The sequence below is a fragment of the Bradyrhizobium sp. USDA 3315 genome (assembly GCF_054056795.1).
Genome location: NZ_JBSRYP010000001.1, coordinates 6,512,829 through 6,964,207, shown reverse-complemented (window position 1 = coordinate 6,964,207; position 451,379 = coordinate 6,512,829). Strand labels below are relative to the sequence as shown.

Below are 451,379 nucleotides of genomic sequence, written 5' to 3'. Positions count from 1 at the left end.
TCCTACATCCACGCCGAGGGCTACGCCGCCGGCGAGCTCAAGCACGGGCCGATCGCGCTGATCGACGAGCACATGCCGGTCGTGGTGATCGCGCCCTACGACAAGGTGTTCGAGAAGACCGTCTCCAACATGCAGGAGGTCGCCGCCCGCGGTGGCAAGATCATCCTGATGACCGACGCCAAGGGCGCGGCGGAAGCGACCATCCAGTCGCTGGTGACGATCGTGATGCCGGACATGGGGGCTACCTTCGCGCCGATGGTCTACGCCGTTCCGGTGCAGCTGCTCGCCTATCATACCGCTGTCGTGATGGGCACCGATGTCGACCAGCCGCGGAATCTGGCCAAATCGGTCACGGTCGAATAGTCGCAAGCCGCAGCTTCACGCGGCCCTTCAAAAATGCGACAGAATGGCTTAGCTGGGTGGTGGACTACGGCCGCTTCGACGACCCTGGAACCGCAATGACCTCCAACCAAGTGCCTCCCGCCTCGACCGGTGAATTGCCCCCGGATGCCCCGCGCGGGCTGATGGCGCGGTTTCGCAACTATTTCCTGACCGGCCTCGTGGTGGCCGGACCGGTTGCGATCACCCTGTATCTGACCTGGTGGTTCGTGAACTGGGTCGACAATCTGGTCCGGCCGTTCGTGCCCACGGCCTACCGGCCGGAAACCTATCTGCCGTTCGGGCTGCCGGGTTCCGGCCTGATCGTCGCGGTCATCGCGCTGACGCTGCTCGGCTTCCTCACCGCCAATCTGATCGGGCGAACCCTGGTCGATCTCGGCGAACGGCTGCTTGGCCGCATCCCTGCGGTGCGCGCGATCTATCGTGGCCTCAAGCAGGTGTTCGAAACGCTGTTCTCCGGCAACGGCTCGAGCTTTCGCCGCGTCGGCCTCGTCGAGTTTCCCTCGCCCGGCATGTGGTCGATCGTGCTGATCTCGCAGGCGCCGAGCGCCGAACTTGCCGCTAGCCTGCCCGGAGCGGAAGAGCACATCTCGGTGTTCCTGCCGTGCGCGCCGAACCCGACCACCGGCTTCTTCTTCTACGTGCCGAAGAGCAAGATCATCGAGATCGAGATGAGCACCGAGGATGCCGCGACGCTGATCATGTCCGCCGGCGTGGTGCAGCCCGGCGCCAACGATCAGAAGCGCGCCGCGGCGCTCGCCGGCATGGCCAATGCTGCGCGCATTGCGAGCCAGGCTTCGCTGCAGCCGGCAACTCAGCCCGCGCCGGCGAAGGTGGAGTAGCGGCCGGCGCGCCTATGCGGCGTGTCTAGCTGTACCATCGCGCTATCGCACCGTCATCCTGAGGAGCGCGCTCTTGCGCGCGTCTCGAAGGATGAATCGGCCCCGCTGGTGGCCGTCGATCCTTCAAGACGCGCGGAGCCTGTCATCGGGCCGCGCTTTGCGCGGACCCGTTGGCGCTCCTCCAGCGACAAAGGCGAAGCCTTTGCGCGGGGATGACGGGACGGACGGCGGCGTGCGTCGCGCTGAATCACCCCGCGCCGATCAGCGGCACGGCTTCGTCGCGTTCGTAGAGGTAGAGCAGGACGCGCAGCGCTTCGCCGCGTTCGCCCTTCAGCTTCGGGTTGTCCTTCATGATCCGCAGCGCCTCGTCGCGGGCCTGGGTGATGAGCTGGCCGTGCACCTCGGAGCGCGCGATGCGGTAGCCGGGCAGGCCGCTCTGGCGGATGCCGAGCACGTCGCCTTCGCCGCGCAGCTTCAGATCCTCCTCGGCGATCCGGAATCCATCCGTGGTCTCGCGGATCACCTTCAGCCGCGCCTTCGATATCTCGCCGAGCGGCTCCTTGTAGAGCAGCAGACAGGTCGAGGCTTCGGAGCCGCGGCCGATGCGCCCGCGCAGTTGATGCAGCTGCGCAAGCCCGAAACGTTCGGCGTTCTCGATCACCATGATGGTCGCCGCCGGCACGTCGACGCCGACCTCGACCACCGTGGTCGCGACCAGGAGGCCGATCTCGTGCGCGGCGAATTGCGCCATCACGCGGTCCTTCTCGGTGCCCTTCATCTGGCCGTGCACGAGACCGACGCGATCGCCGAACCGCTTCTGCAGGCTCTCGAAACGTTCGGTCGCGTTGGTGAGATGCTCGGTGCCCTCGGCCTCGGATTCATCGACCAGCGGGCAGATCCAGTAGACCAGCTTGCCGGCGCCGAGCGCGCGGCCGACGCCGTCCATCACGTCCTCGATCCGGCTCATCGGCACCGCGCGGGTGTCGATCGGCTGGCGGCCGGCGGGCTTTTCGCGCAGCTCCGAGACGTCCATGTCGCCGAAATATGTCAGCACCAGCGTGCGCGGGATCGGGGTGGCGCTCAGCACCAGCACGTCGACGGCTTCGCCCTTGGACGTCAGCGCGAGGCGCTCGCGGACGCCGAAGCGATGTTGCTCGTCGACCACGGCAAGCGCCAGCGCCTTGTAGATCACGTCGTCCTGGATCAGCGCGTGGGTGCCGACCAAGAGATCGATCTCGCCGGCCTCGAGCTGTGCCAAAAGTTCGCGGCGCTCCTTGCCTTTCTCGCGGCCGGTGAGGATCGCAACCCGTAGGCCGGCGCTCTCGGCGAGCGGCGCGATGGTCTTGATGTGCTGGCGCGCCAGGATTTCGGTCGGCGCCATCAGCGCGGCCTGCTTGCCGGCTTCCGCAACCGCGGCGGCAGCCAGCAGCGCCACCACGGTCTTGCCGGAACCGACATCGCCCTGCACGAGGCGCAGCATCCGCACCGGCTGCTGCAGGTCCGCGATGATTGCCGCGACCGCCTCTTGCTGCGACCTGGTCAGCGCATAGGGCAGGGCATCGATGATCTTCCGGCGCAGATGACCATCGCCGGCGTTGCGCACACCGGCGGGGCGGCGCAGCGTGGCGCGGATCAGGGCGAGCGCGAGCTGGCCTGCCAGCAGTTCGTCGAAAGCGAGGCGCGACCAGAACGGGCCGTCGGGCAGGATGTCGGTCAGCTCGACCGGCACATGCACGCGGGTCAGCGCCTCCCTGATCGGCGGGAAGTTGCAGCGGCGCAGCACCTCGGGGCTGATCCATTCCGGCAGATCCGGCAGCCTGGTCAGCGCCTGCGCGATGGCGCGGCGGAGCGAGCCGATCGCAAGCCCCTCGGTCAGCGGATAGACCGGATCGATGCCGGACAGTTTTGCAAAGCCCGCTTCATCGACGACGCGATCGGGATGCACGATCTGCGGGATGCCGTCATACATCGCCAGCGTGCCGGAGACGTAGCGCTTCTCGCCGACCGGCAGCAGCTTCTCGACATAGCCGGGCTGGGCGCGGAAGAAGGTCAGCACGACGTCGCCGGTGTCGTCGCTGGCATAGACGAGGTAGGGCGCGCGCGAATTGCGCGGCGGCGGACGATGGCGGTCGACGGTGACCTCAAGCGTCACCATGATTCCGACCGCGGCGTCGCGGATCTTCGGCCGGGCGCGGCGGTCGATCACGCTCGCCGGCAGATGCAGCAGCAGGTCGACCAGCCGCGGCGTCTCGCTGCGGTCGAGCAGATAGCGCAGCAGCTTGTCCTGCTTCGGGCCGACCCCTTGCAGGGTCGTGACCTGGGCAAACAGCGGATTGAGCAGGGCTGGGCGCATCGACGAATCCAAGACCGTTTCACACCGTCATGCCCGGCCTTGTGCCGGGCATCCACGTCTTTTTTTGGAGCTGATGTCGGCCGGGTCCCGTCTACAAGGCTTCGACGGGCGCGCAAGCCCGGCGACGGCATGCGCCCAGGGAAACCCAAAACGCGGCGAATGAGGGCTGACATCGGCCATCGCCATGGCTATATCAGGCCCGCCCGGCACGTCCGGGCTTTTGGCGTTGGATGGATTTTGGGACATGACGGGATCGACACGATCGAGCAGCGGGCTCGATGACCGCCGCAAGCGGCTTTTGTTTCGCTGCTGGCACCGCGGCACCCGGGAGATGGACCTGATCCTCGGCCGCTTCGCCGACGCGACCATTGGCGAACTGTCCGACCACGAGCTCGGCGAGCTCGAGCATCTGATCGAGGTCCCGGATCCCGACCTCTATGCGGCGCTGACCGGCGACAAGGTGCTGCCGTCCGAATATGCCACCGCGCTGTTTGCCCGCATCAAGGCGTTCCGGGTCGCGGATCCCAGCGCATGAAACAGCCGATGAAATCACCGGCCGCGATGCTCGCGCCCGGCCGGGTGCTCACCATCGCCAACGTCGCCGAGGGCGCCGAGGGGCTCGTCATCTCGGATCTGGCGCGCGCCATCGCGGCGCAGCCGAAGCGTCCGGCGGTGAGCCTTGCCGTGGTGTGCCGCGACGGCGCGCGGATGCAGCAGCTCGCCCGCGCGCTGGAGTTCTTCGCGCCCGATATCGCCGTGATGCAGGTTCCGGCCTGGGACTGCCAGCCCTATGACCGCGTCTCGCCGCATGCCGGCATTTTGGCGCAACGCCTGACCGCTTTGGCCAAGTTGTCGCGGCTGGTCGGCAGCGACAAGCCGCTGATCGTGCTCACCACGGTAAATGCGGCCGTGCAGCGGGTGCCGGCGCGCGATCAGGTCGCAGCGCAAGCGCTGTCGGTTGCGCCAGGCAATGTGGTGCCGATGGATTCGGTCGTGGCCTGGCTCGAGCACAATGGCTACACCCGTTCGTCCACGGTGCGCGAGCCCGGCGAATATGCCGTGCGCGGCGGCATCCTCGATCTGTTTCCGGCCGGCCTCGACCAGCCGGTGCGCTTCGACTTCTTCGGCGACAGCCTGGAATCGATCCGCACCTTCGATGCCGAGACCCAGCGCACGCTGCTCGACATGCGCGGGCTCGATCTCGTGCCGGTGTCGGAATTCCAGCTCACCACCGAAACCATCCGGCGTTTCCGCATGGGCTATGTCGCCGCGTTCGGCGCGCCGGGGCGCGACGATCAGCTCTATGAAGCCGTCTCCGAGGGACGGCGTCACCCCGGCATGGAACACTGGCTGCCGCTGTTCCAGGAGCGGATGGACACGCTGTTCGATTATCTCGACGGCGCGACGGTCGCGATCGAGCCGCAGGGCGAGGACGCGGCGCGCGAACGCTTCTCGCAGATCGTTGACTACTATGACGCGCGGCGCGAGGCGCTGGAGCATCCCGGCAGCGGCGCGATCTACAAGCCGCTGCCGCCGGACCAGCTCTATCTGACCGAGGCCGAATGGACCAAGCTGCTCGGCGATGCGCCGCTGGCGCGGCTGACGCCGTTCGCGGTGCCCGAAGGCTCGCCCGACGTGTTCGACGCCGGCGCGCGGCAGGGCCGCAATTTTGCCCCCGAACGCGCCGACAGCAATGTCAACGTGTTCGAGGCCGTGGTCGGCCATGTCGGCGCGCTGCAGTCACAGCGCAAGAAGGTGGTGATCGCGTTGTGGAGCGAGGGCTCGCGCGACCGCATGGGCGCGATGCTGCGCGACCACAAGCTCTTGAACACGACCAGCGTCAACACCTGGCGGATCGTGCAGGCGACGCCGCGCAACGAGACCATGCTGGCCGTGCTCGGGATGGAATCCGGCTTCGAGACCGACGAGTTCGCCGTCATCAGCGAGCAGGACATTCTCGGCGACCGCCTGGTGCGGCCGCGCAAGGCGAGCCGCAAGCTCGACAATTTCATCTCGGAGGTGACGAGCCTTGCAACCGGCGATCTCGTGGTCCATGTCGAGCACGGCATCGGCCGCTTCGTCGGGCTGCAGACACTGGAAGTCTCCGGCGCGCCGCATGACTGTCTCGAGCTGCATTATGCCGCCGAAACAAAGCTGTTCCTGCCGGTCGAGAACATCGAGCTGCTGTCGCGCTATGGCTCCGACAGCGCCAATGTCGAGCTCGACCGTCTCGGCGGCGGCGGCTGGCAGGCACGCAAGGCCAAGCTGAAGAACCGGATCCGCGAGATCGCGGGCGAATTGATCAAGATCGCGGCCGAGCGGCAGCTGCACGAGGCGCCGAAATTCCCGCTGCAGCCGCATGTCTATGACGAGTTCTGTGCGCGCTTCCCCTATGAGGAGACCGAGGATCAGCTCGGGGCCATCACCTCGACCTTGAAGGACCTCGAGATCGGCCGTCCGATGGACCGGCTGATCTGCGGCGACGTCGGCTTCGGCAAGACCGAGGTGGCGCTGCGCGCGGCGTTCGCCGTGGCGCTGGAGGGCAGGCAGGTCGCGGTGGTGGTGCCGACCACGCTGCTGGCGCGTCAGCACTCGCGGACTTTCACCGAGCGCTTCCGCGGCTTCCCGGTCAATGTCGCGCAGGCCTCGCGGCTGGTGTCGACCAAGGAGCTCAACCAGGTCAAGAAGGGGCTCACCGACGGCAACGTCGACGTCGTCGTCGGCACCCATGCGCTGCTCGGCAAGACCATCAAGTTCAAGGACCTCGGCCTGTTGATCGTCGACGAGGAGCAGCATTTCGGCGTCAGCCACAAGGAGCGGCTGAAGCAGCTGCGCGCCCAGGTCCATGTGCTGACGCTGTCGGCAACCCCGATCCCGCGCACCCTTCAGCTTGCATTGACGGGCGTCCGCGAGCTCTCGATCATCGCCTCGCCGCCGGTCGATCGCCTCGCGGTGCGCACCTTCGTCGCGCCGCATGATCCCCTGATGATCCGCGAGGCACTGCTGCGCGAACGCTACCGTGGCGGCCAGGCGTTCTACGTCGTGCCGCGGATCGAGGACCTCGCCGGCGTCAAGGATTTCCTCGACAAGAACGTGCCGGAGATGAAGGTCGCGGTCGCCCACGGCCAGATGCCGCCGACCGTGATCGAGGACATCATGTCCGCGTTCTACGACGGCAAGTACGACATCCTGCTCTCGACCACGATCGTCGAGTCCGGTCTCGACATCCCGAACGCCAACACGCTGATCGTGCACCGCGCCGACATGTTCGGCCTCGCCCAGCTCTACCAGCTGCGCGGCCGCGTCGGCCGCTCCAAGCTGCGCGCCTATGCGCTGTTCACGCTGCCGGCACAGCAGAAGATCACGGCGCAGGCGGAGCGACGGCTCAAGGTGCTGCAATCGCTGGAGACGCTGGGGGCCGGCTTCCAGCTCGCCTCGCACGACCTCGACATCCGCGGCGCCGGCAATCTGCTCGGCGAAGAGCAATCCGGCCACATCAAGGAAGTCGGCTTCGAGCTGTACCAGTCGATGCTGGAGGAGGCGATCGTCAACCTCAAGGCCGGCGTCGCCGAGCCGGCCGCCGACCGCTGGTCGCCGCAGATCACGATCGGCATGCCGGTCCTGATCCCCGAGGACTATGTCAACGACCTCAGCGTGCGGCTGTCGCTGTATCGCCGGCTCGCCGATCTCGACACCGACGAGGACATCGACGCCTTCGCCGCCGAGATGCGCGACCGCTTCGGCGTGCTGCCGGACGAGGTGCGCTATCTGTTCAAGGTCGCGGCGATCAAGGCCTATTGCCGAAGGGCCAATGTCGGCAAGGTCGATGCCGGCCCGAAGGGCGCCGTGATCGCATTCCGCGACAACAGCTTTGCGCATCCGGAGCGGCTGGTGAGCTTCATCCGCCAGCACGGCCAGGCCGCCAAGGTGCGGCCCGACATGAAGGTGGTGTTCTTCCAGGAATGGGATACGCCGGAAGAGCGGCTCGCCGGCACCACCGAGATCCTGCGCCAGCTCGCCAACCTCGCGGAGAGCAAGAAGGCGGCTTAACACGCGGTCCGACGCAGGCCTCGGCTCAGGATCGGATCAAATAGGGCGCAACGTGGTCGTCGAGCAGTTTCAGGAATTGCTCGGCGAGAACGCTGAGTTCGCCGATCGTCGGCTTCAGGACTCCGACCTCGTAGTGGATCGCCGGCGCGAAGGGGCGGACGACGAGCTTGCTCGCTCCGCTGGTTCGCCTGAGCGTTTCGGACGCGCTGAGCGCGTCGACGAGGCAGACACCCGCGCCATCGATGACGAGGTTGAGCGCGACGGCAAAGAATTCACACTCGATCGCCGGATGAAACGGCGTACCGCTGGCTTCGAAGGCGCGAGATACCGCGGCATAGGTCGATCGGCTCTGCGAGGTGATGATCAGATCATGTCGCTCGAGAAGATCGGGAGTGACGACTTTCCGGTCAGCCAGTGCATGCGTTGCAGGCATCACGCAGTCCAGGGACATTCGGTAGCGCCGCAATACGACATTGGTGCGGTCGAACGGCGGCTCGGCGACTCCGAAGTCGAATGCACGTGCCGAGACCAGGCTCCGGACATTCTCGGAGCTTCGGGTCAGGAGCCTGATCGTTGTTGACGGGCGCTCGCGCTGGAAGCGGCTGACGACGCCCGGAAGCCAGACTATCCCAGGTCCCGGACTCGCGATCGTCAGAACGCCGCGCTTGCCTGCGGAGATTCCGGCAGCGGCGTCCTCCAGTTCGGCAAACCCGGCGAGCGCCCGGATCGCTTCATTGTGCAACAGATGCGCCTCCGGCGTAGGCACGATATGGCGGCTCTCCCGGCGAAACAGCGCAAACCCGACATCTGCCTCCAGCCGTTTCAAGGCCGCACTCACAGCCGGCTGCGATACCCCGAGTGCACGCGCGGCCTCGGTTGCCGATCGATGCTGCATAACAGCATGAAAAATCTCAACAAGACGCCGATCCATAACCAATATCTATATATCGTTTCGATGTCGCTCGTGGTATGAGCATGAAGGGAAACGCTAATAACACAAGGAATTTTCGCACATCACGCCGGCGAAATTCCAGATAATGTTACCGCAATCTGAGCGTGACGAGCATTGGCATTATATTTGCTTATGTTTCGAGATGAAGTCGTCTGGAGGGTCTGCGGGGATGAACACAAGCCACGCATCGTGCGCCGCGTCGGTCCTGGCCGCCGAAGCGGTGGTCAAACGCTTCGGCGCCCACACCGTTCTGAACGGCGTGGATCTTGCGCTGGGCACCGGGCAGTCGACCTGCATCATCGGTCCAAGCGGCTCCGGCAAGACGACCCTTCTGCGATGCATGGCGCTGCTGGAGGCTCCTTCCGACGGGCGCGTCGTGATGGAGGGGGCGACGGTCTCGCAGGCCCGGCCATCGTCCGATGTGCGGCTCGCTGCCCGCAAGGTGCGGCCGGAAATCGGAATGGTGTTCCAGCAGTTCAATCTGTGGCCGCACATGACGGTGCTGGGAAATATCATCGAGGCCCCGATGCGGGTGCGCGGGGTCAGCCGGGATGAGGCGGTCGTCACGGCCGAACGGCTGCTTCAGAAGGTCGGCATGGAGGCGAAGCGCGATGCCTATCCGGCCAGGCTGTCCGGAGGCCAGCAACAACGCGTCGCGATCGCCCGGGCGCTTGCCATGCAGCCGAAGATACTCCTGTTCGACGAGCCGACGTCGGCGCTCGACCCCGAACTTCGCCGCGAGGTGCTGCAGGTCATGCGCACGCTCGCGCTCGAAGGCATGACGATGCTCGTGGTGACGCACGAGATGGGCTTCGCCCGGCGCGTGGCGAGCCATGTCGTGTTCATGGACGAGGGGATGATCGTTGAGCACGGCACTCCGGCCGCCTTTTTCGAACGGCCGACAACCGAGCGCGCCAAGCGCTTTCTCAATCAGTTTGACGAGTGATCAATGCACGACAGGAGATTGAAGCTCATGCCGAATCTGCGCCGACTTGCCTTCGTTTGCGCGCTCTTTCTCTCGATGACGCCGGCGGCTGCCCAGCAGACGCAGTCGCTCCTCTACGAGATCACCAAGAGCGGGGTACTCAGGGTCTGCATCTGGCCGATGTACTATTCAATTTCGTTCCGCAATCCAGATAGCGGACAGCTCGAGGGGATCGACATCGATCTCTCCAAGGAGCTCGCCAAGGACATGGGCGTGAAGCTGGACTATGTGGAGACCAGCTTTGGCAGTTTCATCGCCGACCTGCAGGCCAACAAATGCGATCTCGGCATGTTCGGCGTCGGGGCGACGATGAAGCGCGCGCAGGCCGTCGCGTTCTCGGACCCGTATCTGACGAGCGGCGTCTATGCCGTCGTGCGCAAGGGCGGCCCTATCACATCCTGGGCGGATATCGACAAGCCGGGCGTCAACGCCGGCGTCTCGCTCGGCAGCTATGTCGAGAACTTCATGCGGTCCTACTTCAAGAACGCCAAGACCGTCGCGGTCGCACCTCCGGCCACGACCCAGGCTGAGCTGATGGCGCAACGCGTCGACGTCGTCATGACCGATTATCCGGCCTCGATCAAAATGAATGCCCAGTTCGACTGGACCACGACGGTGGCGCCGCCGGAAAACCTGTCCGTGACGCCTTACGCGTACGTCATGAACCAGGGCGACCAGATCTGGTTGAATTACGTGAACCTGTTCGTTCGCACCATCAAGCTCGATGGCCGGCTCAAGGCCGCCGCCGAGAAGAACAAGCTCGGACCGATCGTCGCGCCCTGAGACATCAGATGCAAAGCTACAGCTTTCGCTGGGACGTCATCCCGAACAATCTGGGTTTTCTTGCCTCCGGCATGGAAATGACCCTTTTCATTTCAATTGTCACGCTCGTGGTGGCGACCCTGTTGGGGCTCGTCATCGCGATCATGCAGATGTCCCGCTTCCGCTTCGCGCGCATCATCGCGCTTTCGGTCGGCGAAATCGTCCGCAATACGCCGATCCTCGTGCAGCTGCTATGGGTCTATTACGTGCTGCCGATCGTCTTCAATGTGAGGATCGATGCGCTGGCCGCATCGATCCTCGGTCTCTCGCTCTATTCGGCGGTGTTCATCTCCGAGGTCTTCAGGGCGGGCATCCAGACCGTTCCGGTCGGGCACCGCGAGGCGGCGCAGGTGCTCGGCCTGACGCCCGCGCAGAGCTTTGTGCGGATCGTTGGCCCGCAGGCGATTCGCAGCGTGCTGCCGCCGCTGGCCGCCAATTTCGTCCAGCTCATCAAATATTCCTCGCTTGCGTCCGTGGTGTCGGTCGGCGAGGTCACGCGGCGCGGCATGGAGTTGTCGTCGTCAACGTTCAGGCCGCTGGAAATATTCACCTTCATCGCGGGGGTGTATTTCGCGATCTGCTGGCCGCTCACCCACTCAATCCGCATATGGGAAGCGCGCCTTGCACGACGTTGATCGAGTTCGCCGCGCGGTTTCGAGCGATCGGACCAGCCAGGTCGTCGAGCTGGCGATGCGGCTGATCGGAGTGGCGTCGCCAAATCCGGACGGCGACACGCGCGCCGTCGCGGCGCTGGCGGCCGATCTCCTCAGGGCGCATGTGCCGGGCGTTGCGGTTGAGCTGCATCCGGGGACAGCCGAGATCGTCAACGTCGTCGCGCGGATCAAAGGCCATGCCCCCGGCCGCCGCATCGTGTTCAACGGCCATCTCGACACCTATCCGTTGGGCGAGCGGATGAGCTGGTCGGTCAATCCCGACGGAGAGGTCGTCGGCGGCCGCCTTTACGGCCGCGGCGCGGCTGACATGAAGGGCGGCATTGCGGCATCGATGGCCGCGATGGCCGCACTGGCCGAGCAGCGCGAGGCATGGGCGGGAGAGGTGGTGCTGACGCTCGCCGGCGACGAAGAAAGCATGGGCCCGTACGGCACCAAATACCTGCTCGACCAGGTCTCCCATGCCAGCGGCGACGCCGTGATCATTGGCGACGCCGGTTCGCCGATGGTGTTGCGCTTCGGCGAGAAGGGATTCCTCTGGATCGAGATCGAGGCGGAGGGCAGCGCGGCGCACGGCGCGCATGTCCATCTCGGCATCAATGCGATCGATCGCTTGCGCGAAGCGCTGGACAGAGTGAGTGAGCTGCGCAGCCTGGCAGTTGCGATGCCGGTCAATGTCACCGATGCCATCCGCCGCGCAAGGCCCGTCTCCGAACCGTTGTGCGGCGCCGGCGAAGCCGACGTCCTGTCGAACGTCACGGTCAACATCGGAACGGTGAGTAGCGGTTCGTCACCGAACCTGGTGCCGAGCCATGCGCGAGCGGCCATCGACCTGCGTCTGCCGGTCGGCGTGACGTCGGAAGCTGTTCTCGCGCTGTTGCGAGAGGTGCTCGATCTGCCCGGCATCACATGGCGCGTGTTGCGCTGCTTCGAACCCAATCACACCGACCCCGGTAACGAGATCGTCACGCGCTGCGCAACTGCGGCGACGGACATCATCGGCAGGGCGCCGGCGATCAACATGCGCGTCGGCGGCTCCGATGCGCGCTGGTTTCGCATGGCCGGAATCCCGACGGTCGTCTATGGACCGACACCTCACAACATGGGCGCGCCGGACGAGTACGCTGACATCGCCGAACTGGCGACGGTGTCGCGCGTGCACGCGCTGACCGCCTTCGACATGCTGACAAGAGAGAACAGAGAATGAGCGACGTGGTGGGTTTCGTGGGTCCGGAAACATTCATGGGATTGCCGGCGGGGTTACCGCGGCCGGGCAGCCGCGCTGCCGTGCTCGGCGTGCCGTTCGATTGCGGCACGCATCCGTTCCGCGTCGGCGCCCGGCAAGGTCCCCTGGAGGTCCGGCGGGAGTCGCGGCTCATTCGCCGCTATCATCCGTCGCTCGCCGACGTCGATGTGCTGTCATTGCTGGGGGCGGTCGATGCCGGCGATGTTGCCTTGGTGCCGGGACGCATTGAAGACGCCTTTGTCAAGATCGAGGCTGCCGCTGGCCAGATTCTCGAGCTTGGCGCGGTGCCGGTCGGGATCGGCGGCGACGGTTCGGTTTCGCTTCCGCTGATGCGCGCCGCCGCCCGGTATCACAAGGATCTCGTCGCATTGCATATCGACAGCCATACCGATGCATATCCGTATACGCCGGACGATCGGTACAATGCGGCCACGCAGTTCACCAACGCGGCGCAGGAGGGCGTGGTGAACGCCGGCCGATCCTGGCACATCGGCGTGCGCGGATTCACCTATTGCCCGGGTGTGCTCGAACATACGCGGTCGCTCGGATTTCGCGTCGTCACGATCGAGGAGCTGATGCGGCGTGGTTTCGCGCAGACCGTCGCGGAATTCAGCCAGGTCGTCGGCGCGCGGCCGGTCTATCTGTGCTGGGACATGGATGTGTTCGATCCATCGGTTGCTCCCGGCGTCTGCACGCCCGCCTGGGGAGGCCTGTCGGCCCGCGAGGGGATCGAATTGCTGCGCAGCCTTTCAGGCTTGAATATCGTCGCGATGGATTTCAACACGGTCAGCCCGCCACAGGACGTTCAGGGGATGGCCGCCCAGCTCTGCGCCCATATGATCATGGAGGCTCTCGTGCTGCTTGCCGCGGGCATGGGGCTGTTGCCGGACTGAAATCGCGGCGGCTTGATAGGTCACCCTGACTGTGCCCTAAAAATCCGCGGGCCTTACGACGCAGCGCGCTCCGGCGTTCCGAACAGGCGGCCGAGCAGCGACAGTGCGGAATCGCCCGGCATCAGCGTTGCGACGCTGACGGCGGGCTCGGAGCGGGCATCGCGGCGGCCGTTCTGGGTGTGGCGCATCACACTCGCCAGACGCCGCGTGATCGCTTGTGCGTTGCGCAGGTCGGTGCCGGCGAATGCCACGACCAGCGAGCGGTCGTCATGCACCGCGCCGAAATCGGCCCGGCGCATCAGCCGGCTGATGATCCGTGCGCCGTCGAACTGCGCGCGCGGCTGCGTGTTGTCGAAGGTGAAGCGTGCCACCGAGAGCGCGCCGCCGCGCTCGGCGGTCTGGTAGACCGCGGTCGCGAAGTCGCGCTCGAACGCGGCCTTGGTGAGCAGGCCGGTGCGGGCATCGATCAGGCCCTTGGCGTCGATCGCCTTCAGCATGCGGCCGAGCCGCGCCTCGAAGGCGTGCTGGCGGATCATCGGCAGCGCCATGTCGGCGATGCGGGTCGGCCCGGCCGTGACGATCTCGAGATTGGGCAGCTCGTATCGCGGCGTCAGCTCGCCCGAGGCGACGATCACCGGCAACGGGCGGAAGCGGACATCCTCGGTCAGCACGGTCAGGAACGCATCCATCACCCGCGGCGTGAAGCCTTCCGCCAGCACGATGCCGTCGATGTCGCGGCTCGAGAGATGCTTGGCGGCGGCCTCGATGCTCAGTGCGCCGACCACGCCGGCGCGTTCGCCGAGCGCGACCGACAGCGTCGGGTAGGCGCCGCCGCGGCCGATCAACAGCGCGGTGGCCTCTCCGATCGGATCGATGTCAGACAGGGCGATCGGTGCCGGCGGCACCAGGCGGCGCATCACGGTAGAATGCAGCGCGCGAACGCGTAAGGACGCGTTGAGCCGGGCGACCAGCCGATCCGGCAGACCCTTGCTCTGGAAGAATGCGATCACGGTGTCGGGCAGGGTGGTCGCGGGATCGACCGCGATCAGCGGCAGATACGGCGCACGGGCGGCGGCGCGCTTGGCGAGGCCCGACAGGGTGACGAAGTCGACCCCCTCGGCGGCCGCGATGATCGCGGCCGGCTTGACCTGCTCGATGGCCCGTCCGACCTCGTTCCAGTCGGTGACCACGACCGGGAAGAGTTTCGTCTCATCGAGGGCTGCGGCAAACGACGGCTTTGTCGACGCCGATACGATGAGGACCGGACCTTGTTGGGACATTCGAACGCTCGAAACCAATGCTTAAGATCAGCAACGGCTGCGATGCTAGTTCGCATGGCTTAATGCGGCGTCAACACAATGATAAGACTAACACAATGATAAGATTTTAACTCAACCCGGCGCCACCACGGTCGCGAAATGCCTCGACCATCAAGGGGTTAAGCCCAAGTTCTGTGAGGGCGTCGCGGGCGCGCGCATTGTCCTGTGCCCGTCCGGCGAGCCGGTGGCCGCTGAGACGGTCCGGCAATGCGGTGAGCAGCGCGCCCTGGCCGAGGCGCCGCGACCACTCCTGCAGCTCCTGGGCGAGGAAGCGGTAGCCGCCGACCGTCATCACCCCCGACGGCGGCGCGGTGATGTTGACGGCCCCGGTCGCGCGATCGACCCGCGCGGCATATTCGGTGTCGACGAAATCGCGCGGCGGCGGCGCGATCAGGCTGTCGCCGGGCGGAGGCGGCGGCGCATAGGCGGCGACCGGCACCATCGGGCCGCGCAGGCCGAGCGTGCCCTTCGGCGTCAGCAGGATCTCGCCGGCGACCGATGCGCCGGGCGCTTCGCGCGGCGCACTGTGCGGCCCCGGCTTGATCACGGCCGGCGATCCGTCCTCGGCGGTGCGGCGGGCGCCGAACAGCCCGGCCTCGCCGAACAGATAGACGTCGGTCATGGTCACCCGCCGCGAGCTCCAGTGCGCGCTGGAGGCAACTTGCTCGGGCGTACGCCAGAGGCCGATCACGGTGCGCAGGCTGGGCAGGCGCTCCGACAGGCCGCGCTCGTCGAGCCGCAGCGCGAGCTGCGCCGGCGCGATCAGCGTATTGCAGGTGTGATCGTTGAACTGGGTCTCGAACGCGTCCTCGTCGAAGGGGTGGTGCAACACCAGCGTTCCGCCCGACAGGAGCCAGGTCACCAGCGACGCGCAGATGCCGGCGAACGACATCGGCGCGAACGCCGACATGATGGTGGCGCCTGGCGGCAGATCGCTCTCCAGCGACATCGCGAGCCCGCCGGCGATCAGGCCAAAATGCGCCCGCGGCACCGGACGAAGACCTTCGCTGGTGACGTCGAAGGAGATCAGCGCCGGCTTGCGGCCGTCCTGGATCATCGGGCGCGAGGCCCGGGAGTCCTCCAGGATCGCCTGGTCGAGCGACGCCATGCCTTCGGGCAGATCGGTGCCGAACCCGCAGACATGGCGGATCGAGAAGGCTTCTGCCGCGGCGTTCATCGCGATGTCGGCGTAGGAGACGCCATCGATCTTGCCGCAGCTGACGATCGCTCGCGCCGCGGTGCGGTTGAGCACAGACGTCAGCTCGGCCTGCCGCCACAGCAGCGGCAGCGGCACCACCACGAGGCCGACCCGATGCGCGGCAAGGACGGTCAGGGCGAATTCGACCGTGCCGGGCAGCTGCACGGCGATCACCGTGTTGGCCGGCAATCCGCTCTGCACGAAGTGGGCGGCGATCGCCGAGATCGCGCGGTCGGCCTGGGCATAGGTCAGGCGCTTGCGGGTCTGTCCGGTGATGCGCTGCTTGTTGAGCGGGTCGACCAGCGCCAGCGCCTCGGGTTGCCGCGACAAAGTGCGCTTGAACAGGGTATCGAGCGTTGGCGAGGTGATCGACTGGTTCACGGGTTCAACGTCGGTTGCATCGCTTCGCTCGGACCAGGTCATGCCGCGTCGGGTCGTATCACTCGGCAAATCATCTGGATTGCGTGCCGGGCTTCTGCCACCAGGTCTCCGGCAGGTAGCCCGTCAACGCCGTGGTCGAAGGCCGTTCTATCCGATTCCAGCGCGCGATCCATTGCTCTCCCAAGTTAAATAGGGGGATAGCGTAGAAGCCCGACATCAGGGCCCGGTCCAGCGCCCGCACCGCCGAGACGAAAGCCGGCCGCTCGCGTGCCGCGAGCAGCGCCGCAATCATGGCGTCGATGGCGGGATCCTTGGCGCCCATGTAATTCCTTGTGCCCGGCACATCGGCGGCCTGGCTGCTCCAGTAGAACCACTGCTCGTTGCCCGGCGACAGCGACTGGTCCCAGCGGATGGGGATCATGTCGAAGTCATAGCCGACCCGGCGCTGCTCGAACTGCACCGCGTCGACCACCCGCACCGCGGCTTCGATGCCGGCCCGCTTCAGGTCACGCTGATAGGCGAGGGCGATCCGCTCATGCTCGCGCGTCGTCACCAGGATCTCGATGCGCAGCGGCGTCCCTGTCGAGCGCTGCTTCAAGACTGTGCCGTCGAGCGCGTAGCCCGCCTCGGCGAGCAGCGCGAGCGCACTGCGCAGGAGGCCGCGGTCGCGCCCCGACCCGTCGGTGACCGGCAGTCGATAGCGGCCGTCGAGGATATCGGGCTGGATGTGCGACAGGTATGGCTTGAGCAGCTCGCGCTCGCGATCGTCGGCGGGGCGGCCATAGGCGGACAGATCCGATCCGGCGAAGAAACCGCCGGCCCGCGAAAACAGTCCGAAATAATAGTTGCGGTTGACCCATTCGAAATCGAACAGCATCGCCAGTGCCTGACGCACCCGCAGGTCGGCGAATTTCGGCCGCCGGCTGTTGAAAACCAGGAATTCGGACGGCCGCGGCGTGCCGATCTTGATGGTGTCGCGGATCACCTCGCCGTTGCGCGCCGCCGGGAAGTCATAGCCGTCGTGCCAGCGCAACGGCTCGGTCTCGGTCCGGAAATCATACAGGCCGCGCTTGAAGGCCTCGAACATGCCGTTGGCCTCGCGGTAGTAATCGAGCCTGATCTCGTCGAAGTTCCAGAGGCCGCGGTTGATGGGCAGATCGCGGCCCCAATAATTGGGATCGCGCGTGAAGGTGACGCTGGCGCCGGGCTTGACCGCCGTCACACCGTAGGGTCCGGACCCGATCGGCGGGGCCAACGTGGTTTCCTCGAATTTTTCGGGGTCGATGGCGTGCCGCGGCAGGATCGGCATCAGGCCGAGGATCAGCGGCAATTCGCGATCCGCCACGCCGCCGAAATCGAACCGGACCGTGAGCGGGTCGAGCGCCTCGGCCTTTGCGACTTTCGAATAATACTGACGGTGCATCGGACGGCCGTGGTCGCGCAGCAGCGCCAGCGAGAACAGCACGTCGTCGGCGAGTACCGGCCGTCCATCCGAGAAGCGGGCGCGGGGATCGATGTGGAACGTCACGTAGCTTCTGGCGTCGTCGGTCTCGACGCTGCGCGCGAGCAGGCCGTACAGCGTGAACGGCTCGTTGTTGCCCCGCGCCATCAGGCTTTCGTAGACATAACCGCGCTCATAGCCGTAGCCCCTGACCTGCTGCACGGGGACGCCCCTGATGATCAGGGGATTGAGGCTGTCGAAGGTGCCGATCACGCCCTGGATCAGGCGGCCGCCCTTGGGAGCGTCGGGATTGGCATAGGGCAGGTGGGTAAAGTCGGACGGCAGCGCGGGGGCACCATGCATCGCGATCGCGTGGCTCTCGGCGGCCGCCGCAGGGACCAGCCCGCTCGTCAGGAATGCCAAGCCCAGGAATCCCAACACCAACCAAATGGCGGCCCATGCGGCGCGCCAAGTGTGCCCGGGAACACGTGCGTGAGGCGCCGGATTTGATTCGCGAAACGTCACGTCCAGAGGTTTATCACAGGCCGCTGAAACTCGCCGCGAGATGGGCGCAAATCCGCTTGTCGGCATTGATCTTTCCGCGCGCCGCTGTATTGAAGGCGTGCAATTCGAAGGCGGGAACGCCTGTCACGTATCCGCCTCAATTGACTAGGAGACAGCCGCCCAAACGGCTATGTGTCGGCGCCTGCAGCGGTTTCGGGCTTCCGTTCAGAAAGGGTTTTCCGCAATGAATTTCCGTATCTTGGCCGCCCCGGTCCGGCCGCATGGGCGAATTGTTGCCCTGATGGCGGCGACGGCATTCTCTGCAGCGCTCCTGGTTCCTGCCGCTCGGGCCCAGCAGCCGGCAGCGCCGGCGCCTGCGGCACCGAAGGCTGCGCCCAAGGCGGCACCCAAGGCAGCTCCGAAGGCTCCGGCAGCCCAGGCGCCCGCCCAAGCACCGGCCGCCGGCCAGCCGCCCGCTGCGGCCGCCCAGCCGCCGGCGCAGGATCAGCAGATCCAGCTGATCTACGCCCCCTGGACCAAGTTCTGCCTGAAGGGCCAGGAAGCCAACGCCAAGCAGGTCTGCTTCACCGGCAAGGACGGCCGCATCGAGTCCGGCCAGCCGGTGATCGCCGCCGTGATCATCGAGCCGGAAGGCGAGCCGAAGAAGATCCTGCGCGTCACGCTGCCGCTCGGCATGCAGCTCGTGCACGGCACCCGCATCATCGTCGACGGCAACCCGCCGCAGCAGGCGCCCTATGTGATCTGCTTCCAGAACGGCTGCATGTCCGACTATGAAGCAACGCCCGAGCTGATCGCCAACATGAAGAAGGGCCAGAACCTCGTGGTCCAGGCGATCAATTCCAACGGCGCGCCGCTGACGCTGCCGCTGCCGCTCAACACCGAATTCGCCAAGGCCTATGACGGCCCGCCGACCGATCCGAAGGTGTTCGAGGAAAACTCGAAGAAGCTGCAGGAAGAGTTGCAGAAGCGCGCCGAAGAGCAGCGCAAGAAGCTGGAAGGCGCGGGCGGTGGCTCTGCGCAGGCTCCGGCGCCGGCCAACCCGGCGGCCAAGTAAGCACTTCAATCACGCGTTCAAGAAAACGCGAGATCATCGCGATCAAAAGGCGCCCGGAAGGGCGCCTTTTTTGTCATGCGAAACAGACTGGCTGCTGGCAGCCTGCTGCGCTGGTGATCGCGCAGATCGTGTGCGATGGTCGCCGCAGGGTGCTGCGATTGCGTCGCGCGATGAGCGCGCATCGTTGGTGCCTTGTCCGGACCAGTCCGGCGTCGAAGCACAATCATAAATCCGAGACGGGAGGCCAGACGAAAGCGCGAACAGCGCCTTCGGTGCGCAAATCTGCGCGTGGTTCTTCCGCGAATCCTGGCCGCCGTTCGCAGTCATGGAAGTCGCGCAATGTCCCAGCAAGTCAGCACGCAGCGGCGGGAACCGCGCTCCCGGCCTCGGGAGCAGCCGACCGGCGGTGCTTCGGTCGATGCTGGCGTTCGCGTCAGCCAGGACAACGTCCCCGGAACGTTTCATCCCGGCATCGTCCATCTCGCGCTGGCGATGGGCGGCTTTGCGATCGGCATCGCCGAATTCGCGACCATGAGCCTGTTGCCGTTCTTCGCCCACGACATGCACATCAGCGAGCCCCAGGCCGGCCATGCGATCAGCGCCTACGCGCTCGGCGTCGTCGTCGGTGCGCCGGTCATCGCGGTGTTGTCGGCGCGCATGACGCGGCGGACGCTGCTGATCGCGCTGATGGGTTTCTTCGCGCTGATGAACGGCCTTTCGGGGCTCGCACCCGATTATCACACCATGCTGGCGCTGCGCTTCCTGGCGGGGCTGCCGCACGGCGCCTATTTCGGCATCGCCATGCTGGTCGCGGCCTCGCTGGTCCCTACAGACAAGCGCACGGCGGCTGTCGGCCGAGTGCTGCTGGGGCTCACCATCGCGACCACGATCGGCGTTCCGCTCGCCAACGGGGTCGGGCAGGCGATCGGCTGGCGCTGGGCCTTCGCGATCGTCGCCGGCCTCGCGCTCTTGACCGCGGTCCTGGTCCTGATCTTCGCCCCGCGTGATGCCGCCAACAGCAAGGCGAGCCCGCTGCGTGAACTGTCGGCACTCGGGCGCAAGCATGTCTGGCTGACGCTGGCGATCGGCGCCATCGGTTTCGGCGGGCTGTTCTCGGTCTACACCTATCTGGCCTCGACCATGCTGGCGGTGACCCACACCTCGGCCGCGCTGGTGCCGGTCACGCTGTGCGTGTTCGGCGCCGGCCTTACCGCCGGCAACATCATCGTGCCGCGCTTCGCCGACCGCGCGCTGATGGCAACCGCGGGCAGGCTCCTGCTGTGGTCGGCGGCGACGCTCGCGCTCTATCCGCTGGCGGCCGGAAATTTCTGGACGCTGACCGCCGACGTGTTCCTGATCGGGCTGGGCGGGGCGCTCGCCACCGTGTTGCAGACCCGGCTGATGGACGTCGCGGGCGAGGCGCAGAGCCTCGCCGCCGCGCTCAACCACTCCGCCTTCAACGTCGCCAATGCGCTGGGTCCGTGGCTCGGCGGAATGGCGGTTGCAGCCGGCTATGGCTGGACGTCGACCGGCCTCGTCGGCGCGGGGCTGGCGCTGGCGGGCTTTGCCGTCTGGGCAATCGCGGTTGTCTTGGCCAAGCGCGAGGGGGTGTGAGCGTGGCAGCGCGAACGCCGTGGCATTCGCCGGAGCGCCGCCGGACCTCAGTTCAGCGACGGATTGCGCGGACGGTAGCCGCCCGATTTGTCCTTGATGAAGATCTCCGCCACCTGCGAATGCCGGATCGGCTCGCCGGACTCGTCGGGCAAGAGGTTCTGCTCCGAGACATAGGCGACGTACTCGGTCTCCGAGTTTTCTGCGAGCAAATGGTAGAACGGCTGGTCCTTGTGGGGCCGCATGTCCTCGGGGATCGACAGCCACCATTCCTCGGTGTTGTTGAACTCCGGGTCGATATCAAAGATCACGCCCCGGAAGGAGAACACCCGGTGACGGACGATCTGCCCGATCTGAAACTTGGCGGTGCGCGCTTTGATCATGGCTCGTCGATAGACCAACATTGTGGCCGATGCTAGGGGCTAAGGTCCGAATTAACCCGCGCTTTACCGATTCCAGCCCTGCAAAAACGACCCGAAATCCGGCCGAGAAACTACTTTCAGAATGATCGATATCCTCAATCTGGCGTTGCCGTATTTCGGCTTGATCTTCATCGGTTACGCGTGCGGCAAGGCCAAGGGTTTGCCCGAGAGCGGGCTCGCCTGGATGAATTTCTTCCTGCTTTACGTTTCGTTGCCGGCGCTGCTGTTCGGGATCATGTCCAAGACGCCGTTTGCGGAGCTGAACAACCCGCCATTCCTGATCGCCACCACGCTCGGAACCGTGCTCGCATTCTTCCTGGCGATGGTCGCGGGCAAGGTGATCGGCGGGCTCACGCTGCGCGAGGCGACGCTGGCCGGCCTGTCGGGCGCCTATGGCAATATCGGCTATATGGGGCCTGGCCTCGCGCTCGCCGTGCTCGGTGCCAAGGCGGCGGCGCCGACCGCGCTGATCTTCTGCTGCGACAGCATCTTCCTGTTCTCGATCGTGCCGCTGCTGATCGAGCTCACCGACCGCGACCATCCCTCGCTGCTGCACGCACTCGGCGTGGTGCTGCGGCAGATCGTGCAGAACCCGCTGATCATGTCGGCGGTGTTCGGGGCGCTGGTCGCCGCGTTTCACATCCCGATCCCGGTCGCGCTCGATCGCACCATCCAGTTCCTGGAAAACGCCGCCGCGCCGACGGCGCTGTTCGTGCTCGGCATCACGGTGGCCCTGCGGCCGTTCGAGCGGGTGCCGTGGGAGGTCCCGGGCGTGGTCGCGATCAAGCTCTTGATCCATCCGCTGCTGGCGTTCGGCCTGATGCTGCTGTTCGGCCCGTTCGCGCAGCCTTGGGCCGCGACAGCGGTGCTGATGGCTTCGCTGCCGCCGGCGCTCAACGTGTTCGTGATCGCGCGGCAGAACGACACCTGGATCGAGCCGGCGTCGGTCGCGGTGCTGATCGGCACCTTCGCCTCGGTTGTCACGCTGACCAGCGTGATGTGGTTCATCCAGAGCGGACGGCTGGTGTTTCCCTGATCGGCGCGCTTCTTATTTGACGCGATTTCTTAACGCGAACCGGTACCCACTTCGCTCGAAAACGCTTTGCTCACCGCCGCCACGATGGCGCGAGGCCTTCGCGCATCGCGAGGCGCCGCAACGGGCCGAATGCGCCGAGCAGATGCAGGCCGGCAGCACGCGCCGTCTGCATGCCGAGGAAATCGCTCAGCAGCGACCGGTTGGCGATGTCGATCGCCCAGGTCCGGCTGGCGACATCGGGGCGCCGCGCCGCCTGGTAGCGCGACAGCACATTGGGCGCGCCGGGATCTTCACCACGACCGATCGCCTGCCCCGTGATCTCGGCGATATCAGCGGCATCGCGCAGTCCCATATTGAGGCCCTGCGCGCCGATCGGCGGCAGCACATGGGCGGATTCCCCGACCAGCGCGATCCGGTCCTTGGCGAATTGCCGCGGCCGTTCGATCGCCAGCGGAAACACGTGACGGCCGCCCTGGACCTCGACGCGGCCGAGGATCGAATGCGATTGTCGCTCGGCGGCGACGGACAATTCGTCGTCCCCGAGTGCCATCAGCCGTTCGGCCTCCTTGGGCGCCGAGACCCAGACCACGCTGCTTCTGACGCCGCTGAGCGGCACGAACACGCAGGGGCCGTGCTCGGTGTGGAACTCGGTCGAGATGTTGTGGTGCGGCCGGGTGTGGGTGACGTTGAAGGTGAGGGCGGACTGCCCGAGCTCGCGGCTTGTCACCTCGATGCCGGCGGCCTCGCGGGACAATGAATGGCGCCCGTCGGCACCGACCACGAGCCGGGCGTGAAGCGACTGGCCCTGCCGCGTCACCACAGTGACCGCGGCATCGTCCGGCCGCACCGAGGCGGCTTCATCGTCGAACCGCGTCAGCGCGGACATTTCGCCGGCGCGGTCCTCGAGCGCCGCGACCAGCGAGCGGTTGTCGATGTTGAAGCCGAATTGCTCGCGGCCGATCTCGTCGGACGAGAAGCGCACCTCGGGCGCACGGATCAGGCGGCCGGTGTCGTCGACGAGGCGCATGGTCTTGAGCGACGCCGCTCGGTCGCTGCAGCGCCGCCAGACGTCGAGCCGATCCAGGATATCGGTCGAGGCACCGAGCAGCGCGGTGGTCCTGTTGTCGGCATAGGGCGCGCGGCGCGCCAGCAGCGCAGTCCGCGCACCTGCGTCGGCAAGGGCAATCGCAGCCGTTAATCCGGCCGGACCGCCGCCTATTACGATAACGTCATAATCCAGCGAGCTGTCGGTCATATCAGGACATTTGACATGCTTGGCCCGATTTTCAAGCCATCGGTAACCACCAAGAGTTTCCAACGCTTTGCGCGGCGGAACGCCGCAAGACCGCATATGCAAACCGGTCCGATTCCTGATAGCACTCGGCCGATGGAGCATTCGAGCCAGCCCGATGCGTTGCCAGAACGGATGCGGACCGCCGCATTCACCGTTCATATTTTCACGGCGCTCGGCGCCGGGGTCGCGCTGCTGGCGATGCTGGAGGCGGTGCGCGAGCACTGGGCCAACATGTTCGCCTGGCTCGGGGTTGCGCTCATCATCGACGGGATCGACGGCCCGCTGGCGCGCCGGCTCGACGTGGTGCGGCTGCAGCCGAACTGGTCGGGCGAGGTGCTCGACCTGGTGGTTGATTTCGTCACCTATGTGTTCGTGCCGGCCTATGCGATCACCGCGAGCGGCATGCTGCTGCCGCTGGCGGCGCCGATCCTCGGCATCGGCATCGTGGTCTCCAGCGCGCTGTATTTCGCCGACCGCCGCATGAAGGCCGATGACAACCATTTCCGCGGTTTCCCGGCGCTGTGGAATGCGGCGGCGTTCTACCTGTTCCTGCTGCACCTGCCGCCGGTGCTGTCGACGATCGTGGTCGCGGCCCTGATCGCGCTGACCTTCGCGCCGTTCCACGTGCTGCATCCGCTGCGTGTGGTGCGGCTGCGCTGGCTGACGCTGTGGCTGCTCGGCGCATGGGCACTGCTCGGCATGTACACGCTTGCCAACGATTTCGTGGTCGGAGCCCCGATCACCTTCGGTCTCTGCGCCATCGCCGTCTACATCATCGGCAGCGATACCGTGATCCGCCGGATGAAAGCCTTCAGAGCATGATGCAACTGATCACCAGCCCGGAAGCCTGGGCGGCGCTGCTGACCCTGACTGCGCTCGAGATCGTGCTCGGCATCGACAACGTGATTTTCCTGTCGGTGATCGTGTCGCGGATCCCGCCGGCGCAGGCCAAGCGCGCGCGGCAGATCGGCCTGCTGCTGGCGCTGGTGTTCCGCATTGTGCTGCTCTCGATCCTGGTCTGGCTGATCGGGCTGACCCAACCGGTGATCACCGTCAGCGACGTCGCGCTGTCGTGGCGCGACATCATCCTGATCGGCGGCGGCCTGTTCCTGATCGCGAAAGCGACCCATGAGATCCACGGCGAGGTCGAGGCGCGCGAGGCGGACGCCGATGACAGGCCGAGCGCCAGCGCGTTCTTCTGGGTGATCGTGCAGATCATCATCATCGACCTGGTGTTCTCGCTGGATTCGATCATCACCGCGATCGGCATGGCGCAGGACATCGAGATCATGATCGCGGCGGTGGTGATCGCCTGCGCCATCATGTACATCTCGTCGGGACCGGTGGCGCGGTTTGTCGCGGAGCATCCGACCACCAAGATGCTGGCGCTGGCCTTCCTGGTGCTGATCGGCGTGGCGCTGGTGGCCGACGGCTTCAAATTCCACATCCCGCGCGGCTACATCTATTTCGCGATCGCCTTCTCGGCCGCGGTCGAGGCGTTCAACGTCATGGCCAAGCGCAACCGCAGGAAGCCGGCGCGCTGATGGGCATGATCTCCGCGCAAACGCTGCGCGTTTGTCGCGAGGGAAAGCCGCTTCGCACTTTTCCGGATCGTGCCGTAGCCGGTTCCGGCCCGCTTGGTTGACAAGCCGGCCGCGATGGCATTCGCTCGCTTGACGCTGATATTGAGGGGAGCGACGACATGACCAAGGCTGTGCGCGTGCACCAGGTGGGAGGCCCGGAAGTCCTAACCTACGAGGACGTCGAGGTGGGCGCGCCGGGGACGGGCGAGGTCCGGATCCGCCAGCATGCGGTCGGTCTGAACTTCATCGACGTCTATTTCCGCACCGGCCTCTACAAGGCGCCCGGCCTGCCGTTCATTGCCGGCAATGAGGCTGCAGGCGAGGTGTTGGCCGTGGGTCCGGGCGTGACCAATTTCCACCCCGGCGATCGCGTCGCCTACTACTACAATCTCGGCGGCTACGCGTCCGAGCGCGTCATCCCGGCCGACAAGCTCGTCAAGCTGCCCGACCATATCACCTACGAGCAGGGCGCCGTGCTGATGCTGAAGGGCCTCACGGTCTGGTATCTCCTGCACAAGACCTTCAAGGTCGAGCACGGCCATCGCGTGCTGATCCACGCCGCGGCGGGCGGCATCGGGCTGCTCGCCTGCCAATGGGCGCGGGCGCTCGGCGCGCATGTCATCGGTACCGTCGGCTCGAAGGCGAAGGCCGATCTCGCACTCGCCAATGGCTGCGATCACGTCATCCTCTACAACGAGGAGAACTTCGTCGAACGCGTCAAGCAGATCAGCCGGGGCGAGCTCTGCGACGTCGTCTATGACGGCGTCGGCAAGACCACGTTCCCGGGATCGCTGTCCTGCCTCAGGCCACGCGGTCTGTTCGTCTCCTTCGGCAACGCGTCGGGCCCGGTACCGCCGTTCCCGCTCGCCGAGCTCAACAACCACGGCTCGCTGTTCGCGACGCGGCCCAAGCTCAACGACTATGTCGGCACCCGCAAGGAATTGCTCGAAGGCGCCGACACGCTGTTCGCCGCCGTGATCAACGGCAAGCTGCATGTGCCGATCAACCACGCCTATGCGCTGAAGGATGCGGCCAAGGCGCATATCGACCTGGAGAGCCGGACGACGACGGGCGCAGCGATCCTGCGGCCGTAATTCTCGCCGTCATTGCGAGCGAAGCGAAGCAATCCACCTCTCCACCCGGGAAGATGGATTGCTTCGTCGCTTCGCTCCTCGCAATGACGAGCGGGGAGGATCCTACGCCACCCGCCGCGCCGCGCCGACCTTGGTCAGCACCGTATCCAGGCAGTCGATGACAACGGAAATCTCCTCCCGCGTCACGTTCAGCGCCGGCATGAAGCGCAGCGTGTCCGGCTGCGGCGAGTTGATCAGCACGCCGGCCGCGAACGCCTCGGCAACCACGGCGGCACCGATCGGCATCTTCAGGTCGAGCGCCAGCAGGAGGCCGCGGCCCCTGATCTCGCCGAGACCGTGCCGCGACGACAGCCGCTGCAATTCGCGCTCGAGCAAAAGGCCGGCATCGACGACCGATTTCAGGAAATCGGGCTTTCCGATCTGATCGAGCACGACAAGCCCCGCGGCGCACATCAGCGGATTGCCGTTGAAGGTGCCGCCCTGATCGCCGTGATCGAAGCACGCGGCATGCTCGGTCGCGAGCAGGGCCGCGAGCGGCACGCCGCCGCCGATGCCCTTGCCGAGCGTCATGATGTCGGGCTCGACCCCGGCGTGCTGATAGCCGAACAGCTTTCCGGTCCGGCCGATGCCGGTCTGGATCTCGTCGACAATGAGCAGCAGGCCGCGCTGCTGGGTCAGCACCCGCAACTCCTGCAAAAACTCATCCGTCGCGGGCCAGACGCCGGCCTCGCCCTGGATCGGCTCCAGCATGACCGCGACCGTCGACGACGAGATCAGCCTTCGCACCGACTCGATATCGTTCAGCCTGGCTTTGCGGAAGCCCGGGACCTTCGGCTCGAACAGGGGCTCGAACGCCTTCTTGCCCGAGGCCGACATGGTCGCGAGCGTGCGGCCGTGGAAGCCGCCTTCGAAGCTGATGATCTCGTGGGCGCCATTCTTGTACTTGGCGCCGAATTTCCGCGCGAGCTTGATCGCACCTTCATTGGCCTCCGCGCCCGAATTGGCAAAGAACACCTGGTCGAAGCAGCTGTTGTCAACCAGCAACTTTGCCAGTTTCAGGCTCTGCTCGTTGTAGAACGCCGGGCTTGGCGTCAGCAGCCGTCTCGCCTGCGCGGCCAGCGCGTCGGCTACGATGACCGGCGAGTGGCCGAGGGGATTCACGGCCCAGCCCTGCACGAAGTCGAGATAGCGGTTGCGCTTGCTGTCCCACAAATACGAGCCCGCGCCGCGCACGAACACGACCTCGGGGCGAGCGGTGATGTCCATCAGCGCATCGAACGGATGGGTAGCGTTGGTCATGTCGTTCTCCTCTGGGTCGGTGTTGGGAAAGGGCAGGCCGAAAAGCGAGAAGGCCGCGCTTTGGGGGCGCGGCCTTCTCGAAAACCTTGGCTGATTTATAGGATCAGCGATGGCGTCGGACACGGCGCAGCCCAGCATCGTCGCGGGTGCGACGACGGCAGATGGCGCGGCGGTGGGTCCGGTTCAGCTTCATGGCGGAGGGCCATACAGCCGAACGCCGGAACATGTCAAGCGTCAGAATCCGGCGACGCTGCCGTGGAGGTCGTATTGGTCGGAGCGCTCGATCTTGGCGGTGACGATCTCGCCGACCTTCAGCGGGCGGCGACTGGTGAGGTAGACGGCGCCGTCGATGTCAGGCGCGTCGGCCTTTGACCGGCCCTTCGCCACCGTGGGGCCGACCTCGTCGATGATGACCTGCTGGCGGGTGCCGACCTTGCGCTTCAGGCGCCTCGCGGAGATCTTCTGCTGCCGCGCCATCAGCGCATTCCAGCGCTCCTGCTTGATCTCGTCGGGCACGGCGTTGCCAATCGCGTTCGACGCGGCGCCGGCAACTGGCTCATATTTGAAGCAGCCGAGGCGGTCGATCCCGGCTTCATCGAGCCAGTCGAGCAGATAGGCGAAATCGGAATCGGTCTCGCCGGGGAAGCCGACGATGAAGGTCGAGCGCAGCGTCAGCTCCGGGCACTGCTCGCGCCACTTTTGGATCCGCGCCAGCGTCTTCTCCTGCGCAGCCGGGCGCTTCATCGCGCGCAGCACGTCCGGGCTCGCATGCTGGAACGGGATGTCGAGATAAGGCAGCACCTTGCCCTCGGTCATCAGGCCGATGACCTCGTCGACATGCGGGTAGGGGTAGACATATTGCAGCCGCACCCAGGCGCCGAGTTCACCGAGCTCCTTGGCGAGATCGAAGAATTTTGCGCGGACGCTGCGATCCTGCCAGGGACTCTCGGCGTATTTCAGGTCGATGCCATAGGCCGAGGTGTCCTGCGAGATGACGAGCAATTCCTTGACGCCGGCCTTCATCAGCTTCTCGGCCTCGCGCAGCACGTCGTTGGCCGGCCGCGACACCAGATCGCCGCGCAGCTTCGGGATGATGCAGAAGCTGCAGCGGTTGTTGCAGCCTTCGGAAATCTTCAGATACGCGTAGTGCCGCGGCGTCAGCTTGACGCCCTGCGGCGGCACCAGGTCGATATGCGGGTTGTGCGCCGGCGGCAGCGCGCGGTGCACGGCGTCCAGCACGCTCTCATATTGCTGCGGCCCCGTGATCGAGAGCACGCCGGGATAGGCGCTCTCGATCTGCTCCGGCTCGGCGCCCATGCAGCCGGTGACGATGACCTTGCCGTTCTCGGCCATGGCCTCGCCGATCGCGGCGAGCGATTCCTGCTTGGCGCTGTCGAGGAAGCCGCAGGTGTTGACGATGACGATGTCGGCGCCGTCATGCTTGCGCGCCAGCTCATAGCCTTCCGCGCGCAGCCGGGTGATGATGCGCTCGGAATCGACCAGCGCCTTGGGGCACCCCAAGGACACAAAGCTCACTTTCGGCGCGGCGGCCTCTTGCATATCTCTGATCTGCCTGATGAATGGGCAGGAGCTAGTCCCAATTGCCGAGAATTACAACCCTTTCCCGGGGCTTCCGGCATGATATGGATGCATCTGCCGGGCCTTAAGAGTTGTCGATGAGCGCTGAATCGTCTCCCAAGATCGTCATAGTCGACGAGAGCCCGATCCGAGCGGCCATCCTGGAGGAGGGACTGCGGGAGGCCGGGTATACGGACGTCGTGCATATCAGCGAGATGCAGAGCCTGCTCTCGCGAATCTATGCGCTCGACCCCGAGATCATCGTCATCGACCTCGAGAACCCCAGTCGCGACGTGCTGGAACAAATGTTCCAGGTCAGCCGTGCCGTCCGCCGGCCGATCGCGATGTTCGTCGACCAGAGCGACGCCGCCTCGATCCAGGCCTCGGTCGAGGCGGGCGTCTCCGCCTACATCGTCGACGGTCTCAAGAAGGAGCGGATGAAGCCGATCCTCGATCTCTGCGTCTCCCGCTTCAATGCCTTCGCCAAGCTGCAGGACGAGCTCGACCGCACCAAGCACGCGCTGGAGGAGCGCAAGGTGATCGACCGCGCCAAGGGCATCCTGATGAAGGTGAAGGGGCTGACCGAGGAGGAGGCCTACGTGCTGATGCGCTCGACCGCGATGCGCGAGAAAAAGAAAATCGGAGAGATCGCGCAATCGATCCTGACGGCGTCGGAGCTGTTGAAATGACCACACCATTGCGCATCGGGTTCATTCCGCTGGTCGACGCTGCCGCGCTGATCGTTGCCGTCGACAAGGAATTCGCGGCGGCCGAAGGCCTCGACGTCACGCTGGTGCGGGAAGTGTCGTGGTCGAACGTCCGCGACAAGCTCAATATCGGCCTGTTCGACGCCGCTCATCTGTTGGCGCCGGTGGCGATCGCCTCGAGCCTCGGGCTCGGTCACGTCAAGGTGCCGATCGCGGCGCCCTTCAACCTCGGGCTCAACGGCAATGCCATCACCGTATCGCCGGCGCTGCACGCCGCGCTGATGGAAGAGATCGACGGCGACCGCTTCGATCCGATGGCAACCGCACAGGCGCTCGCCCGCGTGGTGGCCAAGCGGCGGAAGAGCGGGGCGGAGCCGCTGACCTTCGGCATGACCTTCCCGTTCTCGACCCACAATTACCAGTTGCGGTTCTGGATGGCCGCGGGAGGCGTCGATCCCGATGAGGATGTTCAGCTCGTGGTGCTGCCGCCGCCCTACATGGTCGACAGTCTAGCCAACGGCCATGTCGACGCGTTCTGTGTCGGCGCACCCTGGAATTCGATCGCGGTCGATCTTGGCATCGGCCACATCCTGCACTTCGTCTCCGACATCCTGCTCAGCGCGGTGGAAAAGGTGCTGGCAGTGCGGCAGAGCTGGTCGGAGAAGCATCCCGACATCGTGGCGGCGCTGGTGCGTGCGCATCTGCGCGCCGTGGAGTTCATCGAGCGGCCCGAGAACCGGTCCGAGGTCGCGCGCATCCTGGCGCAGCCCGAGCGGATCGGCGTCGATGCCAGCGTCATCCAGCGCACGCTCGATGGCCACCTGAAGATCTCGCCCGACGGCACCATGCGCGAGAGCAATCGCTATCTGCTGGTCGGGCGCGAGGCTGCGGCGCGGCCTGATCCGGGGCAGGCGGCCTGGCTCTATGCGCAGATGGTTCGCTGGGGCCAGACGCCGTACCGGCCGGAGGCGCTGAAGATCGCCATGGCCGTGTTCAGGCCCGATCTCTACGACGCCGCATCAGGCCGCCCGGCCGGCGCCTCCAGCGCCATCGGGGCGTTCGCCGGCCCGCCGTTCGACCCGAGCGACGTTCCGGGGCATCTGGCGGCGTTCAAGATCGGGCGCTGGAAGGCCTGAGCGCGCCGCAGCGGCCGCTTCCGGCGGCACGTGCACGACCGTGCGTGGTGTTGCCGGGACAGGGATGGGCAACAGGCGCGGCGCGGTAGCGCCTCAGCTATCGACCTCCGGCTACTTTGCAAGGGGTTGTTTTCGAGATTTTCGGTTATTGCAGGACTGGCGCGGGTTCCCGACGCCTCGAATTGCAGCGAATAGGATTCTCGGCCGAGCGCGCGGGAAGGAATATTCCTCTCGGAACCCGGTTCCCGAAGGCGGCGGCATCGCTATTTTTGCCGCCCGCTTGAATCCGCCCGCGAACGATATTCCATATGCCCGAGAATGGGGCGTTGGAGATCGACCATGCGCGAGCTATCGGCGGAGGCCCGCCTGCACCTTTACGCGCGAAACATTTCACGGAAGTCCGGGACCGGAATTCACACCGCGGCGCTGTACAGTGCCTTTGCGGTGATCGCGGCCATCGTGTTCGGCACGCTGTCCGTCCACCCGTTCTGAGCCCTTCAGAACATTCAAAAGCCGCCGTCTGATGTCATCAGGCGGCGGCTTTGTGTTGGCTGGATGCTGACGGCTCAGTAGCCGTAGCCGCGACCATATCCGTAGCCGCCACCGCAGGTGTTGCAGGTCGGCTGAACCGGCGCGTAGTAGGAATAGCCCGGCGAGACCATCTGGGTGCGCTCCTGGGTGGCGTATTGCGGCGGGATGCGCTCATAGGCGACGCCTTCGGGCGCGACCATCACCGTCCTCGGCACCATCACGGTACGATACTGTGCCGGCGTGCGATGCGCGACGACGCGGCCCGGCGCCACCATGACGGTCTCCTGCACAGTGCGATACTGCGGCGGCACGCTCTGCACCTGATAGCAGGTCGTGCACGGCTGGGGCGGCGGCGTATAGCAGCTGTAGCAGCCGGCGGATGCCGCGCTGGTGAAGGCGGCGGTGGCAACCGCGGCAATGGTGAGAGAGAGGCTGGTGCGGAACATGCTTTCGTACCCAATTTCCTAAGAGGACAATCAAAGGCTCGGAAGCTGCACCTAACAATCAAACGGCAAGTTTGGGTTTAAGAAGACTCTTAACGGAATCTAAAAGGGCCGGCGCGGCGACCGGCCCTTTTTTGATCGATGTTCGCGGCTTAGTGCGCGGTCTTGAACGGCGCAACGGTGATGCCCGCCTGCTTCAGCGCCTCGCGCAGGCCGCGCGCAATCTCGACGGCACCGCGCGTGTCGCCGTGGATGCAGACGGTATCGGTCTGCATCTTGATCACCTTGCCGGTGACCGAGACGACCGCGCCGTCCTGCACCATCCGCACCACACGATCGGCAATCGCCTTGGGATCGTGCAGCACCGCGCCGGGCTTCTTGCGCGACACCAGGTTGCCGTCGTCCTCATAGGCGCGGTCGGCGAACACCTCATGCGCCATCCGCAGATTCGCCGCTTCACCTGCGCGCACCAGCTTCGAGTTGGCGAGCACCACGAAGATGAGATTGGGATCGACTGCCTTGATCGCATTGGCGATCGCTCGTGCCGTCATGTCGTCCTCGCAAGCGACGTTGGAAATCGCGCCATGCGCCTTCACGTGGGTGACCTTGTGGCCGGCCGCGGTCGCGATCGCCTGCAAAGCGCCGATCTGATAGGCGATCAGGTTCTCGATCTCCGAGGACGTCAGTCCCGGCATCGGGCGGCGGCCGAAGCCGTGCAGGTCACGATAGCCGGGATGGGCGCCGACGCTGACGCCGCGCGCCTTCGCCAGCTCGACCGTCTTGCGCATGATGTCGGCGTCGCCGGCATGAAAGCCGCAGGCGACGTTGACCGAGGTCGCAAGCTCGATCATCGCGGCATCATTGCCCATTTCCCAGGGGCCAAAGCTTTCGCCGAGATCGCAATTGAGGTCGATGGTTGAGGTCATGACGATCGATCCGTCTGTTGTTCGTATAGATTCAGGGTAGCGCAACTTGCCATGTCGACACATCGACGGCGTTGACGGCCTGACCCGCGACATTCGCATCCCGCAGCGCCTCGATGTTGAGGCCAAAATCCTCAATGCCGCGGAGGCGGTCGGGCAGGGAACGCAGCAGCTCGTGGAACTTGATCGACTCGGCCTGCGCTTCCGCCATCGTCACCGCCTTGAAGCGGAACGGTCGGCCGGCCGAGATCTGCGCGAAGCGGCCGAAATCGGCCGTGATCACGGTTGCGATCTTCGGATAGCCGCCGCTGGTGCCGCGGTCCGGCATCAGCACGATCGGCTGGCCGTTGCCGGGTACCTGGATGCTGCCGTTCACGGTGCCGTCGGAGACGATGTTGTGGCCGTCGAGATGCTTGATGACGGGACCTTCGAGGCGATAGCCCATGCGGTCGCTGGTCGCCGAGATCTTCCACTCGCTGTCGACCAGCAGCTTCTTGTGGTCCTCGGCGAACTCGTCGTCCTGCGGGCCGAACACGATGCGGATCGGCGCATCGGTCGCGGCAGGCAATTCGATGCGGCGTTCGGGCGCGCCGCTCGCGGCTTGCGTCGTCAACTCGTCGCCGCTTTGCAGCGGCCGCGGGTAGGGGCTGCCAAGCCCGGCGCGGGCGTTGACGGCGAGGCTGCCGAACATCGGCTCGCCCTCGATGCCGTGCTCGATCGCGAGATAGCTGAACGAGCCGCCGCGCGCGAAGCCGAGAGTGAGCGTCTCACCTTCGGCGAGCGTCGCCGAGCTGTCGAACGCGACTGGCCGGCCGCCGATATCGGCATTGCGCGACGCGCCGGCGAGGGCGACGCGCACCGCGCCCCCGCGCGCGGTGAAGCTGGCGCCGAACGGGCCGATCTCGACCGCGGCGGCGAACAGGTCGTTGCCGACCAGCGTGTTGGCGGCCGCCAGCGAAAGCCGGTCCATCGCGCCGCTCGGCACGAGACCGTAGCGCTGCGAGCCCGGACGACCAGCGTCCTGCACCGAGCTCGCCGGGCCGATCGAGGTGACGACGAGCTTGCTCATGGCGTCACCAGTTCGGCGACGAACTCGCCGGCCTCGGCGGCGCGGTCCTGTTCGGCAAAGGTCTTGGCGTCGATCGCGGTGAAGGTGATGGCATCGCCCGGCTCGAGCAGGAAGGTCGGCTCGCGATGCAACTGGTAGGTTCGCACCGGCGTGCGGCCGAGCAGGTGCCAGCCGCTCGGGCCGGCCAGGCACTGCACGCCGGTTTGGATGCCACCGATCGAAATGGTGCCGGCCGGGGTCAGTAGCCGCGGATCCTTGCGCCGCGGCATGTGCAGGAACTTCTCCAGTCCGCTGAGATAGGACCAGCCTGGCGTGAAGCCGATCATGGCGACGCGATAGTCGCCGGCGACGTGGCGCGCCACGATCTGGTCGGGCGTGGTTTTGAGCGCCTTCGCGACGTCCTCGAGATCGATGCCGTGCTCGCCGCCATAGGTCACCGGGATGCGCCAGCGCCGCGTTCCGGTCTCGGTCGGCGGCGCCTTTGCGGAGCGTGCGAGCAGTTGCTCCCCGAGCGCATCGAAGCCGATCTGCACGGGGTCGTAATGCACCAGCAGCGACCGGTAGGTCGGCACGGTCTCGGTGATGCCGGCGATCGGCTCGGCGGATATCACGTGGTCGAGCGCCAGCACCCGCCGGTTGGCGGCGTCGTCGATGGTGCGGCTGAATTCCACCGTGATGGCGCTGTCGCCACTCGGCAAAAGGCGGGGAGGACTTAAGGGTTCGGCCATTGGGTCAAGCGCTGTCGTCAGCCATCAAGCTAGCGTGTTTCGGGATAAAACGGAATTCGCTTCGTGCAAAATGATGCAGCAACTTCAATAAATTAATCGGCACGCCGGCGATAAATTTGGATGATCGCAGCTTTTTCGCGCAGCCCTTGACGCAAGGCCTTTGCCCGGCAACATGCGCCGGTCTTTTCCTCCCATCGGAGCAAGCTTTCCAGATGTCACTGTCCGCCGAAGCGATCGCGACGCTGTCGCACGTGTCCACCGCCACCATCACCACCGTCCTGCTCAAGAAGGGCCTGCGCAACATCTGGATGCGCGGTACCAAGCCCTTGAAGCCCGGGCAGAAGCGGCTGGTCGGACCGGCCTTCACGCTGCGTTTCGTGCCGGCCCGTGAGGATCTGGCGACGCCGGAATCCTGGTCGTCGCCGATCTCGACCCGCACCGCGATCGAGGCGATGCCGGCGGGCTGCATTGCCGTGGTCGATGCCATGGGCATCACCGATGCCGGCATTTTCGGCGACATCCTCTGCGCCCGCATGGTCAAGCGCGGGGTGACGGCGCTGATCACCGACGGCGTGGTGCGCGACGTCGAGGGCGTGCTCGGCACCGGCCTGCCGGTGTGGTGCGACGGCTACGCGGCTCCGCCGTCAGTTGCAGGTCTGACCTTCGTCGGCTGGGGCGAACCGATCGGCTGCGGCGGCGTTGCCGTATTCCCGAATGACGTGGTGGTGGCCGACCAGGACGGCGCGGTGCTGATCCCGCAGGCGTTCCTCGATCATGTGCTGGCCGAGGGGCCGGAGCAGGAACGGATGGAAGCCTGGATCGTCAACGAGGTGAACAATGGCGCCCAGCTGCCCGGCCTGTATCCGATGAATGCCGAGACCAAGGCGCGCTACGCCGCGACCAAGAAATAACGTCAAGAAAGGGAGGTAACCCCATGGACATCCACGTTTCCGGCTCGCGGCCGACCCGCCGCGCGCCGAAGGAGAATTTTACCGGCACGGTGTTGCAGGACCCGATCAACATGGCGCCTGCGCCGGCGCGGCTGAACGCCTCGCGCGTGTCGTTCGAGCCCGGCGCACGCACCGCCTGGCACACCCATCCGCTCGGACAGACGCTGTATGTGATCTCCGGCATCGGGCGTGTGCAGGCCAAGGGCGGCCCGATCAGGGAGATCCGCCCTGGCGACGTCGTCTGGATTCCGCCGAACGAGAAGCACTGGCACGGGGCCTCGCCGGACAACAGCATGACCCACATCGCCATGCAGGAGGCGCTCGATGGCGTCTATTCGACCTGGATGGAGCACGTCACCGACGAGGAATACAGCGGCAAGGTCGGCTGAAGCGTCGTAGCAGTTCGCAAGATGAAAGCCCCGCTATCAGGTGGGGCTTTTGATTTTATGAGACCGTAGCCCGGATGGAGCGAAGCGCAATCCGGGGCGGTCTCTCCCATGGTGAAAATCCCGGATTAAGCTTCGCTCCATCCGGGCTACGATTTGCAGGCAATCAATTCACCCGCGTCCAGGTCTGGCCGCCGCAGAACATGCCGCCGAACGCACAGCCCTGGACGCGTAGCGTGTCCGGGCTCCTCATCGCGATGGTGGAATCGTAGGTGCTGCCGCTGTTCGGATCGAAGATGCGGCCGCTCCACTTGTCCTTGCCCGGCTTCATGTTGATCAGCACCTGTTCGCCGTTGGCGTTCGATTTCTTGTCGACGGCGTAGCCGCAGAGATTGGCGCCGCATTGCTCGATGCGGATTTTGCCTTCCTTTTCTTCGGTGAGCCAGACGCCGAGCGGCGAGTTCGCTGCTTGCACGGGATTGGCGAGCGGCTTGGGCACCGGAGCGCTCGGCGAGGCGGCGCCGACCGTTGGAGCGGTGGTGGGCTTTGCAGCCGGCGCAGTTTGCTGGACGGCTGGCGCCGCGGGCGGCGGCGGTGTGGTCGCGGCTGTAGCTGAAGGCGGCGTGGCCGCAACGCCCGTGCTGGGCGGCTCTGCCGTTGCGGCAGGCGCCGGCGGGACGGCGGCCTGATCGACGGCAGGCGGAGCAGCCGCTGCTGGCGCGCTGGGCGGCGCGGCCTGGGAATTCGTCTTAGTGTCCGACTTAGTGTCCGACTTGGCGTTCGTGTTGGCTTCCTTCGGAGCCTTGCGCTTCTGCTCGGTGTCGTCGCTCTTGGCGCGTTTGGTGCGGCGGGGAGTATTGTCGTAGACGCCGGGGATCGAAACCGTGCCGCGATCGGGATCGATGCGAATAGTGCGGCCGCCGTAATCGAATGTGTACTGCGCCTGCGCTGCGGCCGTGCTTGCCAGCACGAGCGTGGCGATCGCCAGAAGCTTTCTCATCTCGACCTCCGGTGCAGGGAGCCGCGTTCGCAAGGCTATCCGGTGACCACCCCGTTGAACGTGTCCCAGATCACGGTCAGAACATGAGTCGTATCCTTGCGGCTAAGGTTCAAATCGCTGGATTGCGGTCTGGTTTCAGGCCGTGCGCTTCAAATTTTGAGCGTGGCGCGGGCTATTCGAACCATGCAGCGTAGATCTTCGCGTAGCTGCCATCTTCGCGCGCGATGTGAAGCCATTGGTCGACGAACGCTTTCAAGGCGACGTCGCGCTGCATCCAATAGGCCTTTTCCGCGAAGTCGAACGGCTTATCGGGATGCACGGCGCACAGCACGCCGGAATGCAGCTTCTGCTGATAGCGCGTCTCGGACGCATCGGTCATCATCAGGTCGGCGTCGCCCTTGGCGATCTCGTCGAAGATCTTGGTGTTGTCGTTGAAGACGCGGATCTCGGCGGTTTTCACGTGGGCGCGCGCGAAGCGCTCGTTGGTGCCGCCGGGATTGACGATGACTCGGGTGCCGGGTTTGTCGATCTCGGCGATCGTCTCAAACTTGCCCTTGTCGGCGCAGCGCGCGATCGGCGTCTTGCCTTCGCGCATGATCGGCGTCGAGAACAGACCCTTCTTCTGCCGATCGAAGGTGATGGAGACGCCGCCCATCGCGATGTCGAAATCGTCGGCCTCGAAATCCTTGGTCATTTGCGGCCACGATGTCGGCACGAACTCGACCTTGACGCCGAGCGCCTTGCCGAGCGACTGCGCCATGTCGACATCGAAGCCGCGGAAGGCCTTGGTCTCCTTGTCGAGATAGGTGAAGGGCAAATAGTCGCCGGTCATGCCGACGCGCAGGATGCCGCGCTTGACGATCTCATCGAGCCGGGACGGCGCCTGCTGCGCGTGCGCGGCGGACAGGAGCAAAGCGAGAGCGAGGCCGGCCAGCGCGCGAAACACCGAGGTCTTCTCCATCCGCATTTGATTGCGATGCCCGAAGGGCACGTATCGCGTCTCAGGCCTCGTTGCTGTCCTTGCTCGCCTGAACGACGCTTGCAGTGCGGCTGAGCATCTCGTGCTTGAAATGCTCGAAGCGCCGCCGCGCGTGGGCCTCGCGATCGTCGACGAATTTGATCGCGGCGTCCCGCTCCATCGGGCCGTTGACGAGCGGGGTCGATGCCTCGCCGACGGTCTCGTCGACATAATATTGGGCGCCGTCCTGGCGCACCGTCCAGCGGAAGCGCAGCGCGGCCATTGGTCCTGGGCCGGACTTGGAATAGCCATTGGCCTCGATCGGTTGGGGCGGCGGCTGGATCGACCCCGGCTCCGCTTCCGGCTGGCTCGGCTCCGGTTCGGTTGGCTCCGGTTCACTTGCCTCAGCTTTGCTCGGCTCAGCCTTGCTTGGCTCAGGCTGTTCGACCGGCTCGGGCTCCTCGATCGGCGGCGGCTCGACCGCCGTCTGCTCGGCAGGCGCGGCCTCGACGGACACGGCCGCGATGGACTCGACCTGGATGGACGGCGGCAAAGGCGGCGGCATCGCTATCGACGCCGGGGGCTCCGCTGCGGGCTCGACTGGCTTGTCCGCCGTCTTGTCGGTCGATTTGGAGGTCTCGGGAGGTGTGGTTGTCTGGTCGAGAATGCTCGCGATTGCGGCCAGCGCATTGTCGGTCGGGTCATTCACGGTTTGGTCTCCCAGGCTGACGGCGCGCGGAATCGTGCCGACGCCCTCCCTATCTACCTGATCTGACTATCCTTTGTCAGCCCCGGTGGTTCTGGCGCGCAGTCTTGAGGCGAAGCGGATCCGCTTCGCCTGAAAGCGTCGTCAGGCACAAACCGGCGGACGCCGGTCCTTCCAGGGGCGGACCTGTTCGAGCTGGCCGGCCAGGCGGAACAGCAGTCCTTCCTCGCCGAGCTTGGCCGCGAACATCATGCCGAGCGGCAGACCGGCCTTGTTCCAGGCCAGCGGCACCGACATCGCCGGCTGTCCGGACATGTTGAACATCGAGGTGCCCGGCATGTAGCGGCGCAGCACCGGCGCGATGTGGCCGAGGTCCTCGGACATCGTGTTCAGCTCGCCGAGGCGGAGCGGCGGCGCGCACAGCGTCGGGCTGAGGAAGATGTCGCAACCTTCGAAGAAGGTCGCAAGCGCGCGCGAAATCTGGAACGCTGCAAGCTGCGCGGCCACGTAGTCGGCCGGGTTCATCTTGGTCGCATTCTGGGCGCTGGCGAGCGTGAGCCGCTCGACATCGTCCGACGTCAGGGTGCGCCCGACGCGCTGCTCGAGCAGACGGATGGTCAGCGCCGTGTTGCCGCCGACGATGGTCGTCATGACCGCGGCGGGATCGGCCGCCAGCGGCGGTGCGCGTTCCTCGACATAATGGCCGAGCCCCGCCAGCAGCTTGGCTATGCCGCGCACCGCCGCGGCGATCTCGGGATCGATGGCATCGCCGTAGGGCGACTTGTCGGTGAAGCTGATGCGCAAATGGCCGGGATCGCGGCCGACTTCCTGCGAGAACGGTCGCTCCGGCGGCGGCGCGACATAGAGGCTCGACGGCTCCGGGCCGTGGATCGCATCCATCATCACCGCGCTGTCGCGGACGCTGATGCTGAGCACATGGCCGACCGAGAAGCCGCCCCAGCCTTCGCCGCGATCGGGCCCGCAGGGGTTGCGGGCACGCGTCGGCTTCATGCCGAACACGCCGGAAGCGGAGGCGGGGATCCGGATCGACCCGCCGCCGTCGCTGGCATGCGCGACGGGCAGGATGCGGGCCGCGACCGCAGCCCCAGCGCCGCCGGACGAGCCGCCGGAGGAATGGTCGAGATTCCAGGGATTGCGGGTCGGGCCGAACAGACGGGATTCCGTCGTCGGCATCAGCCCGAATTCCGGGCTCGAGCTCTTGCCGAAGATTGCAAGCCCGGCATCGAGGAAACGCTGGGCCAGGGTGCCGTTGTGATCGGCGACGAAGTCCTTTAGCAGGCTGGCGCCCGACGTGGTGCGTGTGCCTTCGAGCAGATCGAGGTCCTTCAGCAGGAACGGCACGCCGGTGAAAGGACCGTCAGGCAGCCCCTTGGCGATCTGGCGCTCGGCATAGTCGTAATGCTTGACGACCACAGCGTTGATCTTGGGATCGACGGCGGCGGTGCGCGCGATCGCCTCGTCGAGCAACTCCTTCGGCGTCACGTCCTTGTTGCGGACGAGCTCGGCGAGACCGACCGCATCGTAGTTGCCGAATTCCTTGAAGGCCATGTGGGTACTCCGCATCGCCGGGCCGATCCTTTCGGATCGGCCGCGGCGCAAACGAGGAAGGCTGAAAGCTCAGCCGAGGACGTCCTGGTTGATCACGTTCTGGCGCAGCGGATTGCCATCCAGCACGCTCAGGATATTGCGTGCGGTCTGCTCGCTCATGCGATCGACGGCCTCGACCGTGACGCCGGCCACATGCGGCGCCATGATCACGTTGGGCAAAGCGTGCAGGGGCTGGCCGACCGGCGGCGGTTCGACCTCGAACACGTCGAGGCCGGCGCCGGCGAGCTTGCCCGACACCAGCGCGTCGTGCAGCGCCTTCTCGTCGACGATGCCGCCGCGGGCGGTGTTGATGAGATAGGCGGTCGGCTTCATCAGCCTGATCCGCGCGGCGTTGAACAGCCCGACGGTTTCGGGATTCTTCGGGCAATGGATCGTGACGAAGTCCGCCCGCGGCAGCGCCGCTTCGAGGTTCGACACGGCCTCGCAGCCGGCAGCCGTGATCTCGCTGGCGGGCTTGTAGGGATCGTAGACCAGCACGTTCATTTCCATGGCGAGGCAGCGCTTGGCGGTGCGGGTGCCGATGCGGCCGAAGCCAACGATCAGGACGGTCTTGCCGTAGAGATCGAACGGCAGCACGCCGAGCCGGCTCGCCCAAGTGCCGTCCTTGACCATCGTGTGCATTTCCTGCGCGCGCTTGGCCAGCGTCAGCATCATGAACACAGCTTGTTCGGCGACCGACGGCGAGTTCGCGGTGCCTGCGACCATCAGCGGCACCTTGCGGCGCGACAGCGCCGGAACGTCGACGGCGTCATAGCCGACACCGATCCGGGTCACCACCATCATGCCCTTGGACGCCTCCAGCTCCGCCTCGCCGAAGCGGGTTGCGCCGAGCGCCACGCCATGGACCGGCGCATGCTGCTCGAGCATGGTCTGAAAGTCCTTGGCGGAGATCAGGTTGGGAAATTCGATGAGTTCTACGTCGTCCCGCTCGTTGAGGAGCACCCGCGCCCCCGGTGACAAAGTCTGGGTGACGAAAATCTTCTTCTTGTTGGTGGCCATTTCCTGCCCTTGAGGTTTCTTGTGCGCCGTCAAAGGACGACGCCGGTCACCTCGTTTAGCAAATGCATATTGTTGAGGTCCACAGCCAATCGGAGCGGGCTGCCATCCTGCGCACCGGCATTGGGATTGACCCGGCCGCAGACCTGGGTGCCCTCGAGCGTGAAATAGACCAGGGTCTCCATCCCCATCGGCTCGGTGACGTCGAGCATCGCGTCGAACGGCTCGATGCCCGGTTCGGCATGCGGCCGCGCCTCCATGACGTGCTCGGGCCGGATGCCCAGCAACAGCTTGTCGGTGCGGGGGAGAGCCTGGTAGCGGGCGGCGCGTGCCGGCGGCAGCGCGAAGGCGAGGCGATCGGTCAGCCGCACGTTGAGCTTGCCGCCGGTGTCCTCGAGCCGACAGGGCACGAAATTCATTGCGGGCGAGCCGATGAAGCTTGCGACGAACCGGGTCGCCGGCTTGTGGTAGAGCTCGTTGGGCGTGCCGATCTGCTCGATCCTGCCGTGGTTCATCACTACCACGCGGTCGGCGAGCGTCATCGCCTCGACCTGGTCGTGGGTGACGTAGACGGTCGTGGTGCGGACCTTCTGATGCACCTTCTTGATCTCGATCCGCATCTGCACGCGCAGCTTGGCGTCGAGGTTGGACAGCGGCTCGTCGAACAGGAACACCTTCGGATTGCGCACGATCGCCCGTCCCATCGCGACGCGCTGGCGCTGGCCGCCGGAAAGCTGCTTCGGCTTGCGGTCGATCAGATCCGTGATGTCAAGCATGCGGGCGGCCTCAGTGACCCGGCTCTTGATCTCCGCCTTGGGATAGTGCTTCAGCCGCAGACCGAACGACATGTTCTCGGCAACGGTCATATGCGGATAGAGCGCATAGTTCTGGAACACCATCGCGATGTCGCGGTCCTTCGGCGGCACGTCGTTGACGACGTCGCCGCCGATCATGATGTCGCCGTCGGAAATGTCCTCGAGGCCGGCGATCATCCGCAGCGTCGTCGACTTGCCGCAGCCGCTCGGCCCGACCAGCACCACGAACTCATGGTCGGCGATATCAAGGTCGATGCCGCGCACCGCCTCGACCTCGTCGTAACGCTTCACAACCTTCCGCAAACTGACGTCAGCCATAAGTTCAACCCTTTGTCGCACCGGCGGTCAGGCCGGCAATGTAGTAGTCCATCAGGAAGGCGTAGATGATCAGCGGCGGCGCGGCGCCGAGCAGGGCGCCGGTCATGATCTGTCCCCAGTTGAAGACGTCACCCTTGATCAGGGTCGTGATGATGCCGACCGGCAGCACCAGCTGATCGGTCGAGGTCGTGAACACCAGCGGATAGAGGAACTGAGCCCAGGAGACGGTGAAGGCAAAGATCGTGGCCGCGATCAGGCCGGGCAGCGCGACCGGGATGAAGATCCGGGTCAGCGTCTGGAACCAGCTCGCGCCGTCGATGATCGCCGCCTCGTCGAGCTCCTTCGGGATCGAGGCGAAATAGCCGATCATGATCCAGGTGCAGAACGGCACCGTCAGCGTCGGGTAGATGAACAGCAGCACGTACCAGCGATTGACGAGCTGGATGCCGGTCCAGTCGCCGAACACGGCGAACATCTTGAACAGCGGGATGAACAGCAGGCTGTCAGGAATGAGATAGGTGAGGAACACGCCGGTCGCGAGCGTCGCCGAGCCCCAGAATTTCATCCGCGCCAGCGCAAAGGCCGCCGGCACGCTGATCAGCATCGTGATGGTGACCACGATGATCGAGACCCAGGCCGAATTCCAGAAGAAGCGCAGGAACTGGTTCGAGGTCAGCAGCTCGATGTAGTTGCTGAGTGTCGGATGATAGACCCACCACGGATTGGTCGCGGCCGAGATCTCGGCGCTGCTCTTCAGAGAGGTGATCAGCATGTAGATCGGCGGCGTCAGCGAGAAGATCGCAAACAGCACCAGGAAGAAATAGGACCAGCGTAGCGCCCAGGCGCGGTCGCGGCTCATGCTGCCGTACTTGACCTTGCGGGTCGGTCCGGACTTGTCGATCGTCAGGGAGCTCATCAGGCTTCGTTCCCGCGTTTGGTGATGTCGCGCAGGATGAAAATCGCCGCGACCGCGAGGATCGGCACCATGAACAGCGAAACGCTGGCGCCGAGCGGCACATCACTGCCCTCGATGCCGACGCGGAACGCCCAGGTGGCGAAGATATGTGTGTGGTCGAGCGGGCCGCCGGCGGTCAGGATGCGCACGATGTCGAAATTGGCGAAGGTCACGATCAGCGAGAACAGCGTCGTGATCGCGATGATGTTGCGCATCATCGGCAGCGTAACGTACCAGATGCGCTGCCACCAATTGGCGCCGTCGATCGCGGCCGCCTCATAAAGCTGGTCGGGTACCGATTTCAGCGCCGCCAGATACATGATCATGAAGAATGGCGCGCCGTACCAGACGTTGACCAGGATCACCGAGAAGCGCGCCCACATCGCATCGCCGGTCCACGGGATCGGCCCGATGCCGAAGAAGGAAAGCGTGTAGTTGAAGGCGCTGTAGGAGGGGTCGAACAGCCAGAGCCACGCCAGCGTGCTCATCGCCGGCGGGATCACCCATGGCACCAGCAGCATGCCGCGCCACTTGCGCTGCTTGTTGGCGGGTACGTTGTGCACGAAATGCGCGACGATGAAGCCGATCAGGGCTTTGAAGATCACCGCCGAGATCGCGAAAATGCAGGATTGCTTGACCACCAGCCAGAAGGTGTCGCGCTTGAACAGGAACTCGAAATTGCCGAACCCGACGAACTTCGTCATCGCCTTGTTCAGCGTCGCGAGGTGCAAGGAGTAGAGGGCCGGGTAGAGCACCAGGATCGCGATCAGGAGGATCAGCGGCAAGGTCATCAGGAACGCGGCCATCGACTTGCGCCGCAGCGCGTTGCGCAGGCCGACGCGCCTTCGTCCCGTCTGGGCAGCGGCTGCGCGGTTGGATTGGAATGCGACATCAACCATAACGCAGGTCCCTCGCGCGGGTTGGTTGCACAGCTCGCCGGTTCGGCGGCTGGGATGTGAAGACGGGACCTCGCGCGGCCAACATTACGGGCGGTCGCGCGAGACCTCGCTTGTCGTCAGCTTCGCATGAAGCCTTCGCACTCGCCCTCGGCCCAGGCGAGTGTCTTTTCCATGCTTTCACCCTGGTAGTACCGCAGGCACATCTTGGTCAGCGTGGCCTGGAAGTAGATCTGCTGCGCGATCTTGGGCGGCGCGGGCGAGGCCGCAATCGACAGCGTCTGGTGCTTGTAGGGGTTCGGATAGTGGTAGAGCGTCCCCTTTGGCGGCGCTTGCTCCGCCCAGACCTTCAAGGTCGTGAGCTTTTCGTAGGCCGGCAGGTCATAGCCACCGCTGGCGACCACCATTTTCTCGATCGATGCAGGTTGCGACAGGTGCGTCAGCAGGCTCTTCGCCGCCTCCTTGTTCTTCGAGAACGACCAGATCGACCAGAAGAACGGCAGATAGGGCGCGAAGCGTCCCTTCGGCCCGGCCGGGAACCCGTGCGTCCAGCACTGCTCGGCGACTTGCGGAGCATCGCGCTTGGCGACTGCCCACGCGCTCGGCGGATTCAGGATCATCGCGCCCTTGCCGGCGACCAGCCACTTGTTGTTGGAAGCGTCGTCCCATGCCGCCACATCGGGCGGCAGGAAGGCGAGCAGCTTCTTGTAGTAGTCGAGGGCCTGGCGCACCGCGTCGGTCTTGACGGTAAGATTGCCCTTGGCATCGACCAGCTGCGCGCCGAACGACTGGAAGATCGCGCCGGCGGTGTCGACGCTGTCGCTGGTTTCGCCGAGGCCGATGCCGAACGGGAATCCAGCCTTGTGGCAGGCTTCGGCCGCCTTGAGGAAGGTATCGAGAGTCCAGTTATCGGCTTTCGGCTCGCTTCCGGCCGGATACATCTCCTGCACGTCGATGTTGGCGTGTTTCTTCATCAGGTCGATGCGTGAGCAGGGACCCTTGATCTGGCTGCCGACGCTGGCGGGAACGCCGAGCCATTTACCACCGGCCTGGCCGAGATATTTCACCGTGCCGTTGACATCGCCGTTCAGCTTGAGGAGCGGATCCATGATGTCGTTGACCGGCTCTAGCAGCTCGGCGTTAGCCTGCGGCCACCATGTCGGCATCTGGAAAATATCGTGACCGGATTTCGCCTGCGCCTCGGCGGCGATGGTGACGATGTTCTTGTTGCCCTGGCTGGTGATGTAGTCGATCTGGACCTCGACCTTCTCCTTGGCAGCCCATTCATTGACCAGCTCGGTGGACGCACTGTTCGCGCCGGGCACCCAGTGATCCCAGAAGCCCATCGAGAGCTTTCCGGCTGCGTAGGCGCCACGCACGTAGGGGGCTGTAATCAGCGCGGCCGATGACAGCGCTGTCGCTGCGACGAATTCTCGGCGCGAGAGCTTCTTCCGTGACATGGCATTCCCTCCCTGGTAGCCGACGGACAAAAGACTTTTTGAATCCCGTTGTTCTTTTTTGTGCGTCGCGTTTGCGCGACGTCGCGGGATTGCGTTGAAACCGATCAGAACAGAATTGCCGGCATCTGTCGAGAAACGAGATGCTGATGCCAACTAGAACTAACGTTGTGGTCAAATAGCAGGCAGTGCCGTTCGCATCACTGCAGTTGCCGGCGGTTTGCCGTGCGTCTTGCGATCATGCTGCGACGCACGCGGGCGGCGACGCAGACAAGGTCGCAGACGGTGCGCGGTTGAGCCGCAGCTTTCCGATCAAGCCTCAGCGAACTCTGTTCCGCCATGTTGATGCCCGGCGCGGCCGATAGACTTGCTGAAGCCGGAAACGCTAAAGTCCGGATTTGTCGAACCTACTCCCGCATCAATTCCGCAATCCACCACCGATCACGGAGACCCGATCATGCTCATCCCGGTAGCGAAGCTGCGCGCACAATGGAGATTGTGCGCCGCGGTTGGGGCCGCCACCGTCACGTTGCTCGCAGTGCCTCATATGGTCGATGCGCAGATCGTGCAGGGCGTCGAAAAGGGGGCGCGCGAGGGCAACAAGGCTGCCGGGCCGGTCGGCGGCGTTCTCGGCGGAGCCATCGGCGGCGTTGTCGGGGTGGTGACCGGCGTGACCGGGGTGTTGACCGGCAACAATGGCAACAACCCCAATGCCGGCAGCGGCAAGAACGCACAGGGCGCGGCGGCCGGCGCCAAGGCCCCCAAGTCGGCCAAGGCTGCCGCCAAGGACAAGGGCGCGAAGCAAGCGCCGACCGTGCTGACCCAGGCCGGCGCGCCGCAGCTGACGGCCGAACAGATCGTCGCCAACAGCGACGCCAACATCGAACGGATCAAGAAGGAGCTCAACCTGACGCCGGAGCAGGAGAAGAATTGGGCCGGCTTCAACAGTGCGATGCACTATCTCGGCCACAACGGCGCCGACCGACTCAACCTGCGCATCGCGCGGGCGCAGCGCGATCCGCCGGATGACATCATCGAGCAGATGCGCAACGAGGCCCAGTTCCTCAATGACCGGGCGGTCGATCAGCGCGGCGTCGCCGACGCCGCCGAGCCGCTGTTTGCCAGCCTCGACGACAAGCAGAAACAAATCTTCATCAACGAAATGGTCCGCCTGAGCCACGAACGCGGGCTCGACTGAGGAAATCTCGCCGGCCAAGTGGGGACGAATAGCCGGGCCACCAAGCCCTGGGGTAGGTTAAAGGCGCAGCACCCGGCTATTCTGCCGCAGCGGCGCGGCCCGGTTAATTCGTCATTCAATGTTGAAGAAAAACGGACCGGATCACGCCCGAGTGATGGCCGAGTCAGGGCCTTGTCGGGAACCATCCACAGCGCCCGAGGCCAGCGCGGATTGAGCCGTCAATGACCGGGACATCGGCGCGGCAAAGCGACGATGTCCTTCGGACGGCTCTGCCCGGCAATCAGCGATCCGCAAAACGCCGGCGCTTAGCTCTTCGGGAAGTTCAGCTCCACACCGACGCCGTCCGGATCGTAGAGGAAGATCTGGGTGTCGCCGGTGCGCGGCACGATCTGCTCACGGAAGGTGACGTTCTTCGACCTGCAGGGCGCTTGCGCACGGCTTCGACGTCGCTGGCGGCAAAGGCGATATGGTCGAGGCGGCCGGTGTCCTCATATTGCTTCGCGGTGCCGCGCACCACGATGCCGTCGCGGGGCTTGCGGGTGCCCATCAGATGGACGGTGGCCTGACCGCCGGAATAGAGCCAGTAGCCGGGGAAATCGAGCGGCGGCCGTTCGCCGTTCTCAAGCCCGAGCACATCGCAATAGAACGCCTTGGTCTTCTCCAGATCCTGCGGCTCGATGGTGTAATGCTGTAGTCCACCCAATGGCATGGTTCTTCTCCTTGAGAAATCGGGTTAAACGAAGCTGAGGTCGGCATCGACGCCCAGCATCCAGGCGCCGACGGTCTCGAAATGACTGAAGCGGCCCTGCAGTTGCTGCGTCACGGTGTGGATGTCGCGGAAGCGCCGCTCCAGCGGATGGCCGTCGAAGATCGCAGTGGCGCCTGCGGTGTTGTAGGCGAAATCGACGGCCTCCCGCGCCTTGTGGATGGCGTGCGTGGCCGCCATTCGGATCGTCATGCGCTGTGCCACCGTGATGCTGTGGCCGGCAACCAGATCCTTCCAGATGTCGGCCATCGACTGCAGCAGGAAGGCGCGGGCGGCGCGCAGATTGACCTCGGCTTGGGCGAGGCCGGACTGCACCACCGCATTGTCCCGCAGCGTCTTCTTCATGCCGCGCGGCACCTTGTTGCGGGCGACGTCGACGAAATTGTCGAGCGCGCTGCGGGCAATGCCGCAGGCGACCCCGGCAAAGCCGATCTGGTAGCAGGTGTGGTTGCTCATCCGGTACAGCGGGCCGTCCTCGCGGCACTCGCGGTCGAATTCGCGGGTGATCGAATGGTCCGCGCGGACGAAGAAATCGTCGAGCGCGAACTGGTCGCTGGCGGTACCGCGCAATCCGACCGTGTTCCAGATGTCGGTCCATGCGACGTCTTCGGTCCGCACCAGCATGGTGCGCTCGACCTGCTCGCCATTGGCATCCCGGCGCGGCGAGCCGTCCGCGGCATAGACCGGGCAGTGCGCGCCGAGCCAGGTGGCGTGCCGCCCGCCCGAGGCAAACGACCAGACCCCGGTGACGCGGTAGCCGCCCTCGCACTCGATCGCCTTGACCTTCGGGCCGGGGCCCCAGGCCAGCACGGCACGCGGGTCGGCAAACACTTCCTGCGCGACCGGCAGGTCGAGATAGGCCGCCGACATCGCGCAGCCGCCGGCCTGGCTCAGGCACCACGCCGTCGAGGCATCCGCCTTGGCGATGGTCTCGATGGCATGGAAGAAGGTGACGGGATCGGTCTCGATCCCGTTGCTTGAACGCGGCAGCAGCAAGCGGAACAGCCGCGCCTCATGCAGCCGGTCGAGCAGGTCGGGCGGCAGGCGGCGCGTCGTTTCAATATCGTTGGAGGCGGCCGTCACCGCGTCCCTGATCGCCTCGGCGCGGGCGATCACGTCGCGATCACCGATAAGGTCCGCAGCAGTCACATTCATGTTCGCCTCCCTCAGGCGCGCCGGATCGTTGCGGAGGCCGCGACATCGGCCGTCGCGTTGAGCTCCTTGTCGATCTGCTCGATCGATTTGCCCCGGGTCTCGAGCCCGAAGAACAAATAGACGGCCCCCGCCATCAGGAACCAGCAGCCGAGATAGACAAAGGCGGTCGGGATCTGGGTCAGTGGCACATCGGGCTTGAGGTAGTTGTTCGAACCGACGATCAGCGCAAGCCCGACCGGCCCGATGATCTTGCCAATGCCGCCGAAGCCATAGGCCGACCCCATCCCCGTGGTGCGCAGATGCGACGGCCAGACCTCAGCCGCGTAGGGACCGACGATCGCAAAGCCGCCGTCGGCGAAGAAGAAGGCGGCGGCCAGCAGCAGCCAGAACGCCGACATGCCGAACAAAGTCGCGTCGTAGTGGTAGCCGGCGATGATGGTCAGCGCGCCGGCGCCGAAGCCGAGCAGGCCGCCTGCAACACGCCGCCCCAGCAGCTCCGAGAACCAGGAGAACGAGATGCGGCCGAGGAAGCCGGTGATGCTGAGCAGGATCATCATCTTGGCGGCTTCCTGCGGCGTCACCTTCAGCAGCAGCACGAACAGCGCGGGGGCCCATAGCGTGATGCCGTAGACGCCGGTTTGCGCGCCTGCATTGCCGAGCCAGGAGACGATCAGGCTGCGCGGATATTTGAACAGATCGAACCAGCTCGTCGTGACGATCGGACCGGCGTCGGCCGCGCTCGGCAGCGGCAGCTCCGACGGCGGCACCTGCAGCGCCCAGGCCAGCGACTTGCGGGCTTCGTCATAGCGTCCTTGCCGGCACAGCCAGCGCGGCGACTCCGGGACCCAGATCCGAACCAGCAGCACCAGGACCGACGGCAGCACGCCGATCGCAAACAACAGCCGCCACTGATCGGTTCCCATGACGGCTCCGAGCACCGCGCCGAGGCCGACGCCGAGCGGGATCACGCAGGTGACGAGGCCGCCGACCCAGCCGCGCTTGTGCGACGGCATGAACTCCTGCACCAGCGGCAGGTCGACACAATAAAGACCGCCGACGCCGGTGCCGACGAAGAAGCGCAGGATCGCCAGATAGACCCAGCCGTTATCGGGTGTGAAATAGAGCAGGCCGGTCGCAATCGAGAAGTTCAGCACCGTGCCGATGAAGACGATACGCCGCCCGACCCGGTCGGCGAGCCAGCCCCAGAGGTAGGCGCCGAGGATGGCGCCGATGCCGGAACTCATCAGCACGGTGGCCGACTGGCCGAAGGTGAGCTTCCACGGTCCGATCAGGAACGCGAGCACGAAGCCGATCAAGAAGTAGTCGAAGAATTCCAGCGCATCGCCGATGATGGCCGCCGCCAGGATCTTGATCTGGTTGCCGGTCAGAGTCGTCCGGCGATCGAGAATCTCGAACATGGCGCGTCTCCCCATGGCGCCTGTTCATTGTTCCCCGGAGCGTGCGTCGCGCCAGCGCATCGCCCATAGGATGAGGCTATCCTCGTGCCAGCGCGAACGACAAGCCCGCGCCGACGCGGGGCTCATCTGCATTGGCGCGATAAGCGGTTCGGCGTACTGCTGCGCACAAATGGTGGTGCGAAAGCCCGATGTGAGCCGCCGGAGCCGTTGACTTCTGCAATGCCGATCGCCCACGTTTGCGTGGAGGAAGCGGGGAGCAGCCGGGTGGACGAAAAGCGCAAGCATCCGCGAACCGAGGTCAATGAACCCGGCTATGTCTCGTCGGGCGGTTCGGTCATGCATTGCACGATCGTGAACATCTCGCCGGAGGGGGCGGCCATCGAGGTCGAGAATCCGGCCTTCGTCCCGCACCGATTCCGCCTGGTGATGGCCCGCGACGCCTCGGTCGTCTACGAGTGCCAGGTGATCTGGAGTAAGAAGTCGCGAATTGGAGTGAGTTTCGTGGCAACCGCCTGAGCGCGGCTATCTCGATTGGGGACGCCCATGAACCTGCGTGCCAAGGCGGTCGGGTTTCGTTGCTGGAACAGCAGGTGATCCGCCGATGACTCCGGAACCTGCAACGATCTGCCTTGGCTGCTGGCAAAACCTGCATATGCCGATCCCGTTGCGCGGTCCCTTGGCGGCGCCGTTCCGTCTGTTCGGCGTCCGGCCGAGCCGCATGAACCCGAACACATGCACGCTCTGCGAGATGGCCTTCTCGAAGATTATGAAGGCGCGCGCCGTGACCATCGACGCCACCATCCTGTTCGCCGATCTGCGCGGCTACACCACACTGACGCAGACCATCGCGCAGGACGGGCTGACCTCGCTGCTCGACGCGTTCTACGACGACTGTGCCGCCGCGATCTGGCGCTATGACGGCATCCTCAACAAGACCATCGGCGACGCCGTGTTCGCGATCTTCAATTTTCCGGTGCGGCGCGACGATCATGCCGTGCAGGCCTTGCTCGCGGCGCGCCAGATCCAGCGCAGTTTTCGCGACAGGCACGACGCGCTGGTGCGGGCGATCGGCGCCGGCGACATCGAGATCGGCATTGGAATCGGGATGGATAGCGGTGACACCAATTTCGGTGAGTTCGGCCAGGCCCACCGCGACCTGACGGCAGTCGGCACGGTGGTCAATCGCGCGGCGCGCGCGCAGGCGGCCGCCAGGTCAGGCGAGATTCTTGTGACGACGGCCGTGCGGGATCGAACCCGCGACATGATCACGGCAGCCGGTGCCGATTACACCCTGAAGGGCTTCGACCAGCCCGTCACATTATTTCCTGCGTGAATTGGCTTTCGCGTGAATTGACGCGGCGCAAAAAAGACGGCTCCAGCCTGCAACTGCGCGCCGAAGCCGTCGGGGATGGTCGTTTGCCGATTACGAACGCCGCCTCAACGCAAGGTCGGCGGCTTTGTTCCAGCCCGGATGAAAAGCTTCGAACCGGCGTCAGCGCCACATGCCGCGCATCCGGGCGCCGATGTCGATCGGCGGCGCGCGGTTGGCCGCGGGTGCCTGCGCGGCCGCGGCGCGCGGCCAGGTGGTCCGCTCGAACATCGGCAGCAGTCGTTCCGGGATGAAGCGGGTGCGCGAGGCATACATGTGGCGGTCGGCCTTGGCCGCCTGGCCGTGGACGAAGAAGCGCTGCGGCACCAGCAGATGCAGATCGTCCTTGGCGCGGGTCATCGCGACATAGAGCAGGCGGCGCTCCTCCTCGAGTTCGGCCGACGTGCCGGCGCCGAGGTCGGAGGGCATGCAGCCGTCGACGACATTGAGCACATAGACGGATTTCCATTCCTGGCCCTTGGCGGAATGGATCGTCGACAGGATCAGATAATCCTCATCGAGCAGCGGCGCGCCAGCCTGGTCGCTGGTCGCATCGGGTGGATCGAGCGTGAGTTCGGTGAGAAAACGCTCGCGTGACGGGTAGCCGGCGGCGATCTGCTCGAGCTGAATGAGATCGGCGCGGCGTACCTCGCTGTCCTCGTGGATGCGATCGAGATGCGGTTCGTACCAGAGGCGGGCGCGTTCGATATCGACGGGCCATTCCGAGTAGCGGAGGTTCTCGATGGTCTCCACGAACAGCCGCCAATCCGCACCGGCGCGGGGCGGAGCGGGCAGCGCGACGAGCGCAGCAATCGGATCGGCGGCCTCCGTCATGCGGTCGAGCACCCGCTGCGCCGAGGCCGGACCGACGCCGGGCAACAGATGCAGGATGCGAAAACCTGCAACCCGGTCGCGCGGATTGGCGGCGAAGCGCAGCAGCGCCAGCATGTCCTTGACATGCGCGGCGTCGAGGAATTTGAGGCCGCCGAATTTCACGAACGGAATGTTGCGGCGGGTCAGTTCGACCTCCAGCGGTCCGCTGTGCGAGGAGGTGCGGAACAGCACCGCCTGGTGCTTCAACAGGGTGCCTTCCTCACGATTGGCCAGCACCTGCTCGACGATGTAACGGGCCTGATCGGCCTCGTCGCGGATCGTGACGAGCAGCGGCTTACGGGTCGAGGTCCGGTCGGTCCACAGGTTCTTGGTGAAGCGCTCCTTTGCGAGCGAGATCACGCCATTGGCCGCCGACAGGATCGGCTGCGTCGAGCGATAGTTGCGATCGAGCGTGACGATCTCGGCGGCCGGGCTGAACTGGGCCGGGAAGTCAAGGATGTTGCGCACGGTGGCGGCGCGGAACGAATAGATCGACTGCGCGTCGTCGCCGACCACGGTGAGCCCGCGTCCCGCGGGCTTGAGTGCGAGCAGGATCGAGGACTGCAGGCGGTTGGTGTCCTGATATTCGTCGACCATCACATGGTCGAAGCGGCCGCCGATCTCCTCGGCCAGGGCGGTGTCCGTCACCATCTGCGCCCAGTAGAGCAGGAGGTCGTCGTAATCGAGCACGTTCTGCCGCTGCTTGGCTTCGACATAGGCCCCGAACAGCTGCTTCAATTCACTGGCCCAGCCGGAGCACCACGGGAAGAACTGGCCGAGCACGGCCTCGATCGGCATCTCCGCGTTCACGCAGCGCGAATAGATCGCAAGGCAGGTGCCCTTGGTGGGGAACCGGCCTTCGGTGCGGGAGAACCCGAGATCGTGGCGGACCAGATTGATCAGGTCGGCGGAATCCTCGCGGTCATGGATCGTGAAGGCCGGGTCGAGGCCGATACGCTCGGCGAATTCGCGCAGCAGCCGCGCGCCGATGCCGTGGAACGTGCCGGCCCAACTCAGCGCGTCGGTCATGACCGAGGCGCGATCGCCGAGCACGCGGCGCGCAATGCGCTCGACGCGGCCGGCCATCTCGGCGGCGGCGCGCCGCGAAAAGGTCATCAACAGGATGCGGCGCGGATCGGCGCCAGCGACGATCAGATGCGCGACGCGATGGGCGAGGGTGTTGGTCTTGCCGGACCCCGCGCCCGCGATCACCAACAGCGGCGCGCCGACGATGCAATCCTTGCCGACCCCGTGCTCGACAGCGCGGCGCTGCTCGGCATTGAGCGCATCGAGATAGGCTGTGTTGGCAAGATCAGTCACGAATCACCCCCACGAAACGCTAACAGACATTGCGATTCATTGGGGCCGACGCGCCGAGGCGGACGCAGAGAAATTAGATTGACATTAACGCGGCGCGGCGCACAACCCCGCCATGGGTGACGTATCCAAATCCGACACGCCGCTGAAGGCGACGTTCAAGGTGCGGCTGAACGGCGAGACGGTGACGCTCGCGACCGTCGGCCAGGCCTATAGCTTCATCAGCAATCTCAGCGCCGTCGAATGGATGGAGTTCCGCTCGCTGCATGACGAGGCATTGGTTGCGCTCGAGAGAGCGGCCGGTAACGCCATGCTGACGGTGCAAGCGACCAACGCGTTGCGGATGCTGTTCGTCCGCGCGAAACTGCTTTGAAAAGAAAATGAGCCGCCTTGGTGTTCCATTGGCCCTCCAAGGCGGCCCGAGAGTGCGGCTGAAGCGCATTGCGCACCCGGCCGTCGCGTGTACCGCCGTTACCTTGTTTGCGGCCATAACGAACAGCGCCTTACGCAACCACCGCCGATTCGGCTGTAGCCGCGGCACCACAATCACGGGCCAACGTCATCGACCAGGCGGTCATACACGAGCGCAGACCGGAGGTTCATGGTTGCGATCTTCAGATAGCCCGGCTCGCGCATGGCGTTGTTGAACATCATGATCGCCGTCTTCCAGTAGCCGCGCTCGCGCTGATCCAGGTTCAGCGCGGACAGGTAGTCCGCGGCGTCGCCGACCGTCGCGAGCGTTCGCCCGTCCTTCAGCGTAATCGGGAACGCAAGCGGCGACCGCTTCTCCAGCTCCAGCACGTCAGGCTCCCCCAGGACCAAGCAGCAATAGACAAAGCAGCAATAACAGGAACAGACCTAGCTGCGCCGCTATATCAAAGCCTTAAGGGGACGTCCGGCCTGGCTGGAGTGGACGGTTCAGAAAGAATCCGCCAGTGCGATCTCCGCCTTCAGCGCGTCGATGCGCCGTTCGGCTTCCTCGGACGTCAGGTCGCGTGCGTACTGGTTCGGCTGATAGGCCTCCTCGGCGAGGCTCCTCAACCGCAGCGCCTGGGCACGGGTCATCAGCCCGCCAAGGCGCTCCGCAACCCCACCATATCTTACCGCTGCCACGCTCATTGCTTGCCTCGCTTGCTGGATCGTGACTTGACAATATGTTCTATTTTTGTTCTAACAAGCTATGGATAACAAGATCAATGAAATTCGGCGCAAGATCAGCACGTTGCGAGCTGAGATGACCCTGATCGAGGCGTCGATCAGGGATCAGGTCAACCGCGACCTCGATTGCAGTGAAGCATCCTACCGGCTGATGGCGATGCGAGCCGAAGTGGCCCAACTGGTCGGCCGGTGGAAGGCCGCCGGCGGCGGCGAGCGTCTCCCCACGGTCCGGGAGCGGCTGAGCCGGAGCTTCGAGGATCGCACCGGCGCGAAGGTCAAGGTGGACAAGGACAAGGCGAAGCCTACGCCCGGTCACAGCAACGCCCGGGTGTGATCCGGGGGTTTGTCCAAAGAAGGGAGCCTCGAACACCGGCTCAGGCCCAAATCAGGTTTCAAGGAAGGAACCGGGACCGCAGGATCTGCATTTTCTTGTGGTGAGAGCCAATACCATAGCATCGCCCAGCGCCATGATCGCCGATCCGACCGCGCCACCGCGGGCATCGATGAATGACGATCGCAGTCCACTGCTGACGCTGATCTCCTGCATCAGCTGCATCAGGACGATGCGGCTCGAGAGCAGCCATCCGGGCAGCGAGGGCAGGGATATTCTTCAGTACCGCTGCGAGCAATGCAGCCGCATCGAGCGGGTGCAATTGGTGCGGCGAAGCTGGCCGGCGGAACGCTAGCCTTTCGATTTAGAGCTAGTGTCCCGAATCCGAAGTTCGCATCATTTGCCGCACCTTCGGAGCGAACTTCGGATTCGATGAGGACACTAGCAAACTTATGATTCTAGTGTGCTTTATGAATGCGAAGTTCGTGAAAGTGGCTGCCGCGAAATCGCACGAACTTCACATTCAGACACACTAGGAGCGGGCTTTCGCCTTTGGTCTTGCCGCGACGTCATGCGCGGTGGCATCGAACTCGCTCGAAGCGTTGCCGGATGGCCCGCTCGTCGCGCTGCCGACGCCGTGCCCCGTCAACTTTGCGAGTTCGCGGCTGAGGTCGTGGATGTGGTACGGCTTGCGCAACACCGGAAAGTCGGACCTCACGTCGCGTGCGCTCGCGCTGTAGCCTGTCGTCAGCAGGATCGGCAGCTCGGGCTTTCTGTCCCGGATCGTGCGCGCCAGCTTCAGTCCATCGATCCTGCCGGGCATGACGATGTCGCTGAACACCACATCGATCCCGTTGGCGTCGATCTCCGACAAGGCGGCCTCCGCGTTCGAGGCCCAGCGCACGGTATAGCCGAGCTGTTCGAGCAGGCCCGTGCTCGCATCGGCGACGGCAGGATTGTCCTCGATCAGCAGGATCGTGGCCAAGCCGGGCGTGCTGTGCCCCGTAGCCGTGCGCTTTGCGGCCGCGGTCCCCCGCGGGAGATAGATGCTGACCGTCGTGCCCTTGCCGAGCGCACTTGTAATCTCGACCCGTCCGTCCGCCTGGTGCGCGAAGCCGTGAACCTGGGACAGCCCAAGGCCGGTCCCTTTGCCGACCGGCTTGGTGGTGAAGAAGGGATCAAAGACCTTGTTCATGACATCGTCGGGAATGCCTTCGCCGGTGTCGGTAATGCTGACGACCACCTGGGCGGCTTCCGGGACATTGCGCGCCGCGACGGTCAGCGTGCCGCCGCAGGTCATCGCATCCCGGGCATTGACCACGAGGTTGATCAGCGCGGTCTCAAATTCCGTCGGATCGACGAAGATCGGCCAGAGATCCGGTCCGATCTCCATGTTCAGCTTGATCGCGCCGCCGAGCGCGCTGGTCAAAACCTCTCGCACCGCGGTGATCCTGTCAGCGACGTTGATGGTCTGCGGATTGACACTCTGCCGACGCGCGAAGGTGAGGAGCTGCCTGGTCAGGGACGCGGCACGCTCGGATGCGGTTTCGATCGCGCCGAGTGCAAGCGTCCCCCGTTCGCTCATCACCTCGCGCTTGATCCGGTGCAGATTGCCGGAGATGATCATCAGCAGGTTGTTGAAGTCGTGCGCGACGCCGCCGGTCAGTTGGCCGAGCGCATCCATCTTTTGCGATTCCGCAAGCTGACGCTGCACCTGTTCGAGCTTCTGATGCGCGTCGCGCCGCTCGGAAATATCCCGGGTGATCTTGGCGAAGCCGACCAGGCTGCCGTCGGTATCGCGGATCGGATCAATCACGACGCTCGCCCAGAAGAACGAACCGTCCTTGCGGACCCGCCAGCCTTCCTCCACGTAATGCCCGGTCTCTTCCGCGATCTTGAGCGCATGGGCGGGCTTGCCGGCAGCCTGGTCGGCCGGCGTATAGAACCGCGAGAAGTGCTGGCCGATGATTTCGCCGGGCGAATAGCCCTTGATGCGCTCGCCGCCGGCGTTCCAATTGGCGACGATGCCGGCCGGCGTCAACATATAGAGCGCATAGTCGGTGACATTGCTCACCAGCAGGCGGAACTGGCTTTCGCTGGCCTCGAGATCCGCGCGCGCCTGATGCCGCTCGGTGATGTCGCGGGTGACCATTGCGTAGCCGACGAGCTTGCGCTTCTCGTAGATCGGATCGATGACCACAGCGGCGTAGAATCGCGACCCGTCCTTGCGGACAGACCAGCCTTCGGCCGCTGAGTGCTTGTCCTTCCGCGCCATCTGCAGAGCTCTCGCCGGAACGCCGGATGCGCGGTCTTCGGCAGGATAGAAGACCGAGAAGTGCTTGCCGAGGATCGCCTTGGCCGGATAGCCCGTGATGCGCTCGGCGCCCTTGTTCCAGTTGATGACCCGGCCATCGGGGCCGAGCGTGCAAATGGCGTAGTCGACCACGCCGCCAGCCACCGGCCGACGATCGTGCCGGCTCTCGACGATGCCCCGTTTGAGTTGTTCTGATTTCTTAACCATCACCGATCCTGCCCCCGCCCGAAACGCGCGGGGATGGTCAATGTTCCATGCGAGCACGAGGACCGGGCGATCAGGGCCGGCTCCGTCGTTCTTCGGAAAAGTTCGGCCAACGGTCGGAACTTTTGGTTCCAATCGCGATTAAGGTACTCGGTTTGCGTCACAAATTGCGGTTTTGGCGTTTTCCCGCTTGAATAGATCAAGGGCAGTCATTCTTATGGTCACACTGGCTTTTCCGAGTCTCTGGATTCGCAGCCAGCGCGTAGGGGAAATTACATGACCGATCTCGGTTCGTCGCCTCGTCCCCGTGCTGATACGCGCCGCAGCCAGCAATCAAACGGAAGCCTCGATTCTTCGCATGACCTGCTGCAATCGCTGCAGGCGATGCGCGCCGGCGACTTCTCGGTCCGGATGCGTGGCGACTATCTCGGCATCGACGGCAAGATCGCGGACGCCTTCAACGAAATCGCAGCCGCCAACGAGCGCATGGCGCAGCAATTGGCGCGCGTCGGCCAGGTCGTCGGCCGCGAGGGACAGACCCGCCAGCGCGTCAATTTCGGCCTCGCCAGTGGCGCCTGGGCCGATATGGAGAGCTCGGTCAACACGCTGATCGATGATCTGCTGTGGCCGACCCGCGAGGTCACCCGCGCGGTCGCTGCGGTGGCGCAAGGCGACCTGCTGCAGACCGTGCAGCTCGACGTCGAGGGCCGGCCGCTGCGCGGCGAATTCCTGCAGTCGGCGAACATCGTCAACACGATGATCAAGCAGCTCTCGGTGTTCACCTCGGAGGTCACGCGCGTGGCGCGCGAAGTCGGCACCGAGGGCAAGCTCGGCGGCCAGGCCCAAGTGCCGGAAGTGACCGGCGTCTGGAAGGACCTGACCGAGAGCGTCAACTCGATGGCCAACAATTTGACCGGCCAGGTCCGCAACATCGCCGAGGTGACGATCGCGGTCGCCAACGGCGACCTGTCCAAGAAGATCACGGTCGACGTTCGCGGCGAGATCCTGCAGCTGAAGGAAGCCATCAATACGATGGTCGATCAGCTGCGTTCGTTCGCCTCCGAAGTGACGCGCGTGGCGCGCGAGGTCGGCACCGACGGCAAGCTCGGCGGCCAGGCGATCGTGCCCGGCGTCGCCGGTACCTGGAAGGACCTCACCGACTCCGTGAACGCGATGTGCGGCAACCTGACCGCCCAGGTGCGCAACATCGCCAACGTGACCACGGCCGTGGCGCGCGGCGACCTGTCGCGCAAGATCACGGTCGACGTCAGCGGCGAGATTTTGGAGCTGAAGGACACCATCAACACGATGGTGGACCAGCTCAACTCGTTCGCGTCGGAAGTGACGCGTGTGGCGCGCGAGGTCGGCACCGAGGGCAAGCTCGGCGGCCAGGCCCAGGTGCCCGGCGTTGCCGGCACCTGGAAGGACCTGACCGACAACGTCAACTTCATGGCGTCGAACCTGACCGCGCAGGTCCGCAACATCGCCGACGTCGCGACCGCGATCGCCGGCGGCGACCTCTCGAAGAAGATCACGGTCAACGTGTCGGGCGAGATCCTTCAGCTGAAGGAAACGCTGAACACGATGGTGGACCAGCTCAACGCGTTTGCATCGGAAGTGACGCGCGTGGCGCGCGAGGTCGGCACCGAAGGCAAGCTCGGCGGCCAGGCCAACGTGCTCGGCGTCGCCGGCACCTGGAAGGATCTGACCGACAACGTCAACTTCATGGCGTCGAACCTGACGGCGCAGGTGCGCAACATCGCCGCCGTGACGACGGCGGTCGCGGGCGGCGACCTCTCCAAGAAGATCACGGTCGACGTGCGCGGCGAAATCCTCGAGCTGAAGGACACCATCAACACGATGGTCGATCAGCTCAACGCGTTCGCGGGCGAGGTGACGCGCGTGGCGCGCGAGGTCGGCACTGAAGGCAAGCTCGGCGGCCAGGCCGAGGTGCGCGGCGTCGCCGGCACCTGGAAGGATCTCACCGACAGCGTCAACTCGATGGCCTCGAACCTGACCGCGCAGGTCCGCAACATCGCTGAGGTCGCGACCGCGGTGGCGAAGGGCGACCTGTCGAAGAAGATCACGGTGAACGTGTCGGGCGAAATCCTTCAGCTGAAGGAAACGCTGAACACCATGGTGGACCAGCTCAACGCGTTTGCCGGCGAGGTGACGCGCGTGGCGCGCGAGGTCGGTACCGACGGCAAGCTCGGCGGCCAGGCCGAGGTGCCCGGCGTCGCCGGCACCTGGAAGGACCTGACGGACAGCGTCAACTCGATGGCCGGCAATCTCACGGCGCAGGTGCGTAACATCGCCGAGGTCGCGACCGCGATCGCCGGCGGCGACCTGTCGCGCAAGATCACCGTCGACGTGCGCGGCGAGATCCTTCAGCTGAAGCAAACGCTGAACACGATGGTCGACCAGCTCAACCGCTTCGCGGGCGAGGTGACGCGCGTGGCGCGCGAGGTCGGCACCGACGGCAGCCTCGGCGGCCAGGCCAACGTGCCCGGCGTCGCCGGCACCTGGAAGGACTTGACCGATAACGTCAACTCGATGGCCGGCAACCTCACCGCGCAGGTCCGCAACATCGCCGAGGTGACGACCGCCGTGGCGCGCGGCGACCTGTCGCGCAAGATCACCGTCGACGTGAAGGGCGAAATCCTCGAGCTCAAGAACACCATCAACACGATGGTAGACCAGCTCAATGCGTTTGCAGGCGAGGTGACGCGCGTGGCGCGCGAGGTCGGCACCGAAGGCAAGCTCGGCGGCCAGGCCGAAGTGCCCGGCGTCGCCGGCACCTGGAAGGATTTGACCGACAACGTCAACTTCATGGCGTCGAACCTGACCGCGCAGGTCCGCAACATCGCCGAGGTTGCGAGCGCGATCGCCGGCGGCGACCTGTCGAAGAAGATCACCGTGGACGTGCGCGGCGAGATCCTGCTGCTCAAGGACACCCTGAACACGATGGTCGAGCAGCTGCGCTCGTTCGCCGCCGAAGTGACGCGCGTGGCGCGCGAGGTCGGCACCGAGGGACGGCTCGGCGGCCAGGCCGTGGTGCCCGGCGTCGGCGGCACCTGGAAGGATCTCACCGACAACGTCAACCTGCTGGCGGCGAACCTGACCACCCAGGTGCGCAACATCGCCGAAGTCACCACCGCGGTGGCGCGCGGCGACCTGTCGCGCAAGATCACGGTCGACGTGAAGGGCGAAATCCTCGAGCTCAAGAACACCATCAACACCATGGTCGACCAGCTCAACGCCTTCGCCGGCGAGGTGACGCGCGTGGCGCGCGAGGTCGGCACCGAGGGCAAGCTTGGCGGCCAGGCCGAGGTGCGCGGCGTTGCCGGCACCTGGAAGGACCTCACCGACACCGTCAACGTCATGGCGGTCAACCTGACCGAGCAGGTGCGCGGCATCGTCAAGGTGGTGACCGCGGTCGCCAACGGCGATCTGAAGCAGAACCTGACGGTGAAGTCGAAGGGCGAGGTGGCCGCGCTCGCCGACACCATCAACAACATGACCGAGACGCTTGCGACCTTCGCCGAACAGGTCACCAGCGTGGCGCGCGAGGTCGGCGTCGAGGGACGGCTCGGCGGTCAGGCCAACGTGCCCGGCGCGGCCGGCACCTGGAAGGATCTCACCGGCAACGTCAACCTGCTTGCGGCCAACCTGACCTCGCAGGTGCGCGCGATCGCGGAAGTGGCGACCGCCGTGACCAAGGGCGACCTGACGCGCTCGATCCAGGTCGACGTCCGCGGCGAGGTCGCCGAGCTCAAGGACAACATCAACACGATGATCGGCAACCTCCGTCTCACCACGGAGCGCAACACCGAACAGGACTGGCTGAAGACCAATCTGGCGCGCTTCACCAACATGCTGCAGGGCCAGCGCGATCTTGCGACCGTCGGCCGGCTGCTGCTGACCGAGCTTGCGCCGCTGATCAATGCGCATATGGGCGTGATCTACCAGGTCGACAATCCCGAGAATGCGCAGTTGCGCCTGTTGTCGGCCTATGCCAGCGACAGCAGCAATCCGCATCCGCAGATCGTCCAGTTCGGCGAGGGATTGATCGGCCAATGCGCGCTCGACAAGCGCCAGCGCCTCGTCTCCGAGATTCCCGGCGATGCGGTGCCGATCAATTCGGCCTTGATGCGGATCATGCCGAAGAACCTCGTCGTGTTTCCGGTGCAGTTCGAGAACCAGGTCAAGGCGGTGATCGAGCTGTCCTCGATCTCCTCGTTCACGACCTCGCAGATCACCTTCCTCGAACAGTTGACTGACAGCATCGGCATCGTGCTCAACAGCATCGAGGCGACGATGCAGACCGAGGCGCTGCTCAAGCAGTCGCAACAGCTCGCCGGCGAGTTGCAGACCCAGCAGAAGGAATTGCAGCAGACCAACGATCAGCTGGAGCAGAAGGCCCAGCAGCTGGCCGAACGCAATGTCGACGTCGAGCGCAAGAACCAGGAAATCGAGCAGGCGCGGCGCGCGCTGGAAGAAAAGGCGACCGAGCTGTCGCTGACTTCGAAGTACAAATCGGAATTTCTCGCCAACATGTCTCACGAGTTGCGGACACCGCTGAACTCTATCCTGATCCTGGGCCAGCAGCTCACCGAAAATCCCGACGGCAATCTGACCGGCAAGCAGGTCGAGTTCGCCCGCACCATTCACGGCGCCGGCACCGACCTGTTGAACCTGATCAGCGACATCCTCGATCTCTCCAAGATCGAGTCCGGCACGGTGACGGTCGACGCCGAGGAAATTCTGACATCGAGCCTGCTCGAGACCGTCGGACGGCCGTTCCGGCACGAGGCGGAGAACCGGCACCTCTCGTTCAGCATCGATGTCGACGCCAATCTTGCGCGCAGCATGGTGACCGACTCCAAGCGGCTGCAGCAGGTGCTCAAGAACCTGTTGTCGAATGCGTTCAAGTTCACCGCGGAAGGCGGCGTCAGCCTGACCGTGTCGGCCGCGCTCGGCGGCTGGAGTGTGGAGCATCCGATCCTCAACGCGGCGCCTGCGGTCGTTGCGTTCGAGGTGTCGGATACCGGCATCGGCATTCCACAGGACAAGCAGAAGCTGATCTTCGAGGCGTTCCAGCAAGCCGACGCCGGCACCAGCCGCAAATATGGCGGCACCGGTCTTGGACTGGCGATCAGCCGTGAGCTCGCGGGTCTGCTCGGCGGCGAGATCCATCTGCGCAGTGCGACGGGCAAGGGCTCGACCTTCACGCTCTATCTGCCGCTGAAATATGCCGGCCCCTCGGTGGCGCTGCGCCCGCAGGCTCGACCGATAGCGATGCCGCATACGCCGGCGCCGGCGCTGCAGGTGTCAGGCGCGCAGGAGCGTGTGATCGAGCAGCTTCCCGACGACCGGCTCGATCTCGAGCCCGGCGACACCATCCTGCTGATCGTCGAGGACGATCCGCATTATGCGCGGGTGCTGATCGATCTGGCGCGCGACAAGGGCTTCAAGGTGCTGGTCGCAAGCCGCGGCGCCGAAGCGCTGGATCTGGCCAAGCAGTTCCAGCCGAGCGCGGTGTCGCTCGACGTCTTCCTGCCCGACATGCTCGGCTGGACGGTGCTGAGCCAGCTCAAGCACAATCCGCTGACCCGTCACATTCCGGTTCAGATCATCACGCTCGACGAGGACCGGCAGCACGCGCTGGCGCGCGGCGCGTTCTCCTTCGTCAACAAGCCGACGACGACGGAAGGCGTCAGCGCTGCGCTGTCGCAGATCAAGGAATACGCCAGACCACGCCGCAAGCGCCTGCTGATCGTGGAGGACAATGCGGCGGAGCAGCTCAGCATCACCGAACTGCTCGGGCACGAGGATATCGAGATCGTGACCAGCGGCACCGGGGCAGGAGCGCTCTCGACGATGCGCGAAAATCCGTGCGACTGCGTCGTGCTCGACCTGCGCCTGCCCGACATGAGCGGTTTCGAGGTGCTGGATCAGATCCGCAAGGACGAGACGCTCTCCAATATTCCCGTTGTCGTGTTTACGGGCCGGGAACTTTCAGCGGAAGAAGACGCGGAACTGCATACGATGGCGCGCAGCATTGTCGTCAAGGGCGTGGAATCGCCGGAGCGTCTGCTCGACGAAACGTCACTGTTCCTGCACCGTGTGATCACGGAATTGCCCGTCGAAAAACAGAGGATGCTGGAGAAGCTCAATAGCTCCGACGAGGATCTTATTGGCAAGACCGCACTGCTGGTCGACGACGATGCCCGCAACATCTTCGCGCTCTCGAGCGTGTTGGAGCGGCGAGGTATGAAGGTGTTGACTGCGACAACCGGTCACGAGGCCATCTCGCTGGTCGAATCCAATCCCAAGATTGCTATCGTGCTGATGGACATCATGATGCCGCAGATGGACGGTTACCAGACCATCGGCGCCATCCGGCAAAACTCCGCCTTCGCGCGGCTGCCGATCATCGCGCTGACCGCGAAGGCGATGAAAGGCGATCGAGAGAAATGCCTGGAGGCAGGCGCGTCCGACTATCTGGCGAAACCCGTGAACACCGAGCAACTGCTGCTGGCGATCCGCATGTGGCTGCACCGCTGATCGGCGATCGAACATGATGGACCACGAAAAGGTAAACATCCTTCTGGTCGATGACCAGCCGGCGAAGCTGCTGGCCTATGAGGTCATCCTGAAGGAGCTCGGCGAGACGCTGGTCGCCGCGTCGTCGGGCCGCGAGGCGCTGGAGTTCCTGCTCAAGAACGAGGTCGCGGTCATCCTGGTCGACGTCTGCATGCCAGAGCTCGATGGCTTCGAGCTCGCGGCGATGATCCGCGACCATCCGCGCTTCCAGAAGACCGCGATGATCTTCATCTCGGCAATCCAGGTCAGCGATATCGACCGGCTCCGCGGCTACGAGATGGGCGCGGTCGATTACGTGCCGGTGCCCGTTGTGCCCGAAGTGCTGCGGGCAAAGATCCGCGTGTTCGCCGAGCTCTACCGCAAGACACGGCAGCTCGAACGCCTCAACGCGGAGCTCGAGGACCGCGTGCGCGCACGCACCGCCGAGCTCGAGCAGTCGACCACGCGACTGGTCGAAAGCGAGGCGCGCCGCAGCATGGCGATTGCGGCCGGCAAGATGGGCTCGTGGGACTGGGATTGGGTCAACGGCGACTGGATGTGGGACGAGGGGCAATACAAGATCTTCGGCGTCGACCCGAAATCCTTCAAGCTCACCTCCGACAATATACAGGCGCTGTTTCATCCCGACGACGTCGAGCACCTCCGGCAAGCCTGGACCGGCTTCGGCAAGGGCCAGACGTCCTATGAAACCGAATTCCGCGTCATGCGGCCGGACGGCGAAGTGCGCTGGTGCGTCGGCACAGCCGCGGCCACCAGCGACCGCAACGGCAAGGTGGTGCGGGTGAGCGGCGTTACCGTCGACATCACCGATCGCAAGAGGGCCGAGGAGCGGCAGAGCCTGCTCACCCGCGAGGTCGACCATCGCGCCAAGAACGCGCTCGCGCTGGCGCAATCGATCGTGCGGCTGACGCGCGCGCAGAACGTGACCGCCTATGTGCGGGCGGTCGAGGGCCGCATCACGGCGCTGGCACGCGTGCACACCGTGCTGTCGCTGTCGAGCTGGCAGGGCGCCGAAATCCGGCGGCTGGTCACCGAGGAGATCGCGCCGTATTCGGAAGCTGGACAGATCCAGATCGATGGCGAAGAGGTGCAGTTGCAGCCCGCGACCGCGCAGACCTTGGCGCTGGCGCTGCATGAGCTCGTCACCAACTCCGCCAAATACGGTAGCCTGTCGGTGCTGTCGGGCCGGCTTGCGATCACCTGGGAACTGCACGACGAAACGTTGATCCTGGCCTGGGTGGAATCCGGCGGACCTCCCGTGACCAAGCCGAAGCAGAGAGGTTTCGGCACGAGAAGCGTCATCGCCAGCATCGAGACCCAGCTCGGCGGCCGCGCCGACTTCGATTGGCGCACCGAGGGCCTGGTATGCCGGCTCACGGTTCCGCTCAAGGCGCTGGCTGGAGAGCCCGCGGCCTACCGCGATTTGTCGACGGCCGAGCAGCGCCAGCCCATGGTCAGTTCCAGGGCCGTATAGCGCATCCCACCCGAACAGGAACCAAGCGCCGGACGCTGCGGTTAACGGGGCTTGATCGCTCCATTCGTGGCTTGAGGTGCTACCGTGGATGCCCAAACCCGAGAGCGCGGGCCGTCCGGGGAGAAGCCACGGCAGCCCGAGCGCAATCCCGAGCAAGGATCGCGACCTGACCGCGCATCCTCGCCACAGCAGGAAACCGAGCGCAAGCCATCGATGCGCGATCGGCTGCGCGAGCGCTGGCTGCTTACCGCAGTCGGCGCCTGTCTGCTCCTGCTCGCGATCATCGGTGGCGCGAGCTATTGGCTCAACGTGCGTCACTATGAATCGACCGATGACGCGTTCGTGGCCGCACGCAGCTTTGCGGTGGCGGCGAAGGTCGGCGGCTATGTCGTCGAGGTCCCCGTCACCGACAACCAGCACGTCAATGCCGGCGATCTCCTCGCGAGGATCGACGAGCGCGACTACAAGATCGCCGTCGATCAGGCCAGCGCACAGGTCGCGGTCGCCGAGGCCAATATCGCCAATGTCGAGGCCCAGATCGACAGCCAGCAGGAGCAGATCAAGGAAGCCAAGGCGCAGCAGCAGCAGGCCGAGGCGCAATTGAAGTTCGCGCAGGAGGAGGCGGAGCGCGCCCAGAACCTCGTCGAGAAGGGCGCGGGCACCGTGCAGCGGCAGCAGCAGACCCGCTCGGATCTCGATGCCCAGCAGGCCAATGCCAGCCGCGCCAGGACGGCGGTGACCGCGGCCGAGCTCGGCGTCAAGACGCTCGAGGCTCAGCTCAAGAGCAGCAAGGCATCGCTGGAGCAGGCGCAGGCCCAGCTCGATCAGGCCAAATTGAACTTGCAATATACCCGCATCGTCGCGGCGCAGTCCGGGCGCGTCGTCAAACTGAGCGGCGCGGTCGGCACCTATGTGGCGCCGGCCCAGAGCGTCATGATGTTCGTTCCTGACGAGGTCTGGATCACCGCCAACTACAAGGAAACGCAGCTGACGGACATGCGCCCGGGCCAGCCGGTCGAGATCAGGATCGATGCGTATCCGGGGCGCAAGCTCACTGGCCGCGTGGCTTCGGTTCAGCCGGGTTCGGGCACCGCGTTCAGCCTGCTGCCGGCGGAGAACGCGACCGGCAATTTCGTCAAGGTCGTGCAGCGCGTTCCCGTGAAGATCGTGATCGACAATTGGCCGAATGACCTTCCGATCGGGCCGGGCATGTCGGTCGTGCCCTGGACCAGGGTGCGATGAGCGACGTTGCGGCAGGCGGCGGCGCAGCCTGGTCGCCGGAGCGTTCGGCTGCCGGCGGACATAATCCCTACCTGATTGCCTTCGTCGTCTCGATCGCGACGTTCATGGAGGTGCTGGACACCACGATCGCCAATGTGGCCTTGCGCCATATCGCGGGCGGCCTGGCGGTCGGCATCGACGAGAGCACCTATGTCATCACCAGCTATCTGGTCGCCAACGCGATCGTGCTGTCGATCTCGGGCTGGCTCTCGACCGTGATCGGCCGCAAGCGCTTCTACATGATCTGCGTCGGCACCTTCGCGTTCGCGTCCCTGCTGTGCGGGCTTGCCTGGAGCCTGGAGGCGCTGGTTCTGTTCCGGATCATCCAGGGCCTTGGCGGCGGCGGGATGGCGACGAGCGAGCAGGCGATCCTCGCCGACTCCTTTCCGCCGGCCAAGCGTGGCCAGGCGTTCGCGATCTACGGCGTCGCGGTGGTGGTTGCTCCCGTGGTCGGGCCGACGCTCGGCGGCTGGATCACCGACACCTATAGCTGGCACTGGATCTTCCTGATCAACGTGCCGATGGGCTTGCTCTCGCTGGTCCTGGTCGGGACGCTGGTCAAGGAGCCGTCCGGCGCCGAGCAGGAGCGCAAGCAGCTCCTCAAGGACGGCCTGCGCGTCGACTACATCGGCTTCGTACTGGTCGCGATCGGGCTCGGTTCGCTCGAATTCGTGCTCGACGAAGGCCAGCGCAAGGACTGGTTCGGGTCCAACATGATCGTCGGCTTCGCGCTGGCCTCGGCGATTTGCCTGATCGCGCTGATCCCCTGGGAGCTGACGCGCAAGGACCCGATCGTCGATCTCCGCCTGCTGGGACGTCGCCAGTTCGGATCGTGCTTCCTGGTGATGCTGTGCACCGGCGCGGTGCTGATCTCGTCGACGCAGCTCCTGCCGCAGCTGTTGCAGACCGAGCTGAACTATACTGCGCTGCTTGCCGGGCTCGCACTGTCGCCCGGCGGCGTCGTCACGCTGATCTTGATGCCGGTGGTGGGCCATCTCGTCAGTCGCGTTCAGCCGAAATATCTGATCGCGATCGGCGGCTGCATCGTTGCATTCTCGATGTGGCATCTGACGGGACTGAACGGCGACATCACCTATGGCTATGCCGCGCTCGCACGCATCTTCCTCTCCGCCGGGCTTCCGTTCCTGTTTCTGCCCGTCACGACGGCCTCATATGACGGCGTGCCGCCGGACAAGACCAACCAGGCCTCGGCACTGATCAACGTCGCGCGCAATATCGGCGGGTCGATGGGCGTCGCACTCGCCCAGACCGCGTTGGCGCAACGCCAGCAATTCCACCAGAGCCGGCTGGTCGAACATGCCGCGCCGTCCGACATCGGGTATCAGCAGACCATCGACACGATGACGCGCTTCTTTGAGGCACAGGGGTCGAACGCATCGGACGCCGCGTCCCAGGCGGTCGCCTGGGTCGGCCAGACCTTGCAGCGGCAGGTCGACCTGCTCGCCTATATCGACGTGTTCTGGATGCTCTCGATCATCGGCCTCGTGATGATCCCGCTGGCGCTGATCATCAAACCGGTCGATCTGACGGCGCCGCCCCAGGGACATTAATGCAGACGACATTGTGAACGCGGGAGCGGCCGAACCGCGCTATGAACGGCGTGGCCGAAGGAAATCGCGCGAGGAGCTTATGCCCAGGACGAATCTTGCCGGTGCGGGTCTGTCGGCCGTCTTCCTTGCGGCGATCAGCATCACGCGGTCGGGCGCCGAGCCCGTGCTGAAAGGCGCGGAAGCTTTCGGCGACTGGCAACGCGACAAGCCGGGCACGGTGCGCCTGATCACGCCGCAGGACTTACCCAAGCCCGGGGCAACGGCGTCGAGCAGCAAGTTTCCGCGCGTCATGCCGAGACCTGCGTCGGCCGCGCCGCAGGTGCCGGCAGGGTTCAAGGTCGAACTGTTTGCGAGCGGGCTCAGCGGTCCGCGGATCATCCGGACCGCGCCCAATGGCGATATCTTCGTGGTGGAAACGGGCTCCGGCCGCATTCGTATCCTGCGCAGCGCCGACGGCGCCACCAGGCCTGCGACCAATGAAGTCTACGCAACCGGCCTGAACCAGCCGTTCGGCATCGCGTTCTTTCCGAGCGGTGACAATCCGCAATGGCTCTATGTCGCCAACACCGACAGCGTCGTGCGCTTTGGCTACCGTAACGGCGATCTCAAGGCATCGGGAAAGCCCGAGACGATCGTCGCCCGGCTGCCGCCCGGCTACGGCCATTCCACGCGTGATATCGTGTTCACGCCGGACGACAAGCGAATGCTGGTGTCGGTCGGCTCCGCCGGCAACGCAGGCGAGGGGCTGGGCCGCCCGCCGAAGGGCATCGAGGCCTGGAGCCGCGACCATGCGCTCGGCGCTGCCTGGGGCGACGAGACCGATCGCGCCGCCGTGCTCGCCTTCGATCCTGACGGCAAGAACCAGAAGCTGTTTGCCACGGGGATCCGCAACTGCGTCGGGCTTGCGATCCAGCCGGGAAGCGGTACGCCGTGGTGCTCGACCAACGAGCGCGATGGCCGCGGCGACAACCTCGTGCCCGACTACGTGACACGGGTCCGCGAAGGCGCGTTCTATGGCTGGCCCTGGTATTACATCGGCGGCAACGAAGACCCCGCGCATGCCGGCGCGCGGCCCGACCTGAAGGACAAGGTGACGGTCCCCGACGTGTTGTTGCAGGCCCACTCGGCGTCGCTCGGCCTGACCTTCTACACCGGCAGCAGTTTTCCGCCGGAATATCGCGGCGATGCTTTTGCTGCCGAACACGGCTCGTGGAATCGGTCGAAGCGCACCGGCTACAAGGTCATCCGCATCAGGCTGAAGGACGGCGTGCCGACCGGCGAGTACGAGGATTTCGTCACCGGCTTCGTCATCGGCGACAATGAGGTCTGGGGCCGTCCGGTCGGTGTGACGGTCGCGCGCGACGGCGCACTGCTGGTCTCCGAAGACGGCAACGGCACGATCTGGCGCGTCAGCCGCGACTAGGACGAATCCACATTCAGCGGAGCCAAATGCAGATTGCGGCGAGGTGGACGAATGCGAGGAAGTAGTCTGCTCGTCGGTCATATCGCGTGGCAAAGCGGCGGAAGTGTTTGAGCTTGTTGAAGCAACGCTCGATGCGGTTGCGTAGCTTGTAGATCGTCTCGTCATGCGGGATGGGGATCTTACGAGAGCGGGTTGAGGGGATTACCGCTTCGGCGTTCATGTCCGCGATGGTCGTGCGTAGATCATTGTTGTCGTAGGCCTTATCGGCCAACACGGCCTCGGCCTTGAAGCCTTCGAGCAGGGCTTTTGCGGTGAGGTTGTCGTGTCGTTGTCCGGCGGTGAGCATGAAGCGCAGCGGCCGACCGAGGCTGTCGCAGAGCATGTGGATCTTGGTGGTCAAACCACCTCGGGAACGCCCCAGTTCCTGAGTTTTGGCCCCCCTTTTCCGCTCGCAGCCTGCTGGTGGACACGAACCAGAGTGGTGTCGAGCATCAGGTATTTGTTGTCGCGATCCTTGATCAGCTCGGCAAACACCTTCTCCCAAACGCCAGCCTTGGCCCAGCGGGTGAAACGCGCGTGTACGCTCTTCCACTTGCCGTAGCGCTCCGGCAGGTGCTGCCAGTAGGCGCCGGACCGCAGAACCCACAAAACCCCGTTCACGAACAGGCGATTGTCGACACCGCTGCGGCCGGGATCGCCCACCTTGCCTGGCAGCAGAGGCGCAATCCGAGCCCATTGCGCATCACTTAGCTCATAGCGCTTCACACCCATCAGCACGCTCCGAATCAAAACGTCCGGAACGCATTGATTCAGCATCATTCAGCTATGGGAATCCTGAATGTGGATTGGTCCTAGCGCTGCAGGCGGCGCGCGCTAGCCGAGCCCGTCCTTGAGGCCATATTCCTCGTAGATGGTCAGGGGATCGGTGTCGGGAAACAACCGGCACTTGGCCTGCGCAAGATGCAGCGTGACGGCGCCGGCCTCACATCTGGCGGTCAGGATTTTTCGGACATCCTCCATATGCGCGCGCGGCTGATGCTTTGACGGTAGCTGTTCGAGCGCCACCAGCGCTGTGGCCAGGGCCTCCGTGACCACCCATTCGTCGTGTCCGGTAATTCCCTTTCGCGGCATCGCCACACCCTCCGTAGCACCGGCTGCGACATTGTAGCGCGAGATGGGTGGGGGCTGTCATCAGCCAACATGGGCAGGCAGCGAGGAACCGGTTCGCGTGGCCCTGCCACGATGCGCCGCAGGGAACCGGCGTGGCAGCGCGCGGAAGCAATGATTAGAACCACGAGGCTCGCTTCTTCGTCCCCGGTCAGTCCACCCAAATGTTCGCTCCCTATCTCTCGGCCTGGAGCCTTGTCCCCGACGGCGACCCGATCGTGACGCGCGCCGCACGGTTGCTGCCGGTGCGCCGGCATGGGGAGCCAGCGATGCTCAAGCTCTCGCACGAGCCGGACGAGCGCCTCGGTGCCGTCGTGATGGAGTGGTGGGACGGCGAAGGTGCGGCGCGGGTTCTTGCCCGTGACGGCGACGCCCTTCTGCTCGAGAGGGCGACGGGATCGGCTTCGCTCAGCGAAATGGCGCGAACCGGCCGGGACGACGAGGCCTGCAGGATTCTCTGCGCAACGGCTGATCGGCTTCACGCCGAGCGAGCGAAGCCGCGGCCGGATCTGACGCCGCTGACGCACTGGTTTCGTGAGTTGTGGCCCGCGGCGAGGGCGCATGGCGGCATTCTGAGCCGATCGGCGGAAGTTGCCGAAGCTCTGCTGGGCAGTCAGCGCGAGATCGTGGTCCTGCATGGCGACCTGCACCATGACAACGTGCTCGACTTCGGCGCGCGCGGCTGGCTTGCGATCGATCCGAAGCATCTCGTCGGCGAGCGCAGCTTCGACTTCGCCAACATCTTCACCAATCCGGATCTTGCGGATCCGACACGGCCGGTCGCGACCGAACCCGGACGCTTTGCGCGGCGGCTCGACATCGTCGTTGAAGCCGCGCGGCTGGATCGCCGGCGCCTGCTGTCATGGATCGTAGCCTGGACCGGCTTGTCTGCCGCATGGTTTCTGGGGGATGACGATCCGCTCGCCGAAATCGACCTTACGATTGCACAGCTCGCCGCCGCCGAACTCGACCGGATGGCGTAGGGCGCGCAGCGACTACGCCGCCGCGGCGCTGGCTCCACTCAGCGACACGCTCAGAATCCGCCACTTCGAGATATCGAAGAAGTAGGCGGCCTTGATGCGCGCGGAAGCGGGGTCCGGCGCCTGAATCGCCGTGTGGAATTGCCGCGTCCCATCGCTCAGCGAAATCCGGAATGTCTGCATTGGTCGAACCTCCACGCGCGGATGCTGCGGCACGGAGAGTTAACATCCAGTTGCCGTTGACGGCGCGCGCGACACGCTCGCTTCTCTCACTCAGGTGAAGCCGGCGGCAGCCGTACCATCGTGTCCTCCGCGCCAACGACGCGTCCATCCTGCGCGCGCAATTCGAGCCGTCGCACCGGCAACCCGTTCTTGCGGTCGACCAGCAGCACATGCGCCTCATCGGGCTCAAAGAAGAAGTCCTCACCCCACTGGCGGAGCGCAACGAGGAGCGGGAAGAGGCCGCGTCCCTTTTCGGTCAGCACATATTCCTGGTAGGGGCTGCCGTCGCTTGCGGGCACCGTCTCCATGATGCCGTGCGCCAGAAGATTGCGGAGCCGGGCCGAGAGGATGTTCTTGGCAAGCCCGAGGCTCTTCTGAAATTCGCCGAAGCGGCGCAGCCCGTCGAACGCATCGCGGACAATCAGCAGCGACCACCAGTCGCCGATCGCATCCAGCGGCCGGGCAACGCCGCACATCGAGTCCCTGTGGCTCACTCGCTTGGCCATCGTGATCCTCAACACTCATTCCCTGGGGGATGATCGGCGCTCAGTGCCGCGGCCGGAAAACCACCCGATCGTGGGTTCGATATATTGGTTGCAAAGTAAAACCTCAAGCGATACACGATGGTTTCAAATTAAAACCTCCCGAGGTCCACCATGATCCAAGCCGACGCCGCGTTCGACGGCACCTTTCCTTTCGCACCGCATTTCAGTGCGGCGCCGGGCTTTCAGATGCATTATGTCGACGAAGGTCCGCGGGACGGCGAGGTGGTGCTTTGCCTGCACGGCGAACCAAGCTGGGGCTATCTGTTCCGCCACCTCGTGCCGGGCCTCAGTGCGACGCACCGGGTGGTCGTTCCGGATCACATGGGTTTTGGCAAGAGCGCGACGCCGGCGCATCGCAGCTATTGGCTGCAGGACCATGTCGACAATCTCGAAGCGCTGGTCCGCGCGCTCGATCTCACCGACATCACGCTCGTCATGCATGATTTCGGCGGCCCGGTCGGCATGGGGCTGGCGGCCCGTCATCCGGGCCGGATCCGCCGCATCGTCGCCGCCAATGGGCCAACGCCGTTCGGGCAGAGCGATCTGTTCGATCGCGTCGCCGCCAACGCGCAGGTCTCGCCGTGGTTTCAATGGATCGCAAAGGCCGATGCGAGTGGCGACCTCGAGCCGGTTCTCGGACAGCTCGGCTTCAACATTTTGAGCACGCTGAAGCTCAACGGATTCGAGAACAACGCCGTCATCACGGACACCTGGCTCGCCGCCTACGGCGCGCACTTCGCCCGTCCGGCGGACTGCCTCGGTGCGATTGGCTGGGCCAAGGGATTTGCGATCGGCGCGCATCAATTCCAGGCGCCCGATCCCGCCGCCGACCGCTTGATCCGCAGCAAGCCTGCGCTCGCGATCTGGGGCGAGGCGGACCGCACGCTGCGCGCGGAGCATTTCCTGCCGCTGTTTTCCGCAATCTTCCCGACGGCGCCGGTCAGGCGCCTTGCCGGTGTCGGGCATTACTGCTTCGAGGATGCGCCTGAGGAAATCACCGGCTTGATCGCGGAGTTCATCCAACAAACGTGACTGCGCGTCACATCGTGCATTCCGCCGAGATCGCCGCCTCAAGTGCCGGCACCCAGGCCTTGTAGGCGGCCGCGGTGAAGTGAATGCCGTCGGCCATCTTCGCGCCGGGCGGCAAATGCGGGTCGATAAACCGAACACCGCGCGCAACTGCGGCGGCTTCGATCGCCCGGTTGGTCGATTCGTCAGCTGCGACGGCGATGACCACCAATGGCCGCGTCGACAGCGACTTGACGGTCTCGATGAGGTCGGTGAAGTCGCGTTGCGCCGTTGGCGATCCGGCGTCGTTCGCGCCCACTGCGAGGACGAGCAAGAACGCGCCCTGGTCCTGCAGTACGCGCCCGGCGAGCTGCTTTGCCTCCGCGATGGTCTGACCGCCAACGCCGGCATTGACGACCGGACGTCCGCAGAGCTGCCGGGGCAGCGGAGCCATTTCGGTGATGCTATCGCCAAGCACAACGATCGGCGCCGGCGCGTCGGCGAGCGCAGCGCGTATCATGAATTCGCGCACAGCCGCATGATCGTGAAAGGCGTGCTGAGACACTTCGCCGAAGCGGTTGCGCATCCTCTGCAGCTCCGCAAAGGAAGCGACAAAACCAATCAGAAAAGTAACGGCCAAAACCCAAGGTAGTGCGCGACGCATTGCTCTTCAGAGCTATCATCGCGGCTCCAGCCCGAGCAATATTCAGAAACAACCGCGCAACGCCGGAGCGATCACATTCTGCGGATCACGTCTTGCGGGAGGTTGCCGGATACGGCGGCGCGCAACCCGTTACCTTCGTTGCGGCCATCTGGTGGTTGGCTATCGCGGCCGCTTTGGTCTCAGCTCCGAGCCCGGCCGGACAGTCGCCCAATCGAAAGCAGTGGCGGAAGGGGTGGGATTCGAACCCACGGTACCCTTGCGGGCACGCCGGTTTTCAAGACCGGTGCCTTAAACCACTCGGCCACCCTTCCAATCCAACAATTTCAATCGCTTAGCAGCTTGTTTGAATAGAACAAACTGCGAAATTGGCACCCGATTGGCACCTAACGCGCAAACGCCGCATTGATCGCCGCCGCGTTGCCGTCGTCGTTCCTAAACAAGTGGGCGTAGACGCGCAAGGTGATGTCCGGCTTCGCGTGGCCGAGCCGCTCAAGATGGTGAGGATGTCCACGCCGGCGTCGATCAGCTGAGATGCGTGGGTGTGCCGGAGATTGTGGAACCCTATCTCGGGCTGGAAGTCGCTCCACGCCTTGCCGTAGCGCTTTGGTACGGTATCCTCGGCTGGTTTTGCGAATCGAATTGGCGAAGCAGCCGGGGTTGGGCTTTTTCTGGCCGCCAAGTATTCAATCACACAACGGCAGATGGTTCTGCGGCGGTGCCGGACATATTGTCCAATGCGGCTTGCGGTAACGAAGTCGCGGATTTCGCATTTTCCCCTCCTATACTAGTATTGTTGTTCCATCGGTGAGATGAACGAGGTTCGTGGCGGAGAACGACGTATTCGTGCTCAGTGTGTCGAAGACGTATGCGTCAACGGATCGAAAGTCGGTGTATGCCGAAGCTAAACTATTCACGATGGAGGGATCGTCGTCCGTAGGTGGAAACCCTTTAATCATCGCCACGTTCGTTACGTTCTCGTAGGTGAAATCACTTGGAGCATTTATGAAGGCGATGACATCACGATCAGCTTCGAAGTTGTCGATTGCGTCAACGCTATTGCCTTGGTACTGGCTCAAATCAAGAACGAAGACGTCAGTTACGCCGGTGGTACCAGTATAGAGTTGGAATTGGATACTTGCGTCGTCATGAACGATGTGCACGGCCGGAGAAATGTTTGACGGCAGTTGCTGCTGACCTATCGTCGACATGTGATCGGTAGCAGCTTGAGGAAGCGTAATTAGAGGCCTGTTGGGCATAACGTTAATCCTCCAATGGGTGCGCACAGCAAGAGACGCCGAGCAGGTGTGAAGGCACACGCAAAAAACATTGCCCGTCGATTTCAAAGAGGATTCTCAAAGACAGGGCGCGGTCGAGGAGCCCCGGCGGCATAGACGCCGGAGCAGTCTCGCTCCCATGGGCGCCCCGCGGTGCACCTATGCAAAGTGTATGGGGAAAAGGTGGCAATCGGAGATGCGGCGGGTTGTCATAACTCTAAATAGCTAGGCGACGTCAGGGAAATTGCGACCTCCATCCCTGACTGAGTGTCATCGCGTGACCAATTCTGTCATGCCAATCCGGAACGATGTTCGCAACGCCGGCCGCGCCGCAAGCTGTGCAGACCAGGCGCGCCAGCCAACGCGCGACCACGGCTCTGCGCGGGGGGAGCCCCAAGCGGCCCTAGGAGCATCCGGAACGATGAGGACGCCAAGGTCAGACTAGCTAAATGCGATAACGAGCAGGCCCGAGCACAACAGCACAAGGCAGGTCGCGATTAACGCGAGGAATCCATCGGACACGAAGTCATGGTTACGCATGATACACCTCCCTGTCGCGGAAGGAGGCTGGTCCGAATTTATTAAAGATTTTGGAATCGGGCTTTTGGTGTAAGCGGCAAGCTGAGGCCGTCAGGCTGCGTGGTTCCATGGCATAAGCGCGTCGATTTGGCTGCTCGGCCAGCCGTTGGCGATACGCTGAAGTGTTAAGGCGAGCCAGGCGAACGGATCGACGTTGTTCATTTTCGCCGTCTGCAGCAGCGTTGCGATGGTCGCCCAGGTTCGTCCGCCGCCGTCGCTGCCAGCGAAGAGGCTATTCTTTCTCGTGATTGTTAGTGGCCTGATGGCGCGTTCGACGACGTTGGAGTCGAGCTCGATGCGACCATCGGTCAGGAAACGTTCGAAGATGGCACGCCGCGAGACGGCATAGCGGATCGCCTCAGCCAGTTTTGATTTGCCGGAGATCCGCCGCAAGGTCTGCTGCCAGAGATCGAAGAGATCTGCGACGATCGCCGCGGAGGCTTGCCGGCGCGCGGCAACGCGAGCGTCGGGGCTTTGACCGCGCACGGTCTTCTCGACCTGCCAGAGCCTTGCCATCCGCTCGACCGTCGCCGTTGCCACTTCCGAGCTCCCTGCAACATGCAGCTCGTAGAACTTGCGTCTGCAGTGTGACCAGCAGCCAGCCAATGTGATGCCATCATTGCCGCGATCGGATCGCGCGAGCTTGTTATAGGCGGCATAGCCATCCACTTGCAGGATGCCGCGATAACCATTGAGATGGCGGACCGCGCATTCGCCGGAGCGGCTGTCTTCGAAGCGATAAGCCACCATCGGGGGACCGCTGCGGCCAAAGGTTCGGTCATCCCGGGCATAGGCCCATAAGTAGGCCGTCTTTGTCGATCCGGAGCCCGGAGCGAGCGTCGGCAAAGTGGTTTCGTCGGCAAAGACCCGTTCGGCCTTCTTGACCTCGCTGAAGATGTAGTCGGCCACGATCTCGAGCTCGAAGCCGAGCTTGCCCATCCATTGCGCCATCAGCTGGCGGTCGAGCTCGACATGATCGCGGGCGTAGATAGCCTCCTGCCGGTAGAGCGGCAGGCCATCGGCATATTTGGCGACGGCTATCTGGGCCAGAAGCGCTTCCGTCGGAATGCCTCCTTCAATGATATGGGCCGGGGCCGGCGCCTGGATGACGCCGTCCGCGTTCTTGAAGGCATACCTGGGACGGCGCGTGACGATCACCCGGAACTTCGCCGGCACCACATCCAGGCGCTCCGACACGTCCTCGCCGATCAGCACCTTCTGCTTGCCGGCATGCTCAGCCAGCTCTTCCGGCTCAATGACGGTTTCGATCCGTTCCAGATGGGGCGCAAAGCCCTTGCGCCGACGCGGTGCACGCTTGCCATCCGCCTGCGCACGGCCCTTGCTGACCTGGGCCTTGATCGCGGCGATGCCGGTCTCGATCTCCTCGAAGACGAGGGCCTGCTGTTCATCGTCGCCGTTCGCCGAGCCGAGCTTCTCCGATCGTCGGCCGAACCGGGCGCGGTCGAAGGCCTTCAGGATTTGCGTCAGCCGCTCGATGCGCGCATCGGCATCGGCGTTGCGGGCCTTGAGATCGGCGACTTCGCTCTCCAGAGCATCGGCGCGGGCCGCTTTCTCGGCCATGGCAAGCACCATGGCTTTCAGCGTCTCTACGTCATTCGGGAGGCTGAGATCGGGCGGCGTCATTGACCCGACCAGAGCACATTTTGCCCCGGTTCTCTTGCCCTTTCAGGCCGCTGATTCACTTCGCCGCAGTGCTTTTACCCAACAATCTCCGGCGGCTTGACCGCCGCGGTCCGGACCCGCTTCCAGTCCATCCCATCCACCAGTGCCATCAACTGCGCAGCATTCAGCTGCACCCGATGATGCCCGATCCGCGGCCAGCAGAACCTCGCCTTCTCAAGCCGTTTTAAATAGAGGCACACGCCGGAGCCATCCCACCATACGATCTTTATTCGGTCGGCTCTTTTGGCGCGGAACACATAAAGCGCACCGTCGAACGGATCTGAGCCGGCATCGCGCACCAGCGCAACAAGGCCATCGATACCCTTGCGGAAGTCGACTGGATGGCTCGCCAGGAACACCTTCACGCCGGAGGGGATCATGCCGAACGGACCGCCCGGATCACCCGCTGCAACTGCGCCTCGTCGACGTCCACGCCGGCGCGCACGATCACCTCGCCAATGGCAATCTCGATCACCGCGCCTGCCACAGGCGCCACCACACCCTCGCAACTCGAGTGCCGTGAGCGATAACGCCGCCGCTCGGCCCGAGCGTCACGGCGCCAGGCGAACAGCTGCGACGGGTGAATGCCGATCCGGCGGGCGATCGCCGAGACGCTCGCGCCAGGCTCCAGCGCCTCCATCACGACTTGGGCCTTAAACTCGTCCGACCAGCGTCGGCGAAGCTGCCGCGGCGCTCCCTCAAGACGGTCGGCGACCGCTTCGATCATATGGAAGGTTCTAGTTCCAGAACTAGGCGCAGACATAGAAGCTCACATCGGCTCACAAACTTAGCAGCCGATAGCCGATCGTTCACCCCCTCCGCCAGACGGGGTCTCCTTGCCGCTTACCTTTTGGTGAGGGGCGGCTAGCTACTGTCTTTGCTGCCCAGCAGCTTCACGATACCCCTGTGGATCATCGAAATAGTTCCAAGAAAAGACGCCCTCAGTCTCACAAATACACTCCCCGGCGGCGTTTCCTTCCTAAACTGGGACGCTGAAATCCCCAGCACCGAGCAAACTGCAGGGGGCTATGCGGCTATGCCACGGGCCAATGACCTGAAGCCGAACGCTCCGGCATCAAGTGTGCGTGATGTGTGAGGCCGTTCACACTCGATCATCGCGAGTCGGCCTAACGCACGGATGGGTGGCAACTCGGTGTCGGAGAATCATGATGCCGTTTTTTAGCAGCCAAAGCTTGCCGTCAGCAGCCGCCGCTTCAGTGCTCAGTATTCTCATCGTGGGAGCGTTCGCCTTTTCGGCTATTGGTTATGTGGAGTGGTCATCGGGCGTTAATCTGACCCATTTCATTGGCCGGACTGCCCCGGATGCCTCGACGCCGGTTCTACCGGTCAAGGGGCGAACAGGTTGCGAGCAGGGCAATAAGCCGCTGCCGACGCTTTCTCTACCGCTCGAATGACGGCGACCTAAACCGACAGCGCCCAATCTACCAAGTAGGGGGCCTCATCGCCTGCTGGCGACGTGCATCGGCGAATTTGTGCCTGGCTCGGGCGCCCCCATAGTTGCCCATACGGCAATGCCGATGGCCAGCGCGAACAGCACGGTCTTTGCAGCAATCTTGTCGCCAGACATCTCGAGACGCCTCTCACGCGTCAGCGCGGTAAATCTCAAAAATTACGCCGCCGGGCCCGAAATGGTTTGTCCCGGCGGCGCCCTGTCATTCCCAGCGCTAGGGCCCTGAAATTCCCAGCATCATTTCCTTAGCAGGCACGCGGAGTGACGGCTGTTGCCTAACTCACACAAGGTCGAAAAGAGGAGCCGACGCTCAGGGCCGGCGCGCCAGCTCCTCCGAAACGTGACCGTGCTGCGTCCCCAACGGTCCCGTCCCTCAGAGGAGCCTGCGCCGATGGGGTTGCTGATTTGCTAACGGCCCCACATTTCCGGATGCGCCCCTCTGGGGTACCCCATGAGACCTCGGCAAGCACGAGCGACGTCGAGTACTATTCAGACTGCCGCGGATGTACCGGCGCTCTGCTGAATCGAGGCGGCCTGCTCATTGGCGCCCGTGCCCCCAGCAGACGAAACGACGGCCTCAGCGATCCCCAAGCTGGGGCCGTTTTCGTTGCCGCCCGCCGCAAAATTGGCACCCGCTCCGCCAACTCTACTTCAGATACACATTGGCGGAGCGCTGGGCGGCGATGTTTCGTCTCGGCCCCCCGTTACTAGGTATGAAAAGGAACACCTACTCGGAGATTGGCAACACCTACTGGATGTCGATTTCTGAGCGCCGATTGGCACCGCAATTGGCACCCAACTCAATAAAACGGGTAGGGACGAGCAGGCATCAGCCGGCGCGACCGCCTCGAGAAACGCCAACAAAACAAGATGCTCGGGGATGGGGCGGGACTGGAAGGACAGCGAAAACTGTATTTCAAGACCGGTGCCTTAAACTACTCGGCCACCCTTCCGGATCAAGGATCAGGCCCTTAGCGTAGGGCGGCGCCGAACGCAACGCGAACTTGGCGGCGAAACCCGGGCCGACCCGTCATTCGCCGGTCCGTGGGCCTGGGGCTCATGCTCGCAACGCCGTTGACCGCGAGGGCCCACCTTGGCCATCATGACGCCCATGAAGCGTGTCCTCTTTCTCTGCACCGGCAACTACTATCGCAGTCGATACGCAGAGGAACTGTTCAATCATCTTGCAAGAGCCGAACAACTGGCGTGGCGCGCATCCTCCAGAGGCGCGGCCGAGCGGGGATCGCCCGACAATGTCGGGCCGATGTCAGTCTTCACCGACGATCGTCTCCGCGCGAGCGGCATCGTTCCGGAAGGCGCAACGCGCTTTCCGCAGCCCTGTTCATTGGCCGACTTCGACGACGCCGACCTCGTGATCGCGCTCAAGGAGGCCGAGCACCGTCCGCTGATCGAGCGCCGGTTCCCGGAGGTCGCCGACAGGGTGACTTACTGGCACGTTGACGATATCGACTTTGCTCATCCGTCAGTCGCGTTGGCCATGATCGACGATCACATCCGCACGCTGGTTTCGGCGCTCAGGTCATCGGTTCGCGCTTCAGGAAGATCTCCAGCGCAAACGTAGCCGGGCGCGCGAGCATGTCGCTGATGCGTTCGAGATCGTCGATGGCGACGATCTCGAGGCGGCCTTCGATCACCGTCAATTGGCCGATGGGCACGTCGCGCGCGAGGAACACCTCGCCGCGAAGCGTGCCGTTTGGCGTTGCATGATCGGGACCGGAATAGCGGCCGATCAACTCGAAACGCTCGGGCGGCAGGTAGTAGCCGATCTCCTCTTGGATCTCGCGAACGACGCATTCGAGGAAGGTCTCGGCGCCCTCCCGCCGTCCGCCAAACAGGCTGATCTTTCCGCGATCGGTAACATGCGGGAGGTCGTCGCGCAGTTGCATCAGCAGCCGGCCATCTGTGCTGACGAGAAGGGCGGACGTTCCCTCCCTGACACTGCCGGTCATCCGTACATCCTCTTCGGGAAACGGCGAGGATGCGTCACGAGTGGGGCGGGGAGAAGACAGCGCGTCTGCCGCAACCCGTTTGGCGGGGAATGAGTAGGGGTAACCGATGCCCGTCGCACGGGCGCCGGTAGAATCTCAAAAACGTTCAGCCGAAAGCGAACGCCAGCAGGCTCGAGCACAGCAGCACGAGGCTTGCTGCGGTCAGGGTCAGAAACCCGTCGGAGACCAAATCGTGATTACGCATGATACACCTGCCTTCAATCGATGCTCATCCGAATTGATTAAAGCTTTCCGAACATTCACTCCTGGAAAGAGGTGACGCGTCTTTCCGCCTTCAACGGACTGTCAGGCCCGGTACCGATAGCCTTCCACGGCGTGCGCCAAGAAGATCGCCGCACTCACCAGGCCCATCACCGCTGTAACCGTCTCGATCATCGCAAACTTCCTTTGCGCCCCACACGGAGGAGAGAACGATTGCAGGCTTGCACAGTCAAAAAGATTCAATTGTTGGAATCCAAGATGCGCCCGGACTGATGATTTGCTGCAACAGTGTGTCTGATCGCGGGACAGGCGAGGGCGTTTGGCAGGGGCGAAGGTCAGTAGAACGACGGAGGCGGCGCAACAGACCATTCACCAAGACGCCACCGCCCGCCGGCTCTCCCCATTTCCGCCGTGTTCCGGTTGCGATATCGTCACGCTCTGGTGCGGAGGTGGGCCGCACAGCGACGGCAAACAACTTCGACGCCTCGGAGTAGGCGCACGTCCGGCAGAATGGTACTTGGGGCAGATGGGGATTAGACGGCCAGATTCGATGATCCGGACGGCGCGCGGCGCCGTTGCGGTGGCGACGTGCCTCGTCCTCGCCAATTGTGCCTCCTCGAACAAGTTCGCCAACCGGGTCGACCCCAAATACGGGGTGTCGTCGAGCCCGCGCGTGGTGGCGCTGGGTGATCCCGTGCCGAAAGGCGGCGGCACCTATCGCATCGGCAAGCCGTATGTTGTCGCCGGCCGCACCTATGTGCCGGAGGAGAACGAGAACTACCGCGCCGAGGGCATGGCGTCCTGGTACGGCGACGATTTCCATGGCCGCCTGACCGCCAATGGCGAGGTGTTCGACATGGGCTCGCTCACCGCCGCCCATCCGACCTTGCCGATGCCGAGCTACGCCCGCGTCACCAATCTGAGTAATGGCCGATCGCTCGTCGTTCGGGTCAATGACCGCGGCCCGTACCACGGCAATCGCCTCATAGACGTCTCGAACAAAGCCGCAGAACTGCTTGAATTCAAAGGCAATGGCGTGGCGCGCGTTCGCGTCGAATATGTCGGCCGGGCGCCGCTCGAGGGGTCCGACGACCGCCAGCTGATGGCGACCTTGCGCACCGGTACTCCAGCGCCGTCCCCGTCGATGGTCCGCGTCGCCTCCGCACGGCCGTTCGTGCCGGAGATGTCGTCCTCCTCGGGCCGGGTCCGTGGCGACGTTCCGTTGCCTGAGGGGCGGCCCTACAGCCTCGGCAACACCCAGGCCGACTACGCCTCGGTGAGCGCCACCTCGGAAATGTCGGCCTCGAGCCGGTCACACCGCCGCGCCCTGAACAATCCGCGCGAAGTCTCCTATGAGGGCGACGCGCGCTACGCCGCAAGCCCGAGCCCGGCGGCCGCCTATGTCCCGATCGACGCGCGCGGACCGGCCGAAGTCCTGAGCGGGCGCGGGCTCTACTGAGCCATGCGTTTACAGATCAGGCTGTTGGCCTGATCACTTCAGAAACGCGATCAGCGCCGCGTTGACCTCGTCGGGACGCTCCTGCTGGATCCAGTGGCCGGCCCCCTCGATGATCAGCTTCTGCTTGAGGTTCGGCAGCACGCGCTCCATGTCCGCGACCCGCTTGGCGCCGATCAGCCCGGTGATCACCGAATCATTCGAGCCGGCGATGAACAGCGACGGCTGATGGATCTGCGCGTCCTGCCAGGGCGCGGTCAGCTCCCAGTTGCGGTCGAGATTGCGGTACCAGTTGAGGCCGCCGCGGAAGCCGGATTGCTGATAGCCTTCGGCGAATTCGGCAATGTCGGCCTCGGTCAGCCAGGCCGGCAACGGCATTCCGGCCGGCAGCTTGCCGAGGAAGCCCTTGGCCTCGTCGACGAACATCGAGCTTGGATCGGAGACGCCACGCCCGAGCACCAGGCGCATGGTGTGGGCGATGTCGCGCTCGAACTCGGCCTCGGCCACGCCGGGCGGCTGGAAGTACTGCCAATAGAAATTGGTGATGCCGCTGTCGCGCAGGGTCTCGAGCGGGCGACCACGGCCGCGGAACGGCGGCGGCACGCTGAGGCCGGCGACCTTCGTGAAGATGTCGGGACGGAACAGGGCCGCGTGCCAGGCCACCGGCGCGCCCCAGTCATGGCCGACGATCATCGCGCGTGTCTCGCCGAGCGCGGCAACCAGCGCCACCATGTCTCCGACCGTATCGAAGATCGTGTAGGCGCCGACCTCGGCCGGCGCGCCGGTGCGGCCGAAGCCGCGCATGTCAGGCGCGACGACCCGAAAGCCTGCCGCGGCCAGCGCCGCGATCTGGTGCCGCCATGAATAGGACAGTTCCGGCCAGCCATGACAGAGCACGACCAGCGGGCCTTGCCCGGCCTCGCGCAGGAACATGTCGATGCCGTTGGCGGAGATGGTGCGGGAGGATGACATTCGCGTTTCCGCCTTGTTTGCCGGTTCTGCTGACGTTAGCTGGTTCCAAGGATACGGACGTTCGACGCAGGCGGCAATCCAGCTTGCCGTGCACAAGCGCAGAAACCTCAGTTGTTTGCGATACTTCCAGCTGTTAGAACGCAGTCTTTCAGGACATCGCCGATGGCAGCCCAGACCGCAGTTCCCCGCACGTTGTCAGCTCGCGCCGGGCGTTGCTGGCGCGGCCTGGTCGCGGCCGCGGTCGCGCTGGCGATCGGTTGCGGCGGGGTGGTCTACGCCGCCAACAACAGCGTCCAGGGCGCCAAGAAAGAAGAGGGCGGCTTCGACGGCGATGCGCCGACCGCGATCCTGGTGGAGGCCTCAAGCGGCAGCGTGCTGTTCGAGAAGAACGCCGACGAATTGCGCGCGCCATCCAGCATGATGAAGCTGATGACGGCCGAGGTGGTGTTCAACGCCATCAAGAAGGGCGACGTCAAGCTCACGGACGAGTACCGGATCAGCGAGAACGCCTGGCGACGGGGCGGGGCGCCGTCCGGCACATCGACGATGTTCGCGGCGATCAACAGCAAGGTCTCGGTCGACGATCTCCTGCATGGCGCGATCATCCCGAGCGGCAACGACGCCTGCATCGCGCTCGCCGAAGGCATTGCCGGCAACGAGCATACCTTTGCGACCGACGTCATGACCAAGCGCGCCCGCGAACTCGGCATGACCAAGTCGACCTTCGGCAATTCCAACGGGCTGCCCGACCCGGCCAACAAGATGACGGTCCGGGAGCTCGCAATGCTGGCGCGGCACATCATCCTGACCTACCCGGACAGGTACAAGCTGTTCGGCGAGAAGGAATTCACCTGGAACAAGATCCGCCAGCAGAACCGCAATCCGCTGCTGAACGCCTTGCCCGGTGCCGACGGCCTGAAGACCGGCTACACCAAGGAAGGCGGCTACGGCATGGTCGGCTCGGCGATGCAGAACGACACGCGGCTGATCGTCGTGGTCAATGGCCTCGAGGATTCCGAGGACCGCGCGACCGAAGCCAAGAAGATGCTGGAATGGGGGTTCCGCAGCTTCGAGACGCGGACCCTGATCGCGGCCAATCAGCCGGTCGGCTACGCGCGGGTGTTCGGCGGCGAGAGCCGCTCGGTCAAGCTCGTCAGCCCCGATCCGATCAAGGTGATGGTGTCGAAGAACGGCAACGACAAGCTGCTCGCGCGCGTCATCTATAGCGGCCCGGTCAAGGCGCCGATCACCGCCGGCCAGAAGATCGGGGTGGTGCGGGTGTGGCGCGGCGCCAATGTCGCGATGGAGGCTCCGGTCTTCGCAGCGGACGCCGTCGGCACCGGATCGACGATGCGTCGCGCGCTCGATGGCGCCCAGGAGCTGGTCATCGGCATGTTCCGCGCAGGGGTCGAGAAGCTCTGACATGGCGGAAGCAGCAGTCCAACGGCCGAGCTTGCGCGGTCGCTTCATCACCTTTGAGGGCGGCGAGGGGTCGGGCAAATCGACCCAGATCCGCAAGCTTGCCGAACGGCTCGATGTCGCCAAACTGCGCGCGATCGTGACCCGCGAGCCGGGCGGCTCGCCGGGAGCGGAGATCATCCGTCACCTCGTGCTGTCGGGGATGGGCAAGCTGCTCGGGCCGGAGGCCGAGACGCTGCTGTTCGCCGCCGCGCGCGACGACCATGTCCGCACCGTGATCCTGCCGGCGCTCAACCAGGGCATCTGGGTGCTGTGCGATCGTTTCTTCGATTCCACGCGTGCCTATCAGGGCCAGCTCGGGCAGGTGTCGCCCGAACTCGTCAACGCCATGCAGCGCGTGACCATCGGTAATCTCAAGCCCGATCTGACCTTCATCCTCGATGTGCCGGTCGAGGTCGGACTGCAACGCGCTGCCGCGCGCCGCGGCACCGCTACGGCCGATCGCTTCGAAGCCGAAGGCATCAAGTTCCATCAGGATTTGCGTGACGCGTACCGCCGGATCGCAGCCGAAGATCCGGAGCGCTGCGTGCTGATCGACGCCACGGCCGATCCGGACACGGTCACGGCCAGGATATGGGCCGCGCTGCGCGAACATCTGCGCGCAACGCTTGCGGCGGACAGCATCGCATGAGCGCGCGCAAGGTCGAACAGGAGAGCGCCGCCCGCCATCCGCGCGAAACGCCGGATTTGTTCGGGCATCGCGAGGCGGAGACCGCGCTGCTCGATGCCTATCGCAGCGGGCGAATTCCGCACGCCTGGCTGATCGGCGGCGCGCAGGGCATCGGCAAGGCGACGCTGGCCTACCGCATGGCGCGGTTCGTGCTGGCGTTTCGCAATCCGAAATCGTCCCAGGTGCAGCAGGCGCCAACGCTGCGGGTCGATCCGGCCGACCCCGTGGCGCGGCAGGTCGCGGCAGGCGCTCATGGCGGGCTCCTTGTGCTCGAGCGCGGCCTCAACGATCGCGGCGTGATGCGGACCGTCATCACCGTCGACGAGACACGCGAGACCATCTCGTTCTTCGGCTCGACGGCCGCGGTCGACGGCTGGCGCGTCTGCATCGTCGACACCGTCGACGAGCTCAATCCCAACGCCGCGAACGCGCTGCTGAAAATTCTCGAGGAGCCGCCACAGCAGTCGCTGTTCCTCCTGGTCAGCCACGCACCGTCACGGGTGCTGCCGACCATTCTGTCCCGCTGCCGCAAATTGCTGCTGCGGCCGCTGGAGACGGACGATGTGGTGCGTGCGGCCGCGGCCGCAACCGATATCGAAGCCGCAGATCCGGCGCTGGCGGAAACCGCCGCAGCATCCGAAGGCAGCGTCGGGCGGGCGCTGTCGCTGCTCGGCGGCGATGCGCTGAAACTGCAGCAACGCACGGCCGCGCTGCTCGCGACGCTCCCGAGCGTCGATCCGCGTGAGCTGCATGCGCTGGGCGAAGCGCTCGGCACCAGCGACCGCGTCGCGCTCGCCGCCTTCATCGACGGCATCGATCGCTGGATGAGCGAGCGCATGCGCACGGGCGACGCCAATGCCAATCTGCCGCGCCTTGCACGGCTGGCGGAGGTATGGGAAAAGATCGTCCGCGCCGCGCGCGATACCGAAGCCTACAATCTGGAGCGCAAGCCGCTGGTTTTCTCGGTGTTTTCGATGCTCGCGGATGCGACCCGATAGACACCGCGTCTGACAACACATCCGTCTGACAACACTCCCGACAATCTCGTTTCGATCTGCAAAGGATTCCGTGGTGGCGACCGCTAAGAAGAAATCGTCGAAGAAAGCCAAGAAGACGAAAAAGGCATCGCCCGCTCGCGCGACCAGCAAAGCCACGGCGAAATCGCGCGCGGCCAAGAAGGCCGGGCGCGTCGCCAAGAAAGCGAAGAAGGCCGCCAAGTCCAAGTCCACGTTCAAGACCGGAGCCAAGGGCGCCAGGAAATCGGCGGCGAAGAAGGTCGTCAAAAAGACCGTCAAGAAGGCTGCGAAGAAGACGGCCAAGAGCACGGCCAAGAAGGCTGCTGCGAAGGCCATCAAAGCTCCGCCGAAGAAAGTAGCCGCAGCAGCCGTCGCACCGGCGGCAAAGAAGCCCGCCGCGCCGATGGCTCCCGTTACCGAGAAGGCGCCGAGACCGGCAAAGGTTCGCGCGCCGAAGCAACCCGCAGCGGCAGCTCCTGCGGCCGCTTCCGTCCCGGTGCCCGCCGCGGACCGCGGCAACGTCTTCTACATCACGACCGCGATCGCTTATCCGAACGGTCAGCCGCATATCGGCCACGCCTATGAGGCGATCGCTACCGATGCGCTGGCGCGCTTCCAGCGGCTCGACGGCAAGGACGTGTTCTTCCTCACCGGCACCGACGAGCACGGACAGAAGATGATCCAGACCGCGGCCGGCGAGGGCATGACGCCGTACGATCTCGCGACCCGCAACGCGGCGCGGTTCAAGGAGATGGACGAGCGTCTCAACGTTTCGTTCGACCGCTTCATCCGCACCTCGGAGCCTGCGCATCACGAGTCGGTGCAGGCGATCTGGCGCGGTATGCAGGACAATGGCGACATCTATATCGACACCTATGCCGGCTGGTACTCGGTGCGCGACGAGGCCTATTACGCCGAGGAGGAGACCGTCGTCGGCGAGGACAATGTCCGCCGCGGCCCGCAGGGCACGCCGGTCGAATGGGTCGAGGAGAAGAGCTATTTCTTCAAGCTGTCGGCCTACCAGGACAAGCTGCTGCACCTTTATGAGAGCCAGCCCGATTTCATCGGCCCGGATTCGCGCCGCAACGAAGTGATGAGTTTCGTGCGCGGCGGGCTCAAGGACCTCTCGATCTCGCGCACCACGTTCGACTGGGGCGTCAAGGTCCCGGACGATCCCGAGCACGTGATGTATGTCTGGGTCGACGCGCTGACCAACTACATCACCGGCGTCGGCTATCCCGATGAGAACGACAAGCATTGGCGCTACTGGCCGGCCGACGTGCACATCATCGGCAAGGACATCATCCGCTTCCACGCCGTGTACTGGCCGGCCTTCCTGATGTCGGCAGGCATTCCCGTGCAGAAGCGGGTCTATGCACACGGCTTCCTGTTCAACAGGGGCGAGAAGATGTCGAAGTCGGTCGGCAACGTGGTCGACCCCTTCAATCTCGCCGAGCAGTACGGCGTCGACCAGATGCGCTACTTCTTTCTGCGCGAAGTGCCGTTCGGCCAGGACGGCAACTACAACCACGAGGCCATCGTCGCGCGTATCAACGCCGACCTCGCCAATGATTTCGGCAATCTGGCGCAGCGTTCATTGTCGATGATCGCCAAACAACTCGGCGGCGTGCTGCCGGAGCCCGGCGAACTCAGCGACAACGACGAGGCGATTCTGGCGCTGGCCGACGCCATGCTGGAGACGTCACGCACCGCGATGGCGACGCAGCAGATCCATCAATGGCTCAACACGGTCTGGGCCGTGGTCGCCGAGGCCAACCGCTATTTTGCCGGCGAAGCGCCGTGGGCGCTGGCGAAGACGGATCCCGCGCGCCAGAAGACGGTGCTGTATGTCACCGCCGAGGTCGTGCGCCAGATCGCGATCATGGCGCAGGCCGTGATGCCGGAGTCCTGCGGCAAGATGCTCGACAGCCTCGGTATCGCTGCTGACGCCCGCAGCTTCGCGGCGGTCGCCGAACGGATCAAGCCGGGTACGGTTTTGCCTGCGCCTGTCGGCGTCTTCCCGCGCTATGTGGAACCGAAGACCGAGTGAGTGGTTCGAAATTCATGCTGGTCGACAGTCATTGCCATCTGGATTTTCCCGACTTTGCCGACGATCTCGACGGGATCGTCGGGCGCGCCGAGGCGGCCGGCATTGGCCGCATGGTCACGATCTCGACCCGGGTGAAGCGGCTCGGCGGTCTGCTCGCGATCACGGAGCGCTTTCCCGACGTCTACTGCTCGGTCGGCACCCATCCGCATCATGCCGACGAAGAGGACGGCATCCCGGCCAGCGAACTGATCGAACTGACGAAGCATCCGAAGGTCGTGGCGCTCGGCGAGGCGGGGCTCGACTATTTCTACGAGCACGGTTCGCGCGAGGCCCAGGAGCGCGGCTTTCGCGCGCACATCGCGGCGGCTCGCGAAACCGGCCTGCCGCTCGTCATCCACACCCGGGAGGCCGACGAGGATTGCGGCCGCATCCTGGAGGACGAGGTCGCGAACGGCCCGTTCAAGGCGGTTCTGCACTGCTACACCGGCGGGCGCGAACTCGCGATGAAGGCGATCGCGCTTGGGCTGTCGATCTCGTTCACGGGCATCCTGACCTTCAAGAAGTCCGACGCGCTGCGGGCCCTGGCAGCCGAGCTGCCGGCCGACCGCATCATGGTCGAGACCGACGCGCCGTATCTTGCGCCCGGCAAATTCCGCGGCAAGCGCAACGAGCCGTCCTATGTCGTCGAGGTCGCCAGGGTGCTCGCGGAAACCCGCGGCGTTTCCCTGGAGGAGATCTCGCGACAGACCACCGAAAACTTCTTCCGGCTGTTCTCCAAGGTGCCGGCGCCGAAGGTTGCTGCATGACGCTGACACTGACCATTCTGGGCTGCGGCTCGTCCGCCGGCGTGCCGCGCCCGGCACTCGGCTGGGGCGCCTGCGACCCCAGCAATCCCAAGAACCGCCGCCGCCGCTGCTCGATCATGGCCGAGCGCACCATGGAGCACGGCACCACGCGGGTCGTGATCGACACTTCGCCCGATCTGCGCGAGCAGCTGATCGACAGCAATGTCGAGCACATCGACGCGGTGTTCCTGACGCATGAGCATGCCGACCAGACCCACGGCATCGACGATTTACGATCGGTCGTGCTGCACCAACGCCGCCGCATCCCGGTCTACTTCAACCAGTCGACCGCGAAGGACATGATGGCGCGGTTCTCCTATTGCTTCATCTCGCCGGAAGGCAGCGACTATCCGCCGATCCTGACGCGGCATTCGATCGAGGCCGGCGAGAGCCATACGGTCCAGGGGAAGGGCGGCCCGCTGAAGCTCGCGGCCTTCCTGGTGCACCATGGCAAGATCCCGGCGCTCGGCTACCGCATCGGCGGCGCCGCCTACACGCCCGATCTGCACGACATCCCCCAGGAGAGCTGGCCGGCGCTCGAAGGTCTCGATCTCTGGATCGTCGACGGCTTGCGCTATGCGCAGCATCCCAGCCATTTCAGCGTTGCGGACGCGCTGTCGTGGATCGAGCGCTTCAAGCCGAAGCGCGCGGTCATCACCAACATGCATTCCGACCTCGACTACGAGGTGCTGCGGCAGAGCCTGCCGGCCGACGTCATCCCGGCCCATGACGGCATGCGGCTGACGCTCGACCGGGCAGGCTGAAGACTCAGGCCGAGATCGCCTTGGCGGATCCGACCTGGTTGCGCAGCAGGAATTTCTGGATCTTGCCGGTCGAGGTCTTCGGGATCACGCCGAACACCACGGATTTCGGCGTCTTGAACCCCGACATGTGCTCGCGGCAATAGGCGATGATCTCGGCCTCGGTCGCCTTGGCGCCGTCCTTCAGCTCGATGAAGGCGCAGGGCACTTCACCCCATTTCGGGTCGGGCTTTGCCACGACCGCCGCGAACAGCACCGCCGGGTGCTTGTAGAGGATGTCCTCGACCTCGACGGAGGAGACGTTCTCGCCGCCGGAGATGATGATGTCCTTGGAGCGGTCCTTGATGATGACGTAGCCGTGCTCGTCGAGCACGCCGAGATCGCCGGTGTGAAACCAGCCGCCGGCAAAGGCTTCCTGCGTCGCCTTCGCGTTCTTCAAATAGCCCTTCATCACGATGTTGCCGCGGAACATGACCTCGCCGATGGTCTCGCCGTCGCGCGGCACCTCGCGCATGGTCTCGGGATCGAGCACCGTGACGCCTTCCTGCAGCGGATAGGACACGCCCTGGCGCCGCTTCAGCTGCGCGCGCGCATCAGCCGACAGCTCGTCCCAGCCCGGCTGCTCGGCGCAGACCGAGGCGGGGCCATAGACCTCGGTCAGCCCGTAGACGTGGGTCAGCTTGATGCCGATGCGCTCGCCACCCTCGAGGACGGCAACCGGCGGCGCCGCGCCGGCGATCAGGCCGACAACGGGCTTTGCCTTGCCGCCCTTTGGCGCATCGGGCGCGTTGATCAGCGTGTTGTAGACGATCGGCGCGCCGCACATGTGGGTGACGCCGTGTCTCGGGATCAGTTCGAAGATCTTGGCCGGGTCGACCTTGCGCAGGCAGACATTGACGCCGGCGGCCGCCGCGATCGTCCAGGGGAAGCACCAGCCGTTGCAATGAAACATCGGCAGCGTCCAGAGATAGACCGGATGCTGGCCGAGATTGCCGGCGAGGATGTTGCTGACCGCGTTGAGATAGGCGCCGCGGTGATGGGTCACGACGCCCTTGGGATTGCCCGTCGTGCCCGACGTGTAGCTCAGCGCAATAGCATCCCATTCGTCGGCCGGTGGCCGTTCCACGAAGCCGGGATCGCCCGCCGCGACCGCCGCCTCATACTCGATCGCGCCGATCCGCTTGCCGCCGCCGAAGGCCGCGTCATCGACGTCGATCACGAACGGCTTTGCGCCCTTCATCAGGGTCAGGGCCTCCGCGATCACGCCGGAGAATTCGGGATCGACCAGAATGATCTTTGCGCCGCCATGCTCGAGCTGGAACGCGATCGATGCCGCGTCGAGGCGGATGTTGAGCGCGTTGAGCACCGCGCCGGTCATCGGCACCGCGAAGTGCAATTCGTTCATCGCCGGGATGTTCGGCAGCATCGCCGCGACCGTGTCGCCATGGCCGATGCCATGGCCCGCGAGATAGGACGCAAAGCGCCTGCAGCGCTCGTAGGTCTCTTTCCAGGTGAAGCTGCGGCCCTCATAGACCGCGCTGAGATGGTCGGGATAGACGGCGGCCGAGCGCGCCAGGAAGCTCAAAGGCGAGAGCGGCACGTAGTTGGCCGGCGTCTTGTCCAACCCGATCGAGTACTGGTTCTGAGCTGCACTCATGGCTCTATCCCATCCGCAAGGTGCTTTACAGGAAGCCGATCGATATCCAGGGGAAGATGGCGACGATGATCAGGCCGATCAACAGCGCCAGCATGTAACCCCAGATCGGCCGGATACCCTCGGCCGGATCGACGCGCCCGATGGCGCAGGCGGCATAATAGCCGACCCCGAACGGCGGCGCGAACAGCCCGATGCCCATCGCCAGGATGATGATCATGGCGTAGTGCACCTCGTGGACGCCGACCTGGTGCGCAATCGGAAACAGCAGCGGCCCGAACAGCACGATCGCCGGGATACCCTCGAGCACGCTGCCGAGGATCACGAAGGCCAGGATCGAGACCGCGATGAAGGTCGCTGAACCGCCCGGCAGCCCGGTCATCGCCGCCGCCAGCGCCCGCGAGAAGCCGGACTGGGTCAGGCCCCAGGCCATGCCGGTCGCGGTACCGATGATGAACAGGATCGCCCCCGACAGGCATGCCGTGTCGATCAGCATCGGCAACAGACGTCGCCAGTTGAACTGGCGGTAGATCAAGAGGCCGATGACGAAGGCGTAGACGATGCCGATGGTCGACACTTCGGTGGCGGTGGCGATGCCTTCGACCACGGCGTAGCGGATCACGAAGGGCAGGGCCAATGCGGGCAGGGCGAACACCAACGCCTTGCCGATCTCGCTGCCGGTGGCGCGCTGGACGTGGCTGCGGTCTTCGCCGCGGTAGCGCCACCACACCAGCCCCGACAGCGTGATCGCCAGCACCACGCCGGGCAGCAGGCCGCCGGTGAACAGCGCTGAGATCGAGACGCCGGTCACCGAGCCGATCGTGATCAGCACGAGGCTCGGCGGAATGGTTTCGGTCTGCGCGCCGGTGGCGGCGAGCAGGGCGACCAGATCGCCCGGCTTGGCGCCGCGCTGCTTCATTTCCGGGAACAGCACGGGCGCGACCGCGGCCATGTCGGCGGCCTTCGATCCGGAGATGCCGGAGACCAGATACATGGCGCCGACCAGCACGTAATGCAGGCCGCCGCGGACATGGCCGAGCAGGCTCGCCAGGAACGCCACCATGGCCCGCGCCATGCCGGTCATCTCGATCAGGAGGCCGAGGAAGACGAACAGCGGTACCGACAGCAGGATCAGATGGCTCATGCCCTCGTCCATCCGGCCGACCAGCACCATCAGCGGCGTTCGGGTGGTCAGTGCCAGGTAGCCGAAGATCGCCATGCCGAAGGCAAAGCCGATCGGCACGCCGGCAAACACGCAGAAGCCGACCACGCCGACGAAGAAGATGATCAGGTTGAGATTGCCGAGCGGCCGCAGCATCGGCTGCGCCAGCCAGAATGCCCCGATCAAGGCCGCGACGGTCAGCGCGGCCAGCAGGAAGGTCTTGAAATCGCCGACCCGCGCCAGCCGCAGCAGCGCGAACAGTGCCATCAGGCAGGTGCCGACCGGCAGCGCCGCCGCGCGCCAGGTGTTGGAAATCTGCAGCGCCGGCGTCGTGATGAAGCTTTCCTCGTAGGCGTATTCATAGGCCGGCCGCACGATCAGGATCAGGAACGCCAGCGCGGCGCAGGTCGCGACGACGTCGAGATAGGCCCACAGCCGCGGTCCCGCACTTGCGACCAGCGCCGTCATCCGCATGTGCTCGCCGCGGCGAAACGCCACCGCCGAGCCGAGCATCGCGAGCCACAGGAACAGGATCGACGCCAGTTCATCGGACCAGATCAGCGGCGCATGGAGCACGTAGCGCGACACCACGCCGGCGAACAGGATCACGACCTCGGCGACGACAAGGATCGCCGCCGGGATTTCGACCAGCATCCCGAGCGCCGCGTCGATGGAACCGAGGACGGAGCGGCGGCGAGGGGGCTGCGACGCCGCCTCGCCGGCCACGGCCGGCGTCATCTCGACATGAGCCATGGCAAGCCTCCTGCTTGATTTGATCGATCAGGACAGTTTGCCGACGGACTTCTCGAGCAGATCCCAGGCCTTCTCGCCGTACTTGCCCTTCCACTCGGCGTAGAAGCCGGCGGCGCGGAGCTTGTCGCGGAACGGCCCGACCTCGGGCTGGTTGAAGACGAGCCCCTTGCCCGTGAGCTCCTGCTTCACGGTGGCGTTCAGCTTCTCGGTATCCTCACGCTCCTTGACGGCCGCCGCGTTGACGTTCTTGGCGACGATGGTCTTGATATCGTCCGGCAGCGCCGCCCAGGCCCGGCGGTTCATCAGGAACCAGAAGCCGTCCCACATGTGGTTGGTCATCGAGCAGTATTTCTGCACCTCGTAGAGCTTCGCCGCCGAGATCAGCGCCAGCGGGTTTTCCTGGCCTTCGACGATCTTGGTCTGCAGCGCCGAATAGACCTCGCTGAAATTGATCGAGGCGGGCGATGCATCGAACGCCTTGAACATCGAGGTCCACAGCGGTGACACCGGCACGCGAATCTTGAAGCCCTTGAGATCGTCGGGACCGGTGATCGGCTTGGTCGAGGACGTGGTCTGGCGGAAGCCGTTGTCCCAGATCTTCTCCATGACCTCGAGGCCGGCCTTGTTGATCTCGCCGCGCACATAGGCGCCGAGTTCGCCGTCCATGGCCTTCCAGACCGTGGGATAGTCCGGGAATGCGAAGCCGATGCCGTTGATCGAGGCGGCCGGCACCAGGGTCGCCAGAATCAGGCCGGACAGCGTGAAGAACTCGACGCCGCCGGAGCGCACCTGGCTCAGCATGTCGGTATCGGAACCGAGCTGGCTGTTCGGGAACACCTGCAGGTCGAAACGGCCGTTGGTCTCGGTCTTGATCGCCGCGGCCATCTCCCGGGCGCGCGCCACGAACGGATGCGACTCCGGCAGATTGTTGGCGAACTTGTAAGAGAATTCGGCCGACTGGGCGCGCGCGACATAGGGCGCGCCGATCCCGCCGAGGACGGCGGAAGCGGCGGAAACCTTCAGCAGCGTGCGTCGTGAAAAGCTCATTGGTTGCTCCCTCAAGAGGCTTGTTGTTGTTCTGAGATGCCATCCTATACGGACCTGATGCCGCGGGGTCACCAGCGATCTCTGCACAGCTGGGGCTTATTGCAGCGTCCGTACGCGGCGGCAATATCGGCTTTCAGACGAGATGCGCGCGCGTGCATCGCTGCGGCACCAGCACCGGCTAGGCGACAGTTCGGGACACACCGTCACGCGCGCCAACTTGCGGACCAGTGCGAAGATTTCCCACTAAATATCTGATCTAATTGTAGATATAAATATTCCATAATATACCTTATGCGAATTACGGATATGAGCCTGGCGGCGATCGCCGGCAGTTATGCTACGCATCGCCAGCGTCAGCTCAGCCCCAGGAAGCAGGTATTGCCACCCCTGCTCCGATTGCCCTGATACCGGTACCTCGTTTCGGCCCGTTGTCGCTTCAGTCGTCGAGGGTCCACATCCGGAGGATATCGGCCGTGGATGCCACCTCGATCTGAATGCTGAAGCGTTCGGCATAGAGCTGCAGCAGCGCGTCATGGCTTTGATCGGAAGAGCTGCACAGGGCGTCCTCGGCCACGATCACCCGGTAGCCGATATCGATCGCGGCCAGCACGGTGGCGAGCACGCACACGTCGGTCTCACCGCCCGACACGATCACCGTATCGATCCCATGCGCATCCAGATGAGCTTGCAGGCGCCCATTACCGAACGCGTTATAGATCGGCCGGTCGATGATGGCGGCCGGCGGCACACAGGCGGCGAGCGCCGGCACGAGCTCGATCAACTCCGGATCGAGCCGCTCGCGGGTCACGCATTCCCATTTCTCGTAATAAGCCCGCCCAATCCCTCGCGCGTCGTGCTTCGAGCGCGGCGGAATAAAGCGGGTGAACACGGTACGTTCAGGTGCATGCTGCGCCAGCTCGACGATGCATGGCAGCACGCGGTCCATCCAGGGCGTCGCCCAGGGCGCTCCGGGCTCGAACAGCCGCTGCATGTCGATGCAAAGGTGCGCCGCGCGCGGACCCGGCGGGCTCAGAAGCTGTCCCATTGCTCACTCCTGCGCGCGCCGACCGGATGCCGTCACACGCAGGCTCAGCCGCCCAGGCCGCGAAAGGCCCCGCCGAAGCGGGGCCCGGAACGCGGTCCCGTTCACCATTTCTGGCGGCCGTACCAGTCGTTCACTTCCTTGGCGGCTTGATCCTTGGCATAGCCGTAGCGCTGCTGCAGACGGCCCTCGAGCTGGTCCTGCTTGCCGTCGATCACGTCGAGATCGTCATCGGTGAGCTTGCCCCACTGCTCCTTGACCTTGCCCTTGACCTGCTTCCAGTTGCCTCCGACACGATTCCAATCCATTGCGGTTCTCCCTTGAACGATGAGACCGACCAACGGGCCGGCCGTGGCTTCGTTCCGAAGTCACGTTGCGGCAAGACTTCGCAATCCAGACTTCGCAATCCGACCAAGCTCCATCGTGACCCGCTCGAATGTGCGACGGCCGACGAGGCGCTTTGCCACGCATCGATCAAGGATAGGAACTTGCTTTCCGCACTCGTGTTGGCAGTCCGGACTATTCACCCAACTCACGGAGCGACCAATGCCGGACAAGGATCTCAGTGCCCTCTTCCTCGATACCCTCAAGGACATTTATTACGCGGAAAAGCAGATACTGAAGGCGTTGCCGCGGATGGCCAAGGCCGCCGAGTCCGACGATCTGCGTGCGGCGTTCGAGAAGCATCATGACGAGACCGAAGGACAGATCGAGCGGCTCGAGCAGATCTTCGACCTGATGGGCAAGCCGGCGCGTGGCAAGAAGTGCGACGCCATCGAGGGGATCATCGACGAGGGTAAGGAGATCATGGAGGAGTATGCCGACACGCCGGCGCTCGACGCGGGCCTGCTCTCGGCAGCCCAGGCGGTCGAGCATTACGAGATCGCCCGCTACGGCACCTTGAAGGCTTGGGCCAACCGGCTCAGCATGAAGGATGCGGTCAAGCTCATCGACCAGACCCTGGCCGAGGAAAAGAAGACGGATGAAGCGCTCACCAAGCTCGCCGTCAGCGGCATCAACGCCGAAGCCGCCTGACCAGACGCGCGATGAAGCGACGTCCGCTTTGTACACACGCTCGCATTTGCTGGTAGATTGGACGCCGATTCAGCATCCGGGAGCCCGATGGCCCGACGCACCGGCAGCGCCGATCTTCCGCTCCATGGTGGCCGCGTGCCGCCATGGCTGGCGGCGCGCATGGCGACGCTGGGTGGCATCATCACCCAGGCCGTCGTCCACCATTACGGCCGCGATGCGTTTTTGCAGCGACTGTCGCATCCGTTCTGGTTCCAGTCGTTCGGCGCCGTGATGGGCATGGACTGGCACTCGTCCGGCATCACCACCAGCGTCATCGGTGCGCTGAAGCGAGGTCTGGCGCCGCTGCAAGGCGAGCTCGGAATCCACGTCTGCGGCGGCCGCGGCAAGCACTCGCGCCGCACGCCCGATGAACTGTCCGCCCTCGGCGACCGCGTCGGATTCGACGGTGCCGCCCTAACCCGCGCGAGCCGGCTGGTGGCCAAGGTCGACAGCGCCGCGGTGCAGGACGGATTCGAGCTCTACCTGCACGGCTTCTTCGTCACCGACGACGGCAAATGGACCGTCGTCCAGCAAGGCATGAACGGCGACAAGCGGCAGGCCCGCCGCTATCACTGGCACTCCGAAGGCCTGCGCAGCTTCGTCGACGAGCCGCACAGCGCGATCGACGGCCCGACGCAGGGCGAGATCGTCAATCTCACCGATCACCGCGCCGAAGGCTCGCGCCAGGCGCAGCTCGATCTGCTCGCTGCGCTGGGGCCGGACGGCATCACGCGCGAATATGCCGAGCTGACGCAGAGCGCGACCGCGCAACCGGATCTCCTGCACCTGATCATGCCCGCGCATCACGACGTGCGCTCGAGCGACGTGTTCGTCCGCCGCCTGCACGGCACCCTGGCCGCGGCTGCCGATCGCGGGCCACTGGATTTTCCCGAACTGCTGCTGACGCCCGGCGTCGGCGCCCGCACGGTGCAGTCGCTCGCGATGGTCGCCGAGGTCGTTCACGGGACGCCCTACCGCTTCCGCGACCCGGCGCGCTTCTCGCTCGCCCATGGCGGCAAGGACCGTCATCCCTTCCCGGTGCCGATCAAGGTCTATGACGAGACCATCCGCGTGCTGAAGTCGGCCGTGCAGCAGGCAAAGCTCGGCCGCGATGAGGAGATGCAGGCGCTGAAGCGGCTCGACGATCAGGCCCGCAGGCTGGAACGAACCGCCACCGGCCCCTCCTTCGAGGCGTTTGTCGCGAACGAGCGCGCCCGTTCGCCCGCGCTCGACGGCCGCTCGGTGTTCGGCTGGGAAGCGGACCTTGCAGAGCGCGACGGGATCACCAAGCCTTAAAGCGAAGGCTTGATCCACCGCTTGGACCATCGCATGGCGCGCGTATTGATTGGCACCTCCGGCTGGCACTATTCGTCCTGGCGCGGTCCGTTCTTTCCCAGGGGCTTGCCGCCCAAGCGGCAACTCGACTACTACGCGACGCAGTTTCCGACGACTGAGCTGAACGGCGTCTTCTACCGCACGCCGACCGAACAGGCGGTGACAGGCTGGCGCGATGCGACCGATGCGGATTTCGTCTTCGCCTGGAAGGCGTCGAAATTCGTCACGCACTGGAAGCGCCTCTCCGCGAACTCGGTCAACAGTCTCCAATTGCTGGAAGAGCGTCTGTCGTTGCTGCGCAACAAGGCCGGCCCGGTCCTGTTTCAGCTGCCGCCGAACTTCACGATCGATGCCGATCGGCTGGCCTCGTTCCTGACGCTGTTGAAGCGGCGGCGGCGCTATGCGTTCGAATTCCGCCACCCCAGCTGGTACGCGCCGCATGTCCTGAAGCTGCTGGCGGATCGCAATATCGCGCTCTGCATTTCCGATCATCACGATGCGCCGGCGCCGTGGAAGCGGACCGCGGATTTCGTCTATGTCCGCGGCCATGGCCCGGGCGGCCGATATCGCGGGCACTACAAGCCGGCCGAGCTTTCCGACTGGGCCAAACGCATCCGCGGCTGGAAGCGGCAGGGATGCGACATCTATGTCTATTTCGACAACGACCAGAAGAGCGCAGCGCCGGCGGATGCCAAACGGCTTTGCGCGCTGCTCGGCGCCACCGTTCCTCGGCGGCGTTCGCAATAGGAACGAACGGTTCCAGCCTGCATTGGCTGCCAAAGAGACGAGCCGACGCGATGCCATCCGATCGTTGAAAGCCATTGCGCTGAACTACACGCTGAAGCGGGGCAAGGATCCCTCCCCGACCCACTACAAGGACCTCGAAAAGCCCTACGACAAGACAGTGCAGACCACCGCCATGCTTGCGGCCAACGCGGCACATCTTGCACGCCTGCTGAATTCGGCGACCTATCCCGGCGTAGCCTAGGCACGGAGCGGGACATGCCGCTTCATCCGACCTGGACCAACATCGCCATCCGCCTCGCCTTGATAGGAACGCCGTTCCGGGCGGCATCGTTAGGCCGTTGACGCAACCAGCCAAATCAAATGGAGAGGCTATCATGAAGGTTTGCGACGCGATGACACCTGACGTCCAGCTGTGCACCCCCGACGATACGCTCCGCGATGCCGCAGAAGCGATGGCAGCGCTCGGTGTTGGCCTGCTGCCGGTTACCGATAGCGAGCGCCTGGTCGGCATGATCACGGACCGCGACATCGCGCTTCGCGGCATCGGAATGGGTCGCGGCCCCGACTCGCGGGTCGGCGACGTCATGACGGCCGAGGTGAAGTATTGTTTCGAGGATCAGGAGCTCGACGACATCGCGCAGAGCATGGGTGCGATCCAGGTTCGGCGCCTGCCGGTGCTGAGCCGGGACAAGCGCCTGGTCGGAATCATTGCCCTCGGGGATATCGCCCTGATCCAGGCCAGCGATGGTACGGGCATGGCGCTCAGCCAGATCTCACGCCCGACCACCCAACACGCGCAACTCTAGACTTACACGGCTCCGCTTCGCGGCCCTGGCTCGCAAAGGCTCGGCTCGCGAAGCGGAGCGTCAGGTGCGCCAATGGCCGACTATGTACCTTGGATCGTGATTGCCGCCGGGGTCATCGCCCTGATCGTCACGGCGCTGCTCTGGCGCGCCCATTACGTCAGCTCCGATTGACCGAACGGGGAGCTCGCGCCGTCAGGCCGCCATCTTGCGGCAGGATTCCGCGCAGGCACGGCACATCGCCACGCATTCGTCCATGCCGCCGACGCGCTCGCAGTCCTCGGCGCATTCACCACAGATCTCCGCGCATTCCCGGCAGGTGTGCTTGTGGTGCGGGGTGTTGATCAGCATGAAGTGGGCCGCCGTCCGGCACATTTCCGCACAAGCCATCATCAATCGGAAATGCGCCGGCTCGACATGCTTGCCGCCGGTGACGAGACAATGGTTCATGGCCGTGCCGAGGCAGGTCCTGTAGCAGGACAGACAGGTCTCGACGCATCGGTTCATTTCCTCAGAGAATGCCATGTCGATACCTCACGCCTGCGCCAGCAGCTGGCGCAGGTAGCAGAGCCCGTCAAGGGTCAGCTTCGACTCGCGGACTTCGCCCTGCGCGATCTCGGCTTCGAGGAAGGTCTCGAGTTCGGGAAGCGCGCGGTCGAACCTGTCCGCGATGCCCATCAGCTCGCAGGTTTGCTTGATCCGCTCGATCGGTTTTTCCAGCACGTTGATCTCAACCATTTTGGCATAAGCCCGGGTCATGCCGTTGGTTCCTATGCTCATTGCCGGGTGCGCTGCGGCGGGGTCTGCGCCGGCTAAGACGCCCTGCCGACCGTGTCGGCCATGGTTGCGCCACGCGCTCCGAGCGGCTTGCGGCGGCCCTCGGTCGAATCGAGCATGGTCTGATGCTCGATCTCTGAATTCAGCTCTGCCCCGCACAGCACGATGATGGCGGACATCCACATCCACGTCATCAGACCGATGGCCGCCCCCAGCGAGCCATAGGTCGCGTTGTAATCGCCGAAGTTCGCCAGATACCAGGAGAGCAGCACCGAACCGGCCAGCCACAGCACGGCCGCTGCGACGGCGCCGACGCTGAGCCACTGCCAGCGCGGCCTGGTTCGGCTCGGGCCATAGCGGTACAGCACCGCGAGCGCGGTGAGGAGCAGGAGCACCAGGATCGGCCACCGTCCGAACCGGATGACGAGCTCGGCCGTCGTGCCCAGTCCGAGCTGCTGCAGCACAAGCGGGACGACGACCACCGCTCCGACCATCAGCATGATGGAAATCAGCCCGGCGATCGTGAACGAGAGGGACATCAGATTGAGTTTGACGAAGCTGCGCTTTTCCTTCTCGTCATAGACGACGTTGAGCGCATCGAAGATCGCCTTCATGCCGGCATTGGCGCTCCAGATCGCGATCAGCAGGCCGGCGGCAAAGGTCAGGCCGAGCGTCGAGGTCCCCTTCGCGAGCACGCGGGCGATCTGGTCCTGGACGATCGCAAACGAGCCTTCCGGCAGCATCAGCGCCAGGCTCTGCAGGTTCGATGAGATCGTGGACGGATCGGCGAACAGGCCGTAGCTCGAGACCAGCGCGGTGATCGCCGGGAAGATCGCCAGCAAGCCGTAGAACACGACGCCGGCCGCGGTTGCCAGCAGACGGTCCTCGTCGATCTGCTGATAGGTGCGGAGCAGAATGTCCTTCCAGCCGGCAGTCGGAATCTCGAGCGGCGTGTCGGCGAGCCGTCCACGATCTTGCGTTTCCGCTAGCACGGGTTCGACGCCCTGCTCCCGAGCGGACGGCCGCTCCGATCGGGACAGCTGGCGAGAGATCGCCAACGTCGCCAGAGCCGTTGCACCGGCGAGCATCAGGTCGTTCGTCCAATTGCGCGGCGCCATCGCTAGTCCTGGATCGCGTCGCGCTGACGCCGGGCGCGCGATGCAGCAAACCAGCCGACAAGCATGATTGCAGCCCCGGCGGCCAGTGCGCGGGTGGTGGGATCTACGCTCGCCCCTGCTCCCGTCCGAGTGGTGGCGATCAGCCGCGCGGCGACGGGCACTGCGATCGCGCGCTTGAGCATGTCGACCTGTCGGCCCGGGCGCGGCACGGCCGGCGCAGGACGTGCGAGCAGCACGCGGCCCATGAGCAGCCCCAGGATCCCGAGGAGGACAAAGGCGCCGCCGATCGCGGCATATGCGATCCAGATGCCGTAATGCATTTCAAGGGCGTGGAAAGCCGCGCCAACCCCGATCCCGGTCGCGATCAGAAGCGAGACCGCACCCGCCAGCATGAAGCTGCACGCAAATGCGTAGCCGGTCACCAGGCGCGTCATCCATTGTCGCAAGTCCGCAAGGTAGGAGCGGAAGATCAGGCTCAGCGAAGACGACGTGTTGACGCGCATGACGAGGTCCATTGCAAGTCGGCATCCGACAACCCGGCGGGAAGATCGACGTTCCTCCCCGGCAACGCGCAACAGTTTGCGCCATGCGGGACAGCGCGAACCGAGCGCTAACTGACCGGAGGGAGATTTGCGCGTGGCGGCATGGAGCTCGGGAATGGCTTCGCGACCATGAGCGTCCCGCGCTCGTCGGTTTCGAGCGCGATCTTCTGGGCGAGCATCACGTCGCCCGCCGCCAGCGCGCCGACGGGCCGGAAGCACCAGCCCAGCACGATACGATCGCCGCCGTCCATCTCATAGACGTTGGTCGAGGTGCCGTAGCAAATCCGGTATCGCTTGCCGGACTCCGAGCCGATGACGTCGAAGCGCTTATACTTTTCGAACTGCGCCCGCTGCTCGGGTGACAGCCACGCGGACAGCAGCGCAAGTCCGCACGCCTCAATTCGCTCATAGGCCTGCCAGCGATCCCAGATCGCGGCCAGCGTCGCACCCAGCGTGCTGGCGGCGCGCCGGAGCGCGGACCGCAGGGACATCTCGCGCAGACGGCCGAGCATTGGCGTCAGCCGCCGACCAGCCTCGGATAGAACAGGGTTTCCTCGGCGGTCGGATCAAGCGCGCGGACCAACTTCGCCTCTCCGGTCGCTTGCCGGATTGCGGCGGTGTAGCCATCCGACGTGAGCTGGGTGAAGCGAGCATTCGCCCAGGCCAGCTGCTCACTGTTGTCGGGGTCGAACTGCTGCCTCGTGTCGCCGGAGTGATCCATCACCAAGATCGTTGCCATCATCGTCTCCCTTGAAGGACATTCACAACTGCATCAGACAATCGGCACGGCCGTCGTCGGCCTACCGCCCATCCACTCCGGCGCGGCGCCGTCGCGGTGACGGCCGCCCGCGCCGGCCGCGGCCCACGCGGCGACCGCACCGAACAGCAGCGCCGCTGCAACCGAGAACGCCAAAATCACCGCGCTGCGCCGCGACCGCTGGATGGCGGTCCTGGCATCGCCCATCACGCTGTCGACGCGCTTCTCCGCCTCCGCAGCAGGCAGACCGGTCGCGGCCGCCACCTGCTGGATCAGATAGCTGCGATCGTCGGAGCTGACGCCACTGCGGCTGGAGCTCGTCAGCAGGATGCGACCGGCCTCTGCCCGCTCGTAGCCGATATCGAGATTGGCCGGACGCCGCACTGACCGGTACAGGCGGTCGAGCTCGGCGCTCAGCAGCGGCTCCGCGGCCGTCGCAGATGGCCGGTTCTGAACCACCGGACGCGCGGTTGACAGGCCAACCAGCGCGACGATCGTAGCACCGAGGATGACGGCGAGCGCCCAGGCGGTCAGGCCGTGAAGCCCGTCGCGGCTGTCGATCTCGTCGGATGGCGTCGCGCCGATCACGCGCTGAGCCCGGCCGGCGATGTAGCCGCCGACGCCGAAGCTCACCAGCGCCTGCAGGATCAGATACAATCCCGACAGCAACGCGAGCGCGGCTGATGCGTCGCGCCATGACGGCGAGCTTGAACTCACACCCAACCCGACCGCCGCGCCGAAGCCGATCAAAATCACCGACAGCGCCGCCGCGGCCAGCGCGCCGGCGATGACCGGGCTCCATTGCAGCCGAAGCCCGGTCCTGTTGGCGGCGGACACGGCAAGCCCTCGCTCGCTATCCATGACGCGCCTACCGCAGCCCGAAGAACGACAATATCGCCAAAATGACCACGATCAGTCCGACCAGATAAATCAACTGGTTCATGAAAACCTCCTCCGTCCTTCTCGTCCTGACAATCTGGTGGAGGAGCCAAGGTTCCTACGCCGACGAACGGGCGCGATGCGGCAAGCCAATCGGGATAGGGGGGAGCCTCGCAGCCCCTCCCCTCCCACACCACCGTACATACGGGTCCGTATACGACGGTTCGCTGGATTAAGCGGCAAGAGTTGTTCTGTTGCCGCCGTAGTTTGGGTGTCAGCAATCGTCGCGCCAGCTTCGACTCCTCTGATCAGCGTCAGTCAGGGTTTCACCCCTTCCCGCCGTTCCGAGGCCAGTTGCCCGGAATTCAGTCGCATGGCCGATGCGATATCGCTGCATCTACTCGTCACTTCCAGCGTTCAGGCCTTCGGCGAAACTCGTTCCGCCTACTATGCCCTCTGCTGACTTCTGCACTGCGGTCAGATCGCCTTACGACGACCTCAGTCTCGTTGCCGAGACGCAGCGCAGATCTCCCGAGGTAAGATCGACCGCCTTCGCCGCACGCCCGCCGGATTTACCACCCCGGCCCTTGATGACCGTGGACTTCGCGATCACGTGCTCGCTCGTCCGGCCGGGTAGGCCTCGTTATCCGGTTTTTGTCCATCGGGCCGCGGCTTTGCTCCACGCTTCCTTCAGACCCCACCTCGCGATGACGCCCTTGCGCTTCGCTAATCCTTCACCGTCATCAGGCTGGATAGAGGACTTCCACCTCCAAACTGCCGGTCATGCTCGGCACACACAAAAAAGGGCCCCGCCGAAGCGAGGCCCTCATTGGTCGTCGCGATCTGCTCATCACGACGTGCGACCAGCACCGTTAGTCGTCGTCCCAGTCATGACCACGGATCACGAAGCCGCGGTCGCGGTAGTAGTCGCGATGATGGTTGTACCAGCCGTGGTGCCAGCCCCGGTCATGCCGGTATACGTCGACGCGCGGGCCACCATAATATCGATCGCCGTAGTAGCCGTGGTCGCGGCCGACATAGATGCCCACACCCTGCGCGCTCGCAACGGTCGGTGCCGCTATCGAGAGTGCCGCAGCCGCGGCAAGAGCGTAAGTAAGCTTCGTCATGGCATCCTCCTTTCTAGTACGCCGTGATAACGACCGGCGTCCGCGCATGTTGCAGGAACAGGATCGGAACTTTCCTGAACGTTCCTTCACCATCATGGCGGCTGGACGTGACCGGAGGACGAGATCGAGGAGCCCTCGACGAGCTCTGCTCGATCGCTGTGGCTCCACTCTCTGTTCGACACAAGTGACCCCAGCTCAGGGGTGGAGAGCTGGGGTCGTAGCGGGGTTCTCCTGGTTAGCGCTGACGGCCGGTCGGCGCGTCAGCTCGCGAGAGCATGCGCGTCGCAATCAGTTCCGGCACTAACGTCTGCAAATGTGCGACGCACAATCGTGCCGTTGCGATTGCCCGATCAGACCGCCTAGCGCCACATGCTCGGGGCGGTGCGCAACGCGGCCTGGCCTGCGATGCGCAGCTCATCGATTGACGAGCGTCCCTCGCGAATGGCCTGCAGCAATCCAGAGGCGACGTTGGTCCGCTTTGTCGTATCCGAACGCGGCACGCCTCCGCAGACCTCGTCGAGCACCGCGCGAAGCACTGCGGCCGTCTCTCCATCGAGCATGATTGCCTCCCTGCCCTCGTGGATCGAACTGCATCGTAGCGCGACACCGCGCGAGAGGAGTTCAAGTATGTTAACAGCCGTATCCAAATCTTGCGCGGCCGACCGTCGCGCTGTCTTCGTCGCGACAAATCACTGTCATGTTCAGATCGTCAGTGCGCTCTGCAAAATGACGCGCCTCCGCGTCAGTCCCGCTGCGACATTTCAAGGATCGCATCAGCGAACGCCTGCGGCGCCTCGCGCGCCCGCCGCACCGGCATCCGTCGCGATTTCAGGGGGAGCAGCATAGAGCCGCCTTGCCGCGTCTCAGCCGCGCCGCTTGGTGTGCAGATAGTCGGCCGAAAACAGCGCCGTGTCCTTGAGCAGCTTCAGGTCGTTGATCGTCAGCATGCGGTCGCGCAGCACGATCAGGCCGGAGCCGCGCAGCTCCTGCAGCGTCCTGTTGACGTGGACCACCGACAGGCCGGTGGCATCTGCGAGATCCATCTGCGTGACCGGGAACAGGCAGGAATCGCCGTCGATCATTCCAACCGGCAGCAGGCGCTCATAGAGTTCGCACAACAGATGCGCGACCCGCTCCAGCGCCACGCGCCGCCCGATATTGACCGTCCATTCCCGCTGGATCGCGCTGTTCACCATGGTTTCGCACCACAGCGCTTCCTCCAGCGAACGGTCGCCCGCCAGCAACTGCTCGAACGCCGGGCGCTTGATGTCGGCGTAGGTGACCGGGGTCAATGCGCCGATCGAATGATCCATCACCGACAGCAGATAAACGCAGGCATCGCAGCTGTCGCCCGGCAGGATGAAATTGACGATCTGGCGGCGGCCGTCCGGCAGCGTCTTGTAGCGGCAGAGCCAGCCCGACAGGATGATCCTGACGCTCTCGACCGGATCGCCCTCGGTCGCGAGGTCCTCGCCCGGGCGGGCGCGGTGCAGCCCGTCCTGGATCGCCTGCTGCAGCAACGCGATCCCGCGTTCGGACAATTGCCGCAGGGCATTGAGCCGCCGGATCACCGGCTGCGCCAGATTTCCCTCGAGGATCGGGGGATGCATCTAGCTCCCCATGCTCGGCGTATGGATGGCTTGCGGGTTCATCGGTATGGCGATCGTGCAGTGCAGTCCCGACGGATTGAACTCGAGCGTGCTCTTGCCCTTGAACTCGAACGCCAGCGTCCGCTCCAGGAGATCGGATCCAAATCCCCTGCGGCGCGGCGGCGCCACCGCGGGCCCGTTGCGCTCGCGCCAGTCGAACAGCAGTTGCCGCGGATCGGCCGCATCATCGATGCGCCATGAGACGTCGATGCGCCCGGCCGTATCGCTCAGCGCGCCATACTTCAAGGCATTGGTTGCGAGCTCGTGGAGTGCCAGCGCGAAGGTCTCCGCGGCCTTGGGCTGGAGCCGGATCCTGGGACCTGCGACCTTCAGTTGCTCGCCTTCCTTCGCGTTGTACGCAAGCAATTCCTCGACCACGAGATATTCGAGGTCGACGCCGCCTTCCGGATCGCGGGTCACCAGCGACTGGGTCCGCGCGAAGGCGTTGAGCCGGCCGTCGAGATGCGATGCGTAGTCCTCGACGTTCGCGCTGGTCTCGGCCGAGCGGCGCGCGATCGAGCGGACCACGCCGAGCGTGTTGCGCACGCGATGCTGCAGCTCGGCAAGCAGCAGCCGCTGCCGCTCCTCGGCCCGCGTGATCGCGGTGACGTCGATGAAGGTGATCACGACGCCGGCGATGAAATTGTCGATGCTGCGGTACGGCAGGATGCGCACGATATAGCGCGTGCCGCTGTCGGGCGCGGTCAGCTCGCGCTCGGCGCTGGCCAGCGTCCGCAGCACGCGCCGCACATCGTCGTAGAGCTCCTCGATCGGGATACGCGCCTTGATATGCGCGATCGGGCGGCCGACATCGGTCTCGACCAGATGCAGCAAATGCGTGATCGCCGGCGTGAAGTTCATCACCTTCAGATCGTTGTCCAGGAACACGGTCGCGATCTGCGTGCTCTCGAGGAAGTTCTTCAGGTCGCTGGTAGCGCGGGTCAGTTCCTGCACCCGATGCGCCAGCTCGCCGTTGACGGTGGTCAGCTCCTCATTGACCGACTGCAATTCCTCCCGCGAGGTCTCCAGTTCCTCGTTGGCGGATTGCAGCTCCTCATTGAGCGATTGATATTCCTCGTTGGAGGATTTCAGTTCCTCATTGGTGCTTTCGAGCTCCTCGATGGTGGCCTGCAGCCGCTCGCGGGTGGCGCGCAGCTCGCTTTCCAGCCGCTCGACATGCTCGGTCCTGACCAGAACGTTGGGATTGGTTTCGGCGCGATCCACAGGGCGGATCGGCCCATCCTTGAACAGCACGACAAAATTGCGGTGACCCGCAGGGCCGTCGAGAATTGGTTCGGCCGTGATGTCGACCAGCACGCGATGCCCGTTGACGCCGAGCTGCACCTGCTCGGCATGCGCGGCCTCGTTGGTTTCCGCGGCACGGCTGAGCGCCGTGCGCAGCTCAAGCCTGAGGTCGCGGTGCACGAGTTGCAGCAGGTCGAGGGTCGCCGTGCCTGCGGTCGGCTCGATATAGCGGCCGGTGCGGCCGGAGAAATGCAGGATGTGAAAGTGGTCGTCGGTGATCACATAGGCCGGCGCATAGCGCTCGGCGATGCGCTGGGCGCGGCGCTCGAGGCCGACATCGGGGCCGATGGAGCGGACCGGCGGTATGTCGATCGCGGCTCGCCCGGCCGCCGTCGTGATCGGGAATTCCGGCGGCAGCCGCGTCCCGGTCTCGAGCTTCTTGAAGATGCGTGCGCGCCGGTCGACCGGCGCGAACAGCTTCGGATGCCGGGTGACGTTCTCGGAATTGCCGAGAAACAGGAACCGGTCCGGCAGCAGCGCAAAATGGAACAGCGGGATGACGCGATTCTGCAGCTCGGCATTGAGATAGATCAGCAGGTTGCGGCACGAGATCAAATCGAGCTTGGAGAACGGCGCGTCCTTGATGACGTTGTGCTGCGAGAAGATGCACATCTCGCGCAGCTCCTTGACGACGCAGTAGGTGTCGCCTTCGCGTACGAACCAGCGCGCCAGCCGTTCCGGCGTCATATCGTTCTCGATGCTGGTGCGATAGCGCCCGACGCGCGCGGCGGCGAGCGCGCGCCCGTCGATGTCAGTCGCGAAGATCTGCACCTGCGGCACCGAGTCGAGACCGGCCATATGCTCGCGCAGCAGGATGCCGATCGAATAGGCCTCTTCGCCGGTCGCGCAGCCAAGCACCCAGACACGCACCTGCTGGCCGACGCCCTTCCCTTCGAATATCTTCGGGATGATCTGGGTTTCCAGGACATCGAACTCCTTCTTGTCGCGGAAGAATTCCGTGACGCCGATCAGGAGGTCGTTGAACAGATGTTGCGCCTCGTCCTTGTCGTTTCTCAGGAAATCGACATAGGCGGAGATATCGTCGATCTGCACCACCTGCATGCGGCGCTGGACGCGGCGCAGGAAGGTGTTCTGCTTGTAGCCGTGGAAATCGTTTCCGGTCTTGTTGCGGAGGATATCCGCGATGCGCGCAAGCGATGTTGCCGCCGCAGCCAGCACCTCGTCGAACCCCTGTTTCTCCTCGAGCCGGCGCAGGTGGCGGGCATAGACGTCGATATGCTCGGGAATGGCCTCGGGCGGCAGGACGAAATCCGCGATCGCCACGGCCGAATTGCCTTCCGCGTGCGGATCGGGTTCGCCCTCCCCGATGCGCTCGGCGATCGCCAGGCCGCCATGATCTTTCAGGGTCGCGACCCCGAGCGTGCCATCGCCGCCGGTGCCGGCCAGCACCACGCCGATCGATTCCTCGGCGCGCTCCTCCGCCAGCGACACCAGGAAGCTGTCAATGGTTGCCCGCTCGGCGCGCGCCTGCTCGGCGCGCCGCACGGCGAAACGGTCGCCATGAACGGTGGTGATCATGTCAGACGGACACAGATGGATCACGCCGCCCTCGACGAGCTGTCCGTCGCTGATTTCGGACAGCCGGGCGCCTTCCGATCGCTGCAAGGCTTCGCGCAACCGGGTGTCCTCGATGGCATCCCGGTACTGCAACACAAGCACGACGGCCTGGTCCGGATTGAGCCGCAGCTTCGAGAAGAACCGCTCGATGCTGTCGAGGGTGCCGGCGGACGCGCCCACACCTATGATCAGCGGCCCCTTGGACTGGCGCTCTTCGTCTCCGCTCTGGGGTTGGCCAACATCATCCATGATTGCAGCGGCTCTCATTCTCCTGCTGGCATCTCGCCCGCGTCTTTTGATAGCAGAGTTTAGTCCTATCCCAACGGGATAGGTAGGAATTCTCCAACCTCGCCGGAACCTCGCCTTCGGGATCGATTGCCGCCCAGAGCCGGAAGGGTCATAGTTAGGTGATGGCAGCCGACCCGACGATAGATGGATCCGGAGAGCTCGCGGCCCTGATCAAGCGCGCGGAACGGGCGACCGCGGAAGCCTATCGCCTCATCGACGAGAACGACCTCTGGCGCCAGCGCGTCCTGCAGCAGTTTGACCACATGTTCGAACTTGGAGCGGAGTTCAGGGCACTGAGGCGCGTCCCCGATCCTCCTCCCAATCGCTAGTGCGATGTCACCCGCTCCTCGAGATATGCGACCCGCTGCACGATCAGGCTTCGATGCCGCTCCCACTCGATCAGGGTCTGCTTGAGCAAGCCGACCAGCCGCTCGGCTTGCACAGTGTCGTGACCGGCCCGTTGCAGCCAATCCAGCAGATCCTGTTGGCTGCGCAGCCGCCTCCAGCCCTCCTCGATATCGACGTCCGCCTTGACCAGCAGCGCACGTTCGGACCGCAGCTGTTCGGCCCAGTTCGCATGCTCAGCGCTGGCCATCACGGTTCCTTCCGCGCCGGTCGCTTCGGATCGAGCGATTGTAGCATGACTCGCCGGATCATATCGGCGTATTCGCGATATTCAGCGGCGCGCGCGTCATACATTTGCGCGACCGCCGGGCGACCGCTCTGGCGGCCGTCCTCGGCCATCCGGTGCACCAGTTCGGCGCGCTCCTCGATGATGCGGAGTGCGACCCGAAGCGCCTCGTCGACCCGGCCCTCCTGCTCCTTGGCAAGCGCGTCGGCCGTATAGGCGTGACCGACCTGACAGCGAAATCGCAGCGGGTGCCCGACCTTGAGCTCGGAAAGGACGCCACCGCATCCCGGACAGGTCAGCGGTGCGGGATCCGCAATATCGATCAGCGTGTCGCTGCCGATGCGCTCGCCCGCCGCGATCTTCACCTCCAGCACGATCTCGGGCGGAATCGGCAGGATCGCGCCGGGCCGCTCCCGAGCCAGATCGGACAGCACATCGCCAAGCCGTGCACCCGGGATACAGAGGTCAACCGTGGTCGCTTCCAATGCCCTGAGCGGCATTTCATCGGACATCGCGTCCCGGGGCTCCTGAACCAGCGCGATCCCACCGCAGCGCTTGATCGCGTTCAGGCCGGCCGCGCCGTCGGACAATAGGCCGCTGAGCACAACGCCAATCACCCGCGGTCCATAGTGCAGTGCGGCCGAGCGAAACAGCGCGTCGATCGCCGGCCGGACCAGATTTTCGCGTGGCCCGCGGCCGAGCATCAGGTGGCCGTTCTGGATCAGCAGATGGTGGTCCGGCGCCGCCAGATAGACGTGACCATTTTCGATGACCATGCCGCTTTCCGCCTGCCGGACCGGCAGCTTGCCGGCTGCGCTCGCGACCGTGGAGAGAATGCCGATGCCGTGAGACGGTATGTGCAATACGATGAAGACCGCGGCCGGCAGATCCACCGGCAGCCGCCCTAGAATCTGCTTCAAAGGTGCAGTCGCTCCAGCCGAACCGCCGATGACGATGATGTCCCGATTGGACATGGAACCTGCCTTTTCCAATATTATTTACAACAAGGCGAGCATTCGGCTTATGTTCCAATTTTGCGACGACATCACACCGGGTACGGCCGGAATCGACATGTCTGAATTTGCACCTTTGCGCGAACGCCCTCTCCTGACCGGACGGCGCGTCCTGATTGTCGAAGACGAATATTTCCTTGCCGACGACATGCGCAGCGCGCTGCGCGCGCTCGGTGCCGATATCGCCGGGCCGGCCGGTGACATCGACGCTGCGCTTCGTATCCTTCACGACGGCGGCGTGATCGATGGTGCGGTGCTCGATGTAAACATCCGCAAGCAGATGATCTATCCGGTCGCGCGCGAGCTGCAGGCGCGCGGCGTGCCGATGGTGTTCACCTCGGGATACGACAAGATCGTGCTGAGCAGCGAGTTCGCGGACGTTCCGTTGTGGGAGAAGCCGTTCGATCATCGCGCCATGGCGCACGGGCTCGCCGGCATGATCCTGCGCGGCAATGATGCCGCCGGACACGAATAATCCGCTGGAGCATTTGCAAATGTTAGTGCGGAGGTTTGCAGAGGGCCTCACGATACTCCGGTCACGATATCGGACCGGGGGTGCGTAATGACCGAGATCGAAAGACGTATCGAGCTGCTGGAGCAGAGGGCCGCAGAACGCGCGCTGGTCGCCGACCTCTCAACCGTTACGGAAACCCGCATCCGTAACGCCCAATTGGCGGACGAGTTGCGCCTCGTCGTCGCGCAGCTCAGGACCTTGAGGCCGGGTGACGCTCATATTGTCTGATTGTCTCGGCTAACGATCTCCGGTGAACCGGCGGCGTGATGCATTCTCCCATCGTTTTCAGGAAGGACAACGACACTGTACGATTCAACGGATCGGATCGCGGAATGCCGGCAACTGGCCGACGAGGCCGACCGTCTGGCCGCGACGTCCGGCGTCGAAAGGACGCGCAAGGATTACGAGTTGCTGGCCAGGTCCTGGCGACGATTGGCGCTGAGCTACGAATTCTTCGCGCATCTCGAACGCTTCATCAAGGCCCGCTAGTCGATGCCCGCAAGTCGACCCACCGGCCGGTCGGGATATTGCAAGTGCCCGCCCCCACCAGCGAAAGCCTTACGTACTGTTGTCGCGGTGGGCCTTGATCTCCATGCGCGTGCTCGCGGAATTACGCACCGATTGCCGCAACTCGGCGAGCTGATCGTCTCGCTGATCCGCGAGCGATCGCTTCTGTGCGCGCAAAGTGAGACTTTCTTCGATGGCAAGCTGAGCGCGGGCGAACAGGGGATCAATCATCGACGAAACATGTCACCCGATCGCTGCCGCCGCCCTGTCATGTGATAAGTCCGAAGCGGCTTTGCTCCGAGGCAGTGCGACAAACGTATCTCATGAGACATCGAAGATCGTTCGAACGCGGTCGTCGCCGGCGTCGATGCGCCGCTTCATGTCCTGCTCCCCGGCGGGGCTGATACAGTAATCACCCCATCCAGCATGGTTCCGCCTCCGCAAGGTGCGAAAGCTCAACACAGGTCAGGATTCAGGATTCCATATTGGCTTTCCGCCTGCGGGAAGGGTTCCTGCGTCTTGCGGCCCAGAAACGTGCTGGCGCGGCTTTCGGCGAGGAGCTTGCGCGCGTGCTCGACGACCCGGATCATCCGCTCGGTATCGTTGAGATCACGGTAATTGGAAAGACGATAGATTTGCCGCTCGATGGGCATGGCGTGTCCCTGTTATGCAGGCGGGAGCACAATCGGTCTCTCAGCCACCGACGCCTACGGGCAGAGCCCTGGCCGGTGATGAGGAGACAACAAACCTCGACCAGGAAAGTTGCCAACAAAGTGCTGTGCCGGAAGCCCGAGGCGCCGGAGATGGCCATTCGGCCAAGCGACAGGCGCCGACGGGCAACTCAGCAAAACAGTTCCTACGGCGTCCTGCCGGATCGGACGCGGCCAGCCCGCGGCGCGTGCACCGATCTGCGTTGAGCTCGCCGGCTATTCGGCGACGCTCATCTGCTTGCACAAGATCCCGAGAGCCTCCGCACACCCGCGCGGCTTGGTTACCACGGGGAGGTGCGCATACTTCTCCGGCAGCGTGCTGGGGTCGTAGCCGGTATACAGGGTGACCGGTGTTCCCATCGCAAGCAGGGTATCGATCAACTTGTAGGACGAGGTTCCATTGACGTTGATGTCGATCAGCGCGCCGGACGCTCCGGACGCGTGCGGGCGGGCTTCGTCGATCGAAGCGAACGGGCCGACGACGTGATAGCCGGCCTGTCGTGCCAGCGTGGCACAGTCATCGGCAATGAAATACTCGTCCTCCACGATCAAGATCGTACGCATAGCAGTACCTCTGCCAGTTGATCTTCGCGGATGATCGAGGCGTTAACGTTCTCCCGCCGGTTGGGTTTCCCAGGCGCGTCGTTCCGCGCACCGTTAGGACAGCGGTCATGGCCCATTTCAAAGAGCGGGAATTCAAGGCGGAGGGTGGTCCCGATTTTGCAGGCGCGCGCCGTCAGCTACCGGCCACCAGCAACCCGACGTACAGCCAGAGTACAATTGTCACAGTGATCGTTGCGGCGAAAAAGTAGCGGTCGATGAGATTCATCAACTGCACCTTCGGCTGACTATGGCGGATATCGAATCGCGGTCGAAACATCAGTCGCTGCCGCTTGTCATCTCTCTGCCTAGTTCCGGCATTTACATATGAGAGACCGGTGATCCCGCCCGGAGATGGCTCGTTTGCCGATGCCGAAGAACAAACCAGTCGCCGTCACCGCTAGGCTGCAGCGGGTGCGCCGCTCCAAGGCGGCAAACGAAGGAACGAGGGTCGGCGCCTGCGGTTGGAGCCAGCGAACGCAATGCATCAGCCAAGAACCGCAGCCAAGAACCGCCGCCGCTATCGCTGCCCGACGTCCCGCCCGGCCCCGCCATCAGTCGAGCACGATCATCACCGGCCGGATCAACCTGTAGCTGTTGTGATAGTTTTGGGGAGGAGTTGGCTCCATGAAAGCAACCATCGAACAAAGAACGATCGCCAGCAATCTCGATCTGCTCGACCGCTACTGGCGCGCCGCCAATTACCTTTCGGTCGGGCAAATCTATCTTCTCGACAATCCGCTGCTCGGCGAGCCGCTGCGCAAGGAACACATCAAGCCCCGCCTGCTCGGCCATTGGGGCACCACGCCGGGCCTGAATTTCGTCTATGCCCATCTCAATCGGGTCATTCGCGCGCTCGATCTCAGCGTCATCTACATTTGCGGTCCGGGACACGGCGGTCCGGGCATGGTGGCGAACACATATCTCGAAGGCACCTATAGCGAGATCTATCCCGATGTCGGCCGAGACATGGACGGTCTGCGCAAACTGTTCCGGCAGTTTTCCTTCCCCGGCGGTATCCCAAGCCACGCAGCACCGGAAACGCCCGGCTCCATCCATGAGGGTGGCGAACTCGGCTATTCGCTGGTCCACGCCTATGGCGCGGCATTCGACAATCCCGATCTGATCGTGGCCTGCGTCGTCGGCGACGGCGAGGCGGAAACCGGTCCGCTCGCTGCATCGTGGCACTCGAACAAGTTCCTGAATCCCGCGCGTGACGGCGCGGTGCTGCCGATCCTGCATCTCAACGGCTACAAGATCGCCAATCCGACGGTGCTCGGGCGGATGGGCGACGAAGAAATCCGCAACCTGTTTCGCGGCTACGGACATGAGCCGCTTTTCGTCGAGGGCGACGATCCGATGCCGATGCATCGCGCCATGGCCGCTGCCCTGGATGAGGCGCTTGCAGTCATTCACAAGATCCAGACCGAGGCGCGCGGCGGCAAACGATCGGAGCGGCCGCGCTGGCCGATGATCGTGCTGCGCAGTCCAAAGGGCTGGACGGGTCCGAAGGAGGTCGACGGGCTCAAAGTCGAGGGCTTTTGGCGCGCGCACCAGGTGCCGATCGCGCAAGTCCGCGACAACCCCGCGCATCTCAGGCTGCTTGAAGACTGGATGCGCAGCTATCATCCAGAGCAACTGTTCGACAAGGATGGTGCGCTGATCCCGGAGCTCCAGGCCCTCGCCCCGACCGCGAACCGCCGGATGGGCGCCAATCCGCACGCCAATGGCGGCCTTCTGAAACGCGAGCTCCGGCTGCCGGATTACCGCGCATTTGCCGTCGACGTGAAGCATCCGGGTCAGACGGTCGCCGCAGCGACCCACGAGCTCGGAAAATACCTGCGCGATGTCCTCAAGCTGAATGCCGATACCGGCAATTTCCGCATCATGGGGCCTGACGAAACCGCCTCGAACCGGCTGGATGCCGTATTCGAAGCCACAGACCGGGTCTGGATGGAGCCGACCGAGCCGTATGATGTCCATCTCGCTCGAGACGGCCGTGTCATGGAAGTCCTCAGCGAGCATCTCTGCCAGGGCTGGCTGGAGGGCTATCTATTGACCGGACGCCATGGCTTCTTCTCCTGCTATGAAGCGTTCATCCACATCGTGGATTCAATGTTCAACCAGCACGCCAAATGGCTGAAGGTCTCGCGCCAATTGGCGTGGCGGCGTCCGATCGCCTCGCTCAATTACCTGCTGACGTCGCATGTCTGGCGCCAGGATCACAACGGTTTCAGCCACCAGGATCCCGGCTTTGTCGATCTGGTCACCAACAAGAAAGCCGACATCGTCCGTGTCTATTTCCCGCCCGACGCCAACACGCTGCTATGGGTCGCCGATCACTGCCTGCGGACCTACGATCGGATCAATGTCATCGTCGCCGGCAAACAACCGTCCGCGCAATGGCTTTCGATGCAGGACGCCGCCACCCATTGCGACGCCGGCACTGGCATCTGGACGTGGGCCGGAACCGGAGATGCCACAAGCGAGCCCGATGTCGTGATGGCTTGCGCGGGTGACGTTCCAACGCTGGAGACGCTCGCCGCCGTTGATCTGCTGCACAAGGCCCTGCCCGACCTCAAGATCCGCGTGGTCAACGTCGTCGACCTGATGACGCTGCAGCCGATGCAACAGCACCCTCATGGCCTCAGCGATCGCGACTTCGACAGCCTGTTCACGCGCGATCGCCCCGTCATCTTTGCCTACCACGGCTACCCATATCTCATCCACCGGCTCACCTATGGCCGGGCCAATCACGACAACATGCACGTGCGCGGCTTTGTAGAGGAAGGCACGACGACCACACCTTTCGACATGGTCGTTCTCAATGGGCTCGACCGCTATCATCTCGCGATCGAGGTGATCGAGCGCGTGCCGGGGCTCGCCACCAAGGCCGCACAGATCAAGCAAGGATACCGGGATGCCCTGATCGCGCATGCGCGATATGTGCGCGAGCATGGCGAGGACATGCCGGAGGTTCGAGACTGGGTCTGGCCGAACGGCACCGGCGGCGCCACCCCTGCCAAATCCGGCGGTTGAGCCATGCCGACCTCCAATGCGGTTCTGGTCGTCAACTCCGGCTCGTCGAGCATCAAGTTCGGCGTTTTCGATGCTTCACATGCCGATCCCAAGCTGCTCTGCAAGGCGCAGATCGATGAGCACGAGGGCGCCTCGCGATTGGTCTTCACCGATCCGGCCGGCCGCGCGTCGTTCGCGTTGGAGCAAGCCGAACCAGATGCGCCGCCCGATCGGCTGCTCGCCGACGTCCTGGCACGGATCGAACATCATCTCGGCGAGCGGCTGCGTGCCGTCGGGCATCGCGTCGTACACGGCGGCCGCGAATTTCCGCGACCGGTCGAAGTCAATCGGACGGTGCTTGCCGTCCTCGACGCCCTCACCCCGCTGGCGCCGCTGCATCAGCCTCGGTGCCTGACGCCAATCCGGGCAATCAGCGCGATCCGGCCGGAACTGATGCAGGTCGCATGCTTCGACACGTCGTTCCATCATGGCCTCGCGCCGCCCGTCAATCGGTTTGCGATCCCGAGACATCTCGAACGCGCCGGCATTCGGCGCTACGGCTTTCACGGCCTCTCCTTTGAATATGTCGCGGGCCGCCTTGCCGACATCTCGCCGGAGTTTTCCTCGAAGCGCACCGTGGTGGCGCATCTCGGTAACGGCGCAAGCCTCTGCGCCATGCGCAACGGCCGGAGCATCGACACCACGATGGGTCTGACGCCCCTCGACGGCCTGGTCATGGGGACCCGTTGCGGCACGATCGATCCGGGCGTTCTGCTTTACGTCCAGCAGCAGAACGGCATGTCGGTCGACGACCTTGAGCAGCTGCTTTATCACCAATCGGGGCTGCTCGGCGTTTCGGGCATCTCCTCCGACATGCGTGTCCTGCTCGCAAGCAAGGAGCCCGCCGCGAAGGAAGCGGTTGATCTCTTCACGTTCCGCACCGCGCAGCAGGTCGTCGCGATGGCTGGCACGCTGGGCGGACTGGAATGCCTGGTGTTCACCGGCGGTATCGGCGAGCACGCCAGCGAGGTTCGCAGCCAGGTCTGCGAACGACTGCGATGGCTGGGTGTCCAGCTCGATCCATCCGCCAACGCCGCGGCAGAGCTGCACATTGCTGGCAAGGACAGTTCAGTGGACGTGCTCGTCATGGCGACAAACGAGGAAGCAACGATCGCTCGCCACTGCGCAGCCTTGATCTCGGGAACCTAGGATCGAGAGGCGCGATTCACATAGGCAAATGCGGATGCCGGTGATGGGCGCATGGTGCGCGCTGCCTGCTCGGTCTCGACAACGGTGCAGGCGGATGACCCCAGCGTCGGCCCCAGGGCCCGCAAAGGCGCTGGGGCCGTCTCCGCACCGCAAAGGCCCTGACGCACCGGCCCGGCGTCAGGGCCTTCGCCATTCCGAAGCCTGGATCCGAAGCTTGGAAAGGCTCTTGAACGACACGCATCAGCGCCCCTTGAAGTGCGGCTTCCGCCGTCCGAGGAAGGCCGCGACGCCTTCCTTGTGATCCTCGGTCAGGCTCGCGAGCGCGAACTGGTCGAGGTCCATGTGGCTGGCGAGATCGTCGAGCGCATGTGCGAGCCGGTTGACCGTCAGCTTGGTCATCGCGACCGAGATCGGCGGCTGGGCGGCGACCTTGGCCGCGAGCGCCATCGCGGCGTCATATGACTTTCCAGGATCGGTCACCTGCTCCACTAGGCCCCATTCGTAGGCCTCCTCGGCCGAGATCCGGTCGTCGGCCAGGATCACAGCCTGCTTGGTGCGCGCCGGTCCCATCAGATGCAGCATGCGCGGCACGCTCTGCCAGCTCATGTTCATGCCGAGCGCGATTTCCGGCACCCGAATATGCGCATCGCGCGCCATGACGCGGAAATCCAGCGCGACCGCGAGTGCCACGCCGCCGCCGACGCAAAACCCCTCGATCGCGCCGATCGTGACCTGCTCCATGTCCTGCCAGGCGCGCGTCAGCCGCGGCCCGAGCTTCAGGTGCCGGCGCAGCGTGCCCATATCCATGGTCTGGCGCGAACGCCCTTCGGCATCCTTGAGATCGAAGCCGGCGCTGAACGATTTGGCACCGCCGGTCAGCACCACCACCGAGGTCTCGCCATCGTCCTCGAAACTGCGCGCCGCGTCAGTCAGCTGCCGCAGCGCCTCCGGCGACAGCGCGTTGATACCGTCGCCGCGGTCGAACCGCACCACGCCGATGCGGCCGTCCGGCCCGAGGCCCTTCTCGATCGTCACATAGTCAACCACGCATACCTCCCCGCTCGCATTCTTGTGTACTGCCTGCCTCGACATAGCACGACGGTTTCGCCTATTCTGTGGGTATGAGCGAACATGATCATCACCACCACGATCACGACCATTCCGAACTGTCGGAGACCGAACTGCGCGTCCGCGCGCTGGAATCGATCCTGACCGAGAAGGGCTATGTCGAGGCTGCCGCGCTCGACGCCATCGTGCAGGCCTACGAGACCAAGATCGGCCCGCATAACGGCGCCCGGGTCGTCGCCAAGGCCTGGACCGATCCCTCCTTCAAGAAGGCGCTGCTCGAGGACGCCAGCAAGGCGGTCGGCACCCTCGGCCATGTCAGCCGGGTCGGCGACCATCTGGTCGCGATCGAGAACACGCCCGGCCGCCACAACATGGTCGTCTGCACATTGTGCTCCTGTTATCCCTGGGAAATGCTCGGGCTGCCGCCGGTCTGGTACAAGGCCTCGCCCTATCGCTCGCGCGCGGTCAAGGATCCGCGCGGCGTGCTCGCCGATTTCGGCGTCAGCCTGCCGAAGGAGACGGAAATCCGGGTCTGGGATTCGACCGCGGAAACACGCTTCCTGGTGCTGCCGATGCGGCCCGAAGGCACCGAGGGCTGGAGCGAAGACCAGCTCGCCGAGCTGGTGACGCGCGATTCCATGATCGGCACCGGCTTTCCCAACAAGCCGGGAGCGCCGTCATGAACGGCGTCCACGACATGGGCGGCATGGATGGGTTCGGCAAGGTCGAGCCCGAGACGAACGAGCCGATGTTCCATGAGGAATGGGAATCCCGGGTGCTCGCCATGGTCCGCGCGATGGGCGCGGCCGGCGCCTTCAACATCGACGCCTCGCGCTTCTATCGCGAGACCCTGCCGCCGCAGGTCTATCTGTCGAGCTCCTACTACAGGAAATGGCTGCTCGGGCTGGAGGCCCTGCTGCTCGACAAGGGCTTCATCTCGAACGACGATGTCGCCGCCGGACGTTCCGTCGCGCCGGCGAAATCGCTCAAGCACGGCAAGTTCTCCGTCGCCGATGTCGAGCGCGTGATGGTGCGCGGCAAGTTCGGCCGCGCCGCGCCGGGGCCTGCGAAATTCAAGGCCGGCGATCGGGTGCGGGCGAAGAACATCCATCCCGCGACGCACACACGGCTGCCACGCTACGTGCGCGGTCACGTCGGGGTGGTCGAGCGCGATCATGGCTGTCACGTATTTCCCGATACCGTGGCCAACGACGCCGGCGAGCATCCGCAATGGCTGTACACCGTCGTGTTCGACGGACGCGAGCTGTGGGGACCGGACTCCGATCCGACCATCAAGGTCTCGATCGACGCGTTCGAGCCGTATCTGGAGGCCGTGTGATGGATGCAGGTGCCGCCGCGCGCGCCACCAGCGCCGTCTCCAGCATTCCCCGCGACCAGGACGGCCCGGTATTCCGCGCACCGTGGGAGGCGCAGGCGTTCGCCATGGCCTTGACGCTGCATGACCGCGGCGTGTTCACCTGGCCCGAATGGGCCGCCGCGCTCGCCGACCAGATCAAGCGCGCGCAGGCGGCCGGCGATCCCGACACCGGCGAGACCTATTACCAGCACTGGCTCGCGACGCTCGAACATCTCGTCGCCGCCAAGGGCGTCACGACGCATGAGACACTGCACCGCTACCGCGACGCCTGGGACCACGCCGCCGACCGCACCCCGCACGGCCAGCCGATCGTGCTGACGGCGGGGGATTTCGAGTAGCCTCGAATGCCATGATTACCTACATGCGCATGCGCGGGTGATGTCATCGCGTGGTGGGTCGCCTTGAATCGCGAACTCATCCTCATCGTCGTCCCGGCGAAGGCCGGGACCCATAACCCCAAATGCAAATTGTTACGCGATGCTGGAACGACGAGTCCCACCCACAACGCCTGCCGCGGCGTATGGGTCCCGGCCTTCGCCGGGACGACGACGGGGAGAGAACCGCGCGCACGGATTTCAGAGACGGGAGTGCTGGAGCCGAGAAGCCGCAGCATACCGGATCGCCCGGTCGGGTCGCTCTGCAGAATTTCTGGATAATAGAAGAATACCGCTGAGTTGCCCGACGTGTCAAGTTGCCGTGTCGAACGTGTCGAACGTGCCGTGTCGAACGCTGGCAGCCGCGGACTCCTTTGCATGGGGTTGTTTTCGATATTTTGGCCGTGCGCCCCTGCGGACGGCTATCAGTCCACGGTTACGGGCCGCCCTGCGCGACGTACTCCCGCCACCCCTTGGCCCGCAGGCTGCAGGCCGGACATTCGCCGCAGCCACAGCCCCAATCGTGCTGCGCGCCACGTTCGCCGAGATAGCAGGTGTGCGAGTGCTCGCGGATCAGGTCGACCAGCCCGGCTCCGCCGAGCTCGTGCGCAAGCCGCCAGGTCGCGGCCTTGTCGAGCCACATCAGCGGCGTGTGCAGCTCGAAATCCCTGGCCATGCCGAGATTGAGCGCGGACTGCAATGCCTTGATGGTCTCGTCGCGGCAATCCGGGTAGCCGGAATAGTCGGTCTCGCACATGCCGCCGATGATGTGGCGGATCCCCCGCCGATAGGCCAGCGCCCCAGCGAAGGTGAGGAACACGAGGTTGCGGCCGGGCACGAAGGTGTTCGGCAAGCCGTCCGCGCCCATTTCGATCGCGACGTCGCGGGTCAGCGCGGTGTCGGAAATCTCGGACAGCGTCGGGATATCAAGCGTGTGGCTGTCGCCGAGTTTCGCAGACCATTCCGGCCGGACCCGCTTGATCCCGGCCAGCAGCTGGTCCCGGCAATCGAGCTCGATCGCGTGCCGTTGGCCGTAGGTGAAGCCGAGCATCTCGACGCGGGCAAAGCGCGACAAGGCCCAGGCAAGGCACGTGGTGGAATCCTGGCCGCCGGAAAACAGCACCAGCGCCGTGTCGGAAGTGTTCTGATCGGTCATGGAACGCGATTTAGCACCTGACGGCGCCGTGGCCAATCGTGGACAGCGTCGCGATTCCGGCGTGTTTTACTGGGATCGGGAGGGGTGTTTTGGCATAAAGCCAATACCTCTTTGATGCCGGTGCCCCATGACCCCATCCCGCGACATTTCCCGCCTGATCGAGATCATGGCTGCGCTGCGCACGCCGGTGACCGGCTGCCCCTGGGACCTAGTGCAGAATTTCGAGACTATCGCGCCGTACACGATCGAGGAGGCCTATGAGGTTGCGGATGCGATCACGCGCGGCGATCTCGACGATTTGCGCGAGGAGCTCGGCGACCTGCTGTTGCAGGTGGTCTATCACGCCAGGATGGCCGAGGAGCAGAACGCGTTCGCGTTCGGCGATGTGGTCGAGGCGATCACCAGGAAGATGATCCGCCGTCACCCGCACGTCTTCGCCGACAAGGACGGCAACATCCAGCCGGCCGGCGTCAAGAGCGCCTGGGAACGGATCAAGGCCGAGGAGAAGGCCGAGCGCGCCGCGCGGCGGCCGCCAGAAGAGGCCGCGCACAAATCGCTGCTGGCGAGCGTGAAGGCGGGCCTGCCTGCCCTGACGCGCGCGATGGAGCTGCAGCGCAAGGCGTCCACCGTCGGCTTCGACTGGAACGACCCGCGCGCGGTGCTCGCCAAGATCCGCGAGGAGGCCGACGAGATCGAGGCCGCGCTCGACCGCAACGACAAGGCGGAGATCGCGGAGGAAACCGGCGACCTGATGTTCGCGCTGGTCAACCTCGCCCGCCACGTCGACGCCGATCCGGAAGCGGCGCTGCGTGCGACCAACGCCAAGTTCGAGCGGCGCTTCGCCTATATCGAGAAGGCGCTGGCGGCGAAGGGGCGTTCGCTCGATGGTGCGTCGCTGGAGGAGATGGACGCGTTGTGGAATGAAGCGAAGAGCGCAACCCTGGCTGTCGTCCCTGCGAAGGCAGGGACCCATACCGCGTGATCTAACGGTGACTGACGGTGTCAGTCCCGCGCGAGTCACCGGCAGCTGAAGTTTTTGTGTGAAACTGCGACCAAGCGCAATAATGATGGCCGGTGGTTATGGGTCCCTGCCTTCGCAGGGACGACATCGAAAATGTGGATGGGCCGCGTCAAAACACGCAATCCCCTCGCCTCACAACAGCGTCCCACGCAGGATCACCGCGGCGACGCCGAAATAGATCACGAGACCGGTGACGTCGACCAGTGTCGCGACGAACGGCGCGGAGGCGCTGGCCGGGTCGAAGCCGATGCGCTTGAGGATGAAGGGCAGCATCGAGCCGCACAGCGATCCGAACGTGACGATGCCGATCAGCGCGGTGCCGACGGTCGCTGCGACGAGCACCCAATGCGGGCCGTAGTCGAACAGGCCGAGCGTCTGCCAGAGCGTGATCCTGACGACGCCGATCAGGCCGAGAATGGCGCCGAGCACGATGCCGGTCGGCAATTCCCGCACGGCGACACGCCACCAGTCGCGCAGCCGCACCTCGTGCAGCGCCAGCGAACGGATCAACAGCGAGGTTGCCTGGGAGCCGGAATTGCCGCCCGAACTCATGATCAGCGGGATGAAGAGCGTCAGGACGATCGCCCTCTCGAGCTCACTCTGGTACGACTGCATTGCGGTCGCGGTCAGCATTTCCGACAGGAACAGTGCGCACAGCCAGCCGGCGCGCTTCTTGATCATCTCGCCGAAACCGATCCGCAAATACGGCTCGTCGATCGCTTCCATGCCGCCGAACTTCTGGGCGTCCTCGGTCGATTCCTCGACGATGGCGTCGATGACGTCGTCGACCGTGACGATGCCGAGGATATGGCCGGGGCCGTCGACGACGGCGACGGCGAGTAGGTCGTAGCGCGAGATCAGCCGCGCCGCCTCCATGCGGTCGGCCTCCGGCGAGATCATCAGCGGCTTCCGCGCCGGCGCCGCGGTCAGCACATTGGCGTGCGGATCGCCCGAGATCAGGCGACGCAGCGGCACGGCCTGGATCAGGGTCTTCTTGACCGGGTCGATCACGAAGATCGAGTAGACGGTCTCGCGGGTGCGCTCGACCATCCGGATGTGATGCAGGACCTCGGCGATGGTCCAGCTCGAGGGCACGCTGACGAACTCGGTCGTCATGATGCTGCCGGCGCTGCGCTCGGGATAGGCCAACAGCCCCGAGATGACGTTGCGGGTCTCCGGATTGAGCCCGTTCAGCAGCGTGGTGCGCAGCGGCTCGACCAGCTCCTTGAAGATATCGGCGGCACGGTCGTCGGAGACGCCCGACAGCAGCGAGACCGCGGTATCTTTCGGCAGCTCGGCGAGAATCTCGCAGGTGTTGTCGAGCCCGGGCAGGTCGAGCACCTCGATCGCCTTCTCGGCCGGCAGCGAGCGCAGCAGCTTGGCGGCCTCCGCGGGCTCCCGGGCGTTGAGCGCATCGACGATCTCGGGAGCCCGGACATGGGCAAGATCACCGCTCTGGCCGGCGAGCGCCTCTTTCGTGATGGTTTCGCTGGTGTCCTGCATCGATCCGCCTCGGCTTTGCGTTCTGCAGCGCAATGAACCAAGGCGGCGCGGATTTCAAACAGAAAGTGCGACGCCGCGTCGCAGGCGCATCGGCGCCCGCAACGTCACGGCGTCGTCATATTTCGGAAGATTGCAGGGACCGTCTTCGAGGACTTACGCCTCGTGGGGAACGGCGGCGAACCGGCTCATCACGATGTCGCGCTTGGTCTCGTCGACGCGCACCGTCATGTCGAAGCGCTCGCCATGCAGCTCCTTGTTCAGGACCTCGGCATTGCGGTGCAGCCAGCTGATGCCGGCGCCATCGGAGGCGTCGATCGAGAGATTGAGCGTCGAGCGCTTGGCCGCGAGGCGATCCTCGATCGCGGTGAGCAGCGCATCGATCCCCTCGCCTGTTGCGGCCGAAACCAGGAAGCATGGCCGCTCCGGCGGACGGCGCGCGGCGATATTGCGCAAATTGTCCCGCTCCTCGGGATCGAAGCGGTCGATCTTGTTCCAGACCTCGATGATGCGCTGGCCACCGTCGGCATCGGGATCGATGCCGAGCTGGCGCAACACCGCCTCGACGTCGCGCTCCTGCGCCTCCGCGTCCTCATGGGCGATGTCGCGGACATGCAGGATGATGTCGGCTTCCAGCACCTCTTCCAGCGTGGCGCGGAACGCGGCCACCAGCTGGGTCGGCAAATTGGAGATGAAGCCGACCGTGTCCGACAGCATCGCCTTGCCGCCATGCGGCAGGTTGAGCGCGCGCAGGGTCGGGTCGAGCGTCGCAAACAGCATGTCCGCGGCCTGCACGTCGGCGCGGGTCAGGCGGTTGAACAGCGTCGATTTGCCGGCATTGGTGTAGCCGACCAGCGCCACCACGCGATACGGCACGCGCTGGCGGCCGGCGCGATGCAGCCGCCGCGTCGCCTGCACCTTCTTCAACTCGCCTTCGAGCTTGGTGATGCGCTCGCTGATCAGGCGGCGGTCGGCCTCGATCTGGGTTTCGCCGGGGCCACCCATGAAGCCGAAGCCGCCGCGCTGGCGCTCGAGATGGGTCCAGGACCGCACCAGACGGCTGCGCTGGTAGTTGAGATGGGCGAGCTCGACCTGCAGCGCGCCTTCCTTGGTCTTGGCGCGGCGGCCGAAGATTTCCAGGATCAGGCCGGTGCGGTCGAGCACCTTGGTGCTCCAGGCCTTCTCGAGATTGCGCTGCTGGATCGGCGACAGCGCGCAATCCATCACCACGAGCTCGACCTGGTTGCTGGCGACGAGGCCGTTGATCTCCTCAACCTTGCCCTTGCCGAGATAGGTCGCGGGCCGAACCTGGCTGATCGGCGCGATCACGGAGTCCACCACCGTGAGGTCGATCGCACCAGCGAGGCCGGCGGCTTCCTCGATCCGCGCTTCATAGTCGCGGACAGACGAATCTGTTTGCGCATCGCCGTCGCCACGGCGCGTGCGCAGGTACGGGCCGATGACGATCACCCGCCCGGTGCTGCCGTCCCCCGCCGACCGTGCACGGTCGGCGCCCCCTTCACGATTGAAGGGTTCCAATCAGTTCACTCTCAAGCCGGTGCGTCCTCACCACCTTCGAACAACTGAATCGGAGCTCCGGGCATGATGGTCGAGATCGCGTGCTTGTAGACCAGCTGCGAGTGACCATCGCGCCGCAGCAGCAAGCAGAAATTGTCGAACCATGTGACAATGCCCTGCAGCTTTACTCCGTTGACCAGAAATATCGTCAGTGGCGTCTTGGTTTTACGAACGTGATTAAGGAAGGTGTCTTGTAGATTTTGTGCGCGGTCTGCCGCCATTGTTTTTGTCCCGCAAGCTTGTGCTTCTTTTTATTGAACCGGTTGTTGCTCTCTGACGGAGCCTCCTCCGGCTGCCCACCTGCCACGAGATCCCCCTCCGGCAGGCATAGCGGTAGGATTAGAGGCTACGCGCGGTTTTTAGGCAAGCCAGTTCGCGGTGCAGTCGGTAGGAACACGGTGGCAATTCTAAGAAAGTGCGGGGAAAGAGACGAATATTCTCGTGGAGAGTGGATAAATCCCCGGTTGTACCGGCCCCGCCCTCGCCCCGCTGATCGATCCAAACCGCCCCGAGAGCCGCCTGTCGGCTCCCCGGCGGGTGACCGCCGGGGCTTCGCTTCGAGCCGCCAGCGGACTGCTGGCCTGCCGCGCCGGGGTCAGCCGACCCCGAGCGCCTTCAGCTTGCGATGCAGCGCCGAGCGCTCCATGCCGACGAACTCCGCGGTGCGCGAGATATTGCCGGAGAAGCGGCTGATCTGGGCGATCAGATAGTCGCGCTCGAACACCTCGCGCGCCTCGCGCAACGGCAGGCCCATGATGTGCTCGCCATTGTTGGAGGTCGGCATCGCCGGCACCATCGAGCCGACGTCCTGCGGCAGCATGTCGGCGGTGATGATCGCCTCCGGACCGCCGCCGGCCAGGATCATCACGCGCTCGACATTGTTGCGGAGCTGGCGGACGTTGCCCGGCCAGACGTGCGACTGCAGGACCGCCATCGCGTCCTGCCCGATCTGCCGCTTCGGCAGGCCGGTGGCGGCCGAGATCTGGTCCATGAAATAGTCGATCAGCTCGGGGATGTCCTCGCGTCGCTCCGACAGCGGCGGCACCCGGATCGGCACCACCGAGAGGCGATGATAGAGGTCCTCGCGGAAGCGGCCTGCGGCGATCTCCTCCTCGAGATTGCGCGCGGTCGAGGAGATGATGCGGACGTCGACATGGACTTTGCCGGTGCCGCCCTGGCGCTGGAAGGTCTGATCGACCAGCACGCGCAGAATCTTGTTCTGGGTCTCGCGCGGCATGTCCGCGATCTCGTCGATGAACAGCGTGCCGCCATGCGCCTCCTCGAGCGCGCCGGCCTTGCGCTGCTGCTCGCCGTTCGATCCCTCGATGCCAAACAGCTCGATCTCCATGCGCTCCGGCGTGATCGCGGCCGCATTGATCACCACGAACGGCCCCTCGGCGCGCCCGGAGGCATGGTGCAGCGTGCGCGCGGCAAGCTCCTTGCCGGCGCCGGAGGGACCGACGATCAGGATGCGGCTGTTGGCCTTGGCGGCGCGGTCGATGGTCTGGCGCAGCTGGTTCATGCAGGCCGAGCGGCCGGTCAGGACGCTCGCCGCCGGCGCCAGCTGCTTGAGCTCCTTCACCTCGCGCTTGAGCCGCGAGGTCTCCAGCGCCCGGGTCGCGACCAGGATCAGCCGGTCCGACTTGAACGGCTTCTCGATGAAGTCGTAGGCACCGCGCTTGATCGCGGCGACCGCGGTCTCGATGTTGCCGTGGCCCGAGATCATCACGACGGGCAGATCGGCATTGTCCTTCTTGATCTGCTCGAGCAACTGCAGGCCGTCGAGCTTGGAGCCCTGCAGCCAGATGTCGAGGAAGACCAGGTTGGGCCGGCGGTTGGCGATCTCGGCGAGCGCCGAGTCGCTGTCGCGCGCGGTGCGCGTGGAAAAGCCCTCATCGTCCAGAATACCCGCAACGAGGTCGCGAATGTCAGCTTCGTCGTCGACAATCAGAATGTCACTTGCCATGGGTTACACCTGCCTTGTCAGTCGCTCGTCGCGGCTTTGAATTTTGGCTTTTGCGCATTTGGCTCTTGATTGTTTGGCCCTTGATCAGCGGGATCTCGGATAGGTTCTTGGATTGGTTCTTGGGTCGGTTCTTGGATTTTTGGTTCATTGTTGGTCGCTTGTGCCGGGCCGTTGGTCGGCTCCTCCGGCGGATTTTTTTCACTTTCCGGTTCGGTCTTGTCCGGTTTGACGTCCGGTTTTTGGTCCTTGCTTTCGGGCTTGTTCTCCGGCTTGGCCGCCTGGCCCGTGACGGCAAAGCGCAGCCGCATCCAGGCGCCGCGCTGGCCGTCGCGGAAATCGGAGGCATCCTTGAGCTCGATGCGGCCGCCATGGTCCTCCAGAACGCGGCCGACGATCGCCAGGCCGAGGCCGGTGCCCTTCGCCCGGGTCGTGACATAGGGCTCGAGCAGGCGCGCGCGGGCGACCTTGGGCAGGCCGATGCCGTTGTCGACCACGTCGATCAGGATGTCGTCGTTCTCGCGCTGCGCCACGACGTCGATGCGGCCCTTGCCAAGTTCCTCGCGCGGCACCTGCTCGATCGCCTCGGTGGCGTTCTTGATGATGTTGGTCAGCGCCTGCGAGATCAGCCGGCGATCGAACTGCGCCGGCAGCGGCGACTGCTTGATGTCGGCCTCGATGTCGAGATCGGGATGGGCGACCTTCATCAGGAACACCGCCTGGCGCACCACGTCGGCGACGTCCTCCCCTTCCATCACCGGCTTCGGCATCCGCGCAAAGCGCGAGAACTCGTCGACCATCCGCCTGATGTCGTCGACCTGGCGCACGATGGTATCGGTGCACTGCTCGAAGATCGACTTGTCCTTCTCCTCGGTGATGGTCTTGCCGAACTTGCGGCGGATGCGCTCGGCGGAGAGCTGGATCGGGGTCAGCGGGTTCTTGATCTCGTGGGCGATGCGGCGGGCGACGTCGCCCCAGGCCGAGGTGCGCTGCGCCGACACTAGCTCGGTGATGTCGTCGAGTGTGATGATGTAGCTGTCGCGCGATTGGCTGGTCTGCTCGGCCGAGACGCGGACCGACAGATTGCGCTCATGGCCGTCGCGCAGGATCGTGACCTGCCCCTGCACCAGGCGCTGCGTTCCCTCGCGCGCGGTCTTCATCATCTCGTCGAGCTCGGGCAGCACGTCCGAGAGCGGATGGCCGAGCGTCTCCGATTCGGCGTGCCCGATCAGCTTCTCCGCCGAGCGGTTGAGGACGCCGATGGTGCCTGAGGCGTCGACCCCGATGATGCCGGCAGAGGCCGACGACAACACCGCTTCGATGAAGCGGCGGCGGCTGTCGATGGTTTCGCTGGCATCGACCAGCTCGTTGCGCTGGGTGCGCAGCTCCTGGGTCATCTTGTTGAAGATTTCGCCGAGCAGCGCGAGGTCGCTTTCCGACTTGTTGACCGGCACCTGGACGTTGAGATTGCCGGTCGAGACCTCGCTCGCCGCGCCCATCAGCTGGCGGATCGGCGACACCAGCCCGTTGGCGAAGTTCAGCCCGATCAGCACCGAGGCCATCAGGATGGTCAGCGCGATCACCGCGAACATCAGCGCGAACGCGACCTGGATGCCGAGCCTGCGGGTCTCGAGCTGGGCATATTCGGCCGCGCTGGTCTGCGTCTGCTTGAGCTGGGCAACCACCGCCGGATCGAGCAGCCGCGCCACGTACAGGAACATGTCGTCATAGGCCCGCAGGCGGACCACGGAGGCGACGTAGTTTTCCGGAAAGACCGAGATCTTCGGCTCGGTCTCGTTGATGTCCTTCAGGATGTCAGGCGGCGGCGCCTCGTAGTTCAGGCGAACGCCGGTTTCGGCGCTGGCGACGATCTTGCCGTCCTTGTCCATCAGCACCGCGACCGGGAGATTGCGCGACTCGGCGCCGGCCGTCATCAGCTGCAGGAACGTCATGCGATCCTGGTCGTAAAGCGGCCGCGCATGGGCGAGGTCATTGGCCATCGCCAGCGTGTCGCCGTTGATGAGCTGGGCGTGCTCCTGCATGTAGGCGCTGGCGATGGTCAGCGAATTCTGGATCACCTGCTTGGTAGGGCCGGAGAACAGCCGGTCGAGGCCGCGCTCGATGGTGACGTTGGCCACGATCGACACCAGCACGGCGGGCAGCACCGCGATCACCGAGAACAGGCCGACGATCTGCACATGCAGCCGCGCCGCGGCCCGGCCGCGCCGCCTCGCCTGCACCATCTGCCAGACTTCCCGGACGATGATGCCGACCAGCAGCAGGATGGTGCCGGCATTGATCATCAGGAAGGAGCGGACCACCTCGGACGTGGGCTCGATCGGGGTCAGCCCGGTCAGCACCACGAAGGTCAGGAAGGCGGACAGCAGCGCGATGGCCACGGCAAACGGCGCCAGCCAGCGCCGCAGCGGGAAGCCCCGCGCCTCTGCATTGGGCTCGGCCGACGGGGCGCGTAATGTTGAAGCGGTGGTCTCTGCGCTGGTCATACCGGCAATTGAGCTGAGAGCGATCGCCCGCGGGAATTGCGAACTGATGCAATCATATCACAATGTTGCCGAATTGCGACATTTCCGCGGCGCAAACCCCTGGTGCGGCGCCGTGTCCCCAAAACCATTTGTGACTACTCAATACGGTAGCGAGCTTGAAGCGAGGCTTGCGCCCCGCCCTGGCAGCCCTAGCCGCCGCTCCGGTAGACCTGGATGTCGAGGTCGCGGATCTTCTTGCGCAGCGTATTGCGGTTCAATCCGAGCAGGTCGGCGGCCCGGATCTGGTTGCCGCGGGTCGCCGCCAGCGCGGCGGTCAGCAGCGGGATCTCGATCTCCTTGAGGATGCGGTGGTAGAGGCCCGGCGGCGGCACGCCGTTCGGGAAGCCGGAGAAGTGCGAGGACAAATAGGCTTCGACCGCGCCGCCGAGATTGTCGACGCCGACGGTCGCCGTGCTGCCCGAGGTGACCGCGGGCGGCGCCAGCTCGCCGTCGATGACGGACGAGGTGATGACGTCCTGCGGATAGAGCGCGGCGAGCCGCCGGGCGAGGTTTTCCAGCTCGCGGACGTTGCCCGGCCAGCGGTGCTGCTTGAGCCGCTCGAGCGCCTGGGCGTCGAGCTTCTTCGGCGGCAGGCCGTCCTTCTCGGCGAGCGAGAAGAAGTGCCGGATCAGGTCGGGCAGGTCCTCGATGCGCTCGCGCAGCGGCGGCAGCCGCAGCGGCACCACGTTCAGGCGGAAGAACAGATCCTCGCGGAACAGCCCCTGTTGGATCAGGATGCGCAGGTCCTTGTTGGAGGCGGCGACGATGCGGACGTCGGTCTTGATCGGGGTGCGGCCGCCGACGGTGGTGTATTCGCCCTGCTGCAGCACGCGGAGCAGCCGGGTCTGCGCCTCCATCGGCATGTCGCCGATCTCGTCGAGGAACAGCGTGCCGCCCTCGGCCTGCTCGAAGCGGCCGGAGGCGCGGGTGTTGGCGCCGGTGAAGGCGCCGCGCTCATGGCCGAACAGCTCCGATTCGATCAGGTCGCGCGGGATCGCCGCCATGTTGACCGCGACGAACGGGCCGTTGCGGCGCCGTCCGTAGTCGTGCAGCGCGCGCGCGACCAGCTCCTTGCCGGTGCCCGATTCGCCCGAGATCATCACGGTGAGGTCGGTCTGCATCAGCCGCGCCAGCACGCGGTAGATTTCCTGCATCGCCGGCGAACGGCCGACCAGCGGGATCGAGTCGAACTCGCCGTCATCGGCGGGACTGGAGACCCGCTCCTTCGGCTCGGCCAGCGCGCGGCCGACGATGGTGATCAGCTCCTTCAGGTCGAACGGCTTCGGCAGATATTCGTAGGCGCCGCGCTCGGAGGCCCGGATCGCGGTCATGAAGGTGTTCTGCGCGCTCATCACGATGACCGGCAAATTCGGCCGCATCTTCTTGATCCGCGGCAAGAGATCGAATGCGTTCTCGTCGGGCATCACCACGTCGGTGATGACAAGATCGCCCTCGCCTTGGCTGACCCAGCGCCACAGCGTGGCGGCGTTGCCGGTGAGGCGAACCTCATAGCCGGCGCGCGACAGCGCCTGGTTCAGGACGGTCCGGATGGCGGTGTCGTCGTCAGCGACAAGTATGCTACCTGCAGGCATTGGTGTTCCTCATCGTGCATCCTGAGAGGCAGGCGAGGACGTACCCGGAACGTCATCGCGGTTGCTTTGGTCGAGTTGCTTGGCGGCGCTGTACATCGGCATCAGTACGCGGAAAGTGGTTTTGCGCGGCTGCGACTCGCATTCGATGATGCCACCGTGATCGCCGACGATCTTGGCGACCAGCGCGAGGCCGAGCCCGCTGCCGGTCTGCTTGGTGGTGACGAAGGGATCGAACAGGTTCGGCAGCAGGTCTTCCGGCACGCCAGAGCCGTTGTCCTTGACGCAGAATTCCAGCGGCAGCGAGACCCGCGATTTCTTGCCGGGCACCGACAGCCGCACGCCTGGCCGGAACGCAGTGGTGAGCTGGATCTCGGCATCGGTGCTGAGATCGGCCACCGCTTCGGCCGCGTTCTTCACGAGGTTGAGGAACACCTGGATCAGCTGGTCCTGGTTGGCCAGCACCGGCGGCAACGACGGATCGTAGTCCTCGATGAAGCGGACATTGCGGGCAAAGCCGGACTGCGCCAGGCGCTTCACATGATCGAGCACGGAATGGATGTTGACCGGACCGCGCGCCACCGGGCGGTCGTCGCCGAACACCTCCATGCGGTCGACCAGCGTCACGATGCGGTCCGCCTCGTCGCAGATCAGTCGTGTCAGCAGCCGGTCCTCGGAGGACGCCTGCTGCTCCAAAAGCTGCGCCGCGCCGCGGATGCCCGACAGCGGGTTCTTGATCTCGTGGGCGAGCATCGCCGCCAGCGCGATCACCGAGCGCGCCGCGCTGCGGTGGGTGAGCTGCCGATCCATCTTGTCGGCGATGGTGCGCTCCTGCAGCATCACCACGATATGCCCGGGCCGCTCGGTCAGCGGCGCAACGTGCAGATCGACCTGGCGATCGCCGCCGATCCGCGGCGTGCCGAGATCGACCTTGTATTCGTTGACCGGCGAGCCGCTCGTCCGCACCTGCTCGATCAGCGCCAGCAGCGGGCTGCCGAACGGCACCAGCTCCTTCAGCGATTGCCGGCGCAGGAACTGGGTCGAGATCTCGAAGAAGGATTCGGCTGCGATATTGGCGTCGACGATCCGCCCGTCGGGTGCGACCAGCAGCACCGGATTGGGCAGCGCATTGAGAATGGCCTCCCCGTCAGTCGGCACCGGCCGGCGGAATTCCATGGCTGACGTCATGCGGCAGCACTCCAGGCAAAATCCTCGTAGGCGTCGGCAAGCGAGCGATGCACGCTGGACGGCTCTTCCGCGGTCAGGATGGCCTGCCGCCAGGCCTTCAATGTCGCGGCCGGCGCGCAGCTATAGGCCGCAGCAGCCTCCAGCGCCCAGCCCAGATGCTTGCGTGCATGCTTGAGCCCGATGCGCAGGCCATAGTGGCTGCAAACCTCGTCATAGAGCGCGCGAACGTGCTTGAGCTGCTCGGCGAGCGACGGCGCGGCCTCGGCGATCCCGGTCTCGAGGCGACGGCCGATCTGTCCCGGCAGCCAGGGCTGCCCCTGTGCGCCGCGGCCGATCATGACGGCGTCGGCGCCCGACATCTCGAGCGCACTGACAGCCTTGTCGAACGAGGTGATATCGCCGTTGACCACGACCGGGACGGTGACGGCGTCCTTGACCGCGCGCACCGCGTTCCAGTTCGCCTCGCCCTTGTAGAACTGGCAGCGGGTCCGGCCATGCACGGTGATCATCTGCACGCCGGCGTCCTCGGCGCGGCGCGCCAGTTCCGGCGCATTGAGCGAGCGGTCATCCCAGCCGAGCCGCATCTTCAGCGTCACCGGCACCTTGACCGCCGACAGCGTCGCCTCGATCAGCGTGATCGCGTGGTCGAGGTCGCGCATCAGGGCCGAGCCGGACTGGCCCCCGGTCACGTGGCGGGCCGGACAGCCCATGTTGATGTCGATGACGTCGGCGCCGGCGCCTTCGGCGATCCGTGCGCCCTCCGCCATCCAGTGGGTCTCGCAGCCCGCCAGCTGGACCACATGCGGCCCGACCCCGGCTGCCTCGCAACGCAGCTTCGACATCGGCTTGCCGTTCACCAGATCGTTGCTGGCGGTCATCTCGGAGACCACCAGGCCGGCGCCCAAAGTGGCAGCGAGTCGCCGGAAGGGCGCATCGGTGATGCCGGACATGGGCGCGAGGAGAACCCGGTTGGCGACAGCAATATCGCCGATCTTCAATGGGTTACGAGGAGTACCTTGCACGCCGGTCACAGCCGTCTCGTCGTTCTGTCAGCCACGCCATTGCAGCTGACGTCGCCTATTCTGCGCACAATTCTTGTGCAGTCAAGGCTCATGCCTACGGTTTAGACATTCCTATCATCAGTGCAGGTGCACTGCAACAAAATCTGCTTTTCCCACAGTCATCGGCAAACGCTCTGTTTTTGCGCAGCGGTCATGCTAAGGGCTGTGCGCGGCGATCCTCACCGTCCCCCTCATCCCCGATTCGTCTGTCACTGGTTCAAAATGCCGAAGCCTGAGCGTACCGCAGCCATCCTTGTCGCAGCCGGCCGTGGACTGCGCGCCGGCGCAGGCGGGCCGAAGCAATATCGGACGATCGGCGGACAGACGGTGATCTACCGCGCCATGGAGGCGTTCTCCGGACATCCGGACGTGTTTGCGGTGCAGCCTGTGGTCAATCCTGACGACACCGCGCTGTTCGATGAAGCAGTCGCAGGCCTCCGCCATCGGCCGCCGACGCCGGGCGGCGCGACCCGGCAGGCCTCGGTCCATGCCGGGCTCGAGGCGCTCGCAAGCGAAAAGCCGGACATCGTGCTGATCCACGATGCCGCGCGCCCCTTCGTCACATCAGCCGTGATCTCGCGCGCGATCGCCGCGGCCGGCCGGACCGGCGCTGCGATCCCCGTGATTCCCGTCACCGACACGATCAAGCTCACCGGCGATGCCGGCGACGTCGAGGCGACGCCGGAGCGCGCGCGCCTGCGGATCGCGCAGACGCCACAGGCTTTTCGCTTCGACGTAATATTGGAGGCGCATCGTCGCGCGGCGCGCGATGGCCGCTCCGATTTCACCGACGATGCGGCGCTTGCCGAGTGGGCGGGATTGACGGTTGCGACGTTTGAAGGTGATGCTGCCAACATGAAACTCACCACACCCGAGGACTTCGTGCGCGAGGAAGCGCGGCTCGCAAGCCAGCTCGGCGACATCAGAACTGGCACCGGCTACGACGTGCATGCCTTTGGCGACGGTGACCATGTGATGATCTGCGGCGTGCGCGTGCCGCACACGAAGGGATTCCTGGCCCATTCCGACGGCGATGTCGGGCTGCATGCGCTGGTCGACGCAATCCTCGGCGCGCTGGCCGACGGCGATATCGGCTCGCATTTCCCGCCGAGCGACGCCAAGTGGAAGGGCGCCTCCTCCGACCAGTTTCTGAAATACGCGGTCGAGCGCGTCACCGCGCGTGGCGGACGGATCGCCAATCTCGAGGTGACGCTGATCTGCGAGCGGCCGAAGATCGGGCCCTTGCGCGACACCATGCGGGCGAAGATCGCGGAGATCTCCGGCGTCCACATCTCGCGCGTGGCAGTCAAAGCCACCACCAGCGAGCGACTCGGCTTCACCGGCCGCGAGGAAGGCATCGCGGCAACCGCGAGCGCCACGGTCCGTCTCCCTTGGGACGATAAAGGCTGGGACGATAAAGGCTGGGACGATAAAGGCCGGAGTGCCTGACATGGGCGGCAGCGACGCTCGTGCCCTCTCCCGCTCGCTGCTCGACCTGTGCCGGATGCGCAAGCTGACCATAGCGACCGCCGAATCCTGCACCGGCGGCCTGGTCGCGGGTGCGCTCACCGACATTCCCGGCTCTTCCGACGTGATCGACCGCGGCTTCGTGACCTATTCGAACGAGGCCAAGCGGGTCATGCTTGGCGTCAAGGCGGCGACGCTCGAAACGTTCGGCGCGGTGAGCAAGGAAACCGCGACCGCGATGGCGATCGGCGCGTTGGAAAAGGCCGGCGTCGACCTTGCGGTCTCGATCACCGGCATCGCGGGCCCTGGCGGTGCGACACCAGGCAAGCCGGTCGGCCTGGTGCATTTCGCCGTCGCCGCGCGCGACGGCCGCATCATTCATCGTGAACAGCGATTTGGCGCAATCGGCCGCAGCACGGTGCGGCAGCGCTCCGTGGTCGAAGCCTTGCGCATGCTGATGGAGCTTGCGCGCCCGCCGCAGGCCGCCAAGCCGCGTCGCGAGGCCGCCAGCCGGTTGCGGCCAAGGGTGGCCCGGTCGCCGCGGAGCCACGCTGCGAAACGCCGCCGGCCGCCGCGCGGATAGGCCCACCCCCAAAGTCGAGTGGCGCCACGGCCCGCCTTACACGGGCTTGTGTCAACTGCGGCCCGGTGACGCTTACCTGAAATGGAACTTTGACGCGGCTTCGCCGCTTTATGTTGTTCCAACTCTGCTGTTTCGATTGTTCGTCCAACAGCAAAATCCCACAACAAGGAGAAAATGATGAAGTTGGGAACTTTGGTCGTGGCCGCCATCAGCGCTGGCGCCATGACGCTGTCGACTGTTGTGCCTTCGTCCGCCGCACCACTCGCTCCCGCGCGATTGCAGGATGAGCCTACCTCCGTCGAGCATGTGCAGTATCGGCACTGGCACGGTGGTCCGCGTTACGGCTATCGCGGCGGATACGGCTACCGCGGTGGTTACTATCGCGATCGTGGCAGTAACGGCGCGGCGATCATCGGCGGGCTGGCGGCCGGCGCGATCATCGGCGGCGCGATTGCGGCGAGCCAGGCCAAGGCCAACAACGACGCCTATTGCTCCCAGCGTTTCCGCACCTACGACCCGGCTTCGGGCACCTACATCGCATCCGGCGGCGTGCGGCGATCCTGCCCGTAAGTCGGCGAACGGTCTCCCGCATCATCCGTCGTGCCCGGCCTCGTGCCGGGCATTTGCGTTCCAGGGATGTAGACGAGACGGCTTCGCTACGTCGACAGCTGCGGCTTGCCGTAGACCTGATCCGCGCGCTTCTCGAACGCCGCGGCAAAGCGTGAAAATGCGGCGTCGAACATCGCGCCCATCAGCATCGCCAGCATCCGGCTCTTGAATTCGTAATTCAGGAAGAAGCCGACATCGCATTCGGTTTCCGACTTCGGCTCAAAACTCCAGCGATTCTCCAGATTGCTGAACGGGCCGCGCAGATATTCGACCAGGATCTTCAGATTGGGCCGATCGAGCGTCACCTTACTGGTGAAGGTTTCCCGCACCAGCTTGAAGGACACGGTCATGTCCGCCACCACGACCTCGGTGCCGTCGTCCTTGGGCGTGCGCTGGCGGATCTTGAGCGAATGGCATAGCGGCACGAATTCGGGATAGCGCTCGACGTCGGCGACCAGATCGAACATTTGGGGTGCGGTGTGCCGGACCCGCCGCTTGCTTGAGAATCGTGGCATCAGTGGATACTCGCACGGTTTTGCCCGAGTGCGAGGCGCTTCAGATAATCATCCGCCTGCGCCCGATCGGTGAAGCAAACCAGCGATTGATCGGGCCGCAAGCCGGCAAAATACTCGATCAGCTTCGGCCGCTGCTGCCGGCGATAGGTCCAGACGTAGCGGAAGAATTCGAGATCGATCTTCTCAGGGCAGCCTTCCGCCATCTCCGGGCGGACCTGGCCATAGCTCCCGGCTATCCGCCTGAAGATACCGAGCATGCAGGTCGACCGCGGCAGGTCGAACCAGATGATCGTATCGGAGAGCTCCCGGCGCAATTGCCCTGCACCATGCCTCATGTAGTTCCCATCCATGATCCAGCGCGGCTCCTGGGCTGCTTCGGTCATGCGGCGCTCGAATTCGTCCCTGCCCGACTCGACCCAGCCCGGCTTCCAGAACAGCGCATCGATCGACACGGTCGGAATCCCTGTCATCGCGGACAGCCGCCGCGCAAAGGTCGACTTGCCGGATCCCGACGATCCCATCACCAGAACGCGCTGCATTGGTCCAGTCCAAGGTTCGCTCAAGGTTCGGTCAAGGCCCGATCAAGCAACGGCGCGTGACGGCGCCGGCTTACCGCCGTTTGCAAAAATCTAGCGGCCGCGGGCCGTGCGCGCCGCCTGCAGTTTGGCGAAATCCTCGCCGGCGTGATGCGACGAGCGCGTCAACGGGCTCGCCGACACCATCAAAAAGCCCTTGGTATAGGCGACGCGCTCGTAGCCTGCGAACTCGTCCGGCGTCACGTAGCGCATCACGGCGTGGTGCTTGCGGGTCGGCTGCAGGTATTGGCCGATGGTCAGGAAATCGACTTCGGCCGAGCGCAGGTCGTCCATCACCTGCAGCACTTCGTGCCGCTCCTCGCCGAGGCCGACCATGATGCCGGACTTGGTAAAGATAGTCGGGTCCATTTCCTTGACCCGTTGCAGCAGCCGGATCGAATGGAAATAGCGGGCGCCGGGACGGACCGTCAGATAGCGCGACGGCACGGTTTCCAGATTGTGGTTGAAGACGTCGGGCTTGGCCGCGACCACGCGCTCCAGCGCGCCGTCCTTGCGCAGGAAGTCCGGTGTCAGGATCTCGATCGTGGTGGTCGGGCAGCGCGCGCGGATGGCGCGGATGGTCTCGGCAAAATGCTCGGCGCCGCCGTCGGCGAGATCGTCGCGGTCGACCGAAGTGACCACGACATGACTGAGCCCGAGCTTGGCGGTTGCCTCCGCGACGTATTCCGGCTCGCTCGCCTCGAGCGCGCCGGGCATGCCGGTCTTGACGTTGCAGAACGCGCAGGCGCGCGTGCAGGTGTCGCCCATGATCATGAAGGTGGCGTGCTTCTTGTCCCAGCACTCACCGATATTGGGGCAGCCCGCCTCCTCGCACACCGTGACGAGGCCGTTCTCCTTCACGATCCGGCGCGTATCTGCATAGCCGCGCGTGTTCGGCGCACGAACGCGGATCCAGTCCGGCTTCGGCGGCGACACGGCATCCGGCCGGTTGACCTTTTCGGGGTGCCGCGGGCGGAGCTGAGTGGTGGAGATGGTATCGACGATGGTGACCATGGATGCCTGCAAGTCGCGGGAGCATGATCCAGGCAGATCAATGCTCCGAACCAAGGGCTTAGCTAATCGGTGTTGACGCGGCTCGCAACCCGCCCCGCGACCCTAGCAGACCTGCCCATATATTGGCAGTCTTGCGGCCCGTTCCATGCCGATTCCCACCTCAAAATGGCTCAAAAACCCCGATCCATCAGCGCGACCGCGCCGCGCCTCGGCAAGGCGCTGAAACGCTCCTTCTTCGATCGCAGCGTCCACGAGGTCGCCCCCGACCTGATCGGCGCGACCTTCCTGGTCGGCGGCGCCGGCGGCATCATCACCGAGGTCGAGGCCTATCATCACACCGATCCGGCGGCGCATTCCTACCGCGGGCCGACCCCGCGCAACCAGGTGATGTTCGGCCCGCCGGGCTTCTCCTACGTCTACCGCTCCTACGGCATCCATTGGTGCGTCAACTTCGTCTGCGAGGAAGCGGGCTCGGCCAGCGCCGTGCTGATCCGCGCGATCGAGCCGACCCATGGGCTCGCGGCGATGCGCCGGCGGCGCGGGCTGGAGGACGAGCGCGCGCTGTGCTCGGGGCCCGGCAAGCTCTGCGAGGCGCTCGGCATCACCATCGCGCACAGCGAATTGCCACTCGACCGCGCACCGATCGCGCTCCATGCGCGCCTGGAAATGCCCGAAATCATCACCGGGGTGCGGATCGGCATCACCAAGGCCGTCGACCTGCCCTGGCGCTACGGGCTGAAGGGATCGAAATTCCTCAGCAAGCGGTTTTGAGCACCACGGCGTTATCAGCTATGACGCCTTCTTCAACCGCTCGATCGCCTCGAGAATCTTGGCGCGGCGCTCCGCTGCTGCCGCGCGCTTTTCCTTCTCTTCCTCGACGAGCTCTTCCGGCGCGTTGGCGACGAACTTCTCGTTGGCGAGCTTGGCATCGACCCGCTTGATGTCGGCGTCGGCCTTGCCGAGCTCCTTCTCCAGCCGCGTGCGTTCGGCCGCGAGATCGATCACGCCCTTCAGCGGCAGCGCGACCGCCTCGCCGCGGACAAGGAGCTGCACCGCGCCTTCCGGCGGGTGATCGGCGAACGAGATATCCGACAATCGCGCGAGCCGCTTGATGGTGTCGTTCCAGCGCCGCGCGCGGTCCCGCGTCTCGTCGGAGGCGCCCGCGATCACCAGCGGCGTCAGTGTCGACGGCGGGATGTTCATTTCCGCCTTCACCGACCGCATCGCGGTGACGAGATCGACCACCCAGCCGATCTCGGCCTCGGCCGCGGGATCGCTGAACTCGTCGGCGTCGAGTGCGGCAATGACCGGCGGAATGATCGGATCGACCACCGGACCGGCTGTCGCGATCGCGGCCAGCTGCTCGCCGGTCACGCCCGACTTGCGCGGCCAGGACGCCAGCACCAACAGGCCGTCGCGCTTTGCGGTCACCGCCCACAGCTCCTCGGTGATGAAGGGCATGAACGGATGCAGCAGCTTGAGGATCTCGTCGCGGGTCCAGGCGACCATGGCGCGGGTCTCGGCCTTGGCCGCGCCCTCCTCGCCCATCAGCACGGGTTTCGCGAGCTCAAGATACCAGTCGCAGAACACGTTCCAGACGAAGCGGTAGATCGCGCCCGCGGCATCGTTGAAGCGATGATCCTCGATCGTCTCGGTGACCTCGCGGGTGACGCGCGAGGTTTCGTGCGCAATCCAGCGGTTCAGCGTCTCCTTTGCGCCCTTCGGATCGAAACCGTCCGGCTTGACGCACTCGTTCATCTCGGCGAAGCGGCAGGCGTTCCAGAACTTGGTCGCGAAATTGCGGTTGGTCTCGACCAGATGCGGCGACAGGCGGATGTCATGGCCTTGCGCTGCCTCGCGGGTCAGCGCGAAGCGCAGCGCGTCGGCGCCGTATTCGTCGATCACGCCGAGCGGGTCGATGACGTTGCCCTTCGACTTCGACATCTTGGCGCCCTTCTCGTCGCGGACGAGGCGATGGATGTAGACGGTCGAGAACGGCGCCTCCTTCATGAAATGGAGGCCCATCATCATCATGCGGGCGACCCAGAAGAAGATAATGTCGAAGCCGGTAACCAGCGTGTTGGTCGGGTAGTAGCGCGCGACCTCCGGCGTGTCGTCCGGCCAGCCCAGCGTCGAGAACGGCCACAGGGCCGACGAGAACCAGGTGTCGAGCACGTCCTCGTCACGCGTGATGAAGCCCTCGCGCTTGGCGGGGTCGACCGCCATGTCGTGGCCCTGCTCCGGCGTGATGACTTCCTGCTCGACGTAATAGCCGAGCGCGTGGCCGACCGCCTCTTCCTCGGTCTCGGCGACGAACACCTTGCCGTCGGGTCCGTACCACGCCGGGATCTGATGGCCCCACCAGAGCTGGCGCGAGATGCACCAGGGCTGGATGTTCTCCATCCACTCGAAATAGGTCTTTTCCCAGTTCTTCGGCACGAACGTGGTTTCGCCCGAGCGCACCGCCGCGATCGCCGGCTGCGCCAGCGTCTTGGCGTCGACATACCACTGGTCGGTCAGATACGGCTCGATCACGACACCGGAGCGGTCGCCATGCGGCACCATGTGGGTGTTGGGCTCGATCCGCTCGAGGAAGCCGAACTCCTCCAGCCTGGCGACGATCTTCTTGCGCGCCGCGAAGCGCTCGATCTTGTCAAACTCGGCGGCGAACTCGTCGGCGCCCATCGGCAGGCCGCGCAGATAATCCTCGTTGCCCACCAGGCTGAGGCTGCCTTCCTGGTCGAGCACGCTGATCTGCGGCAGGCCGTGACGCTTGCCGATCTCGAAGTCGTTGAAGTCGTGCGCAGGCGTCACCTTGACCGCGCCCGAGCCCTTCTCCGGATCGGAATAGTCGTCGGCGACGATCGGAATCCTGCGGCCGACCAGCGGCAGGATGACGTGCTGGCCGACCAGATCGGCGTAGCGCTCGTCGTCCGGATGCACCGCGACCGCGGTGTCGCCGAGCATCGTCTCGGGGCGCGTCGTCGCGACCACGATGAACGATTTCGGATCCTCGGGGCTGAAGCCGCGGCCCTCGATCGGGTAGCGCAGGTACCAGAGATGGCCCCTGACCTCGACCTGCTGCACTTCGAGATCGGAGATCGCGGTGAGCAGCTTCGGGTCCCAATTGACCAGGCGCTTGTCCTTGTAGATCAGGCCATCGCGGTGCAGCTCGACGAACACCTTGACGACGGCGCGCGACAGGCCCTCGTCCATGGTGAAGCGCTCGCGCGACCAGTCGCAGGAGGCGCCGAGACGCTTGAGCTGGTTGACGATGGTGCCGCCGCTCTCGGCCTTCCACTGCCAGACTCGCTCGAGGAACTTGGCGCGGCCCATGTCGCGCCGGCCCGGCTCCTGCCGTTCCATCAGCTGACGCTCGACCACCATCTGGGTGGCGATGCCGGCGTGATCGGTGCCGGGCTGCCACAGCACGTCGCGGCCGCGCATCCGCTCGAAGCGGCACAGGATGTCCTGCAGCGTATTGTTGAGCGCGTGGCCCATGTGCAGCGAGCCGGTCACGTTCGGCGGCGGGATCACAATGGTGAAAGGCGCGGCGTCCTTGCGTTCAGGCCGGCCGGCCTTGAACGCACCGCTCTCCTCCCAGATCCGGGCCATCCGGTGCTCGATATCGGCGGGCTGGTAGTTTTTCTCGATCATGACAATGCGCTGTGGACCATGGAAAGCGTTAGAAAGCCGCCGGAGCGCACCAAGTCAACCGGACCGGCACGTCAAATCGACGTTTAGGGCATTTGGGGAGCTGATTGAGGGCCGCCAGGCCCAACGGCGGGAGCCAGCTTCGCGCCGACTGCGGTGCTAGCGCCCGCGGCGGAGCTAACGCCCGCGGGATACCCGCTCGATCTCGGCCTTGACGATCCGCTCGACCAGCCCGGGCAGATTGTCGTCCAGCCAGGACTTCAGCATCGGACGCAGCATCTCCTTGACCAGATCCTCGAGCGTCCGCGCATTGTTGCTCAGCACGGTGTTGGCCAGAGAGTTGAAGGCCGACTCGACGGCCCGCATCGTGGTTCCCGAGATGATCTGCTGCATGGGCGCGGTCTCGATCGCCGGCGGCTCACGGGCCGGTTCCGGCGCCCGGCTCCGCGCTTCCGTGAACTCGAGATCGTCCTGCGGCTCGACCTTGCGGAACGACGGCGCGGCGGCCGGGTCCGGCAGCGCCATCTCGTCGGTGAGTTCGAACACGTCGGCTTCGGGCTGGGCTGCGGGCTGCGGCGATGGCCTGATCTCGGCTGCGGGCGTCGCCTCGTCGAGGCTGGCGAGCAGCGAGTCGATGTCGTCCTGACTGTTGCTGGCCGCCGGTGCCGGCGCAGGCGGCGGTGATTTCGGCGCGGGCGCGGCGGCCTTCGCGGCCGGTGGCGGGCTCTTCATCGCGGGTTTGGCTGCTGGTGCTGGCTCGACCTTCGGCGCCGGCGCTGCAGCGGCGGCCGCAGGCTTCTCGGCCGCGGCCGGCTTCGCCTCGTCGTCGGCAATGATGCGACGGATCGACGCCAGGATCTCCTCCATCGAGGGCTCTTGGACCTTCGCAGGTTGCGTCATCTCCGACTCCACATCGAAACGATTTTACATCAAGCCCGAGAGGATTCGCCGGTTCCGATGATGCGGGCGGAGATTTTCGTTGATCCCGCCCGACTTGTCCCCAGATCAAGCCCGCCCGAGGCTTTGTGCAAGCTTCGTGTCGCCCAATGCAGCGTGATCACAGGTGGCGTCGCACCTGTCATCACGCTACGCCGGCGCGCCGCGAATCGCCTTGCTGCCCGACAAAACGGTATGTCAGGCCAATTATCGAATGCAAGCAAACGCGCCTGTTTGTGGTCCTGATTAACTCAGAACCACAAACATGACGCGACAAGCGATGATGATGTGAAGGTGTTTAGCGGCCGTCGGGCGTGCGCACGCCGGCCCAGTTGTCACGAACTTGCTGGTAATGCACGCTCGGATCGTAGACGTTGGTCGAAAGGCCGAGCACCTGCGGCGACAAGCGGCCAACCGCGCTCAGCACGTTATAGGACGCGACGACGCGGTCGTGCTGCGCGGTCACCAGCGCGTTGCGCGCGTTGACGAGCGCCTGCTGCGCGTTGAGCACGTCGAGCGTGGTCCGCTGACCGGCCTTGGCCTCTTCGCGCACGCCGTTCAGGGCGATCTCCGACGCGGTCACCTGCGCCTGTGCCGACGCCACCTGCGACTTGCCGGCGACCAGCTGGCCCCAAGCGGTGACGACGTTGGCGCGCGCCTGATCGCGGGTCTGTTCGAGCACGAGGCGCTGCTGCGCCAGCGATTCCTTGGACTGGCGGATCAGCGAATATTCCGCACCGCCCTGGTAGAGCGGCACCGACAGCTGGACCGCCGTTCCCGCGCTGAATGCGCGCTGGCTGATCAGGGTCTGCTCGTATTGCTGCTGCACGGACGTTTGCAGGTTGACCGACGGGAACAGCGCCCCCTCGCTGACCTTGACCTGCAGGAAGTTGACGTCGACGCCGTACATCGCCGAGGTGACGTTCGGATTCTGGGTCAGGCTGAGATCGACGGCGGAGGCAAGCGTCGTCGGCAGGAAGCGGTCGACCGGCGAGCCCGGCGCGAGATTCTGCGGCTCGTTGCCGATGATGCGCCGGAAATTCGATCGCGTCGTCGTCAGGTTCGATTCGGCGGTGAGCTGCTGGGTTTTGCCTGCCGCGAGCTGCGCTTCGGATTGCGCGACGTCGGTGCGCGTCACTTCGCCGACATTGAAGCGGTCCTGGGTCTGCTTCAGCGTCTGTTCCAGCACGCGCGTGTTGCTGCGCTGAACCTCGACGATGGCGGAGTCGCGGAGATAGTCCATGTAGATCGTGGCCGCGCTCAGGATCACGGTTTGCTCGAGCACACGCAGGCCCTCGCGCGCCGCCGAGACCTGGCTTTCCGCCGCGCGCACCCTGGGCGCGGTCTGCGCGTTGAACAGCGACTGGTTGACCGTGAGGCCTGCGCTGCGTGGGGCGTTGGCGCCATGGATTTGGGTGCGGACAAGATTGTTCGCGTCGCCACCCTGTGTCGTCAGCGTATCGGTGTATTGGTACCCCGCGCTTGCCGTCAGTGCGACTTTCGGGCGGTAGCCCGACAGTGCCTGCGGAACGTTCTCGTCAGTTGACCGCACCTGCGCGCGTTGCGCGTTCAGCTGGGGATTGTTTTGGTAGGACCGCACCAGCGCGGCCTCGATTGTATCGGCGAGTGCGGGCACGGGGCCCATCTCCGCCAACAGAAGGACGGCAGTCGCAGCCGCGGTGACAACCTTCACCCCACGCATCCCCGGAAATCCAATCATTGTAGTCGCCGTCTCCCACACGCAAATCAGTCCGGCGGTCGCTTCAGTCGAAGTGAGTCCCGCCTCACCTTAGTCCGCAGCTAGGCCCAACGGAACTACCCCGCAACGGAACACGGTCGAAACTCTTCACATGGGGCAAACGGGCCACACTTCTGATTCGGAACGGGATTTTATCAGCCAATGCGCCGCGATCACGGTTAGAAGACGAAGGCGGGAACTCGCTCGAATCCGGGTAAAACGGGGGCCGAGGCGTCGAACAGCTCGCGATGGCCGAAATCCCCGTGGGAGTGCGTCACCAGGGTGGCGCGCGGCGGCGGCAACAGGCCGAACACTCCGACCAGCCGGCCCCCCTCCTTGAGCTGGCCGAACAGCCCGGTCGGGACGATTTCCGTCGCACCATTGAGGATAATGACGTCAAACGGGGCGCCCGCGGCATCGCCGTCGGCGGCCGCGGCCGTTTTGACGGTGATATTCTGGATCCCGAGTTCGGCGAAAGTCGTATTCGCCTTTGCGGCAAGCGCCGGATCGCTTTCGGTCGCGCTGATCTCTGCGGCAAAGCGCGCCACGACGGCGGCGGCGTAGCCGGTCGCGCAGCCGACCACCAGGACCCGGTCGGTGGCCTTGATCTCGGCGGCCTGGAGCATCCGGGCGAGCAGCGCCGGCGTGATCAGGCAACGCCTGGTCGCACCGCCCTCGGCGACATCGAGGTCGAGGTCGAGGTAGGCCAGCGCCTGCTTGCTGGCCGGCACGAAGACCTCGCGCGGCACGGTCAGCATGGCATCGAGAATACGATCATCGGTCACGTCGCTCGGACGCACCTGACCATCGACCATATACTGGCGCGCGGTCGAAAAACCGGTCATTGGCGGAGACCCTGCAAGTTGCGGCATTGCCGCTGGAGAAGCTAGAACAGGGCCATCTTTTGGAACAAGCTCCGCCAAAACGCAACACGCCGTTGGCGGGCGAAACGTGCTCCCAAAACGGGCTCGCGGCTCCGTCTATTCGATCGTGACGGCAAGCCGGCCGATCAGGCGGGCCACTTCGTCGAGGTGCTCGGAATCATGCTCCTCGACAGCCTTCGCGAGTCGGCGGACGCATTCATCGTCACTGATGTCGGGGGCATCATTCGGAACGAGCGTCGGCTGCGGCATCGACAGGTCGATCAAGTTAATGGTCATCAAAATCACCTCTCAAGACCCGACGAAAGCAAGTGTTGAGGGTTATTGAGTCGATTTGACGACGTTTTCGGCCTGTCCGCTGCGGACCACGGGCTTGTGATGGCGATTTGGGGGATCGATGGGGCCAGACCAAACTGGCTCCCCGGGCTGGATTCGAACCAGCGACCATTCGATTAACAGTCGAATGCTCTACCGCTGAGCTACCGAGGAATAGGCGAACATCTGTTCGCGAGCGGGCAGCGTATAACAAAGCCTTTCGGCCTTGCAAAGAACCAAATGGCCCCTCACGCGAAACTTTAGCGCGCACGGTAAGCCTCTGCGATACAAGGGCTTACCTGTCGCCCGGCGTGCAACATGCCCAGCCCGCCGGCCCCCGCGCTCCTGCGGGCGCCTGGAAACACCGCCAGCGCGGCGGTCGCGCGGCGCCCGTGATTCTGTCAGGGGCGCGACGGCCCAGCTCCTCGCGCAAACGGGGTTGGCTACCGCCCGGCGATGGCAACGATGAACAGCGCAGTCGCGGCCAGCGAGGCGATGGTCCGCACGTGGTTCCAGAAGGTCCAGTCGGTCAGATAGCGCGCCCAAACCGACGCCGCCGACGTGCCCGCCGGGTCAGAGGCCGCAAGCTGATCGTTCAGCGGCACATTGAAGACGACGGTGACGACGAACATGCCGACCACGTAGAGGCCGCCGCCGCAAATCATCGCAACCGCGCCCGGCTCCTGCCATCTGAGCCCGCCGAGCACGACCAGCACGGCGCAGGACAGCGTGGTACCGAGGAACACCGGCATGAACGGCGAGCGGACGATATCGACATTGATCGCGTTCATCGCCGAGATGCCGGCGGCCTGATCGATGCGGCCGAGCGCGGTCATGACGAAAGCCGAGAACGCGAAATAGAGCCCAGCGAGCAGGCCGCAGCCGAGCGCGGAAAACCAAAGCAAGCCCGAGGTCAGGATCTGGCGCATCGTTCCGCCTCCAAATGCGAGATATACTCGTATTTGTAAAATGCGATAAACTCTCGTATTAGAGCCGTCAACCCCGATCGCAGAGAGATGTCGAGACGAAAGGCCGCGCCCGTGGACGTTCCCCTGCCCGGGCTGGCGCGGCTTGCCCCGACCCAGCAGCGCAGCCGCGAGCGCTTCGAGCGCATCCTCGCCTGCGCGACCGAGATCATGGCGGAAAAGGGCAGCGAGGCTTTCCGCATGAGCGACGTCGTCGCGCGCAGCGGCGTCGCATTCGGCTCGCTCTATCAATATTTCCCGGACAAGGCCGCGATCATCGGCACCCTGGCCGAACGCCATAACGCAGTCGGGCGCGATTGCGTCAGGCGCGATCTGGCCACGGTAATGACCGCGCGCGACCTGCACCCGGCGCTGTGCAGGATCGTCGACAGCTACTACGAGATGTTCATGCGCGAGCCTGTCATGCGCGACATCTGGCAGGCGACGCAAGCCGACCGCGCCCTGCAGAAGCTCGATGCGGACGACATGGCCGTGCTCTCCGGCCTGTTGTCCGACGCGGTCAGGCGGATCGCGCCCGACATGCCGACTGCCGCCCTCGCCACCTTTTCCGCCCTGACCATGACGCTGATCGCAGCCGCCGTGCGTCACGCGATCACGCTGCCACCGCGGAAGGCGCGGCAGGCGCTGACGCAGTTCAAGACCATGCTGCCGCACGACCTCGCTGGGCTGACGTAACGACTCCGGCACGAGCGTTGGGAATATTCCCTGTACAGAAACGATAGATACAGGCGCATACGGCTTACGCCGTTCGCGTCAGCAGGAGCCGAGGATCGTGCGGCATGCGACTGGTCCCCACCGTGCGATACTTGCCTCCATTGTCACGTCTCCCTAAAATTCCTGCGATATTTGACGGCTATGAATACCGCCGGGAATCCCGGCAAGAGTTTTTAGAAAGTTGTGATTTGTTTCACACGAGGTGCGGCCATGCCGACCTAGGTTCCCGAAGGGATCACCAACGATTCATTAACCAAAGCGGGCGCCATCGTTCTTTTCATAAAATTCGAACGAATCGCTCAATCCGGACCGAAGACAGTTTTGCGACCATGGCGCTCTCGAACCTCGGAGAGCGTGATGAGCGAAGTCGAATTTGATCTGCTGCTGGACGCCGTGCGAACGGCGATCGCGCCCATTGCTCAGGAGGATCTCGTGGCTCAGCCCTCGCCCCGCATTCAGCCGCCACCGCGCGCGGCCAATGACAACCAGGCGCCGTGGCCGCTGATTCCGTTTCCTGAAGGTTGGTACGCCGCGAGCTAATGCGGCTTCTCATTTGTTGGCTGCAAGCCATTGATGAGATGAGTGGAGGCCACGACCAGAATTGAACTGGTGTACACGGTTTTGCAGACCGTTGCGTAACCACTCCGCCACGTGGCCCCTTGCGGCGGACTTCATATACGGCCTCTCTCCGATAGGCAACCGAGCCGGAAGGTAAGGTGCCCCTTGTTTGAGCAAGATCCTTTCGGAAGACCGCTTCGCACTCTTCCGGACCAGGCTCTAGCGCCGGCGCCTCCGGAAATCCCGCTTCTTCGGTTTTGGCGCCAATTCCGGCAATTTGGCCTGCACTTCGCGGAACCTCGCCAGCATCCGCTCGAAACTACCGGTTAGCGTTGCGGCGATGTCCGGCCGCTTCTGCAGCCCCGCCAGCAGGATCGCGGCCGCCTCGATGGTGGACAGGCCGTCGCGGCGCGGTTCCCGCCGCAGTCTGCCGTAGAGCGAGGGCCGTTTCGGCCCGAGAATCACCCGCTGGCACTTCAGCATCCAGGCATTGCGCCACCACAGCGCCTTGGCCTGGCTCCAGGTGCCGTCGAGCAGCACGATGCCCTCGATGTCGGCCAGGATGGCGCGCTGATGCGGCTCCAGTTCGCCCTTGCGGTTGATCGCGACGATCTCGGCATCGGTCTCGAGTTCCTCGACCTTGGCGGAGCCGAGATAGAGCACCGCCCAGCGCGACGGATCGGGCACCGGCCGGCCGAGCGCCTTGGCAAGGCTCGGCCAGGACAGTCCGATCCGGACCACGGCGTTCTCGAAATGCCGCGCCAGCAGTCGCGCGGTGCCCAGCGCCCTGTCCTGCTCCTGCGGATGGATCAGGATCAGGAGCTGGATGCGGCTCTCGATCGGCGTGACGCTGTCGCAGATGCACAGCGGCAACGGCTTGCCGCAATGCGCGCACTCCTCGATCTCGGCGACAATATCGGTTTTTGCTTCGGTCGGTTCGGACATCGCTCCGCTATACGCTTGCAATCGTGCAATTCAAACTATTCCGCGGGTGCGTGCACGCCTGACGGCTCGCGGCGCTGGCGCAGCCGGTCGATCAAGAGATAGATCACCGGTGTCGTGTAGAGCGTCAGGATCTGCGACACGAACAGGCCGCCGATGATGGTGATGCCGAGCGGCCGGCGCAGCTCGGTGCCCGGGCCGGTCGCAATGACCAGCGGAATGCCGGCGAACAGCGCGGCCATCGTCGTCATCAGGATCGGTCGGAAGCGCGCGCGGCAGGCCTCGAAGATCGCGTCCCGCGACGACAGGCCCTGATGCCGCTCGGCCTCGAGCGCGAAGTCGACCATCATGATGCCGTTCTTCTTGACGATGCCGATCAGCAGGATGATGCCGACGAAGGCGATCACCGTCAGCGGCGTGTTGGTCACCTGCAAGGCGAGCAAGGCGCCGAGGCCGGCCGACGGCAGCGTCGAGATGATCGTGATCGGATGCGCCAGGCTCTCATAGAGCACGCCGAGCACGATATACATCGCGACCAGCGCGCCGAGGATCAGCAGCGGCTGCCGCCCGCTGGTCTTGTTGAAATCGCCGGCATTGCCGTCGAAGCTGCCACGAATGCCCTCGGGCATGTGCAGCTCGTTGACCGCCTGCTGGATGTTCGTCGTCGCGACCTCCAGCGGCACGTCCGGCAGGAGGTTGAACGACACCGTGGTCGAGGGGAAGCCGCCGGAGTGATAGACCGCGAGCGCCGACAATCCACGCTGGTAGTGCACCAGCGCCGACAGCGGCACCTGCACGTCGTTGGCGCCGGCAACGTAGATGCGCTCGAGGTTCGACGGATCGCTCTGGAATTTCGGATCGATCTCGAGCACCACGACGTACTGGTTGCGCTGGGTGTAGATGTACGAGATCTGCCGCTGCGAGAAGGCGTTGTTGAGCGCGTTGTCGATGTCCTGCACGCGGACACCGAGGCTGGAGGCGGTCTTGCGGTCGATCACGAGGTTGAGCTGCAGGCCGCCGGGATCGCGGTCGGAGGAGACGTCCGTGATGCCCTCCACCGTCTCCATGCGCTTGGCCACGATCGGCGCCCATTTCTGCAACAGCTCGAGATCGGTCGAGGCGAGCGTGTACTGGTAGTCGGAATCGCTCTGCCGGCCGCCGGTGCGGATGTCCTGGGCGGCGAACATGAACAGGCGGATGCCCGGCACCATGAACAGGTTGCGGCGCAGCCGGTCGATCACCTGCGCGGTCGACAGGCCTCCCCGCTCCTCCGGCGGCTTCAGGCTGATGTACATGATGCCGCGGTTGGAGGTGGCGCCGCCCGGGCCGCCGCCGGAGCCGACCGACGAGCCGATGCCGGCGACCGCGGGGTCGGCCATCACGATGTCGGCGAGCCGCTGCTGCAGCTGAAGCATCGCCTGGAACGAGATATCCGCCGACGCCCGCGTCGAGCCGATCACGAAGCCGCTGTCGTCGGTCGGAAAATAACCCTTCGGCGTCTTGATGTAGAGCGTCACCGTCAGCGCGACGGTGGCGAAGAACACCACCAGGGTCAGGAAGGGATAGCCGAGCACGATCCGCAGCGTCGCTGCGTAGAACGCCACGACACGGGACAGCGTGCCCTCGATGACGCGATCGTACCAGGTGGCATGATCCGAGGTCGCCTCCCTGATGTAATGCGCGCAGATCATCGGCGTGATGGTCAGCGACACCACGGTCGAGACCGCGATCGCAAACACCAGCGTCAGCGAGAATTCGCGCAGCAGCCGCCCGACGATGCCATCCATGAAGATCAGCGGCGTGAAGGCCGCGATCAGCGACAGCGAGATCGACAACACCGTGAAGCCGATCTGCTTGGCGCCTTCGACGGCAGCCGGATATGGCGCCATGCCCTGCTCGAGATTGCGGTACATGTTCTCGATCATCACGATGGCGTCGTCGACCACGAAGCCGACGGAGATCGCCAGCGCCATCAGCGACAGATTGTCGATCGAGAAGCCGGCGAGCCACATTCCGGCGCAGGTACCGGCCAGCGCCAGCGGCACCGAGACGCCGGCGGCGATCGTCGGCACCACCCGGCGCAGGAACACGAACACCACGATCATCACAAGCACGGCGGTCGCCAGCAGCGTGAACTGCATGTCCTCGACGCTGGCGCGGATCGTTCCGGTGCGATCGACCAGGGTGGAGATCTCGACGCCCGCCGGAATCCATTTCCTCAGTTCCGGCAGCATCCTGCGAACGCCGTCGACGGTGTCGATGACATTGGCGTCGCCCTGCTTGGTGATCTGGATCAGCACCGCCGGCTGCCTGTTGAACCAGGCGATCGAGCGCGAGTTGCGCACGGAATCCTCGACCTCGGCGACGTCGGCGAGGCGGACGTAATTGCCGTTCGAGCTCTTGATGACAATGTCGCGGAATTCGGCCGCGGTGCGCATCTGCTTGTTGATCGAGAGCGTCTCGCTGAGCCGGCCGCCATTGAAGATGCCGACCGGTCCCAGCGGGTTGGCATTGATGATCGCGAGCCGGACGTCGTCGGTCGCGATTCCGGCATTCGCCAGCGACACCGGATTGAGCGCGATGCGCACCGCCGGCTGGTCGGCGCCGCTCACGGTCACCTCGCCCACTCCCGGCACCTGCGAGATGCGCTGCGCCAGCACCGTGTCGGCGACATCGTACATCGCGCTGGTCGAGATCGTCTTCGAGGTCAGCGCCAGCACAAATACCGGCGACGCGGCCGGGTTGGCCTTGCGGAACCTGGGCAGCGACGGCAGGTCGCTCGGCAGATCTGCGAGCGAGGCGTTGATCGCGGCCTGCACGTCGCGCGCGGCGCGATCGATGTTGCGGCCGATCGAGAACTGCACCTGGATGCTGGTGGTGCCGAGCGAGCTCGTCGAGGTGATCTGGTCAACGCCCGAAATGGTGCCGAGCTTGCGCTCCAACGGTGCGGCGACGGTCGCGGCCATTACGGAGGGATCGGCCCCTGGCCTGGACGCCGACACCCGAATGGTCGGGAAATCGACATTCGGAACCGACGACACCGGCAGGAACTGGTAGGCGACGATCCCGACCAGGAACAGCCCGATCGCAAGCAGTGTGGTGCCCACCGGCCTGCGGATGAAGGGCTCGGAGATCGAGATCACTGCATGCCCTCGGTGGCGCCCGCGATCGGCGGGCCGCTGGGACCCGGCTCCGGCACGGCCCGCTCGATCCGGCGGTTGAGGCGGTCGAGCGCCAGATAGATCACCGGCGTGGTGTAGAGCGTCAGCAGCTGGCTCAGCAGCAGGCCGCCGATGATCGAGATGCCGAGCGGGAAGCGCAGTTCGGCGCCGGTGCCGCTTTCGATCGCGAGCGGCAGCGCGCCGAACAACGCCGCCAGCGTCGTCATCATGATCGGGCGGAAGCGCAGCAGGCAGGCCTGCACGATGGCGTCATAGGACGACATGCCCTGGTGACGCTCGGCCTCCAGCGCGAAGTCGATCATCATGATCGCGTTCTTCTTGACGATGCCCATCAACAGGATGATGCCGATCAGGCCGATCACCGAGAGATCCTGCCCGCACAGCATCAAGGCGAGGATCGCGCCGACGCCGGCGGAGGGCAGCGTCGAGAGGATGGTGATCGGATGGATATAGCTCTCATAGAGCACGCCGAGCACGATGTAGATCGTGATGATCGCCGCCAGGATCAGCCAGGGCTGGCCGGCGAGCGAGCGCGAGAATTCGGCGGCGTCGCCGGAATAGATCCCGACGATGCTGCCGGGCATTCCGATCCTGCTCTCGATCGCCTTCACGGCCGCGACCGCGTCGCCCAGCGCCTCGCCCGGCGCCAGGTTGAAGCTGAGCGAGACTGACGGGAATTGCGCCTGGTGCGAGATCGCGAGCGGCGCCGTTGTCCGGACCAGCGTCGCCACCGCCGACAGCGGCACCTGCGCGCCGTTGGCTCCGGGCAGATAGAGCTTGTCGAGGATCGACGGGTCGCGCTGATACATCGGCAGCGCTTCGAGCACGACGCGGTACTGGTTGGCCTGGCCGTAGATCGTCGAGATCTGCCGCTGTGCGAAGGCGTCGTTCAGCGTATCGGTGACGCCCTGCAGACTGACACCGAGCTGGCCGGCACGCTGGCGGTTGACGTCGAGCGCCGCGCGCAGGCCCCCCTCCTGCGCCTCCGAGGAGACATCGCGGAAGATCGGGTCCCGCCGCATCTCGGCGACGAGCTTTTGCGCCCATTGCGAGACCTCGGCGGCGTCGGTCGCGGTCAGCGTGTACTGGTATTGCGAGCGGCTCGACTGGGTCGAGATCTGCACATCCTGCACCGGCTGGAAGTAGACCGTCATCCCGGGCACCGTCGCGATCTTCTCCTTCAGCCGCTCGATCACCTTGACGACGCCCTCGCGCCGCTGGTCGAGCGGCTTCAGCGTCATCACCAGCCGGCCGACATTGGTGGTCGGATTGACCGAACCCGAACCGATCACCGAGACAACGCCAACCACATCAGGATCGGCCTTGATGATGTTTGAGACCGCGCTCTGCCGCCGCTGCATCTCGGCGAACGAGACGTCGGGCCCGGCCTCGGTCACCGCCGTGATCGATGAAGTGTCCTGCAGCGGCAGAAAACCCTTCGGTGCCAGCACATACATGATCAGCGTCAACGCGATGGTCGCGAACGTTACCAGCAGCGTCGCGCGCTGGCGCCGCAACACCCAGAGCAGCGTCCGATGGTAGAACTCCACCATGCGGTCGATGAAACGGCTGACCGCGGCGAGGCCCGGGACCGCCATCTCCTCATGGATGTTCTTGAGCAGCCGCGAGCACATCATCGGCGTCAGCGTCAGTGAGACGATCGCCGAGGTTACGACCGCGATCGTCAAAGTGAGCGCGAATTCGCGGAACATGCGGCCAACCAGGCCGGACATGAACAGCAGCGGGATGAACACGGCGATCAGCGACACCGTCAGCGAGATCACGGTGAAGCCGATCTCGCTGGCCCCCTTCAGCGAGGCCTCCATCACAGTCTCGCCGCCTTCCATGTGGCGGACGATGTTCTCGATCATGACGATGGCGTCGTCGACCACAAACCCGGTTCCGATGGTCAGCGCCATCAGCGATAGATTGTCGAGGCTGAAGCCCGCGAAATACATGATGCCGAAGCTCGTGATCAGCGACAGCGGCAGCGCAACGCCGGCGATCAGGGTCGCGCGCAGCGACCGCAGGAACAGGAGCACCACCAGCGTCACAAGCACGACGCTCAGGATCAGCGTGAACTGCACGTCGCGCACCGAGGCGCGGATCGTCACGGTACGGTCGGAGACGATGGTCAGCTTGACGCCGGCCGGGACCGCGCGCTGCAGCCGCGGGATTTCGCCGCGGATCTGCTTGACGACGTCGATGACATTGGCGCCCGGCTGGCGCTGGATGTCGATGATGACGGCCGGCGTGCCCTGGTACCAGCCGCCGGTGCGGTCGTTCTCCAGCCCATCGACGATCTGGGCGACGTCGCCGATCGTGACCGGCGAGCCGTTGCGATAGGCGATGATGATCGGCCGGTAGGCGTCGGCGGCGGCGATCTGGTCGTTGGCGGCGATGGTGTAGGATTGCTGGGCGCCGTCGAGCGAACCCTTCGGCCCCGACACGTTGGCGCCGGCGATCGCGTTACGCAAATCCTCCATCGCGATGCCGTAGGCCGCAAGCCGGGCCAGATCGGCCTGCACGCGCACCGCCGGCTTCAATCCGCCGAGGATCGAGACCCGGCCGACGCCGGAAATCTGGCTCAGCCGTTGACCCAGGATGGTGTCGGCGAGATCGCTCATCGCCCGCAGCGAGATCGTCTCCGAGGTCAGCGCCAGCGTCATCACCGGCGCGTCGGCCGGGTTCACCTTGGCGTAGACAGGCGGATACGGCAGCGTCTTCGGCAAAATGCCGGCGGCAGCGTTGATCGCGGCCTGCACATCCTGCGTGGCGCCGTCGATGTCGCGGTTGAGGTCGAACTGCAGCGAGATCTGGCTGACGCCAAACGAACTCGTCGAGTTCATCGACGACAGCGACGGGATTTGCCCGAGCTGCCGCTCCAGCGGCGCCGTGATCAGCGAGGCCACCACGTCGGGGCTGGCGCCCGGCAGTTGCGTCGTCACCTGCACGGTCGGGAAGTCGACCTGCGGCAGCGCCGAGACCGGCAGCGCCCAATAGCCGAGCGCACCGCCGATCATCAGGGCGATGCCGAGCAGCGAGGTGGCGATCGGCCGGCGGATGAACGGTTCGGAGACGCTCATGGCTGCGTGCTCGCTGTAAGATCGGCCATTACGAAGTCAGGATGCCGGTCATGGCTGCGCCTTCGGCGCGCCGCCCGACTGTTCGCCCCCTGCTGCCGGCGCGGGCGCCGGTCCGGTCTGCCCCTTCTGATCGCCTTCGCTATGCTCGTGCCGGCCGCGATGCTCACCGTCCTTGCCCTGCCAGTCTTTCTTACCGTCCTTGCCTTGACCTTCGCCTTGCGCCCCGCGCTTGCCGTCAGGGTTGCGGCTGCGCTTGCGTGGCGCGAGATCGGCGGCCGGCGGCCCGTCGTCCTTGCCGACCACGACCTTCGCGCCATCGGCGAGATTGGCAAAGCCGGTCGTCACGACGCGGTCCGACGTGGTCAGGCCGCTGGCGATCACGGCCTCATGCTCGTTCTGCTGCGTGACCGTGACCGGCTTGGCGGTGACGATATCGCCCTCACCGATCACGTAGCTGAAGGTGCCGGCGGGACCGCGCTGCACCGCGGAGGTCGGCACCACGATGGCCTGCGGCAAGGTCTCGACCTTGAGGCGGACATTGACGAACTGGCCGGGCCAGAGCTGGTAGCTGGCATTCGGCAATTCGGCCTTCAGCTTCAGCGTGCCGGTGGTCGGATCGACCTGGTTGTCGATGCCGGTCAGCTTGCCGGTATCGATCACGGTGACGCCGTCATTGCCGAACACGTCGACCGCGAGCTGGCCCTTCGCCGCCGCGGCGTTGACCCGCATGATCTGCTGCTGCGGCAGGCTGAACCATACTGCGATCGGCTGCAGCTGGGTCAAGATCACGAGCCCGGTTGTATCCGAGGCGTGGATGATGTTGCCCTGGTCGACCTGGCGCAGGCCCGCGCGCCCCGCGATCGGCGCGACGATCTTGGTGTAGCCGAGCGTGGTGCGCGCATTGTCGATCTGGGCCTGGTCGGCCTTGATGATGGCCTCCTGCTGCGCGACCAGCGCACGCTGCGTATCGGCCTGCTGCTTGGAGCCCGCGTTGGTGGCAGCGAGCTGCTCATAGCGGGCTAGGTCTATCTTCTGATTGGCGAGCAGCGCTTCGTCCTTGGCCTTCGTGGCCACCGCCTGGTCGTATTGCGCCTGATAGATCGCCGGATCGATCTCGCCCAGAACGTCGTCCTTCTTGACGTCCTGGCCCTCGACGAAATTCACCTTGAGCAGCTTGCCGTCGACCTGCGAGCGCACGGTCACGGTATTCAGCGCCCTCACCGAACCGACGCCGTCGAGATAAACCGGCACGTCATGCACCTGCGGCGTGGCCGCCAGCACCGGCACCGGCAGATCGGGCCGCCCGCCCGCGCCGCGCCCGCCGCCGCCATTTTGCTTGGGCTGGAAGGCGAGCCAGCCGAGATAGCCGAGCCCGCCGAGGATCACGAGCGTGATGAGCAAGGACACCATGCGCCCCAGCACGCGCGAGAGAAGGCTCCGCTTGCGCGGCGCCGTGCGTTTCTCGTCGTCCGTCGAGTCGGGCTTAAAGAGCATCGACCGGTCTTTCCATCTTCGGTTCCCAGCCGCCCCCTAATGCTTGATATAGGCTCACGATCGCCAATAGCCGGGCCAGTTGGGCCTGCGAATAGGCATCTTCCGCCTGGAACAGGGTCAGCTGCGTGTTTAGCACAGTTACGATATCGGCGGTGCCGGCCTTGAGCTGCTGCTCGGCGAGGTCGAAGGCGCGCCGCGACGACGACAGCACGTCGCGCTGCAGCTGCAGCCGGCGCGTGGTCTCGCGGATCGCGACCAGCGCATTGTCGACGTCGGTGAACGACTGCACCACCGTCTTGCGGTAGGTCTGCAGCAACTCGTCCTGCTTGGCCTTGGTGTATTCGAAATTGCCGAGGATCCGGCCGCCGTCGAAGATCGGCTGGGTCATGCTGCCGACCAGGTTGAAGAAGGCGGCATGCGGCTGGAACAGCGAGACCAGCGCCTGGCTCTGGTAGCCGCCCGTCCCGGTCAGCTGGATGCTCGGGAAGAACTGCGCCCGCGCGCTGCCGACATTGGCGGTGGCGGATGCTAGCTGCGCCTCCTGCCGGCGGATGTCGGGACGCTGGGTCAGCAATTCGGACGGCAGGCCCGGCGTGACGCGCGGGATCGCAACGGCGTTGAGCGAGCCGCCGGAGACGCGCACGCTTTCCGGCGGCCGCGACACCAGCACCGCGAGCGCATTGATGCTCTGATCGAGCGTCTGCCGCAGCGGCGGCACCAGCGCGCGCTGGTTGGCGAGCACAGTCTCCTGCTGCGCGACGTCGAGATCGGAGCCGGTGCCGGCCTTGAAGCGCTCCTTGATCGCATTGAGGATGCGCTCGGCGCTGGCGATGTTGCGCTGCGCGGTGCGAAGCCGGTCCTGCGTCGCCAGCACGGTGAAGTAAGCATTGGCGACGCTCGCCAGCGTGGTCAGCGCCACCACCTCGCGATCGAACCGGTTGGCAACGGCGGTCTCCTCCGCCGCCTGCGCGGCGTCGCGGTTCTGGCCCCAGAAGTCGAGCTGATAGCTGGCGCTCAGCGAGGCGTTGTAGTTCACCACCTCGCGCCCGCCATTGGTGAGGCCGCTGGCGCTGGAGCCGGAGGTGCGCGAGTAGGTTTCCGATCCGTTGAGATTGAGGGTCGGCAGCAGCGCCGCGCCGGCCTGCCGCGCCAGCGCGTCGGCCTGGCGGAAGCGCGCAACCGCAGCTGCGATGTCGAGGTTGACGGTCTGCGCCTCTTCCATCAGCTGCGTCAGCTCCTTGGAGCGGAAGCCCCGCCACCAATCGAGCGTCGGAAGCGCGTCGCCCGGGCGGCCGAGACGCGCGGCCTTGTAGCCCTGCGGCACGTCGAGCGCAGGATCCGGGATGTCCTGGGTCAGAATGCAGCCGGCGCAGCCGGCGGCCAGGCCGAGCGCAACAAGCGAGCGTCCCGCGAGCCGGCGCGCGCGGACGGCGAGGCCGAACCGGCCTCCAGGCATCATCACGGACACCGGCTGGGTCACACCCGTTCTCCGCCGAAGCCAGACTTCGCCTGTGGCGCACGAATGACGCGTTCAGCGATGGTCTGGGTGACGTTCACGGGGGTATGCTTCCAATGGAACCTGCCTGTCCCATCCTACCCTTGGGACAATGGGGCGGACAGCCCCGTCACGATTGCGTGGCGTCGCATCGCAAGCGATTCGTAGCTACCTTGAATGCCGACTTTCCCTATTTTTTACGGCATTTCCGCGCATTTCGGACCGGTGCCGGAAGTCACGATTCTTACAAAGATTTCATGGGGATTTCTCGGCTCCTGTTGCATTGAATCCGCAAGATGTGCCGGCGCGGCGCCAGACTCGCGCCACCGCGCACCGCGCCGTCAGGTCTTGATTGGCCGAGAGCGCGCAACTCACGCGAAAGCGCGGACCACAGGATGATTCTGCTGGCCGACCCGACCGCCGCAAAACGGCGTTCTCCCCGAGCTCGTGGCCTCCGCGCGTGCGACGTCAAGCGCGTTGGCCCCGCCTTTTGCCGCAGTGCAAAAGCCCTTCCCTTTTTCGATCAGCACACTAGGTTCGCCAAGCAAGACCCAGACCGGCAAAGAAATTCCCCGACATGATATTCAACAAAGACGTCATCGATGCGATCGGCAACACCCCGCTCATCAAGCTGAAACGCGCGTCCGAACTGACCGGCTGCACCATTCTCGGCAAGGCCGAATTCATGAACCCGGGCCAGTCGGTGAAGGATCGTGCCGGCAAATGGATGATCCTGGAGGCCGAGAGGCGCGGCACGCTGAAGCCCGGCGGCCTCGTGGTCGAGTCGACCGCGGGCAATACCGGGATCGGGCTTGCTGTCGTGGCGAGTGCGCGCGGCTACCGCACCCTGATCGTCATTCCGGAGACGCAGAGCCAGGAAAAGAAGGACATGCTGCGGCTGTGCGGCGCCGAACTGGTCGAGGCGCCGGCGCTGCCCTTCGCCAATCCGAACAATTATCAGCATCTCGGCAGGCGGCTCGCCGAGCAACTACGCAAGACCGAACCGAACGGCGTGCTGTTCGCCGATCAGTGGAACAATCTCGACAATCCCAAGGCACATTACGACTCGACCGGACCGGAAATCTGGCAGCAGACCGACGGCAAGGTCGACGGCTTCATCTGCTCGGTCGGCACCGGCGGCACGCTTGCCGGCATCAGCCGCTACCTAAAGGAAAAGAACCCGGCCATCGTCACCGCCTGCGCCGACCCGCACGGCTTCGGGATGTACGAACTGTTCAAGAATGGACAGGTCAAATCGACGCCGGGCGATTCGATCACGGAAGGCATCGGGCTCGGACGCGTCACGCCGGTGGTCGAGACGGCGAAAGTCGACACCGCGTTCCTGATCTCCGACGAGGAAGCCGTGACCATCATCTATGAGCTTTTGGAGCACGAAGGCCTGTGCCTCGGCGGCTCGACCGGCGTCAACATCGCAGGCGCGATCCAGCTCGCCAAGCAGCTCGGCCCCGGCAAGACGATCGTCACCATCCTCTGCGACTCCGGCAACCGCTATCAGTCCAAGCTGTTCAACCCGGCCTTCATGCGCTCGAAGAACCTGCCGGTCCCGGAATGGTTGGAAAAGCGCAGCAAGATCGAGCTGCCGCTGGTCTAGGGAGCGAATGGCGTCCCGCATTGCGAGGAGCTATTGCGACGAAGCAATCCATGCTTCCGATGCGGAAGATTGGATTGCTTCGCGGAGCCTGTCATCCGGCGGCGCTTTGCGCCGACCGGGTGGCTCGCAATGACGGCAGAAATCACCGCAGAATCTGGCTCAGGAACAGCTTCGACCGCGCGTGCTGCGGGTTGGCGAAGAATTCCTGCGGCGTGTTCGATTCGATGATCTGGCCCGCGTCCATGAAGACGACGCGGTTGGCGACCTCGCGGGCAAAGCCCATTTCATGGGTGACGACCAGCATGGTCATGCCCTCCTTGGCAAGATCGACCATGGTGTCGAGCACTTCCTTGACCATCTCCGGGTCGAGCGCCGAGGTCGGCTCGTCGAACAGCATCACTTTCGGGTTCATGGTCAGCGCGCGAGCGATCGCAACGCGCTGCTGCTGACCGCCCGACATCTGGCCGGGAAACTTGTTGGCCTGATGCGGGATCTTGACCCGCTCGAGGAACTTCATCGCGGTGGCCTCGGCATCCTTCTTCGGGATGTTGCGCACCCAGATCGGCGCCAGAGTGCAGTTGTCGAGCACGGTGAGATGCGGGAACAGGTTGAAGCTCTGGAAAACCATGCCGACCTCGCGGCGGACTTCGTCGACACGGCGAAGGTTCGGGCCGAGGTCGATGCCGTCGACCACGATCTCGCCCTCCTGGAATTCCTCCAGCGCGTTGATGCAGCGGATCAGGGTCGACTTGCCCGAACCGGATGGGCCGCAGATCACGATGCGCTCGCCCTTGCCGACCTCCAGGTTGATGTCGCGCAGCACGTGGAAGTCGCCGTACCATTTGTTGAGAGCGGAAATGTTGACGATCGGGGTTGTGGACATGATGACCTTGTTCAGTGGCGGCGGTGAGCGTTGAGCCGGTTTTCGACGAACAGCGAGTAGCGCGACATTCCAAAGCAGAACACAAAGTAGATCATTCCAGCGAAGGCGAAGCCGGTAAAGGCCGTGGTCGGCGTCGACCAGGTCGGATCGGAGAACGTCGCGTGCAACGATCCCAAGAGGTCGAACAGTGCGACGATCGAAACCAGCGAGGTGTCCTTGAACAGGGCGATGAAGCTGTTGACGAGACCCGGAATGACGTGGCGCAGCGCCTGCGGCATCACGATCAGCGACGTGGTCTTCCACCAGGACAGGCCGAGCGCGCTCGCCGCCTCGCCCTGCCCGCGCGGGATTGCGGCAAGGCCGCCGCGCACCACCTCGGCCTGATAGGCGCCGGCAAACAGCGCAATGCCGATCAGCGCGCGGACCAGCCCGTCGACGTTGAAGTTGCCCGGCAGGAACAGCGGCAGCATGTAGGTTGCGAAGAACAGCACCGTGATCAGCGGCACGCCGCGCCAGAACTCGATGAAGGCGATCGAGAAGATCCGGATCAGCGGAATGGTCGAGCGGCGACCCAGCGCCAGCGCGATCCCGATCGGCATCGAGGTGACGATGCCGGTGACCGACACCACCAGCGTCACCAGGAGGCCGCCCCACAGCCTGGTGTCGACGATAGGCAGTCCGCCGCGGTCGAGCCCCATCAGCTTGATCACGATCGCGATGCCGGCGAAGCTCGCCAGGCTCCCGAGCAGCGCCCGTTGTCCGGTTCGCATGCCGCCGCCGAGGAAAAACAGGATCAGCGAGACGATCGCCGTGGTCAGCAGGAAGTCGAACCACAGCGGCTGGCTCGACATCTGGAGCTGCTCGCGCAGCCAGGTCAACGGAAAGATCAGCCAGCCGATCAGGCTGCCGGCGAGCACGATGATGTTGCCGACGGCCCACAGCAGCGGCCCGATCGCCGAACTCCGGCTGAGATTGACCAGCACCTGACCGGCATTGACGATGCTGTCGTCGAACAGCTGCAAGAGGCTCGCCACCCAGCTGACGCCGAAACCAGATAGTCCGCCGCCGCGCAGCAGGAAGAAGGCGATCGCCGGGAACGCGAAGAAGAACAGACTCGCATTCAGGCCCTTCGCCGGCAGGCGCGGAATAAGGAGTGGCAGCAACAGGACGGCCGCGAGGACGAAGGTCAGGTTGACGCGCCAGCGTTCGGCTTCCGGATAGAAGCCATAGATCAGCTGGGTGAGCTTGGCCTGGATGTAGGGCCAGCAGGCGCCGACCTGACGGCCGGCGGTTTCGGCGAGACACGCATTGCGGTCCTTGCCGCTCCAGACCGCATCGACCAGCAGGAATTTGAACGCGGGAACGATCGTGTACCAGAGCAGCCCCAGCGCCAGGATCGTCAGCAGGATGTTGGTCGGCGAATTCAAGAGCCGCGTGCGGATGAAACCGACGAGGCCGGTGGTCTTCACCGGCGCCCGGCGTTCAGGCACCAGATCCTGCCGGACGAAGGATGACGCGGTGGCGTCGGTCATGCCCCAAGGCTCCGGTTGATGCGCCAGCCATAGACGCTCATGATCGCGCTGGTGACCAGCGAGATCAGCAGGTACACGCCCATGGTGATGGCGATGATCTCGATCGCCTGGCCGGTCTGGCTCAGCGTCGTTCCGGCAAATACCGAGACCAGGTCGGGATAGCCGATCGCGACCGCCAGCGACGAATTCTTGGTCAGGTTGAGGTACTGGTTGGTCAGCGGCGGAACGATGACGCGCATCGCCTGCGGCACGACGATCAGCCGCAAGGTGGTGCCGCGCGACAGGCCGAGCGACGAGCCGGCTTCCATCTGTCCCTTATGGACTGACAGAATGCCGGCGCGGACGATCTCGGCGATGAAGGCCGCCGTATAGGTCGACAGCGCGACCACCAGCGCAACCAGCTCCGGAATCACCCGCGCGCCGCCGGCGAAGTTGAAGCCCTTGAGTTGCGGCAGCTCGAAGGTCACCGGCAGCCCGAACACCAGCATCGTCACCAGCGGCAATCCGGCCAGCAGGCCGAGCACATAGGGCCAGATCCGGATCGCCTGCCCGCGTTGAAACAGCGCCCGCCTTGCGTAGCCGCGCAGCGCCAGCGCGCCTGCGACGCCAATCGCAAGCGCGATCAGAAACGGATCAAGCCCGGGCTCGCCGATCGGCCGCGGAATCACCAGCCCGCGATTGGAGAGGAAGAAGGCGTTGAACAGCGAGATGCTCTGGCGCGGCCCCGGCAGCGCCGCCAGCACCGCGAGGTACCAGAATAACAGCTGGAACAGCAGCGGCAGATTGCGGACGATCTCGACATAGATCTCGCCGAGCCGCGCCAACAGCCAGTTCGGCGACAGCCGGCACAGCGCAATGATGAAGCCGATCATGGTGGCGAAGACGATGCCAATGCCCGCAACCAGCAGCGTGTTGAACAGGCCGACAAAGAACACCCGCGTATAGGTGTCCGATCCCGAATACGGGATCAGATTCAGGCTGACATCAAAGCCCGCATTGTTTTTGAGAAACCCGAACCCGGAGGCAATGCGCTGCGTCTCCAGGTTGGCGCGGGCATTGGCCACGATCTCATAGGCGACCCAGGCCAACACCGCCGCGAACACGATCTGCACGGCAAGGCCAGTCCAGCCGGACTGGCCGCCGAGCACGCGCTTCAGGCGGAAGATGAACTGAGGCGGTGGTTTTCGGGGCTCGGTCGTCATCGCCGCAGTCGCCTCGTCGCCGATCAGCGGATCGGAGGCGCGTACTGGATGCCGCCCTTGTTCCAGAGATTGTTGAGCCCGCGTGCGATCTGCAGCTTCGACCCGACGCCGACGTTGCGATCGTACATCTCGCCGTAATTGCCGACGGCCTTGATGATGCGGGAGAACCAGTCCTTGGTCAGGCCGAGCTGCTCACCGAGATTGCCGTCGGTGCCGAAGGCGCGCTTGAGGTCGGGCTTGTCCGACTTGGCCATCTCGTCGACGTTCTTCTGGGTGACGCCGAGTTCCTCGGCATTGATCTGGGCGAACAGCGCCCACTTCACGATGTCGAACCACTGGTCGTCGCCATGGCGAACCATCGGGCCGAGCGGCTCCTTGGAGATGATCTCGGGCAGCACGACGTGGTCGGCCGGGTTGGCGAGCTTCAGCCGCTGCGCATAGAGTTGGGACACGTCGGAGGTGAACACGTCGCAGCGGCCGGTCTCGTAGGCCTTCACGGTCTCATCGGCGCCGGCGAACGCGATCACCTCGTACTTCATGTTGTTACCCTTGAAGTAGTCGGCGAGGTTCTGCTCGGTCGTGGTGCCGGTCTGCACGCAGACCGACGCGCTGTTCAGCTCCAGCGCCGAGTTCACCTTCAGCGACTTCTTCACCAGAAAGCCCTGCCCGTCATAATAGGTCACGCCGGTGAAGTTGGCGCCGAGCGAGGTATCGCGCGACAGCGTCCAGGTGGTGTTGCGCGACAGCACGTCGATCTCGCCCGACTGCAGCGCGGTGAAGCGGTCCTTGGCTGACAGCGGCACGAACTTGACCTTGGACGGATCGTCGAAGATCGCCGCCGCGATGCCACGGCAGATGTCGACGTCGATGCCGGTCCAGTTCCCCTTGTCGTCCGGCGAGGAGAAGCCAGGCAGGCCGCCGCTGACGCCGCAGGACAGCTGGCCTCGGTCCTTGACCGTCTTGAGGGTTTGCGCCGAGGCGGCCTGGACCGACAGGGCGGCGGCAGCGGCAAGGGTGACAGCCAGGGATACGCGTTTCATGGGCGGGGCCTTTCAGGGTCGTCCGGTGGACGTTTGCATTGTGATCGCCTCGCGTTCACGGGCCATCCCAATGATCCCTTGCAGCAAAAATGCCGATTTGACCGGCAGTTTGACGTGCAAACCGGTCAGGCAACGGATCGTAGGTCGCGGCAGGCCCCTCAACGTGCGGCGACTGGTAGTTGCGCCGCATCACATAGCGACTGACGAGCCGGGTCAAGGGGTTGACGCATGTCTTCTACCTCTTGTTAGTAACACCTCCCGGCCCGGCCCCGTCTTCCCGGCGCGGTACGGCTGCGGCAAAAAGTCTAAAGTTTAACGGCAGCGCTCCATGACCTCCTCCGACGGCTCCACGCCCTCCCACCCGCAACAGGCCGCCACCCGCCTGGTCACGGCCGGCCGCGACACCAAGGCCCAGAAGGGCTTTGTCAATCCACCGGTGTTTCACGGCTCTACCGTGCTCTATCCGACCGCGGAGGACCTGCACGCCCATCGCGCCGAATTTACCTATGGCCGCCATGGCAGCCCGACCACGCGGGCGCTGCAGGACGTGCTGATGGCGCTGGAAGGGCCGCAATGCGCTGGCGTCGGCCTTGCCCCGTCGGGACTGGCGGCGATCAGCACCACGCTGCTCGCCGTACTCAAAACCGGCGATCACCTCCTGGTGTGCGACAATGCCTATCGGCCGACCCGCAATTTCTGCGACAACATGCTCAAGCGCTACGGCATCGAGACCAGCTATTTCGACCCGCTGATCGGCGCCGGCATCGAGACGCTGTTCAAGCCGAACACCCGCGCGGTGCTGATCGAAGCGCCCGGCTCGCAGACGTTCGAGATGCCGGACGTGCGGGCGATATCGGCCGTGGTGCACGCCCGCGGCGCGCTCATGATCGACGACAACACCTGGGCGACGCCGCTCTATCACCGCTCGCTCGAACAGGGCGTCGACATCAGCATGCAGGCCGGCACCAAATATATCGGCGGCCACTCCGACATCATGTTCGGCACCATCGCAGCCAATGCGAAAGCCTGGCCGCTGATCCAGGAGGCGATCCGCCTGCTCGGCGTCTGCGCCGGCCCCGACGACGTCTATCTCGCGCTGCGCGGGGTTCGCACGCTATCGGTGCGGCTTGCGCAGCACCACCGCTCCGGACTCGAGATCGCGCGCTGGCTCGGCGCGCGGCCCGAGGTCGATCGCGTGCTGCACCCTGCCCTCGACACCGATCCCGGGCACGCGATCTGGAAACGCGACTTCACCGGCGCCTCCGGGCTGTTCAGCATCGTGCTGAAGCCGGTGCCACAGACCGCGGTCGATGCAATGCTGAACGCGCTCACTTTGTTCGGCATGGGCTTTTCCTGGGGCGGCTTCGAAAGCCTCGCCATCCCGTTCGACTGCAGCGACTATCGCACCGCGACCAAATGGTCGCCGGGCGGGCCGACGCTGCGGCTGCATATCGGGCTCGAGAATCTCGACGACCTCAAGGCCGATCTCGACCGTGGATTTGCGGCGTTGAAGGCCGCGCTCTGATCCTCGCGCCCTGCCACGTTAGACGACATTAACCACGCTCCACCGGCGCTGACGCCGCGTTGCGACCAACGTCGTACGCCTTAAGCACGCGCGATCTCCGGGATTCTGCGGAGATGCAACGGCGCCGATAACTCGCCGTTCACCATCCCCACCAATCCCTTAATTGTCCGGACCTTCCATCAAGTTCCCTTATACTTTTGCGGCCGTAGTGATGCCTCGGGAAGGGCTGTCAGTGCCGCAAGGACGCGATTGCCCTGTGTGAAGGGCATTCAGACAATCGCATGAAAACGGCACGCATCGTGGTCCTCGGCATCGCCGGCGTCGCAGGCCTCGCGGCCATGTATCTCGCGAGCGTTGGCGATCGCAAACCGGCGCCGGTCGCGCCGCCCGTCGCGCAACTGCCGACCGTCGAAGTGCTGGTCGCAAAGTCCGACATCGGGCTCGGTCAATCGGTCAAGGCCGAAGACATCCAGTGGCAGCGCTGGCCGGCTGAAACTGCAAGCAGCGCGTTCATCCGTCACGACGCCAACGCCAATGCCATGAACGACATCATCGGTTCGATCGCACGCGCGCCCTTCATCGTCGGCGAACCGATCCGCGAGCAGAAGCTGGTCAAGGCCAACGGAAGCGGCTTCATGGCCGCGATCCTGCCCTCCGGCATGCGCGCGATCTCCACCGAAATCTCGCCGGAGACGGGCGCCGGCGGCTTCATTCTGCCGAACGACCGCGTCGATGTGATCCTGTCGCGTCGCGACAAGAATCCCGATCAGCAAGGCGGCCGCGATATCGTCACCACTGAAATCCTGCTGTCCAACGTCCGCGTGCTGGCGATCGACCAGGCGCCGAAGGAGAAGGACGGCAACAACTCCCTCGTCGGCAAGACCGTGACCCTCGAGCTCAAGCCCGAACAGGCCGAGACGCTGGCGCGCGCCCGGCAGAGCGGAACGCTGGCGCTGGCGCTGCGCAGCATCGCCGACGTCAACGAGCAGACCGACGAGACCAGAGACCATGCCCCGAAGCGGGGCGAGAGCATCAAGGTGGTGCGCTTCGGCATCCCGAGCTCTCTGACGACACAGAAGTGATGGGGGCTTCGATATGACGACGGGTGCGAAACAAATGGCGACGTCGACCACGCTGGTCCGCGCGCTGTCATTGTCGGCGATCACTGCGCTGATGCTGATCCCTGCCCTTGCCAGCGCGACCGATCCCGACAAGAACGCGGATGTCGCGGTGACGAGCAGCATCGCCGCCAAGACGCGCTCCGTCTCGCTCGGCGTCGGCAAGTCGGTCGTGGTCGACCTGCCGCGCGAGGCCAAGGACGTTCTGGTCGCCGATCCCAAGATCGCCAACGCCGTGATCCGCTCGGCGCAGCGCGCCTATATCATCGGCGCGGCAGTCGGCCAGACCAACGTGGTGTTCTTCGACGCCGACGGCAACCAGGTCGCCTCCTACGACATCGCGATCAAGCGCGACCTCAACGGCATGCGCGCCGCGCTGAAGCAGATGCTGCCCGGCGTCCAGATCGAGGGCGTCGGCGACAGCGTCGTCCTGACCGGCACGGTGGCAAGCCCGGTCGAAGCCCAGCAGGCGGGCGACATCGCCGCCAAACTGGTCGGCAGCGCCGACAAGGTCGTCAATTCCATCGTGGTCCGCGGCCGCGACCAGGTGATGCTGAAAGTCACCGTCGCCGAAGTCCGCCGGGACGTCGTCAAGCAGCTCGGCGTCGACCTCAGCGCCAATATGAACTACGGCACCGCCGCGGTGGTCTTCAACAACGCCAACGCCTTCACGGCCAATAACGGCGCGCTCGCCCCCAACAACGGGCTGACGGGCGCAGCCCTGAACAAGCTCGGCGTACCGACGGTCACGGCGACGCTGCGCGCGATGGAGAGCGCCGGCGTGGTCAAGACGCTGGCCGAACCCAACCTCACCGCGATCTCCGGGGAGTCGGCGACCTTCATTTCGGGCGGCGAGTTTCCGATTCCGACCGGCGTCACCTGCCAGACGACGACGTCGGGCACGATCGGCAATTGCGTTCAGACCGTCAGCTTCAAGAAGTTCGGTATCTCGCTCAACTTCACTCCGGTGGTGCTGACCGAGGGCCGGATCAGCCTGAAGGTGATGACCGAGGTCTCCGAAGTCTCGATGGAAAACGCCCTAACCGGCGGCCAGAACGGCACGACCATTCCCTCGATCAAGACCCGCCGCGCCGATACCACGCTGGAGGTGCCCTCCGGCGGCTCGATCGCGATGGCCGGTTTGATCCAGGAGCAGACCAAGCAGGCCATCAACGGCATGCCCGGCGTCGACCAGATCCCGATCCTTGGCCAGCTCTTCAGGAGCCAGGACTTCGTCAACAACGAGACTGAGCTCATGGTCATCGTGACGCCCTACGTGGTGCGCGCCGTTGCGCAGAAGGAGCTGTCCCGTCCCGACGACGGATTTGCCCCGGCTTCCGACGCGCAGTCGGCACTGCTGGCGCGCGTCAATCGCATCTACGGCGTTGCCGCCCGCAGCGAGCCGATCGGTGCCACGCCGGTCAATTTCGGCTTCATCATCGACTGAGGCGCGGACCTGAAGGGGTTGGGGGATCCTATGATGACACGCAACACACAAGCCGGTCGTGCCAGGGCGCTGTCGCTGTTGGGCGCCCTCGTCGTCAGCGCGATCGCGCTCGGCGGCTGCAATCTGACGGGCGACAATCTTGCCACCGGCACCGTGGGCGACGACTACCGGCAGCGGCATCCGATCGCGGTGACCGAGGGCGAGCAATCAATCGTCGTCTTCGTCGGCCGCGCCCGCGGCAACCTCACCGAAGCGCAGCGCGACGACGTCATGGGGCTGGCGCGCACCTGGCGCCGCGAAGGCACAGGCGCGATTGCGATCGACGTGCCGGCCGACAGCTCGAACGCGCGCTCGGCACAGGCGGTGTATCAGGAGATCCGCGGCCTGCTGGCGTCGATGGGCGTACCCGCCCATGCCATCACCAAACGCTCCTACCATCTCGATGATCCGCGCGCGCTTCCGACCATTCGGCTGAGCTATCCGAAGATGGCCGCCGTCGCCGGTCCCTGCGGAGTGTGGCCGAGCGACCTCGGTCCCTCGATCTACAATCCGAACTACAACCAGAACAAGCAGTACGACAATTTCGGCTGCGCCACGCAGCGTAACCTTGCCGCGATGGTCGCCAATCCGTCCGACCTCGAACAGCCGCGAACCGAGACCGCAGCCTATACGCCGCGCCGTACGATCGCGTTCGATAAATACCGCAAGGGTGAGTCGACCGCGACCGCCTACCCCGAAGCCGAGAAAGCCAAGCTGAGCGACGCCGCGAAATGACCGAACAACAAGACGAGCCGCAGCACGCCAACGATTACATCGCGCCGGCGCCGCGGATTTCCGTGCAGGCCTTCTGCGCCAGCGTCGCGACCGCCGCGAACGCACGCGCGGCTGCCGACGACCGCCGGCTAGCCAAGGCTCATCTCTCGGTCCATATGGGCGGCATCGCCGCGGCGATCGACGCCTACCACAAGGCGCCGACGCCCAACGTCATCATGCTCGAGACCGAGCCGGATCATGATTTCCTGGCCGGTCTCGACGAGCTCGCCACGGTCTGCGATCCCGGCACCCGCGTCGTGGTGCTCGGCACGGCCGGCGAGACTGCGCCGTATCGCGAACTGGTCCGGCGCGGCGTCAACGACTACGTTATCGGGCCGGTCAAGGTGCTCGACATCGTGCGCTCGATCTGCAGCCTGTTCTCGGCCTCCGAAGCGGTCTCGGTCGGCCGCCTGATCGCGGTCGCGGGCGCCAAGGGCGGCGTCGGCGCCTCGACCATTGCTCACAATGTCGCCTGGACCATCGCACGCGACCTCGGGCTGGATTCGGTCGTCGTCGATCTCGACCTCGCCTTCGGTACCGCCGGGCTGGACTATAATCAGGACCCGGTGCAAGGCATCGCCAACGCCGTGTTCTCGCCTGAGCGTCCGGACTCTGCCTTCATGGAACGCCTGCTCGCAAAGTGCGGCGATCACCTCAGCCTGCTGGCGGCGCCGGCCACCCTCGACCAGGTCTACGATTTCGGCGCCGAGGCGTTCGATGCCATCTTCGATACGATGCGCATGACGACGTCCTGCATCGTGCTCGACGTGCCGCATCAATGGACCGCCTGGACCAAACGCGTGCTGGTCGGTGCCGACGATATCCTGATCGTGGCCGAGCCCGACCTCGCCAACATGCGCAACACCAAGAACATGATGAACCTGTTGAGGACCGCGCGTCCGAACGACCGTCCGCCGCTCTACTGCCTGAACCAGGTCGGCATGTCGAAGCGCCCCGAGATCGAGGTCAAGGATTTCGCCAAGACCATCGAGAGCCAGCCGATCGCGGCGATCCCGTTCGACTGCAGGCTGTTCGGTGAAGCCGCCAACAACGGCCAGATGATCGCGGAAGTCTCCGCGCGTCACCGCACCACAAGGACTTTCCTGCAGATCGCGCAGCGCCTCACCGGCCGTCCCGATCTCGCCGAAGCCCGCGAGTCGTTCCTGTCGCCGATCCTCAAGAAGCTGCAGTCGCGCCGAACCGACGGGCGCCGGGTCGCCGGCTAGCGTCCCGCCTGAAAGCGCCCTAGTCGCGGCGACTGGCTGCGACCGGGATCTTCTCGGCGTCGGCGCGGCTCGCATCCCTGCGCGCCAACAGCCGCTTCAGCGCGGCGACGTTGGCTGAGCCCTGCTCCGCCGGCAAATCGGCCTTCATGATGGTTTCCGCCTCGGACTGGCGGCCCTGCAAGCCAACCACGACGGCGAGATTGGTTCGCACCCGCATGTCGCCGGGGGCGCGCTCCCGGGCACGGCGCAGCGTCTCCTCGGCCTTCGGCAGGTCCTTCGACAGCAGATAGGACAGCCCGATATTGGAGAGCACTGACGGATCGTCAGGCACGATCTTCAGCGCACTCGCATAATACTGCCGCGCCTCGTCGTGGCGATCGAGCTGGTCGAGCACGGCGCCCTGCGCCGACAGGATGCGCCAGTCCGGATCTTCCGGGGTATGCGCACGCCCGAGCACGTCGAATGCCTGCTGGAAATTGCCGTTGTCGGCGAGCGCCCGACCGTAACCTGCGAGCAGCGCCTTGTTGCTGGGCTGCGCCAGCACCGCCTGCTCCATGACGGCGACCGCCTGGGCCCGCTGGCCGGTGGCGCGCAGCGCCCGGGCGTATTTCAGCGCGGCGTCGGTGTCTTTCGGGTTGGCGCGGACGCGCTCGTGGTAGGTCGCGATGTCGCGCCGCGGATCGGCCGGGGCCGGCGTGGCCTCCGCCGTGTCGCCCAATGAGCCGGTGATGTCAGACGGGCCGGAGGTTTGACAGGCGGACAACCCGATCAGCAGGATCGCGGCAGATACCGTGCCCGCGAGACGGCGCGCGCGGCCTGAGGGTCGGGCGAATTTCTCAAACATAAAGCGAGACTCGGAACGGCGAAGGTTCCGGGATGCTCACAGCTTAACCCTAAGGTCCGGTTAAGGATGCCATCATGTCGCCGTCATCCGGCCCAGATGCGGTACCGGACGCCTTGCGAGAAAGCAGCCAAATGGCTGATTCAGTCGACGAACTGGGCGCCGAACTCGTGCCCGATTTGCCAGGCCAACCGGCACTGACGCGGACTGCCGGTCGACAGGATGATGGTGAATTCCGGCGGGATCTCCAGATATTCGGCGATCACCTTGACGCCGCCGGCCGAAATATCGGTGATCATGCAGTCGCGTGGCAGCGACCCTGTGCCCAGCTGAATTTTGGCGACGCTCCGGCACGGGCGGCGTTCGCTCTTGCGGCGATTCATAAACATTCTGATCCCCAAGCCTTTCTGGGCAACTTCCTAGCCTATCGTCATAGCGGGGAAAGATTGGAAACTGCCTAGCGGAACCCATCGCAATTGAGCGGTCGCGTTCGAGATTCGTTTACCGGCGGCGCCCCCGCCGGGCGATACGAGCTGTGATCAATCAGAAATTGAATAGTTGAATGATCTGTGCTGCAGGTCGAATGACGTCTCCCCGATAGGCCGCCTCACTCGATAGCGTGCGTCGCTCCCGCCGTGGTCGCATGAGAACAAAAAGGGGTTGATCGCCAGTCGATAGACGATACCTATGTTCATTCGACTCGAATTCGCCGGGATGCCAGGAAGCATGGGAAGCATTGTTCTGCTCGATCTGATGGGGGGCGTGGCGCTCCTGCTGTGGGGCCTGCACATGGTCCATAGCGGGATTCTGCGCGCCTTCGGACCGGATTTGCGGCTGCTGCTCGCCCGGGCGCTGCGCAATCGCTTTACCGCCCTTGGCGCCGGCCTCGGCCTGACCGCCCTGCTCCAGAGTTCGACCGCGACTGCCCTGATCACCAGTTCCTTCGCCGCCGAAGAGATCGTCAGCCTGGTGCCGGCGCTCGCGATCATGCTCGGTGCCAATATCGGCACCACGCTGATCGTGCAGGTGCTGTCGTTCAACGTCGCTGCCATCGCGCCGGTTCTGTTCATCGTCGGCCTCGTTGCGTTCCGCAGCGGGCCGCGCTCCCGGATCAAGGATCTCGGCCGCGTCTCGATCGGCCTCGGCCTGATGCTGCTGGCCCTGCACATCCTGCTCGATACGATGGCGCCCGCCGAGAATGCCCCGGGCGTGCGCGTGTTCCTGGGCGCGATCACCGGCGATCCCGTGCTCTGCATCCTGATCGGCGCCGTCGTCACCTGGCTGGTCCATTCCAGTGTCGCCAGCGTGCTGCTGGTGATGTCGCTGGCCTTTTCCCAGTTCATCTCGCCCTATGCCGCATTTGCGCTGGTGCTCGGCGCCAACCTCGGCAGTGCCATCAATCCGCTGCTGGAGGGCGCGCGGCGCGACAATCCGGCGAGCTACCGGCTGCCGGTCGGCAATCTCGTCAACCGCGTCGTCGGCATCCTGCTGGTGGCGCCGTTCCTGCGCCCGATCACCGAGATCATCTACGCCTGGCAGCCCGATCTCGCCAAGGCGACTGCGCTGTTCCACATCGCCTTCAACGTCGCGACCGCGCTGCTGTTCATCGGCGTGCTCGACCACATGGCGCGGCTGCTCGAGCGTCTGCTGCCGAAGCGAGCGCAGGAGACCGATCCATCACGGCCGCGCTATCTCGACGAGAGTGCGCTGGAGACGCCTTCACTGGCGCTGGCCGATGCGGCGCGCGAGGTGCTGCATATGGGCGATCACACCGAGGCCATGCTGCGCAAGGTGATGGCGGCGATGCTGACCAACGATCGCGCCCTGGTCGACCAGGTGTCGAAGATGGACAACACCGTCGACCGGCTGAACGAGGCGATCAAGCTTTACGTCACGAAACTCACCCGCGGCAGCCTGGACGAGCGCGAGGGCCAGCGCGCGATGGAGATCGTCGCGTTCGCGATCAATCTCGAGCATATCGGCGACATCATCGACAAGAACCTGAGCGAGCTCGCAACCAAGAAGATCAAGCATCGCCTGCAATTCTCCAGCGAAGGCGCCGAGGAATTGTCGGCGTTCCATAAGCGCACGATCGACTCGCTGCGGATCGCGTTCGGCGTGTTCATGTCGGGCGATGCCAACGAGGCGCGCAAGCTGCTCACCGAGAAGGCGGCGCTGCGCGCGGCCGAATTGGCCGCCGTCGAGCGTCATCTGGAGCGCCTGCGCGAAGGCCGGCCCGAAACCATCGAGACCACTTCGCTGCATCTCGACGTGCTGCGCGACCTTCGCCGCATCCATTCGCACATCTGCTCGGTTGCCTATCCCGTTCTCGATGCCGCCGGCGAGACCGCCGCCGATCGCGAGAGCACCACCATGGAAGCGACCGAGGTTGCGGCGCCCGCGGCTTCGAGCTCTCCGGGTTCCTAACGCCGGCAAGGCCCGCCGCGCCGGCATGGCGTGATGCGATCTGCGCTCGCTATGTCGGCGGCCGATGTTCGGAGCCGGAACGCCGCTGCGGAAGCGCAGAAACCGCAGCGAGTTGGTTGATGCTGTCACGCTGGCGATCGAAGGCCCCGAGCAGATCCCCTTGCAGCAGCCGGCCGCCCGACAGCTTCATCCGAAGCGGATCGACGTTGCGGCCGTTGATCCGCACCTCGTAATAAAGGTGCGGTCCGGTCGAGAGCCCGGTCGATCCGACAAAGGCGATCGTCTCGCCCTGACGGACGCGGTCTCCGATCTTCAGCCCGGGCGGGAAGCTCGCGACGTGGGCATAGGTCGTCTCATAGCCGCGGTCGTGCCGCACGCGGATATATTTCCCGTACCCGCGTTCGTACCCTTCGGTCTCGACGACGCCGGCGCCCGCGGCCGCGATGGGCGACCCATAGGGCGCTGCATAATCAACGCCCTCATGGAAGCGGCGGTCGCCAAGGATCGGATGAATCCGCCAACCAAAGCCGTCGCCGAGCCGCCCGCTCACGACCGGCTTGCGCAACAGGAATTTGGTGATGGACTGGCCGGTCTCATCATAGAAATCGGAGCTGCCATCGTCCGGCGCCGTGAAGCGATAGTACCGGCGGGTCTGCCCGCCCGCCGTCAAATCGATGAAGACCAACTCCGGCTGACCGATGTCGTTCGGCGCGTAGATGATCTCGGCCACATCGGCGTCGCCGAGCGGCTCGTCGAGATCGAAATCGCGGCCACAGAGCCGCATCAGTTCAGCAACGATCCCCTGGTCGACGTGGTTGGAGCGCGCAAGCGCGTCAAGGCCGTCACGCAGTGTTTCGCCCGGAACGGAATGCGTATCGATCGACTCACGCAGCGGGCTCTCGCTGCGCGCGGCGATGTCGGGCTGTTCGGGCGCGATCGGCTGGTATTGGCCGCCATCGGTGCGACCGACGGCGGACACATCGGAGCCGGCGCGTTCGATCGACACCTTCGCGACATGGCCGCGCGGCGAACCGGCGTCTTCGCCTTGTTCGATGACCGTGATTTTCTCGCCACCGGACAGCGTCTCCAGAGCGCCAGGCGACGGGAAAGCCGCCAGGATCGCCGGCGCGTCCTCCGCGGCCGCCGCCAGCGCCCGCAGAATGGCGGACAGCGTGTCGCCGCTCCTCGCGATAATGACATGTCGACGGTGACGCGACGACGTAGGCGACTTCGGAAGGTTGGTGACGTTGACAGCCTCGCCGATCGGAGCCGGCGGATGCGGCACGTCTTCACCGTCAGCATAGGCGCTGGTGCCGCCCGGCAGCGGGCGCCGCGCTGGACCTGTCCGTATGATGGCCGGCAGCTCCGACAGCAGGTCGCGTTGCGAGCCCGCTCGCGCGTCGTCCTTTTCGTCTCCCCGCGCTTCCTGGTGTGGCGCGAGATCGATCTCCGCGAGCCGCGCTGACACGCGGGTAAATCGACGGACCGCGCCGGCATCGCTCAGCTGCTCAATCTTGAGCGCAGCGGAATTGCCCTGCGGGCCGAGCCTCCGGTCGAGACGATCGCCGCGTCGCGCCTCGTCAACCACCTGCCCTGCAAAGCGCGGAAGTGACACGTCCGGCGCGGCTGCGAATCGCGCGTGATCGCCAAACGCCCCACGAAGCGCACCGGCAAGAAGAGCGACGGCGGCGGATCCGATCAGAATCGTCCCCGCCATCCAGCGGAGACTGACGGCGCGCCGGTCAGGCAATTTGCGCTCGCCGGTGAGCGGTGGCTCGTCAAGCGACGGAATATTGCGGACGGTCGATAGATAACCAGCCGCTTTCGTCGCTTCGTCACGGCTGGTCATCAACGCCCCTCATCCCCTGGGGCACGGTCTCGAGATGCCGCCACGCCCACGGCAAGCCGTAGATGCCATGCGGCTTGGGGCGAATGTTTGACCTTGGTTCAGATTCGGTCGCAATTGATGCCGGGCTGAGCCCGATGCTGGAATCTATCGAGCTTCCCGAACAAGGCCCGGCATACCGCTCGCCGCTCCGACGATGACGGCAATCAGCTGTCGAGCGTTTTCGACCCGCGGCCGCGGTTCTTCACGATCAGCATGATGTTGCGGATGTAGATCAGCGTGGCGAGACCCTGCCCGATGATGATGACGGGCTCGCGCTTGGCAAGCCCATAGATCAGCGTCATCAGGCCGCCGCCCATCGAAAAGAACCAGAACGCCATCGGCACCACGCTCTGGCCGGCGCGTTCGCTGGAGATCCACTGCACGAGGAAGCGCGCGGTGAAGAACAATTGCGCGATCAGTCCGAACGCCAGCCAGAAGTCGAACTTGGCGATGAACACGTCGTAGAGATAGGCGCTCAGCGCCTGACCGTACTGAATCAGCATCACTTCACCTCGGTCACGCCCGGCACACCAGTGACATCGGGCACTTCAGCGACCACTTCAGTGACGACCGGCGTCGGCTTCTTGCGGCGGATCAGCCACCACACGCCGGCGAGATCCATGATCCCGATCCAGAGCCGGTCGAAGAATCCATAGTTCGACACGCCGGAATGGCGCGGCCGGTCGACGACGTCGACATAGGCAATCGTCAGCCCCTCGCGGCGGACCAGTGCCGGAAGAAAACGATGCAGCCCGTCGAAGTAAGGCATCGCCAGAAACACCTCGCGCGGAAACGCCTTCAGGCCGCATCCGGTGTCGCGGGTGCCGTCGCGCAGGATGATGCCGCGCACCGTGTTGGCGATGCGCGATTGCAGCTTCTTGAAGCCGGTGTCCTTGCGCCCGACGCGCTGGCCCGCGGCGAGGCCGACGCGGCCGTTGCCACTCTCGACCGCCGCGATCAGGTCCGGCAAGAAGGCGGGATTGTTCTGCCCGTCACCGTCGAGCGTCGCCACGATCGCGCCGCGCGCGGCGCGCACGCCGCTGCGCACGGCCGCCGACTGGCCCGACGAGACCGCGTGGCGGAGCTGCCGGAGATTGGGCCGCCCGGCCATGACCCCGCTCAGCCGCTCGCCGGTGGCATCCGTCGAGCCGTCATTGACGTAGACGATCTCGTAAGCCCAGCGTCCGTCGAGCGCGGCCGCGATCTCGGCGATCAACGGCGCGATATTGTCCGCCTCGTTGCGCACAGGCACGACGATGGAAACGGCGACCGGCGTCTGATCGGGAGCAGGCAAATCGGCACTCGTGGTTGGTGTTGTCGGCGATGGAACCAGCCCGATCCGGCCGTCGGGCGACCGCTTTTATGGGGCGAAGGCGCTCCTCGCAACCCTTTTGAGACGCCCGTCCGACGGTCCTGACAGCGCCACCACAGTGCCGTCGCGATGAATGGCAAAACCAAGGCGGCGGGCGGCGAACCAGTAGCGCACGACCATTGCGCCGATCACCCCGACCAGCGCGCCGGCCACCACGTCGCTCGGATGATGCGCCAGCAGCACGAGCCGGGTTGCGGCGATGACCAGCGCATAGACCAGCATCGCGAACCGCGCGCCCGGCCACACCGCGGATATGGCAAAGGCCAGCGCGAACGCCGTGATCGAATGTCCCGACGGAAAGCTCGAATAGGCCTCGGTGCCGGCGAAATGCTGGAAGTTGAAGGCATTGGCCTTGCCGCCGACAAAGGGCCGCCCGCGGCCGACGATCCACTTGATCAATTCGCCGACAGCGACCGAGAGCACGACCGACAGAAACAGGTATTGCAGCCTTGTCCCGAAGCCAAGCAAGGTGGCGCGCGGCACGCCGCGCAGCGCAGGCGCCGCCAGCGCGACCACGATCAGCAGCAGGCCAAGCGCGCACAGCACATACTCGTCCTTGCCGAAATCGGTGAGCGTCTTCACCCACCACAGACCTGGCGTGCCGCGTGGCGGCATCAGACTGATCTCGGTGACATCGAACGCATACATCAGCGTGATGATCACGGCGCCGACGATGACGACGAGCAAAAGTCCGTGGCGCGCGGAGCGGCGAGCCGCCTCGGCACGGCGCGAATGCGACGGCGCCCGCACGAGCTGGGCAAAGGACAGCCAAACCAGCGTCAGCAATCGTCCGAAATAGTTGGCGGATTCCGGGTTGGCTGGCAGCGCCGGCATGTCATTCCGTCCCTTCGGAACGGAAGATCGCGATCGAGACCGCCTTGCCCTGCGAGATGTTGTAGCCCTCGACGCGCACCGGCGCGTTGTAGCGCAGGCCAATCGCCTCGGCGCGCTGCACGAAGGCGCGCTCCGAGCGCTGTTCGACCAGCGCGAAGCGGCAGGAGCCCTGCCCGAGGAAATCCGCGGCGCCCGATCCGTCGGTGAGCAGCGTCGAGGTATCGGTCATGAACACGAGGCTCGGCTCGTGGAAACCGGCGGCTGCCGCCTTCGGGCCGACGCAGGTCACGTTACGCAAGGCGCGTGCGACCTCCTGGCTCGGAAATACGGTGGTGAGCCGCGGCAGCACCACGCCATAGGTGCCGGCTGCCATCAGCACCGCGGCAATCACCGCATTGAGCAGCGAGCGCTCGGCGCGGCTGTCCTCGAACAACCACCACGCGATCAGGCCGAACACCATCGCGACGGCGAACAACGGCCAGGCCGGAAACACCGGTTGATGGATCGCCTTGATGGCGCCGACGATCATCAGCACCGCGCCGAAGGCGGGGATCGCGAACCACCAGGCGGCGCCGCGCAACAGCCAGGGCGAGCGCGACAGCACGCGCCGCTCCAGCGCGCCGACGGTCAGGATCGCGATCGCCGGATAGAGCGGCAGCACGTAATGCGGCAGCTTGGTCAGCACGGCCTCGAACACGATCCAGGACGGGATCAGCCAGGCCAGCAGGAACTGCGCACCGGGCTCGCGCCGCGCCCGCCACACCGCAGGCGCCGCCATGCCGGCCAGCGGCGCACCGGGCCAGAACGTGATCCAGAACAGCAGCAGATAGAGTCCAGGCGGCGCGCCATGGGATTCCTGAGCACCGAGCTTGCTCAGCATGTCGCCGCCGACCGAGTCGGCAAAGAAGGTCTCGCCGGCGCGCAGGAAAATCAGCACGAACCACGGCAGCACCAGCACCAGGGTCCACATCAGGCCCCAGACCGGGCGCATGCGCCAGAACCAGGCCGCCGATCGGTCGAGAATCGCAAGCCCCGCCATCGCAAGGCCGACGAACATCAGGATCAGCGGCCCCTTGAGCAGGATGCCGACCGCCAGTGCCGTCCAGAAGACCGCGGGCGGACCCCATGACGGGTGTGCGGGATCCTCGCCGCGCTGCCACGACAGATAGACTCGCGCCATCGCGCCCATCGCCGCGGTGACTGTCAGCAGCAGCATCGCGTCGGTCTTGGCGAGCCGCGCTTCGACCCCGAGCAGTACGCAGCTTGCCATCATCAGGGCGGCCAGCACCGCCCCCTGCCGCGTCACGAAGGCCAGCGCGGTCCAATAGGTCAGCAAAACGGCGCCGATGGCGCCGATCAGGGACGGCAGGCGGTACACCCAGATGCGGACCTGGGCGCGCGGCACCCCGAGCGCGGAGACGGTCTTCAGCGCAGCCGCCTGCATCCAGTAGATGCCAACCGGTTTCTTGTAACGGACGTCGTCCTGGAAGCGGATGTCGACGAAATCGCCACTCTCGACCATCTGCTTGGTCGCCTGGGCAAAGCGGACCTCGTCACGGTCGATCGGCGGGATGGTGAAGAACCCCGGCAGGAACAGCACCAGGCAGGTCAGCGTCAGGAACAGGATCGAACGCCATTGGCTGGCCGTTGCGAACTCGAACGCCATGAACAGCCTGCGGCCCGAATGCGCAGGTTTTACAGACTGTTGCCCTGCTCCGAAGCGCCGGGGTTGGAGGCCATCCACCATGGGTTTCGCATACGATGAAACCGCACCGCAAACAACTGTGCTGTTCCGCTTTCCGACCGTGCCGCTCCGCTTTCCCGTGCGATCATTGCACGCGGATCACAACGGTATCCGCGGCCCCCGTGGCGTCGATCACGGTGAGCCGCGCGAAGCCCGGCCCGGGCGGCTCGATCAGGCGCTGGCGCCGGCTGTCGATGTCCCCGGCTGAGACACCATTCACAAGGACCGTCAGCGGCAGCACCCCGCCGGCGACCTTGACCGGCAGCGCGGCATTGCGGCCGCCCTCGGATTGATCGACATCGATGCGCGAGCCGTTCAGCGGAAACTGGATGTGCGGAGCCTGGTCGTTGCCGCTACGGACCAGTTCGCCGAGCGGCCGGAAGCGGCGCAGCGGCGGCGGCAGTTTCGCGTTGGATGCGACCAGCACGCCGCGTGGCGGCTTCGGCAATGCCGCCGGGATTTTGCCGGTGCGTGCAAAGGCGCCGAACAGGATCGGCGCCGCGGCGGTGCGGCCAACCAGACCCGGCACCGGCGCGCCGTCGGGACGGCCGACCCAGACGCCGATCGTGACGCGGCCGTCGAAGCCGACCGACCAGGCATCGCGATAGCCATAGCTGGTGCCGGTCTTGAACGCGATCCGGTTGTGCACGCCGTTCTCCGGCGGCGGCGTGCCGAGCAGGACGTTGCCGACCTGCCAGGCCGCAGCCTGATCCATCAGCCGCATCGTGTCGCGGCTGTCATTCTCCTGCATGATCTCGCGCAACGGTTTAGTCGCGCCGAGCCGTGCCAGGCCGGAATAGAGCTGAGCGAGATCCTGCAACGTGATGCCGACACCGCCGAGACCCATCGCAAGGCCCGGCGCCTCGTCCTTCGGCAGCACGAGACTGGTGCCGGCCTGCTTCAGCCGCGACGACAGCCGGCTGGCACCGACCCGGTCGAGCAGCGCGATCGCCGGCACGTTGAGCGACAATTGCAGCGCCTTGCGGATCGGCACCGTGCCCTGGAACGTCATGTCGAAATTTTCCGGCGCGTAGGTGCCGAAGCGGATCGGCCGGTCCTCGATCAGGCTGTCGGGATGGACAAAGCCATCCTCGAAGGCAAGGCCATAGATGAACGGCTTCAAGGTCGAGCCCGGCGAGCGCACCGCGCGCGTCATGTCGACCTGCCCGGCCCGCCGCTCATCGAAATAATCCGCCGAGCCGACGCGCGCGAGCACGTCGCCCGTCTCATTGTCGACCACGACGATCGCAACCGAGACGTCAGGCCCCTGCGCGATGGCGCGGTCGCGCGCCAGCGCCTCCAGGTTCCGTTGTAGCGCGGCGTCGAGCGTCAGCTTGATGACGGGCGCATCCTTCATCGTCGCGATCGCCTGATCGGACGAATGCGGCGCCAGGATCGGAATCTGCTTGCGCATCTTCGGCACCGCCGTCGCCGTGGCCTGCGCGGCATCGTCCTTCGACACCACGCCATCCTCGACCATGCGCTCGAGCACGCGGTCGCGGGCGGCGTGGGCGGCGTCGGGGTAACGATCGAGCCGCCGCCGCTCCGGCGATTGCGGCAGCGCCACCAGCAGCGCGGCTTCGGCGAGCGACAGCCGCTTCGGCTCCTTGCCGAAATAGGCGATCGAGGCGGCGCGGACGCCCTCGAGATTGCCGCCGAACGGTGCCAGCGCGAGATAGAGATCGAGGATCTGGTCCTTCGAGAGCTGCCGCTCCAGTTCGACCGCCCGCACCATCTGCCGCAGCTTTGCGTAGACCGAGCGCTGGTGGCGCGGCTCGATCAGCCGCGCCAGCTGCATCGTGATCGTCGAACCGCCCGAGACGATATGACCGCTGGTGAGAAGCTGGAATGCGGCGCGCGACAGCGCCAGCGGATCGATGCCGTGATGCTCATAGAAGCGCTTGTCCTCATAGGCGAACAAGAGCTTCAGATAGGTGGGATCGACTGACGTCTTCGCATCGACCGGCAGCCGCCAGCGCCCGTCCGTCATCGCATAGGCGCGGAGCAACTTGCCGTTGCGATCGATCACCGTGGTCGAGACCTGCTGCGCTTTGTCGAGCGGCAACGGCCCGAGCGAAACGATCCAGGCGGCGAAGGCGCCGGTGATCGCAATAAGGACGACGGCCATTGCGGCCGCGACGCGGAGCGCCAGCCGCCCGCTGCGCTTGTCATGCCCGGGCTTGACCCGGGCATCCACATCCTTCGTTCGCATGGACGCGCCTATGAATGGCCGGGTCAAGCCCGGCCATGACGAGAAGAGTTTGCGCCGCGCGTCCTTGTTCATTTCGCCGGCTTCACCTCAACCGCACCGGTTCCGCTGCGGCCATAGCGCGAGGGATTGTACATGTCCTCGACATAGGCCTGCGGCAGCACATATTTGCCCGGCGACACCGCGCGCACGACATAGGCGACCGTAAACACCGCTTTGTCGTTGGCGCCCCGATCGATCGCCGCCGTGAAGCGGTCATCGCGGAACTCGGTGTTCTTCGGCTCGACGCCGTCCTCGATCCACGCGAGCGTGCCGGAATCCCCCGATGACACCAAGTTCGGGTTGTCGATCTCGAGCCCGGCCGGCAGATAGTCGGCCACCATGATGTGACCGAACTCCGGTTTGGCTTCCGTCACCTTCAGGACAACCGCGAAGCGGTCATTCTGTTTCGCCTTGGTGACATCGGCCGGCTTGCCGTCGAGCGTGAAATAGCTGCGCTCGATCTTGAAGCCGTTGGAGGCCGCCGGCTCCGGCGTGACCGGCGAGCCCGATACCGAGATCACCGCCTGCACCGGCGCATCGCCGGTATTGGTGATCCTGAGCGGCTGGCCGGTCATCTCCTCGGCCTTGTAGCTGCGATAGACCGCGGTCTTGACCGGCTGGCCGTTGATGTCGAGCGCCAGCGTCTCCTTGGCGAGCGCCCGCGCCGCCAGCACCATCCACGCATTTTCCTGCGTCGAGGTGTAGGGCGACAGTCCCCGCGCCGCCTCGACCCGCAGCACGGCTTGGGTCAGCGTGGTGCGCGGTGCATTGCCTTCGCCAGCGAGCGAGACCAGCGCTGCAGCATCGCGCAGCGCCGAGCCGTAGTCGACCCGGCCGAACTCGATCACGGGTTTCGGGTTCAGCGCATCGAGCGCGGCACCATAGACCCGCTCGGCCCTCGCCTTGTCGCCGACCAGCGCCAGCGCCGCCGCAAGCTGGGCCTTGGAGATCGGGGTCGCCAGATTGTTCAGCTTGGTGTCGGCGAGATAGCGCAGATCACCGATCGGCGCCGCGCCGTTGCGCGCGAGCACATAGAGGCCGTAGGCCAGATCGCGGCCGCCGTCCTTCTCCGGCTCGTTGGCATTGACCACCGAGTTCCTGACGCGGTCGAGCGCGTTCTTGAACAGCACGTCCGGCACCGCAAAGCCCTTTTCGCGGGCCCGGGTCAGGAAGTCTGTGACGTAGGCATCGAGCCAGGCCTCGTCGCCGCCCGCCGACCACAGGCCAAACGAGCCGTTGGACCCCTGTCGAGCGAGGAGCCGCTCGATCGCGTCGCGGATGCGCTGGTCGACCGCGGTGTCCATCGCAAGATGGGCACCGGCGGCGAGATCATTGACATAGAGCAACGGCAACGCGCGGCTCGTGATCTGCTCGGAGCAGCCATACGGGTAGCGGTCGAGCGCCTTCAGAATGCTCGCGGCATCGAGCGCGGTCGACAGGCTCGCCGAGACCGAAACGCTGCCGGTACCCGGCACAAGATCGGAGAACATGTCCGAGGTCAGCGTCAGGCTTTCGCCCTTCGCCAGCGTGCGGATCGAACGGCGCGCCAGAACCTGGGTCGCCGGCTTGACGTCGAGCGCATAATGCCGCGCCAGCGTCAGCCCGTTCGGCCCGGAGATGTCGACGTCGAACTCGGCACGTCCGGCGCCGCCGGCCTCGAGGCCCAGCGACAGCGAGGAGCGCTGCTTGGCGGCGAGCTTCACCATCGTGGTCGAATTGCCGGAAGCCTTGATCGGGCCGCTCGCCTTGACGCTGATGGCATAGTTGCCGGCCGCACCTTCGACATTGTCGATATCCATGCTGATGGTGCCCTTGTCACCGGTCAGCAGGAAGCGCGGCAAGGTCGCGGTCACCACCACGGGATCGCGCACGATCACGTCGACATTGGCGCGGCCGACCTTGGTTGCGCTCCACGCCACCGCCATCACCCGCGCGGTGCCGGCAAATTCCGGGATATCAAAGCTCACCTCGGCCGTCCCGTCAGGCCCGACCGTGAGGATGCCGGAATAGAGCGCGAGCGGCTTCTGCGTTGGCGGCGAGCCCTGCAGCTCGGCGCCGGCAGAGTCGCCGCCGCTGCGGATCTGGCCGCGGGTACCTTGCATGCCGTCGATCAGCTGGCCGTAGAGGTCGCGGATCTCGGCGGTCAGACGGCGCTGGCCGAGATAGTAGTCGTCCGGCGCCGGCGGCTTGTAATTGGTCAAATTGAGAATGCCGACATCAACCGCGGCCAGCACCACCTTGGCGTCCTCGCCGGGATTGAGCCCGCCGAGCTTGACCGGGATCTTCAGTGTCGAGCCCGGCCGCACCAACGCGGGCGGCGACAGTTCGACGGCAAGCGTGCGCGCTTTCTTGTCGATGCCGAACCATTTCAGTCCGATCGCGCGGCCGGGCATGCGCCCGGCGGCGGCATCGAGCGGACGGCGCAACGTCGTCATGACATACGCGCCGGTGCCCCAGTCCTTGCCGACGGGGAGCTTGACCTGCCGGGTGCCCTCCGTGACGTCGACGCTTTGGGTGGTCAGCAGGCGGTCGCCAAGCACATAGACCGTCAGCTTGCCTGACGTGCGCGCATTGACCGACACGGTCATCGTGTCGCCCGAGGCATATTCCGGCTTGTCGATCGAGGTTTCCAATAGATCGGGCGTGTCGGCGCTGCCGTCGGAATACCAGCCGACGTCGAACTGCACCGAGGTGACGGGGCCGTCGGCGTCGGTCGATTTCACGTCGAGCCGGTAGCGGCCGGGCTGCGGCTGGAAGGCCAGGCGCATCGGCTTGTCGGCCGCGAGGTTGACGTCGCCATCGGCGACGCGGTGGGTCGACTTGACCGGCTCATACTGCCAGGACGAATTCTGCCGGTACCACTGGTAACGCGACTCCAGCTTCAACAGCTCGTAGCGCAGCCCGTTGCGCGGCAGCTGCTTGCCGTCGGGCGCGACGAACACGACGTCGAACTCGGCCTTGTCGCCCTCGGCCACGCTCTTGTCGCCGAACAGCGGCTTGACGCCGATCAGCGAGGCGCCAGGGGCCACCGGCAGCACGATCTTGCGTTCCACCGAGCGGCCGCCGGTCTCCGCCATGCGGATGTAGATCTGGGCCTCCTGTGGCCGCGTCGAGGTCGGCACCTTCTCGAGCTTCACCGGAAAGGTCGCCGCGCCGTTGGCATCGGCCTCCGGCAGGTCCTCGATCGGGATCCGCTCGTTGCTCGCGGTCTGCTCGTCGTCGACGCCGAACTGATAGCCGGCATAACCGGGCCGGCCGTTCGCCGCGGGCGCTACCAGCATGTCGCCCTCGAGCTGCAGGCCCGAGGCCGGCGCGCCGTAGAGGAAATGGCCGGAGACCTGAAGCTCCACTGGAACTTCAGCTTTGATCACCTTCTCCTTGCTGGTCAGATCGAATTCGACCCGTTCGGGAATGTAATCCTCGACCATGAAGGTGGTCTCGCCGACCGACGAGCCTTTCGGATCGGTAAAGACGCGGGCGCGCCAGGTGCCGGTCGGCACCGCAGAGTTCAACGCCACCGCCAGCATCCGGCCGCCGGCGCCCTGGTCGGGCAGCACGGCGCGGCGGAATTCGACGCCGTCGGGGCGCTCGATCACCATGGTCAGCGGCGTCCCGGTCAGGGCATTGCCCTGCCCGTCGCGCAACAGCGCGGTCAGATAGACGGTCTCGCTGGAGCGGTAGACGCCACGCTCGGCGTAGACGAAGGCGTCCGCGCCGGCCGGGATCGCCCGGCCCGCGACGCCGCGGTCGGTGAGGTCGAACGCATTGGTCTTCAGGCTCAAGAAGGCGTAGTCGGCCTTCTCGCCCATGACCGTCAGCAGTGCCGGCGACAACCCGCCCTCGCCCCGGGCCAGGCCTTGCTCGAACAGCACATGGCCGGCGGCATCGGTCTTGCGGGTCGCCAGGATCTCGTTGTTGCGGGCGACTAGTTTCACGTCGGCGTTGGCGACCGGTTCGGTCGAAGCCAGCGAGTTGACAAAGACGTGGATACCGTCATTGCCGGAGAAGGCCGACAGGCCCATGTCCGAGACGATGAACCATTGCGTCGCCAGCGTGCCGTCGTCATCGGTGCCCGGCCCCTTGGCCGCGGCGGTCATGACATAGACACCGGGTTGCAGGTCGCCGAGCGCCTGGTCGACCGGAAACGCCGTGACGACGTCCTGGTTCAGCGTGGTCGCTGTCGCAAGCTCGCCGGACCACACCTTGACGCCGCGCTGGTCGCCGAGATCGGAGAGCTGATAGCGGCTCAGCGTGCTCTGGAAGTCGCTGTCGATCACCGTGTTGATCAGGTTGCGGTCGCCGATCCGGAAGACGTCGACCTTGACCGCCGGCGTGTTGACGCTGACCACCGGGATACCGCGCTGTCCGGTCCGCGGCAGCACATAGGCCCGCCCGGTGAACCGCACGAACGGCTTGCGGTCGCGGACATAGATGTTGAACTCGGCCGATTTCGGCAGGGTCTCCTTGACGGTCGACGGCAGGCCGGCGCGCAGATTGATGTTGTAGCGCTCGCCGTGCTTGAGCCCGTCGACGCAGAGCTGCTGGCCCTCCGCCGACAAGGCCGGCTTGTCGGTGCCGGCGAGCGCGAGATACGGCGCGAAGTCGACACGCTTGGCGAGTTCCTCCGAGAACTGGAAGCAGGCCCGCGGCGAGGCGGCGTCGGAATCGACGGTATAATCGAGCAGCCGGAAACCGTGCTCGTCGCGCATCTTCTCGTACTGGCCGCGGACATCGGCGACCTCGCGCATGTCGAGCGACAGCCGCAAGCTGTCCAGCGCCGGGCGCCACAGCTTGCGCTCGGCAAGCGCTTTGCCGAGCACGGCGAGCGCGTCCGCCTCCTCGCCCGCATTGCCGGCGCGCTGGTAGGCGATGTAGGCGGCGGTGGAGGCGCGCTCCATCAGGAACGTCTGTTCGCTGGAGCTCGCCGACCGGATCTGGAAGATCGTCCTGGCGAGGCGCAGCCAGTTGGCGCCGTCCTCCGGCGTGGTCGCCGCGATCTGGCCGAGGATCTGCAGCCCGCCGCGGAAATCATTGCGCTTGAAGGCGGCGTCGGCGTCGGTGCGCAGGGTCGCGGCCGATTTGTTGACCGCGCCGGCCTCGCTCTTGATCTGGGCTTCCAGCTTGATCGCGGAATCGGCGAGATCGTCGCGCTTGAACGCCTTGTCCGCGGCCTGGGCGGTCACCAGGGCGAGCAACAGCGTGGCGCATATCGTGGCGGCACGAACCAATCCGATCATGATGGAGCTCCTGAACGCCCCGCGGTCGAACGTCGCGTTGGGGCCAAAAGTGCGCGAAAAGGTGACGGAGTGAAGGCGCGGACATGAACGGACGAAAACGTCGCAGATCGCATTGCCGACATTCCTTTGACCAGCCCCCGACGGCAGCGTCGTGCGGCGCGGCGGGCTGGCCAGGCCAACGCAGGGCGGGTCCCTGCTCGCCTTTGTCGCTCGACCACAAAAATCGGTTCGGACGGACTTGGCGGAAAAGCGGATTTTTCATATTGGCGGTGCTACAAGGCCGCCACGGTCCCGTAGCTCAACTGGATAGAGTAGCGGATTTCTACTCCGCGGGTTGCAGGTTCGAATCCTGCCGGGATCGCCACCCTACTCCCTCCAATGAAACCATTTTCCAGAAGCCGCGAAGCCGGCCGGAAACAAACCCGGCGTAGTGTCCCGGCACTGGACCAAGGGGATTAGGTCATGTGGGATTTCATCAACGAATTGTATCGGGATTTCTGCCTGGCTCGCCTGCAGGAGATGCGGAAGCTCGAGCATCATATCTGAGCGGGCAGAGCATCGGTGGCGATCAGCCGTTCTCGCGCCGCGGCTTGGATCACCCCGGACAATCGGACCTTCGCCAGCGCACAAGCAGCCAACACCAATCCCATCGCGGCCCCCCCAGTCCCCGTATGATTACGGGGGCGCTCGAACCTTGGCGCCGGTTTTGCAGACACAAACATGACTGGGATTGCGGGCCCAGATTGGAACAGGCGCCGCCGGGACAATGCATTTCGAGCCCGGCGGTGTAATTTTTCGGGGCAGGCTCACCACCGAGATCCGAACGGCCTGACGTCAGTGCCAGGACCGCTGCCTTGCTTCGCCCGCGGCCTCTCCTGCCTGGAAATCGAGCACGCTCGTTCGACGTCGATAGACCCACCATCGAGATGTCAGCCGCGACGACGACGAAAAAGCATCGCCGTTGGTCGATCGTTTTCCTCCTGGTCGGTCGCTCGCGAACGTCGACCGTCGGCAGCAATCAAACCAATCTCTAAGGCTCTCTTAACCACAAACGAAGGCCGCACGCGGGGGCATGGGCCGATCGCGCGTCGATCCGTGTTGTCCGGCACCATGCGTATGACAAGCCGTGCGATCGCCTCTGCTGCGTGTGGTGCGGCGGTTCTCGCTGCGCCGCTCGCAGCCGCCAATGCGCAGCAGGTGCGGGCCGGAACGCTTGAGTGTCGTGGCGGCCCCGATACCGGGTTCGTCGTGGGTCCGGTGACCAATCTCAATTGCGTGCTGCACGTCGATAGCGCGCCGGACAGTCGTTTTGTCGCGGCCATCCGCAACCTCGGCGTTTTGATCGGAGATCAAGAAGTCGCCATGACCTGGAAGGTGACGGCGCCCGTGCCGTGGCTTGGAAGCGACGACCTCGCCGGCGGCTACGCCCATGCCGACGGCGCCGGCGTCAACGTTCTCGCCGGCGGCACGAATACGCCGATCACGCTGCATCCGTTGAACGAGCAGAACGTCCCCTCAACGCCGCCTCTGAAAATCGAGAACCTCGAGATTCGGCCGGTGGACCGCTGACCCTGAGCGCGGCGCAGCCAGGCGATGGCCGGCGCGGTCGCCAGAATGCACAACGCCGTCCGCTTGAAATAGATGCGGACGGCGTTGGCCCTAGCCCCAGGAAGGTGATGCAAAATCCTGACAGCTCCAAGTCTGCACACTTTGTGCCAGCGGCGCATGTCCCAAATTGGCTATCACGCGGCATGGCCCAAATGGGCCATTTGGAAACACAGAAACAAAGATAGGTTAGGCATCGAGGCGCCGGCGACGGTGCCTCACGACCAAAGTGTCTACTTGGCCTCAGCGTGGCCCACGCGCTGAGGCCTTTCTTTTTTGATGTTCGCCGTGTGCCGTGAAATCACTCGCCGTTTTTATCATTCAGCGCACGAAACGATTCCGTAGTTCTCCGTGCGTGAACAAAGTTCCGGCGGCGATTGAGGGACTGATCGCTTTCCGTTCGTGCGATTGCAGGTTCCACTTGCCGTGAGCGCCGGCAGCGCGCTTCGCAATTTCTTAATCCAAGAATGTTTCTCTGGAAGATTGTGAGCGCGCGTCGGTCGTCGATATTTTCAGGACCGCGATGGACGATTCCGAGATCGTCCTTTTTGTTCGATGAGGATTCGCACGACCAAAACATCACGCGAGCGATGCGAACGCACAGCGCGCAGCGGTCACGCCGCGAGAGTCTCACTTTGGTTTGCTTGGCCGATGCGCCATTCCCATGTACACCCCGCCGGCCTTCAATTCCGCCAGCATCTGGTCGATCCGCTTGCGCCGTGTTGCAGTTCGCACGCTGCGGCCGATCCAGTGCAGATAGTCGTTGCGCTGATACGGCGGGCGCGTCTTGAACGCCTGCATCAGTCCGGCAGCATCGAGCTCGCGGCGAATGCTCGCCGGCATCGCCGCGCGGGGTCGCTTCAGCGTCACGCCGCCCTCCGATCGCCGGATCAGGACCGCCGCTTGGCTTCGACGTAGCGCTTGAAGTTATCCAGGATCGCCTGCCAACCGTCGCGCTGCTGCTCGACCGAGTGGGTATCCTCGCTGTCGAAGCTGACCTGCACCTTGACGCCGCCGGTCTCCGGCGTGAATGCGACCTGCGCGCTGCGATCGCCGAACGAATATTCGAGCAGCCGGGGCTCCTCGACCCTGGTGTAGGTGCCGGCGAAATCGAACCCCATGCTGCCGTCCTTGGCTTCCATCCGCGACGAGAACGCGCCGCCGGTGCGCAGGTCGACGGTCGCGGCGGTCGTGTGCCAATCGTCGGAAGCCGCGTTCCACTGCTTGATGTCGTCGGGCGTCGTATAGGCGCGCCAGACATCCGCGATCGGCGCGGCAACGGTCGTTTCGACGGCAATCCTCATATCTATTCCCTCGTAGCGATGGGTGAAGCTGACGCGCCTCCCGGGCGGCGCCGGACCGCGGCCATTCTATTAGGGCCATCGACGCCTTCGTCAAATGGCAATGCCCGGGCCGCCGGGAACATGAGGAGATCCGGGACGCCATTCAACCAACCAAATGGTGCGTGGTCGCCACAAGAATTTCGTCAGGAATGACCGTGTATGGAAGACGGGTCCAATGCCCGGAGAGCGCGTCATGCGGAACCTGAACACCGTCCTGAGCAAGCTGAACGACCGCCTGCTGCGGCTGGAGGGCGAATTGTTCGTGCTGCGATCGATCGCGCGCGCCGCCCTCACCGCCGGCGACGAGTCCGCCGTCCGCACCCGCAAGCTGCTCGAAGGCGCAAGGCTTGCGCTCTCGGACGAAGCCGAACGGCCGCTGGACGCCGCGACCGGGAAGTACGTCGCGGCCGCGATCGCCATGGTCGAAGAGCTGCTTGAGAATCCCCGCGAGGCGGCCCCGCTGTTCAGGGTGATCGACGGCGGCAGGCGGGACGATTAGCGCGCTTGCACCGAGCCTAGCCGGTACCCTGCACGGCCCTGTCATACGCCTCGATCGTCACCCTTGCCCTGTCCGCAATATCCGCACCCGTCATGCCCGGCTTGTAAAGGCTGCTGCCGAGACCGAAGGCGCGAATGCCCGCCTTCACATACTCGGCGAAATTCTGGTCCGAGACGCCGCCGACCGCGGCGATCGTCACATCCGGCGGCAGCACGGCGCGGATCGCGGTGATGCCGGCGGCACCGAGCACGCTGGCCGGAAAGAATTTCAGGCTCGATGCCCCCGCGCGCGCGGCGAGCAGCGCTTCCGTCGGCGAGAATACGCCGGGCATCGTGATCATCGCGTGGTCCCGGGCACGCGCCAGCACCTCGACGTCGACATTCGGCGACACCATAAGGCGGCCGCCGACGTCATGCAGGCGATCGACGTCGGCTGCAGTCAGCACCGTGCCGGCGCCGATCAGAACATCGGCCGGCGCGCGCTTCGCCGCGATCTCGATCGAGCGGAACGGCTCGGGCGAGTTCAGTGGAATCTCGATCGCGGTCATGCCGGCGTCGAGCAGCGCGCTGACGATGCCCAGCACCTCGTCCGGCTTGACGCCGCGCAGGATCGCGACCAGCGGCCGCTTCATCGGCGGAAACGGAATACTCATGCGTTGATCCCTCAGTTCTTCCAGATCGCCGCCGCCGCGCCGGCGAGGCCACGGCGAACCGCCTCCTCCGCATCCATAACATTGAGCGGAATCGAAAGGCATTCGAGCGCCATCTGATAGAGCCGCTGCAACCGGCCCGAGGCAATCAGCGTAACCGGCGCTCCCTGCTCCCGCTCCGCAAGGCCCGCCGCGAGTTCGACGCCGATCAACGTGCCCGAGATCGTCTCGCGCGCGGCCTGTGCGTTGCCGCCGAACAGCAGCTGCCGCGATCGCACGCGAAACAGCAGATTGGCCGCTAGCGCCGGCGCCGCGAATGCCGCCGCGACCGCCGCGCGGAACGCATCGCCGTCAACCGCTTCCTCGGCGCCGGCGACTGCGTGCGACGACAGGATGGTGTCGCGCGCGACCGCGCTGAACAGCTCTCCGGTCATGAAGGTCGCAAAGCGTTCGACCGTTCCGCCGCGGACCCTCACCCATTTGGAATGCGTTCCCGGCATGCAGACGAGCGCCTCGCCCGGCGCATTCAAGCCGAGCGCCCCCAGCAGCTGGGTCTCCTCGCCGCGCATGACGTCCGGCGCGGCGGCATCACGCTGCGCAATTCCAGGCAGGATACGGATCTCGCGCGTCTGCCCGCTGACCACGACAGCGCCCTTGAGGATGTCCGACAGATGCGCCGGCGTATCGATATAGCCGGCCTCGACCCAGCCCTGCCGCGCGCCCGCCATGCCGCAGATCACGACCGGCAGGTCGGCCGGCACACCCAGCGCATCGAGATGCGATTGCAGCACGGCCGCAAAGCTGGTCCTGGCTGCCGCGGTCATGCCTTCATCGCTGCGGCGCTCACCGAGCACCTTGCCACCGGCGCCCGTCAGCCAGAGCCGGAAGCTGCTGGTGCCCCAGTCGACCGCGACATAGGAAAGCCCGCTCATCGCGCCCTGTTCCACGCTCTCAGTGTCCCGCGCGCCGACGGCGCCGCTGCCAGACGCGATAAAGGCGATCATCGCGCCACGCAAGGCGGCTCGGTGGCGTGACGCCACGAGGCCTCGCTGGCATCGGACGCGCGGATCGATTACCGCGCGCCCTTCAGCGTGCAGGAGGTCGTGCAGGTCGTAACGTTGCCGCGGTCACATTTGATGCAGGCGTTGACGCACTGATCCATGACCTTGGGATTGTACTGACTGTAAAGATTGGCCGCACAGCTGTTGGTCGATCCCGTAACCTCCGGGTCGGACCAGCAACCGGACAGTAAAAATGCTGCGGCACTCAAAATGGCGACCTTGCGCATAAGGCCTCCTGCCACGCCGTATCCGAGTAATGTTGCAAGTAACCTTGATGGGTTAGGTTAAATTCCGGTTTCAATTGCGGCCTTATTCGGAAGCAGTATTGCTTATCCACCGGACATTTCCCCAAGGTCCGGGCCCACACCGGCAAGGCCGTCAGGCGACCCCGCCTGGCGGCTTTGTTGCCCAGCAATGCACAAGGAAACCAACAAGATGGCCCGAAAGCCGCGGTGGTCGTTCAAGGAGGACCGACGACTGATGGAACTGGCACGCTCCTCGAAGTCGCTGGAGGAGGTCGTGAAGGCGACCGGCCGCTCGCCGGAGCGGATCAAGAAGATGGCGATGCGCCTCGGCCTGTCGATCAAGCCGCGCAGTACCACCAAGAAATGACTTGAAATACGGCCGCTAGAGTTCTGGCGGACAATCGTCCTTCGCCCGCACCGGGATCGCTCTGACCTCGCCTTCCGGCTTGGCCTCAGCCTCGCGTTCCGCCTCGGTCCCCCTGGTGCAGGTGGTCAGCACGAAAGCAACCCGGCTGCATTGCCATTCCGGCCCGAGCGCCGCATTGGACACCGGCTCGGGCGACGCCAGTGTCAGGGATAGATACGCCACCAAAACGGCACCCGCCGCGCCTGCGGCAGCCAGCGCCGCGCCCTTTCCGGACCACAGCTTGGACATCATGGCCTTGGTTCCCGCCGATCTCCAGGAGACGAGGCAGCCCGCCTGTCCGCGTGTGATCGGAATCACAACCGGGATCAAACAGTTCAGCCCGAGTCTTTGGGCTTGATGTGTGATCGATATTGCACTGCCGCAAGACGGGGTCAGCGCGCCGGCTCGATCACATTACAGTTGGTCCGGCCCGACATCAGGCAGTCCTGCATCTTGCTCGCCGCCGTCAGGTCATGCGCGAGCCAGAGGCCGACCGCGAGCATGACCGCTGCGACCAGCAGTCCGATCAGCGCGCCCCTTCTGCTGCTTCCGTCGTCGGATTCGCTCATGCCCGCTTCGGTTCCCGGTTGCCACGGTCCGCATCATGACCCTTTGCATGGTTGCGTGCGATCAATTCTGCAACAGTCGCACAACGAAATGCACAGCCGCGGCCGTCGGCACCGCAATTCCGTTGCGCGCCAGGGGCGACTCGCGAAAGACTACTCGCTGAAGTGGAGCGCGTATGCGGGGCGTGCCGATGAGCGAACAAGAAGCGACGACGTACGACTATCAGCGTTACAGGCAGTTGCTCTCGGAGGCTGTCGATGAGAGCAGCAGGCAGCGGCTGATCAGCCTCCTGATCGTCGAAAGGGCGCGCGACAGGCTGGAAGCCCAGCGCGCCTCGGACCGGAGCGCGATGACCGCCGAGACGGTCGCCAAAGTCCTGGGTAACGGACGACGCGAGCACCTCCAGCGCGGCTGAACTTTTCAACAGCCCTTGTTCAACAGCCCTTGGTGACCAGCCACTCACCACGCGTCCGCGGGGCGAACGATGGCTGCTTGACGCTGGCTCATATCTCCCTTGCTCCACAGCCCTCCGTTCACCACTGGCAATTTCGTCGCCATTCACTTATTGAAACGCCGAACCAACCCCATCCATCACCCGAACAGAAAGCAGCAAGGCTTCCTCTATGAGTGGCTTCAAGGAACCGGGTTTTGCCGACCGCCAGAAAGCGGCCCTGCAGGCGCGGCAAAACCTCCTCAACAAGTTTCGCGCCCAGCCGGGAGCTGACGATCCCGCTGTGAAGGCACGTGCCGAGGAGCGCGCGGCGATCGCCGAACGCCGCACCAAGGCCAAGGAGGCCCGTGAGGCCGAAAAGGCCGAGCAGAAGCGCCGCGAGGAAGAGGCCGCCGCCGCCGACGCCGCCCGCATTGCGCGCGAGAAGGAAGAGGAAGCCGCCCGCGAGGAGGCGCTGCTCGCCGAGCAGAAGGCCAAGCGCGATGCCCGCTACGCGGCACGCAAGGAGCGCGGCAAGAAGAAGCGCTAAGGCACAACCAGGCCCGCCAGAGCGGCGGGCCTGCGGACAGCGGGCGATGACGGCAGTCAGTTCTTCTTCATGCCGTCGTCCTTCTTCATCATCGCGCCGCCATCCTTCTTCATGGCGTCGTCCTTCTTCATCATGCCACCGTCCTTCTTCATGGCATCCTTGGACATCGTGTCTTCCTTCTTCATCGCGTCATCCTTGCCCATCTTGTCCTGAGCGAAGGCGGCGGGCGCCAGCGCCAGGCTGAACGAGAGCAGCGCGGCGGAAAGGCCGAGGCGGGTCTTGGTGGTCATGGTGATGATCCCTTGTGTGGTCGAATGTGAGCGCGACGACTTGCCGCTCTCTACTCGACGCACTTGCGCCGGCCGTCGTTACCTCCAATAACAAATTCTTGAAGCGACGCGGCGCGATCACCGACGGATGGTCGCGCGACGGTTGAATAGCCATGGGCCGGCGCCGGCTGTGTGCGCCGCAGCAACGGCAAGGCTTGAATGTCAGGACTTGAACGTCAGGACTTGCAGCCCCGTATCGGCTCGCACTATCAGGGCGCCTCGAACTATCAGACTAGAGAATGTTCACGCGAAGACCGGCTAAGCTAAAGCTCCGCGCCGGCCTAACAGCCACTCAAGAAGCTCTCAGGGGAGAACCATGCTCACACGCCGCCACGTCCTCGCTTCCGCCCTTGCCGCACCCGCCGTCCTGCGGATGGGCATCGGGACCGCGCATGCCGCGACCACGCTGAAGATCTCGCATCAGTTCCCCGGCGGCACCATCGACAAGGGCGACTTCCGCGACCGGCTGTGCAGGATGTTCGCGGCCGAGGTCGCCAAGCGCTCGGGCGGTGAGCTGACCGCCGAGGTCTATCCGAACTCGTCGCTGATCAAGACCAACGCGCAGTTCTCGGCGATGCGCAAGGGCGCGCTCGACCTCAGCCTGTATCCGATGCCCTATGCCGGCGGCGAATTGCCGGAGACCAATATCGGCCTGATGCCGGGCCTCGTCACCACCTACGACCAGGGCCTGCGCTGGAAGAAGGAGCCGGTCGGCAAGGCCTTGAGCGACTTCCTCGCCGACAAGGGCATTCTGCTGATCTCCTGGGTCTGGCAGGCCGGCGGCGTCGCCAGCCGCTCCAGGGCGATCGTGGCGCCTGAAGATGCCAAGGGCCTCAAGGTGCGCGGCGGCTCGCGCGAGATGGACATGGTGCTGCAGACCGCCGGCGCCGCCGTGCTCTCGGTGCCGTCCAACGAGCTTTACGCCGCGATGCAGACCGGCGCCTGCGACGCCGGCATCACCTCCTCCACCAGCCTGATCTCGTTCCGCCTCGAGGAGGTCGCGAAGTCGCTGACCTCGGGCGCCGGCGCCTCCTACTGGTTCATGCTGGAGCCGTTGATGATGTCGAAGGCGATCTTCGACAAGCTGCCGAAAAACCAGCAGGACATCATCCTTGCCGTCGGCACCGAGCTCGAGGCGTTCGGCCGCAAGGGGGCGCAGGACGACGATACCGAAGTCGCCAAGGTCTATGAGAAGGCCGGCGCCAAGGTCAGCGCGCTCGATGCAACCATTGTCGGCAAGTGGCGCGACATCGCGCGCGATACCGCATGGAAGGACTATGGCGCCAAGACCGCCACCGCCGCCAACCTGCTGAAGCTCGCAAGCGACGTCGCCGCATGATGCATGGTCCGGTCGCGGATCAGGCCGAAACCGCAAGCATCGCCGCGGGCAACACGCCCGTGGCCTTGCTTGGGCGCGCGCTGTCCATCTGCAACAACATCATCGTGGTGTTCGCCGCGCTCGCTCTGGTCGCGGCCTGCGTGATCCTGAGCTACAGCGTGCTCGGCCGCGCCCTGTTCCACAGCCCGAACTACTGGCAGGACGAGGCGGCCGTCTTCCTCCTGGTCGGCGCCACCTTCATGACCTCGGCCTATGTGCAGAGCCAGCGCGGCCATGTCAGCATCGAGGCGTTCGTCGGGCTGCTCTCGGCGCGCGCCAACGCCATCCGGCTGTGGCTGGTCGACGTCGCGAGCTTCGCGTTCTGCGCCTTCTTCGCCTGGAAATCCTGGACCCTGGCGCATGAAGCCTATGTCGACGGCCAGGTGTCCAACTCGATGTGGTCGCCGCCGCTCGCCATCCCCTACGTGCTGATGGCGCTGGGCATGACGCTGCTCTGCGTGCAGATCCTCCTGCAAATCATCATTCCGCTGACGGGTGGCGCGCGCCGATGACCGTGTTTGGTATTGGTATCTCCTACGGACTTGCCACCCTGTTTGCGATGTTCTCCGGTATGCCGATCGCGTTCGCGCTCGGTGCCGTCGCGGTCGTGTTCATGGCGATCTTCATGCCGGCGGCCTCGCTCGATACGGTGACGCAGAACGTCTACGAGGAGATGGCCTCGATCACGCTGCTGTCGATCCCGCTGTTCATCCTGAAGGGCGCGGCGATCGGCAAATCGCGGGCCGGCCAGGACCTCTATTCGGCGCTGCACGCCTGGCTGCACCGCGTGCCCGGCGGCCTCGGCGTCGCCAACGTATTCGCCTGCGCCCTGTTCGCGGCGATGGCCGGCTCCTCGCCGGCGACCTGCTCGGCGATCGGTTCGGCCGGCATCCCGGAGATGCGCAAGCGCGGCTATTCCGGCGGCTTTGCCGCGGGCATCATCGCCGCCGGCGGCACGCTCGGCATCCTGCTGCCGCCCTCGATCACGATGATCCTGTTCGCCGTCGCAGCCGAGAAATCGCTGGGACGGCTGTTTCTCGCCGGCATCGGCCCCGGCCTGCTGCTGGTGACGCTGTTCGGTTTCTACGCCGTGTTCCGCTTCCGCAAGGAATACGCCATGGCCCGCGCCGTCTATGACGCGACCGGCAAGGACGCGGCGATCCTGCAGCATGACGAATTCACCATGGCCGAGCGCTTCAGCGCGCTGCCGCGCGTGATCCCGTTCGTGCTGCTGCTGACCGGCGTGATGATCGCGCTCTATGGCGGCTACGCCACGCCATCGGAAACCGCCGGCCTCGGCGGCCTCCTGGCGCTCGGGCTGATCGCCGTGATCTACAGCGTGTGGACGCCCAGCGACCTGTCGCCGATCCTGAAATCGACCATCCGCGAGTCCACCATGCTGATGCTGATCATCGGCATGTCACTGCTCTATTCCTATGTGATGAGCTATCTGCACATCTCGCAGTCGGCGGCGGAGGCGATCGTCGCCATGCACCTGCCGCGCTGGGAGCTGTTGTTTGCGATCCTCGTGATGGTGATCGTGCTCGGCTTCTTCCTGCCGCCGGTCTCGATCATCCTGATGACCGCGCCGATCATCCTGCCGCCGCTGCGCGCGGCCGAGTTCGACATCATCTGGTTCGGCGTCGTCATGACCATCGTGATGGAGATGGGCCTGATCCATCCGCCGGTCGGCCTCAACATCTTCGTCATCCGCAACGTCGCGCCCGACATCCCGCTGAGCGAGGTGATCTGGGGCACGCTGCCATTCGTGCTGCTGATGATGTTCGCAGTGCTGTTGCTCTGCTTCTTTCCGGAGATCTCGACCTGGCTGCCGAATCTGATCATGGGGCCGGACGGCGGGCGCTAGACCGCTTGCGCGCTGCGAGGACGCGGCAGACCGTAGTTTCAGGCAGCCTCCTGCTCGCGTTCCGCGAGCGCCCTCTCGATCCGGCGGACCAGCACCGCCGTCGGACGCCCCTCGCGCTGCAGCCGGCGGACCTCGTTCCACAGCCTGATGATTTCGCGGTCTCGCTCGTCGTCCATGGCAGCACTCTCCCGGAGCGCGCTACTATGAACGAAACGAGAACGAAACTCAAGACCGCGAGATGCCGTCAAGACGCTGTCGCTGGTGCAGGAACGAGAGCGACGCGGCGCGATTGGTTCCTTCATGAAAATGGCCAAGGCAATTCGCAGGCAGGCGCAGACCGCGGAGCGGGTTGCATTGACGACGGCCGACGCACTTGTCGCCAACCAGATGCGCTCCCTCGCCCGCGCCTTCAGGAGCCAGGCCGATATCCTGAAGAAGAAAGAGAAGAAAAAGAAGAAGTGAGACTCGCCTCGGTCGGCTCAGGATAGCCATCACCCGGCGTGTCGACCTCGACCACATCGATCCGCGACGTGGACCTGCCCTTGCGTAGCTCTTCGTAGGACGTCTCCGCGCTCAGGCAGAACAGCGTCCTGCGGTCCGCGTCTCCGAGCGCGCAGGCAAGCGCGCGGCGACCGGACACCGTGATGCGCTCACGCTCCACGCCAGTGCGATCGATCCGGACAAAAGCATCTTCCGTGAAGGACGCGACCCAGGTCGCCCCGTCGGCATCGAGGCAGATGCCGTCGGGATCGTTGATGCTGCCGAACCGCCCGCGCAGGGTCAGGCCGCCGTCCGGCGCGATGTCGTATTCGGCGAGACCTGCGCCATCCATTTCGGCAACGACGAGCCGGCGATGGTCGGAGGAGACGGCAATGCCGTTGGGAAACCGCAAGCCTTCCGCGACGACGCGGGCACTGCCGTCGGGCATCACGAGGATGATCCGGCCGACCGCACCGCGGCGCTCCGGCGGCGGCAGGTCGAAGCCGAGATCGCCGACATAGGCGCGTCCCTGCCCGTCGATGATCATGTCGTCGATCGTGCCGGTCGCGACCTCGGAGAGATCGGCATAGAGCGACAGCGCTCCATCGGAAAACCGCAGCAGCCGCTTCCTGAACATCGTCAGCACGACGATGTCGCCATCAGGCAGGACGCCGAGACCACACGGCGTGTCGTCGGTCAGCGCAGCATGCTCCTGCAACTCGCCCGACGAGCTGATGCTCAGAAGCGCCCGCGCCATGCAATCGACGAACCAGAGCCGCCCGCGATGCCAGCGCGGGCCTTCGAAATAGCGGCCGCCGTCGAGGATCGTTCTGAGGCGCGCCGTCATGATGCACCGGTTCGAGAAAAGTGATGTTGCAGTGACATCGTCAGCCCCCACGTGCGCTCGCTACGACGATACAACTCAGGCGGAACCGGTCAAAGCACGGTGCTGCCTGTCCGTTTTCACCCGTAATAATCCCGGTTCCAGCGGGTTCCACACGCCATATTCCATATTTCGCCGCGTTTTCCCTGTTGAGTTGCAGCTGCATTAAGACTCGAGAATCGAGGGTAGTGATAATCTGCGGCGGTTGTGCCGCCGTATGACGCGTTCTGTTGTGCCTCATGGTTTCTCAGGGGGGACCAGGGAATGAACCGTTGCCTACGTCCGCTGGCGTGCTTCGCCACCGCCGCCGCGCTCGCGCTGCTTCCGGTCCAGGCGACCGCCAAGCCGCATCACCAGCACCAGGCCAAGAGCGGCCACGGGGACAAGAAGGCGCATGGCGGCAAGGCCGCGCGCGAGAGCACCTCCGGCAAGCGGCGGCACGCCAGACATGGCGCCGACAAACGTAAATCCGCGAAGGCCAAATCCGATCCTTCCAAATCCGCTGAGAAGGCGCCCGAGCCGGAGAAGCCCGCAGGGCCGCAATTGTCGGGCGATCTCGCCACGATCAGGGATGCGATCCTCGCCGCGCGCAGAGGCAAGACCAGCGATGCGACCGACATCCAGGCCAGGATCACCGACCCGGTCGGGCGAAAACTCGTCGAGTGGTATCTGCTGCGCCACTCGGAATCGAGCGCGCCGTTCAGCCGCTATGCGGCATTCGTGACGGCCAATCCGGACTGGCCAAGCGTCACGCTGTTGCGCAAGCGCGCCGAAGCGCGGATCTGGCAGGAGCGCAGCGATCCGGCCACGGTGCACGGCTTCACCCTCGATCAGCCGATCAGCGGCAAGGGCAAGTTCGCGCTCGCCCGCACGCTGCTGGCTGAAGGCGACCGCGACGGCGCCACCCGGCTGGTGCGCGAAGCCTGGCGCTCGGAGGAGCTGTCCGATCGCACCGAGAGCGACGCCTATGATGCGTTCAAGGACCTGCTGACGCGCGACGACCATCGGGCGCGCATGGACAAGCGGATCGGCGCCAAGGATCTCGCCGGCGCGAGGCGCGCGGCACAGCGGCTCGGCAGCAACGATCTGGCGATCGTGAAAGCCTGCGGCGCGGTCCGCGGACAATCCAGCAAGGCAGAGGACACGCTCAACGATGTGCCGGCCGATGCCCGCCGCGATCTCGGCTACACGCTGTGCCGAATTCAATGGCTGCTTGCGAAGAACAAGGTCGACGAAGCGGCGCGCGTGACGATCGCGGCTGAGCCGGAGACGATGGCGCAGCAGGACACCGACCAGTGGTGGCGCGAGCGCCGCATCCTCTCCCGCAAGCTGCTCGACCAGGGCGAGTACCAGGCGGCCTATGACGTGATCCGGCCCGCGGCGGCGCCGGACAATCCTTATTACCGCTCCGACATGCACTTCATGCGCGGCTGGATCGCGCTGCGTTATCTCAACGACGCCAAGGCCGCCGCGGCGCACTTCGCGCATATCGATGAGGGCCAGACCAACCCGACCGTGCTGGCGCGCGCCGCCTATTGGCGTGGCCGCGCCGCAGAGGCACTCGGCAATTCCGCGGCGATGCGGGCCGATTACCAGGCCGCCGCGCGCTACCCGACGGCCTATTACGGTCAGCTCGCGCTGGCCAAGCTCGGCCGTGATGGTGGCGTCGAGCTGCGCGCGCCCTCGCCGGCCGCCAGCGCCGGCAGCATGGCGGCGGATGAGCGCGTCCGCGCCGCCGATATGCTCTATGCGATCGGCGAGCCTGACATCGTGCTCTATTTCGCCGCCGACCTCGCCGAGGAAAGCACCGATGTCGGGATGCTCGAGGCGCTCGGCGAGCTGACCGGCCGCCGCAACGATGCCCGCGCCATGCTGCAGATCGGCAAGATCGCACTCGCGCGCGGCTTTGCCTTCGACCATTACGCTTTCCCCGTGATCGGCATTCCCAAGCACATGCCGATCGCGCCAGATATCGGGCGCAGCATGACCTACTCGATCGCGCGTACCGAAAGCGCGTTCGACCAGCGCGACAAGTCAGCGGCCAACGCCGTCGGCCTGATGCAGGTGACGCCGGAAGCTGGTCGTGACACCGCCAAGCGCTTCGGCGTCAGCTATGACTGGAGCCGGATGGTGTCCGATCCCGTCTACAACACCCAGATGGGCGCAGCCGAGCTCAGCGCGTTGCTGTCGGAATATCGCAACTGCCACATCATGACCTTTGCCGGCTACAACGCCGGCCGCGGCCGCGTCCGCGACTGGATCAAGGCCTACGGCGACCCGCGCGATCCCAAGGTCGATCCAGTCGACTGGGTGGAGCGGATCCCGATCTCCGAGACGCGCAACTACGTGCAGCGCGTGATGGAGAATTTCGCGGTCTACCGGGCGCGGTTCGAGGATGCCGACACGGCAGTGGCCAAGAACGGCGAGCGCGTCGTAACGCAGGAGAGCAACGCGGCGCCGGCTGAGGCAATGCCGTCGCAATAACGTCGTCCCGGCCTAGCGCGCAATTGCGCGCGGCCGGGATGACAAGTTTCAATCCACCTTCACGTTGGCGGCCTTGATCATCGGCCACCATTTGGCGATTTCCGCCTTCTGCCAGGCACCGAGCGCATCCGGCGTGAGCTGATCCTTCGGCGGCATCTGCAAGCCCAAATTCTCGAGCTGCTTCTGCACGGCCGGATCGGCCATCGCCTCGACCGCAGCGGCGTTGAGCTTGGCCACGATCTCCTTCGGGGTACCCTTCGGCACCCAGAGGCCGGACCACAGCGTCATGTGGAAGCCCGGCAGGCCGGCCTCGTCGACCGTCGCGACGTCGGGCGCATTCGCGACCCGCTTGGAATCGGTGACCGCATAGGCGCGGATATTGCCGGCGCGGACCTGGTTGATCGAGTTCGAGGTCTGGTCGACGATGATGTCGATCTGACCGGCGACGAGGTCGTTCAGCGCCGGCCCGGTGCCGCGATACGGCACATATTGCAGCTTGATGCCGGAAACGTTCTCGAAATAGAGCCCGGCGATATGGCTGCCGCTGCCGGCGCCGGCGGTGCCCGCGGTCGGCGGCGCCGGCCGCGACTTCAGCCACTCCAGCAATTCCTTCAGCGATTTCGCCGGCACGGCGTTCTTGCTGACGATGATCATCGGGTTGCTCGGCAGCAGCACCACCGGCTCGAGATCGGTGACGAGGTCGTAGCCGAGCTTGTAGATCGCGCCGTTGGCGACATGGGTGCCGAGATGGCCGAACGAGATGGTGTAGCCGTCGGGCGCCGAGCGCACCGCACGGCCGACGCCGATCGAGCCGCCGGCACCGGTCACGTTCTCGATCAGCAGCACCTCACCGAGCGACTGCTTCATGCGCTCGCCGAGGATGCGTGCCATCGCATCCGAAGGACCGCCGGCGGCAAACGGCACCACGATGGTGATCGGGTGCGTCGGATAGGTTTCCGCGGAAACGTTCCCCGTTAACGCCAACATCGCCAACACGGCCAGAACCAGCTTCCGCATCACGCTCTCCCTCAATTTTCTTGTTTCCAATTATTTTTGAAGGGCCACCTCTCGACAAGATGGCCCTTCGGATGAGGCGTCAGAACTGCGAGAAGTCGATCGGCTTGTGCCGGTCGAGCGTGCGGGTGATCGGCGGCAGCGGGTATTTCAGGCCGCTGGCGCAGTTGAACAGCATCACGCGGTCGGTCTTGCTGACACGGCCGTCGGCGAGGCTCTCCTTGTAGGCGGCGTAGGTCGCGGCGCCCTCGGGGCACAGCAACAGCCCCTCCTCGCGCGCGACCTCATTGAGGGCGGCGCTGATCTTGTCGTCATCGACGGCGATCGCAAAACCCTTGCTCTCGCGCACCGCGCGCAGGATGAGGAAGTCGCCGATCGCCTGGGGCACGCGGATGCCCGAGGCGATGGTGTGGGCGTCCTCCCAGCGCGCGGCGTGCTCGGTGCCGGCCTCATAGGCCCGCACCATCGGCGCGCAGCCGGAGGCCTGCACCGCGACCATGCGCGGGCGCTTGCTTCCGATGAAGCCGATCTTCTCGAGCTCGTCGAACGCCTTCCACATGCCGATCAGGCCGGTGCCGCCGCCGGTCGGGTAGAAGATCACGTCGGGCACGTCCCAGCCGAGCTGCTCGGCAAGTTCAAGCCCCATCGTCTTCTTGCCCTCGATCCGGTACGGCTCCTTCAGGGTCGAGGTATCGAACCAGCCGACCTTCGCCTTGCCCTCGCCGACGATCTTGCCGCAGTCATCGATATAGCCGTTGACGCGATAAACGGTGGCGCCCTGCAGCTCGATCTCGCTGACATTCACCTCCGGCGTATCGGCCGGGCAGAAGATCGTGGTCTTGATGCCGCAGGAGGTCGCATAGGCCGCCAGCGCCGCGCCGGCATTGCCGTTGGTCGGCATCGCCATGTGCTTGATGCCGAGCGCCTTGCCCATCGACACCGCCATCACCAGGCCGCGTGCCTTGAACGAGCCGGTCGGCAGCCGGCCTTCATCTTTCACAATGATCTCGCCGCCGCCAAGCTTGGCGCCGAGCCGCGGCAGCCGGATCAGCGGCGTCGTGACCTCGCCGAGGCTGACGATATCCTTGCATTTGCGCACCGGCAGCAGCTCGCGGTAGCGCCACAAATCGGCGGGACGCTGCGCCAGGGCGTCCTTCGTCAGCGCCTTCTTCACCCCGGCAAGGTCATAGCGCACCAGCAGCGGCTTGCCGGCCTTGGAGAGGTTGTGCACCTGGTCGGCGGGATAATGATCGCCCTCCATCGCGCATTCGAGATGGGTGACGAAAGTCGGGCGTTCGATGGTGAGGTTGTCGTTGTCTTTCACTGGCTCTGTTCTTTCTCAGGCTTCTTGCGTCAACGGCTCTTTCCGCTTGTCATCGCCGGGCTTGACCCGGCGATCCATCTTGCAAAAAAGCTTTCGCTTGATGGATACGCGGGTCAAGCCCGCGCATGACGAGCTGAATTCGGCCACTCAAATATTCAGCACCCGCCCGTAGGCGTCGAGCACCGCTTCCTTCATCATTTCCGACAAGGTCGGATGCGGGAACACGGTGTGCATCAGTTCCTCTTCCGTGGTCTCCAGATTCATCGCCACGACGTAGCCCTGGATCAGCTCGGTGACCTCGGCGCCGATCATGTGTGCGCCGAGCAGCTGGCCGGTCTTCTTGTCGAAGATCACCTTGACGAGGCCCTGGTCCTCGCCGAGCGCGATCGCCTTGCCGTTGCCGACGAACGGGAAGCGGCCGACCCGGATCTCGCGGCCGTCTTCCTTGGCCTTGGCCTCGGTGAGGCCGACGGAGGCGACCTGCGGGTTGCAGTAGGTGCAGCCCGGGATCATCAGCTTGTCCATCGGATGCGGATGCAGGCCCTTGATCGCCTCGATGCAGATCACGCCCTCATGCTCGGCCTTGTGCGCGAGCATCGGCGGTCCCGCGACGTCGCCGATCGCATAGATGCCGGGAACGTTGGTCTTGCCGAGGCCGTCGATCACGATGCAGCCGCGATCGGTTTTGACGCCAAGCTTCTCCAGCCCGAGATTCTCGATATTGCCGACCACGCCGACCGCCGAAATCACGCGCTCGAACTCCACCGCTTGCGGCTTCTCCTTGCCGTCGTCGATGGTCGCAACCACGCTGTCGGCCTTCTTCTCGAGCTTTGTCACCTTGGTCGAGGTGAGTATCTTGATCCCCATCTTCTCAAACCGCTTGCGGGCGAGCCCTGCGATTTCCGCATCCTCGACCGGGAGAATCTGCGGCAGCACCTCGACCACGGTGACGTCGGCGCCCATGGTGTGGAAGAACGAGGCGAACTCGATGCCGATCGCGCCGGAGCCGACCACCAGCAGCGACTTCGGCATCCGCTCCGGCACCATCGCCTCGAAATAGGTCCAGATCAGCTTCTTGTCGGGCTCGAGCCCGGGCAGCACGCGCGGCCGCGCGCCGGTCGCCACGATGATGTGCTTGGCCTGATAGCTGCCCTCGCCGCTGGCGCCCTTCGGCGCCTCGACCGCCGACTTCTTCACCGTGATCTTGCCGGGCGCGTCGATCGTGGCCTCGCCCCAGATCACCGTGACCTTGTTCTTCTTCATCAGGAAGCCGACGCCGTCATTGAGGCGCTTCGAGACGCCGCGCGAGCGCTGCACCACCGCCTTCGGATCGAACGAGACATTGTCGGCCGACAACCCGTAATCCTTGGCGTGCTGCATGTAGTGATAGATCTCGGCGGAGCGCAGCAGCGCCTTGGTCGGAATGCAGCCCCAGTTCAGGCAGATGCCGCCGAGATAGGATTTCTCGACGATCGCGGTCTTGAAACCGAGCTGCGCGGCACGGATCGCGGTCACGTAGCCGCCGGGGCCGGAGCCGATGATGATGACGTCAAAGGATGTGTCGGCCATGGCGGCTCCCGTTCAACTCAACGTGTGACGCCGCGGGCGCGGCTTCTTGCGATCAATGACCTGACCAGCCATTCGAGCCCGATCACCACGGCCATGATGGCCAGGGCCGTCAGCACGATCGGCTGGGCGATGTTCCGCGCCAGCTGTTCGCCGGCGAAGAACGCGGAGTGCAGAAGATCCAATCCGACCGGATTGAGCACCAGTGCGGCCGACAGCAACAGCGAGATCCAGAGCCAGCGCGTGCAAGCCGTGCCGGCCATTCATCCGTACTCCCGCCATACCGCACCGAGGAACACGGACCACGCCAGCGCCAGCACCGCGGCGCCGATCATCATGATCCTGAACTGGATCGTCGATATCAGGTCGCGGTTGACCGCGACGAGCAACGCGACGGCGATAGCGGCGAGCAGGACGTACGGACCGACGATCGCGTACATGGCGGATGCCCGTCACACCATCATCATCACGGGGTTTTCGATCAGCTGCTTGAAGGCACCGATCAGCTCGGCGCCTAGCGCGCCGTCGATCGCGCGGTGATCGCACGACAGGGTCACGCTCATCATGTGCGCGATCTCGATCTTGCCGCCGCGCACCACCGGACGCTCCTCCGAAGTGCCGACCGCGAGGATCGAGGCGTGCGGCGGGTTGATCACGGCGGTGAAGTGGTTGATGCCGTACATGCCGAGGTTGGAGACCGCGGTGGTGCCGCCCTGATATTCCTCCGGCTTCAGCTTGCGGGCGCGGGCGCGGGCGGCGAAATCCTTCATCTCGTTGGAGATGGTCGAGAGCGTCTTGGTCTCGGCCTTGCGGATGATCGGCGTGATCAGGCCGCCCGGCATCGCCACCGCGACGCCGACGTCGGAATGCTTGTGCTTGAGCATGCCGCCTTCGGTCCAGCTGACGTTGCAGTTCGGAATCTTCTGCAGCGCGACCGCCATCGCCTTGATGACGAAGTCGTTGACCGAGATCTTGTAGAGCGGCTTCTTCTCCTTGTCCTTCGGCGCTGCGGCGTTGATCTCCTCGCGCGCGGCGAGCAGCTTGCCGATGTCGCAGTCGATGGTGAGGTAGAAGTGCGGGACGTTCTGCACCGAGGCGGTGAGACGCTGCGCGATGGTGCGGCGCATGCCGTCATGCGGCACCACCTCGTAGGAGCCCGGCTCGAACAGCGCGAGGATCTGCTTGTCCGACATTGACGGCGCGATGCTCGGTCCCGCGGCGGGCGCTGCCGCCGGCGCCTTCAGGCCTTTGCCGGACTTGGCCTCGTCGACGTCGCGCGCGATGACCCGGCCATGCGGGCCGGTGCCGGTGATGCGGGTAAGATCGATGCCGGCTTCCTTTGCCAGCCGGCGCGCCAGGGGCGATGAGAACACCCGGGCGTGGCCGTTAGCCTGCGCGGCCGGTGCAGCAGCCTGAGGCGCCGCTGCCGGCGCTGGCGCTGCGGCCGGCTTCGGCGCAGGCGCCGCCGCCGGTGCGGGAGCCGCCGCAGGCGCGGCCTGGGCGGCGGGCTTCGGCGCCTCGGCGGGTTTAGCGGCCGGTGCGGCACCCGCTCCGGCGCTGGCTGCCGCCTTCACATCCTCCCCGTCGCCGGCCATGACGGCGATGACGTCGTTGACCGGCACGTCCTGCGTGCCCTCCGGCACCAGGATCTTGGCGATCGTGCCTTCATCGACCGCCTCGACTTCCATCGTCGCCTTGTCGGTCTCGATCTCCGCGATCACGTCGCCGGACTTGACCTTGTCGCCCTCTTTCTTGAGCCACTTGGCGAGGTTGCCCTTTTCCATCGTCGGCGACAGCGCGGGCATGAGAATATTGATCGGCATTGTCAGTGACCTTGTTGCGACCGCGGTTTGGTTTGGCCCATGTCGGTCGGCCGGGCGATTTCGGCTTCGAACATCTCGACGATGCGCGCGAGCGCCTCGTCCTCGGTGTATTCGCTCTCGCGCGCATAGGCGCGCGCGGCATGGCGGGCGATGTCGACCAGCATCAGCCCCCACATGTCCGGCTCCTCGAAAGCGCGCTGGAACGCGATCGACAGGCCGCCATCGACGACGAAGGCGCGCAGCACTTCAATGGCATCGTCGCGGCCCATCACGTCAGGGGGCAGCGGCTGCTCCTTGGGACCGGTCATCGGCGTTACCGGTAGGATACGGCCTTGGCGGCGGCGACCACCTCGGCGACGGAGGGCAGAGCAAGCTTTTCAAGGTTGGCGGCATAAGGCATCGGCACGTCCTTGCCGGAGACGCGCGCCACCGGCGCGTCGAGATAGTCGAAGGCGTGCTCCATGATGCGCGCGGCGACCTCGGAGCCGACGCCGCTCTGCTGCCAGCCCTCCTCGACCGTCACCGCGCGGCCGGTCTTCTTCACCGAGTTGATGATGGTCTCGGTATCCATCGGACGGATGGTGCGGAGATCGACGACCTCGGCCTCGATACCTTCCTTGGCGAGTTCGTCGGCAGCCTTCAGCGCATAGGACATGCCCATCGCCCAGGAGACGATGGTGACGTCCTTGCCGGCGCGGGCAATCCGCGCCTTGCCGATCGGCACCACGAAATCAGCCAGCTTCGGCACCTCACCGGTGTGGCCGTACAGCACCTCGTTCTCGAGGAAGATCACCGGATTGGGATCGCGGATCGCGGCCTTGAGCAGGCCCTTGTAATCGGCGGCCGAATACGGCGCGATCACCTTGAGGCCCGGGATCTGCGAGTACCACGCCGCATAGTCCTGGCTGTGCTGCGCGGCGACACGCGCGGCGGCGCCGTTCGGGCCGCGGAACACGATCGAGCATCCCATCTGGCCGCCGGACATATAGAGCGTCTTGGCGGCGGAGTTGATGATCTGGTCGATCGCCTGCATGGCGAAGTTGAAGGTCATGAACTCGACGATCGGCTTCAAGCCCGCCATCGCCGCGCCGACGCCGACGCCGGCAAAGCCGTGCTCGGTGATCGGCGTGTCGATCACGCGGCGGGCGCCGAATTCCTGCAACAGGCCCTGTGTCACCTTGTAGGCGCCCTGATATTCCGCGACCTCCTCGCCCATGATGAAGACGTCGCCGTCGCGGCGCATCTCCTCGGCCATCGCATCGCGCAGCGCCTCGCGAATGGTCTGCGTGACCATCTCGGTCCCCGCGGGGATTTCCGGATCAGGCAGTGGCTCGGTCGCGGGCGCGGCCGGCGCCTTCGCCGCGGGCTGCGGCGCTTCCGCCTTGGCTTCGGCAGGCGCGGCCTCGGCGGCCTTCGGCTGCGGCGCCGGTGCCGCCGGCGCCTTGGCGAGGTCGGCGGCGCTTTCGCCGTCGACGAGAATGGTGGCGATCGGCGTGTTCACCGCAACGTCCGCGGTGCCTTCCGGAATCAGGATCTTGCCGAGCGTGCCCTCGTCGGTTGCCTCGACCTCCATCGTCGCCTTGTCGGTCTCGATCTCGGCGATGACGTCACCGGACTTGATGGTCTCGCCTTCCTTTTTCAGCCATTTGGCGAGGTTGCCCTTCTCCATGGTGGGCGACAGCGCAGGCATCAGCACTTGAATGGGCATATCGGCTCCCGAAATCGGTCTTGAAATTCGTCTGCGCGGGTGGGGTCAGCGGTAGATGTCGGTGTAGAGCTCGGCTGGATCCGGCTCCGGATCGTGCTGCGCGAAGTCGGCGGCCTCGTTGACGATCTCGCGCACCTGGGCGTCGATCGCCTTGAGGTCCTGCTCGCTGGCGCCCGAGGCCAGCAAGCGATTGCGCACCTGCTCGATCGGGTCCTGGTCGTGACGCACCTTCTCGACCTCCTCGCGCGTGCGGTACTTCGCCGGATCGGACATCGAGTGGCCGCGGTAGCGGTAGGTCTGCATCTCCAGAATCATCGGACCGTTGCCGCCGCGGCACCAGGCCACGGCCTCATCGGCGGCGGCCTTGACGGCGCGCACGTCCATGCCGTCGACCTGCCTGCCCGGAATGTTGAAGGAGGCGCCGCGCTTGGAGAAGTCCTGCTGGGCCGATGCGCGCGACACCGAGGTGCCCATCGCATAGCGGTTGTTCTCGATCACGTAGATCACCGGCAGCTTCCACAGCTCCGCCATGTTGAAGCTTTCATAGACCTGGCCCTGGTTGGCCGCGCCGTCGCCGAAATAGGTCACGCTGACGTTATCGTTGCCGCGATAGCGGTTGGCGAACGCAAGGCCGGTGCCGAGCGAGACCTGCGCGCCCACGATTCCGTGACCGCCATAAAAGTGCTTCTCCTTGCTGAACATGTGCATGGAGCCGCCCTTGCCGCGGGAATAGCCGCCGCGGCGTCCGGTCAATTCGGCCATCACGCCCTTGGCTTCCATGTCGCAGGCCAGCATGTGGCCGTGGTCCCGGTAGCCGGTTATGACCTCGTCGCCCGGCTTCAGCGCCATCTGCATGCCGACCACGACCGCTTCCTGGCCGATATAGAGATGGCAGAAACCGCCGATCGCACCCATGCCGTAGAGTTGACCGGCCTTCTCCTCGAAGCGCCGGATCAGGAGCATGTCCCGCAGTGCCTTGAGCTCCTGCTCCTTGGTGAATTCGGGGGGAGAGCCGGCCTTCTCCTGCCCTGATTCTTTTGCGACGCTTTTCTTGGGTGCGGCCATGGCAATTCCGGGTGAGAGAAGTCGGAGAACCCTCTCTAACCCAACTCAAATCGCCTTGGAAGGATTGCGTTCGCCCGATGGAATTTTGCTATGCCGCACTGCAGCGCAGCGCGACATTTTTGTGATAGCGCGCGAATGATTTTGAAATTTGAGAACGCGTCGTCAGTTACTTGTTGATCCGAACGAGGTCACGCGGATTGGCGTAGTCGAGCTGGAAGCGCGCGCGCTCGTCCAACATGTCGGGATCGACCCGGTCCGACCGCAGCAGCGACACCCGCTGCTCGCCCTCGGCCCGCTCCTTCTTCAGCCGCGCCAGCTCGGAGGTCAGCGCGATGATCTCCTGATCGAGCTCCTGCCGCGCGTTCAAGCCGTATTTGCCGGTGTAGGCGTTGACGCCGAAATAGCCGACCATCAGCGCCGCCAGCGTATAGAGGGCGAGCCCGGTCAGAATCGATTTGAGGCGTGTGCGGGAAACCATGGCCGCGAGCATGCGGCCATGGGGTTAACGAACGCTGAACCAGAGCGTTTTCGAGCGAAGTGGGTACCGGTTCGCGTGAGGAAAACGCGTCAAAACATGTTCAGAGCCCGTTCCGATTCAATCGGAACGGGGCTCTTGCTCAGCGGTTCTGCTTTTCGATAAAGGCCGCGAAAGCATCGAGATACTGCTGCAGCACGCCCTTGAGCGACTCCTTGGTCAGTTCGCCGTTGTCGTCGAAGGCATCGCCGACGCCGTTGAGATAGGCTTCCGGCTGACCGAGGATCGGGCCGGAAATGCCCGGCAGGATGTTTTGCAGGTGCTTCACTGCGTTGACGCCGCCGAGCGGTCCGGGCGAATTGCCGATGATGCCGATCGGCTTGCCGATGAACGAGCTCTTGCCGTAGGGCCGCGAGGCGACGTCGATGGCGTTCTTCAGCACGCCCGGGATCGAGCGGTTGTATTCGGGGGTCACGAACAGCACGCCGTTCGACTTCTGCAGCTTCTCGCGGAAGGCAAGCCAGTCCGCCGGCGGCGCAGCCTCGAGGTCCTGGTTGAAGAAGGAAATTTCCTGAAGCGTCGTCACATCGAGCTTCAGCGACGCCGGTGCAAGCTTGGCCAGCGCATTGGCGATCTTGAGCGAGAAGCTCTGTTTGCGGATGCTGCCGACAATGGTGACGATGTTATAGGCCATAGCAAATTCCCCTCGGATTGCGCGTGAAACTGGTGCCCCTCACCTACCGGCGCACCAAGAAAGATGCAAGTGCATGGATCGTCCAATTCCGGAAACGCAGCGTTTCGCGGAATTGGTCTATGCAAAGCAAAAAGGCCGCCCCCATCGGGACGGCCCCTGCGTTTCGATCCTCAGCCCTTGTTCGGGTTGATCAGGAATTTCTCGCCGGTCGAGCGCTTGTTGTAGACGGCGATGTTGTCGAGCTGCAGGGTCTCCTGCAACGAGACCACCTTGGTGTAGTGACTGGCGAAAGTCGTCTTCAGTTCGGCCACCACGCGCTGGCGCAGCTTGTTGCCGGCCTCCGGACCGATCTTCATCAGGAACGGGAACAGCAGCCAGCCGCCGACGCCCCAGGCCATGCCGAAGCCGCGCGGCAATTCGATCGAGCGGGTGTCGAGGCTGCCATAGACATAGACCTGCTTGTGCACATTCGAGCCGTAGCGGCTGTAGGCCTTGGCGGTCTTGTTGATCGCGGTCTCCATCGCGACCAGGATCTGGCCCGCGAGCTTGCCGCCGCCGATCGCATCGAAAGCGATAGTGGCGCCGGTTTCCACCAGCGCGCCGGTGAGCTTGTCCATGAAATCGGGCGCGGAGGAATCGACGACGTGTTTGGCGCCGATCTTGTGCAGGATGTCCGCCTGCTCCTTGTTGCGCACGATGTTGACGAGGCCGATGCCGTCCTTGAGACAGATCTTGTTGAGCATCTGGCCGAGATTGGACGCCGCCGCGGTGTGCACCAGCGCCTTGTGCCCCTCGCGCCGCATCGTCTCGGTCATGCCGAGCGCGGTCAGCGGATTGACGAAGCAGGACGCGCCTTCCGCCGGCGTGGTGCCGTCGGGCAGCGGCAGGCATTCGTTGACGCGCAGCGTGCGGTATTGCGCATACATCGCGCCACCGATCATCGCGACCGTGCGGCCCATCAGCGCTTTCGCCGCATCCGATGAACCGGTCCTGATCACGACGCCGGCACCTTCATTGCCGACCGGCATGGACTCATCGAGCCGTGCGGCGAGGCCCGGCAATGCCGCTTCCGGCACGCGCGCAGCCACCACAGGCAATTCCTTGCTGCCGGAGACCTTGGCGGCCGACATGTCGGCCGGGCCGATCAAAAGACCGAGGTCGGACGGATTGATCGGGGTCGCCTCGACCCGGACCACGACCTCGTCGGGGCCGGGCTCGGGGGTCGGGACATTGACCAGCGATATCTCGAGCTCGCCATTCTTCTTGAGCAGCGAACGCAGTTGCAGACCGCTCTTGCCATCGCTCATCCCGACCTCCCTTTTGCGTTTTGTTGGATCCCGTTCAAGCTGGGGCGCTACGCCAGCGCCTTCAAGGCCGCCCTGCCCGCGTATTTCGCCTGGGTGCCGAGCTGCTGCTCGATGCGCAGCAGCTGATTGTACTTGGCGGTACGGTCGGAGCGCGCCAGCGAGCCGGTCTTGATCTGCCCGCAATTGGTGGCGACCGCAAGATCGGCGATCGTGGAATCCTCGGTCTCGCCGGAGCGGTGCGACATCACGGCGGTGTAGCCGGCCTTGTAGGCCATCTCGATCGCCGCAAGCGTCTCGGTCAGCGTGCCGATCTGGTTGACCTTGACCAGGATCGAATTGGCGCGGCCGTTCTTGATGCCGTCGGCAAGCCGGGTGACGTTGGTGACAAACAGATCGTCACCGACCAGCTGACACTTCTTGCCGATCGCATCCGTCAGCTCCTTCCAGCCGTCCATGTCGTCCTCCGACATGCCGTCCTCGATGGTGACGATCGGATAGCGGCCGACGAGATCGGCGAGATACTTCACCTGCTCGGAGCGCGAGCGGGTCTTGTTCTCGCCGCCATAGACGTAGGAGCCTTCCTTGAAGAATTCGGTGGAGGCGCAGTCGAGGCCGAGCACGACGTCGTCGCCCGCCTTGTAGCCGGCCTTGCCGATCGCATTCATCACGAACTCGAGGGCGGCGTCGGCCGACGGCAGGTTCGGCGCGAAGCCGCCCTCGTCGCCGACATTGGTGTTGTGGCCGGCCTTCTTCAGCTCGCCGCGCAGCGTGTGGAAGATTTCCGAACCGCAACGTAGCGCCTCGGCGAACGACGTGGCGCCGACCGGCAGGATCATGAACTCCTGGAAGTCGATCGGGTTGTCGGCATGCACGCCGCCATTGATGATGTTCATCATCGGCACCGGCAGCGTCCGCGCCGAGGTGCCGCCGACATAACGATACAGCGGCATGTCGAAGGATTCGGCGGCGGCCTTGGCGCAGGCCAGCGAGACGCCGAGGATGGCGTTGGCCCCGAGCCGGCTCTTGTTCGGCGTGCCGTCGAGCTCGATCATGATCTGGTCGATCGCGACCTGCTCCTCGACCGCCTGGTCGCTGAGCGCCTCGAAGATCTCACCGTTGATGGCGGCGACCGCCTTCTCGACGCCCTTGCCGAGATAGCGCGCCTTGTTGCCGTCGCGCAGTTCCACCGCCTCATGCGCGCCGGTGGAGGCGCCCGACGGCACGGCCGCGCGACCGATTGACCCATCCTCCAGCACCACATCGACCTCGACCGTGGGGTTGCCGCGGCTATCAAGGATTTCGCGGCCGATGATGTCGACGATGTCAGTCATGACGTGCTCTTTCTCGATATGGGGTTGGCTGATGCGCCGCGTCATACACGGCGCGCAAGCAAATGTGAACGGCCCGCCCGCCCGGCCCGTCTGACGGTGCAATGTGGTGGGTTTATGCTGTCGGGATTACCTTCGCGTGCTGGCCCATTGTTTCACGAAGCCGGGATAACGCAATGAACCGTCGCCAGTTTCTCGCCTCCACCACTGCCGCGATTTTGACCAAGAGAGCGCAGGCGCAGGATGCCCAGACGCCGTTCCGGGTGAAATATTTCAACGTCGACGCCGGGACCGGCCTGCACGATGTCACGCCGGCGCCCGATGGCACCGTCTGGTTCACGGGCCAGCGCAGCGGTGCGCTGGGCCGGCTCAATCCGCGCGACAGTGCGTTCAAGCTGGTCAGCCTCGGCAAGGGTGCGGCCCCGCACGGCGTCACGATCGGCCCCGACGGCGCGCCATGGGTAACCGAGGGCGGGCAGAATGCGATCGCCCGCGTCGACCCCGGCGACCACAAGGTGACGCTGTTCCGCCTGCCTGAGAAAGCCGCTGACGCCAATCTCAATACCGGCGTGTTCGACAAGCGCGGCGTCTACTGGTTCACCGGCCAGTCCGGCTTCTACGGCCGGCTCGATCCGAAATCCGGTGAGATGAAGGTGTTCGAGGCACCGCGCGGCGTCGGCCCCTACGGCATCACCGTGACCCCAAACGGCGACATCTGGTACGCCTCGCTTGCCGGCAGCTATATCGCACGGATTGACCTTGCGACCGGCAACGCCAGCGTGGCCCAGCCGCCGACGCCGAAACAGGGCGCGCGACGGGTGTGGTCGGATTCGCGGGGGCGGATCTGGGTCAGCGAATGGAACAGCGGCAACGTGTCGGTGCACGATCCCGCCGACGGGACGTGGAGGGCCTGGAAGCTGCCCGGCAGCAATCCACGGACCTATGCCGTCTATGTCGACGACAAGGACAAGGTCTGGCTCACCGATTTCTCGGCCAACGCGATCATGCGCTTCGATCCGGTGGGCGCGACCTTCAACGCCTTTCCGAGCGACCGCGCCGGCGCGAATGTCCGGCAACTCGATGGCCGGCCCGGCGAGGTCTGGGGCTGTGAATCCGGCCAAGACCGCTTGGTCCTGATCCAGACTGCCGCGCCCGCGTAGCACCCTGCCCCCGCACGCGGACGGTTGACGAACCGCCCGCTTCCGTTCATTTCGGCCGCTCCCACAAGGATGAGGCCCATGGCGAAGAAAACCCTGCAACTCGGCCGTGCCGTCGCGTGGCCGGATAGCCCGGACAAGGCGGTGCTCGACCGCGTCCCCAATCCGCAGGCCGGCACGGATTATCTGGTGCGCTTCGCTATCCCGGAATTCACCTCGGTCTGCCCGATCACCGGCCAGCCGGACTTCGCCCATCTGGTGCTCGACTATGTGCCGGGCCGATGGCTCCTGGAATCTAAGTCGCTGAAACTCTATGCGGCGAGCTTCCGCAATCACGGCGCCTTCCACGAGGATTGCACCGTCATGATCGGCAAGCGCATCTCGGACGAGATCAAGCCGAAATGGCTGCGCATCGGCGGCTATTGGTATCCGCGTGGCGGTATCCCGATCGACGTGTTCTTTCAGACCGGCCGACTGCCGAAAGGCGTCTGGGTTCCCGATCAGGGCGTCGCGCCCTATCGAGGCCGGGGCTGATCCGGCGTCTCAATAGGCGCTCAGCAGATCGACCTTGGCATTGGCGAGGATGAGGCGGCGCGCCAGCAGTGCGGAAAGATTGCGCATGATCTTCATCGAAATCTGCGGGTGGAGCTGACGATAGTCGGCAAAGCTGTCGATCGGTAGCTCGAGGCATTTGACCGGCGTGTCCGCCCAGACGTCGGCGCTGCGGTGGCTCTCGATGATCGCCATCTCGCCGAACTCCATCCCCGGCCCGAGGGAGGCAAGCCGCACGCCGCTCGGCAGCTTCACGCTCACCATCCCGCTTTGCAGGAAGAACAACGAATTGGCCGGCTCGCCGGCCACGACGATGCGTTGGCCGGCGTCGTAGCGGCGCGGCGTCGAGAGTTCGGCGAGCGCAGCGATCTCCTCGGGCGCGAGATCGGCCAAGAGCGCCTGCTCGCCGAGATGGGCGGTCTCCTTGGTCTCGGTGAAGCCGCCATAGCGGTAGATCAGTTGATCCTCGGCCCATTCAACGGCGTCGTCGAGCAGCGGAAAATGCCGCAACCGCTTCGGCTCTTCGATCTGCGCGCGGATCGTGGCCCAGACCGGCGACGTCGTCTCGACACCGGAGATGATCGTGGTGACACCGGAATTTCCGAGCGTGGCGATTTTCTCAGCCAGCAGCTGGGCGCCGGCTGCCGTGATGTCGGGCACGCGGTGGAAATCTAGGATCAGCAGCGGCGCGCCGGGCGGCTCGCTGGACAGCCGGCGAGTGACGTAGTCGATCGACGCGAAGTTGAGCGCCCCCACCAGCTCGATGACGCGGGTGTCACTGTGGCGGTCATCGAGGATCTGCTGTTCGTGCGGCTGGCGGCTGCGGCGGGAGGTGATGCCGAAGATGTCGTAGTCGGCGATGATGCAGGTGCGGACGTCGCCGCTGCGGTTGAGCATATGCAGATCAAATCGCGCCGACAGCGCCTCGCAAACCTTCAGGCCTCGCACGCTGTTGAAGTGCCCATCGAGCAGCGGCGAAAAGGTGCCGAGCCCCAATTGCGACGGGAGCGCTGCGACGATGCCGCCGCCGACCCCACTCTTGGCGGGCATTCCGACGCGATAGATCCACTCGCCGGCATAGTCGTACATGCCCGAGCTCGTCATCACCGACAGCGTGCGCGCGACGACATGCGGCGTCACCACCTGGACGCCGGTGACCGGATTGACGCCGCGATTGGCGAGCGTTGCGGCCATCACCGCGAGGTCGCGCGCGGTGACGAGAATTGCGCATTGCCGGAAATAGACATCGAGCACGGCATCGACGCCGTCCTGCAGCACGAGGTAGTTGCGCAGCAGCCAGGCGATCGCGCGATTGCGGTTGCCGGTCGCCGTCTCCGACGCATGGACCGCGTCGTCGACGTCGAGTTCGCGGCCGGCAAACTGGCCGAGCTTGTCCCGGATGCGCTCGAATGCGGCGCGGCCATCGACCTCGTGGATCAGCCCGGAGCAGGCAATCGCGCCGGCGTTGACCATCGGATTGAACGGCTTGTTGTCGTTGGTCAGCCGGATGGAGTTGAATGCCTCACCGCTCGGCTCGACGCCGATCGCCGACGCGACGCGCGCTTCGCCGACGAGATCGAGGGCCAGCGCAAACACGAACGCCTTCGAAACGGACTGGATGGTGAAAGGAGCGGCGCTGTCGCCGACTTCGTAGACATGGCCATCGATGGTGACGAGGCTGATGCCGAAATGCGCCGGGTTGGCCCGTTTCAGCTCCGGAATGTAGTCGGCGAGCGCGCCGGAATTGTCCGATTTGAATTCTTGGTGGCAGGAGGCCAGAAAACGTTGAAGTGGAGGCTCGGTGCCATATCCCGTTGTCCTGACGTCCGCATTCCCTCGAATAGGCCAGCCAGTCTGGACGTCCACGCTCTCACCTCAAATGGCGAGAAATAAGCAATCCTCATGCCATGCGCGGTCGTCCGAACGCTGCTGCGACATGCGTCATCCTGACGCTGCACCCCGCTTCCCTGCTTGTTGTGTCTGCCACCGCCGGTGGGCCCGTGGACGCCTAGGTTGTCTGCGCATCGGCGGGCCTGGTCTGCCGCAGAAACCGCGCGCAGATAAAGCCGAGCACGACCATCACGGCGGCGGCTGACACCAACGTCGCGGTCTTGCCGACGTGTTGCAGGCCGAAGCCGTAAGCGATCGGGCCGACGGTCTGGCCCATGAAGAAGAAGAACGAGTGCAGCGACAGCGCGGTGGCGCGCGCTTCGACCGACAGCTCGCTGGCGAACACCTGCAGGCAGCCGTGGATCATGTAGAAGCCGAGGCCCATCACCAGGAGGCCCGCCATCTGCAGCTTCCAGTGCGGCCCGAAGGCGACGCCGACCAATTGGATTGCAACCAGCGTCGCGCCGACGACCATCATGCCCCTCACCCCGATCCACGGCAGCAGGCGCGACACCGTCAGCGTGTAGAGCAATCCGCCGATCGCAAAGCCTGCGATCACGATGCCGGCGATCGACAGCGAGGTCTCGCCGAGCTCGAACAGGAACGAGGCGATGAAGGGAAACAGCCCGAGCACGCAGCAGCCTTCGATGAAGACCGCCGAGTAACAGATGCGGGCATTCGGATTGGTGAAGATGGTGCGATAACCGTGGCGAAGCGCCTTCAGGCTAGTGCGCGGCGGACGGTTCAGCGCGGCGCCGCGGAAGCCGGAGGCAACCGCCAGCGCGACGATGATCACGAGGCCGCCGAGAACCGCGAGCACGCCGCGCCAGCCGAGGAAGTCGCCGATCAGGCCGGATGCCGTGGCACCGAGCAGATTGCCGGTCATCGAGCCCGCCAGCGTTCGCCCGATCGCGAGCTGCCGCTTATCCGGACCGACCAGATCGCTGGTCAGCGACAGCGCCACCGGAAACACGCCGCCCGAGCCGACGCCGGCAAGGATGCGGGTCACGAACAGCATCGGAAACGAGGTCGAGAGCGCGCCGAGAATGTTGGCGACGCCGAGCAGTCCGAGGCAGATCGTCATCAGCCGCGCCTTGCCGAACAGGTCGGCAGCGGCGCCGATCGCCGGCTGCACCGCGGCAAAGGTAAAGGCGAACACCGCGGCAAAGCTCGCCGCCGTCGCGATGCTGACGCCGAAATCCTCAGCGACATGCGGCAGAACCGGATCCAGCGCGCGCACCGACAGGCTCGCTGCGAAGGTCGCCAGCGTGATCACGTTAAGGGCCTGCGGCATGCCGCTGGTTGCGGTCATGTCGTTGTCCGCCGGTCAGGCCGCCGTCTTGGCCAGCGCGTCGAACTGCATCAGCCGCTTGACGAGGGACTCGAAGTCGCGGAGCGGCACCATGTTGGGGCCGTCCGACGGCGCGTGATCCGGATCGGGATGGGTCTCGATGAACACGCCGGCGACGCCGACCGCGACCGCGGCGCGCGCCAGCACCGGCACGAATTCACGCTCACCGCCCGACGAGGTGCCCTTGCCGCCCGGCTGCTGCACCGAATGGGTGGCGTCGAAGATCACAGGCGCGCCGGTGGTGCGCGAAAGAATCGGCAGCGCGCGCATGTCCGAGACCAGCGTGTTGTAGCCGAACGACGCGCCGCGCTCGGTGACCAGCACATTGACGTTGCCGGCGCCGGTGATCTTGCTGACCACATTGGCCATGTCCCACGGCGCCAGGAACTGGCCCTTCTTGACATTGACGACCCTGCCGGTCGCGGCCGCGGCCAGCAAGAGATCGGTCTGCCGGCACAGGAAGGCCGGGATCTGCAGCACGTCGACCGCCTGCGCCACTTCGGCGCATTGGGTCGCCTCATGCACGTCGGTCAGCACCGGCAGCCCGAGCGAAGACCGGATCTCGGCGAAGATAGGCAGCGCCTGCGCCAATCCGATGCCGCGCGCCGCCGTCGCGCTGGTGCGGTTCGCCTTGTCGAACGAGGTCTTGTACACCAGACCGATCTTGAGCCGCGCCGCGATCTCCTTCAGCGCGGACGCCACTTCAAGCGCGTGCGCGCGGCTCTCGAGCTGGCAGGGACCGGCGATGATCGAAATCGGCAAGGCATTGCCGAATTTGGCCGATCCGACGGCAACGATCGGCGCGGCGGCCTGCGCGGAAACCTGATTGGTCAAAATGCTGCATCCTTTTGCCGGCGACCATGCAGTCCCGCGCGGGACGGATCAAGCCATCCCGCACGATGAGGGGGTTGCGCTGACGCCGTGGGTGCGCCGTGCTAACACAATCCCGCCCAAACAGCGCCTATAAACTGGCGCGGAACAGATTCCCATGAGGAAGCCATGCGCATCCCGCTGATGATCGGAGCCGTCGCCGCCCTGTCGGCGATGTCGGGCCTCGCCTACGGCCAGACCAGCAGCCAGCCCGGGGTCGTCACCAGCGGCGCCACCGGCGTGACCGTCAATGGCAAGCCGGCGGCGCGCAGCGGCGATACCACCAGCAATGGCGGCCCGCTCGTCGAGGGCGTGCCCAACGTCCTGATCAACGGCAAGCCGGCGGTGGTCATGGGCGATCGCACGCATTGCGGCGGCAAGACGACCTCCGGCAGCCACGGCGTCTTCATCAACGGCAAGCCGATGGTGACCCAGGGCGATCAGACCTCGGGCTGCCTGCAATAGCGTCGCTGCAACTTTCCCTCCCCAAGGGACCGAGAAAAGATGCCTCCCCGTCATTGCGAGGAGCTCGCGACAAAATTGCGAAGCAATTTTGCGCTGAAGCGACGAAGCAATCCATCGCTCCGCATATGCAGTACGAATGGATTGCTTCGCTTCGCTCGCAATGACGGGAACATGGCCGCAGCGGGCGTCACTTGACCGACGAAAACGCCGTCGGCACCAGAAGCTGGTTGACGATGGTGAGAACGATCTGGCCGTCCTCCTCGGTCTTGGCGCGTGCGGCGATCCATTCCGGATCGGTCGCGAACGCGGTCCACTTCTTCTCGCGCTCGGCGAGCGATTCCCAGGCCAGCAGATAGGTCAGGTCCTGGTTGGATTCCCCGACCAGCGTCGTGAAGAAACCGGCCTGCCTGATGCCGTGCTTGTCCCAGAGCTTCAGCGTGATGGTCTCGAAGCGCTTGAGCAGCGCCGGCAGCCGTCCCGGCAGGCAGCGATAGACGCGGGTCTCGTAGATCATTGGCAGTCCTCCCAGATTTGTGTGCGGGCGGTTATAGCCAGCGCCTTCCGGACTGTCTTGAGGGGGTGACAACATGGCACCCCTGCTCGCGACAGGCAGCCATTTCCGCAATGTTGTTGCAATGTTACTTGCCCTAAAACCTGCCTTCAGGAGCTGGACCCACAAGGACATGCGGATACTGCTGGTTGAGGATGAGGCCGAAATGGCGGCGGCGCTGTCACAGGCGCTGAAGGGCTACGACATGGTGGTCGACCACGTGCCGAACCTTGCCGAGGCCGAGGAAGCGATCTGTGCCGACGTGCATGGCGCGGTCCTGCTCGACCGCCAGCTTCCGGACGGCGACGGCCTCACGCTGATCCCGAAGCTGCGCGCCAAGGCCGACGGCGTGCCGATCATCGTGCTGACCGCGCGCGGCGATCTCACCGACCGCATCACTGGCCTCGACAGCGGCGCCGACGACTATCTGGCCAAGCCGTTCGCGGTCGAGGAGCTGATGGCGCGGCTGCGCGCCGTGCTGCGCCGCCCCGCCGGCCTGCAGCTCGAGATCATCAGGGCCGGCCGGGTGGCGTTCGATTGCGGCCATCGCGAGGCCAGTGTCGACGGCCGTCCGCTCGAGCTGCCGCGGCGCGAGCTGCTGGTGCTGGAGACGCTGCTGCGCCGCATGGGCCGCACCGTGCTGCGCGCGACGCTGGAGGAAGCGGTCTACAATTTCGAGGACGAGATCCAGTCCAACGCGCTCGACGCGCACGTCTCGCGGTTGCGCCGCAAACTCGCGGACGCCAACGCCGGCGTCGAGATCCACAGCATCCGCGGCGTCGGCTATCTCTTGAAGCAAACGTCATGAGCGAACAGGCCGAGCACTATTGCTTGCGCTCGCAACTGAGCTGGCGGCTGGTGACGCTCCAGGCGCTGCTGCTTGCCATGCTGATCGTTTGCCTGATCAGCGCGTTGTGTGCCACCGGCTTCCTGATCGTTCCGCGCGATGAGGATCATGTGATTTCCATCGTGCAGGGCGCGGTCGCACGCGACGGCAAGGGCGAGCTGATTTTGCGCCCGACGGCCGAACTGCAAAAGCTTCGTGACGACACGCCCGACCTCTGGTTCCTAGTGCGCGACCGGCAAGGCCGATCGCTGACGGAAGGCGCCGTGCCGCCGGAATTTGCCAGGATCGGTGACGCGCTCGACCAGATCAGCCAGGCGCGGCTCGGCTGGCAGATGTTCGAGGATGATCCGCGCAAGCCGCCGGCGCGGCTGAAGCGCGTCAATTCCGACGCCGGCCCCGTGCAGGTGCTCACAGCGACGCAAGGGCCAATGTCGAGCGTCAAGACCGCGCTCGCCACGACGCTGGCATTCCTCGCCATTGCCCTGCCCGGCCTTTTCCTGATGGCATGCGCCACCTTCATCGCGACGCCGATGGTGGTGAAGCGCGCCTTCGCCGGTCTCGATACCACCGCCGACGAAGCGCGCCGCATCGATTTCCGCCAGCGCGGCAGCCGACTGTCGGCGGACCATCTGCCGCTCGAGGTAGCGCCGCTGGTGACCGCCATCAACGATGCGCTGAAACGGCTCGACGACGGCTATTCCCGGCACCAGCGATTCGTCGCCGACGCGGCGCATGAATTGCGCACGCCGATCGCGATCCTCAACACGCGGCTGGAGTCGCTGCCGCCAGGTCCGGAGAAAACCCGCCTGCTCGAGGATTCGGCGCGGCTTGCGACATTGGCCGAGCAACTGCTCGACATCCAGCGCTTCGACCAGTGCCGCAATCCGTTCGTCCGCGTCGATCTCGTCGCGGTCGCACGCAATGTCGCGGCCGACCTTGCGCCGCTCGCGATCGCGGCCGGCTATGAGCTGTCGCTCGATACCGCAACCGATCGCGTCGAGACCTTGGGCGATCGCGCCGCGCTGGAGCGCGCGCTCACCAATCTGGTGCAGAACGCCATCCAGCATGGCGGCCGCCGCGGCACCATCACCATCCATGTCGGCAGCGCCGCGACGATCGACGTATCGGATGAAGGCGACGGCATTCCTCAGGATCAGCGCACGCGGATCTTCGATCCGTTCTATCGGCTCGCGCCGCTCGACCGCGGCGCCGGCCTCGGCCTCAACATGGTGCGCGAGATCGCAAGGCTGCACGGCGGTCACGTCTCCGTGCTCGACGGTCCGAAGGGCGGCGCGTGCTTTCGCCTCACCTTACCGCCGGCGCCGTTCGCGTCGTGACTGCCAAAGCGTTTTCGAGCGAAGCCTGTCCCGTACTCGATGCGGGACGGGCACCGGTTCGTGTGAAGGAAACGCGTCGAAACTAGTGTCCTGAACCAAAAGTTCATGGCATTTTATGCCTTGGCGGGCAGATTGTAAGCGCAGAAGCGTTCGATTGAGCCGAGAATGTCGTCAGCTGATTTGGTCCATCGGAACGGCATTGGGTCAGCGTTGTGATGGTCGATGAAGGAGGCAATCTCGGCCCGTAGCGCCGCCACACTGCGATAGATGCCGCGCCTAATCTTACGCTCGGTGATGAGTGCAAAGAAGCGTTCGACCTGATTGAGCCAGGATGAACTGGTTGGCGTCAGGTGGACGTGCCAGCGCGGCCTCTTTGCCAGCCAGTTGCGGATCAACGGCGTCTTGTGGGTTGCGTAATTGTCCATGACGAGGTGGACGTCCAGATCGTCTGGAACCGCAGCTTCGATCTCATCGAGAAACTTGCGGAACTCTTTGGCACGATGGCGTCCATAGCATTTGCCAATGACCCGGCCGGTTGCGACGTCGAGGGCGGCAAACAGCGAGGTGACGCCATGGCGTTTGTAGTCGTGACTACGGCGCGCCGGCTGGCCAGGTCGCATGGGCAGCATGGGCTGGCTGCGATCCAGCGCCTGGATTTGCGACTTCTCATCGACACACAGTACGATGGCGCGCTCGGGCGGAGCTACGTAAAGGCCGACGATGTCGCGAACCTTGGCGACGAAGTCGGGGTCGGTTGAGAGCTTGAAGGTCTCCAACCGATGCGGCTGCAAGCCGAAAGCGCGCCATATACGCTGTACTGTTGAGACTGACAGCCCGCTGGCCCGCGCCATGCTGCGCGAACTCCAGTGGGTGGCCCCGGGAGGCTGGGTCTCAAGGGTGCGAACGATCACCGCCTCGATCCGGGCATCCTCAATCGTGCGTGGCGTCCCCGATCGCGGCTCGTCCCAAAGACCTTCAAGCCGATGCTCGGAGAACCGCCGCCGCCATTTGCCGACCGTGTCGGGATCGACAGCCAAACGGGCCGCCACGACCTTGCTCTGCTCGCCCTCAGCACAGGCCAGGACGATCCGAGCCCGCAGTGCCAACGCCTGAGCAGTGCTTCGACGCGACGCCAACGATGTCAACTCAGCACGTTCCACCTCATCAAGCTCCAGCGGAGCAAAGCGCCGACCCATCGCCAATCCTCCCCAAATCAGGAGAGTCCGCTATCATCGAGTCGATTTGGAGTCCGCCGAACTTTTGATTCAGGACACTAGTGTCCTGAACCAAAAGTTCATGGCATTTTATGCCTTGGCGGGCAGATTGTAAGCGCAGAAGCGTTCGATTGAGCCGAGAATGTCGTCAGCTGATTTGGTCCATCGGAACGGCATTGGGTCAGCGTTGTGATGGTCGATGAAGGAGGCAATCTCGGCCCGTAGCGCCGCCACACTGCGATAGATGCCGCGCCTAATCTTACGCTCGGTGATGAGTGCAAAGAAGCGTTCGACCTGATTGAGCCAGGATGAACTGGTTGGCGTCAGGTGGACGTGCCAGCGCGGCCTCTTTGCCAGCCAGTTGCGGATCAACGGCGTCTTGTGGGTTGCGTAATTGTCCATGACGAGGTGGACGTCCAGATCGTCTGGAACCGCAGCTTCGATCTCATCGAGAAACTTGCGGAACTCTTTGGCACGATGGCGTCCATAGCATTTGCCAATGACCCGGCCGGTTGCGACGTCGAGGGCGGCAAACAGCGAGGTGACGCCATGGCGTTTGTAGTCGTGACTACGGCGCGCCGGCTGGCCTGGTCGCATGGGCAGCATGGGCTGGCTGCGATCCAGCGCCTGGATTTGCGACTTCTCATCGACACACAGTACGATGGCGCGCTCGGGCGGAGCTACGTAAAGGCCGACGATGTCGCGAACCTTGGCGACAAAGTCGGGGTCGGTTGAGAGCTTGAAGGTCTCCAACCGATGCGGCTGCAAGCCGAAAGCGCGCCATATACGCTGTACTGTTGAGACTGACAGCCCGCTGGCCCGCGCCATGCTGCGCGAACTCCAGTGGGTGGCCCCGGGAGGCTGGGTCTCAAGGGTGCGAACGATCACCGCCTCGATCCGGGCATCCTCAATCGTGCGTGGCGTCCCCGATCGCGGCTCGTCCCAAAGACCTTCAAGCCGATGCTCGGAGAACCGCCGCCGCCATTTGCCGACCGTGTCGGGATCGACAGCCAAACGGGCCGCCACGACCTTGCTCTGCTCGCCCTCAGCACAGGCCAGGACGATCCGAGCCCGCAGCGCCAACGCCTGAGCAGTGCTTCGACGCGACGCCAACGATGTCAACTCAGCACGTTCCACCTCATCAAGCTCCAGCGGAGCAAAGCGCCGACCCATCGCCAATCCTCCCCAAATCAGGAGAGTCCGCTATCATCGAGTCGATTTGGAGTCCGCCGAACTTTTGATTCAGGACACTAGAGTCCATTCCGATTCAATCGGAACGGGGCTCTCGCGCAATGTTGTCGCAATGCAGCTCCCGCAAACAAGGCGTCACGCTTCGCATCTGAGTCGAAGCGCCGCGACACTTTGCTGGGAATCCCAATGTCACATGATCTGCTGTCTTTCTTCACGGCCTGGATGGCGGCCCCCGGCCGCGTCGGCGCCATCGCGCCGTCGGGCGCCGCGCTCGCCGAACTGATCACGCGCGACATCAGCGCCGACACCGGCCCGGTGCTCGAGCTCGGTCCGGGCACGGGCGCGTTCACCTATCAGCTGTTGAAGCGCGGCGTGCGCCAGCAGGATCTGACGCTGATCGAATACGGCTCGGATTTCATGCGGCTGTTGCAGCTGCGCTTTCCCGGTGCGCGGGTGCTGTGGATGGACGCGGCGCGCCTCGCCTCGGAGCGGCTCTACGATGGCGCGCCGGTTGGCGCCGTCGTCAGCGGACTGCCGCTGCTCAACATGTCGCCGCGCAAGGTCATCTCGATCGTCGGCGGCGCGTTCAGCTATCTGCGTCCCGGCGGCGCGTTCTATCAATTCACCTACGGCATGCGCTGCCCGGTGCCGCGGCCGATCCTCGACCGGCTCGGCCTGCGCGCCACGCTGATCGACCGCGCCATCCTCAACGTGCCGCCGGCCGCGGTCTACCGGCTGACGCGACGTCCGCAATACAAGCTGATGACGCGCGACGGTACGCCGGCGGCTGGTGCAAACGTTTCACCGATCAAGAAAGAACGCCGGACCAGCGAGGACTGCGCCGTGTAACGGCGCAGCGGACGGCCGCTTGTTTAGACCAGCCGGCTCTGCTTCGCTGCCGCCTCGATGAACGACGCGAAGAGGGGATGCGGTTCAAAGGGCCGCGACTTCAGCTCGGGATGGAACTGGACGCCGATGAACCAGGGATGGTCCTCGTACTCCACGATCTCCGGCAGCACGCCGTCGGGCGACATGCCGGAGAAACGCAGGCCGTGCTGCTCGAGGCGGTCCTTGTAGGCGGTGTTGACCTCGTAGCGATGGCGGTGCCGCTCGGAGATCTCGGTCGCGCCGCCATAGACCTGCGAGACGCGGCTGCCGCGGTTGAGCGCCGCGGGATAGGCCCCGAGCCGCATCGTGCCGCCGAGATCGCCGCTCTGCGAGCGCTTCTCGAGCTCGTTGCCGCGCAGCCATTCCGTCATCAGGCCGACCAGCGGCTCCTTGGTCGGGCCGAACTCGGTCGAGTTGGCGTCCTCGATGCCGACCAGATTGCGCGCCGCCTCGATCACCGCCATCTGCATGCCGAAGCAGATGCCGAAATACGGCACGTCACGCTCGCGCGCGAACTGCGCCGCGCGGATCTTGCCCTCGGCGCCGCGCTGGCCGAAGCCGCCGGGCACCAGGATGCCGTTGACGTGCTCGAGGAACGGCGCCGGGTCCTCGTTCTCGAACACCTCGCTCTCGATCCAATCGAGATTGACCTTCACCTTGTTGGCGATGCCGCCGTGCGACAGCGCCTCGATCAGCGATTTGTAGGCGTCCTTCATGCCGGTGTATTTGCCGACGATGGCGATCGTCACCGCACCTTCCGGATTGCGGACGCGCTCGTTGATGACGTGCCAGCTCTGCAGCGCCGGCGGAATCTTCGCGGTGATGCCGAACGCGGCCAGCACCTCGTCGTCGAGGCCGGCGGCGTGATAGGCCTCCGGCACGGCGTAGATGTTGTCGACGTCGCGCGCCTCGATCACGGCGCTCTCGCGCACGTTGCAGAACAGGCCGAGCTTGCGCCGCTCCTCCTTGGGAATCTCGCGGTCGGTGCGGCACAGCAGGATGTCCGGCTGGATGCCGATCGAGCGCAGCTCCTTCACCGAGTGCTGCGTCGGCTTTGTCTTGAGTTCGCCGGCACTTGGAATGTACGGCAGAAGCGTCAGGTGAATGTAGACGGCGTGATCGCGCGGCAGCTCGTTCTTGAGCTGGCGGATCGCCTCGAAGAACGGCAGGCCCTCGATGTCGCCGACGGTACCGCCGATCTCGACCAGCACGAAATCGAACTCGTCGTTACCCGACAGCACGAATTCCTTGATCGCATTGGTGACGTGCGGAACCACCTGGATAGTGGCGCCGAGATAATCGCCGCGGCGCTCCTTGGTGATGATGTCCTGGTAGATTCGCCCGGTCGTGATGTTGTCGGCCTTGGTGGCCGGACGACCGGTGAAGCGCTCGTAATGGCCGAGATCGAGATCGGTCTCGGCGCCGTCGTCGGTCACGAACACTTCGCCGTGCTGATACGGCGACATCGTTCCGGGATCGAGGTTGAGGTAGGGATCGAGCTTGCGAAGGCGGACTTTGTAGCCCCTGGCCTGCAGCAGAGCGCCGAGCGCCGCTGAAGCCAGACCCTTGCCGAGCGAGGAGACCACGCCGCCGGTGATGAATATGTACCGCGCCATGGGACTTTACCTTTAATCCGACTCCGGCGATTCGCAAAACGAATCGGCTGTTCCCGGCAAACAATTCGCCGGGCTGTGGGTTGCATCAAACTGGAAGCGATTTCAGAGCATTGATGGGGGTTTCTGATGCAGGATGCCAGCGGGGCATCCTGCATGGCCACCCTGCTTTATTGCGACCGTGGCGCCTGCGGGCCGCTCGGGGCCTGCTGCCCCTGCTGCTCGTCGGCCTTCTTCAGCGAATCGAGGATGCCACCCGAGGTCGGCGCGTTCATCGGCGTGCCGCCGGCCGGCTGCGTCTGCGCCGGTGTGCCGGTGCCGACGATCGAGCTCGGCTTGCGGTCGTAGCCCGCGTACCAGGACAGGAACAGGCTGGTCACGAAGAAGCCCACCGCGAGGATCGCCGTGGTTCGCGTCAGCAAATTAGCGGTGCCGCGGCTCGACATGAAGCCGGCGCCGCCTCCCATGCCAAGGCCACCGCCTTCCGATTTCTGCAACAGCACGGCGCCGATCATGACGGCGACAATCATGAGGTGGACAATGATAACGACAGTCTGCATCGCAAGCCTTCCGTGACAAGCCGCCAAGCGGCCAGACAAACGGCGCTATCGGCTCTACGGTTTTCGTGAAGTCGCGCCCTGTTACACGATTGCACCGGGCATTGTCACCCCCGAGATAGTCGCACTGTCGACGATCACAAGCGGCGCCGATGGCGGCCCGGCCGGGCCTTGCCGGCAATCGGCAATTTCTACTATAGTAGACAAATGGATACTTTGGTAGACGATCTGAGCCAACGCCTGGCGCAGCGGATCAGGCTCGAGCGCGATGGCCGGGGCTGGTCGCTGGCCGACCTCGCCGAACGCGCTGGCGTCTCGAAGGCCACGATCAGCAAGATCGAGCGCGCCGAGGTCAGCCCCACCGCGGTCGTGCTGGTGCGCCTCGCCTCAGCGTTCGATCTCACTCTGGCCGGCCTGATGTTGCGCGCCGAAGGCCAGGGCGAACGGCTGTCGCGCGCCGCCGCGCAACCGGCCTGGCGTGATCCGGAAACCGGCTATCTGCGCCGCCAGGTGTTCAGCCGTCCCGACCATCCGGTCGAGCTGGTGCGGGTCGAGCTGCCGCCGAAGCAGACCGTGACCCTGCCCGCCTCCTCCTACGCGCATATCCGCCAACTGGTCTGGGTGCTCAGCGGCAGCCTCGTCATCACCGAAGGCGGCGCACGCCACGTGCTCGCCGCCGGCGATTGCCTCGGATTCGGCCCGCCGGCAGAGACGACCTTCGCCAACGAGACCAACGCCTCCTGCACCTATGTGGTCGCCCTGGCCCGGAGCTGATGCATGCCGCAGTTTTCGATCAAGCCACTCGCCGATGAGCCCGGGATTCGCAGCGCGCTCAGCGAATTGTTGATCGAGACCGTCGCCAGCGGCGGCTCGGTGAGCTTCATGCATCCGCTGTCGCCGGATGACGCCGATGCATTCTGGCAGGACTCGCTCGGCGCCGCCACGCGTGGCGAGCGCATCGTGCTCGGTGCATTCACCGGCAATGATCTGATCGGCACCGTGACGCTTCTGCTCAACCTGCCGCCCAACCAGCCGCATCGGGCGGAAATTGCAAAGATGATGACACGCGTCGCCCATCGCCATCGCGGCGTCGCGACGGAATTGATGCGCACGGTCGAGCAGCTTGCGATCGCGCACGGCCGCACGCTGCTGGTGCTCGACACCGCCGAAGAGGATGGCGCCGCGCCACTCTATGAAGGACTGGGATTTCAGCTCACCGGCATCATCCCCGACTACGCGCTGAAGCCGCATGGCGGCCTCACCGGGACGATGATCTACTGGAAGCGGATCGGGGCGGCGGCAGCCTGAATCCGTAGCCAAGCAGAGATGCCGATGGCAACTGTCTGCGCAACACTGCCAATCCCATCACCCTGAGGAGCGCCAACGGGTCCGCGCAAAGCGCGGCCCGATGACAGGCTCCGCGCGTCTCGAAGGGTCGACGGCCACCAGCTGGGCCGTCGATCCTTCGAGACGGCCGCGTTGCGGCCTCCTCAGAGCCTGACTGAAAAATGGGTGAGTGATCTCAGTGGGGTGTGATTCCATCGGATTTGCAAAGATTCGAGGGAGAGCACGATGCCCTGGACCAAGATCACTCGGGAGCAATATCGGCGGGACGATCTGCGTTATGCAAGCGATATGACCGATGCGGAGTGGGCGCTGATCAGACGCCTGTTGCCGCGAGCGAACCGGCGCGGCCGGCCGCGTAAGACGGAGCTGCGTCGTGTGATCGAAGCGATCCTCTATATCGTTTCGACCGGCTGCCAGTGGCGGGCGTTGCCGCAGGAGTTCCCGCCCTATTCGACGGTGCAGGGCTATTTTTATAGATGGCGGGATACAGGCCGGTGGCAGAGGATTGTCAGCGTGCTTGTCCGACGGGCGCGAAAAAAGCTTGGACGGACACCGAAGCCGACGGCAGCCGTGATCGACAGTCAAAGTGCGCCGACCACCCAAGCTGGCGGACCGCGCGGCTACGATGCAGGCAAGCGCATCTACGGCCGCAAGCGGCATATCGTGACGGATACCAATGGCCTCCTCCTCGGGGTTCATGTTCATCCGGCCAACGTTCAGGACTGCCATGGCGCCGTACCGCTGCTGAAGAACGTGCGGATGAACTTCCCCCGGCTGCGCCACGTCTTTGCCGACCGGGTCTACCGCGGAAATCAACTCCTCGACGCGCTCTCAGACTGCGGTCCATGGACTGTCGAGATCGTCGAGCGGCCTCAAGGCGTCAAAGGCTTCCAGCTTCTGCCGAGGCGGTGGGTGGTTGAACGCACATTCGCTTGGTTCGGCAGATGCCGCCGCCTCGCCAAGGACTTCGAGGCGACGGTGGCAACCGAAGCTGCCTGGCTGCTGATTGCACACATCAGGCTCCTGACCCGCAGACTCGCGGCTGCAGCTAAGGTTGGGTGATTTATGAGTCAGACTCTCAGGATGACGGTGTGAGAGCTCGGTGCGAAAGGGGCAGCCCTAACACCCCGCAGCGATCGCCAAAAAGTCCGACGCCTTCAGGCTGGCGCCGCCGACCAGGGCGCCGTTGACGTTGGCGACCGCCATCAGCTCGGCCGCGTTCGACGGCTTGACCGAGCCGCCATAGAGGATCCTGATCCTGTTTCCCTCGCCCTTGAAGCGATCGGTGAGCTGACCTCGGATAAACCTATGAATTTCCTCGACATCCTTGGCGGTCGGGGTCAGGCCGGTGCCGATCGCCCAGACCGGCTCATAGGCCACCACCAGGTTGGCCGCGGTCGAGCCGTCGGGCAGCGAGCCCGCAAGCTGGGTACCGCAGACATCGAGCGTCTTGCCGGCGTCGCGCTGCTCGCGCGTCTCGCCGATGCAGACGATCGCGGTCAACCCGGCGCGCCAGACGGCCTCCGCCTTCTGCCGAATCAAGGCGTCGGTCTCGCCGTGGTCAGCGCGCCGCTCGGAATGGCCGACGATGATCGCGACCGCGCCGAGATCCCTGAACATCTCCGCCGAGAGATCGCCGGTGTGGGCGCCCGATGCCTTGGGATGGCAATCCTGGGCGCCGACCGCGACCTTCGAGCCGCGTGCCTTATCGGCGAACGCCCCGACCAATGTCGCGGGCGGACAGACCAGGAGATCAGCTTTCCCGGCGACATCGCCGGCGCCGGCCAGCATCGCGTCGAACTCGGCAAAAGAGGATTTCAGGCCGTTCATTTTCCAGTTGCCGGCGATCAGCGGCCGGATGGCGTCGGTCATGTCGGATTTTCCCATCGTTCAAGCGTGTCCCTGCGCTATCAGAGCCGGGCGGCGACTTCCAGAGCGCGGCTTCGCGCACACCGTGCGACGCTTCCGCCCGCGCGGCCAAGGTTGCGGGGGCGCTTCGGCCACTTTATGATGGGTTTTCAACCCGGTGACGCCCTGCTGCGGGACAAAAGCCTCGACTTTCGGCTCCCCATTGGGCACGACCCGGTTCCCCTCCTGCAAAACAAGTTGGACCCATGCTTCGAGGAATGCGGAAAGCCTCATCAAACTGGCTCGGCAAGACGATTATGGCCGTGGTGATGGGCGTTTTGATCGTCAGTTTCGGAATTTGGGGCATTGCCGACATTTTCAAGGGGTTTGGCCAGTCGACCTTCGCCAAGGTGGGCGGGACCGAGATTTCGGCCGAGCAGTTCCGCCAGATCTATACCGACCGCCTGCAGCAGCTTGGCCGTCAGTTCGGCCGCCCGCTGACGCCGGACCAGGCGCGCGCCTTCGGCATTGACCGCCAGGTGCTGCAGCAGACGCTTGCGGAAGCCGCGATGGACGAGGAAGCACGCCGCATGGGCCTCAACGTGTCCGACGCCGAGGTGCTGCGCGCGATCTACAACGATCCGAACTTCAAGGGCCTCAACAACCAGTTCGACCCGCAGCGTTTCCAGGCCGTGATCCGCAACTATGGCTATACCGAAGGCCGCTACATCGCCGAGCAGCGCCGCGTTGGCCTCAGGCGGCAGATCGCCGGCACCATCTCGTCCGGGATCGAGCCGTCGAAATCGCTGGTCGAGGCGCTGACCCGGTTCCAGAACGAGCAGCGTTCGATCGACTACATCACGCTCGGCGCCGCGCAGGCCGGCACCATCGATCCGCCCTCGCCCGAGGCGCTCGCCGCCTATTTCGAGGACCACAAGGCCCAGTTCCGCGCGCCCGAATACCGCAAGATCTCCTTCGTCGCCATCACGCCCGAGGAAATCGGCAAGTGGGAAACGGTGTCGGACGAGGACGCCAGGAAGATCTTCGAGGAGCGCAAGGACCGGCTCAGCACGCCGGAGAAGCGCGAGGTCTCGCAGATCGTGTTTCCGGACGCCGGCGAGGCGCAGGCCGCGCGCGGGCGGATTGCGTCGGGCACGTCGTTCGACGACATCGCCAAGGAGCGCAACCTCAATCTGGCCGACGTCAATCTCGGGCTGGTCGCGAAGTCGGCGATCCTCGATCCGGCCGTCGCCGATGCCGCCTTCTCCCTGGCCGCCGGCGAAGTCAGCCAGCCGGTGCAGGGCCGCTTCGGCGTCGCGCTGGTCAAGGTCGGCAAGGTCGAGCCCGGCGCGACCCCGAGCTATGAGAGCCTCGCCCAGCAGGTGAAGAACGAGATCGCCTCCGAGCGCGCCCGCACCAAGGTCGCCGACCTGCGCGACAAGATGGAAGACGAGCGCGGCGGCGGCGCCAGCGTCGTCGAAGCCGCACAGAAACTGAAGCTGACGCCCGTCACCATTGACGCGGTCGATCGCTCCGGGCGGCTGCCGAACGGCCAGGTCGCGACCAACATCCCGCGCGGCCTCGACGTGGTGTCGCAGGCCTTCAACAGCGACGTCGGCGTCGACAACGACCCGATCCAGTTCAACGGCGGCTATGTCTGGTACGACGTGCTCGGCATCACGCCGTCGCGCGAGCGCAGCCTCGACGAGGTTCGCGATCAGGTCGAGGCCAAGTGGCGCGAAGACCAGATCTCCACCAAGCTGCGCGCCAAGGCGACCGAGATCGTCCAGAAGCTCGACAGCGGCGCCAAGCTCGCCGACGAAGCCGCCGCTGCCGGCGTCAAGGTCGAAACCGCGGCGAATTTCAACCGCGAGGCCTCGCTGCCTGCCGTGCCGGCAGGCGTGATTGCGGCCGCATTCCGGACCGCCAAGGACGGCGATGGACAGACCTCCGTCGCCGGCGGCAGCCAGTGGGTGGTCTTCCGCGTCACCAACGTGACGGTGCCGCCGGTCGACTTCGCGTCGGACGCGGCCAAGCAGCTCACCGAGGCGCTGCGGCGGTCGCTCAGCGACGAGCAGGTCGCGCAATATGTCACGAAGATCGAGTCCGATATCGGCGTGACCATCAACCAGGCAGCCTTCGCACAGGTGACAGGCGCAAATAATTGAGCATGATCGGGACAGCGCGACGACGCGCTGCGCGGCGATCAAGCTCCAACAACAGACCCTGAGCCAGCGAATGGACGACCTGAAATCGATCATCGGAAAAGTCGCCACCGGCGCCACGCTGACGCGTGAAGAGGCCGCGTCCGCCTTCGACAGCATGATGTCGGGCGAAGCCACGCCCTCGCAGATGGGCGGGCTATTGATGGCGCTGCGGGTGCGCGGCGAGACCGTCGAGGAGATCACCGGCGCCGTCACCGCGATGCGCGGCAAGATGCTGCCGGTCACGGCGCCGGCGGAGGCCATCGACATCGTCGGCACCGGCGGCGACGGCTCCGGCTCGGTCAACGTCTCGACCTGCGCGGCCTTCATCGTGGCCGGCGCCGGCGTGCCTGTGGCGAAGCACGGCAACCGCGCATTGTCGTCGCGTTCGGGCGCCGCCGACGTGCTGGCCTCGCTCGGCGTCAAGCTCGATTTGACGCCCGAACAGGTGGGGCGCTGCGTCAAGGAAGCCGGCATCGGCTTCATGTTCGCGCCCGCGCATCATCCGGCGATGAAGAATGTCGGTCCGACCCGGGTCGAGCTCGCCACCCGCACCATCTTCAACCTGCTCGGCCCGCTGTCGAACCCGGCCGGCGTCAAGCGGCAGATGGTCGGCGTGTTCTCCCGCCAATGGGTGCAGCCGCTGGCGCAGGTGCTGAAGAACCTCGGCTCCGACAAGGTCTGGGTCGTGCATGGCTCCGACGGCCTCGACGAGATCACCCTCACCGGCCCGACCTTCGTTGCGACGCTCGAGAACGGCGAGATCAGGACATCAGAGGTCACGCCCGAGGATGCCGGCCTTGGCCGCGTCGGCGGCGAGGCGCTGAAGGGCGGTGACGCCGATGCCAACGCGATCGCACTCTCCAGCGTGCTGCAGGGCAAGCCGAGCGCCTATCGCGACGTCGCCCTGCTCAACGCCGCCGCCGCGCTGATCGTGGCCGGCCGCGCCAAGGACCTCAAGGAAGGCGTCGCGATCGGCGCGCAGTCGCTCGACAGCGGCGCTGCCGCCGCGCGGCTGAAGCATCTGGTCGCGGTTTCGAACGGTTAAGCAAGGCGCTAAGCGATGTCGGACATCCTGACCAAGATCGAGGCCTACAAGCGCGAGGAGATCGCCGCCGCGAAGCGCGCCCATCCGCTCGCCGAGGTCGAGGCGCAGGCCAAATCGGCCTCGGCCCCGCGCGGCTTCGTCCGCGCCCTCAAGGACAAGCATGCGCGCGGCGACTACGCGCTGATCGCGGAAGTGAAGAAGGCCTCGCCCTCGAAGGGCTTGATCCGGGCCGACTTCGATCCGCCCGTGCTCGCGAAGGCCTATGAGGCCGGCGGCGCGGCCTGCCTGTCGGTGTTGACCGACGCGCCCTCGTTCCAGGGCCATCTCGACTTCATGGTTGCGGCCCGCGCGGCGACCAGCCTGCCGGTGCTGCGCAAGGATTTCATGTTCGACACCTATCAGGTAGCGGAAGCGCGCGCCCATGGCGCCGACTGCATCCTGATCATCATGGCCGCGCTCGACGACGCGGCGGCCGGGGAGATCGAGGACGCCGCGCTCGGCTACGGCATGGACGTGCTGGTCGAGATCCACGACCGCGCCGAGCTTGACCGTGCCTTGAAACTTCGCTCGCCGATGATCGGCGTCAACAACCGCAATCTGCGCACCTTCGAGACCACGCTCGCGACCAGCGAGGCGCTGGCATCGCTGATCCCGCCCGACCGCCTGATGGTCGGCGAGAGCGGCATCTTCACGCCTGGCGATCTCGCCCGGCTCGAACGGGTCGGGATGTCGACCTTCCTGGTCGGTGAAAGCCTGATGCGCCAGCAGGACGTCACCGCGGCCACCCGCGCCTTGCTGACGCGGCAGGCCGCCCCGCGCGCCACCGCAACGCGCTGACGCAATGGCGCGGAACAGCAAGGGCAAGACCAAGGCCGAGCCTTCCGGCTCCGGCACCGCCCTCACCCATATCGACGCCAAGGGCGAGGCGCGGATGGTCGACGTCTCGGCCAAGCCCGCGACCGAGCGGACCGCCGTCGCCGAAGGCCGCGTCGTGATGAGCAAGGCGACGCTGGCGCTGATCGAAACCGGCCAGGCCAAGAAGGGCGACGTGCTTGCGACGGCGCGCATCGCCGGCATCATGGCGGCGAAGCGAACGTCGGAATTGATCCCGCTCTGCCATCCACTGGCGCTGACCAAGGTCACGATCGACATCACACCCGACCGCAAGCTGCCCGGCTGCATCGTCCGCGCCAGCGTCAAGGTGACGGGGCCGACCGGCGTCGAAATGGAGGCGCTGACCGCAGTCTCGGTCGCATGCCTGACGATCTACGACATGGTCAAGGCGGTCGACCGCGGCATCCGCATCGAGGGCATCCACCTCGTCGAGAAGATCGGCGGCAAATCGGGGCACTATCGCGCCGGCGCGTGATCGCCGGTACGCACGCGACGGCCTGTCGCCAATGCCCGCAAGGTTTCATTAACCAATCTCGCTAACCCGCGCTCCATTTCGATTGGATACGACTTTCGCGGGCCGGGGGTGCACGAGACCTACTTCCGGGTGAAACACCTGGAAGCGATTGCGGCAAATGACTCCAAACGGCAGCGCCACGTTCAACATCAAATCGGTGATCGGCAGCGGTCCGATCCGCTGGCTGATCCTCGGCGGCGCCGTGCTGATGGCCGCGATCGCGATCGGCGCTACGCTGATGGCGGAGAATTTCCGCGATCGCGCCTTGCACAACAGCGAGCGTGAGCTCGAGAACACCGTACTGCTGCTGGCGCGGCATTTCGACCAGCAGCTCGACGATCTCGAAGTCGTCCAGCGCGACCTGATCACGTTCATGCGCGACAATGCAATCGCGACGCCGGAGAACTACAGGCGCCGGATGTCGGCCGCCGACATCCATGCGATGCTCAAATCCAAGATGGACGCGCTGTCCAATGTCGGCAGCCTCAACGTGTTCGACGCCGACGGCGTTCTGATCAACAGCTCGGGCGCCTGGCCGCTGCCGCAGGCAAGCATTGCCGACCGCCCCTACTTCCAGATCTTCAAGTCGAGCCCCTATTCGCCCGACATGCAGGTCGCGCCGGTGGTGAGCCGCATCACCGGAAACTGGACCACCGTTATCGTCCGCAAGGTCACCGGTCCGCACGGCGAATTCCTCGGCGTGGTCGGCCGCGGCATCGAGCCGGCGGCCTTCGAGAAGTTCTTCTCCACCGTGGCGCTCGGCGACGGCGCCGCGATCTCGATGCATCATCGCGACGGCACGCTGCTGGCACGCTATCCCCATGTCGAAGAGCTGATCGGGAGGAATTTCCGCAACGGTCCAGTCAATCAGCAGCAGGTTTTCGAGCTGCCGCAGAGCACGACGCGGCTCGCCAGCCCGGTCGACGGCAAGGACCGCCTGGTGTCGTCGCGGGCACTGACCAAATTCCCGATCGTCGTCGTCGCGACGAGCACCACCGAGGCGGCGCTCGCCAACTGGCGCGAGCAGATCGGCATCCTGATCGCGGTGACCAGCATCTCGGTGCTGGCGATCGCGATCCTGCTGACGCTGGTGGTGCGCAAGCTGGTGCAGCAGCATCGCGCCCAGCAGCAGCGCCTGACGCTGGAGAAGCTGCGGCTCGACACCGCCGTCAACAACATGACGCAGGGCCTGTTGCTGTTCGACGCCGCGCAGTGCCTGGTGATCTGCAACAGGCGCTATATCGAGATGTACGGGTTGTCGGCCGACATCATCAAGCCCGGCTGCAGCTTCCGCAACGTCATCGTGCATCGTCACCGGACCGGCTCGTTCCAGGGCGACGTCGAGCGCTACGTCAATCTCGTGCTGCGCGACGTCGGCATCCGCAACACCATGGTGATCACGACGCCCGACGGGCGCTCGATCCAGGTCGTCAACGAGCCGCTGGCCGACGGCGGCTGGCTTGCGACCCACGAGGACGTCACCGAGCGCCGCCGCGCCGAGGAGCGCATCACGCATCTTGCCCACTACGATGCACTCACCGACCTGCCGAACCGCGCGCTGTTCCACGAGGAGATCAGGCGCGAGCTGCCGCATGTCACGCCCGACAGCCAGCTTGCGGTGCTCTATATCGACATCGACGAATTCAAGGGCGTCAACGACTCGCTCGGCCACATGGTCGGCGACGAGCTTCTCAAGTCCGTGGCGCGGACGCTGAGCGGCGTGATCGGCGAAGGCGATTTCGTCGCCCGCCTCGGCGGCGACGAGTTCGCGATCGTGCAGACCAGGGTGAAGAGCGAGGCCGAGGTCGCCGACCTCGTCGCGCGCATCTACGAGGTGATCCGCGCGCCCTATCAATGCCTCGGCCACCAGGTCACGACCGACGCCAGCATCGGCATCGCACTGGCGCCGAAGGACGGCACCGATCTCGACCAGATCATGAAGAACGCCGATCTTGCGATGTATGCGGCGAAGTCGGCCGGCCGGCGCGTCTTCCGCTTCTTCGAGCCGGCGATGGATGCCGACGCCCGCGCCCGCCGCGAGCTCGAGATGGAGTTGCGGCAGACGATCGCCGCCGGCAGCGGGCTCGAAGTGCATTACCAGCCCTGCGTCGACCTGCGCAGCAACGAGATCACCGGCTGCGAGGCGCTGGTGCGCTGGCGCCATCCACAGCGCGGCATGATCTCGCCGACCGAATTCGTGCCGATTGCGGAAGAGACCGGCCTGATCAACCAGCTCGGCGAGTGGGTGCTGATGACGGCCTGCAAGGAAGCCGTGAGCTGGCCCGACCACGTCAGGCTCGCCGTCAACGTCTCGCCGGTGCAGTTCCGCAGCGGCACGCTGGCGCTCAAGGTGATCGCGGCGCTTGCAGCGTCGGGGCTGTCAGCGAGTAGGCTCGAGCTCGAGATCACCGAGGCGGTGCTGATCCGCGACGACGAGACCGCGCTGGCCGCACTGCACCAGCTGCGCGCCATCGGGATCAGGATCGCGCTCGATGATTTCGGCACCGGCTATTCGTCGCTGAGTTATTTGAAGCGGTTCCCGTTCGACAAGATCAAGATCGACCGCTGCTTCGTCACCGACATCGCCGATCCGCAAGGCTCGGCCGGCATCGTCGAGGCCGTCGTCAACATCGCCGCCGAGCGCAGCATGACGACGACGGCGGAAGGCGTCGAAACCGCGCAGCAGCAGCAATTGCTGCGCGAGCTCGGCTGCTCGGAAATGCAGGGCTATCTGTTCAGCCCGCCAAAGCCCGCCGCCCAAATCCGCGAGCTACTGGCCGGGCACCGCCGCGGCCCCGCTGCGGGCGCGAGCACGGCGCGGCGGCGCAAGCCGGTCGCCGGCGCGGCGTAAGGCTGCTCGGAAGTCGGGAGCCCGAGGGGCGCCCGTACGATTTCGGAATTTTGGAAGAATACCCTGTAATTGCCCGACGTGTCAAATTGCTTGGTCGAGCGTGCTTGGTCGAGCGTTGCTTGGTCGAGCGCCAGCCGCCACCGGCTCCTTTGCATGGGGTTGTTTTCGATATTTTGGCAGCTGCGTAGCCCGGATGGAGCCATCCGGGCTACAGGTTCTAGTTCGGCACCGGCCGCTTCTGCGCGGCCTTGGTGTCGGCGTTCTTGGCATCGGCGTTGACGGTGACGCCGCGCAGCTGGTTGAACGCCGCGGCCAGCGCCTTGTCGTTCTTCTCGTCCGGCGGGACGTAGGATTGCGAGCCGGTCTGCTCGGCGCCCTCGGCGGAGAGATGGCCGCGCATCGAGGCCTCGCCCTTGATCTCCGAGCGGGTCTTGAACTCGTCCGGCACGTCCTGCAGCACCTCGATGTCGGGCTTGATGCCGAGTGCCTGGATCGAATGGCCCGATGGCGTGAAATAGCGCGCCGTGGTCAGCGCCAGCGCGCCGTTGCTGGTGCCGAGCGGAATGATGGTCTGCACCGAGCCCTTGCCGAACGAGCGGGTGCCGATCAGGGTCGCGCGCTTGTGGTCATGCAGCGCGCCGGCGACGATCTCGGAGGCCGAGGCCGAGCCGCCGTTGATCAAGACGACGAGCGGCTTGCCCTTGGTCATGTCGCCGCCATGCGCGGTGAAGCGCTGGGTTTCCTCGGGATTGCGGCCGCGGGTCGAGACCACCTCGCCGCGCTGCATCAGGGTCGAGGTCACCGAGACCGCCTGGTCGAGCAGGCCGCCGGGATTGTTGCGGAGGTCGACGACGTAGCCGGCGAGCTTGTCCTGCGGGATCTGCTTCTGGATATCGCCGATCGCCTTGCGCAGACCTTCGGTGGTCTGCTCGTTGAACGAGGTGATCCTGATGTAGCCGATGTCGCCGCCCTCGACATGATACTTCACCGGACGCACGCGGATGATCTCGCGCGTAATCGAGACCTCGATCGGCTTGTCGGCATCCTTGCGGATGATCTTCAGCCGGATCGAGCTGTTGGGCGCGCCCTTCATCTTGTTGACGGCCTGGTCGAGCGTCATGCCCTGGATCTGGTCGTCGTCGATCGAGGTGATCACGTCGCCCGACATGATGCCGGCGCGCGAGGCCGGCGTGTCGTCGATCGGCGCCACCACCTTGACGAAGCCGTCCTCCATGGTGACCTCGATGCCGAGCCCGCCGAACTCGCCATGCGTGGTCTCCTGCATCTCCGCCCAGCCCTTCTCGTTCATGTAGCGGGAGTGCGGATCGAGCGAGGAGATCATGCCGTTGATCGCGCCCTCGACGAGCTTGGAGTCCTCGGGCTTCTCGACGTAGTCGGTCTTGACCTTCTCGAACACCTCGCCGAACAGGTTGAGCTGCGAATAGGTGTTGCTGTTGTCGGAATGCGCGGCGGCGTTGGCGACGGCGAACAGATGCGCGCCCTGCGGCGAGGCCACGAGCAGGGTGAGACACGCGCCCGCGACCGTCCCGAGCAAGAAGCCAACATGTTTGCGCATTATCCGTGATCCCTTCGCTAACGGCCGGCAACGTTTCGCAACATTCGGCCCCACCCCGACGCGGGGCACCACACAACGGCTTTTTGGTCGGATCAAGGCCGCCTTGTCACCGGACCATTACGGTCCTGTCACGGTGCCCGGATCGGCCTCTTGTCAGCCCCCTGTCAGCCTTTCGTCGGCCTTTGGCCCAGTCTCCCGCAACCCGTTCTGCCAGGTCGACGGCTGGGTGCCGAATCCGCGCTTGGCCCGCGTGCCCAGCCAGTAGCCGAACTGCGGAGGAACATTGCGGAACGGCCCCTCGACGCCGAGCTTGAGCGCGGCGTCCATCGGCCAGTTCGGGTTATTGAGGATTTCCCGGCCGACCGCGATCAAATCTGCTTGTTTATCACGCAGGATTTGTTCGGCCTGGTCCCCGTGGATGATCAGGCCGACCGCCATGGTCATGATATCGGCATGGGTGCGGACATATTCCGCGAGCGGCACCTGATAGTTGTATTTGATCTCCTTGCCCAGGATCGGCGCCATTTCGCTGATTCCGCCCGACGAGCAGTCGATCACGTCGACGCCCTTCGCTTTCAGGATCCTGGCGAGCCGCGCGCTCTGCTCCGGGCCCCAGCCGGCGTTGTCCTCGACCGACAGCCGCACGAACAGCGGCTTGTGATCCGGCCAGTGCGCCCGCACCGCCTCGGTGACCTCGATCAGGAAGCGCATCCGGTTGGCTTCCGAGCCGCCATATTCGTCGCTGCGCTGGTTGGAGCGCCCGGAGAGGAATTCGTGCACGAGATAGCCATGGGCGCCGTGCAGTTCCAGCACCTCGAACCCTGCCGCATGGGCGCGTCGTGCCGCCTGCCCCCAGGCTGCGACGAGGTCCTTCACCTCATGCGTGTCCAGCGCGCGCGGCACCGGCCAGCGCTCGCTATGGGCGATCGCGCTCGGCGCCACCGGCGTCCAGGCATCCCAGTCCTCGTCCTCGATCTCGGCGGTGCGTTCGAGCGGGCGATCGCCCTCCCAGGGCCGACTCGCGCGCGCCTTGCGGCCGGAATGGCCGAGCTGGATGCCGGCGACCGCATTTTGCTGCTTGATGAAGCCGACGAGGCGGCTGAGCGGCGCGATGAACTTGTCGTCCCAAATGCCGAGATCGCCGATCGTGCCGCAGCCGCGCCGCTCGACCTTGGTCGATTCGACGATCACGAGACCGGCGCCGCCGGCGGCGAACTTGCCGGCATTCATCAGATGCCAGTCGGTCGGAAAGCCCTTCTCGGCGGAATACTGGTGCATCGGCGGCACCACGATGCGGTTCTTCAGCGTGACGCCGCGGATGGTCATTGGCGAAAACAGCAGCATGTCGGACATCGCTTCCTCATTAGGCGTCGTTACCCGGCGTGCGGGACCGATCTTGTGTTTGGCGCGGACGATATACGCACCGCGCGATGGCCGATAGAGGCGCGCCGGCGGCCGCAATGGCCACTCGAACGGATCGCGCCAGGTTCGCGATGCCTGTTCCCTCGCGGCGATTTTTCGCGCGCACAGGAAATGATGATCGCGATGCGTGTTGTCCCCGGTAACCCGAAGAGGGACACTCATGAGAACCCGCACAATCGCACTGCTCATCGCCGGTGCCATGGCAACCGGCCCGATACTGGCGCAACACGCGGTTGCCCAGAACCTGCAAAACGAGGCCGACAAGGGTGCCAAGACCCGCAACTCCGGTGAATCCGGCTATGTCGGCGATCAGGACAGGCCCGGCGCGGCCGCAACGCCTCCGGGGCGCCCCGACACGGCCGCCGGTTCCCCAAACGCCACGACGTCCCCGAGCGCTCAAAGTTCCGGAACCGGAATCGCCGGCGCGCCGGGCAACAAGAGCGGGCCGCCCGCCAAGCAAGGCACGGTCGGCTCGAACTCGCAGAACCTGCATGTCCAGGAACAGGATTCGTCGAACATCAAGGGACAACCAGGCAACAAGAGCGGCCCACCCGCAAAGCGCTAGGCTACGCGCCATGCTGACCAGGCGGCCGTGAACCGGGATCGAGTCGCTCAGATATTATTGGGCGGCCTTCCGGCTCGCAGAGAGGTCGGTTGGGCAATTTGCGCCGCATTCAATCGATTTCTTCTGGTCAGCAACGCGCCATATCAGCAACGCGACCAGGACAATGATGGTGACGGTGAGCTTGGCCAATGCGTCGTGGTTCAATGTCGGCTCCGCAGAACAATCGGCATAGCGAGAAAAATCAGCTGCAAGCAGAAATGTGACCCCGGCACCCTTTGGGGCCGAAGGCCGACGCTGGAGACGTCCACCAGGCCCGCATTCGATTCGGACCGGCCGACGTCATGATGGTACGGTCGTGGCGCGGTCTGCAAGCTTCTCAGTCTGCATGGCAGCATGGCACGGCCGGCCGCAGCCGGTTGGAACATTGTCATCGATGTGCGGTTCAGTGGCTGTCCTCTGATTCATTGCCCCAGAGGCACACACCACCTCCTGCGGCCCCAGCCGTCACGCTGGGGCCGCAAATCATTGGAGCTGCACGCGGACTGCTGTTGGTCGCGGGGTGAGCGAAGGGCACGCCCGCAAATGACGCTACTTGCCGACCTCGTATACATCAGGATCGAAGCTCGAGCTCGGATTGGCGAACGCGTGGCGCAGCGCCGGCGACATCGGCACGTTGTAACTGATGCCTTTCGGCGGGGTCGGCGCTTCCAGCCACGTCCTGTACATGACCTCAATCTCGGGGCTCTTGTAGAGCTCCGCCGTGGCGCGGTCGGCGAGCGCCTTGAACGGGGTGTCCTCCCTGCGCAGCATGATGCCGAACGGCTCGGCCTTCGAGAACGCCTCCTCGCTGATCATGTAGAGCGAAGGCTCCTTCGACCGCGCGATGGCAACGGCGAGCTGGACGTCGTCGAGCGCGTAGGCCTGGGCGCGATCGGTCTCCAGCATCAGGAACGCCTCGGCCTGGTCCTTGGCCGGGAGGACGTTGATGCCGAGCTTGCGTTCGGTGTTGACCTTGATGAGCTGCGTGAGGTTCACCGAGCCCGCAACGGCGGTGACGGACTTGCCCTTGAGATCGTCGATCGTGTTGATCCCTGCGGATCTCTTGGCGGCAAAGCGTGTCGCGCTGAGAAAGTGCGTGTTGGTGAAGGTCACCTGCTTCTGGCGGTCCGCGCTGTTGGTGGTCGCCGAGCAATGCAAATCGATCGTGCCGTTGACCATCAGCGGAATGCGGTTCGACGAGGTCACCGGGAGGTAATCGATGGCGATGTCAGATGCGCCGAGCTCCTTCTTCACGGCATCGACGATCTTCAGGCAGATGTCGAGCGCAAAGCCGATCGGCCGCTGATTGTCGTCGAGATAGCTGAAGGGAACGGAAGCCTCCTGAAAGCCGAGCGTGACCTTCTTCGTCTCCTTGATCTTCTGCAGCGTGCCCGACAGCTCCTCGGCCGCCGCGGGGCTTGCCGCGAGCGTGAGGGCGAAGAAGATGGCGGGCAAACGCATCGGCGGCTCCTGTGCGGTGATCGGGCGGCGGTGATAGCGCACGCATGAGCCCGGAGCCAGACGACGGTGTGTCTAGCAGCTATCGCACTTTGCTATGGTCCGCCTGCCAGAGTTGCAGCCGCAGCCGCGAAGCATCCCTAGCGCTGCGCCCCACCTTCGAGCAGGCGATCGCCGACCAGGCGGACCGCGCCACGGGTCCAGGAATAATCGGCGCCCATCCGCAGGCCCCGCTGTCGCCGCGTGAGACGACCGCGCCGCTGCGGGCGTCGCGCAGCTGGAAGCCGATCGTGTATTCGGTCCGGCTGACCCGCCTGATCACGCCGATCAGCGATTGATCGGCGCCGAGCTGCTGTGCAATCGCGGCCTCGCAGCCATCGCAGTCGCGCAGCGCACGTGCCTTGACGAGCTCCGCGGTCGCGCCGCCGGTATCGACCAGGCGGTAGCGGCCCGACTGCGCAAGCCGGTCACGCACGCCCTTGGTCACATCGGCGAGGTAGGCCGCATCGGCGTCGGCAAGACCGGATGCCGGCGCCGCGGAGGTGTCCTCAAGCTCGAATTCGAACACCGCAAGCCCGATCGGCGCAGCCGTGGCGGTCTGCGTCGACGGCAACACGCCCGCGAGGACGCTGCGCACCTCGCGCGACACGAACACCCGTGCATGGTCCCATGCCTCGTCATTGTCGCCGCGAAACGTGTAGAGCTTTTCGTACAGCACGCGGCTCCCTTCGACATCGACGACCGCCACCTTGGCCCACTGCACCAGCGTGCTCATCTTCTGAACGCCACCGACCACCTTGATCCGGGCCTCGCCTGCGGGTGCCTTCGATGGCACCAGGCGATAGCGCGGCTCCGCGGCGATGTCGGCGCGCAGCGCGCGCATGAACGCATCGAGCCGCTTCTGATGCGCGGCAGTCTGATCGAGGACCTCGCCCGAGGTGTCGACATAACTGAAATCATCGATGCTGACGCCAAGCTGAGATGCTGGCACCGTGCCCGTTTCGGCGCGCAACTGACAAGGTCCGGCCAGAAGGCCGGTCAACGCGAGGGCGTACAAGACAAGACGGGATTGTCGCATGGTCTGGGCCTTTCGGGTGCTGGCGCGGGCGGGTCGGTCGCATCCTGGGCCAACTGGCCGCCGCGCCGCAACGGAGTGCCTCCCGCCCGGCGCCGGGAAAATTTCACGACGATGGTCCGCGCCAAAAGAACGCCCAAGCCGGCGCTTCTCGGCGCCTCCGTTCTGCCGTTTAATGTGCGTGACGACCCTGCCCGCGATCGCGCGCCGAAGCCCGCCTTCGATCTTGAGGATACGCCAATGTGGAATTGGTCCGGAAGCGATCTGAAACTGCGGCTGACGTTGCGCGTGGCTATCGTCTCAACGCTCTGCTTTGCCGTCATCTCCGGCTATTTCCTGATCGAGGCCGACCGCTCGGTGCGCGGGCGGATCGCGGCCGTTGCCGATATCGCCGCCAAGACGCTGGAGCTGCAGCAGAGCAAGATCCAGTGGCTGAACAATGCGCGTTCCGAATTTCCCGATCTCGACAGCGTTGCCGCCTCGGTCATGACGCCGGGACTGTGCCTCGCCTTTCGCAGCAATAGCGGCGAGATCAGCCAGCGCTTCTGCGGCGGCTCGCAGACTGACACGGCCGCGCCGCCGCTGGCCTTCGCGGCGCTCTATCGCTGCCTGTTCGATCCCGGCCGCGAGGTGGTGCGGCAGGTGGTTTCGCGCGGCAATGCCATCGGCGAGGCCGTGGCCTGGATCGATCCGGCGGTGCCGACCGCCGAGGCCTGGCACGATGCCGGTCGGCTGATGGCGGTGTTCATGTTCGCGCTGCCGCTGCTCTGCGCCCTGGTCTATGCGGCGCTGGCGCGCGCGCTGCGTCCGACGCGGCAGATCCGCGACGGGCTCGAGCGGATCGCCGCAGGCGACCTCGCAGCGCGCCTGCCGCCGTTCGATCTCGCCGAACTGTCGGCGATCGGCGATGTCTTCAACCAGCTCGCCGAGCGCCTCGCCGCCGCGCTCTCCGACCGCAACGCGCTGACGCAGAAACTGATCCTGGTGCAGGACGAGGAGCGCCGCCACCTCGCGCGCGAGCTGCATGACGAGTTCGGGCAGTCGCTGGCCGCCATCCGCGCGCTAGCCGCCTCGGCGCGCCAGACCGCCGCCGCGGATTGCCCGCCTTTGCTCGCCGAATGCGACGGCATCGCGCGGACCGCGACCGACATGATGGAGACGTTGCGCGGCGCCCTCTTCCGGCTCCGCCCGCCCGATGTCGACGAACTCGGACTTGCGGCCAGCCTCGAGGGCCTGGTCGCCGGCTGGAACGGCCGCAGCCGCGGACAGCCGCGGTTCGAGATCGCCATATCGGGATCGTTCGAGCACCTTGCCGCCTCCGTCAGCGCCAATCTCTACCGCATCGTGCAGGAGGCGCTCACCAACGCCGCCAAGCATGCCGGCGCCACGCGCGTGATGCTGCGGCTCGAGATGCGCGAGGCGGCGCCCGGCGGCGGCGACAGCGCGATCGTGCTCGCGATCGAGGATGACGGCCAGCCCGGCGATCCCGATCCCAAAGGCGATCCCCAGCTCAGGTCCGGCCTCGGCCTGCTCGGCATGCGCGAACGGGTCGCCGCGCTGGGCGGGCGGCTCAGCTTCGAGACTGGACAGCCCAGCGGCTCCTCGCTCCGCGTCATCGTTCCCGTCGCGGCCAGCCGAGAGGCCGCACCGGTGGAGCGCGCGGCATGAGCCACGCGGCGCGCACCATCATGCTGGTCGACGACCACGCCGTCGTCCGGGAGGGCTACCGGGCGATGCTGCAGAAGCAGCCGGGCCTCTGCGTCGTCGCCGAAGCCTCCGACGGCGTCGAGGCCTACCGCCTCTACAAGGAGACCGGGCCCGACCTCGTCATCATGGACCTGTCGATGCCCGGCATCGGCGGCATCGAGGCCATCCGCCGCCTCCGGCAGTGGGACAGGCGCGCAAAAATCCTGGTGTTCACCATGCACCAGAACGCCGCCTTTGCCGTGCAGGCGATCCGCGCCGGCGCGAGCGGCTATGTCACCAAGACCAGCCCGCCGGAGACGCTGGTGCACGCCGTGATGGATGCGCTGTCGGGCAAGATCGCGATCAGCCCGGATATCGACCACGAGCTCGCGCTCAGCCACCTTGCCGGCGAGACCAAGGCGGCCGACCTCCTGACCGCGCGGGAATTCGAGGTGCTGCGGATGCTGCTCGCGGAAAACACCACCGAGGAGATCGCCGAGGCACTGCACCTCAGCCCCAAGACGGTCGCGAACCTGCATTCCCTGATCAAGGACAAGCTCGGCGTCGGCACCGATATCGAGTTGGTCCGCCTCGCGCTGCGGCAAGGCATCCTCACGCAGATCGATCTCGGCGAACGCTGAGCCCGCGGTGGCACCAGCCAGGCCGCGTACTGGCAAATCGAGCCGCATCTGCCTCCGGGCAAACCGAACATCGAGCCGGCATCGTCGAATGGCCGAGTCTCGAGAAAATCGCGTAACAGACCTCCAGGACAGCCTCGATGCTGGCTCGTCTGGGACATAGTTCAGAACCTGGACTACCTTGGTGGCCCTCGTGATGCTAAAGTTCTCGTCATGAAAGGCTATGGATCATTTTGCCCCGTAGCCAAAGCTGCGGAAATTCTCACGGAGCGGTGGACCCCGCTCCTGCTCCGCGAACTGTTGCTGGGGTCCCACCACTTCAACCAGCTTCGCCGCGGCATCCCGCAGATGTCGCCGACCCTCCTTTCCAAGCGCCTGCAAACGCTAGAAGAAGCCGGGCTAATCTCACGCAGATCAGGCGATAACGGGCATTGGGAGTACCATCCAACCCAGGCAGCCAGGGAAGCCAGGCCAATTATCGATGCAATGGGCTATTGGGGCCACAAATGGGCTCGCAGCCAGCTCACACCCAACGAACTTCACGCGGGCCGGCTCATGTGGAATATGCGCCGTTCGTTCGATCTAAGGCACATTCCATGCGACTTCGTTCTGTACATCGAGATTGCGGACGCTCGGCCAAAGCGCTGGTGGTTTGTTGTGAAGAAGGAGGAAGCCGATCTTTGCTGGGATGACCCCGGCTTCAAGGTCGATATCAGCCTCTATGCGAGTCTGCTGACGCTCGTGCAGATTTTCGTAGACGAGATGCCGCTGCTACGGGCGTGTGAGCTCGGCAAAATCGAGATCGACGGTCCCAGGCATCTTGTGAACAGCATGCGGGCTTGGTTCCCACGCAGCAAATATGCCGATGAGGCGCCGGCGGCCGCAGATCGAGTCTCAGCCAGTTGAGGATATCCAGTCCACTTTCTGGACTAGTGGTTCTGCTTGCCTCGGCTATAGCGTTTGCGAATGCGCTCCCGCGCTAAGCATCTCAGCTAAAGGAGGCAAAGATGAGCCGCCCTTCTCTTCTTTCATGCACCCTGTTGTTGATCTTTACTTGTATTTGCGTCAGTCCCGCAGGGGCAGCCCCACCTGCCGACGAACTTTCCTCGGCGGCTGCCAAATGGGATGCCGCCATCAACAACGCAGACTTCGATGCCCTGTTACCGTTGTATGCCGCTGACGCCAGATTGATGCCGCCTGGTGCGCAGCCAGTCACCGGCCCTTTGGCAATCCGTAATTTCTTTGCCGGGCGGGGAAGAAGCGTCAGAGATCACAAGGTTGAGCTGCTCGATGTGTTGCCCATGGGAAACTACGCCTACACCACCTCGCATTTCACGGCCACGCTAGTAGTAAATGAGAAGGCGGCGCCAATTTCTGGCAGCACCGTGAGACTGCTTGAACGCCAACCCGACGGGCAGTGGAAGATAAAGTCTCATATCTTCGTCAAGGAATAGATTCGCGGGTGCCACAGCCACACGGTCAGCCACCCCGCAAGCCTGACGGGCCGCAAGTGACGGATGGTCATGCACCTTGTTGGCCCTCAGCCGAAGACGGCATTGATCATCGGGACATCGGTTCATTGGGTAAGCCGGACGTCCCTCGGTTTGGTCGCCATTGCCGTGGCTGTCGCCAGATGTTCGATCTCGCCCAACGCTGGGCCCGCGGCGGCGCCAGCAACCAACCCTTGCGAGCCCGCCGGGGATTGGATAGCCTTCTGCTCGCGATGAGCCTCGCAGGCTCATTCGTCCCTCGCGCGACTGGCGAGCTTACGTGGAATTGACCACGGTGAAGCGCGAAGGGTTCCAACGCCGTTCGCCTGGGCAACCCGTTCAGCTGATGATCCAGCGTCTTAGGGAGCCCGGACCATGCCGTCATTCCGCAATGAACTCCATCTCAACGATTCGGAAGTTGCCCTTGCGCTCGAGGGCGAAGAGCGCCGCCAGCAAGACGGCGTCGAGCTGATTCCGTCGGAGAACTACACCTATCCCGAGGTGCTCGAGCTGCTCGGATCGGTGTTCACCAACAAGTATTCCGAGGGCTATCCGGGACGCCGCTATTACGGCGGCCAGGAATTTACCGACCAGATAGAGAACCTTGCCCGACAGCGCGCTTGCGCGCTGTTTCGCGCCGAACATGCCAACGTTCAGCCTCTGTCCGGGTCGCCAATGAACCAGGCCGTGTATCTCGGCCTGCTGCAGCCCGGCGATACGATCTTGGCGATGGACCTGTCACACGGCGGCCATCTCACCCATGGCGCGCCGGTGTCGCACATGGGGCGGCTCTTCAACTTCGCCCGCTACAAGACGCAGCCGTCAAACGGCGGCGCCATCGATTTCGATGAGCTCCGCGCCATGGCCCGGCACGTCCGTCCGAAGCTGGTGCTGTGCGGCTACAGCTCTTATCCGCGCGATCTGGATTATGCGTCCTTCAAGAGCATTGCCGATGAGGTGGGTGCGCTGACCATGGCCGACGTCAGCCATTACGGCGGCCTGATCGCCGGCAACGCCTTGCGCAATCCGCTCGATGCGGGTTTCGACGTGATGACGACGACATCGCACAAGACGCTTCGCGGGCCGCGCGGCGGCATCGTTCTCTGTCGCCGGGAGTTCGCCGGCAAGATCGACGCGTCGGTGTTTCCGGGACTGCAGGGAGGTCCGCACATGAACGTTGTGGCCGGAACCGCGGTCACGCTGAAGAAGGCATCGACGTCCGATTTTCAGGCCTATGCAAGACTGGTCATGCGCAACGCGAAGGTCCTGGCCGAAGCGTTGATGGAACGCGGCATGACGTTGATCACCGGCGGAACCGACAATCACATGATGGTTGTGGATACGGTGGCCAGCGTCGGCCTGGACGGCGGCGCGGCCGAGAACATTCTCGACGCCGTCGGGATCACCGCAAACAAGCAGATCATTCCCGACGATCCGCGGCCGCCGCTCAGGCCGAGCGGCATCCGCCTCGGGACGCCGGCGGCGACCACGCGCGGCATGGGCGAGCCCGAAATGCGCCTGATCGCCGAACTCACTGCGGAATCCCTCCGGTCGAAGGGAGATGCAGCGGTCGTCAAGCGACTGAGGTCGAACAGCGTCGAGATGTGCCGCGCTTTCCCCGTTCCGGGGATCGCACCGCCCTCATAGGCGGCCGACCCGCATTCCTGTTCCGCATTCGTCGCGTCACTCGGCAGGTCGTGAAGGTTCCCGGGGGAAGGACCGGAACGGAAATTGATGCTGTTCGTTGGACCGCATGATCTCGAAGACGGAGCGTCCAACGCCGTGAGCCGGAAAACCTTGCAAGCACGCTCGGAACAGGCGCTCGTCGTCATCATTCTCAGCACCGGTGCGCTGATCGGTTACCTCGGCTTGGCACTGTCCAGGCTGTGAGAGCTACGTCCGGCGGGCACCAAGCCACCGCGGGCGTCAGGCCGCGGCAAGCATCAAGTCGCTTGGTGCGCTGAAAGCTCGTGCGTGCGTGCCACTGAGTTGCCCGACGCGGCAAGCCAAGCCCCGCAGCAAAAATATAGGGTGAAAAGAGCAAGGCTCGGACAGATCATGTCGCGAGAATGCGGATGTTTGACGCACAAGCGACGACACCCGCCGTCGTCCCGGCGAAGGCCGGGAGCCATTACCCCAAATCTCAATTGTTGCGCGACGCTGGGGCCACAGCTTCCTCTCAACAACCCAACCCTGTGGTTATGGGTCCCGGCCTTCGCCGGGACGACGGTGTGCGCGGGAACAGTCTCGCGATGAATGCAACGCCACGCACAATCCACACACCGGTCACTGAAATCGAGGACATTGCCGCCTGCCCGCAATTCTCGTACACGGTTTCACGCAATGACCTCGCAATTCTCTCCCAACTCCGTCGACGTGCTGCTGTTCGATATCGGCCGCGTCGTGCTCGACATCAACTTTGACAAGGTGATGGCGCACTGGGCGCAGCATGCCGGCTGTGCGCCCGCCGAGCTCGCCACGCGCTTTGTCGTCGACGACAGTTTCAAGCATCATGAGATCGGCCGGATCGACGACGCGGCATTCTTCGAGAATCTGCGCCGGACGCTCGGCATCAACATCACGGACGCCCAGTTCCTCGAAGGCTGGAACGCGATCTTCACCGGCGAGATGCCGGGCATCGCCCCGCTGCTCGCGGCGGCCGCCAAGCGGATGCCGCTCTACGCCTTCTCCAACACCAATCCGGCCCATGTCGCGCATTTCTCGGTCACCCATGCCGAGCTGCTCAGCCATTTCCGCAACGTCTTCCTGTCCTCGAGCATCGGCTTCCGCAAACCCGACGCCGAGGCCTACGATCATGTGGTAAAAGCCATCGGCGTGCCGGCGTCGCGGATCCTGTTCTTCGACGACCTGGCCGCCAATATCGAAGGTGCGCGGGCGCGCGGCCTTCATGCTATCCACGTGACGTCGACGGATGACGTGGCAAGGGCTTTGACCGCACTTGGAATTTGAACATTAAGAATTGAGGAGCTCTGAGCGTGGCCCTGATGCCGGTTGCCGATGCCCTGTCCGCCGTCCTCGCCGGCGCCGAACCGCTGCCGGAGGAGATGGTCGCGCTCGATGCCGCCTACCACCGCACGCTTGCGCACGACCTCGCGGCGCTCCGCACCCAGCCGCCGCAGCCGATGTCGGCGATGGACGGCTATGCGGTGCGCGCCGCCGATGCGGCTGATCTAAAGGCCCGGCTCAAGGTGATCGGCGAAGTCGCCGCCGGCCGGCCGTTCGAGCGGACGGTCGGCGCCGGCGAGGCGGTGCGGATCTTCACCGGCGGCGTGATCCCCAATGGCGCCGACGCGGTGATCATCCAGGAGGACACCGCCGTCGACGGCGACCACATCACGATCACGGAGGCCGCCAGCGTCGGGCGGCACATCCGCCCGGCTGGGGTCGACTTCCGTGAGGGCGAGGTGCTGCTCGCCGGCGGCAGCCGCCTGTCCGACCGCGCGCTGTCGCTGGCGGCCGCCATGAACTATCCGGAACTTGCGGTGCGCCGCCGCCCGAAGGTCGCGGTGCTGGCGACCGGCGACGAGCTGGTGATGCCGGGCTCGCAGCCCGGTCCCGGCCAGATCGTCTATTCCAACGGCTACGCGCTGCGAGCGCTGGCGCGCGCCGAAGGCGCCGAGACCGTCGACCTCGGCGTTGCCGCCGACACGGTAGAGGCGACCACGGCGGGCATCCGCCGGGCACGCGAGGCCGGCGCCGATGTCCTCATCACGACAGGCGGCGCCTCGGTCGGCGACCACGATCTCGTCAAGCGGTCGCTGGAAGCCGAGGGCGTCGAGATGGCGTTCTGGCGGATTGCGATGCGGCCCGGCAAGCCGATGATGCATGGCCGGCTCGGCGCGATGCGGGTGATCGGTCTGCCCGGCAATCCGGTGTCGTCCTATGTCTGCGCCTTCCTGTTCCTGGTGCCGTTGATTCGGGCGCTGAGCGGCCGGAAAGTGATTCATCATCGCCGCGCGAGCGCCCTGCTCGGCCGCGACCTCGCAGCCAACGACCAGCGCGAGGACTATCTGCGTGCGCGTCTCGAAGCGCGCGAGGACGGCACGCTGATCGCAACGCCGGTGACGCAGCAGGACTCGTCGCTGCTCGGGAATCTCGCTGCGGCACGGGCACTTCTCGTGCGCCCGCCGTTCGCGGCGGCGGCCGTCGAAGGCAGCGAATGCGAGATCCTGACACTGCCCGAATAGGGTTTTCGCGCCCCGCCGATTGTGCGTTGCCCGACACGTTCACCGGAAATTAAGTGGTTGCGGAACACATATCGAACATATAGTGTCCGTTCATGATTTGTTTCGAGTACTGGTGTCTACAATCGGGAAGCCGCGTGGAAGCAGGTGCATCGAGCACATGCTCCTGAGGTCAGGCCCGGCCTGCAGGCCCCACCAGAAGAGTCTCGGAATCGAACGACGCTATCAACCGGGGGAATACTCGAGATGCTCACGCGCAAACAGTACGAACTACTGCGTTTCATCAATGAACGTCTGAAAGAGGCCGGCGTACCGCCCTCCTTCGACGAGATGAAGGATGCGCTCGACCTGCGCTCGAAGTCCGGTATCCACCGCCTGATCACTGCGCTGGAGGAGCGCGGCTTCATCCGCCGCCTGCCGAACCGCGCCCGCGCCATCGAGGTCATCAAGCTGCCCGAACTCTCGGCCGGCGGCGGCAACGGCCGCCGCGGCTTCACGCCCAGCGTCATCGAAGGCACCCTCGGCCGGCGCGCCAGCACGCCGCCGATTGCCGAGGACGACGGCAACCGTCCGGTCGCGGTCCCCGTGATGGGCCGGATCGCCGCCGGTACGCCGATCGAGGCGCTGCAGACCCGCAGCCACACCATCAGCGTGCCGCCCGACATGCTCGGTGCCGGCGAGCACTATGCGCTCGAGGTGCGCGGCGACTCGATGGTCGATGCCGGCATCCTCGACGGCGACATGGCGCTGATCCAGCGCAACGACGTCGCCAATACCGGCGACATCGTGGTGGCGCTGATCGACGAGGAGGAAGCCACCCTGAAGCGCTTCCGCCGCCGCGGCGCATCGATCGCGCTCGAGCCGGCCAACACCGCCTATGAAGTGCGCATCCTGCCGCCGAACCGGGTCCGCATCCAGGGCAAGCTGATCGGCCTTTATCGCAAATACTGAATTGCAAATACTTGCGGCGGCCGGGAACGAGCAACACGTCGGATCGTTCCTTGCATGATAGTGTAGCGTACGGCCTGCCCGATGCGCTCCGATACCTCTCGCGCAGCGTCGCGTGTTTGTGATCGGAGCGATCTCGGACCAGTCGTACAATCGCCCAGAAACGAGCAGACGCTCGTTCGCTATCGTCCACTCTGGTAGAGGCCCTAATGCCTCAAGGAGAGGCACGGGTCGCTACCTCGAAATGAGGAGCCATCCGATGTGTGACTATAGTCTGCACGCCGTGGCATCGCGCCCCGCCATTGTCGGAGAGACGCTGATCACGACGACGTTCCGCGGCACGTCGACCCGCGGCTTTGCTTCGGAGAATGACCCCACTGTCGCGGTCTGCATGCTGCCGGGCACCGAGCTCGCTTTCGCCGAGAACGTTCGCTACGACAGCCGCTGGATCTGGACCAAGACGCTGAACTATCGCGTCGGCGTGTTCAACGAAGTCGAGCCCGACGTGCCTGATCGGCATCATGACGCGGTCGAATTCCCCGACGGCAGCCATGTGCTGGTGACCCAGCTGGTCGAGGGACAGCGCGTTAGCGTGCTGCAATTGCCGGCGCTGCATCCGCCGGTCGAGCAGAAGCCGAAGGTTGTGGAGCGGCGGCCCTCCGCATTCGCAACGCTGTTTTTGGGTTGAGCGCATCGTCGCCGCGGAATGAGCTGTTCGGCGGCGGATGACCTAAGCAATTTCGGGCGACCCCGGACTCCCGCTTCCGGGGCGCAGAAGGAGATTTGCGTCGGCCGGCGCCTTGGCGCATCATCGGGCACGGAGGACGTGCGCGGTGGTCGATAAGGTCACATGGCAAAAGGCTGGACGCGTCACGGAACCGGGCCGCTACATGTTCCGGTTCGGTTGGCTGACGGTAACGGCCGACGACCTGAAAGTCTGGGAGCAATTTCCCGAGGCTTCCTTCACCCTCGTCAAGAAGCCCGACGCCGGCCCCGACTCCGACGAATACCATCTCGGCCTGTTCGAGCTGCCGAGCGGCCCCTCGCCGGACCACGGCTAATCATCGCCCTGCAGATCGGTCTCGGCCGGCGTCGCATCCACCGCAGGCCGCGGCGCGGCGGCGGGCGCGCGCAGCGTCGTTTCGCTCTCGCCGTCGCCGGGAACTGCCGGCGACCACGGCCGGTCGATCCCGCCGGGCTTGACCGCATCGACGGCGTAGCCGTCCCTGATCCTTCGCAGCACCAGCGCGCCGTGGCGGCGCAGCCGCTCGGCATCGATCACCGATGCCGCGCAGCCCTGCGGCGCCGGCCGCGCCGTCACGATCAGGGCTGCGCGCTCGCAGTCGTCCGCCAGCGCCTCCGGCCGGGTCGCCAGCGCGACGAAGACGCCGCCGGGTCCCTGGGTCACGCAGCCGCCGGCATCGCACGAGACGCCCTCGCCGAGCGACGCATCGGTGGCGGTGCGCGCGTCGGCGTCCGCCGCCAGCCACTCCTTGACCAAAAATGCATCCTTGGCGCTGTGCATCAGATGCAGCCACCCGTCACCGCCACGCACCGCGACGTTGCGGCCGTCGCCCGAGATCAGCACGTCCGGCTGCGGCACCCTGAGCGCCCAGACCGAGGCCACCAGCAGCAGCACCGCGCCTGACCAGCGCAGCGGCGTGCGCAGCAGCCCGAGCAGGATGATGCCGGCGCTCGCTGCGATCAGCGGCCCGATGCCGAACGCCGCCATGCGGCCGACCGCGCCCGGGAGTGCGGCGACCCATTGCGTCACCAGGATCATCCAGTCGATGCCAAGACCCATGATCGCCCAGAACAGTCCGTCGAAGCCGACCGGCATGGCGACGAGCCCGAGCAGGCCGGCCGGCATCACGACCGCCGAGACGACAGGCATCGCCGCAAGGTTCGCAAGCAGCCCGTAGGGCGTCACGCGGTGGAAATGGAATGCGGCATAGGGCGTCGTCGCCAGCCCCGCCACCAGCGAGGCCAGCATCAGGCATCGTGAGCTCGCGCCCGCCCCACAGCGCGACGCGCGCGGTCGCCGAATGGTCGGGCGACGCCAGCAGGTTCGGCAGCCCGATCTGCACCAGCGCCACCAGCCCGAGCGTCGCGGCGAACGACATCTGGAAACTGGGATGCACCAGCGCCTCCGGCGCGATCGCGAGCACGATCAGCGCCGCCACCGCCAGCGTCCGGAAGGTGATCGCGCGGCGGTCGACGATCACGGCGAGCAGCACCACGGCGGTCATGAAGAACGACCGTTGCGTCGCGACCTCCGCGCCCGACAGCAACAGATAGAACGCCGCGGCGACCAGCGCGGCCGCCGCGGCCCATTTCTTGATCGGATGCCCCGCCGTCAGCGCCGGAAACAGCGCGAGCAGCGCGCGCACCGCGAAGAACACGACGCCGGCGACCACGGCCATGTGGTAGCCGGAGATCGACAGCACATGGCCGAGCCCCGAGATGAACATCGCATCGTTGACCGGCGTCGAGATCGCATCGCGCCGGCCGGTGAGCAAGGCGGTTGCGATCGCGCGCTGGTCGCCGTCGAGCGTGGTGCGAATCCGCGCGTCGATGGCGTCGCGCAGGCCCTGCATGAAGGCGGCGTAGCGCAGCGCAAAGCCGCCGGTCGCAGGCGGCTCCCTGGTCTTGACGGCGCCCATCACGAAGCCGGAGGCGCCGATGCCCTGGAAATACAGGTCACGGCCGAAATCATAGGAGCCCGGGCGCTGCGGCCCGAGCGGCGGCAACAGCCGCGCCTTCAACTCAACGAAGCTGCCGACATCGGGCGCGGTGCCCTTCTTCACCGAGAGCCGGACCCGATTGAGCTTCGTCATGTCGCGCGGGCTCTCCATCGAAACTCGCGGATGTCGCGCGTCTCGACGAAGCCGGTCAGCGCCACCGAGAACATCGGTCGCGCCAGCACCGTGTGAGCGACGCGCGCCGTCTTCCAGGTCGCCGTCGCAAGGCCCGCGGCGACCGCGGCCAGCATCACGATAACGGGAAACACGCTGCGCCGCCGCAGCAGCAGCGCCAGCAGGCAGAGCAGGATTGCGACGGTGGCCGCGACCGACAGCACCGGCTCGTGCTCGGCCGCGAAATAGAACGCGATGCCGGTGCCGAACGCCACCGGCACCCAGGGCAACAGGCGGCCCGCCCCCGCCTCCGCGCGCGCCCATTGCCGCACTGTCTCGACGAGAGGCTTCCAGATGCCGGCGCGCGCCGGGAGAAAGCCGCCGACCGGCGCAGCCGTGCGCGGCGGCCACGTCCCCGCGTAGCCGCGTTTGCCGCCCGGCGTCGTGCCCTGCTCCGCCATTCCGCTTGCGATCCCTGCCGGGCGGCAGGCTAGCGGATGGCCCCGTCACCCGACTAGCGGAACGGATGCAGAATACGGACCGGCAACGCCCGGGTACCTGGATCGTCGCGCCTTGCCTAGCTCGCGCCGGGCCACGGCTGCCGCCTGCGTCAAATCGATCGAGCCGAAAGTCTCACTAAGATACCGATCACATTAGGAATAGACTGTTCCGATGCCTCCGCTCCCAAAGAGACGGGGATGAGGCAGTGACGGCTCGCGGCACTTGAAGGCCGCTGGAGCTCCTCTCAGGTGGCCACAACTCCCCTGAGATCAGGCGTTGCGGACGAACGCGCAAATCTCGCCTGTAACGCCGCGCACCACGCGCACTCCGCGAGCGGATAGATCGCTGAAAAACGCGAGGAGTAGCGTTTGCTTTTGAGAGGAGCAGCACATGGCAATTCAAGTACCAAGCGATTTTCGCCGCGTGATTGTCGCTGCGTCAGTGGGAAACATCATTGAATGGTACGACTTTTATATTTTTGGCAGCCTGGCCGCGGTTCTTTCGGTCAAGTTCTTTGAGCAATCCAACCCTGTCGCAGCCCTGCTGAGCACGATCGCGCTGTTCACTGCGGGATTCCTGATCCGCCCGCTGGGGGCCTTCCTGTTCGGATGGATGGGCGATCGGGTCGGCCGCAAATATACATTCCTCATTACGCTGAGCGGAATGGGCCTAGGAACGGGAGCGATCGGACTGATCCCAACTTATCAGTCGATCGGCCTGACGGCCGCATTCATTCTGTTCGGTTTGCGGATGATCCAGGGTCTGTGCCTGGGCGGCGAGTATGGCGGCGCCATCACTTACGTCGCCGAGCATGTTCCGGACGACAGCCGCGGCTACTACACGGGCTGGCTACAAACCTCGCCGACGCTGGGGATCGTGGTGTCGCTGGCGGTGATCGTTCTGACCCGAACCTGGGCCGGCAATCAGGCCTTTGACGAATGGGCGTGGCGCGTCCCGTTCCTGGTCTCGTTCCTGCTGGTGGCCATCGCCATCTACATCCGCCTGCAGCTCCAGGAGACACCGATTTTCCAGGAGATCAAGGCACAGGGACAGATGACCAGGAATCCCTGGCGGGAAGCTTTCCTCAGCGCCAACATCAAGTACATCCTGATCGCCATCGTCGTCCTGATTGGACAGGGCGTGGTCTGGTACAGTGGTCAATTCTGGGCACTGTACTTCCTGCAGCAGGTCTCCAAGGTCGATGCGGTTACCTCGGCCTACATCGTGGGGGCCGCATTGTTGATCGCAACGCCGAGCCTGATCTTCTTTGGTTGGCTGTCGGATCAGATCGGCCGCAAGTCCGTGATCCTCGGAGGAATGCTGCTTGCCGCGATCACCTACTATCCGCTGTATCTGTGGCTCGGCATGGTCACGCAGCCGGGACACATCAACTATCCGGTCGCCGTCTTCATCATCTTCATCCTCGTCTGCTATGTCGGGATGGTGTACGGGCCGGTCGGCGCGTTCCTGGCGGAGTTTTTCCCGGCCAGGATCAGGTACACCTCGGTCTCGGTGCCGTATCATATCGGCAATGGTTGGGGCGGCGGATTGGTGCCGTTCATCACATCGGCCGCCTTCGCGGCGACCGGCAGCATCGGCTACGCGTTGATCTACCCGATTGTCGTTCCCGCGGTGTGCTTCGTGATCGCCGTCTTCATCATGCCCGAGACACGCAAGACCAGAATTTGGGAGCAGATCGAGGCGAAAGCCGCATCGTGAGGGAGTCACCATGCTGACGGGCGACTAGAGCTCCGTTCCGACGGGATCGGAACGGGACTCTAGAAGCTTGTCTCGACGCGTTTTCCTTACGCGAGCCGCTATCCACGCCAGTCGAAACCGCTCTCACCCTGGCGCCATGCTGCGGTCCAGCGAGCGCGGGACGACGCTTCTGAATCCGTCCCGTACCCGCCGTCTCTGGCGTGATGTCTCTGTAGAACCTGCATCGGGCGGCAGAGGGGATCCCGCGCCACGCAAATCCCCGCTCCGGCCGCCTTTGGTTGGCGGTCAGGCCAACGTCTCAGTCAGCTTCCTCTCAGCCAGCTCGGTGATGCCAGCGATCGTGCCACCAGGTGGCGAAATCACGATCCATCGTCAGCTCCCAGCACGCGAGCACGATCACCGCGACCCCGGCGAGCACGCTGCTCGTCGTGACCGATCCCTGCTGGTAGTTGAACGTCCAGGGTGCGACCACCAGAGCCAACCCCATCAGCATCTCGCCCCATTCCTCCAGATAGGACGGAATGATGAATGCCTCCAGGGCGAACAGCACGACGCCCAATCCGAGCGCGATGGAGATCCAGAGAGCTGCCCCGGAAAAGCCCAGTGCAAACGGCGATGCGACCAGCCAGGCGCCTACCAACAGGCTGGCAGCATCCTGCCAGTGTTGAATGCGCATGATCCTCACCTCCTTCTTCCGAAGATATGGTGCGGCGCGGACAAAAAAGCATCTGTCCGACCTGCGATGTGTTGCCGCTGCTGATCCGCGAGCCGACGACCATGCTGCCGTCCGGGCGCCCCGAAGCCGCGCTCCGCAGCCTACGACCTTGGTCCCTCCTCGCAATGCAGCGCGATCCGGATAGCCTGCGAGTTGGGTGCAGCCGCGAGGCGCCCGGCCCCGCGCACCCTCCCTGACTACGAGGGCCCGGCCGGCCCTCGACTTTTTTCGTCAGCTCCAGCGCTGAGCCTAGATCAGCGGCGTCTGCGACGAGACGTGGTGGCAGACGATCTTCCAGTCGCCGTCCTCGCGCGCGATCACCCAGGTGATCTTGACGGCGAGCGAGGGCGCATCTCCGTCGAGGACGAATGACGCGATGCCCGCCATGTTGACGAGATCGGCGTTGACCCGCTCTGCCCTGACATCGCTGAACTGAACGCGCGGCGCGTGCCAGCGCGGCAGACCGTCAAAGTAGGCTTTGACGCCGTCGCGGCCGCGATACAGCGTCGGGTTCGAGCCGAAGAAGAACGCGCTCTTCGAATAGAGCGCGCTTAACGCATTCGCATCGAGCCTGCTGAAACCCGCCGACCATCTGGCGATGATGGCGGAGACGATCTCGTCGGATTCATCAGGCATCGATCCCCCGTCCGCTTGTCCGCGCGGGACGCGCTTCCTCTCGGCTAGCCCTTGCCGCCGACTTCCTTGGCGAAGGTGTCGCGCAGGCCGATGGTGCGGTTGAACACCAGCCGGTCCGGCGTCGAATCCGCGTCGCGCACGAAATAGCCCTGCCGCTCGAATTGCACCGGATCGGGTGAATTGCTCTCGGCGATCGCCGGCTCGACGCGCGCATCCTTCAGCACTTCGAGCGACTGCGGATTGAGGTCGGCGGCGAAATCGGCCGCGTTCGGGCTCGGATTGGCGAACAGCTGGTTGTAGATGCGGATCTCCGCCGGCTTCGACTGCGCCGCCGGCAACCAGTGCATCGTCGCCTTGACCTTGCGGCCGTCGGGCGCATTGCCGCCCTTGGTCAAGGGATCGTAGGTCGCGCGGAGTTCGACGATCTCGCCGGCGTCGTTCTTCACCACGCCGGTGCACTTGATGAAGTAGGCGTAGCGCAGCCGCACCTCGTTGCCGGGCGAGAGGCGGTAGAATTTCTTCGGCGGATTCTCCATGAAGTCGTCGCGCTCGATATAGAGCTCGCGTCCGAACGCGATCTTGCGGGTGCCGGCTTCCGGATTGTCGGGATGGTTGATCGCCTCGATCTCCTCGACCTGCCCTTCCGGATAATTCTCGATCACCACCTTGAGCGGCCGCAGCACCGCCATCCGGCGCAGCGCCGTGCGGTTCAGCTCCTCGCGGATGCAGAATTCGAGCATGCCGACATCGACCACGCTGTTGGCCTTGGCGACGCCGATGCGCTTGATGAATTCGCGCACCGCGGCCGGCGGCACGCCGCGCCGCTTCAAGCCGGCAATGGTCGGCATGCGCGGATCGTCCCAGCCCGAGACGTGGCCGTCACGGACGAGCTGGGTCAGCACGCGCTTGGACAGCAGCGTATAGGTCAGGTTCAGCCGTGCCATTTCGTACTGGCGCGGCTTCGAGGGCACCGGCAGCTTGTCGAGCAGCCACTCATAGAGCGGGCGGTGATCCTCGAACTCCAGCGTACAGATTGAATGGGTGATGCCCTCGATCGCGTCCGACTGGCCGTGCGCGTAGTCGTAGCTCGGATAGATCGACCACTTTTCCCCGGTGCGCGGATGATGGGCGTGCAGAATGCGGTAGAGCACCGGATCGCGCAGATTGATGTTGCCGGCGGCCATGTCGATCTTGGCGCGCAGCACGCGGGCGCCGTTCGAGAACTCACCGGCCTTCATGCGGCGGAACAGATCGAGGTTCTCCTCGACCGAGCGGTCGCGGAACGGCGAGTTCTTGCCGGGCTCGGTCAGCGTGCCGCGAGACAGCCGGATTTCCTCCTGGGACTGATCGTCGACATAGGCATAGCCGGCCTTGATCAGACCCTCGGCCCAATCGTACAGGCGCTCGAAATAGTCCGACGCATAGAACAGGTTGGCTCCCCAGTCATAGCCGAGCCAATGGACGTCGGCCTGGATGGAGTCGATGTACTCCTGCTCCTCCTTGGTCGGATTGGTGTCGTCGAAGCGCAAATTGCACTGGCCGCCGAACTCCTGCGCGATGCCGAAATTCAGGGCGATCGACTTGGCGTGGCCGATATGCAGGTAGCCGTTCGGCTCCGGCGGAAAACGGGTCACGATCCGGTTGTGCTTGTGGGAGGAGAGATCGGCCTGGACGATGTCGCGGATGAAGTCGCGCCCTGCCTCTGCCGTCGTATCAGTCGTCATCAAAGGGTTCCCTGGAGGAGTCGGCTCAACCTTCTGCCAAATTCGTGCCGTCCGGCCAAGCCTGGTTTCAAGTCTGGTTTGAGGCCTGGTTTGGTGGGCAAAAGGTCAGCCGGGGGTTTAGTTATGTCCGGTTCCTGATATACACCACCGCCGTCTCAGCATACGTCTCGCTCGATCATGAACAAACCCGTCGTTACCCGCTTCGCCCCCTCACCGACCGGCTTCCTCCATATCGGAGGTGCCCGCACCGCGCTGTTCAACTGGCTCTATGCCAGGAAACTCGGCGGCAAGATGCTGCTCCGGATCGAGGACACCGACCGTGAACGCTCGACCAAGGAGGCGATCGACGCCATCTTGGACGGCCTGAAGTGGCTCGAGCTCGATTGGGACGGCGAGGTCATCTACCAGTTCAGCCGCGCAGCCCGCCATCGCGAGGTCGCCGAGAGCCTGCTCGCCGCCGGGCGCGCCTATTACTGCTATGCCTCGCCGGAAGAGCTCACCGCGATGCGCGAGAAGGCGCGCGCCGAGGGCCGCACCCGCCTCTATGACGGCATGTGGCGCGACCGCGATCCGGCCACCGCGCCCGCCGGCATCAAGCCGACGATCCGCCTCAAGGCGCCGCAGACCGGCGAAACCGTGATCGAGGACCAGGTGCAGGGCCGCGTGGTCTGGCAGAACGAGAACCTCGACGACCTCGTCCTGCTGCGCGGCGACGGCACCCCGACCTATATGCTCGCGGTCGTGGTCGACGACCACGATATGGGCGTCACTCACATCATCCGTGGCGACGACCACCTGATCAACGCCGCACGTCAGAAGCAGATCTACGACGCGCTGGAGTGGGAACTGCCGAGCATGTCCCACATTCCGCTGATCCACGGTCCCGACGGCTCGAAACTGTCGAAGCGCCATGGCGCGCTCGGCGTCGACGCCTACCGCGCCCTCGGCTACCTGCCGGCCGCCTTGCGCAACTATCTCGTCCGGCTCGGCTGGAGCCATGGCGATCAGGAGATCTTCTCGACCCAGGAGATGATCGACGCGTTCGACCTCTCGGGCATCGGCCGTTCTGCGGCGCGGTTCGATTTCGCCAAGCTGGAAAACCTCAACGGTCACTATATCCGGCAGAGCGACGATCAATCCCTCGTGACCCAGTTCGAGAGCGTGCTGGATTATGTTCCCGAGGGCGCCGCGCTGAAGGCCAAGCTCAACGACACCACCCGCGCGCAATTGCTGCGGGCGATGCCGAGCCTGAAGGAGCGCGCCAAGACGCTGATCGAGCTGATCTCGGGCGCCTACTTCATCTTCGCCGATCGTCCGCTCGCGCTCGATCCGAAAGCTGTGGCGCTGCTGACGCCGGAAACGCGCGCGTTGATCGGCCGCCTGCGCACCGCGCTGGAAGCCGTCAACGACTGGACGGCGGAAACCACCGAGACCGCGATGCGGAATTTCGCCGAGCAGAACAACCTGAAACTCGGCGCCGTCGCCCAGCCGCTGCGGGTGGCGCTGACGGGGCGTACGACGTCGCCGGGCATATTCGACGTGCTGGCCGTGCTGGGACGCCAGGAGTGCCTTGCCCGTCTCGCCGATCAGGCGGCGTGATCCTGCATGGACCCCCTCCAGGGTCCATCTTGCAGCGCACATGGCAATGAGCTACCCAATCCCGGACGCTTTCTCCACAAGCCGTTCCGCCCCGCCACGGGCCGCAATTTAGCGACTGGGCAAGGTCGGTTTTCGCAACGAATTCATCGGGGATATCACGATGGACGCAAAATCCAGCAAGACAGCCACACTCACCATCGGCAACAAGAACTACGATTTCCCGATCCTGAGCGGCACGGTTGGGCCTGATGTCATCGACATCGCCAAGCTCTACGGCCAGGCCGGGGTGTTCACCTACGACCCCGGCTTCACCTCGACCGGCAGCTGCCAGTCGAAGATCACCTACATCGACGGCGACGCCGGCGTGCTCGAATACCGCGGCTATCCGATCGAGCAGCTCGCCGAGCACGGCGACTTCCTCGAGACCTGCTACCTGCTGCTGTACGGGGATCTTCCGACCCCGGCGCAGAAGAAGGACTTCGACCATCGCGTGATCCATCACACGATGGTGCATGAGCAGATGGCGCGGTTCTTCCAGGGCTTCCGCCGCGACGCTCATCCGATGGCGATCATGGTCGCCGCGGTCGGCGCACTGGCCGCGTTCTATCACGACTCCACCGACATCAACGATCCGCGCCAGCGCATGATCGCCTCGATGCGCATGATCGCGAAGGTGCCGACGCTGGCGGCGATGGCCTACAAGTACACCGTCGGCCAGCCCTTCGTGTATCCGAAGAACTCGCTCTCGTTTGCCGAGAACTTCCTCAACATGTGCTTCGCGGTGCCCTGCGAGGACTACAAGATCAACCCGGTGCTCGCCGACGCGCTCGACAAGATCTTCATCCTGCACGCCGACCACGAGCAGAACGCCTCGACCTCGACGGTGCGCATCGCCGGCTCCTCGGGCGCCAACCCGTTCGCCTGCATCGCGGCCGGCATCGCCTGCCTGTGGGGCCCGGCGCATGGCGGCGCCAACGAGGCCGCGCTCAACATGCTCTACGACATCGGCAAGGTCGAAAACATTCCGGACTTCATCGCCAAGGTGAAGGACAAGAACAGCGAAGTTCGCCTGATGGGCTTCGGCCACCGCGTCTACAAGAACTACGATCCGCGCGCAAAGATCATGCAGAAGATGTGTCACGCGGTGCTGAAGGAGACCGGCCACGGCGACGATCCGATGCTAAAGGTCGCGATGGAGCTCGAGAAGATCGCGCTCAGCGATCCCTACTTCATCGATCGCAAGCTCTACCCGAACGTCGACTTCTATTCGGGCATCACGCTGAAGGCGATGGGCTTCCCGGTCTCGATGTTCACCGTGCTGTTCGCGGTCGCCCGCACCGTCGGCTGGATCAGCCAGTGGAGCGAGATGATCGAGGACCCGCAGCAGAAGATCGGCCGTCCGCGCCAGCTCTACACCGGCGTCGCGCGCCGCGACTATGTGCAGATCGACAAGCGCAAGTAAGCTGCATCGCTGAAGAGAATCCGGGACGGCGCCATCATTCCTGATGGCGCCGTTTTCGTTTGCCCCGCGCAACTTCGGTCGCGATCGCGTCAAGGCGCGGCAGCCAGAACGCCCTGAACCGGTCGAGCCAGTCGTCGACCTCGCGCAGCCGCGCCGGCTCGACCGCATAGATGCGGCGCGTGCCCTCGGCGCGCACCGACGCGAAACGGGCGTCCCGCAAGATCCGCAGCTGCTGCGACACCGCCGACTGGGTGATGCCGAACTCGCGCTGCACGACCGCAACGACGTCGCCCGAACTGTGCTCGCCGGTCGCAAGCAGTTCCAGGATGCGCCGGCGGACGGGATCGCCGAGGATGTCGAAGGCGTGCAAGGTCGCTAAAGCGCGATGAGACTGCATCGTCATCCCGCTTTAGCCCTTCGTTTGAGCATGATCTCCGCGCAAACGCTTCGCGTTTGTCGCGAGGGAAAACCGCTTCACACTTTTCCGGATCATGCTCTAGCCTCCGCTCCCCGGCTCCGGCTCGCCGCAATAGGCCGCCGTGGTGTTTGCGGCCGATCTGCGCGCCGCAGCCTCCTCGGTGCCCGCCGCGATCGAGGCGCTGCACCAGTCCTCGCTGGCGCGGCGGATGAATTCCTTGCCGTCGTCGGTGGCTGGCCAGGCGGACGCGGCGGCGCGGTCGAATTGCTCGCCGGGCGGCATGGCCAGATAGAGCGCGAGCCCTAGCAGCGCGAGATCCCAGCCGACGCCGACCGCACCGGCCCCGTAGCGGCCCCAGAAGTCGCCCTCGATCACCGAGAGGTGTTCCAATTCCAGGCGCGTGGCGTCCGGACCGTTCTCGGCCAGCGTCACGGTAACCCAGCTGACCGTGCCCATGGACTCCCACGTGACGGCAAGCCGGCGCGGCGGCGCGGCGGCTCACACGCCGTGATCTCGCCGCCCGCATGGCCCTGGAACTGATAGCGGCCGCCAAGCCTCAGGTCGCCCGAGATCGGCAGGAACCAGCGCGGAATACGTTCGGGGTTGGTCAGCACATCCCAGAGATCGGCGATGTCGGTGTCGTAGCTGCGGGTCGCGATCACCGCCCGCGCCGGCTTGCCGTCGCGTTCCCGGAACGCGACTTCGCGAACGACGGCTTCGACATAGGCGACCGGGTCGATCTTCATGGCAGGCTCCGTACTAATATTAGCTATTGCTAATATTAGTACGGTCTAAATATCTGGCGCAAGCGGGATCGTCGCGGCGGGATGTCGCTACAGAACGAGGACACGATCGATTGGCTAGGTCGAACGGCGGCCCATTTCCGCCAGCACGATGTCGGCGGCGCGGACGCTCGGCGGCTGGTCGCCGGTCGACATCTTCCCGTCCATCGTCGCGAATCCCACGAGCTGCCGCAGACGATCGGGCGTATCCGCAAGCACGTCGCCCAGCGCCGCTGCGAGCTTGTCCGGCGTGCAGTCCTCCTGCAGGAACTCGGGAATGATATCGCTGCCGATCACGAGATTGGCGAGGATCACCGAGGAGACCCGGATCGCCCGGCGCAGGATGAACGCCTCGGCGGCGCCGACGCGATAGGCCGTCACCATGGGAATCCCTGACAGCGCGAGCTCCAGCGTCACCGTGCCCGACTTCGCGAGCGCAGCGCGGGCGACACGGAACGCGGCGCGCTTCTCGGTCTCGCCGATCGCGAGCCGCGGCACCACCGGCCACGACGCGACTCCCTCGCGCACTATCGCCTCGAGATGCGGCATGGTGGGAAGCACGAGCTCGAACGGCGTTTGCTTGTTGAGCTGGCCGAGCGCCGTGCCGAACAGCGCCAGATGATGCCTGATCTCGCTGCGCCGGCTTCCGGGCAGCACCAGCAGCACTGGAGGCTGCGCATCGCGCCGCTTCTGCTCGTCCTCGTTCGGCCGCAGCGAGGCGAGCTGCTCGGTCAGGGGGTGGCCGACATAGCTGCACGGCGGTCCCTGCAGCTTGCGATATTCCTCCGGCTCGAACGGCAGCAGCGCGAGCACGTGATCGACATAGCCCCGCATCGCGCGCGCCCTGCCCGGCCGCCACGCCCAGACCGACGGCGACACGTAATCGACGATCGGAATGTTCGGGTTGCGGGCGCGGACGCGACGGGCGACGCGGTGGGTGAAATCGGGGCTGTCGATGATGACGAGCATGTCAGGCGCGTCGGCGAGCACGGCATCGGCGGTGCGCCGGATCAATCGCAGGATTTTCGGCAATTGCTTCACAACGGCGGCAAAGCCGATGATCGAGAGCTCTTCGATCGGAAACAGCGGGGCGATACCCTGAGCAGTCATCGCCCGGCCGCCGACGCCGGAAAACTGCACGGCATCGCCGAGCCGCTGGCGCAGCACCTGCATCAGCGCCGCGCCGAGGCGGTCGCCGGATTCCTCGGTGGCGATGAGGAAGATCTTGCGAGCGGTGCTGGGGCTGCGCACCTGCATCAGCCCGCCAGCCCGATGACAAACAGCCCCTTAGCGTCGGCGGCCTCGACCAGGGCCTGCGGCTCGGCGGCCAGCGTGTTGCCAGCGATCACGGCGATGCCGGCGATGCCCGCTGCTGCCGCGCCCTCGACCGTCCGCGGGCCGATGGTCGGCAGATCGAAGCGCAGATCCTGCCGGCTCTTTGGCGCCTTCACCAGTACGCCGCGGCCGGCCTTGGCGCGAATGCGACCCTCGGCGCGCAGCCGCGCGACGCGCGCGAGCAGCCCGTCGGTACCCTCGATATCCTCGACCGCCACCACATGACCGTCGATCACCACGGCCGCCTGACCGATGTCGAACGGGCCGAGCGCGTCAAGCACGCCGCGTCCGCGCGCGATGTCGGCGAGCGCCGTGCTGTCGGGCGCCGCGCGCGTCACGGCGCCCTCCGGCATCAACAGATCGGGCGCGACATCCTTGATCCCGACCATGCGGAAGCCCTGCTGCTCGAGGATGCGGCCAACGCTCGACAGCAAATGATCGTCGCCGCCGCGAAATGCGCGCACGACGTGGCCGAGCAGGCGCAGCGTGCCCCAGTCGAGCCGGATCTCCGACAGCGCGGGCCGCACCAGGGTGCCGATGAAGATCAGATCGCGGCAGCCTTCGTCGCGGAACAGCCGGGTCGCCCGCCCGAGCTGGCCGACCGAGATCCAGCGGTGACGAAACCGCTGCGCGCGCGCCGGATCGCAGGCGCCGCGCAGCGCGAACAGCACCGGTGTGATGCCGCGCGCAACCAGGGACTCGGCGACCGCGAACGGCATGGCGCCGCCGCCGGCGATGACGCCGACCGGCGAGGAAAGCGAGGGAGCCGCTGACGTCATGCTGGCGGCCATCCCCTGCTCAATTGGTATCGGCGGGAAGGCAGAGCGGGCGCAGCTTGCCGCCCTCGATGAAGGCCAGGATTTCCGCAATCGCGGGATCCTCGCCCGCCAGCGGCTGCACCGAGGCCAGCCGCTCGGCGAAGATGCCGGGACCGTGGAACAGCTTTTGATAGAACGCGCGCACCGTCGCCAGCCGCGCCTTGGTGAACTGGCGGCGCCGCATGCCGATGATGTTGAGTCCTTCGAGAACCGCGTACTGACCGTTGGCGAGGCCGAACGGGATGATGTCGCCACGCACGCCGCAGACGCCGCCGATCATCACCTGCGAGCCGACGCGGGTGAACTGGTGCACAGCCGACAGCCCGCCGATATAGACGAAGTCGCCGATCTCGCAGTGGCCGCCGAGCGTCGCCGACGTCGCGAAGATCACGCCATTGCCGACCATGCAGTCATGGCCGACATGGCTGTTGTTCATGAAGAAGCCGCGATCGCCGACGCGGGTGAGCCCACCGCCCTTGACCGTGCCGACATTCATCGTCACGCCCTCGCGGATGGTGCAGGCTTCGCCGACTTCGAGGCGGGTCGGCTCGCCGCGATAGCTGAGATCCTGCGGCGGCCCGCCGAGCGCTGCGAACGGCGAGATGATGCAGCCGGCGCCGATCCTGGTATGCCCGCTGATCGTGACATGCGCGATCAGCTTGCAGTTCTCGCCGAGCACGACATTGGGGCCGACGATGCAGTACGGACCGATCTCGGTGCCGGCCCCGATCACAGCGCCATCGGCAATCCGCGCAGTCGGGTCGATCATGCTCATGAAGTTTCGGTCCGGAATTCGTTAATGGCGCCAAGGTGCTATCGAGGCGCCAGGCTGTCGATTTGGGCGGTCGTTAGCGCGACTTTGCCTGCCCTGTCCAGTGACGTATGATGACGGCCTGTTGCAAGAGAAGGTCGCAACCGATCCATGGTCCGGGCCGCCGCGCTGATCCTCAGCCTGCTCTCTGCGCCAGTCGGCCCGGAGACGGTCGATCTCGGCAACAGCACGGCGGTCGATCTCTCGAGCTTCGAATGCCACGACATCAACCGGAGCACGATCGTCCAGCGGGTCTGCTACAGCACGGATCAACGCGCGCTGCTGGTCGCGGTCAGAGGCAGCTACCAGCACTATTGCGGCGTCCCTGCCGAAACCTACGACGCGCTGATGAACGCACCGTCGATGGGCATCTTCCTCAATCGCGTCCTGCGGATCGCGGGCGCGGACGGCCGCTACACCTGCACAACGTCGTGAGCCCGGCGCGGACTAATCCGTCAGCATCGCACCGACATCGGCCTCGGCGACGACCTGGCCGTTGACCTTGGCATCGCCGTGAAACCACCACATCGTCTTGCGCCGGCCGAGCGAGCGCATGTGATACTCGATGGTGTCGCCGGGCATCACCGGCTTCCTGAACTTGCACTTGTCGATGGTGAGGAAATACACCGCGCGCGGCTTCTCGGTGCCCTCGACCGACTTGATGCCGATGACGCCGGCGGTCTGGGCCATCGCCTCGATCATCATCACGCCGGGGTAGACCGGGCGGTCCGGGAAGTGGCCCTGGAACGGCGGCTCGTTGAAGGTGACGTTCTTGATGCCGATGCCGCTGTAGTCGGTGCGGATATTGATCACCCGGTCGATCAGCAACATCGGAAAGCGATGCGGAAGCGTCTTCAGGATATCGTTGATATCCACCAGCTCGAATTTGACCGGTGCCTCCTCCATCACTCCTGCCCCTCACCTTTGGCTTCGTTGTCGCGCACCAGACGCTCCACTGCGATAATTTCCCTGAACCACTGCTTGGTCGGCTTGGCGAAATGCCCGCCCCACCGACCGTTGGCCGGGATGTCGTCCTTGACCGCGCTCATTGCCGTCACCTGGGCGCCGTCGCCGATCTTGAGGTGGTTGTTGATGCCCACCTTGGCGCCGAGCGCGACATTGTCGCCGATGGTCAGGCTGCCGGCGAGCCCGATCTGGGCCGCCAGCAGGCAGTGCCGGCCGATCGTCACATTGTGGCCGATCTGGACCTGATTGTCGATTTTGGTGCCCTCGCCGATCACGGTGTCGCGCAGGGAACCGCGGTCGATGGTCGAGGCGGCGCCGACCTCGACATTGTTCTGGATCACCACGCGGCCGGTCTGCGGCACCTTCACATGGCCGGCCGGCCCGAAGAAGATGAAGCCGTAGCCGTCCTGGCCGATATTGCAGCCGGGATGGATCAGGACGTTGTTGCCGATCAGCGCGAACTGAATGGTGGTCTTGGCGCCGACATTGCAGTCGCGGCCGATCTTGACGTCGGCCCCGATCACCGCGCCGGCGCCGATGATGGTGCCCGAGCCGATCTCCACCCGCGGGCCGATCACGACCAGCGGATCGACGATGACGCCGTCCTCGAGGCGCGCGGTGGGATCGATGATCGCCGACGGCGCGATGCCCTCGGTGTCGAACCAGGATTGCGGCCGCAGGGCATCGGCGTGCCATTGCCGGGCGAGCTCGACGAACGCCTGGAACGGCTTCGCCGCCCGCAGCACGGCAGTGCCCTTCGGCACCTGCGCCTCGAAGCGCGGGCTGACCAGACACGCCCCGGCCTTGGTCGCGGCAAGCTGGTCGGCGTATTTCAGATTGTCGAAAAAGGCGAGATGCATCGGACCGGCCTCGTCGAGCGAGGCCAGCCCCCTGATCTGAAGCGCGCCCCTTTCGGGGTCGACCAGTTGCGCCTTCGTCAGCGCGGCTATTTCGGCCAGCGATGACGAAGGAGGACTCTTGTAGAAGATCGGCTGCGCCATTCCATCCGTCGCAGTCCGGTTGGCAATCGGTCTTAGAACGTCGTACCGCCGCCAAACCGGAATTCTTGCGTGCGGTCAAACGCACCCTTGGTCAGCGGCACCGCGTAGTCGAAGCGCAGCGGGCCGAACGGTGACTGCCAGATCAGGCCGACACCGACCGAGGTACGGACAACCTTGCTGTCGTCGTAGCTCAGGCCAAGGCACGTACCCGGAGACGGCGGATTGTTCGTCGGCCTGATACAGCCAGGCACGTTGACTTCGCCGGTCGCCGCCCACGAGGTCGGGCCCTGGTAGTCGTACAGGCCGCCGGCGTCGGCATAGACCGCGCCCTTGAGCCCGACTTCCTTCGGCAGGAACCAGAACGGCATCTGCAGTTCCGCCGACACGCCCCAGTACTTGGTGCCGCCGATGGCGTCCATGGTGCCGTACGGGTTGATGTCACGCGGACCGATACCGTTCGGCGCAAAGCCGCGGACCAGGTTCGGGCCCATCTGGAAGTGATCGAGCATGCGCAGATCCGACGTCCCGAGCTTGTTCAGGATGCCGCCCTGCGCGTGGATCACGCCGACGATGTCGGAGACCAGCGGGGTGTAGTACTTCGCGTCGATCGCGGTCTTGATGTAGCTGACGTCACCGCCAACACCGGCGAAGTCCTGCTTGAAGTCGACGATCAGACCGTCGGTCGGGTTCTTGTTGTTGTCGAGCGTGTTGTAGTTGAGCGTGTAACCCAGCGCCGATGTGAGGGTCTTGCCGCCCGCCAGCTCCTTGCGGACCGGCAGCGAGGCTTCGCCGTCAAAGAAGCAGCCGAGACCATTGGTCGACACCAGGCTGATCCCGTTCAGGTTCGCATAGGCCGGGCTCGGATTGAACGCGGGGTTGGGCGTTCCATCCGGCAGGGTCGGCACGTTGTTACAGTTGTTCAGCGTCGACGGCAGGGTGATTTCCTGCTGGTAGATCGAGTAGCGCAGCTGCAGCGACAGATCTTCCCGCAGGCTGAAGCCGAGCCGCGGGCTGAAGCCCAGCGTCTTGGTGCCGTAGGCGATGTAGCTGTTGGACAGCTGCTGGCGCTGATACAGGTCGAGGCCGAGCGCGACGCGGTAGTCGAGCAGATAGGGCTCGACGAACGACAGCGAGTAGCCGCGGGCATACTGGCCGTAGGTCACCGACGCCTTCGCGTACAGGCCGCGGCCGAGCAGGTTGCGCTCGGAGACGCTGACTTCGGCCAGCGCGCCGTCGGTGGTCGAGTAGCCGCCCGACACCGAGAAGTCGCCGGTCGATTTCTCCTCGAGATCGACGATCAGGATGACGCGATCGCTGGAGGAGCCCGGCTCGGTGGTGATCTTCACCGTCTTGAAGAAGTCGAGGTTCTTCAGCCGGCGCTCGGCACGGTCGACCAGCGCACGGTTGTAGGCGTCGCCTTCCGAGATATCGAACTCGCGGCGGATCACGTAGTCGCGGGTACGGCTGTTGCCGCGGATGTTGATGCGCTCGATATAGGTGCGCGGACCTTCGTCGATCGCGAAGGTGATCGACACCGTGTGATTGTCGAAGTTGCGATCGCCGCGCGGCCGGACCACCGCGAAGGCGTAACCGCGGCGCGATGCCTCGATCTGCATCTCCTCGACCGACTTCTCCAGCGCCTCGGCGTTGTAGAGCGAGCCGACATTGACGCGCGAGTAGGTGCGCAGCGCGTTCGGGTCGAGCGTTGCGATCGACGACGTATAGTTGACCGACGCGACGCGGTACTGCTGGCCTTCCTCGATCTTGAAGGTAACCAGGAAGCCCTTCTTCTCGGGATCGTATTCGGTCAGCGCGGCCACGACCTGGACGTCGGCATAGCCGTTCTTGAGATAGAAGCGACGCAGCAGGTCGCGATCGGCCTCGACCCGGTCGGGATCGTAGACGTCGTTGCCGCCGAGGAAGCTCAGGATGTTCGATTCGCGGGTCTTGATGACGTCGCGCAGGCGGGACGCCGAATAGGCGCTGTTGCCGATGAACTCGATCGACCGGACGCCGGTCTTCACGCCTTCATTGACCTCGAAGATCAGGTCGACGCGGTTGTTCGGCTGCTCGATGATCTGCGGATTGACCCGCACGTCATAGCGGCCGGACCGACGGTAGATTTCGGCGATGCGCAGGGCGTCCGACTGGACCATCGGGCGCGAGAACGTGCCGCGCGGCTTGGACTGAACTTCAGCGGTGAGCTGCTCGTCCTTGATCTTCTTGTTGCCCTCGAAGGCAACGCGGCCGATCACCGGGTTCTCGACCACGACCACGACGAGGCGCCCGCCCCGCTGGTCGATATGGACGTCCTGAAACAGGCCGGTCTCGATCAGCGCCTTCAGACCGTCGTCGATCTGGGCCTGGGCCAACCGACCGCCCGGTCCGGGATGGAAGTAGGAGCGGATGGTTTCAAGCTCGACACGGCGGTTCCCCTCCACCGTGATCGAATCGACGGTCTGCGCCGACGCAGGCACAGACACAGCTACGGTCGCCAAGGTGGCAACCACCGGCGCGGCGAACATGACCAAGGCGGCGAACAGCCCCCCCCTCACTCGCATTCCAAACATCATGCGCAATGCGCCCTTATCTTAACGATGCCAGATCGTTCCCCAACGAACCGACAGATTCCCAACCTGCCGCTCAGCTTGTAACCAAATTTGCCAAGGGGGCAAACTTACTAGAGCCGAACATTTCCATTTTCGTTCCAAGACGTTGCCCATTGGCAACGCCACAAAAAAGCCTGTTTCAGGACCCGGCGATCCTGAGGATGTCGTTATACGTCGCAAACACCATCAACATCAGGACCAGACCCAGCCCGATTCGGAAACCCACCTCCTGAGTCCGCTCCGACAGCGGGCGTCCCCGCAGCGCCTCCGCGCTGTAGAAAAGCAGGTGTCCGCCATCCAAAAGCGGGATCGGAAACAGGTTCAGCAGGCCGATCGAGACCGACAGGATGGCGCAAAGATTGATCACGAACTGGAACCCGGCGCTCGCGGCCTGCCCCGACAGCTTCGCGATTCCAATGACGCCGCTCACCTCGGCCGGATTGCCGGTTCCAACGAACAGCGAGCCCAGGAACTTGAACGTGCTGGAAATGATGTACCAAACCTGCTCGACGCCGATCTTGAGGGCCTCCAGCACGCCGACCGAGGCGCTGGTCGCTTCGCCGACCTGAGCCTTGTGCTCAATTCCGAGCACGCCGATTCGGTGGGCATTGCCGAAGGGGTCCTTGACCTCCCGGAGCGCCGGCGTCGCCTTGAGCGCGACAATCGCACCATCGCGCTTCACCTTGAATCCAAGCTCTGAACCAGCATTCGAAGCTACAATCCGCTGCATGTCGGCGAAGCTCTGGATCGCGCTGCCGTCGATATCCACGACGACATCGCCGACCTTGAAGCCGGCGTTCGCGGCGACGCTTTCGGCCACCAGGCCGTCGACCCGGGCAATCGTGCTCGGCTTGCCGTAGTAGAGCGCCATGCCCGCGAAAATCAGGGCGCCGAGAATGAAGTTCGCCACCGGGCCGGCCGCAACGATGGCGGTGCGCTTTCCGACCGATTTGTGATGGAAGCTGCCTTCACGCTCTTCCGCCGTCATGGCGGCGAACGCCTCGGTGGACGGCGTCGAAGCCTCGCTCTCGTCGCCGAAGAATTTGACGTAACCGCCGAGCGGAATCGCCGAGATCTTCCAGCGCGTGCCATGCCGGTCGTTGAAGCCGGCGAGCTCCGGCCCGAAGCCCAGCGAGAACGTCAACACCTTCACGCCGGCCCAGCGCGCGACCAGGAAGTGGCCGAGCTCATGGAAGAAGACGACAATGGTCAGGACAAAGAGGAAGGGAACGATGGTACCGAGAAGCCCATGACTCAACGCATTGATACTATGAATAAAATACTCGGGCATTCGATTTTCCCTCGACAAGAGCCAAAGGCTCCGTCCCCAACCCTCTAGGTTGCCTTTAAGGCAATTTGAGGCAATAGGGCGGCAGCTTTATTTCGCGCGATATGGTCAACGGAAATCGCATCATCCGCCGAGTGCAGTGGTGGCTGATTCCCTGACTTGATCCAATCGTTCATCGTCGCCTCGACCAGCCGGGCGATCGCGCCGAACTTGATCTTGCCGGCGATAAACGCGGCGACCGCGATCTCGTTCGCAGCGTTGTAGACCGTCGTCGCGCCGTGCCCCATCCGCAACGCCTCGTAGGCCAGCCGCAGCCCCGGGAAGCGCTCAAAATCCGGCGCCTCAAAGGTGAGCTGTCCGATCTTGGCGAGGTCGAGCTTGGCGGACGGGCCGACGACGCGGTCGGGCCAGCCGAGGCAATGCGCGATCGGGATCCGCATATCGGGCGTGCCGAGTTGGGCGACCACTGAGCGATCGGAGAACTCGACCATGCCGTGGATGATCGACTGCGGGTGCACCAGCACGTCGATTTCGTCGGGCGTCAAAGCGAACAGATAGGACGCCTCGATCACCTCGAGACCCTTGTTCATCATCGAGGCGGAATCGATCGTGATCTTCTGCCCCATGCTCCAATTGGGATGCTTCAGAGCCTGTTCCAGCGTCGCCTGCTCGATGTCGGCGGGCGCCCAGGTGCGGAACGGCCCGCCGGACGCGGTGATGATCACCCGCGTCAGTTCCTCGCGGTTGCCGGAAGCCAGCGCCTGGAATAGCGCATTGTGCTCGGAGTCCGCCGGCAGGATGCAGGCGCCGGCCTTCCTGGCCCGCTCCATGAAGATATCGCCGGCGCAGACCAAACATTCCTTGTTGGCCAGCGCGACGGTGGCGCCACGATCGACCGCGGCAAGCGCGGGCTTCAGCCCGGCCGCGCCGCTGACCGCCGCCATCACCCAATCGGCCGGCCGCGCGGCCGCTTCGATAATCGCGCTCTCCCCGGCCCCGCATTCGGTCCGGGTTCCGGCCAGCGCGTCCTTCAGTTCCGAAAGCTTCGCCGGATCGGCAATGGCTGCGAACCGCGCGCCGAATTCCTTGGCCAGTTTGGCGAGGCCCTCGACATTGCTGTTCGCGGTCAGCGCCTCGACCCGGTAGCGGTCGCGCGCGCCACGCAGCAGGTCCATAGTGCTGTCGCCGATCGAGCCGGTGGCACCGAGGACGGTTACGGTGCGCGCGGCGGATGCCGCCGCGGCCTTGTTGTTACGCAACGGAACTGCGCTCATCTCATCACCAAACCATAAGACCGCGCCCGACGCCATCGGCGCCACCACGGAGAAAGCCGAAAATCGCCGCCACAATGACGGCCGCGACAAATCCGTCCAGGCGGTCCAGGAGGCCGCCGTGACCGGGAATGATGTGACTCGAATCCTTCACGCCGAACCGCCGCTTCACCGCGGATTCGAAGAGATCGCCAAGTTGCGAGACCACCGACAACACGGCGCCGAGCATCAAGAGCGGACCGGTCGAGCCGATCTCAAGGGCGGCAAAGCCGGCAGCGACCAGCAGGCTCGCCACGAAGCCGCCAACCGCGCCCGCCCATGTCTTCTTCGGGCTGACCCGCACCCAGAGCTTCGGCCCGCCGATGCTGCGGCCCGCGAAATAGCCGCCGATATCGGTGACCCACACGATCAGCAACACGAACATCAGCGCGGCAAAGCCCTTCGCCGTGTCGAGGCGCAGCAGGACCGATGCGACCTCGGCCCCTGCCGCATAGAGTAATCCCGCAATGGCCCAGTTGCGCAGCGCGCCGGACGTCAGCGCCACAACAACCGCACCGACGGCGAGCACGATCAGGGCCGCATCGATACGGCGGGCCATCAGGCATAGTCCGGCGAGCAGCAACGCGACCACGCCGGGCACCACGACACGGAGTCCGCGTCCGAGTCCGGTGACACCAAGCCATTCCGCGAACAATCCGGCCGCCGCCAATGTCACGAGGAGCGACCAGGCGACGCCGCCCATATAGGCCAGTGCAATCGCAACCGGCGCCAGCACCAGCGCAGCGGCCACGCGCATCACGAGATTGCGCGAACCCTGCTCGCTTGCGGCCGCCGGCGCGGCTTCGTCCTCGGTCACGATCCGGTTTTCGCAGCGAGCCCGCCGAACCGGCGCTCGCGCTTGCCGTATTCCGCAATCGCGCCTTCGAGCGCCGCCTTGTCGAAATCCGGCCAGTGAATCGGCACGAACACGAGTTCGCTATAGGCGGCCTGCCACATCAGGAAGTTGGACAGACGCTGCTCGCCACTGGTGCGGATAATCAGATCCGGATCCGGAATGTCGGGCGCATCGAGATATTGCCCGAGCGTGTCGGCATCGATGGAGTTGGCGTCGCGCCTGCCTTCGGCAACCTCGCGCGCGAGGCGCCTCGCCGCGGCGGCGATCTCCGCCCGCGAACCATAGTTGAAGGCGACCACAAGGTTGAGCTTGACGTTGTTCTTCGTCAGCTCCTCTGCCTCGTTGAGCAGCGCGCAGATGTCGGCGTCAAGCCCGTCACGCTCGCCGATCACGCGCACCCGCACCCCGTCACGATGCAGCGTCGCCAGATCGTTGCGGATGAAGCGGCGCAACAGGCCGAACAGATCGCCAATCTCGCTCGCGGGCCGCGACCAGTTTTCCGAGCTGAAAGAAAAAATGGTGAGATAGACGATGCCGAGTTCATGGGCCGCGCGCACCACGCGGCGCAGCGCTTCGACGCCGCGGCGATGGCCCTCGACGCGCGGCAGGCCGCGCGAAGCGGCCCAGCGCCCGTTGCCGTCCATGATGATGGCCACATGCAACGGACTGCCGGAGCGATCCGGTCCGTCAGTTGCTGGGGCGGCGGCGTTCGACATCGGCTCGTTCCCGTAGCGCCTTCAGACCGTCAGGATTTCCTTTTCCTTGGCGGCAAGCAGCTGATCGACTTCGGCGATCACGCCGTCGGTCGCCTTCTGGACCTCGTTCGACAGGCGCTCCTGATCGTCCTCGGAGATCTCGTGATTCTTCTCGAGCTTCTTGATCACGTCGAGGCCGTCGCGGCGCACGTGGCGTACCGCGACCTTGGCCGCTTCCGCATATTTGTGCGCGACCTTGACGAGCTCCTTGCGGCGCTCCTCGTTGAGTTCGGGAATCCGCAAGCGCAGCACCTGCCCTTCGGTCGCCGGCGACAGGCCGAGGTTGGAGTCGACGATTGCCTTCTCCACGGCCTTGACCATCGTCTTGTCCCAGACCTGCACCGAGAGCAGGCGCGGCTCGGGCACGCTGATGGTGGCAACCTGGTTGAGCGGCATATGCGAGCCGTAAGCCTCGACCTGGACCGGCTCCAACATAGAGGCCGCGGCACGGCCGGTGCGCAGGCCGCCGAGCTCGTGCTTGAGCGATTGCGTGGCGCCCTGCATGCGGCGCTTCACGTCGTTGATGTCAAAACCAGCTGCGGCCATGACGTTTCTCCCTTTCACAAGAAACCGGCTGTCGACGCCCTCGGGTCCAAAATCTGGACCCGGAGGCGCGGCAATCAGCCGGCGACGACGGTGCCGTGTCCGGTACCGCGCAGAATCGCACCGATCGAACCGGGCTCCGCGATAGAGAACACGATGATAGGCAGCGACGTCTCGCGGGCAAGTGCGAAAGCGGTCGCGTCCATGACCTTGTAGCCGCCCTCGATCGCCTGCGAATGGGTTAGGCGGTCGAAGCGCTTGGCTTTGGGGTCCTTCTTCGGATCGGCGCTGTAGACGCCGTCGACATTGGTGGCCTTCAGCACCGCCTGCGCACCGATTTCGGCCGCGCGGAGCACGGCGGTGGTGTCGGTCGTGAAGAACGGGTTGCCGGTTCCACCGCCGAGCAGGACGATGCGTCCCTCGGCGAGATATTTGTGCGTTGCACTACGGGTGAACAGCTCGGAAATCTCCGGCATCACGAATGCCGACAAGGTCCGCGCCGGGGTTCCCTTGCGCTCGATCGCCGCCTCCAGCGCGAGGCAGTTCATCATGGTGGCAAGCATGCCCATGGTGTCGCCGGTCGGCCGGGAGACGCCGCGCGAGGACACCTCGACGCCACGGACGATGTTGCCGCCGCCGATCACAACGGCGACCTCGATACCGAGCTTGCGGGCCGCGATCAGGTCGTCGGCGATGCGATCGACCGTCGGTTGATCGATACCGAACCCGTGAGAGCCGGCCAGATATTCGCCGGACAGCTTGATCACCACGCGACGATAGATCGGCTCAGCCATGATGCGATCGCTTTCTTATCCCGCGCAGGCAGGCCTCCGGCGCAGAGCGCCGGACGCCCTGGTGTCAGCGGTTACTTCTTGCCGCTGGCGGCCGCGACTTCGGCGGCGAAGTCACTTTCCTGCTTCTCGATTCCCTCACCGAGAGCATAGTTCACAAAGCCAGCGATTTTGATTGGCCCGCCGACCTTACCCTCAGCTTCCTTCACCGCCTGGGCAACCGACTTGCCGCTATCGTGGATGAAGGCCTGATCGAGCAGGCAGACCTCCTTGTAGTAGGTCTTCAGGCCGGAATCGACGATCTTCTCGATGACGTTCTCCGGCTTGCCCTGCTGGCGGTACTTGTCGGCCAGCACGTCCTTCTCGCGCTTGACGGTCTCCGGATCGAGCCCGGCCGGGTCGAGCGCCAGCGGCTTCGCCGCCGCGACGTGCATGGCGAGCTGGCGGCCGAGCACCGCGAGCTCGTCGGTCTTGCCGGCGGACTCCAGCGCCACGATCACGCCGATCTTGCCGGCGCCCTCGACGACCGCGTTATGGACATAGCTCGACACCACGCCCTTGCTCACCTCGAGCGAGGCGGCGCGGCGCAGCGTCATGTTCTCGCCGATGGTCGCGATCGCGTCGGAGATCGCGGTCTCGACGGTGACGTCGCCGACCTTGGCCGCCTTGATCTTCTCGACGTCAGCGCCGTTGTGCAGCGCGACCTGGGCGATCATCTTGACCAGGCCCTGGAACTGCTCATTGCGCGCAACGAAGTCGGTCTCCGAGTTGACCTCGACCAGCACGCCCTTGGTGCCGGAAGTCAGCGCGCCGATCAGGCCCTCGGCCGCGACGCGGCCGGCCTTCTTGGCGGCCTTGGAGAGGCCCTTCTTGCGCAGCCAATCCTGCGCTTCCTGCATGTCGCCGTTGTTCTCGGTCAGCGCCGCCTTGCAATCCATCATGCCCGCGCCAGTCGACTCGCGGAGCTCCTTGACCATCGCTGCTGTGATCGTTGCCATCGTTCAATGTCCTTCTTGCCTGTACAGAAACCGCGGCGCCCGATGGCGCCGCTATCTGCGACAGGGAGATCGTTGTTCGTGGAATAGAAGCGGCGGCCGGGCGAGACCCGGCCACGCCGCGTAGCCTTTATTCCGCTTCGGCGAGCGTCTTGGCCTGGGCGACCCAGGCGTCGGCACGGCTCGGCAGACCGACTTCTTCGCCGATCTTGTGCGCGGTGTCGTGGTCGAGCTCGGCGAGCTGCCAGTAGTGGAAGATGCCGAGGTCGTTGAGCTTCTTCTCGATCGCACCGGACACGCCGGTGAGCTTCTTGAGGTTGTCGGCGGTGCCGCGCGGGCCGGCGAGGCCCTGGAAGCCGGACGGCGCAGCCGCCGGAAGGTCTTCCTGCACGGGCGTCGCCGACGCGCCGATGTCGATTCCGGAATCGCCCTGAGCGCGCGAGATGCCGTCGATGGCGGCGCGCGCCACGAGATCGCAATACAGCGAGATCGCGCGGCCGGCGTCGTCATTGCCCGGCACCACATAGGTGATGCCCTTCGGGTCCGAATTGGTGTCGACGATCGCCGCGACCGGGATGTTGAGCCGCTGGGCTTCCTGGATCGCGATGTCTTCCTTGTTGGTGTCGATCACGAAGATCATGTCGGGAAGACCGCCCATGTCCTTGATGCCGCCGAGCGAACGGTCGAGCTTGTCGCGCTCGCGCTGCAGCGTCAGCCGCTCCTTCTTGGTGTAGGAGTTGGCTTCGCCCGACGACAGCACGTCGTCGAGATGACGCAGGCGCTTGATCGAGGCCGAGATCGTCTTCCAGTTGGTCAGCGTGCCGCCGAGCCAGCGCGAGTTGACGAAGTACTGCGCCGAACGCTTGGCAGCGTCGGCAACGCCGTCCTGGGCCGAGCGCTTGGTGCCGACGAACAGGATGCGGCCGCCCTTGGCGACGGTATCGCTGACCGCCTGCAGGGCACGGTGCAGCATCGGCACGGTCTGCGCGAGGTCGATGATGTGGATGTTGTTGCGGGCGCCGAAGATGTAATCCTGCATCTTCGGATTCCAGCGGTGGGCCTGGTGGCCAAAGTGAACGCCAGCTTCAAGCAACTGACGCATAGAAAAATCGGGTAGCGACATAGTGATAATTCTCCGGTTGGTTCCTCCGGAAACGTGTGAGCAGACGCGCCTTATGGCCCGGCTGCCACCGGACGGCCTTTTGAGCCATGTTTCCGTGTGAGATGGCGCGCTGTATAGCGCGATTTGCGCCAGAAGCAAGGAAATACGGCCGGTTGCACCGGCCGGACGGCCCAAAATCGTGCCGAAACGGCCCTGTTTGGCGGCCCGGAGGCCCCCTTTACAGCGTCTGCACGTCGACCACGCCCGCCACCGCCTTGATCGCGCCGGCTATCTGCGGCGAGACCTTGTAGCGGCCGGGCAACTTCATCTCCACCTCGGTCTCGAGGTCCAGCATCATCACCAGCGAGACGTCGCCATCGGCCCCCGCCGCCGGTGGCGGCGCGGCGGCCGGCTTCACGGCCGGTGCCTTTGCGGCGCCGCCCGGGGCGGGCGCGGCTTCCGGCATGTTGAGCCGGCGGGCGATCGACTCCAGCGGCTTGGTGTCGCGCACGAATATCCGCAGGCCCTTCTGCGTCTTGGCCGCGGCGTGATCCAGCGGCTCGGCGTGCAGCACCCTCGCCCGCACGTCCTCGCCCTGCAATTCGGCGCCGAGCTGCAACAGCACGGCCGCGCCCGGCTCGAGCACGTCGCGGTATTGCGCAAGGCCCTCCGAGAACAGCACCGCTTCGAAATGGCCGGTCGGGTCCGACAGGCCCATGATGCCCATCTTGTTGCCGGTCTTGGTGCGCCGCTCCATGCGCGACACCACGGTTGCCGCGACCTTGCCCGCCGTGGCGCCGGTCTTCACCGCGCGCGAGAATTCCGCCCAGGACTGCACGCGCAGCCGCTTCAGCGCGGTCGCGTAGTCGTCGAGCGGATGGCCCGACAGGAAGAAGCCGATGGCGTCGTATTCGCGCCGCAGCCGGTCCGCGGGCAGCCACGGCTCGATCTGCGGCAGCATAATGCTCGGCGCATCCGCCGCGCCGCCGAACATGTCGTTCTGACCCGAGGTCGCCGCCTCATGGCTGCGCTGGCAGGCGGCGAGGATCGCATCGGCGCCGGCGAAGACGCGCGCGCGGTTCGGCTCCAGCGTGTCGAAGGCGCCGGCCGCCGCAAGGCTCTCGATGATCCGCTTGTTGACGGCGCGCGGGCTCACCCGCGCGGCGAAATCGGCGAGCGAGGTGAAGGCGCCCTTCTTGTTGCGCTCCTCGATGATCTGCTCGACCGCCTGGATGCCGACGCCCTTCAGCGCCGCGAGCGCGTAGTAGATCGTGTTGTCGCTGACCTCAAAGGTCGCGCCGGAGCGATTGATGTTGGGCGCCTCGACCTTGATGCCGAGCCGCTGCGCCTCGGAACGGAATTCGGACAGCTTGTCGGTGTTGTTGAGTTCGAGCGTCATCGACGCCGCGAGGAACTCGACCGGGTAATGCGCCTTCATATAGGCGGTGTGGTACGACACCAGCGCATAGGCCGCCGCGTGGCTCTTGTTGAAGCCGTAGTCGGCGAACTTGGCGAGCAGCTCGAAGATCGTCTCGGCCTGGCCCTTCGCCACGCCGTTCTTCATCGCACCGTCGACGAAGATGTCGCGCTGCTTGTCCATCTCGGCGCGGATCTTCTTGCCCATCGCGCGGCGCAGCAGGTCGGCCTGGCCGAGCGAGTAGCCAGCCATCTGCTGCGCGATCTGCATCACCTGTTCCTGATAGATGATGACGCCGAAGGTCTCCTTCAGAATCGGCTCCAGGATCGGATGCAGATATTCCGATTCCTCGTCGCCGTGCTTGCGCGCGCAATAGGTCGGGATGTTCGCCATCGGGCCCGGGCGATACAGCGCCACCAGCGCGATGATGTCCTCGAAGCGGTCCGGCCGCATGTCGATCAGCGCGCGCCGCATGCCCTGGCTTTCCACCTGGAACACGCCGACGACATCGCCCCGCGCCAGCATCTGATAGCTTGGCGCATCGTCGATCGGGAGCGTCGCGAGATCGACATGAACGTTGCGCTGCTTGAGCAGCTTCACCGCGACGTCGAGCACGGTCAGCGTCTTCAGGCCGAGGAAGTCGAATTTCACGAGGCCCGCCGGCTCGACCCATTTCATGTTGAACTGGGTGACTGGCATGTCGGATTTCGGATCGCGGTAGAGCGGCACCAGCTCGCTCAGCGGCCGGTCGCCGATCACGATACCGGCGGCGTGGGTCGAAGCGTGGCGCGTCAGGCCTTCGAGGCGCTGCGCGATATCGAACGCACGCGCGACCACCGGATCCTCGTCGCGGAACGCCTGCAGCTTCGGCTCGCCCTCGATCGCCTGCGCCAGCGTCACGGGTGCAGCGGGATTCTGCGGCACCAGCTTGGTCAGCTTGTCGACCTGCCCATAGGGCATCTGCAGCACGCGCCCGACGTCGCGCAGCACGCCGCGCGCCTGCAGCGTACCGAAGGTGATGATCTGCGCCACCTGGTCGCGGCCGTAGCGCTCCTGCACGTACTGGATCACCTCGCCGCGGCGGTCCTGGCAGAAGTCGATGTCGAAGTCCGGCATCGAGACGCGTTCGGGATTGAGGAAGCGCTCGAACAGCAGCGCAAACCGCATCGGATCGAGGTCGGTGATGGTAAGCACCCAGGCGACCAGCGAGCCCGCGCCGGAGCCGCGGCCCGGTCCGACCGGAATGCCCTGCGCCTTCGCCCATTTGATGAAGTCGGAGACGATCAGGAAGTAGCCCGCGTATTTCATGCGGGTGATGACGTCGAGCTCGAAGGCAAGCCGCTTGCTGTAGTCCTCTTCGGTCATTCCCGGCGAGAGACCGTGTACCCGCAGGCGATTCGCGAGCCCCTCCTCGGCCTGGCGCTTCAACTCGGCGGCCTCGTCGGCGGCGGCATCGGCGCTGGCGGCGGCACCCACCGTGAAGAACGGCAGGATCGGCTTGCGGGTCTTCGGCCGGAACGAGCAGCGCTCGGCGATCTCCACCGTCGAGGCCAGCGCCTCCGGGATGTCGGCGAACAGCACCGCCATTTCCGCGCGGGTCTTGAAGCGGTGATCCGGGGTCAGTTGCTCGCGGTTGGTCTCGGCAATCAGATGGCCGCCGGCGATGCAGAGCAGCGCGTCATGCGATTCGTAGTCGTCATTGCTGGCAAAATACGGCTCGTTGGTCGCCACCAGCGGCAGGCCCTTGCTGTAGGCGAGATCGATCAGGCCGCCTTCGGTGCGGCGTTCCTTGTCGGCGCCGTGGCGCTGCAATTCGATGTAGAGGCGATCGCCGAATAGGCCGGCCAGGCGTTCGCAGCGGGTGATCGCCAGCGCCGCCTGCTCGGCCCGGAGCGCCAGCGCGATCGGCCCGTCCGGGCCGCCGGTCAGCGCAATCAGGTCTTCGGCGTCGTCGGTGAGCCAATCGAACTTGATGTGCGGGGTCTGGTTGACCGGCGTCTCCAGGAACGCCCGCGAGTTCAGCCGCATCAGGCTGCGGTAGCCGCGCTCGCGCGCCGCCAGCAGCACGATTCGCGCCGGGCCCGTCGTCGCAAGGATGCTGCGCGTATTCGGATCGACGTCGCCGAAATCCACCGCCAGCTCGCAGCCGACGATCGGCTGGATGCCGTAGCCGGCCATCTTGTCGGAGAATTCCAGCGCGCCGAACATGTTGTCGGTATCGGTCAGCGCCAGCGCCGGCTGGCGGTCGGCCTTCGCGAGTTCGCCCAGCTTGGCGATCTTGATCGAGCCCTTCAGCAGCGAATAAGCGGAATGAACGTGAAGGTGAACGAATCCGGCATTCGGCATGGCTGCTTACGGAATCTCTTGAGTCAGGGATGGAGCGAGCGCCAGGGCCGGAACTCGAAAGTGTCAGACCCGACTCGCAATCCCATCGTGGGGCCTGACCCCTGCCAAGTCCACGCCGAACGCGGCGTGGCGGCAAGTCCTCCTGCTTTTCCCCAGGGGCAGACCATGCCGCCGGCGATGCCCCTGTCCCCGCGGGCGCATTTTCAGAATTGGGTGATCAGCTGGGCCCACACCGCGATCATCCCGACGAACAGCGTGATCGATGCCAGCGCTGCAGCTTCCTGTACGAAAATCTTCAACATGGCCGCTCTCCCTGAACTGGAACGTATGCAGAACATTGTTCCTTTTTTGTTCTAGGAGTCAAGCAACGCCGGCGACCCGGTTCGAGAAGTGACCTCCGTGGTTAATTCCCGGCCGGCCGACGTCTCGGCGCCATCAATGATCCGATGACGAGCGTGTCTTGAGGCTCCGGGGAGCTAGCTACCACAACAGCCCCCCGCCTGCTTGGGCGGGCACGGGACCGTTCCGTATGAGCAAAACACGCAGCAATCTCCTGCTTTCGGTTTCAGGCGAGTGCCGCAGCCCATGCAATCGTAGAAGAACTGGCAGGCGTCGGTCGGCATCGTCTCGATGGAGACATGGCCGCAGGATGGGCACGTCAGTTGGGAGGTCAGCTGCAGGTCCGTCATGCCGGGAATATGCGGCGATGACCGTTCGGTCGGAAGGCCTCGTCCAATCAAATCCGACCCGAATCCCGAAGCGGACGGGCAAAGCCCGTCCCCTGCTCCTGGCCGACGGGCCGGCGCCGCCAGGCCAACAAAAAACCCCGGGCCGAAGCCCGGGGTTTTCGATGCCGCTTGAATTAAGCGAGCGATCAGTACTTCGCGATGACCGGGCCACCGAACTTGTAGTTCAGACGGCCGAGGACCATGTCGGTGTCGCCACCGGTGTGGAAGCCGGTCACGGCAACACCAGCCGGGGTCACGAAGGTCGCGCCATGGGTATCTTCGAAGATGTGGTTGTACTCGACGCCGAGCGACCAGCCCTGCGAGAAGGCGAATTCGAGGCCAACGCCCACCGTCGGGCTCCAACGGGTGTCGAAGCCGGTCTCGGACGCCAGATTGCCGGCCGCGTTGAGGAACTGGAAGTTGCGATCGGTGACCGCAGCACCGCCCTTGGCGTACAACAGGACGTTGTTCCAGGCGTAGCCGATCTGACCGGTGAACAGGCCGAACGCATCGGTCTTCGAGCGAACGATGCCGCCCGGGACGACCAGGTTGCCGGTGCTGCCGGAGAAGTCAGCCCAGTTGCCCTGAGCTTCCAGACCGAACACCCAGCCGCCGGCCTGCCAGCGATAGCCGATCTGGCCACCGACGGTGCCGCCGTTGGCGTCGAAGCTTCCGACGCCGCCGAAGCCGTCGACCGAACGGTTGTCGTGGCTCTGGCCCCAACCACCGTTGATACCAATGTAGAAGCCAGTCCAATCATAAACAGCGGCAACCATGGGCGGCGGAGCCTTGGTGTAAGGGCGAGCCGCGAGGTCAGCCGCGGAAGCAGCAGTCGCGCTGAGCGCGAGCATGCTGGCGGTGACAAGCAAAATCTTTTTCATTTTCCCGTTCCAACTTTTTCTACAGGCCCCCAAGGCCGCGAGACACCGTCATAGCAGCCCCCGGCGGAATTGCTGTAACTTCGCGGCAACAGGCAGGGCCAAACGACTTCCCTCAAATTTGAAGTTAATACTGTATTACGGGCACTTCCTGGAACTTTTGCCACATAGTTGCCGCACAATCTTCACAATTCGGATCTGCGTGCGCAGCTGCGCGCAAGATCGTTGACCGGAACCGGCTTGTCCGATTTGGATCGTCGCCAAGGTCGAATCTTCGCAGCAAAAGGAATGCACATGCGGACGAATGATTCTTGCTGCTGCGGCGTCTGTGGTCGCATTTGCGACGCTGGGGACTGCGCCGCACACGCCGTCGGCGTGCGTTACCCGTTCTGCATTCAAGGCGACCGCTATCCCGGCCTGAGCAACTGCTCCTATCCGTCGTATGAGGCGTGCCTGGCCACCGCTTCGGGCATCGGGCAGAACTGCATCGCCAACCCCTATTATGCCGGCGACAACGACCCGCGCTCGTATCTTCACGTGTCCCCGCGGGACCGCCGTGAGGGCAATTTCTTCGACCTGTTCATCCACTGATACGCTCGGTCCGGCAACCCCGGCGCGGGAATGTGAGTTGATCCGGCGCTGCGCACAGGTGCCTATTCGCGCGCGCTCGGCATCAGCATTGCCGGCGCCGACGAGGAGATTTCTGATGCGCAGTCTGATTCTGGCACTCTTGCCGACACTCCTGGCCTTGGCAGCCGCGCCGGCCAGCGCCCAGAAATACGATTCGACCTCGCCGGTCTGCAAAACCAACTACCGATGGGGCGGTGAGGATACCGACTGCGGCTACACGTCGATCGCGCAGTGCCAGGCTTCGGCGTCCGGCCTCGCGGCGATCTGCATCAACAACCCCTATTATGCCGGGCCGCCGATCGACAGGCAGCCGAGAGCATCCGGCAGACGGCCTCGCCCCGCTTATTGAGAGCCAGAAGCATTTCGTTCCGACCGAAGCGACACGGAAAAAGGCTCCGGATTCTCTCGTCTTAGCGCGGCTTCTTCACGCGCACCGCTAGCCAGTTCACGCGACGGCGCACTATTCGAGCTCGACAACCTGTCCGTTCGACAGCGACACCCGGCGATCCATTCGCGCGGCGAGATCCAGATTGTGAGTCGCGATCAGCATCGCGACCCGGGTCGCCTTCACGAGTTGCATCAGCGCGTTGAAGACGTGGTCGGCCGTGCCGGGATCGAGATTGCCGGTCGGCTCGTCCGCGAACAGTACCCGGGGCGCGTTGGCAACCGCGCGCGCGATCGCGACACGCTGCTGCTCGCCGCCCGAGAGCTCGGTTGGGCGATGGGTGATGCGATCGCCGAGCCCCAGATAGGAGAGAATCTCGGTCGACCGTTTCACGGTTTCGGAGCGTTTGAGGCCGCGAATCATCTGCGGCAGCATGACGTTCTCGAGCGCCGAGAACTCCGGCAGCAGCCGGTGCGATTGATAGACGAAGCCGATATCGGAACGGCGAATCTGGGTGCGGTCGACGTCGGACATCTGCGAGGTCGGCGTGCCCGCGACATAGACTTCGCCGTCATCGGGGGTCTCCAGCAGGCCCGCGATGTGCAGCAATGTCGACTTGCCGGATCCCGACGGCGCCACCAGCGCCACCGATTGACCGGGCCACAGCGCGAGATTGGCGCCGTTCAGGACGGTCAGCGTCGCTTCGCCCTGCCGGTATTCCCGCTTGATGTCATGAAGATAGACGACCGGTGTGTCTTCCGCCCCCTCCGCCATGTGCGCTCCTTATTCGTACCGGAGCGCGTCGACCGGATCGAGGCGCGCGGCGCGCCACGACGGGTAGAGCGTCGCAAGGAAGGACAGCGTCAGCGCCATGATCACGACGGCGAGCGTCTCGCCAAAATCGATTTCAGCAGGCAGCTTCGACAGGAAATACAGCGTGGGATCGAACAGTTCCGTGTTGGTGAGCCACGACAGGAATTGCCTGATGGTTTCGATGTTGAAACAGATCAGCAAGCCGACCAGCAGACCGACCAGCGTGCCGACGACGCCGATCGACGCGCCGGTGATCAGGAATATCCGCATGATCGAACCCTGCGAGGCGCCCATGGTACGCAGGATCGCGATGTCCTGGCCCTTGTCCTTCACCAGCATGATCAATCCCGAGACGATGTTGAGCGCCGCGACCAGCACGATCATGGTCAGGATCAGGAACATCACGTTGCGTTCGACCTGAAGCGCGTTGAAGAAGGTCGAATTGCGCTGCCGCCAGTCGACCAGGAACACCGGCCGGCCGGCCGCCTCGGTCACCAGCTTGCGATAGGTTTCGATCTTGTCCGGATTGGTGGTGAACACCTCGATCGAGGACACGTCGTTGTTGCGGTTGAAATAGGCCTGCGCCTCGGTCAGCGGCATGAACACGAAGGTCGAATCATATTCCGACATGCCGATCTCGAACACCGCAGTGATCTTGTAGGGCTTGATGCGCGGCGTGGTGCCCATCGGCGTCACCGCGCCCTTCGGCGAGACCAGCGTGATCATGTCGCCGGCATGCAGCGAAAGCTGGTCGGCGAGGCGGCGACCGATCGCGACGCCCTGCCCCTCATCAAAGCCCTCGAGCGAGCCTTGTTTGATGTTCTTGGCGATCGAGGTGAGGTTGTTGAGATCGTCGGCGCGGATGCCGCGGATGAAGACGCCGGCGGCGTTGAACGGCGATGAGCCGAGCCCCTGCCCGTCGACCACCGGCGCGGCGAGGCGGATGCCCTGCACCTGGCTGATGCGGTCGGCGACATCCTTCCAGTCGGTCAGCGGCGATTCCAGCGGCTGCACCAGAATATGTCCGTTGAGGCCGAGGATCTTGTCCAGCAACTCCTTGCGGAAGCCGTTCATGACCGCCATCACCACGATCAGCGTGGCGACGCCGAGCATGATGCCGAGGAACGAAAAGCCGGCGATGACCGAAATGAAGCCTTCCTTGCGGCGCGCGCGCAGATAGCGTCCGGACAGCAGCCATTCGAATGGCGCAAAGGGCGGGGTACGGACTGGCTCGCTCATGGTCTCATCCATCTGCCGATAATCCCATGATTCGGGCCAAATGTGGCCGGATTACCCCGCCGATCAGCGCGGCGTGAATAAACTTTAACCCGCGAGCTTCGCGACCACGTCGGCGGGGCTCATGTTGTCTCGTGAGCCGTCGCTGCGACGCTTCACTTCGACCTTGCCGTCCGCAAGCCCCTTGGGTCCGACCAGAATCTGCCACGGGATGCCGATCAGATCGGCCGCGGCGAACTTGGCGCCGGCACGCTGGTCGGTGTCGTCGTAGAGCACGTCGACGCCCTTCGCCGAGAGCTCGCGATAAAGCTGCTCGCAGGCGCCATCGACCGCGGCATCGCCCTGCTTGAGATTGAGGATCGCGGCGCGGAACGGCGCGACGGCCTCGGGCCATTTGATGCCGGCGTCATCATGACACGCTTCGATGATCGCACCGACCAGACGCGACACGCCGACGCCGTAGGAGCCGCCATGGATCGGCACGTCGACGCCGTCGGGACCGGCCACCATCGCCTTCATGGTCTCGGAATATTTGGTGCCGAAATAGAAGATCTGGCCGACCTCGATGCCGCGCGTGTTCAGCCGCTTTGCCTCAGGCACTTCCTGTTCGAAGCGCGCAGCCTCGTGGACGTCCTCGGTCGCGGCGTAGACCGAAGTCCACTGCTTGATGATCGGCGTTAGATCACTGTCATAATCGACGTCCGCGCCCGGCACCGGCAGGTCCAGCACATCGCGGTTGATGTAGACGCCGGACTCGCCGGTCTCTGCGAGCACGATGAATTCGTGGCTGAGGTCGCCGCCGATCGGGCCGGTCTCGGCCCGCATCGGGATCGCCTTGAGGCCCATCCGCGCAAAGGTGCGCAAATAGGCAACGAACATCTTGTTGTAGGAGCGCCGCGCGCCGGCCTCGTCGAGGTCGAACGAATAGGCGTCCTTCATCAGGAACTCGCGGCCGCGCATCACGCCGAAGCGCGGACGCTGCTCGTCGCGGAATTTCCACTGGATGTGGTAGAGGTTGAGCGGCAGGTTCTTGTAGGACTTGATGTAGGAGCGGAAAATCTCCGTGATCATTTCCTCGTTGGTCGGCCCGTACAACAGCTCGCGCTTGTGACGATCGAGGATGCGCAGCATCTCCGGGCCGTAGGCGTCGTAGCGGCCGCTTTCGCGCCAGAGATCGGCGAGCTGCAGCGTCGGCATCAAGAGCTCGAGCGCGCCGGCGCGGTCCTGTTCCTCGCGAACGATCTGCTCGATCTTCTTCAGCACCCGGAAGCCGAGCGGCAGCCAGGCATAAATGCCGGCAGCCTCCTGCCGCATCATGCCCGCGCGCAGCATCAGCCGATGCGAGACGATCTCCGCCTCTTTCGGGTTTTCTTTCAGGATGGGCAGGAAAAACCGCGACAATCGCATGGCGTTACTCGGGAATCAGGAAAGCGTGGGAAGAGCTGCAGTGAAACCGGATCGGCTGTGAAAACACAAGGCCGCCAAATAAGAAAAACCCTTCAAATCAGGCGATTTTCGGCCATTTGAACGAATTGCGTGCCATCGAAGTGCCGAGCGCGCCGACCGCGGCTTTACCTGACCTCGAAATCGTCTTCCAGTGTCACTTTCTTGAAATCGGTCACCAGGGCGTCGATCTGCATGTGCCAGCGGCCCGGCACCGGCAGCGGCACCTTGCGCACGTGCCAATAGCCATCGGCACCGCGCGCCGCGGCGCGTTCCATCGGTTCGATGCCGCGCTCGGGCAGGCTCAGCGTCAGCGTCGCTTCCTTGGCCGCGAACGGACTGGCATCGCCGTTCATCAGCTGCAGCACGAAGTTGTTCGGCCCGACCTTGCCCGGCGCGATTAGCACCTGGAACATCGCGGCATCAGTGTGAATGTGGACCGCGAGCGGAACATCGGCCGACATCGCCAGCACGCGCGGCGGCGGCGTGAAGCGCCAGAGTGCGACGAGGCCCAGAATGGCGATCATCAGCACGAATTCGAGCCCGATCGAGCGCTGCAGCGGCCGTGTCCGATGAAACTCGCGCGCGATGGCCGGCGTGAACACCAACCGGTTCAGCGCAGCGAGCCCGAGCAGCAGCACCACCAGCACCAGTTTCGCGACCAGGATGTTGCCGTACCCGGTGTCGATCAGCGCGTGAAAGCTTTCGAGCTGGACGATGGCGAGCGCCAGGCCCGACAAGGCGATCAATGCGACGACCGGCACCGCGAGCGTCGAAAAATGCCGCAGCACCCGCAGCAGCGAATCCTTGCGCTGCCAGGCAAGCACTGCCAGCGGCGCCAGCGCGCCCATCCAGAACGCCAGGCCAATGCCGTGGATGAACAGCGCGGTCCGCGTCAGCCATTGCGGCGAGGCGGTGGCGGCATGGCCGCTGACCGCAAACGACAGCCCGACACAGATCATTGCGATTGCAGTGCGGGTAAAGGCTGCACCGAACGACGGGCTGCGCCAGGCAATCGCCGCGATCAGCATCGCGGCCATCGCGAGCAGCAGCGCTGGGAACAGGCTGGTGCCGGCGGCGCTGGCCCACGCCGCCCACGTCACGATGCCCGAGAGCGGCAGGTTCAAGAGGTCGACGCCCTGCAGTCCAAGCGACGCGATCGCGCCGACAAGGCCGATCTTCAGCGACCACATGATCAACCGTTCGCCGGCCGGGCCCTGCCCGATCCAGGCGGCAAAGAACACGCCGCCGACGCCGACAAACAAGCCCAGATAGAGCCCGAGCCGCGCGAGCCAGATCAGTGCATGGAGCACGCCGTCGCTTGACGGCGCCGCCGAGCCGGTGACGACGCCGATCGAGAACAGCAACGAGCCGGCGACCGGATGGCCATCCTGCGACACCACGCGATAGCTGACCACCTGCGTGCCCTGCGGCAGGCCCGCCGGCAGCGTCACCACCACCGACTGGTCGACGGCGCGGATCGCGACGTCGCGCGGCTTGCCCGCAGCGTCGAGTAGGCTGACCGCCGTCGGCGCCACCGCTTCGTTGAAGCGGAGCACCACCGTCCTGGGTGCTTCAGCCATCACACTGCCGTCGGCCGGTTCTGCGCCGATCAGGACGGCATGCGCATGGGCCGAGGTCGCAAGACACAGCGCCACGAGCAGCGTTGCGAGGTTTGCGACCAGCCGCATCGCTTACGACTTCGGCAGCAGCTTGACGCCGGGAGCCGGTGTCTTGCTGCCATGGTCGTGCCGGCCGCCCTGCCCGTCGGCTGGGGTATCGATCCAGCGGCTGACGCCCTGCTCGCACTCCTGCACGACCGGAAAGTACAACGTGGTGTTGGGCTTCAAGGTATCGGTGACAAACGTCTGCATCACGAACTCGTCGTAGTTCTGATCCGCAAGCTTGCCACCGCTCCAGGCGACTTCCTTGACGCCCTCGGAAAGCTTGGCGCCGTGATAGTCGTATTGCGCGGCGTATTTGCCGGTGACCGTATCGAGAGTCCAACCCGCCTTCGGCATTGGCTTAACTCCGATCACACCCTCCGGAATCTGCACCCGGATCTTGATTGTCGCCGAGCCCGCGCAGCCATGCGGCACGGCGAACACCGCCTTGTAGTACGATCCGACCACCGCCTGCTTTCCTTCGAGCGTGATATGCGCGATCGCCGGCTGCGCTGCGAGCAGCGCCGCCGTGGCAATGAGGAGCGTCTGTGATCGCATGGCTGCCTCACATCTTTTTCATGTCCATGTGACCGGAATGACCGCCGCCCGGCCCCTGCGCGCCGACGGCCTGCACGTCCAGCGAGACCGAGACCTTGCCGGCCTTTTCGAACTCGAGCGTGACCGGCACCTTGTCGCCCTGCTTCAGCGGATTCTTCAGATCGAACATCATCAGGTGATAGCCGCCCGGCGCGAGCTTCACGGTCTTGCCGGGCTCGATGGTGAGGCCCTTGTCGAGCGCACGCATCTTCATCACGCCATTGTCCATCGACATCTCGTGGACTTCGATCTTGCCGGCAACATCGCCGGTGCCTGACACCAGCCGGTCGGGCGTCGTCCCCTTGTTCTCGATCGTCAGGTAGCCGCCGCCGATCTTGGCACCGTTCGGCGTTGCGCGCGTCCAGGCCTGCGTGATCACGAGATCGCCGGCCTTGACGTCCTCCGCGCGCGCGGACGTCGAGACGAGTGCAGCGGTCAGCGCTGCGAGGGCAAGGATGCGGGAGAGCGTCTTCATGGCGACGGATTTCCTTTCAAGTTGAAATTCAAGTGTCATCGGGTTGCTGCCGACTGGGCGCTGGACCATTTGTTCAGATCGGCGATTTCGGCCGACCCTTCGATCGTCGTGATCGTTCCATCCCGGGAAATCAGCATGGTTCGCGGGATATCGCCTTGCCAGGCCGGATCGATCTCAAATCTCAACCGCTCGGCAAAGCCGTCGTCGAAGATCCAGTTTTCGGCCGCGCCGAGGCCGGCGCGATCCAGCATCGATCGCGTCGCTTCCGGAAGGTTGGGAACCAGATCCGCGCTGATCGTGATGATATCGATTCCGGGATGATCCTTCATGAACTGGCCAAGCTCCGGCAGCTCGACCTTGCATGGTCCGCAGGTCACTCCCCAGAAATGCACCAGGGTCGGACGACCGGCATGCGCATGCAGCAGCTTCTGCCAGCTGCCGCGTTCGAACGGCTTTGGCGCGCCCTCTCCCGCCGCCAATGCGGACGGCAGCGTTGCGAGCAGGACCAGCGCCGCGAGCAGATAACGCTTCATGGTTCGCCCTCGATCGCTTGAAAATGGTAGCCGTCGGCCTTCGTCATCCACGACAGATAGGTCTGCCGGCTGTCCGAGACGAGCAGCGGATGGTCGGAACTGTCGGCGGTATCCGCGATCACCCTTGGCTTCGACCATGTCGCTCCATCGTCGTGCGATGTCATGAGATCGATTGTCGTCTTCTGCCCGTCGAATTCCTTCCAGGCCATGACAAGCCCCTGCGGCCCCGCGATAATCTGCGGCCGTGACGGGCTGCGGTTCGGCTGACCGACCGGAAGCGGATCGGAGAAGGTTTTGCCGCCGTCGCTCGAGCGCGCATAGAACAATCCCTTGCGCGCCTTGCCGTTGGTGTACCACGTCACATGGTAGGTTCCTTCGCGCGATATCGTCAGGCTCGGACCGTGATGCGGACAGGCCGCGATCTGCCAGTCGTCGTGGCTCACCCGATCGATCTCGCCGGGCGTAGCCAGGTCGGAGAACGTCACGATCGCATGGTCGCGCACGCCACCCTCAAAGATGTTCCGGAACACGACCACCGGACGGCCCGCGCCATCGAATGCCAGCGCAAGGCGGCAGCACTCGCAGGTGTTGTCGGCGACGAGCCGCGCGTCGGAATAGGTTGCTCCGCCATCTCCGGATGACGCGAAAAACAATCCGGCACCATCATATTTCTGGCCGCGCTGCTGCGCCGGCACGCGGTTACGCTTGTCGAGCCACGCGGCAAACACCGCCCCCGCAGGATCGAAGCCAATCGCCTCGAAACGTTGGCTCTCATTGCTCGCGGTGATCGGCTTCGGCGCTTCGAAGCTGCGCCCGCCATCGGTCGATCGCGTGGTCAGCACCTGACCGTTGAAATTCTGATCGCGGAAGATCGAGAAGGCCACAGCGATGTTGCCCTTGGCATCGATCGCAAGCTTCGGCCGCGCATCCGGTCCCCAATCGAGATTGAGCCGCTCCCGGCTGACCTGCACCGGTGTGGAAAAGCTCTTGCCCTGGTCTTTTGAGCTCGCGACGGAGATCTGACCTCCGGCCATCCACGCCAGCCACAATGTCCCATCCCGCCCAAAGGCGGGCGTGACCTTGGTCGCGCAGCGCAGGGCCGTCTCTTCGCAGGCCGCTTCGGAGGCGTGCTGATGGCTCATCTGTGCGACGGCAAGGCTCGGCAAGGCCGCGAGCATGAGCGATGCAAGCAGCGTCAGGGCGACCGGTTTGCGATAGGTCATCGATGCGCTCCTCATTTGAACGCAATCTTCATGCCCGCCACGAAGGCGCGCGGCGATCCGGCATAGATCGAGTTGGTCGAGTTCGCCAGTACGCTCGCGGGATTTTGAATGCCTGCCGCGGTCACCGAATTTGAGATGTTGTTCGCCGACGCCACGTAGGTCCGGTCGAAGACGTTCCTCACCTCGATGTAGAGGTTCAGCGCCTTGAAGTAATCGGAGACGAGATCGGTCTTGTAGTGCAGGTTGAGATTGACCAGCTCATAGCCCGGCGCCTTCAAGAGGTTGGCGTTATCCATGTAGAAGCTGTCCTTCCACTGCACTTCGACGAACCCGCCAAGTCCCTGAAACTGACCCGACAGCTGGTCGTAGCCCAACCGCGCCGTGAGCTCGTTCGGTGAAATGCCGGGAATCTTGTTGCCGGCGCGATTGAAGCTGAACACCGCGCCGTTCGTGATGTTCTCGACGTATTCCGTGTAGACCTCGTCGAGATAAGTGTAGGCCGCCGAGAACCGCCAGCCCGGCAGGAATTTCCAGTCGGCGGCCAGCTCGACGCCGCGATGCTCCGATCGCGGCGCGTTGAACGTGTAGGAGATGCCCGCAAGCGGCGTGGCCTGAGAAACGAGCTCGTCCTTGAAGAACTCGTAGAAGCCGGTGACGCTGAGCTTGAGCGCGTTGTTCGGTGTCCAGTCGGCACCGACATCGTAACCGAGATTCTTTTGCGTCTGCAGCTGGGTGTTGTTGCCCGAGGCGCCACTCGGCAGGACGAACAGATTGCCGACCTGCGGCGTGCCGTATCCGGTTGCCACCCGCCCGCGGACTTGCCACTCGCTGCTCAGCCGGTACAGCAATGCGAGCTCGGGCGCGGTATTCTGGAATTGCCGGTCCGCCGTCGTGATCGCCGTGGTCCTGGTCCCGGCCGCGCCGGCATAGCCATAGGCGGTGTTCCGCCCGGTGAGGCTGGTGGTCTCCCAGCCAATGCCGGCAACGGCGGTCAGCGCAGGTGTGAGCTTCAGTTCCTCGCGTGCGCGAACACCGTAATTTGTCGTCGTGCTGAACAAATTGCTCGACAGGCTTCCGAGCGTCGCATTTCCGCCCGGCATCACATTGCGCGTATCGCTCGAGGCGGTGAGCCTATTGTAGAAGCCGCCGAAATAGGTGGTCGAATCCAGTCCGAACACATCGCCGCGTCTGACGACGTCGCTCATGTAGTTGTAGGACGGGAAGTCGCCGATCGCGCTCGTCGATCCCGTCGGCTGGTTGATGTTGCGGTCGTCGAACACGAACTGGTTGCGCCAGGTGGTCTGGTTGTCGAAGTCGTGCTCCCAGCGGCCGCCGACGATGGTACGGCGGTCGTCGCGCCCAAGGCCCGCCTGAAGCGCGGTCTCCCTGTCGGTCCCGGCCGCCGCGTTGAACCCATTGTTGAACAGCGTCACGGTGGCGCATCCCGGCGCGGCCGTCGCGCCGGTCGTGCAACCCAGCTGGAACGGGTTCTGGTAGAACTGGTTGAGCGAGGAGCGGATCGGCAGGCGCGTCGTCAGGTCATTATTGATCAGCTTCACCGTGAAGCGGTCGTCCGGCGTGACCTGCAGCGTGCCGAGGAAATTGACGGTCTGGGTGTTGAACCAGCTGTTGCCGATGTAGCCGTCGCCGCGCGCGTCGCTCGCGAACAGCGAGCCCTCGAAATTGCCGACCTTCTTGCCCGCCGCGAGATAGTTGTTGAGGTAACCGAAGCTGCCGCCGTCGACGCCATACTCGACGCCGTCGATCGTGCCGCCCGGCCGGGTCCTGAAATTCAGCGCGCCGCCGGTCGCATAATTGCCGTAGAGCGCCGATGACGGCCCGCGGACCACGTCGATGGCGCCATAGGCATGCGGATCGATCAGGTCGCTGCGCGACAGGCCGTCCGGCTGGGTCACCGGGAAACCGTCGTCGAAGATGACGAGGTTGCGGATGCCGAAGCCGTTCCGCGCATTCGACCCGCGGATCGAGATACCGAAATCACGCGGGCCGTTGCCCTGCTTGATCGAGATGCCCGGACTGTCCCGCAGCACATCGGCGACGGAGAACGCCGGTCGGTTGTCGAACTGGCTGCGGTCGATGGTCGTCTGCGTCTGGCCTGTCGGCGCCCGGTTCAAACCGTCGCGGGTCGCGGCAAGCGTCTCCCCCGGCCTCGCGACGCCCGCTGGGGCCGCCGTCACGGCCGGCGCTGTCGCCGGCTTCGGTGGCCGCCGCACGGACGCCGCACGAGCCCGCGGCTTCGGCGCCGCCGGCTTGGCGCGCACCGCCGTCCGGGGCGCCTCGACGGTGACGGAGGGTAGCTCTGTGCTGGGCGCCTGGGCTTCGGCAGCGGACGGCAATGCGCAAAGCGTCGCGCCCAGCGCGAGCATGCTTGCCGCCTCCAGCGGGTGATAGCGAAACATGGATGAATCCTGACACCGGCACTTCGGCCGGCTTGCTCAAGGGCACTTGCCGGCGCGGGACGCACCGGCAGCGACAAGGTCGTCAGGAAAACAGCGGCGGGGCGCGGGCTTGCGCCGAGAGGCCGGCGCGCGAACGATCGAGCTCGGAGGCGAAATCAAGCCAGGCGATCCGGCTCGGCAGGCGTTCGACGGCCTGAGCGGTAACTTGCGGGCTATCAACGGGCGCACCGGTCTGCAGCACGCTGCACGCTGAGCAGCAGCCGTCATGGGCGTCGTGACCGGTCTGGTCGCCCTGCCCGGCTCCCGAGCCGGCATCGCCGTGGCAGATGGTGGCGGCCGCGAGCGGATCGGACGCGGCAAGGCTCGCCGCCCAGCAGGCCCCGATCGGTGCAAGAATCTGCACCAGAAGGGCAACCAGGACGATGGGCAGAAAATTCTTCAGCCGCCGGCGCATCGCAAAACCATCCGGGACGGAACTAACCACCATGCACGCCGGAAGTCGAGATCGCCGACGCGTCCGGTTTCGTCCAGCCGACGGAAATAACCGAGCGTGGCACTTGCGTCACGGCAACTCCGAAATCAGTCGTATCCCCTTACCCTGCCACGTGTTTTGCATCTCCGGTTACAACCGCCAGTGGCGCCATCCCAATCATTTCGCAAATTGCTCGAAAATTGAACAATCGTTGCCGAAAATGATGACAAGCCTGGAAAGATAGTCTACCAATTCGGGCTCAGGCCAGCCGCGAGGTGTGTCCTGGTGGTCCAAGTCTCGGGAGGAGCCCGACGCGCACAAGCAGCGTCACCCCATCAATCAAGATCAAATCGAATTTTTGGGGCAAATAGGGTCGACACAATTTTTGGAGCAGGGCTTTGAGCCCTGCTCTTTTTTTATGTGATGATCGCAATCCGCTATGACTCCATCATCGAATCCGATCGAACGCAGCTTTGAACTCGCAGCCGCGGCTTGCGATGATCTGACACCGTCAGTCTATCGCCGCCTGTTTCGCGAACATCCCGAGACGCAGGCGATGTTTCGCACCGAAGGCAGCGAGCCGGTGAAAGGCTCGATGCTGGCGCTGACGATCGAAGCCATCCTCGATTTCGCGGAGGAGCGCCGCGGACATTTTCGCCTGATCGAATCGGAAGTGTTCTCACACGACGCCTACGGAACGCCGCGCGAACTGTTCGTCGCGTTCTTCGCCGTGATTGCCGACAGCTTGCGTGAAATTCTCGGCGAGCAGTGGACTGCGGAGATCGATGCTGCGTGGCACAAGCTGCTCGGCGACATCGAAGCCATCGTGCTGCAGCAGAGAAACATCTCGTGGACGAGAGGCCGTAGCATCACCGTTCCGATTGTGACACACTCGCTTTATCCGCGGCGCGTGCAATTGACGCCGACGGTCAGAAAAACGAAGAGGGAGCAAGCAATGCCAGGGACCGACAAGGGGATGGACAAGGCGTCGACGACGCGGCGCGACCTTCTGCAGATGGCGGCGGCAGGTGGAGCTGCGGCCGGCCTGCTCGGCGGAATGGGCATGACGACGTCGGCGCTCGCCGCCGAAATGGGACGCTCGGAAAAGCCGCTGAAGGCGGCATTCTCCAACGCCGGACTGCAGGCGACATGGTGTGCGCAAGGCAAGCAGGCCGCCGAGTTCTGGGGCAAGCTGTTCAACGTCGAGGTGACCTGGTTCGACGGCCAGCTCGATGCCGTCAAGCAGCGCGCCGCGATCGACAACATGGCGTCGCAGAAATGGGATTTCGTCGCGATCCAGGCGTTCGGCATCGGCACGCTGACCCAGCCGGTGCAGAAGATGATCGACGCCGGGACCCCCGTGATCGACATGGACACGCTTATTGCTCCTCTCGATCAAATTAACGTCCACTCGTTCCTCGCACCTGACAACGAGTTCATGGGCGCCTCCGTAACGCAGGCGCTGTGCAACGCGATCGGCGGCAAGGGCAAGGTCATCATGACCCAGGGCGCGCTCGGCCATACCGGCGCGCAGGGCCGCGCCAAGGGCTTCAACTCGGTCATCAAGCAGTTCCCGAACATCGAGGTGCTGGATACCCAGCCCGCCGACTGGGACGTCTCGAAGACCGCCCGGCTCTGGGAAACCTATCTGACCAAATACTCGCAGATCGACGCCGCCTTCTTCCACAATGACGACATGGCGCTCGCCGCCTACAACATCATGAAGGCGCGCAACCGTACCAACATCCTGATCGGCGGTGTCGACGCCATGCCGCCGGCGATTCAGGCGGTCAGCGAAGGCCGCATGTTCGCGACCGTCCGCAATCCGTCCTGCCGCATCCATGGCGGCGCGATCGTCGCGGGCGTCGCCGCCGTGGTCGGCGGCGAGAAGAGCGGCCAGGGCATTCCGAAGAACGTCGTGACCGATGGTCCCGTCGTGACCAAGGCCAACGCCGCCGGCATGCAATGGATGGAGGATCATTTCCTGATCTGAGCGGGCCTCATGACGCAGGGACGCTCGGCGATCCTCGAGTTGCACCAGATCACGAAGGCCTTCGGCGGTGTCGAAGCCCTTCGTGGGGTCGACTTCGCGCTGCACGCCGGCGAGATCCACGGTCTCGTCGGCGAGAACGGCGCCGGAAAAAGCACGCTGATGAAGATCATCGCCGGCGTGCATCCGGAGTTCTCCGGCCGCTTCATGCTGGACGGCAAGGAAACCCGCTTCCGCTCCACCCGCGACGCGCACGCCGCCGGCATCGGCATGGTGCATCAGGAGCTCAGCGTCGCGCCTGATCTCACGGTCGCCGAGAACGTGTTCCTCGGCAACCAGCCGACCAACCGCCTCGGCTTCGTGCAGTGGCGGCGGATGGCGCGCGAGGCCGGCGAGCAGCTGGCACGGTTTGGCATCGACGTCGATCCGATGACGCGGCTCGGCGATTTGCCGATCGGCCTGCAGCAGCTGATCGAGATCGCCCGCGTGCTGTTTTCCGGCGCACGCATCATCATCCTGGACGAGCCGACCTCCGCCCTCTCTCCGCCCGAGGTCGAACGCCTGTTTGCGACGCTGCACAGGCTGCGCGACGAAGGCACCAGCATCGTCTTCATCTCGCACTTCATCGAGGACATTTTGCGGGTCTCCGATGTGGTGACGGTGTTCCGCAACGGGCGGAAGATCGCGGAGACCGCGTCCGCGGACACCACCAAGGGCGCCCTGATCGAGGCCATGATCGGCCGCGGCGGCGAGGCGCTGGAGCACAGCTACACCGATGACCTGATGCTCCCGCAACCGGGCGGAGGCGCGGCGGTGCTGAAGGTCGATCAGCTCTCGCTGCGCCGCAGCCTGCAGGACGTCTCGTTCGAGGCCCGCTCCGGCGAAGTGCTCGGCATCTACGGCTTCATGGGCTGCGGGCAGCTGGAGCTGTCGCGGATCCTGTTCGGCAAGCTGCGACCCGACGGCGGAACGCTTGCGGTCGACGGCGCAGCGAAGACGTTTCGCAGCACCGCGGCGGCGCGACGGGCCGGCGTCGCCCTGGTGCCGGAAAGCCGGCGCGCCATGCTGTTCCACCAGGAACCGGTCTACAAGAACATCTCGATCAGCATCCTCGAACGGATCTCGGCGCTGCTGCTCAAGCCGGTGCGCGAGCGTGCGATCGCCCAGCGCCAGGTCGAGCAACTGCAGATCCGGCCGCCGGTGGTCGGCCTCGATCTCGGCATGCTATCCGGCGGCAATCAGCAGAAGGTGGCGCTGGCGAAATGGCTCGCCTATCCGCCGCGCGTGCTGGTGCTGTGCGAGCCGACCCGCGGCATGGATGTCGGCGCCAAGAACGACGTGATCAACATCGTGCGCGATCTCCGCGCCAAGGGGCTGGCGATCATCGTGCTGTCGACCGAGCCGGAGACGGTGCTGTCGCTGGCCGACCGGATCCTGGTGCTGAAGCGCGGCGCGGTGGTGCGCGAATTCGCGGGCGAAGCGGTCAGCAAGGACCGGCTGCTGGAGGCGGCCTAGAGCATGATCCGGAAAAGTGCGAAGCGGTTTTCCGATGAGATCATGCTCAAACGAACAGAGAAAGCGCGATGACGACCTCATCGCGCTTGATGGAGAGCCATGATGGCAAGCAGTGACGGCGCGACGGCGCGAGAGGATCACCAGCGGTCGCGCGGGCTGGCGCCCTTCCTGCGCTCGCAGATGCGCAACATCGCGCCGTTCCTGACGCTGATCTTCCTCAGCGCCTTCTTCGCGATCGCGAGCCCGTCGTTTGCCACCATCGACAATGTCGGCAACATCCTCACGCAAGTGTCGGTCACCGGCATCATCGCCGTCGGCCTCACCTTCGTGATCCTGTGCGCCGAGATCGACCTGTCGATCGCCAGCATCGCCAACGTCACCGGCATTGCGGTGGCGTACTTCACGCTGCAGGAATCCTACGTCAACATCGCCAATGTCCCGATGCCGGGTTTTGCTGCGATCCTGCTGGCGCTGGCGCTGTGCGCGCTGCTCGGCCTCGTCAATGCGCTGGGGCTGACCATGATCGGCATCCCCTCCTTCATCATGACGCTCGCCATGATGCAGATCGCGGCCGGCGTCTCGGCACTGCTGGTGCGCGGCCAGATCGCCTACAAGGTGCCGGACCTGATCACGACGCTCGGCTCGGGATCGATCGGCGGCATCCCCTGGATCGTGATCGTCGCGGCAGTGATGCTGCTCGGCGGCCATCTGGTGCTGACCTACACGCGCTTCGGCCGCTACGTCTATATGGTCGGCGGCAACCGCGAGGCCGCGGAATTCGCCGGGCTGAACGTCAAGCTCATCCTCGGCAGCGTGATGGTGATCTCGGCGGTGTGCTCGGGGATCGGCGGCATGCTCGGCGTCGCCCATTTCGGCAGCGCCCAGCAGAACGAGTTCGATACCTATCTGCTGGATTCGATCGCGGCCGTGGTGGTCGGCGGCACCAGCCTGTTCGGCGGCCGCGGCGGCATCGGCAACACCATCGTCGGCCTGTTCGTGCTCGGCGTTCTCAACAACGGCCTCGACCACGTCAATATCGACAGCTTCCTGAAGATCCTGATCCGCGGGTTGATCCTGCTCGCGGCGCTGATCATCAACGTGTACGCGCAGCGGCTGCGGGAACAGGCGGCGGATTAAGGATGAAGGAGCTGAGCACACAGCTCTCTCCATTCGTCGTCCCTGCGAAAGCAGGGGACCCATACGCCGCGGCGGGTATTGTTGAAGGAACTCGTCATTCCAGCGTCGCTCAACAATGATCGTTGGTGGTTATGGGTCCCGGCCTTCGCCGGGACGACGCCGAGTGTGTATCGCTCGTGAGTCAAACATCCGCATTCTCGCGACATGATTTGTCCGAGCTTGCTGTTCGTTCCGCCCTCGCGTTTGAAGAGGGCGCAGGGAAAGCCGCGCTGCGTAGGACGAGTAGAGCGAAGCGAAACCCATCAACTCTTATCGCGGTCAGAATGATGGGTACCGCTTCGCTCCACCCATCCTACGCTTCCCGGCTACCTCGCAAAACCGGGCTGCCAGTGGCGCAGCTCGCGGGCGGCGTAGGTGACCGCGCCGATCGTCGTGTAGGACGGCGCCTCCAGCATCATATTGCGGGCGAGCTTGAGGGCCCGCGCCTCGCAGATCGCGCGCTGCTTCTCGTCGGCGATCCACTCGAAGTCGATGTTGTGCGCGAGACCAAGGATGCGCCGGATGGTCTTGGCCGCGGCGAAGCCGACGGTGTCCTCGAACAGCCGCGCCATGTACGCCTGCCGTTCTGCCTCCAACCGCGCGGCACCTGCCTCGCCGGTAAACAGCGACACCGGATAGCCGTCGCCGTTCGCCTCGCTGCGCCACAGCGCCAAGAACTTTCGGGAAAACTCGCTCCAGACGCCCTCCATGGTCGCGAGTAGCCAGGCCTCGAACGAGGCGCGCTCGCCCGGCGTGCGCTCGTGACCGGCGGAGGCCAGATAGGCCATCAGGAGGTTGCCGATGACGGCGCCGATGTCGAAGCCCATCGGGCCGTAGAAGGCGAACTCGGGATCGATTACCCTGGTCTCGCTGTCTGTAACCATGATCGAGCCGGTATGCAGATCGCCGTGCAGCAGCGCCTGCGGGCTCGCCATGAATTTCAGCTTCAGCCTGGAGATCGCGACATGCAGGTCGAGGTCCTCGCGGAACGCCGCCGCCATGGCGTCGAGATACGGCGCGGTCCAGCGGTTCTGCTCGGCGATGCGGTAGGGATCGGTGAAGATCAGGTCTTCTGTGATCTTGCAGAGCGCGTGGTTGCCGGCGAAATCGGCGATGCCCTGCTTCTTCTCCGCGGCCGACAACGCAAGGTCGGACGTGAAGAACAGCGTTTGCGCCAGGAAGGTTGAGATATCCTCGACAAAGCGCGGGTACCACGTGGCCTCGATCAGGCCCTTGCGCATGATGATGTGCGGCTCGAGCAGCTCCATCGCGGTGAGCGCGAGCGGCGCATCATGATGCAGCACCGCCGGCACGAGCATCGGCGCCAGCCGCGCCTGATGCACCAGCGCCATGTGCTCGTAATGCGCCCGCGACAGCGGCAGCGGCCAGCTCTCGCCGACGAGGCGCACATACGGCAGCGCCTGCTTGACCGCGAGGCCGCCGCTTCCGCCCTTGACGATGAAGACGAGATTGAGATTGCCGTCGCCGACCTCGCTGATCGACCAGTCCGCCGGCGCGCCGCCGAGCTGCGCGACGATGGCGGGCAGTCCCGCGAGATAAGCCCGCAGATCGGCTTCCCGCAGGATTCGATATGCGCTCGGCCCGGAGCCCGGCTGGGACTGCAGGTTCATCGTGGTCGCCTCCTCCGCATTGCCAGGGCGAGGTTGATCCCCACTCCATTGGCATCAGTTTCTAAGACAGCATCCTCATCGGTTCGTAGCCCGGGTGAGCGAAGCGATACCCGGGAAAGTGATCCCGCATGTCGCTTCGCTCATGCGGGCTACTTCTGATCCCACGAAAACTGCGTATCAGAACGGCATCCCCATCAGCTTCGACAGCCGCTCGATCGAGAGATAGCCGGAATGATAGGCCCACATCGCGATCGCGAAGATCACGGCGGAAATCAGTGTGGTCCACAGCAGCTTGCGGCCCATCCGCGCCAGGATCGGCGCGCCGGGGTCGGTGCCGGGCGCGCCGACATTGTCCTCGTGCTGGCTGCGCACGCCGAACGGCAGCGTCAGGAACAGCACGAGCCACCAAAGCACGAAGTAGATCGCAAGTCCGGTGGAGATTTGGTAAGCCATGCGGCCTCAGGCCTGTTCGATCTCGACCAGGGCGCCGGAAAAGTCCTTCGGGTGGAAGAACAGCACCGGCTTGCCATGCGCGCCGATCTTCGGCTGGCCGTCGCCCAGCACCCGCGCACCCTCGGCGATCATGCGGTCACGGGCCGCGATGATGTCGGGCACGTCGTAGCAGACATGGTGGATGCCGCCGTCGGCATTGCGCTCGACGAATTTCGCGATCGGCGAGGTCTCGCCCAGCGGCTCGATGAACTCGATCTTGGTGTTCGGCAGCGTCACGAACACGGTGATCACGCCGTGTTCCGGCAGCGGCACCGCATCGGAAATCTCGGCATTGAAGGCAGTGCCGTAGATCTTCGCGGCCTGCTTGGCGTCCTTGACCGCGATCGCGACGTGATTGAGCCGGCCCAGCATCTCTCTCTCCCTTTAGTTGAGCATGATCTTTTCGGAAAATCGCTTCGCACTCTTCCGGATCATGCTTAGGCTCAAACCGTCAGAACGTGCACGACGCAGATCGGCTTCTTGCCCCATTGCTCGTTCAGCGCCGCCCGCACCGCGCGCCGCACCGATTCCCCCAGCGCGTCCGGATCGCGCCGCCGCGGCTTCGGCAGGCCCTCGATCGTCGATACCACCACATCGAACACGATGTCGTCGAGCAGTTCGCCCGCCGCATTGTTCTCCGGCATGCCGACCAGATCAACCTCGGGATCGTCGACGAGCTCGCCCTGCTCGGTCATGGCGATGGCGACGAAGGCGCAGCCGGCAAAGCCCATCCGCCGCCGCTCCACCACAGCGCGCGACTTGGCGTCCTCCAGGATGGTTCCGTCCTTGTAGAGCCGCCCCGCCGGCACCTCGCCGATGATGCCGGGCTCGCCGGGCCCGAGCTTGACGAGGTCGCCGTTGCGGCAGGTCAGGACCTTGGGCACGCCGGCGGCGCGCGCCAGCTTGGCGTGTTCGGCGAGATGCAGCGCCTCGCCATGGACGGGGATCAGCAGTTGCGGCCGCACCCAGGAGATCATGTCGCGCAGCTCGTCGCGGCGCGGGTGGCCGGAGACGTGCACCAGATGCTCGCGGTCGGTGATGATCTCGACGCCCTGCATGACGAGGTTGTTGATGATCGAGCCGACCGCCTTCTCGTTGCCGGGAATGGTGCGGGAGGAGAAGATCACGGTGTCGCCCTTGTTCAGGGTGACCTGCGGATGGTCGTCATTGGCGATCCGCGCCAGCGCCGCACGCGGCTCGCCCTGGCTGCCGGTGCACAGCGCCAGCACCTTGTCGGCCGGGAAATGGCCGTAATAGTCGGCGCTGCGGAATTTATGCGAGCCATCGAGATAGCCGCATTCGCGCGCCACCTGCACCACGCGCTCCATGGCACGGCCGACCACGACGACCTCGCGGTCGGCGGCGTTGGCGGCGTCCGCCACCGCCCGCACCCGGGCGACATTGGAGGCGAAGGTCGTGACCGCGACCCGGCCCTTGGCCGCCTTGACCAGCTTCTTGATTGTGGCGGCGACCTCGGTCTCCGACGGCGAGCGCCCGTCGCGCACCGCATTGGTGGAATCGCCGACCAGCGCCAGCACGCCTTCATCGCCGAGCTCGCGCAGCCGCCGCTCGTCGGTCGGCTGGCCGATGATCGGGGTCGGATCGATCTTCCAGTCGCCGGTATGCAGCACGGTGCCGAGATCGGTCTTGATCGCCAGCGCGTGCGATTCCGGAATCGAATGCGCGACCGGGATGAACTCGACATTGAACGGACCGATATCGACTCGCCCGCCCGACGGGATCACCGTGACCGGGATTTTTGGCGGGTTGCGCTCGGCGGCGCATTTGGCCTCGAACAGCGCCGCGCTGAATTGCGTCGCGTAGATCTTGCAGCCGAGCTTCGGCCAGAGATCGATGATGGCGCCGAAATGATCCTCATGGGCGTGCGTCAGCACGAGGCCCACCAGATTGTTGCGCTCCTTCTCGAGGAAGCGGACGTCGGGCATGATCAGGTCGATGCCCGGCAGATGCTCCTCGTCGCCGAAGGAGACGCCGAGATCGACCGCGAGGAAGGACCGCTGGTGGCGGTTGCCGAGGCCGTAGATCGACAGGTTCATGCCGATCTCGCCGACGCCGCCGAGCGGCGCAAAGCTGAGCTCGTCGGGACGCGCCATCAGTTCGCCCTCACCGAGGCTGCGGTGCCGAAATAGACCTCGCCCGCCGTCACGGACAGGCGCTCGCCATCAGCGGTGCGGACGATCAGGCAGCCGGTATCATCGATGGTGTCGAACGTGCCCTCAAGGGTCGCCGAGCCGGTCTGGACCGCGACCTTCTCGCCGAGCCCGGCCGCGCGCTCCAGCCACAGCCTGCGGATCTCGGGGAAGCCGCGGCCGTCGTCCCAGATGCCGCGAAACTCGACCCAGGCGTCCGACAGCGCGGCAAACAGCTCCTCCGCCCCGATCTGGATGCCGAGCGCCGCGAGCGATACGGCCGGCGTCGGCGTCCCCTCTGGTGCTGCGACGACATTGGTGCCGATGCCGACGACGACCGCCAGCCGGCTCCCGATGGCTTCGGCCTCAAGCAGGATGCCCGAGAGCTTCCTGCCGTTGGCCAGCACGTCGTTCGGCCATTTCAGGGCGAACTTCGGGCTGTCCGGCCCGAGCCGCAGCGCCGCCTCGATGCTGACCTTCCGCAGCGCGGCTTCGAGCGACAGCCCGGCGGCAAAGCCGAGCGTGGCGGCGACCGCCGGCTGGACGTCCGTCACCTCGAGGATCGTGCTGGCGAGATTGCCGCGCGGCGCGACCCAGACCCGCTGCCGCCGCCCGCGGCCAGCGGTCTGTTCCGGCGTCACGAACCACATCGGCCCCTGCTCGCCGTCGCGGGCGCGCAGCATCGCCTCGGCATTGGTCGAGCCGATCTGATCGAAGGCGGCGAGCCGGTAGCCCGCCGCTATGGCCCGGGGCCCGAGCGTGAAGGTCATGTCAGCGTTATGCGCATGATTGGTTCCGAAAGCCAGCATCCCGATTTCGGAACTGCACGCTTCAAAATAGTGATTTGGCCGCCGCCGTGGCCACGCTCACCAGCGGGCCCGGATAGGCGAAGTAGAAGATGTTGAAGATGCCGGCGACCGCCAGCACTGTGCGCAGCTCGACGCGGACCGGGTCGAGCTTGCCGAGCGGCTGGTCGAAATACATCACCTTGACGATCGACAGATAGTAGAACGCACCCACCACGCTGGTCAGCACGCCGATCACGGCGAGCGTGAACAGATTGGCCTTGATCGCGGCGACGAACACGTACCACTTGCCGAAGAACCCGGCGAGCGGCGGCACGCCGGCCAGCGAGAACAGCAGCATCGCGAAGATGAAGGCGAGCAACGGGTTGGTGCGGGACAGCCCGGCGAAATCGCTGATCTGCTCCAGCGCCTGGCCGTTGCGCTTCATCGCCAGGATGATGCTGAAGGAACCGAGCGTCATCGCGACATAGATCGTGATGTAGATCAGGACGCCCTGGGCGCCCTCGACCGTGCCGGAGGCGAGGCCGACCAGCGCAAAGCCCATATGGCCGATCGAGGAATAGGCCATCAGCCGCTTGATGTTGGTCTGGCCGATCGCCGCGAATGAGCCCAGCGCCATCGAGGCGATCGCCACGAACACCAGGATCTGCTGCCACTGGGTGACGATGCCCGGGAACGCGGTCAGCGTCGCGCGGGTGAACACCGCGAGGGCCGCGACCTTCGGGGCGGACGCGAAGAACGCCGTCACCGGCGTCGGCGCACCCTCATAGACGTCCGGCGTCCACATGTGGAACGGCACTGCCGAGACCTTGAAGCAAAGGCCGGCGAGCAGGAACACCAGGCCGAACACGATGCCGATGCTGCCGGTCGTCGCGGCGGCCGCGATGCCGGCGAAGCTGACCGTGCCGGTGAAGCCGTAGATCAGCGAGGCGCCGTAGAGCAGCATGCCCGACGACAGCGCGCCGAGCACGAAATACTTCAGGCCCGCCTCGCTCGACTTGGCGTTGTCGCGCTGGCTGGCGGCGACGACGTAGAGCGCAAGGCTCATCAGCTCGAGGCCGAGATAGAGCGAGATCAGGTCGCCGGCCGAGATCAGCACCATCATGCCGAGCGTCGACAGCAGCACCAGGATCGAGAACTCGAAGTTGCGGCTCGACGGCTGTGACAGGTACTCGGTCGACAGGATCAGGGTTGCCGCCGAGGCGATCAGCGCGAGGACCTTCAGGAAGCGCGCGAAATCATCGACGATGAAGCTGCCGCCGAAGGTCACGAGCTTGCCGGCCGGCAACCAGAGCTCCAGCACGCCGGTCAGCACCAGGAGACAGATCGCCAGCGCCGTGACGAGCCGCGTCGTCCCCTGCCCGCGATAGGCTCCGATCATCAACAGCACCATGGCGCCGACCGCGAGCACCAGCTCCGGCAGCACCGGCTGCAACTGATAACCTGCACTGGAAAAGCTCATGACGAGGGCCTTACTGGACGGTCAGCGCGGCTGCCTTCACGGCAGTCACGGCGGTTTGGTAATTGTTGACGAGCTGCTGCACCGAGGCCGCCGACATGTCGAGCACCGGCTTCGGATAGACGCCGAACAGGATGGTCAGTGCGATCAGCGGGAACAGCGTCACGCATTCGCGGAAGGTGAGATCCTTGATCGACATCAGCGACGGCTTGACCAGCGCCCCGAACACCACCTTGCGGTAGAGCCAGAGCGCGTAGCAGGCCGACAGGATCACGCCGGTGGTGGCGAAGAACGCCGTCGGCAGCGAGATCTTGAAGGTGCCGAGCAGCGTCATGAACTCGCCGACGAATCCGCTGGTGCCCGGCAGACCGACATTGGCCATGGTGAAGACCATGAAGGTCAGCGCGTAGAGCGGCATCCGGTTGACGAGACCGCCATAGGCCGCGATCTCGCGGGTGTGCATGCGGTCGTAGACGACGCCGACGCAAAGGAACAGCGCGCCGGAGACGATGCCGTGCGAGACCATCTGGAACATGCCGCCGGCGACGCCCTGCGTCGTCACCGCGAAGATGCCCATGGTGACGAAGCCCATATGCGCGACGGACGAATACGCGATCAGCTTCTTCATGTCCTCCTGCATCATCGCCACCAGCGAGGTGTAGATGATGGCGATGACCGACAGCACGAACACGAACGGCGCGAAGTCGTGCGAGGCCAGCGGGAACATCGGCAGCGAGAAGCGCAGGAAGCCGTAGCCGCCCATCTTCAGCAGGATCGCGGCCAGGATCACCGAGCCCGCCGTCGGCGCCTCGACGTGCGCGTCCGGCAGCCATGTGTGCACCGGCCACATCGGCATCTTCACCGCGAACGAGGCGAAGAAGGCCAGCCACGCCCAGGTCTGCATCGACCGCGGCACCGCGGTGTGCATCAGGGTCGGGATGTCGGTCGTCCCGGCGTTCCAGTACAGCGCCATGATGGCGAGCAGCATCAGGACCGAGCCGAGGAAGGTGTAGAGGAAGAACTTGAACGACGCATAGACCCGGCGCGGGCCGCCCCAGACGCCGATGATCAGGAACATCGGGATCAGGCCGCCCTCGAAGAACAAATAGAACAGCACGAGGTCGAGCGCCGAGAAGGTGCCGACCATCAGCGTTTCCAGGATCAGGAACGCCATCATGTATTCGCCGACGCGCTGCGTCACCGACTTCCAGCTCGCGATGATGCAGAGCGGCATGATCGCGGTGGTCAGGATGATCAGCGGCAGCGAGATGCCGTCGACGCCCATGTGATAGGTGATGCCGGTGGCGAGCCAGGACGCCTTCTCGACGAACTGGAAGTCGGTCGAGGCCGGATCGAAGCGCGCCACCAGGATCAGCGAGATCGCGAAGGTGATCAGCGTGGTCCACAGCGCGATCCAGCGCGCCGTGCGGCTCGCGGTCTCGTCACCGCCCCGCGCCAGCAGATAGACCAGGATCGCACCGACCGCCGGCAGGAAGGTCGTGACCGAAAGGATGGGCCAGGTTGTCATCTACTGGCCTCCCAAGCCGAACATGAACCAGGTGATCAATCCGGCGGCCCCGATCAGCATCGCGAATGCGTAGTGATAGAGGTAGCCGGTCTGCAATTTCACGACGTTGCGGGTGACGTCGAGCACGCGGGCGGAGACGCCATCGGGACCGAAGCCGTCGATGATGAAGCCGTCGCCCTTCTTCCACAGCGTGTAGCCGAGCCACTTCGCCGGGCGCACGAAGATCCAGTCGTACAGCTCGTCGAAGTACCATTTGTTGAGCAGGAACTGGTACAGCATCGGCTGCTGCTGCGCGAGCTCGACCGGTAGGTACGGCCTGCGGATGTAGAACAGATACGAGATGAACAGGCCGAGCGCCATCATCACGGTGGGCAGCGGCGCAAGCCAGCCCGGCATGTGCTCCATGTCCTCGAGGATGTGCGGGTTCATCTTCACGGACTCGCGGAAGAACTCTTCCACGCCGTGCGGGTTGACGAACAGCTCCTTGAACGGCAGGCCCGCCAGGATCGAGCCGGCGGCGAGCACGCCGATCGGCACCAACATCCACACCGGGCTCTCATGCGCCGCCTCGTAGTGCTTCTGGTCGTGCGGCTCGCCGAAGAACGTCTTGAAGATCAAACGCCAAGAGTAGAACGAGGTCAGGCCGGCGGCCACGATGGTCAAGAGATAGGCGTAGGTCGCGAACGGGTTATGCGCCGCATAGGCCGCCTCGATGATCGCGTCCTTGGAGAAGTAGCCGGCGAACAGCGGGAAGCCGGTCAGCGCCAGGGTGCCGATGCACATCACCGCGAAAGTGTACGGGATCTTGCGCCACAGCCCGCCCATGTTGCGGATGTCCTGCTCGTGGTGCATCGCGTAGATCACCGAGCCTGACCCTAAGAACAGCAGCGCCTTGAAGAAGGCGTGCGTGAACAAATGGAACATGCCGACCGAATAGGCCCCCGCTCCCATCGCCACGAACATGTAGCCGAGCTGCGAACAGGTCGAATACGCGACGATGCGCTTGATGTCGTTCTGCACGAGGCCGATCGTGGCGGCGAAGAACGCCGTGGTCGCGCCGAAGAACATCACCACCGCCTGCGCGGTCGGCGACAGCTCGAACAGCGGCGACAGCCGCGCCACCATGAACACGCCGGCGGTGACCATGGTCGCGGCATGGATCAGTGCCGACACCGGGGTCGGACCTTCCATCGCGTCCGGCAACCAGGTGTGCAGCAGGAACTGGGCCGACTTGCCCATCGCGCCCATGAACAGCAACAGGCAGGTCAAGGTCAGCGCGTCGGCCTGCCAGCCGAAGAAGTTGATGGTCTTGCCGGTCAGACCGGGCGCGGCATGGAAGATGGTCTCGAAATCGGTCGAGCCGACCAGCGCGTAGATCGCGAAGATGCCGAGCGCGAAGCCGAAGTCGCCGACGCGGTTGACCACGAAGGCCTTGATCGCCGCGGCATTGGCCGACGGCTTCTGGTACCAGAACCCGATCAGCAAGTAGCTCGCGAGGCCGACGCCCTCCCAGCCGAAGAACAGCTGAACGAGGTTGTCCGACGTCACCAGCATCAACATCGCGAAGGTGAACAGCGAGAGATAGCCGAAGAAGCGCGGCCGGTTCGGATCCTCGTCCATGTAGCCGATGGAATAGAGGTGGACGAGCGCGGACACCGTGTTGACCACGACCAGCATCACCGCGGTCAGGGTGTCGACCCGCAGCGTCCAGGCCACCTGCAGGTCGCCCGAGTTGATCCAGGGCAGCAGCACGACGCGCGCGTCATGGTGCATGAAGCCGACATCGACCAGCGTGAACCACGACAGCGCCGCCGACACGAACAAGAGGCCCGTGGTGATCAGCTCGGCAAGGCGCGAGCCGGCGGCCGCCGGCTCGGAGACATGGTGATCGTCATGGCCATGGTCATCATGGCCGTGATCGTCATGGGCGGCGGAGGCATGGGCGTCGCCATGCGCATCGTCGTGATGGTCGACGGTATCGCCGCTCGGGCAGCGCGCATGGGCACCGACCAGCGAGATAATGCCTGCGAGGATGGCGCCCAGCAGAGGCAGGAATACGATTGCCTGAACCATAACTGCGCCTAGCCCTTCATCAGATTGACGTCTTCAACCGCGATCGAACCGCGGTTGCGGAAATACACCACCAGCACGGCGAGACCGATCGCAGCCTCGGCGGCGGCCACCGTCAGCACCAAGAGCGCGAACACCTGGCCGACGATGTCGCCGAGGAAGGTCGAGAACGCCACAAGGTTGATGTTGACCGACAGCAGGATCAACTCGATCGACATCAGGATGACGATGATGTTCTTGCGGTTGAGGAAGATGCCGAGGATCCCGAGCGTGAACAGGATCGCGGCGACCGCGAGATAGTGTCCGAGCCCGATCGTCATTTCACCCACTCCGCCGCGTCGGCATCCTGCAGGCCCTGCCCCGACGCCACCTTGCGCATCGCCATCGCCATCTCGGGCGTGCGCGCGTTCTGCACGTTGATGTTCTGCCGCTTGACCTTGGCCTTGTGGCGCAGCGTCAGCACGATGGCGCCGATCATCGCAACCAGCAGCACCATGCCGGCGAGCTGGAAGTAATGGATATACTTCGTATAGAGCACGAGGCCGAGCGCCTCGGTGTTGCTGACATTGGTCGGGATCGCCGCGGTGATCGTCTTGGTCACGGCCGGGTTGATCACCCAGGCGCCGACCACGAGCAGCAGCTCGAACATGAAGATGCCGCCGATCACGATGCCAATCGGCAGATACTGGATGAAGCCCTCGCGCAGCTCGACGAAGTCGACGTCGAGCATCATGATCACGAACAGGAACAGCACCGCGACGGCGCCGACATAGACCACGATCAGCATCATCCCGAGGAACTCGGCGCCCATCAGGATGAACAGCCCGGCCGCGTTGACGAAGGCCAGGATCAGGAACAGCACGGAGTGCACGGGATTGCGCGAGACAATCACCATGACCGCCGAGGCCACGCAGGCCGCAGCAAACAGGTAGAAGAACAGCGCCGGAAGGATCATGCCCTCACCTCACCGGTACGGCGCGTCGAGCGCGATCGACTTCGCGATCTCGCGCTCCCAGCGGTCGCCATTGGCGAGCAGCTTGGCCTTGTCATAGTACAGTTCCTCGCGGGTCTCGGTCGCGAATTCGAAATTCGGTCCCTCGACGATGGCGTCCACCGGGCATGCCTCCTGGCACAGGCCGCAATAGATGCACTTCACCATGTCGATGTCGTAACGCACCGTGCGGCGGGTGCCGTCGTTGCGGCGCGGGCCGGCCTCGATCGTGATCGCCTGCGCCGGGCAGATCGCCTCGCACAGCTTGCAGGCGATGCAGCGTTCCTCGCCGTTCGGATAGCGGCGCAGCGCGTGCTCGCCGCGGAAGCGCGGCGAGATCGGACCCTTCTCGAAGGGATAGTTCAGGGTCGGCTTCGGCTGGAAGAAATAGCGCATCGCCAGGAAGAACGCCGAGACGAATTCCGACAGCAGAAGCGAGCGGGCTGTTGCGTTGACATTGACACTCATGAAGGCCTCACTTCGGCGCGATGCCGGCGAACTGCAGCACGCCGGCCACGATCACCACCATCGCCAGCGACAGCGGCAGGAACACCTTCCAGCCGAGCCGCATCAGTTGATCGTAGCGGTAGCGCGGCACGATCGCCTTCGCCATCGCGAACATGAAGAACATGAAGAACACCTTCAGGGCGAACCAGACGATGCCCGGAATCCAGGTGAACGGCGGCAGATTGACCGGCGGCAGCCAGCCGCCCAGGAACAGGATCGACGCCAGCGCGCACATCGTGGTGATCGCGACATACTCGCCGAGCATGAACAAAAGATACGGGGTCGAGCCGTATTCGGTCATGAAGCCGGCGACCAGTTCGGATTCGGCCTCGACCAGGTCGAACGGCGGACGATTGGTTTCCGCGAGCGCCGAGACGTAGAACACGACGAACATCGGGAACAGCGGCCACACATACCAGTTCAGGATGGTGAGCTGCGGCAGGCCGATCAGGTGCGCAAGCCCGCGGGTGTTCTGCGCCTCGACCACCGCCGACAGGTTCAGCGAGCCGACGCAGAGCAGCACGGTGATGATGACGAAGCCGATCGAGACCTCGTAGGACACCATCTGCGCCGCCGAGCGCAGGGCGGCCAGGAACGGATACTTCGAGTTCGACGACCAGCCGGCCATGATGATGCCGTAGATCGACAGCGACGAGATCGCGAAGATGTAGAGAACGCCGACATTGATGTCGGAGATCACCCAGCCGAGATCGAACGGGATCACCGCCCAGGCGGCCAGCGCCAGGATGCACGACACCAGCGGCGCCAGCAGGAACACGCCCTTGTTGGAGCCGGACGGAATCACCGGCTCCTTCAGCACGAATTTCAGGAGGTCCGCGAAGGATTGCAGCAATCCGAACGGCCCGACCACGTTGGGGCCGCGGCGGATCTGCACCGCCGCCCAGATCTTGCGGTCGGCGAGCAGGATGTAGGCGATCGCGATCAGGAGCACGACCAGCAGCAACAGGCTCTCCGCGACCATGATGATCAGCGGCCAGAGGAAGCCGGTCCAGAACGAGCTTGCGAAGAATTCAGCCATCAGGTCACGCTCACTCCGCTGCCGTCAGCATTCGGCCCGACGCCAGCCGCGAGCACTCCGCCATCACGGCAGAGGCCCGCGCGATCGGGTTGGTCAGATAGAAGTCCTCGACGGTCGGCTTGAATGCCGCCTTGTCGACGCTGCCGCCCTTGCCTGCCAGCGCCTTGACGTCGTCGGGCTTGCCGGCCTCGATCTGGTCGAGCCGCATCAGATGCGGGTAGGCCTTGAACATAGCTTGACGCAGCGCCTGCAGCGAGTCGAACGGCAGCTTCTTGCCGAGCACGTCGGACAGCGCGCGGATGATCGCCCAGTCCTCGCGGGCCTCGCCCGGCGGGAATGCGGCGCGGTTGGCGATCTGCGCCCGGCCTTCGGTGTTGACGTAGATGCCGGACTTCTCGGTATAGGCCGCGCCCGGCAGGATGACGTCGGCGCGATGCGCGCCCTGGTCGCCATGGGTGCCGATATAGACCACGAAGGTGCCGTCCGGCACCTTGATCTCGTCGGCGCCGAGCAGGAACAGCACGTCGAGCGTGCCGAAGGTCGTCATCTGCGCCGCGGTCAGGCCACCGGCCGCCGGCGAGAAGCCGATATCGAGCGCGCCGGCGCGCGAGGCGGTATCCTGCAACACGGCAAAGCCGTTCCAGCCGTCCTTCAGCGCGCCGACATTAACGGCGAGCTTGGCGGCCTGCGCCAGCACCGCAGCGCCGTCATGCCTGGTGTAGGCGCCGGCGCCGACCAGGATGATCGGGTGCTGCGCATTCTTCAGCACGTCGGCGAAGGAGTGCTTGCCCGCCACGAGGTCGGCGAGCGTATCGGTGCCCGCGCCGAGATAGTCGTGGTCATAGGTGAAATCGGCCTTGGCGCCGATCATGCCGACCTTGAGGCCGCCGGTGCGCCAGCGCTTGCGGATCCGCGCGTTCAGCACGGCGGCTTCCTTGCGCGGATGCGAGCCGATGATCAGGATCGCGTCGGCCTGGTCGATGCCGGCAATGGTCGGATTGAAGATGTAGGAGCCGCGGCCGGCCTTGGCGTCGAACGCATCGCCGCCCTGCACGGCGAGATTGACCGAGCCGAACTTCGCGAGCATTTCCTTCAGCGCATACATTTCGTCGACCGCGGCCAGATCGCCGGCGATCGCGCCGATCCGCTTGCCGTCGCTGCGGCTGGCCTTGGCGGCGATGGCGGCGAAGGCTTCCTGCCAGGTCGCCGGCCGGAGCTGGCCGTTCTCGCGCACATAGGGCCGGTCGAGGCGCTGCGTACGCAGGCCGTCGACGATGTGGCGGGTCTTGTCGGAGATCCACTCCTCGTTCACCGCCTCGTTGATGCGCGGCAGGATGCGCATCACCTCGCGGCCGCGAGTGTCGACGCGGATCGCAGATCCCACGCCGTCCATGACGTCAACCGACTGCGTCTTGCCGAGCTCCCAGGGCCGCGCCGCGAAGGCGTAAGGTTTCGAGGTCAACGCGCCGACCGGACAGATGTCGACCAGGTTGCCCTGCAGCTCCGAGCTCAGCGCCTGCTCCAGATAGGTGGTGATCTCCATGTCCTCGCCGCGGCCGGTCGCGCCCATTTCCGGCGCGCCGCAGACTTCGGCGGAGAAGCGGACGCAGCGCGTGCACTGGATGCAGCGGTTCATCGAGGTCTTGACCAGCGCGCCGAGATACTTGTCCTCGACCGCGCGCTTGTTCTCGGCGAAACGGCTGGTGTCGACGCCGTAGCCCATCGCCTGGTCCTGCAGGTCGCACTCGCCGCCCTGGTCGCAGATCGGGCAGTCGAGCGGATGGTTGATCAGCAGGAACTCCATTACGCCTTCGCGCGCCTTCTTCACCATCGGCGAACGGGTCGAGATCTCCGGCGGCTCGCCCTTCGGGCCCGGACGGCAGTCGCGCACGGCCCAGGCGCAGCTCGCGACCGGCTTCGGGCCGCCCTTCACCTCGACCAGGCACATCCGGCAATTGCCGGCGATCGACAGTCGCTCGTGATAGCAGAAGCGCGGAATCTCTGCGCCGGCCGCCTCGCATGCCTGCAGCAGCGTGTACTCCGGCGGCACATCGATCTCTTTGCCATCGACGATGATCTTGCTCATGTCTGTCTCAAGTCTTTCCGAGCTTGCAGTCGGGCGGTGCGACGCTCGCGGTTTTCAATGAGGTCTTCACCCATTGCTGGGTGTCGGCGCCGTAGGTCGCGAGGTAGGCAGGCTGCGCCTGGTTCTTCTCGCAGAGGAACGGCAGATGCGGTTTCAGGTCGTAGTCACACGATGCCTGCCATTCGCGCTTGTCCGCGAAGGCGGCAAAGGTCTCCTCGCAGGCATAGAGGAAGTACGAGACAAAACTCTCATATTGGGACCGCTCTTCGCGACCGGCGGCCTTGATGGCCTCGTAGTCGGGCTGAGCGAACTTCGGATTCTGGAATGCGAGATCGGTGTAGCCGAGAAACGCCGAACGCGCGCTGGAGGCGCGGTTCGAGGTGCGGATTTCGTTGATCTGCAGCAGGATTGCAACAAAGCCGAGCAGCGCTACGGTCGCCTGCGCCATCTGCGCAAGCGTCCCGTATTTCTGCCACCATGCGGCCTGTTGCGTCATCGCCAGCATTACTCCGCGGCTACCATGTGCATGGGATCGCGCACGCCCTGATCGTCGAGATCGGCCTTGTGTGAATACTGGTCGATGCGCTCTTCGATCTCGTGACGGAAATGTGCGATCAGGCCCTGGATCGGCCAGGCGGCGGCGTCGCCGAGCGCGCAGATGGTGTGGCCCTCGACCTGCTTGGTGACCTCGAGCAGCATGTCGATCTCGCGCTTGTGGGCGCGGCCCTCGGCCATGCGGGTCAAGACGCGCCACATCCAGCCGGTGCCCTCGCGGCACGGCGTGCACTGGCCGCAGCTCTCATGCTTGTAGAAATAGGAGATTCGCGCGATCGCCCGGATCAGGTCGGTCGACTTGTCCATCACGATCACCGCCGCGGTGCCGAGACCCGAGCGCAGCTTGCTCAAAGAGTCGAAATCCATCGGCGTGTCGATGATCTGCTCGGCCGGCACCATGCGCACCGACGAGCCGCCGGGGATCACGGCTTTGAGATTGCCCCAGCCGCCGCGGATGCCGCCGCAATGCTTCTCGATCAGCTCGCGGAACGGAATCCCCATCGCCTCTTCGACGTTGCAGGGCCGCTCGACGTGGCCGGAGATGCAGAACAGCTTGGTGCCGACATTGTTCGGCCGGCCGATGCCGGCGAACCAGGCGGCGCCGCGGCGCAGGATGTCCGGCGCGACCGCGATCGACTCGACGTTGTTGACGGTGGTCGGGCAGCCATAGAGGCCGACATTGGCCGGGAACGGCGGCTTCAGCCGCGGCTGGCCCTTCTTGCCCTCGAGGCTCTCGAGCAGCGCGGTCTCCTCGCCGCAGATATAGGCGCCGGCGCCGTGCGCGACATAGATGTCGAACGGCCAGCCGTTGATATTGTCCTTGCCGACCAGCTTGGCCTCATAGGCCTGGTCGATCGCCGCCTGCAGCCGCTCGCGCTCGCGGATGAACTCGCCGCGGATATAGACGTAGCAGGCATGCGCGCCCATCGCGAAGCTCGCGAGCAGGCAGCCTTCGACCAAAAGATGCGGATCGTGCCGCATGATCTCGCGGTCCTTGCAGGTGCCGGGCTCCGACTCGTCGGCGTTGACGACGAGATAGCTCGGACGGCCGTCCTTGGATTCCTTCGGCATGAAGGACCACTTCATGCCGGTCGGGAAGCCGGCGCCACCGCGGCCGCGCAGGCCCGACGCCTTCATCTCGTTGATGATCCAGTCGCGACCCTTGTCGATGATCCCCTTGGTGCCATCCCAGGCGCCTCTGCGGCGCGCGCCCTCGAGGCCCCAATCATGCAGGCCGTAGAGGTTCTTGAAGATGCGGTCCTTGTCGTCGAGCATGCTCAAAACTTTCCGAACATCACCGATTGGCTTGCGAATAAGCGAGCCCGGCGGCGCAGCCGCCGAACACGATGGCCCACAACAGGCTGGATTCCAGCGTGGCGCTCAGGCCGTAGCGTTGCAGCAGGAACATGAAGCCCGCCGCGACAGCGGTATGCAGGGCGATCGTGCGCCAGGCCTTCATCGCAGCGCCCCTCCCTGCCTTGTTTTCCTGCCCGTTTGCCAGCACCTGAAAGCTCCGCATCAGGTGATTTCCTTCAGCGTCGTCGGCCCGCCGGCGGGCGCCGAGAACTGACGGTCGATCTGCGGGCCCGGCTTCGGCGGATTGCCGGCGGCAAAGCCGTCGAGCACCTTGCCGAAGCTTTCCTTGGTCAGATCCTCGTAGGTGTCCTTCCAGATCAGCACCATCGGCGCGTTCACGCAGGCCCCTAGGCACTCCACTTCTTCCCAGGAGAAGTTGCCGTCTTTCGACAGCTGGAAGGGATCGTGATGGATACGGTGCTGGCAGACCTCGATCAGGTCGGCGGCGCCGCGCAGCCGGCACGGCGTGGTGCCGCACACCTGCACATGTGCCTTCTTGCCGACCGGCGAGAGCTGGAACATGGTGTAGAAGGTCGCGATCTCCAGCATGCGGATATGCGGCATCTCGAGCAGGTCGGCGACGGCGCGGATCGCGGCTTCCGAAACCCAGCCGTCATGCTGCTCCTGCACGCGCCAAAGGATCGCGATCGCGGCCGAGGCCTGACGGCCCGGCGGATATTTCTCGATCTGCTTCTTGGCCCAGGCAAGATTCTCGTCCGTGAACGTGAAGCTCGCGGGCTGCAATTCCTTCGGGGCAAGGCGGCGGACGGACATCGATCAAACTCTCATTGCGCGCGGTTCGGATGCGGACATCGTCACCGGTCGACTTCGCCGAACACGATGTCCAGCGAGCCCAGGATGGCGGAAACGTCGGCCAGCAGATGGCCCCTGCAGATGTGATCCATCGCCTGCAGATGGGCGAAGCCCGGCGCGCGGATCTTGCACTTGTAGGGCTTGTTGGTGCCGTCGGCGACGAGGTAGACGCCGAACTCGCCCTTCGGCGCCTCGACCGCGGCATAGATTTCGCCGGCCGGCACATGCACGCCTTCGGTGTAGAGCTTGAAGTGATGGATCAGCGCTTCCATCGAGCGCTTCATCTCACCGCGGCGCGGCGGCGCGATCTTATTGTCCTCGACCACGACCGGGCCCTGCCCGTCGGGTGCCTTGAGCTTCTGGATGCACTGCTTCATGATGCGCACCGACTGGCGCATCTCTTCCATGCGGATCAGATAGCGGTCGTAGCAGTCGCCGTTCTTGCCGATCGGAATGTCGAAATCCATCTCGGCGTAGCACTCGTAGGGCTGCGACTTGCGCAGGTCCCAGGCCGCGCCCGAGCCGCGCACCATCACGCCGGAGAAGCCCCACTCCCAGGCTTCTTTCAGCGGCACCACGCCGATATCGACGTTGCGCTGCTTGAAGATGCGGTTCCCGGTGAGCAGCCGATCGAGGTCGTCGACCACCTTGAGGAACGGATCGCACCACGCCTCGATGTCGTCGATCAGCTTCGGCGGCAGGTCCTGGTGCACGCCGCCGACGCGGAAGAACGCCGCGTGCATGCGCGAGCCCGAGGCGCGCTCGTAGAACACCATCAGCTTCTCGCGCTCTTCGAAGCCCCACAGCGGCGGGGTCAGCGCGCCGACGTCCATCGCCTGGGTGGTGACGTTGAGCAGATGCGACAGGATGCGGCCGATCTCGCAATAGAGCACGCGGATCAACTGGCCGCGGCGCGGCACCGTAATGCCGAGCAGCTTTTCCGCCGCGAGGCAGAACGCATGCTCCTGGTTCATCGGCGCGACATAGTCGAGCCGGTCGAAATAGGGAATCGCCTGCAGATAGGTCTTGTGCTCGATCAGCTTCTCGGTGCCGCGGTGAAGCAGGCCGATATGCGGATCGACGCGTTCGACGACTTCGCCGTCAAGCTCCAGCACAAGACGAAGCACGCCGTGCGCCGCCGGATGCTGCGGCCCAAAGTTGATGGTGAAGTTACGAAGGTTTTGCGGTTGTTCATTCATGGCTTCGGCTCCGCCTTGGCCTTCTCATCGCCGGGCAGCGGATAGTCCGCGCCTTCCCAGGGCGAAAGGAAATCGAACTTGCGGAATTCCTGGTTAAGCCGGACCGGCTCGTACAGCACCCGCTTCTCCTGGTCGTCGTAGCGGACCTCGACGAAGCCGGTGAGCGGGAAATCCTTGCGCAGCGGATGGCCGTCGAAGCCGTAGTCCGTCAGCAGGCGGCGCATGTCGGGATGGCCGGTGAAGATCACGCCATAGAGGTCGTAGGTCTCGCGCTCGAACCAGTCGGCGCCCGGGAAGACGCCGATGATCGACGGCACCTGCGTGGTCTCGTCGGCCTGCCCGCGCAAACGGACGCGCGCGTTCAGCGTCGGCGACAGCAGATGGTAGACGACGTCGAAGCGCTTCTCGCGGCTCGGATAGTCGACCGCGGTCACGTCGGTGACGTTGACGAAACGGCAGCCGGGATCGTCACGCAGAAACCTGGCGACCTCCACGATTCTGCCAATCTCGACGTCGATAGTGAGCTGATTGAACGCGACCGAGTGCGCCGTGGCCGCGCCCGGAAGCGCGCTCACGATCGTCTGCCCAAGGGCGTCGAGCTTGCCGTCGTCCATACCTGAAACCTTAGCGTTCAATAGTGCCGATACGGCGGATCTTCTTCTGCAGCAGCAGCACACCGTAGAGCAGCGCTTCCGCCGTGGGCGGGCAGCCGGGCACGTAGATGTCGATCGGCACGATGCGATCGCAGCCACGCACCACCGAATAGGAGTAGTGATAGTAGCCGCCGCCATTGGCGCAGGAGCCCATCGAGATGACGTAGCGCGGCTCCGGCATCTGGTCGTAGACCTTGCGCAGCGCGGGCGCCATCTTGTTGGTCAGGGTGCCCGCAACGATCATCACGTCGGACTGCCGCGGCGAGGCGCGCGGTGCGAAGCCGAAGCGTTCGACGTCATAGCGCGGCATCGAGACCTGCATCATCTCGACCGCACAGCAGGCCAGACCGAAGGTCATCCACATCAGGGAGCCGGTGCGCGCCCAGGTGATGAGGTCATCGGCTGCGGCGACGAAGAAGCCCTTGTCGGACAGCTCGTGATTGACCTCGAGGAAAAACGGATCATTCGCGCCGACCGGCTTGCCGGTCGACGGATCGAGAATACCCTTCGGAGCCATGGCGATCTCAGATTTGGCAATCGCCGGCTGGGAGGTTGCGGCGGTGGGGCTCAATCCCATTCGAGCGCGCCTTTCTTCCATTCATACGCAAACCCGACCGTCAGCACGGCCAGGAACACCATCATCGACCAGAACCCGGTGGCGCCGAGCTTTCCGAACGCCACGGCCCAGGGGAACAGGAACGCCACTTCGAGGTCGAAGATGATGAAGAGGATCGCCACCAGATAGAACCGGACGTCGAACTTCATGCGGGCGTCGTCAAAAGCGTTGAATCCGCATTCATAGGCGGACAGCTTTTCCGGGTCCGGCGATTGGAACGCGACCAGGAACGGCGCGATCAGGAGCGCCAGACCGATCAGGCTCGCGACTCCGATAAAGACCACAAGTGGGAGATAATTCTGCAGGATGCCGGTCATCGGCGAGGCCTTCTTGCTGCGGTTTCGGACGTGCCGCAGATTCGTTGATTGGAATTGTTCTTGAGGCTTTAGCGCAGCGCAACAGAGGGCGCAAGACAAGCTATTTTGACGCTTTTACCGTCCTTCCCGCGGGCTCTTGGCCTCATCAGGCGGATGCGCTTGCCTCCATGGGCAACGCCGCGGCGGCCATCCTGTGCCCTGCGCTCTTGCCATATCAGCCCAGCCCCCGTTCGGCAGCGAGCATCTCGGCGGCGGCCAGGGTGAGCCGATCGATGTGTCCGAGCAGCAGCTCGAGATCCCCTGGCGCAAGCTGTTCCAGCAGGCGCCGGTTTCGCTCCTGGGCGCCGGCCACGATAGCATCATGGGCGGCCAGGCCGGCCTTGGTGAGAGAGACCAGGGTCTCCCGGTTGTCGCGCGGGTTGGCCGCCTTCGCCACCAGCTTGCGCGCCACGAGTTCGGCGAGCGCCCGGCTGATCTGCCCCTTGTCCATGCCGACGGCCTCGGCGAGCCGCACCACACTCATCGGCGGCCGCCGGCCGAGCGAGGCGACCAGGCCGAACTCGACCGAGGACAGGCCGGTCAGGCGCTTGTAGCGCAGCATCGCGCCGCGCCTGAGCAGGTTCGCCAGCACCATCAGCCGTGACGACATCATCGCGGTGATCGGCGCCAGTTCGGAATCGACAACGGCCTCCGGCGGCAAGGCCCTCTCAGTCCTGAGCTTCTCGGTCATCACCACCCTCTGCCAACAAAGCCGCGCGCTGCCAAGCTCAACGATATCGTTGACATTGTCATCTATTCTATCGTTGACTTGGTCAACGATAGATCAGCCGCCGGCGCCCGACCAGCGGCGGGGAGGACAACATGACGATCACCCAGTCGGACCGCGATCTCGGCACGGCCTATGCGATGAAGCCGTCCAGCATCCGGACCGAGCTCACCTCGGTCGGCCGCCGCACGCCGATGGGCGAGCTGTTGCGCCGGTATTGGCACCCGGTCGGCCTCACCGGTGACGCCACCGATATCCCCAGAAAAGTCCGCGCGCTTGGCGAAGACCTGATCCTGTTCCGCGACCGGCATGGCCGGGCCGGCCTGCTGCATGCGCGCTGCTGCCACCGCGGCACCACGCTCTATTACGGCAAGGTCGAGGAAGACGGCATCCGCTGCTGCTATCACGGCTGGAAGTTCGACACCGAGGGCCGCTGCCTCGAACAACCCTGCGAGCCCGAAGGCGGCCTGTTCAAGGACAAGGTGCGCCAGCCCTGGTATCCGGTGCAGGAACGCTACGGCCTCATCTTCGCCTATATGGGGCCGGCCGAGAAAAGGCCGGTGCTGCCGCGCTACGAGTGCCTGGAGAACATGGACGACGGCGAGTTCGTCGAGGCCGACGATTCCTCGATCGGCGGCGGCGGCCCTGCCGTGATCCCCTGCAACTGGCTGCAGCATTTCGAGAACGTCGCGGACCCCTACCATGTGCCGGTGCTGCACGGCTCGTTCTCAGGGCCGCAGTTCACCAACATGATGGCCTCGATGCCCGAGGTGAAGTTCGAGATGTCGCCGCGCGGCGTCACGGTGCGTTCGATCCGCAGGCAGGACGACGGCAAGGTGTTCTATCGCGTCACCGAGGCCGCCCTCCCCACACTCCGCGTCGTGCCCAATCCGCGCGTCGCGCAGTTCGCGCGCGTCGAATCGATCGGCTGGACCTTGCCGATCGACGACACCTCGTTCCGCATCTACGTCGCCGGCCGGGTCAAGAACGCGGGCGATATCGGGCGGATGCGCTCGAAGTTCAACGGCAAGTTCTGGTGGGACATGACCGAGGCCGAGCACCAGCAATTTCCCGGCGACTACGAGGCCCAGGTCGGCCAGGGAGCGGTGACGATCCATTCCGAAGAGCATTTTGGCCAGAGCGACCGCGGCATCCTGATGATCCGCCGGATGCTCGCTGACCAGCTCGAGACCATGGCCACCGGCCGCGACCCGATCGGGGTGTCGTTCGACGCCGACACGAGGCCGGTCGAATTCGAGGCAGGGAATTACATCCGCGAGGCGTAAGGCCCGCGCGCAAGCAACAACAACAAAGAAGATCGGGGGAGGAAGTGATGGTCGATGTCGCACCGCAGGCGGCCGCGCCAACGCAAGCTGCGGCCGCGCCCTCGGCGCGCCGCTACTACGTCCTCGCCTTGCTCACGATCATCTACGCCCTCAACTTCCTCGACCGCACCATCTTCAACGTGCTGATCGAACCGATCAAGAAGGAGTTCACGCTCAGCGACACCACGATGGGCCTGCTCGCCGGGTTCGGTTTCGTGCTGTTCTATTCGCTGCTCGGCATTCCGATCGCGCGGATGGCCGATCGCCTCAACCGCCGCAACATCGTCGCGGTCGCCTTCGCGTTCTGGAGCGCGATGACCTATCTCTGCGGCCTCGCCTCCAGCGTCACGACGCTGGCCTTGGCCCGGATCGGCGTCGGCATCGGGGAGTCGGCTGGCACGCCGGCCTCGCAATCGATGATCGCCGATCTCTTCGACAAGAACGAACGACCGCGCGCGCTCGGCATCTACGCGATCGGCACCTATCTCGGCGTCTTCCTCGGCTATTTCATCGGCGGCTATGTCAACCAGCACTATGGCTGGCGGATGGCGTTCTTCACCGCCGGCCTGCCCGGCATCGCGCTCGCCGCCGTCTTGTGGCTGACGATCGCCGAGCCGAAGCGCGGCGCGATGGCCGAGACCTTCAAGGCCGAGCCGCTGGGGCCGACGCTGCGTTTCCTGGTATCGCAGCCGAGCTTCGTCATCGTGCTGATCGGCTTTTGTCTGACGACCTACACCAACTACGCCACCGCGGTGTGGATCCCGCCGTTCCTGGCGCGGATCCATCACCTCACCAGCGCCGAGATCGGCACCTATGCCGGCACCTTCAAGGGTCTCGCCGGCATGGCGGGCACGCTGATCGGTGGCCTCGTGGTGGCGCAGATCGGCCGTCGCGACGACCGCTGGAAGCTGTGGGCGCCCGCGATCATGTCCGGTCTCGCCGGCCCGGTGTTCGCGCTGTGCATGCTGACGCAAAGCTTCACGCTGATGGTCGCGACGCTGGCGCTGACCTCGTTCATGGTCGGCTTTCATCTCGGCCCGATCTTCGCGATTGCGCAGACGGTGGCAAAACCCAGCATGCGCGCGCTGGCCTGGGCGATCGTGCTGCTGACCGCGACCTGCTTCGGCCAGGGCGTCGGCCCCCTCGCCGTCGGCATGATCAATGACGCGCTGAAAGGCACCTACGGCGTCGATGCGGTTCGCTACTCGCTGCTGTCGGCCGCGCTCACGACGACGCTCGGTGCCCTGCTGTTCGTGTTGGCGGCACGCGCGATCCGCGCCGACATCGCGCGCGCGAGCTAGCACCCGTCTCAGCCGAGCCGGCGCGTGATGTCAGGCTGCGCTCACGTCAGCTTGCCGGTGTATTTCTCCAGCGCCGCCCAGGCGTCCGCGCCGTAGGTCTTCTGCCACTGCGTGTAGAAGCCGGCCTTCACCAACGCGGCCCTGAACTGCACGGGATCGGGCTTGTTGAACGTCATGCCCTTCCCGGTTAGCTCCTCCTGCAGCGAGCGATCCATCTCGACCAGATCGGTACGCTCCTTCACCGCCGCGGCGTCGAACGCGGCATTGATGAGCTCAAGCAGATCGGGCGGCAGGCCGGCCATCGCGCGGCGGTTGCCGAGGATCCAGTAACCGCTCCAGCAATGGTTCGAGAGCGCGCAGAATTTCTGCACCTCGTAGAGTTTTCCGGTGGAGACCTGCGCCAGCGGATTCTCCTGCCCTTCGACGATGTGGGTCTGCAGCGCCGAATAGAGTTCGCTGTAGGAGATGCTCGACGGCAATGCGCCGAGCCCTGAGAACAGCGACGTCAGCAATGCCGTCACCGGCACGCGGATCTTGAAACCCTTGAGATCGTCGACGCTGTTGAGCTGCCGGCTCGACGACGAGGTGATCTGGCGGAAGCCGTTGTCCCAGGCCTTCTTGAGCGGCACGACGCCGGTCTTCGTGATCGCCTCGCGCACGAGGTCGCCGACGCCGCCGTCCATCGCCGCCCAGACCTGGTCGTAAGACTGGAAGGCAAAGCCGATGCTGGGCAGCCCCGATAGCGGCACCAGCGTCGACAGCGTCATGCTGGGCGCCGCCAACAGCTCGATCCCGCCGGCGCGGACCTGCGACAGCATCTCCGGATCGCCGCCGAGCTGGCTGTTGGCGAACACCGTGATGTTGACCCGGCCGGACGACTGGGCGCCGACCGCCTTGGCGGCCTCAGTCAGGCGGATTGTTAGCGGATGGGTTTCCGGAGTGTTGACACCGAGTTTGAAGTCGAACTCGGCCGCCGCAACGGCGCGCTTACCAAACATCGTGGCGGCGAATGCCGCGGAGCCGGTTCCAAGCACCCGGCGCCGGGTTAGTCTCATTGTTTTCATTATTGTTTTTCTCCCAAGCGCATTTCCGCGCCTGGGGCAGTTTTAGCCGGCCGGCAGTGTGACGCAAGGCACGGTGAAACCAATCCGCCCGTGGCACGAAACCATTTCCCGGAACTCACGAAACGATCCGGAAACAGATGGGCCTTACCAGTACCTGCCATAGACGGCGCACAGACGCCCGGAGGCGACCATGAACCACTCGATCCATTCAGCTGACCGCGCGACCCATCTCAAGATTGTGGTGGTTGCCCTTATTGCGGGGATCGGGATCGCGGCGCTCGGCATTTCGGCCCGGAACAACGCGGATTTCGCCCAGACTGCCCAGACCACCCAGGTCATCAAGGCCGGCAAACCGGTGGCGATCACCTCGTCGGGCACCTCGACGGTCCGCTAAAGATTTCTGCTGGCTTCCACAGGTAAGACGGCCGCCCTCGGGCGGCCTTTTTTGTTGGTCCTGATCGTCTCAAGCTCGGACCAGCATGGTGTGGCCTTTGCGAGCAAGTTCGGCTACGGCGACTGCAGGACCATCGAGACCGGGGCGCGCGCCATAGGCGTGTGCAACGTCGCAACCCGGCTGAGTGCCGCGAATGACTGAGCCTCGCCTCGCCGGCGACGACACTGCGAAGCCACAGGATGCTTCCCGCCCCGACGGGTCGCCCCCTTTGCTCGGCCTCCCGGCATCGCTGCCGCTGGTGCTCGACCTCGACGGCACGCTGATCACGGGCGACCTGCTCTATCTCAGCTTCTTCTCGATCCTGCGCCGCAATCCGCTGATCGTCGTGTCATGCGCCGCCTGGCTGACGCGCGGCCGCGCGGCGCTGAAGCGCCGGCTCGCACAGCGCCAGCGCATCGACTGGAGCCGGATCGAACTGCACCAGGACGTCGTCGCATTGGCTGAGCGCGAGAACGCGGCCGGCCGCCGCATCGTGCTGGCAACCGCGGCCGACGCGCTGCTCGCACACAAGCTGGCGTCGCGTCTGCCTTGGATCGACCAGGTGCTTGCCTCCGACGGCGAACATAATCTCAAGGGCGCCAACAAGGCCGACCTGTTGCGGAAGACATTCCCCGGGGGCTTCATCTACGCCGGCGACAGCGCCTCCGACCTCGCGGTCTGGGCCCACGCCGCCGGCATCATCACCGTCAATGCCCGCGATGCCGTGCGCGCCGCCGCGGCAGGGCTCGGCAGGCCGACGCTGCATCTGCAGGGCCGCGCGGCCGCGGCGAAATCTTAACCGCGTCCTAATGCGGTTGTTCGATTGCAATCCGCTCCGCGACCCCAGTCTTAAAAGTTGTTCGGTTAAGGTCGGCGTCAACAGAGGCGCAGGCCACGATGAATTTGCAGCAGCAAGTAATTTCAACCGGCTTCAAGATCATCTGCACGGATTGCGGTAGCCTGGCGATCAAGGTCGCCGATCCGGCGCATGCGTCCGGCGACACCATCATCGAATGCCGCCGCTGCAACGCGGTGCGCGGCACGATGGCGGACCTGCACAATTTGGCGCGGCGCGGCCGCGACCTGTTCGAATTCTAACCGCGGCCCCGTCAATGCTGTCAGACCCGAAGGCGACTACGCAGAGCGACGTTCCCTTGGACACGGTCTGGTCGATCCTCGAAGCCGCCAACGAATTGGGCGACACCCACACGGTTGACGCCTGTCGCCGCATCATCGACGCCAATTTGCGCGGCGATGCGCCGGGACAATCCGACCTCAACGCGGTCGCCGCATTCTTTGCCTGATCAAGGCAAGGTGTTGCCGTTGTGTGAATTCAATAGGGCATCGCGGTGACGAATGGCCAGGCAGAAACATAACAACACAGACCGAGATATTGCTTAACTTGCTTCGTCCAGGGCCGACCGGCTAGCTGCCTGGCAGCTTTCGGATTCGGACGGACCGATGACATTGACGCGCGATGACCTGGTTGTCGGGATCGCCATCCCCGGGTTCTTCGTCCTCAGCGTCGCCTCGATGATCGCCTGCGGGCACGCATTTCCGGCGATGCATGTCTGGCGATCCGGCATCAACGCGCAAGCCGTCCTCGGCACCGCCATCATGGTCGCGTTCGTCCCGGCGTTCGTCGCGGTACGATTCAGCTTCGGTTATCTGGTCGGCTTCTCGCTGCTGTCAGCCGTGTTCGGCTTCGTCTGGCTCAGCTTCTTCAGCGCGTTCGACTATCCGCACGCCATCGCCCGCTGGGCCATGATCGCCGCGCTGGCCGCAGCGATGATCCCTCTGATGTTACAGAACATCCCGGTTTGGCGGCCCGATTTGTCCGAAGCGGCCGTCAAGCGCATCGCGGTTCTGCTACTGGCGTCGTGCCTTGCCGTGCTGATCGGCGACATCTCCTACGGGGCCAATCTTGGCGATCCCTATGGCGCAGCCCGCACCGCCGTGGTGCGGCCGGCCCTAATGAACTATCTCACCGGGATCATGATCGGCGCGGTCCTGCCCTACCTGTTCGCGCATTTCGCATCGCGCAGGCGGTGGATGCCGGCGGCCGGGGTGCTGCTGCTTGCGCTTTGCTTTTATCCCGTCGTCAACAACAAGACCGTCCTGTTGCTGCCGATCTGGCTGCCGTTTCTGTTCTGGCTGTACGGCCGGTTCGACCCGCGGCTGGCCACGGTGCTCGCATTTCTGATCCCGATGATCGTCGGCCTTTTGGCTTTCGCCATTCTCGTCGCCGACAAGACCTACATCGTGTTCAGCACCATCAATCTGCGCTTCGTCGCGATCCCGTCGCTCGCGCTCGATCAATACGCCGACTTCTTCGCGCACCGCGAGCACACCCGGTTCTGCCAGATCACCGTCCTGCGATACATGGCCGCCTGCCCGTACGGCGAGCTTGGCCCGACCCTCGGAGCGATTTATCAGGACGGCAATTTCAACGCGTCCTTCCTCGCCACCGAGGGCATCGCATCGGTCGGTCTTGCGCTCGCCCCGGTGTCGGCTTTCGTCTGTGGTCTGATCCTGTCAGTGGGATCGATGGTCTCAAAGCACCTGTCGCCGCGCTTCATCGCGGTTTCGTCGGGCATCGCAGTTCAGGCGATCATGAACGTGCCGCTCACGACAGGCCTGCTGTCGAACGGGATAGCACTGCTGTTCCTGCTGTGGTGGCTGACGCCCGAACAGCGCGTGGCATTATCGGTCAGGCCCGAGCAGGCCGCTCAACCGGTCAGCGTTGTCGGCCTCGCGGCGTCCTGAGCTGTCGCGGCAGTCGCCAGGTGCAGTGAACAGGAGGGAGGCAACTCGTTATGGCACCGGTCCACAGGGACCAATGGTTTCGGGCCAAACACGCTGCTAAGTCATTGAAATGAATGGCGCGAGAGACGGGACTCGAACCCGCGGCCTCCGCCGTGACAGGGCGGCGCTCTAACCAACTGAGCTACTCCCGCGGATGCCGATCGTCGGATTGATCCGCGCAGGACCGAGGGCATAAAGGCCCGCATCCGGTTAGTCAAGGACGTTGCGGATCCCTGCACAGCGTCGGCATTTTCGCGGCGCGTACGCGGGTTGTCGCCTGTTTTCAGGGGAAACGGCGTAGTCAGCGAAGCCCCGAATCAAATAAGGCCTGATACGTCTGGGTTTCCTGTGGCCGGCCCGGCGCTGCCCGTTCCCGGAACCGGCGGTTTTCAGGACTTTTCCGGACGCATTTTCCCGACGCGAACGGCGCGCCATTCGCGTGAAAAGCAGCAATCCAGCCATTCAGCAACGAGGAGGGCCAGACATGGCGAAGAAAGCAGCGACACCGGCGACGATCACGCTGAAGCATTTGGCGGCGGCCATCGCCGAGGAGCAGGAGCTGTCCAAGAAGCAGGCCGAGGCGATCCTGACCGATATGGTCACCAGGATCACCAAGCACCTCAAGAAGGGCGAGCGCATCAGGATCGTTGGCCTCGGCATCCTCCAGGTCCGCAAGCGCGCCGCCCGCATGGGCCGCAACCCCGCGACTGGCGAACAGATCCATATCAAGGCCAGCAAGAAGGTCGCCTTCCGCGCCGCCAAGGAGCTGAAGGAAGCCGTCTAGCGCCTACTCTCTCCGTTAAGACAAAGCGCCATTCCGGCTCGTGACGCGGCCCCGGAGTGGCGCTTTTCTGTTATAGGATTGTCCTTCGAAACTCGCCTTGACGCGGTTTGCTCGCGCGAACCAACTTCGCCAAAGCGCATTGTTCCTTTCTCCAGTTTTTTGCGCGGTTTTCATGCTGGCACCGGCTCTCGACTTCAAACACACCGTCACCGAGCGCTTCCTGCGCTATGTCGTGATCGACACCCAGTCCGATCCGGATTCACCCACCACGCCTTCCACCGAGAAGCAGAAGAATCTCGGGCGCCTGCTGGTCGCCGAGCTGCAGGCGATGGGGATATCCGACGCGCATCTTGATCCGCACGGATACGTCTATGCGACGATCCCGGCCAACACCGACAAGACAGTGCCGGTGATCTGCTTCTGCTCGCACATGGACACCTCTCCCGACTGCACCGGCAAGAACGTCAAGCCGCAGGTCGTGAAGAACTATCGGGGCGGCGACATCGTGCTTCCCGCCGATGCCTCGCAGGTGATCCGCCCCGCCGAGCACGAAGCGCTAGCCGACCAGATCGGCAACGACATCATCACCACCGACGGCACCACCCTGCTCGGCGCCGACAACAAGGCGGGCCTTGCCGAGATCATGGGTGCCGCGCATTTCCTGATCACCAATCCGCAGGTCAAGCACGGCACCATCAAGATCCTGTTCACGCCGGACGAGGAGATCGGCCGCGGCGTCGACAAGGTCGACCTCAAGAAGCTGGGGGCCGATTTCGGCTACACCATGGATGGCGAGACCGCCGGCCATATCGAGGACGAGACCTTCTCGGCCGACGGCGCCAGCATCATCATCGAAGGCGTCGCGACCCATCCGGGCTTCGCCAAGGGCAAGATGGAGCACGCAATCAAGATCGCCGCCGCGATCGTCGATCGCCTGCCCAAGGACACCTGCTCGCCCGAGACCACCGAGGGCAAGGAGGGCTTCCTGCATCCGGTCGCGATCTCCGGCGCGCTGGAGAACGCGCGGATCGACTTCATCGTGCGCGATTTCACCGAGGCTGGCCTGAAGCAGAAGGAATCGCTGCTGGAAGACATCGTGAAGGACGTCATGAAGGGCTATCCGCGCTCGACTTACCGCATGGAGGTCAAGCAGCAGTACCGCAACATGAAGGATGTGATCGATCGCCACCCGCAGATCGTGGCCTATGCGATCGAGGCGATCGAGCGCGCCGGTCTCACGCCGGTGAAGACCTCGATCCGCGGCGGCACGGACGGCTCGCGGCTGTCCTTTATGGGACTGCCCTGCCCGAACATCTTCGCCGGCGAGCACGCGTTCCATTCGCGGCTCGAATGGGTCAGCCGGCAGGACATGGAGAAGGCCGTGCAGACCATCGTGCACCTGGCGATGATCTGGGAAGAGAAGGCCTGATCAGGCCCGCGCGGTCACGATCCAGATCGCGCCGGGCAGCAGCACCGCATCGCCCTTGACAAACGGCGCCAGCGCCTCGCGCATCGAGGCGATCGCCGCAGCGCGCACCTCATCAGGGTGCCCTTCCAGCGCGCGGCTGGCCGGCCCGATCTCGAGCGCGCCCTGGATCGCGGCATCGATGCCGCGCCCGGTCGCGACATCAAGCTCAACCCGGCACGGCTCCATGGCAATGCCGGAGAAGCCGGCTTCGCCCAGGATCCGCTTCACCCGGGCCTCGGAGGCGAACGCGAACGGGCCGGGATCCTCGGGCCCTAGCGGCGGCAGTTTCGGCACGTGCTTGTAGACGGCAGCAAGCGGCGTCATGAAGAACGGATTTTCACGCGGCTCCTGCCAGCAGGCGAAGGCGAGACGGCCGGTCGGCTTCATCGCCTTGCGCAGATTGGCGAACGACACCACGGGATCGGCAAAGAACATCACGCCAAAGCGCGAGGCCAACAGATCGAAGCTCTCGCTGACAAACGGATAGACGGTCGCATCGGCCAGCGCGAACTCGACCGGCAAACCCTGCGGCGCGCTCTGCCGCGCCCGCGTCAGCATCGGCTCCGAGACATCGACGCCGAGCACGTGGCCAGCGGGCGCGACCTTGGCCGCCAGCGCGAAGCTCGAGGCACCGCTGCCACAGCCGACATCGACGACGCGTTCGCCGGCTTTCGGCGCAGCGCGATCGATCAGGAGGTCGAGCACCGGTTGCAGCACGATGTCCTGCGCGGCCTGCCGTGTGGCCCAGCGCTGACCGCCCGGCCCGTTCCAGTATGCGATCTGATCGGCGTTTTGCGGGTGGCCTGCGTTCATGCGATCCAAACCTTCTCAGGAACCTTCTGTCGTCTCACGTTTGGGTATGCTCTTTCGGAAAACCGCTTCGCACTTTTCCGGATCTTGCCCTAGCAAGTCTCGCGCGTCGCGGCGCGCAGCATCGGCATCAGCTGATAGGTGAATCCGGCATCCGCCTTGGTGACGGGATCGTTGGCGACGATCTCCTGCGGATCGGCGTCGTCGGGCAGTTGCAGCACGCCGAGGCCCCAGACGCCGGCCGGATCGGCGACCGGTCCGAACACCAGCGCCTTGCCGGCCTGCAGCAGTTCGCCGCAATAGGCGACGTGCGCCTGCATGATGGCGGCTTCCTGCGACGTCATGTCCTGCGGAAAGGTCGGGCGCGGTCCGGTCAATTTGCAGACGTAGTATTTCATCGACCTGATCCGCGCTCGGAGATTATTTGGCGGCTGCGCTCGTGGGCTTGGCCGGCTTCGGCTTCGCGGCATTCGCCTTGGGCGCGCCCTGCCCGTCACTGCGCGCGATGCCCCAGGGATCGGTCGGCTTCTGATCCGGCACACCGCTGAGCGCACGCTGATAGGCTCGCTGCTGGCGCGCCTCGTTGGCCGCATCGGCCGGCGACTTCTCGACCTCTTCGCGATAGCGCTGAACGTGATCCGACTGTGCGAATGCGGGTCCGGCAATCATGGTGAGAAGAAAAATCGCGGCGAGTTTGCGCATGCATCAAGTTCCCGGTTAGGCGGACAGAATAGCATCGCTGCAGCGTCGGCATCAAATCTGAGCGCGTGACTTTCGGCACCTTTCGCACCATCGGGGATCGAATGACATTCGGCACGCCAGCGCGGAGCAAGCGCGGTCCCGGCCACCCCATGAGACTAACTACCCCACGGCCGGGATCGCGCCCTCTCCGCGCGTTCACCGAGAGCCGTGCAATGGCCTTGCTCCGTAGGGCTCATCAACCAGAGGCCGCTTTGCAGCTCGTGAAACACCGCGCCACCGTCATCCTGCGCGAGCATGTGCAAGCGGAGGCCGAGCTGGTCGGACGAGCCGCGGTTCTCACCGATGGAACCGCAGGGACCGTCGAGGGCGTGTTTCTGGACGAATCTCATGGGTTGCGCATCTCGATCAAGGGCCACATCGGGAAGTGGCCGATCGCGACCATCAGGATGCTTCAGCCATAGGGCTGGATCCAAAACGGGGAAGCACGCCCGCACATTCAGGCAGCCGGTCCGCCTGCGCTCTTCGAGCTTCGGTGCGACAGCCTTCGCCCTGCGAACCGAACAAGCGGATGAATTCGTGCTCAAAGGCTGGTAGGCGGCGAGAGATTCGAACTCCCGACCCTCTCGGTGTAAACGAGATGCTCTAACCAGCTGAGCTAGCCGCCCTTACCTGCGCGCCTCTTTAGCCTCGCCTGCCCCCGAGGCGCAAGGCCGCAACACCTCAATCCGTCAGCTCCAGTCCTTGGGGTGCGCTGGCAATTCCTTGAGATCATTGATCCATGGCGCAGCGGAGCGGCACCAGACCTGGCGTCGCGGGGTCAATTGGCCGCGCTGGCGAATGCTGCCCCAGCGGATGCCCCAGTCGTCGGGCCCGCCGTCCTCGCCGCTCGTAAACAGCGGCGAACCGCAATCGCCGCAAAAGTGCTGGAAGCGGATTCGGCCGTTGTCGCCCCGCTTGCCGTAGACCTTCGGCGCACCTCCGGTCAGCCGCACCTGTTCGGCGTCGCAGATCACCGTGACGCGGTAGGGCGAGCCGGTCAGCGCCTGGCAGTCCGTGCAATGGCAGATCGAGACCCGTTCCGGGTCGATCTCGGCCTGATAGGTGATAGCCCCGCAATGGCATTGCCCGTCGATACGCATGTAGCGCTCTCCAATTCCGTCAAACCAAGCAACCGCCGTGGGCGCGGTTCCATCGTCCAGGGCCCTGGCTCTCGGCCCACCTCCCTTAACGGAGCAACGTGGTATCCCATAGCCGCCTTGTTTGGGATACCAAATCGGGATACGAAAGCCGCCTGATGGAGATTCCGCGCCCGCCAACGAGCGGCCAAAGGACGGCGCCATGTCGCAGATGCTTCAGATCCATGACCAGCTCCGGGAGATGATCCTGTCGCTCGACCTGGGCCCCGGCGAGCGGCTGACCGAGCGCTGGCTGGAGAGCCGGTTCGAGGGATCGCGCACGCCGATCCGTGCCGCGCTGGTCCGGCTCGAAGGCGAAGAGCTGGTGCGCCGCGACGGCCGCAACTGGATCGTCGCACCGATCGACCTCGGTGAGCTGGAGGCGCTGGCCGAGTTCCGGATTCCGCTGGAGACGACGGCGGTGCGCCTCGCCTGCGCGCGGGCGAGCGCAGCCGATATCGCCGGCGTCGAGGAGATGCTGGATGCCTGCCAGTCCGGCGCGCCGCGCGAGGAATGGCATCGGGTCGGCACCGATTTCCATGTCGAGATCGCGCGGCTCTCCGGCAATCCCTTCATCGTCAAGGCGATCGCGGGCGCCATGACGAGGCTGTCGCGGGCGCGCTGGCTGGAAGTGTGGACCGAGCCCTCGCGTGAGCAGGCCTGGCGCGAGCACCGGCGCATCCTCGGCTTCATCAAGGCCAACGATCCGGAGGCCGCCGCGCGCGAGGCCGCCGACCACATCACCGATACCCGTGATCGCCTGCTGCGTTCGCTGAACGAGGATCGCCGCGGCCTGCGGGCGCGCGGCTTCGCCGTGATCGGGCTGCGCTGACATGAACATCGAAGTCGATCGCGAAGCCCTGCTCGACGCGGGCCCCTGGAAACGCAATTTGATCGTCTGCGTGTTCGGCTCCTTCACGACAATCGTGGGGATGACGCTGCTGCTGCCGTTCCTGCCGCTCTATGTCGAGCAGCTCGGCGTGACCGATCATGCCGCGATCGTGCAATGGTCGGGCTTCGCCTATGGCGCGACCTTCTTCAGCGCGGCGCTGACGGCGCCGCTGTGGGGACGGCTCGCCGATCGCTACGGCCGCAAGCTGATGCTGATCCGCGCCAGCCTCGGCATGGCGATCGCGATGTCGCTGATCGGCATGGCGCACAACGTCTATGAGCTGGTCGGCCTGCGGCTGCTGACCGGCCTGCTCGGCGGCTACGCGTCGGGTTCGACCGTGCTGGTCGCGGCGCAGACGCCGAAAGCGCGATCCGGCTGGGCGATCGGCGTGCTGTCGGCCGGCATCATGGCCGGCAGCCTGGTCGGTCCCTTGATCGGCGGCGTGCTGCCGGGGCTGATCGGCATCCGCGCGACATTCTTCCTGATCGGCGGCGTCATCTTCTTCACCTTCCTCGGCACGACGTTCCTGATCCGCGAGGAAGCACGCCCGAAGACCGCGAAAGGCGGCAAGGCGCGCGGCGGCTGGTCGCTGGTTCCGGACAAGCGCCCTGTCGTCGCGATGTGGGGAACGGGCCTGCTGCTGATGGTCGCCAACATGTCGATCGAGCCGATCATCACGGTCTATGTCGCGCAACTGGTCGAGGCACCGCAGGTGACGTTCGTCGCCGGCCTCGTGATGTCGGCGGCAGCCTTCGGCAGCCTCTTGTCGTCCTCGCATCTCGGCAAGCTGGCCGATCGGGTCGGCCACTGGCGGATCATCACCATCTGCCTTGCTGCCTCCGCGCTGCTGTTGATCCCGCAGGCCTTTGTGGTCAGCGGCTGGCAGTTGATCCTGCTGCGCTTCCTGATGGGGCTCGCGCTCGGCGGCCTCCTGCCCTGCATCGCGAGCGTGATCCGGCACAACGTGCCTGATGCGGTCACCGGCAGCATGCTCGGCTATTCGATCTCGGCGCAATATGCCGGCCAGGTGATCGGCCCGCTCGCCGGCGGCTTCATCGGCGGACATATCGGCATGGCCGCGGTGTTCCTCGGCACCAGCGTGCTGATGGCGCTCGGCGCGATCGGCAACTTCGTCGTCGAGAGGAAAGACTAGTTCCGGCGCCGGCGTACCCACGTCGACAACTCGATCGTTCCGTACCGCAACGACGAAAAAGCCCGTCGGGGTGTCGGAACGCGCGCCATTCGTTCGTCCTTTTGCCTGTGAAGCCAGCAAATGGAGATACCCAATGGCCGACCTGACGCTGACCACCTTCGATTGGGTTCCGGAGATGCCGCGGGGATTTGTGCGCGACCTCCGCGTGCGCTGGGCACTGGAAGAGGCGCGCTTGCCGTATCGCGTTGCGAGCGTGCCATTTCGCGATCGGAGCGCCGAGCACTTCGCGCACCAGCCGTTCGGCCAGGTGCCGTGGCTGACCGACGGCGACATCTCGATCTTCGAGAGCGGCGCGATCCTGCTGCATCTCGGCGAGCGCAGCGACGCGCTGCTGCCGACCGATCCGCACCAACGCAACGAGGCTTTGAAATGGCTGTTCGCAGCGCTCAACTCGGTCGAGATGGCGAGCCTGCCCTGGTCGCTCCTGGTATTCTCGGGCGAGAGCGGCGGCACGTCGGCATGGACACGCTTCGACGGCTTCCTGCAATCCCGGCTCAGGCACATGGAGCCGGTGCTCGCGGGCCGCAAATGGCTGGCCGGGCCGTTCTCCGTCGCCGACGTTCTCATGGCGGATGTGCTGCGCCTGGTCGACCGCTTCGACGGACTGGCGGAATATCCCGCGTGTCGCGACTACGTCGCGCGCGCCACGGCCCGGCCGGCTTTCGCAAAAGCGCATGCCGATCAGATGGCGCACTTTGCCGCCGCGGACAGAGCCGCAGCCTTCCCGACCTGATCGCGAACAGCGAAAACAAAAACGGCGCCCGAAGGCGCCGTTTTCTTATGTCGATCGCAGCTCGCTTCAGTGCGCCGTCAGGCCGCCGGACGCTTCATCGGAAGCATCGGGCTTGACGTCGACCTTGCTGGTCTCCTCTTCCCAGACGATCGGCGCGGGCACGCGGACCAGCGCCTTGGCGACGACCTCATCCAGCCGCGAGACCGGAATGATGTCCATGCCGCCCTTGATCGCATCGGAAATCTCCGTGAGATCCTTGGCGTTGTCCTCCGGGATCAGCACCGTCTTGATGCCGCCGCGGGCGGCGGCCAGGAGCTTCTCCTTCAGACCGCCGATCGGCAGCACGCGACCACGCAGCGTGATCTCGCCGGTCATCGCGACATCGTGGCGGACCGGAATGCCGGTCATGACCGAGATGATCGCGGTGGCCATCGCAACACCGGCAGACGGACCGTCCTTCGGCGTTGCGCCCTCCGGCACGTGAACGTGGATGTCGCGGCGGTCGAACATCGGCGGTTCGATGCCGTAGACGATCGCCCGCGAGCGGACGTAGGACGCCGCCGCCGAGATCGACTCCTTCATCACATCGCGCAGATTGCCCGTGACGGTCATCTTGCCCTTGCCGGGCATCATGACGCCTTCAATGGTGAGCAACTCGCCGCCGACATCGGTCCAGGCCAGACCGGTGACGATACCGACCTGATCCTCGTCGTCGATCTCGCCGAAGCGATACTTCGGAACGCCGAGGAACTCTTCGATGTTCGCCTCGGTGACCTTCACCGACTTCTTCTTGGAGATCATCAGCTCCTTCACCGCCTTGCGGGCGAGTGTGGAGAGCTCACGCTCCAGGTTACGCACGCCCGCTTCGCGGGTGTAGCGGCGGATCATCAAGAGCAAGGCCGCGTCGTCGATCGACCATTCCTTGGAGTCCAGACCGTGCTTGGAGAGCGCGCTCGGGATCAGATGCTTGCGCGCGATCTCGACCTTCTCGTTCTCCGTGTAGCCGGCGATCCGGATGATCTCCATGCGGTCCATCAGCGGGCCGGGAATATTCAGCGTATTCGCGGTCGTGATGAACATCACGTTGGACAGGTCGTAGTCGACCTCCAGGTAGTGGTCGTTGAAGGTCGAGTTCTGCTCGGGGTCCAAGACCTCAAGCAGCGCCGACGACGGATCGCCGCGGAAATCGGCGCCCATCTTGTCGATCTCGTCCAGCAGGAACAGCGGGTTCGAGGTCTTCGCCTTGCGCATCGACTGGATGATCTTGCCGGGCATCGAGCCGATATAGGTGCGGCGGTGACCGCGGATCTCGGCCTCGTCACGCACGCCGCCGAGCGACACGCGCACGAATTCGCGCCCCGTGGCCTTCGCAATCGACTTGCCGAGCGAGGTCTTGCCGACGCCGGGAGGCCCGACCAGGCACAGGATCGGTCCGGTCAGCTTGTTGGCGCGCGACTGCACCGCGAGATACTCGACGATACGGTCCTTGACCTTCTCGAGTCCGTAGTGATCGGAGTCCAGCACCGCCTGCGCGGCCTCGAGGTCCTTCTTGACCTTGGACTTCTTGCCCCACGGGATCGACAGCAGCCAATCCAGGTAGTTGCGCACGACGGTCGCTTCCGCCGACATCGGCGACATCTGGCGCAGCTTCTTCAGCTCGTGCTGGGCCTTCTCGCGTGCTTCCTTGGACAGCTTGGTCTTGGAGATCTTCTCCTCCAGATCGGCCAACTCGTCACGACCTTCGTCGTCGCCGAGCTCCTTCTGGATCGCCTTCATCTGCTCGTTCAGGTAATACTCGCGCTGGGTCTTCTCCATCTGGCGCTTGACGCGCGAGCGGATGCGCTTCTCGACCTGCAACACCGAGATCTCGCTTTCCATCAGGCCCAGCACCTTCTCCAGGCGCTGCGTGACGGACAACGTCTCCAGGATCGCTTGCCGGTCGGCAATCTTGACCGCGAGATGCGAAGCAACGGTATCGCCGAGCTTGGCGAAATCGGTGATCGCCTGAACCACGCCGACGACTTCGGCGGAGATCTTCTTGTTCAGCTTCACATAGCTTTCGAAGTCGGACACGACCGACCGCGCCAGCGCCTCGGCTTCGACCGAGTTGGCGTCAGTGTCGGCGAGCGCGACCGCGGTCGCCTCGTAATATTCGCTGCGGTCGGAATACTTCTCGACGCGCGCGCGCTCGAGGCCCTCGACCAGCACCTTCACGGTGCCGTCGGGCAGTTTCAGGAGCTGCAGGACGCTGGCGAGCGTACCGGTCTCGTAAATTGAATCGGGTGCCGGATCGTCATCGGACGCGTTCTTCTGCGTCGCGAGCATGATCAGCGCGTCGTTCTTCATCACCTCTTCGAGCGCGCGGATCGATTTCTCGCGGCCGACGAACAGCGGCACGATCATGTGCGGGAAGACGACGATGTCGCGGAGCGGCAGCACCGGATAGGAGTGGCTTTCGCCGTGGACGATCGTTGGCCGGGGTTTTGAGGTCGTCATGGCCTAATCCTTTTGTTGTGCCCCCTTGCACGCAGTCCGCCTGCTTGCGCAACCGCCACAAGGTGCCTTGGTGATGCGGAATGAGAATGCCGTCGGCAGCCGCTTATTCCGCATCGTGAAGCGACGAATCTCAACGGATGAGATCCCTCACCGATAGCATTAGGTGGCTATCAGGCGGGGGGGTGTCAAGTCTCAGAAGTGTCGGGAAATATAGGCTAAACAAGCATTTGCTGCTACGCCGTAAGGGCGCCGCTGCTGCGCCACGGCGGCCGCCGGAGCGTCCGGCAGCCGTGCATTTTTGGCGGGTCGAGACGAGCGCCGTTTAGGCGCTCGCGCTGCTCTCGACGGCGCGGTCGGAACGATCCGCGTAGATGTAGAGTGGACGCGCCGTTCCCTCGACGACCTCGCGCGAGATAACGACTTCCTCGACGCCTTCCAGGCCCGGGAGATCGAACATGGTTTCGAGCAGGATGCTCTCCAGGATCGACCGCAGGCCGCGCGCGCCGGTCTTGCGCTCGATCGCCTTGCGGGCGACCGCGCCAAGCGCCTCGTCGGCGAAGGTCAGCTCGATGTTCTCCATCTCGAACAGCCGCTGGTACTGCTTCACCAGCGCGTTCTTCGGATCGGTCAGGATCTTCTTCAGCGAGGTCTCGTCGAGGTCCTCCAGCGTCGCAACGACGGGCAGACGGCCGACGAATTCCGGGATCAAGCCGTACTTCAGCAGATCTTCCGGCTCGACGTGACGGAAGATCTCGCCGGTGCGGCGGTCCTCCGGCGCGAGCACCTGCGCCGCGAAGCCGATCGAGGTCGAGCGGCCGCGCGCGGAGATGATCTTCTCGAGGCCCGAGAACGCACCGCCGCAGATGAACAGGATATTGGTGGTATCTACCTGCAGGAACTCCTGCTGCGGATGCTTGCGGCCGCCCTGCGGCGGGACCGAGGCCACAGTGCCTTCCATGATCTTCAGCAGCGCCTGCTGGACGCCCTCGCCCGACACATCGCGGGTGATCGAGGGGTTGTCCGACTTGCGGCTGATCTTGTCGATTTCGTCGATATAGACGATGCCGCGCTGCGCACGCTCGACGTTGTAGTCGGCGGCCTGCAGCAGCTTCAGGATGATGTTCTCGACGTCCTCGCCGACATAGCCGGCTTCGGTCAGCGTCGTCGCGTCAGCCATGGTGAAGGGCACGTCGAGGATGCGGGCCAGCGTCTGCGCGAGCAGCGTCTTGCCCGAACCGGTCGGACCGATCAGCAGGATGTTCGACTTCGCCAGTTCGACGTCGTTGTGCTTGGTCTGATGGTTGAGCCGCTTGTAGTGGTTGTGGACGGCGACCGACAGCACCTTCTTGGCATGGCTCTGGCCGATCACGTAGTCGTCCAGGACCTTGCAGATTTCCTTCGGCGTCGGGATGCCGTCGCGCGACTTCACCAGCGAGGACTTGTTCTCCTCGCGAATGATGTCCATGCACAGTTCGACACACTCGTCGCAAATGAAGACAGTCGGTCCGGCAATCAGCTTGCGAACTTCATGCTGGCTCTTGCCGCAGAACGAGCAATATAGCGTGTTCTTGGCGTCGCTCGTGCCGACCTTACTCATTCATTATCTCCGTCCGCCGTTCGATCTTGTTTGCCAGATCGACCCAATCCGGCACACAACCGGGCTGTTGGGTAGATAGAGCAAATTCCGTACCAAAAAAGACCCTACGCAATACTGACCGTGTGGATCACGGTTTATTCGAATCTCCGCGATCATAGCCGATGCATCACAGCCAACCATGCTGGCACCCGACTATCAAGAATTCGCTAATCGGATGGCCGGCTCAAGACCGTGACAATACCGTGATTTTCAACGATCGCACGTGGAATACGCGTCGAAATCCACGGAACGTTGCGGGATTACCACGTCGGTATATGAGCACGAAAGCGGAACTTTCCGCTGTGCGCATGCACCCGCCGGCGGGTCCAGCACCCTGCTTTTGCCGGTTATGTGAGGCGTCAATGTGGAGATCACACCGACGCCTCGAGATGCCTGCCCAGATCAGGCCGCCTTCGCGGCGGCCGGATCGTCCGGACGCTTGTCGATGACCTTGTCGACGAGGCCGAACGCCTTGGCGTCCTCGGCGGTGAGGAACTTGTCGCGCTCCAGCGCGTCCTCGATCGCCTTGTAGGTCTGACCGGTATGCTTCACGTAGATCTCGTTGAGGCGCTTCTTGAGATTCAGGATCTCCTGCGCGTGCAGCATGATGTCGGTGGCCTGGCCCTGGAAGCCGCCGGACGGCTGGTGCACCATGATGCGGGAATTCGGCAGCGTGAAGCGCATGTCCTTCTCGCCGGCGGCCAGCAGCAGCGAGCCCATCGAGGCCGCCTGCCCCGTGCACAGCGTCGATACCGGCGGACGGATGAACTGCATCGTGTCGTAGATCGCAAGGCCCGACGTCACCACGCCACCCGGCGAGTTGATGTACATCGAGATTTCCTTCTTCGGATTCTCGGCCTCGAGGAACAGCAGCTGCGCGACGATCAGCGTCGACATGCCGTCTTCCACCGGACCGGTGACGAAGATGATGCGCTCTTTCAGCAGGCGCGAGAAAATGTCGTAGGCGCGTTCGCCGCGATTAGTCTGCTCGACGACCATCGGCACGAGGTTCATGTAGGTTTCAACGGGATCGCGCATGAAAGAACCCAAGGGTTAGGGGTGATGCAGAACTTTGCTCAAGACTACTTGGCTCAAGACTACTTGGCTCAAGACCACTGCCTCAAGGCTTAACCCAGATATGGGCCAATTTCCGGCCGACAAGGCCGTCAACTCGCCGCACTAGCCACCTGGGCAGGTCGCAGAAGTTCAAGCTGATTCGCGTCTTCGCGCCTAGCGACGGGACCCGTCGCGAGGCGCGCTTTCGCGGTTCATCATTAACGCGAGGTGCCGAAATTAAGCGGCAGTTTTCTCGGCGTCTTCATCCTTGAACAGCTCCTCCTTGGTGACCTTCTTCTCGGTCACGTTGGCGAGCTCCAGGACGAAGTCGACAACCTTGTCCTCGTAAATCGGGGCGCGGAGCTGGGCCAACGCCTGGGCGTTGCTGCGGTAGTAGTCCCAGACTTCCTTCTCGCGGCCGGGCATCTGGCGCGCGCGCTCGATCACGGCGCGCGACACCTCGTCGTCGGTCACGGTAATCTTGTTCTTCTCGCCGATCTCCGACAGCACGAGGCCGAGGCGGACGCGGCGGTCGGCGATCTTGTGGTACTCCTCCTTTGCCGCTTCCTCGGTGGTGTTCTCGTCGGCGAAGGTCTTGCCGGACGAGTCCATCTCGGCCTTGATCGAGTTCCACATCAGATTGAACTCTTCGGCGACAAGCGACGGCGGCGCCTCGAATTTGTGGCTCTCGTCGAGCCGGTCGAGCAGCGCGCGCTTGACCTTCTGGCGGGTGGCGCCGGCGAACTCGGCCGTCAGGCGCTCGCGGGCGGCCTCCTTCAGCTTGTCGAGCGACTCCAGGCCCAGCGTCTTGGCGAACTCGTCGTCGATCGTGGTCTCACCGGGCGCCTCGATCAGCGTCGCGGTGGTCTCGAACTCGGCCGGCTGGCCGGCGAGCTTCTCGTTCAGATAGTTCTTCGGGAACGAGACCTTCAGCGTGCGAGTCTCATTGGTGCCGATGCCGATCAGCTGCTCCTCGAAGCCCGGGATGAACTGGCCGGCGCCGATCACGACCTGGATGCCCTCGCCGGTGCCGCCCTCGAAGGCTTCACCGTTGATGGTGCCCTTGAAGCTGATGGTGACGCGGTCGCCCTTCTCCGCCGCGCCCTCGGCCTTGGCATTGTACGGGCGGCTGCCTTCGGCGATCCGCTTGATGGCGTCGTCGACATCGGCGTCGGAGACTTCGACGACCGGCTTCTCGACCGAGAACGACTTGAAATCGGCGAGCTGGATCGGCGGCACGACCTCGATCGCGACGGTGTAGGTCAGGTCGGTCTTGCCCGACAGCAATTCCTCGACCTGGTCCTTCTCGGTCGGCATCGTGATCTTCGGCTCGCCGGCGAGGCGGAAGCCGCGATCCTCGAAGATCTGCCGGTTGGTGTCGCTGATGGTCTGGTCGATGGTCTCGGCCATCACCGAGCGGCCGTAGATCTTCTTGAGATGCGCCACCGGCACCTTGCCGGGACGGAAGCCGTTGAGACGGACCTTGTCCTTGAGGTCGACCAGCTTGGCGTCCGCCTTGGCATCGAGATCGGATGCCGGGACGCTGATCTTGAATTCGTGCTTCAATCCCTCGTTGAGGGTCTCGGTGACCTGCATGGTATCAATCTTCTTCCGCTTTTGCCGCGGCCCGAGCGGCCGTGGCAGTGTTCAATCTGTTCGACGATGGGCCTTGCGGCCTAACGTCTGTGGGTTCGGCGAACCCTCACCCCATCGGGGCCAAAGGTTCTCCAAGAATTCGTCATGCAAACGCTGTAAGCGCTTGGTGCGGGCGGAGGGACTCGAACCCCCACAACTTTCGTCACTGGAACCTAAATCCAGCGCGTCTACCAGTTCCGCCACGCCCGCGCGAAAAGCATCCCAGTCCGGCCGCGATGCCGCGGGCGGCCGGGCTTATAACATGCGCCCACCGGTTCGCAGCAAAAAAATGGCCGCTGTTGAGCCCGCCCTGCGACCGATCGCGACTGGACAGGTACTCTTGAAAATGGTCCGCATCGGCCGGATGGCAAGTCCTCCCGCAAGTCCCGAATTTTCACTCACCCGGCGCAACCTGATCGCCGCCCTCGGCGCCGCGGCGCTTTGCCCCGCTCTGCCGGCCACCGGCGCGGCGCAGGGCCGGACCGCGGTCGCGCTCCAGGCCAAACCTGACCGCATCTCGCTTCGTCCGGACGGACCGGGTCCTGGCGGACCGGAGACATCGGTCTGGTCGCTCGGCAGCGGCGACCTCCGCTTCAAACGCGGCGAGGTCCTTGACGTGACCTTTGGCAATGACCTGCCGGTCGCGGCCGCGCTGGACTGCCGCGGGCTCGACGGCGTCGCGGCGGCGGAGCCACTGGCCTCCCGGGCGCTGCTTGCCGCCGGGGCCAAGGATAGCTTCCAGCTGCCGCTTCGGCATGCCGGCACCTTCCTGTGCGAGCCGCTGGTCGGCGATGGCGGCACGGCGCCGGCACGGCCGCGGCCGCTGATCGTGACCGGCACCTCGCCGGTCGCGGTCGACCACGACGAGGTCCTGCTGATCGAGGAGTGGCGCCTGCGGCCGGACGGAAGCGCAATCCCGGCCGGCAATGATCCAAAAGATTCGACGCAAATTCATACGATTAACGGGAAAACCTCATACGATATCTCCGCACCGGCCAATGCCCGCCTCAGACTCCGCTTTATCAACGGCAGCCAACGCAGCGTGTTGGCGATCAAGCTGGAGAACCTCGACGTCCGTGTGATGGCCATCGACGGCCAGCCGGCCGAACCGTTTTCGGCCCGCAACGGTGCGCTCGCCCTCGCTCCCGGCAGCCGCACCGATGTCTTCGTCGACGCCGCCGGACCGGCCGGAACCAGCTTTCCGATCCTGCTGCACGACGGCAAGCAGGCTCGCCCGGTCGGCAAGCTGGCCGTCTCGAACGACCCGCCGGTCCGCTCGGCGCCGTTCCCGCCGGCACCGCCGCTGCCCGGCAACGACATGCCCGCTCAGCTCGATCTCAAGAGCGCCGCAAGGTTCGAGCTAACCCTCGGCACGCCGACCGAATGGTTCCGGCCGGCGGACTTCAAGCCATCAGCCGCTCCGGCCTTTCAGGCCAAAGCCGGCCGGCCGGTTGTGCTCGCGCTGACCAACCGCGGCCCGATCGCCAGCGTGTTTCATCTGCACGGCCATCACTTCCGTCTGCTCGACCGGCTCGACGACGGCTGGAAGCCGTTCTGGCTCGACACGCTCGCGATTGAGCCGGGCCAGACCCAGCGCATCGCCTTCCTTGCCGAATATCCCGGCCGCTATCTGGTCGAGCAGGTCGCGACCGACTGGGCCGCGCCGCGGCTGGTCCGATGGTACAGTGTCCAATAACAAAAAGAGGAAACGTCCATGAGCCAGACAGTTGCAGCGATCCGCGGAGTTCGTGCGCGAAGCGTCGTGGTGCCGCTCAAGCGCCCTGTGAGGAACGCCTTCGGCGTGATCGATTCCGGCCCGCTGGTTCTGATCGATGTCGAGACCGACCAAGGCGTTACCGGCCGCACCTATATCTTCGCCTACAGCAAGCTCACGCTTAGAGCACTTGCCTATCTGATCGAGGAGATCGGCCGCGAGCTCATCGGCAAGCCGGTCGCGCCGTTCGACCTGATGAAGGCGATGGACGCCAGGTTTCGGCTGCTCGGCTGGCAGGGCCTGGTCGGCATGGCGGTATCCGGTCTCGACATGGCGTATTGGGATGTACTCGGACAGCTTGCCGGCCGGCCGCTGGTCGAACTGCTCGGCGGCTCGGCGAAGCCGATCAAGGCCTATGACAGCTACGGCGTAGTCGATCCCGTCGCCGACGAGCGCGCGCTGCGCCGCTCGCTCGACCAGGGCTTCAAGGGCATCAAGATCAAGGGCGGCGACGGTGATGCCGCCAATGACGAGCGCGTCGTGAAGGGCGTGCGCGCCCTGCTCGGCCCCGACATTGCGTTGATGATCGACTTCAACCAGTCGCTCGATCCGGCGGAGGCGACCCGCCGCATCGCCCGCCTTGCGCCCTACGATTTGCACTGGATCGAGGAGCCGGTGCCGCAGGAGAGTCTGTCCGGCCACGCCAAGGTCCGCGAGACCTCGCCGACGCCGATCCAGGCCGGCGAGAACTGGTGGTTTCCGCGCGGCTTTGCCGAAGCGATCGCGGCCGGCGCGTCCGACTTCATCATGCCCGACGTGATGAAGGTCGGCGGCGTCACCGGCTGGATGCAGGTCGCGGGCCAAGCCGACGCCGCATCGATCCCGATGTCGAGCCATCTGTTCGCGGAAGTCAGCGCGCATCTGCTCGCGGTGACGCCGACCGCGCACTGGCTCGAGTTCCTCGACTTCGCCGGCGCGATCCTCACAAGGCCCGCCGAAATCGTCGACGGCGCCGTGACCGCTCGCGGTCCCGGGCTCGGCATCGAGTGGAACGAGTCGGCCGTCGCGAAGTATCTCGTCAGCTAGCGGCGATCCTGGCCGGTGAGCGCACGCTTCACCTTTGCGACGCATTCATGTAGGTCGATCCGAAATCGGAGCGCCCAATGTCGACCAATAGCAAGCTGACGCTCAAATTCCGCTGTCCGACGGAGCTTGACGGACTGATACCGGCCCCCATACCGGCGGCCCAGGGCGTTCCCGACTGGCTCAAGGCCATGCCGGCGACGGCCTTCTCCTCGATCAACCTGCACGACGAGGACACCATCAAGCGCTGCCCGCCGTTCGTGGATGCGATGACCTGCGGGTTCTTGCTGCCGCTGGTTTGCGATCTCAAGGTCGAGGACGGCGAAATCACCTGGGACCAGGACCTGCCGCCGGGAGGCACGCCGGAATTCCCACGCTCACCGATCGGCTTCCACGACCCGGGTCAGGTCACCGGCACTCCGCTGTTTGAAGAGGGCCGCTTCTTTCTCAAATTCCACAATTTGTGGACCGTCGAAGCCCCGGAAGGCTACGCGATCTACTTCACCCATCCCGTCAACCGCTTCGACCTGCCATTCACCACACTCAGCGGCCTGGTCAATTCCGACCTCTATGCCGACAATTGGGTGCACTTTCCGGCGTACTGGCACGACAGGAATTTCAGAGGCGTCCTCCCCAAGGGGACTCCGATCGCGCAATGTATTCCCGTCAAGCGAGACGACTGGACCGCGCAGGCAACGCCGTTCACCGCCGAAGACGCCAAGCGGGTCGGCGAACTCCGCACCGAGCTCAGACGGCAGCCGAACCTCTACCGGAGAAACTTCAGGGCGTAAGGCATGGCGGAATGCCGTCCGCCGCGCGCTCAATCTCACTCCCCGCCGAGGAACTTCGCAGCGGCGCTCTGGGAGAAGAAGAAGCGGCCATGAGATCCCGAGGCCATGACGAATGCCGCGCGTCCAAACAGCTGGGGCTGACCGCGCATCACCGAGCGCAGCGCTGCCTCGGCAGCATCGCGCTCCCCCTGCTCGAAAAGGCAGGTGGCGAGGTGGGCGCGGGTTGAGCGATCATCCGGGTATTGCGCGAGCACGCGGCGGAACGCATCCGCGGCTGCGGCGTAGTCGCCACGGAGGATCAGGACCCGCCCGAGCTGGTTGAGAATGTCGGGGCGTCCCGGCGCGGCATCACGTGCCGCCGTCAGGACGCTTGCAGCCCGCGCGATGTCATTGGTCTCCTGCAACAGGCGCCCGAGATTGAGCTTCAGGTCGACGCTCTCAGGGGCCAGCGCGAGACCGGCCTCGATCGTGCTGATCGCCTCGTCGTGTTGCCCGGCCTTGGCCAGCTGCCCGGCGAGTTCTTGAAAGGACGGAAAATATGGCGGGCGGCGTGCCGCCGTGCGCCGAAGCTGTGCGATGCCGTCGGTGACGCGGCCCGCGCCGCACAGCAACGCGCCGAGCAACGTCTCGACCTCTCCATCGTCGCCGCGACGGGCAACGCGCTCGAGCGCGGCGATCGCCTCGCCTCCCCGGTTCTGCCCCATCAGGGCATGCGCAAGAAGAAGCGCGGCGTGTCTGTCCGTGCGGTTCGATTTCAGGACGTTCGTCGCAATCTGCTCGGCCTGAGCAAACTGCTGCGCCCGCAACGCCAAGGCACCTTGTTGCAGCGCCTGAGCGAGGAAATTGTTCTGCCTGCCACTCACGAGCGAGATTCACGGTGCCGAGGGAATACCCTGCGCGTTTAGCCCGCATCTTTCGACGCGTCCACCAAAAGTATCGTAAGACGGACGAGGCCCGGATGTCCGCATCCGTTGATCACGCGGACATCGCGCGCTTCGTCCCGCTACTCCCCGCCGGCGGCGATCCCACTAGGGCTTGGTTGCAGCTTGCCGCGCACCTCCGCGGATGAGGCTTCGCCGTCCATCGCCTCCGGCCGCAATGCCTCCAGCGGACGCTTGCGGGTCTCGATGCCGAGCACCGCGACCGCGATCGCCTGCACCACCAGGAGCCCGGCCACCACAGAGACGACGCCGGTGACACCGAACCTTGTGAACAGCTCGACCACGATGAACGGCGTCACGATCGACATCAGGCGACCGGCGGTGTTGCAGATGCCGGAGCCGCGCATCCTGAGCTCGGTCGGGAACAGTTCGGGGATGTAGAGCCCCCAGGCCAGCGCCAGCATCACCGCCACCGTGAAGACCAGGAGGAAGCCGATCACGACGAAGGCGACCGGGTTGATGAACATCGGATAGATCAGTCCGAGCCCGGCAGCCGCGAGCGACAGCACGATCAGCGACGGCTTGCGGTCGATCTTCTCGCCGATCCACATTCCCGACAGCGTGCCGAGCGGGCTGCCGAGCGTCATCAGCATGGTGTAGCCGAGCGATGACGACAGGTTGATGCCCTGCTTGACGAAGAAGGTCGGGATCCAGGCGATGAAGCCGTAGACCGCGGTGTTGAGCCCGATCAGGATCAGGCAGCCGACGATGGTCCGCGCGATCAGTGCGCGCGAGAACAGGCGCGTGAAGCGAACGTCCGGCTGCACCGGGGCCGGCTGATAGGCCGGGGTCGCCAGGGTCCGGCCCTTGCCGACCTCCTGCTCGATCGCCGTCAGCACGGCCTCCGCCTCGGCGCTCTTGCCCTGCGTCTCGAGCCAGCGCGGCGATTCCGGCAGCGAGCGCCGCAGGAACCAGACGATCATCGCGCCGACGCCGCACAGCGCGAACATCCAGCGCCAGCCGAGATGCGGAATGACGACCCAGCCGACCAGGGTCGCGACGAACAACGCACCATTGGTGCAGGTCGCGAGCGCCGCGCCCCAGCGGCCGCGCTGCTGCGGCGGGATGAATTCGCTGAGCACGACATAGCCGACGACGATCTCGGCGCCGAGCCCGAGGCCCATCACGAAGCGGGCCCCGATCAGCCAGTTCATCGACGGCGCGAGCGTTGCCGCCAGCGCGCTGAGGCCGAAGATCAGGAGATTGGCCTGGTAAGCGAACTTACGGCCAAAGCGGTCGCCGGCGACGCCCGCCAGCCAGGCGCCGATCAGCATCCCGACAAAGGTCGCCGAGATGAAGCGCGCATTCTGGGCGAGGTCCGAATAGCCGGACTGAACCAGTGCGCCGAGAATGCTGCCGGCGAGGAAGATCTCGAAGCCGTCGACGAACAGCCCGGCTCCGATCAGCGCGAATATCCGGTAGTGAAATCCGGCGATCGGCAATCTATCGAGCCGGCCCCCCGCGTTAACGCCCTTGGTCACTTCAGCCTCCCTGATTTTGATTTTGTTTTGATCGTTGTCTGCGCCGGCGTTCTGTCCCGACCTCATCCGGTCGAGACGCGCGCCTCCTCGTCGGCTACGCCGGCATGCACGGCCTGCGGCCGCGGCAGGCCGAGATTCTCGCGCAAGGTGTCGCCCTGATACTCGCGCTGGAACAGGCCACGGCGTTGCAGCTCGGGCACGACGAGGCGCACGAAGTCCTGATAGGTGCCGGGCACATGGGTGGCCGCCACGACAAAGCCGTCGCAGCCGCCTTCGCAGAACCAGCGCTCCATCTGATCGGCGACCGCCTTGGGCGAGCCGACGAAGGTCGGCAGTTCGGCGAGCGTTCCCCTGCCGCTGAACTGCACGAAATCGCGCGGTGTCGGATTGGGCTTGCCGCAGAGATTCATCACGCGGTCGCGGATCGCCTGCAATCCGCTGATCGATGCCAGCTCGTCCGATGTAAACGGCTCGTCCATCGGCTTGGCCGCGAAATCGTAGTTCAACACCTCAGACAACAGCGTCAGCGCATCGATCGGCTTGGCGAGCCGGTTGATCGCCGCGAACTTGTCCTCGGCCTCGGCCTGGGTCTCGGCGACGACTGGATAGACCGCCGGCGCGATGCTGATGTCCCTGCCCGTCTTGGCCAGCGTCCCCTTCAAGTCCGCATACTGCTTCTTCGCGATGTCGAGATTGGGATAGATCACGAAGATCAGTTCGCCCCAGCGCGCCGCGAAGGTCTTGCCGCGGCCGCTCTGGCCGGCCTGAATGATCACCGGATGGCCCTGCGGCGAGCGCGGCACCGTGAACGGGCCCCGCGAGCGGAAGAACTGGCCGTGATGGTCGAGCCGGTGCACCTTGGCCGGGTCGGCGAATAGCCCGCTCTCGCGGTCGAAGCTGACGGCGCCGTCCTCCCAGCTGTTCCAGTGGCCGAGCACGACCTCCATGAACTCGTCGGCCCGGTCGTAGCGCAGATCATGGCTGAGGTGCTGCGAGGCGCCGAAATTCGCCGCCTCGGAGTCGTTCAGCGAGGTCACCACGTTCCAGGCGGCGCGGCCGTTCAGCAGCAGGTCCATCGTCGCGAACACCCGCGCGACGTGGAACGGCTCGTAATAGGTGGTCGAATAGGTCACGCCGATGCCAAGCCGCTCGGTCGCCAATCCCATCGTGAGCGCAACCGAGACCGGATCGAGCTTCGCCGCGCGCACGCCGTGGCGGATGGTCTCGCGGAAATCGTCGCCGAAGCGATCGGGGATCGCGAGCCGGTCGTCGAAGAAGGCGAGATGGAACTTGCCGTGCTCCAGCGTGCGCCCGATCTCCTGGTAATAGTCGCGCGAGAACCAGTTCGGCTTCGAGTCGGGATGGCGCCAGGAGGCGGGATAGTTCGAGCAATTCTGGGCCTGCAGGAAGCCGATCAATTTCATCTGCCTGGTCATGGCGTGGTTCCTTCGTGGCCGCGGGAGAATTGGGGCATGTCAGATCACCCCGTCGCTGCGCAGCGCGGCGAGCGCCGCCGCGGTTGCGCCGGCAAGTGAGGTCAGGACTTCGTCGGTGTGCGCGCCGAGCGCGACGCCGGCATGCTTGAACTGCGGCGGCGTGCGCGACATTTTTGGGATCGCGCTCGGCACCGCAATCGGCCCGGCGCGCGAGGGCACCTCGGCGATGTTGCCGCGGGCGCGGTATTGCGGGTCGGCGAAGATGTCACTGATGCTGTAGATCGGCCCGCAGGGCACGTCGTAGCGCTCGCACTCGGCAAGCGCCGTCTCCAGCGGCTTGGAGCCGATCCAGTCGGCGACCATCCCGTTGACCTCCTCGCGCCGCGCCAGGCGGCCGGCCATGGCCGCATAGCGCGGGTCGGTCGCGAGTTCGGGGCGCTGCATCGCCTGCGCCAGGCGCTCGAACATCTTGTCGCTCGAACAGGCCAGCGCCACCCATTTTCCGTCGGCGGTCTGGTAATGGCTGTGCGGCACGACATTGACGGTGTCGGCACCGAGGCGTTCGCGGACGAAGCCGGTCTTGGCGAACACGGTCGCCATCTCGTCGAGCAGCCGAAACACCGATTCATAAAGCCCGATATCGACCACCTGCCCGTGTCCGGTGGCTTCGGCATGGCGCAGCGCCAGCAGCACGCCGAGCGCGCCCCATAGCCCGGAAATGTAATCGGCGAGCGAGGTCGATCCCGGCATCACGGGTTGGCGTCCCGCCTCGCCGGCAAGATAAGCGAGCCCGCTGAAGCCGTGCGCGATCCGGGCAAAGCCCGGCTTGTCGCGCAGCGGGCCGTCCTGCCCATAGGCGCTGATGCGTAGCATCACGAGTTTTGGGTTGATCTCGCGCAGCGCCTCGAAGCCGAGCCTCCATTTTTCCAGCGTGCCCGGCCGGAAGTTCTCCAGCACCACGTCGGATTGGCGGACCAGCTCGCGAAACAGCGCGGCACCTTGCTCGGTGCGCAGATCGAGCGTCACCGACTTCTTGTTGCGGGCCTCGCTGAGCCAGACATAGGTGTCGCCGCAGTCGCTCGGGGTGCCGAACCGGCGCAAGGGATCGCCTGTGCCCGGCTGCTCGATCTTGATCACCTCGGCGCCGAAATCGGACAGCACCGTCCCGCAGAACGGCGCCGCCACGAAGGTCGCGATGTCGAGCACGCGAATTCCGGAGAGCGGTGGCTCATGCGACATCCCGCACTCCTTGTCTGCCTGCCGCCTGAATTGCGTCATGGCGCTCGATGATCGCCTGCGCGCGCTTGAGCACCGCAAGATCGATCAGCACGCCGTCCTGCCCGAAGGCGCCGTCGCCGCCGGCGCTGGCGGACTGGATCTTGGCGGTGATCTCGCGCGCCCAGCCGATCTCGCGTGCGGTCGGCGAGAACACCTCGTTGGCGGTCTCGAGCTGCGAGGGATGGATCGCCCATTTGCCCTCGAAGCCAAGCGCGGCCGCCCGCGCCGCACTGGCGCGAAAGCCTGCGGCATCGCCGAAATTGGCATAGGGGCCGTCGATCGCACGCAGGCCGTGGGCGCGGCAGGCATTGGCGATGCGGGCGAGCGCGAAGTGCCACTGGTCGTTCCAGTGCATGCGGCGCGCGCCGCCCTCGACCGCATCGGTGAGCACGGCATAGCGCGGATCGGAGGCGCCGATGATCTCGCCGCAGGTACGCAGGTCGATCGAGTAATCGCCGATGCCGAAGATGACCGCTTCCAGCCGTTCCGACGCCTGCACGATGTCCTCGACATTGGCGAGCCCAAGCGTGGTCTCGATCAGGATCTCGATGCCCAGCGGCCTTGCGCGCGGGAACTCGCGCTCGAGCCCCGCCAGCAGCGCGTCGACGAAACGGACGTCGAACGCGGTGCCAACCTTCGGCACCATGACGAGGTCGAGGCGCGGCGCGCGGCTGACGATCTCGATGACGTCGCGATGCGCCCATTCGGTGTCGAGCCCGTTGATCCGCACCGCCAGCGTCTTGTTGCCCCAGTCGATCCGGTTCAGCGCCTCGATCGCGATCTCGCGCGCCTCGGGTTTTCGCGGCGGCGCAACCGCGTCCTCCAGATCGAGGAAAATGAAATCGGCCGCGCTACTCGCTGCGCGTTCGAAGAAATGGGTCGAGGTCGCGGGAACCGCGAGTTCGGAACGCTGGACGCGGCGCGTGCGCGGCTTGGTGACGGTGAAGGACATCGGAGCGTCTTTTCTGGAGCATCTTTTCTGCATCGCGCCGCAGGATCGTCTCCCACGGCCAACAACAATCATGCTAGATGTCCGACACTGATCTTTCTAACGAGATTATCTTAAGAACTGTTCAGTTCTCCGGGACAATCGTCTGCAGGGCAAAACGATGTCGCAGATCAATTTCAAGCTGCTGCACATGTTCATCGCGGTCGCGGAGAACAAGAGCTTTCGCCAGGCCTCCGAGCAGCTCAACCGCTCGCAATCCGCGGTCAGCATGCAGATCAAGCTGCTGGAGGATCAGGTCGGCGCCGCGCTGTTTCATCGCACGACGCGACGCGTCGAGCTGACCGCGGAGGGACTGCAACTGCTGACGCATGCGCGGCGCGCGCTCGGCGAATGGGAGAACGGCCTGCGCGAGATCCGTGAGGTCATCGACATCCAGCGCGGCACGCTGTCGCTGGCCTGCGTCCCGACCATTGCCGCGACCATCCTGCCGCAGGCGCTGCACGCCTTCCAGGCGAGCTATCCCGGCATCAACATCAATCTGCGCGAGCTTGCGGCCGAGGACATGCTGGACTGCCTGCGCCGGCGCGAGGCGGATTTCGGCATCGGGCCGGAGATGGACGGCTCGACCGAGTTTCAGTTCGCGCCGCTGTTCAACGACCCGATCTATGCGTTGGCGACAAGAGCGTTTCCGTTTCGCAAGCGCAGCGCGGTCGACCTCACCGAACTGTCCGCCTATCCGATCCTGCTGAACTCAAAATCGGCGGCGCTGCGCTCGATGCTGGAGCGTGCGCTCGCCACGCGCAATCTGCAAATGAAGATCAAGTTCGAGGTCGAACACAGCTATACGCTGGCCGCGTTGGCCGGCGCCGGCCTCGGCGTCGGCATCCTGCCGAAGGTCGCCTTGCCGCGGCCGGTCAGGAAGACGATGCAGGCGCTGCCGATTGTCAATCCTGTGCTGGAGCGCACGGTCTGCATCGTCTCGCTGCGCGGACAATCGTTCTCGCCGGCCGCCGGCGCGCTGACATCAGTGATTCACAAATTCCTCAAGCCGCGCCCTTAGGTCCGCCGGGCCAACCCGCAGAACGCGCCACCAAAATAGATCAGCGGCGTCTCCCCCTCACGCAGATGCATCGCGCGGACCGCGCCGACGAAGATCGAATGCGTGTCGTGCGCATGCTCGTCGATCAGCTCGCAGTCGAGCCCGATCAGCGCATCCTTAAGGATCGGCGCGCCCGCGGCCAGCGACAGCCAGCCGTCGGCGTCGGAAAAGCGATCGTCCCGCTCGATGCCGCGGCGGCCGGCGAACACGTTGGCCAGTTCGGCCTGGTCGGCGTGCAGCATGTTGACGCCGAACGCGGCGGTGCGCCGGATCAGGCCATGCGCGCTCGCCGAGAGGTTGACGCAGGCGATCAGCCGCGGCGGCGTGTCCGACAGCGAACAGACCGACGTCGCCGTCATCCCCGTTCTGTCGCCCGGGCCGCCCGCCGACAGGATCGTCACCGCACCGGCGTGGTGGCGCATCGCCGCGCGATAGGACGCGGGGTCGACGCTCCCGTGAGCCGGAGCGGCGGCGGTCCGTGAGGCGGTCGAAAGCAGGCTGGTCGGTGCATTCATCTGGCTGTTCCGGGCGAGAGGCGACGGTTTTGAATCGTATAGGCCAGCCGGATCGATCGCAGAAACGCAAATATCTAACCAGTTGTTCAGATCATCCGATCAATGCCGGGCGTGTGCAGGCCGGCGAGCCGCGGCAGCGCCTGATCGAATGCCGCGCGATGCACGCGCGCGGCAACATCCATGTCGGCCAGCACGAGCCGCCTAATACTCAATCCCGAACTCGTCATAGAGACGGCGGAACACGGCGGGCAGCACTTCGGTGAGATCTTCCGCGATCAGGCCGGGGCCCGCCTCGCTCGCGCTCTCGCCGTGCATCCAGACGCCGATGCTGGCCGCCTCGAAGGCCGCGACGCCCTGGGCCAGGAAACCCGCGATGATGCCCGACAGCACGTCGCCGGCGCCGGCGGTGGCGAGCCACGGCGGCGCGTTGGCGGCGACAGTGGCGCGGCCGTCGGGAGACGCGATCACCGTGTCGGCGCCTTTCAGCAGCACCACCGCGCCGGAGCGCTCGGCCGCCGCGCGCACGCGCTCGAGCTTGGAGCGGCCGGGATGCTTGTTGGAAATATCGCTGAACAGCCGCGGAAACTCGCCCTCATGCGGCGTCAGCACCACCTGCTGACCGGCGCTTGACTTGATCGCCTCGAACAGCCGGTCCGGCGCGCCGGCAAAGCTGGTCAGTGCATCGGCGTCGAGCACCAGATGCCGCTGCGCCGACAGCGCGGTGTGGACGAAGTCACGGGTCCGCGCGCTGACCCCAGCGCCAGGACCGATCACGCAGGCATTGAGGCGCTTGTCGCCAAGCAACTCGGCGAACTGGATCGGGTTGTCGACCGCGCGCACCATCACCGCGGTCAGCGCCGCAGCGTTGACGGCAAGCGCATCGCGCGGCGAGGCCAGCGTCACGAGGCCGGCGCCGGCGCGCAGCGCGGCGCGCGCGGCGAGCCGTGCCGCCCCGGTCGAGGCGAGATCGCCCGACACCACGACGGCGTGCCCCCGCGCGTATTTGTGGCCGTCGATCCGCGGTACCGGAAACGACCATCGCCAGGCCTCCGGCGCATTCTCCGCGGTCAGCGGCTTGATCTCGTCGAGCACCTGCGCGGCGATACCGATGTCGGCGACGCGCACCCGGCCGCAATACATCCGGCCCGGCAGCAACAGATGCGCGGGCTTCTTGCGGAAGAAGGTGACGGTCTCGGTGGCCTGCACGGCCGTGCCCATCACCGCGCCCGATGTGCCGTTGATGCCGCTCGGCAGGTCGACCGCCAGCACCGGCGTACCGTTGGCATTGATCGCCGCGATCATCTCCAGCGGATCGCCCTTTACCGGCCGGTTGAGGCCGGCACCGAACAGCGCGTCGACGATCAGCGCCGGCTTGCCGAGCGCCTGCGGGTTGAACGGCAGCACCGGATATTTCCAGCCCTTCGCCGCCAGCGCCGCGTCGCCCTGCAGGCTGTCGCGCTCGCAGAGCAGGATCACCGAGACCTCGCGGCCGCGCGCGGCAAGCTCGGCGGCAGCGACAAAGCCGTCGCCGCCATTGTTGCCGCGGCCGGCGACCACCACGATCGGCCCCTCCTCGACCAGGTCCATCGCGGCTTCCGCGACGGCCTGGCCCGCGCTCATCATCAGCGCAAAGCCCGGCGTTCCGGCTGCGATGGTCAGCCGGTCAGCGCGCTCCATCTCGGTCGTGGTCAGAACGTCCATGCCGAATCCTCAATCGCTTCGCCTTTTCGAGAGGCAATTCCTGTGACGTTCGTGGGGTTTCTACTGGCCGACTGCATACGGATTGATCTATTTGCCTATTTGTTAGGCTTGGATATCATAGCCCATGTGGTTCGATATCAGCCGATTGCCTGTTAAAAGGCTGATAACATTCTGAAATCGGGGACCTTAACAACTTGGCATAGACCCTGCTTTTGAGGAAGCCGCGCGCAAGGCCGCTTCATGCGACCATTGCGCGTGTTTCCGGCCACCGGCCGGAAGCCTTAAGACCAACCAGACTGCGCCCCACGCGCATCGAACTCGACCCTGCAATCTGCAATGCCCGGGAGGCGCTCAGTGAAGAAGATTGAAGCCATCATCAAGCCCTTCAAGCTCGACGAGGTGAAAGAAGCGCTCCAGGAAGTCGGACTGCAAGGCATCACCGTCACCGAGGCCAAGGGATTTGGCCGCCAGAAGGGCCATGCCGAACTCTATCGCGGTGCGGAATACATCGTCGACTTCCTGCCCAAGGTGAAGATCGAGATCGTGATCGGCGACGACCTGGTCGAGAAGGCGATCGACGCGATCCGCCGCGCGGCGCAGACTGGCCGGATCGGCGACGGCAAGATTTTCGTCTCCAACATCGAGGAAGCCATCCGCATCCGGACCGGCGAATCCGGGCTGGACGCTATTTAAGGGCGGTGCTATCCGGATTTTCTGACGGCAAAAGAGAAAAAAGGCTGCTTCGGCAGCCTGATTTCGTTTGTGTAGTCACACGAACTCGCCAAAAGCGGGAATAACGTCGCTCTCCGCTGGAAACCGACCCGCACATCCATAAGGGGTATTCATGAAGACCGCCAAAGACGTCCTGAAATCGATCAAGGACAACGACGTCAAATACGTCGACCTGCGCTTCACCGATCCGCGCGGCAAGTGGCAGCACGTCACCTTCGACGTCAGCATGATCGACGATGACATCTTCGCCGAGGGAACGATGTTCGACGGCTCGTCGATCGCCGGCTGGAAGGCGATCAATGAATCCGACATGTGCCTGATGCCCGACCCGGTCACCGCGACGATCGACCCGTTCTTCGCCGAGACCACCATGGTCATCACGTGCGACGTGCTCGAGCCGACCACCGGCGAGCCCTACAACCGCGACCCCCGCGGCATCGCCAAGAAGGCCGAAGCGATGGTGAAGTCGATGGGCGTGGGCGACACCGTGTTCGTCGGCCCCGAGGCCGAGTTCTTCGTGTTCGACGACGTGCGCTATTCGGCCGAACCATACAACACCGGCTTCCGCCTCGACTCCTCCGAGCTGCCGATCAACTCGGCGACCGAATATGAGGGCGGCAACCTCGGCCACCGCATCCGCACCAAGGCCGGCTACTTCCCCGTGCCGCCACAGGACTCGGTGCAGGACATGCGCTCGGAGATGCTCGGCGCGATGGCCAAGATGGGCGTCAAGGTCGAGAAGCACCACCATGAAGTCGCTTCGGCCCAGCACGAGCTCGGCATGAAGTTCGACACGCTGACGCTGATGGCCGACCATATGCAGATCTACAAGTACTGCATCCACCAGGTCGCCCACATCTACGGCAAAACCGCCACCTTCATGCCGAAGCCGGTCTACGGCGACAACGGCTCGGGCATGCATGTGCATCAGTCCATCTGGAAGGACGGCAAGCCGACCTTCGCCGGCAACAAATACGCCGACCTGTCGGAGACCTGCCTGCACTACATCGGTGGCGTCATCAAGCACGCCAAGGCGATCAACGCCTTCACCAACCCGTCGACCAACTCCTACAAACGTCTGGTGCCGGGCTATGAAGCCCCCGTGCTGCTCGCCTACTCGGCGCGCAACCGCTCGGCGGCCTGCCGCATCCCCTACACCGCGAACCCGAAGGCCAAGCGCGTCGAGGTGCGTTTCCCCGACCCGATGGCCAACCCCTATCTCGGCTTCGCCGCGATGCTGATGGCCGGTCTTGACGGCATCAAGAACAAGATCGATCCGGGTCCGGCGATGGACAAGGACCTCTACGATCTGCCGAAGGAAGAGCTGAAGCAGATCCCGACCGTCTGCGGCTCGCTCCGCGAGGCGCTCGAGAGCCTCGACAAGGACCGCGCGTTCCTCAAGAACGGCGGCGTGTTCGACGACGACTTCATCGACGCCTATATCGAGCTGAAGATGACCGAGGTCGCGCGTTTCGAAATGACCCCGCACCCGGTGGAATTCGAGATGTACTACTCGCTGTAAATCTTACGGCACCGACGACAAGCGAAAGGCGCTTCCACCGGAAGCGCCTTTTGTTTTTGGGTGAGAACGGTGCGTAGGATGGGTAGAGCGAAGCGAAACCCATCGCACCGGTGCAAGCCTTGAGATGATGGGTTTCGCTTCGCTCTACCCATCCTACGCAGGACGGTTACACCTTCGCCTTGGCGAGCCGCCGTCCGCCGGCGTCGAGCGCGCCGAATTTGCCGGCGATCATGTCGGGCGTCGGGATCATGCCGCCGAGCGACCAGCTCGCCGGCTCGCCTTCCTCGATCTTGACCCAGACGTTGCGGCGGAAGTCCGGGTTGCCCTGCCCCTCGATCTCGACCATGAGATCGGTGACGCGCTCCAGCAGCGCCTGCTTCTGCGCGACATCGAAGATGCCGCGGACGGTGGAAATGGTGACGTAAGGCATGGTCTCTCTCCATTGCTGAGGGTGTGACAACGCAGCGAAGATGGACCGGCACGGCACAATCAGGCAGTGGCCGATCGGACAGAGATCGGGCAATATCTGCCACCGCCCGATTGCGCTGATCGGCTAGCATGACGGCAAATTCCGGAGGTCCCATGAAGCTTGCGATCCTCGCGCTGGAAGGCTGCATGCAATCGGCGGTCGCCGGCATCGCCGACATCCTCACCCTCGCCAACCACGTGATGCAGCTGCGCGGCGGCAAGGCGCGCTTCAGCTGGCAGACGCTCTCGCTCGACGGCAAGGCGGTGCGCGCCGGCGGCGGCAAGTTGCTCGCCGTCGATGGTGCGGTGGGCAGGCGGACGGCGTGCGACGCGATCATCGTGCCGGGCAGCCTGGTCGATCATCTCACCGCCGAGCGCCTGCAACCGCAATATGACCGTGCTGGCGCCTGGCTGCGCCGGCAGCATGCCAGCGGCCGGCTGATCGGTGCATTCTGCAGCGGCGTGCTGCTGCTCGCCAATGCCGGCCTGCTCGACGGCCGCCGCGCCACCATCACGTGGTGGCTGCAGAGCGAGCTGCGCCGCCGCCATCCCAAGGTCGATCTCGCCGGTGATGCCGTGATCACGCAGGCCGATCGCCTGGTCTGCGCCGCCGGCCCGATGTCGTGGGTCGATCTGTTGCTGCGGCTGATCGAGCTTGTCGAAGGCGCGGAGGTCGCAAAAATTTGCGCCGACTATGCGGTGATCGACACCGCGCAGCGCACCCAGGCGATCTTCATGCCGCTCGGCTACATGCTCGGCCAGGATCCGCTGCTGATCAAGGCGGACATGCTGGTGCGCCGCACCGGCAAGGCCCCGATCACGGTGCGCGGCCTCGCACACGCGCTCGGCCTCAGCGAACGCACGCTGAACCGCCGCTTCCGCGAACTGACCCACGAGCCGCCGCAGGCCTTCATCATGCGCCGCCGCGTCGAGCACGCCCGCACGCTATTGGAAACAACGGCGCAGCCGATCAAGGCGATCGCCCGCGCCACCGGCTATGAGGACGAGAGCAGCTTTCGAAAAGCCTTCCGCAAGCTCACGCTGACGTCGCCGCAGGCCTATCGCGCGCAGCGATCGATGCGCGCGGCCTGATCGCAGGAAGCCCGGAAGACTACGGTCAGCAACGCTGACGAACCTGATGACGTGATGCGAACCGCACACAAGGTTGTGTTTCCGGGATCGACAACGCCTGGGCTCGGGTGTTCACTGCCGGCAAGGACCCGAAAGCGGCTTCCGATAAAACACACATTCATTTTTCTGCATGGGGAGAAACGAGATGTCTTTCGTCGCTCGACGAATGGCGGCGCTTTCGACCGCCATCACCATTCTCGCTGTCTGTGCTGGCAGCGCATTGGCACAGAAGAAATACGACACCGGCGCAACCGATACCGAAATCAAGATCGGCAACATCATGCCGTATAGCGGGCCGGCATCCGCCTACGGCACCAGCGGCCGGGCCCAGGCGGCCTATTTCCGCAAGATCAACGCCGAGGGCGGCATCAATGGCCGCAAGATCAACTTCATCTCCTATGACGACAGCTACAGTCCGCCGAAGACGGTCGAGCAGGCGCGCAAGCTGGTCGAAGGCGACGAGGTCCTGCTGATCTTCGCCTCTCTCGGCACGGCATCCAACGGCGCGATTCAGAAATACATGAACGTGAAGAAGGTGCCGCAGCTGTTCATTCAGACCGGTGCCACCAAGTGGAACGATCCGCAAAGCTTCCCATGGACCATGGGCTGGCAGCCCAGCTATCAGAGCGAGGGACGGATCTACGCCAAGCACATATTGAAGGAAAAGCCGAACGGCAGGATCGCGGTCCTCTACCAGAACGACGATTATGGAAAGGACTATCTCAAGGGCCTGAAGGACGGCCTCGGCGACAAGGCGGCGTCGATGATGGTGATCGAGGATGCCTATGAGGTGGCCGAGCCGACGATCGACACGCACATCGTCAAGATGAAATCGATGAATGCCGACGTATTCGTCGACATCGCCACACCGAAATTCGCGGCGCAGGCCATCAAGAAGGCGGCCGAGATCGGCTGGAAACCGCTGCACATCCTCAACTCGGTAGGTTCCTCGCTCGGCGCCGTGATCCAGCCTGCCGGCTTCGAGAACGCACAAGGCATCATCTCGGTGGCCTACCTGATGGATCCGCTCGATCCGCAATGGAAGGACGATCCCGGCATGAAGGCGTTCGACGAATATCTCTCCAAATATTTCCCCGAAGGCAATCGGGCCGACAGCCTGATTATGACAGGGTACAATGCGGCTCAGACGCTGGTTCAGGTGCTTAAGCAGTGCGGCGACGATCTCACGCGCGCCAACGTCATGAAGCAGGCCGCCAACCTGAAGGCCTTCCGCACCACCAACCTGCTGCCCGGCATCACAATGAACACCAGCACGATCGATTTCGCGCCGATCAAGCAGATGCAGCTCAGACGACTCAAGGGCGAGCGATGGGAGCTGTTCGGGCCGATGCTCAGCGCGGAAGTGGGAGGTTAGCCGACCGCAGCCCCTCACTGCGCCGCCCGGCGGTCCGAGCGTTATCCGCGTCATTGCGAGGAGCTCGCGACAAAATTGCAAAGCAATTTTGCGCTGAAGCGACGAAGCAATCCATCTCTCCGCGTATCCGGAAAGATGGATTGCTTCGCTTCGCTCGCAATGACGCTAGTAGCCTTGGATCTGTAGGATGGGTAGAGCGCAGCGAAACCCATCATCTCGCCCCCTGCACAAGCGATGGGTTTCGCTTCGCTCTACCCATCCTACGGAGCTTGACCTACACCCGGAACAGCTTCGCGTACCTCGCCTTGATCTCCTCCGACTGCACCTGCACCTGGGCCGGATCGGCCTTGAGCATTTTCAGTTTGTCGAGCGGCACGTGACCGGCCTTCTCCTTCACCTTGGCGTGGAACGAGCGGTGCGCGAATTCGTCAGCCAACATCTGCTGGGTCTCGGCGCTGAAAAAATAGCTCTGGAACAGCCGCGCCGCATTCGGGTTCGGCGCGTTCTTGAAGATGCCGCTCGGGACGATGATCAGCGGCGCGCCCTCGGCGGGATAGACCACCTCGACCGGCTTGCCCTGATCCTTGGCCAGCACGAGGTTATAGTCGTTGCCGTCGGCCATCACCGCACGCTCGCCGAGCAGGATCTTCTTCGGCGGATCGGCCGCCGACTGCACCTGCATCACGCGCTGTTGCGAAAGCTTCTCCAAATACGGCCAGCCGAGGTCGCGCGCCAGCACGAAGGTCGCGGTCATGATCGCGCCGGAATAGCTCGGGTGGCCCTTGACGATCTTGCCGCGCCACTTGGGATCGAGCAGGTCGGCGTAGCTCTTCGGCGCCTCCTCGCGCTTCACCTGTTCGGTGTTGTAGCCGATTACCTCGAACCAGGCGCAGGATGTCGCCGAGGTGCCGTCGGGATCGATCTGGTCGGCCGGAAAATGCCTGGCGACGTCCTCCGGCACATAGGCCGCGAGCCAGTCGTTCTTCTTCCAGTCGAGGTAATGCGCGGGATCTGTGGAATTGGCGACGTCGACGGCGTTGATGCCGCTGCCCTGCTCCTGTGCGATGCGCTGGAAGATACGCTCCGCGCCCGAGCGCTCGACGCGGACGCTGATCCCGGGATATTTCTGCTCGAAGTCACGCGCGAGACGCTCGGCCGTGTTCAGCTCCAGCGCGCTGTAGAACGAGATCTTGCCTTCCTTCTTGGCGGCTGCGATCAGCTCCGGCGTCACGGCTTCCGCCGGCGGCGCCGCCGCGTGCAGCGGCTCCGCGAATACCATGCCGGCGGCGGTGGCCGCCGTCACCTTGAGCCAGTCGCGCCTCGACCATTTGCGGTCCTGCATTCCATACTCCCTGAAATCGGGCCGTTGACCGGCCGCGCCTTTGTCGCGGGAGCTTAGCGCGTAGGATGGGTAGAGCGAAGCGAAACCCATCAAATAGCGGCCGCATCAGGGATGATGGGTTTCGCGCAGTTTATCATCGGGCCGCGCTTGCGGACCCGTTGGCATCCAGGTCACGCCGCGGCTACGTCTTCGCGGGCGGATTCTCGCGCAGGAAGCGTTCGAGATCGGGCTGCACGGAATAAGGCTGCGGAACCGGATCGCCCTGAAAGTCGACCTGAAGATCAAGGCAGCGCCGCAGCATCCGCGCCAGCTCGCCGCGCCGATAGGGCTTGGTCAGCAGCGGAATGCCGTGGCCGCCACGCCCCTGCTGCGCGGGCAGCACGCCGTCACTGTAGCCCGAGGTGAACAGCACCCGCAGTGCCGGGCGCCCGGCCATCAGCGTCTCCGCCAATTGCCGGCCGTTCATGCTGCCGGGCATCACGATATCGGTGAACAGAAGGTCGAACGCGGTGCCGCGTTTGACGATCTCGAGCGCGGCGTCCGCGTTCGCCGCAACCAGAACGTGGTAGCCGAGGCTTTCGAGCTGGCCCGTGACATAGTCCCGGATCGTAGGATCGTCCTCGACGCACAGGATCGTCTCGTCGCCGCCCCTGACGGGCAGATCGTCCTCCTCCGCCGCGCGCTGTGCGGTGCCGTCGGCCTTCGGCAGATAGATCCTGAAGATGGTGCCGCGCCCCTGCTCGCTCTTGACCTCGATACCGCCGCCGCTTTGCTTGACGAAGCCGAACACCATGCTGAGCCCAAGCCCGGCGCCCTGCCCGACCTCCTTGGTGGAAAAGAACGGATCGAAGATCTTCTCTAGATGCGTCGGCGAAATGCCGGTGCCGGTATCGGTCACCTCGATCACGAGATGATCGCCGGCGCGCTCGACGCCGCACGCCACGGCGTCGGGAATCCCGAGCTGGATGTTGCGGGTCGCAAAGCTCAGCATGCCGCCGTCGGGCATGGCATCGCGCGCATTGATGGCGAGATTGACCAGCGCGGCACCAAGCTGGCTGCGGTCGACGAAGGCGAGCCAGGCGTTGCGGCCGAGCTCCGTCCTGATCTCGGTCTGCGAGCCGAGCGTCTGCGACAGCAGCCGGACCACCTCGCCGACCAGGTCGTTGACGTCGGTCTCGCCGGGCTGCAGCGGTTGCTTGCGCGCGAATGCCAGGAGGCTCGAGGTGAGCTGCGCGCCGCGATCGGCGGCATCGCTGATCAGCTTGGCGATCGCGGCGAGTTGCGGGTTGTCCTTGACGCCGTCGGCAAGGATCTCGATCGTGCCGGTGATCACGGTCAGCATGTTGTTGAAGTCGTGCGCGATGCCGCCGGTCAGCCGCCCCAGCGATTCCGACTTCTGGGCCTGGATCAACTGCTCCTCGGCGATCCGGCGCTGGCTGACGTCCCTGACAAAGGAATTGATGATCCAGCCGTCACCGCGGCGCAGCGCGTTGAGGGACACCTCGACATAGAACCGGTGACCGTCGCGGTGCAGGCACGCCGTTTCAAAGCGCATGCCCATGCCGCCGGCCGCGGTCTCCTGCAGGAAGCGGGTGATCCGCTGCCGGTGCGCGAGGCGCAGCTCCTCCGGAAACACCAGTTCGACCACCCGATAACCGACCGCCTCGGAGCGCGTCCAGCCGGTCAGCGCCTCGGCCTGCGGGCTCCAGTCGAGAATGACGCCGTCCTGGTCGGTCTGGACGAAGGCGTCGAGCGCGGTCCTGACGATGGCCTGCGCCATCTGCTCGCTTTCGACCAGCGCCTGGTGTGCCCGCCGCTGCGCGGTGACGTCATGCAGTACGGCGACCGCGCCCCGCAGATTGCCGGTATCGTCGCGCAGCGGCCGCGCGTTGACGACAAGGAAGACGGCCGGTTGCGGCGGTTGCGGTTTGACGATCAGCTCGAAATCGTCGACGTCATCGCCGCGCAGCGCACGCGCCATCGGCGTGTCCGGGATCGGCATCACGGTGGTGCCGTCGGCATAATAGTTCTGGAAGGTGCGAACGCCGGTCAGGGTATCAAAACCGGGTTCGACACTGTACAGCCGTCGCGCCGCGGCGTTGACGATCACGATCATCCCGTGCTCGTCGGCGACCACCACCGGATCGCGGATGCTCTCGACGGTCTTCTCCAGCAGGTGCTGCCTGCTGCCCAGCTGCGCCGACAATTCGGCAAGCGTCGCCGCGAGCTGAGCGGTCTCGCCGTCATCGCTTGAGCCGAGCGAGACCTGCTGGCCGCGCGACAGCGCCTCCGCCGCCCGCACCAGCTGGGCGGGCGTCCTGGACAGCGATCTCGCAATCACCTCAGCCGTCATCAATACCACCGCAACCGCGCCACCCGCGAGCAGAACGCCCGGCCAGGTCACGCCATGGATGAAGCCCAGCGCGAGCAGGAGCGCGGCGACGGGAAACAACATCCCCATCGCCAGACGGCCCGACAAATTCATCCCGACCAACCCCTCGTGTCGGCTGCACCCGAAAATGGAAAAGGAAAAGCAGTATTCGGAAAGGGGCGTCGGCGCCGGAGCAAATATCCCTGTTGCTTAGCCGAGTCCGGCGCCGCAATCCGCCACTTTCGTATCCGTATTAGTACGGAGGGAGGCCGATTCCGGCGCACGCGCAATACCGGAAGTATAGCTGCGACCTGTCGACCAGCGGTACATCTCGCCGGCAGCACAACTCAATATACCGAGAATTTGCAGGAGGGCCCCGGAGTACATGTTTGGCGCCGTGGTCAGCCGTCGGCCGAACGCGCCAGGCGGGATGCCGACATGGTCGCTCGCCAAACATGGAACACTCCCGCGTTTCAGGGTCCAGCCCAGCCCTCGCCGGCGCTTGGCGACGCTCTCAACGCCGACTTACGACACCTCGAAGTAACGTGCCTCGGCTGCGAGACGCATCGTGAGGCGGCCGAACAGGACCTCGATCCACGAGCTCGAGCGCCCCGTGGCAAGCGGTGTTCCCGATTGCGGACGAACAATATCTCGGCCAAAATCGTCGGGACAGTTCAGGAAGGATGAGCTTACAAAAAGAGAGACGATGTGACGTGCAGGCCGCATCCTCATCCCTCGTAGGCTTAAGCTGCAAATACCGATCTGGGTCCCGTTGAATGTTAGCGCGCCGAAGAGCGGATCTGCTCTCAAGGCGGGTGACCTTGCATTTGCTACGGAGCACAAAATGGATTCCATGCTGAATGACAGGGTCGCGGAAGGGCGGCTCGTGAGCTTGGAAGAGCAGCTTTCGAACCTCGCGCGCGAAGCAGGAGTCAGCCCTTCCGGCCCGCCGACCGGCAAGAAAGCGTTTCACGCGCCGCTAGAAGCGGTTCATCGATTGGCGGATTGGCGCCACCTGGCCATTGTCGGTTCCGTGCTGGCAGCATGCATTGGTGGCGCTGCTTGGTGGTGGTCGTCACCCAGCGATACGGCGATGGTGGCCTCCCCTGGCCACTCCTCACCTCCTGCGCAAACCCCGCCGAAGGACGCCGCGCCGAAAGACGTTGCGCCGACTGCCGCCGCACTTTCTTCCGACTTGGCGCAGCAGCTTCAACCGATGGCGCGCGATCTCGCTGCCTTGAGGCAAGCGGTCGAACAGCTTGAGGTGAGGCAAGAACAATTGGTCCGCGACCATAAAAATGTCGCAAGCCAACTCGAGGCGAGCCAAGCAGAAATGGCACGCAGCAAAGATATCATCGACCAGATCAAGGCGACCCAGGATCAGATGGCTCGCGAAAGCGAGACGGTCACCGAGCGGCTCAACGCAAGCCAGGACCAGCTGGCCGGTGTCATTGCCAACGCCGCAGAGCCGAAGGTGAGCCCCGAACAGCCAAAGGTAAGCCCCGAACAGCCAACGGTAGCCCCGGAAATACCACTGCCGCGTCCGCGGCCGTCGACCGATGTTGCCCAGGCGCGCAAACCGGCGCCAACCCCGACGCGGCCGCACGCCACCAGCAAACCGCAACCGCCGGCATGGCCATGGTCAGTGCGCTAATGCCGTGACGTGCTGCTTCCTGCGTGCCGTCGACGCGGCAACGGCCGATACCTGCACTTTGCGATCAATGAAGCAACACGAAGAGGCCGCTGGCGCTGGTCAGCGGCCTCTTGAACCTGATCTTAAATGAACGTCTTGGTGGTAAAATCTTTGCCTCAGGTCCGCCGTTATTAGACTGGGAATTTGCCACACAGTGAAGCCCCAACAGGTACGATGCTCAACGGAACTCTTGTGACGTTGCGGGGACAACACACTTTGCGTTCGTGACGCCCTGAGTGGACGATCCACTCGCCTGCCGCTCGGCTCGCATGGATTGGCAAAGGAAAGCTCCACGTCTTTCATTGCTTCCCGAACCGAGGTGCCACAAACCGACCCGACGGACAGACGACGCCACACATTCGGTGTCGTCCCTGCGAAAGCAGGGACCCAACCACCGATGGTCATTGTTGAGCAGTGCTGCAATGACGAGCCCCTCCACAACAACCGCTGCGGAGCATGGGTCCCTTGCTTTCGCAAGACGACAGCGCGTCGTCGTCGTCGTGATTAACGGACAGGGACGGAGGCGGTGAAACCGTCCTACGCCGCCCGCCGCCGTTCGCGCAGCGCGTCGCCGAAGGCTTCGAACAGCGCGCGGTTGATCGGATTGCGCTGCGGATCGTATTCGGCGTGCCACTGCACACCCAGCGCAAAACCCGGCGCATCGGCGATGCGGATCGCCTCGATGGTGCCGTCCTCGGCGATGCCCTCGATCACGACGCGCTTGCCGGGCTCGAGGATGCCCTGGCCGTGCAGCGAATTGACTCGAATGGTCTCCCGGCCGAGGATTTTTGCGAACGCGCCGCCCGGCGTCAGCGCGACGTCATGACGGTCGGCGAACACAACGGTCGGGTCAGGATGGATCTCGCCGTTCTCCAGCCGCGGCATCCGGTGGTTCATGCGGCCCGGAATCTCGCGGATCTCCGGATGCAGCGAGCCGCCGAAGGCGACGTTCATCTCCTGCAGGCCGCGGCAGATGCCGAAGATCGGCACACCGCGCGCGACGCAGGCTTCCGACAGCGCCAGCGCAACGTCGTCGCGGTGGATGTCGTAGGGCTCGTGGGCGGCGCAAGGTTCGGTATTGAAGCGGGTCGGATGAACATTGGCGCGGGCCCCGGTCAGCACCACCCCATCGACCACGTCGAGCAAGGCGCCGACCTCGGTGATTTCGGGGCTGCCGGCGAACATCAGCGGCACCGCGCCCGACACCTCGGCAACCGCGCGAAGGTTGCGCTCCCCGACCATCTGGACTGTGAAACGATTTTCGATGCGATGGGCGTTTCCGATCACGCCGACCACGGGCCGTCTCATTATTGAAGTCTCGCGCAATGATTCTTCTAAGTTTGCGACGTTGCGGAGACGATCATGCCTTCGAGTTCCCGCTGGATCAACTGTCTATATCTGCACAGGGGGGCTTGCAGTCCTGCACAGATTCGCACCCCTCGGGACCCAAAGCCGGCCAGATGCCCACCGATCGCGCCGGGCGCCGCGGCGCGTCAGCGGCGAACCGGCATGGCCCCGCCAGCTTGATCCCGGCGCGGTTTTCGCCAAAGACTGCTCGAAACACCGTCGCGAAGGGGGAATCACCCGTGACAGACTCGGCTGACAATCGCCTGCAGGCCCGCAACGACTTGGCATGGGCGATCGCCGTCGGCGGCATCGGCGTGGTGCTGTTCGCTGCCCTGCTGACCTTCGCCTGGCATTTTGCCGCGACCCTGTTCCTGCTGTTCGCCGGCATGCTGCTCGGAGTCGCCCTCAATGCCATGACCACCCTGCTCGGCCGGCTGACCAAGCTGCCCCACGCGTTGCGTCTTGCGATCGTCTGCCTGGCGATGGCCGGGCTGCTGTCCGGCATCGTGTTCCTCGGCGGCACCACGATCGCGCAGCAGGCCACGGTGCTGAGCAACACGATCAAATCACAGCTCGGCAGCGTCAAGGACTTCCTCGAACAGCACGGGGTCGACACCAGCTATCTCGATTTCACCAATGCCGCGGGCGAGGCGAAGGGCGAAGGCACCGCCGTGACGACGACAACGACGACGCCCCCATCGTCCCAGTCCCACGGCATCCCCGGCGCCGGTGCGCTCGCCTCAAGCGGCGGCGCCATCATCAGCCAGACGCTGAAGGTGCTGCTCGGCACAGTCAGCGTCGTCGGCAACTTCTTCATCGTGCTGTTTCTCGGGCTCGCCTTCGCGGCCCAGCCGAGCATCTACCGCGCCGGGCTGTTGTTCATCGCGCCGGCGAAGTACCGCGCGCAGGCGACCGTCATCGTCGACCGCATCGGCGAGACGCTGGAGCGCTGGCTGATCGCGCAGATCATCACGATGACGGCGGTGTTCCTCGTCACCTGGATCGGGCTTGCCATCATCGGCATTCCGAGCTCGTTCATCCTCGGCATCCAGGCCGGCCTGCTCGCCTTCATTCCGACCGTCGGCGCGATCCTCGGCGGGCTGATCGTGGTGCTGGCGAGTCTGGCGACCGGATGGATCGCGGCGCTGTCGGCCTTCATCCTGTTCCTCGGCGTGCACGCGCTGGAAAGCTACGTGCTGACGCCGATCATCCAGCGCCAGGCGCTCGACATCCCGCCGGCCACGCTGTTCGCGTTCCAGATCCTGCTCGGCGTCGTGTTCGGCATCTGGGGGCTGGCGCTGGCGCTGCCGCTGATGGCGATCGCCAAGGTGATGATCGATCACTTCAAGACCGAGGATCCGGAGCGGGCCGCGTGACCGCACGTCAGGAGAGCAGCAGCACCGTTCCCGCGACCATCAGCATTACGCCGGCCAGCATCACCATCGGCCAGCGACTCTTCGGCGGCTGGTATCGCCCCTGCGCGCGTCGTTCAGCGATCAGCGCGGTCTCGTATTCATGGGAGTCCGAGAACAGGCAGGCGAAACCGCTGCGCGCCGAAACCGCGTCGGCTTCGAGCGACATCAGGGCTGACTGAGGATTGCGGGTGCGGATCGACTCCATGCCCGAAAGCATGGGATCGAATGGTTAACCACTCGTTACCGCACTCATGCCCGGACGCTTGCCGGCTTTTGCCGCGCCGAAGCCGGCAGGCCCGCAGTCTTGCGCCGCCAGTTCTCAAGCGAGAGCGGCAATTCCTCCGCCGCCTCGACGCGGTTGCGGCCGCCGCGCTTGGCCTGGTAGAGCGCGGTGTCGGCCGAGGCCAGCAGCACCTCGAGCTCGGTGCCGGCGGGGCCACCGGCGACGCCGATGCTGACCGTGGTGTCGACCGCGCCTTCCTCGCAGGTGATGTTGCTGTTCTCGAAGGCTTCGCGCACGCGCTCGGCGACCAGCACACCTTCCTCCAGCGAGCACGGCAGCAGCGCCGCGAATTCCTCGCCGCCGATCCGGCCCGACAGATCGCTGATCCTGAGGCTGTTGACCACGACGGCGGAGAACAGCTTCAGGATCTCGTCACCCGCGGGATGGCCGAAGCGGTCGTTGATCGACTTGAAGTGATCGATGTCGAAGATCATCACGGTGACCGGCCGGCCGGCAATGGACTCGCGCTCGATCACCCGCGCGCAGGCCTCGGTGAAGCCGCGGCGGTTGAGCATGCCGCTCAGGGGGTCGATCGACGCGGCCGTCTTGTGCACGGCCACCGCGCGGTCCGACACCATCATGAAGATCACGAACACCGTGCCGATCGCGTACAGCACGAGTTCGATCGAAAACAGCGTGACCCAAAAGCTGGAGACGAAATTCTGGCCGTTCAATCGCAGCAGGTCGCCGACCAGGATCGGCAGCATCAGGACGCAACCGTGCGCGACCGGGATGACGATCGCAAGCCAGCGCCGTTGCATCGCGCGGCGGCGCTCGCTCCACAGTTCTGATGCGGTCAGCGCGGCGTAGATCGCGACGATCCCGGCGCCGATCGTCAGGCGCATCGCGGGATCCTCAACCGTCGTCACCGCCCCGATCCATGCGATCGGGCCGAGCACGAGGCCCAGCAAATTGGCCTTGCGGCCGTGGAAAATGCGCGCGGCATTCCAGACCAGGCCGCAGGCGGCGAAGCCGATCGCATTGAGGCCCAGCAGAACCATCGGATCGAGCGTCGAACTGCCGACCGTCCAGACCGCAACCGAGGCCGCGCCGAGCAGATAGGCGGTGCCCCACCATTTCAGCGCGGAAATGTTCTCCTGCCTACCGAACAACCACAGCATGGCGCCGAGCATGCCCGCGACCATGGTGGCGAACAAATAAAGTGTCGATGGATCGAACGACATAAACTCACCCCAGCCCGGTGTGATGCAACGTTCGCAGGCGCAAATAAATACGGTGATGCAGCGCCATTGCGAGCCCGCAAGCTAGAAGGTGCGAGTTCCAATTTCGTTTGCACGCACACGCAAGTTTTCATGAAAAACTGCGCTAATTCGCGCCGAAGCATCGCCGGTCGGACGCAGCAAAAAGGGCGCCTCGCGGCGCCCTCTGCAACTCGATGCCCGCGGCAATTGCCGCGAATTTTAGAACTCGAATTAGCGCTTCGAGAACTGGAAGGACTTGCGGGCCTTCGCCTTGCCGTACTTCTTGCGCTCGACCGAGCGGCTGTCGCGGGTCAGGAAGCCGCCCTTCTTGAGGACGCCGCGCAGCTCGGGCTCGAAGTTGGTGAGCGCCTTCGAGATGCCGTGGCGGACAGCACCGGCCTGGCCGGAGAGACCGCCGCCGGCGACGGTGCAGATCACGTCGTACTGGCCGTTACGGGCGGCAGCGACCAGCGGCTGCTGGATCATCATGCGCAGCACCGGGCGGGCGAAGTAGACTTCGAACTCGCGGGTGTTGACCGAGATCTTGCCGGAGCCCGGCTTGACCCAGACGCGGGCGACCGCGTCCTTGCGCTTGCCGGTGGCGTAGGCGCGATTGTACTTGTCGACCTTCTTGACGTATTTCGGCGCGTCGGGAGCGGCCGGCTTGACCTGCGAGAGCTGGTCGAGGGACTGCAACGTATCGGACATTATGCGGCCCTCGTGTTCTTGCGATTCAGGGAAGCGATATCGACCTTCTCGGGGCTTTGCGCTTCATGCGGATGATCAGCACCGGGATAGACGCGCAGATTGCCCATCTGCATGCGGCCGAGCGGACCGCGCGGGATCATGCGCTCGATCGCCTTCTCGACGACGCGCTCGGGGAAGCGACCCTCGAGGATCTGCTTCGCGGTGCGCTCCTTGATGCCACCGATGAAGCCGGTGTGCTTGTAGTAGGTCTTCTGGTCGCGCTTGCGACCGGTCAGCACCACATGCGCGGCGTTGACGATGATGACGTTGTCGCCGCAATCGACATGCGGGGTGTAGGTGGGCAGGTGTTTGCCGCGCAGGCGCATCGCGACGAGCGTGGCGAGGCGACCGACGACCAGACCCTTGGCGTCGATCACGACCCACTTCTTCGTCACTTCGGCGGGCTTGGCCGAGAACGTGCTCATGTGTGAAATCCGTGAAAAAGAAATCGGCGCCGTATGCGCCGAACTGGCAGCTTTCTAGAGAAGCCGCGATCGCGCGTCAACGCCCACGCGCTCAAATTACATCAGAAAAAACAATGGCTTGCAATTATGGTGCAATAATACCGTAGAAAAGCCTATTGATTTGGAATGGAATAGGTCGCCGTGACATGGGCGATGGGATCGGGAGACGAGCCGGACAGCAGGTTGACCTCGCCGACCGCGAGCCGCTTGCCGAGCTTGAGCAGCCTCGCCACCGCAAGTACGTCCTGCCCCGGCTGACCCTTGCGCAGGAAGTTGATGTTGAGGTTGGTGGTCACGGCAAGGCCAACCGGCCCGATCGCCGACAGCAGCACCACGTACATCGCGAAATCCGCCAGCCCCATCAGGGTCGGCCCGGACACCGTACCGCCCGGCCGCAGCATGCGCTCGCTGAAGCGCTGGCGCAGCAGGGCCGTCTCGCCGTCGGCGCTTTCGATCCGGACATCGTCGTGGACGAACGCCTGCGGGAATTCCCTCCGCAGGAACTCCTCCACGTCAGCCACGCTCATTTTCGCAGTCGCCATGCCGTCCCTGCCCTCGCTTCAGCCTGCCTGTTACATTAAGTTGTCACAGAGACCAAAGTGGAATTTCAGCATGTCCGCCCAAGCCGCCCGCGCCGAAGCGCCGCAACACCAGCCGATCCTGCTGCGCGAGACCGTCGGCAGTATCGCGCTACTGACGCTCAATCGCCCCGGAGCGCGCAACAGCCTCTCCGAGGGCCTGATCGCCGAGCTGCACGCCGCCCTGAACGATGTCGGCGGTGACAAGCGCATCCGCGCCGTCGTGCTCGCCGCCAACGGCCCGGCGTTCTGCGCCGGCCACGACCTCAAGGAACTTACCGCGCGCCGCAGCGATGCCGACCGCGGCCGCGCCTATTTCGCGCAAATCATGAACGCCTGCAGCGCGATGATGCAGGCCATCGTGCGCCTGCCGAAGCCGGTGGTGGCGTCCGTCCAGGGCATCGCCACTGCAGCCGGCTGCCAGCTCGTCGCAAGCTGCGACCTCGCGGTCGCCTCCGAAGCGGCGGCGTTCGCAACGCCGGGCGTCGACATCGGGCTGTTCTGCTCGACGCCGATGGTGGCGCTGTCGCGCAACGTGCCGCGCAAGCAGGCCATGGAGATGCTGCTGACCGGAGAGCCGGTCTCGGCGGCAACGGCGCAGGGCATCGGCCTCGTCAACCGCGTGGTATCCGCGGGCACCGAACGCGACGCTGCGATCGCGCTGGCCGAGAAGGTCGCGCTGAAATCGGCCTACACCGTCAAGCTCGGCAAGGAGGCGTTCTATCGCCAGGCCGAGATGAGCCTCGCCGATGCCTATCGCTTCGCCGCCGAGGTGATGACCGAAAACATGATGGCGCGCGACGCCGAGGAAGGCATCGGTGCCTTCATCGAGAAGCGCGATCCGAAGTGGCAGGACAAGTGACGACCTGAGGTCGTCATTCCGGGATGGTGCGTTAGCACCAGACCCGGAATCTCGAGATTCCGGGTTCTCGCTGCGCGAGCCCCGGAATGACAAACCCGGAAGAAAAATGAATCACGACGCCTACGACGACAATTACATCCGCAGCATTCTGAACAACGTCAAGACCATCGCGATGGTCGGCGCCTCGCCGGTCAATGTGCGGCCGAGCTATTTCGCGTTCAAATATCTGGCGCAGCGCGGCTACGACATGATCCCGGTCAACCCCGGCCATGTCGGCAAGACGCTGATGGGCAAGCCGTTCGTCGCCTCGCTTGCGGACATCGATCGGCCGATCGACATGATCGACATCTTCCGCAATTCAAGCCACATCATGCCCGTGGTCGAGGAGGCGCTGAAATTGTCGACGCCGCCGAAGGTGATCTGGATGCAGCTTGGCGCACGCGACGACGCCGCGGCCGAGAAGGCGGAAGCCGCGGGCCTCAAAGTGGTGATGAACCGCTGCCCGAAGATCGAGTATGGCCGGCTGTCGTCGGAGATCTCGTGGATGGGCGTCAACTCGCGCACGCTGAGTTCCAAACGCGCGCCGATCCCGACGCAGGGCATGCGGCTGTCGCTCAATCGCACGAGCTTCGGCGGCGGACAGACCGCGGCGTCCGACCGCGCGGCAAAGAACAAGACCGAGACGACCTGACATCGCGGCGGAATAATCGCTGCGATCATCCGGTATAGCGCGGGATGCCCCTCCAAAAACTGGCGATGCGCCCAACTCGCTTGACGGCGGGCGCCGTCGCCATCAGCATGCCGCGCGTTTCGACCAGGCCACAACAGGATACTAAAGAATGACCGATCGCCTTCCGGGATTTTCCACCCTCGCCGTGCACGCCGGCGCGCAGCCTGATCCCACCACCGGCGCACGGGCGACGCCGATCTACCAGACCACGTCATTCGTCTTCAACGACGCCGACCACGCGGCCTCGCTGTTCGGCCTGCAGGCTTTCGGCAACATCTATACCCGCATCGGCAACCCGACCAATGCCGTGCTCGAGGAACGTGTCGCAGCCCTCGAAGGCGGCACCGCGGCGCTCGCCGTCGCTTCCGGTCACGCGGCGCAGGTCGTCGTGCTGCAGCAGCTGTTGAAGCCCGGCGATGAGATCATCGCGGCACGCAAGCTCTATGGTGGCTCGATCAACCAGTTCACCCACGCCTTCAAGGCGTTTGGCTGGAATGTGGCCTGGGCCGACCCCGATGAGATCGAAAGCTTCGAGCGCGCGGTGACGCCGCACACCAAGGCGATCTTCATCGAGTCGATCGCCAACCCGGCAGGCAGCATCACCGATATCGAGGCGATCGCGGCCGTTGCGCGCAAGGCCGGCGTGCCGCTGATCGTCGACAACACGCTGGCCTCGCCCTATCTGATCAAGCCGATCGACCACGGCGCCGACATCGTCGTGCACTCGCTGACCAAGTTCCTCGGCGGTCACGGCAACTCGCTCGGCGGCATCATTGTCGATGCCGGCACCTTCGACTGGTCGAAGGACAACAAATACCCGATGCTGAGCGAGCCGCGCCCGGAATATCACGGCATCCGGATCCAGGAGACCTTCGGCAACTTCGCCTTCGCGATCGCCTGCCGCGTGCTCGGCCTGCGCGACCTCGGCCCCGCGCTGTCGCCGTTCAACGCCTTCATGATCCTGACCGGCATCGAGACGCTGCCGCTGCGCATGCAGAAGCACTGCGACAACGCCAAGGCGGTGGCGGAATTCCTCTCCACCCACCCCGCCGTGTCAGCGGTGAACTATGCCGGCCTGCCCGGCGACAGGTACAACGCCCTGCAGCGCAAATATTCGCCGAAGGGCGCCGGCGCGGTGTTCACCTTCAGCCTGAAGGGCGGCTATGACGCGGGCGTCAATCTGGTGTCGAACCTGCAGCTGTTCTCGCATCTCGCCAATGTCGGCGACACCCGCTCGCTGGTGATCCATCCGGCCTCCACCACCCACAGCCAGCTCGACGACGCCGCCAAGGTGAGGTCGGGCGCGGCGCCCGAGGTGGTGCGGCTTTCGATCGGCATCGAGGATAAGGAGGACCTGATCGCCGACCTCGACCAGGCCCTGCGCGCCTGATCCCGCAATTGTTCCGGAGCGGTGCGCCGTATCGCTCCGGCAACTTGCCCAAAGCGACCGACCTCCCGTTAACGCTTAATACCGACGGGCCTCTCGTTAACGTTCAATCCGGCTTAAAGTGCCAGTGATAGGCTCCGGATGATTCGGGAGACCATTGATGCTGCGCTGGACATTGCCGCTCGCGATCGCATTGTTTGCGATCCCGCCTGCTGACGCCGCCGACGGCCCGGCCGTCGCCAAGAGCGCGACCGTCAAGGCCGCGCGCCAGCTGCCGGCGGGCCTGCCGCACCGGCATTACGCCTACCGCACCACGATCACATCGCCGACCTATGTGCGGCGCGGACGCCAGCTCGTGGTCGTCGAGCAGCCCGTGGTGATCCCGCTCAATTCCGAGCCGTATATCCCGTTCGTGCCCGGCGAACCGCTGCTGCCGGGGTCGTCGTCGCTGCCCGGCTATTACGGCAACTGGCACTCCTACAACTATTTCGGCCCGTACTACGGCGGTGCCTATGTGACCTATTGGGACCGCCTGCCCTACGCCTGTGGCGTCTACGGCTACTGCTAGCGCGGACCGATCGGGTGGCCAGATCGCCGCAGAAATCCAGCACACCGGCTTCGGGGAATGCGGTGACCGCCGATCTCGTCGCGGTGCTGGTCGCCGTCACCGAGGGCACGCCGAAGATCATGACCATCGCCGGCGGCTCCGCGCTGCCGAGCGGCCCGTTCGAGTTCACCCATCGCTCGCTGCAGACCGCGCTGCGGGCCTGGGTCGAAGCGCAGACCGGCCACCCGCTCGGCTATGTCGAGCAGCTCTACACCTTTGCCGACCGCGGCCGCTCCGGAGACACCAAGGGGCCGCACAGCGTCTCGATCAGCTATCTCGGCCTGACCCGCGAGGATCGTGTCGGCGAAGGCTTTGAGGCGCACTGGTCCGGCTGGTACGACTACTTCCCCTGGGAGGATCATCGCGCCGGCGCGCCGGCCTTCCTGGCCAAGACGATCGCGCCGAAGCTCAAAACGTGGGCGAAGGCGGCGCCGTCACCGACGCTGCAGCGCGAGCGCTGGCAACGTTGCGCCATCACCTTCGGTCTCGATGATCGCGACTGGAACGAAGAGCTGGTGCTGCAGCGCTATGAGCTGCTCTACGAGGCCGCGCTGATCCCGGAAGCCGGCCGCGGGCATGGCCGCGAGGCGCCGATCGTGCCGGGCAAGCCGATGACGGCGGATCATCGCCGCATTCTCGCGACCGGGATCGCGCGGCTGCGCGCCAAGATCAAATACCGTCCGGTGGTATTCGAGCTGATGCCGGCCGAGTTCACCCTGCTGCAACTGCAACGCAGTGTTGAGGCGCTCGCAGGCCGGCTGGTCCACAAGCAGAACTTCCGCCGGCTGATCGAGCAGCAGGAACTCGTTGAAGAGACTGGCGCAATGGCCGCCGATACCGTCGGCCGGCCGGCCAAGCTATTCCGCTTCCGCCATGCCGTGCTGGCCGAACGGGCCATCGCCGGCACCAAGCTCCCGCTTTCGCGCACTTGACACGCCTTATGCTCAGGATAAGTATAAGCCATCTTATGCTCACGGAGAGTATAAATGGTTGCACTCGATACCGATCTGCTCACCCGCACCGCGCCGCTCTATGAGCGCGTCAAGCGCGTCATCCCGCCGTTCGAATGGGCCACATTCGCCGAGGACGTCGATGCGATCCTCGCGCTGAAACGCCGCCGCAACGCGGTGGTGCTGGCGCATAATTACCAGACGCCGGAGATCTTCCACGGCGTCGCCGATATCGTCGGCGACAGCCTGTTGCTCGCGCGCGAAGCAACCAAGGTCGATGCCGATGTCATCGTGCTCGCGGGCGTGCATTTCATGGCCGAGACCGCGAAGCTGCTCAATCCGGCCAAGACCGTGCTGATCCCCGACCTCAAGGCCGGCTGCTCGCTGGCGGATTCGATCACGGCGGAGGACGTGCGGCTGATGCGCGCGCGCTACCCGGACGCACCGGTCGTCGCCTATGTCAACACCTCGACCGCGGTGAAGGCCGAGTCCGACATCTGCTGCACGTCGGGCAATGCGCTGAAGGTGGTTGAATCGCTCGACGCCGAGCGCGTCATCATGCTCCCTGATGAATATCTGGCGCAGAACATCGCCAAGCAAACCAGCAAGAAGATCATCGCCTGGAAGGGCCACTGCGAGGTGCACGAGCTGTTCACCGCCGATGACGTGCGCCAGCTGCGCGAGGATCATCCCGATGTCACCATCCTGGCGCATCCGGAATGCCCGCCCGAGGTGGTCGCCGAAGCGGACTTTGCCGGCTCGACGGCTGCGATGCAGTCGTTTGTCGAGACCAAACGTCCGCCGCGCGTCGTGCTGCTGACGGAATGCTCGATGAGCGACAACATCGCTGCGCTAAATCCCGGTGTCGACTTCATCCGCCCCTGCAATCTCTGTCCGCACATGAAGCGGATCACGCTGAAGAACGTCCGTCACGCGCTGGAGACCAACCAGCACGAGGTCACCATCGACCCCGCGATCGCCGATCGCGCGCGCAAGAGCGTCGAAAGGATGCTGGCGATATGAGCACCGATATCTCCGATCTCAACGGCCGGCCGGTGATCATCGGCGGCGGTGCCGCCGGGCTGATGACCGCGCTTCAGCTCGCACCCGAGCCGGTCGTGCTGCTGCCGAAGTCGCCGCTCGGCGCGGAAGCTTCCAGCATGTGGGCACAGGGCGGCCTTGCCGCACCGGTCGGCGCCGACGACAGCCCTGCCCTGCATCTCGCCGATACGCTCGCGGCCGGCGCCGGCCTTTGCGACGCGGCCGCGGCGAGTCGGATCGTCCACGCCGCGCCCGCCGCCGTCGAGCAGCTGGCGAGACTCGGCGTCGCCTTCGACCGGCACGCCGACGGCAGCTGGCGCCTCGGGCTCGAGGCCGCACACCGCCGCAACCGCATCGTGCACGCCACCGGCGACGGCACCGGCCGGGAGATCATGCGCGCGCTGATCGCGGCGGTCCGCCAGACGCCGTCGATCACACTGCTGGAAGGCGTCGAGGCGCGCCGGCTGATCGTCGAGGACAATGCAGTCAGGGGCGTGCTTGCAGCGAGCGACCGTGGCGCGCTGACGATCACGACCAATCGCGTGGTGATCGCAACCGGCGGCATCGGCGGGCTGTTCGCCGACAGCACCAATCCCGGCGGATGTTTCGGCCAGGGGCTCGCGCTTGCCGCACATGCCGGTGCAAAACTGTCGGACATCGAGTTCGTGCAGTTTCATCCGACCGCGTTCGACGGGCCGTCGCGCCCGATGCCGCTGCTGACCGAGGCGATCCGCGGCGACGGCGCGGTCTTGATCGACGAGACCGGCGAGCGCTTCATGGCCGATCAGTCCGGCGCCGAGCTTGCGCCACGCGACATCGTGGCGCGCGCCGTGTGGCACCACCGCGCCGCGGGGCATCGCACCTTCCTCGACGCGCGCCAACATCCGGGCGCGGAGTTTGCGCAGCGCTATCCCGTGATCAGCGCGTTCTGCAAGATGGCCGGCATCGACCCCGCCCATGATCCGATCCCGATCCGGCCGGCGGTTCACTACCATATGGGCGGCATCGCGGTTGATGGCTATGGCCGCAGCACGGTGCAGGGCCTGTGGGCCTGCGGCGAGGCCGCGCGCACCGGGTTGCACGGCGCCAACCGCCTCGCCAGCAACTCGCTGATGGAAGCGATCGTCTGCGCGCGCTGGGTCGCGGAGAGCATCGAAAGCGTAAGTGCGGGCCCGCGCGCCATGCTGCGCGACGATGCGATGCCACAGGCTTCCGATCCCTCCGCCGTGCGACCGATCCTCACCCAGGGACTCGGCGTCCTGCGCGATCGCGACGGGATCGCCCGCGCGATCCGCAGTCTCTATCCACTCGCATGCGGTCACAGTGCGGCGTCCGACGCAGCATTGGTCGGATTGATGGTCGCGGTTGCCGCCATCCGGCGTGAGGAAAGCCGCGGCGGCCACTTCCGCACCGATTTCCCGCACATTGCTGCGTCGGCCGTTACGTCGTCCCTTACCCGCGCCGATGCACTCGCCGCCGCGCGCGACATCGTCGAATCCACGCCATTTGCCAGGAGTGCCCTGTCATGACCCTCACCCCCCTGTTGCCGCTGATCTATGAGCCGATCGTGCAGACCGCCTTGCGCGAGGATCTCGGCCGCGCCGGCGATATCACCGCAGACGCCATCGTGCTGGCCGGCCAGCAGGCGCGGCTGGTGATGCGGGCGCGGCAGCCCGGCGTGATCGCCGGGCTCGATGTCGCGCGGTCAGCCTTCCAGACGGTGTCGCCGGCCATCACGCTGCGCGCCGAACGGCCCGACGGCAGCGCGGTCGAACCCGACCAGGTCATCGCGATCATCGACGGCCCGGCCCGCAGCCTGCTCACCGCCGAGCGGACCGCGCTCAACTTCCTCTGCCATCTGAGCGGTGTCGCCACCGCAACGGCTACGCTGGTCAAGGCCGTGGCGGGCACCCGCGGGCAGATCGTCTGCACCCGCAAGACCACGCCGGGACTGCGTGCGCTGGAGAAATATGCGGTGCGCGCCGGCGGCGGCGGCAATCATCGCTTCGGGCTGGATGACGCGGTGCTGATCAAGGACAACCACATCGCGCTCGCCGGCGGCATCCGCACCGCGATCGAGCGCGCCAAGGCCAATGCCGGCCATCTCGTCAAGATCGAGGTCGAGGTCGACACGCTGTCGCAGCTCGAGGAGGCGCTGACGCTCGGCGTCGACGCGGTGCTGCTCGACAACATGACGACCGAGCAGCTCAGCCAGGCGGTCGACATGGCGCGCGGCAAGGCGATCACCGAAGCCTCCGGCCGCATCACCGCGGCGACGGCCGCAGCGATTGCCACAACCGGCGTCGATCTGATCTCGGTCGGCTGGGTGACCCACAGCTCGGCCGCGCTCGATATCGGGCTCGACTACCTGTCCTGATCGATCAACCGGGCTGGCCGACCGCAACGAGGGTCGGCTGGTCCCGCTCGGTCCGGCGCGCGGCGAAGCGCTCGGCCTGCAGCACCGCGAGCGTCAGCACGACGATGGCGACGGCCTGGTGCGTCAGCGCCAGATCGATCGGCACCTGATGCAGCAGCGTCAGGATGCCGAGCGTCGCCTGCAGCGTGATCGCCGCCACCAGCCACCAGGCGCCGGCGATCACCGCGCCGCCGGCGCGCGCGCGCATGGCATCGATCGCATGCGCGATCGCCAGCGCGAACAGCAGATAGGCGGTCATGCGATGTTCGAACTGCACCGTCAGCGTGTTGTCGAACAGATTGCGCCACCACGGTGTCTCGAACCAAAGCCGGTCAGCCGACGGAATGAAGCCGCCGTCGATGTCGGGCCAAGTATTATAAACCCTGCCCGCGCGCAGCCCCGCGACCAGCGCGCCGAAATAGAGCTGCACGAAGGTCAGCACGAGCAGCACCGCGCTCGTGAGCTTCAGCCTGAGCGGCGCGATCACGCTTGGGCGGTCGGTCAGGCGCCGCAGCGTCCAGACGATCGCCGCGAAGATCAGAAGCGCCAGCACAAGATGCGTCGCCAGCCGATACTGCGATACCTCGATGCGTTCCGAGAGGCCGGACGCGACCATCCACCAGCCGACGCCGCCCTGCAGCGCGCCGAGGCCGAAAATCACCCACAATCGCCGGCCGAGTTCGCCGCTCACCGCGCCGCGCCACAGGAAATACAGGAACGGCAGCAAATAGGCCGCGCCGATCACGCGGCCAAGCAGCCGGTGGCTCCACTCCCACCAGAAGATCGTCTTGAATTGCTCGAGCGTCATCCCGGCGTTGAGCTCGCGATATTGCGGGATCGTCTTGTAGCCCTCGAAGGCCTGGGTCCACTGCGCCTCGGTCAGCGGCGGCAGCGTACCGGTCACCGGCTTCCATTCGACGATCGACAGGCCAGACTCGGTCAGCCGCGTGGCGCCGCCGACCAAGACCATCAGGGCGATCAGGGCGGCCACCGCGACCAGCCATACCCTGACGGCGCGAAGCTGCGATGTCTTTGCGGAAATACCGGCCATTTCGCCCTGACTTGATTGGATTTTCGGGCCCCTTATAGTCCGCCGCGCCCGCGGCGCAAGCCGCCGTCCGGAGCCTCGTTTCCGATCAAGTCGGAAGCAAGCTCCAGAACGTTGTTTTGACGCGTTTTCTTTGCGCGAACCGGTGCCCGCTTCGCTCGAAAAAACGCCTTGGATCACGAGTTGCAAATATCCGCCATGGCCATACGCACCCGCAAACTGCTCGGAACCATCTTCCTGCTGATCCTGGTGGTGGTGTGGTCACTGCTTGGCATGACGGTCGCCCAGACGCCGTGGCTTGCCAATTCGGGGTTGCTGCAGGCGATCTTCTACGTCGTCGCCGGCCTCGGCTGGGTGCTGCCGGCGATGCCGATCGTCGCCTGGATGTCGCGGCCCGATCGCGCCTAAGTAACGTTCTGGTCGCGCGCGCTGCGCGTCGGCCGCACCGGCGCGAACATCACGCCCGACAGCAGCACCCGCATCATCCGCAGCGAACGCACGCGGCCGTCCCATGCGATGCGCGGCAGCGCGTGGAGGTTGGTGCGCCCCTGCGCCTCGACGACCCCTGGTATGGTCGACACCGCGCTGGCAAAGCCGGCCTCCTCGGCCATCACGACATGCGGACGGCCGAACGCATCGCGGTCCCCGAACGGGAATGCGAAATGCCTGACCTGCCGCCCAAGCGCGCTCTCGGCCACCGCCTTGCCCATCGCCATCTCGCGCTGCGCGTCGGCATCCCTGAGGCTCGACAGCGCCGGATAGTTCACCGTGGCGCTGCCGAGCGTCACGTTCGGATCGGCGGCAAGCTTCGCCAGATCCTGCCAGTCGAGTGACGCATTGCGTGACAATTGGGCTGCGTCGGCCGAATAGCGCCTGGCGAGATCGTTCAGCGCGTAGGACAGGTCCGACGGCGGCAGCTTGCGCAGCCAGCCGGACAGGAAATCGAACAGCTCGTATTTGTCCGAGAGATTTGAAATCGCGAAGTGCCGCTCCCGGCCGTCAATCATCATGCTGATGCGGTTTTCGCGCGCGATGATGTCCTCCAGCACCAGCCACCACGCCACGCCGACGCCATCGGGAAAGGCCGTCGGCAGGTACAGCGCGAAGGGAACGCCGTGCCTGGCGAGCACCGGCCAGGCATGGGCGACGATGTCCTTGCTGGCGCCGTCAAAGGTCAGACAGGCAAAGCGCCGGCGCTCCGGCAAAGTCACCGCGCGGCGGCAAGCCTCGTCAATCCCGACGAGGTCATACTGCCAGCGCTTCAACGCGCGGATCGTGCGATCGAGGAAAGCCGGGGTGATCTCCTGGGACTTCAGCGGCTGAAACCGGCCGCGTCGCGCGGGACGAACGCGGCCGAAGCGCAGGATCACCCCGGCGCCGCCGCTCTCGCGTTCCCGCAGCTTGAAGGCGCCACTGAAATACGCGAGCTCCATTCGGGCCCGTCGTAAAATCCCGCTGTCCGGCGCCAAGATCCCCGTCCTTGTCAGGCGGTTCCCGCACACCGCCGCGGCATTGTTCTTACTCTTTGTTGACATTTCCCTGCGAAGGTCGGCCCCAGCCGAGAACTGTAAATTAATACCCTAAAATTTCGGGTTCCGAGATGACCATGGCGGCGGCAATCGAAGGCCAGACGGCTGAGACGCGGGCGTGGCCGAACGCGATCCGCGTTGCCGGCGTCGACATCTTTCATGATCTCACCGCGGCCGAAGCGACCTGGCGCGGCTTCGAGACATCGCAGCACAGCTACACGCCCTATCAGCGGTTCGATTTCCTCGCCAGCTGGCAACGCCAGGTCGGCGAGCGCGAGGGCCTGCGGCCCTTCATCGTCGTCGCTCATGACAGCGAACGCCGGCCGCTGCTGCTGCTGCCGCTCGCAATCGAGTCCCGCCTCGGCGCGAACTGCGCGAGCTTCATGGGCGGCAAGCATACGACCTTCAACATGGCGCTGTGCGAGAAGGATTTCGCCGCCAACGCGACGGAAGCCGACATCGCGGCTCTGATCGGATCGATCGCCGAACGCTCCCGCGCCGATGCGCTCGTGCTCTGCCAGCAGCCGCTGCGCTGGCAGGACCTCCCGAATCCGCTGGCGCTGCTGCCGCGTCAGCCTTCGGTCAACGACTGCCCGGTGCTGGCGATCGAGCCCGGCGCGGCACCGGCGACGCTGGTCAGCAACTCGTTCCGCCGCCGCCTCAAGGGCAAGGAGCGCAAGCTGCAGGCGCTGCCCGGCTATCGCTATTATGTCGCGAGCGAGAGCGCCGATGTCTGCCGCCTGCTCGACTGGTTCTTCCGCGTCAAGCCGCAGCGCATGGCCGAGCAGAAGCTGCCGAACGTGTTCGCCGAGCCGGGCATCGAGCAGTTCATTCGTGCCGCCTGCCTCGCGCCGCGCGCCGACGGCAACGGCTATGCGATCGACATCCACGCGCTGGAGTGCGACGAGGAAGTGATCGCGATCTTCGCCGGCGTGTCCGACGGTCATCGCTTCTCGATGATGTTCAACACCTACACGATGTCGGCCAATTCCAAGTTCAGCCCCGGCCTGATCCTGATGCGCGATATCATCGATCGCCATGCCGGCCTGAACTACCGCGCTCTCGATCTCGGCATCGGCTCGGACGAGTACAAGCGGCTGTTCTGCAAGGACGATGAAGCCGTCGTCGACAGCTTCATTCCGCTCAGCTTGCGCGGCAAGCCGGCGGCCAGCGCGCTGTCGGCCATCAATCGCGCCAAGCGCGCCGTGAAGCAAAATCCGGCGCTGTTCGAGATTGCCCAGAACCTGCGCAGCATGTTCCGCTGAGTGTTCAGCTCGCCGCGTCGCCCTGCTCTGCACCGCCATTCGGTACGCCGAGCCGTTTCATCGCGTCGAACAAGAGTGTCGCGGCGGGTGACAGCGCGCGCTTGCGCAACTTGATCAGGCCGTAATTCTCCAACAACAGCCTGTCGCGCAGGCGCAGCACCTTGAACCGCTGCGGATCGACCAGATCGAACACCAGCATGGGGACCGGCACGATCGCGTCGATGCCCGCCGCAATTCCGACCGAGGCGAAAAACGACTCGGTGTTGATGACCCGGCGCGGCGGCGTCACGCCGCGGCTCATGAACAGCCTCTCGAGCGCCTGGCGCATGAAGGATTCGCGCGGCTGGCAGATCCATTGCTGGTCGGCCATGTCCTCCAGCTCGACCGTCTCGCGGCCGGCCAACGGATGCTCCGCGCGAACGAGCAGCACCGCCTCCTCCGCGCCGATCTCGTAATAGTCGAATTGCCGGGGGTCGATGCCGGCGGGAATCCTGGCGACGACGAAATCGAACTCGAGCGCCAGCAGTCGCGTGATCAATGGCGGGCTGGTGCTGACATCGAGCGAGATGTTCACCCGATGCAGCTTTTCGCCGAGATACTGGATGACGTCGACGACGAGGTCGATGCTCGGCTTGGCGACTGTTCCAACGGAGACGGTGCCGAGCTCACCGGACTTGTAACCCGCGAACTCGTCGGTGACCTGGTCGAGATCGGCCAGCACGCTCTTGCCGCCACGGATCAGGATCGACCCATAGGCCGTCGGTTCGACGCCGCGCGCCGTGCGCTCGAACAAGGGAACCCGCGCCAGCGCCTCGATTTCGGCAAGCATCTTCGATGCCGCTGATTGGGTGATGTTCAACCGCTCGGCGGCGAGCTGCAACTTGCGCTCATTGTCGAGAGCGACCAGCAGGCGCAGCTGGCGCAGTTTCAGATTACTGATCACGGCCCGCCACCATCCTGCCCGGAAAGAGCCTCTTCCGCTCCGGCTAAACCGGAACGGGGCTCCAGATTCTGCTTTGAGGCGTTTTCTTGACGCGAGCCGGCAGCCACTTCGCCGGAAAACGCTCCAGGGTTCCCGCGTTTATACCGCGGTGCATCATGACAGTTTCGCCGTGGCTCCATTCCCAAATGCCATTAGTCACGCGGCAGTCGATTACACAACAATGAAGAAGACTTGCAAGAGCAACGCGACGAACCGCTGCGGGTGCGCCAGGTGCCGCCCCGAACAGCGCAGTGATCGTCTGCCGAATCGAAAAACAGGAAGGGATGGGAACGATGAGCGACGATGTCGAGAAGCGCGCGATCGGAAAGATGATGCGGCGGCTGATTCCGTTCCTCATCCTGTGTTACTTCGTGGCCTATCTCGATCGCGTCAATGTCGGCTTCGCCAAGCTGCACATGAACGCGGCGCTCGGCCTCAGCGAGGCTGCCTACGGGCTCGGCGCCGGTCTGTTCTTCATCGGCTACTTCTTCTTCGAGGTGCCCTCCAACATCCTGCTGGAGCGGTTCGGTGCGCGGCGGTGGATCGCCCGCATCATGATCAGCTGGGGCATCGTCTCGGCCGCATTTGCCTTCATCCCGCAGATGTCCGCGGCGAGCGGCCTGTCGAGCGAATGGATCTTCTACTTCCTGCGCCTCCTGCTCGGCGCCTGCGAAGCCGGCTTCTTCCCCGGCATCATCTTCTATCTGACGCTCTGGTTCCCGTCGGTGTACCGCGCGCGCGTCATCAGCCTGTTCATGCTCGCGATCCCGATCTCGAGCATCATCGGGGCGCCGATCTCGGGATTGCTGCTCAACCTGTCGGGCGCCGGCCTGACCGGATGGCAGTGGCTGTTCGTTTGCGAGGCATTGCCGTCGGTCCTGGTCGGCTTCGCTGTCCTGACCTTCCTGCCGGACTTTCCGCGTCAGGCAAGCTGGCTGCAGCCCGACGAGGTCAAGTGGATCCAGACCACGCTTGAGCGCGAGCGGCAGCAAACCGAGGCCGTGGAGCATATTTCCGTTCTGCAGTCGCTCACCGACTCGCGGGTCCTTGCCTGCGCCTTCGTGTATTTCTGCCTCAACGCGGCAAGCTACGGCGTCGCATTCTTCCTGCCCACCATCATCAAGGCGTTTGGCGTCACCGACACCCAGACTGGCTTGATCGCGGCCCTGCCCTTCGTGTTCGGCGCGGTCGGCATGGTGCTGCTCGGCCGCCATTCCGACAAGACCGGCGAGCGGCGATACCATGTCGCCGGCGCGCTGACGCTCGCCGCCGTCGGTATCGGCCTTGCCGGGCTGGTATCGAATCCGGTGCTGATCGTCGCCCTGCTCTGCCTTGCGCAGATCGGCGTGTCGGCAGTGCCGCCGATGTTCTGGCCGATGCCGGCCGGCATCCTGACCGGCGCCTCGGCGGCGGCAGGCATTGCGGCGATCAACTCGCTCGGCAACCTGTCAGGCTTCGCCGGCCCATTCGCCGTCGGCTATCTGAAGGACCTGACGGGCAGCTTTACGGCAGGGCTGCTGCTGCTCGCCGTGATGGGACTGATCGGCGCGCTGGTCACGATCAGGCTGCGGATCGATCCGGTGCTCGAGCGAACCGCGCGCGAGCCGATGATGGCGCACTAAACGCGCCTGCGCGGAACGGCGCCTGTAATATCCGTCATTTGCCGGCGGCCGCCTTGCTTGCGGCCGCCTTGGCGATCTCACGGATACAGGCGATGAAGATCTCGGCGGTCGGGCCCAAGGTGCGGCCTTTCAACGTGACGATCGCGGCCGAGACGGCGGCCGCCCGCGGAAGCTGAACCGGAAGCACCTTCAGCCCGAGATCGCCGCCGGCAAACCGCGCGACCGAGCCCGGCAGCACCGTAATGAAGCGGCCGGTCGCGGCGAGCCGGCAGCACAAATGAAGCGACAGCGTCGTGATCGGCGCGCTTGGCATCTGCATTCCGAATTCACGAAACGTCTCCGCCACTGCGGCGCCCGGAAAGGTGTCCGGCGGAGGTAACACCCAGCGCTCGTGTGCGAGGTCGGCCAATTCGAGCCTGGATGCGCGCGCCCATTTGCTTCGCTTTCCTGCGACAACGACGCGCTGATCATCGAGCAAGGGCTCGACCGCCAGGTCTGTCTCGTCAAACGGTGTCGGCGTCCATCCCAGCAACAGATCGATGTTGCGCTCGCGCAGTTCGCGGTAGCGCAGATCGCTGAGAACGGTCTGCGCGACATTGATGCGGATGCCGGGATGCTGCCGCGTGAAGCGGTCGATCGCCACCGGGAGCAAGCCCGCTGCGATGCTCTCCGTGCTGCCGATGCGCAACTCTCCGATGCTCGGATCGGCCAGAAACTCGAGCTCCTGCAAGCCTTGGGTAAGCTCGTCGAAGATCGAGACCCCGCGTCGCACCAGAGCATGGCCATAGGCCGTCAGTTCGATGCCGGTACGGCAACGATCGAGCAGCCGACGGCCGAGCGCGTGCTCCATGTCGCTGACCGCCCGCGAAATCGCCGGCTGCGACACCGCGAGCTCCGCGGCAGCCTTCGCCATGCTGCCGCGCTGCGCGATGACGAGCAGGATGTGCAGGTCGCGCAGCTTGATCCGGCGTCGGGCACGCTCGATGTCCTGCATCAGCGATCCTTACCAAAACGGTTATGGAAGCCTCAGACACTAGCATTGGACGTTTATCCCCGCCTCACGCATCCTCCGCGTGCGATGACGCAGATCGTCGCGCCCCGGACGGCGCGACTCCATGACCTTGGAGGCATGCATGTTGACCCGTCGCGACGTCCTGACCGCGTCAGCGGCAGGTGCCGCGCTCGCCGCCGCGGGCCTGGTCCGGCCAGTCGGCGCGCAGCCCCGCCTGAAGACCGCCCATATCCTGACCGGCTACACGCCCGGATTGCCGGACGCCGTCGCAAGGCTCATCGCCGGGCAGATGCAGGATTATGCCGATTCCATCGTCGTTGAGACCCGGCCCGGCGCAAGCGGCCGGATTGCGATCGAGGCCGTCAAGAACGCCGAGGCCGATGGATCGGTCATGCTGCTCGCGCCGCTTGGATTCATCGCGCTGTTTCCGCACACCTACAAGTCGCTGACATACGCACCGCAGGACTTCACGCCGGTATCAACCGTCGGCTCATTCGCGACGCTGCTGGCGATCGGCCCGAAAGTCCCGAACGATGTCAGGAGCCTCGCCGACTTCGTCGCCTGGTGCCGCGCCAACCCGACACAGGCGACCTACGGCACGCCGGGCGTTGGCACCACGCTGCATTTCATCGGTGCGATGCTCGGCCGGACCGCGGGCTTCGACTATCTCCACGTGCCCTATCAAGGCAGAGGGGCGGTCCAGGATCTCCTGAAAAGCGAGATCGCGTCGGCGGTGATGCCGATCGACAGCCTGCTGGGCCAGGTCCAGTCCGGACAGCTTCGCGCTCTTGCGACGACCGGTCCCAGCCGTCTCAAATCTCTCCCCGATGTGCCGACGGTGGCGGAAGCCGGTTACCCCGCGCTTCAGGACGTGACCTGGTTCGGCATCTTCCTGCCGGCGAAGACGCCTCCCGCAATCGTCGCGCAACTCAACGGTGCGATCCAGGCGTCATTGCGCAGCGACGAGGTCAAGTCCGGCATGGCCAAACTGTCGGTCGACGTCGACGCAATCGCGATGAATGACTTTGCGCAACTGCTCGCCACCGAATCCGATCGCTGGAAAGGGATCGTGCGGGCGACAGGATTTACCCCGACGGGCTGACGGCGGCGCTCAGGCAGCCACCACCCGCGGGCTCCTCACAGCCGCTTCCGACGCCGCGCAGGGCTTGCTCAGCATCGTCACTTCGGCGAAGCCGACCGCCCTGAGTTGCTCGACCATCGAGTGGCGGGCATCCTGCGCCATGGCGGCGTCGGGCACGACGACCGCCTGCGCCTTCGCGGTCAGCAGTTCGGCCGGAAGGTCGACGGCCGAACCGGCGTCGAGCAGCACGTGGTCGTAGACCCTGAGCAGCGCGTCGATCGCAAGTGCGAGCCGCGGCGATTGCAGATGCGAGCGATCGAAGCCCGGACGCCCGGCGCTGACGATCTGAACACGCGACTGCCGATCCTTGGTGATGATCTGCGCGAAGGTCGCCTCGCCCTGCATCAGCTCGGCAAGGCCGGGCGCCGCCGGATCGACGGTCGCCGACGTCAGTACCGGCGAGGACGCGACGAGATCGACGACGACGACCTTGGCCTGGCGCGCCATCAGACGCGCCAGCGTCAGGGTGGTCAGCGTAACGCTATCAGCCGCGGCCGGGCCGAGCACGGTGACCTTGTGGGCGGCGGGACCGGCGGCGGCGAGGCGCTCGGCGAGCTCATCGATCTCGTCGGCGGTCTGGGCGGAATCAGGCTGCGGCGGAGATTCATAGGCAGCCGCAGGCTCCAGCGGCAGTTCGGGCTCCACCGCCGGCTTCGGCGCGACCGGCGATGCGAGCGCGGGTTCGGGCGACAGCGCGGGCTGGTCCACGGTTGCGGCATCCATGACCGGCTCGCGGCGCCTGATCACGGCAGCCGCCGGCGCGAAGGCGCGGCCAACCGCACCGGGCGCGGAGATGCGCAGCAGCTCGCCGGTAATGATGATGCCGGACGACAGCAGCAGCGTCGCCAACGTCGCGATCAGCACGATCGGCAGCTTCTTCGGATAGGCCGGCGTATTCGAAACCGAGGCGCGCGAGATGATGCGACCGTCGGTCGGCGCGGCCTCGATGTTCTCGCGCGCCGTCGCCTCGCGATACTTGGCGAGATAGGCCTCCAGCAGGTCGCGCTGCGCCTTGGCTTCACGCTCCAGCCCGCGCAGTTGCACGTCCTGGCTATTGCTAGACGACGCCTGCCTCTTCGACTGGTCCAGGCTCGCCTGCAACGCCATGACCCGGCCATCGGCGACGCGGGCGTCATTGTCCAGCGAGCGCGAAACCTTGCCGGCTTCCTCGCGCAATTGCCTGTCGAGATCGGCGATCTGCGCCTTCAATTCCTTGATGCGCGGATGGTTGTCGAGCAGCGTCGACGACTGCTCGGCAAGCTGCGCGCGCAGCGTGCCGCGCTGTTCGGCGAGCCGGCGGATCAGCTCGGAATTGAGGACCTCGGACGCCTCGATCGGCTTGCCGCCCTGAAGCATCTCCCGGATCAGCCGCGCCTTGGTCTCGGCATCCGCCTTCAGCGCGCGGGCATTGTTGAGCTGCGTGTTCAGCTCACCCATCTGCTGGTTCGACAGCGGGATGTTGTTGGTGCCGACGAACAGGCTCGACTTCGAGCGGAATTCCTCGACGCGCGAATCCGCCTCCGCGACCTTGGTGCGCAGCTTGTCGATCTCGCCAAGCAGCCATGTGCTGGCGGATTTGGCCTGGTCCTGTCGCGCGGCCTGCTGCAACACGAGATAACCGTCCGCGATCGAGTTGGCGACGCGCGCCGCAAGCTCGGGATCTTCCGACTGGAACTCGATCACCATGACGCGCGACTTGTCGACCGCAAAAGCCTGGAAGCGCTCGTAATAGGAATCAAGCACCCGCTCTTCCGGCGTCAGGCTGAACGGATCACGGCCGATGCCGAACAGCGCCAGCAGCGACTTCAACGGCGAAAAGCCCCGCAACACCGGATCGAACTCCGGACGCTCGGCCAGCTTGTTCTTCTTGATGATGTCGCGCGCGAGATCGCGCGACAGCAACAGCTGCACCTGACTCGTCACCGCCTCGGCGTCGAGCGAGGTGCGCTCCAGGTCGCGCTCGCCGTTCGGACGCAGGAAGGCGTTCTCGCGATTGTCGATCAGGATTCGCGCTTCCGACTTGTAGCGCGGCGTCACGACGTTGACCGCGGCAAGCGACAACGCGAACACCAGCACCGTCGGCACGATGATCCAGCCGCGCTTGCGCGCCAGCGCGCGGCCGAGCACGTGCAGGTCGAGATCGGCCGCCTCCGCCGGGCGCGCCGGCTTGTCGGGCGCAGGCTTGTCAGGAGCAGGCTTGGGCGCAGCCGGCTTCACGACAGCTTCGTCGGCGACGGGCGCAGACTTCGGCAACGCCCGTTGCACGACGGCCTTATCCTTGCCTCTACGCCAGAATGCAAAACGCATAACGAACCCCCGCGGACACCGCGACTCCATCTCAATGGGGCGATTACAGTCCATTAAGGTTGCCGCTGGGTTAATCGGTGGGGTTGACGGGCATGGCCGCCACCACCCGCCCCGTCATTCTTTGTTAACCATGGGTGCCGTTAATCGGAGCCGATATTGTCGCGGGATTCCTTGCATGCGCGATCTGCGCGCTCCCCTTATTTGTCTGGTCGCTGCGCTCGCGCTGTCGGGCTGCATGGGCCGAACGTCGCCGCTTGCCGGCGACCCCGGTCTCGAACCGATGGCGTATGCTGCGCCCGTGGCCTATGCCGATCCCGCACCGACGCGCGAGGGCTATAATCTCGGCCCCGGCGACAAGCTCCGCGTTGTGGTCTATGGCCAGGAAGGGCTGACCAACGCCTATGCGATCGACGCCGCGGGCGCGATCACCATGCCGCTGATCGGCTCGGTGCCGGCGCGCGGCCGGACGCCCGCCGGGCTTGCCGCCGAGATCACCGCGCGGCTGCGCAACGGCTTCATCCGCGAGCCGTCGGTCGCAGTCGAGATCGAGGCCTACCGGCCGTTCTTCATCCTCGGCGAAGTCCAGGCCCCCGGCCAATATCCCTATGTGCCCAAGATGACGGTCGAAAGCGCGATCGCGATCGCCGGCGGCTTCTCGCCGCGCGCCAGGCGCGACGAGGTTACCGTCACCCACACCAATGCATCCGGCGCCGGCCGCTTCGTCGCTCCCCTGGGCACGCCGATCGGCCCCGGCGACACCGTGTTCGTCGGCGAGCGCTGGTTCTGATCGATGGCGCAGGATCAAAATCAGCAACCGCCCCTCCGCATCCTGCACGTGGTGCGTGCCCCGGTCGGCGGCATCATTCGTCACATCCTCGACGTCGCCAACGGCCAGATCGAACGCGGCCATCATGTCGGCATCGTCGCCGACAGTTTGACCGGCGGCGCGCGGGCCGACGCGGCGCTTGCCGAGATCGAGCCGCGGCTCAAGCTCGGCGTCCACCGCGTGGCAATACGCCGCGAGCCGCGCTTCGCCGATTTCATGGTCTGGGCCCACATCGCCGGCCTGATCCGCAAGCTGAAACCCGATGTCGTCCACGGGCATGGCGCCAAGGCCGGCGCCTATGTCCGGCTGCGGCGGCGGTCGAGCAAGGTGATCCGGGTCTACACGCCGCATGGTGGCTCGCTGCACTACCCGCTCGACACCTGGAAGGGCCGCTTCTACAGCCAGCTCGAGCGCACCCTGATGAACAGCACCGACCTATTCCTGTTCGAGAGCGCGTTTGCCCGCGACACCTATCAGCGCACGGTCGGCAAGCCGGCAGGCCTCGTGCGCTGCGTGTTCAACGGCGTCACCGCGGAGGAATTCGAACCGGTCCCCGGCGCCGACGATGCCACCGACGTGGCCTATGTCGGCGAGTTCCGGCGCATCAAGGGCGCCGATCTCCTGATCGACGCGGTAGCGAAGCTGCGCGCCGAGGGCAAGCCGGTGACGTTGACGCTCGGCGGTGACGGCGAGGAATTCGAGCGCCTCAAGGAGCAGGTGACGCGGCTGTCGCTCGGTGAGGCAGTCCGCTTCATCGGTCACGTCAAGGCGCGCTACGGCTTCTCGAAGGGCAGCCTGCTCGTGGTGCCCTCGCGCGGCGATTCGATGCCCTATGTGGTGATCGAGGCGGGCGCGGCGGGCGTTCCGATGATCGCAGCCGATGTCGGCGGCATCCCGGAGATCTTCGATACCCACACCGACGCCCTGTTCGCGCCGAGCAATGCCGGAGCGATGGCCGACGCGATCAAGGCCGCGCTCGACGATCCCGCCGCGACCGCGGCGCGCGCCGAGAGACTGCGCGAGCGGATTTCGGAACATTTCTCGCAAAGCGCGATGGTCGAGGGGGTACTGGCCGGCTATCGCGACGCATTTGCCAAACGTTAACCACTTCTTGCACACGTAACCGTTTCTTCCGATTTGTCCCCTTAAGTCACGCCCGGGGGAATTTTCGTGCTGCGCGCGGATGCCCATCTGCATGCGCAGGAATGGACGTGGACTCGTGGAACCGTTTAACGCACGCTCGATGCTGGATGCCGCTGCGTCTGCGACGGCCGCTCAGCCGCAGATCGAACGGCGCCGGCGCCTCTCGCCGGCCGCGCTCGCCGTTACCAACCAGAAGGTTCGTGGCGCCTACTCGCCGGTTGTGATCGCCGGCGTGGTTCGCCTCGCCGACTTCGTGCTGCTCAGCCTGGTCGGCGTCGGGCTCTATCTCGCCTATGTCAGGCCGCTCGCCGGCGGCAGTATTCACTGGGGGTACATCGCATCGATCCTCGGCATGTCGGCTGCCGCCGTGGTCTGCTTCCAGGCCGCCGATATCTACCAGGTGCAGATCTTCCGCGGCCAGCTTCGCCAGATGACGCGCATGATCTCGTCGTGGGCCGTCGTGTTCCTGCTGTTCATCGGCATCTCCTTCCTGGTCAAGCTCGGCGGCGAGGTATCGCGGGTCTGGCTGTCGTCGTTCTTCTGCGTCGGCCTTGCGGTGCTGATCGCCGAACGGCTGCTGCTGCGATCGATGGTGCGCGCCTGGGCGCATGACGGCCGGCTCGACCGCCGCACCATCATCGTCGGAGCAGACCACAATGGCGAGCAGCTGATCGAGGCGCTGAACGCCGAGGATGATTCCGACATCCATCTGCTCGGCGTGTTCGACGACCGCAATGACGATCGCGCCACTAATACCTGCGCCGGCTCACCGAAACTCGGCAAGATTGATGACATCGTCGAATTCGCCCGCCGCACCCGCGTCGACCTCGTGCTGTTCGCGCTGCCGATCTCGGCGGAGACCCGCATCCTGGAAATGCTGAAGAAGCTCTGGGTGCTGCCGGTCGACATCCGCCTGTCGGCCCATACCAACAAGCTGCGCTTCCACCCCCGTTCCTATTCCTATATCGGCAAGGTGCCGACGCTCGATATGTTCGAGGCGCCGATCACCGACTGGGATCTGGTGCTGAAATGGCTGTTCGACCGCGTGGTCGGCGGTCTGGCCTTGCTTGCGGCGCTGCCAGTGTTGGGATTGGTGGCGCTCGCGGTGAAACTCGACAGCCCCGGCCCGGTGCTGTTCCGCCAGAAGCGCTTCGGCTTCAACAACGAGCGGATCGACGTCTACAAATTCCGCTCGCTCTACCACCACCAGGCCGACCCCACCGCTTCCAAGGTGGTGACCAAGAACGATCCACGCGTGACCCGCGTCGGCCGCTTCATCCGCAAGACCTCGCTCGACGAATTGCCGCAACTGTTCAACGTTGTGCTGAAGGGCAATCTCTCGCTGGTCGGCCCGCGCCCGCACGCCGTGCAGAGCAAGCTGGAGAACCGCCTGTTCGACGAGGCGGTCGACGGCTACTTCGCCCGCCACCGCGTCAAGCCCGGCATCACCGGCTGGGCGCAGATCAACGGCTGGCGCGGCGAGGTCGACACTGACGAGAAGATCCAGAAGCGCGTCGAATACGACCTCTATTACATCGAGAACTGGTCGGTGCTGTTCGACCTCTACATCCTGCTCAAGACCCCGTTCTCGCTGCTGACCAAAAGCGAGAACGCGTACTGAAGGTTGAGACTTACTGACGTCGTTGCGAGCGCAGCGAAGCAATCCATATCGCGGCTCGGGGATAGATGGATTGCTTCCTCGCTTCGCTCCTCGCAATGACGAAGCAATGTGTTGAGTGCTTGTACCAAGTTGCGTGAGTATCCGATGGCCTATGCGGCGACAGCCGGGACGTCCCATTCGCTGACATCAGCACCAACGGGCGTGCTGGCGCTGCAGCGGGCGCTGGTGTGGCTGGCCGGCGCGTCCGGCGCCATCGTGTTCATCGAGCCGAGCCCGTATGAGCTCGTCACGCTGACCGCCTGCGTGCTGTTCTTCGCCACCGGCCTGCGCATGCGGCTGGTGTTCATGCCGCTGCTGTTCACATTGATCGTGCTCAATGTCGGCTACAGCATCGGTGCGGTGCCGTTCCTCGACAAGCCGGAGGTGGTGAACTGGATCCTGACCTCCTGGTACATGGCCATCACCGTCATCTTCTTCGCGATGGTGATGTCGGAGGATACCGAAGCCCGCCTCGACATGCTGCGCCGCGGCCTGATCGTCGGCGCGATGATCGCTTCGCTCGCCGGCATCGCCGGCTACTTCCGTCTGGTGCCCGGCGGCTACGACCTGCTGACGCTGTATGACCGCGCCCGCGGAACCTTCAAGGACCCGAACGTGCTCGGCGCCTTCCTGATCCTGCCGGCGCTGTTCACACTGCAGAGCGTGGTCTCCGACCGCTTCGGCAAGGCGCTCCGCAACGCCATCGCCTTCGGCATCATCTCGCTCGCGATCCTGCTGTCGTTCTCGCGCGCCGCCTGGGGCGGCCTCGTGATCACCGCGGCCTTCATGCTGGCGCTGATGGTGTTCACCAGCCGCTCGCAGGCGCAGCGCTCGCGCATCATCGTGATGACCTTGATCGCCGCGATCCTGGCCGTGGCGCTGATCGCTGTGCTGCTCTCGATCGGCTCGGTCGCCGACATGTTCAAGCAGCGCGCGAGCTTCGACCAGAGCTATGACGAAGGCCGCTTCGGCCGGTTCGGCCGCCACATCCTCGGCGCCCAGATGGCGCTGGAGCTGCCGTTCGGCATCGGGCCGCTGCAATTCCACACCTACTTCCCCGAGGACACCCACAATTCCTATCTCAACGCCTTCATGTCGGGCGGCTGGATCTCGGGGATTTGCTATCCGGCGCTGGTGTTCGTCACCGCGATCATCGGCTTCCGCTACATCTACATGCGGGTGCCGTGGCAGCGCGGCTATCTCGCGGTCTTCTCGGCGTTCCTCGGCTTCGTCGGCGAGAGCTTCATCATCGATACCGACCACTGGCGGCACTTCTGGATGATGCTGGGCACGATGTGGGGCATGTATGCGGCAGCCGAGCACTACCGCGCGACGTCGGCACGGATCATCGACGAGTCTTCGGCGGCATCTTGAGGCTGGCGCGCTGCTCCGGCGGCATGTCGATCACCGCCTTCAATGCTCCGGTCGCTTCCAGCACGCCCTTGTAGCCGTCATTGGCGAAACGCAGCAGCAAGCGCAGCTCGTCGTCGGTGTAGCTACTCCACAGCTTGAGCATCGCCTCCTGCATCGGCACGTAGAACTTGCCGATCTCCGCCGCTTTTTCCTCCACCACCGAGATGAAGACCTTGCGGCGGTCGCTCTCGTCCCGCTCGCGGCGCACGTAACCCGCTTTCTCCAGACGATCGACCACGCCGGTGATCGCGCCGGTGGTCAGCCCGGTGACCTCGGCGAGACGCCCCGCGGTTACCCGCCCCTCCAGATGCAGGATGTCCATGCATTCCATGTCGGAATTGGAGATTCCGGCCATGTTTGCAACGGCTTGGCCGTACATCACGCCCTGCGCGGATGACCGGCGCATCGCCTCCTCGAGTTCCTGCATCAGCGTTTCGCGCGACGTCGTGCTTGACAAATCGGCTCCTATATCTTACTCGCCTAATATCTTATATACTAAGATAATTAGCAACTGACCTTTCCTATCCCACACGGATGCATGGAGCAAGGCATGACCTCACGTCCCCGTAAAGCTCTGATCATCGGCGCCGGCATCGCAGGTCCTGTCACTGCGATGTTCCTGACCCGCGCCGGCATCGAGACCGAGCTCTATGAAGCCTGGCCCTACTCCACCGGGGTCGGCGGCGGGCTTCAGATCGCGCCGAACGGCATGCATGTGCTGGCCGAGCTCGGCCTCGCCGACGAACTGATCCGAAACGGCTCGATCGCGGAGTCCTTCGACTTCTATTCGCAGGGCGGCAAGAAGCTCGGCTCGCTCAACCAGAACATGCAGCAGCGCTTCGGCCAGCCCGCGGTGAACATGTGCCGCGCGACGTTGAACGAGACGCTGATCGACAAGGCCTGGGCCTCCAACGTCTCGGTGTTCTTCGAGAAGAAACTTGTAAAGATCGAAGACCGCGGCGACCAGCCCGTGATCGCCTATTTCAACGACGGCACCACCGCCGAGGGCGATTTCGTGATCGGTGCCGACGGCGTGCACTCTGCGGTGCGGCGCCACGTGATCCCTGACGGCCCGACGCCGTTCGACACCGGGCTGATCGGCTTCGGCGGATTCGTGCCCCGCGCGGTGATCGAGAAGCTGCCGATCGGCCAGAGGGTGGCGACCACGTTCGGGCAGAGCGGCTTCTTCGGCTATGGGATGTGCAGCCCCGATCCGGACACGGGCGCGATGTGGTGGAGCACGCAGCCGTCGCACGGCATGACCGCGGCGGCCTACCGCCTGCGGAGCCAGGACGCGATCAGGCAGCATCTGCGCGATTTCCACGCCGGCTGGCACGCGCCGATCCCCGAGATCATCGAAGCCGCCCAGAATATCGTGGTCACCGACACGCTTGACGTCGCGACGCTGCCGACCTGGTCGCGCAAGCGCACGCTGTTGATCGGCGACGCCGCGCACGCCACCAGCCCGCATGCCGGCCAGGGCGCATCGCTGGCGCTGGAGGACGCGCTGCGGCTCGGCATCCTGATGCGCGGCGGCCAGGAGCTCGGCATGACGTTCCAGGCTTTCGAGCACGAGCGGCGCCCGCGCGCCGAGAAGATCGTGGCGATCGCCCGCCGCAACGGCAACAGCAAGCGTGAGTTCAGCCCGACCGGCGCCTGGCTCCGCGATCACATGCTGAAGCTGCTGCTGCCGGTGTCGTCCAAGGGCATGGACTTCATGTACGCGTATGATCCGCGGGCGGCGGCGTAGCGCCTCTCCCTCTCCCCGTCCTTCACGGGGTCGAGACGAGCGAAGCTCGCTCTTAGAGGGTTGGGGTGAGGGGCTCTTTCCACGAGCAATGCGATCGGACGGACCTGTACCCTCACCCGGATCGCATCTGACGAAGCGATCCGACCTCTCCCCGCAAGCGGGGCGAGGTAAGCGAAGCTACTTCTCGACCTCGAAGGTCAGCCCGGCGTGATCGACCAGGCGCCTGATGAGCTTGTGCTGCATCGCGGCTCCCGGCGTCCAGAAGCCGGCGGCGACGTCGGGTGTATCGCGCAGCAGGCAGATCGCGCATTCCGAGATCATCTTCGAGGTCGAGCCGTAGCCGGGATCGCGATCGCCCTTGATGCCGGCGCGGACCATGCGGCCGTCAGGCGCGACCGCGAGATAAAGCAGATCGTAGCGGCCGTTCTCGCGCTCCTCCTTTGACGGCCCCTCGCCCGGCTTCGGCGCGCTTGGGCCGGTCTTCTCGGAATTCAACGCCATCACCTTCTTGGCGTTGGCCTCGCCCTTCTCGCCCGGGCCGGTCAGGACCATCTCGTCGTAGACGAAGTCCTGTCCGTAGGGAAAGCCCATCAGCATGTTGGAGCGGTGCACGTTGCGCGTGTTGATCAGCGCCATCATGAACGGCGCGGTCCAGGAGTGCAAATCCTCCTCATAGGCCGGCTTGCTGCCGCGCGGCTGCTTCGGACCCTCGAAGCCCGGCGTCAGCGCGAACGGGTTGTTGAGGATCGCAACCAGGCTGAGGTCCTTGGCGACCGCATCGAAGGTCGCCTTGGCGCTCGCCGCGGTGCCGCCGGACAGCGTGCCGCGCATGTCGCGCACGCGGCCCTTGATGCGCGGCGCCGGCGCGCCGAACACGCGCCTCGCTTCCTCCTGCACGAAGAACGCGCCCAGTTCGAACGGCACCGAGTCGAAACCGCAGGAGAACACGATGCGCGCGCCGCTGGCCTTCGCGGCGGCTTCGTATTTGTCGATCATCTGCCGCATCCAGATCGGCTCGCCGCAGAGATCGAAATAGTCGGTGCCGCTTTCCACGCAGGCCGCGATCAGCTCGTTGCCATAGAGCTGATACGGTCCGACCGTCGAGATGACAGACCTGGTTTGCGCAAGCATCGCCTTCAGCGAGGCGGCATCGCCGGCATCGGCGACGATCAGCGGCGTGTCGGCGGGCGCGCCGATCGCGTCGCGAACCGAGGCGAGCTTGTCCTTGCTGCGCCCGGCCATCGCCCATTTCAGGCTGCCGACGCGATAATGCGCCGCGAGATATTCGGCGACGAGCTGGCCGGTGAAGCCGGTCGCACCATAGACGACGATGTCGAGTTTCGACGAGGACATGGATCAGGCTCCCTGCGCAGCGAATTGGGCGCCCTTTTGTCATCGCGGGCGCGGCGACGCAATCGGCTATTTCTTGTACGAGACGCCCATGCCGGCGCGCACGTCGGCCTGGATGCCGTAGGGCGCGATCGGGTAGCGCAAACCGTTCTTGGCGAGCTGCTTCATGCCGGCGATCGCCTTCACCAGATAGGCCGGCGGCAGTGCCATCAGCATCTCCTCGTCCGGCACGCCACCATAGCGGCGCTCGGCGAAGCACGGCAGCGACAGGCTCGGCTCGCCGGTCTTCAGCGCCCGCCCCCACGAATCCGCGCAGGCGGTCTCGCCGACCACGCCCCATTCGAACTTCTTGTAGCCGGTGTACTGCAGCCCGTTGATCAGGATGATCATCTGGCCCGGCGTCGCATAGACCAGGCAGATGTCGGGCGGGTTGAGCCGTCCGCTGGTCAGCGGGCTGACCGCCATCGCCTGGTACTGACCGTACGGCACCACGTCGAGCGCCTCCTGGCGCTTGCGCGCGTCTTCGGCAGTGCCGTGCCAGACGCCGACATAGTTCTCGCCGGCAAGCCATTTCTCATCCTGCGGCGCGAGCCCGATCACGGCGCGGCATTGCGCGCCGACCAGATCGTCGCCGGTGATGCCGACGGTCCAGCCGAGCCGCGAGGCCATGCTGACGATCTGGTCCGTGGTGTGGACCGCCGACGGACGGCGAATCTTCGGGATCGCCTCCATCTCCTCGGCGCGCGCGAACATCTTGATGCCGATCACCGTGGTCTTCAGCCGCAGCAGATTGTTCAGATCGGTGACGATTGCGCCGAGGTCGAACTGTTCCGGCGGTGTCTGCTGTTGCATGGCGTGAACTCCCGTGATCGGCGGCTTGGCGCCGCCTGTTGCGTCGATGTTAGGATTGGCCGTTGGAGGCGACAAGTGCCTACGCCTCAGCGCGCGGCCGGCCCCGGCAGCAAATCATCGGTTCGGCCGGCCAGGTGATAGGCCAGAAGCCCGATCCACTCGCGTGTGCCGAGATCGGTGCGCGACAGGCCCTCGATCGCAAGCGTCGCGAAGCTGAAGACATTGCCGACGCGCCAGTCGACCGGATAGGCCTCGACGTTGAATCCCGCCTTGCGGAACAGCCCGACCGAGCGCGGCATATGGTAGGCCGAGGTGACGAGCAGCCAGCGCTCGCCCGGCTTGGGATCGACCAGTGCCCTGGAGAACTCGGCGTTCTCCACCGTGTTGCGGGAGCGGCGCTCGATGATCAATCGCGACCTGGCAATGCCGAGCCCCTCGAACATCTCGGCGGCATAGTCGGCTTCGCGCGCATCGTTCGAGATCAGGTTCGCGCTGCCGCCGGTGAACACGAGGCGCGCATTCGGATATCTGCGCGCGAGCGTCGCCGCCGCGATGACGCGATCGGCCGCGCTGCGCACCACCGGCGTGCCATGCGCAACCGACAGATCGGCATCGATCGAGCCGCCGAGCACGATGATGCCGTCCGGCACGCCGCGCGAGGCGTCCCATGGCGGGAAGCGCTGCTCCAAAGTGGAGATCAGGACATTGCCGAGCGGCGAGAAGCCGCAGATCGCGAGCAGCAGCAGCGCGGCCACCATCAACCTGCGGCCGAGGCGCGCAAACCGCGTCAACAGCAGCACGGTGCCGATCACGCCGATACCGATCAGGAAGTTGATCGGCAACAGCATGATGCCGAGCGTCTTGGAGAGCACAAAAAACAAGAGAAGCCCCTGCGAAGTTCTGCTACAGCGTCATACGCTGCTGGGAAACTAATCAAAAGCCGTCACATGACCCATCATCATCTGAAGTCGAGCCCTGAAACCTGCCATTGGGGCTTCTTTGAAGCCAAGCTGAAACCGGTTCTGACCGTTGCGAGCGGCGACGAGATCACGATCGAGACCGTCAGCGGCGGCCCGGACGTGGTGCCCGACCGCGGCAAATTCTTCGTTCCGCCGGAGCTCGACGACATCCATGCGAAGTGCGAGCGGATGGTACCCGGACACATTCTGACCGGCCCGATCGCCGTTGCCGGCGCCGAACCTGGCGACGTGCTCGAGGTCGATATTCTCGACGTTCAGCTGCGACAGGACTGGGGTTACAATCTGATCAAGCCATTGTCCGGCACCCTGCCCGACGATTTCCACGAAACACGCGTCCTCAACATCCCGCTCGATCGCGGGCGCATGGTCGGCCGCATGCCCTGGGGGCTCGATCTGCCGCTCAAGCCGTTCTTCGGCGTGATGGGCGTGTCGCCGCCGCCGGCCTGGGGCCGGATCTCCTCGCTGATCCCGCGCGCGATGGGCGGCAATCTCGACAACAAGGAGCTCGGCGCCGGCGCCAAGCTCTATCTGCCGGTGTTCGTTCCGGGCGCGCTGTTCTCCTGCGGCGACGGCCATGGCGTGCAGGGCGACGGCGAGGTCTGCGTCACCGCGATCGAGACCGCGCTGACCGGCCGCTTCCGCCTCACATTGCGCAAGGATATCAAGCTCGCCTATCCGCGCGCAGAGACCGCGGATCATTACATGACCATGGCGATGGATCCCGATCTCGACCAGTGCGTGGTGCGGGCGCTGCGCGACATGATCGTGCTGCTCGGCGAGAAGCGCAATCTGTCGCGCGAGGATGCCTACACGCTGTGCAGTCTGGCGGCCGACCTGCGCGTGACGCAGACGGTCAACGGCTCCAAGGGCATCCACTGCATGATCGCCAAATCCGTGGTCCACGGCTGAGATCGTCATTCCGGGATGGTCCGAAGGACCAGACCCGGAATCTCGAGATTCCGGGTTTCGACGCTGCGCATCGCCCCGGGATGACTGAGTGCTATGGCCGCACTTGTGTTCCGCGAGCACGGCTCGATACAATCCCCGTCCCAACGAACAAGAATGGACGGGGACGGATATGCTGAAGGACAGGCTTTCGCCGGCCGACGAGGCTGCGCGCGACAGGGAGATGCAGGAGACGCTCGCCGCCTGCCCGCGCATCCTCGACCTCATTGCCCGCGGCCCGCAGGGCGCGCCGGACGCTGAAGCCGCGATCTATCTGCGCTCGCCGCTCGATCCCAATCCGGTCGTGATCTCGAACGATCACTTGATGGGCTGCATCAAGGCCGCTGAAACCTATTTCCGTAAGCACGGCATCGGCAAGGACGACGCGGTGGCTGTCCTGCTCCCGGCGTGCCCCGCGACCGTCGTCGCGATCTTCGGCGCAGCCGCCTGCGGCGTCGCCGAGCCGCTCAATTTGCTGTTCACGCGCGAAGCGATCGTCGCCCAGCTCAATGCGATCCACGCGAAGCTGTTGCTGGCGCCGCCGCCGGGCATGCCAGGCGGGCTCTATGAGAGGGTCGAGGGCCTGCAGCGCGAGGTGCCTTCCCTGAAGCACATTGTGATCGTGCCGCTCGACGGCAGCATCGCCTTCGACGGTGAGGTGCTGCGGCCTGATCCCGCCTGGCGCGACGACTACGGCAAGTCCAAGGACATGAGCGAGGCCGACCGCGTCGCCGTGATGCTCCCGACCGGCGGCACTACCGGCCATCCCAAGGTGGCGCGGCTCACCAACCGCGCGATGGTCGCCTCCACAGTATCCTCGCGGATGGCGCTCGATTTCCATCGCGGCGAGCGCGCGATGATCACGATGCCGCTGTTCCATGTCGGCGGCCTTTTCTGCACCACGGCCAATTCCCTGGCGGCCGGCACGACGATGGTCATCCCCGGTCCCGCCGGCGCGCGCGATCCGGCGCTGGTCCGGCACTTCTGGCAGATCATCGAGCAGTACCGCATCAACATCGCCGGCAACGTGCCGACGATACTTGGCGCCCTCGCCGATATCCCGGTCGCGGACAGCGACATCTCGACCCTGCGCGTCACCGCCACCGGCGCCTCGATCTGCCCGCCGGAGATCGAGCGCCGTTATCTTGCGACCTGGGGCGGCCCCTGCATCCAGCAGCTCTACGGCATGACCGAGCTCGCCGGCGCCATCACTCACGATGTGCACGGTGTGAAGCCGCGCGCCGAGAGCGTCGGCACCCGCAATCCGCTGGTCGAACTCGCGATCCTCGACGGCGGCAAGCTCCACACGGGACCGTGGCCTTCGCCGGTCGGCGAACTGCTGACCAGGGGCCCGCAGGTGTTCGCCGGCTATGTCGACAAGAAGCAGACCGAGGAGGCGTTCCGCGACGGCTGGCTGCGCACCGGCGACATCTGCCGGATCGATGCTGACGGCTTCGTCTACATCATGGGCCGCGCCAAGGATGTCATCATCCGCGGCGGCCACAACATCGATCCGCGCGCGATCGAGGACGCCGCGCTGGCGTTTCCGGGCGTGGCGCTTGCCGCGGCCGTCGGACGTCCCGACACCTACGCCGGCGAAGTGCCGATGCTGTTCGTCTCGGCGCAGCCCGGCACCCATATCGATCCGAACGCGCTCGCCGCCTTCGTGCAGGACAACATCCTAGAGCCGCCGGCGCGCCCGCGCGTGGTGTCGGTGATTCCGGAGATGCCGGTGACTCCGGTCGGCAAGATCTTCAAGCCGAAGCTGCGCGAGATCGCCGCCGGCGAGGCGGCGCGCGAGTTGCTGGCGCTGGAAGGATTGTCCGGCGAGGTCACTGTCGACGCGATCACCGACCCGTCGCGCGGACTGTACCTGAGCGTGAGCGCGCCTCCGGAAAAGGCCGAGAAGGCTGAGCGGCTTCTCAAGAAGTTCCCGGTCAAGGTCGAGTTACGGCCCTAACACCTTCATCTATCTCAATAATTCGATGACACCCGCGCGCTGGAACTCGCTTCCAGCGCGCTTGGGCGCGGCTGGCTGTTTCTTGCCGCCCACGGCTTGACGAACCGCCTCATTCCTAAATAGACTCTAAATAGATACTTTTCAGTACAGGCGTTCGGGGTTAAGCGTTTCACCATGGCTACGGAAAAGGCCGAAACCGACCGCGTCCCGGTCACGCTGGCGCTCTCGACCATCGGATACCTCGAGAAGCTGGTGAGACAGGGCACCCACGGCACGAGCGTCCCGGGCGTCGCACGGACATTGATCGAGGAAGGCATTCGGCTCGCCATCAAGGACGGGTTGCTTGCAATCCGCGACAACGGCCGCACGCCCTGAGAGCATGATCCGGAAAAGTGGAAACCGGTTTTCCGAAAAGATCATGCTCAAGAACTAAGGGCGCGTGTGCCGGCGCGGCGGTTCAACACAGAACGTGGAACCGTCAGATGATTGCCATCCAAGAGACCTGGACGCCGGAGCGCGTCGACCAACTCAAGATCTACTTTGAAGCCGGCCTCTCCTGCCGCGACATCGCCGTCAATATCGGCGTCAGCCGCAATGCGGTGATCGGCAAGCTGTCGCGGCTGAACCTCACACGCACGACGCCGGACGAACGTCGGGCGCGGCGCAAGAAATCCGCCGCCCACGCCGCGCAACGGGCGACTGCCAAGCAGCAGCTCCGGTTGCTCCAGGCGGTCTACGAGCAGGAGCCCGACGACGCCCCGATCGTCAGCGCCAACAGCTGCTCGCTGTTCGAGCTGAGCGAGCAGCGCTGCCGCTGGCCGATCAGCACCCCGGGCGCCGATGATTTCTGCTTCTGCGGCAACACACCGCTCGGCGGCATGCCCTATTGCTCAGGGCATTACCGCCTCGCCTATCAAGCGGGATCGCGCCAACGCGCGATGCGCGGATAGCGCTTGAGTGAAGCCGTCCCCACGCGATGCGGGACGGCCGTTCAGCCGACCTTCCACCCGGTTGCTGCCACGAGGTCCTGATAAAACTCCGGCGTGTAGGCCTGTTCCGGCGTCTTGCGCACGCGCTCGTCGAGCAGATGCGCATCGTCGCCGACCAGGATGCGCCAGCGTTCGGCTTTCACACCGTCGAGGATGATCTTGGCGGCGGCCGCGGCCGAAGTCGGTGCCTCGTCGTGGAAGATGCGGGCACGATCGAGCGCGAGCTGCTGGATGTCGACGTCCGACATCTTGGCGACGTCGATCCCCTGCCCCTGCAGACGCTGACGGGCCTGCTTGAGCTCGTCGGCGTTGAGCTGGTCGGAGCCGTTCTGGACCTTGCGCGAGTTCGACACGATCGAGGTGCCGATGTGACCGGGCATCACGACCGAGCACTTCACATGCGGCGCGTTGAGCCGGAGATCGTTGATCATCGCCTCGGTGAATCCCTTCACGGCAAATTTCGCCGCGCTGTAGGCGGTGTGCGACACGCCCATGCCGACCGAGGCCCAGAAGCCGTTGACGCTCGAGGTGTTGACGATGTGCGCCTCGTCGGCCTTCACCAACAGCGGCAGGAAGGTGCGGACGCCGAGATAGACGCCGCCCCAGCAGATGTTGAAGGTGCGCTCCCACTGCTCGCGCGTGTTGGAGAACAGGCTGCCGCCGCCACCGATGCCGGCGTTGTTGAACAGCAGGTGGATCTTGTCGGTCGCCTGCTGCTCGATCAGCTCATCGCGGAAGCGTTTGTAGTGATCCTCGATCGAGATGTCGGCAATGTGGGTCGTGATGCGCAGGCCCTGCGGCAGCTTCTCGACCTCGCAGAGCCGCTTGGTCTCGGCCATCGCCTCGGCCGAGACGTCGCACATCGCGACATTGCAGCCCTCGGCAACGAGCTGCCGTGCCAGCTCGCGCCCCATGCCCGTGCCGCCACCGGTGATGACGGCAATCTTTCCGGCGAAATCCTTCATGTGAGATCCGTTCCTTCCCTTATTTTTCTTGCCCTGTTCTTCTTTGTTTCGGCCGGAGCGCGGATCGCAGCCCCAACCGCTTGGCTGCGGCACCTTACATCACCGAATTGTCGCCCAGCAACGGCGCCGCCTCACGCGCAAGTGACCCGCCTGCAGCGGGTTGAGACGGTGGCCGCGTAACGAAATCATTCCGCGTTGCGAACAATCCGACATCGACAATCGGAGACCATGATCGTGCACATCCTGAACAGATTGGTCGCGACAACGCTGATGGCGATCGCGGCCGAAATTTCCACCGCGGCCGCAGCTGCCGAGGTAAAACCAGCGAAGCAGCGCGACAGCACCTGTGCAGATGGACCACGTTGATCGCAATCGGCGCATAGCGCAGCGCGCGGCGTGGCACACCGCGCGATCGTCATAGGCGAAGCTCTGACAATGTTGCGATCACGTCGTCCGAACTCGAACACTTGTTTGCGAAGCGCGTGAGCCTCACGCGATGATCTCGCGCATCCTGGCTGCAGGCCACGCCGCGTCATGACGCGGCGTGGCGCTATTCGGCTGTCTCGATGCGCACGGATGCGCGCCGCCGCAGGACGCCTGCACCCGCACTCAGGGCCAGCTTGAGCAGGCCGCGCCACGAGAAATCGATGATCACCTCATGGTGCCGCAATCCCTTGCCGCCCTTTACCAGCCCGAGATCCCGGATCAGGCAATAGTGGCCGCTGCTCATGCGCGCCAGGCGGCTATTCTTGAAGCGTCCCATGAATGGCGAGAATGCACTGCGGATCGATTCCGTCAAATCCTGACGGCGTCGAATCGGCAAGGCGACGGCAACCCGATCGCCGGCCGCAGCTTGGCGGGCCGCGCGCGCCACCATCGTCGACGCCGGCTGGGCCCTTGAATCAAAAACCTCCGGCAGGGCATTGCCGGAGGTTTGGGAGGCTTAGCAGCTAGCTAAGAGCCATCATTCAATGTGTTGGCCGTGGCGTATATAGTTTAGTAGATCAGGTAAGTAAATAAGTCTGCGGCTAATGAATCGCATGGCTCGTCTTCGTCGTTCGCGTGGACCGAAATGACGCAGCTCAGCTCTCCTTAGAATCTTTCGCAAAGAAAAACCCCGGCAGTTGCCTGCCGGGGTTCTGTTGGATCGTGATCAGATCAACCGGAATTACCAGTTGCGCTGAGCGCGGAAGAGCATCTGGACAGTGTCCTGATCCTTCAGCTCGTAGGTCGCGGTCGGCTTGCCGATAGCAGTCGACGACGTCGTGATGATGCCGGCATACTTCTGATCGAGGTGCGAGTAGGTCACGTCGGCCGAGAAGGTCAGGTTCTTGACCGGGGTCCAACGGGTGATCACGCCGATCTGCGCGATGTTGTAGTCGGGGTTGCAGGCGGTCACGCCAGCGCCGCCAGCGAATGCGGCACGGAACGAACCACCGACGCCACCAACGCCGCAGATGAGCGACTTAGCCGCATCGTTGTACGAAACAGCGGCGAACGCACCGTACAAGCTGGTGTTCCAGTAGGGATCCCAGTTGTGGGTGTACGCACCGCGCATACCCCAGGTCTTGATGGACTGCTGCTGACCGCCGGGGCCGAACACCGTGTCGGGTGCCGTACCGAAGCCAACGCTGCCATAGACGCCCGGCAGGCTCGAACCGCCGAAGATGGCGATCGCACCGGCCTGGCTGGCCAGTTCCTGGATGTTGTAACGGGTCGCACCGTCGGTGTAGACGCCCTGGATGTTGATGGTGTCACCGGGTCCGGTCGGGATGTTCTTGATCGACAGGGCCAACGCACCAGCCCAACCCCACTTGTCGTCGGGATGACCGGTCAACTCGGTGCCGCCGTAGTAGGCAGCGTGGTTGTCATGCGCGGCGACCGACGCCTGGAAGATACCCCAAGCCTGGTCGACCTTGAGCGAAGCGACGAAGTCCGGAGCGATCGTGCCGGCGTAGTCGCTGGAGCCGTAGGCACCACCGACGCCGAGGTTGTTCACGCCAGCCTGCATGTAGGCAACCTGGTCCTGCGCCGACAGAGCCAGCGACACGCCGTTGCCGAACTGCGCGGTGTAGGTGAACTGGTTGATGCCGTTGGTGGTGTTCACGCCACCGACGAGTGCGTCGTAGTTGTTGCCCGGATAACCGTTCCAGGGGGCAGCGAACTGCGAAACCGCCTTACCCATCGTGAAGCCGGCGAACTGGATGAAGGCGTAGTAGACGCCGACCGTACCGGCAGCCACGTTGCCCGAACCTGCGTTGTTCGGCGCAGAAGACGAGCCGATCGCCGAGTACACGGTCGAGCCGTTGCCCTGGCCGGCATAGGTGTCGGAGGTCCAGGTGAACACCGCATCGAAATAGGTGCGGACCACGCCGTATTCGGTCGCGGTGCGCGTATCGATGTTGAAGTCTTCACGCGAACGCCAGGTGTAGCCGTTCGTGAAACGGTTGTTGGCACCGCTGGCGCCGTTGTAGTTCGCGCCGTACACGCTGTTGCCGTTCACCACGACGTCAGCACGCACATAGCCGCCCAGCTTGATGCAGGTGTCGGTGCCGGGGATGTAGTAGAAGCCCGGACCGTAAAGCGAGCAAACCTTCACGTACTCGACCGCTTTGGCCTTGACGGGAAGATCGGCCGCCTGTGCCCCGCCGACCGCGACCAGCGCAGCCGTCGAGCCCAGGATAAGGCTCTTCAAATTCATATTAAACCTCCAAGTTGCTCATATGCGGAGAGTCCGAGGCCGCGAGCGCCCCGTGATCCTCCCGCATTGTCCAAGACCGTTTTCCCCAAACCCCGCACCCTCAGATCAATCTGTGGTGTGCGACGGACTTGAACGATCACCGCAACGGGACGATCGAGATTCCCCTACCGCCGGGTTCAATATGCATTGGCGAGTTCGCCAATCAAAATAGTTTATAAAGTCAGGAATGCGAATGCGGCCGCACTGTGTCTCGCCGGCAACGCTGCCTGTAAGCCCTTTGCCTACCTGAGAAAACTTGTCACATCCCAAATAGTCCACCTGTCACACGACCATCATAATTACTTTACGTTCACTTGCGTTCGTTGGCGGCTTGCGGGAAAAAACCTACTGCAGCGCGGAAAACAAGAAATAAATCAGCACAAAGCTGAGTCGGCGCCCGAGGGAAGAGGAAGCTGTGTCAGTGACAAGGAAGGATTCGACGCGCCAGCGCGCCATCGAACATCTCGACATCATCAAGCGGTTCACGCTCGAGATTTCGGCCATCAACTCGCATCTGGAGCGCGTCCGTCAGTTCTGGGGCAAGTCGCTTGGCGTCAGCGGTCCGCAATGGATGATTCTCATCGCGATCTCGGATCTCGACAAGGATGACGGCGTGCCGATCAACGTGGTGTCGAAACTGCTGCACGTTGATCCGTCGTTCGTGACCACGCAGTCCAAGCTGCTCGAGCAGAAGGAGCTGCTGCGGCGCGCGCCCTCCCCGGCCGATGCGCGCGTGGTGCGGCTGTCGCTGACCGACAAGACCAAAAGGCACCTCGCAGGCCTCGCCGAGCAGCACAAGGCGTTCAAGAAAACCGTGTTCGAGGAGTTCAGCGAGGCTGAGCTGGCCGAGTTCACGGCCAAGCTTTCGATGCTTACCAACCGCCTGGAAAAGGCCTGCCTGATTGTTGCGATGGAGGCCGAGGCCTGAGGCGACCGGCTCTGCAGCAGACGGGACGACTGGCAACCGGCATGATCGCGCCGCTCACCTCGCGAAGCGTTGGAAGCGGAGACTTATCGGTGTCCGCGCCCCGGCGACTGGAACGCCAGGAAGGCGAGAACGCTCAGCAGCGCAGCCCAGACCAGAAAGTGTTCAGCAATCATGTTGGCCCCCCATTTGCCCCTCAATGGAAAGCATGAAACGGGCCAAGCCGCGGTCGATCCGTGAACGGGCCATGGAAAAGGAGCCCCGGCGCTGACGGCCGGGGCCCCGAAAAACTTACAGTGTAACTATCTGGACTTGGTCGGGCTGCCTCCGGTCATCCCGCTGCCCGACCCCGTCGTCTGACCAGGGGCGTAGCCAGAGGCCCCTGGGCTCCCGGCTTTCGATCCTCGTGCCTGCATCTCGTGCCCGGGTGCATAGCCCGAAGCGCCGTGACTGCCTTTCTTGGAGCCCTTCTTTTGCATCTCGTGTCCAGGTGATTTGCTCGAAACGCCCTGTGCAAAAGCAACCGGGGTGGAAGCCATCAGGCATGCCGCGGAAAGGACGATGATTGCGTGCTTCATTTTGTCCTCCAAAATGCGCCCCGCAACTAACCGCCTGAAATCAGTGGCGTTCCATGAACGATTGTTCATCGACAACGACAGCCGCCGATGCGATCGGCTTGGTGCTGCCTCTTCAACGAGCGTTTGCTCGATATTAACGACAGCGTGTTGGCTTCCGCGCACAGCTTTCCGCGACTGGCGAACAGCATTGGCAACCAATCGCAAGCCGACGGCGAGCGATGCGCGCCCGCTTCAAACCACACCGAACGAATTTTGAGAAAAATGGTCGGAGCGAGAGGATTTGAACCTCCGACCCCTAGTCTCCCAGACTAGTGCGCTAACCGGGCTGCGCCACGCTCCGATGCCGTTCCATTAGCTGCGATCCTGCGTTCGCGCAAGGCGGGGCAGGCTCTCAAAGACTGTATTCCGAGGCCGGTTCCCTTGGCAGGTTTCCTTGGCAGGTTTCCTTGGCAGGCTTCCTTGCCTCAGCCGTCCTTCATCGCCGCGTCGATCACCTGTCGGCAGGCGACCAGCTCCTGCAGCACGCGTTCGAGCCGCTCCCGATCGACTGACGGAACGGAGGGACGAACCGGCGGCGCGGCGGCCGCCTTGCCCGGCTGGGCGTGCGCCTTGTAGGTCGACAGGATCGGATCCTCGTCGGGATCGACGAATCGGTAGTCGATCCCCTTCTCGTCGCCATCCCCCTCCTCGCCGTCGAAATCGAGGCCGTCGCTGCTCTCGAGATCGTCGGGCTCGGCCATGCTGTTGCCGACGGCTTCCTCGACCGCGCCGAACGAGACCGCCGCGGTCTGGTCGGCGATGCCCTGCACCGATTTGATGCCGTGCTCCTTCAGGATCCGCTGCACACCGCGGATGGTGTAGCCCTCGCCGTACAGCAGCCGGCGGATGCCCTTGAGCAGGTCGACGTCGTCGGGGCGATAATAGCGGCGTCCGCCGCTGCGCTTCATCGGCTTGATCTGCGCGAAGCGCGTTTCCCAGAATCTCAGCACATGCTGGGGAATATCGAGTTCATCAGCGACCTCGCTGATGGTACGGAACGCATCCGGCGCCTTGTCCAAATGCCCGCTCCTTTGAGCTCAATGCCTGGAGCCTTTCCGTTCCGATTGAATCGGAACGGGGCTCCGGATTCTAGGTTTGCCGCGCTTTCTTCACGCGAACCGGGTATCCACTTCGCTTGAAAACGCTCTAGTCGGCCTTGCTGCCGTCGCCATTGGTGACGACATGGCCATTGATCCGCTGCTTCAGGATCGCCGACGGCTTGAACACCATCACCCGCCGCGGCGAAATCGGCACCTCGGTGCCGGTCTTCGGATTACGGCCGATACGCTGGCCCTTCTTGCGCACCATGAAGGAGCCGAACGAGGACAGCTTCACCGTCTCGCCCTTTTCCAGGCAATCGGTGATCTCCTTCAGCACCAACTCGACAAATGCCGACGATTCCGTGCGCGACAGACCCACCTTTTGGTAGACCGCCTCACACAAATCGACGCGCGTAACTGTTTTTCCGGTTCCCGTGGTCATCGCCTGCCCCGCACTCTCGGCGAACAATTTCTTGACTGAAATTAAAAGCTTAGCGCGCAATGGTCAACAGCGACCAGCACCCAGGCGCAGGAAAGATACCGGCAACCTGTCGATACTGTTTGGCGATACGCTACCAGCGCACGAGCGCCGAGCCCCAGGTGAAGCCGCCGCCCATTGCCTCGAACAGCACCAGATCGCCCTTCTTGACGCGCCCGTCCTTCACGGCGACCGACAGCGCGAGCGGGATCGAGGCCGCCGATGTGTTGCCGTGCTTGTCGACCGTCAGGACCACTTTCTGCGGCGCAATATGAAGCTTATGCGCCGACGCATCGATGATTCGCTTGTTGGCCTGGTGCGGGATGAACCAGGTGATGTCCTCGGCGGTAAAGCCGGTGGCGTTGAAAGCGTCGACGATCACGTCGGTGATCATGCCGACGGCGTGCTTGAACACCTCGCGGCCCTCCATCCGGAGGTATCCGACCGTCCTGGTCGAACCGGGCCCGCCATCGACGAACAGCTTCGCCTTGTGGCGGCCGTCGGAGCGCAGATGCGTCGTCAACACGCCGCGGTCGCTGGTGGTGCCGGACTGCTGCTGCGCCTCCAGCACGACCGCGCCGGCGCCGTCGCCGAACAGCACGCAGGTGCCGCGGTCGTTCCAGTCGAGGATGCGTGAGAAGGTCTCGGCACCGATCACCAGCGCCCGCTTGTGGGTGCCGGCGCGCAGGAAATTATCGGCGGTGGCCAGCGCGAAGACGAAGCCGGAGCAGACCGCCTGCAGGTCGAAGGCGACGCCATGGTTGATGCCGAGCGCGTGCTGGACGGCGACCGCGGTGGCGGGAAAGGTGTTGTCCGGCGTCGAGGTCGCGAGCACGATCAGGTCGATCGACTGCGCATCGACTTGCGCGTGGGCGAGCGCGGCCTGCGCCGCCTTGATCGCCAGATGCGAGGTGACTTCGTCGTCGGCCGCGATGTGGCGCTCGCTGATGCCGGTGCGCTGCACGATCCATTCGTCCGACGTGTCGATCCGGCTGGCCAGTTCGGCATTGGTCAAAACCCGCTCCGGCAAATAGGAGCCGCAGCCGAGCACTACCGAACGTATCGCAGTCACGAGACAGCCTCCTGCGCGGTCTGCGCCTGCACCAGCGCACTGCCGTCGCGATTAAGCATCTGATTGATCTTGGTGAGGAGATCGTAGTGGGCCATCTCATAGCCAACATCGACCGCGTAAGCAAAGCCTTCCGTGTTGACGCCGCCATGGCTCTTGACCACCACGCCCTTCAGGCCGAGCAGCAGGCCGCCATTCGACTTGTTGGGATCGAGCTTGTCGCGCAGCTTCCGGAATGCACCGCGGGCCAGCAGATAGCCGATGCGCGAGATCCAGCTCGAACCGATCGCCTCGCGCAACAGGTCGAACATCTGGCGGGCAGTGCCTTCGGCGGTCTTGAGCGCGATATTGCCGCTGAATCCTTCGGACACGATTACGTCGGCACGCCCCTTGCCGATGCCGTCCCCTTCGACGAAGCCGATATAGTTGATGTCAGATAGGGCGCGCAGCATTTCGGCGGCCTCGCGGATTTCCTCATGTCCCTTGACCTCCTCCTCTCCGATGTTGAGGAGGCCGACGGTGGGGCGTTCGATGTTGAACAGCACGCTGGCCATCGCGCTCCCCATCACCGCCAGTGTCGCGAGATGATGGGCGTCGCCGCCGATCGTGGCACCAAGGTCGAGCACCACGGAGTCACCGCGCAGAGTCGGCCAAACTCCGGCGAGCGCCGGGCGGTCGACGCCCGGCAGCGTCCGCAGATTGATGCTGCCCATCGCCATCAGCGCGCCGCTGTTGCCGGCGGAGACCGCGACATCGGCCTCGCCATGCTTCACGGCGTCGATCGCGAGCCACATCGATGACGCCCGCCGGGTCCGCCGCAACGCCTGGCTCGGCTTCTCATCGTTCTTCACGGCGACGTCGGTATGGATCACTTTCGATACCGCCTTCAGCGCCGGATGCTTGGCGAGCTCCGGCTCGATCTGGGCCCGGTCCCCGATCAACAGGAATTCGCTGTCGGGATGACGGCTCAGCGAGATCGCAGCGCCGGGAATGACGACGGCAGCGCCGACATCGCCCCCCATGGCGTCAAGCGCTATTCGAACCTTTTGAGGCATGAACGTCCCGGAAGCCTGCTTTCCCGCAGCCCTTCAGACGAGGACCGCGAGCTTGAAGTCACCGCCGTTAACGGCGCGCGGCGAAACACCAACTCGCGTCCCGGCCGGGCCGCGACAATAGCGTGTCCTCGGTCCGACACAACCTCTTGACCGCAAATGAGGCAGCTGCCGAACCGTCACGCAACACATCAGAGCATACCAGAAATACATTGTATTTCAATGTATTGTGACACGTATTTGAAGTAACAAGGAGCAGTGCTCGCGCAAGCTTGCAGGCAAGCCATCCCCGCAAATGTGGCGCCAGGCGCCCTCAACTTCCCTTGGGCTTCTTGCCGTCCGGCTTTTCCTTCAGCGCCTTCAGCGCCGCGAAAGGATGATTTTCCGGGTCAGGGGCTTCAGCCTTCTGTTCAAAGACCGCATCCATCTTGCGCGGATACGGGTCTATGCCGAGAAACAGCGCATCGGTGGCGAGCCGGCCGATGTCGATGAAGCCGCCGACGATCGGCTCCGGCGGGTCCGGCGTTTCCTCATCGCTGTCGTCGGCGTCGTCGACCAAGTCGGCCATTTGCGGGATCTGCTCGGGCGGCGCGAACACCACATCGATCGGCTCATCGATCTCGTTCTCGATCGGATCGAGCGTCACTACGCAGGTCTGCCCGACCCTGGCCTTGACTCTGCCGGTGACGTGGTAGCTGCCGTCGCGTTTGGGCTGCAGGTCGAACTCTGCACGCGCGGAGACGACCTCCCGCAACTCGGCAACTTCGGCCATCGCCTTGCGCGCCGCCTCGTCGGCTACGATCTCGCGATGCAGGCCGGTCTCCGGAATCTGCGCGACATTGACGAGAACCCGCCAGGGGTCGCGGTCGCGCCGTGCATCGGGCTGCCCTGTGGTGCCGCCGCTCATGCCGCCGTCCCCGCAGCCTGTGGTACCGGAAAGCGCCACGCGCCCTTGGCCAACGCCGCGAGATCGGCGCGCGCCAGCTCTTCGATCGCCTCCCTGGCATAGGCGGCGAGCTCGCGGGCCTTGTCGATGTTCTGACCGTTGAGGATGTTCTTGCAGAACGACTCGGCCAAGGCCGCCTCGCTGTCGGTCAGCGCCAGATCATAGGCCGCGGTGCGGCCATAGAAGGCTTCACCGAACGCCTGCATGCGCTTCGGCACCGTGAGGTCGCCGACGCCCATTTCGCGCAGATTGTCGTCCATATCGATGCAGAAATGATCGAACAGGGCCTGGGACAGCGCCACGCCGCCCTCGACGGATTTCAGTCGCCGCAGCACCAGCCACAGATGCATCAGAAGCAGGTCAAAACGGCCGTTAACCGTGTCCGGAACGCCCAAGTCACGGTAAAACAACGGTTCTCGCGCCTGCGTCACGATCATGCCATAGATGATCTCAATGGTGCTGCGCGCGGGCACCCGGGGTCTTCTGAAGTGATTGAACGGCCAAAGCATGACGGGTTCCGGCTGCCGGTCCCCAAAGGGTCGCCTGTTGAGAGGTCGCCCATTGGAGCTCGGCATGATTGCAATCCATTGAGCTGCCCGGTACGTCAATGCCTCGGCCGATGCAAGGGGACGGATCAGTTCCGCCGATGAACCACACTCTTTCACGACAGTCTCGCGCCGCTTCCGCGCGCGGGTTCTTTTCGCGTCTCCGCGCCGTCGCGGCGATTGGCCTCGTCTGCGCCGCACTCGGCGGCTGCGCCGGGGAACAATTCCAGAAGGGCTACATCCTGCCCGAGGGGGCGCTCGAGCAGATCCCGATCGGCGCGAGCCAGGACCAGGTGCTCATCGTGCTCGGCACGCCCTCGACGGTCGCAACGCTGGACGGCGAGGTGTTTTATTACATCTCGCAACGGACCTCCCGCCCGGTCGCCTTCATGAATCAGCGGGTGATCGACCAGCGCGTGATCGCGGTCTATTTCGACAAGAACCGGCAGGTGCGCCGACTGGCCAATTACGGCCTGAAGGACGGCAAGATCTTCGACTTCGTCAGCCGGTCCACGCCGACGTCGGGCCAGGAAATGTCCTACCTGACACCGCTCTTCAAGCTGCTGAGCTTCAACTAGAGCGTTTTCGAGCGAAGTGGGCTCCGGTTCGCGTGAGACAACGCGTCAAACCGGAGTCCAGAGCATGAGCCGCTGCGCCAAGTTGTCGCTTGCCCGAGGGGCAAGCGGTCCCCTAGTTTGCTCGCAAACAAGAGCCTGAGCAGGGGGTAAACGCATGAGAGCCAAGAGATTTTCCCGTCGTACGGTATTGTCGGGCACGGCCGCATTGACGGCCGCGGCGATCCTGCCGCGCGCGAGCCTCGGCGCCGGCGACTGGCGGCCGACCGAGACCGTCCGCATCATCGTGCCGGCGGCGGCCGGCGGCTCGACCGACGTGATGGGGCGGCTGCTCGCGGCGCATTTGCAGCCGCTCTGGGGCCAGTCGGTGGTGGTGGAGAATCGCTCCGGCGCCGGCGGCACCATCGGCACATCCGAGGTCACACGCGCCAAGGGCGACGGCCACACCATCCTGATAGGCAATCCCGGCCCCAACGCGATCGCCTACAGCATCTTCCGCAACCTGACCTACACGGCCGACCAGTTGCAGCCGGTCTCCAACATGATCCGGATTCCGAACATCGTATCGGCGCATCCGTCGACCGGCCTCAAGTCGATCCCCGAATTAATCGCCTTCCTGAAGAAGAATCCAGACAAGCTCACCTACGGCTCGTCCGGCACCGGACAAAGCCCTCACCTCACCGGTGCCTGGTTCCTGCAGCTCACCGGGCTGAAGATGACGCACGTGCCGTTCCGCGGCGCCGGTCCCGCATTGCAGGCCGGGCTCGCCGGCGACATCCAGATCCTGTTCGACAACCTCTATCCGTCGCTGCCGCAGGTGCAGGACGGCAAGCTAAATGGCCTCTGTGTCACCACGCCGGAGCGCAGCGATTCCGCACCGAACCTGCCGACGATGCGCGAGGGCGCGCCGGAACTGGCAAAGTTCGACGTCTCGTCCTGGTTCGGCGTGTTCCTGCCGAAGACCGCGCCCGCCCCGGTGCTCGACGAGTTGAACCGCCAGGTCAAGGCGATGCTGGAGCGCGACGACGTCAAGAAGAACATCGCCGGCATGGGCGCGCGCGCCGACTACGGCACGCCCCAGCAATTCTCCGATTTCGTCGATGCCGAGACGAAGAAGTTCGCGGCGATCATCGAGAAGGAAGGCTTGCAGATGGAGGTCAAGTAGCAGCCGCCGTCACGATCTTTCCTGACCACGTTGCGGCCAATGCTACGACGACTTGTTGATCTTCTTGACCTTGGCGTCGGTCGCTTCAATCGACATCGCCAGTTCCATGATCGCCTTCGAGAGTAGCTCGATGGCCTCCTTCTGATCCTGCGATTTGGAGGCGCGGAGCGCGTAGTTCCGTGCGGATGAGAGCGACATCGATTGATCTCCGTGTTGTTCGCGTCTGGTTCAAAAATAAAACCCCGCGGCTTTCACCGCGGGGCTTCGTTTCAGTCGTGTCCGCCGCTCAGTGCGCCAGGATCGCCAGCAGCAGCAGCGCCACGATGTTGGTGATCTTGATCATCGGATTCACCGCCGGGCCCGCCGTGTCCTTGTAGGGATCGCCAACGGTATCGCCGGTCACTGCGGACTTGTGGGCGTCAGAGCCCTTGCCGCCGTAGTGGCCGTCCTCGATGTACTTCTTGGCGTTGTCCCATGCGCCGCCGCCCGAGGTCATCGAGATCGCGACGAACAAACCGGTGACGATGACGCCGAGCAGCATGGCACCGACCGCGGAGAATGCCGCCGACTTGCCGGCTGCGCCACCGCCCGCGATCGCGTAGATCAGGAAGTAGACCACGATCGGCGACAGCACCGGCAGCAGCGACGGGATGATCATCTCCTTGATCGCCGCCCGGGTCAGCAGGTCGACCGCCTTGCCGTAGTCCGGCTTGTCGGTGCCCTGCATGATGCCGGGCTTCTCGCGGAACTGACGGCGCACTTCCTCGACGATCGCACCGGCGGCGCGACCGACCGCGGTCATACCCATCGCACCAAACAGATACGGCAGCAGGCCGCCGAACAGCAGGCCGACCACGACGTAAGGATTGTTCAGGGAGAAGTCCGGGTTGACGCCCTTGAAGTAGGCATGGGCGTTGGCGTCGCTGATGAAGAATTTGAGGTCCTGATTATAGGCCGCAAACAGCACCAGCGCACCGAGACCGGCGGAGCCGATCGCGTAGCCTTTGGTCACCGCCTTGGTGGTGTTGCCGACCGCGTCGAGCGCGTCGGTCGACTTGCGCACCTCCTTCGGCAGCCCCGCCATCTCGGCGATGCCGCCGGCGTTGTCCGTGACCGGGCCGAAGGCGTCGAGCGCGACGATCATGCCGGCCAGCGCCAGCATGGTGGCGGTCGCGATCGCGATGCCGAACAGGCCGGCAAGGCTGTAGGTGACGAGGATGCCGGCGATGATCACGATCGCGGGCAGCGCGGTCGCTTCCATCGAGACCGCGAGGCCCTGGATCACGTTGGTGCCGTGACCGGTGACCGAGGCCGAGGCGATCGACTTCACCGGGCGATAGTCGGTGCCGGTGTAGTATTCGGTGATCCAGATGATCAGGCCGGTGACGACGAGACCGACCACGCCGCACCAGAACAGCGCCATGCCGGTGTAGTCGACGCCGTCGAGCTTGCCGAAGCCGACCAGCCAATTGATCACGAGCGCGACGCCGACCAGCGACAGGATGCCGGTGGCGATCAGGCCCTTGTAGAGGGCGCCCATGATGGACTGGCTGGCACCGAGCTTGACGAAGAAGGTGCCGATGATCGAGGTGATGATGCAGATGCCGCCGATCGCGAGCGGCAGCGTCATCATGTTCACCAGGATCGGCGTTTTGGCGAAGAAGATCGCCGCGAGCACCATGGTGGCGACCGCGGTCACCGCATAGGTCTCGAACAGGTCCGCCGCCATGCCGGCGCAGTCGCCGACATTGTCGCCGACGTTGTCGGCGATGGTGGCCGGGTTACGCGGATCGTCCTCGGGGATGCCGGCCTCGACCTTGCCGACAAGGTCGCCGCCGACGTCCGCACCCTTGGTGAAGATGCCGCCGCCGAGACGGGCGAAGATCGAGATCAGCGAGGCGCCGAAGCCGAGCGCCACCATGGCGTCGACCACGGTGCGGCTGCCCGCTTCCAGACCCATGAACTTGACCAGCACCATGAAGTAGATGGTGACGCCGAGCAGCGCGAGACCGGCAACCAGCATGCCGGTGATCGCGCCCGCTTTGAAGGCGAGCTCGAGGCCGCCGGCGAGCGAGGTGGTTGCCGCCTGCGCGGTGCGGACGTTGGCGCGCACCGAGACGTTCATGCCGATGAAGCCGGCAGCCCCCGACAGGATGGCGCCGATCGCAAAGCCGATCGCCACCGGCAGGCCCAGGAAGTAGGCCAGCACCACGAAGATCACGATACCGACCATGCCGATCGTGGTGTACTGCCGCCGCAGATAGGCCTGTGCGCCCTCGCGCACCGCGGCCGCGATTTCCTGCATGCGCGGATTACCCGCATCCGCGTTCAAGACCGACTGCGTCGCCCAGATCGCGTAGACGATGGAAAGCGCCCCGCAGAGCACAATCAACCATAAAGCTGTCATGTTGCCTCAGATCCTTGATGTAACCCCCGCGCCTTCTTGTGCCGCTAGGGGGCGGCAGGCGCTTATTTTGCGAGGACAATCCTCCCCAAAAACGGATTGCCTCAAATCGGGCGCGACCTTGCCAAAATCGTTACCGCTGTGCAACGCCACCTGTGGCCGAAAACGCCGATATCGGCAGCTATTTAGAAGGAAAATCGGCGCGATCAGGCGCGGGGAGTCTAGCGCTGCTTGCGTTCCGACGCGTTTTCTTAATGCGAACCGGTGCCCGCTTCGCTCGAAAACGCTCTAGAAATGGCTGTAGGACAGCCGCTTCAGCTTCAGTTCCCGGCCCTGCCCGTCGAGGAAGCTCGGTGGCGACAAGCCTGCGATCAGGCCGCCGATTGCGGTCACCGCGACCTTTGCCTGCCGTGCGTCGCGCAGAAAGGCGTCGACATGATCGCTCGGGACCGCGCACAAGAGCTCGTAATCATCACCGCCGGCCACCAAGGTCTCGATATCGATCGCCTTGCGTGCGAGCAGCCCTGCGGCCGCGGACGACAACGGGATACTCGGCACGTTGATCACGCCCGCCACACCACTGGCTGCGCAAAGCTTGGTCAGATCGCCGGCAAGACCGTCGGACACATCCATCGCGGCGCTGGCGTGGGTGCGGACGGCCGTGGCCAAGGCGTTGCGCGGCTGCGGAACACGGTAACGGGCGGCAAGAAAATCCCGCCCGACGACATCGTCCGCCAGAGCCGCGGCGACCGGGCCACCCCGGAGCACATCGAGGCCGAGCGCGGCGTCTCCGATCGTGCCGGTGACGAACACACGGTCGCCCGCCTGTGCTCCCGCGCGATGCACCATCGTGCCCTGCGGCACCCGGCCGAACGCAGTGATCGAGATCATCAGCGGCCCCGGTGTCGAGACCGTGTCACCGCCGAGCAGCGGGCAGCCGAAATGCGCGGCGTCCTCGCCGAGCGCCCGGGCAAACGGCTTCAGCCAGGCCTCCTCGGCGCCGCGCAGCGCCAGCGTCAGCACGAAGCCCGCCGGCACCGCGCCCTTGGCGGCGATGTCGGAGAGGTTCACCCGCAGCGCCTTGCGCGCCAGCGTGTCGGGCGGATCATCGCCGAGGAAATGCACGCCCTCGACGATGGCGTCCGTGGTGACCACAATGTCCTCGCCGGCCGCCCTCAGCGCGGCGGCGTCGTCGTCGAGCCCGAACGCACCCGGATCGGTCGCGAGCGGCTTGAAATAGCGCGCGATTAGGGAGTCTTCGCCGGAGGTATGTTTACTTGCTTGGGTCATCAACCCGTCATCCTGAGGTGCGAGCGAAGCGAGCCTCGAAGGATGCACGGCCCCGATGCGACCGTAGCGCCACGCCGTCGCCCTTCGAGGCCTCCGCTTCGCTACGGCACCTCAGGGTGACGGCTACGGAGGTGGGCGGCATCGCGGCACCTAGCTCCGCACAAACTCGTCGCCGCGGAACTGGCGCGCGATCTGGTCGAGCACGGCGTTGACCATGCCGGTTTCGTCCTTCTCAACGAAGGCATGCGCGACGTCGACATATTCGGAGACCACCACGCGGCCCGGCACGTCTTTGCGGTGCTCGAGCTCGTAGGAGCCTGCCCGCAGCACCGCGCGCAGGATGGCGTCGATCCGCTTCAGCGGCCAGCCCTTCGACAGCGCCTCGTCGATCAAAGGATCGAGCCGGGCCTGGTCGCGCACCACGCCGGAGACCACGTCGCGGAAGAACGCGGCTTCCGCCGGCAAATATTTCTCGCCCTCGACCTCGTTGCCGAGCCAGTGGCTCTCGAACTCGGCGAAGATGTCGTTGATGCCGGCGCCGCCAATGTCCATCTGATAGAGCGCCTGCACCGCCGCGAGCCGTGCCGCGCCGCGGCGGTTGGCTTTTCTGTCGGGGGCTTTCGCGGGCTTCTTGTTGTCTGCCATGGTCAGGCCTTTGCCAGGCGGCGTTTGATCCGCAGCATCGCCAGCGCCGCACGCGCCGCGTCGCCGCCCTTGTTGAGTTCGCTGGCGCGCGCCCGCGCCCAGGCCTGCGCCTCGGTGTTGACGGTGAGGATGCCGTTGCCGAGCGGGAATTTCCGGCTGATGGCCAAATCCATCAATCCGCGCGAGGACTCCTGCGAGACGATCTCGAAATGGATGGTGTCGCCGCGCACCACGCAGCCGAGCGCGATCGCCGCATCATACGGCTTGCCGTTCGCTTCAGCCGCATCGATCGCGATCGCAATCGCCGCCGGAATCTCCAGCGCGCCCGGCACCGTGATCACGTCGTGCGTCGCACCCGCGGCCTTGATCTCGGCCAACGCGCCTTCCAGCAGCGCGTCCTGGATGTCGTCATAGAACCGCGCCTCGACGATCAGCACGCGTGCGCCGGTAATGTCGGTCTGGTCCTTCAGGGGTGCGCGCCGCGCGTCAGCCATCTACGTATCCATTTCATATTGTTGACATTTACCGATAACGTTGGATGTCAACGTTTCGCGAGTTTGTAGTCGCCCCGACGACTGAAGCCAAGCACGAATGCCTCAGGCACTGTCATTCCGAGATGGTCCGAAGGACCAGACCGCAGGTGCACAATAGTGCACCGGGGAATCTCGAGATTCCGGGTTCGATGCTTGCGCATCGCCCCGGAATGACCGCTATGCCGTCATTTCATCTCCGACAGCCGCGCCGCGTAGCGGGCCATCAGATCGACCTCGATATTGACCTCGCTGCCCGCCTTCCAGCCGTTCAGGGTCGTCACGGAAAGCGTGTGCGGGATGATCAGCACCGAAAAGCTGATGTCGTCGACCGTATTCACGGTCAGCGACACGCCGTCCAGCGTGACCGATCCCTTCGCCGCGATGAAACGCGCCAGCTCCCGAGTGGTTCGCAGCTCGAAGCGCGCCATGTCGGGCAGATCGTCGCGCTTGACGATGGTCGCGATGCCGTCGGCATGCCCGGCCACGATGTGACCGCCGAGTTCGTCGCCGATCTTGAGCGCGCGCTCGAGATTGAGCCGGCTGCCCTGTCCCCAATGCTTGGCGGTGGTCATGCCGAGCGTCTCGGCCGCCGCATCGACATCGAACCAGGTCTTGCCATCGGCGGTGCCGGAGGCGACGACGGTGAGGCAGACGCCATTGCAGGCGATCGAGGCGCCGTCGGCGATCGTGGTCTGGTCGTAGTCGCAGGCAATCCGCATCCGGTGCAGCTGCCCCTGCGCCACCTGCTTCAGGCTGGTGATCTCACCGATATCGGTGACAATTCCCGTGAACACAACAAACCTCTTACTCTTCGTCATGGCCGGGCTTGACCCGGCCATCCACGACTTACTTCACTGCTGGCGACCAAGACGTGGATGCCCGGGTCAAGCCCGGGCATGACGACCTAGGATCGATCGTAGATAGTCAAAACATCTTTGGCCAAGGCTTCGCTAGCACGAAGGCTGAAGGCGGGCGACTGCGTGATTGCGTCGAGCGGCATTGCGTCCAGCGCGGGAACGCCGTCGGCACCGATCGCATCAGGCCCGCGCAACAGCCAGATCTCGTCGACAAGGCCGGCTGCCACGAAAGAATTTGCCACGCGCGATCCGCCCTCGACCAGCAGGCGCGAGATCCCCTTCTCCGCCAGCGCATGCAGGACGGACGGCAGATCGAGCCCTTGGGGCGCGCTGGCGGCGACGCGGATCACCTGCGCGCCGGCGGCACCTAGCTTCACCGCGGCAGGCGCCTCCGCCATATCAGATGTCAGCACCCAGAGCGGCGTCTCGCGCGCCGAATGCACCAGGCGGCTGTCGCCAGAGATCCGCAGCGCGCGGTCCAGCACCAGGCGCACCGGCGAGCGCACCGCCATGCCGGGCAGCCGGCAGGTCAAGAGCGGATCGTCGGCCTTGACCGTGCCGATGCCGACCAGGATCGCATCGCTCTGCGCGCGCAGCAGATGCACGCGCGTCCGCGCGGCCTCTCCGGTGATCGTAACCGGCTTACGGCCGCTGGCAGCGATCTTGTCGTCGGCGGACACCGCGAGCTTGAGGATCACATGCGGGCGCTTGTCGCGGATGCGGCGGAAGTGCCCGGCATGGTCGCGCGCGGCCTCTTCCGCGCACAGCCCGACATCGACCGCGATGCCCGCGGCACGCAGCTTGGCGTGCCCCTGCCCCGCGACTTCCGGATTGGGATCCTCGATCGCCGAGACGACGCGGGCGAGCCCGGCCGCCACAACGGCGTCCGCACAGGGCGGCGAGCGGCCGAAATGCGAGCAGGGTTCGAGCGTCACGTAGAGCGTGGCGCCGCGCGCGGCACCGCCGGCGCGCCTGAGTGCCTCGACCTCGGCATGCGGCCGGCCGCCTGCTTGCGTCCAGCCGCGGCCGACGATCACGCCGTCCTTGACGATGACGGCGCCGACCGCCGGATTGGGCCAGGTGCGCCCGAGCCCGCGCCGGCCAAGCGCCAGCGCCAGCTGCATGAAGCGCAGATCGGCCGCCTTTGCCGCTTCCTTGGCCTCTCTGGCCTTCTGCGCGAACTGGTCTTCCAGAATGCGGAAGATCATTTGCGTAGCGTCGCGAGCCGCGGGTCCTCTTCGCCGGTCAATTCGTCGAGCACGGCCTCGAAGTCCTTGGCCTCGCGGAAATTGCGGTAGACCGAGGCGAAGCGCACATAGGCGACGTCGTCGAGCTGGCGCAGATGCTCCATCACGATCTCGCCGATCGCCTCAGAGGAGACCTCGGCCTCGCCGCCGCTTTCGAGCTCGCGCACGATGGTGGACACCATCTTCTCCACCCGCTCGGATTCCACCGGGCGCTTGCGCAAGGAGATCTGCAGCGAGCGCACCAGCTTGTCGCGGTCGAACGGCACGCGGCGGCCGTTGCGCTTGATGACGGTCAGTTCGCGCAGCTGCACCCGCTCGAAGGTCGTGAAGCGGAAGTTGCAGGCCATGCAGACGCGACGCCTGCGAATGACCGCGGAGTCCTCGGTCGGACGCGAGTCCTTGACCTGCGTGTCGAGAGAATTGCAGCTCGGGCAGCGCATCCGACGGGACCTCTAGCAACGACCTTTTACTGATAGATCGGGAAGCGATCGGTCAGCGCCTTGACGCGCTCCTTGATCGCGGCCTCGACCAGCGGCGCCTTGCCGTCCGGCGACTGCGCCAGCGCGTTCAGCACTTCCGCGATCATGCCGCCGACCTGCTTGAACTCGGCGACGCCGAAGCCGCGCGTGGTCGCCGCCGGCGTACCGAGCCGCAGGCCGGAGGTGACGAACGGCTTTTCGGGATCGAACGGGATGCCGTTCTTGTTGCAGGTGATGGCGGCGCGCACCAGCGCCTTCTCCGAGATGTTGCCCTTCAGGCCCTTCGGCCTGAGGTCGACCAGCATCAGATGGTTGTCGGTGCCGCCCGAGACGATGTCGAGGCCATGGCCGCGCAGCGTCTCCGCCAGCGCCTTGGCGTTCTCGACCACGTTCTTGGCGTAGACCTTGAAGTCCGGCCGCAGCGCTTCGGCGAACGCCACCGCCTTGGCGGCGATGACGTGCATCAGCGGACCGCCCTGCAGGCCCGGGAAGATCGCCGAGTTCAGCTTCTTGGCCAGCGTCTCGTCATTGGTGAGGATCAGACCGCCGCGCGGGCCGCGCAGCGACTTGTGCGTCGTCGTGGTGGTGACGTGGGCGTGCGGCACCGGCGAGGCATGCACGCCGCCGGCCACGAGGCCCGCGAAATGCGCCATGTCGACCAGCAGATACGCGCCGACGGAATCCGCGATCTCGCGGAAGCGCTTGAAGTCCCAGGCGCGCGAATAGGCCGAGCCTCCGGCGATGATCAGCTTCGGCTTGACCTGCTCGGCCTGCTTCTGGACTTCGTCCATGTCGATGATCTGGTCCTCGCGGCGCACGGTGTAGTGCGCGGCCTTGAACCACTTGCCGGACATGTTGACCGGCGAACCGTGGGTGAGATGGCCGCCGGCGGCGAGGTCGAGGCCCATGAAGGTGTCGCCGGGTTGCAGTAGCGCCAGAAACGCCGCCTGGTTCATCTGGCTGCCGGAGTTCGGCTGGACGTTGGCGAAGCCGGCGCCGAACAGCTTCTTGGCGCGCTCGATCGCCAGCGTCTCGGCGACGTCGACCCACTCGCAACCGCCGTAGTAGCGCGCGCCCGGATAACCCTCCGCGTATTTGTTGGTCATCACCGAGCCCTGCGCCTCCAGCACGGCGCGGCTGACGATGTTTTCGGAGGCGATCAGCTCGATCTCATGACGCTGCCGGCCGAGCTCGCCCTTGATCGCGGCAGCGATCTCGGGATCGGCCTCAGCGAGGGTCGCGGTGAAGAAGGAATCGGGCGCGGAAGCGGTCTTGCTGGACGAGGTCATCGGCGAAATATCTCCACCGCCGCAAGCCTTTAGGCAGGATGCGGACGGTCACGAGTGGCGGTCGAAGCTGGTTTCAGAGCGTTATCACATCGCCCCAAAATGGCCAAGCGGTTGCGGTCCCTGCCGGTCAATTATGCCAGATATGGTGGGGATGGCGGGGATTGCCAGCCGGCCGGACGGCCGCCCCCCCCGGTTCCCGCCGCTCGGCCAGCACGGCTGTGGCAGCCGCCGAATGGAACGTGACACCCCTTCCCGACCGCGCGGGACCGCGGAACGAGACAACTATCGCCTCGAGGTTTCAACGCGTTGCTCGCGCAACCGCGCGACATCGGACTGGCTTGATCATGTCGCGCGCGATCGCGATGCATCGACTCACGAGATGACGAGACAATTTTTGAATCGTTCGATTTTTGAATCGTTCAACACTGGATCGATTCAAGGCTCTCACGCGATGCGTGCAATTGCGCGTCATACGCCGTTGTCTCCCGGTCACCCAGCCAAGCTTTGCGTGCAACTTCGACAGCTTCTAACCGCGTGCAGGCTGCTCGCGAAAATCACCGTGATAACGACTCGCTCAAGATTTTTTTTACGGAGCGTGGAATAAATGTCGTGCAGGTGGATTCGGCCGCAGCGGTTTGCTGCTTCGGCTGTCGTTGTGTTTTCGGTTGTTGGTGCGGACGATGTCTTCGCCCAGACGCAATTGCCGTCCGTGACGGTCGAGGCGCCGCAGCGGCAAGCGGCGCGATCGCAGCAGCCTTCGCAACGGTCCACGCGCGCACGCAGCGCCTCGCGCCGCGCGACGGCCGCCCCGGTGGGCGCGCAGCCACAGACCGCTCAGCAACCCGCGGGCGCCAGCGGCGGGCACGAACGCGCCAACGGCCCGGTCACCGGCTATCTGGCGCGGCTGAGCGCCAGCGGCACCAAGACCAGCACGCCGATCATCCAGACGCCGCAATCGGTGTCGGTCATCAGCGCCGAGCAGATCCGCGACCAGAAGATCGTCAGCAAGTTCGACGAGGTGCTGCGCTACACGCCGGGCGTCATCGGCGGCACCTATGGCGCCGATTTCCGCAACGACTGGTTCATGATCCGCGGCTTCCCGGCGCAGAACGAGTCGCTGTTCCTCGACGGCCTGCAGCTGTTCTACACCTCCTATGCGAGCTGGAAGCTGCAGCCCTTCAATCTCGAGCGCGTCGAGGTGCTGCGCGGTCCGTCCGGCATCCTGTATGGCGGCTCGGCGCCGGGCGGCCTCGTCAACGCGGTGAGCAAGCTGCCGCAGGCCGAGCCCATTCGCTACATCGAGACCGGCGTCAATAATTTCGGCAACGCCTATACCCAGTTCGACATCGGCGGCGCGACGGCGCAGCCCGGCAACGGCCAGGTGCAGTACCGCCTCGTCGGCCAGGCCCAGGGCGGCGGCACCCAGACCGACTATGTCTACGACAACAACTTCTTCTTCGCCCCGTCGGTGACCTGGCGGCCCGATGCCGACACCAGCCTCACCGTGTTCGGCATGGCCTCGCACAGCAACACCCGCGCGCTGAACTTCCTGCCCTATGTCGGCACCGTCACCAACGCGCCGTTCGGCCGGATTCCGACCAGCCTGTTCGTCGGCGATCCCAGCGCGGACCAGTTCCGCCGCGACCAGCAGATGGTCGGCTACCAGTTCCAGAAGAGCGTGACTGACAGCGTCGATTTCCGCCAGAACGCGCGCATGGCGCATGTCGACGTCTATTATGCCGGCCTCTATGGGCTCGGCTACGCGACGACGCCGGCCGCCGCCGACATCACCCGCGGCAATTTCTACACCCGCGGCATCGCCACCCAGCTCAACCTCGACAATCAGCTCGAATACCGCTTCACCACCGGCGCGCTGCAGCACACCGCGCTGGTCGGCGTCGATCTGAAATATTACGGCATCGACGACCGCCAGGGTTTTGGCATGGGCACGAATCTCAACGTGCTCAATCCGGTTTATGGCACCAACCTGCCGTATAGCGGCCCGCTCTATCAGAACGGCTATCTCGCCCAGGGTATGGCCGGCCTCTATCTGCAGGATCAGGTCAAGCTCGACCGCCTGACGGTGGTGCTGTCCGGACGCCAGGACTGGGTCGATCTCACCAACAACAACCGGATCGGCGTCTCCCAGGGCCGCGACGACAGCAAGTTCTCCGGCCGTGTCGGCGCGATCTACAATTTCGACAGCGGCGTTGCGCCCTACGTCTCCTACATGACGGGCTACAATCCGGTCATCGGCACCACCGCGGCCGGCCAATTGCTGCTGCCGGAAACCTCCGAGCAGACCGAGGTCGGCGTCAAGTACGAGCCGGTCGGGCTCAACGCACGGTTCGGCGTCGCGTATTTCGACCTCAAGCGCAAGAACGCGCTGACAACAGATCCGAACAACCCGCTGTTCCAGACCCAGAACGGCGAAGTCACCTCGCGCGGCGTCGAGCTCGAGGCGGTCGCGAACATCACGCGCGATTTCAAGCTGGTGGCGAGCTACACCAATTACGAGCTGTTCGTCAGCAAGGACCTCAATCCCGCGCTGATCGGCACCGTGCCGACCAACGCGCCGCGTCAGCTCGCATCGGCGTGGACCGACTACACCTTCCGCGACGGGCCGCTCACGGGCTTCGGCTTCGGCGGCGGCGTGCGCTATGTCGGCTCGTCCTTTGCCGACACAGCGAACACCGCACGCGTCCCGGGGGTCGTGCTGGGCGATCTCGCCTTGCATTACGAATGGGACAACAACTGGCGCGCGGCGCTCAATGTCGTGAACGTCACCGACAAGATCTATGTCGCGAGCTGCGCGACCATCAGCTCCTGCTACTACGGCGATCGCCGCCGCATCACGGCGAGCCTCGCCTACAAATGGTGAGCTGAACTTTCAGTTCACGGAAAATCATGTGACCGAGAGGCGGTATCCGGCCGCCTCTCTTTTTTCGCTGTCGTCAGGGTGGTGTCAGCTTGTCGCGCTAGGTTTCGCGTCGCGGCGATATTTGCCGTGCCCAGACTGGCCCGCTCCGAAATGCGAGCCCCGGAGCGGGCCTTTTACGGTCTGGTCGCGCCCTAATCCTCGTTCGCCTTGAATCGTCCCAATCCCTTGAGCACAAACGGTGCCAGCAGCGCGATCAGCGCGATGCCGAGCAGCGTCGCCGACATCGGGCTTTGCAGCAGCACCATGGGATCGCCGAGGCTGATCGCCAGCGCGCGGCGCAACTGGCTTTCGGCGATCGGCCCGAGGATCAGCCCGATCACGACGGGCGCGATCGGGAAGTCGAACCGGCGCATCAGAAAGCCCATGACGCCGAACGCCGCCAGCATCGACAGCTCGACGACCGACGGCTTCGCAGCGATCGTGCCCATGGTGGCGAACACCAGGATGCCGGCATAGAGCCAGGGCTGCGGGATCGCCAGCAGCCGCACCCAAAGGCCGACTAGCGGCAGATTGAGCACCAGCAGCATGCCGTTGGCGATGAACAGGCTCGCGATCAGGCCCCACACCAGGTCGGGCCGCTCCGCGAACAACAGCGGCCCCGGGTTGAGGCCGTATTGCTGGAAGCCCGCCAGCATCATTGCAGCCGTTGCCGAGGTCGGCAGTCCGAGCGTCAAAAGTGGCACCAGCGTGCCGGCGGCGGACGCGTTGTTCGCCGCTTCCGGCCCTGCGACGCCTTCGATCGCGCCCTTGCCGAACTCCTCCGGATGTTTGGTCAGCCGCCGCTCGGTGGAATAGGACAGGAATGTCGGGATCTCCGCCCCGCCGGCCGGCAGCGCCCCGATCGGAAAACCGAACAGCGTGCCGCGCAGCCACGGCTTCCACGACCGCCGCCAGTCCTCCCGCGTCATCCACAGCGAGCCGCGCACCGGCTCGAGCTTCTCCTCGGCGTGATGCCGGCGCGAGGCGACATAGAGCGCCTCGCCGACCGCGAACAGGCCGACCGCGAGCGTCGTCACCTCGACACCGTCGAGCAGTTCGGGGATGCCGAAGGCAAGCCGCGCCTGACCGGTCAGCTTGTCGATGCCGACCAGCCCGAGCGTGAGGCCGATGAACAGGCTGGTGAGGCCGCGGACCGGCGAGTCGCCGAAGGTCGCCGACACCGTGACGAAGGCAACGCACATCAGCGCGAAGTAATCCTCCGGCCCGAAGCGCACGGCGAAATCGACCAGCCATGGCGCGAGGAATGCGAGGCCGATGGTGGCGATGGTGCCGGCCACGAACGAGCCGATCGCCGAGGTCGCCAGCGCCGGGCCGCCGCGGCCGGCCTTGGCCATCTTGTTGCCCTCGAGCGCGGTCGCCATCGACGCGCTCTCGCCCGGCGTATTGATCAGGATCGCGGTGGTCGATCCGCCATACATGCCGCCATAATAGATGCCGGCGAACATGATCAGCGAGCCGCCGGGATCTAGCTTGTAGGTCACCGGCAGCAGCAGCGCGACCGTCAGCGCCGGTCCGATGCCCGGCAACACGCCGACCGCGGTGCCCAGGAACACGCCGATCAGGGCGTAGAGCAGGTTCATCGGCTGCATGGCGACCGCCATGCCGTGCGCCAGCGCGGCGAAAGTGTCCATCACAGCAGTCGCTCCAGCGGGCCGGCGGGAAGGCTCAGCGTCAACAGCTTGTCGAACGCGAGATAAATCAGCGTCGTGATCACCAGCGCGATGGCGGTGTCGGCCAGGACGGCGCGGCGGCCGAACGCCGCCGACGTGGTGACGAACAGCGCCGAGGTGGCGAGGATGAAGCCGCCGCCAAAGCCGATGATGGCGATCAGGAGCACCAGGCCCCCGATGATCAGCCACACCGGTTTCGGATCCATGCTCTCGCGCGGCGGCAGCTTGCCGCGCAGCGCGTCGATCAGATTGCCGACCGCGAGGATGACAAGGCCGATCGCGATGACGACCGGCATCGCCTCCGGCCCCATGCCGTACATCGTGGTCGACGGCAGCTTGCTGGCGTCCCACACCAGCACCGCAGCAAGCCCGGCAAGCGCGGCCGCGATGACCACGCCGGCGCGATCGACGCGGCGTGCCGGCGCCGGCCGGAGGTTTTCAGACGCCGCGTCCGGCGTCATGACTTCACGAGGCCGACGGACTTCAGCACCTCGGTCACGCGCGTGATCTCCTTCTTTAGGAAATCCGCGAAGGCGTCGCCGCCGAGATAGGCGTCATCCCAGCCCTTCTGCTTCAGGATCTCCTTCCAGGAATCGGACTTCACCATCTTCTCGACAGCATCGCTCAGCACCTTGCGCTGCTCCGGCGTGATGCCGGGCGGTGCGACCACCGAGCGCCAATTGGCCAGCACGAGATCGATGCCCTGCTCTTTGAAGGTCGGGATATCGACGCCCGGCAGTCGGTTCGCCGACGTGACGCCGAGCGCGCGCAACTTGCCGGCCTTGATCTGGCCTTCATATTCGCTGAGGCCGGAAATGCCGGCCGTGACCTTGCCGCCGAGAATGGCTGCGAGCGACTCGCCGCCGCCCGAGAACGGAATGTAGTTGATCTTCTTGGCATCGGCGCCGACCGTGCCCGCGAACAGCGCCGCCATCACGTGGTCGACGCCACCGGCCGAGCCGCCGGCAAAGGTCACCTTGGCGATATCGGCCTTCACCGCGGTGGCGAGATCCTGCGCCGTCTTGATCGGCGAGTTCGCCGGCACCACGATGACCTGGGTCTCCTCGGTGAGGCGCGCAATCGGCGTCACCTGATCCAGCGTCACCGGCGACTTGTTCATGGCGAGTGCGCCCACCATGACGAAGCCGTTCACCATCATCTGGTTGCCGTCGCCCTTGGCGCCGTTGACGAACTGCGCGATGCCGACGCTGCCGCCGGCGCCGGGAACGTTGGTGACTTGGACGCTGCGTGCGACACCGGAGGCGACCAGCGCCTGCTGCATCGAGCGCGCGGTCTGATCCCAGCCGCCGCCGGGCGCCGCCGGCGCCATCAGCTTGAGCTCGAGCTGCTGCGCGGGCGCCGGACCGATCGCCCCAAGCAACAGCGCGACGACCGCGCCGACCAGGCGCATGTGGGACGGGATCATGAGGCTTCCTCCTGAATTTTCGGAAACAGCCTGCCGATCGCCGGCTGCATCCGGTCACGTGACCGCATCGCCATTCGGACAGCGCGGTCCCTTCGGGTCAGGAATCGCTCGCCGATCTCGCGTCTGCGTATCCCTAGCGACCATTCGCCACAGCCTTCGGCAAGCCGGAGGGCGCGGCTAGCCAGTGCTGCAAATCGCCGCACCATCTCCGATCATTTTTCGCTTGCTTTGATTCGGAGCGTCTCGCCAACGCAAGCCTGTTCTAGGAACCTTCGCCATTTTCTCCCGTTCCACCTCCGCCGATTGGTACGGCTATTGGAGGAGAGAACATGAAGTTTAAGACCATTGTCGCGGCATCTTTGCTTGCCGCTTTCGTCACGCCGGCATTTGCAGCGGATGAATTCTACGTCGTGCAGGACGTGAAGACGAAGAAGTGCACGATCGTCGACAAGAAGCCGGTCGACACGACGACCACCGTCGTCAGCGCGTCGGGCACTGTCTACAAGACGCGCTCCGAGGCCGAGACCGGCATGAAGAGCGTCAAGGTCTGCACCTCGAACTAGAAGGCGATCGCATGCCAGTCATCATTCTCTGGGCTGTGCCGGCGATCATCGTCATCGGCGGCGGCATCTACCTGATCGGCCATATGCACTGAAGCAAGGAGACCTCTTATGAAGAAGTTGGCTATCGGCTGCATCATGGCTGCGGCGTTCGCTACCGCCGCGCATGCAGCAACCACCATGCCGGCCGCGCCGGCGGACAGTTCGACCATCACCAACTACTACAAGCAGAATGTCTACGACCCGAAGGAATCCAAGATCGGGACAATCGACGACGTGCTTGTCGACAAGTCCGGCAAGGTGACCGGTCTCGTCGTCGGTGTCGGCGGCTTCCTCGGCGCCGGCGAGAAGGACGTGATCGTGCCATTCACGGCCGTCAAGTCTCAAAAGAAGGACGACAAGTGGTGGCTTACGCTCGACGAGACCAAGGACAGCCTGAAGGCCGCGCCCGGTTTCAAATACGATCGCGCCAGCACGACGTGGAAGCCGGAGAACAAGTAACACCGACGTCCCGTCTGCTCACTGAGGGCAGACGGGACGCTGCGGCAGATCACTCACGGGATGGTGGCGCTGTCGAAGCTCGCCCGAAACGCATCAGGTAACGCGCCAAACCACGAAATGGCCCCAGCACCTTTGGGGGCCTGGAGGCCGGTGCTGGGGCCGTTTGCCTGATCCGGGGCTGAGCTATTGGAGGCAGGCTCCCCCATCCATCAAGAACCGCGCGGTTCCAGCATTAGCTTATGTAAATCGGCGATCCGATTTTCCACGGCGATGTCCTGTCTGCAACACGCCTCCCGCGAGGCGGGCTGATCGCAGGCATTCAAACGGCGCGGCCGCAGGTGGCAGTTCTGACGCGGCAACCGCAAAAATTTTTCGGCCGGGTTCTTGACACGATTTCTCCGGTTTTTATTTTCTTCCGCGCCAGCCCCCATCGCGGAGGCTGGGGCCTGGTCGCCTCTCGGGGCCAGGCGAGACGGGCACCGGTCGTGTCCGGTGCCGTTCATATCCATCTTGCTCTATGGAGGATTTGGCTATGCGCACATACGACTTCTCTCCCCTGTTCCGGTCGACCATCGGATTCGACCGGCTCTTTGATCTCGCCGAAGCAGCCCACCGGGCCGGCGAAGATCACTACCCGCCCTACAACATCGAACGGCTGTCCGAAGACAGCTATCAGATCGTGCTCGCGATCGCCGGTTTTGCGCCGGATGAGAGATTTCCGTCACGGCAGAGCAGAACGTTCTGACTGTCGAAGGCGTCAAGGTCGAGAAGGCCGAGCGCGAATACATCTATCAGGGCATCTCGACGCGCAGATTCAAGCGCCAGTTCAGCTTGGCCGACTACGTCGAGGTCAAGAGCGCGGCGTTCGACAACGGGCTTCTCAGGATCGAGCTGGCGCGCGAAGTGCCGGAGGCGATGAAGCCGCGACGCATCGCGATCAACGCGGCATCGAACACAGCGCCCCGACAGCTCGAAAACGTCGCCGCCTGATTGAACCGGCGAAGCCGCGTCCGACGAACAGGTCGCGGCTTCGTCTTCTCACTCTTCTCAGCAACTCGTCTTTCGAACGGAGGTATCCATGCGGCCGACGACCGCGCCTGCTCATAACGTTATTGGCTTTCATCTGCCGATTGGCGATCACCACCAATATGAGGTCCCGCACGATGTGGTGCGGGATTCTCGCCTGAGCCTGGCCGAGAAACGCGCTCTCCTGGCATCCTGGGCCTCGGACGCCAGCGCTGTAGCGTCCAATCCCGCTTTGCGCGCACCCAAGGGGCTCAAAGCGCCCGTTCCTGTCAGCGACATCCTCGAAGCGCTTCGCGCGCTCGACAGCGATCCGCACCATCCGCCAGGCGGCCGGCCTGCCCGCCTGCGCTCCGTCGACCGCTGCCTGGCTGCATAGGAGCGCGAGATGACAGACATCAGGCTACCGAAGCACGTCATCGACCGCCTCGAGGGACGCTGGCGGTCAAGATTTGGACAGGCAAGGCGCCGGAGCTCAGAACTGTTCGACCACCGGCTTGAACAGTTGCGCGCTCATCGCAACAATATTCATCGGTATCGGCGATTGCTGCAGACCCAGCTCTCCGACCTCGAGCGCGAATTCATCGAAAGACGGCTGTCCGAAGAAACCACGGCAATGCAAGGCCTCGCGGCCGACATTCCATCCCTTCCCTCCTCGTTCGATCGCGCAGCTTGCGAGGAGATCACGCCATGAATGGGCTGCAACAACTGCTTATAAGAGGCAGCGAAAAAGTCATCGGTCACTATCAATTCCTGCTGGATAGCGCGACCTCGGAACAAGAGCGCGAACGCTATCGACGGAGGATCGAGGAAGAACGCCGGATGCTAGGCCGGTTGCTCGACGATTCCGATCGGTCGTCACGCGCGGCGTGAGCGATTCATGGCGGCGGGAGAGCAAATCCGCTCGTGATGCCCGCCGCTCGCCTCGCGCGAAGGCCGCAAAGCCACCCGCGTGCCTTCGAACCATCAAAGGACGCGTCCGTTATCCGGAGGCTTGGTACGCATCCGGGAGAGGTTGCCTTATGTATCGGATCTACTATTTCGCTGTCTTCCTCGCTGTGACCGGCGCAATCTTTGGCTCATTGGTCACGCTGGAGAAGATCTTTCATTCCATGGGTTCCGCCTAACGATCCCGATCGAAGGTCTCGGATCGGAGCCCTGGTTCGGAATTTTACCCTAGCAAAAGCCAGGCCATGGAGGCGATGAGAGCCACAAGCGACACGGTCGCAGCGCTGACAAAGGCAATCTCCACACCGTCGATATGGTGGTGGTTTGTTTGCATTGAGCGTCCTCCTAGATGGGTGCCCGCGGACCTTGAGACAGTAGCCACGCCGCCAAATTGGCGGTGGTTTCGTCATGCCGCGCCTGCCTCAACAGGGTCTCTCGCTCTCGACAGGGAGGAAGGTTCTTGGCCCGTTGACGTAGCCGTTCGGCTTCTTGGGCGAGGCGTTTTTCAAGAGGGAAAATCTGCCTAACCCGGCGTCGTCGCTTCATGGCTCCTCTCTCCAACGCTGACGTTTGGCTGCCCCAAAAGCAAAATCAAAAAGCCCGGGAAGCCTAAAAAGTTCCTGCCAGCTTCGCGTCAATGAGATCAGACGGATGGAACTGGCGAAACGGCATGGACGTTACAGGGCATGGGCATGGCCAAGGACCTGAAGAAACAGGCCAAGACCGCCGAGCAGGCGGCGGTGCGGACGGCTGACGAATTCGCGGCCGAGCAAATGAAGAGCCTCGCGCAAGCGTTCCGGGCTCAGGCCGAGGTCGTCAAGCGAAACAAGAAAAAGAAGAAAGATGAGCTTCACCGTAAAAGCTAGGTGCAAGTTTGGAGAGATCGTGCACCGTCGTGGCACGGCCGAGGCAGCTCTACGCAAGGCAAAAGAGCTTTCACGGTCGCAGTGTTACGACATCCACATCGTGACACCTGAAGGCCGAGACTACGACTCGTCCGAGTTTGGAGATCTTCCCCGCACGCCATTGGCTGTGCGCGTTGCTCAGAAAGGCCACACCTATCCATAGGGTGGTAGAGGTTTCAAAACGGCAGGCTCAAAGAGCGGCCCCGGCTAACCGCATCACCCTTAGGGTGCGCCCTTCCCCATCCGTCTCGCACGCGCCATCGGCGAGACAATCAATAGCGGTCGCGATATCCCCGCCGCTGCTGACCATATGCGGCGCGAGGATTGATCCCGCAGGTCACGTTCCTTCCGGAAGCTGACGCAAGACACTGGGCGCGGGTTTGGTACATGCAATCGCCGGGATAGCCGACGCCGCGCCCCTGCACGCACCAGCGATAATCCCGGGCGCTGGCTGGGCTCACACTTGCTAGTCCTGCAACGCCGAACGCCAGGACGAACGCCAGGACAGCGAATAGGACGGTTGTGCGCATGATCGGCTCCTCGCAAGCAATCGAGGACCAACGGAGCAGCAAGATCAGCGTTCCCTTCGATAGTGGCCGGCCGGTTAGCAAGATCGCAAGCCGCAGCCGGAGCGGCCGCGCCGAGCGCGAGCGCAGGAACCATGCTCCGTTGGGTCGGTTGTCGGAAACCATCCATCCCACACAAGTCAATCGGCATGCCGTCACGACTGCTTTGGTTTTTAGGGTTTCCGGTTCTGGTTGTTCTGGGTGGTTGCGGCGATCAACTCGAGTGCGATTCAATCGAAACCCGGAAGGCCGTGCTCCAGACCATCTCCAACGATCACCGCAATCCGCTTGTCAATTTCGCCGCCAGGGAATCGACGGCGAAGCCCACTGCGGAAAACGCAAATCCACAATACCTCCTCGGTGAAAAGATCGTCACGACCTCGGCAAGTGAGGACAAGCGAACATTGCAATGCAGCGGCGGCATCTCGGTTTCCGTGGGCGACATCAAGGCTTCCAAGGAAGTCGAATTCACCGTGCAGAAATCGAGCGACGGAAAGTTGGCGGTTTCGGTTGCTCCATTTCAGTTTTGAGTTGCGACAAACTCAGTGTCGTCCTGGCGAAAGCCAGGGGACCCATTACCCCAAATCACTATTGTTGCGCGACGCTGGGGCCGCGATCCCGCTCATCGCCAAATGCGGTGGTTATAGGTCCTGCTTTCAGGACGACGATCGTGCGCGAGGAACCTGCACCGTCATCGCGTCGTTGCGAGCAAAGCAAATCGCCGCCGAGGAAGCCTTGCCGACGACGCGGAATCAGACCGCGAAGCCAGGCGCGCCGCTACAGCCCGGTATAGCCGGCCTTCACGTGGTCGGTACTACCGTCGAGCTGGCGCAGATAGGTCAGCCCGCACACCGTCAAGCGATGCGGATCGCGCTCGCCGGCGTCGAACAGCGTCTGCACGTACTCTGTCACCTTCGCCCGCGCTTCCTCGCTCGCAGCGGGCGTGCGGTTGAGCAGCAGATCATACGTCTGCATGATCCGATCGATAGCGGCTTCCATTGAAGTCTCCGGGTTGGCGCTCAGGCGACCACCAGCGTCTCGGCCTCGAACTTCGCGATCGCCTTGTTGGCGAGGCGGAGGCGATTCATCTCACCACGCTGGAACAGCTTCACGATGATGCCGAGCAGGCGCTCATTGGTGGCGAAATTGTCGGGAATGGCGCCGGATTTGCGCAGATAGTTCGAGGCGATCGCGTAGGCGTCACCGACGACCTCGACATTCAGCACCTCAATCCCGCGTTCGAGCAACATATCCCTGCCTCTCCGTTGGCTAACGGATAAGCCGCCGGGAACGCCTTGGTTCCTCGCCGGGGCCCATTTATTTTCGCAGGTGCAGCATGAAAAACGCATCGGCCGGGCATGACCGATGCGTTGACTGGAGCAAGGCTGGACTGAAGGAAGGCTGCCGGTCTTCTCGCGCGGCCGGCTTGGCCATCAGGCGAAAACGGGAAGGCTCAGAGGCGATACAGGATCTGGTCGGTCCAGAAGCGCTCGAGGCGATGCAGCGACTTGTTGAGGCTCGCGAACTCCTCGTTCGAGATGCCGCCAACCTGCTCCACCGTCTTGACGTGCTTCTGATAGAGCGCGTCGACGATCTTGCGGACCTCCTGGCCCTGCGGGGTCAGACGGATACGGACCGAGCGGCGATCGACGCGCGAGCGCTGATGATCGAGGAAGCCGAGCTCGACGAGCTTCTTCAGATTGTAGGAGACGTTGGAGCCGAGATAGTAGCCGCGGGTGCGCAGCTCGCCGGCGGTCAACTCCTTGTCGCCGATGTTGTACAGGAGCAGCGCCTGCACCGAGTTGATGTCGGCGCGGCCACGACGATCGAATTCGTCCTTGATGACGTCGAGGAGCCGGCGATGCAGCCGCTCCACCAAAGTCAGGGCTTCGAGATAGAGCGGCTGCACCGGAGCTTGACCGGTAGCGCGATCAGCGGCATCCGCCGCCGTTGTCGCAACGGCTTTCATCATGACACTTCCCCTGTTTGTCGTTTTTATCGACTTTATTCGACGAAACTTGTGTCCCGCCTGATAGGTCCAACGTAAGGGGGCCGTTTGAATATCCGCTTAAATAAGAGAATAAAGAGATCATGAATTTAAGACAGTGAATCGTGGATTAAGCCCATGGATCAAAGGCTTTTCGCAACTTTTCATTGACGGTGGCGGACCCTTGTTCACGCTTCGTCTGCCTGCCCTGTCACATTCGGAAACAGCATCGTCTGAATTCGAAACGGTGGCGTAACGGGTATGAGGGAACCCTTTACGGTGACCGATTGGTTACCGGAAAATTCTTTGAAAATTTTATCGGAGTGCAGCGGCGAGACGTGCACGCGATGCGCGCAAGCGGGTGCAGGTCTGTTGCGGAGAGCAAGACCGGTTCCGCCGTCGGCCCGCGCAAAGCCGGCCGGCACACGCGCCGAGGTCCGGTGAAATGGGCCCCGACGGCAGGTCCCGTAGAGACGGTCCCGCAAGGGAGTGTCTCAAACGGATGCGATCTGTCGGCACCCACCTATCAGAACCAGCAGAGCTGTCTTCTCGTTGCGCGCACGGCTGGCAAATATTGCCGGCCGCGGCCGGCTATTCGTGGCGCTGTCGCCACGGGGCAACAGTGCATCAGGCCAGCGCTGCACGCCGGCCTATGGCGGGCGTTCGCGCGCCGACATCCAGGCCAGCGCGAGATAGGCGGCGAGCATCAGCGCCTCGAGCCCGACCACGGTGAGACTGCCGCCATAGATGCCGGGAAACATCAGCTCGATGACCGCCATCGACACCACGGTGGTCAGCCACACCACGGCGCCCCAGGGCGTCGCGAGCCAGAGCCCGACGGCGGCGACGAGCTCTATGACGGCGAAATAGATCGTGGCGGTCTGCCAGGCCATCGACTGGTTCTCGAAGGCCTCCTCCTCGCCGCCGACGAAGCCGGTTACCTGGGCCCAGTGATAGAGGCCCTTGGCGACCGAGACGACAGCCATGATGCGCAGGAAGATGACGAGGCGCCGCGTCCACGCATTGTCGTCCGGCTCGATCCGGTCGGACGAGATCGCGCTCACCGAGATGGCATTGTCCCGCGCCTGATCGCGTGCAGAGGTGTCAGACATCCGAATCGCCGCAGAGCGGCTGCAAAATGGGGTTCATGGGCGCAGTCTTGGCCCGCCGGGGACGCAAAATCAATTGCCGTTGCGGCAAATCAAGGGCGCCACGGATGCAATAGCGGCGCAATGACGGCGGCCCTGACAGGTGCTAGAACCGGACTTATATCAGGTCCAGACCAGCCGTCCGTCGAGGAGAAGACAACATGGCGATCAAATTCGGGCGCCCGATCGAACTGCGCGATGCGCCGCGGCGCCAGACTGACGCCCTCGCCTCCCCCTCGCTCGACCTCACGATCCGGATGCGGCGCAACCGCAAGTCGGAATGGGCGCGCCGCCTGGTGCGCGAGAACGTGCTGACCACCAACGACCTGATCTGGCCGATGTTCGTGGTCGATGGCCACAACACCCGCACGCCGGTGGCCTCGATGCCCGGCGTCGACCGGCTCACCGTCGACCAGATCGTCCGCGACGCCGAGCGCGCGGCAAAGCTCAACATCCCCTGCATCGCGCTGTTCCCGTTCACCGAGCCGTCGCTGCGCGACGAGCAGGGCTCGGAGGCGCTCAATCCCGACAATCTGGTCTGCCAGGCGGTGCGCGCGATCAAGAAGGAATTTCCCGACATCGGCGTGCTCTGCGACGTCGCGCTCGATCCCTTCACCAGCCACGGCCATGACGGGCTGATCGAGGACGGCAGGATCCTCAACGACGAGACCGTCGCAGTGCTGGTGAAGCAGGCGCTGACCCAGGCCGAGGCCGGCTGCGACGTGATCGCGCCGTCGGACATGATGGACGGCCGGATCGGTGCGATCCGCGAGGCGCTCGACGACAGCGGCTTCGGCGACGTGCAAATCATGTCCTATGCGGCGAAATACGCCTCCGCTTTCTACGGCCCGTTCCGCGACGCGATCGGCTCGGCCAAGACGCTAACCGGCGACAAGCGCACCTATCAGATGGACAGCGCCAATTCCGACGAGGCGCTGCGCGAGGTCGAGCTCGACATCGCCGAGGGCGCCGACATGGTGATGGTGAAGCCCGGCATGCCCTATCTCGACATCGTCCGCCGCGTGAAGGACCATTTCGCGATGCCGACCTTCGTGTACCAGGTGTCCGGCGAGTACGCGATGATCGCGGGCGCCGCCGCCAATGGCTGGATCGACGGCGAGCGCGCGATGATGGAGAGCCTGGTCGGCTTCAAGCGCGCCGGCGCCGACGGCATCCTCACCTATTTCGCGCCGAAGGCCGCCGAAAGGATCAAGGCGGAGAGCTGACGGCCGCCGCCCGTTATTGCGACAAGTGGATCGCTTCGCTCCGCTCGCAATGACGGCGTGAAGGTAGAACCGCTCGATCCAGCCCCCGAATCGCCGGAATATTTCGGCTAGTTAATGTTCGCGCAGGCTTGGCGAACTAGCCTCCTGTTCCCATGTCCTGCGCGGGACTTTCATCGGAGGCTGGTCATGTCCTACGGCAATGACGGCGGCACCTGGCGCAATGAGGCCTGGCGCAACGACGGCGGCGTTCCTCCGCATGCGTTCGACCCAATGATGCAGCCGGACCTGTTCCGCGGCGTGCTGACGCGCCGTGTCTTTGCGTTCCTGATCGACCTGTTCGTGCTGTCGGTGCCGGTGATCCTGGCGGTGATTTTCATCGCGGTGTTCGGCCTCGTCACGCTCGGTCTCGGCTGGGCGCTGTTCTGGCTGGTCTCGCCGGCCTCGATCGTCTGGGCGATCGTCTATTACGGCGCCTCGATCGGCGGGCAGCACTCGGCCACCATCGGCATGCGCATGATGGATCTGGAACTGCGGACCTGGTACGGCGCGCGCGGCTATTTCGTGCTCGGCGCCACCCATGCGGTGCTGTTCTGGGTGACGATCTCGTTCCTGTCGCCGCTGGTGCTCCTGATCGGGCTGCTCAACGGCCGCCGCCGGCTGCTGCACGACATCATCCTCGGAACCGTCATTATCAACAGCTCGGTCCGGACCCCGGTCGCCCCGGCCGCGCGGACCTCCTATTAGGCCCGCCTAAACCAATTGACCGTTAGCCTCAGGGGGGCGATGTTAACTCGGCTGCCTGTATTGTTTGTGGAGCCCGACGATCTGACGTGACCCAGCATTCGCGTGATACTCCTCAGTTCTATTTGACGGCGCCGTCGCCCTGCCCGTATTTGCCGGGCCGACATGAGCGGAAGGTTTTCACGCACCTGGTCGGCGACAAAGCGGGCGATCTCAACGACTTGCTGACCCATGGCGGCTTCCGCCGCAGCCAGTCGATCGCCTACCGCCCGGCCTGCGACCAGTGCCGGGCCTGCGTCTCGGTCCGGGTGATCGCCAACGAATTCCGCCCCTCCCGCAACTTCCGCAAGGTGCTGGCCCGCAACGCCGACGTCATCGGCGAGCAGCGCACCGCAGTGCCGACCTCGGAGCAATATTCGGTGTTCCGGGCCTATCTCGACCGCCGCCACCGCAACGGCGGGATGGCCGACATGACCGTGCTCGACTACGCGATGATGGTCGAGGACAGCCATGTCGAGACCCGGATCATCGAGTACCGCAAGCGCAATGCCGACAGCGCCATCACCGGTCGCGGCGACGAGCTGATGGCGGTGGCGCTGACCGACGTGCTCAGCGACGGGCTGTCGATGGTCTATTCGTTCTTCGAGCCGGGGCTGGAGGCGCGCTCGCTCGGCACCTTCATGATCCTCGACCATATCGCCCGAGCCCGCCGGCAGGGCCTTCCTTACGTCTATCTCGGGTACTGGATCGAGGGCTCCAAGAAGATGGACTACAAGGGCCGTTTCCTGCCGCAGCAGCGGCTCGCGCCGTCGGGCTGGCTGCGCGTCGACGCATCAGGCGAGGTGCTCGCCGAGCCGCAGGACTAGCTGCCGAAGAACGTATCGATCAGCAGCTTCACGTTCAGGACCACGATCAACCCGGCGACGATCCACGCCGCCACCGCGACGGGGCGTGAGATCGCGAACGCGCCCATCTTGCGTTTGTCGGACACGAACCGCACCAGCGGGATCACCGCGAACGGCAGCTGCATCGACAGCACGACCTGGCTGAACACCAGCAGCTGCGCCGTGCCGCTCTCGCCATAGAGCGCGGCGACCACGATGACAGGGACGATCGCGATGCCGCGGGTCACCAGCCGCTGCAGCCAGTCGGGCAGCTTGAGGTCGAGGAAGCCCTGCATCACGATCTGGCCGGCCAGCGTCGCCGTCACCGTCGAGTTGAGGCCGGAGGCGAGCAGCGCCACGGCAAACAGCGTCGAGGCGATGCCGAGGCCGAGCAGCGGCGACAGCAGCTCGAACGCCTGGTCGATCTCGGCGACATCGGAATGGCCGCTCTTGTGGAAGGTCGCGGCCGCCAGCACCAGGATCGCGGCATTGACGAACAGCGCCAGCATCAGCGCGATGGTGGAATCGGTGGTCGCCCATTTGATCGCGTCGCGCCGTCCCTCCTCAGTGCGCGGATAGGCACGCGTCTGCACGATCGAGGAGTGCAGATAGAGGTTATGCGGCATCACGGTGGCGCCGATGATGCCGATCGCGATGTACAGCATCTCCGGATTGGTGACGATCTCGCGCGACGGGATGAAGCCGCCGAGCACGGCGGCCACCGGCGGCGCGGCGGCCGCGATCTGGACGACGAAGCAGACCGCGATGACGATCAAGAGCGCGATGACGAAGGCCTCGAGGAAGCGGAAGCCGCGATTCATCAGGAGCAGCAGCAGGAACGCATCCAGCGCCGCCAGCAGCGCGCCGCCGATCAGGGGAATGCCGAACAGCAGCTTGAGCGCGATCGCGGTGCCAATCACCTCGGCGAGGTCGCAGGCGATGATCGCGGCCTCGCAGGCAAGCCACAGCAGCAAATTCACCGGGCGCGAGTAGGTCGCGCGGCAGGCTTGGGCCAGATCGCGGTCGGTGGCGATGCCTAGCCGTGCTGCGAGCGCCTGCAGCAGGATCGCCATCAGGTTGGAGAGCAGGATGACCGACAGCAGCGTGTAGCCAAACTTCGATCCGCCCGCGAGGTCGGTGGCCCAGTTGCCGGGGTCCATGTAGCCGACCGAAACCAGATAGCCCGGCCCGGCGAACGCCAGCAGCCGCCGCCACCACAGGCCGCCTGACGGCACCGCGACGGTCGCATTCACCTCCGGTAGGCTGCGCACATGTCCGGCATCGCCCCGCCAGCCGCCGCCTGGCACGGAATTGGGAACGGAAACGGAAGACAGTTCAGGGGTCCTAGCATCCATCCGACAAGGATGGCCGATCTGTCCCGTTATTGCAACTCATTTGCAACTGCATCTAGGCTCACGAAAATGATATCAGCCGTCCTGCTTGTAAAGCACTGAGGAAGTGCTTTACGTTACATGTATGATCAAGCTGCCCGTCGAGACGCCGACCGCAACCCTGCGTTACGCCCTCGCCCCTGACCCTTCAGGCATCGAGGCGATCGAGGCGACCTTTGCGGCCTATGACCGGATGATGGCGATCCTCACCGAGGTCGCCCCCGTCGGCGCCAACCTCGTCTCGCTGCACGCCCAGGCCTACGAGAAGATCCGCAAGGAGACCGGCCTCCCCGCACGGCTGGTGACGCTCGGCCTGCGCGACCGTGCCAATTACATCGCAGGCGCCGCCGTCCGCCGGATACCGCTCGACGACAAGTTGTTTGCGATCAAGGGCCCAACTTCACTGACCATTAGCACTGTTAGCGGACGCGTCTTGGTGCCGTTCGATGTGCCGGGATATGTCTCGGGCTGGGAAAGCCCCTTCCCGGCGCATTTGATCTCGGATGGACGCGGCTACGAAATCCACATCGCCGTCAAATCGAAATCAGCACAACCGGAGGAGAAGACCATGCTTCACGAAGGCATCCTTGCGCGCATGGGCCGGCTTCTTGCCGCCATCGCGAGCCAGACCATCGACAATGTCGAGAACAACAACAAGGTCGCGCTGGTCAAACAGGCGATCCGCGAGATCGACGCCGGCGCCGACGAGGCGCGCTACGCGCTCGGCAAGTCGCGCGCCGAAGAATTCCGCCTGAAGAAGCGGCGCGAAGAACTGGATACCGAAACGGCTGGTCTGAACGAGAAGATTCGTCTCGCACTTGCGGAAAATCGCGAGGATCTCGCGCGCGCCGGCGTCGCACGGCAAATTGATCTGGAGTCGCAGGTGATCGCGCTGGAACGCGCGATGGATTTTATCGAGCTCGAAATCGACGAGCAGACCAAGGCGCTGCAGGCCATGCTCGGCGCGCGCCGCGAGGCGGAGACGCGCTTGGCCGATCTCGAACAAAGCCTGATCCGCGAGGCCCAGGACGAAACCAGCCGGGGCCCATCCGCGACCAATACATTGAGTGCTGAGCGCGCCATGGCGGCGATCGCCCGGGTCACCGGTGTTCCCGCCTCCAGCGTGCTCGGCGACAAGGAGCTTGACGAACTCGATCGCCTGCATCGCGAGAAGGAAATCGCGGCGCGGCTTGAAAGGATCAAGTCAGAAAAATGAGTGCAGTTGGCGACATTCTGCTCGCCCCCGACGTGCGGCCCTTCGCGGTCGCGGCTGCGATCATGATGGCACTTGGCGGTATCGAACTGCTCAGCACCATGGTCGGACTTTCGATCAGCGAATTGATCGGCAAGGATTTCGCGGTCGAGGCCGAGAGCCACAATGCTCTCAGTGGCCTGTTTCTCTGGATCAACGCCGGGCGGCTTCCCCTCCTGATCCTGATCATCCTGATCCTCGGCATCTTCTCGATCGGAGGCTTCCTGCTTCAGGGACTGGCGCACGCCGCAGGCACCGCCATCCCGGTCTCGCTTGCCGCGGTG

General features: G+C 64.9%; 427 protein-coding genes, 8 tRNA genes, 4 pseudogenes and 1 riboswitch (2 of these 440 cut by a window edge). Of the genes and pseudogenes, 178 read left to right on the top strand and 261 right to left on the bottom strand.

The genetic code is table 11. The annotated features are described in order from the left end of the window. On the top strand, nt 1–363 hold the end of the coding sequence (gene glmS, locus ACVIYL_RS32660; protein WP_456780574.1) for a glutamine--fructose-6-phosphate transaminase (isomerizing). The gene continues 1,464 nt to the left of window position 1, outside the view; 363 of the gene's 1,827 nt are visible here — the last part of the coding sequence; the start codon falls outside the window, past its left edge; the stop codon is at nt 361–363. 95 nt (nt 364–458) lie between these two features. Further along, nucleotides 459–1,241 (top strand): DUF502 domain-containing protein, encoded by a 783-nt coding sequence (locus ACVIYL_RS32655; RefSeq protein WP_456780573.1) that lies wholly within the window; start codon nt 459–461, stop codon nt 1,239–1,241. Between the two features lie 247 nt (nt 1,242–1,488). Here the strand turns inward: ACVIYL_RS32655 and recG are convergent, their stop codons facing one another. After that, the gene (recG, locus tag ACVIYL_RS32650) at nt 1,489–3,594 is read right to left on the bottom strand and encodes an ATP-dependent DNA helicase RecG (protein WP_456780572.1); all 2,106 of its coding nucleotides are present in this window, start codon (nt 3,592–3,594) and stop codon (nt 1,489–1,491) included. 244 nt (nt 3,595–3,838) lie between these two features. On the opposite strand from recG, the gene ACVIYL_RS32645 reads away from it, so the two are divergent. Continuing rightward, nucleotides 3,839–4,129, top strand: coding sequence for an FAD assembly factor SdhE (locus ACVIYL_RS32645; RefSeq protein ID WP_057018711.1), 291 nt, complete (start codon nt 3,839–3,841; stop codon nt 4,127–4,129). Beyond that, complete coding sequence (gene mfd, locus ACVIYL_RS32640) at nt 4,126–7,644, top strand: transcription-repair coupling factor (protein ID WP_456780571.1); 3,519 nt, start codon at nt 4,126–4,128, stop codon at nt 7,642–7,644. The genes ACVIYL_RS32645 and mfd overlap by 4 nt, the downstream gene beginning before the upstream one ends. Nucleotides 7,645–7,669: 25 nt before the next feature. On the opposite strand, the gene ACVIYL_RS32635 is transcribed toward mfd, so the two are convergent. Next, on the bottom strand, nt 7,670–8,575 hold the full coding sequence (locus ACVIYL_RS32635) for a LysR family transcriptional regulator (protein ID WP_076828905.1): 906 nt from the start codon (nt 8,573–8,575) through the stop codon (nt 7,670–7,672). A 190-nt stretch (nt 8,576–8,765) separates the two neighbouring features. On the opposite strand from ACVIYL_RS32635, the gene ACVIYL_RS32630 reads away from it, so the two are divergent. From ACVIYL_RS32630 to ACVIYL_RS32610, 5 genes are read left to right on the top strand one after another with little or no spacing between them, the layout of a single operon-like run. Next, nucleotides 8,766–9,542, top strand: coding sequence for an amino acid ABC transporter ATP-binding protein (locus tag ACVIYL_RS32630; protein ID WP_038386315.1), 777 nt, complete (start codon nt 8,766–8,768; stop codon nt 9,540–9,542). 27 nt (nt 9,543–9,569) lie between these two features. After that, a complete protein-coding gene (locus ACVIYL_RS32625) occupies nt 9,570–10,364 on the top strand; it encodes an ABC transporter substrate-binding protein (protein WP_456780570.1) in 795 nt (264 codons plus the stop codon). A gap of 8 nt (nt 10,365–10,372) precedes the next feature. Continuing rightward, a complete protein-coding gene (locus tag ACVIYL_RS32620) occupies nt 10,373–11,038 on the top strand; it encodes an amino acid ABC transporter permease (RefSeq protein ID WP_456780569.1) in 666 nt (221 codons plus the stop codon). Then, nucleotides 11,025–12,281, top strand: a complete 1,257-nt coding sequence (locus ACVIYL_RS32615) for a M20/M25/M40 family metallo-hydrolase (RefSeq protein WP_456780568.1) — start codon at nt 11,025–11,027, stop codon at nt 12,279–12,281. Before ACVIYL_RS32620 ends, ACVIYL_RS32615 begins: the two co-directional genes overlap by 14 nt. Continuing rightward, a complete protein-coding gene (locus tag ACVIYL_RS32610; RefSeq protein ID WP_456780567.1) occupies nt 12,278–13,213 on the top strand; it encodes an arginase family protein in 936 nt (311 codons plus the stop codon). The genes ACVIYL_RS32615 and ACVIYL_RS32610 overlap by 4 nt, the downstream gene beginning before the upstream one ends. Nucleotides 13,214–13,266: 53 nt before the next feature. Here the strand turns inward: ACVIYL_RS32610 and ACVIYL_RS32605 are convergent, their stop codons facing one another. The 3 genes from ACVIYL_RS32605 to ACVIYL_RS32595 form a co-directional block, all read right to left on the bottom strand. After that, complete coding sequence (locus ACVIYL_RS32605; RefSeq protein ID WP_253608650.1) at nt 13,267–14,493, bottom strand: GGDEF domain-containing protein; 1,227 nt, start codon at nt 14,491–14,493, stop codon at nt 13,267–13,269. 106 nt (nt 14,494–14,599) lie between these two features. Continuing rightward, on the bottom strand, nt 14,600–16,153 hold the full coding sequence (locus tag ACVIYL_RS32600) for an AMP-binding protein (protein WP_456780566.1): 1,554 nt from the start codon (nt 16,151–16,153) through the stop codon (nt 14,600–14,602). A gap of 28 nt (nt 16,154–16,181) precedes the next feature. Beyond that, nucleotides 16,182–17,915, bottom strand: a complete 1,734-nt coding sequence (locus ACVIYL_RS32595) for an extracellular solute-binding protein (protein WP_456781914.1) — start codon at nt 17,913–17,915, stop codon at nt 16,182–16,184. A 385-nt stretch (nt 17,916–18,300) separates the two neighbouring features. Between ACVIYL_RS32595 and ACVIYL_RS32590 the strand changes: the two genes are divergently transcribed. Both ACVIYL_RS32590 and ACVIYL_RS32585 read left to right on the top strand, forming a co-directional pair. Continuing rightward, a complete protein-coding gene (locus tag ACVIYL_RS32590; protein WP_028340693.1) occupies nt 18,301–19,131 on the top strand; it encodes an invasion associated locus B family protein in 831 nt (276 codons plus the stop codon). Nucleotides 19,132–19,470: 339 nt separating this feature from the next. Beyond that, the gene (locus tag ACVIYL_RS32585; RefSeq protein ID WP_456780565.1) at nt 19,471–20,745 is read left to right on the top strand and encodes an MFS transporter; all 1,275 of its coding nucleotides are present in this window, start codon (nt 19,471–19,473) and stop codon (nt 20,743–20,745) included. 47 nt (nt 20,746–20,792) lie between these two features. On the opposite strand, the gene hspQ is transcribed toward ACVIYL_RS32585, so the two are convergent. Next, nucleotides 20,793–21,125, bottom strand: coding sequence for a heat shock protein HspQ (gene hspQ, locus ACVIYL_RS32580; protein WP_021081543.1), 333 nt, complete (start codon nt 21,123–21,125; stop codon nt 20,793–20,795). A 121-nt stretch (nt 21,126–21,246) separates the two neighbouring features. Here hspQ and ACVIYL_RS32575 point away from each other — a divergent pair, with 121 nt between their 5' ends. Next, nucleotides 21,247–22,200, top strand: a complete 954-nt coding sequence (locus tag ACVIYL_RS32575; RefSeq protein WP_016845765.1) for an AEC family transporter — start codon at nt 21,247–21,249, stop codon at nt 22,198–22,200. 70 nt (nt 22,201–22,270) lie between these two features. Here ACVIYL_RS32575 and ACVIYL_RS32570 read toward each other — a convergent pair whose 3' ends face one another. After that, nucleotides 22,271–23,455 (bottom strand): UbiH/UbiF family hydroxylase, encoded by a 1,185-nt coding sequence (locus ACVIYL_RS32570; RefSeq protein WP_456780564.1) that lies wholly within the window; start codon nt 23,453–23,455, stop codon nt 22,271–22,273. A 132-nt stretch (nt 23,456–23,587) separates the two neighbouring features. On the opposite strand from ACVIYL_RS32570, the gene pcsA reads away from it, so the two are divergent. The 3 genes from pcsA to ACVIYL_RS32555 all read left to right on the top strand — a co-directional run bounded on the left by pcsA (nt 23,588) and on the right by ACVIYL_RS32555 (nt 26,171). Next, nucleotides 23,588–24,316 carry a phosphatidylcholine synthase gene (gene pcsA, locus ACVIYL_RS32565; RefSeq protein WP_456780563.1) on the top strand — a complete coding sequence of 243 codons (729 nt, stop codon included), beginning with the start codon at nt 23,588–23,590 and terminating at the stop codon, nt 24,314–24,316. Continuing rightward, nucleotides 24,313–25,038 (top strand): TerC family protein, encoded by a 726-nt coding sequence (locus tag ACVIYL_RS32560; RefSeq protein WP_456780562.1) that lies wholly within the window; start codon nt 24,313–24,315, stop codon nt 25,036–25,038. Before pcsA ends, ACVIYL_RS32560 begins: the two co-directional genes overlap by 4 nt. Nucleotides 25,039–25,196: 158 nt before the next feature. Then, nucleotides 25,197–26,171 carry a quinone oxidoreductase family protein gene (locus tag ACVIYL_RS32555; RefSeq protein ID WP_456780561.1) on the top strand — a complete coding sequence of 325 codons (975 nt, stop codon included), beginning with the start codon at nt 25,197–25,199 and terminating at the stop codon, nt 26,169–26,171. Nucleotides 26,172–26,273: 102 nt separating this feature from the next. Here ACVIYL_RS32555 and ACVIYL_RS32550 read toward each other — a convergent pair whose 3' ends face one another. Both ACVIYL_RS32550 and rimO read right to left on the bottom strand, forming a co-directional pair. Continuing rightward, nucleotides 26,274–27,470, bottom strand: coding sequence for an acetylornithine transaminase (locus tag ACVIYL_RS32550; RefSeq protein WP_456780560.1), 1,197 nt, complete (start codon nt 27,468–27,470; stop codon nt 26,274–26,276). Between the two features lie 234 nt (nt 27,471–27,704). Further along, nucleotides 27,705–29,030 carry a 30S ribosomal protein S12 methylthiotransferase RimO gene (gene rimO / locus ACVIYL_RS32545; RefSeq protein WP_456780559.1) on the bottom strand — a complete coding sequence of 442 codons (1,326 nt, stop codon included), beginning with the start codon at nt 29,028–29,030 and terminating at the stop codon, nt 27,705–27,707. Between the two features lie 116 nt (nt 29,031–29,146). Between rimO and ACVIYL_RS32540 the strand changes: the two genes are divergently transcribed. The 3 genes from ACVIYL_RS32540 (at nt 29,147) to ACVIYL_RS32530 (ending at nt 31,383) form a co-directional block, all read left to right on the top strand. Then, nucleotides 29,147–29,737, top strand: a complete 591-nt coding sequence (locus ACVIYL_RS32540) for an ANTAR domain-containing response regulator (RefSeq protein WP_028332037.1) — start codon at nt 29,147–29,149, stop codon at nt 29,735–29,737. Continuing rightward, complete coding sequence (locus ACVIYL_RS32535) at nt 29,734–30,891, top strand: CmpA/NrtA family ABC transporter substrate-binding protein (RefSeq protein WP_456780558.1); 1,158 nt, start codon at nt 29,734–29,736, stop codon at nt 30,889–30,891. The genes ACVIYL_RS32540 and ACVIYL_RS32535 overlap by 4 nt, the downstream gene beginning before the upstream one ends. Before the next feature lie 339 nt (nt 30,892–31,230). Then, nucleotides 31,231–31,383 carry a hypothetical protein gene (locus ACVIYL_RS32530; RefSeq protein ID WP_016844408.1) on the top strand — a complete coding sequence of 51 codons (153 nt, stop codon included), beginning with the start codon at nt 31,231–31,233 and terminating at the stop codon, nt 31,381–31,383. A 74-nt stretch (nt 31,384–31,457) separates the two neighbouring features. On the opposite strand, the gene ACVIYL_RS32525 is transcribed toward ACVIYL_RS32530, so the two are convergent. From ACVIYL_RS32525 to pxpB, 4 genes are all read right to left on the bottom strand, one after another. Next, nucleotides 31,458–31,868: a hypothetical protein gene (locus ACVIYL_RS32525; RefSeq protein WP_456780557.1), complete on the bottom strand. Its 411-nt coding sequence runs from the start codon at nt 31,866–31,868 to the stop codon at nt 31,458–31,460. Nucleotides 31,869–32,017: 149 nt separating this feature from the next. Continuing rightward, nucleotides 32,018–32,791 (bottom strand): LamB/YcsF family protein, encoded by a 774-nt coding sequence (locus tag ACVIYL_RS32520; protein ID WP_057018693.1) that lies wholly within the window; start codon nt 32,789–32,791, stop codon nt 32,018–32,020. A gap of 31 nt (nt 32,792–32,822) precedes the next feature. Then, nucleotides 32,823–33,857, bottom strand: coding sequence for a 5-oxoprolinase subunit C family protein (locus tag ACVIYL_RS32515; protein WP_310879254.1), 1,035 nt, complete (start codon nt 33,855–33,857; stop codon nt 32,823–32,825). Continuing rightward, nucleotides 33,854–34,585 (bottom strand): 5-oxoprolinase subunit PxpB, encoded by a 732-nt coding sequence (gene pxpB / locus ACVIYL_RS32510; protein ID WP_456780556.1) that lies wholly within the window; start codon nt 34,583–34,585, stop codon nt 33,854–33,856. Before pxpB ends, ACVIYL_RS32515 begins: the two co-directional genes overlap by 4 nt. Before the next feature lie 212 nt (nt 34,586–34,797). Here pxpB and ACVIYL_RS32505 point away from each other — a divergent pair, with 212 nt between their 5' ends. After that, entirely contained in the window at nt 34,798–35,496 is a 699-nt protein-coding gene (locus ACVIYL_RS32505; RefSeq protein ID WP_028332032.1) for a ribonuclease activity regulator RraA, read from the top strand. A 23-nt stretch (nt 35,497–35,519) separates the two neighbouring features. Then, nucleotides 35,520–35,924, top strand: coding sequence for a (R)-mandelonitrile lyase (locus ACVIYL_RS32500; protein WP_076828878.1), 405 nt, complete (start codon nt 35,520–35,522; stop codon nt 35,922–35,924). Nucleotides 35,925–36,087: 163 nt separating this feature from the next. On the opposite strand, the gene ACVIYL_RS32495 is transcribed toward ACVIYL_RS32500, so the two are convergent. The 9 genes from ACVIYL_RS32495 to ACVIYL_RS32455 all read right to left on the bottom strand — a co-directional run bounded on the left by ACVIYL_RS32495 (nt 36,088) and on the right by ACVIYL_RS32455 (nt 45,654). Continuing rightward, a complete protein-coding gene (locus ACVIYL_RS32495) occupies nt 36,088–36,921 on the bottom strand; it encodes a DUF2147 domain-containing protein (protein ID WP_456780555.1) in 834 nt (277 codons plus the stop codon). Between the two features lie 172 nt (nt 36,922–37,093). Then, complete coding sequence (locus tag ACVIYL_RS32490) at nt 37,094–37,882, bottom strand: transporter substrate-binding domain-containing protein (RefSeq protein WP_456781913.1); 789 nt, start codon at nt 37,880–37,882, stop codon at nt 37,094–37,096. Between the two features lie 40 nt (nt 37,883–37,922). Beyond that, nucleotides 37,923–38,588, bottom strand: a complete 666-nt coding sequence (locus ACVIYL_RS32485) for a hypothetical protein (RefSeq protein ID WP_310879251.1) — start codon at nt 38,586–38,588, stop codon at nt 37,923–37,925. A 141-nt stretch (nt 38,589–38,729) separates the two neighbouring features. Continuing rightward, nucleotides 38,730–40,154, bottom strand: coding sequence for an amidase (locus tag ACVIYL_RS32480; protein WP_456780554.1), 1,425 nt, complete (start codon nt 40,152–40,154; stop codon nt 38,730–38,732). A 69-nt stretch (nt 40,155–40,223) separates the two neighbouring features. Beyond that, nucleotides 40,224–41,213 (bottom strand): hydroxyacid dehydrogenase, encoded by a 990-nt coding sequence (locus ACVIYL_RS32475; protein WP_225646746.1) that lies wholly within the window; start codon nt 41,211–41,213, stop codon nt 40,224–40,226. Nucleotides 41,214–41,242: 29 nt separating this feature from the next. After that, complete coding sequence (locus ACVIYL_RS32470; RefSeq protein WP_253608630.1) at nt 41,243–42,343, bottom strand: ABC transporter ATP-binding protein; 1,101 nt, start codon at nt 42,341–42,343, stop codon at nt 41,243–41,245. Nucleotides 42,344–42,347: 4 nt separating this feature from the next. Next, entirely contained in the window at nt 42,348–43,259 is a 912-nt protein-coding gene (locus tag ACVIYL_RS32465) for a carbohydrate ABC transporter permease (RefSeq protein ID WP_016847559.1), read from the bottom strand. Next, on the bottom strand, nt 43,259–44,197 hold the full coding sequence (locus tag ACVIYL_RS32460; RefSeq protein WP_028340672.1) for a carbohydrate ABC transporter permease: 939 nt from the start codon (nt 44,195–44,197) through the stop codon (nt 43,259–43,261). The genes ACVIYL_RS32465 and ACVIYL_RS32460 overlap by 1 nt, the downstream gene beginning before the upstream one ends. 116 nt (nt 44,198–44,313) lie before the next feature. Next, complete coding sequence (locus tag ACVIYL_RS32455) at nt 44,314–45,654, bottom strand: ABC transporter substrate-binding protein (protein WP_456780553.1); 1,341 nt, start codon at nt 45,652–45,654, stop codon at nt 44,314–44,316. A gap of 454 nt (nt 45,655–46,108) precedes the next feature. Here ACVIYL_RS32455 and ACVIYL_RS32450 point away from each other — a divergent pair, with 454 nt between their 5' ends. Then, nucleotides 46,109–46,849, top strand: a complete 741-nt coding sequence (locus tag ACVIYL_RS32450; protein WP_076828866.1) for a Spy/CpxP family protein refolding chaperone — start codon at nt 46,109–46,111, stop codon at nt 46,847–46,849. A gap of 322 nt (nt 46,850–47,171) precedes the next feature. On the opposite strand, the gene ACVIYL_RS32445 is transcribed toward ACVIYL_RS32450, so the two are convergent. Genes ACVIYL_RS32445 through ACVIYL_RS32435 form a run of 3 tightly spaced genes read right to left on the bottom strand, consistent with a single transcriptional unit; the run spans nt 47,172 to nt 50,188 of the window. Beyond that, nucleotides 47,172–47,558, bottom strand: coding sequence for a VOC family protein (locus tag ACVIYL_RS32445; RefSeq protein WP_456780552.1), 387 nt, complete (start codon nt 47,556–47,558; stop codon nt 47,172–47,174). A 24-nt stretch (nt 47,559–47,582) separates the two neighbouring features. Further along, nucleotides 47,583–48,770: an acyl-CoA dehydrogenase family protein gene (locus ACVIYL_RS32440; RefSeq protein ID WP_456780551.1), complete on the bottom strand. Its 1,188-nt coding sequence runs from the start codon at nt 48,768–48,770 to the stop codon at nt 47,583–47,585. 11 nt (nt 48,771–48,781) lie between these two features. Then, nucleotides 48,782–50,188 carry an MFS transporter gene (locus ACVIYL_RS32435; RefSeq protein WP_092084732.1) on the bottom strand — a complete coding sequence of 469 codons (1,407 nt, stop codon included), beginning with the start codon at nt 50,186–50,188 and terminating at the stop codon, nt 48,782–48,784. Nucleotides 50,189–50,407: 219 nt separating this feature from the next. Between ACVIYL_RS32435 and ACVIYL_RS32430 the strand changes: the two genes are divergently transcribed. Continuing rightward, on the top strand, nt 50,408–50,704 hold the full coding sequence (locus ACVIYL_RS32430) for a PilZ domain-containing protein (RefSeq protein WP_210262664.1): 297 nt from the start codon (nt 50,408–50,410) through the stop codon (nt 50,702–50,704). Between the two features lie 85 nt (nt 50,705–50,789). Next, nucleotides 50,790–51,521 (top strand): adenylate/guanylate cyclase domain-containing protein, encoded by a 732-nt coding sequence (locus ACVIYL_RS32425; RefSeq protein ID WP_225646743.1) that lies wholly within the window; start codon nt 50,790–50,792, stop codon nt 51,519–51,521. A 159-nt stretch (nt 51,522–51,680) separates the two neighbouring features. Here the strand turns inward: ACVIYL_RS32425 and ACVIYL_RS32420 are convergent, their stop codons facing one another. Further along, the gene (locus ACVIYL_RS32420) at nt 51,681–53,750 is read right to left on the bottom strand and encodes an ATP-dependent helicase (protein WP_456780550.1); all 2,070 of its coding nucleotides are present in this window, start codon (nt 53,748–53,750) and stop codon (nt 51,681–51,683) included. A 112-nt stretch (nt 53,751–53,862) separates the two neighbouring features. On the opposite strand from ACVIYL_RS32420, the gene ACVIYL_RS32415 reads away from it, so the two are divergent. Continuing rightward, nucleotides 53,863–54,120, top strand: a complete 258-nt coding sequence (locus ACVIYL_RS32415) for a hypothetical protein (RefSeq protein WP_057018676.1) — start codon at nt 53,863–53,865, stop codon at nt 54,118–54,120. Between the two features lie 173 nt (nt 54,121–54,293). On the opposite strand, the gene ACVIYL_RS32410 is transcribed toward ACVIYL_RS32415, so the two are convergent. Next, nucleotides 54,294–54,548 carry a hypothetical protein gene (locus tag ACVIYL_RS32410; protein WP_225164411.1) on the bottom strand — a complete coding sequence of 85 codons (255 nt, stop codon included), beginning with the start codon at nt 54,546–54,548 and terminating at the stop codon, nt 54,294–54,296. Nucleotides 54,549–54,665: 117 nt separating this feature from the next. Next, entirely contained in the window at nt 54,666–54,866 is a 201-nt protein-coding gene (locus ACVIYL_RS32405) for a DUF3072 domain-containing protein (RefSeq protein ID WP_026192767.1), read from the bottom strand. Between the two features lie 61 nt (nt 54,867–54,927). Between ACVIYL_RS32405 and ACVIYL_RS32400 the strand changes: the two genes are divergently transcribed. Together ACVIYL_RS32400 and ACVIYL_RS32395 are read left to right on the top strand one after the other, a co-directional pair. Further along, nucleotides 54,928–55,239: a hypothetical protein gene (locus ACVIYL_RS32400; RefSeq protein WP_092084726.1), complete on the top strand. Its 312-nt coding sequence runs from the start codon at nt 54,928–54,930 to the stop codon at nt 55,237–55,239. Between the two features lie 169 nt (nt 55,240–55,408). Continuing rightward, nucleotides 55,409–55,591: a hypothetical protein gene (locus ACVIYL_RS32395; RefSeq protein ID WP_225646739.1), complete on the top strand. Its 183-nt coding sequence runs from the start codon at nt 55,409–55,411 to the stop codon at nt 55,589–55,591. Between the two features lie 177 nt (nt 55,592–55,768). Here the strand turns inward: ACVIYL_RS32395 and ACVIYL_RS32390 are convergent, their stop codons facing one another. Then, nucleotides 55,769–57,757, bottom strand: a complete 1,989-nt coding sequence (locus ACVIYL_RS32390; protein WP_456780549.1) for a PAS domain S-box protein — start codon at nt 57,755–57,757, stop codon at nt 55,769–55,771. 273 nt (nt 57,758–58,030) lie between these two features. Between ACVIYL_RS32390 and ACVIYL_RS32385 the strand changes: the two genes are divergently transcribed. The 5 genes from ACVIYL_RS32385 (at nt 58,031) to ACVIYL_RS32365 (ending at nt 70,109) form a co-directional block, all read left to right on the top strand. Continuing rightward, entirely contained in the window at nt 58,031–64,321 is a 6,291-nt protein-coding gene (locus tag ACVIYL_RS32385) for a HAMP domain-containing protein (RefSeq protein WP_456780548.1), read from the top strand. A 16-nt stretch (nt 64,322–64,337) separates the two neighbouring features. Beyond that, nucleotides 64,338–65,834: a sensor histidine kinase gene (locus tag ACVIYL_RS32380; RefSeq protein WP_456781912.1), complete on the top strand. Its 1,497-nt coding sequence runs from the start codon at nt 64,338–64,340 to the stop codon at nt 65,832–65,834. Between the two features lie 213 nt (nt 65,835–66,047). Then, nucleotides 66,048–67,076, top strand: coding sequence for an HlyD family secretion protein (locus tag ACVIYL_RS32375; protein WP_456780547.1), 1,029 nt, complete (start codon nt 66,048–66,050; stop codon nt 67,074–67,076). Then, on the top strand, nt 67,073–68,686 hold the full coding sequence (locus ACVIYL_RS32370) for a DHA2 family efflux MFS transporter permease subunit (RefSeq protein ID WP_456780546.1): 1,614 nt from the start codon (nt 67,073–67,075) through the stop codon (nt 68,684–68,686). The genes ACVIYL_RS32375 and ACVIYL_RS32370 overlap by 4 nt, the downstream gene beginning before the upstream one ends. Before the next feature lie 79 nt (nt 68,687–68,765). Further along, a complete protein-coding gene (locus tag ACVIYL_RS32365; RefSeq protein ID WP_456780545.1) occupies nt 68,766–70,109 on the top strand; it encodes a PQQ-dependent sugar dehydrogenase in 1,344 nt (447 codons plus the stop codon). A 13-nt stretch (nt 70,110–70,122) separates the two neighbouring features. On the opposite strand, the gene ACVIYL_RS32360 is transcribed toward ACVIYL_RS32365, so the two are convergent. Next, nucleotides 70,123–70,880 (bottom strand): IS5 family transposase gene (locus tag ACVIYL_RS32360; RefSeq protein WP_256558577.1). Its coding sequence is split into 2 segments (ribosomal slippage): nt 70,123–70,544 and nt 70,544–70,880, totalling 759 coding nucleotides; the frame shifts between segments, so codons are not numbered across the junction. 102 nt (nt 70,881–70,982) lie between these two features. Then, nucleotides 70,983–71,240: a hypothetical protein gene (locus ACVIYL_RS32355; protein ID WP_028340659.1), complete on the bottom strand. Its 258-nt coding sequence runs from the start codon at nt 71,238–71,240 to the stop codon at nt 70,983–70,985. A gap of 200 nt (nt 71,241–71,440) precedes the next feature. Here ACVIYL_RS32355 and ACVIYL_RS32350 point away from each other — a divergent pair, with 200 nt between their 5' ends. Next, complete coding sequence (locus ACVIYL_RS32350) at nt 71,441–72,259, top strand: aminoglycoside phosphotransferase family protein (protein WP_456780544.1); 819 nt, start codon at nt 71,441–71,443, stop codon at nt 72,257–72,259. A gap of 12 nt (nt 72,260–72,271) precedes the next feature. Here ACVIYL_RS32350 and ACVIYL_RS32345 read toward each other — a convergent pair whose 3' ends face one another. Then, nucleotides 72,272–72,439: a hypothetical protein gene (locus tag ACVIYL_RS32345; protein WP_016847764.1), complete on the bottom strand. Its 168-nt coding sequence runs from the start codon at nt 72,437–72,439 to the stop codon at nt 72,272–72,274. Between the two features lie 86 nt (nt 72,440–72,525). Then, entirely contained in the window at nt 72,526–72,984 is a 459-nt protein-coding gene (locus ACVIYL_RS32340) for a winged helix-turn-helix transcriptional regulator (RefSeq protein WP_028340657.1), read from the bottom strand. A gap of 150 nt (nt 72,985–73,134) precedes the next feature. Between ACVIYL_RS32340 and ACVIYL_RS32335 the strand changes: the two genes are divergently transcribed. Next, complete coding sequence (locus ACVIYL_RS32335; protein ID WP_456780543.1) at nt 73,135–74,055, top strand: alpha/beta fold hydrolase; 921 nt, start codon at nt 73,135–73,137, stop codon at nt 74,053–74,055. A gap of 7 nt (nt 74,056–74,062) precedes the next feature. On the opposite strand, the gene ACVIYL_RS32330 is transcribed toward ACVIYL_RS32335, so the two are convergent. The 6 genes from ACVIYL_RS32330 to ACVIYL_RS32305 all read right to left on the bottom strand — a co-directional run bounded on the left by ACVIYL_RS32330 (nt 74,063) and on the right by ACVIYL_RS32305 (nt 78,958). Then, a complete protein-coding gene (locus ACVIYL_RS32330) occupies nt 74,063–74,617 on the bottom strand; it encodes an SGNH/GDSL hydrolase family protein (protein ID WP_456780542.1) in 555 nt (184 codons plus the stop codon). Between the two features lie 299 nt (nt 74,618–74,916). Then, nucleotides 74,917–75,006 (bottom strand) — tRNA-Ser (locus ACVIYL_RS32325). A 468-nt stretch (nt 75,007–75,474) separates the two neighbouring features. Further along, entirely contained in the window at nt 75,475–75,951 is a 477-nt protein-coding gene (locus ACVIYL_RS32320) for a hypothetical protein (protein WP_456780541.1), read from the bottom strand. 648 nt (nt 75,952–76,599) lie between these two features. Next, the gene (gene tnpC, locus ACVIYL_RS32315) at nt 76,600–78,192 is read right to left on the bottom strand and encodes an IS66 family transposase (protein WP_253604517.1); all 1,593 of its coding nucleotides are present in this window, start codon (nt 78,190–78,192) and stop codon (nt 76,600–76,602) included. 74 nt (nt 78,193–78,266) lie between these two features. Continuing rightward, nucleotides 78,267–78,611 (bottom strand): IS66 family insertion sequence element accessory protein TnpB, encoded by a 345-nt coding sequence (gene tnpB, locus ACVIYL_RS32310; RefSeq protein WP_027583889.1) that lies wholly within the window; start codon nt 78,609–78,611, stop codon nt 78,267–78,269. Then, entirely contained in the window at nt 78,608–78,958 is a 351-nt protein-coding gene (locus tag ACVIYL_RS32305; protein ID WP_253606702.1) for a transposase, read from the bottom strand. Before ACVIYL_RS32305 ends, tnpB begins: the two co-directional genes overlap by 4 nt. A gap of 442 nt (nt 78,959–79,400) precedes the next feature. Between ACVIYL_RS32305 and ACVIYL_RS32300 the strand changes: the two genes are divergently transcribed. Next, nucleotides 79,401–79,646, top strand: coding sequence for a hypothetical protein (locus ACVIYL_RS32300; protein ID WP_141342008.1), 246 nt, complete (start codon nt 79,401–79,403; stop codon nt 79,644–79,646). A gap of 44 nt (nt 79,647–79,690) precedes the next feature. On the opposite strand, the gene ACVIYL_RS32295 is transcribed toward ACVIYL_RS32300, so the two are convergent. Beyond that, nucleotides 79,691–79,819 carry a hypothetical protein gene (locus ACVIYL_RS32295; protein ID WP_310879235.1) on the bottom strand — a complete coding sequence of 43 codons (129 nt, stop codon included), beginning with the start codon at nt 79,817–79,819 and terminating at the stop codon, nt 79,691–79,693. A 985-nt stretch (nt 79,820–80,804) separates the two neighbouring features. Between ACVIYL_RS32295 and ACVIYL_RS32290 the strand changes: the two genes are divergently transcribed. After that, nucleotides 80,805–81,284: an arsenate-mycothiol transferase ArsC gene (locus tag ACVIYL_RS32290; RefSeq protein WP_310879608.1), complete on the top strand. Its 480-nt coding sequence runs from the start codon at nt 80,805–80,807 to the stop codon at nt 81,282–81,284. On the opposite strand, the gene ACVIYL_RS32285 is transcribed toward ACVIYL_RS32290, so the two are convergent. Then, nucleotides 81,238–81,672 carry an NUDIX domain-containing protein gene (locus ACVIYL_RS32285; protein ID WP_456780540.1) on the bottom strand — a complete coding sequence of 145 codons (435 nt, stop codon included), beginning with the start codon at nt 81,670–81,672 and terminating at the stop codon, nt 81,238–81,240. The genes ACVIYL_RS32290 and ACVIYL_RS32285 overlap by 47 nt on opposite strands. A gap of 787 nt (nt 81,673–82,459) precedes the next feature. Between ACVIYL_RS32285 and ACVIYL_RS32280 the strand changes: the two genes are divergently transcribed. After that, the gene (locus ACVIYL_RS32280; protein ID WP_375166483.1) at nt 82,460–83,392 is read left to right on the top strand and encodes a septal ring lytic transglycosylase RlpA family protein; all 933 of its coding nucleotides are present in this window, start codon (nt 82,460–82,462) and stop codon (nt 83,390–83,392) included. Nucleotides 83,393–83,425: 33 nt separating this feature from the next. On the opposite strand, the gene ACVIYL_RS32275 is transcribed toward ACVIYL_RS32280, so the two are convergent. Beyond that, a complete protein-coding gene (locus ACVIYL_RS32275) occupies nt 83,426–84,361 on the bottom strand; it encodes an alpha/beta fold hydrolase (protein ID WP_456780539.1) in 936 nt (311 codons plus the stop codon). Between the two features lie 162 nt (nt 84,362–84,523). On the opposite strand from ACVIYL_RS32275, the gene ACVIYL_RS32270 reads away from it, so the two are divergent. The 6 genes from ACVIYL_RS32270 to ACVIYL_RS32245 all read left to right on the top strand — a co-directional run bounded on the left by ACVIYL_RS32270 (nt 84,524) and on the right by ACVIYL_RS32245 (nt 91,185). Then, on the top strand, nt 84,524–85,783 hold the full coding sequence (locus tag ACVIYL_RS32270; RefSeq protein WP_456780538.1) for a D-alanyl-D-alanine carboxypeptidase family protein: 1,260 nt from the start codon (nt 84,524–84,526) through the stop codon (nt 85,781–85,783). Between the two features lies 1 nt (nt 85,784). Further along, on the top strand, nt 85,785–86,471 hold the full coding sequence (gene tmk, locus ACVIYL_RS32265; RefSeq protein WP_456780537.1) for a dTMP kinase: 687 nt from the start codon (nt 85,785–85,787) through the stop codon (nt 86,469–86,471). Next, nucleotides 86,468–87,508 carry a DNA polymerase III subunit delta' gene (locus ACVIYL_RS32260; protein ID WP_456780536.1) on the top strand — a complete coding sequence of 347 codons (1,041 nt, stop codon included), beginning with the start codon at nt 86,468–86,470 and terminating at the stop codon, nt 87,506–87,508. Before tmk ends, ACVIYL_RS32260 begins: the two co-directional genes overlap by 4 nt. A 73-nt stretch (nt 87,509–87,581) precedes the next feature. Continuing rightward, complete coding sequence (metG, locus tag ACVIYL_RS32255; protein WP_456780535.1) at nt 87,582–89,576, top strand: methionine--tRNA ligase; 1,995 nt, start codon at nt 87,582–87,584, stop codon at nt 89,574–89,576. 14 nt (nt 89,577–89,590) lie between these two features. Beyond that, nucleotides 89,591–90,382 (top strand): TatD family hydrolase, encoded by a 792-nt coding sequence (locus tag ACVIYL_RS32250; RefSeq protein ID WP_456781911.1) that lies wholly within the window; start codon nt 89,591–89,593, stop codon nt 90,380–90,382. Then, on the top strand, nt 90,379–91,185 hold the full coding sequence (locus ACVIYL_RS32245) for an MBL fold metallo-hydrolase (protein WP_057018661.1): 807 nt from the start codon (nt 90,379–90,381) through the stop codon (nt 91,183–91,185). The genes ACVIYL_RS32250 and ACVIYL_RS32245 overlap by 4 nt, the downstream gene beginning before the upstream one ends. A gap of 4 nt (nt 91,186–91,189) precedes the next feature. Here the strand turns inward: ACVIYL_RS32245 and ACVIYL_RS32240 are convergent, their stop codons facing one another. The 5 genes from ACVIYL_RS32240 to ACVIYL_RS32220 form a co-directional block, all read right to left on the bottom strand. Then, nucleotides 91,190–92,839, bottom strand: a complete 1,650-nt coding sequence (locus ACVIYL_RS32240; RefSeq protein WP_456780534.1) for an acyl-CoA synthetase — start codon at nt 92,837–92,839, stop codon at nt 91,190–91,192. 25 nt (nt 92,840–92,864) lie between these two features. Further along, entirely contained in the window at nt 92,865–94,751 is a 1,887-nt protein-coding gene (locus ACVIYL_RS32235; protein ID WP_456780533.1) for a TRAP transporter large permease, read from the bottom strand. Nucleotides 94,752–94,778: 27 nt separating this feature from the next. After that, nucleotides 94,779–95,798, bottom strand: a complete 1,020-nt coding sequence (locus ACVIYL_RS32230) for a TRAP transporter substrate-binding protein (RefSeq protein ID WP_018271684.1) — start codon at nt 95,796–95,798, stop codon at nt 94,779–94,781. Between the two features lie 436 nt (nt 95,799–96,234). Beyond that, nucleotides 96,235–96,843, bottom strand: a complete 609-nt coding sequence (locus tag ACVIYL_RS32225) for a cysteine hydrolase (RefSeq protein ID WP_456780532.1) — start codon at nt 96,841–96,843, stop codon at nt 96,235–96,237. Between the two features lie 101 nt (nt 96,844–96,944). After that, nucleotides 96,945–97,148, bottom strand: coding sequence for a CsbD family protein (locus tag ACVIYL_RS32220; RefSeq protein WP_456780531.1), 204 nt, complete (start codon nt 97,146–97,148; stop codon nt 96,945–96,947). 238 nt (nt 97,149–97,386) lie between these two features. Between ACVIYL_RS32220 and ACVIYL_RS32215 the strand changes: the two genes are divergently transcribed. From ACVIYL_RS32215 to ACVIYL_RS32195, 5 genes are all read left to right on the top strand, one after another. Beyond that, on the top strand, nt 97,387–97,875 hold the full coding sequence (locus ACVIYL_RS32215) for a YciE/YciF ferroxidase family protein (RefSeq protein WP_028344048.1): 489 nt from the start codon (nt 97,387–97,389) through the stop codon (nt 97,873–97,875). Nucleotides 97,876–97,962: 87 nt separating this feature from the next. Beyond that, nucleotides 97,963–99,210, top strand: a complete 1,248-nt coding sequence (locus ACVIYL_RS32210) for a DUF763 domain-containing protein (RefSeq protein ID WP_456780530.1) — start codon at nt 97,963–97,965, stop codon at nt 99,208–99,210. A gap of 33 nt (nt 99,211–99,243) precedes the next feature. Continuing rightward, nucleotides 99,244–99,996, top strand: a complete 753-nt coding sequence (locus ACVIYL_RS32205) for a DUF72 domain-containing protein (RefSeq protein ID WP_456780529.1) — start codon at nt 99,244–99,246, stop codon at nt 99,994–99,996. 64 nt (nt 99,997–100,060) lie between these two features. After that, nucleotides 100,061–100,237: a hypothetical protein gene (locus ACVIYL_RS32200; protein ID WP_456780528.1), complete on the top strand. Its 177-nt coding sequence runs from the start codon at nt 100,061–100,063 to the stop codon at nt 100,235–100,237. A 133-nt stretch (nt 100,238–100,370) separates the two neighbouring features. Further along, nucleotides 100,371–100,802, top strand: coding sequence for a CBS domain-containing protein (locus ACVIYL_RS32195; RefSeq protein WP_456780527.1), 432 nt, complete (start codon nt 100,371–100,373; stop codon nt 100,800–100,802). 192 nt (nt 100,803–100,994) lie between these two features. On the opposite strand, the gene ACVIYL_RS32190 is transcribed toward ACVIYL_RS32195, so the two are convergent. The 11 genes from ACVIYL_RS32190 to ACVIYL_RS32140 form a co-directional block, all read right to left on the bottom strand. Next, entirely contained in the window at nt 100,995–101,324 is a 330-nt protein-coding gene (locus ACVIYL_RS32190) for a four-helix bundle copper-binding protein (RefSeq protein ID WP_028331985.1), read from the bottom strand. Between the two features lie 9 nt (nt 101,325–101,333). Next, nucleotides 101,334–101,558 (bottom strand): hypothetical protein, encoded by a 225-nt coding sequence (locus ACVIYL_RS32185; RefSeq protein ID WP_028331984.1) that lies wholly within the window; start codon nt 101,556–101,558, stop codon nt 101,334–101,336. Between the two features lie 53 nt (nt 101,559–101,611). Beyond that, nucleotides 101,612–102,694 carry a YihY/virulence factor BrkB family protein gene (locus ACVIYL_RS32180; protein WP_456780526.1) on the bottom strand — a complete coding sequence of 361 codons (1,083 nt, stop codon included), beginning with the start codon at nt 102,692–102,694 and terminating at the stop codon, nt 101,612–101,614. Nucleotides 102,695–102,696: 2 nt separating this feature from the next. After that, nucleotides 102,697–103,209 carry a hypothetical protein gene (locus ACVIYL_RS32175; RefSeq protein ID WP_456780525.1) on the bottom strand — a complete coding sequence of 171 codons (513 nt, stop codon included), beginning with the start codon at nt 103,207–103,209 and terminating at the stop codon, nt 102,697–102,699. Between the two features lie 95 nt (nt 103,210–103,304). Continuing rightward, entirely contained in the window at nt 103,305–103,748 is a 444-nt protein-coding gene (locus ACVIYL_RS32170; RefSeq protein WP_456780524.1) for a hypothetical protein, read from the bottom strand. Nucleotides 103,749–103,753: 5 nt separating this feature from the next. Beyond that, complete coding sequence (locus tag ACVIYL_RS32165; RefSeq protein WP_050385371.1) at nt 103,754–103,975, bottom strand: hypothetical protein; 222 nt, start codon at nt 103,973–103,975, stop codon at nt 103,754–103,756. Nucleotides 103,976–104,008: 33 nt separating this feature from the next. Continuing rightward, nucleotides 104,009–104,854: a hypothetical protein gene (locus ACVIYL_RS32160; RefSeq protein WP_456780523.1), complete on the bottom strand. Its 846-nt coding sequence runs from the start codon at nt 104,852–104,854 to the stop codon at nt 104,009–104,011. An 890-nt stretch (nt 104,855–105,744) separates the two neighbouring features. Continuing rightward, nucleotides 105,745–105,999, bottom strand: coding sequence for a hypothetical protein (locus ACVIYL_RS32155; protein WP_156436345.1), 255 nt, complete (start codon nt 105,997–105,999; stop codon nt 105,745–105,747). A gap of 359 nt (nt 106,000–106,358) precedes the next feature. After that, entirely contained in the window at nt 106,359–106,559 is a 201-nt protein-coding gene (locus tag ACVIYL_RS32150) for a hypothetical protein (protein ID WP_028331978.1), read from the bottom strand. A 303-nt stretch (nt 106,560–106,862) separates the two neighbouring features. Beyond that, nucleotides 106,863–107,609, bottom strand: a complete 747-nt coding sequence (locus ACVIYL_RS32145; RefSeq protein ID WP_456780522.1) for a Crp/Fnr family transcriptional regulator — start codon at nt 107,607–107,609, stop codon at nt 106,863–106,865. Then, the gene (locus ACVIYL_RS32140) at nt 107,610–110,780 is read right to left on the bottom strand and encodes a CheR family methyltransferase (protein WP_456780521.1); all 3,171 of its coding nucleotides are present in this window, start codon (nt 110,778–110,780) and stop codon (nt 107,610–107,612) included. A 161-nt stretch (nt 110,781–110,941) separates the two neighbouring features. Between ACVIYL_RS32140 and ACVIYL_RS32135 the strand changes: the two genes are divergently transcribed. Then, on the top strand, nt 110,942–111,148 hold the full coding sequence (locus ACVIYL_RS32135) for a hypothetical protein (RefSeq protein WP_456780520.1): 207 nt from the start codon (nt 110,942–110,944) through the stop codon (nt 111,146–111,148). On the opposite strand, the gene ACVIYL_RS32130 is transcribed toward ACVIYL_RS32135, so the two are convergent. Then, nucleotides 111,145–111,414 (bottom strand): hypothetical protein, encoded by a 270-nt coding sequence (locus tag ACVIYL_RS32130; RefSeq protein ID WP_456780519.1) that lies wholly within the window; start codon nt 111,412–111,414, stop codon nt 111,145–111,147. The two genes, ACVIYL_RS32135 and ACVIYL_RS32130, sit on opposite strands and share 4 nt — an antisense overlap. After that, nucleotides 111,414–112,424, bottom strand: a complete 1,011-nt coding sequence (locus tag ACVIYL_RS32125) for a chemotaxis protein CheB (protein WP_456780518.1) — start codon at nt 112,422–112,424, stop codon at nt 111,414–111,416. The genes ACVIYL_RS32130 and ACVIYL_RS32125 overlap by 1 nt, the downstream gene beginning before the upstream one ends. Here ACVIYL_RS32125 and ACVIYL_RS32120 point away from each other — a divergent pair. Next, on the top strand, nt 112,318–112,938 hold the full coding sequence (locus ACVIYL_RS32120) for a hypothetical protein (protein ID WP_456781985.1): 621 nt from the start codon (nt 112,318–112,320) through the stop codon (nt 112,936–112,938). The two genes, ACVIYL_RS32125 and ACVIYL_RS32120, sit on opposite strands and share 107 nt — an antisense overlap. 87 nt (nt 112,939–113,025) lie before the next feature. Next, on the top strand, nt 113,026–113,205 hold the full coding sequence (locus ACVIYL_RS32115; RefSeq protein WP_456780517.1) for a hypothetical protein: 180 nt from the start codon (nt 113,026–113,028) through the stop codon (nt 113,203–113,205). Between the two features lie 330 nt (nt 113,206–113,535). On the opposite strand, the gene ACVIYL_RS32110 is transcribed toward ACVIYL_RS32115, so the two are convergent. The 3 genes from ACVIYL_RS32110 to ACVIYL_RS32100 all read right to left on the bottom strand — a co-directional run bounded on the left by ACVIYL_RS32110 (nt 113,536) and on the right by ACVIYL_RS32100 (nt 114,758). Continuing rightward, a complete protein-coding gene (locus ACVIYL_RS32110; protein ID WP_076828803.1) occupies nt 113,536–113,715 on the bottom strand; it encodes a hypothetical protein in 180 nt (59 codons plus the stop codon). A 224-nt stretch (nt 113,716–113,939) separates the two neighbouring features. Further along, nucleotides 113,940–114,137, bottom strand: coding sequence for a hypothetical protein (locus ACVIYL_RS32105; RefSeq protein WP_076828802.1), 198 nt, complete (start codon nt 114,135–114,137; stop codon nt 113,940–113,942). A 273-nt stretch (nt 114,138–114,410) separates the two neighbouring features. Continuing rightward, nucleotides 114,411–114,758, bottom strand: coding sequence for a response regulator (locus ACVIYL_RS32100; protein ID WP_057018642.1), 348 nt, complete (start codon nt 114,756–114,758; stop codon nt 114,411–114,413). A 107-nt stretch (nt 114,759–114,865) separates the two neighbouring features. Between ACVIYL_RS32100 and ACVIYL_RS32095 the strand changes: the two genes are divergently transcribed. The 3 genes from ACVIYL_RS32095 (at nt 114,866) to ACVIYL_RS32085 (ending at nt 119,021) form a co-directional block, all read left to right on the top strand. Beyond that, nucleotides 114,866–115,006, top strand: a complete 141-nt coding sequence (locus ACVIYL_RS32095; RefSeq protein WP_456780516.1) for a hypothetical protein — start codon at nt 114,866–114,868, stop codon at nt 115,004–115,006. Nucleotides 115,007–115,421: 415 nt separating this feature from the next. After that, nucleotides 115,422–117,833: a phosphoketolase family protein gene (locus ACVIYL_RS32090; RefSeq protein WP_456780515.1), complete on the top strand. Its 2,412-nt coding sequence runs from the start codon at nt 115,422–115,424 to the stop codon at nt 117,831–117,833. Between the two features lie 3 nt (nt 117,834–117,836). Further along, on the top strand, nt 117,837–119,021 hold the full coding sequence (locus ACVIYL_RS32085) for an acetate/propionate family kinase (RefSeq protein ID WP_456780514.1): 1,185 nt from the start codon (nt 117,837–117,839) through the stop codon (nt 119,019–119,021). 240 nt (nt 119,022–119,261) lie between these two features. On the opposite strand, the gene ACVIYL_RS32080 is transcribed toward ACVIYL_RS32085, so the two are convergent. After that, nucleotides 119,262–120,068: an enoyl-CoA hydratase/isomerase family protein gene (locus tag ACVIYL_RS32080; RefSeq protein ID WP_456780513.1), complete on the bottom strand. Its 807-nt coding sequence runs from the start codon at nt 120,066–120,068 to the stop codon at nt 119,262–119,264. 74 nt (nt 120,069–120,142) lie between these two features. On the opposite strand from ACVIYL_RS32080, the gene nthA reads away from it, so the two are divergent. The 3 genes from nthA to ACVIYL_RS32065 are packed head-to-tail and all read left to right on the top strand — an operon-like array spanning nt 120,143 to nt 121,805. Then, nucleotides 120,143–120,772 carry a nitrile hydratase subunit alpha gene (nthA, locus tag ACVIYL_RS32075; protein WP_456780512.1) on the top strand — a complete coding sequence of 210 codons (630 nt, stop codon included), beginning with the start codon at nt 120,143–120,145 and terminating at the stop codon, nt 120,770–120,772. Beyond that, nucleotides 120,769–121,428 carry a nitrile hydratase subunit beta gene (nthB, locus tag ACVIYL_RS32070; protein WP_310884685.1) on the top strand — a complete coding sequence of 220 codons (660 nt, stop codon included), beginning with the start codon at nt 120,769–120,771 and terminating at the stop codon, nt 121,426–121,428. Before nthA ends, nthB begins: the two co-directional genes overlap by 4 nt. Beyond that, nucleotides 121,428–121,805: a nitrile hydratase accessory protein gene (locus tag ACVIYL_RS32065; RefSeq protein WP_229192093.1), complete on the top strand. Its 378-nt coding sequence runs from the start codon at nt 121,428–121,430 to the stop codon at nt 121,803–121,805. Before nthB ends, ACVIYL_RS32065 begins: the two co-directional genes overlap by 1 nt. 472 nt (nt 121,806–122,277) lie before the next feature. Here the strand turns inward: ACVIYL_RS32065 and queC are convergent, their stop codons facing one another. Beyond that, on the bottom strand, nt 122,278–122,997 hold the full coding sequence (gene queC / locus ACVIYL_RS32060; RefSeq protein WP_456780511.1) for a 7-cyano-7-deazaguanine synthase QueC: 720 nt from the start codon (nt 122,995–122,997) through the stop codon (nt 122,278–122,280). Nucleotides 122,998–123,124: 127 nt separating this feature from the next. Here queC and mazG point away from each other — a divergent pair, with 127 nt between their 5' ends. Further along, complete coding sequence (gene mazG, locus ACVIYL_RS32055) at nt 123,125–123,979, top strand: nucleoside triphosphate pyrophosphohydrolase (RefSeq protein WP_456780510.1); 855 nt, start codon at nt 123,125–123,127, stop codon at nt 123,977–123,979. A gap of 171 nt (nt 123,980–124,150) precedes the next feature. Here mazG and mgtE read toward each other — a convergent pair whose 3' ends face one another. The 8 genes from mgtE to dusB form a co-directional block, all read right to left on the bottom strand. Further along, nucleotides 124,151–125,521 (bottom strand): magnesium transporter, encoded by a 1,371-nt coding sequence (gene mgtE / locus ACVIYL_RS32050; protein ID WP_456780509.1) that lies wholly within the window; start codon nt 125,519–125,521, stop codon nt 124,151–124,153. A 153-nt stretch (nt 125,522–125,674) separates the two neighbouring features. Further along, nucleotides 125,675–127,057 (bottom strand): GTPase HflX, encoded by a 1,383-nt coding sequence (gene hflX, locus ACVIYL_RS32045; RefSeq protein ID WP_456780508.1) that lies wholly within the window; start codon nt 127,055–127,057, stop codon nt 125,675–125,677. 11 nt (nt 127,058–127,068) lie between these two features. Beyond that, a complete protein-coding gene (gene hfq, locus ACVIYL_RS32040) occupies nt 127,069–127,317 on the bottom strand; it encodes an RNA chaperone Hfq (RefSeq protein ID WP_006020546.1) in 249 nt (82 codons plus the stop codon). A 374-nt stretch (nt 127,318–127,691) separates the two neighbouring features. Continuing rightward, entirely contained in the window at nt 127,692–129,062 is a 1,371-nt protein-coding gene (gene ntrX, locus ACVIYL_RS32035; protein WP_028331957.1) for a nitrogen assimilation response regulator NtrX, read from the bottom strand. Between the two features lie 17 nt (nt 129,063–129,079). After that, nucleotides 129,080–131,563 carry an ATP-binding protein gene (locus ACVIYL_RS32030; RefSeq protein WP_456780507.1) on the bottom strand — a complete coding sequence of 828 codons (2,484 nt, stop codon included), beginning with the start codon at nt 131,561–131,563 and terminating at the stop codon, nt 129,080–129,082. 188 nt (nt 131,564–131,751) lie between these two features. Next, entirely contained in the window at nt 131,752–133,194 is a 1,443-nt protein-coding gene (gene ntrC / locus ACVIYL_RS32025; protein WP_050419700.1) for a nitrogen regulation protein NR(I), read from the bottom strand. 9 nt (nt 133,195–133,203) lie between these two features. Continuing rightward, nucleotides 133,204–134,379: a two-component system sensor histidine kinase NtrB gene (locus ACVIYL_RS32020; RefSeq protein WP_456780506.1), complete on the bottom strand. Its 1,176-nt coding sequence runs from the start codon at nt 134,377–134,379 to the stop codon at nt 133,204–133,206. After that, nucleotides 134,376–135,377, bottom strand: a complete 1,002-nt coding sequence (gene dusB, locus ACVIYL_RS32015) for a tRNA dihydrouridine synthase DusB (RefSeq protein ID WP_456781910.1) — start codon at nt 135,375–135,377, stop codon at nt 134,376–134,378. The genes ACVIYL_RS32020 and dusB overlap by 4 nt, the downstream gene beginning before the upstream one ends. A gap of 285 nt (nt 135,378–135,662) precedes the next feature. On the opposite strand from dusB, the gene ACVIYL_RS32010 reads away from it, so the two are divergent. The 3 genes from ACVIYL_RS32010 (at nt 135,663) to ACVIYL_RS32000 (ending at nt 138,060) form a co-directional block, all read left to right on the top strand. Then, nucleotides 135,663–136,889 carry a bifunctional 2-C-methyl-D-erythritol 4-phosphate cytidylyltransferase/2-C-methyl-D-erythritol 2,4-cyclodiphosphate synthase gene (locus tag ACVIYL_RS32010; protein WP_456780505.1) on the top strand — a complete coding sequence of 409 codons (1,227 nt, stop codon included), beginning with the start codon at nt 135,663–135,665 and terminating at the stop codon, nt 136,887–136,889. A 1-nt stretch (nt 136,890) separates the two neighbouring features. Continuing rightward, nucleotides 136,891–137,490 carry a CinA family protein gene (locus ACVIYL_RS32005; protein ID WP_038386736.1) on the top strand — a complete coding sequence of 200 codons (600 nt, stop codon included), beginning with the start codon at nt 136,891–136,893 and terminating at the stop codon, nt 137,488–137,490. Between the two features lie 174 nt (nt 137,491–137,664). Next, nucleotides 137,665–138,060, top strand: coding sequence for a BA14K family protein (locus ACVIYL_RS32000; protein ID WP_456780504.1), 396 nt, complete (start codon nt 137,665–137,667; stop codon nt 138,058–138,060). Nucleotides 138,061–138,146: 86 nt separating this feature from the next. Here ACVIYL_RS32000 and ACVIYL_RS31995 read toward each other — a convergent pair whose 3' ends face one another. From ACVIYL_RS31995 to lipA, 3 genes are all read right to left on the bottom strand, one after another. Next, complete coding sequence (locus tag ACVIYL_RS31995) at nt 138,147–138,614, bottom strand: type II toxin-antitoxin system RatA family toxin (protein WP_456780503.1); 468 nt, start codon at nt 138,612–138,614, stop codon at nt 138,147–138,149. After that, nucleotides 138,614–139,153, bottom strand: coding sequence for a DNA topology modulation protein (locus ACVIYL_RS31990; RefSeq protein ID WP_456780502.1), 540 nt, complete (start codon nt 139,151–139,153; stop codon nt 138,614–138,616). The genes ACVIYL_RS31995 and ACVIYL_RS31990 overlap by 1 nt, the downstream gene beginning before the upstream one ends. 90 nt (nt 139,154–139,243) lie before the next feature. Next, on the bottom strand, nt 139,244–140,203 hold the full coding sequence (gene lipA / locus ACVIYL_RS31985; RefSeq protein ID WP_038386732.1) for a lipoyl synthase: 960 nt from the start codon (nt 140,201–140,203) through the stop codon (nt 139,244–139,246). 165 nt (nt 140,204–140,368) lie between these two features. On the opposite strand from lipA, the gene ACVIYL_RS31980 reads away from it, so the two are divergent. Beyond that, entirely contained in the window at nt 140,369–140,974 is a 606-nt protein-coding gene (locus ACVIYL_RS31980) for a DNA-3-methyladenine glycosylase (protein ID WP_456780501.1), read from the top strand. Between the two features lie 18 nt (nt 140,975–140,992). On the opposite strand, the gene ACVIYL_RS31975 is transcribed toward ACVIYL_RS31980, so the two are convergent. The 7 genes from ACVIYL_RS31975 to ACVIYL_RS31945 all read right to left on the bottom strand — a co-directional run bounded on the left by ACVIYL_RS31975 (nt 140,993) and on the right by ACVIYL_RS31945 (nt 148,656). Continuing rightward, the gene (locus tag ACVIYL_RS31975) at nt 140,993–143,860 is read right to left on the bottom strand and encodes a valine--tRNA ligase (protein ID WP_456780500.1); all 2,868 of its coding nucleotides are present in this window, start codon (nt 143,858–143,860) and stop codon (nt 140,993–140,995) included. A 174-nt stretch (nt 143,861–144,034) separates the two neighbouring features. After that, the gene (locus ACVIYL_RS31970; protein WP_456780499.1) at nt 144,035–144,757 is read right to left on the bottom strand and encodes a DUF2497 domain-containing protein; all 723 of its coding nucleotides are present in this window, start codon (nt 144,755–144,757) and stop codon (nt 144,035–144,037) included. A gap of 334 nt (nt 144,758–145,091) precedes the next feature. Then, nucleotides 145,092–146,495, bottom strand: coding sequence for a TolC family outer membrane protein (locus ACVIYL_RS31965; RefSeq protein WP_028331944.1), 1,404 nt, complete (start codon nt 146,493–146,495; stop codon nt 145,092–145,094). Between the two features lie 215 nt (nt 146,496–146,710). Further along, nucleotides 146,711–147,376 (bottom strand): protein-L-isoaspartate O-methyltransferase family protein, encoded by a 666-nt coding sequence (locus ACVIYL_RS31960; RefSeq protein WP_253608568.1) that lies wholly within the window; start codon nt 147,374–147,376, stop codon nt 146,711–146,713. 135 nt (nt 147,377–147,511) lie between these two features. After that, a complete protein-coding gene (locus ACVIYL_RS31955) occupies nt 147,512–147,691 on the bottom strand; it encodes a hypothetical protein (RefSeq protein ID WP_028331942.1) in 180 nt (59 codons plus the stop codon). A gap of 135 nt (nt 147,692–147,826) precedes the next feature. Continuing rightward, nucleotides 147,827–147,901: transfer RNA gene (locus ACVIYL_RS31950), tRNA-Asn, on the bottom strand. 269 nt (nt 147,902–148,170) lie between these two features. Further along, nucleotides 148,171–148,656, bottom strand: coding sequence for an anthrone oxygenase family protein (locus ACVIYL_RS31945; protein ID WP_229161046.1), 486 nt, complete (start codon nt 148,654–148,656; stop codon nt 148,171–148,173). A gap of 111 nt (nt 148,657–148,767) precedes the next feature. On the opposite strand from ACVIYL_RS31945, the gene ACVIYL_RS31940 reads away from it, so the two are divergent. Then, nucleotides 148,768–149,388 carry a TetR family transcriptional regulator gene (locus ACVIYL_RS31940; RefSeq protein WP_456780498.1) on the top strand — a complete coding sequence of 207 codons (621 nt, stop codon included), beginning with the start codon at nt 148,768–148,770 and terminating at the stop codon, nt 149,386–149,388. Nucleotides 149,389–149,784: 396 nt separating this feature from the next. After that, a complete protein-coding gene (locus tag ACVIYL_RS31935) occupies nt 149,785–149,967 on the top strand; it encodes a hypothetical protein (protein WP_016842103.1) in 183 nt (60 codons plus the stop codon). 43 nt (nt 149,968–150,010) lie between these two features. Here the strand turns inward: ACVIYL_RS31935 and ACVIYL_RS31930 are convergent. The 6 genes from ACVIYL_RS31930 to ACVIYL_RS31905 all read right to left on the bottom strand — a co-directional run bounded on the left by ACVIYL_RS31930 (nt 150,011) and on the right by ACVIYL_RS31905 (nt 160,145). Continuing rightward, a tRNA-Cys gene (locus ACVIYL_RS31930) sits at nt 150,011–150,084 on the bottom strand. 120 nt (nt 150,085–150,204) lie between these two features. After that, a complete protein-coding gene (locus tag ACVIYL_RS31925; RefSeq protein ID WP_456780497.1) occupies nt 150,205–150,930 on the bottom strand; it encodes a tRNA-uridine aminocarboxypropyltransferase in 726 nt (241 codons plus the stop codon). A gap of 35 nt (nt 150,931–150,965) precedes the next feature. Next, nucleotides 150,966–154,070: an efflux RND transporter permease subunit gene (locus tag ACVIYL_RS31920; RefSeq protein ID WP_456780496.1), complete on the bottom strand. Its 3,105-nt coding sequence runs from the start codon at nt 154,068–154,070 to the stop codon at nt 150,966–150,968. After that, the gene (locus tag ACVIYL_RS31915) at nt 154,067–157,195 is read right to left on the bottom strand and encodes an efflux RND transporter permease subunit (RefSeq protein ID WP_456780495.1); all 3,129 of its coding nucleotides are present in this window, start codon (nt 157,193–157,195) and stop codon (nt 154,067–154,069) included. The genes ACVIYL_RS31920 and ACVIYL_RS31915 overlap by 4 nt, the downstream gene beginning before the upstream one ends. A gap of 48 nt (nt 157,196–157,243) precedes the next feature. Continuing rightward, entirely contained in the window at nt 157,244–158,689 is a 1,446-nt protein-coding gene (locus ACVIYL_RS31910; RefSeq protein WP_456780494.1) for an efflux RND transporter periplasmic adaptor subunit, read from the bottom strand. Further along, nucleotides 158,679–160,145 (bottom strand): efflux transporter outer membrane subunit, encoded by a 1,467-nt coding sequence (locus tag ACVIYL_RS31905; protein ID WP_456781909.1) that lies wholly within the window; start codon nt 160,143–160,145, stop codon nt 158,679–158,681. The genes ACVIYL_RS31910 and ACVIYL_RS31905 overlap by 11 nt, the downstream gene beginning before the upstream one ends. Before the next feature lie 616 nt (nt 160,146–160,761). On the opposite strand from ACVIYL_RS31905, the gene ACVIYL_RS31900 reads away from it, so the two are divergent. Further along, complete coding sequence (locus ACVIYL_RS31900) at nt 160,762–161,796, top strand: cysteine synthase A (RefSeq protein ID WP_456780493.1); 1,035 nt, start codon at nt 160,762–160,764, stop codon at nt 161,794–161,796. A 142-nt stretch (nt 161,797–161,938) separates the two neighbouring features. On the opposite strand, the gene ACVIYL_RS31895 is transcribed toward ACVIYL_RS31900, so the two are convergent. From ACVIYL_RS31895 to ACVIYL_RS31880, 4 genes are read right to left on the bottom strand one after another with little or no spacing between them, the layout of a single operon-like run. Beyond that, nucleotides 161,939–162,679 carry an amino acid ABC transporter ATP-binding protein gene (locus tag ACVIYL_RS31895; RefSeq protein ID WP_028331915.1) on the bottom strand — a complete coding sequence of 247 codons (741 nt, stop codon included), beginning with the start codon at nt 162,677–162,679 and terminating at the stop codon, nt 161,939–161,941. Nucleotides 162,680–162,690: 11 nt separating this feature from the next. After that, entirely contained in the window at nt 162,691–164,211 is a 1,521-nt protein-coding gene (locus tag ACVIYL_RS31890; protein WP_456780492.1) for an amino acid ABC transporter permease, read from the bottom strand. Then, nucleotides 164,208–165,413, bottom strand: coding sequence for an ABC transporter permease subunit (locus ACVIYL_RS31885; protein ID WP_438080043.1), 1,206 nt, complete (start codon nt 165,411–165,413; stop codon nt 164,208–164,210). Before ACVIYL_RS31885 ends, ACVIYL_RS31890 begins: the two co-directional genes overlap by 4 nt. Nucleotides 165,414–165,436: 23 nt before the next feature. Then, nucleotides 165,437–166,453 (bottom strand): amino acid ABC transporter substrate-binding protein, encoded by a 1,017-nt coding sequence (locus ACVIYL_RS31880; protein ID WP_028339759.1) that lies wholly within the window; start codon nt 166,451–166,453, stop codon nt 165,437–165,439. A 328-nt stretch (nt 166,454–166,781) separates the two neighbouring features. On the opposite strand from ACVIYL_RS31880, the gene metC reads away from it, so the two are divergent. The 5 genes from metC (at nt 166,782) to ACVIYL_RS31855 (ending at nt 172,582) form a co-directional block, all read left to right on the top strand. Continuing rightward, complete coding sequence (gene metC / locus ACVIYL_RS31875) at nt 166,782–167,978, top strand: cystathionine beta-lyase (RefSeq protein WP_456780491.1); 1,197 nt, start codon at nt 166,782–166,784, stop codon at nt 167,976–167,978. A gap of 281 nt (nt 167,979–168,259) precedes the next feature. After that, a complete protein-coding gene (gene cpaB / locus ACVIYL_RS31870; protein WP_057016555.1) occupies nt 168,260–169,060 on the top strand; it encodes a Flp pilus assembly protein CpaB in 801 nt (266 codons plus the stop codon). 34 nt (nt 169,061–169,094) lie between these two features. Further along, nucleotides 169,095–170,543 (top strand): type II and III secretion system protein family protein, encoded by a 1,449-nt coding sequence (locus tag ACVIYL_RS31865; protein ID WP_038377148.1) that lies wholly within the window; start codon nt 169,095–169,097, stop codon nt 170,541–170,543. A gap of 33 nt (nt 170,544–170,576) precedes the next feature. Beyond that, nucleotides 170,577–171,317: a CpaD family pilus assembly protein gene (locus tag ACVIYL_RS31860; protein ID WP_456780490.1), complete on the top strand. Its 741-nt coding sequence runs from the start codon at nt 170,577–170,579 to the stop codon at nt 171,315–171,317. Next, the gene (locus ACVIYL_RS31855; protein WP_168858549.1) at nt 171,314–172,582 is read left to right on the top strand and encodes an AAA family ATPase; all 1,269 of its coding nucleotides are present in this window, start codon (nt 171,314–171,316) and stop codon (nt 172,580–172,582) included. Before ACVIYL_RS31860 ends, ACVIYL_RS31855 begins: the two co-directional genes overlap by 4 nt. Before the next feature lie 19 nt (nt 172,583–172,601). Here ACVIYL_RS31855 and ACVIYL_RS31850 read toward each other — a convergent pair whose 3' ends face one another. Both ACVIYL_RS31850 and ACVIYL_RS31845 read right to left on the bottom strand, forming a co-directional pair. Next, nucleotides 172,602–173,426: a tetratricopeptide repeat protein gene (locus tag ACVIYL_RS31850; RefSeq protein ID WP_456780489.1), complete on the bottom strand. Its 825-nt coding sequence runs from the start codon at nt 173,424–173,426 to the stop codon at nt 172,602–172,604. A gap of 140 nt (nt 173,427–173,566) precedes the next feature. Continuing rightward, the gene (locus ACVIYL_RS31845) at nt 173,567–173,812 is read right to left on the bottom strand and encodes a PilZ domain-containing protein (protein ID WP_026192789.1); all 246 of its coding nucleotides are present in this window, start codon (nt 173,810–173,812) and stop codon (nt 173,567–173,569) included. A gap of 337 nt (nt 173,813–174,149) precedes the next feature. On the opposite strand from ACVIYL_RS31845, the gene ACVIYL_RS31840 reads away from it, so the two are divergent. Continuing rightward, complete coding sequence (locus ACVIYL_RS31840; protein ID WP_456780488.1) at nt 174,150–175,850, top strand: Na/Pi cotransporter family protein; 1,701 nt, start codon at nt 174,150–174,152, stop codon at nt 175,848–175,850. A 49-nt stretch (nt 175,851–175,899) separates the two neighbouring features. Here ACVIYL_RS31840 and ACVIYL_RS31835 read toward each other — a convergent pair whose 3' ends face one another. The 7 genes from ACVIYL_RS31835 to ACVIYL_RS31805 form a co-directional block, all read right to left on the bottom strand. Next, nucleotides 175,900–177,699, bottom strand: coding sequence for a M23 family metallopeptidase (locus tag ACVIYL_RS31835; RefSeq protein WP_456780487.1), 1,800 nt, complete (start codon nt 177,697–177,699; stop codon nt 175,900–175,902). Between the two features lie 203 nt (nt 177,700–177,902). After that, nucleotides 177,903–178,241, bottom strand: a complete 339-nt coding sequence (locus ACVIYL_RS31830; RefSeq protein ID WP_016845896.1) for a lipid-A-disaccharide synthase N-terminal domain-containing protein — start codon at nt 178,239–178,241, stop codon at nt 177,903–177,905. After that, nucleotides 178,241–179,032, bottom strand: a complete 792-nt coding sequence (locus tag ACVIYL_RS31825; RefSeq protein ID WP_456780486.1) for a glycosyltransferase family 2 protein — start codon at nt 179,030–179,032, stop codon at nt 178,241–178,243. The genes ACVIYL_RS31830 and ACVIYL_RS31825 overlap by 1 nt, the downstream gene beginning before the upstream one ends. Before the next feature lie 66 nt (nt 179,033–179,098). Continuing rightward, nucleotides 179,099–179,944, bottom strand: a complete 846-nt coding sequence (locus ACVIYL_RS31820; RefSeq protein ID WP_168858553.1) for a phosphatase PAP2 family protein — start codon at nt 179,942–179,944, stop codon at nt 179,099–179,101. A gap of 1 nt (nt 179,945) precedes the next feature. Beyond that, on the bottom strand, nt 179,946–181,691 hold the full coding sequence (locus tag ACVIYL_RS31815) for an ArnT family glycosyltransferase (protein WP_456780485.1): 1,746 nt from the start codon (nt 181,689–181,691) through the stop codon (nt 179,946–179,948). Nucleotides 181,692–181,773: 82 nt separating this feature from the next. Further along, nucleotides 181,774–183,900 carry a penicillin-binding protein 1C gene (pbpC, locus tag ACVIYL_RS31810; protein WP_456780484.1) on the bottom strand — a complete coding sequence of 709 codons (2,127 nt, stop codon included), beginning with the start codon at nt 183,898–183,900 and terminating at the stop codon, nt 181,774–181,776. A gap of 68 nt (nt 183,901–183,968) precedes the next feature. Further along, nucleotides 183,969–189,176: an alpha-2-macroglobulin family protein gene (locus tag ACVIYL_RS31805; protein ID WP_456780483.1), complete on the bottom strand. Its 5,208-nt coding sequence runs from the start codon at nt 189,174–189,176 to the stop codon at nt 183,969–183,971. Between the two features lie 287 nt (nt 189,177–189,463). On the opposite strand from ACVIYL_RS31805, the gene ACVIYL_RS31800 reads away from it, so the two are divergent. Together ACVIYL_RS31800 and ACVIYL_RS31795 are read left to right on the top strand one after the other, a co-directional pair. Continuing rightward, nucleotides 189,464–189,540, top strand: a tRNA-Arg gene (locus ACVIYL_RS31800). Between the two features lie 734 nt (nt 189,541–190,274). Further along, nucleotides 190,275–190,745, top strand: a complete 471-nt coding sequence (locus ACVIYL_RS31795; protein ID WP_456780482.1) for a DUF992 domain-containing protein — start codon at nt 190,275–190,277, stop codon at nt 190,743–190,745. Nucleotides 190,746–191,411: 666 nt separating this feature from the next. Here ACVIYL_RS31795 and ACVIYL_RS31790 read toward each other — a convergent pair. After that, nucleotides 191,412–191,651, bottom strand: coding sequence for a YdeI/OmpD-associated family protein (locus ACVIYL_RS31790; protein WP_456780481.1), 240 nt, complete (start codon nt 191,649–191,651; stop codon nt 191,412–191,414). A 20-nt stretch (nt 191,652–191,671) separates the two neighbouring features. Next, nucleotides 191,672–192,085 (bottom strand): SRPBCC family protein, encoded by a 414-nt coding sequence (locus ACVIYL_RS31785; protein WP_456780480.1) that lies wholly within the window; start codon nt 192,083–192,085, stop codon nt 191,672–191,674. A 232-nt stretch (nt 192,086–192,317) separates the two neighbouring features. Here ACVIYL_RS31785 and ACVIYL_RS31780 point away from each other — a divergent pair, with 232 nt between their 5' ends. Continuing rightward, a complete protein-coding gene (locus ACVIYL_RS31780; RefSeq protein WP_057016599.1) occupies nt 192,318–192,623 on the top strand; it encodes a hypothetical protein in 306 nt (101 codons plus the stop codon). 16 nt (nt 192,624–192,639) lie between these two features. Here the strand turns inward: ACVIYL_RS31780 and ACVIYL_RS31775 are convergent, their stop codons facing one another. The 3 genes from ACVIYL_RS31775 to ACVIYL_RS31765 all read right to left on the bottom strand — a co-directional run bounded on the left by ACVIYL_RS31775 (nt 192,640) and on the right by ACVIYL_RS31765 (nt 194,560). Then, nucleotides 192,640–193,275: a 2-dehydro-3-deoxy-6-phosphogalactonate aldolase gene (locus tag ACVIYL_RS31775; protein ID WP_229191489.1), complete on the bottom strand. Its 636-nt coding sequence runs from the start codon at nt 193,273–193,275 to the stop codon at nt 192,640–192,642. An 11-nt stretch (nt 193,276–193,286) separates the two neighbouring features. Then, nucleotides 193,287–194,204: a 2-dehydro-3-deoxygalactonokinase gene (locus tag ACVIYL_RS31770; RefSeq protein ID WP_456781908.1), complete on the bottom strand. Its 918-nt coding sequence runs from the start codon at nt 194,202–194,204 to the stop codon at nt 193,287–193,289. A gap of 140 nt (nt 194,205–194,344) precedes the next feature. Then, nucleotides 194,345–194,560: a hypothetical protein gene (locus ACVIYL_RS31765; protein ID WP_026192800.1), complete on the bottom strand. Its 216-nt coding sequence runs from the start codon at nt 194,558–194,560 to the stop codon at nt 194,345–194,347. Nucleotides 194,561–194,768: 208 nt separating this feature from the next. Between ACVIYL_RS31765 and ACVIYL_RS31760 the strand changes: the two genes are divergently transcribed. Next, nucleotides 194,769–194,945 (top strand): hypothetical protein, encoded by a 177-nt coding sequence (locus ACVIYL_RS31760; RefSeq protein WP_166205288.1) that lies wholly within the window; start codon nt 194,769–194,771, stop codon nt 194,943–194,945. A 15-nt stretch (nt 194,946–194,960) separates the two neighbouring features. Here the strand turns inward: ACVIYL_RS31760 and ACVIYL_RS31755 are convergent, their stop codons facing one another. Together ACVIYL_RS31755 and ACVIYL_RS31750 are read right to left on the bottom strand one after the other, a co-directional pair. Next, a complete protein-coding gene (locus tag ACVIYL_RS31755; RefSeq protein WP_143270721.1) occupies nt 194,961–195,236 on the bottom strand; it encodes a hypothetical protein in 276 nt (91 codons plus the stop codon). A 140-nt stretch (nt 195,237–195,376) separates the two neighbouring features. After that, nucleotides 195,377–195,553, bottom strand: coding sequence for a hypothetical protein (locus ACVIYL_RS31750; RefSeq protein WP_456780479.1), 177 nt, complete (start codon nt 195,551–195,553; stop codon nt 195,377–195,379). Nucleotides 195,554–195,741: 188 nt separating this feature from the next. Between ACVIYL_RS31750 and ACVIYL_RS31745 the strand changes: the two genes are divergently transcribed. Together ACVIYL_RS31745 and ACVIYL_RS31740 are read left to right on the top strand one after the other, a co-directional pair. After that, the gene (locus ACVIYL_RS31745) at nt 195,742–195,966 is read left to right on the top strand and encodes a hypothetical protein (protein ID WP_057016542.1); all 225 of its coding nucleotides are present in this window, start codon (nt 195,742–195,744) and stop codon (nt 195,964–195,966) included. A 208-nt stretch (nt 195,967–196,174) separates the two neighbouring features. Next, complete coding sequence (locus ACVIYL_RS31740) at nt 196,175–196,531, top strand: DUF6481 family protein (protein ID WP_225161949.1); 357 nt, start codon at nt 196,175–196,177, stop codon at nt 196,529–196,531. Between the two features lie 56 nt (nt 196,532–196,587). Here ACVIYL_RS31740 and ACVIYL_RS31735 read toward each other — a convergent pair whose 3' ends face one another. Beyond that, the gene (locus ACVIYL_RS31735) at nt 196,588–196,821 is read right to left on the bottom strand and encodes a pentapeptide MXKDX repeat protein (protein ID WP_016842498.1); all 234 of its coding nucleotides are present in this window, start codon (nt 196,819–196,821) and stop codon (nt 196,588–196,590) included. Between the two features lie 355 nt (nt 196,822–197,176). Here ACVIYL_RS31735 and dctP point away from each other — a divergent pair, with 355 nt between their 5' ends. From dctP to ACVIYL_RS31720, 3 genes are read left to right on the top strand one after another with little or no spacing between them, the layout of a single operon-like run. Next, nucleotides 197,177–198,199, top strand: a complete 1,023-nt coding sequence (gene dctP / locus ACVIYL_RS31730; protein ID WP_057016540.1) for a TRAP transporter substrate-binding protein DctP — start codon at nt 197,177–197,179, stop codon at nt 198,197–198,199. After that, nucleotides 198,196–198,750, top strand: a complete 555-nt coding sequence (locus ACVIYL_RS31725; protein ID WP_016842495.1) for a TRAP transporter small permease — start codon at nt 198,196–198,198, stop codon at nt 198,748–198,750. Before dctP ends, ACVIYL_RS31725 begins: the two co-directional genes overlap by 4 nt. Further along, the gene (locus ACVIYL_RS31720; RefSeq protein ID WP_141340612.1) at nt 198,747–200,105 is read left to right on the top strand and encodes a TRAP transporter large permease; all 1,359 of its coding nucleotides are present in this window, start codon (nt 198,747–198,749) and stop codon (nt 200,103–200,105) included. The genes ACVIYL_RS31725 and ACVIYL_RS31720 overlap by 4 nt, the downstream gene beginning before the upstream one ends. Before the next feature lie 38 nt (nt 200,106–200,143). Here ACVIYL_RS31720 and ACVIYL_RS31715 read toward each other — a convergent pair whose 3' ends face one another. After that, nucleotides 200,144–200,281 (bottom strand): hypothetical protein, encoded by a 138-nt coding sequence (locus tag ACVIYL_RS31715; protein ID WP_456780478.1) that lies wholly within the window; start codon nt 200,279–200,281, stop codon nt 200,144–200,146. Between the two features lie 233 nt (nt 200,282–200,514). Further along, entirely contained in the window at nt 200,515–201,432 is a 918-nt protein-coding gene (locus ACVIYL_RS31710; RefSeq protein WP_456780477.1) for an SMP-30/gluconolactonase/LRE family protein, read from the bottom strand. Between the two features lie 300 nt (nt 201,433–201,732). On the opposite strand from ACVIYL_RS31710, the gene ACVIYL_RS31705 reads away from it, so the two are divergent. Next, a complete protein-coding gene (locus ACVIYL_RS31705) occupies nt 201,733–203,952 on the top strand; it encodes a lytic transglycosylase domain-containing protein (RefSeq protein ID WP_456780476.1) in 2,220 nt (739 codons plus the stop codon). A 48-nt stretch (nt 203,953–204,000) separates the two neighbouring features. On the opposite strand, the gene ACVIYL_RS31700 is transcribed toward ACVIYL_RS31705, so the two are convergent. The 13 genes from ACVIYL_RS31700 to eno all read right to left on the bottom strand — a co-directional run bounded on the left by ACVIYL_RS31700 (nt 204,001) and on the right by eno (nt 216,259). Beyond that, on the bottom strand, nt 204,001–204,969 hold the full coding sequence (locus ACVIYL_RS31700; protein ID WP_456780475.1) for a tripartite tricarboxylate transporter substrate binding protein BugD: 969 nt from the start codon (nt 204,967–204,969) through the stop codon (nt 204,001–204,003). A gap of 79 nt (nt 204,970–205,048) precedes the next feature. Next, nucleotides 205,049–206,290, bottom strand: coding sequence for a threonine synthase (locus tag ACVIYL_RS31695; RefSeq protein ID WP_057016596.1), 1,242 nt, complete (start codon nt 206,288–206,290; stop codon nt 205,049–205,051). Between the two features lie 147 nt (nt 206,291–206,437). Then, nucleotides 206,438–207,859 (bottom strand): dihydrolipoyl dehydrogenase, encoded by a 1,422-nt coding sequence (gene lpdA / locus ACVIYL_RS31690; protein ID WP_076825475.1) that lies wholly within the window; start codon nt 207,857–207,859, stop codon nt 206,438–206,440. A 17-nt stretch (nt 207,860–207,876) separates the two neighbouring features. Then, nucleotides 207,877–208,119 (bottom strand): hypothetical protein, encoded by a 243-nt coding sequence (locus ACVIYL_RS31685; RefSeq protein ID WP_456780474.1) that lies wholly within the window; start codon nt 208,117–208,119, stop codon nt 207,877–207,879. Further along, nucleotides 208,120–208,296: a hypothetical protein gene (locus tag ACVIYL_RS31680; protein WP_168858567.1), complete on the bottom strand. Its 177-nt coding sequence runs from the start codon at nt 208,294–208,296 to the stop codon at nt 208,120–208,122. A gap of 12 nt (nt 208,297–208,308) precedes the next feature. Then, nucleotides 208,309–209,679, bottom strand: coding sequence for a pyruvate dehydrogenase complex dihydrolipoamide acetyltransferase (locus tag ACVIYL_RS31675; protein WP_456780473.1), 1,371 nt, complete (start codon nt 209,677–209,679; stop codon nt 208,309–208,311). 2 nt (nt 209,680–209,681) lie between these two features. Continuing rightward, nucleotides 209,682–209,987 carry a DUF5076 domain-containing protein gene (locus tag ACVIYL_RS31670; protein WP_456780472.1) on the bottom strand — a complete coding sequence of 102 codons (306 nt, stop codon included), beginning with the start codon at nt 209,985–209,987 and terminating at the stop codon, nt 209,682–209,684. Between the two features lie 5 nt (nt 209,988–209,992). Further along, nucleotides 209,993–211,387, bottom strand: a complete 1,395-nt coding sequence (locus tag ACVIYL_RS31665) for a pyruvate dehydrogenase complex E1 component subunit beta (protein WP_028334064.1) — start codon at nt 211,385–211,387, stop codon at nt 209,993–209,995. A gap of 45 nt (nt 211,388–211,432) precedes the next feature. Then, nucleotides 211,433–212,452 (bottom strand): pyruvate dehydrogenase (acetyl-transferring) E1 component subunit alpha, encoded by a 1,020-nt coding sequence (pdhA, locus tag ACVIYL_RS31660; protein ID WP_092083877.1) that lies wholly within the window; start codon nt 212,450–212,452, stop codon nt 211,433–211,435. Between the two features lie 166 nt (nt 212,453–212,618). After that, a complete protein-coding gene (locus tag ACVIYL_RS31655; protein ID WP_028334062.1) occupies nt 212,619–212,930 on the bottom strand; it encodes an FtsB family cell division protein in 312 nt (103 codons plus the stop codon). A gap of 139 nt (nt 212,931–213,069) precedes the next feature. Then, complete coding sequence (locus tag ACVIYL_RS31650) at nt 213,070–213,621, bottom strand: NADPH-dependent FMN reductase (RefSeq protein WP_212057694.1); 552 nt, start codon at nt 213,619–213,621, stop codon at nt 213,070–213,072. A gap of 170 nt (nt 213,622–213,791) precedes the next feature. Continuing rightward, complete coding sequence (locus ACVIYL_RS31645) at nt 213,792–214,928, bottom strand: zinc-binding dehydrogenase (protein WP_456780471.1); 1,137 nt, start codon at nt 214,926–214,928, stop codon at nt 213,792–213,794. A gap of 47 nt (nt 214,929–214,975) precedes the next feature. Beyond that, nucleotides 214,976–216,259 carry a phosphopyruvate hydratase gene (eno, locus tag ACVIYL_RS31640; protein WP_057016595.1) on the bottom strand — a complete coding sequence of 428 codons (1,284 nt, stop codon included), beginning with the start codon at nt 216,257–216,259 and terminating at the stop codon, nt 214,976–214,978. Between the two features lie 173 nt (nt 216,260–216,432). Here eno and ACVIYL_RS31635 point away from each other — a divergent pair, with 173 nt between their 5' ends. Together ACVIYL_RS31635 and queF are read left to right on the top strand one after the other, a co-directional pair. Continuing rightward, the gene (locus ACVIYL_RS31635; protein WP_456780470.1) at nt 216,433–217,416 is read left to right on the top strand and encodes a Vgb family protein; all 984 of its coding nucleotides are present in this window, start codon (nt 216,433–216,435) and stop codon (nt 217,414–217,416) included. Between the two features lie 69 nt (nt 217,417–217,485). Beyond that, nucleotides 217,486–217,947 carry a preQ(1) synthase gene (gene queF, locus ACVIYL_RS31630; RefSeq protein WP_092083871.1) on the top strand — a complete coding sequence of 154 codons (462 nt, stop codon included), beginning with the start codon at nt 217,486–217,488 and terminating at the stop codon, nt 217,945–217,947. A gap of 9 nt (nt 217,948–217,956) precedes the next feature. On the opposite strand, the gene glsA is transcribed toward queF, so the two are convergent. From glsA to kdsA, 3 genes are all read right to left on the bottom strand, one after another. Next, nucleotides 217,957–219,807, bottom strand: coding sequence for a glutaminase A (gene glsA, locus ACVIYL_RS31625; protein ID WP_456781907.1), 1,851 nt, complete (start codon nt 219,805–219,807; stop codon nt 217,957–217,959). A gap of 166 nt (nt 219,808–219,973) precedes the next feature. Further along, a complete protein-coding gene (locus tag ACVIYL_RS31620; RefSeq protein ID WP_456780469.1) occupies nt 219,974–221,167 on the bottom strand; it encodes an MFS transporter in 1,194 nt (397 codons plus the stop codon). Nucleotides 221,168–221,182: 15 nt separating this feature from the next. Further along, nucleotides 221,183–222,040 carry a 3-deoxy-8-phosphooctulonate synthase gene (kdsA, locus tag ACVIYL_RS31615; RefSeq protein ID WP_456780468.1) on the bottom strand — a complete coding sequence of 286 codons (858 nt, stop codon included), beginning with the start codon at nt 222,038–222,040 and terminating at the stop codon, nt 221,183–221,185. Between the two features lie 165 nt (nt 222,041–222,205). Between kdsA and ACVIYL_RS31610 the strand changes: the two genes are divergently transcribed. Then, nucleotides 222,206–222,541, top strand: a complete 336-nt coding sequence (locus ACVIYL_RS31610; protein ID WP_456780467.1) for a PAAR domain-containing protein — start codon at nt 222,206–222,208, stop codon at nt 222,539–222,541. A 187-nt stretch (nt 222,542–222,728) separates the two neighbouring features. Here ACVIYL_RS31610 and ACVIYL_RS31605 read toward each other — a convergent pair whose 3' ends face one another. Continuing rightward, nucleotides 222,729–223,055, bottom strand: a complete 327-nt coding sequence (locus tag ACVIYL_RS31605; RefSeq protein WP_456780466.1) for an NIPSNAP family protein — start codon at nt 223,053–223,055, stop codon at nt 222,729–222,731. A 169-nt stretch (nt 223,056–223,224) separates the two neighbouring features. Between ACVIYL_RS31605 and ACVIYL_RS31600 the strand changes: the two genes are divergently transcribed. Both ACVIYL_RS31600 and ACVIYL_RS31595 read left to right on the top strand, forming a co-directional pair. Further along, nucleotides 223,225–223,899, top strand: a complete 675-nt coding sequence (locus ACVIYL_RS31600; protein ID WP_141342680.1) for a response regulator — start codon at nt 223,225–223,227, stop codon at nt 223,897–223,899. Further along, on the top strand, nt 223,896–225,275 hold the full coding sequence (locus tag ACVIYL_RS31595) for a sensor histidine kinase (RefSeq protein ID WP_057016526.1): 1,380 nt from the start codon (nt 223,896–223,898) through the stop codon (nt 225,273–225,275). Before ACVIYL_RS31600 ends, ACVIYL_RS31595 begins: the two co-directional genes overlap by 4 nt. 113 nt (nt 225,276–225,388) lie before the next feature. Here ACVIYL_RS31595 and ACVIYL_RS31590 read toward each other — a convergent pair whose 3' ends face one another. Both ACVIYL_RS31590 and ACVIYL_RS31585 read right to left on the bottom strand, forming a co-directional pair. Next, nucleotides 225,389–226,471, bottom strand: a complete 1,083-nt coding sequence (locus ACVIYL_RS31590; protein WP_253604297.1) for an IS630 family transposase — start codon at nt 226,469–226,471, stop codon at nt 225,389–225,391. Between the two features lie 108 nt (nt 226,472–226,579). Next, nucleotides 226,580–227,662, bottom strand: coding sequence for an IS630 family transposase (locus ACVIYL_RS31585; RefSeq protein ID WP_253604297.1), 1,083 nt, complete (start codon nt 227,660–227,662; stop codon nt 226,580–226,582). 204 nt (nt 227,663–227,866) lie between these two features. Here ACVIYL_RS31585 and ACVIYL_RS31580 point away from each other — a divergent pair, with 204 nt between their 5' ends. Then, nucleotides 227,867–228,529: a class I SAM-dependent methyltransferase gene (locus ACVIYL_RS31580; RefSeq protein ID WP_456780465.1), complete on the top strand. Its 663-nt coding sequence runs from the start codon at nt 227,867–227,869 to the stop codon at nt 228,527–228,529. 23 nt (nt 228,530–228,552) lie between these two features. On the opposite strand, the gene ACVIYL_RS31575 is transcribed toward ACVIYL_RS31580, so the two are convergent. Together ACVIYL_RS31575 and secG are read right to left on the bottom strand one after the other, a co-directional pair. Further along, the gene (locus ACVIYL_RS31575; RefSeq protein WP_057016524.1) at nt 228,553–230,184 is read right to left on the bottom strand and encodes a CTP synthase; all 1,632 of its coding nucleotides are present in this window, start codon (nt 230,182–230,184) and stop codon (nt 228,553–228,555) included. A 167-nt stretch (nt 230,185–230,351) separates the two neighbouring features. Continuing rightward, entirely contained in the window at nt 230,352–230,741 is a 390-nt protein-coding gene (secG, locus tag ACVIYL_RS31570; RefSeq protein ID WP_456780464.1) for a preprotein translocase subunit SecG, read from the bottom strand. 204 nt (nt 230,742–230,945) lie between these two features. On the opposite strand from secG, the gene ACVIYL_RS31565 reads away from it, so the two are divergent. The 3 genes from ACVIYL_RS31565 to ACVIYL_RS31555 all read left to right on the top strand — a co-directional run bounded on the left by ACVIYL_RS31565 (nt 230,946) and on the right by ACVIYL_RS31555 (nt 233,147). Further along, a complete protein-coding gene (locus ACVIYL_RS31565) occupies nt 230,946–231,512 on the top strand; it encodes a helix-turn-helix domain-containing protein (RefSeq protein WP_456780463.1) in 567 nt (188 codons plus the stop codon). Nucleotides 231,513–231,515: 3 nt separating this feature from the next. Continuing rightward, a complete protein-coding gene (locus tag ACVIYL_RS31560; protein ID WP_456780462.1) occupies nt 231,516–232,046 on the top strand; it encodes a GNAT family N-acetyltransferase in 531 nt (176 codons plus the stop codon). Between the two features lie 264 nt (nt 232,047–232,310). Beyond that, nucleotides 232,311–233,147 carry an IS5 family transposase gene (locus ACVIYL_RS31555; RefSeq protein WP_253608194.1) on the top strand — a complete coding sequence of 279 codons (837 nt, stop codon included), beginning with the start codon at nt 232,311–232,313 and terminating at the stop codon, nt 233,145–233,147. 57 nt (nt 233,148–233,204) lie between these two features. On the opposite strand, the gene tpiA is transcribed toward ACVIYL_RS31555, so the two are convergent. Continuing rightward, nucleotides 233,205–233,957, bottom strand: a complete 753-nt coding sequence (gene tpiA, locus ACVIYL_RS31550; RefSeq protein WP_456780461.1) for a triose-phosphate isomerase — start codon at nt 233,955–233,957, stop codon at nt 233,205–233,207. A 242-nt stretch (nt 233,958–234,199) separates the two neighbouring features. On the opposite strand from tpiA, the gene ACVIYL_RS31545 reads away from it, so the two are divergent. The 5 genes from ACVIYL_RS31545 (at nt 234,200) to ACVIYL_RS31525 (ending at nt 241,444) form a co-directional block, all read left to right on the top strand. Beyond that, nucleotides 234,200–236,101, top strand: a complete 1,902-nt coding sequence (locus tag ACVIYL_RS31545; protein WP_438071760.1) for a SurA N-terminal domain-containing protein — start codon at nt 234,200–234,202, stop codon at nt 236,099–236,101. A 70-nt stretch (nt 236,102–236,171) separates the two neighbouring features. Beyond that, nucleotides 236,172–237,185 carry an anthranilate phosphoribosyltransferase gene (trpD, locus tag ACVIYL_RS31540; RefSeq protein ID WP_456780460.1) on the top strand — a complete coding sequence of 338 codons (1,014 nt, stop codon included), beginning with the start codon at nt 236,172–236,174 and terminating at the stop codon, nt 237,183–237,185. A 15-nt stretch (nt 237,186–237,200) separates the two neighbouring features. Next, complete coding sequence (gene trpC / locus ACVIYL_RS31535) at nt 237,201–238,022, top strand: indole-3-glycerol phosphate synthase TrpC (protein WP_456780459.1); 822 nt, start codon at nt 237,201–237,203, stop codon at nt 238,020–238,022. Nucleotides 238,023–238,026: 4 nt separating this feature from the next. Continuing rightward, complete coding sequence (gene moaC / locus ACVIYL_RS31530) at nt 238,027–238,554, top strand: cyclic pyranopterin monophosphate synthase MoaC (protein ID WP_050384518.1); 528 nt, start codon at nt 238,027–238,029, stop codon at nt 238,552–238,554. 157 nt (nt 238,555–238,711) lie between these two features. After that, nucleotides 238,712–241,444 carry a bifunctional diguanylate cyclase/phosphodiesterase gene (locus ACVIYL_RS31525; RefSeq protein WP_456780458.1) on the top strand — a complete coding sequence of 911 codons (2,733 nt, stop codon included), beginning with the start codon at nt 238,712–238,714 and terminating at the stop codon, nt 241,442–241,444. Nucleotides 241,445–241,661: 217 nt separating this feature from the next. Here ACVIYL_RS31525 and ACVIYL_RS31520 read toward each other — a convergent pair whose 3' ends face one another. Continuing rightward, on the bottom strand, nt 241,662–243,020 hold the full coding sequence (locus ACVIYL_RS31520; protein WP_456780457.1) for a S41 family peptidase: 1,359 nt from the start codon (nt 243,018–243,020) through the stop codon (nt 241,662–241,664). 153 nt (nt 243,021–243,173) lie between these two features. Then, nucleotides 243,174–244,373, bottom strand: coding sequence for an NADH:flavin oxidoreductase/NADH oxidase (locus ACVIYL_RS31515; protein ID WP_456780456.1), 1,200 nt, complete (start codon nt 244,371–244,373; stop codon nt 243,174–243,176). Nucleotides 244,374–244,602: 229 nt separating this feature from the next. Between ACVIYL_RS31515 and ACVIYL_RS31510 the strand changes: the two genes are divergently transcribed. Next, nucleotides 244,603–245,007: a hypothetical protein gene (locus ACVIYL_RS31510; RefSeq protein WP_456780455.1), complete on the top strand. Its 405-nt coding sequence runs from the start codon at nt 244,603–244,605 to the stop codon at nt 245,005–245,007. 54 nt (nt 245,008–245,061) lie between these two features. Here the strand turns inward: ACVIYL_RS31510 and ACVIYL_RS31505 are convergent, their stop codons facing one another. The 3 genes and pseudogenes from ACVIYL_RS31505 to ACVIYL_RS31495 form a co-directional block, all read right to left on the bottom strand. Further along, nucleotides 245,062–245,211: a hypothetical protein gene (locus tag ACVIYL_RS31505; RefSeq protein WP_310879564.1), complete on the bottom strand. Its 150-nt coding sequence runs from the start codon at nt 245,209–245,211 to the stop codon at nt 245,062–245,064. Between the two features lie 384 nt (nt 245,212–245,595). Beyond that, nucleotides 245,596–246,507, bottom strand: a complete 912-nt coding sequence (locus ACVIYL_RS31500) for an amino acid ABC transporter substrate-binding protein (protein ID WP_456780454.1) — start codon at nt 246,505–246,507, stop codon at nt 245,596–245,598. A 137-nt stretch (nt 246,508–246,644) separates the two neighbouring features. Further along, nucleotides 246,645–247,582: pseudogene (locus tag ACVIYL_RS31495) on the bottom strand (DUF2380 domain-containing protein). Between the two features lie 237 nt (nt 247,583–247,819). Here ACVIYL_RS31495 and ACVIYL_RS31490 point away from each other — a divergent pair. The 11 genes from ACVIYL_RS31490 (at nt 247,820) to ACVIYL_RS31440 (ending at nt 257,607) form a co-directional block, all read left to right on the top strand. After that, on the top strand, nt 247,820–249,247 hold the full coding sequence (locus ACVIYL_RS31490) for a histidine kinase (protein ID WP_456780453.1): 1,428 nt from the start codon (nt 247,820–247,822) through the stop codon (nt 249,245–249,247). Further along, nucleotides 249,244–249,906: a response regulator transcription factor gene (locus tag ACVIYL_RS31485; RefSeq protein WP_028334034.1), complete on the top strand. Its 663-nt coding sequence runs from the start codon at nt 249,244–249,246 to the stop codon at nt 249,904–249,906. The genes ACVIYL_RS31490 and ACVIYL_RS31485 overlap by 4 nt, the downstream gene beginning before the upstream one ends. A 210-nt stretch (nt 249,907–250,116) precedes the next feature. Then, nucleotides 250,117–250,809 carry a winged helix-turn-helix transcriptional regulator gene (locus tag ACVIYL_RS31480; RefSeq protein WP_456780452.1) on the top strand — a complete coding sequence of 231 codons (693 nt, stop codon included), beginning with the start codon at nt 250,117–250,119 and terminating at the stop codon, nt 250,807–250,809. A 101-nt stretch (nt 250,810–250,910) separates the two neighbouring features. After that, the gene (locus ACVIYL_RS31475) at nt 250,911–251,357 is read left to right on the top strand and encodes a YybH family protein (RefSeq protein ID WP_310879560.1); all 447 of its coding nucleotides are present in this window, start codon (nt 250,911–250,913) and stop codon (nt 251,355–251,357) included. Nucleotides 251,358–251,646: 289 nt separating this feature from the next. After that, nucleotides 251,647–251,732: riboswitch (ZMP/ZTP riboswitch) on the top strand. A 36-nt stretch (nt 251,733–251,768) separates the two neighbouring features. Next, nucleotides 251,769–253,040: a serine hydroxymethyltransferase gene (locus ACVIYL_RS31470; protein WP_253608490.1), complete on the top strand. Its 1,272-nt coding sequence runs from the start codon at nt 251,769–251,771 to the stop codon at nt 253,038–253,040. 87 nt (nt 253,041–253,127) lie between these two features. Further along, nucleotides 253,128–253,283: a hypothetical protein gene (locus ACVIYL_RS31465; protein WP_456780451.1), complete on the top strand. Its 156-nt coding sequence runs from the start codon at nt 253,128–253,130 to the stop codon at nt 253,281–253,283. A 453-nt stretch (nt 253,284–253,736) separates the two neighbouring features. Further along, the gene (locus tag ACVIYL_RS31460; protein WP_229162852.1) at nt 253,737–254,363 is read left to right on the top strand and encodes an HAD family hydrolase; all 627 of its coding nucleotides are present in this window, start codon (nt 253,737–253,739) and stop codon (nt 254,361–254,363) included. Between the two features lie 26 nt (nt 254,364–254,389). Then, nucleotides 254,390–255,601: a molybdopterin molybdotransferase MoeA gene (locus ACVIYL_RS31455; RefSeq protein WP_253608489.1), complete on the top strand. Its 1,212-nt coding sequence runs from the start codon at nt 254,390–254,392 to the stop codon at nt 255,599–255,601. Between the two features lie 243 nt (nt 255,602–255,844). Beyond that, nucleotides 255,845–256,549, top strand: a complete 705-nt coding sequence (gene lexA / locus ACVIYL_RS31450; protein ID WP_016841600.1) for a transcriptional repressor LexA — start codon at nt 255,845–255,847, stop codon at nt 256,547–256,549. A 256-nt stretch (nt 256,550–256,805) separates the two neighbouring features. Next, a complete protein-coding gene (locus ACVIYL_RS31445) occupies nt 256,806–257,234 on the top strand; it encodes a hypothetical protein (protein WP_026192810.1) in 429 nt (142 codons plus the stop codon). A 145-nt stretch (nt 257,235–257,379) separates the two neighbouring features. Then, nucleotides 257,380–257,607, top strand: coding sequence for a hypothetical protein (locus tag ACVIYL_RS31440; protein WP_229193503.1), 228 nt, complete (start codon nt 257,380–257,382; stop codon nt 257,605–257,607). Here ACVIYL_RS31440 and ACVIYL_RS31435 read toward each other — a convergent pair. Beyond that, nucleotides 257,604–259,862: pseudogene (locus ACVIYL_RS31435) on the bottom strand (ComEC/Rec2 family competence protein). The gene ACVIYL_RS31440 and the pseudogene ACVIYL_RS31435 sit on opposite strands and share 4 nt — an antisense overlap. A 430-nt stretch (nt 259,863–260,292) precedes the next feature. Between ACVIYL_RS31435 and ACVIYL_RS31430 the strand changes: the two are divergent. After that, the gene (locus tag ACVIYL_RS31430) at nt 260,293–261,621 is read left to right on the top strand and encodes an MFS transporter (RefSeq protein ID WP_456780450.1); all 1,329 of its coding nucleotides are present in this window, start codon (nt 260,293–260,295) and stop codon (nt 261,619–261,621) included. 313 nt (nt 261,622–261,934) lie between these two features. Here the strand turns inward: ACVIYL_RS31430 and ACVIYL_RS31425 are convergent, their stop codons facing one another. The 3 genes from ACVIYL_RS31425 to ACVIYL_RS31415 form a co-directional block, all read right to left on the bottom strand. Further along, nucleotides 261,935–262,297, bottom strand: a complete 363-nt coding sequence (locus tag ACVIYL_RS31425) for an SPW repeat domain-containing protein (RefSeq protein ID WP_225647504.1) — start codon at nt 262,295–262,297, stop codon at nt 261,935–261,937. Between the two features lie 288 nt (nt 262,298–262,585). Next, on the bottom strand, nt 262,586–262,972 hold the full coding sequence (locus ACVIYL_RS31420) for a YybH family protein (RefSeq protein WP_253608487.1): 387 nt from the start codon (nt 262,970–262,972) through the stop codon (nt 262,586–262,588). A 44-nt stretch (nt 262,973–263,016) separates the two neighbouring features. Beyond that, nucleotides 263,017–264,696, bottom strand: coding sequence for a glutamine--tRNA ligase/YqeY domain fusion protein (locus tag ACVIYL_RS31415; protein ID WP_253608486.1), 1,680 nt, complete (start codon nt 264,694–264,696; stop codon nt 263,017–263,019). Nucleotides 264,697–264,873: 177 nt separating this feature from the next. On the opposite strand from ACVIYL_RS31415, the gene gltX reads away from it, so the two are divergent. Further along, nucleotides 264,874–266,295, top strand: coding sequence for a glutamate--tRNA ligase (gene gltX / locus ACVIYL_RS31410; protein WP_253608485.1), 1,422 nt, complete (start codon nt 264,874–264,876; stop codon nt 266,293–266,295). Between the two features lie 160 nt (nt 266,296–266,455). Continuing rightward, complete coding sequence (gene gltA, locus ACVIYL_RS31405) at nt 266,456–267,757, top strand: citrate synthase (protein WP_225647497.1); 1,302 nt, start codon at nt 266,456–266,458, stop codon at nt 267,755–267,757. Between the two features lie 34 nt (nt 267,758–267,791). Here gltA and ACVIYL_RS31400 read toward each other — a convergent pair whose 3' ends face one another. The 6 genes from ACVIYL_RS31400 to lpxA all read right to left on the bottom strand — a co-directional run bounded on the left by ACVIYL_RS31400 (nt 267,792) and on the right by lpxA (nt 271,885). Beyond that, nucleotides 267,792–268,160, bottom strand: a complete 369-nt coding sequence (locus tag ACVIYL_RS31400) for an ArsR/SmtB family transcription factor (RefSeq protein WP_456780449.1) — start codon at nt 268,158–268,160, stop codon at nt 267,792–267,794. Nucleotides 268,161–268,253: 93 nt separating this feature from the next. After that, nucleotides 268,254–268,631, bottom strand: coding sequence for an SRPBCC family protein (locus ACVIYL_RS31395; protein WP_253608483.1), 378 nt, complete (start codon nt 268,629–268,631; stop codon nt 268,254–268,256). After that, entirely contained in the window at nt 268,604–268,921 is a 318-nt protein-coding gene (locus tag ACVIYL_RS31390; RefSeq protein ID WP_253608482.1) for an SRPBCC domain-containing protein, read from the bottom strand. The genes ACVIYL_RS31395 and ACVIYL_RS31390 overlap by 28 nt, the downstream gene beginning before the upstream one ends. A gap of 114 nt (nt 268,922–269,035) precedes the next feature. Next, entirely contained in the window at nt 269,036–270,214 is a 1,179-nt protein-coding gene (gene lpxB / locus ACVIYL_RS31385; protein WP_253608481.1) for a lipid-A-disaccharide synthase, read from the bottom strand. Beyond that, nucleotides 270,214–271,071 (bottom strand): LpxI family protein, encoded by an 858-nt coding sequence (locus tag ACVIYL_RS31380; RefSeq protein ID WP_253608480.1) that lies wholly within the window; start codon nt 271,069–271,071, stop codon nt 270,214–270,216. The genes lpxB and ACVIYL_RS31380 overlap by 1 nt, the downstream gene beginning before the upstream one ends. 19 nt (nt 271,072–271,090) lie before the next feature. Beyond that, nucleotides 271,091–271,885, bottom strand: coding sequence for an acyl-ACP--UDP-N-acetylglucosamine O-acyltransferase (lpxA, locus tag ACVIYL_RS31375; protein WP_028334015.1), 795 nt, complete (start codon nt 271,883–271,885; stop codon nt 271,091–271,093). A gap of 147 nt (nt 271,886–272,032) precedes the next feature. Between lpxA and ACVIYL_RS31370 the strand changes: the two genes are divergently transcribed. Continuing rightward, the gene (locus ACVIYL_RS31370; protein WP_253608479.1) at nt 272,033–272,356 is read left to right on the top strand and encodes a KTSC domain-containing protein; all 324 of its coding nucleotides are present in this window, start codon (nt 272,033–272,035) and stop codon (nt 272,354–272,356) included. 12 nt (nt 272,357–272,368) lie between these two features. On the opposite strand, the gene fabZ is transcribed toward ACVIYL_RS31370, so the two are convergent. From fabZ to ACVIYL_RS31300, 14 genes are all read right to left on the bottom strand, one after another. Next, nucleotides 272,369–272,827 (bottom strand): 3-hydroxyacyl-ACP dehydratase FabZ, encoded by a 459-nt coding sequence (fabZ, locus tag ACVIYL_RS31365; RefSeq protein WP_076857667.1) that lies wholly within the window; start codon nt 272,825–272,827, stop codon nt 272,369–272,371. Next, entirely contained in the window at nt 272,827–273,888 is a 1,062-nt protein-coding gene (gene lpxD / locus ACVIYL_RS31360) for a UDP-3-O-(3-hydroxymyristoyl)glucosamine N-acyltransferase (RefSeq protein WP_253608478.1), read from the bottom strand. Before lpxD ends, fabZ begins: the two co-directional genes overlap by 1 nt. A 32-nt stretch (nt 273,889–273,920) precedes the next feature. Further along, nucleotides 273,921–276,461 carry an outer membrane protein assembly factor BamA gene (gene bamA / locus ACVIYL_RS31355; RefSeq protein ID WP_253608477.1) on the bottom strand — a complete coding sequence of 847 codons (2,541 nt, stop codon included), beginning with the start codon at nt 276,459–276,461 and terminating at the stop codon, nt 273,921–273,923. Nucleotides 276,462–276,636: 175 nt separating this feature from the next. Beyond that, on the bottom strand, nt 276,637–277,788 hold the full coding sequence (gene rseP / locus ACVIYL_RS31350) for an RIP metalloprotease RseP (protein ID WP_253608476.1): 1,152 nt from the start codon (nt 277,786–277,788) through the stop codon (nt 276,637–276,639). A 44-nt stretch (nt 277,789–277,832) separates the two neighbouring features. Next, nucleotides 277,833–279,059: a 1-deoxy-D-xylulose-5-phosphate reductoisomerase gene (dxr, locus tag ACVIYL_RS31345; RefSeq protein ID WP_253608475.1), complete on the bottom strand. Its 1,227-nt coding sequence runs from the start codon at nt 279,057–279,059 to the stop codon at nt 277,833–277,835. Nucleotides 279,060–279,063: 4 nt separating this feature from the next. Then, nucleotides 279,064–279,912, bottom strand: coding sequence for a phosphatidate cytidylyltransferase (locus ACVIYL_RS31340; RefSeq protein ID WP_253608474.1), 849 nt, complete (start codon nt 279,910–279,912; stop codon nt 279,064–279,066). After that, the gene (locus ACVIYL_RS31335; RefSeq protein ID WP_253608473.1) at nt 279,909–280,667 is read right to left on the bottom strand and encodes an isoprenyl transferase; all 759 of its coding nucleotides are present in this window, start codon (nt 280,665–280,667) and stop codon (nt 279,909–279,911) included. Before ACVIYL_RS31335 ends, ACVIYL_RS31340 begins: the two co-directional genes overlap by 4 nt. 21 nt (nt 280,668–280,688) lie before the next feature. Beyond that, nucleotides 280,689–281,252, bottom strand: a complete 564-nt coding sequence (frr, locus tag ACVIYL_RS31330; protein WP_028334007.1) for a ribosome recycling factor — start codon at nt 281,250–281,252, stop codon at nt 280,689–280,691. Nucleotides 281,253–281,326: 74 nt separating this feature from the next. Beyond that, nucleotides 281,327–282,043, bottom strand: a complete 717-nt coding sequence (gene pyrH, locus ACVIYL_RS31325) for a UMP kinase (RefSeq protein WP_028334006.1) — start codon at nt 282,041–282,043, stop codon at nt 281,327–281,329. Nucleotides 282,044–282,114: 71 nt separating this feature from the next. Then, the gene (gene tsf, locus ACVIYL_RS31320) at nt 282,115–283,038 is read right to left on the bottom strand and encodes a translation elongation factor Ts (RefSeq protein WP_057016494.1); all 924 of its coding nucleotides are present in this window, start codon (nt 283,036–283,038) and stop codon (nt 282,115–282,117) included. 127 nt (nt 283,039–283,165) lie between these two features. Further along, the gene (locus ACVIYL_RS31315) at nt 283,166–284,158 is read right to left on the bottom strand and encodes a 30S ribosomal protein S2 (RefSeq protein ID WP_057016493.1); all 993 of its coding nucleotides are present in this window, start codon (nt 284,156–284,158) and stop codon (nt 283,166–283,168) included. Nucleotides 284,159–284,375: 217 nt separating this feature from the next. Beyond that, entirely contained in the window at nt 284,376–287,900 is a 3,525-nt protein-coding gene (gene dnaE, locus ACVIYL_RS31310) for a DNA polymerase III subunit alpha (protein WP_253608472.1), read from the bottom strand. Between the two features lie 476 nt (nt 287,901–288,376). Then, nucleotides 288,377–288,589 carry a GDCCVxC domain-containing (seleno)protein gene (locus ACVIYL_RS31305; protein WP_375167083.1) on the bottom strand — a complete coding sequence of 71 codons (213 nt, stop codon included), beginning with the start codon at nt 288,587–288,589 and terminating at the stop codon, nt 288,377–288,379. Between the two features lie 185 nt (nt 288,590–288,774). Continuing rightward, nucleotides 288,775–289,509, bottom strand: coding sequence for an outer membrane protein (locus ACVIYL_RS31300; protein WP_028333998.1), 735 nt, complete (start codon nt 289,507–289,509; stop codon nt 288,775–288,777). Between the two features lie 237 nt (nt 289,510–289,746). Between ACVIYL_RS31300 and ACVIYL_RS31295 the strand changes: the two genes are divergently transcribed. Together ACVIYL_RS31295 and ACVIYL_RS31290 are read left to right on the top strand one after the other, a co-directional pair. After that, entirely contained in the window at nt 289,747–290,097 is a 351-nt protein-coding gene (locus ACVIYL_RS31295; protein WP_253608471.1) for a DUF3551 domain-containing protein, read from the top strand. A gap of 115 nt (nt 290,098–290,212) precedes the next feature. Then, complete coding sequence (locus tag ACVIYL_RS31290; protein WP_057016489.1) at nt 290,213–290,485, top strand: DUF3551 domain-containing protein; 273 nt, start codon at nt 290,213–290,215, stop codon at nt 290,483–290,485. A 111-nt stretch (nt 290,486–290,596) separates the two neighbouring features. Here the strand turns inward: ACVIYL_RS31290 and ACVIYL_RS31285 are convergent, their stop codons facing one another. From ACVIYL_RS31285 to ACVIYL_RS31240, 10 genes are all read right to left on the bottom strand, one after another. Next, nucleotides 290,597–291,295 carry an ABC transporter ATP-binding protein gene (locus tag ACVIYL_RS31285; protein ID WP_253608470.1) on the bottom strand — a complete coding sequence of 233 codons (699 nt, stop codon included), beginning with the start codon at nt 291,293–291,295 and terminating at the stop codon, nt 290,597–290,599. Between the two features lie 9 nt (nt 291,296–291,304). After that, nucleotides 291,305–292,585 (bottom strand): lipoprotein-releasing ABC transporter permease subunit, encoded by a 1,281-nt coding sequence (locus ACVIYL_RS31280; RefSeq protein ID WP_028339647.1) that lies wholly within the window; start codon nt 292,583–292,585, stop codon nt 291,305–291,307. Between the two features lie 72 nt (nt 292,586–292,657). Next, nucleotides 292,658–293,977 carry a proline--tRNA ligase gene (gene proS / locus ACVIYL_RS31275; RefSeq protein ID WP_225159004.1) on the bottom strand — a complete coding sequence of 440 codons (1,320 nt, stop codon included), beginning with the start codon at nt 293,975–293,977 and terminating at the stop codon, nt 292,658–292,660. Nucleotides 293,978–294,141: 164 nt separating this feature from the next. Beyond that, nucleotides 294,142–295,704 (bottom strand): copper resistance CopC/CopD family protein, encoded by a 1,563-nt coding sequence (locus ACVIYL_RS31270; protein ID WP_253608469.1) that lies wholly within the window; start codon nt 295,702–295,704, stop codon nt 294,142–294,144. 3 nt (nt 295,705–295,707) lie between these two features. Continuing rightward, nucleotides 295,708–296,235 (bottom strand): YcnI family copper-binding membrane protein, encoded by a 528-nt coding sequence (locus ACVIYL_RS31265; RefSeq protein WP_253608468.1) that lies wholly within the window; start codon nt 296,233–296,235, stop codon nt 295,708–295,710. A gap of 7 nt (nt 296,236–296,242) precedes the next feature. Further along, the gene (locus ACVIYL_RS31260; protein ID WP_253608467.1) at nt 296,243–296,749 is read right to left on the bottom strand and encodes a copper chaperone PCu(A)C; all 507 of its coding nucleotides are present in this window, start codon (nt 296,747–296,749) and stop codon (nt 296,243–296,245) included. Nucleotides 296,750–296,784: 35 nt separating this feature from the next. Beyond that, nucleotides 296,785–297,282, bottom strand: a complete 498-nt coding sequence (locus ACVIYL_RS31255) for a TlpA family protein disulfide reductase (RefSeq protein WP_456780448.1) — start codon at nt 297,280–297,282, stop codon at nt 296,785–296,787. Beyond that, the gene (locus ACVIYL_RS31250; RefSeq protein ID WP_253608466.1) at nt 297,279–298,505 is read right to left on the bottom strand and encodes a sialidase family protein; all 1,227 of its coding nucleotides are present in this window, start codon (nt 298,503–298,505) and stop codon (nt 297,279–297,281) included. The genes ACVIYL_RS31255 and ACVIYL_RS31250 overlap by 4 nt, the downstream gene beginning before the upstream one ends. 11 nt (nt 298,506–298,516) lie before the next feature. Further along, nucleotides 298,517–300,925, bottom strand: coding sequence for a TonB-dependent receptor family protein (locus ACVIYL_RS31245; protein ID WP_253608465.1), 2,409 nt, complete (start codon nt 300,923–300,925; stop codon nt 298,517–298,519). 82 nt (nt 300,926–301,007) lie between these two features. Beyond that, the gene (locus ACVIYL_RS31240; RefSeq protein WP_253608464.1) at nt 301,008–301,379 is read right to left on the bottom strand and encodes a DUF2946 domain-containing protein; all 372 of its coding nucleotides are present in this window, start codon (nt 301,377–301,379) and stop codon (nt 301,008–301,010) included. Nucleotides 301,380–301,836: 457 nt separating this feature from the next. Here ACVIYL_RS31240 and ACVIYL_RS31235 point away from each other — a divergent pair. The 4 genes and pseudogenes from ACVIYL_RS31235 (at nt 301,837) to ACVIYL_RS31220 (ending at nt 306,039) form a co-directional block, all read left to right on the top strand. Then, a pseudogene (locus tag ACVIYL_RS31235) lies at nt 301,837–302,264 on the top strand (globin). Nucleotides 302,265–302,352: 88 nt separating this feature from the next. Beyond that, entirely contained in the window at nt 302,353–303,390 is a 1,038-nt protein-coding gene (locus tag ACVIYL_RS31230; protein WP_253590132.1) for a sugar ABC transporter substrate-binding protein, read from the top strand. Between the two features lie 9 nt (nt 303,391–303,399). Further along, a complete protein-coding gene (locus ACVIYL_RS31225) occupies nt 303,400–304,902 on the top strand; it encodes a sugar ABC transporter ATP-binding protein (RefSeq protein WP_253608462.1) in 1,503 nt (500 codons plus the stop codon). Nucleotides 304,903–305,004: 102 nt separating this feature from the next. Beyond that, on the top strand, nt 305,005–306,039 hold the full coding sequence (locus ACVIYL_RS31220; protein WP_253610005.1) for an ABC transporter permease: 1,035 nt from the start codon (nt 305,005–305,007) through the stop codon (nt 306,037–306,039). A gap of 365 nt (nt 306,040–306,404) precedes the next feature. Here ACVIYL_RS31220 and mtnK read toward each other — a convergent pair whose 3' ends face one another. The 22 genes from mtnK to ACVIYL_RS31110 all read right to left on the bottom strand — a co-directional run bounded on the left by mtnK (nt 306,405) and on the right by ACVIYL_RS31110 (nt 327,076). Continuing rightward, nucleotides 306,405–307,709 (bottom strand): S-methyl-5-thioribose kinase, encoded by a 1,305-nt coding sequence (gene mtnK / locus ACVIYL_RS31215; protein WP_253608461.1) that lies wholly within the window; start codon nt 307,707–307,709, stop codon nt 306,405–306,407. A gap of 177 nt (nt 307,710–307,886) precedes the next feature. Next, nucleotides 307,887–308,162, bottom strand: a complete 276-nt coding sequence (locus tag ACVIYL_RS31210; RefSeq protein ID WP_057016477.1) for a DUF1467 family protein — start codon at nt 308,160–308,162, stop codon at nt 307,887–307,889. 6 nt (nt 308,163–308,168) lie between these two features. Then, nucleotides 308,169–308,573, bottom strand: coding sequence for a methylmalonyl-CoA epimerase (gene mce / locus ACVIYL_RS31205; RefSeq protein WP_057016476.1), 405 nt, complete (start codon nt 308,571–308,573; stop codon nt 308,169–308,171). A gap of 71 nt (nt 308,574–308,644) precedes the next feature. After that, on the bottom strand, nt 308,645–310,315 hold the full coding sequence (locus ACVIYL_RS31200; RefSeq protein WP_253608460.1) for a ribonuclease J: 1,671 nt from the start codon (nt 310,313–310,315) through the stop codon (nt 308,645–308,647). Further along, a complete protein-coding gene (locus ACVIYL_RS31195) occupies nt 310,315–311,121 on the bottom strand; it encodes a biotin--[acetyl-CoA-carboxylase] ligase (protein ID WP_456781906.1) in 807 nt (268 codons plus the stop codon). The genes ACVIYL_RS31200 and ACVIYL_RS31195 overlap by 1 nt, the downstream gene beginning before the upstream one ends. 61 nt (nt 311,122–311,182) lie before the next feature. Next, nucleotides 311,183–312,619 carry an NADH-quinone oxidoreductase subunit NuoN gene (gene nuoN, locus ACVIYL_RS31190; RefSeq protein ID WP_057016475.1) on the bottom strand — a complete coding sequence of 479 codons (1,437 nt, stop codon included), beginning with the start codon at nt 312,617–312,619 and terminating at the stop codon, nt 311,183–311,185. A gap of 10 nt (nt 312,620–312,629) precedes the next feature. Next, nucleotides 312,630–314,144, bottom strand: coding sequence for an NADH-quinone oxidoreductase subunit M (locus tag ACVIYL_RS31185; protein WP_016841819.1), 1,515 nt, complete (start codon nt 314,142–314,144; stop codon nt 312,630–312,632). Next, nucleotides 314,145–316,217 carry an NADH-quinone oxidoreductase subunit L gene (nuoL, locus tag ACVIYL_RS31180; protein ID WP_057016474.1) on the bottom strand — a complete coding sequence of 691 codons (2,073 nt, stop codon included), beginning with the start codon at nt 316,215–316,217 and terminating at the stop codon, nt 314,145–314,147. It abuts the gene before it with no gap. A gap of 8 nt (nt 316,218–316,225) precedes the next feature. Next, the gene (gene nuoK / locus ACVIYL_RS31175; RefSeq protein ID WP_016841823.1) at nt 316,226–316,534 is read right to left on the bottom strand and encodes an NADH-quinone oxidoreductase subunit NuoK; all 309 of its coding nucleotides are present in this window, start codon (nt 316,532–316,534) and stop codon (nt 316,226–316,228) included. Then, nucleotides 316,531–317,169: an NADH-quinone oxidoreductase subunit J gene (locus ACVIYL_RS31170; protein WP_028333975.1), complete on the bottom strand. Its 639-nt coding sequence runs from the start codon at nt 317,167–317,169 to the stop codon at nt 316,531–316,533. The genes nuoK and ACVIYL_RS31170 overlap by 4 nt, the downstream gene beginning before the upstream one ends. A gap of 9 nt (nt 317,170–317,178) precedes the next feature. Continuing rightward, nucleotides 317,179–317,673, bottom strand: a complete 495-nt coding sequence (gene nuoI, locus ACVIYL_RS31165; RefSeq protein ID WP_018271854.1) for an NADH-quinone oxidoreductase subunit NuoI — start codon at nt 317,671–317,673, stop codon at nt 317,179–317,181. Between the two features lie 7 nt (nt 317,674–317,680). Next, entirely contained in the window at nt 317,681–318,751 is a 1,071-nt protein-coding gene (gene nuoH / locus ACVIYL_RS31160) for an NADH-quinone oxidoreductase subunit NuoH (protein WP_018271855.1), read from the bottom strand. 10 nt (nt 318,752–318,761) lie between these two features. Further along, nucleotides 318,762–320,837 carry an NADH-quinone oxidoreductase subunit NuoG gene (gene nuoG, locus ACVIYL_RS31155; protein ID WP_253608459.1) on the bottom strand — a complete coding sequence of 692 codons (2,076 nt, stop codon included), beginning with the start codon at nt 320,835–320,837 and terminating at the stop codon, nt 318,762–318,764. A 7-nt stretch (nt 320,838–320,844) separates the two neighbouring features. Beyond that, on the bottom strand, nt 320,845–321,333 hold the full coding sequence (locus tag ACVIYL_RS31150) for a hypothetical protein (RefSeq protein ID WP_137477838.1): 489 nt from the start codon (nt 321,331–321,333) through the stop codon (nt 320,845–320,847). Between the two features lie 8 nt (nt 321,334–321,341). Beyond that, nucleotides 321,342–322,667, bottom strand: coding sequence for an NADH-quinone oxidoreductase subunit NuoF (gene nuoF / locus ACVIYL_RS31145; RefSeq protein ID WP_069276819.1), 1,326 nt, complete (start codon nt 322,665–322,667; stop codon nt 321,342–321,344). 19 nt (nt 322,668–322,686) lie between these two features. After that, nucleotides 322,687–322,911 (bottom strand): hypothetical protein, encoded by a 225-nt coding sequence (locus ACVIYL_RS31140; RefSeq protein ID WP_050384881.1) that lies wholly within the window; start codon nt 322,909–322,911, stop codon nt 322,687–322,689. Next, complete coding sequence (gene nuoE, locus ACVIYL_RS31135) at nt 322,911–323,522, bottom strand: NADH-quinone oxidoreductase subunit NuoE (protein WP_253608458.1); 612 nt, start codon at nt 323,520–323,522, stop codon at nt 322,911–322,913. The genes ACVIYL_RS31140 and nuoE overlap by 1 nt, the downstream gene beginning before the upstream one ends. A 41-nt stretch (nt 323,523–323,563) precedes the next feature. Next, entirely contained in the window at nt 323,564–324,760 is a 1,197-nt protein-coding gene (locus tag ACVIYL_RS31130; protein WP_092077512.1) for an NADH-quinone oxidoreductase subunit D, read from the bottom strand. After that, nucleotides 324,757–325,374, bottom strand: coding sequence for an NADH-quinone oxidoreductase subunit C (locus ACVIYL_RS31125; RefSeq protein WP_076825355.1), 618 nt, complete (start codon nt 325,372–325,374; stop codon nt 324,757–324,759). The genes ACVIYL_RS31130 and ACVIYL_RS31125 overlap by 4 nt, the downstream gene beginning before the upstream one ends. Nucleotides 325,375–325,384: 10 nt before the next feature. Next, nucleotides 325,385–325,930 (bottom strand): NuoB/complex I 20 kDa subunit family protein, encoded by a 546-nt coding sequence (locus ACVIYL_RS31120; protein ID WP_018271859.1) that lies wholly within the window; start codon nt 325,928–325,930, stop codon nt 325,385–325,387. A 50-nt stretch (nt 325,931–325,980) separates the two neighbouring features. Next, nucleotides 325,981–326,346, bottom strand: coding sequence for an NADH-quinone oxidoreductase subunit A (locus ACVIYL_RS31115; RefSeq protein ID WP_018271860.1), 366 nt, complete (start codon nt 326,344–326,346; stop codon nt 325,981–325,983). A gap of 214 nt (nt 326,347–326,560) precedes the next feature. Further along, complete coding sequence (locus ACVIYL_RS31110) at nt 326,561–327,076, bottom strand: MarR family winged helix-turn-helix transcriptional regulator (protein ID WP_253608457.1); 516 nt, start codon at nt 327,074–327,076, stop codon at nt 326,561–326,563. Nucleotides 327,077–327,207: 131 nt separating this feature from the next. Here ACVIYL_RS31110 and ACVIYL_RS31105 point away from each other — a divergent pair, with 131 nt between their 5' ends. Both ACVIYL_RS31105 and ACVIYL_RS31100 read left to right on the top strand, forming a co-directional pair. After that, on the top strand, nt 327,208–328,398 hold the full coding sequence (locus ACVIYL_RS31105) for an aromatic ring-hydroxylating dioxygenase subunit alpha (RefSeq protein ID WP_253608456.1): 1,191 nt from the start codon (nt 327,208–327,210) through the stop codon (nt 328,396–328,398). Nucleotides 328,399–328,445: 47 nt separating this feature from the next. After that, on the top strand, nt 328,446–329,738 hold the full coding sequence (locus ACVIYL_RS31100; RefSeq protein ID WP_253608455.1) for a spinster family MFS transporter: 1,293 nt from the start codon (nt 328,446–328,448) through the stop codon (nt 329,736–329,738). Nucleotides 329,739–329,779: 41 nt separating this feature from the next. On the opposite strand, the gene ACVIYL_RS31095 is transcribed toward ACVIYL_RS31100, so the two are convergent. Continuing rightward, nucleotides 329,780–330,793, bottom strand: coding sequence for a TRAP transporter substrate-binding protein (locus ACVIYL_RS31095; protein WP_456781905.1), 1,014 nt, complete (start codon nt 330,791–330,793; stop codon nt 329,780–329,782). 199 nt (nt 330,794–330,992) lie between these two features. On the opposite strand from ACVIYL_RS31095, the gene ACVIYL_RS31090 reads away from it, so the two are divergent. The 5 genes from ACVIYL_RS31090 to ACVIYL_RS31070 all read left to right on the top strand — a co-directional run bounded on the left by ACVIYL_RS31090 (nt 330,993) and on the right by ACVIYL_RS31070 (nt 334,001). After that, nucleotides 330,993–331,196 (top strand): hypothetical protein, encoded by a 204-nt coding sequence (locus ACVIYL_RS31090; protein WP_253608454.1) that lies wholly within the window; start codon nt 330,993–330,995, stop codon nt 331,194–331,196. A 193-nt stretch (nt 331,197–331,389) separates the two neighbouring features. Beyond that, the gene (locus tag ACVIYL_RS31085) at nt 331,390–332,034 is read left to right on the top strand and encodes a haloacid dehalogenase-like hydrolase (protein ID WP_253608453.1); all 645 of its coding nucleotides are present in this window, start codon (nt 331,390–331,392) and stop codon (nt 332,032–332,034) included. Nucleotides 332,035–332,132: 98 nt separating this feature from the next. Next, entirely contained in the window at nt 332,133–332,333 is a 201-nt protein-coding gene (locus ACVIYL_RS31080; protein WP_253608452.1) for a hypothetical protein, read from the top strand. Between the two features lie 56 nt (nt 332,334–332,389). Continuing rightward, nucleotides 332,390–332,539, top strand: coding sequence for a hypothetical protein (locus tag ACVIYL_RS31075; RefSeq protein WP_456780447.1), 150 nt, complete (start codon nt 332,390–332,392; stop codon nt 332,537–332,539). Nucleotides 332,540–332,696: 157 nt separating this feature from the next. Next, nucleotides 332,697–334,001, top strand: a complete 1,305-nt coding sequence (locus ACVIYL_RS31070; RefSeq protein WP_253608451.1) for a hypothetical protein — start codon at nt 332,697–332,699, stop codon at nt 333,999–334,001. 114 nt (nt 334,002–334,115) lie between these two features. Here the strand turns inward: ACVIYL_RS31070 and ACVIYL_RS31065 are convergent. Continuing rightward, nucleotides 334,116–334,192: transfer RNA gene (locus tag ACVIYL_RS31065), tRNA-Asp, on the bottom strand. 308 nt (nt 334,193–334,500) lie between these two features. Between ACVIYL_RS31065 and ACVIYL_RS31060 the strand changes: the two genes are divergently transcribed. After that, on the top strand, nt 334,501–334,824 hold the full coding sequence (locus ACVIYL_RS31060; protein WP_259171327.1) for an HU family DNA-binding protein: 324 nt from the start codon (nt 334,501–334,503) through the stop codon (nt 334,822–334,824). A 172-nt stretch (nt 334,825–334,996) separates the two neighbouring features. Continuing rightward, nucleotides 334,997–336,253 (top strand): peptidase T, encoded by a 1,257-nt coding sequence (gene pepT / locus ACVIYL_RS31055; protein WP_253608450.1) that lies wholly within the window; start codon nt 334,997–334,999, stop codon nt 336,251–336,253. Here pepT and ACVIYL_RS31050 read toward each other — a convergent pair whose 3' ends face one another. The 3 genes from ACVIYL_RS31050 to ACVIYL_RS31040 all read right to left on the bottom strand — a co-directional run bounded on the left by ACVIYL_RS31050 (nt 336,254) and on the right by ACVIYL_RS31040 (nt 337,804). Continuing rightward, entirely contained in the window at nt 336,254–337,105 is an 852-nt protein-coding gene (locus ACVIYL_RS31050; protein WP_253608449.1) for a class I SAM-dependent methyltransferase, read from the bottom strand. Nucleotides 337,106–337,194: 89 nt separating this feature from the next. Continuing rightward, nucleotides 337,195–337,500 (bottom strand): YciI family protein, encoded by a 306-nt coding sequence (locus ACVIYL_RS31045; RefSeq protein ID WP_253608448.1) that lies wholly within the window; start codon nt 337,498–337,500, stop codon nt 337,195–337,197. Between the two features lie 22 nt (nt 337,501–337,522). Further along, entirely contained in the window at nt 337,523–337,804 is a 282-nt protein-coding gene (locus ACVIYL_RS31040) for a hypothetical protein (RefSeq protein WP_038385060.1), read from the bottom strand. 251 nt (nt 337,805–338,055) lie between these two features. Here ACVIYL_RS31040 and ACVIYL_RS31035 point away from each other — a divergent pair, with 251 nt between their 5' ends. Next, a complete protein-coding gene (locus tag ACVIYL_RS31035) occupies nt 338,056–338,265 on the top strand; it encodes a hypothetical protein (RefSeq protein WP_016847733.1) in 210 nt (69 codons plus the stop codon). A 127-nt stretch (nt 338,266–338,392) separates the two neighbouring features. Here the strand turns inward: ACVIYL_RS31035 and ACVIYL_RS31030 are convergent. Together ACVIYL_RS31030 and ACVIYL_RS31025 are read right to left on the bottom strand one after the other, a co-directional pair. Beyond that, nucleotides 338,393–338,469: transfer RNA gene (locus ACVIYL_RS31030), tRNA-Val, on the bottom strand. Between the two features lie 63 nt (nt 338,470–338,532). Continuing rightward, nucleotides 338,533–338,943, bottom strand: coding sequence for a GFA family protein (locus tag ACVIYL_RS31025; RefSeq protein WP_076825336.1), 411 nt, complete (start codon nt 338,941–338,943; stop codon nt 338,533–338,535). 199 nt (nt 338,944–339,142) lie between these two features. Here ACVIYL_RS31025 and ACVIYL_RS31020 point away from each other — a divergent pair, with 199 nt between their 5' ends. From ACVIYL_RS31020 to ACVIYL_RS31010, 3 genes are all read left to right on the top strand, one after another. Then, nucleotides 339,143–339,811, top strand: coding sequence for a GntR family transcriptional regulator (locus tag ACVIYL_RS31020; RefSeq protein WP_028340149.1), 669 nt, complete (start codon nt 339,143–339,145; stop codon nt 339,809–339,811). 1 nt (nt 339,812) lies between these two features. Further along, nucleotides 339,813–341,024, top strand: coding sequence for an MFS transporter (locus tag ACVIYL_RS31015; RefSeq protein WP_253608447.1), 1,212 nt, complete (start codon nt 339,813–339,815; stop codon nt 341,022–341,024). A 133-nt stretch (nt 341,025–341,157) separates the two neighbouring features. Continuing rightward, nucleotides 341,158–341,817, top strand: coding sequence for a glutathione S-transferase family protein (locus tag ACVIYL_RS31010; RefSeq protein WP_253608446.1), 660 nt, complete (start codon nt 341,158–341,160; stop codon nt 341,815–341,817). A gap of 66 nt (nt 341,818–341,883) precedes the next feature. On the opposite strand, the gene lon is transcribed toward ACVIYL_RS31010, so the two are convergent. The 5 genes from lon to ACVIYL_RS30985 all read right to left on the bottom strand — a co-directional run bounded on the left by lon (nt 341,884) and on the right by ACVIYL_RS30985 (nt 348,850). Then, nucleotides 341,884–344,313 carry an endopeptidase La gene (gene lon / locus ACVIYL_RS31005; protein ID WP_028333951.1) on the bottom strand — a complete coding sequence of 810 codons (2,430 nt, stop codon included), beginning with the start codon at nt 344,311–344,313 and terminating at the stop codon, nt 341,884–341,886. Between the two features lie 322 nt (nt 344,314–344,635). Then, nucleotides 344,636–345,910, bottom strand: coding sequence for an ATP-dependent Clp protease ATP-binding subunit ClpX (clpX, locus tag ACVIYL_RS31000; protein WP_018271869.1), 1,275 nt, complete (start codon nt 345,908–345,910; stop codon nt 344,636–344,638). Nucleotides 345,911–346,351: 441 nt separating this feature from the next. Then, entirely contained in the window at nt 346,352–346,987 is a 636-nt protein-coding gene (locus ACVIYL_RS30995; RefSeq protein ID WP_016847729.1) for an ATP-dependent Clp protease proteolytic subunit, read from the bottom strand. 255 nt (nt 346,988–347,242) lie between these two features. Further along, a complete protein-coding gene (gene tig / locus ACVIYL_RS30990) occupies nt 347,243–348,601 on the bottom strand; it encodes a trigger factor (RefSeq protein WP_253608445.1) in 1,359 nt (452 codons plus the stop codon). A 164-nt stretch (nt 348,602–348,765) separates the two neighbouring features. Next, a tRNA-Leu gene (locus ACVIYL_RS30985) sits at nt 348,766–348,850 on the bottom strand. A gap of 136 nt (nt 348,851–348,986) precedes the next feature. Between ACVIYL_RS30985 and ACVIYL_RS30980 the strand changes: the two genes are divergently transcribed. The 3 genes from ACVIYL_RS30980 to ACVIYL_RS30970 all read left to right on the top strand — a co-directional run bounded on the left by ACVIYL_RS30980 (nt 348,987) and on the right by ACVIYL_RS30970 (nt 352,228). Further along, nucleotides 348,987–350,336: a multicopper oxidase family protein gene (locus ACVIYL_RS30980; RefSeq protein ID WP_456781904.1), complete on the top strand. Its 1,350-nt coding sequence runs from the start codon at nt 348,987–348,989 to the stop codon at nt 350,334–350,336. Between the two features lie 18 nt (nt 350,337–350,354). Next, nucleotides 350,355–351,440 (top strand): enolase C-terminal domain-like protein, encoded by a 1,086-nt coding sequence (locus ACVIYL_RS30975; RefSeq protein WP_456780446.1) that lies wholly within the window; start codon nt 350,355–350,357, stop codon nt 351,438–351,440. Nucleotides 351,441–351,517: 77 nt separating this feature from the next. After that, nucleotides 351,518–352,228, top strand: a complete 711-nt coding sequence (locus ACVIYL_RS30970; RefSeq protein ID WP_253608443.1) for a hypothetical protein — start codon at nt 351,518–351,520, stop codon at nt 352,226–352,228. 35 nt (nt 352,229–352,263) lie between these two features. On the opposite strand, the gene ACVIYL_RS30965 is transcribed toward ACVIYL_RS30970, so the two are convergent. From ACVIYL_RS30965 to ACVIYL_RS30945, 5 genes are all read right to left on the bottom strand, one after another. Next, nucleotides 352,264–353,091: a tetratricopeptide repeat protein gene (locus ACVIYL_RS30965; protein WP_456780445.1), complete on the bottom strand. Its 828-nt coding sequence runs from the start codon at nt 353,089–353,091 to the stop codon at nt 352,264–352,266. A gap of 140 nt (nt 353,092–353,231) precedes the next feature. Then, the gene (locus tag ACVIYL_RS30960; protein ID WP_456780444.1) at nt 353,232–354,650 is read right to left on the bottom strand and encodes an MFS transporter; all 1,419 of its coding nucleotides are present in this window, start codon (nt 354,648–354,650) and stop codon (nt 353,232–353,234) included. A 62-nt stretch (nt 354,651–354,712) separates the two neighbouring features. After that, nucleotides 354,713–356,086, bottom strand: coding sequence for an LLM class flavin-dependent oxidoreductase (locus ACVIYL_RS30955; RefSeq protein WP_253608441.1), 1,374 nt, complete (start codon nt 356,084–356,086; stop codon nt 354,713–354,715). 39 nt (nt 356,087–356,125) lie between these two features. Further along, the gene (locus tag ACVIYL_RS30950; RefSeq protein ID WP_456780443.1) at nt 356,126–357,325 is read right to left on the bottom strand and encodes a CaiB/BaiF CoA transferase family protein; all 1,200 of its coding nucleotides are present in this window, start codon (nt 357,323–357,325) and stop codon (nt 356,126–356,128) included. Next, entirely contained in the window at nt 357,315–358,316 is a 1,002-nt protein-coding gene (locus ACVIYL_RS30945) for an HpcH/HpaI aldolase/citrate lyase family protein (RefSeq protein ID WP_253608439.1), read from the bottom strand. Before ACVIYL_RS30945 ends, ACVIYL_RS30950 begins: the two co-directional genes overlap by 11 nt. Nucleotides 358,317–358,473: 157 nt before the next feature. On the opposite strand from ACVIYL_RS30945, the gene ACVIYL_RS30940 reads away from it, so the two are divergent. Continuing rightward, entirely contained in the window at nt 358,474–359,373 is a 900-nt protein-coding gene (locus ACVIYL_RS30940) for a LysR family transcriptional regulator (RefSeq protein ID WP_253608438.1), read from the top strand. On the opposite strand, the gene ACVIYL_RS30935 is transcribed toward ACVIYL_RS30940, so the two are convergent. The 3 genes from ACVIYL_RS30935 to ACVIYL_RS30925 all read right to left on the bottom strand — a co-directional run bounded on the left by ACVIYL_RS30935 (nt 359,370) and on the right by ACVIYL_RS30925 (nt 361,628). Further along, complete coding sequence (locus ACVIYL_RS30935) at nt 359,370–359,927, bottom strand: flavin reductase family protein (RefSeq protein ID WP_253608437.1); 558 nt, start codon at nt 359,925–359,927, stop codon at nt 359,370–359,372. The genes ACVIYL_RS30940 and ACVIYL_RS30935 overlap by 4 nt on opposite strands. 86 nt (nt 359,928–360,013) lie before the next feature. Continuing rightward, on the bottom strand, nt 360,014–360,139 hold the full coding sequence (locus ACVIYL_RS30930; RefSeq protein ID WP_309145028.1) for a hypothetical protein: 126 nt from the start codon (nt 360,137–360,139) through the stop codon (nt 360,014–360,016). Continuing rightward, nucleotides 360,129–361,628, bottom strand: coding sequence for an NAD(P)H-hydrate dehydratase (locus ACVIYL_RS30925; protein WP_253608436.1), 1,500 nt, complete (start codon nt 361,626–361,628; stop codon nt 360,129–360,131). Before ACVIYL_RS30925 ends, ACVIYL_RS30930 begins: the two co-directional genes overlap by 11 nt. 354 nt (nt 361,629–361,982) lie before the next feature. On the opposite strand from ACVIYL_RS30925, the gene ACVIYL_RS30920 reads away from it, so the two are divergent. Continuing rightward, on the top strand, nt 361,983–362,321 hold the full coding sequence (locus ACVIYL_RS30920; RefSeq protein WP_011441447.1) for a P-II family nitrogen regulator: 339 nt from the start codon (nt 361,983–361,985) through the stop codon (nt 362,319–362,321). Between the two features lie 151 nt (nt 362,322–362,472). Beyond that, complete coding sequence (gene glnA / locus ACVIYL_RS30915; RefSeq protein WP_028333940.1) at nt 362,473–363,882, top strand: type I glutamate--ammonia ligase; 1,410 nt, start codon at nt 362,473–362,475, stop codon at nt 363,880–363,882. Between the two features lie 166 nt (nt 363,883–364,048). Here the strand turns inward: glnA and ACVIYL_RS30910 are convergent, their stop codons facing one another. Next, nucleotides 364,049–364,312 (bottom strand): tautomerase family protein, encoded by a 264-nt coding sequence (locus tag ACVIYL_RS30910; protein ID WP_168855915.1) that lies wholly within the window; start codon nt 364,310–364,312, stop codon nt 364,049–364,051. A gap of 152 nt (nt 364,313–364,464) precedes the next feature. Between ACVIYL_RS30910 and ACVIYL_RS30905 the strand changes: the two genes are divergently transcribed. Next, complete coding sequence (locus ACVIYL_RS30905) at nt 364,465–365,442, top strand: GlxA family transcriptional regulator (protein ID WP_253608435.1); 978 nt, start codon at nt 364,465–364,467, stop codon at nt 365,440–365,442. Between the two features lie 184 nt (nt 365,443–365,626). Beyond that, the gene (locus ACVIYL_RS30900) at nt 365,627–366,856 is read left to right on the top strand and encodes an ABC transporter substrate-binding protein (protein WP_253608434.1); all 1,230 of its coding nucleotides are present in this window, start codon (nt 365,627–365,629) and stop codon (nt 366,854–366,856) included. A 274-nt stretch (nt 366,857–367,130) separates the two neighbouring features. Here ACVIYL_RS30900 and ACVIYL_RS30895 read toward each other — a convergent pair whose 3' ends face one another. Both ACVIYL_RS30895 and ACVIYL_RS30890 read right to left on the bottom strand, forming a co-directional pair. Then, complete coding sequence (locus ACVIYL_RS30895) at nt 367,131–368,198, bottom strand: ABC transporter substrate-binding protein (protein WP_253608433.1); 1,068 nt, start codon at nt 368,196–368,198, stop codon at nt 367,131–367,133. A gap of 181 nt (nt 368,199–368,379) precedes the next feature. Further along, nucleotides 368,380–370,683 (bottom strand): PAS domain S-box protein, encoded by a 2,304-nt coding sequence (locus ACVIYL_RS30890; RefSeq protein ID WP_253608432.1) that lies wholly within the window; start codon nt 370,681–370,683, stop codon nt 368,380–368,382. 730 nt (nt 370,684–371,413) lie between these two features. On the opposite strand from ACVIYL_RS30890, the gene ACVIYL_RS30885 reads away from it, so the two are divergent. Continuing rightward, nucleotides 371,414–372,223, top strand: coding sequence for a hypothetical protein (locus ACVIYL_RS30885; RefSeq protein WP_229192711.1), 810 nt, complete (start codon nt 371,414–371,416; stop codon nt 372,221–372,223). A 576-nt stretch (nt 372,224–372,799) separates the two neighbouring features. Here the strand turns inward: ACVIYL_RS30885 and ACVIYL_RS30880 are convergent. Further along, nucleotides 372,800–373,570, bottom strand: coding sequence for a gamma-glutamyl-gamma-aminobutyrate hydrolase family protein (locus ACVIYL_RS30880; RefSeq protein ID WP_021079122.1), 771 nt, complete (start codon nt 373,568–373,570; stop codon nt 372,800–372,802). A gap of 278 nt (nt 373,571–373,848) precedes the next feature. Here ACVIYL_RS30880 and ACVIYL_RS30875 point away from each other — a divergent pair, with 278 nt between their 5' ends. Then, entirely contained in the window at nt 373,849–374,985 is a 1,137-nt protein-coding gene (locus ACVIYL_RS30875) for an AI-2E family transporter (protein ID WP_253608431.1), read from the top strand. Between the two features lie 7 nt (nt 374,986–374,992). On the opposite strand, the gene ACVIYL_RS30870 is transcribed toward ACVIYL_RS30875, so the two are convergent. The 5 genes from ACVIYL_RS30870 to ACVIYL_RS30850 all read right to left on the bottom strand — a co-directional run bounded on the left by ACVIYL_RS30870 (nt 374,993) and on the right by ACVIYL_RS30850 (nt 378,262). Continuing rightward, entirely contained in the window at nt 374,993–375,229 is a 237-nt protein-coding gene (locus ACVIYL_RS30870) for a hypothetical protein (RefSeq protein WP_028333932.1), read from the bottom strand. A 44-nt stretch (nt 375,230–375,273) separates the two neighbouring features. Next, nucleotides 375,274–376,491 (bottom strand): GGDEF domain-containing protein, encoded by a 1,218-nt coding sequence (locus ACVIYL_RS30865; RefSeq protein ID WP_057020653.1) that lies wholly within the window; start codon nt 376,489–376,491, stop codon nt 375,274–375,276. Nucleotides 376,492–376,740: 249 nt separating this feature from the next. Then, entirely contained in the window at nt 376,741–377,217 is a 477-nt protein-coding gene (gene rpsI, locus ACVIYL_RS30860) for a 30S ribosomal protein S9 (RefSeq protein WP_028333930.1), read from the bottom strand. Beyond that, nucleotides 377,217–377,681 (bottom strand): 50S ribosomal protein L13, encoded by a 465-nt coding sequence (gene rplM / locus ACVIYL_RS30855; RefSeq protein ID WP_016840522.1) that lies wholly within the window; start codon nt 377,679–377,681, stop codon nt 377,217–377,219. The genes rpsI and rplM overlap by 1 nt, the downstream gene beginning before the upstream one ends. A gap of 152 nt (nt 377,682–377,833) precedes the next feature. After that, the gene (locus tag ACVIYL_RS30850) at nt 377,834–378,262 is read right to left on the bottom strand and encodes a PaaI family thioesterase (protein WP_028340177.1); all 429 of its coding nucleotides are present in this window, start codon (nt 378,260–378,262) and stop codon (nt 377,834–377,836) included. 70 nt (nt 378,263–378,332) lie between these two features. Here ACVIYL_RS30850 and ACVIYL_RS30845 point away from each other — a divergent pair, with 70 nt between their 5' ends. The 8 genes from ACVIYL_RS30845 to nadC all read left to right on the top strand — a co-directional run bounded on the left by ACVIYL_RS30845 (nt 378,333) and on the right by nadC (nt 386,252). Continuing rightward, a complete protein-coding gene (locus ACVIYL_RS30845; protein ID WP_253608430.1) occupies nt 378,333–379,160 on the top strand; it encodes an enoyl-CoA hydratase in 828 nt (275 codons plus the stop codon). 106 nt (nt 379,161–379,266) lie between these two features. Then, a complete protein-coding gene (locus ACVIYL_RS30840; protein WP_057020656.1) occupies nt 379,267–379,851 on the top strand; it encodes a CoA-binding protein in 585 nt (194 codons plus the stop codon). A gap of 148 nt (nt 379,852–379,999) precedes the next feature. Next, entirely contained in the window at nt 380,000–381,280 is a 1,281-nt protein-coding gene (locus ACVIYL_RS30835) for an O-acetylhomoserine aminocarboxypropyltransferase (RefSeq protein ID WP_038385449.1), read from the top strand. Between the two features lie 157 nt (nt 381,281–381,437). Beyond that, a complete protein-coding gene (locus ACVIYL_RS30830; RefSeq protein ID WP_018271884.1) occupies nt 381,438–381,845 on the top strand; it encodes a hypothetical protein in 408 nt (135 codons plus the stop codon). A 14-nt stretch (nt 381,846–381,859) separates the two neighbouring features. Continuing rightward, a complete protein-coding gene (locus tag ACVIYL_RS30825) occupies nt 381,860–382,816 on the top strand; it encodes an NUDIX hydrolase (RefSeq protein WP_253608429.1) in 957 nt (318 codons plus the stop codon). A gap of 54 nt (nt 382,817–382,870) precedes the next feature. After that, entirely contained in the window at nt 382,871–383,857 is a 987-nt protein-coding gene (gene nadA, locus ACVIYL_RS30820; RefSeq protein ID WP_253608428.1) for a quinolinate synthase NadA, read from the top strand. Then, entirely contained in the window at nt 383,854–385,404 is a 1,551-nt protein-coding gene (locus ACVIYL_RS30815; protein WP_253608427.1) for an L-aspartate oxidase, read from the top strand. Before nadA ends, ACVIYL_RS30815 begins: the two co-directional genes overlap by 4 nt. Next, the gene (gene nadC / locus ACVIYL_RS30810; RefSeq protein WP_253608426.1) at nt 385,401–386,252 is read left to right on the top strand and encodes a carboxylating nicotinate-nucleotide diphosphorylase; all 852 of its coding nucleotides are present in this window, start codon (nt 385,401–385,403) and stop codon (nt 386,250–386,252) included. The genes ACVIYL_RS30815 and nadC overlap by 4 nt, the downstream gene beginning before the upstream one ends. A 4-nt stretch (nt 386,253–386,256) precedes the next feature. Here nadC and ACVIYL_RS30805 read toward each other — a convergent pair whose 3' ends face one another. Then, nucleotides 386,257–387,342, bottom strand: a complete 1,086-nt coding sequence (locus tag ACVIYL_RS30805) for a COX15/CtaA family protein (protein ID WP_456780442.1) — start codon at nt 387,340–387,342, stop codon at nt 386,257–386,259. Nucleotides 387,343–387,537: 195 nt separating this feature from the next. Here ACVIYL_RS30805 and ACVIYL_RS30800 point away from each other — a divergent pair, with 195 nt between their 5' ends. Next, nucleotides 387,538–387,747 (top strand): DUF2842 domain-containing protein, encoded by a 210-nt coding sequence (locus ACVIYL_RS30800; RefSeq protein WP_016844954.1) that lies wholly within the window; start codon nt 387,538–387,540, stop codon nt 387,745–387,747. Here the strand turns inward: ACVIYL_RS30800 and ACVIYL_RS30795 are convergent. Continuing rightward, complete coding sequence (locus ACVIYL_RS30795) at nt 387,744–388,772, bottom strand: polysaccharide deacetylase family protein (RefSeq protein WP_253608425.1); 1,029 nt, start codon at nt 388,770–388,772, stop codon at nt 387,744–387,746. The genes ACVIYL_RS30800 and ACVIYL_RS30795 overlap by 4 nt on opposite strands. Before the next feature lie 167 nt (nt 388,773–388,939). Between ACVIYL_RS30795 and ACVIYL_RS30790 the strand changes: the two genes are divergently transcribed. Further along, entirely contained in the window at nt 388,940–390,133 is a 1,194-nt protein-coding gene (locus ACVIYL_RS30790) for a GNAT family N-acetyltransferase (RefSeq protein WP_253608424.1), read from the top strand. 4 nt (nt 390,134–390,137) lie between these two features. Here the strand turns inward: ACVIYL_RS30790 and ACVIYL_RS30785 are convergent, their stop codons facing one another. Then, nucleotides 390,138–391,076, bottom strand: a complete 939-nt coding sequence (locus ACVIYL_RS30785) for a LysR family transcriptional regulator (protein ID WP_253608423.1) — start codon at nt 391,074–391,076, stop codon at nt 390,138–390,140. A 323-nt stretch (nt 391,077–391,399) separates the two neighbouring features. On the opposite strand from ACVIYL_RS30785, the gene ACVIYL_RS30780 reads away from it, so the two are divergent. Continuing rightward, nucleotides 391,400–392,737: an MFS transporter gene (locus ACVIYL_RS30780; protein WP_016844958.1), complete on the top strand. Its 1,338-nt coding sequence runs from the start codon at nt 391,400–391,402 to the stop codon at nt 392,735–392,737. Nucleotides 392,738–392,771: 34 nt separating this feature from the next. Here ACVIYL_RS30780 and ACVIYL_RS30775 read toward each other — a convergent pair whose 3' ends face one another. Continuing rightward, entirely contained in the window at nt 392,772–393,731 is a 960-nt protein-coding gene (locus ACVIYL_RS30775; RefSeq protein WP_253608422.1) for a LysR family transcriptional regulator, read from the bottom strand. Between the two features lie 139 nt (nt 393,732–393,870). Between ACVIYL_RS30775 and ACVIYL_RS30770 the strand changes: the two genes are divergently transcribed. Then, on the top strand, nt 393,871–394,851 hold the full coding sequence (locus ACVIYL_RS30770) for a Bug family tripartite tricarboxylate transporter substrate binding protein (protein ID WP_253608421.1): 981 nt from the start codon (nt 393,871–393,873) through the stop codon (nt 394,849–394,851). Between the two features lie 9 nt (nt 394,852–394,860). Here ACVIYL_RS30770 and ACVIYL_RS30765 read toward each other — a convergent pair whose 3' ends face one another. Then, entirely contained in the window at nt 394,861–397,197 is a 2,337-nt protein-coding gene (locus ACVIYL_RS30765; protein WP_253608420.1) for a GumC family protein, read from the bottom strand. Between the two features lie 175 nt (nt 397,198–397,372). Here ACVIYL_RS30765 and ACVIYL_RS30760 point away from each other — a divergent pair, with 175 nt between their 5' ends. The 4 genes from ACVIYL_RS30760 to ACVIYL_RS30745 all read left to right on the top strand — a co-directional run bounded on the left by ACVIYL_RS30760 (nt 397,373) and on the right by ACVIYL_RS30745 (nt 402,200). Further along, nucleotides 397,373–397,984, top strand: coding sequence for a polysaccharide biosynthesis/export family protein (locus tag ACVIYL_RS30760; RefSeq protein ID WP_253608419.1), 612 nt, complete (start codon nt 397,373–397,375; stop codon nt 397,982–397,984). A 3-nt stretch (nt 397,985–397,987) separates the two neighbouring features. Next, nucleotides 397,988–399,127 carry a glycosyltransferase family 4 protein gene (locus tag ACVIYL_RS30755; protein ID WP_168855926.1) on the top strand — a complete coding sequence of 380 codons (1,140 nt, stop codon included), beginning with the start codon at nt 397,988–397,990 and terminating at the stop codon, nt 399,125–399,127. Between the two features lie 115 nt (nt 399,128–399,242). Beyond that, nucleotides 399,243–400,787 (top strand): undecaprenyl-phosphate glucose phosphotransferase, encoded by a 1,545-nt coding sequence (locus tag ACVIYL_RS30750; RefSeq protein ID WP_092077940.1) that lies wholly within the window; start codon nt 399,243–399,245, stop codon nt 400,785–400,787. Between the two features lie 144 nt (nt 400,788–400,931). Continuing rightward, nucleotides 400,932–402,200, top strand: coding sequence for an O-antigen ligase family protein (locus ACVIYL_RS30745; RefSeq protein WP_253608418.1), 1,269 nt, complete (start codon nt 400,932–400,934; stop codon nt 402,198–402,200). Here ACVIYL_RS30745 and ACVIYL_RS30740 read toward each other — a convergent pair. Then, complete coding sequence (locus tag ACVIYL_RS30740) at nt 402,172–402,666, bottom strand: MarR family transcriptional regulator (protein ID WP_141341084.1); 495 nt, start codon at nt 402,664–402,666, stop codon at nt 402,172–402,174. The genes ACVIYL_RS30745 and ACVIYL_RS30740 overlap by 29 nt on opposite strands. Nucleotides 402,667–402,789: 123 nt before the next feature. Between ACVIYL_RS30740 and ACVIYL_RS30735 the strand changes: the two genes are divergently transcribed. Then, nucleotides 402,790–403,989 (top strand): FAD-dependent oxidoreductase, encoded by a 1,200-nt coding sequence (locus tag ACVIYL_RS30735; RefSeq protein WP_253608417.1) that lies wholly within the window; start codon nt 402,790–402,792, stop codon nt 403,987–403,989. A 177-nt stretch (nt 403,990–404,166) separates the two neighbouring features. Here the strand turns inward: ACVIYL_RS30735 and ACVIYL_RS30730 are convergent, their stop codons facing one another. The 3 genes from ACVIYL_RS30730 to ACVIYL_RS30720 form a co-directional block, all read right to left on the bottom strand. Then, nucleotides 404,167–405,342, bottom strand: a complete 1,176-nt coding sequence (locus tag ACVIYL_RS30730) for a saccharopine dehydrogenase family protein (protein WP_253608416.1) — start codon at nt 405,340–405,342, stop codon at nt 404,167–404,169. A gap of 66 nt (nt 405,343–405,408) precedes the next feature. Further along, complete coding sequence (locus ACVIYL_RS30725; RefSeq protein WP_092077950.1) at nt 405,409–406,191, bottom strand: DUF169 domain-containing protein; 783 nt, start codon at nt 406,189–406,191, stop codon at nt 405,409–405,411. Between the two features lie 86 nt (nt 406,192–406,277). After that, nucleotides 406,278–407,072, bottom strand: a complete 795-nt coding sequence (locus tag ACVIYL_RS30720) for a YdcF family protein (RefSeq protein ID WP_253608415.1) — start codon at nt 407,070–407,072, stop codon at nt 406,278–406,280. 66 nt (nt 407,073–407,138) lie between these two features. Here ACVIYL_RS30720 and ACVIYL_RS30715 point away from each other — a divergent pair, with 66 nt between their 5' ends. The 4 genes from ACVIYL_RS30715 to ACVIYL_RS30700 all read left to right on the top strand — a co-directional run bounded on the left by ACVIYL_RS30715 (nt 407,139) and on the right by ACVIYL_RS30700 (nt 411,026). Continuing rightward, complete coding sequence (locus ACVIYL_RS30715) at nt 407,139–408,080, top strand: acetamidase/formamidase family protein (RefSeq protein ID WP_028340203.1); 942 nt, start codon at nt 407,139–407,141, stop codon at nt 408,078–408,080. Between the two features lie 169 nt (nt 408,081–408,249). Then, nucleotides 408,250–410,076 carry an AMP-binding protein gene (locus ACVIYL_RS30710; protein ID WP_253608414.1) on the top strand — a complete coding sequence of 609 codons (1,827 nt, stop codon included), beginning with the start codon at nt 408,250–408,252 and terminating at the stop codon, nt 410,074–410,076. Between the two features lie 174 nt (nt 410,077–410,250). After that, nucleotides 410,251–410,451: a hypothetical protein gene (locus ACVIYL_RS30705; RefSeq protein WP_016844973.1), complete on the top strand. Its 201-nt coding sequence runs from the start codon at nt 410,251–410,253 to the stop codon at nt 410,449–410,451. Between the two features lie 107 nt (nt 410,452–410,558). Beyond that, nucleotides 410,559–411,026, top strand: a complete 468-nt coding sequence (locus ACVIYL_RS30700; RefSeq protein ID WP_076825272.1) for a GcrA family cell cycle regulator — start codon at nt 410,559–410,561, stop codon at nt 411,024–411,026. A 41-nt stretch (nt 411,027–411,067) separates the two neighbouring features. On the opposite strand, the gene ACVIYL_RS30695 is transcribed toward ACVIYL_RS30700, so the two are convergent. Next, nucleotides 411,068–412,030, bottom strand: coding sequence for an SDR family oxidoreductase (locus ACVIYL_RS30695; RefSeq protein ID WP_253608413.1), 963 nt, complete (start codon nt 412,028–412,030; stop codon nt 411,068–411,070). 228 nt (nt 412,031–412,258) lie between these two features. On the opposite strand from ACVIYL_RS30695, the gene ACVIYL_RS30690 reads away from it, so the two are divergent. Continuing rightward, nucleotides 412,259–412,396: a hypothetical protein gene (locus tag ACVIYL_RS30690; protein WP_253608412.1), complete on the top strand. Its 138-nt coding sequence runs from the start codon at nt 412,259–412,261 to the stop codon at nt 412,394–412,396. Nucleotides 412,397–412,580: 184 nt separating this feature from the next. On the opposite strand, the gene ACVIYL_RS30685 is transcribed toward ACVIYL_RS30690, so the two are convergent. After that, nucleotides 412,581–412,760 carry a hypothetical protein gene (locus ACVIYL_RS30685; RefSeq protein WP_050999539.1) on the bottom strand — a complete coding sequence of 60 codons (180 nt, stop codon included), beginning with the start codon at nt 412,758–412,760 and terminating at the stop codon, nt 412,581–412,583. A gap of 438 nt (nt 412,761–413,198) precedes the next feature. Further along, entirely contained in the window at nt 413,199–414,731 is a 1,533-nt protein-coding gene (locus ACVIYL_RS30680) for a porin (protein ID WP_057020678.1), read from the bottom strand. Between the two features lie 454 nt (nt 414,732–415,185). On the opposite strand from ACVIYL_RS30680, the gene ACVIYL_RS30675 reads away from it, so the two are divergent. Next, nucleotides 415,186–415,698, top strand: coding sequence for a MarR family winged helix-turn-helix transcriptional regulator (locus ACVIYL_RS30675; RefSeq protein WP_168855931.1), 513 nt, complete (start codon nt 415,186–415,188; stop codon nt 415,696–415,698). Between the two features lie 837 nt (nt 415,699–416,535). Here ACVIYL_RS30675 and ACVIYL_RS30670 read toward each other — a convergent pair. The 7 genes from ACVIYL_RS30670 to ACVIYL_RS30640 all read right to left on the bottom strand — a co-directional run bounded on the left by ACVIYL_RS30670 (nt 416,536) and on the right by ACVIYL_RS30640 (nt 421,406). Further along, nucleotides 416,536–416,613 (bottom strand) — tRNA-Pro (locus tag ACVIYL_RS30670). A 124-nt stretch (nt 416,614–416,737) separates the two neighbouring features. Then, complete coding sequence (locus ACVIYL_RS30665) at nt 416,738–417,331, bottom strand: MerR family transcriptional regulator (RefSeq protein WP_253608411.1); 594 nt, start codon at nt 417,329–417,331, stop codon at nt 416,738–416,740. Nucleotides 417,332–417,458: 127 nt separating this feature from the next. Continuing rightward, nucleotides 417,459–417,794 (bottom strand): integration host factor subunit alpha, encoded by a 336-nt coding sequence (locus ACVIYL_RS30660; RefSeq protein ID WP_035631661.1) that lies wholly within the window; start codon nt 417,792–417,794, stop codon nt 417,459–417,461. Between the two features lie 130 nt (nt 417,795–417,924). Further along, nucleotides 417,925–418,902, bottom strand: a complete 978-nt coding sequence (locus ACVIYL_RS30655) for a beta-ketoacyl-ACP synthase III (RefSeq protein WP_253608410.1) — start codon at nt 418,900–418,902, stop codon at nt 417,925–417,927. Next, nucleotides 418,899–419,954 (bottom strand): phosphate acyltransferase PlsX, encoded by a 1,056-nt coding sequence (gene plsX, locus ACVIYL_RS30650; RefSeq protein ID WP_225158932.1) that lies wholly within the window; start codon nt 419,952–419,954, stop codon nt 418,899–418,901. The genes ACVIYL_RS30655 and plsX overlap by 4 nt, the downstream gene beginning before the upstream one ends. Before the next feature lie 310 nt (nt 419,955–420,264). Continuing rightward, entirely contained in the window at nt 420,265–420,858 is a 594-nt protein-coding gene (locus tag ACVIYL_RS30645; RefSeq protein WP_253608409.1) for a YceD family protein, read from the bottom strand. Next, nucleotides 420,855–421,406 carry a ubiquinol-cytochrome C chaperone family protein gene (locus ACVIYL_RS30640; RefSeq protein ID WP_253610000.1) on the bottom strand — a complete coding sequence of 184 codons (552 nt, stop codon included), beginning with the start codon at nt 421,404–421,406 and terminating at the stop codon, nt 420,855–420,857. The genes ACVIYL_RS30645 and ACVIYL_RS30640 overlap by 4 nt, the downstream gene beginning before the upstream one ends. 137 nt (nt 421,407–421,543) lie before the next feature. On the opposite strand from ACVIYL_RS30640, the gene ACVIYL_RS30635 reads away from it, so the two are divergent. Both ACVIYL_RS30635 and ACVIYL_RS30630 read left to right on the top strand, forming a co-directional pair. After that, on the top strand, nt 421,544–422,020 hold the full coding sequence (locus ACVIYL_RS30635) for an outer membrane protein assembly factor BamE (RefSeq protein WP_018271914.1): 477 nt from the start codon (nt 421,544–421,546) through the stop codon (nt 422,018–422,020). Nucleotides 422,021–422,174: 154 nt separating this feature from the next. After that, nucleotides 422,175–423,182, top strand: a complete 1,008-nt coding sequence (locus tag ACVIYL_RS30630; RefSeq protein WP_253608408.1) for a Bug family tripartite tricarboxylate transporter substrate binding protein — start codon at nt 422,175–422,177, stop codon at nt 423,180–423,182. A gap of 42 nt (nt 423,183–423,224) precedes the next feature. Here the strand turns inward: ACVIYL_RS30630 and ACVIYL_RS30625 are convergent, their stop codons facing one another. From ACVIYL_RS30625 to glyA, 9 genes are all read right to left on the bottom strand, one after another. Then, a complete protein-coding gene (locus ACVIYL_RS30625; RefSeq protein ID WP_167350400.1) occupies nt 423,225–423,380 on the bottom strand; it encodes a hypothetical protein in 156 nt (51 codons plus the stop codon). Nucleotides 423,381–423,468: 88 nt separating this feature from the next. After that, a complete protein-coding gene (locus ACVIYL_RS30620; protein WP_028333872.1) occupies nt 423,469–425,589 on the bottom strand; it encodes a sodium-translocating pyrophosphatase in 2,121 nt (706 codons plus the stop codon). A 285-nt stretch (nt 425,590–425,874) separates the two neighbouring features. Continuing rightward, nucleotides 425,875–426,876, bottom strand: a complete 1,002-nt coding sequence (gene thiL, locus ACVIYL_RS30615) for a thiamine-phosphate kinase (protein ID WP_253608407.1) — start codon at nt 426,874–426,876, stop codon at nt 425,875–425,877. 150 nt (nt 426,877–427,026) lie between these two features. Next, nucleotides 427,027–427,521 carry a transcription antitermination factor NusB gene (gene nusB / locus ACVIYL_RS30610; RefSeq protein ID WP_016844994.1) on the bottom strand — a complete coding sequence of 165 codons (495 nt, stop codon included), beginning with the start codon at nt 427,519–427,521 and terminating at the stop codon, nt 427,027–427,029. 2 nt (nt 427,522–427,523) lie between these two features. Next, nucleotides 427,524–428,015, bottom strand: coding sequence for a 6,7-dimethyl-8-ribityllumazine synthase (gene ribH / locus ACVIYL_RS30605; protein WP_076834363.1), 492 nt, complete (start codon nt 428,013–428,015; stop codon nt 427,524–427,526). A 224-nt stretch (nt 428,016–428,239) separates the two neighbouring features. Continuing rightward, nucleotides 428,240–428,848 carry a riboflavin synthase gene (locus ACVIYL_RS30600; protein ID WP_253609999.1) on the bottom strand — a complete coding sequence of 203 codons (609 nt, stop codon included), beginning with the start codon at nt 428,846–428,848 and terminating at the stop codon, nt 428,240–428,242. A gap of 110 nt (nt 428,849–428,958) precedes the next feature. Further along, the gene (gene ribD, locus ACVIYL_RS30595; RefSeq protein ID WP_253608406.1) at nt 428,959–430,119 is read right to left on the bottom strand and encodes a bifunctional diaminohydroxyphosphoribosylaminopyrimidine deaminase/5-amino-6-(5-phosphoribosylamino)uracil reductase RibD; all 1,161 of its coding nucleotides are present in this window, start codon (nt 430,117–430,119) and stop codon (nt 428,959–428,961) included. Continuing rightward, nucleotides 430,116–430,598, bottom strand: coding sequence for a transcriptional regulator NrdR (nrdR, locus tag ACVIYL_RS30590; protein ID WP_016844999.1), 483 nt, complete (start codon nt 430,596–430,598; stop codon nt 430,116–430,118). The genes ribD and nrdR overlap by 4 nt, the downstream gene beginning before the upstream one ends. A gap of 26 nt (nt 430,599–430,624) precedes the next feature. Then, nucleotides 430,625–431,926 (bottom strand): serine hydroxymethyltransferase, encoded by a 1,302-nt coding sequence (gene glyA, locus ACVIYL_RS30585; RefSeq protein WP_253608405.1) that lies wholly within the window; start codon nt 431,924–431,926, stop codon nt 430,625–430,627. 604 nt (nt 431,927–432,530) lie between these two features. Between glyA and ACVIYL_RS30580 the strand changes: the two genes are divergently transcribed. Further along, complete coding sequence (locus ACVIYL_RS30580; RefSeq protein WP_253608404.1) at nt 432,531–434,807, top strand: TonB-dependent siderophore receptor; 2,277 nt, start codon at nt 432,531–432,533, stop codon at nt 434,805–434,807. Between the two features lie 191 nt (nt 434,808–434,998). On the opposite strand, the gene ACVIYL_RS30575 is transcribed toward ACVIYL_RS30580, so the two are convergent. The 3 genes from ACVIYL_RS30575 to ACVIYL_RS30565 are packed head-to-tail and all read right to left on the bottom strand — an operon-like array spanning nt 434,999 to nt 437,963. After that, complete coding sequence (locus ACVIYL_RS30575) at nt 434,999–436,498, bottom strand: tripartite tricarboxylate transporter permease (RefSeq protein ID WP_057020728.1); 1,500 nt, start codon at nt 436,496–436,498, stop codon at nt 434,999–435,001. Further along, nucleotides 436,498–436,998 carry a tripartite tricarboxylate transporter TctB family protein gene (locus ACVIYL_RS30570; RefSeq protein ID WP_253608403.1) on the bottom strand — a complete coding sequence of 167 codons (501 nt, stop codon included), beginning with the start codon at nt 436,996–436,998 and terminating at the stop codon, nt 436,498–436,500. The genes ACVIYL_RS30575 and ACVIYL_RS30570 overlap by 1 nt, the downstream gene beginning before the upstream one ends. Continuing rightward, the gene (locus ACVIYL_RS30565) at nt 436,995–437,963 is read right to left on the bottom strand and encodes a Bug family tripartite tricarboxylate transporter substrate binding protein (protein ID WP_253608402.1); all 969 of its coding nucleotides are present in this window, start codon (nt 437,961–437,963) and stop codon (nt 436,995–436,997) included. Before ACVIYL_RS30565 ends, ACVIYL_RS30570 begins: the two co-directional genes overlap by 4 nt. A 329-nt stretch (nt 437,964–438,292) precedes the next feature. On the opposite strand from ACVIYL_RS30565, the gene ACVIYL_RS30560 reads away from it, so the two are divergent. From ACVIYL_RS30560 to ACVIYL_RS30530, 7 genes and pseudogenes are all read left to right on the top strand, one after another. Continuing rightward, the gene (locus ACVIYL_RS30560) at nt 438,293–438,526 is read left to right on the top strand and encodes a hypothetical protein (RefSeq protein ID WP_253608401.1); all 234 of its coding nucleotides are present in this window, start codon (nt 438,293–438,295) and stop codon (nt 438,524–438,526) included. 108 nt (nt 438,527–438,634) lie between these two features. Further along, nucleotides 438,635–439,024 (top strand): PRC-barrel domain-containing protein, encoded by a 390-nt coding sequence (locus tag ACVIYL_RS30555; RefSeq protein ID WP_028340955.1) that lies wholly within the window; start codon nt 438,635–438,637, stop codon nt 439,022–439,024. A 532-nt stretch (nt 439,025–439,556) separates the two neighbouring features. Beyond that, nucleotides 439,557–440,014, top strand: a pseudogene (locus ACVIYL_RS30550) (Hsp20 family protein). Nucleotides 440,015–440,102: 88 nt separating this feature from the next. Further along, nucleotides 440,103–440,426 (top strand): hypothetical protein, encoded by a 324-nt coding sequence (locus ACVIYL_RS30545; protein WP_092078022.1) that lies wholly within the window; start codon nt 440,103–440,105, stop codon nt 440,424–440,426. A 9-nt stretch (nt 440,427–440,435) separates the two neighbouring features. Beyond that, entirely contained in the window at nt 440,436–440,741 is a 306-nt protein-coding gene (locus tag ACVIYL_RS30540) for a hypothetical protein (RefSeq protein ID WP_225644760.1), read from the top strand. Further along, on the top strand, nt 440,738–440,920 hold the full coding sequence (locus ACVIYL_RS30535; RefSeq protein WP_253608400.1) for a hypothetical protein: 183 nt from the start codon (nt 440,738–440,740) through the stop codon (nt 440,918–440,920). The genes ACVIYL_RS30540 and ACVIYL_RS30535 overlap by 4 nt, the downstream gene beginning before the upstream one ends. 767 nt (nt 440,921–441,687) lie before the next feature. Then, entirely contained in the window at nt 441,688–441,861 is a 174-nt protein-coding gene (locus tag ACVIYL_RS30530) for a hypothetical protein (RefSeq protein WP_225158918.1), read from the top strand. 311 nt (nt 441,862–442,172) lie between these two features. Here the strand turns inward: ACVIYL_RS30530 and ACVIYL_RS30525 are convergent, their stop codons facing one another. Continuing rightward, complete coding sequence (locus tag ACVIYL_RS30525) at nt 442,173–442,430, bottom strand: DUF3551 domain-containing protein (RefSeq protein WP_092078420.1); 258 nt, start codon at nt 442,428–442,430, stop codon at nt 442,173–442,175. Nucleotides 442,431–442,615: 185 nt separating this feature from the next. On the opposite strand from ACVIYL_RS30525, the gene ACVIYL_RS30520 reads away from it, so the two are divergent. Then, entirely contained in the window at nt 442,616–442,996 is a 381-nt protein-coding gene (locus tag ACVIYL_RS30520; RefSeq protein WP_141341081.1) for a hypothetical protein, read from the top strand. Between the two features lie 247 nt (nt 442,997–443,243). Here the strand turns inward: ACVIYL_RS30520 and ACVIYL_RS30515 are convergent, their stop codons facing one another. From ACVIYL_RS30515 to ACVIYL_RS30500, 4 genes are all read right to left on the bottom strand, one after another. After that, the gene (locus tag ACVIYL_RS30515; RefSeq protein ID WP_050384934.1) at nt 443,244–443,465 is read right to left on the bottom strand and encodes a hypothetical protein; all 222 of its coding nucleotides are present in this window, start codon (nt 443,463–443,465) and stop codon (nt 443,244–443,246) included. A 20-nt stretch (nt 443,466–443,485) separates the two neighbouring features. After that, nucleotides 443,486–443,716 (bottom strand): hypothetical protein, encoded by a 231-nt coding sequence (locus ACVIYL_RS30510; RefSeq protein WP_016845011.1) that lies wholly within the window; start codon nt 443,714–443,716, stop codon nt 443,486–443,488. Between the two features lie 203 nt (nt 443,717–443,919). Beyond that, the gene (ldtR, locus tag ACVIYL_RS30505) at nt 443,920–444,438 is read right to left on the bottom strand and encodes a transcriptional regulator LdtR (protein ID WP_018271925.1); all 519 of its coding nucleotides are present in this window, start codon (nt 444,436–444,438) and stop codon (nt 443,920–443,922) included. 665 nt (nt 444,439–445,103) lie between these two features. Continuing rightward, complete coding sequence (locus ACVIYL_RS30500) at nt 445,104–445,565, bottom strand: DUF6163 family protein (protein WP_016845013.1); 462 nt, start codon at nt 445,563–445,565, stop codon at nt 445,104–445,106. Nucleotides 445,566–445,762: 197 nt separating this feature from the next. On the opposite strand from ACVIYL_RS30500, the gene hemB reads away from it, so the two are divergent. The 3 genes from hemB to ACVIYL_RS30485 all read left to right on the top strand — a co-directional run bounded on the left by hemB (nt 445,763) and on the right by ACVIYL_RS30485 (nt 448,434). Next, entirely contained in the window at nt 445,763–446,827 is a 1,065-nt protein-coding gene (gene hemB, locus ACVIYL_RS30495) for a porphobilinogen synthase (protein ID WP_253608399.1), read from the top strand. 186 nt (nt 446,828–447,013) lie between these two features. Continuing rightward, a complete protein-coding gene (locus ACVIYL_RS30490) occupies nt 447,014–447,571 on the top strand; it encodes an RDD family protein (RefSeq protein WP_092078031.1) in 558 nt (185 codons plus the stop codon). 86 nt (nt 447,572–447,657) lie between these two features. After that, entirely contained in the window at nt 447,658–448,434 is a 777-nt protein-coding gene (locus ACVIYL_RS30485; RefSeq protein WP_028340961.1) for an arginyltransferase, read from the top strand. Here the strand turns inward: ACVIYL_RS30485 and ACVIYL_RS30480 are convergent. Beyond that, entirely contained in the window at nt 448,431–449,807 is a 1,377-nt protein-coding gene (locus ACVIYL_RS30480) for an Nramp family divalent metal transporter (RefSeq protein WP_253608398.1), read from the bottom strand. The two genes, ACVIYL_RS30485 and ACVIYL_RS30480, sit on opposite strands and share 4 nt — an antisense overlap. A gap of 121 nt (nt 449,808–449,928) precedes the next feature. Here ACVIYL_RS30480 and ACVIYL_RS30475 point away from each other — a divergent pair, with 121 nt between their 5' ends. Next, nucleotides 449,929–451,059 (top strand): PspA/IM30 family protein, encoded by a 1,131-nt coding sequence (locus tag ACVIYL_RS30475; protein ID WP_253608397.1) that lies wholly within the window; start codon nt 449,929–449,931, stop codon nt 451,057–451,059. Next, nucleotides 451,056–451,379, top strand: the 5' end (the start) of a protein-coding gene (locus ACVIYL_RS30470; RefSeq protein WP_253608396.1) for an OB-fold-containig protein. 339 nt of this gene lie beyond the right edge of the window; the window shows 324 of its 663 coding nt (coding positions 1–324); it begins with the start codon at nt 451,056–451,058; the stop codon falls past the right edge of the window. Before ACVIYL_RS30475 ends, ACVIYL_RS30470 begins: the two co-directional genes overlap by 4 nt.

Coding starts and splice junctions, on each gene's coding strand:
- ACVIYL_RS32495 (WP_456780555.1), bottom strand. CDS start 36,921: ATGAGAAAGCTTCTGGCGATCGCCACGCTCGTGCTGGCAAGCACGGCC.
- ACVIYL_RS30880 (WP_021079122.1), bottom strand. CDS start 373,570: ATGAGACGGCCCGTGGTCGGCGTGATCGGAAACGCCCATCGCATCGAA.
- moaC (WP_050384518.1), top strand. CDS start 238,027: ATGGCGCGGAACAGCAAGGGCAAGACCAAGGCCGAGCCTTCCGGCTCC.
- ACVIYL_RS31510 (WP_456780455.1), top strand. CDS start 244,603: ATGAGAACCCGCACAATCGCACTGCTCATCGCCGGTGCCATGGCAACC.
- ACVIYL_RS31045 (WP_253608448.1), bottom strand. CDS start 337,500: ATGAAATACTACGTCTGCAAATTGACCGGACCGCGCCCGACCTTTCCG.
- ACVIYL_RS32305 (WP_253606702.1), bottom strand. CDS start 78,958: ATGATCGAAGCGGTCGCCGACCGTCTTGAGGGAGCGCCGCGGCAGCTT.
- ACVIYL_RS32140 (WP_456780521.1), bottom strand. CDS start 110,780: ATGGATGATGTTGGCCAACCCCAGAGCGGAGACGAAGAGCGCCAGTCC.
- ACVIYL_RS32475 (WP_225646746.1), bottom strand. CDS start 41,213: ATGGCCACCAACAAGAAGAAGATTTTCGTCACCCAGACTTTGTCACCG.
- ACVIYL_RS30790 (WP_253608424.1), top strand. CDS start 388,940: ATGACCATGGCGGCGGCAATCGAAGGCCAGACGGCTGAGACGCGGGCG.
- ACVIYL_RS31425 (WP_225647504.1), bottom strand. CDS start 262,297: ATGCGCATTCAACACTGGCAGGATGCTGCCAGCCTGTTGGTAGGCGCC.
- ACVIYL_RS30775 (WP_253608422.1), bottom strand. CDS start 393,731: ATGCAGGACATCGAGCGTGCCCGACGCCGGATCAAGCTGCGCGACCTG.
- ACVIYL_RS30490 (WP_092078031.1), top strand. CDS start 447,014: ATGTCCTACGGCAATGACGGCGGCACCTGGCGCAATGAGGCCTGGCGC.
- ACVIYL_RS32345 (WP_016847764.1), bottom strand. CDS start 72,439: ATGCAGACATTCCGGATTTCGCTGAGCGATGGGACGCGGCAATTCCAC.
- lpxD (WP_253608478.1), bottom strand. CDS start 273,888: ATGGCGCAGCCGATCTTCTACAAGAGTCCTCCTTCGTCATCGCTGGCC.
- ACVIYL_RS31185 (WP_016841819.1), bottom strand. CDS start 314,144: ATGACAACCTGGCCCATCCTTTCGGTCACGACCTTCCTGCCGGCGGTC.
- ACVIYL_RS31230 (WP_253590132.1), top strand. CDS start 302,353: ATGCCAGGGACCGACAAGGGGATGGACAAGGCGTCGACGACGCGGCGC.
- ACVIYL_RS31705 (WP_456780476.1), top strand. CDS start 201,733: ATGAACCGTTGCCTACGTCCGCTGGCGTGCTTCGCCACCGCCGCCGCG.
- hfq (WP_006020546.1), bottom strand. CDS start 127,317: ATGGCGGCAGACCGCGCACAAAATCTACAAGACACCTTCCTTAATCAC.
- ACVIYL_RS30760 (WP_253608419.1), top strand. CDS start 397,373: ATGCGCGATCTGCGCGCTCCCCTTATTTGTCTGGTCGCTGCGCTCGCG.
- ACVIYL_RS31685 (WP_456780474.1), bottom strand. CDS start 208,119: ATGGCCGGCACGGCTTGCACGCGCTGGCTCTGGATCTCGCTGTTGCTG.
- ACVIYL_RS32425 (WP_225646743.1), top strand. CDS start 50,790: ATGACTCCGGAACCTGCAACGATCTGCCTTGGCTGCTGGCAAAACCTG.
- dnaE (WP_253608472.1), bottom strand. CDS start 287,900: ATGCCGAATGCCGGATTCGTTCACCTTCACGTTCATTCCGCTTATTCG.
- ACVIYL_RS31770 (WP_456781908.1), bottom strand. CDS start 194,204: ATGAGCGGGCTTTCCTATGTCGCGGTCGACTGGGGCACCAGCAGCTTC.
- nuoH (WP_018271855.1), bottom strand. CDS start 318,751: ATGGCTGAATTCTTCGCAAGCTCGTTCTGGACCGGCTTCCTCTGGCCG.
- ACVIYL_RS31980 (WP_456780501.1), top strand. CDS start 140,369: ATGGCTCAAAAACCCCGATCCATCAGCGCGACCGCGCCGCGCCTCGGC.
- ACVIYL_RS32480 (WP_456780554.1), bottom strand. CDS start 40,154: ATGGCCTTCAAGGAATTCGGCAACTACGATGCGGTCGGTCTCGCCGAG.
- ACVIYL_RS30795 (WP_253608425.1), bottom strand. CDS start 388,772: ATGGAGCTCGCGTATTTCAGTGGCGCCTTCAAGCTGCGGGAACGCGAG.
- ACVIYL_RS30475 (WP_253608397.1), top strand. CDS start 449,929: ATGATCAAGCTGCCCGTCGAGACGCCGACCGCAACCCTGCGTTACGCC.
- ACVIYL_RS32220 (WP_456780531.1), bottom strand. CDS start 97,148: ATGGATTGGAATCGTGTCGGAGGCAACTGGAAGCAGGTCAAGGGCAAG.
- ACVIYL_RS31785 (WP_456780480.1), bottom strand. CDS start 192,085: ATGAGGATTGCCGTCGAAACGACCGTTGCCGCGCCGATCGCGGATGTC.
- ACVIYL_RS31130 (WP_092077512.1), bottom strand. CDS start 324,760: ATGAATGAACAACCGCAAAACCTTCGTAACTTCACCATCAACTTTGGG.
- ACVIYL_RS31430 (WP_456780450.1), top strand. CDS start 260,293: ATGGCAATTCAAGTACCAAGCGATTTTCGCCGCGTGATTGTCGCTGCG.
- ACVIYL_RS30685 (WP_050999539.1), bottom strand. CDS start 412,760: ATGAGCAGCGGCCACTATTGCCTGATCCGGGATCTCGGGCTGGTAAAG.
- ACVIYL_RS31815 (WP_456780485.1), bottom strand. CDS start 181,691: ATGGTGGATGGCCTCCAACCCCGGCGCTTCGGAGCAGGGCAACAGTCT.
- ACVIYL_RS31995 (WP_456780503.1), bottom strand. CDS start 138,614: ATGCCACGATTCTCAAGCAAGCGGCGGGTCCGGCACACCGCACCCCAA.
- ACVIYL_RS30530 (WP_225158918.1), top strand. CDS start 441,688: ATGGCCAAGGACCTGAAGAAACAGGCCAAGACCGCCGAGCAGGCGGCG.
- ACVIYL_RS32065 (WP_229192093.1), top strand. CDS start 121,428: ATGGATGCAGGTGCCGCCGCGCGCGCCACCAGCGCCGTCTCCAGCATT.
- ACVIYL_RS32625 (WP_456780570.1), top strand. CDS start 9,570: ATGCCGAATCTGCGCCGACTTGCCTTCGTTTGCGCGCTCTTTCTCTCG.
- ACVIYL_RS30640 (WP_253610000.1), bottom strand. CDS start 421,406: ATGCTTTGGCCGTTCAATCACTTCAGAAGACCCCGGGTGCCCGCGCGC.
- ACVIYL_RS30480 (WP_253608398.1), bottom strand. CDS start 449,807: ATGGATGCTAGGACCCCTGAACTGTCTTCCGTTTCCGTTCCCAATTCC.
- ACVIYL_RS31680 (WP_168858567.1), bottom strand. CDS start 208,296: ATGTACGCGATCGTCGGTCCGTACGTCCTGCTCGCCGCTATCGCCGTC.
- ACVIYL_RS32155 (WP_156436345.1), bottom strand. CDS start 105,999: ATGACGAAGCTTACTTACGCTCTTGCCGCGGCTGCGGCACTCTCGATA.
- ACVIYL_RS32605 (WP_253608650.1), bottom strand. CDS start 14,493: ATGTCCCAACAAGGTCCGGTCCTCATCGTATCGGCGTCGACAAAGCCG.
- nuoG (WP_253608459.1), bottom strand. CDS start 320,837: ATGAGCAAGATCATCGTCGATGGCAAAGAGATCGATGTGCCGCCGGAG.
- lipA (WP_038386732.1), bottom strand. CDS start 140,203: ATGGTCACCATCGTCGATACCATCTCCACCACTCAGCTCCGCCCGCGG.
- pyrH (WP_028334006.1), bottom strand. CDS start 282,043: ATGGCTGAGCCGATCTATCGTCGCGTGGTGATCAAGCTGTCCGGCGAA.
- ACVIYL_RS30755 (WP_168855926.1), top strand. CDS start 397,988: ATGGCGCAGGATCAAAATCAGCAACCGCCCCTCCGCATCCTGCACGTG.
- ACVIYL_RS31555 (WP_253608194.1), top strand. CDS start 232,311: ATGCCCTGGACCAAGATCACTCGGGAGCAATATCGGCGGGACGATCTG.
- ACVIYL_RS30500 (WP_016845013.1), bottom strand. CDS start 445,565: ATGTCTGACACCTCTGCACGCGATCAGGCGCGGGACAATGCCATCTCG.
- queC (WP_456780511.1), bottom strand. CDS start 122,997: ATGACCGATCAGAACACTTCCGACACGGCGCTGGTGCTGTTTTCCGGC.
- ACVIYL_RS30730 (WP_253608416.1), bottom strand. CDS start 405,342: ATGTCCTCGTCGAAACTCGACATCGTCGTCTATGGTGCGACCGGCTTC.
- tsf (WP_057016494.1), bottom strand. CDS start 283,038: ATGGCAACGATCACAGCAGCGATGGTCAAGGAGCTCCGCGAGTCGACT.
- rimO (WP_456780559.1), bottom strand. CDS start 29,030: ATGCAAGAGGCCGCCGCGCCGAAAGTGAGCTTTGTGTCCTTGGGGTGC.
- ACVIYL_RS31765 (WP_026192800.1), bottom strand. CDS start 194,560: ATGCGCAAGGTCGCCATTTTGAGTGCCGCAGCATTTTTACTGTCCGGT.
- ACVIYL_RS31565 (WP_456780463.1), top strand. CDS start 230,946: ATGGATACTTTGGTAGACGATCTGAGCCAACGCCTGGCGCAGCGGATC.
- ACVIYL_RS31100 (WP_253608455.1), top strand. CDS start 328,446: ATGGTCGATGTCGCACCGCAGGCGGCCGCGCCAACGCAAGCTGCGGCC.
- ACVIYL_RS31845 (WP_026192789.1), bottom strand. CDS start 173,812: ATGTTTATGAATCGCCGCAAGAGCGAACGCCGCCCGTGCCGGAGCGTC.
- gltA (WP_225647497.1), top strand. CDS start 266,456: ATGGACGCAAAATCCAGCAAGACAGCCACACTCACCATCGGCAACAAG.
- ribH (WP_076834363.1), bottom strand. CDS start 428,015: ATGGCTGACGCGCGGCGCGCACCCCTGAAGGACCAGACCGACATTACC.
- ACVIYL_RS31335 (WP_253608473.1), bottom strand. CDS start 280,667: ATGTCGAACGCCGCCGCCCCAGCAACTGACGGACCGGATCGCTCCGGC.
- ACVIYL_RS32490 (WP_456781913.1), bottom strand. CDS start 37,882: ATGGAGAAGACCTCGGTGTTTCGCGCGCTGGCCGGCCTCGCTCTCGCT.
- ACVIYL_RS30905 (WP_253608435.1), top strand. CDS start 364,465: ATGAAGCTTGCGATCCTCGCGCTGGAAGGCTGCATGCAATCGGCGGTC.
- ACVIYL_RS32610 (WP_456780567.1), top strand. CDS start 12,278: ATGAGCGACGTGGTGGGTTTCGTGGGTCCGGAAACATTCATGGGATTG.
- ACVIYL_RS32195 (WP_456780527.1), top strand. CDS start 100,371: ATGAAGGTTTGCGACGCGATGACACCTGACGTCCAGCTGTGCACCCCC.
- ACVIYL_RS31265 (WP_253608468.1), bottom strand. CDS start 296,235: ATGCGATCACAGACGCTCCTCATTGCCACGGCGGCGCTGCTCGCAGCG.
- ACVIYL_RS31300 (WP_028333998.1), bottom strand. CDS start 289,509: ATGAAAAAGATTTTGCTTGTCACCGCCAGCATGCTCGCGCTCAGCGCG.
- ACVIYL_RS31590 (WP_253604297.1), bottom strand. CDS start 226,471: ATGGGTCGGCGCTTTGCTCCGCTGGAGCTTGATGAGGTGGAACGTGCT.
- bamA (WP_253608477.1), bottom strand. CDS start 276,461: ATGATGTTTGGAATGCGAGTGAGGGGGGGGCTGTTCGCCGCCTTGGTC.
- mazG (WP_456780510.1), top strand. CDS start 123,125: ATGACCCCATCCCGCGACATTTCCCGCCTGATCGAGATCATGGCTGCG.
- ACVIYL_RS32120 (WP_456781985.1), top strand. CDS start 112,318: ATGAAGACCGCGGCCGGCAGATCCACCGGCAGCCGCCCTAGAATCTGC.
- ACVIYL_RS31585 (WP_253604297.1), bottom strand. CDS start 227,662: ATGGGTCGGCGCTTTGCTCCGCTGGAGCTTGATGAGGTGGAACGTGCT.
- ACVIYL_RS31720 (WP_141340612.1), top strand. CDS start 198,747: ATGACCGTGTTTGGTATTGGTATCTCCTACGGACTTGCCACCCTGTTT.
- ACVIYL_RS31725 (WP_016842495.1), top strand. CDS start 198,196: ATGATGCATGGTCCGGTCGCGGATCAGGCCGAAACCGCAAGCATCGCC.
- cpaB (WP_057016555.1), top strand. CDS start 168,260: ATGAAAACGGCACGCATCGTGGTCCTCGGCATCGCCGGCGTCGCAGGC.
- ACVIYL_RS30900 (WP_253608434.1), top strand. CDS start 365,627: ATGTCTTTCGTCGCTCGACGAATGGCGGCGCTTTCGACCGCCATCACC.
- ACVIYL_RS32540 (WP_028332037.1), top strand. CDS start 29,147: ATGAGCGCTGAATCGTCTCCCAAGATCGTCATAGTCGACGAGAGCCCG.
- rseP (WP_253608476.1), bottom strand. CDS start 277,788: ATGCCCGAGTATTTTATTCATAGTATCAATGCGTTGAGTCATGGGCTT.
- ACVIYL_RS31560 (WP_456780462.1), top strand. CDS start 231,516: ATGCCGCAGTTTTCGATCAAGCCACTCGCCGATGAGCCCGGGATTCGC.
- ACVIYL_RS31395 (WP_253608483.1), bottom strand. CDS start 268,631: ATGGGCACGGTCAGCTGGGTTACCGTGACGCTGGCCGAGAACGGTCCG.
- hspQ (WP_021081543.1), bottom strand. CDS start 21,125: ATGATCAAAGCGCGCACCGCCAAGTTTCAGATCGGGCAGATCGTCCGT.
- ACVIYL_RS30620 (WP_028333872.1), bottom strand. CDS start 425,589: ATGACAGCTTTATGGTTGATTGTGCTCTGCGGGGCGCTTTCCATCGTC.
- ACVIYL_RS30805 (WP_456780442.1), bottom strand. CDS start 387,342: ATGGCCGGTATTTCCGCAAAGACATCGCAGCTTCGCGCCGTCAGGGTA.
- metC (WP_456780491.1), top strand. CDS start 166,782: ATGACCTCCTCCGACGGCTCCACGCCCTCCCACCCGCAACAGGCCGCC.
- ACVIYL_RS32440 (WP_456780551.1), bottom strand. CDS start 48,770: ATGAATGTGACTGCTGCGGACCTTATCGGTGATCGCGACGTGATCGCC.
- ACVIYL_RS30835 (WP_038385449.1), top strand. CDS start 380,000: ATGACCGATCGCCTTCCGGGATTTTCCACCCTCGCCGTGCACGCCGGC.
- ACVIYL_RS31315 (WP_057016493.1), bottom strand. CDS start 284,158: ATGTCGCTACCCGATTTTTCTATGCGTCAGTTGCTTGAAGCTGGCGTT.
- ACVIYL_RS30680 (WP_057020678.1), bottom strand. CDS start 414,731: ATGAATTTGAAGAGCCTTATCCTGGGCTCGACGGCTGCGCTGGTCGCG.
- ACVIYL_RS32370 (WP_456780546.1), top strand. CDS start 67,073: ATGAGCGACGTTGCGGCAGGCGGCGGCGCAGCCTGGTCGCCGGAGCGT.
- ACVIYL_RS30975 (WP_456780446.1), top strand. CDS start 350,355: ATGAGCCAGACAGTTGCAGCGATCCGCGGAGTTCGTGCGCGAAGCGTC.
- ACVIYL_RS32635 (WP_076828905.1), bottom strand. CDS start 8,575: ATGGATCGGCGTCTTGTTGAGATTTTTCATGCTGTTATGCAGCATCGA.
- ACVIYL_RS31525 (WP_456780458.1), top strand. CDS start 238,712: ATGACTCCAAACGGCAGCGCCACGTTCAACATCAAATCGGTGATCGGC.
- nuoN (WP_057016475.1), bottom strand. CDS start 312,619: ATGAGCTTTTCCAGTGCAGGTTATCAGTTGCAGCCGGTGCTGCCGGAG.
- ACVIYL_RS31910 (WP_456780494.1), bottom strand. CDS start 158,689: ATGCTCTTTAAGCCCGACTCGACGGACGACGAGAAACGCACGGCGCCG.
- ACVIYL_RS30830 (WP_018271884.1), top strand. CDS start 381,438: ATGCTGCGCTGGACATTGCCGCTCGCGATCGCATTGTTTGCGATCCCG.
- ACVIYL_RS31110 (WP_253608457.1), bottom strand. CDS start 327,076: ATGACCGAGAAGCTCAGGACTGAGAGGGCCTTGCCGCCGGAGGCCGTT.
- clpX (WP_018271869.1), bottom strand. CDS start 345,910: ATGAGTAAGGTCGGCACGAGCGACGCCAAGAACACGCTATATTGCTCG.
- ACVIYL_RS30815 (WP_253608427.1), top strand. CDS start 383,854: ATGAGCACCGATATCTCCGATCTCAACGGCCGGCCGGTGATCATCGGC.
- ACVIYL_RS31305 (WP_375167083.1), bottom strand. CDS start 288,589: ATGACGGACCTGCAGCTGACCTCCCAACTGACGTGCCCATCCTGCGGC.
- ACVIYL_RS30560 (WP_253608401.1), top strand. CDS start 438,293: ATGAAGTTTAAGACCATTGTCGCGGCATCTTTGCTTGCCGCTTTCGTC.
- ACVIYL_RS32300 (WP_141342008.1), top strand. CDS start 79,401: ATGCCGTTTTTTAGCAGCCAAAGCTTGCCGTCAGCAGCCGCCGCTTCA.
- ACVIYL_RS30745 (WP_253608418.1), top strand. CDS start 400,932: ATGGCCTATGCGGCGACAGCCGGGACGTCCCATTCGCTGACATCAGCA.
- hemB (WP_253608399.1), top strand. CDS start 445,763: ATGGCGATCAAATTCGGGCGCCCGATCGAACTGCGCGATGCGCCGCGG.
- ACVIYL_RS30690 (WP_253608412.1), top strand. CDS start 412,259: ATGATCGTGCACATCCTGAACAGATTGGTCGCGACAACGCTGATGGCG.
- ACVIYL_RS31835 (WP_456780487.1), bottom strand. CDS start 177,699: ATGACCAGCCGTGACGAAGCGACGAAAGCGGCTGGTTATCTATCGACC.
- ACVIYL_RS31670 (WP_456780472.1), bottom strand. CDS start 209,987: ATGACCGGTCCCAAGGAGCAGCCGCTGCCCCCTGACGTGATGGGCCGC.
- ACVIYL_RS32130 (WP_456780519.1), bottom strand. CDS start 111,414: ATGGCCAGCGCTGAGCATGCGAACTGGGCCGAACAGCTGCGGTCCGAA.
- ACVIYL_RS31620 (WP_456780469.1), bottom strand. CDS start 221,167: ATGACCGCAACCAGCGGCATGCCGCAGGCCCTTAACGTGATCACGCTG.
- tmk (WP_456780537.1), top strand. CDS start 85,785: ATGGCGGAAGCAGCAGTCCAACGGCCGAGCTTGCGCGGTCGCTTCATC.
- ACVIYL_RS32435 (WP_092084732.1), bottom strand. CDS start 50,188: ATGTTCGAGATTCTCGATCGCCGGACGACTCTGACCGGCAACCAGATC.
- ACVIYL_RS31245 (WP_253608465.1), bottom strand. CDS start 300,925: ATGTTTCGCTATCACCCGCTGGAGGCGGCAAGCATGCTCGCGCTGGGC.
- ACVIYL_RS31260 (WP_253608467.1), bottom strand. CDS start 296,749: ATGAAGACGCTCTCCCGCATCCTTGCCCTCGCAGCGCTGACCGCTGCA.
- ACVIYL_RS30740 (WP_141341084.1), bottom strand. CDS start 402,666: ATGCAGGAACTCGAGGAGGCGATGCGCCGGTCATCCGCGCAGGGCGTG.
- ACVIYL_RS30555 (WP_028340955.1), top strand. CDS start 438,635: ATGAAGAAGTTGGCTATCGGCTGCATCATGGCTGCGGCGTTCGCTACC.
- ACVIYL_RS31285 (WP_253608470.1), bottom strand. CDS start 291,295: ATGGCGGAGGGGGCGGAAGACACACCGGTCGTCTATCTTCATGACATC.
- ACVIYL_RS31545 (WP_438071760.1), top strand. CDS start 234,200: ATGCTTCGAGGAATGCGGAAAGCCTCATCAAACTGGCTCGGCAAGACG.
- ACVIYL_RS30925 (WP_253608436.1), bottom strand. CDS start 361,628: ATGGACGTTCTGACCACGACCGAGATGGAGCGCGCTGACCGGCTGACC.
- ACVIYL_RS31775 (WP_229191489.1), bottom strand. CDS start 193,275: ATGAGTATTCCGTTTCCGCCGATGAAGCGGCCGCTGGTCGCGATCCTG.
- nrdR (WP_016844999.1), bottom strand. CDS start 430,598: ATGCGCTGCCCGAGCTGCAATTCTCTCGACACGCAGGTCAAGGACTCG.
- fabZ (WP_076857667.1), bottom strand. CDS start 272,827: ATGGAGGAGGCACCGGTCAAATTCGAGCTGGTGGATATCAACGATATC.
- eno (WP_057016595.1), bottom strand. CDS start 216,259: ATGACTGACATCGTCGACATCATCGGCCGCGAAATCCTTGATAGCCGC.
- ACVIYL_RS30850 (WP_028340177.1), bottom strand. CDS start 378,262: ATGGCGACTGCGAAAATGAGCGTGGCTGACGTGGAGGAGTTCCTGCGG.
- ACVIYL_RS30945 (WP_253608439.1), bottom strand. CDS start 358,316: ATGTCCTTCACCGTCACCAAGCCGCGCACGCGCCGCGTCCAGCGTTCC.
- ACVIYL_RS31150 (WP_137477838.1), bottom strand. CDS start 321,333: ATGACGCAACAGGCCGCATGGTGGCAGAAATACGGGACGCTTGCGCAG.
- lexA (WP_016841600.1), top strand. CDS start 255,845: ATGCTCACGCGCAAACAGTACGAACTACTGCGTTTCATCAATGAACGT.
- ACVIYL_RS32295 (WP_310879235.1), bottom strand. CDS start 79,819: ATGTCTGGCGACAAGATTGCTGCAAAGACCGTGCTGTTCGCGCTGGCC.
- plsX (WP_225158932.1), bottom strand. CDS start 419,954: ATGCCTCAAAAGGTTCGAATAGCGCTTGACGCCATGGGGGGCGATGTC.
- ACVIYL_RS31195 (WP_456781906.1), bottom strand. CDS start 311,121: ATGACCTTCACGCTCGGGCCCCGGGCCATAGCGGCGGGCTACCGGCTC.
- ACVIYL_RS31380 (WP_253608480.1), bottom strand. CDS start 271,071: ATGACGTCAGCGGCTCCCTCGCTTTCCTCGCCGGTCGGCGTCATCGCC.
- ACVIYL_RS32135 (WP_456780520.1), top strand. CDS start 110,942: ATGGCAGCCGACCCGACGATAGATGGATCCGGAGAGCTCGCGGCCCTG.
- ACVIYL_RS31280 (WP_028339647.1), bottom strand. CDS start 292,585: ATGGATGAGACCATGAGCGAGCCAGTCCGTACCCCGCCCTTTGCGCCA.
- ACVIYL_RS31085 (WP_253608453.1), top strand. CDS start 331,390: ATGACTGAGCCTCGCCTCGCCGGCGACGACACTGCGAAGCCACAGGAT.
- ACVIYL_RS31895 (WP_028331915.1), bottom strand. CDS start 162,679: ATGTCCACAACCCCGATCGTCAACATTTCCGCTCTCAACAAATGGTAC.
- ACVIYL_RS30725 (WP_092077950.1), bottom strand. CDS start 406,191: ATGCAACAGCAGACACCGCCGGAACAGTTCGACCTCGGCGCAATCGTC.
- ACVIYL_RS31070 (WP_253608451.1), top strand. CDS start 332,697: ATGACATTGACGCGCGATGACCTGGTTGTCGGGATCGCCATCCCCGGG.
- ACVIYL_RS31370 (WP_253608479.1), top strand. CDS start 272,033: ATGGTCCGGGCCGCCGCGCTGATCCTCAGCCTGCTCTCTGCGCCAGTC.
- ACVIYL_RS31645 (WP_456780471.1), bottom strand. CDS start 214,928: ATGAGCGATGGCAAGAGCGGTCTGCAACTGCGTTCGCTGCTCAAGAAG.
- ACVIYL_RS32575 (WP_016845765.1), top strand. CDS start 21,247: ATGATCGATATCCTCAATCTGGCGTTGCCGTATTTCGGCTTGATCTTC.
- ACVIYL_RS32330 (WP_456780542.1), bottom strand. CDS start 74,617: ATGCGCAACCGCTTCGGCGAAGTGTCTCAGCACGCCTTTCACGATCAT.
- gltX (WP_253608485.1), top strand. CDS start 264,874: ATGAACAAACCCGTCGTTACCCGCTTCGCCCCCTCACCGACCGGCTTC.
- ACVIYL_RS30840 (WP_057020656.1), top strand. CDS start 379,267: ATGAATCACGACGCCTACGACGACAATTACATCCGCAGCATTCTGAAC.
- ACVIYL_RS32125 (WP_456780518.1), bottom strand. CDS start 112,424: ATGTCCAATCGGGACATCATCGTCATCGGCGGTTCGGCTGGAGCGACT.
- ACVIYL_RS31855 (WP_168858549.1), top strand. CDS start 171,314: ATGACCGAACAACAAGACGAGCCGCAGCACGCCAACGATTACATCGCG.
- ACVIYL_RS32445 (WP_456780552.1), bottom strand. CDS start 47,558: ATGCCATTGGGTGGACTACAGCATTACACCATCGAGCCGCAGGATCTG.
- ACVIYL_RS31470 (WP_253608490.1), top strand. CDS start 251,769: ATGCCGTCATTCCGCAATGAACTCCATCTCAACGATTCGGAAGTTGCC.
- ACVIYL_RS31170 (WP_028333975.1), bottom strand. CDS start 317,169: ATGATCCTTCCGGCGCTGTTCTTCTACCTGTTTGCTGCGGCCTGCGTG.
- ACVIYL_RS32375 (WP_456780547.1), top strand. CDS start 66,048: ATGCGCGATCGGCTGCGCGAGCGCTGGCTGCTTACCGCAGTCGGCGCC.
- ACVIYL_RS31240 (WP_253608464.1), bottom strand. CDS start 301,379: ATGCGCCGGCGGCTGAAGAATTTTCTGCCCATCGTCCTGGTTGCCCTT.
- recG (WP_456780572.1), bottom strand. CDS start 3,594: ATGCGCCCAGCCCTGCTCAATCCGCTGTTTGCCCAGGTCACGACCCTG.
- ACVIYL_RS31735 (WP_016842498.1), bottom strand. CDS start 196,821: ATGACCACCAAGACCCGCCTCGGCCTTTCCGCCGCGCTGCTCTCGTTC.
- secG (WP_456780464.1), bottom strand. CDS start 230,741: ATGCAGACTGTCGTTATCATTGTCCACCTCATGATTGTCGCCGTCATG.
- ACVIYL_RS32115 (WP_456780517.1), top strand. CDS start 113,026: ATGACCGAGATCGAAAGACGTATCGAGCTGCTGGAGCAGAGGGCCGCA.
- ACVIYL_RS30950 (WP_456780443.1), bottom strand. CDS start 357,325: ATGTCGCATGAGCCACCGCTCTCCGGAATTCGCGTGCTCGACATCGCG.
- ACVIYL_RS31225 (WP_253608462.1), top strand. CDS start 303,400: ATGACGCAGGGACGCTCGGCGATCCTCGAGTTGCACCAGATCACGAAG.
- ACVIYL_RS31200 (WP_253608460.1), bottom strand. CDS start 310,315: ATGGCGCGTCCCGACGAGCTCAGCTTTGCGCCGCTCGGCGGCGTCGGC.
- ACVIYL_RS32380 (WP_456781912.1), top strand. CDS start 64,338: ATGGACCACGAAAAGGTAAACATCCTTCTGGTCGATGACCAGCCGGCG.
- ACVIYL_RS31080 (WP_253608452.1), top strand. CDS start 332,133: ATGAATTTGCAGCAGCAAGTAATTTCAACCGGCTTCAAGATCATCTGC.
- ACVIYL_RS30765 (WP_253608420.1), bottom strand. CDS start 397,197: ATGCGTTTTGCATTCTGGCGTAGAGGCAAGGATAAGGCCGTCGTGCAA.
- ACVIYL_RS32465 (WP_016847559.1), bottom strand. CDS start 43,259: ATGAGCTCCCTGACGATCGACAAGTCCGGACCGACCCGCAAGGTCAAG.
- pxpB (WP_456780556.1), bottom strand. CDS start 34,585: ATGGCCGAACCCTTAAGTCCTCCCCGCCTTTTGCCGAGTGGCGACAGC.
- ntrC (WP_050419700.1), bottom strand. CDS start 133,194: ATGCCTGCAGGTAGCATACTTGTCGCTGACGACGACACCGCCATCCGG.
- ACVIYL_RS31780 (WP_057016599.1), top strand. CDS start 192,318: ATGCGGAACCTGAACACCGTCCTGAGCAAGCTGAACGACCGCCTGCTG.
- ACVIYL_RS30845 (WP_253608430.1), top strand. CDS start 378,333: ATGTCCGCCCAAGCCGCCCGCGCCGAAGCGCCGCAACACCAGCCGATC.
- ACVIYL_RS31270 (WP_253608469.1), bottom strand. CDS start 295,704: ATGCGGCTGGTCGCAAACCTCGCAACGCTGCTCGTGGCGCTGTGTCTT.
- ACVIYL_RS31975 (WP_456780500.1), bottom strand. CDS start 143,860: ATGATCGAGAAAAACTACCAGCCCGCCGATATCGAGCACCGGATGGCC.
- ACVIYL_RS31860 (WP_456780490.1), top strand. CDS start 170,577: ATGACACGCAACACACAAGCCGGTCGTGCCAGGGCGCTGTCGCTGTTG.
- ACVIYL_RS32320 (WP_456780541.1), bottom strand. CDS start 75,951: ATGCCCAACAGGCCTCTAATTACGCTTCCTCAAGCTGCTACCGATCAC.
- ACVIYL_RS32520 (WP_057018693.1), bottom strand. CDS start 32,791: ATGACCTCAACCATCGACCTCAATTGCGATCTCGGCGAAAGCTTTGGC.
- ACVIYL_RS32190 (WP_028331985.1), bottom strand. CDS start 101,324: ATGGCATTCTCTGAGGAAATGAACCGATGCGTCGAGACCTGTCTGTCC.
- ACVIYL_RS32350 (WP_456780544.1), top strand. CDS start 71,441: ATGTTCGCTCCCTATCTCTCGGCCTGGAGCCTTGTCCCCGACGGCGAC.
- rplM (WP_016840522.1), bottom strand. CDS start 377,681: ATGAGCACGTTCTCGGCCAAGCCCGCCGAAGTGACGAAGAAGTGGGTC.
- ACVIYL_RS32180 (WP_456780526.1), bottom strand. CDS start 102,694: ATGGCGCCGCGCAATTGGACGAACGACCTGATGCTCGCCGGTGCAACG.
- ACVIYL_RS32240 (WP_456780534.1), bottom strand. CDS start 92,839: ATGAGTGCAGCTCAGAACCAGTACTCGATCGGGTTGGACAAGACGCCG.
- ACVIYL_RS31515 (WP_456780456.1), bottom strand. CDS start 244,373: ATGTCCGACATGCTGCTGTTTTCGCCAATGACCATCCGCGGCGTCACG.
- ACVIYL_RS32145 (WP_456780522.1), bottom strand. CDS start 107,609: ATGCATCCCCCGATCCTCGAGGGAAATCTGGCGCAGCCGGTGATCCGG.
- ACVIYL_RS31400 (WP_456780449.1), bottom strand. CDS start 268,160: ATGACGATGCAGTCTCATCGCGCTTTAGCGACCTTGCACGCCTTCGAC.
- lpxB (WP_253608481.1), bottom strand. CDS start 270,214: ATGCAGGTGCGCAGCCCCAGCACCGCTCGCAAGATCTTCCTCATCGCC.
- ACVIYL_RS31865 (WP_038377148.1), top strand. CDS start 169,095: ATGGCGACGTCGACCACGCTGGTCCGCGCGCTGTCATTGTCGGCGATC.
- ACVIYL_RS31090 (WP_253608454.1), top strand. CDS start 330,993: ATGAACCACTCGATCCATTCAGCTGACCGCGCGACCCATCTCAAGATT.
- ACVIYL_RS30525 (WP_092078420.1), bottom strand. CDS start 442,430: ATGCGCACAACCGTCCTATTCGCTGTCCTGGCGTTCGTCCTGGCGTTC.
- ACVIYL_RS31965 (WP_028331944.1), bottom strand. CDS start 146,495: ATGCGTGGGGTGAAGGTTGTCACCGCGGCTGCGACTGCCGTCCTTCTG.
- ACVIYL_RS32230 (WP_018271684.1), bottom strand. CDS start 95,798: ATGAGCTTTTCACGACGCACGCTGCTGAAGGTTTCCGCCGCTTCCGCC.
- ACVIYL_RS32000 (WP_456780504.1), top strand. CDS start 137,665: ATGATGAAGTTGGGAACTTTGGTCGTGGCCGCCATCAGCGCTGGCGCC.
- ACVIYL_RS30565 (WP_253608402.1), bottom strand. CDS start 437,963: ATGATCCCGTCCCACATGCGCCTGGTCGGCGCGGTCGTCGCGCTGTTG.
- ACVIYL_RS32515 (WP_310879254.1), bottom strand. CDS start 33,857: ATGAGCAAGCTCGTCGTCACCTCGATCGGCCCGGCGAGCTCGGTGCAG.
- ACVIYL_RS31115 (WP_018271860.1), bottom strand. CDS start 326,346: ATGACCGGCATCCTGCAGAATTATCTCCCACTTGTGGTCTTTATCGGA.
- ACVIYL_RS31605 (WP_456780466.1), bottom strand. CDS start 223,055: ATGATCTACGAGACCCGCGTCTATCGCTGCCTGCCGGGACGGCTGCCG.
- ACVIYL_RS32280 (WP_375166483.1), top strand. CDS start 82,460: ATGGGGATTAGACGGCCAGATTCGATGATCCGGACGGCGCGCGGCGCC.
- ACVIYL_RS32105 (WP_076828802.1), bottom strand. CDS start 114,137: ATGCCCATCGAGCGGCAAATCTATCGTCTTTCCAATTACCGTGATCTC.
- ACVIYL_RS30710 (WP_253608414.1), top strand. CDS start 408,250: ATGCTGAAGGACAGGCTTTCGCCGGCCGACGAGGCTGCGCGCGACAGG.
- ACVIYL_RS32150 (WP_028331978.1), bottom strand. CDS start 106,559: ATGCTCGATGGAGAGACGGCCGCAGTGCTTCGCGCGGTGCTCGACGAG.
- ACVIYL_RS31820 (WP_168858553.1), bottom strand. CDS start 179,944: ATGCCGGCGCTGCCAGCCAACCCGGAATCCGCCAACTATTTCGGACGA.
- ACVIYL_RS31025 (WP_076825336.1), bottom strand. CDS start 338,943: ATGCGTATCGACGGGCAATGCCATTGCGGGGCTATCACCTATCAGGCC.
- ACVIYL_RS31650 (WP_212057694.1), bottom strand. CDS start 213,621: ATGGCCTATAACATCGTCACCATTGTCGGCAGCATCCGCAAACAGAGC.
- proS (WP_225159004.1), bottom strand. CDS start 293,977: ATGCGATTGTCGCGGTTTTTCCTGCCCATCCTGAAAGAAAACCCGAAA.
- ACVIYL_RS31880 (WP_028339759.1), bottom strand. CDS start 166,453: ATGAAACGCGTATCCCTGGCTGTCACCCTTGCCGCTGCCGCCGCCCTG.
- ldtR (WP_018271925.1), bottom strand. CDS start 444,438: ATGATGAAAGCCGTTGCGACAACGGCGGCGGATGCCGCTGATCGCGCT.
- ACVIYL_RS30780 (WP_016844958.1), top strand. CDS start 391,400: ATGGGAACGATGAGCGACGATGTCGAGAAGCGCGCGATCGGAAAGATG.
- nadC (WP_253608426.1), top strand. CDS start 385,401: ATGACCCTCACCCCCCTGTTGCCGCTGATCTATGAGCCGATCGTGCAG.
- ACVIYL_RS32645 (WP_057018711.1), top strand. CDS start 3,839: ATGACGGGATCGACACGATCGAGCAGCGGGCTCGATGACCGCCGCAAG.
- pcsA (WP_456780563.1), top strand. CDS start 23,588: ATGGAGCATTCGAGCCAGCCCGATGCGTTGCCAGAACGGATGCGGACC.
- ACVIYL_RS31935 (WP_016842103.1), top strand. CDS start 149,785: ATGAGCGAAGTCGAATTTGATCTGCTGCTGGACGCCGTGCGAACGGCG.
- ACVIYL_RS32470 (WP_253608630.1), bottom strand. CDS start 42,343: ATGGCTGACGTCAGTTTGCGGAAGGTTGTGAAGCGTTACGACGAGGTC.
- ACVIYL_RS32085 (WP_456780514.1), top strand. CDS start 117,837: ATGCCGACCTCCAATGCGGTTCTGGTCGTCAACTCCGGCTCGTCGAGC.
- ACVIYL_RS32170 (WP_456780524.1), bottom strand. CDS start 103,748: ATGCTCGGCCGTCTGCGCGAGATGTCCCTGCGGTCCGCGCTCCGGCGC.
- ACVIYL_RS31850 (WP_456780489.1), bottom strand. CDS start 173,426: ATGTTTGAGAAATTCGCCCGACCCTCAGGCCGCGCGCGCCGTCTCGCG.
- ACVIYL_RS32570 (WP_456780564.1), bottom strand. CDS start 23,455: ATGACCGACAGCTCGCTGGATTATGACGTTATCGTAATAGGCGGCGGT.
- ACVIYL_RS32395 (WP_225646739.1), top strand. CDS start 55,409: ATGAATGACGATCGCAGTCCACTGCTGACGCTGATCTCCTGCATCAGC.
- ACVIYL_RS32235 (WP_456780533.1), bottom strand. CDS start 94,751: ATGGCTCATGTCGAGATGACGCCGGCCGTGGCCGGCGAGGCGGCGTCG.
- ACVIYL_RS31840 (WP_456780488.1), top strand. CDS start 174,150: ATGGGAAGCATTGTTCTGCTCGATCTGATGGGGGGCGTGGCGCTCCTG.
- ACVIYL_RS32590 (WP_028340693.1), top strand. CDS start 18,301: ATGAATTTCCGTATCTTGGCCGCCCCGGTCCGGCCGCATGGGCGAATT.
- ACVIYL_RS32030 (WP_456780507.1), bottom strand. CDS start 131,563: ATGACCAGCGCAGAGACCACCGCTTCAACATTACGCGCCCCGTCGGCC.
- ACVIYL_RS30580 (WP_253608404.1), top strand. CDS start 432,531: ATGTCGTGCAGGTGGATTCGGCCGCAGCGGTTTGCTGCTTCGGCTGTC.
- ACVIYL_RS31575 (WP_057016524.1), bottom strand. CDS start 230,184: ATGGCGCGGTACATATTCATCACCGGCGGCGTGGTCTCCTCGCTCGGC.
- ACVIYL_RS32185 (WP_028331984.1), bottom strand. CDS start 101,558: ATGACCCGGGCTTATGCCAAAATGGTTGAGATCAACGTGCTGGAAAAA.
- ACVIYL_RS30910 (WP_168855915.1), bottom strand. CDS start 364,312: ATGCCTTACGTCACCATTTCCACCGTCCGCGGCATCTTCGATGTCGCG.
- ACVIYL_RS32260 (WP_456780536.1), top strand. CDS start 86,468: ATGAGCGCGCGCAAGGTCGAACAGGAGAGCGCCGCCCGCCATCCGCGC.
- ACVIYL_RS32525 (WP_456780557.1), bottom strand. CDS start 31,868: ATGTTCCGCACCAGCCTCTCTCTCACCATTGCCGCGGTTGCCACCGCC.
- lpxA (WP_028334015.1), bottom strand. CDS start 271,885: ATGAGCATGATCGACCCGACTGCGCGGATTGCCGATGGCGCTGTGATC.
- ACVIYL_RS30575 (WP_057020728.1), bottom strand. CDS start 436,498: ATGGACACTTTCGCCGCGCTGGCGCACGGCATGGCGGTCGCCATGCAG.
- ACVIYL_RS32405 (WP_026192767.1), bottom strand. CDS start 54,866: ATGAGCGTGGCAGCGGTAAGATATGGTGGGGTTGCGGAGCGCCTTGGC.
- rpsI (WP_028333930.1), bottom strand. CDS start 377,217: ATGTCCGATACGTTGCAGTCCCTCGACCAGCTCTCGCAGGTCAAGCCG.
- ACVIYL_RS31900 (WP_456780493.1), top strand. CDS start 160,762: ATGATATTCAACAAAGACGTCATCGATGCGATCGGCAACACCCCGCTC.
- nthA (WP_456780512.1), top strand. CDS start 120,143: ATGAGCGAACATGATCATCACCACCACGATCACGACCATTCCGAACTG.
- ACVIYL_RS31390 (WP_253608482.1), bottom strand. CDS start 268,921: ATGAAGATCGACCCGGTCGCCTATGTCGAAGCCGTCGTTCGCGAAGTC.
- nuoL (WP_057016474.1), bottom strand. CDS start 316,217: ATGGTTCAGGCAATCGTATTCCTGCCTCTGCTGGGCGCCATCCTCGCA.
- nuoI (WP_018271854.1), bottom strand. CDS start 317,673: ATGAGTGTCAATGTCAACGCAACAGCCCGCTCGCTTCTGCTGTCGGAA.
- ACVIYL_RS31415 (WP_253608486.1), bottom strand. CDS start 264,696: ATGACGACTGATACGACGGCAGAGGCAGGGCGCGACTTCATCCGCGAC.
- ACVIYL_RS31445 (WP_026192810.1), top strand. CDS start 256,806: ATGTGTGACTATAGTCTGCACGCCGTGGCATCGCGCCCCGCCATTGTC.
- ACVIYL_RS31460 (WP_229162852.1), top strand. CDS start 253,737: ATGACCTCGCAATTCTCTCCCAACTCCGTCGACGTGCTGCTGTTCGAT.
- ACVIYL_RS32335 (WP_456780543.1), top strand. CDS start 73,135: ATGATCCAAGCCGACGCCGCGTTCGACGGCACCTTTCCTTTCGCACCG.
- ACVIYL_RS32020 (WP_456780506.1), bottom strand. CDS start 134,379: ATGACGTCAGCCATGGAATTCCGCCGGCCGGTGCCGACTGACGGGGAG.
- dctP (WP_057016540.1), top strand. CDS start 197,177: ATGCTCACACGCCGCCACGTCCTCGCTTCCGCCCTTGCCGCACCCGCC.
- ACVIYL_RS32505 (WP_028332032.1), top strand. CDS start 34,798: ATGTCACTGTCCGCCGAAGCGATCGCGACGCTGTCGCACGTGTCCACC.
- tig (WP_253608445.1), bottom strand. CDS start 348,601: ATGCAGGTCACCGAGACCCTCAACGAGGGATTGAAGCACGAATTCAAG.
- queF (WP_092083871.1), top strand. CDS start 217,486: ATGAGGCCCATGGCGAAGAAAACCCTGCAACTCGGCCGTGCCGTCGCG.
- ACVIYL_RS31520 (WP_456780457.1), bottom strand. CDS start 243,020: ATGCGCAAACATGTTGGCTTCTTGCTCGGGACGGTCGCGGGCGCGTGT.
- ACVIYL_RS30770 (WP_253608421.1), top strand. CDS start 393,871: ATGTTGACCCGTCGCGACGTCCTGACCGCGTCAGCGGCAGGTGCCGCG.
- ACVIYL_RS31050 (WP_253608449.1), bottom strand. CDS start 337,105: ATGAACGCAGGCCACCCGCAAAACGCCGATCAGATCGCATACTGGAAC.
- ACVIYL_RS32365 (WP_456780545.1), top strand. CDS start 68,766: ATGCCCAGGACGAATCTTGCCGGTGCGGGTCTGTCGGCCGTCTTCCTT.
- ACVIYL_RS31010 (WP_253608446.1), top strand. CDS start 341,158: ATGGCCGACCTGACGCTGACCACCTTCGATTGGGTTCCGGAGATGCCG.
- mce (WP_057016476.1), bottom strand. CDS start 308,573: ATGCTGGGCCGGCTCAATCACGTCGCGATCGCGGTCAAGGACGCCAAG.
- ACVIYL_RS31105 (WP_253608456.1), top strand. CDS start 327,208: ATGACGATCACCCAGTCGGACCGCGATCTCGGCACGGCCTATGCGATG.
- ACVIYL_RS30540 (WP_225644760.1), top strand. CDS start 440,436: ATGACAGACATCAGGCTACCGAAGCACGTCATCGACCGCCTCGAGGGA.
- ACVIYL_RS31580 (WP_456780465.1), top strand. CDS start 227,867: ATGTCACATGATCTGCTGTCTTTCTTCACGGCCTGGATGGCGGCCCCC.
- tpiA (WP_456780461.1), bottom strand. CDS start 233,957: ATGACCGACGCCATCCGGCCGCTGATCGCCGGCAACTGGAAAATGAAC.
- ACVIYL_RS32550 (WP_456780560.1), bottom strand. CDS start 27,470: ATGACCAACGCTACCCATCCGTTCGATGCGCTGATGGACATCACCGCT.
- ACVIYL_RS32245 (WP_057018661.1), top strand. CDS start 90,379: ATGACGCTGACACTGACCATTCTGGGCTGCGGCTCGTCCGCCGGCGTG.
- ACVIYL_RS31125 (WP_076825355.1), bottom strand. CDS start 325,374: ATGGACGACGGCAAGCTCGACGCCCTTGGGCAGACGATCGTGAGCGCG.
- ACVIYL_RS32275 (WP_456780539.1), bottom strand. CDS start 84,361: ATGTCATCCTCCCGCACCATCTCCGCCAACGGCATCGACATGTTCCTG.
- ACVIYL_RS30635 (WP_018271914.1), top strand. CDS start 421,544: ATGAACCACACTCTTTCACGACAGTCTCGCGCCGCTTCCGCGCGCGGG.
- ACVIYL_RS31635 (WP_456780470.1), top strand. CDS start 216,433: ATGAACCGTCGCCAGTTTCTCGCCTCCACCACTGCCGCGATTTTGACC.
- ACVIYL_RS30940 (WP_253608438.1), top strand. CDS start 358,474: ATGTCGCAGATCAATTTCAAGCTGCTGCACATGTTCATCGCGGTCGCG.
- ACVIYL_RS32400 (WP_092084726.1), top strand. CDS start 54,928: ATGGATAACAAGATCAATGAAATTCGGCGCAAGATCAGCACGTTGCGA.
- ACVIYL_RS31700 (WP_456780475.1), bottom strand. CDS start 204,969: ATGCGGAAGCTGGTTCTGGCCGTGTTGGCGATGTTGGCGTTAACGGGG.
- ACVIYL_RS32555 (WP_456780561.1), top strand. CDS start 25,197: ATGACCAAGGCTGTGCGCGTGCACCAGGTGGGAGGCCCGGAAGTCCTA.
- glyA (WP_253608405.1), bottom strand. CDS start 431,926: ATGACCTCGTCCAGCAAGACCGCTTCCGCGCCCGATTCCTTCTTCACC.
- ACVIYL_RS31755 (WP_143270721.1), bottom strand. CDS start 195,236: ATGATGTCCAAGCTGTGGTCCGGAAAGGGCGCGGCGCTGGCTGCCGCA.
- ACVIYL_RS31915 (WP_456780495.1), bottom strand. CDS start 157,195: ATGAGCGTCTCCGAACCGTTCATCCGCCGGCCGATCGCCACCTCGCTG.
- nusB (WP_016844994.1), bottom strand. CDS start 427,521: ATGGCAGACAACAAGAAGCCCGCGAAAGCCCCCGACAGAAAAGCCAAC.
- ACVIYL_RS30520 (WP_141341081.1), top strand. CDS start 442,616: ATGCCGTCACGACTGCTTTGGTTTTTAGGGTTTCCGGTTCTGGTTGTT.
- ACVIYL_RS32385 (WP_456780548.1), top strand. CDS start 58,031: ATGACCGATCTCGGTTCGTCGCCTCGTCCCCGTGCTGATACGCGCCGC.
- ACVIYL_RS32430 (WP_210262664.1), top strand. CDS start 50,408: ATGCCGATCGCCCACGTTTGCGTGGAGGAAGCGGGGAGCAGCCGGGTG.
- ACVIYL_RS31760 (WP_166205288.1), top strand. CDS start 194,769: ATGGCCCGAAAGCCGCGGTGGTCGTTCAAGGAGGACCGACGACTGATG.
- ACVIYL_RS30970 (WP_253608443.1), top strand. CDS start 351,518: ATGTCGACCAATAGCAAGCTGACGCTCAAATTCCGCTGTCCGACGGAG.
- ntrX (WP_028331957.1), bottom strand. CDS start 129,062: ATGGCAAGTGACATTCTGATTGTCGACGACGAAGCTGACATTCGCGAC.
- tnpB (WP_027583889.1), bottom strand. CDS start 78,611: ATGATCCCCTCCGGCGTGAAGGTGTTCCTGGCGAGCCATCCAGTCGAC.
- ACVIYL_RS32630 (WP_038386315.1), top strand. CDS start 8,766: ATGAACACAAGCCACGCATCGTGCGCCGCGTCGGTCCTGGCCGCCGAA.
- ACVIYL_RS32100 (WP_057018642.1), bottom strand. CDS start 114,758: ATGCGTACGATCTTGATCGTGGAGGACGAGTATTTCATTGCCGATGAC.
- ACVIYL_RS31740 (WP_225161949.1), top strand. CDS start 196,175: ATGAGTGGCTTCAAGGAACCGGGTTTTGCCGACCGCCAGAAAGCGGCC.
- ACVIYL_RS32600 (WP_456780566.1), bottom strand. CDS start 16,153: ATGACCTGGTCCGAGCGAAGCGATGCAACCGACGTTGAACCCGTGAAC.
- ACVIYL_RS32285 (WP_456780540.1), bottom strand. CDS start 81,672: ATGACCGGCAGTGTCAGGGAGGGAACGTCCGCCCTTCTCGTCAGCACA.
- ACVIYL_RS32290 (WP_310879608.1), top strand. CDS start 80,805: ATGACGCCCATGAAGCGTGTCCTCTTTCTCTGCACCGGCAACTACTAT.
- ACVIYL_RS31420 (WP_253608487.1), bottom strand. CDS start 262,972: ATGCCTGATGAATCCGACGAGATCGTCTCCGCCATCATCGCCAGATGG.
- ACVIYL_RS32250 (WP_456781911.1), top strand. CDS start 89,591: ATGCTGGTCGACAGTCATTGCCATCTGGATTTTCCCGACTTTGCCGAC.
- ACVIYL_RS32585 (WP_456780565.1), top strand. CDS start 19,471: ATGTCCCAGCAAGTCAGCACGCAGCGGCGGGAACCGCGCTCCCGGCCT.
- mfd (WP_456780571.1), top strand. CDS start 4,126: ATGAAACAGCCGATGAAATCACCGGCCGCGATGCTCGCGCCCGGCCGG.
- ACVIYL_RS31220 (WP_253610005.1), top strand. CDS start 305,005: ATGGCAAGCAGTGACGGCGCGACGGCGCGAGAGGATCACCAGCGGTCG.
- ACVIYL_RS32595 (WP_456781914.1), bottom strand. CDS start 17,915: ATGCATGGTGCCCCCGCGCTGCCGTCCGACTTTACCCACCTGCCCTAT.
- ACVIYL_RS31610 (WP_456780467.1), top strand. CDS start 222,206: ATGCGCATCCCGCTGATGATCGGAGCCGTCGCCGCCCTGTCGGCGATG.
- ACVIYL_RS31040 (WP_038385060.1), bottom strand. CDS start 337,804: ATGCGCAAACTCGCCGCGATTTTTCTTCTCACCATGATTGCCGGACCC.
- ACVIYL_RS31830 (WP_016845896.1), bottom strand. CDS start 178,241: ATGCTGATTCAGTACGGTCAGGCGCTGAGCGCCTATCTCTACGACGTG.
- ACVIYL_RS31905 (WP_456781909.1), bottom strand. CDS start 160,145: ATGCCTGGAGGCCGGTTCGGCCTCGCCGTCCGCGCGCGCCGGCTCGCG.
- ACVIYL_RS31020 (WP_028340149.1), top strand. CDS start 339,143: ATGTCGCAGATGCTTCAGATCCATGACCAGCTCCGGGAGATGATCCTG.
- ACVIYL_RS32530 (WP_016844408.1), top strand. CDS start 31,231: ATGCGCGAGCTATCGGCGGAGGCCCGCCTGCACCTTTACGCGCGAAAC.
- ACVIYL_RS32620 (WP_456780569.1), top strand. CDS start 10,373: ATGCAAAGCTACAGCTTTCGCTGGGACGTCATCCCGAACAATCTGGGT.
- ACVIYL_RS31960 (WP_253608568.1), bottom strand. CDS start 147,376: ATGACCGGTTTTTCGACCGCGCGCCAGTATATGGTCGATGGTCAGGTG.
- dxr (WP_253608475.1), bottom strand. CDS start 279,059: ATGAGCGCAGTTCCGTTGCGTAACAACAAGGCCGCGGCGGCATCCGCC.
- ACVIYL_RS31015 (WP_253608447.1), top strand. CDS start 339,813: ATGAACATCGAAGTCGATCGCGAAGCCCTGCTCGACGCGGGCCCCTGG.
- ACVIYL_RS31665 (WP_028334064.1), bottom strand. CDS start 211,387: ATGCCCATTCAAGTGCTGATGCCTGCGCTGTCGCCCACCATGGAGAAG.
- ACVIYL_RS30630 (WP_253608408.1), top strand. CDS start 422,175: ATGAGAGCCAAGAGATTTTCCCGTCGTACGGTATTGTCGGGCACGGCC.
- ACVIYL_RS30715 (WP_028340203.1), top strand. CDS start 407,139: ATGACCCATCATCATCTGAAGTCGAGCCCTGAAACCTGCCATTGGGGC.
- ACVIYL_RS31290 (WP_057016489.1), top strand. CDS start 290,213: ATGCGCAGTCTGATTCTGGCACTCTTGCCGACACTCCTGGCCTTGGCA.
- ACVIYL_RS31890 (WP_456780492.1), bottom strand. CDS start 164,211: ATGACCGACGCCACCGCGTCATCCTTCGTCCGGCAGGATCTGGTGCCT.
- ACVIYL_RS31255 (WP_456780448.1), bottom strand. CDS start 297,282: ATGAAGCGTTATCTGCTCGCGGCGCTGGTCCTGCTCGCAACGCTGCCG.
- ACVIYL_RS31120 (WP_018271859.1), bottom strand. CDS start 325,930: ATGGCTCCGAAGGGTATTCTCGATCCGTCGACCGGCAAGCCGGTCGGC.
- ACVIYL_RS31095 (WP_456781905.1), bottom strand. CDS start 330,793: ATGAGACTAACCCGGCGCCGGGTGCTTGGAACCGGCTCCGCGGCATTC.
- ribD (WP_253608406.1), bottom strand. CDS start 430,119: ATGATCTTCCGCATTCTGGAAGACCAGTTCGCGCAGAAGGCCAGAGAG.
- mtnK (WP_253608461.1), bottom strand. CDS start 307,709: ATGAACCTGCAGTCCCAGCCGGGCTCCGGGCCGAGCGCATATCGAATC.
- nuoK (WP_016841823.1), bottom strand. CDS start 316,534: ATGACGATCGGGCTCGGACACTATCTCGCGGTCGCCGCGATCCTGTTC.
- ACVIYL_RS30510 (WP_016845011.1), bottom strand. CDS start 443,716: ATGTTGCTCGAACGCGGGATTGAGGTGCTGAATGTCGAGGTCGTCGGT.
- ACVIYL_RS31500 (WP_456780454.1), bottom strand. CDS start 246,507: ATGCGTTTGCCCGCCATCTTCTTCGCCCTCACGCTCGCGGCAAGCCCC.
- ACVIYL_RS32340 (WP_028340657.1), bottom strand. CDS start 72,984: ATGGCCAAGCGAGTGAGCCACAGGGACTCGATGTGCGGCGTTGCCCGG.
- tnpC (WP_253604517.1), bottom strand. CDS start 78,192: ATGACGCCGCCCGATCTCAGCCTCCCGAATGACGTAGAGACGCTGAAA.
- ACVIYL_RS30890 (WP_253608432.1), bottom strand. CDS start 370,683: ATGAATTTGTCGGGCCGTCTGGCGATGGGGATGTTGTTTCCCGTCGCC.
- ACVIYL_RS30625 (WP_167350400.1), bottom strand. CDS start 423,380: ATGTCGCTCTCATCCGCACGGAACTACGCGCTCCGCGCCTCCAAATCG.
- ACVIYL_RS31675 (WP_456780473.1), bottom strand. CDS start 209,679: ATGCCGATCAATATTCTCATGCCCGCGCTGTCGCCGACGATGGAAAAG.
- ACVIYL_RS30800 (WP_016844954.1), top strand. CDS start 387,538: ATGGCCATACGCACCCGCAAACTGCTCGGAACCATCTTCCTGCTGATC.
- ACVIYL_RS30865 (WP_057020653.1), bottom strand. CDS start 376,491: ATGTCGTTCGATCCATCGACACTTTATTTGTTCGCCACCATGGTCGCG.
- ACVIYL_RS32010 (WP_456780505.1), top strand. CDS start 135,663: ATGCCGAAGCCTGAGCGTACCGCAGCCATCCTTGTCGCAGCCGGCCGT.
- ACVIYL_RS31710 (WP_456780477.1), bottom strand. CDS start 201,432: ATGACGGCGCGCCTCAGAACGATCCTCGACGGCGGCCGCTATTTCGAA.
- ACVIYL_RS32090 (WP_456780515.1), top strand. CDS start 115,422: ATGAAAGCAACCATCGAACAAAGAACGATCGCCAGCAATCTCGATCTG.
- ACVIYL_RS30870 (WP_028333932.1), bottom strand. CDS start 375,229: ATGGAGTCGATCCGCACCCGCAATCCTCAGTCAGCCCTGATGTCGCTC.
- ACVIYL_RS31655 (WP_028334062.1), bottom strand. CDS start 212,930: ATGGTTTCCCGCACACGCCTCAAATCGATTCTGACCGGGCTCGCCCTC.
- ACVIYL_RS30645 (WP_253608409.1), bottom strand. CDS start 420,858: ATGAGCGGCGGCACCACAGGGCAGCCCGATGCACGGCGCGACCGCGAC.
- nthB (WP_310884685.1), top strand. CDS start 120,769: ATGAACGGCGTCCACGACATGGGCGGCATGGATGGGTTCGGCAAGGTC.
- mgtE (WP_456780509.1), bottom strand. CDS start 125,521: ATGCAGGACACCAGCGAAACCATCACGAAAGAGGCGCTCGCCGGCCAG.
- ACVIYL_RS31945 (WP_229161046.1), bottom strand. CDS start 148,656: ATGCGCCAGATCCTGACCTCGGGCTTGCTTTGGTTTTCCGCGCTCGGC.
- ACVIYL_RS31925 (WP_456780497.1), bottom strand. CDS start 150,930: ATGTCCGAACCGACCGAAGCAAAAACCGATATTGTCGCCGAGATCGAG.
- ACVIYL_RS32215 (WP_028344048.1), top strand. CDS start 97,387: ATGCCGGACAAGGATCTCAGTGCCCTCTTCCTCGATACCCTCAAGGAC.
- ACVIYL_RS31600 (WP_141342680.1), top strand. CDS start 223,225: ATGCGGATACTGCTGGTTGAGGATGAGGCCGAAATGGCGGCGGCGCTG.
- ACVIYL_RS31885 (WP_438080043.1), bottom strand. CDS start 165,413: ATGACGACCGAGCCCCGAAAACCACCGCCTCAGTTCATCTTCCGCCTG.
- lon (WP_028333951.1), bottom strand. CDS start 344,313: ATGACGACCTCAAAACCCCGGCCAACGATCGTCCACGGCGAAAGCCAC.
- ACVIYL_RS30570 (WP_253608403.1), bottom strand. CDS start 436,998: ATGACGCCGGACGCGGCGTCTGAAAACCTCCGGCCGGCGCCGGCACGC.
- ACVIYL_RS32165 (WP_050385371.1), bottom strand. CDS start 103,975: ATGGCAACGATCTTGGTGATGGATCACTCCGGCGACACGAGGCAGCAG.
- ACVIYL_RS32005 (WP_038386736.1), top strand. CDS start 136,891: ATGGGCGGCAGCGACGCTCGTGCCCTCTCCCGCTCGCTGCTCGACCTG.
- ACVIYL_RS30695 (WP_253608413.1), bottom strand. CDS start 412,030: ATGAAGGATTTCGCCGGAAAGATTGCCGTCATCACCGGTGGCGGCACG.
- ACVIYL_RS31805 (WP_456780483.1), bottom strand. CDS start 189,176: ATGATCGGATTGGTTCGTGCCGCCACGATATGCGCCACGCTGTTGCTC.
- ACVIYL_RS32450 (WP_076828866.1), top strand. CDS start 46,109: ATGCTCATCCCGGTAGCGAAGCTGCGCGCACAATGGAGATTGTGCGCC.
- ACVIYL_RS31750 (WP_456780479.1), bottom strand. CDS start 195,553: ATGAGCGAATCCGACGACGGAAGCAGCAGAAGGGGCGCGCTGATCGGA.
- ACVIYL_RS31955 (WP_028331942.1), bottom strand. CDS start 147,691: ATGACCATTAACTTGATCGACCTGTCGATGCCGCAGCCGACGCTCGTT.
- ACVIYL_RS30515 (WP_050384934.1), bottom strand. CDS start 443,465: ATGGAAGCCGCTATCGATCGGATCATGCAGACGTATGATCTGCTGCTC.
- ACVIYL_RS30885 (WP_229192711.1), top strand. CDS start 371,414: ATGGATTCCATGCTGAATGACAGGGTCGCGGAAGGGCGGCTCGTGAGC.
- ACVIYL_RS32655 (WP_456780573.1), top strand. CDS start 459: ATGACCTCCAACCAAGTGCCTCCCGCCTCGACCGGTGAATTGCCCCCG.
- ACVIYL_RS31715 (WP_456780478.1), bottom strand. CDS start 200,281: ATGGACGACGAGCGAGACCGCGAAATCATCAGGCTGTGGAACGAGGTC.
- ACVIYL_RS32205 (WP_456780529.1), top strand. CDS start 99,244: ATGGCGCGCGTATTGATTGGCACCTCCGGCTGGCACTATTCGTCCTGG.
- frr (WP_028334007.1), bottom strand. CDS start 281,252: ATGGCCGCAGCTGGTTTTGACATCAACGACGTGAAGCGCCGCATGCAG.
- trpD (WP_456780460.1), top strand. CDS start 236,172: ATGGACGACCTGAAATCGATCATCGGAAAAGTCGCCACCGGCGCCACG.
- ACVIYL_RS32095 (WP_456780516.1), top strand. CDS start 114,866: ATGGCCCATTTCAAAGAGCGGGAATTCAAGGCGGAGGGTGGTCCCGAT.
- ACVIYL_RS31210 (WP_057016477.1), bottom strand. CDS start 308,162: ATGGCTTACCAAATCTCCACCGGACTTGCGATCTACTTCGTGCTTTGG.
- ACVIYL_RS32455 (WP_456780553.1), bottom strand. CDS start 45,654: ATGTCACGGAAGAAGCTCTCGCGCCGAGAATTCGTCGCAGCGACAGCG.
- ACVIYL_RS31475 (WP_310879560.1), top strand. CDS start 250,911: ATGAGCCGCCCTTCTCTTCTTTCATGCACCCTGTTGTTGATCTTTACT.
- nuoE (WP_253608458.1), bottom strand. CDS start 323,522: ATGTCCGTCCGCCGCCTTGCCCCGAAGGAATTGCAGCCCGCGAGCTTC.
- lpdA (WP_076825475.1), bottom strand. CDS start 207,859: ATGGCCGACACATCCTTTGACGTCATCATCATCGGCTCCGGCCCCGGC.
- trpC (WP_456780459.1), top strand. CDS start 237,201: ATGTCGGACATCCTGACCAAGATCGAGGCCTACAAGCGCGAGGAGATC.
- ACVIYL_RS31480 (WP_456780452.1), top strand. CDS start 250,117: ATGAAAGGCTATGGATCATTTTGCCCCGTAGCCAAAGCTGCGGAAATT.
- ACVIYL_RS30935 (WP_253608437.1), bottom strand. CDS start 359,927: ATGAATGCACCGACCAGCCTGCTTTCGACCGCCTCACGGACCGCCGCC.
- ACVIYL_RS32270 (WP_456780538.1), top strand. CDS start 84,524: ATGGCAGCCCAGACCGCAGTTCCCCGCACGTTGTCAGCTCGCGCCGGG.
- nuoF (WP_069276819.1), bottom strand. CDS start 322,667: ATGCTCGACGACAAGGACCGCATCTTCAAGAACCTCTACGGCCTGCAT.
- ACVIYL_RS30735 (WP_253608417.1), top strand. CDS start 402,790: ATGACCTCACGTCCCCGTAAAGCTCTGATCATCGGCGCCGGCATCGCA.
- pbpC (WP_456780484.1), bottom strand. CDS start 183,900: ATGCGAACGAAGGATGTGGATGCCCGGGTCAAGCCCGGGCATGACAAG.
- ACVIYL_RS31970 (WP_456780499.1), bottom strand. CDS start 144,757: ATGACGCAACCTGCGAAGGTCCAAGAGCCCTCGATGGAGGAGATCCTG.
- ACVIYL_RS31745 (WP_057016542.1), top strand. CDS start 195,742: ATGAGCGAACAAGAAGCGACGACGTACGACTATCAGCGTTACAGGCAG.
- ACVIYL_RS31490 (WP_456780453.1), top strand. CDS start 247,820: ATGTGGAATTGGTCCGGAAGCGATCTGAAACTGCGGCTGACGTTGCGC.
- ACVIYL_RS32210 (WP_456780530.1), top strand. CDS start 97,963: ATGGCCCGACGCACCGGCAGCGCCGATCTTCCGCTCCATGGTGGCCGC.
- ACVIYL_RS32110 (WP_076828803.1), bottom strand. CDS start 113,715: ATGATTGATCCCCTGTTCGCCCGCGCTCAGCTTGCCATCGAAGAAAGT.
- ACVIYL_RS31990 (WP_456780502.1), bottom strand. CDS start 139,153: ATGCAGCGCGTTCTGGTGATGGGATCGTCGGGATCCGGCAAGTCGACC.
- ACVIYL_RS32390 (WP_456780549.1), bottom strand. CDS start 57,757: ATGGTTAAGAAATCAGAACAACTCAAACGGGGCATCGTCGAGAGCCGG.
- ACVIYL_RS32175 (WP_456780525.1), bottom strand. CDS start 103,209: ATGGACCTCGTCATGCGCGTCAACACGTCGTCTTCGCTGAGCCTGATC.
- glnA (WP_028333940.1), top strand. CDS start 362,473: ATGAAGACCGCCAAAGACGTCCTGAAATCGATCAAGGACAACGACGTC.
- nadA (WP_253608428.1), top strand. CDS start 382,871: ATGGTTGCACTCGATACCGATCTGCTCACCCGCACCGCGCCGCTCTAT.
- ACVIYL_RS30705 (WP_016844973.1), top strand. CDS start 410,251: ATGGCTACGGAAAAGGCCGAAACCGACCGCGTCCCGGTCACGCTGGCG.
- ACVIYL_RS32535 (WP_456780558.1), top strand. CDS start 29,734: ATGACCACACCATTGCGCATCGGGTTCATTCCGCTGGTCGACGCTGCC.
- pepT (WP_253608450.1), top strand. CDS start 334,997: ATGCTGGCACCGGCTCTCGACTTCAAACACACCGTCACCGAGCGCTTC.
- ACVIYL_RS30700 (WP_076825272.1), top strand. CDS start 410,559: ATGATTGCCATCCAAGAGACCTGGACGCCGGAGCGCGTCGACCAACTC.
- ACVIYL_RS32355 (WP_028340659.1), bottom strand. CDS start 71,240: ATGCCGCGAAAGGGAATTACCGGACACGACGAATGGGTGGTCACGGAG.
- ACVIYL_RS30995 (WP_016847729.1), bottom strand. CDS start 346,987: ATGCGCGATCCCGTTGAAACCTACATGAACCTCGTGCCGATGGTCGTC.
- ACVIYL_RS30980 (WP_456781904.1), top strand. CDS start 348,987: ATGGTCCGCATCGGCCGGATGGCAAGTCCTCCCGCAAGTCCCGAATTT.
- ACVIYL_RS32460 (WP_028340672.1), bottom strand. CDS start 44,197: ATGGTTGATGTCGCATTCCAATCCAACCGCGCAGCCGCTGCCCAGACG.
- ACVIYL_RS32160 (WP_456780523.1), bottom strand. CDS start 104,854: ATGGATAGCGAGCGAGGGCTTGCCGTGTCCGCCGCCAACAGGACCGGG.
- pdhA (WP_092083877.1), bottom strand. CDS start 212,452: ATGGCCGCACCCAAGAAAAGCGTCGCAAAAGAATCAGGGCAGGAGAAG.
- ACVIYL_RS30955 (WP_253608441.1), bottom strand. CDS start 356,086: ATGACCAGGCAGATGAAATTGATCGGCTTCCTGCAGGCCCAGAATTGC.
- ACVIYL_RS32560 (WP_456780562.1), top strand. CDS start 24,313: ATGATGCAACTGATCACCAGCCCGGAAGCCTGGGCGGCGCTGCTGACC.
- ACVIYL_RS32225 (WP_456780532.1), bottom strand. CDS start 96,843: ATGGGACAGCTTCTGAGCCCGCCGGGTCCGCGCGCGGCGCACCTTTGC.
- ACVIYL_RS31485 (WP_028334034.1), top strand. CDS start 249,244: ATGAGCCACGCGGCGCGCACCATCATGCTGGTCGACGACCACGCCGTC.
- ACVIYL_RS31595 (WP_057016526.1), top strand. CDS start 223,896: ATGAGCGAACAGGCCGAGCACTATTGCTTGCGCTCGCAACTGAGCTGG.
- ACVIYL_RS31250 (WP_253608466.1), bottom strand. CDS start 298,505: ATGACCTATCGCAAACCGGTCGCCCTGACGCTGCTTGCATCGCTCATG.
- ACVIYL_RS30660 (WP_035631661.1), bottom strand. CDS start 417,794: ATGACCACGGGAACCGGAAAAACAGTTACGCGCGTCGATTTGTGTGAG.
- ACVIYL_RS30535 (WP_253608400.1), top strand. CDS start 440,738: ATGAATGGGCTGCAACAACTGCTTATAAGAGGCAGCGAAAAAGTCATC.
- ACVIYL_RS30545 (WP_092078022.1), top strand. CDS start 440,103: ATGCGGCCGACGACCGCGCCTGCTCATAACGTTATTGGCTTTCATCTG.
- thiL (WP_253608407.1), bottom strand. CDS start 426,876: ATGACCCAAGCAAGTAAACATACCTCCGGCGAAGACTCCCTAATCGCG.
- ACVIYL_RS31140 (WP_050384881.1), bottom strand. CDS start 322,911: ATGCGGAGCTTTCAGGTGCTGGCAAACGGGCAGGAAAACAAGGCAGGG.
- ACVIYL_RS30895 (WP_253608433.1), bottom strand. CDS start 368,198: ATGCAGGACCGCAAATGGTCGAGGCGCGACTGGCTCAAGGTGACGGCG.
- ACVIYL_RS31465 (WP_456780451.1), top strand. CDS start 253,128: ATGCTGTTCGTTGGACCGCATGATCTCGAAGACGGAGCGTCCAACGCC.
- ACVIYL_RS32415 (WP_057018676.1), top strand. CDS start 53,863: ATGGGTGACGTATCCAAATCCGACACGCCGCTGAAGGCGACGTTCAAG.
- ACVIYL_RS32500 (WP_076828878.1), top strand. CDS start 35,520: ATGGACATCCACGTTTCCGGCTCGCGGCCGACCCGCCGCGCGCCGAAG.